Source organism: Xanthomonas sp. NCPPB 3200 (assembly GCF_056393585.1).
The window spans coordinates 3,614,219-4,075,591 of the sequence record NZ_CM150785.1; the positions used below are offsets into that span (position 1 = coordinate 3,614,219).

The 461,373-nt window shown below is 65.7% G+C and carries 348 protein-coding genes, 1 tRNA gene, 7 other RNA genes, 5 pseudogenes and 2 riboswitches (1 of these 363 running past the window's edge); of the genes and pseudogenes, 158 read left to right on the plus strand and 203 right to left on the minus strand.

What is annotated here, in order from left to right; genetic code table 11:
* The 4 genes from AC06DU_RS15640 to AC06DU_RS15655 form a co-directional block, all read right to left on the minus strand.
* On the minus strand, positions 1–27 hold the beginning of the coding sequence (locus AC06DU_RS15640) for a class I SAM-dependent methyltransferase (RefSeq protein WP_478202788.1). It extends 810 nt beyond the left edge of the window; only the first 27 of its 837 coding nucleotides appear in the window; it begins with the start codon at positions 25–27; its stop codon lies beyond the left edge, outside the window.
* Positions 17–1,867, minus strand: a complete 1,851-nt coding sequence (locus AC06DU_RS15645) for a hypothetical protein (RefSeq protein WP_478202789.1) — start codon at positions 1,865–1,867, stop codon at positions 17–19. Before AC06DU_RS15645 ends, AC06DU_RS15640 begins: the two co-directional genes overlap by 11 nt.
* An 18-nt stretch (positions 1,868–1,885) precedes the next feature.
* Positions 1,886–2,305 carry a pilin gene (locus AC06DU_RS15650; protein WP_478202790.1) on the minus strand — a complete coding sequence of 140 codons (420 nt, stop codon included), beginning with the start codon at positions 2,303–2,305 and terminating at the stop codon, positions 1,886–1,888.
* A 92-nt stretch (positions 2,306–2,397) separates the two neighbouring features.
* Entirely contained in the window at positions 2,398–2,790 is a 393-nt protein-coding gene (locus tag AC06DU_RS15655) for a pilin (protein WP_478202791.1), read from the minus strand.
* Between the two features lie 350 nt (positions 2,791–3,140).
* Here AC06DU_RS15655 and AC06DU_RS15660 point away from each other — a divergent pair, with 350 nt between their 5' ends.
* The 6 genes from AC06DU_RS15660 to AC06DU_RS15685 all read left to right on the plus strand — a co-directional run bounded on the left by AC06DU_RS15660 (position 3,141) and on the right by AC06DU_RS15685 (position 11,716).
* Positions 3,141–4,403 (plus strand): type II secretion system F family protein, encoded by a 1,263-nt coding sequence (locus AC06DU_RS15660; RefSeq protein WP_184354580.1) that lies wholly within the window; start codon positions 3,141–3,143, stop codon positions 4,401–4,403.
* A gap of 6 nt (positions 4,404–4,409) precedes the next feature.
* The gene (locus tag AC06DU_RS15665) at positions 4,410–5,273 is read left to right on the plus strand and encodes a prepilin peptidase (RefSeq protein WP_104559904.1); all 864 of its coding nucleotides are present in this window, start codon (positions 4,410–4,412) and stop codon (positions 5,271–5,273) included.
* 13 nt (positions 5,274–5,286) lie between these two features.
* Positions 5,287–5,919: a dephospho-CoA kinase gene (gene coaE / locus AC06DU_RS15670; protein WP_478202792.1), complete on the plus strand. Its 633-nt coding sequence runs from the start codon at positions 5,287–5,289 to the stop codon at positions 5,917–5,919.
* A 302-nt stretch (positions 5,920–6,221) separates the two neighbouring features.
* A complete protein-coding gene (locus tag AC06DU_RS15675) occupies positions 6,222–10,559 on the plus strand; it encodes an RHS repeat-associated core domain-containing protein (protein WP_478202793.1) in 4,338 nt (1,445 codons plus the stop codon).
* A gap of 10 nt (positions 10,560–10,569) precedes the next feature.
* On the plus strand, positions 10,570–10,878 hold the full coding sequence (locus AC06DU_RS15680) for a hypothetical protein (RefSeq protein WP_259162381.1): 309 nt from the start codon (positions 10,570–10,572) through the stop codon (positions 10,876–10,878).
* A 442-nt stretch (positions 10,879–11,320) separates the two neighbouring features.
* Positions 11,321–11,716: a SymE family type I addiction module toxin gene (locus AC06DU_RS15685; RefSeq protein WP_478202794.1), complete on the plus strand. Its 396-nt coding sequence runs from the start codon at positions 11,321–11,323 to the stop codon at positions 11,714–11,716.
* Positions 11,717–11,820: 104 nt separating this feature from the next.
* On the opposite strand, the gene AC06DU_RS15690 is transcribed toward AC06DU_RS15685, so the two are convergent.
* The 4 genes and pseudogenes from AC06DU_RS15690 to rimK all read right to left on the minus strand — a co-directional run bounded on the left by AC06DU_RS15690 (position 11,821) and on the right by rimK (position 15,397).
* A complete protein-coding gene (locus AC06DU_RS15690; RefSeq protein WP_166767258.1) occupies positions 11,821–13,155 on the minus strand; it encodes a sensor histidine kinase in 1,335 nt (444 codons plus the stop codon).
* Positions 13,148–13,825, minus strand: coding sequence for a response regulator transcription factor (locus tag AC06DU_RS15695; protein ID WP_006448355.1), 678 nt, complete (start codon positions 13,823–13,825; stop codon positions 13,148–13,150). The genes AC06DU_RS15690 and AC06DU_RS15695 overlap by 8 nt, the downstream gene beginning before the upstream one ends.
* Positions 13,826–13,852: 27 nt before the next feature.
* A pseudogene (locus AC06DU_RS15700) lies at positions 13,853–14,331 on the minus strand (hypothetical protein).
* A 190-nt stretch (positions 14,332–14,521) separates the two neighbouring features.
* Positions 14,522–15,397, minus strand: a complete 876-nt coding sequence (gene rimK / locus AC06DU_RS15705; RefSeq protein WP_016904091.1) for a 30S ribosomal protein S6--L-glutamate ligase — start codon at positions 15,395–15,397, stop codon at positions 14,522–14,524.
* Positions 15,398–15,914: 517 nt separating this feature from the next.
* Here rimK and glgX point away from each other — a divergent pair.
* Positions 15,915–18,047, plus strand: a complete 2,133-nt coding sequence (glgX, locus tag AC06DU_RS15710) for a glycogen debranching protein GlgX (protein ID WP_478202795.1) — start codon at positions 15,915–15,917, stop codon at positions 18,045–18,047.
* 226 nt (positions 18,048–18,273) lie between these two features.
* Complete coding sequence (locus AC06DU_RS15715) at positions 18,274–18,582, plus strand: hypothetical protein (RefSeq protein WP_184456705.1); 309 nt, start codon at positions 18,274–18,276, stop codon at positions 18,580–18,582.
* Between the two features lie 115 nt (positions 18,583–18,697).
* On the opposite strand, the gene AC06DU_RS15720 is transcribed toward AC06DU_RS15715, so the two are convergent.
* From AC06DU_RS15720 to AC06DU_RS15735, 4 genes are all read right to left on the minus strand, one after another.
* Positions 18,698–19,090, minus strand: coding sequence for an H-NS histone family protein (locus tag AC06DU_RS15720; RefSeq protein ID WP_023904915.1), 393 nt, complete (start codon positions 19,088–19,090; stop codon positions 18,698–18,700).
* Between the two features lie 88 nt (positions 19,091–19,178).
* Entirely contained in the window at positions 19,179–19,565 is a 387-nt protein-coding gene (locus tag AC06DU_RS15725; RefSeq protein WP_026064907.1) for a hypothetical protein, read from the minus strand.
* A gap of 409 nt (positions 19,566–19,974) precedes the next feature.
* Positions 19,975–20,048, minus strand: a tRNA-Gly gene (locus AC06DU_RS15730).
* A 104-nt stretch (positions 20,049–20,152) separates the two neighbouring features.
* Positions 20,153–21,937: an autotransporter outer membrane beta-barrel domain-containing protein gene (locus AC06DU_RS15735; RefSeq protein WP_102580655.1), complete on the minus strand. Its 1,785-nt coding sequence runs from the start codon at positions 21,935–21,937 to the stop codon at positions 20,153–20,155.
* A 190-nt stretch (positions 21,938–22,127) separates the two neighbouring features.
* On the opposite strand from AC06DU_RS15735, the gene thiS reads away from it, so the two are divergent.
* From thiS to AC06DU_RS15755, 4 genes are all read left to right on the plus strand, one after another.
* The gene (thiS, locus tag AC06DU_RS15740) at positions 22,128–22,328 is read left to right on the plus strand and encodes a sulfur carrier protein ThiS (protein ID WP_478202796.1); all 201 of its coding nucleotides are present in this window, start codon (positions 22,128–22,130) and stop codon (positions 22,326–22,328) included.
* Positions 22,329–22,377: 49 nt separating this feature from the next.
* Positions 22,378–23,172 (plus strand): thiazole synthase, encoded by a 795-nt coding sequence (locus AC06DU_RS15745; protein WP_104593854.1) that lies wholly within the window; start codon positions 22,378–22,380, stop codon positions 23,170–23,172.
* Between the two features lie 173 nt (positions 23,173–23,345).
* The gene (gene trmB, locus AC06DU_RS15750; protein ID WP_053045691.1) at positions 23,346–24,104 is read left to right on the plus strand and encodes a tRNA (guanosine(46)-N7)-methyltransferase TrmB; all 759 of its coding nucleotides are present in this window, start codon (positions 23,346–23,348) and stop codon (positions 24,102–24,104) included.
* A gap of 74 nt (positions 24,105–24,178) precedes the next feature.
* Positions 24,179–26,041 (plus strand): SLC13 family permease, encoded by a 1,863-nt coding sequence (locus AC06DU_RS15755; protein ID WP_024940321.1) that lies wholly within the window; start codon positions 24,179–24,181, stop codon positions 26,039–26,041.
* A 19-nt stretch (positions 26,042–26,060) separates the two neighbouring features.
* Here AC06DU_RS15755 and AC06DU_RS15760 read toward each other — a convergent pair whose 3' ends face one another.
* Positions 26,061–26,402: a Rieske (2Fe-2S) protein gene (locus AC06DU_RS15760; RefSeq protein ID WP_039512348.1), complete on the minus strand. Its 342-nt coding sequence runs from the start codon at positions 26,400–26,402 to the stop codon at positions 26,061–26,063.
* Between the two features lie 251 nt (positions 26,403–26,653).
* Here AC06DU_RS15760 and AC06DU_RS15765 point away from each other — a divergent pair, with 251 nt between their 5' ends.
* The 5 genes from AC06DU_RS15765 (at position 26,654) to AC06DU_RS15785 (ending at position 31,118) form a co-directional block, all read left to right on the plus strand.
* A complete protein-coding gene (locus AC06DU_RS15765) occupies positions 26,654–26,929 on the plus strand; it encodes a hypothetical protein (protein ID WP_053045694.1) in 276 nt (91 codons plus the stop codon).
* 216 nt (positions 26,930–27,145) lie between these two features.
* On the plus strand, positions 27,146–27,859 hold the full coding sequence (locus AC06DU_RS15770; protein WP_039525784.1) for a fumarylacetoacetate hydrolase family protein: 714 nt from the start codon (positions 27,146–27,148) through the stop codon (positions 27,857–27,859).
* 60 nt (positions 27,860–27,919) lie between these two features.
* Positions 27,920–28,351, plus strand: a complete 432-nt coding sequence (gene mscL / locus AC06DU_RS15775) for a large-conductance mechanosensitive channel protein MscL (protein WP_024940317.1) — start codon at positions 27,920–27,922, stop codon at positions 28,349–28,351.
* A 109-nt stretch (positions 28,352–28,460) separates the two neighbouring features.
* A complete protein-coding gene (locus AC06DU_RS15780) occupies positions 28,461–29,876 on the plus strand; it encodes a M28 family peptidase (protein ID WP_478202797.1) in 1,416 nt (471 codons plus the stop codon).
* 189 nt (positions 29,877–30,065) lie between these two features.
* The gene (locus AC06DU_RS15785) at positions 30,066–31,118 is read left to right on the plus strand and encodes a LacI family DNA-binding transcriptional regulator (RefSeq protein ID WP_024940315.1); all 1,053 of its coding nucleotides are present in this window, start codon (positions 30,066–30,068) and stop codon (positions 31,116–31,118) included.
* A gap of 237 nt (positions 31,119–31,355) precedes the next feature.
* On the opposite strand, the gene AC06DU_RS15790 is transcribed toward AC06DU_RS15785, so the two are convergent.
* Entirely contained in the window at positions 31,356–34,292 is a 2,937-nt protein-coding gene (locus tag AC06DU_RS15790; RefSeq protein ID WP_167709517.1) for a TonB-dependent receptor, read from the minus strand.
* Between the two features lie 140 nt (positions 34,293–34,432).
* Positions 34,433–37,903, minus strand: coding sequence for a glycosyl hydrolase 2 galactose-binding domain-containing protein (locus AC06DU_RS15795; RefSeq protein WP_478202798.1), 3,471 nt, complete (start codon positions 37,901–37,903; stop codon positions 34,433–34,435).
* A 219-nt stretch (positions 37,904–38,122) separates the two neighbouring features.
* Between AC06DU_RS15795 and AC06DU_RS15800 the strand changes: the two genes are divergently transcribed.
* Positions 38,123–40,087 (plus strand): glycoside hydrolase family 97 protein, encoded by a 1,965-nt coding sequence (locus AC06DU_RS15800; protein ID WP_478202799.1) that lies wholly within the window; start codon positions 38,123–38,125, stop codon positions 40,085–40,087.
* Positions 40,088–40,170: 83 nt separating this feature from the next.
* Here the strand turns inward: AC06DU_RS15800 and AC06DU_RS15805 are convergent, their stop codons facing one another.
* The 8 genes and pseudogenes from AC06DU_RS15805 to cysD all read right to left on the minus strand — a co-directional run bounded on the left by AC06DU_RS15805 (position 40,171) and on the right by cysD (position 53,491).
* Positions 40,171–41,685 (minus strand): carboxylesterase/lipase family protein, encoded by a 1,515-nt coding sequence (locus AC06DU_RS15805; protein WP_478202800.1) that lies wholly within the window; start codon positions 41,683–41,685, stop codon positions 40,171–40,173.
* Complete coding sequence (locus AC06DU_RS15810; protein WP_179465314.1) at positions 41,682–42,605, minus strand: TrmH family RNA methyltransferase; 924 nt, start codon at positions 42,603–42,605, stop codon at positions 41,682–41,684. The genes AC06DU_RS15805 and AC06DU_RS15810 overlap by 4 nt, the downstream gene beginning before the upstream one ends.
* Before the next feature lie 322 nt (positions 42,606–42,927).
* Positions 42,928–43,110 (minus strand): annotated as a pseudogene (locus AC06DU_RS15815) (hypothetical protein); the annotation flags it as partial.
* 65 nt (positions 43,111–43,175) lie between these two features.
* Positions 43,176–45,851 carry a M1 family metallopeptidase gene (locus AC06DU_RS15820; RefSeq protein ID WP_167709528.1) on the minus strand — a complete coding sequence of 892 codons (2,676 nt, stop codon included), beginning with the start codon at positions 45,849–45,851 and terminating at the stop codon, positions 43,176–43,178.
* 299 nt (positions 45,852–46,150) lie between these two features.
* Positions 46,151–49,276, minus strand: coding sequence for an efflux RND transporter permease subunit (locus AC06DU_RS15825; protein WP_024940307.1), 3,126 nt, complete (start codon positions 49,274–49,276; stop codon positions 46,151–46,153).
* Positions 49,273–50,346, minus strand: coding sequence for an efflux RND transporter periplasmic adaptor subunit (locus AC06DU_RS15830; RefSeq protein ID WP_046344036.1), 1,074 nt, complete (start codon positions 50,344–50,346; stop codon positions 49,273–49,275). The genes AC06DU_RS15825 and AC06DU_RS15830 overlap by 4 nt, the downstream gene beginning before the upstream one ends.
* A gap of 260 nt (positions 50,347–50,606) precedes the next feature.
* Positions 50,607–52,583, minus strand: coding sequence for a sulfate adenylyltransferase subunit CysN (gene cysN, locus AC06DU_RS15835; RefSeq protein ID WP_478202801.1), 1,977 nt, complete (start codon positions 52,581–52,583; stop codon positions 50,607–50,609).
* Positions 52,583–53,491, minus strand: coding sequence for a sulfate adenylyltransferase subunit CysD (gene cysD / locus AC06DU_RS15840; protein ID WP_024940718.1), 909 nt, complete (start codon positions 53,489–53,491; stop codon positions 52,583–52,585). The genes cysN and cysD overlap by 1 nt, the downstream gene beginning before the upstream one ends.
* Positions 53,492–53,670: 179 nt before the next feature.
* Between cysD and AC06DU_RS15845 the strand changes: the two genes are divergently transcribed.
* From AC06DU_RS15845 to AC06DU_RS15855, 3 genes are all read left to right on the plus strand, one after another.
* Positions 53,671–55,512 (plus strand): assimilatory sulfite reductase (NADPH) flavoprotein subunit, encoded by a 1,842-nt coding sequence (locus AC06DU_RS15845; protein WP_478202802.1) that lies wholly within the window; start codon positions 53,671–53,673, stop codon positions 55,510–55,512.
* 111 nt (positions 55,513–55,623) lie between these two features.
* Positions 55,624–57,330: an assimilatory sulfite reductase (NADPH) hemoprotein subunit gene (gene cysI / locus AC06DU_RS15850; protein ID WP_228912346.1), complete on the plus strand. Its 1,707-nt coding sequence runs from the start codon at positions 55,624–55,626 to the stop codon at positions 57,328–57,330.
* Positions 57,327–58,052 carry a phosphoadenylyl-sulfate reductase gene (locus tag AC06DU_RS15855; RefSeq protein WP_024940721.1) on the plus strand — a complete coding sequence of 242 codons (726 nt, stop codon included), beginning with the start codon at positions 57,327–57,329 and terminating at the stop codon, positions 58,050–58,052. Before cysI ends, AC06DU_RS15855 begins: the two co-directional genes overlap by 4 nt.
* Before the next feature lie 129 nt (positions 58,053–58,181).
* Here AC06DU_RS15855 and AC06DU_RS15860 read toward each other — a convergent pair whose 3' ends face one another.
* The 3 genes from AC06DU_RS15860 to AC06DU_RS15870 form a co-directional block, all read right to left on the minus strand.
* Positions 58,182–59,738, minus strand: coding sequence for a PepSY-associated TM helix domain-containing protein (locus AC06DU_RS15860; protein ID WP_478202803.1), 1,557 nt, complete (start codon positions 59,736–59,738; stop codon positions 58,182–58,184).
* The gene (locus AC06DU_RS15865) at positions 59,738–61,741 is read right to left on the minus strand and encodes a TonB-dependent receptor (protein WP_478204428.1); all 2,004 of its coding nucleotides are present in this window, start codon (positions 61,739–61,741) and stop codon (positions 59,738–59,740) included. Before AC06DU_RS15865 ends, AC06DU_RS15860 begins: the two co-directional genes overlap by 1 nt.
* A gap of 195 nt (positions 61,742–61,936) precedes the next feature.
* Positions 61,937–62,371 carry a DUF2946 family protein gene (locus AC06DU_RS15870; protein ID WP_478202804.1) on the minus strand — a complete coding sequence of 145 codons (435 nt, stop codon included), beginning with the start codon at positions 62,369–62,371 and terminating at the stop codon, positions 61,937–61,939.
* 303 nt (positions 62,372–62,674) lie between these two features.
* Here AC06DU_RS15870 and AC06DU_RS15875 point away from each other — a divergent pair, with 303 nt between their 5' ends.
* Complete coding sequence (locus AC06DU_RS15875) at positions 62,675–63,871, plus strand: GAF domain-containing sensor histidine kinase (protein WP_024938175.1); 1,197 nt, start codon at positions 62,675–62,677, stop codon at positions 63,869–63,871.
* Between the two features lie 535 nt (positions 63,872–64,406).
* Here the strand turns inward: AC06DU_RS15875 and AC06DU_RS15880 are convergent.
* Both AC06DU_RS15880 and AC06DU_RS15885 read right to left on the minus strand, forming a co-directional pair.
* Entirely contained in the window at positions 64,407–64,688 is a 282-nt protein-coding gene (locus tag AC06DU_RS15880) for a hypothetical protein (protein WP_104576725.1), read from the minus strand.
* Positions 64,689–64,966: 278 nt separating this feature from the next.
* Positions 64,967–65,950, minus strand: coding sequence for a LysR family transcriptional regulator (locus AC06DU_RS15885; RefSeq protein WP_478202805.1), 984 nt, complete (start codon positions 65,948–65,950; stop codon positions 64,967–64,969).
* A gap of 163 nt (positions 65,951–66,113) precedes the next feature.
* On the opposite strand from AC06DU_RS15885, the gene cobA reads away from it, so the two are divergent.
* The 4 genes from cobA (at position 66,114) to AC06DU_RS15905 (ending at position 69,779) form a co-directional block, all read left to right on the plus strand.
* Positions 66,114–67,319 (plus strand): uroporphyrinogen-III C-methyltransferase, encoded by a 1,206-nt coding sequence (gene cobA / locus AC06DU_RS15890; protein ID WP_478202806.1) that lies wholly within the window; start codon positions 66,114–66,116, stop codon positions 67,317–67,319.
* Between the two features lie 16 nt (positions 67,320–67,335).
* Positions 67,336–68,295 (plus strand): cysteine synthase A, encoded by a 960-nt coding sequence (gene cysK, locus AC06DU_RS15895; RefSeq protein ID WP_016902280.1) that lies wholly within the window; start codon positions 67,336–67,338, stop codon positions 68,293–68,295.
* 238 nt (positions 68,296–68,533) lie between these two features.
* Complete coding sequence (locus AC06DU_RS15900; protein WP_478202807.1) at positions 68,534–69,040, plus strand: methyltransferase family protein; 507 nt, start codon at positions 68,534–68,536, stop codon at positions 69,038–69,040.
* A 199-nt stretch (positions 69,041–69,239) separates the two neighbouring features.
* Positions 69,240–69,779, plus strand: a complete 540-nt coding sequence (locus AC06DU_RS15905) for an O-acetyl-ADP-ribose deacetylase (protein WP_024938170.1) — start codon at positions 69,240–69,242, stop codon at positions 69,777–69,779.
* Between the two features lie 162 nt (positions 69,780–69,941).
* Here AC06DU_RS15905 and AC06DU_RS15910 read toward each other — a convergent pair whose 3' ends face one another.
* The 7 genes from AC06DU_RS15910 to AC06DU_RS15940 all read right to left on the minus strand — a co-directional run bounded on the left by AC06DU_RS15910 (position 69,942) and on the right by AC06DU_RS15940 (position 79,934).
* Positions 69,942–70,946 (minus strand): class I fructose-bisphosphate aldolase, encoded by a 1,005-nt coding sequence (locus tag AC06DU_RS15910; RefSeq protein WP_016902277.1) that lies wholly within the window; start codon positions 70,944–70,946, stop codon positions 69,942–69,944.
* Between the two features lie 290 nt (positions 70,947–71,236).
* A complete protein-coding gene (pyk, locus tag AC06DU_RS15915; protein ID WP_024938169.1) occupies positions 71,237–72,703 on the minus strand; it encodes a pyruvate kinase in 1,467 nt (488 codons plus the stop codon).
* 342 nt (positions 72,704–73,045) lie between these two features.
* Positions 73,046–73,693, minus strand: coding sequence for an HAD family hydrolase (locus AC06DU_RS15920; RefSeq protein ID WP_478202808.1), 648 nt, complete (start codon positions 73,691–73,693; stop codon positions 73,046–73,048).
* Positions 73,690–74,865, minus strand: coding sequence for a phosphoglycerate kinase (locus tag AC06DU_RS15925; protein WP_047129224.1), 1,176 nt, complete (start codon positions 74,863–74,865; stop codon positions 73,690–73,692). The genes AC06DU_RS15920 and AC06DU_RS15925 overlap by 4 nt, the downstream gene beginning before the upstream one ends.
* A 323-nt stretch (positions 74,866–75,188) precedes the next feature.
* Complete coding sequence (locus AC06DU_RS15930; RefSeq protein ID WP_478202809.1) at positions 75,189–76,547, minus strand: DUF3999 domain-containing protein; 1,359 nt, start codon at positions 76,545–76,547, stop codon at positions 75,189–75,191.
* Positions 76,544–79,312 carry a DUF2339 domain-containing protein gene (locus tag AC06DU_RS15935; RefSeq protein ID WP_478204430.1) on the minus strand — a complete coding sequence of 923 codons (2,769 nt, stop codon included), beginning with the start codon at positions 79,310–79,312 and terminating at the stop codon, positions 76,544–76,546. Before AC06DU_RS15935 ends, AC06DU_RS15930 begins: the two co-directional genes overlap by 4 nt.
* A 193-nt stretch (positions 79,313–79,505) precedes the next feature.
* Complete coding sequence (locus AC06DU_RS15940; protein ID WP_046346046.1) at positions 79,506–79,934, minus strand: hypothetical protein; 429 nt, start codon at positions 79,932–79,934, stop codon at positions 79,506–79,508.
* A gap of 288 nt (positions 79,935–80,222) precedes the next feature.
* Between AC06DU_RS15940 and AC06DU_RS15945 the strand changes: the two genes are divergently transcribed.
* Positions 80,223–80,708, plus strand: coding sequence for a hypothetical protein (locus AC06DU_RS15945; protein ID WP_046344060.1), 486 nt, complete (start codon positions 80,223–80,225; stop codon positions 80,706–80,708).
* A gap of 106 nt (positions 80,709–80,814) precedes the next feature.
* On the plus strand, positions 80,815–81,213 hold the full coding sequence (locus tag AC06DU_RS15950; protein ID WP_046344062.1) for a hypothetical protein: 399 nt from the start codon (positions 80,815–80,817) through the stop codon (positions 81,211–81,213).
* A gap of 72 nt (positions 81,214–81,285) precedes the next feature.
* Here the strand turns inward: AC06DU_RS15950 and gap are convergent, their stop codons facing one another.
* Positions 81,286–82,287, minus strand: coding sequence for a type I glyceraldehyde-3-phosphate dehydrogenase (gene gap, locus AC06DU_RS15955; protein WP_478202810.1), 1,002 nt, complete (start codon positions 82,285–82,287; stop codon positions 81,286–81,288).
* A 502-nt stretch (positions 82,288–82,789) separates the two neighbouring features.
* Between gap and AC06DU_RS15960 the strand changes: the two genes are divergently transcribed.
* From AC06DU_RS15960 to AC06DU_RS16000, 9 genes are all read left to right on the plus strand, one after another.
* Positions 82,790–83,302 (plus strand): SgcJ/EcaC family oxidoreductase, encoded by a 513-nt coding sequence (locus AC06DU_RS15960; RefSeq protein ID WP_102251397.1) that lies wholly within the window; start codon positions 82,790–82,792, stop codon positions 83,300–83,302.
* 292 nt (positions 83,303–83,594) lie between these two features.
* A complete protein-coding gene (locus AC06DU_RS15965; RefSeq protein ID WP_478202811.1) occupies positions 83,595–84,218 on the plus strand; it encodes an OmpW/AlkL family protein in 624 nt (207 codons plus the stop codon).
* 119 nt (positions 84,219–84,337) lie between these two features.
* Positions 84,338–84,952 carry an OmpW/AlkL family protein gene (locus AC06DU_RS15970; RefSeq protein ID WP_024938162.1) on the plus strand — a complete coding sequence of 205 codons (615 nt, stop codon included), beginning with the start codon at positions 84,338–84,340 and terminating at the stop codon, positions 84,950–84,952.
* Positions 84,953–85,041: 89 nt separating this feature from the next.
* The gene (locus AC06DU_RS15975; protein WP_478202812.1) at positions 85,042–85,857 is read left to right on the plus strand and encodes a S1/P1 nuclease; all 816 of its coding nucleotides are present in this window, start codon (positions 85,042–85,044) and stop codon (positions 85,855–85,857) included.
* A gap of 13 nt (positions 85,858–85,870) precedes the next feature.
* Positions 85,871–86,695, plus strand: coding sequence for an MBL fold metallo-hydrolase (locus AC06DU_RS15980; protein ID WP_478202813.1), 825 nt, complete (start codon positions 85,871–85,873; stop codon positions 86,693–86,695).
* 75 nt (positions 86,696–86,770) lie between these two features.
* A complete protein-coding gene (gene modA / locus AC06DU_RS15985) occupies positions 86,771–87,547 on the plus strand; it encodes a molybdate ABC transporter substrate-binding protein (protein WP_478202814.1) in 777 nt (258 codons plus the stop codon).
* 15 nt (positions 87,548–87,562) lie between these two features.
* On the plus strand, positions 87,563–88,249 hold the full coding sequence (gene modB, locus AC06DU_RS15990; RefSeq protein WP_172454204.1) for a molybdate ABC transporter permease subunit: 687 nt from the start codon (positions 87,563–87,565) through the stop codon (positions 88,247–88,249).
* Complete coding sequence (gene modC, locus AC06DU_RS15995) at positions 88,249–88,863, plus strand: molybdenum ABC transporter ATP-binding protein (protein ID WP_016902262.1); 615 nt, start codon at positions 88,249–88,251, stop codon at positions 88,861–88,863. Before modB ends, modC begins: the two co-directional genes overlap by 1 nt.
* Positions 88,864–88,909: 46 nt before the next feature.
* Positions 88,910–89,467 carry a flavin reductase family protein gene (locus tag AC06DU_RS16000; protein ID WP_104608897.1) on the plus strand — a complete coding sequence of 186 codons (558 nt, stop codon included), beginning with the start codon at positions 88,910–88,912 and terminating at the stop codon, positions 89,465–89,467.
* An 18-nt stretch (positions 89,468–89,485) separates the two neighbouring features.
* Here AC06DU_RS16000 and AC06DU_RS16005 read toward each other — a convergent pair whose 3' ends face one another.
* From AC06DU_RS16005 to AC06DU_RS16020, 4 genes are all read right to left on the minus strand, one after another.
* Entirely contained in the window at positions 89,486–90,079 is a 594-nt protein-coding gene (locus AC06DU_RS16005) for a hypothetical protein (RefSeq protein WP_478202815.1), read from the minus strand.
* Positions 90,068–90,143, minus strand: a non-coding RNA gene (locus AC06DU_RS16010) — sX9 sRNA. The genes AC06DU_RS16005 and AC06DU_RS16010 overlap by 12 nt, the downstream gene beginning before the upstream one ends.
* Positions 90,144–90,213: 70 nt before the next feature.
* Positions 90,214–91,506: a TonB family protein gene (locus AC06DU_RS16015; protein ID WP_478202816.1), complete on the minus strand. Its 1,293-nt coding sequence runs from the start codon at positions 91,504–91,506 to the stop codon at positions 90,214–90,216.
* Positions 91,496–91,864 carry a BlaI/MecI/CopY family transcriptional regulator gene (locus AC06DU_RS16020; protein WP_434981785.1) on the minus strand — a complete coding sequence of 123 codons (369 nt, stop codon included), beginning with the start codon at positions 91,862–91,864 and terminating at the stop codon, positions 91,496–91,498. The genes AC06DU_RS16015 and AC06DU_RS16020 overlap by 11 nt, the downstream gene beginning before the upstream one ends.
* 152 nt (positions 91,865–92,016) lie before the next feature.
* On the opposite strand from AC06DU_RS16020, the gene AC06DU_RS16025 reads away from it, so the two are divergent.
* The 5 genes from AC06DU_RS16025 to AC06DU_RS16045 all read left to right on the plus strand — a co-directional run bounded on the left by AC06DU_RS16025 (position 92,017) and on the right by AC06DU_RS16045 (position 100,156).
* Positions 92,017–93,975 carry an acetyl-CoA hydrolase/transferase C-terminal domain-containing protein gene (locus tag AC06DU_RS16025; RefSeq protein ID WP_478202817.1) on the plus strand — a complete coding sequence of 653 codons (1,959 nt, stop codon included), beginning with the start codon at positions 92,017–92,019 and terminating at the stop codon, positions 93,973–93,975.
* Between the two features lie 131 nt (positions 93,976–94,106).
* Positions 94,107–95,291 carry a phosphatidylinositol-specific phospholipase C1-like protein gene (locus tag AC06DU_RS16030; protein ID WP_478202818.1) on the plus strand — a complete coding sequence of 395 codons (1,185 nt, stop codon included), beginning with the start codon at positions 94,107–94,109 and terminating at the stop codon, positions 95,289–95,291.
* Between the two features lie 129 nt (positions 95,292–95,420).
* Positions 95,421–98,135: a TonB-dependent receptor gene (locus tag AC06DU_RS16035; RefSeq protein ID WP_478202819.1), complete on the plus strand. Its 2,715-nt coding sequence runs from the start codon at positions 95,421–95,423 to the stop codon at positions 98,133–98,135.
* 363 nt (positions 98,136–98,498) lie between these two features.
* Entirely contained in the window at positions 98,499–99,428 is a 930-nt protein-coding gene (locus AC06DU_RS16040; protein ID WP_184609501.1) for a L,D-transpeptidase family protein, read from the plus strand.
* Positions 99,429–99,430: 2 nt separating this feature from the next.
* Positions 99,431–100,156: a M23 family metallopeptidase gene (locus tag AC06DU_RS16045; protein WP_478202820.1), complete on the plus strand. Its 726-nt coding sequence runs from the start codon at positions 99,431–99,433 to the stop codon at positions 100,154–100,156.
* A 55-nt stretch (positions 100,157–100,211) separates the two neighbouring features.
* On the opposite strand, the gene AC06DU_RS16050 is transcribed toward AC06DU_RS16045, so the two are convergent.
* Complete coding sequence (locus AC06DU_RS16050) at positions 100,212–100,973, minus strand: SDR family NAD(P)-dependent oxidoreductase (RefSeq protein ID WP_478202821.1); 762 nt, start codon at positions 100,971–100,973, stop codon at positions 100,212–100,214.
* A gap of 99 nt (positions 100,974–101,072) precedes the next feature.
* Here AC06DU_RS16050 and AC06DU_RS16055 point away from each other — a divergent pair, with 99 nt between their 5' ends.
* Positions 101,073–102,044: a LysR family transcriptional regulator gene (locus AC06DU_RS16055; RefSeq protein ID WP_478204431.1), complete on the plus strand. Its 972-nt coding sequence runs from the start codon at positions 101,073–101,075 to the stop codon at positions 102,042–102,044.
* A gap of 292 nt (positions 102,045–102,336) precedes the next feature.
* On the opposite strand, the gene fhuE is transcribed toward AC06DU_RS16055, so the two are convergent.
* Positions 102,337–104,523 carry a ferric-rhodotorulic acid/ferric-coprogen receptor FhuE gene (fhuE, locus tag AC06DU_RS16060; protein WP_478202822.1) on the minus strand — a complete coding sequence of 729 codons (2,187 nt, stop codon included), beginning with the start codon at positions 104,521–104,523 and terminating at the stop codon, positions 102,337–102,339.
* A 317-nt stretch (positions 104,524–104,840) separates the two neighbouring features.
* On the opposite strand from fhuE, the pseudogene AC06DU_RS16065 reads away from it, so the two are divergent.
* A pseudogene (locus AC06DU_RS16065) lies at positions 104,841–105,776 on the plus strand (alpha/beta fold hydrolase); the annotation flags it as partial.
* Positions 105,777–106,030: 254 nt separating this feature from the next.
* On the opposite strand, the gene tkt reads toward AC06DU_RS16065, so the two are convergent.
* The 13 genes from tkt to AC06DU_RS16130 form a co-directional block, all read right to left on the minus strand.
* Positions 106,031–108,031, minus strand: a complete 2,001-nt coding sequence (gene tkt / locus AC06DU_RS16070; RefSeq protein WP_478202823.1) for a transketolase — start codon at positions 108,029–108,031, stop codon at positions 106,031–106,033.
* A gap of 232 nt (positions 108,032–108,263) precedes the next feature.
* A complete protein-coding gene (locus AC06DU_RS16075) occupies positions 108,264–109,544 on the minus strand; it encodes a dicarboxylate/amino acid:cation symporter (protein WP_102253528.1) in 1,281 nt (426 codons plus the stop codon).
* A gap of 753 nt (positions 109,545–110,297) precedes the next feature.
* Positions 110,298–112,037, minus strand: coding sequence for a BatD family protein (locus tag AC06DU_RS16080; protein WP_478202824.1), 1,740 nt, complete (start codon positions 112,035–112,037; stop codon positions 110,298–110,300).
* Positions 112,034–113,884, minus strand: a complete 1,851-nt coding sequence (locus tag AC06DU_RS16085; RefSeq protein ID WP_478202825.1) for a VWA domain-containing protein — start codon at positions 113,882–113,884, stop codon at positions 112,034–112,036. Before AC06DU_RS16085 ends, AC06DU_RS16080 begins: the two co-directional genes overlap by 4 nt.
* A complete protein-coding gene (locus AC06DU_RS16090; RefSeq protein WP_478202826.1) occupies positions 113,881–114,888 on the minus strand; it encodes a vWA domain-containing protein in 1,008 nt (335 codons plus the stop codon). Before AC06DU_RS16090 ends, AC06DU_RS16085 begins: the two co-directional genes overlap by 4 nt.
* A complete protein-coding gene (locus AC06DU_RS16095) occupies positions 114,885–115,346 on the minus strand; it encodes a DUF4381 domain-containing protein (protein WP_478202827.1) in 462 nt (153 codons plus the stop codon). The genes AC06DU_RS16090 and AC06DU_RS16095 overlap by 4 nt, the downstream gene beginning before the upstream one ends.
* A gap of 2 nt (positions 115,347–115,348) precedes the next feature.
* Entirely contained in the window at positions 115,349–116,311 is a 963-nt protein-coding gene (locus AC06DU_RS16100) for a DUF58 domain-containing protein (RefSeq protein WP_478202828.1), read from the minus strand.
* Positions 116,312–116,333: 22 nt separating this feature from the next.
* Complete coding sequence (locus AC06DU_RS16105) at positions 116,334–117,353, minus strand: AAA family ATPase (RefSeq protein WP_065032777.1); 1,020 nt, start codon at positions 117,351–117,353, stop codon at positions 116,334–116,336.
* Between the two features lie 161 nt (positions 117,354–117,514).
* Complete coding sequence (locus AC06DU_RS16110) at positions 117,515–119,395, minus strand: type IV pilus secretin PilQ (RefSeq protein WP_478202829.1); 1,881 nt, start codon at positions 119,393–119,395, stop codon at positions 117,515–117,517.
* Between the two features lie 19 nt (positions 119,396–119,414).
* Complete coding sequence (locus tag AC06DU_RS16115) at positions 119,415–119,948, minus strand: pilus assembly protein PilP (RefSeq protein ID WP_024938133.1); 534 nt, start codon at positions 119,946–119,948, stop codon at positions 119,415–119,417.
* Entirely contained in the window at positions 119,945–120,610 is a 666-nt protein-coding gene (locus AC06DU_RS16120; RefSeq protein WP_024938132.1) for a type IV pilus inner membrane component PilO, read from the minus strand. Before AC06DU_RS16120 ends, AC06DU_RS16115 begins: the two co-directional genes overlap by 4 nt.
* Positions 120,607–121,383, minus strand: a complete 777-nt coding sequence (locus AC06DU_RS16125) for a PilN domain-containing protein (RefSeq protein ID WP_478202830.1) — start codon at positions 121,381–121,383, stop codon at positions 120,607–120,609. Before AC06DU_RS16125 ends, AC06DU_RS16120 begins: the two co-directional genes overlap by 4 nt.
* Positions 121,383–122,441 carry a pilus assembly protein PilM gene (locus AC06DU_RS16130; RefSeq protein WP_039423791.1) on the minus strand — a complete coding sequence of 353 codons (1,059 nt, stop codon included), beginning with the start codon at positions 122,439–122,441 and terminating at the stop codon, positions 121,383–121,385. Before AC06DU_RS16130 ends, AC06DU_RS16125 begins: the two co-directional genes overlap by 1 nt.
* A gap of 214 nt (positions 122,442–122,655) precedes the next feature.
* Here AC06DU_RS16130 and AC06DU_RS16135 point away from each other — a divergent pair, with 214 nt between their 5' ends.
* Positions 122,656–125,082, plus strand: coding sequence for a penicillin-binding protein 1A (locus AC06DU_RS16135; RefSeq protein ID WP_478202831.1), 2,427 nt, complete (start codon positions 122,656–122,658; stop codon positions 125,080–125,082).
* A gap of 236 nt (positions 125,083–125,318) precedes the next feature.
* On the plus strand, positions 125,319–125,969 hold the full coding sequence (locus tag AC06DU_RS16140; protein ID WP_039519223.1) for a hypothetical protein: 651 nt from the start codon (positions 125,319–125,321) through the stop codon (positions 125,967–125,969).
* A 102-nt stretch (positions 125,970–126,071) separates the two neighbouring features.
* On the opposite strand, the gene AC06DU_RS16145 is transcribed toward AC06DU_RS16140, so the two are convergent.
* The 11 genes from AC06DU_RS16145 to kdgD form a co-directional block, all read right to left on the minus strand.
* Positions 126,072–127,361 carry a citrate synthase gene (locus AC06DU_RS16145; RefSeq protein WP_024938127.1) on the minus strand — a complete coding sequence of 430 codons (1,290 nt, stop codon included), beginning with the start codon at positions 127,359–127,361 and terminating at the stop codon, positions 126,072–126,074.
* Positions 127,362–127,589: 228 nt separating this feature from the next.
* Positions 127,590–127,832, minus strand: a complete 243-nt coding sequence (locus tag AC06DU_RS16150; RefSeq protein ID WP_024938126.1) for a type B 50S ribosomal protein L31 — start codon at positions 127,830–127,832, stop codon at positions 127,590–127,592.
* Positions 127,833–127,903: 71 nt separating this feature from the next.
* Positions 127,904–128,842, minus strand: a complete 939-nt coding sequence (locus tag AC06DU_RS16155) for a nucleoside hydrolase (RefSeq protein WP_039519221.1) — start codon at positions 128,840–128,842, stop codon at positions 127,904–127,906.
* A 121-nt stretch (positions 128,843–128,963) separates the two neighbouring features.
* The gene (recG, locus tag AC06DU_RS16160; RefSeq protein ID WP_478202832.1) at positions 128,964–131,108 is read right to left on the minus strand and encodes an ATP-dependent DNA helicase RecG; all 2,145 of its coding nucleotides are present in this window, start codon (positions 131,106–131,108) and stop codon (positions 128,964–128,966) included.
* 29 nt (positions 131,109–131,137) lie between these two features.
* The gene (locus tag AC06DU_RS16165; RefSeq protein WP_024938123.1) at positions 131,138–131,518 is read right to left on the minus strand and encodes a RidA family protein; all 381 of its coding nucleotides are present in this window, start codon (positions 131,516–131,518) and stop codon (positions 131,138–131,140) included.
* A 616-nt stretch (positions 131,519–132,134) separates the two neighbouring features.
* Positions 132,135–133,676: a galactarate dehydratase gene (gene garD / locus AC06DU_RS16170; RefSeq protein ID WP_102251370.1), complete on the minus strand. Its 1,542-nt coding sequence runs from the start codon at positions 133,674–133,676 to the stop codon at positions 132,135–132,137.
* A gap of 35 nt (positions 133,677–133,711) precedes the next feature.
* Positions 133,712–134,983: an OprD family porin gene (locus tag AC06DU_RS16175; RefSeq protein WP_478202833.1), complete on the minus strand. Its 1,272-nt coding sequence runs from the start codon at positions 134,981–134,983 to the stop codon at positions 133,712–133,714.
* Between the two features lie 71 nt (positions 134,984–135,054).
* The gene (gene gudD, locus AC06DU_RS16180) at positions 135,055–136,410 is read right to left on the minus strand and encodes a glucarate dehydratase (RefSeq protein WP_478202834.1); all 1,356 of its coding nucleotides are present in this window, start codon (positions 136,408–136,410) and stop codon (positions 135,055–135,057) included.
* 19 nt (positions 136,411–136,429) lie between these two features.
* Positions 136,430–137,809, minus strand: a complete 1,380-nt coding sequence (locus AC06DU_RS16185) for an MFS transporter (RefSeq protein ID WP_046344127.1) — start codon at positions 137,807–137,809, stop codon at positions 136,430–136,432.
* A gap of 116 nt (positions 137,810–137,925) precedes the next feature.
* Positions 137,926–139,506, minus strand: coding sequence for an aldehyde dehydrogenase (NADP(+)) (locus AC06DU_RS16190; protein ID WP_478202835.1), 1,581 nt, complete (start codon positions 139,504–139,506; stop codon positions 137,926–137,928).
* The gene (gene kdgD, locus AC06DU_RS16195; RefSeq protein WP_184456624.1) at positions 139,506–140,423 is read right to left on the minus strand and encodes a 5-dehydro-4-deoxyglucarate dehydratase; all 918 of its coding nucleotides are present in this window, start codon (positions 140,421–140,423) and stop codon (positions 139,506–139,508) included. Before kdgD ends, AC06DU_RS16190 begins: the two co-directional genes overlap by 1 nt.
* 295 nt (positions 140,424–140,718) lie before the next feature.
* Between kdgD and AC06DU_RS16200 the strand changes: the two genes are divergently transcribed.
* Both AC06DU_RS16200 and AC06DU_RS16205 read left to right on the plus strand, forming a co-directional pair.
* Positions 140,719–141,588, plus strand: a complete 870-nt coding sequence (locus AC06DU_RS16200) for a LysR family transcriptional regulator (protein ID WP_478202836.1) — start codon at positions 140,719–140,721, stop codon at positions 141,586–141,588.
* A gap of 131 nt (positions 141,589–141,719) precedes the next feature.
* Positions 141,720–141,796: non-coding RNA, sX9 sRNA (locus AC06DU_RS16205), on the plus strand.
* Positions 141,797–141,800: 4 nt separating this feature from the next.
* Here AC06DU_RS16205 and AC06DU_RS16210 read toward each other — a convergent pair.
* The 4 genes from AC06DU_RS16210 to AC06DU_RS16225 all read right to left on the minus strand — a co-directional run bounded on the left by AC06DU_RS16210 (position 141,801) and on the right by AC06DU_RS16225 (position 146,111).
* Positions 141,801–143,972 (minus strand): RelA/SpoT family protein, encoded by a 2,172-nt coding sequence (locus AC06DU_RS16210; protein ID WP_024938122.1) that lies wholly within the window; start codon positions 143,970–143,972, stop codon positions 141,801–141,803.
* A 127-nt stretch (positions 143,973–144,099) separates the two neighbouring features.
* Complete coding sequence (gene rpoZ / locus AC06DU_RS16215) at positions 144,100–144,399, minus strand: DNA-directed RNA polymerase subunit omega (RefSeq protein WP_002812428.1); 300 nt, start codon at positions 144,397–144,399, stop codon at positions 144,100–144,102.
* 127 nt (positions 144,400–144,526) lie between these two features.
* Positions 144,527–145,138 (minus strand): guanylate kinase, encoded by a 612-nt coding sequence (gene gmk, locus AC06DU_RS16220; RefSeq protein ID WP_016903572.1) that lies wholly within the window; start codon positions 145,136–145,138, stop codon positions 144,527–144,529.
* Positions 145,139–145,250: 112 nt separating this feature from the next.
* Positions 145,251–146,111 carry a YicC/YloC family endoribonuclease gene (locus AC06DU_RS16225; protein WP_046344146.1) on the minus strand — a complete coding sequence of 287 codons (861 nt, stop codon included), beginning with the start codon at positions 146,109–146,111 and terminating at the stop codon, positions 145,251–145,253.
* A gap of 109 nt (positions 146,112–146,220) precedes the next feature.
* On the opposite strand from AC06DU_RS16225, the gene rph reads away from it, so the two are divergent.
* From rph to AC06DU_RS16265, 8 genes are all read left to right on the plus strand, one after another.
* Entirely contained in the window at positions 146,221–146,946 is a 726-nt protein-coding gene (gene rph / locus AC06DU_RS16230; RefSeq protein ID WP_039519212.1) for a ribonuclease PH, read from the plus strand.
* Positions 146,943–147,335, plus strand: a complete 393-nt coding sequence (locus tag AC06DU_RS16235; protein ID WP_104542292.1) for a VOC family protein — start codon at positions 146,943–146,945, stop codon at positions 147,333–147,335. The genes rph and AC06DU_RS16235 overlap by 4 nt, the downstream gene beginning before the upstream one ends.
* A complete protein-coding gene (gene rdgB / locus AC06DU_RS16240) occupies positions 147,332–147,931 on the plus strand; it encodes an RdgB/HAM1 family non-canonical purine NTP pyrophosphatase (protein ID WP_226427401.1) in 600 nt (199 codons plus the stop codon). Before AC06DU_RS16235 ends, rdgB begins: the two co-directional genes overlap by 4 nt.
* 16 nt (positions 147,932–147,947) lie before the next feature.
* Entirely contained in the window at positions 147,948–149,105 is a 1,158-nt protein-coding gene (gene hemW / locus AC06DU_RS16245) for a radical SAM family heme chaperone HemW (protein ID WP_046344150.1), read from the plus strand.
* Positions 149,106–149,327: 222 nt separating this feature from the next.
* Positions 149,328–151,754, plus strand: a complete 2,427-nt coding sequence (locus AC06DU_RS16250; RefSeq protein WP_478202837.1) for a DUF1631 domain-containing protein — start codon at positions 149,328–149,330, stop codon at positions 151,752–151,754.
* Positions 151,751–152,098: a PilZ domain-containing protein gene (locus AC06DU_RS16255; protein ID WP_024938115.1), complete on the plus strand. Its 348-nt coding sequence runs from the start codon at positions 151,751–151,753 to the stop codon at positions 152,096–152,098. Before AC06DU_RS16250 ends, AC06DU_RS16255 begins: the two co-directional genes overlap by 4 nt.
* Positions 152,099–152,163: 65 nt before the next feature.
* Positions 152,164–153,489, plus strand: coding sequence for a Xaa-Pro dipeptidase (gene pepQ / locus AC06DU_RS16260; protein ID WP_478202838.1), 1,326 nt, complete (start codon positions 152,164–152,166; stop codon positions 153,487–153,489).
* A gap of 28 nt (positions 153,490–153,517) precedes the next feature.
* Complete coding sequence (locus AC06DU_RS16265; RefSeq protein WP_024938113.1) at positions 153,518–153,916, plus strand: XVIPCD domain-containing protein; 399 nt, start codon at positions 153,518–153,520, stop codon at positions 153,914–153,916.
* A gap of 177 nt (positions 153,917–154,093) precedes the next feature.
* Here AC06DU_RS16265 and AC06DU_RS16270 read toward each other — a convergent pair whose 3' ends face one another.
* Both AC06DU_RS16270 and AC06DU_RS16275 read right to left on the minus strand, forming a co-directional pair.
* The gene (locus tag AC06DU_RS16270) at positions 154,094–155,434 is read right to left on the minus strand and encodes an aminopeptidase P N-terminal domain-containing protein (RefSeq protein ID WP_478202839.1); all 1,341 of its coding nucleotides are present in this window, start codon (positions 155,432–155,434) and stop codon (positions 154,094–154,096) included.
* Positions 155,435–155,447: 13 nt separating this feature from the next.
* Positions 155,448–155,990, minus strand: a complete 543-nt coding sequence (locus AC06DU_RS16275) for a YecA/YgfB family protein (protein ID WP_024938111.1) — start codon at positions 155,988–155,990, stop codon at positions 155,448–155,450.
* Between the two features lie 236 nt (positions 155,991–156,226).
* Between AC06DU_RS16275 and AC06DU_RS16280 the strand changes: the two genes are divergently transcribed.
* The 8 genes from AC06DU_RS16280 to AC06DU_RS16315 all read left to right on the plus strand — a co-directional run bounded on the left by AC06DU_RS16280 (position 156,227) and on the right by AC06DU_RS16315 (position 160,635).
* A complete protein-coding gene (locus tag AC06DU_RS16280) occupies positions 156,227–156,448 on the plus strand; it encodes a TIGR02449 family protein (protein WP_024938110.1) in 222 nt (73 codons plus the stop codon).
* Positions 156,445–156,744: a cell division protein ZapA gene (locus AC06DU_RS16285; protein ID WP_039512407.1), complete on the plus strand. Its 300-nt coding sequence runs from the start codon at positions 156,445–156,447 to the stop codon at positions 156,742–156,744. Before AC06DU_RS16280 ends, AC06DU_RS16285 begins: the two co-directional genes overlap by 4 nt.
* Before the next feature lie 96 nt (positions 156,745–156,840).
* A non-coding RNA gene (gene ssrS / locus AC06DU_RS16290) (6S RNA) lies at positions 156,841–157,025 on the plus strand.
* Between the two features lie 257 nt (positions 157,026–157,282).
* Positions 157,283–157,873: a 5-formyltetrahydrofolate cyclo-ligase gene (locus AC06DU_RS16295; protein ID WP_478202840.1), complete on the plus strand. Its 591-nt coding sequence runs from the start codon at positions 157,283–157,285 to the stop codon at positions 157,871–157,873.
* On the plus strand, positions 157,870–158,340 hold the full coding sequence (locus AC06DU_RS16300) for an EVE domain-containing protein (protein ID WP_478202841.1): 471 nt from the start codon (positions 157,870–157,872) through the stop codon (positions 158,338–158,340). Before AC06DU_RS16295 ends, AC06DU_RS16300 begins: the two co-directional genes overlap by 4 nt.
* Before the next feature lie 112 nt (positions 158,341–158,452).
* Entirely contained in the window at positions 158,453–159,100 is a 648-nt protein-coding gene (gene rpiA / locus AC06DU_RS16305) for a ribose-5-phosphate isomerase RpiA (protein WP_016903557.1), read from the plus strand.
* A gap of 163 nt (positions 159,101–159,263) precedes the next feature.
* A complete protein-coding gene (locus AC06DU_RS16310; protein ID WP_039512415.1) occupies positions 159,264–159,713 on the plus strand; it encodes a DUF192 domain-containing protein in 450 nt (149 codons plus the stop codon).
* A gap of 40 nt (positions 159,714–159,753) precedes the next feature.
* Entirely contained in the window at positions 159,754–160,635 is an 882-nt protein-coding gene (locus tag AC06DU_RS16315; protein ID WP_065032792.1) for a SirB1 family protein, read from the plus strand.
* 104 nt (positions 160,636–160,739) lie between these two features.
* On the opposite strand, the gene AC06DU_RS16320 is transcribed toward AC06DU_RS16315, so the two are convergent.
* Together AC06DU_RS16320 and AC06DU_RS16325 are read right to left on the minus strand one after the other, a co-directional pair.
* A non-coding RNA gene (locus tag AC06DU_RS16320) (sX9 sRNA) lies at positions 160,740–160,816 on the minus strand.
* 60 nt (positions 160,817–160,876) lie between these two features.
* Entirely contained in the window at positions 160,877–161,116 is a 240-nt protein-coding gene (locus AC06DU_RS16325; RefSeq protein WP_024938106.1) for a rubredoxin, read from the minus strand.
* Between the two features lie 23 nt (positions 161,117–161,139).
* Here AC06DU_RS16325 and thiE point away from each other — a divergent pair, with 23 nt between their 5' ends.
* Positions 161,140–161,763, plus strand: coding sequence for a thiamine phosphate synthase (gene thiE, locus AC06DU_RS16330; RefSeq protein WP_440585157.1), 624 nt, complete (start codon positions 161,140–161,142; stop codon positions 161,761–161,763).
* 688 nt (positions 161,764–162,451) lie between these two features.
* Here the strand turns inward: thiE and AC06DU_RS16335 are convergent.
* Entirely contained in the window at positions 162,452–165,628 is a 3,177-nt protein-coding gene (locus AC06DU_RS16335; protein ID WP_024938104.1) for a TonB-dependent receptor, read from the minus strand.
* 308 nt (positions 165,629–165,936) lie between these two features.
* On the opposite strand from AC06DU_RS16335, the gene hemL reads away from it, so the two are divergent.
* From hemL to AC06DU_RS16350, 3 genes are all read left to right on the plus strand, one after another.
* On the plus strand, positions 165,937–167,226 hold the full coding sequence (hemL, locus tag AC06DU_RS16340; RefSeq protein WP_024938103.1) for a glutamate-1-semialdehyde 2,1-aminomutase: 1,290 nt from the start codon (positions 165,937–165,939) through the stop codon (positions 167,224–167,226).
* A 488-nt stretch (positions 167,227–167,714) separates the two neighbouring features.
* The gene (locus AC06DU_RS16345) at positions 167,715–170,486 is read left to right on the plus strand and encodes a winged helix-turn-helix domain-containing protein (protein ID WP_478202842.1); all 2,772 of its coding nucleotides are present in this window, start codon (positions 167,715–167,717) and stop codon (positions 170,484–170,486) included.
* Between the two features lie 74 nt (positions 170,487–170,560).
* Positions 170,561–171,751, plus strand: coding sequence for an FAD-dependent monooxygenase (locus AC06DU_RS16350; RefSeq protein WP_478202843.1), 1,191 nt, complete (start codon positions 170,561–170,563; stop codon positions 171,749–171,751).
* A 224-nt stretch (positions 171,752–171,975) separates the two neighbouring features.
* On the opposite strand, the gene azu is transcribed toward AC06DU_RS16350, so the two are convergent.
* From azu to AC06DU_RS16380, 6 genes are all read right to left on the minus strand, one after another.
* Positions 171,976–172,425 carry an azurin gene (gene azu, locus AC06DU_RS16355; protein WP_016903022.1) on the minus strand — a complete coding sequence of 150 codons (450 nt, stop codon included), beginning with the start codon at positions 172,423–172,425 and terminating at the stop codon, positions 171,976–171,978.
* A 91-nt stretch (positions 172,426–172,516) separates the two neighbouring features.
* Positions 172,517–173,719, minus strand: a complete 1,203-nt coding sequence (locus AC06DU_RS16360) for a pyridoxal phosphate-dependent aminotransferase (protein ID WP_478202844.1) — start codon at positions 173,717–173,719, stop codon at positions 172,517–172,519.
* 30 nt (positions 173,720–173,749) lie between these two features.
* Positions 173,750–174,253, minus strand: a complete 504-nt coding sequence (locus tag AC06DU_RS16365) for a RidA family protein (RefSeq protein WP_039519172.1) — start codon at positions 174,251–174,253, stop codon at positions 173,750–173,752.
* Positions 174,254–174,284: 31 nt separating this feature from the next.
* The gene (locus AC06DU_RS16370; RefSeq protein WP_024938098.1) at positions 174,285–174,710 is read right to left on the minus strand and encodes a c-type cytochrome; all 426 of its coding nucleotides are present in this window, start codon (positions 174,708–174,710) and stop codon (positions 174,285–174,287) included.
* Positions 174,707–176,314, minus strand: coding sequence for a flavin monoamine oxidase family protein (locus tag AC06DU_RS16375; RefSeq protein WP_478202845.1), 1,608 nt, complete (start codon positions 176,312–176,314; stop codon positions 174,707–174,709). Before AC06DU_RS16375 ends, AC06DU_RS16370 begins: the two co-directional genes overlap by 4 nt.
* 87 nt (positions 176,315–176,401) lie before the next feature.
* Complete coding sequence (locus AC06DU_RS16380) at positions 176,402–178,684, minus strand: TonB-dependent receptor (protein WP_184379593.1); 2,283 nt, start codon at positions 178,682–178,684, stop codon at positions 176,402–176,404.
* 297 nt (positions 178,685–178,981) lie between these two features.
* Here AC06DU_RS16380 and AC06DU_RS16385 point away from each other — a divergent pair, with 297 nt between their 5' ends.
* Positions 178,982–179,599, plus strand: coding sequence for an HAD-IA family hydrolase (locus tag AC06DU_RS16385; RefSeq protein ID WP_166774163.1), 618 nt, complete (start codon positions 178,982–178,984; stop codon positions 179,597–179,599).
* A 204-nt stretch (positions 179,600–179,803) separates the two neighbouring features.
* On the opposite strand, the gene AC06DU_RS16390 is transcribed toward AC06DU_RS16385, so the two are convergent.
* Positions 179,804–181,030, minus strand: a complete 1,227-nt coding sequence (locus AC06DU_RS16390; protein ID WP_478202846.1) for an acetylornithine transaminase — start codon at positions 181,028–181,030, stop codon at positions 179,804–179,806.
* Positions 181,031–181,102: 72 nt separating this feature from the next.
* Between AC06DU_RS16390 and AC06DU_RS16395 the strand changes: the two genes are divergently transcribed.
* The gene (locus AC06DU_RS16395) at positions 181,103–181,975 is read left to right on the plus strand and encodes an ion transporter (RefSeq protein WP_024938093.1); all 873 of its coding nucleotides are present in this window, start codon (positions 181,103–181,105) and stop codon (positions 181,973–181,975) included.
* A gap of 538 nt (positions 181,976–182,513) precedes the next feature.
* On the opposite strand, the gene AC06DU_RS16400 is transcribed toward AC06DU_RS16395, so the two are convergent.
* The 4 genes from AC06DU_RS16400 to AC06DU_RS16415 form a co-directional block, all read right to left on the minus strand.
* Positions 182,514–183,455 (minus strand): YiiG family protein, encoded by a 942-nt coding sequence (locus AC06DU_RS16400; protein WP_164741613.1) that lies wholly within the window; start codon positions 183,453–183,455, stop codon positions 182,514–182,516.
* 107 nt (positions 183,456–183,562) lie between these two features.
* Entirely contained in the window at positions 183,563–184,537 is a 975-nt protein-coding gene (locus AC06DU_RS16405; RefSeq protein WP_478202847.1) for a YiiG family protein, read from the minus strand.
* A 218-nt stretch (positions 184,538–184,755) separates the two neighbouring features.
* Positions 184,756–185,571 (minus strand): SDR family oxidoreductase, encoded by an 816-nt coding sequence (locus AC06DU_RS16410; protein ID WP_478202848.1) that lies wholly within the window; start codon positions 185,569–185,571, stop codon positions 184,756–184,758.
* A gap of 128 nt (positions 185,572–185,699) precedes the next feature.
* A complete protein-coding gene (locus tag AC06DU_RS16415) occupies positions 185,700–186,359 on the minus strand; it encodes a serine/threonine-protein kinase (RefSeq protein ID WP_016903010.1) in 660 nt (219 codons plus the stop codon).
* Between the two features lie 158 nt (positions 186,360–186,517).
* Between AC06DU_RS16415 and AC06DU_RS16420 the strand changes: the two genes are divergently transcribed.
* A complete protein-coding gene (locus tag AC06DU_RS16420; protein ID WP_478202849.1) occupies positions 186,518–188,605 on the plus strand; it encodes a bifunctional DedA family/phosphatase PAP2 family protein in 2,088 nt (695 codons plus the stop codon).
* A gap of 397 nt (positions 188,606–189,002) precedes the next feature.
* On the opposite strand, the gene AC06DU_RS16425 is transcribed toward AC06DU_RS16420, so the two are convergent.
* From AC06DU_RS16425 to AC06DU_RS16440, 4 genes are all read right to left on the minus strand, one after another.
* The gene (locus AC06DU_RS16425) at positions 189,003–189,887 is read right to left on the minus strand and encodes a bestrophin family protein (RefSeq protein ID WP_024938088.1); all 885 of its coding nucleotides are present in this window, start codon (positions 189,885–189,887) and stop codon (positions 189,003–189,005) included.
* A 146-nt stretch (positions 189,888–190,033) separates the two neighbouring features.
* A complete protein-coding gene (locus AC06DU_RS16430) occupies positions 190,034–190,630 on the minus strand; it encodes an LON peptidase substrate-binding domain-containing protein (protein ID WP_024940084.1) in 597 nt (198 codons plus the stop codon).
* A complete protein-coding gene (mpl, locus tag AC06DU_RS16435) occupies positions 190,627–191,997 on the minus strand; it encodes a UDP-N-acetylmuramate:L-alanyl-gamma-D-glutamyl-meso-diaminopimelate ligase (protein WP_181097640.1) in 1,371 nt (456 codons plus the stop codon). Before mpl ends, AC06DU_RS16430 begins: the two co-directional genes overlap by 4 nt.
* 341 nt (positions 191,998–192,338) lie before the next feature.
* Positions 192,339–192,902, minus strand: a complete 564-nt coding sequence (locus AC06DU_RS16440; protein ID WP_024940086.1) for an adenylate kinase — start codon at positions 192,900–192,902, stop codon at positions 192,339–192,341.
* A gap of 157 nt (positions 192,903–193,059) precedes the next feature.
* On the opposite strand from AC06DU_RS16440, the gene AC06DU_RS16445 reads away from it, so the two are divergent.
* Entirely contained in the window at positions 193,060–194,316 is a 1,257-nt protein-coding gene (locus tag AC06DU_RS16445; protein WP_046344185.1) for a 6-phosphofructokinase, read from the plus strand.
* A gap of 264 nt (positions 194,317–194,580) precedes the next feature.
* On the opposite strand, the gene AC06DU_RS16450 is transcribed toward AC06DU_RS16445, so the two are convergent.
* Positions 194,581–195,105, minus strand: coding sequence for a hypothetical protein (locus AC06DU_RS16450; RefSeq protein WP_046344187.1), 525 nt, complete (start codon positions 195,103–195,105; stop codon positions 194,581–194,583).
* Positions 195,106–195,354: 249 nt separating this feature from the next.
* On the opposite strand from AC06DU_RS16450, the gene AC06DU_RS16455 reads away from it, so the two are divergent.
* Complete coding sequence (locus tag AC06DU_RS16455; RefSeq protein WP_478202850.1) at positions 195,355–197,382, plus strand: sodium-translocating pyrophosphatase; 2,028 nt, start codon at positions 195,355–195,357, stop codon at positions 197,380–197,382.
* 273 nt (positions 197,383–197,655) lie between these two features.
* Here AC06DU_RS16455 and AC06DU_RS16460 read toward each other — a convergent pair whose 3' ends face one another.
* Complete coding sequence (locus tag AC06DU_RS16460; protein WP_024940090.1) at positions 197,656–198,138, minus strand: hypothetical protein; 483 nt, start codon at positions 198,136–198,138, stop codon at positions 197,656–197,658.
* A 198-nt stretch (positions 198,139–198,336) separates the two neighbouring features.
* Here AC06DU_RS16460 and ppa point away from each other — a divergent pair, with 198 nt between their 5' ends.
* Positions 198,337–198,873: an inorganic diphosphatase gene (ppa, locus tag AC06DU_RS16465; protein WP_005990841.1), complete on the plus strand. Its 537-nt coding sequence runs from the start codon at positions 198,337–198,339 to the stop codon at positions 198,871–198,873.
* A 113-nt stretch (positions 198,874–198,986) separates the two neighbouring features.
* Complete coding sequence (locus tag AC06DU_RS16470) at positions 198,987–200,135, plus strand: HDOD domain-containing protein (RefSeq protein ID WP_024940091.1); 1,149 nt, start codon at positions 198,987–198,989, stop codon at positions 200,133–200,135.
* Between the two features lie 349 nt (positions 200,136–200,484).
* On the opposite strand, the gene AC06DU_RS16475 is transcribed toward AC06DU_RS16470, so the two are convergent.
* From AC06DU_RS16475 to thiC, 4 genes are all read right to left on the minus strand, one after another.
* Positions 200,485–203,457 (minus strand): TonB-dependent receptor plug domain-containing protein, encoded by a 2,973-nt coding sequence (locus tag AC06DU_RS16475; protein ID WP_478202851.1) that lies wholly within the window; start codon positions 203,455–203,457, stop codon positions 200,485–200,487.
* A gap of 48 nt (positions 203,458–203,505) precedes the next feature.
* Complete coding sequence (locus AC06DU_RS16480) at positions 203,506–204,399, minus strand: helix-turn-helix domain-containing protein (protein ID WP_024940093.1); 894 nt, start codon at positions 204,397–204,399, stop codon at positions 203,506–203,508.
* Positions 204,400–204,509: 110 nt separating this feature from the next.
* The gene (locus AC06DU_RS16485; protein WP_478204432.1) at positions 204,510–206,840 is read right to left on the minus strand and encodes a winged helix-turn-helix domain-containing protein; all 2,331 of its coding nucleotides are present in this window, start codon (positions 206,838–206,840) and stop codon (positions 204,510–204,512) included.
* A 424-nt stretch (positions 206,841–207,264) separates the two neighbouring features.
* Entirely contained in the window at positions 207,265–209,142 is a 1,878-nt protein-coding gene (gene thiC / locus AC06DU_RS16490) for a phosphomethylpyrimidine synthase ThiC (protein ID WP_065048222.1), read from the minus strand.
* A gap of 114 nt (positions 209,143–209,256) precedes the next feature.
* A riboswitch (TPP riboswitch) is annotated at positions 209,257–209,354 on the minus strand.
* A gap of 431 nt (positions 209,355–209,785) precedes the next feature.
* On the opposite strand from thiC, the gene AC06DU_RS16495 reads away from it, so the two are divergent.
* Positions 209,786–212,557 (plus strand): TonB-dependent receptor, encoded by a 2,772-nt coding sequence (locus AC06DU_RS16495; protein WP_478204433.1) that lies wholly within the window; start codon positions 209,786–209,788, stop codon positions 212,555–212,557.
* 261 nt (positions 212,558–212,818) lie between these two features.
* On the opposite strand, the gene AC06DU_RS16500 is transcribed toward AC06DU_RS16495, so the two are convergent.
* Together AC06DU_RS16500 and ggt are read right to left on the minus strand one after the other, a co-directional pair.
* Entirely contained in the window at positions 212,819–214,657 is a 1,839-nt protein-coding gene (locus AC06DU_RS16500; RefSeq protein WP_478202852.1) for a methyl-accepting chemotaxis protein, read from the minus strand.
* A gap of 79 nt (positions 214,658–214,736) precedes the next feature.
* The gene (gene ggt, locus AC06DU_RS16505) at positions 214,737–216,446 is read right to left on the minus strand and encodes a gamma-glutamyltransferase (RefSeq protein ID WP_024940099.1); all 1,710 of its coding nucleotides are present in this window, start codon (positions 216,444–216,446) and stop codon (positions 214,737–214,739) included.
* Positions 216,447–217,088: 642 nt separating this feature from the next.
* On the opposite strand from ggt, the gene ilvC reads away from it, so the two are divergent.
* The 5 genes from ilvC (at position 217,089) to AC06DU_RS16530 (ending at position 222,848) form a co-directional block, all read left to right on the plus strand.
* Positions 217,089–218,090 carry a ketol-acid reductoisomerase gene (gene ilvC, locus AC06DU_RS16510; protein WP_024940100.1) on the plus strand — a complete coding sequence of 334 codons (1,002 nt, stop codon included), beginning with the start codon at positions 217,089–217,091 and terminating at the stop codon, positions 218,088–218,090.
* A 42-nt stretch (positions 218,091–218,132) separates the two neighbouring features.
* The gene (gene ilvG, locus AC06DU_RS16515) at positions 218,133–219,854 is read left to right on the plus strand and encodes an acetolactate synthase 2 catalytic subunit (RefSeq protein WP_016902671.1); all 1,722 of its coding nucleotides are present in this window, start codon (positions 218,133–218,135) and stop codon (positions 219,852–219,854) included.
* Positions 219,838–220,095 (plus strand): ACT domain-containing protein, encoded by a 258-nt coding sequence (locus AC06DU_RS16520; protein ID WP_179465249.1) that lies wholly within the window; start codon positions 219,838–219,840, stop codon positions 220,093–220,095. Before ilvG ends, AC06DU_RS16520 begins: the two co-directional genes overlap by 17 nt.
* Before the next feature lie 123 nt (positions 220,096–220,218).
* Entirely contained in the window at positions 220,219–221,289 is a 1,071-nt protein-coding gene (locus AC06DU_RS16525; protein WP_024940103.1) for a threonine dehydratase, read from the plus strand.
* On the plus strand, positions 221,286–222,848 hold the full coding sequence (locus tag AC06DU_RS16530; protein WP_024940104.1) for a 2-isopropylmalate synthase: 1,563 nt from the start codon (positions 221,286–221,288) through the stop codon (positions 222,846–222,848). The genes AC06DU_RS16525 and AC06DU_RS16530 overlap by 4 nt, the downstream gene beginning before the upstream one ends.
* An 853-nt stretch (positions 222,849–223,701) precedes the next feature.
* On the opposite strand, the gene leuB is transcribed toward AC06DU_RS16530, so the two are convergent.
* From leuB to leuC, 4 genes are all read right to left on the minus strand, one after another.
* On the minus strand, positions 223,702–224,775 hold the full coding sequence (leuB, locus tag AC06DU_RS16535; protein ID WP_047127201.1) for a 3-isopropylmalate dehydrogenase: 1,074 nt from the start codon (positions 224,773–224,775) through the stop codon (positions 223,702–223,704).
* Between the two features lie 37 nt (positions 224,776–224,812).
* On the minus strand, positions 224,813–225,595 hold the full coding sequence (locus AC06DU_RS16540) for a class I SAM-dependent methyltransferase (RefSeq protein ID WP_478202853.1): 783 nt from the start codon (positions 225,593–225,595) through the stop codon (positions 224,813–224,815).
* Positions 225,592–226,239, minus strand: coding sequence for a 3-isopropylmalate dehydratase small subunit (gene leuD / locus AC06DU_RS16545; RefSeq protein ID WP_478202854.1), 648 nt, complete (start codon positions 226,237–226,239; stop codon positions 225,592–225,594). Before leuD ends, AC06DU_RS16540 begins: the two co-directional genes overlap by 4 nt.
* A 71-nt stretch (positions 226,240–226,310) precedes the next feature.
* Entirely contained in the window at positions 226,311–227,750 is a 1,440-nt protein-coding gene (leuC, locus tag AC06DU_RS16550) for a 3-isopropylmalate dehydratase large subunit (RefSeq protein WP_102251313.1), read from the minus strand.
* A gap of 120 nt (positions 227,751–227,870) precedes the next feature.
* On the opposite strand from leuC, the gene AC06DU_RS16555 reads away from it, so the two are divergent.
* Positions 227,871–228,755 (plus strand): LysR family transcriptional regulator, encoded by an 885-nt coding sequence (locus AC06DU_RS16555; RefSeq protein WP_478202855.1) that lies wholly within the window; start codon positions 227,871–227,873, stop codon positions 228,753–228,755.
* 36 nt (positions 228,756–228,791) lie between these two features.
* Here the strand turns inward: AC06DU_RS16555 and AC06DU_RS16560 are convergent, their stop codons facing one another.
* Positions 228,792–231,839: a diguanylate cyclase gene (locus AC06DU_RS16560; protein ID WP_478202856.1), complete on the minus strand. Its 3,048-nt coding sequence runs from the start codon at positions 231,837–231,839 to the stop codon at positions 228,792–228,794.
* Positions 231,840–232,071: 232 nt separating this feature from the next.
* On the opposite strand from AC06DU_RS16560, the gene AC06DU_RS16565 reads away from it, so the two are divergent.
* The 3 genes from AC06DU_RS16565 (at position 232,072) to AC06DU_RS16575 (ending at position 234,904) form a co-directional block, all read left to right on the plus strand.
* On the plus strand, positions 232,072–232,725 hold the full coding sequence (locus AC06DU_RS16565; RefSeq protein WP_478202857.1) for a TetR/AcrR family transcriptional regulator: 654 nt from the start codon (positions 232,072–232,074) through the stop codon (positions 232,723–232,725).
* Positions 232,726–232,853: 128 nt separating this feature from the next.
* Positions 232,854–233,510 (plus strand): protein-L-isoaspartate O-methyltransferase family protein, encoded by a 657-nt coding sequence (locus tag AC06DU_RS16570; protein ID WP_024938983.1) that lies wholly within the window; start codon positions 232,854–232,856, stop codon positions 233,508–233,510.
* A gap of 20 nt (positions 233,511–233,530) precedes the next feature.
* Positions 233,531–234,904 carry a TolC family outer membrane protein gene (locus tag AC06DU_RS16575; protein ID WP_053045773.1) on the plus strand — a complete coding sequence of 458 codons (1,374 nt, stop codon included), beginning with the start codon at positions 233,531–233,533 and terminating at the stop codon, positions 234,902–234,904.
* A gap of 576 nt (positions 234,905–235,480) precedes the next feature.
* Here the strand turns inward: AC06DU_RS16575 and waaA are convergent.
* On the minus strand, positions 235,481–236,797 hold the full coding sequence (gene waaA / locus AC06DU_RS16580) for a lipid IV(A) 3-deoxy-D-manno-octulosonic acid transferase (RefSeq protein WP_478202858.1): 1,317 nt from the start codon (positions 236,795–236,797) through the stop codon (positions 235,481–235,483).
* A 76-nt stretch (positions 236,798–236,873) separates the two neighbouring features.
* Between waaA and AC06DU_RS16585 the strand changes: the two genes are divergently transcribed.
* Positions 236,874–237,794 carry an LpxL/LpxP family Kdo(2)-lipid IV(A) lauroyl/palmitoleoyl acyltransferase gene (locus AC06DU_RS16585; RefSeq protein WP_024938980.1) on the plus strand — a complete coding sequence of 307 codons (921 nt, stop codon included), beginning with the start codon at positions 236,874–236,876 and terminating at the stop codon, positions 237,792–237,794.
* Positions 237,795–237,855: 61 nt separating this feature from the next.
* On the opposite strand, the gene AC06DU_RS16590 is transcribed toward AC06DU_RS16585, so the two are convergent.
* The 3 genes from AC06DU_RS16590 to AC06DU_RS16600 are packed head-to-tail and all read right to left on the minus strand — an operon-like array spanning position 237,856 to position 240,491.
* Entirely contained in the window at positions 237,856–239,190 is a 1,335-nt protein-coding gene (locus AC06DU_RS16590; protein ID WP_046344212.1) for an O-antigen ligase family protein, read from the minus strand.
* On the minus strand, positions 239,171–240,283 hold the full coding sequence (locus AC06DU_RS16595; RefSeq protein ID WP_478202859.1) for a glycosyltransferase: 1,113 nt from the start codon (positions 240,281–240,283) through the stop codon (positions 239,171–239,173). Before AC06DU_RS16595 ends, AC06DU_RS16590 begins: the two co-directional genes overlap by 20 nt.
* 10 nt (positions 240,284–240,293) lie before the next feature.
* Entirely contained in the window at positions 240,294–240,491 is a 198-nt protein-coding gene (locus tag AC06DU_RS16600; protein ID WP_016902555.1) for a zinc-finger domain-containing protein, read from the minus strand.
* Positions 240,492–240,807: 316 nt separating this feature from the next.
* Here AC06DU_RS16600 and AC06DU_RS16605 point away from each other — a divergent pair, with 316 nt between their 5' ends.
* Entirely contained in the window at positions 240,808–244,170 is a 3,363-nt protein-coding gene (locus AC06DU_RS16605) for a GH92 family glycosyl hydrolase (RefSeq protein ID WP_478202860.1), read from the plus strand.
* A 321-nt stretch (positions 244,171–244,491) separates the two neighbouring features.
* Here AC06DU_RS16605 and AC06DU_RS16610 read toward each other — a convergent pair whose 3' ends face one another.
* Complete coding sequence (locus tag AC06DU_RS16610) at positions 244,492–246,801, minus strand: NADP-dependent malic enzyme (RefSeq protein ID WP_478202861.1); 2,310 nt, start codon at positions 246,799–246,801, stop codon at positions 244,492–244,494.
* A gap of 198 nt (positions 246,802–246,999) precedes the next feature.
* Positions 247,000–248,373 carry a dicarboxylate/amino acid:cation symporter gene (locus AC06DU_RS16615; RefSeq protein ID WP_046344222.1) on the minus strand — a complete coding sequence of 458 codons (1,374 nt, stop codon included), beginning with the start codon at positions 248,371–248,373 and terminating at the stop codon, positions 247,000–247,002.
* Positions 248,374–248,660: 287 nt separating this feature from the next.
* Between AC06DU_RS16615 and AC06DU_RS16620 the strand changes: the two are divergent.
* The 4 genes and pseudogenes from AC06DU_RS16620 (at position 248,661) to AC06DU_RS16635 (ending at position 255,125) form a co-directional block, all read left to right on the plus strand.
* Positions 248,661–249,833: pseudogene (locus AC06DU_RS16620) on the plus strand (OprO/OprP family phosphate-selective porin).
* A 202-nt stretch (positions 249,834–250,035) separates the two neighbouring features.
* A complete protein-coding gene (locus AC06DU_RS16625) occupies positions 250,036–252,684 on the plus strand; it encodes a hybrid sensor histidine kinase/response regulator (RefSeq protein ID WP_154833381.1) in 2,649 nt (882 codons plus the stop codon).
* Positions 252,685–252,999: 315 nt separating this feature from the next.
* On the plus strand, positions 253,000–254,349 hold the full coding sequence (gene tcuC / locus AC06DU_RS16630; protein WP_478204435.1) for a tricarballylate/proton symporter TcuC: 1,350 nt from the start codon (positions 253,000–253,002) through the stop codon (positions 254,347–254,349).
* Positions 254,346–255,125 carry a substrate-binding domain-containing protein gene (locus AC06DU_RS16635; protein ID WP_166770320.1) on the plus strand — a complete coding sequence of 260 codons (780 nt, stop codon included), beginning with the start codon at positions 254,346–254,348 and terminating at the stop codon, positions 255,123–255,125. Before tcuC ends, AC06DU_RS16635 begins: the two co-directional genes overlap by 4 nt.
* Here the strand turns inward: AC06DU_RS16635 and AC06DU_RS16640 are convergent.
* Positions 255,117–256,019 carry a LysR family transcriptional regulator gene (locus AC06DU_RS16640; RefSeq protein WP_026064333.1) on the minus strand — a complete coding sequence of 301 codons (903 nt, stop codon included), beginning with the start codon at positions 256,017–256,019 and terminating at the stop codon, positions 255,117–255,119. The two genes, AC06DU_RS16635 and AC06DU_RS16640, sit on opposite strands and share 9 nt — an antisense overlap.
* Positions 256,020–256,384: 365 nt before the next feature.
* Between AC06DU_RS16640 and AC06DU_RS16645 the strand changes: the two genes are divergently transcribed.
* Together AC06DU_RS16645 and AC06DU_RS16650 are read left to right on the plus strand one after the other, a co-directional pair.
* On the plus strand, positions 256,385–258,505 hold the full coding sequence (locus AC06DU_RS16645) for a TonB-dependent receptor (RefSeq protein WP_478202862.1): 2,121 nt from the start codon (positions 256,385–256,387) through the stop codon (positions 258,503–258,505).
* A 589-nt stretch (positions 258,506–259,094) separates the two neighbouring features.
* Positions 259,095–260,165: an aldo/keto reductase gene (locus AC06DU_RS16650; protein WP_024938968.1), complete on the plus strand. Its 1,071-nt coding sequence runs from the start codon at positions 259,095–259,097 to the stop codon at positions 260,163–260,165.
* Between the two features lie 193 nt (positions 260,166–260,358).
* Here AC06DU_RS16650 and AC06DU_RS16655 read toward each other — a convergent pair whose 3' ends face one another.
* The 4 genes from AC06DU_RS16655 to AC06DU_RS16670 form a co-directional block, all read right to left on the minus strand.
* Complete coding sequence (locus AC06DU_RS16655; RefSeq protein WP_024938967.1) at positions 260,359–260,997, minus strand: response regulator; 639 nt, start codon at positions 260,995–260,997, stop codon at positions 260,359–260,361.
* A 192-nt stretch (positions 260,998–261,189) separates the two neighbouring features.
* The gene (locus AC06DU_RS16660) at positions 261,190–262,239 is read right to left on the minus strand and encodes an ABC transporter substrate-binding protein (protein ID WP_047124705.1); all 1,050 of its coding nucleotides are present in this window, start codon (positions 262,237–262,239) and stop codon (positions 261,190–261,192) included.
* On the minus strand, positions 262,239–263,624 hold the full coding sequence (locus tag AC06DU_RS16665) for a sensor histidine kinase (RefSeq protein ID WP_016904740.1): 1,386 nt from the start codon (positions 263,622–263,624) through the stop codon (positions 262,239–262,241). Before AC06DU_RS16665 ends, AC06DU_RS16660 begins: the two co-directional genes overlap by 1 nt.
* Positions 263,617–264,318, minus strand: coding sequence for a response regulator (locus AC06DU_RS16670; RefSeq protein ID WP_016904741.1), 702 nt, complete (start codon positions 264,316–264,318; stop codon positions 263,617–263,619). Before AC06DU_RS16670 ends, AC06DU_RS16665 begins: the two co-directional genes overlap by 8 nt.
* 240 nt (positions 264,319–264,558) lie before the next feature.
* Here AC06DU_RS16670 and AC06DU_RS16675 point away from each other — a divergent pair, with 240 nt between their 5' ends.
* The 4 genes from AC06DU_RS16675 to AC06DU_RS16690 all read left to right on the plus strand — a co-directional run bounded on the left by AC06DU_RS16675 (position 264,559) and on the right by AC06DU_RS16690 (position 269,547).
* Positions 264,559–265,752, plus strand: a complete 1,194-nt coding sequence (locus AC06DU_RS16675; protein WP_184611311.1) for an OprO/OprP family phosphate-selective porin — start codon at positions 264,559–264,561, stop codon at positions 265,750–265,752.
* 102 nt (positions 265,753–265,854) lie between these two features.
* A complete protein-coding gene (locus AC06DU_RS16680) occupies positions 265,855–267,183 on the plus strand; it encodes a CitMHS family transporter (protein ID WP_024938963.1) in 1,329 nt (442 codons plus the stop codon).
* Positions 267,184–267,352: 169 nt separating this feature from the next.
* Positions 267,353–268,093 carry an acetoacetyl-CoA reductase gene (phbB, locus tag AC06DU_RS16685; RefSeq protein ID WP_016904744.1) on the plus strand — a complete coding sequence of 247 codons (741 nt, stop codon included), beginning with the start codon at positions 267,353–267,355 and terminating at the stop codon, positions 268,091–268,093.
* Positions 268,094–268,515: 422 nt separating this feature from the next.
* Positions 268,516–269,547, plus strand: coding sequence for a LacI family DNA-binding transcriptional regulator (locus AC06DU_RS16690; RefSeq protein WP_024938961.1), 1,032 nt, complete (start codon positions 268,516–268,518; stop codon positions 269,545–269,547).
* A gap of 163 nt (positions 269,548–269,710) precedes the next feature.
* Here AC06DU_RS16690 and AC06DU_RS16695 read toward each other — a convergent pair whose 3' ends face one another.
* Complete coding sequence (locus tag AC06DU_RS16695; protein ID WP_039525534.1) at positions 269,711–271,030, minus strand: MFS transporter; 1,320 nt, start codon at positions 271,028–271,030, stop codon at positions 269,711–269,713.
* Between the two features lie 267 nt (positions 271,031–271,297).
* Between AC06DU_RS16695 and AC06DU_RS16700 the strand changes: the two genes are divergently transcribed.
* The 3 genes from AC06DU_RS16700 (at position 271,298) to AC06DU_RS16710 (ending at position 276,139) form a co-directional block, all read left to right on the plus strand.
* Positions 271,298–273,754, plus strand: coding sequence for a TonB-dependent siderophore receptor (locus AC06DU_RS16700; RefSeq protein WP_478202863.1), 2,457 nt, complete (start codon positions 271,298–271,300; stop codon positions 273,752–273,754).
* Positions 273,755–273,788: 34 nt separating this feature from the next.
* The gene (locus tag AC06DU_RS16705) at positions 273,789–275,708 is read left to right on the plus strand and encodes an alpha-amylase family protein (RefSeq protein ID WP_478202864.1); all 1,920 of its coding nucleotides are present in this window, start codon (positions 273,789–273,791) and stop codon (positions 275,706–275,708) included.
* 354 nt (positions 275,709–276,062) lie between these two features.
* Positions 276,063–276,139: non-coding RNA, sX9 sRNA (locus tag AC06DU_RS16710), on the plus strand.
* A 66-nt stretch (positions 276,140–276,205) separates the two neighbouring features.
* Here AC06DU_RS16710 and AC06DU_RS16715 read toward each other — a convergent pair.
* From AC06DU_RS16715 to rsgA, 3 genes are all read right to left on the minus strand, one after another.
* Positions 276,206–276,886 carry a type 1 glutamine amidotransferase domain-containing protein gene (locus AC06DU_RS16715; protein ID WP_478202865.1) on the minus strand — a complete coding sequence of 227 codons (681 nt, stop codon included), beginning with the start codon at positions 276,884–276,886 and terminating at the stop codon, positions 276,206–276,208.
* 237 nt (positions 276,887–277,123) lie between these two features.
* Positions 277,124–278,386, minus strand: a complete 1,263-nt coding sequence (locus AC06DU_RS16720; protein WP_478202866.1) for a flavohemoglobin expression-modulating QEGLA motif protein — start codon at positions 278,384–278,386, stop codon at positions 277,124–277,126.
* Entirely contained in the window at positions 278,386–279,477 is a 1,092-nt protein-coding gene (rsgA, locus tag AC06DU_RS16725; protein WP_024938955.1) for a ribosome small subunit-dependent GTPase A, read from the minus strand. The genes AC06DU_RS16720 and rsgA overlap by 1 nt, the downstream gene beginning before the upstream one ends.
* Positions 279,478–279,630: 153 nt before the next feature.
* Here rsgA and AC06DU_RS16730 point away from each other — a divergent pair, with 153 nt between their 5' ends.
* The 3 genes from AC06DU_RS16730 (at position 279,631) to AC06DU_RS16740 (ending at position 282,322) form a co-directional block, all read left to right on the plus strand.
* Positions 279,631–280,902, plus strand: a complete 1,272-nt coding sequence (locus tag AC06DU_RS16730; protein WP_024938954.1) for a pyridoxal phosphate-dependent aminotransferase — start codon at positions 279,631–279,633, stop codon at positions 280,900–280,902.
* On the plus strand, positions 280,902–281,579 hold the full coding sequence (locus AC06DU_RS16735; RefSeq protein WP_478202867.1) for an SGNH/GDSL hydrolase family protein: 678 nt from the start codon (positions 280,902–280,904) through the stop codon (positions 281,577–281,579). The genes AC06DU_RS16730 and AC06DU_RS16735 overlap by 1 nt, the downstream gene beginning before the upstream one ends.
* A 71-nt stretch (positions 281,580–281,650) precedes the next feature.
* Positions 281,651–282,322 carry a methyltransferase gene (locus tag AC06DU_RS16740; protein WP_179465792.1) on the plus strand — a complete coding sequence of 224 codons (672 nt, stop codon included), beginning with the start codon at positions 281,651–281,653 and terminating at the stop codon, positions 282,320–282,322.
* Between the two features lie 34 nt (positions 282,323–282,356).
* On the opposite strand, the gene AC06DU_RS16745 is transcribed toward AC06DU_RS16740, so the two are convergent.
* From AC06DU_RS16745 to AC06DU_RS16755, 3 genes are all read right to left on the minus strand, one after another.
* Positions 282,357–282,432, minus strand: a non-coding RNA gene (locus AC06DU_RS16745) — sX9 sRNA.
* 483 nt (positions 282,433–282,915) lie between these two features.
* Positions 282,916–285,105 (minus strand): TonB-dependent siderophore receptor, encoded by a 2,190-nt coding sequence (locus AC06DU_RS16750; RefSeq protein WP_478202868.1) that lies wholly within the window; start codon positions 285,103–285,105, stop codon positions 282,916–282,918.
* A gap of 289 nt (positions 285,106–285,394) precedes the next feature.
* Positions 285,395–286,186: a polysaccharide deacetylase family protein gene (locus AC06DU_RS16755; RefSeq protein ID WP_209271886.1), complete on the minus strand. Its 792-nt coding sequence runs from the start codon at positions 286,184–286,186 to the stop codon at positions 285,395–285,397.
* 45 nt (positions 286,187–286,231) lie between these two features.
* On the opposite strand from AC06DU_RS16755, the gene grxD reads away from it, so the two are divergent.
* Together grxD and AC06DU_RS16765 are read left to right on the plus strand one after the other, a co-directional pair.
* Entirely contained in the window at positions 286,232–287,158 is a 927-nt protein-coding gene (grxD, locus tag AC06DU_RS16760; protein WP_024938949.1) for a Grx4 family monothiol glutaredoxin, read from the plus strand.
* A gap of 166 nt (positions 287,159–287,324) precedes the next feature.
* Positions 287,325–288,194, plus strand: coding sequence for a hypothetical protein (locus tag AC06DU_RS16765; RefSeq protein ID WP_478204437.1), 870 nt, complete (start codon positions 287,325–287,327; stop codon positions 288,192–288,194).
* Positions 288,195–288,484: 290 nt separating this feature from the next.
* Here the strand turns inward: AC06DU_RS16765 and AC06DU_RS16770 are convergent, their stop codons facing one another.
* Positions 288,485–289,045, minus strand: a complete 561-nt coding sequence (locus AC06DU_RS16770; RefSeq protein WP_024938947.1) for a DUF924 family protein — start codon at positions 289,043–289,045, stop codon at positions 288,485–288,487.
* 140 nt (positions 289,046–289,185) lie between these two features.
* Between AC06DU_RS16770 and AC06DU_RS16775 the strand changes: the two genes are divergently transcribed.
* From AC06DU_RS16775 to AC06DU_RS16795, 5 genes are all read left to right on the plus strand, one after another.
* Entirely contained in the window at positions 289,186–290,586 is a 1,401-nt protein-coding gene (locus AC06DU_RS16775) for an amidohydrolase (RefSeq protein ID WP_024938946.1), read from the plus strand.
* The gene (locus tag AC06DU_RS16780; protein ID WP_104609451.1) at positions 290,583–291,863 is read left to right on the plus strand and encodes an amidohydrolase family protein; all 1,281 of its coding nucleotides are present in this window, start codon (positions 290,583–290,585) and stop codon (positions 291,861–291,863) included. Before AC06DU_RS16775 ends, AC06DU_RS16780 begins: the two co-directional genes overlap by 4 nt.
* A 37-nt stretch (positions 291,864–291,900) precedes the next feature.
* Complete coding sequence (locus AC06DU_RS16785) at positions 291,901–292,296, plus strand: ribosomal maturation YjgA family protein (RefSeq protein ID WP_478202869.1); 396 nt, start codon at positions 291,901–291,903, stop codon at positions 292,294–292,296.
* 157 nt (positions 292,297–292,453) lie between these two features.
* On the plus strand, positions 292,454–292,780 hold the full coding sequence (locus tag AC06DU_RS16790; RefSeq protein ID WP_024938943.1) for a membrane protein: 327 nt from the start codon (positions 292,454–292,456) through the stop codon (positions 292,778–292,780).
* Positions 292,781–293,025: 245 nt separating this feature from the next.
* Positions 293,026–294,627 carry a rhamnogalacturonan lyase B N-terminal domain-containing protein gene (locus tag AC06DU_RS16795; RefSeq protein ID WP_478202870.1) on the plus strand — a complete coding sequence of 534 codons (1,602 nt, stop codon included), beginning with the start codon at positions 293,026–293,028 and terminating at the stop codon, positions 294,625–294,627.
* A gap of 500 nt (positions 294,628–295,127) precedes the next feature.
* Here AC06DU_RS16795 and AC06DU_RS16800 read toward each other — a convergent pair whose 3' ends face one another.
* Complete coding sequence (locus AC06DU_RS16800) at positions 295,128–295,943, minus strand: GH12 family glycosyl hydrolase domain-containing protein (protein WP_046344285.1); 816 nt, start codon at positions 295,941–295,943, stop codon at positions 295,128–295,130.
* 476 nt (positions 295,944–296,419) lie between these two features.
* On the opposite strand from AC06DU_RS16800, the gene AC06DU_RS16805 reads away from it, so the two are divergent.
* Entirely contained in the window at positions 296,420–297,364 is a 945-nt protein-coding gene (locus tag AC06DU_RS16805; protein ID WP_478202871.1) for a DegV family protein, read from the plus strand.
* A 617-nt stretch (positions 297,365–297,981) separates the two neighbouring features.
* Here the strand turns inward: AC06DU_RS16805 and AC06DU_RS16810 are convergent.
* The 6 genes from AC06DU_RS16810 to AC06DU_RS16835 form a co-directional block, all read right to left on the minus strand.
* Entirely contained in the window at positions 297,982–299,562 is a 1,581-nt protein-coding gene (locus AC06DU_RS16810; protein ID WP_478202872.1) for a CocE/NonD family hydrolase, read from the minus strand.
* Positions 299,563–299,930: 368 nt separating this feature from the next.
* Positions 299,931–300,905 carry a thiamine-phosphate kinase gene (thiL, locus tag AC06DU_RS16815; RefSeq protein ID WP_054592513.1) on the minus strand — a complete coding sequence of 325 codons (975 nt, stop codon included), beginning with the start codon at positions 300,903–300,905 and terminating at the stop codon, positions 299,931–299,933.
* Between the two features lie 110 nt (positions 300,906–301,015).
* Positions 301,016–301,495, minus strand: a complete 480-nt coding sequence (nusB, locus tag AC06DU_RS16820) for a transcription antitermination factor NusB (RefSeq protein WP_016902286.1) — start codon at positions 301,493–301,495, stop codon at positions 301,016–301,018.
* Positions 301,492–301,956: a 6,7-dimethyl-8-ribityllumazine synthase gene (gene ribH, locus AC06DU_RS16825; RefSeq protein WP_005997267.1), complete on the minus strand. Its 465-nt coding sequence runs from the start codon at positions 301,954–301,956 to the stop codon at positions 301,492–301,494. The genes nusB and ribH overlap by 4 nt, the downstream gene beginning before the upstream one ends.
* Before the next feature lie 270 nt (positions 301,957–302,226).
* Positions 302,227–303,366: a 3,4-dihydroxy-2-butanone-4-phosphate synthase gene (gene ribB, locus AC06DU_RS16830; protein ID WP_478202873.1), complete on the minus strand. Its 1,140-nt coding sequence runs from the start codon at positions 303,364–303,366 to the stop codon at positions 302,227–302,229.
* Positions 303,363–303,965, minus strand: a complete 603-nt coding sequence (locus AC06DU_RS16835; protein ID WP_024940586.1) for a riboflavin synthase — start codon at positions 303,963–303,965, stop codon at positions 303,363–303,365. The genes ribB and AC06DU_RS16835 overlap by 4 nt, the downstream gene beginning before the upstream one ends.
* Before the next feature lie 162 nt (positions 303,966–304,127).
* A riboswitch (FMN riboswitch) is annotated at positions 304,128–304,306 on the minus strand.
* A gap of 219 nt (positions 304,307–304,525) precedes the next feature.
* Here AC06DU_RS16835 and AC06DU_RS16840 point away from each other — a divergent pair.
* On the plus strand, positions 304,526–305,149 hold the full coding sequence (locus tag AC06DU_RS16840) for an outer membrane beta-barrel protein (protein ID WP_184632535.1): 624 nt from the start codon (positions 304,526–304,528) through the stop codon (positions 305,147–305,149).
* A gap of 95 nt (positions 305,150–305,244) precedes the next feature.
* Here AC06DU_RS16840 and ribD read toward each other — a convergent pair whose 3' ends face one another.
* From ribD to AC06DU_RS16865, 5 genes are all read right to left on the minus strand, one after another.
* Complete coding sequence (ribD, locus tag AC06DU_RS16845) at positions 305,245–306,339, minus strand: bifunctional diaminohydroxyphosphoribosylaminopyrimidine deaminase/5-amino-6-(5-phosphoribosylamino)uracil reductase RibD (protein WP_184632536.1); 1,095 nt, start codon at positions 306,337–306,339, stop codon at positions 305,245–305,247.
* Entirely contained in the window at positions 306,336–306,821 is a 486-nt protein-coding gene (locus AC06DU_RS16850) for a GNAT family N-acetyltransferase (protein ID WP_184632537.1), read from the minus strand. The genes ribD and AC06DU_RS16850 overlap by 4 nt, the downstream gene beginning before the upstream one ends.
* Positions 306,818–307,342, minus strand: coding sequence for a transcriptional regulator NrdR (gene nrdR / locus AC06DU_RS16855; protein ID WP_006453216.1), 525 nt, complete (start codon positions 307,340–307,342; stop codon positions 306,818–306,820). The genes AC06DU_RS16850 and nrdR overlap by 4 nt, the downstream gene beginning before the upstream one ends.
* Before the next feature lie 101 nt (positions 307,343–307,443).
* A complete protein-coding gene (gene glyA, locus AC06DU_RS16860) occupies positions 307,444–308,697 on the minus strand; it encodes a serine hydroxymethyltransferase (protein ID WP_434981727.1) in 1,254 nt (417 codons plus the stop codon).
* A gap of 190 nt (positions 308,698–308,887) precedes the next feature.
* Positions 308,888–309,403 carry an RcnB family protein gene (locus AC06DU_RS16865; RefSeq protein WP_046344299.1) on the minus strand — a complete coding sequence of 172 codons (516 nt, stop codon included), beginning with the start codon at positions 309,401–309,403 and terminating at the stop codon, positions 308,888–308,890.
* A 226-nt stretch (positions 309,404–309,629) separates the two neighbouring features.
* Between AC06DU_RS16865 and ettA the strand changes: the two genes are divergently transcribed.
* Positions 309,630–311,291, plus strand: coding sequence for an energy-dependent translational throttle protein EttA (ettA, locus tag AC06DU_RS16870; protein ID WP_024940592.1), 1,662 nt, complete (start codon positions 309,630–309,632; stop codon positions 311,289–311,291).
* Positions 311,292–311,351: 60 nt separating this feature from the next.
* Here the strand turns inward: ettA and def are convergent, their stop codons facing one another.
* Together def and arsC are read right to left on the minus strand one after the other, a co-directional pair.
* Positions 311,352–311,867 (minus strand): peptide deformylase, encoded by a 516-nt coding sequence (gene def / locus AC06DU_RS16875; protein WP_166770284.1) that lies wholly within the window; start codon positions 311,865–311,867, stop codon positions 311,352–311,354.
* A gap of 175 nt (positions 311,868–312,042) precedes the next feature.
* Positions 312,043–312,464, minus strand: a pseudogene (gene arsC / locus AC06DU_RS16880) (arsenate reductase (glutaredoxin)).
* A gap of 663 nt (positions 312,465–313,127) precedes the next feature.
* Between arsC and AC06DU_RS16885 the strand changes: the two are divergent.
* Together AC06DU_RS16885 and AC06DU_RS16890 are read left to right on the plus strand one after the other, a co-directional pair.
* Complete coding sequence (locus AC06DU_RS16885; protein WP_024940595.1) at positions 313,128–313,541, plus strand: post-PEP-CTERM-1 domain-containing protein; 414 nt, start codon at positions 313,128–313,130, stop codon at positions 313,539–313,541.
* The gene (locus AC06DU_RS16890) at positions 313,534–315,192 is read left to right on the plus strand and encodes a PA domain-containing protein (RefSeq protein ID WP_104570669.1); all 1,659 of its coding nucleotides are present in this window, start codon (positions 313,534–313,536) and stop codon (positions 315,190–315,192) included. The genes AC06DU_RS16885 and AC06DU_RS16890 overlap by 8 nt, the downstream gene beginning before the upstream one ends.
* 236 nt (positions 315,193–315,428) lie before the next feature.
* Here the strand turns inward: AC06DU_RS16890 and AC06DU_RS16895 are convergent, their stop codons facing one another.
* The 12 genes from AC06DU_RS16895 to AC06DU_RS16950 form a co-directional block, all read right to left on the minus strand.
* Positions 315,429–319,964, minus strand: a complete 4,536-nt coding sequence (locus tag AC06DU_RS16895; RefSeq protein ID WP_478202874.1) for a cellulose biosynthesis protein BcsC — start codon at positions 319,962–319,964, stop codon at positions 315,429–315,431.
* A complete protein-coding gene (gene bcsZ, locus AC06DU_RS16900) occupies positions 319,946–321,127 on the minus strand; it encodes a cellulose synthase complex periplasmic endoglucanase BcsZ (protein WP_478202875.1) in 1,182 nt (393 codons plus the stop codon). The genes AC06DU_RS16895 and bcsZ overlap by 19 nt, the downstream gene beginning before the upstream one ends.
* The gene (bcsB, locus tag AC06DU_RS16905; RefSeq protein ID WP_478202876.1) at positions 321,124–323,439 is read right to left on the minus strand and encodes a cellulose biosynthesis cyclic di-GMP-binding regulatory protein BcsB; all 2,316 of its coding nucleotides are present in this window, start codon (positions 323,437–323,439) and stop codon (positions 321,124–321,126) included. Before bcsB ends, bcsZ begins: the two co-directional genes overlap by 4 nt.
* Positions 323,440–323,483: 44 nt before the next feature.
* Positions 323,484–325,628 carry a UDP-forming cellulose synthase catalytic subunit gene (bcsA, locus tag AC06DU_RS16910; RefSeq protein WP_434981720.1) on the minus strand — a complete coding sequence of 715 codons (2,145 nt, stop codon included), beginning with the start codon at positions 325,626–325,628 and terminating at the stop codon, positions 323,484–323,486.
* Positions 325,629–325,720: 92 nt separating this feature from the next.
* A complete protein-coding gene (locus AC06DU_RS16915; RefSeq protein ID WP_434981719.1) occupies positions 325,721–326,206 on the minus strand; it encodes a hypothetical protein in 486 nt (161 codons plus the stop codon).
* Between the two features lie 28 nt (positions 326,207–326,234).
* A complete protein-coding gene (bcsD, locus tag AC06DU_RS16920) occupies positions 326,235–326,690 on the minus strand; it encodes a cellulose biosynthesis protein BcsD (protein ID WP_065032844.1) in 456 nt (151 codons plus the stop codon).
* A 174-nt stretch (positions 326,691–326,864) separates the two neighbouring features.
* A complete protein-coding gene (pncB, locus tag AC06DU_RS16925) occupies positions 326,865–328,061 on the minus strand; it encodes a nicotinate phosphoribosyltransferase (RefSeq protein WP_104575359.1) in 1,197 nt (398 codons plus the stop codon).
* Between the two features lie 156 nt (positions 328,062–328,217).
* Positions 328,218–329,186: a glycoside hydrolase family 113 gene (locus AC06DU_RS16930; RefSeq protein ID WP_478202877.1), complete on the minus strand. Its 969-nt coding sequence runs from the start codon at positions 329,184–329,186 to the stop codon at positions 328,218–328,220.
* Entirely contained in the window at positions 329,168–330,451 is a 1,284-nt protein-coding gene (locus AC06DU_RS16935) for a hypothetical protein (RefSeq protein ID WP_478202878.1), read from the minus strand. Before AC06DU_RS16935 ends, AC06DU_RS16930 begins: the two co-directional genes overlap by 19 nt.
* A gap of 49 nt (positions 330,452–330,500) precedes the next feature.
* Positions 330,501–332,408, minus strand: a complete 1,908-nt coding sequence (locus tag AC06DU_RS16940) for a glycosyltransferase family 2 protein (protein WP_478202879.1) — start codon at positions 332,406–332,408, stop codon at positions 330,501–330,503.
* Between the two features lie 13 nt (positions 332,409–332,421).
* The gene (locus tag AC06DU_RS16945; protein ID WP_184458217.1) at positions 332,422–333,444 is read right to left on the minus strand and encodes a hypothetical protein; all 1,023 of its coding nucleotides are present in this window, start codon (positions 333,442–333,444) and stop codon (positions 332,422–332,424) included.
* 129 nt (positions 333,445–333,573) lie between these two features.
* The gene (locus AC06DU_RS16950) at positions 333,574–334,413 is read right to left on the minus strand and encodes a glycosyltransferase family 2 protein (RefSeq protein WP_478202880.1); all 840 of its coding nucleotides are present in this window, start codon (positions 334,411–334,413) and stop codon (positions 333,574–333,576) included.
* A gap of 356 nt (positions 334,414–334,769) precedes the next feature.
* Between AC06DU_RS16950 and AC06DU_RS16955 the strand changes: the two genes are divergently transcribed.
* From AC06DU_RS16955 to AC06DU_RS16970, 4 genes are all read left to right on the plus strand, one after another.
* Entirely contained in the window at positions 334,770–335,930 is a 1,161-nt protein-coding gene (locus tag AC06DU_RS16955; RefSeq protein ID WP_478202881.1) for a phosphotransferase enzyme family protein, read from the plus strand.
* A gap of 32 nt (positions 335,931–335,962) precedes the next feature.
* Complete coding sequence (locus AC06DU_RS16960; protein ID WP_478202882.1) at positions 335,963–338,128, plus strand: TonB-dependent receptor; 2,166 nt, start codon at positions 335,963–335,965, stop codon at positions 338,126–338,128.
* Positions 338,129–338,327: 199 nt separating this feature from the next.
* Positions 338,328–338,903 carry a nicotinamide riboside transporter PnuC gene (gene pnuC, locus AC06DU_RS16965; protein WP_016901891.1) on the plus strand — a complete coding sequence of 192 codons (576 nt, stop codon included), beginning with the start codon at positions 338,328–338,330 and terminating at the stop codon, positions 338,901–338,903.
* Between the two features lie 105 nt (positions 338,904–339,008).
* On the plus strand, positions 339,009–339,737 hold the full coding sequence (locus AC06DU_RS16970) for a UTRA domain-containing protein (RefSeq protein WP_478202883.1): 729 nt from the start codon (positions 339,009–339,011) through the stop codon (positions 339,735–339,737).
* A gap of 288 nt (positions 339,738–340,025) precedes the next feature.
* Here AC06DU_RS16970 and AC06DU_RS16975 read toward each other — a convergent pair whose 3' ends face one another.
* The 19 genes from AC06DU_RS16975 to xerD all read right to left on the minus strand — a co-directional run bounded on the left by AC06DU_RS16975 (position 340,026) and on the right by xerD (position 374,135).
* A complete protein-coding gene (locus AC06DU_RS16975; RefSeq protein WP_478202884.1) occupies positions 340,026–340,865 on the minus strand; it encodes a glycosyltransferase family 2 protein in 840 nt (279 codons plus the stop codon).
* Positions 340,862–343,186 (minus strand): type II secretion system secretin GspD, encoded by a 2,325-nt coding sequence (gene gspD, locus AC06DU_RS16980; protein WP_478202885.1) that lies wholly within the window; start codon positions 343,184–343,186, stop codon positions 340,862–340,864. Before gspD ends, AC06DU_RS16975 begins: the two co-directional genes overlap by 4 nt.
* A complete protein-coding gene (gene xpsN / locus AC06DU_RS16985; RefSeq protein ID WP_024939113.1) occupies positions 343,183–343,974 on the minus strand; it encodes a type II secretion system protein XpsN in 792 nt (263 codons plus the stop codon). The genes gspD and xpsN overlap by 4 nt, the downstream gene beginning before the upstream one ends.
* On the minus strand, positions 343,964–344,617 hold the full coding sequence (gspM, locus tag AC06DU_RS16990; protein WP_016901906.1) for a type II secretion system protein GspM: 654 nt from the start codon (positions 344,615–344,617) through the stop codon (positions 343,964–343,966). The genes xpsN and gspM overlap by 11 nt, the downstream gene beginning before the upstream one ends.
* Entirely contained in the window at positions 344,601–345,722 is a 1,122-nt protein-coding gene (locus AC06DU_RS16995) for a PilN domain-containing protein (protein ID WP_478202886.1), read from the minus strand. The genes gspM and AC06DU_RS16995 overlap by 17 nt, the downstream gene beginning before the upstream one ends.
* A complete protein-coding gene (locus AC06DU_RS17000; RefSeq protein WP_478202887.1) occupies positions 345,719–346,570 on the minus strand; it encodes a type II secretion system minor pseudopilin in 852 nt (283 codons plus the stop codon). Before AC06DU_RS17000 ends, AC06DU_RS16995 begins: the two co-directional genes overlap by 4 nt.
* Positions 346,567–347,202, minus strand: a complete 636-nt coding sequence (locus AC06DU_RS17005; RefSeq protein ID WP_102580542.1) for a type II secretion system protein J — start codon at positions 347,200–347,202, stop codon at positions 346,567–346,569. The genes AC06DU_RS17000 and AC06DU_RS17005 overlap by 4 nt, the downstream gene beginning before the upstream one ends.
* A complete protein-coding gene (xpsI, locus tag AC06DU_RS17010; RefSeq protein ID WP_029218999.1) occupies positions 347,199–347,615 on the minus strand; it encodes a type II secretion system protein XpsI in 417 nt (138 codons plus the stop codon). The genes AC06DU_RS17005 and xpsI overlap by 4 nt, the downstream gene beginning before the upstream one ends.
* The gene (gene xpsH / locus AC06DU_RS17015; protein ID WP_029218998.1) at positions 347,612–348,121 is read right to left on the minus strand and encodes a type II secretion system protein XpsH; all 510 of its coding nucleotides are present in this window, start codon (positions 348,119–348,121) and stop codon (positions 347,612–347,614) included. Before xpsH ends, xpsI begins: the two co-directional genes overlap by 4 nt.
* Positions 348,122–348,131: 10 nt before the next feature.
* Positions 348,132–348,563 (minus strand): type II secretion system major pseudopilin GspG, encoded by a 432-nt coding sequence (gene gspG / locus AC06DU_RS17020; RefSeq protein WP_024939118.1) that lies wholly within the window; start codon positions 348,561–348,563, stop codon positions 348,132–348,134.
* Positions 348,564–348,686: 123 nt separating this feature from the next.
* Positions 348,687–349,904: a type II secretion system protein XpsF gene (xpsF, locus tag AC06DU_RS17025; protein ID WP_047129329.1), complete on the minus strand. Its 1,218-nt coding sequence runs from the start codon at positions 349,902–349,904 to the stop codon at positions 348,687–348,689.
* Between the two features lie 169 nt (positions 349,905–350,073).
* Positions 350,074–351,801 carry a type II secretion system ATPase GspE gene (gene gspE, locus AC06DU_RS17030; protein ID WP_046344335.1) on the minus strand — a complete coding sequence of 576 codons (1,728 nt, stop codon included), beginning with the start codon at positions 351,799–351,801 and terminating at the stop codon, positions 350,074–350,076.
* A gap of 129 nt (positions 351,802–351,930) precedes the next feature.
* A complete protein-coding gene (locus AC06DU_RS17035; RefSeq protein WP_016901936.1) occupies positions 351,931–353,814 on the minus strand; it encodes a diffusible signal factor-reguated S8 family serine peptidase in 1,884 nt (627 codons plus the stop codon).
* A 221-nt stretch (positions 353,815–354,035) separates the two neighbouring features.
* Positions 354,036–360,563, minus strand: a complete 6,528-nt coding sequence (locus AC06DU_RS17040) for an ESPR-type extended signal peptide-containing protein (RefSeq protein WP_478202888.1) — start codon at positions 360,561–360,563, stop codon at positions 354,036–354,038.
* Between the two features lie 546 nt (positions 360,564–361,109).
* Positions 361,110–362,990, minus strand: coding sequence for a S8 family peptidase (locus tag AC06DU_RS17045; RefSeq protein WP_478202889.1), 1,881 nt, complete (start codon positions 362,988–362,990; stop codon positions 361,110–361,112).
* 83 nt (positions 362,991–363,073) lie between these two features.
* Positions 363,074–367,042, minus strand: coding sequence for a YadA-like family protein (locus AC06DU_RS17050; RefSeq protein WP_478202890.1), 3,969 nt, complete (start codon positions 367,040–367,042; stop codon positions 363,074–363,076).
* A gap of 746 nt (positions 367,043–367,788) precedes the next feature.
* On the minus strand, positions 367,789–371,835 hold the full coding sequence (gene purL / locus AC06DU_RS17055) for a phosphoribosylformylglycinamidine synthase (protein ID WP_478202891.1): 4,047 nt from the start codon (positions 371,833–371,835) through the stop codon (positions 367,789–367,791).
* Between the two features lie 389 nt (positions 371,836–372,224).
* Positions 372,225–373,028 carry a DsbC family protein gene (locus AC06DU_RS17060; RefSeq protein WP_016902881.1) on the minus strand — a complete coding sequence of 268 codons (804 nt, stop codon included), beginning with the start codon at positions 373,026–373,028 and terminating at the stop codon, positions 372,225–372,227.
* Positions 373,029–373,163: 135 nt separating this feature from the next.
* Positions 373,164–374,135 (minus strand): site-specific tyrosine recombinase XerD, encoded by a 972-nt coding sequence (gene xerD / locus AC06DU_RS17065; protein WP_478202892.1) that lies wholly within the window; start codon positions 374,133–374,135, stop codon positions 373,164–373,166.
* Between the two features lie 187 nt (positions 374,136–374,322).
* Between xerD and AC06DU_RS17070 the strand changes: the two genes are divergently transcribed.
* The gene (locus tag AC06DU_RS17070; RefSeq protein ID WP_104595074.1) at positions 374,323–374,784 is read left to right on the plus strand and encodes an RDD family protein; all 462 of its coding nucleotides are present in this window, start codon (positions 374,323–374,325) and stop codon (positions 374,782–374,784) included.
* Positions 374,785–374,914: 130 nt separating this feature from the next.
* Here AC06DU_RS17070 and AC06DU_RS17075 read toward each other — a convergent pair whose 3' ends face one another.
* The 3 genes from AC06DU_RS17075 to lptF are packed head-to-tail and all read right to left on the minus strand — an operon-like array spanning position 374,915 to position 377,405.
* Entirely contained in the window at positions 374,915–375,214 is a 300-nt protein-coding gene (locus AC06DU_RS17075) for a hypothetical protein (protein ID WP_054592485.1), read from the minus strand.
* A gap of 5 nt (positions 375,215–375,219) precedes the next feature.
* Positions 375,220–376,326 (minus strand): LPS export ABC transporter permease LptG, encoded by a 1,107-nt coding sequence (gene lptG / locus AC06DU_RS17080; RefSeq protein WP_104570688.1) that lies wholly within the window; start codon positions 376,324–376,326, stop codon positions 375,220–375,222.
* Entirely contained in the window at positions 376,323–377,405 is a 1,083-nt protein-coding gene (gene lptF / locus AC06DU_RS17085; protein WP_024939128.1) for an LPS export ABC transporter permease LptF, read from the minus strand. Before lptF ends, lptG begins: the two co-directional genes overlap by 4 nt.
* A 107-nt stretch (positions 377,406–377,512) precedes the next feature.
* Between lptF and AC06DU_RS17090 the strand changes: the two genes are divergently transcribed.
* The 3 genes from AC06DU_RS17090 to AC06DU_RS17100 all read left to right on the plus strand — a co-directional run bounded on the left by AC06DU_RS17090 (position 377,513) and on the right by AC06DU_RS17100 (position 382,477).
* Positions 377,513–378,994: a leucyl aminopeptidase gene (locus AC06DU_RS17090; RefSeq protein WP_065048770.1), complete on the plus strand. Its 1,482-nt coding sequence runs from the start codon at positions 377,513–377,515 to the stop codon at positions 378,992–378,994.
* Between the two features lie 114 nt (positions 378,995–379,108).
* A complete protein-coding gene (locus AC06DU_RS17095; protein ID WP_016902887.1) occupies positions 379,109–379,534 on the plus strand; it encodes a DNA polymerase III subunit chi in 426 nt (141 codons plus the stop codon).
* Between the two features lie 108 nt (positions 379,535–379,642).
* A complete protein-coding gene (locus AC06DU_RS17100; RefSeq protein ID WP_478202893.1) occupies positions 379,643–382,477 on the plus strand; it encodes a valine--tRNA ligase in 2,835 nt (944 codons plus the stop codon).
* An 88-nt stretch (positions 382,478–382,565) separates the two neighbouring features.
* On the opposite strand, the gene AC06DU_RS17105 is transcribed toward AC06DU_RS17100, so the two are convergent.
* The 4 genes from AC06DU_RS17105 to pssA all read right to left on the minus strand — a co-directional run bounded on the left by AC06DU_RS17105 (position 382,566) and on the right by pssA (position 386,219).
* Positions 382,566–383,699 carry a pectate lyase family protein gene (locus AC06DU_RS17105; protein WP_024939132.1) on the minus strand — a complete coding sequence of 378 codons (1,134 nt, stop codon included), beginning with the start codon at positions 383,697–383,699 and terminating at the stop codon, positions 382,566–382,568.
* A gap of 800 nt (positions 383,700–384,499) precedes the next feature.
* On the minus strand, positions 384,500–384,982 hold the full coding sequence (rimI, locus tag AC06DU_RS17110) for a ribosomal protein S18-alanine N-acetyltransferase (RefSeq protein WP_024939133.1): 483 nt from the start codon (positions 384,980–384,982) through the stop codon (positions 384,500–384,502).
* On the minus strand, positions 384,979–385,449 hold the full coding sequence (locus AC06DU_RS17115) for an alanine acetyltransferase (RefSeq protein WP_046344356.1): 471 nt from the start codon (positions 385,447–385,449) through the stop codon (positions 384,979–384,981). The genes rimI and AC06DU_RS17115 overlap by 4 nt, the downstream gene beginning before the upstream one ends.
* The gene (gene pssA, locus AC06DU_RS17120; RefSeq protein WP_016902892.1) at positions 385,446–386,219 is read right to left on the minus strand and encodes a CDP-diacylglycerol--serine O-phosphatidyltransferase; all 774 of its coding nucleotides are present in this window, start codon (positions 386,217–386,219) and stop codon (positions 385,446–385,448) included. The genes AC06DU_RS17115 and pssA overlap by 4 nt, the downstream gene beginning before the upstream one ends.
* Before the next feature lie 120 nt (positions 386,220–386,339).
* Here pssA and AC06DU_RS17125 point away from each other — a divergent pair, with 120 nt between their 5' ends.
* The 3 genes from AC06DU_RS17125 (at position 386,340) to AC06DU_RS17135 (ending at position 389,147) form a co-directional block, all read left to right on the plus strand.
* Positions 386,340–386,741 (plus strand): DUF4124 domain-containing protein, encoded by a 402-nt coding sequence (locus tag AC06DU_RS17125; RefSeq protein ID WP_104626241.1) that lies wholly within the window; start codon positions 386,340–386,342, stop codon positions 386,739–386,741.
* Positions 386,742–386,855: 114 nt separating this feature from the next.
* Positions 386,856–388,550, plus strand: coding sequence for a proline--tRNA ligase (locus tag AC06DU_RS17130; RefSeq protein ID WP_024939136.1), 1,695 nt, complete (start codon positions 386,856–386,858; stop codon positions 388,548–388,550).
* A gap of 144 nt (positions 388,551–388,694) precedes the next feature.
* A complete protein-coding gene (locus AC06DU_RS17135) occupies positions 388,695–389,147 on the plus strand; it encodes an H-NS histone family protein (protein WP_478202894.1) in 453 nt (150 codons plus the stop codon).
* Positions 389,148–389,206: 59 nt separating this feature from the next.
* Here AC06DU_RS17135 and AC06DU_RS17140 read toward each other — a convergent pair whose 3' ends face one another.
* Positions 389,207–390,466 carry a threonine/serine exporter family protein gene (locus tag AC06DU_RS17140; RefSeq protein WP_024938335.1) on the minus strand — a complete coding sequence of 420 codons (1,260 nt, stop codon included), beginning with the start codon at positions 390,464–390,466 and terminating at the stop codon, positions 389,207–389,209.
* A 49-nt stretch (positions 390,467–390,515) separates the two neighbouring features.
* Here AC06DU_RS17140 and AC06DU_RS17145 point away from each other — a divergent pair, with 49 nt between their 5' ends.
* From AC06DU_RS17145 to AC06DU_RS17160, 4 genes are all read left to right on the plus strand, one after another.
* Positions 390,516–391,745, plus strand: coding sequence for an MlaE family ABC transporter permease (locus AC06DU_RS17145; protein WP_372358572.1), 1,230 nt, complete (start codon positions 390,516–390,518; stop codon positions 391,743–391,745).
* 85 nt (positions 391,746–391,830) lie between these two features.
* The gene (locus AC06DU_RS17150) at positions 391,831–392,673 is read left to right on the plus strand and encodes an ABC transporter ATP-binding protein (protein ID WP_102255873.1); all 843 of its coding nucleotides are present in this window, start codon (positions 391,831–391,833) and stop codon (positions 392,671–392,673) included.
* Positions 392,674–392,675: 2 nt separating this feature from the next.
* Positions 392,676–393,602 carry an MlaD family protein gene (locus tag AC06DU_RS17155; RefSeq protein ID WP_011035876.1) on the plus strand — a complete coding sequence of 309 codons (927 nt, stop codon included), beginning with the start codon at positions 392,676–392,678 and terminating at the stop codon, positions 393,600–393,602.
* Entirely contained in the window at positions 393,599–394,243 is a 645-nt protein-coding gene (locus tag AC06DU_RS17160) for an ABC-type transport auxiliary lipoprotein family protein (RefSeq protein WP_054592898.1), read from the plus strand. Before AC06DU_RS17155 ends, AC06DU_RS17160 begins: the two co-directional genes overlap by 4 nt.
* Positions 394,244–394,710: 467 nt before the next feature.
* Here AC06DU_RS17160 and AC06DU_RS17165 read toward each other — a convergent pair whose 3' ends face one another.
* Positions 394,711–395,310: an alpha-ketoglutarate-dependent dioxygenase AlkB family protein gene (locus AC06DU_RS17165; RefSeq protein ID WP_024938339.1), complete on the minus strand. Its 600-nt coding sequence runs from the start codon at positions 395,308–395,310 to the stop codon at positions 394,711–394,713.
* 127 nt (positions 395,311–395,437) lie between these two features.
* Between AC06DU_RS17165 and AC06DU_RS17170 the strand changes: the two genes are divergently transcribed.
* Both AC06DU_RS17170 and AC06DU_RS17175 read left to right on the plus strand, forming a co-directional pair.
* Positions 395,438–397,087, plus strand: a complete 1,650-nt coding sequence (locus tag AC06DU_RS17170) for an electron transfer flavoprotein-ubiquinone oxidoreductase (RefSeq protein WP_478202895.1) — start codon at positions 395,438–395,440, stop codon at positions 397,085–397,087.
* A 10-nt stretch (positions 397,088–397,097) separates the two neighbouring features.
* A complete protein-coding gene (locus AC06DU_RS17175; RefSeq protein WP_478202896.1) occupies positions 397,098–399,164 on the plus strand; it encodes a glycoside hydrolase family 99-like domain-containing protein in 2,067 nt (688 codons plus the stop codon).
* A 1-nt stretch (position 399,165) separates the two neighbouring features.
* Here the strand turns inward: AC06DU_RS17175 and AC06DU_RS17180 are convergent, their stop codons facing one another.
* Complete coding sequence (locus AC06DU_RS17180; protein ID WP_478202897.1) at positions 399,166–399,804, minus strand: CoA transferase subunit B; 639 nt, start codon at positions 399,802–399,804, stop codon at positions 399,166–399,168.
* Positions 399,804–400,535 (minus strand): CoA transferase subunit A, encoded by a 732-nt coding sequence (locus AC06DU_RS17185; protein ID WP_065032865.1) that lies wholly within the window; start codon positions 400,533–400,535, stop codon positions 399,804–399,806. The genes AC06DU_RS17180 and AC06DU_RS17185 overlap by 1 nt, the downstream gene beginning before the upstream one ends.
* 134 nt (positions 400,536–400,669) lie before the next feature.
* Between AC06DU_RS17185 and AC06DU_RS17190 the strand changes: the two genes are divergently transcribed.
* Complete coding sequence (locus AC06DU_RS17190; protein WP_024938344.1) at positions 400,670–402,016, plus strand: phosphohexomutase domain-containing protein; 1,347 nt, start codon at positions 400,670–400,672, stop codon at positions 402,014–402,016.
* 49 nt (positions 402,017–402,065) lie between these two features.
* Positions 402,066–403,469: a mannose-1-phosphate guanylyltransferase/mannose-6-phosphate isomerase gene (locus AC06DU_RS17195; RefSeq protein ID WP_065032866.1), complete on the plus strand. Its 1,404-nt coding sequence runs from the start codon at positions 402,066–402,068 to the stop codon at positions 403,467–403,469.
* Positions 403,470–403,584: 115 nt separating this feature from the next.
* Here AC06DU_RS17195 and rfbD read toward each other — a convergent pair whose 3' ends face one another.
* The 4 genes from rfbD to rfbB form a co-directional block, all read right to left on the minus strand.
* Positions 403,585–404,493: a dTDP-4-dehydrorhamnose reductase gene (rfbD, locus tag AC06DU_RS17200; RefSeq protein WP_054592896.1), complete on the minus strand. Its 909-nt coding sequence runs from the start codon at positions 404,491–404,493 to the stop codon at positions 403,585–403,587.
* Positions 404,490–405,047: a dTDP-4-dehydrorhamnose 3,5-epimerase gene (gene rfbC / locus AC06DU_RS17205; protein WP_016903935.1), complete on the minus strand. Its 558-nt coding sequence runs from the start codon at positions 405,045–405,047 to the stop codon at positions 404,490–404,492. Before rfbC ends, rfbD begins: the two co-directional genes overlap by 4 nt.
* The gene (gene rfbA, locus AC06DU_RS17210; protein WP_047127293.1) at positions 405,044–405,931 is read right to left on the minus strand and encodes a glucose-1-phosphate thymidylyltransferase RfbA; all 888 of its coding nucleotides are present in this window, start codon (positions 405,929–405,931) and stop codon (positions 405,044–405,046) included. Before rfbA ends, rfbC begins: the two co-directional genes overlap by 4 nt.
* Positions 405,932–405,994: 63 nt before the next feature.
* A complete protein-coding gene (gene rfbB / locus AC06DU_RS17215; RefSeq protein ID WP_478202898.1) occupies positions 405,995–407,050 on the minus strand; it encodes a dTDP-glucose 4,6-dehydratase in 1,056 nt (351 codons plus the stop codon).
* Positions 407,051–407,276: 226 nt separating this feature from the next.
* Between rfbB and AC06DU_RS17220 the strand changes: the two genes are divergently transcribed.
* The 12 genes from AC06DU_RS17220 (at position 407,277) to AC06DU_RS17275 (ending at position 419,150) form a co-directional block, all read left to right on the plus strand.
* Positions 407,277–408,023, plus strand: coding sequence for an electron transfer flavoprotein subunit beta/FixA family protein (locus AC06DU_RS17220; protein WP_115511600.1), 747 nt, complete (start codon positions 407,277–407,279; stop codon positions 408,021–408,023).
* Positions 408,023–408,967, plus strand: a complete 945-nt coding sequence (locus tag AC06DU_RS17225) for an electron transfer flavoprotein subunit alpha/FixB family protein (protein WP_047127294.1) — start codon at positions 408,023–408,025, stop codon at positions 408,965–408,967. Before AC06DU_RS17220 ends, AC06DU_RS17225 begins: the two co-directional genes overlap by 1 nt.
* A gap of 15 nt (positions 408,968–408,982) precedes the next feature.
* A complete protein-coding gene (locus AC06DU_RS17230) occupies positions 408,983–409,966 on the plus strand; it encodes a lysylphosphatidylglycerol synthase transmembrane domain-containing protein (protein ID WP_478202899.1) in 984 nt (327 codons plus the stop codon).
* A 108-nt stretch (positions 409,967–410,074) separates the two neighbouring features.
* The gene (locus AC06DU_RS17235) at positions 410,075–411,463 is read left to right on the plus strand and encodes a UbiA family prenyltransferase (RefSeq protein ID WP_478204439.1); all 1,389 of its coding nucleotides are present in this window, start codon (positions 410,075–410,077) and stop codon (positions 411,461–411,463) included.
* On the plus strand, positions 411,463–412,764 hold the full coding sequence (locus AC06DU_RS17240; protein ID WP_478202900.1) for an FAD-binding oxidoreductase: 1,302 nt from the start codon (positions 411,463–411,465) through the stop codon (positions 412,762–412,764). Before AC06DU_RS17235 ends, AC06DU_RS17240 begins: the two co-directional genes overlap by 1 nt.
* A 2-nt stretch (positions 412,765–412,766) precedes the next feature.
* Positions 412,767–413,495 carry an SDR family oxidoreductase gene (locus AC06DU_RS17245; RefSeq protein ID WP_478202901.1) on the plus strand — a complete coding sequence of 243 codons (729 nt, stop codon included), beginning with the start codon at positions 412,767–412,769 and terminating at the stop codon, positions 413,493–413,495.
* 1 nt (position 413,496) lies between these two features.
* Complete coding sequence (locus AC06DU_RS17250; protein ID WP_478202902.1) at positions 413,497–414,441, plus strand: NAD-dependent epimerase/dehydratase family protein; 945 nt, start codon at positions 413,497–413,499, stop codon at positions 414,439–414,441.
* Between the two features lie 22 nt (positions 414,442–414,463).
* A complete protein-coding gene (locus AC06DU_RS17255; protein WP_478204441.1) occupies positions 414,464–415,771 on the plus strand; it encodes an NAD(P)/FAD-dependent oxidoreductase in 1,308 nt (435 codons plus the stop codon).
* A gap of 4 nt (positions 415,772–415,775) precedes the next feature.
* Positions 415,776–416,171 carry a GtrA family protein gene (locus tag AC06DU_RS17260; RefSeq protein ID WP_478202903.1) on the plus strand — a complete coding sequence of 132 codons (396 nt, stop codon included), beginning with the start codon at positions 415,776–415,778 and terminating at the stop codon, positions 416,169–416,171.
* 62 nt (positions 416,172–416,233) lie between these two features.
* The gene (locus AC06DU_RS17265) at positions 416,234–417,517 is read left to right on the plus strand and encodes a hypothetical protein (RefSeq protein ID WP_478202904.1); all 1,284 of its coding nucleotides are present in this window, start codon (positions 416,234–416,236) and stop codon (positions 417,515–417,517) included.
* Entirely contained in the window at positions 417,514–418,608 is a 1,095-nt protein-coding gene (locus tag AC06DU_RS17270) for an acyltransferase family protein (protein WP_478202905.1), read from the plus strand. The genes AC06DU_RS17265 and AC06DU_RS17270 overlap by 4 nt, the downstream gene beginning before the upstream one ends.
* 14 nt (positions 418,609–418,622) lie before the next feature.
* Positions 418,623–419,150, plus strand: coding sequence for a hypothetical protein (locus AC06DU_RS17275; protein WP_478202906.1), 528 nt, complete (start codon positions 418,623–418,625; stop codon positions 419,148–419,150).
* Positions 419,151–419,229: 79 nt separating this feature from the next.
* On the opposite strand, the gene AC06DU_RS17280 is transcribed toward AC06DU_RS17275, so the two are convergent.
* The 9 genes from AC06DU_RS17280 to AC06DU_RS17320 all read right to left on the minus strand — a co-directional run bounded on the left by AC06DU_RS17280 (position 419,230) and on the right by AC06DU_RS17320 (position 432,238).
* Positions 419,230–423,270 (minus strand): glycosyltransferase, encoded by a 4,041-nt coding sequence (locus tag AC06DU_RS17280; protein ID WP_478202907.1) that lies wholly within the window; start codon positions 423,268–423,270, stop codon positions 419,230–419,232.
* Between the two features lie 49 nt (positions 423,271–423,319).
* A complete protein-coding gene (locus tag AC06DU_RS17285) occupies positions 423,320–425,293 on the minus strand; it encodes a GT99 family glycosyltransferase N-terminal domain-containing protein (protein WP_478202908.1) in 1,974 nt (657 codons plus the stop codon).
* Positions 425,290–426,600, minus strand: a complete 1,311-nt coding sequence (locus tag AC06DU_RS17290; protein WP_478202909.1) for an ABC transporter ATP-binding protein — start codon at positions 426,598–426,600, stop codon at positions 425,290–425,292. Before AC06DU_RS17290 ends, AC06DU_RS17285 begins: the two co-directional genes overlap by 4 nt.
* A complete protein-coding gene (locus AC06DU_RS17295; protein ID WP_478202910.1) occupies positions 426,590–427,408 on the minus strand; it encodes an ABC transporter permease in 819 nt (272 codons plus the stop codon). The genes AC06DU_RS17290 and AC06DU_RS17295 overlap by 11 nt, the downstream gene beginning before the upstream one ends.
* Positions 427,409–427,469: 61 nt before the next feature.
* Positions 427,470–428,657 (minus strand): cystathionine gamma-synthase, encoded by a 1,188-nt coding sequence (locus tag AC06DU_RS17300; RefSeq protein WP_478202911.1) that lies wholly within the window; start codon positions 428,655–428,657, stop codon positions 427,470–427,472.
* 89 nt (positions 428,658–428,746) lie between these two features.
* Positions 428,747–430,117 (minus strand): pyridoxal-phosphate dependent enzyme, encoded by a 1,371-nt coding sequence (locus AC06DU_RS17305; protein ID WP_104608242.1) that lies wholly within the window; start codon positions 430,115–430,117, stop codon positions 428,747–428,749.
* A gap of 286 nt (positions 430,118–430,403) precedes the next feature.
* Positions 430,404–430,622 carry an HP1242/YdcH family protein gene (locus tag AC06DU_RS17310; protein WP_002814034.1) on the minus strand — a complete coding sequence of 73 codons (219 nt, stop codon included), beginning with the start codon at positions 430,620–430,622 and terminating at the stop codon, positions 430,404–430,406.
* A gap of 345 nt (positions 430,623–430,967) precedes the next feature.
* Positions 430,968–431,858, minus strand: coding sequence for a coiled-coil domain-containing protein (locus tag AC06DU_RS17315; protein WP_046344413.1), 891 nt, complete (start codon positions 431,856–431,858; stop codon positions 430,968–430,970).
* Positions 431,855–432,238: a DUF4398 domain-containing protein gene (locus AC06DU_RS17320; RefSeq protein WP_039525328.1), complete on the minus strand. Its 384-nt coding sequence runs from the start codon at positions 432,236–432,238 to the stop codon at positions 431,855–431,857. The genes AC06DU_RS17315 and AC06DU_RS17320 overlap by 4 nt, the downstream gene beginning before the upstream one ends.
* Before the next feature lie 98 nt (positions 432,239–432,336).
* Between AC06DU_RS17320 and AC06DU_RS17325 the strand changes: the two genes are divergently transcribed.
* The gene (locus AC06DU_RS17325; protein ID WP_016900968.1) at positions 432,337–433,470 is read left to right on the plus strand and encodes a PilT/PilU family type 4a pilus ATPase; all 1,134 of its coding nucleotides are present in this window, start codon (positions 432,337–432,339) and stop codon (positions 433,468–433,470) included.
* Positions 433,471–433,754: 284 nt separating this feature from the next.
* On the opposite strand, the gene maiA is transcribed toward AC06DU_RS17325, so the two are convergent.
* Together maiA and AC06DU_RS17335 are read right to left on the minus strand one after the other, a co-directional pair.
* Positions 433,755–434,420 carry a maleylacetoacetate isomerase gene (gene maiA, locus AC06DU_RS17330; RefSeq protein WP_054592353.1) on the minus strand — a complete coding sequence of 222 codons (666 nt, stop codon included), beginning with the start codon at positions 434,418–434,420 and terminating at the stop codon, positions 433,755–433,757.
* Positions 434,421–434,463: 43 nt separating this feature from the next.
* Positions 434,464–435,522: a fumarylacetoacetate hydrolase family protein gene (locus tag AC06DU_RS17335; protein WP_349778406.1), complete on the minus strand. Its 1,059-nt coding sequence runs from the start codon at positions 435,520–435,522 to the stop codon at positions 434,464–434,466.
* A 308-nt stretch (positions 435,523–435,830) separates the two neighbouring features.
* Between AC06DU_RS17335 and AC06DU_RS17340 the strand changes: the two genes are divergently transcribed.
* Entirely contained in the window at positions 435,831–437,219 is a 1,389-nt protein-coding gene (locus AC06DU_RS17340) for a DEAD/DEAH box helicase (RefSeq protein WP_039525325.1), read from the plus strand.
* 221 nt (positions 437,220–437,440) lie between these two features.
* Here AC06DU_RS17340 and AC06DU_RS17345 read toward each other — a convergent pair whose 3' ends face one another.
* Both AC06DU_RS17345 and AC06DU_RS17350 read right to left on the minus strand, forming a co-directional pair.
* Positions 437,441–439,738, minus strand: a complete 2,298-nt coding sequence (locus tag AC06DU_RS17345) for a transferrin receptor-like dimerization domain-containing protein (protein ID WP_478202912.1) — start codon at positions 439,736–439,738, stop codon at positions 437,441–437,443.
* 107 nt (positions 439,739–439,845) lie between these two features.
* The gene (locus AC06DU_RS17350) at positions 439,846–442,467 is read right to left on the minus strand and encodes a TonB-dependent receptor plug domain-containing protein (RefSeq protein ID WP_478202913.1); all 2,622 of its coding nucleotides are present in this window, start codon (positions 442,465–442,467) and stop codon (positions 439,846–439,848) included.
* 283 nt (positions 442,468–442,750) lie between these two features.
* On the opposite strand from AC06DU_RS17350, the gene queD reads away from it, so the two are divergent.
* Positions 442,751–443,104 carry a 6-carboxytetrahydropterin synthase QueD gene (queD, locus tag AC06DU_RS17355; protein WP_024938374.1) on the plus strand — a complete coding sequence of 118 codons (354 nt, stop codon included), beginning with the start codon at positions 442,751–442,753 and terminating at the stop codon, positions 443,102–443,104.
* 192 nt (positions 443,105–443,296) lie between these two features.
* Complete coding sequence (locus tag AC06DU_RS17360) at positions 443,297–443,659, plus strand: phasin family protein (protein WP_039518815.1); 363 nt, start codon at positions 443,297–443,299, stop codon at positions 443,657–443,659.
* Positions 443,660–443,922: 263 nt separating this feature from the next.
* Here AC06DU_RS17360 and bioD read toward each other — a convergent pair whose 3' ends face one another.
* Complete coding sequence (bioD, locus tag AC06DU_RS17365; RefSeq protein ID WP_039513024.1) at positions 443,923–444,597, minus strand: dethiobiotin synthase; 675 nt, start codon at positions 444,595–444,597, stop codon at positions 443,923–443,925.
* Between the two features lie 116 nt (positions 444,598–444,713).
* Between bioD and AC06DU_RS17370 the strand changes: the two genes are divergently transcribed.
* The gene (locus AC06DU_RS17370) at positions 444,714–445,196 is read left to right on the plus strand and encodes a GAF domain-containing protein (protein WP_104593589.1); all 483 of its coding nucleotides are present in this window, start codon (positions 444,714–444,716) and stop codon (positions 445,194–445,196) included.
* Positions 445,193–445,585, plus strand: coding sequence for a TfoX/Sxy family protein (locus AC06DU_RS17375; protein WP_102580578.1), 393 nt, complete (start codon positions 445,193–445,195; stop codon positions 445,583–445,585). The genes AC06DU_RS17370 and AC06DU_RS17375 overlap by 4 nt, the downstream gene beginning before the upstream one ends.
* A 107-nt stretch (positions 445,586–445,692) precedes the next feature.
* Here the strand turns inward: AC06DU_RS17375 and AC06DU_RS17380 are convergent, their stop codons facing one another.
* The 4 genes from AC06DU_RS17380 to dinB all read right to left on the minus strand — a co-directional run bounded on the left by AC06DU_RS17380 (position 445,693) and on the right by dinB (position 451,248).
* Positions 445,693–446,604 carry an alpha/beta hydrolase gene (locus AC06DU_RS17380; RefSeq protein WP_478204442.1) on the minus strand — a complete coding sequence of 304 codons (912 nt, stop codon included), beginning with the start codon at positions 446,602–446,604 and terminating at the stop codon, positions 445,693–445,695.
* 95 nt (positions 446,605–446,699) lie between these two features.
* Entirely contained in the window at positions 446,700–448,910 is a 2,211-nt protein-coding gene (locus tag AC06DU_RS17385) for a TonB-dependent siderophore receptor (RefSeq protein ID WP_478204444.1), read from the minus strand.
* 434 nt (positions 448,911–449,344) lie between these two features.
* Positions 449,345–449,995: a phosphoglycolate phosphatase gene (gene gph, locus AC06DU_RS17390; RefSeq protein WP_478202914.1), complete on the minus strand. Its 651-nt coding sequence runs from the start codon at positions 449,993–449,995 to the stop codon at positions 449,345–449,347.
* A gap of 173 nt (positions 449,996–450,168) precedes the next feature.
* Positions 450,169–451,248: a DNA polymerase IV gene (gene dinB / locus AC06DU_RS17395; RefSeq protein ID WP_104593593.1), complete on the minus strand. Its 1,080-nt coding sequence runs from the start codon at positions 451,246–451,248 to the stop codon at positions 450,169–450,171.
* Positions 451,249–451,589: 341 nt separating this feature from the next.
* Between dinB and fabA the strand changes: the two genes are divergently transcribed.
* Together fabA and fabB are read left to right on the plus strand one after the other, a co-directional pair.
* Entirely contained in the window at positions 451,590–452,105 is a 516-nt protein-coding gene (gene fabA, locus AC06DU_RS17400) for a 3-hydroxyacyl-[acyl-carrier-protein] dehydratase FabA (protein WP_039522501.1), read from the plus strand.
* A complete protein-coding gene (fabB, locus tag AC06DU_RS17405; protein ID WP_024938384.1) occupies positions 452,105–453,313 on the plus strand; it encodes a beta-ketoacyl-ACP synthase I in 1,209 nt (402 codons plus the stop codon). The genes fabA and fabB overlap by 1 nt, the downstream gene beginning before the upstream one ends.
* Positions 453,314–453,411: 98 nt before the next feature.
* Here fabB and AC06DU_RS17410 read toward each other — a convergent pair whose 3' ends face one another.
* Positions 453,412–455,436 carry a M3 family metallopeptidase gene (locus tag AC06DU_RS17410; protein ID WP_046344441.1) on the minus strand — a complete coding sequence of 675 codons (2,025 nt, stop codon included), beginning with the start codon at positions 455,434–455,436 and terminating at the stop codon, positions 453,412–453,414.
* A 98-nt stretch (positions 455,437–455,534) separates the two neighbouring features.
* Positions 455,535–456,638, minus strand: coding sequence for a PLP-dependent cysteine synthase family protein (locus AC06DU_RS17415; RefSeq protein ID WP_024938387.1), 1,104 nt, complete (start codon positions 456,636–456,638; stop codon positions 455,535–455,537).
* 133 nt (positions 456,639–456,771) lie between these two features.
* Here AC06DU_RS17415 and AC06DU_RS17420 point away from each other — a divergent pair, with 133 nt between their 5' ends.
* The 4 genes from AC06DU_RS17420 to gloA all read left to right on the plus strand — a co-directional run bounded on the left by AC06DU_RS17420 (position 456,772) and on the right by gloA (position 461,131).
* Positions 456,772–457,173 carry a CopL family metal-binding regulatory protein gene (locus tag AC06DU_RS17420; RefSeq protein ID WP_024938388.1) on the plus strand — a complete coding sequence of 134 codons (402 nt, stop codon included), beginning with the start codon at positions 456,772–456,774 and terminating at the stop codon, positions 457,171–457,173.
* Positions 457,174–457,255: 82 nt separating this feature from the next.
* A complete protein-coding gene (locus AC06DU_RS17425; RefSeq protein WP_478204445.1) occupies positions 457,256–459,091 on the plus strand; it encodes a copper resistance system multicopper oxidase in 1,836 nt (611 codons plus the stop codon).
* A gap of 233 nt (positions 459,092–459,324) precedes the next feature.
* Positions 459,325–460,389, plus strand: coding sequence for a copper resistance protein B (locus tag AC06DU_RS17430; protein ID WP_478202915.1), 1,065 nt, complete (start codon positions 459,325–459,327; stop codon positions 460,387–460,389).
* Positions 460,390–460,606: 217 nt separating this feature from the next.
* The gene (gene gloA / locus AC06DU_RS17435) at positions 460,607–461,131 is read left to right on the plus strand and encodes a lactoylglutathione lyase (protein ID WP_047124892.1); all 525 of its coding nucleotides are present in this window, start codon (positions 460,607–460,609) and stop codon (positions 461,129–461,131) included.
* A 131-nt stretch (positions 461,132–461,262) separates the two neighbouring features.
* Here gloA and AC06DU_RS17440 read toward each other — a convergent pair.
* A non-coding RNA gene (locus tag AC06DU_RS17440) (sX9 sRNA) lies at positions 461,263–461,339 on the minus strand.
* Between the last annotated feature and the right edge of the window lie 34 nt (positions 461,340–461,373).

The window sequence follows — 461,373 nt, forward strand, 5'->3', positions numbered from 1 at the left end:
GTCAACGCCTTTGGATTCATTTGACATTGCTATTCCCAACGACACAAGGCGCCAACAATTTCGCCTCTCCCAACCGGTCCTGCTCGACCAGAGATGAGATGAGCCGAGTTCCGTAACCTGGATCTTTTTTTATTTTTATCGCGTAACAATACTCTCTCGCAGAGACAGAATAATTGTGCAAAATTCTTCCTGCATAATCAGCATAGAGCAAATGCGCATCCAATAAACCAGGTTGGCGACGAGTATATAACTCACTTAGCCGAATAATCAACCTGTCGGAGACCTTGATTCCTTTCATCCTATCACTGATAAGTGAATAATAAGCGCTAAACTCTTGAGGCCCAAGTGGGCGGTTCTCAAATTTCTTAATTATGGATTGCGTCCAACGTTCGTCCGGTTGTTGGCCACCATTAATGGCGATAAGAATTAATGCCTGCTCGGGCAACGGAGAAGAGCGCGGAAGATCCATGGCACGCTTCAACTCGGCCATGGCGAAGTTATAGTTCGCAGAATCAACCAGCCCTCCGGACCTCTCCATATAGATACTTGCAAGCTCATATGAAGCTCTCGGAGATCTTTTATTATCTATCGCAGAGGTTGTTGCAAGTAGCACACGATCTCCCCACGTTGCACTACGGAGCAACGTGGTAAACATTAGTATTAATACGAAGCCAGTTACCAACGACCAAGCAAGTACTGACTGCTTTTTTCTTATAATTAACCGCACCAACGAGGCTGCAATTAAAACAGGACTTAGGACTGCAAGATAATTACGGTGTTCAAAAACAAGCTCAAGTGCCAACGGTGCACTTGTGATTGCATGCGAAGCGAAGAAGAAGCCTATGGCCAGGCTAACCAATGGACCACGAGCGCGCCAGTAAGCAGCTCCAATCAAAAGAGACCCAAGAGCCGCCCCCCCTGCAATCGTGGTAAGGGGATGAAGCAAACCGCGCGAAGGAGCAACGTCATCATGATAAAAGCTGAGGTTTTCGGGCGACGGCCAGACCATCCAGGTCATATATGTAGGAAGTACGCGAAACTGCGTCAGCACTCTCTCCATCATAGTGAAGTCACGCATATCGAATTGATAAGCGATCCGCGGAAGCAGTAGTCCAAAAAAAACCCCTCCCCCCGCAAGGAAAGCGGAGAGATATATAATCTGGAGCGGCAAGCTTCGGCCATCTTTCCCCTTGAAGCCAAAAAAAACTAGCTCCATGACCAAGGTATAAAGGGGTGCCTGAATAGCGTTTTCTTTTGAGAGAAGACCTAGTATCAGACTTGCTGAAGCCAGCACCATGAATTTTCCATAGTCCTGCCCCTGAATCCAACGCAGCCTGGACACAAAATAAAAATTTAGCGAAATCAGCAAAAAGAGGTTACCCAACAACTCCATTCGCTGAACTACATACAAGACGGCGGAGACTTGAAGGGGATGCAGACCCCATACCAGCGCGACAAGAACCGCAGCGACGGATTGGCCTCTTTCGGACTCCTCTGGCCACGCCAGACGAATAATGCTCCGCACCAGAATCCCTACGAGCATTATGTTCAATAAGTGGATTGTCAGATTTTCCAGCTTATAGCTGAACGCACTCATTCCGTGTAGCCAATAACCCACGGCAAAGCTCAGCGTAGCCACCGGGCGACCAATAGGTCCACCGTATGCGTGGGCGGCGGCCACCAATCCATCCCACGTGATTTGATCCAACTTTATGGCTGAATTCTCAACTACCGCCTGATAGTCGTCAAAGATAAACCCGCCGGTTAGCCCGGGAATGTAGAAACTACAAGCGATCAATGCCGCCAAGAAAAGTAGGGCGACAAATTTGGTATTTATTTTCATCTCAGCCCTAGCAAAGCTGCTCAAGCGATTAGCTTATTACGGTCATGACGCTAGGCAGCCTGCAGGTAAGTATCGTTGCCCGACAGTGCTCAAGCAAGACCAACTGCCCGCAGAATCTCTTTGCCAGCGAACTTCCTTGCCTTGAACTTCAGCCGTACCGTTCATCGAACACTTGATCGATCCTGCTGACGTCGCGGGTAGAAACGTGACGTCAACTGTTCTGCACCGCACTGTATTTCCCTGCAGACCGATCCCTTCTGCAGTGAATTCAGAGGCCGCCGCCTCTTTGGCGATCAAAAGCTCGTAGCTTGTCTTCCCGACGGAAATTTCACTAAGTGCCGAGGTGACTTGAGCGCGTGCGACGTACCCTTGATATATAGGCAAAGCTATTGCGGCCAGTATCCCGATAATTGCGATGACGACCATCAACTCTACCAGGGTAAAGCCTTTAGAATTTTTCATGATCGCCTCTCCCATGGCCCCGCCGGCTTACCCGCAATTCACAATTAAAAAAAGCCCCGATATACGGGGCTTTTTGTACAAACTCTTCTATATTAGGTGCAACCGGCCGGCTTGTACTTTGCGTCGACGCTAGAACTGCAAGCCCAGACACCTGTGCTAGAGGTACGCGTCAGGGTCACGTTCTTGGTAGCGACCTTTGCAGCATTTCCTTTGAGGGCGCAGACAATGGTGGTAGAGGTGACAGTAACGTTACACCGCGCGGTGGATGCGGCGAGACCGATCTGCGCAGCGGTGCTCATCGTGCTGCCTTCGTTGGTCTTGACTTCGAACTGCGTCTTGCCCGGAGTGATTTCTGCCAGACCAGCAGTGACCTGCGACTTTGCAACATAGTCTTGATACATCGGCAGCGCGATGGCGGCCAGGATAGCGATGATCGCGACCACGATCATCAGTTCGATCAGCGTAAAGCCTTGCTGCTTCTTCATAGGTATCCCCTAGAGTTGGTGAAAGTTGTCCGCCCGCGGGCCACTCCCTTGAGGCGCCGCGTGGCGGGTGCCACGTGCAGGAGATATCAAGCAAAATGCGTGCCAACGTCATGGCCTCGCTGCATTTCAACTCCTGAACATGGATGATGCCCTACTCCTCGCTGTGTAAACACACATCTTTCGCAGATTTGCGACAGAGTTACGGCAAAGCCTCCCCGGGTCAATAAGTGACGTAACAGGTCATCGACTCACCTTATCAACGAGTCAAGCGCCTCTGGAGATGCCAGAAGGTAGAGAACCCGTTACCATCGTTGTGTATTCGCCTGGGGATGGCGGATGGGGGATCAGAAATGTCGGCAGTCCGTAGCACCATCAAGAACAAACCGGCGGCTATCAACGCCGAGCAGCAGATGAGCCCGTTCGTCTGGGAGGGAACAGACAAGCGCGGCGTGAAGATGAAGGGCGAACAGGTCGCCCGCAATGCCAATATGTTGCGTGCGGAACTCCGCCGGCAGGGCATTACGCCCAACGTCGTTAAGGCAAAGCCCAAGCCCCTGTTCGGGGCGGCAGGTAAGAAGATCACGCCGAAGGAAATTGCGTTCTTCAGCCGTCAGATGGCCACCATGATGAAGTCGGGCGTCCCGATTGTCGGGTCGCTGGAGATCATCGGCAATGGTCACAAGAACCCCCGCATGAAGCAGATGGTTGGGCAGATCCGTACGGACATCGAAGGCGGATCTTCGCTACACGAGGCTGTGAGCAAACATCCGGTGCAGTTCGACGAGCTGTATCGAAACCTGATCAAGGCGGGCGAAGGCGCTGGTGTGCTGGAAACCGTCCTGGATACCATCGCGTCGTACAAAGAGAACCTGGAAGCCCTGAAGGGCAAGATCAAGAAGGCGCTGTTCTACCCCGCGATGGTCGTGGCAGTGGCGTTGTTAGTGAGCTCGATACTCTTGATCTGGGTCGTTCCGCAGTTCGAGGACGTGTTCAAGGGGTTTGGTGCGGAACTGCCGGCATTTACACAGTTGATCGTCAATGCGTCCCGATTCATGGTCTCGTATTGGTGGCTACTACTGCTGGTGATCGTCGGCTCGATCGTTGGCTTCATCTTTGCTTACAAGCGCTCGCTTGCGATGCAGCATGGAATGGATCGCTTGGTGCTCAAGGTGCCGATCATCGGCCAGATCATGCACAACAGCTCGATTGCGCGTTTTGCGCGTACCACCGCTGTGACCTTCAAGGCAGGCGTGCCGCTGGTCGAAGCACTGGGTATCGTCGCTGGCGCCACCGGCAACTCGGTGTACGAGAAAGCCGTATTGCGCATGCGCGAGGACGTGTCGGTGGGCTATCCGGTCAATGTGTCGATGAAACAGGTCAACCTGTTTCCGCATATGGTGATCCAGATGACGGCGATCGGCGAGGAGGCGGGCGCGTTGGACGCCATGCTGTTCAAAGTGGCCGAGTACTATGAGCAGGAAGTGAACAATGCGGTGGATGCATTAAGCAGCCTCATAGAACCCTTGATCATGGTGTTCATTGGTACAGTAGTCGGCGGCATGGTCATCGGCATGTACCTGCCCATCTTCAAGCTCGCTTCGGTGGTTGGATAAGACGTAATGGCATTTCTCGACCAGCATCCCGGTCTCGGCTTTCCCGCCGCGGCCGGACTGGGACTGCTGATCGGCAGCTTCCTGAACGTGGTGATCCTGCGCTTGCCCAAGCGCATGGAGTGGCAGTGGCGGCGCGACGCGCGCGAGATCCTGGAGCTACCGGACATCTATGAACCGCCGCCGCCGGGCATCGTGGTGGAGCCGTCGCACGACCCGGTCACCGGCGACAAGCTCAAGTGGTGGGAGAACATTCCGCTCGTCAGCTGGCTGATGCTGCGCGGCAAGTCGCGCTATAGCGGCAAGCCGATCTCCATCCAGTACCCATTAGTCGAGTTGCTGACCTCGATCCTGTGCGTGGCCAGCGTCTGGCGCTTCGGCTTCGGCTGGCAGGGTTTCGGCGCGATCGTATTGAGCTGCTTTCTGGTGGCGATGTCCGGCATCGACCTGCGACATAAGCTGCTGCCGGACCAGCTGACCTTGCCACTGATGTGGCTGGGCCTGGTCGGCTCGATGGACAACCTCTACATGCCGGCCAAGCCCGCCCTGCTGGGCGCGGCGGTCGGCTATGTCTCGCTGTGGACGGTGTGGTGGCTGTTCAAGCAGCTCACCGGCAAGGAAGGCATGGGCCACGGCGACTTCAAGCTGCTGGCCGCGCTCGGTGCCTGGTGCGGGCTGAAAGGCATTCTGCCGATCATCCTGATCTCCTCGCTGGTCGGCGCCATCCTCGGCTCGATCTGGCTGGTGGCCAAGGGCCGCGACCGCGCCACCCCGATCCCGTTCGGCCCCTACCTGGCCATCGCCGGCTGGGTGGTGTTCTTCTGGGGCAACGACCTGGTGGACGGCTACCTGCACTTCGCAGGCCTGCGTTGACCGGGGCACGGCGATGAGCGACTTCATCGTCGGCCTCACGGGTGGCATCGCCTCCGGCAAGAGCGCCCTCGCCGCCGAGTTCGAGAAGCTGGGTGTGCAGGTCATTGATGCCGATGTCGTTGCGCGGCAGGTTGTCGCGCCAGGCCCAATTCTCGATGCCATCGCCGAGCAATTCGGCCGTGAGATCCTGTTGCCGGATGGCACACTGGACCGCCAGGCGCTGCGCCAGATCGTCTTCGGCGATCCCACGCAACGGCGAACGCTCGAAGCGATCACCCATCCTGCAATTCGGGCCGAGCTGCAACGTGCGGCACTGGCCTCCGATAGCCTCTACGCCATCGTCGCGATCCCACTGCTCACCGAAGCCGGCGGGCGGGCGACGTATCCCTGGCTAGACCGCATCCTGGTTGTGGATGTATCGGTTGCGATGCAACATGACCGCTTGGTGCAACGCGACAGCATCAAGGCAGCCCTAGCCCATCAGATGATCACCGCACAGGCATCCCGCGAGCAGCGATTGGGCATTGCGGATGATGTCGTCAGAAATGACCGCAATCCGAAACGACTAAGAGAGAAGGCGCTCAAACTGCATATAGACTATCAGAAGCATGCACAAGCAAAGCAGCATACGACAAAAGCCTCCTAACTGTTATCAGCTGTTACATAGTTGAACGCTGCACATTTGCTAGAGGCTTTTGAACTCATTCCGGAAGTGGCGAGTTGCCTGCGCCTGCGTTATGAAAATGTCTAATCCGTACGACATGTAGTTAGGCCATGATCGGAAAAATAGGCCACGGAGCAGGAAATGTGCAGTTACATGGCAGACAGAACTGGAACGCGGCATGAAAAGAATTACCGGGACGGCGAAACCCTCAACAGTTGAAACAAGCCGATTGCCACCAAAAAATTTACCACCTCATAAATCTTAAAATATAGCAAGGATCTACCATGGCATGGATGCAGGAAAATTTTTGGACCCTCACTACCTTTAGGAAACTAAAAATTTCCTTATCACTTATCACCCTGGCGTTCTTATGCTCAAACTCAAAAGACGCCAACGCACAAGAATGGGCTTGCACAAATGAAATATGCGATAAAGCCACAGCATATGCAACCGCTGCCGACTGGGGAAGATATTATGTCAGGGAATGGAGCAGCTATGCGCCAGGAGCCTATTACATGCTCACTGACGGCTGCGATTTAAATTTCTGCATCGTCAACTCTTCTTTGAATTTAAGTGACAACATTACCCAAGCAACTCGCAACTTTGCTTATTACAAGTCAACGAACTGCGAGGGATTGGCATGCGAGGAAGCCTTAGACGCAGGAAAAAATAATAGTTGCGATAACCAATGCATTCTGACTGGCCCAACATTGACAGGCAATCCAATCCATGTCTTCACTGGCGCGAAAATACAGGCGGTAAAAGACTACGCCTCGACAACAGGTCACCTTGATTTTGCCAGATATTACACAAGCAGCGAATCTGCGTATAGCCCTGGAGGCGAACTAGGGCGACATTGGAGACATGGCTACCAAAGCAGACTGACTACCTATTGGCTTGACGGCCAAAAGGTGATCATACTAAGCCGACCATCAGGAAATCATTATCGCTTCAAAAAACCCGGCACTGAATGGATAACGGATGCCGATGTCCAGGATCGTCTGACTGCCACCTCTGAAAATGGAAAGACCGGCTGGCGCGTCAAGAATTCAAGAAATGAGCAAGAGTACTATGACAACTCTGGGATACTGATACGCATCGAGTATCCCGATGGAGATGTCGTCAGCCTGCATTATGACGGCAACTTGCAACTCGTCGAGGTTCGCGATCGTCAGGGCCGCGCATTGCTTTTTACTTACACTGGCAAGCTATTGAATGGCTTGAGCACTCCAGATGGTACCAAATTGCACTACACCTATGAAGGCACACGCCTCATCAAAACAGAGCACGCTAATGACTCTGCAGCCGCGGGCTCGCTCCAATACAAATATGAAAGTACCAGCGGTTCCGATCTGCTAACCGGCATCATTGACGAATCAGGCCAGCGCTATGCAAGCTGGTCTTATGACGCAAACGGCTTGGCCACTAGCAGTCGCCATGGAGGGGTTGATAGTGACATTGACAAGATCACGATATTGCGTGGCAAGGGACAAGCAAGCGTAACCAATGCATTGGGTCAGACTTCTCATTACGACTACGTTGTTAGCTTGGGTCGTGCCAAATTGAGCGCATCGGACACGAATTGCGACACTTGCCTAAGCGGCGCATATTTTTCTCGGGTCTACGACGCCAATGGCTATCCACAAAGCACCGTGGATTTCGCTGGAAACTCGACTTCAACGCAATATGATACACGCGGATTACTGGTTTCAAGAACAGATGCTAATAATCATGTGGGAAAGCGGACGTTCCAGACCGATTGGCATCCGGATTTCGCTGTCCCGCTGGAGCGCCGAGTTTACGACGCTGCGAACGCATTAGCTGAAAAGTCGAGATGGACTTATAACACTCGCGGCCAGGCGTTGACTGTGTCACAGGTCGACCCATCAACCGATACGGCACGAACTACCACCAATGCCTATTGCGAACAGGCCGATATCGATGCTGGCGCTTGCTCATTACTTGGCACCCGGATCTTTGTTGATGGCGCACGCAGCGACCTGTCCGACCTGCTGCGCTACACCTACTACGCGACCGACGATAGCGCCTGTACCGCAACATCAGCCACCTGCGCGCACCGCAAAGGCGACCTGCAGAAGACCACTAACGCCCTAGGCCAGACCACCGAATACCTCGCCTACGACGGCGCCGGCCGCTCGTTATCCATCAAGGACACCAACGGCATCGTCACCGACTACACCTATCACCCGCGCGGCTGGCTGACGGCCAGCAAGGAGCGCGGAAGCGATGCGTCCAGCGAGGCCGATGACCGCATCACCCGCATCGATTACTGGCCGACCGGCCTGGTCAAGCAGGTCATCCAGCCCGATGGCGCGTTCACCGTCTTTACCTACGATGCGGCGCATCGGCTGACCGATATCACCGATAACGCGGGCAACACCGTCCACTACACGCTGGACAACGCCGGCAATCGCGTCAAGGAAGACACCCAGGACGCGGCCGGTACGTTGAAGCGTACGCTCTCGCGCGTCTACAACCAGCTGGGGCAACTGAAGACGCAGGCCACCGCGGCCAGCGACCCCACCGACTTCGAGTACGACGCCAACGGCAACGCCACCAAGGTGACCGATGCATTGGCAACCGCGACGCAGAGCGAGTACGACCCGCTCAACCGCCTGTCGCGTACGCTGCAGGATGTGGCCGGCATCAAGGCCAACACCACCTTCGACTACGACGCGCTGGACAACCTCACCAAGGTCACCGACCCCAAGGGCCTGGATACCAAATACGAGTACAACGGCTTTGGCGATCTGGTGAAGCTCACCAGCCCGGACACCGGCGTCACCAGCTACACCTACGACAGCGCCGGCAACCGTGCCACCCAGACAGATGCGCGCGGCAACACCACCGGCTACGGCTACGACGCGCTCAATCGCCTGATCAAGGTCACCTACCCAACCACCAGCCTCAACGTGACGTACACCTACGACGTGACGCAGACAGTGTGTGCGAGCGGGGAGACCTTCTCCATCGGCCGCCTGACCAAGATGCAGGACGGCGGCGCCATCACCCAGTACTGCTACAACCGCTTCGGCGATCTGGTGCGCAAAGTGCAGACCAGCAACAGCAAGGCGTTGGTGCTGCGCTACGACTACACCGTCGGCGGCCAGTTGCGCCGCATGATCTATCCGGACGGGGCGGTGGTCGATTATGTGCGCAATTCGCAAGGCCAGACCACCGAGGTCGGCGTAACCCCGGCCGGCGGCAGCCGGCAAGTGCTGCTGGGCAATGCCAGCTACTACCCGTTCGGCCCAGCCGCTGGCTGGACCTACGGCAATGGCCGCACCCTCGCCCGCCAGTACGATCTGGACTACCGCCCGCAAGCGATCCAGGACACCCGCCCAGGCGGGCTGGAAGTCGGCTTCGGCTTCGACCCGGCCGGCAACCTCACCGCATTGACGCCCGCTGGCAATCCCACGCCGGAGATCGGCCTGGGCTACGACACCCTGGGCCGCCTGACCGGCCTCAAGGACGGCCGCACTGGCACCCTGATCGACGGCTATAGCTACGACGCCACCGGCAACCGCCTCAGCGCCAAGGTCGGCACGGCCACGCAGGCCTACACCTACCCCGCCGACAGCCATCGCCTCAGCGCGGTGGCCGGCGTGGCCCGCAGTTACGACGCCACCGGCAACACCACCGCCATTGGCGGCACCGCGCGCCAGTACACCTACGACACCACCGGCCGCATGACCCAGGCCCGCCGCGCCGGCGCAGTGACCATGAATTACCGCTACAACGGCCGTGGCGAGCAGGTGCGCCGCTTCCTCGGCACCACCAGTACCTACACGCTCTACGATGAAGCCGGCCACTGGCTGGGCGACTACGACAGCAACGGCGCGCCCAAACAGCAGGCAATCTGGCTGGACGACCTACCGGTCGGCCTGCTAGCCAATGCCAACACGCTGCACTACATCGAACCCGACCACCTGGGCAGCCCACGCGTGGTGATCGACCCCACCCGCGATGCGGCGGTGTGGACGTGGAGCTTGAAGGGCGAGGCCTTCGGCAACACCGCGCCGAATCAGGATCCTGATGGGGATGGTGCGGCGCTGGTGTTGGATATGCGTTTCCCGGGGCAGCGATATGATACGGCTAGCGGATTAAATCAGAACTACTTCAGAGATTATGAATCTTCTACTGGCCGCTATATCGAATCAGATCCTACTGGCCTTATTGGCGGCATTAGTACGTATTCCTATGTAAGCTCTGACCCCTACAATTTCGTCGACATATACGGACTTGAAATTGTTTTACCGTGGCTGGCACCCACCCTAGCAAGACCAGCGGTGCTACCACGCCCTATCGCTACGCCGCTCGATTCCGCAGCCCCAATTCCCTGGAGTGGACAAGAAGATCCGAATGGCGAGTATTGCCGAAGCCTTGCGAGGAAAATTGAGAATACTAGCCAAGAAATTTATGGAAAGAGGTACCCTGATCTACTTTCAAATCCCGCCGGCCTCCCCTGGCGGATCGGGCCCGGCGAAGCACTAAAAGACACGGTTAGGGGTCATGAAAAACTACTAAATAGAAGGCTTGGCGAACTTCGAAAGTTGGAAAATGAATATTCTCGCAAATGCCAAAGATGGGCATGCCTGTGATCAATAAAAAATGAAGAAAAATAGAAGTGAGGCTGCCCGAGCCATTGGAAAACTAATATCCTCCATTCAAAAAGAATGGGGGGATGAGCTCGGCTGCGGCAATGCCGAGATTACAGAGAATGTAATGGGAGCGGCACACAAACTCTTACAAGCAGAGACATCAGGCAAATTGCTTGAGGAGTTGGCACAATTGAACGTGCGTCAATATCTCGGGGATTTATGGGTTCAATCTCACCCTAGCGTCAAGCCGGCAATCACTGCAATAGAAAATGCCATAAATAAAATCAACTCGTCGCAGAACACCAGAGGTCAAGGTTAATTAGCGATTCTGACTAAAACATTCCTCGCGAAGAAACCGAATCACTCTTAATTCCGGAGTTACGCGTAAATTTCTAGCGATGGCACTCACACTACTGAAATCTTTATTCGGGGGCAGTTGACATCCCAATCAACCAGTAGCAACCTCTGCCTCAAGGAGCGTAGAAACTCCTCTCATAGCGGTACCCACCTCCGTCAAACTGGTGGGTTTTTTGTGCCTGTTCGCAGGCGCAAGCCGACGCGATGCCTGCGTCGGGAGGGCGGCTAATACAACACTCCTTCTGGAGGAATACGCCCGCCGGCTATGAGCGGTTTCTAACCTCCCGACATCCCGTCGCCGGCCGGCGACGGTGCCTATTTTTCGAAGGAGGCGTTGTCATGACAGATGCATCGATATTGGCTGGTGGGCGTCGTCGCTCGGTGGTGCTGGCGGAGGTGAGGCGATGAGCCGGGCGCAGTCTCCAACCGCCAAGCGGTCCAAATCAAATACCAAGCGCACCGCTTCCGCCAAGCGAGCAGCCACGCCGGTAAAGGACACGCAGCCCATGCGGCTGGTGCCGTCACCCACGTTCGATGTGGACAACCCCGACTTCGACCGCCGCCACAGGTCTCGCGTGGATGATCTGCCACCGCGGCCACCGCGCAAGGCACGCACGCCCACACGCTGCACGGTGGGCTATGCGTTCTACGATGCAGAACCGGGCCGGCCCCACAGCCAGCGCATTCCCAGCGTGCGCTTGCGCGGGCTGTGGCTGGAGCAGTTGGGGTTTGCGGTTGGGTGCAAGCTGCAGATCACGGCGCGTGCGGGCGAGTTGGTGGTGACGGTGGTGGAGCGCTGAGCTGGGTTTTGGGTGTGGTTGTTGTTTGGACGCGCTGCAATGGGGAGGACGATACGTGTAAAGCCCTCGCGCCCGGGTGCGCTCCTACGAAAGTGCGTGGTTGGTTAGCGATGGAAGGCTAGTGTTGCGATGACGCCGCGCTCCTGGCCTGGGCGCACGCTGACGCGCCAGCCGTAGAGGTCGCACAGCCGGCTGACGATCGACAGGCCGATGCCGCCGCCTTGCGAGTGGCCGGCGTGGGTGCCGCGGTAGCCGCGCTGGAACAGTTTGGCGGCGTCTTCCTCGCTCAGGCCGGGGCCGGAGTCGATCACTTCCACCGCATCGCCAAGCACGCGCACGCGTACCTGGCCATCCTGGGTGTACTTGACCGCATTGCCGATCAGGTTGCCTAGCGCCACCGACAAGGCAGATTCGGGCGCGTCGATGACCAAGTCGCGCTCGCCTTCCAGCAGCAGCTCCAGCTGCTTGCCGCCGAGTTGGGCGCGGTGCGCGTCGATCAGTTGCTCAGCCACCTTGGCGACGTTGCTGCTGCCCTGCCCGCGTTCGTTGCGCGAGAGCAGCAGCAGCGAGCCGATCAGGTCGCTGCACTGCAGTTCGGCGCGCTGGATGCGTTGCAGGCGTTGCAGCATCTTTTCGTCGAGGTTGGGCTTGGTGAGCAGCAGTTCGGTGGCGCCGCGGATCACCGCCAGCGGGGTGCGCAGTTCGTGGCTGACGTCGGCGTTGAATTCGCGATCGCGCTGCACCACTTCTGTGAGGCGGGCCGAGTAATCGTCCAGCGCTTCGGCCAGCTGGCCTACTTCATCGTCCGGGAAGTGCGCGGCCAGCGGCTTGGGCTCACTGGTGCCGCCGCGATAGGCGCGCAGGCGTGCGGCCAGGTCGGACACCGGGCGCATGACCTTGGATGCGGACCACCAGCCGATCAGCAGCGAGAAGCCGCTGAACACCAGCACCGAAAGCATCAAGGTGCGCTTGAGCTGGATCTCGCCCTTGATGGTCTGAGTCATGTCGTAGGCGAGGAAGAACCACTCGCTCGGCGTCTTGCGTACCGCCAGCTTGTACGAATACGCGTTGCCGTTTTCGTCCACGCCGGAGATGGTGTGGATGCCGTCCGGGAACTGATACCACTCCGGCTGTTCCAGCCGCAGCGCTTCGAACTTGTCGCTTTTGACCACCCGCCCACGCATCTGCTGCACCGGCAGGTCGGGGTTGCGCAGCGGGTCGGAATAGAAGCGCTGCGCAAAGGCGTCGATGTTGCGGTTCATCACGTCTTCCACCAACTGGTTTTCCACGCGCGAGCGCGCCCAGTTGGTGGCGAAGGCGAACAGCGTGGTCAGGCAGAAGCCCAACAGCACGAACGACAGAATGATGCGGCTGCGCAGGCGCCGCCGATAGCGGCCGCGCCTGCGGGCGGGCCGCGCGCCGTTATTGCTTTCAGGCATCGGGCGAGGCGATGCGGTAGCCGATGCCGTGACGGGTCTGGATCATCGGCACATCGAAAGGCTTGTCGACCACCGCACGCAGGCCGTGGATATGCACCCGCAGCGAGTCAGAATCCGGCAGTTCTTCGCCCCAGACGCGGGTTTCCAGCTCCTGACGGGTGACCACGGCCGGCGAGGCTTCCATCAGCGACTGCAGGATCTTCAACGCAGTGGGGTTGAGTTGCAGCAGCTTGCCGCGACGACGCACTTCCAGTGTGTCCAGGTTGTATTCCAGATCGCCGGTTTCCAACACGCGGGTGTGCACGCCCTTGCCACGACGCGACAACGCGTTGAGCCGCACTTCCACTTCCTGCAGTGCAAACGGCTTGATCAGGTAGTCGTCCGCGCCGGAGTCGAAACCGGCCAGCTTGTTGTCCAGCGAATCGCGTGCGGTGAGCATCAGCACCGGTGTCTGCTTGCGCGCTTCGTTGCGCAGCTTGCGACACACCTCGATGCCATCCATGCCGGGCAGGTTGAGGTCGAGCACGATGGCGTCGAACTCATGCACCACGGCCAAGTGCAGGCCGGTCACGCCGTCGGCGGCAAAGTCCACCGTGTGGCCGCGGTCTTCGAGATAGTCGCCCAGATTGGCGGCGATATCGCTGTTGTCTTCGATTACTAGAATTCGCACTGGAACCTCATTGGTTAAGCTGTTTTTTTAGCGCTGGCGCCGAGAAATTTCGTCTTGACTCACAGTCGTCTGACGGCGGCGCTCGGCGGCGGTCATACCCTGTCTGGTACTTATCTGCGAACCAGCTGCACGCGCGCGCCGGCAACTAGCCGACTATCTTCGCCTGCCTTGGTCAAAATCTGGGTGACGGGCTCCTGATCGTTATGCAACGCTGCGCGCTGGTCCGGCTGCAGCACGGTGACATCCGGCTGTGCCTCCAACGTGGCTTCGCTGCAATCAAGTGCTGCTGTCACCTTAGCGCGCTCACCCTGACTGATCTCGGAGTGCTTCGCGCCTTTGTGCATATCGCTCCACACCTGCTTTGCCGGTGGCTTGGACGGGGCGCCGACATCACCCGCCATTGCGCAGGCAGGGCTGATCAGGAAAACGCTCACGCTGAGCAGCATTGCGGTGCTGACTTGCCTTGCCATGCCGACGCCTCCTTGTGTGCCTGAGCGATTTAACATCAGCGAATGTAGACGCGAAGCCTGGGGGCAGCAAGCCGCCACATAAAAAGGCCCAAGTGCGACAACGCACTTGGGCCAAAAGTTCATCCCGATCACCGTCACTGCCGAGAGCGGAGCTACGGTCGGGTGAGGCTAGCGAGGAAAGGATTAGATTTTCGTTAATTTTCCGCTAACAAAGCTGTTGACCCGATCAGCGGATCGACTGCTCCAGGTGCTGGATGATCGCCGCCGCCACGTCCACCTCGCACACCCCTTCCACGCCCTCCAGTCCAGGGGTCGAATTGACCTCGAGCACCAATGGCCCGCGCCTGGAACGGATCAGGTCCACACCGGCCACGGCCAGGCCCAGCGCGCGCGCCGAGCGTACCGCGACCTCCTGCTCCTGCTCGGTGGCCTGGGCCACCGCAGCGCTGCCGCCCAGATGCAGGTTGGAACGGAAGTCGCCCTCGGCCGCCTGCCGGCGCATCGCGGCAACCACCCGGTCGCCGACCACGAAGCAGCGCAGGTCCGCGCCCTCGGCCTCGCCGATGAATTCCTGCACGATGAAGTTGGCATAGAGCCCGCGCAGCGCCTCGACTACGCCGCGCGAGGCGCTGGCTTTCTCGGTGAGGATCACCCCGGCGCCCTGCGCGCCCTCGTTCAACTTCACCACATGCGGCGGCGGGCCCAGCATCGACAGCAGATCCTGGGTGTCGTCCGGGTTGTCGCCGAACACGGTCACTGGCATGTCGATGCCTTGCGCGGCCAGCAACTGATGCGCGCGCAACTTGTCGCGCGAGCGCAGGATGGCGTCGGACGGGTTGGGCGTGTAGGTGCCCATGAATTCGAGCTGGCGCAACACGGCGGTGGCATAGCGCGTGACCGAGGCGCCGATGCGCGGAATCACCGCATCGAAGCCGGTGATCGGCTTGCCCTTGTAGTGCAGGCTGAAACCGTCGGCGGCGATGCGCATGTAGCAGCGCAGCGGGTCGAGGATGCGCACGGTATGACCACGCTTGCGCCCGGCCTCGATGAGCCGCCGGGTCGAATACAGCTTGCTGTTGCGGGAAAGAATGGCGATTTTCATCGCGGCAGGTGTACGGCGCGGCCTGGACATGGTCGGAGTCTGATGACGGAGTGACCCAAGTCCGTAGGTCTGCCGGCCGATTGCACGCGCGGGCAGCGTCCCTGCCCTGCACGTTGCGTTCGACGGGTGTGCGACGGCCCCGAGAATGGGAGGTGGAAGTGACGCAGCAAGGCAGCTGTAAGACTGCACGCGCGGCGTGGCTGCGACGGCCCGGATGCTAGCAGGGCGGCTGCGCAGCGCTCAAGCGCGCTGACGTACCTCGGCATAGGTGATCCACGACGCAGGGTTGCCCCGGCGACAGTCGCGCAGACAACGCAGCAGACATCCGCGACTCGACGTCTCAGCTCCATCCGCGTCAGCGCGCGCTTCCGTCACCTCGGGCGGAATGACCGGCCGCCGCGTGCCGCATCGACCGCCCTCACGCCGCCCCCCTGTCGTCGTGACGCAGTTTGCACAGCGCAACCCGCAATGCTTGAGTTCCCTCAATGCCGGCATGCCGGCGCACCCGAGACTCTCAATGCGACGTCCAGCAAGCGCGGCTTACGCCAACCCCTCCCGCATCCGTCAAGGACGCCCGTTTCCGCGCGGTGCCGTCTTCGATGGCCAGGGCACCAATTTTGCGTTGTTTTCCGCGCATGCCACGCGCGTGGAGCTGTGCCTGTTCGACGAACAGGGCACCGAAGTGCGGGTGGATCTTCCGGAATACACCAACGAGATCTGGCACGGCTACCTGCCCGACGTCAAACCCGGCCAGCGCTACGGTTACCGCGTGCATGGCCCGTATGAGCCCACCGAAGGCCACCGCTTCAACCACAACAAGCTGTTGATGGACCCATATGCACGCGAGATGGATGGCGACCTGATCTGGGCAGACGAACTGTACGGCTATACCGTGGGTCACCCGGATGGCGATCTGAGTTTCGACGAGCGCGACAGCGCACCGTTCATGCCCAAGTGTGTGGTGGTCGAAGACACCTACGACTGGGAAGACGATGCGCGCCTGCTCAAGCCGTGGAACGAGACGGTGATCTACGAAACCCATGTGCGTGGCTACACCATGCGCAACCCGCAGGTACCGGAGGCCGTACGCGGCACCTTCGCCGGCCTGGCGCAGCCGCAGGTGCTGCAATACATCAAGGACCTGGGCATCACCGCAGTGGAGCTGTTGCCGGTACATGCGTATCTGGACGACCAGCATCTGCTGGACAAGGACCTGCGCAATTACTGGGGCTACAACACCATTGGCTTCTTCGCGCTGAAGTCGCGCTACCTGTCCAGCGGACATCGCGATGAGTTCCGCGACATGGTCAAGGCCATGCACAAGCAGGGCCTGGAAGTGATCCTGGACGTGGTCTACAACCACACCGCCGAAGGCAGCGAGCTGGGCCCGACGCTGTCGTTCAAGGGCATCGACAACGCCAGCTATTACCGCCTTGCCGAAGACAAGCGTTACTACATCAACGATACCGGCACCGGCAATACGCTCAATCTGAGCAACTCGCGGGTGATCCAGTTCGTCAACGATTCGCTGCGCTATTGGGCCGGCGAGATGCATGTGGACGGCTTCCGCTTCGACCTGGCCACGATCCTGGGACGCGAGCCGAGTGGCTTCGACCAGCGTGGCGGTTTCCTGGATGCGTGCAACCAGGATCCGTTGCTGTCGGAGGTCAAGTTGATTGCCGAACCCTGGGACTGCGGCCCCGGCGGCTACCAGGTCGGTCACTTCCCGCCGGGCTGGTCGGAATGGAACGACAAGTTCCGCGACAACGCGCGCGAGTTCTGGAAGGGCGAGGATGGCAAGCTCGCCGAGTTCGCCACGCGCTTCACCGGTTCGGCCGATCTGTTCGATCGTCGCGGTCGCCGCCCGTGGGCGTCGGTCAACTTCATCACCGCGCACGATGGATTCACCCTGCGCGACCTGGTGAGCTACAACGAAAAGCACAACATCGCCAATGGCGAGGACAATCGCGACGGTTCGTCCAACGACGGTTCCTGCAACTATGGCGAGGAAGGTGATACCGACAACGCGGACGTGCTGCAGATCCGCGAGCGGCAGATGAAGAACCTGCTCGCCACGCTGCTGCTCTCGCAAGGGACGCCGATGATGCTTGCCGGTGACGAGCGTGCGCAGTCGCAGGGCGGCAACAACAACACCTATTGCCAGGACAACGAGATCATCTGGCTGGACTGGGAAAACGACCCGACCGATGGCCGCCTGACCGACTTCGTCAAGGCACTGACACAGTTGCGCAAGCGCTATCCGATCCTGTCGCGCGGCCGCTTCCTCAACGGCCAGTACAACGAGGAGGCAGGCCTGCGCGATCTCACCTGGCTCAATCCGGGTGGCACCGAAATGGACGACGCGCACTGGACCGATGCCGGCGCGCGCTCGGTGGGACTGCTGCTGGAAGGCAAGGCACAGACCTCCGGTGTCAAGGAGCTGGCCAACGACGCCACGTTGTTGATCGTCATCAATGCCTACCACGAAGGCGTGACCTTCACCCTGCCCTCGGCCGACGAACCGGTGCACTGGAAGCTGGCGCTCTCGACCGACGAAGCGCTGGAAGTGGACATGATGCCGGCCGGCGCCAGCGAATTCCTGGCCCCGCCGCGCAGCGTGTCGGTGTTTGAGTGCAAGAACGATCAGTAACACTGATGCGGTAACACGAACTCGCGGCCTGCCGGAAACCCGGTAGGCCGCGAGTTTTTTATTGCTTCGACATCGGCGACGGAGGCTACGGCTTTAACAGGATCTGCGCTATCGATTCATGGATGTCGATGCAGCAGTGCAACTCTGAAAGTGACAGCCAGACTCTGCGTCGAGCGCGGGGAAGCAGAATCGCTGCCGGCGCGCCGCAATCGCAGATAGAGCTGCAATGGCTTTGCTTGCCAAAGCGCTTGGAGCAGTGGCTTGGTCTCTAGTGACGCGCGTGGCGATGCGGCCTGGTGCAGTATTTATCGAGTTACCGCTCGCCTTTATCGATAGCCGATCAACCAACTTAAAAAAAACGAAACAGCCGCACCCGGCAATCACGCATTTCGAGTACATCTATCGAAAAACCCGCCGCTTATCGCGACGCACTGTGCTTAAACAATTACATCGCCACAGCAAGCTGGACGCGCAATTCGCTGGCTCCGGCCTAAAGCACGGCGACATCGGCAAGCATCACCACACCCAGACGTGATTGCACGATCCGGCAGCGTCTCGAATGCGGCAATGACGGCGATAACACCAAAGTGCACGACGGCCGTGGATCGCTAAGCGTTACGCGCCCTAGCCAGACCTTGAAGACGCAAAACTCAGCCCGGATATAGCGGAAATCGCTTGTCCGGATGATTGGCCTTCCATTCCTTGTAGGAGCTGGTGCCTTCCCAGGCCTTGAACGCACGCGGCGTGCGACCACGCCCGGACCAGGTCTCGCCGGAATGCGGAATCCAGTACTTGGCCACCACTTCGCCTGTGGACGACAACGGCCCCTTGGATTTGCCAGTCATTGCCAGCGAGGCAATCTGGGACTTCTGCTTGGCATTGAAGCGGCTGCCGAATTGGGTCAGCACCTCGACCACCTGGTCGAAGGCTTCCAGCGTCTGGGCATACTTCAGCTGGGCTTCTTCCTGCTCGAGCTTGCGCAGCTCTTCCAGCAATTGGGCTTTGGCGGCGGCAGAGGGTGAAGCGGGCGGAACCTGGCGCATTGGCAAAACTGAGGTTGGACGGGTCAGCGAGTATTGCCGCTGCGCCGGCTAGCGTAAAGCGGCAGGACGCGCCCGAGTCTGGCTGCGCTCAGCGATGGCGCAGCAAGGCATGCTCGCGGGCCATGGTCAGCACCGGCCCGATGCGCCCGGCCCGGATCAGCTCACCGCAGTGCTTGCCAACAAACTCGACCCTGGGCGCAGAAAACCACTGCACCACCCGATCCAGCTCGCCGGCGTTGATGGACCAGGCATGGCAGACCGCTTCGCCCAGCTCTTCCACCCCCACCAGCCCCAGCTCGCGAATCTGCTCGGAATCCAGCGCGAACATCTCCAGCACCTTGCCAGCATCGTCCGGCGTGCCGTAACCAAAACGCATCTGCTCGGCGCGGTGAGCAACCGAGGCTGCCCGCGCGGATTCGGCGCGGCGTATGCCCTTGAGAAGTGCGCCGATGAGTTGAGGATGCGTGGCGGTCATGGTGCTCGCTCGATGATGGCTGCCACTATGCCCATCGCCGCGAGCCCGCTCAATCAGGAGGTTCCTGACCATGGGCAAGGAAATAGCGAAGCGCGCAACTGGCGTTATTCGCCGCGGCGCGCTGCAATCAATGCCGGTCCAAACACTAAATGTTATGTCCGGCGGCACCGTCGCAATCGGTTGTAGCCGACGAAAACCCCCGATCCGCAGTTAAAAAGCCGACGGCTGAAAACCAATCGTTACCATCGACTGCGGAGGCTTGAGCTGCGCCCTGAAATTGCATGTCAGGGAGTAAGTGCAATCGCGCAGCGACCGGCCCAGAAGGTAAGCAATTCAGTTAGGACGGATCAGATATCGAGCAATCCGCGCTGGCCTAGTGGACAAGATCGTCAGAGGCCACTGCCGGACATGGAGCGGGCGATGGGAATCGAACCCACGTCAGTAGCTTGGGAAGCTACAGCTCTACCATTGAGCTACGCCCGCGCGGCGTTGCGAGAGTTTAGGCGGGTGCGGGGGCCGGGCGCAATGCGTAGATGTGACGAGGGCCGGTTGCCCGGCCCTCGTTTGCAACGCGTGTGGTGCTTGGATCAGAAGTTGCCGCTGAAATTCACGAACAGCGTCGCGTCGCGGGCGCTGCGCTGGGCGGTGGTGGTGCTCAGGCCGATGTTGCTCTGCAGGCCCCACAGGCCGGTGCGGGCGCCCAGCACGACGGTCGCATAGTTACGATCGAAGTTCTGGCCGGGGACGGTGTACATGCCCACGTCCGGCATCGACTGCAGCCAGGCGCTGGCTTCGGTGCCGTCCTTGAACTCGTGGTCGTAGGTCGCCTGCAGGTACGGCTTGACCATTGCACCGTCCAGGCGCACCTGGAAGCCGATGCGGCCGACCATCGAGTCGATGTCCTGATCGGCATAGCCCAGTGCGGTCGAGCTTTCGTTGCTCTCGGTGTAGCCGTCGAGCTTGAGCTTCTGCCAGGTCAGGCCGACCACCGGGCCGTACTTGACATTGCCTTCGCCCAGCGAATAGCCGGCGTTGACCGCGGCGGTGAGGTTGCTGCCATCCGGCGAGCCGCTGTGCACGCGGGTGGCCGGCCCCAGCTGCACTTCGCGGTCGACGTCGTAGCTCAGCCAGCTGTAGCTGACCTGCGCGTTGACCCAGACCGGGCCGGTGTACCAGCCGAAGAAGCCGCCCAGCGTGGTGTCGTCCTGCTTGAAGCTGCCGTTACGGTTGCCGAAGTCGGCGTCCATGCTGCCGAAGCCGGCAAAGCCGCCAAACACCAGGTCGCCCGCAGTCCAGTCCACACCGAACAGGCCGGCCGGGGCCATGCCGTCGTACAGATCGGCATGGTCGTAACGCTGCATGTCGCCACGCACGCTGCCCCACCAACGCAGGCCATCGGCATCCGGCTTGCCGTCCAGATGCCAGGCCACCTGGTCGGCGCGCGCGCGGCCGATCGCCTGCGCCGAATGCGTGAGCACCTGCTGCAGACGCGGGGCTTCCAGCAGCGAGATGGCGTACTCGCCCAGGATCTGGTGGGTGGCGGTGGTCGGGTGGATGCCATCGGCGAACACATAGGTGTTGGGCGCGTTGGCGGCGACCAGGCTGGTCGGGTTGCAGGCCGGCAGCGGCACGGCCGGGTTGCAGGCGGTGCTGGTGACGTTGCTGAAGCCGTAGGTGCCAGGATTGGCGACCACTTCCTGCAGGATGTGGAAGGTGTCGACCGGGATCACGCGCAGGCCGGCCGACCGCAGGCCATTGAACAATGCGGTGTTGTAGGCGGTTGCCGCAGCAGTGCCCTGCGCCATCGCGGCGGCACCGCCGGCACGGAAGCGCGGGGTGATGCCCACGTCCGGAATGGTCGGCACCATCACGTAGCGCGCGCCGGCGGCCTGCAAGGCGCCGACTGCACCGACCTGCGCGGTGACCGCGTTGCCGATGATGGCCTGCGCCTGGGCCGGCACGGCGGCAGCGGCGAGCAGATCGTTGGCGCCGCCCCATACGGTGTAGAGCGCATTCGGGTTGGCCTGGCCGCCGTTGGCGCTCAGGTAGGTGTTGATCTGGCTGGTCACCGAAGGCGCGGCACCGAGCACGCTGGTCGAACCGGCCTGGATGCGGGCGCCGCCGGCGGCGTAGTTGTCGCCGGTCTGGCCATTGCCGTTGGGCGCGGCATTGGTGCCGTAGTGGTCGGCGACGTACTCGGCCCAGACCCAGCCCGGGTTGGTGGTGAACTTGCCGGTGACGGCGCGCGAGGCGGCCGGCAGCAACGGGTTGTAGTAGCCGCTGTCGGTGAGGCTGTCACCGAAGAACACGGTCTGGTCGAACGCAGACGCGGCCATGGCCGGGGTGGCCGCAATGGCGATGGCCACGGCCATCAGGGAACGGATCGTGCGAAGGGTTGAAGCCATGGGAGTGCCTGCTCAAGGTAGTGTGGAACTGGACCGGACCTGCTGGCGTACGCCGGCGAATGGCACATGGTTTCACCCTCGCCGCCCGCGCTCACGCTGCATTGCCGCATAACGCAAAAACGCGCGCCCTGGCGGCACGCGATGCCACAATGATGACATGAACATTCAACTCAACGGCACCCCGCGCGACGTTCCCGACGATCTGCTGCTGGCCACCCTGCTGGAGCAGGAAGGTCTTGCACAACGGCGCGTGGCGGTGGAGATCAATGGCGAAATCGTGTCGCGCGGGCAGCATGCCACGCACCGGTTGCGTGCCGGCGATGTGGTGGAGATCGTGCACGCGCTGGGCGGCGGTTGATGCGGCACACAGGCCGGCGCAGCTGCGCGCGATCGGTGATAATTGCCCGATGACCAATACCGCCCCCTCTGATGCGCTGATCATCGCCGGCAAGCCGTACCGTTCGCGCCTGCTGACCGGCACCGGCAAGTTCAAGGACCTGGACGAGACCCGCCTGGCCACCGAAGCGGCCGCCGCGCAGATCGTCACCGTGGCGATCCGCCGGGTGAACATCGGCCAGGACCCCAACGCGCCCAGCCTGCTCGATGTGCTGCCGCCGGATCGCTACACGCTGCTGCCCAACACCGCCGGCTGCTACACCGCCGAAGACGCGGTGCGCACCTGCCGGCTGGCGCGCGAGCTGCTGGACGGCCACAACCTGACCAAGCTGGAAGTGCTCGGCGACGAGCGCACGCTGTATCCGGACGTGGTGCAGACGCTCAGGGCCGCCGAACAGCTGGTTGCCGATGGCTTCGACGTCATGGTCTATACCTCCGACGATCCGATCCTGGCCAAGCGCCTGGAAGAGATCGGCTGCGTGGCGGTGATGCCACTGGCCGCGCCGATCGGCTCCGGGCTGGGCATCCAGAACAAGTACAACCTGCTGGAAATCATCGAAAACGCCAAGGTGCCGATCATTGTCGATGCCGGCGTGGGCACGGCATCGGATGCGGCGATCGCGATGGAGCTGGGCTGCGACGGCGTGCTGATGAACACCGCCATCGCCGGTGCGCGCGATCCGATCCTGATGGCGAGCGCGATGCGCAAGGCGATCGAGGCCGGACGCGAAGCCTTCCTGGCCGGGCGGATTCCGCGCAAGCGGTATGCCTCGGCGTCGAGTCCGGTGGATGGCGTGATTGGATGAGTGGGTGGGCTGCGTTGACATTGCCGTCGATGCGCACCGCTCGGCCGTGTGACGTGCCGGATGTGGCCGTTGCTGGATCGCGCGTCGCTGCACGTGCTCCCTTACGCCGTACCCTCACCCCAACCCCTCTCCCCAAGGCAGAGGGGCTTTTGTTTTTTGATGTGACTTAACTCATGACTGATCCTTTCACCAGCGACGGCGCCAAGATGCCGCCCAAGCCCTTCACCATCGAAGAGGGCCGCCGGCAGGTGCGCAGCTTCGTGCTGCGCCAGGGCCGCTTCACCCCGGCGCAGCAGCGCGCGTTCGACGAGCTGTGGCCGCGCTTCGGCCTGGACTACAGCGGTGCGCCGCGCGATCTCGATGCGGCCTTCGGCCGTCCCGCACCCAAGGTGCTGGAAATCGGGTTTGGCAATGGCGCGGCATTGCGCTTTGCCGCGCAGCAGGACCCCAGCCGCGATTACATCGGCATCGAGGTGCATGCGCCCGGCGTCGGTCGCCTGCTCAATGCGCTGGACGAGGATGGCAGCACGCATGTGCGCCTGTATCACCACGACGCAGTGGAAGTGCTCGAACACGAGATCGCCGATGGCGCGCTTGACGAGGTGCGCATCTACTTCCCCGATCCGTGGCACAAGAAGCGCCACAACAAGCGCCGCCTGATCCAGCCGGCGTTCGCGCAGCTGGTGGTGCGCAAGCTGCGCGATGGCGGCCGCCTGCATGCGGCCACCGACTGGGCCGATTACGCCGAACAGATGTGGGACGTGCTCGACGCCACCCCGGGCCTGGTCAATCGCGCCGGCCCGCGCGGCCACGTCGAACGCCCCGCCTGGCGCCCGCAGACCCACTTCGAAACCCGCGGCCAGAAGCTCGGCCACGGCGTGTGGGATCTGGTTTATGACCGGGATTCGGGAGCGGGGATTGGGGATTCGTAACAGCGCTACCCCGCATACTCGACGCCGCAGTCGCCTGACCAATCCCCACTCCCGAATCCCGAATCCCTGCCCCGATGGACACCGCGCTGACACTGACCAACGATATGAAGCTCGTCCTCGGGCTGGTCGGTTTCACGATGGCGATGTTTTTGTTCGAGCGCATCCGCGCCGACGTGGTGGCCTTGATCGTGCTGGTGGTGCTGGGCGTCACCGGGCTGGTGGCGCCGGAAGAACTGTTCGGTGGTTTTTCCGGTAACGCGGTGATGAGCATCATCGCCACCACCATTCTTGGTGCGGGGCTGGAGCGCACCGGTGCGTTGAATCGGCTGGCGACCTGGTTGCTGCGGCGCTCGCACGGCAGCGAACAACGCCTCATGATGATGACGCTGGCCATCTCCGGCTTGAATTCGTCCTTCATGCAGAACCCGTCGGTGATGGCCTTGTACCTGCCGGTCGCCTCGCGGCTGGCCACGCGCACCGGGCTGACCCTGCAACGCATGCTGCTGCCGATCGCCGCAGCCATCGTGATGGGCGGCGCGCTGACCATGGTGGGCAATTCACCGCTGATCCTGCTCAACGATCTATTGGTCTCGGCCAACAACAACCTGCCCTCGGGCATGGCCAGCATCGAGCCGTTGACGATGTTCGCGCCGCTGCCGATCGGCGTGGCCTTGCTGATCGCCGCACTGCTGTACTTCCGCTTCTACGGCGACCGCAAGCTGATCGAAGAAGAACGCCTGATCAACGAAGGCGTCACGCCCTCGCGCACCGAAAGCTATTTCGCCAAGACCTACGGCATCGACGGCGACGTGTTCGAGCTCACCGTCAGCGCCGAAAGCCCGTTGGTCGGCATGACCCTGGGCGAGGCCGAAGCGCTGCACGACGCGCCGTTGCTGCTGGCCCTGAAGACCGGCAACGACACCCGTCTGGCGCCGCCGGCCGACATGCGCATCTGGGTCGGCAGCGTGCTCGGGGCGATGGGGCCGCGCCAGGAAGTGACCGACTTCGCGCAGAACCAGTTCCTGCGCATGTCCTCGCGCCTGCGCAACCTGGGCGACCTGTTCAACCCCAGCCTGGCCGGCATTTCCGAAGCATTGATTCCGCCCAACTCGCGGCTGATCGGCAAGACCGCCGCCGAGTTGCGCCTGCGCAAGCAGAGCGGCATCAGCCTGCTGGCGATCAACCGCGACAAGCAGGTGATCCGCGAGGACGTGCGCAACGTGCCGCTGCGTGGCGGCGACATGCTGGTGTTCCACAGCATCTGGCAGGACCTGGCGCAGGCGGCGGAAAGCCGCGATTTCGTGCCGGTGACCGACTTTCCCAAGGGCGAGCAGCGCCCGCACAAGTTCAAGATCGCCATGGCGATCTTCGCCTTCACCATCCTGATCGCGCTGACCTCGCGCTTGCCGGTGGCACTGACCTTGATGACCGGCGTGGCCTGCATGCTGGTCAGCGGCGTGCTGCGCATGGACGAGGCCTATGCCTCGATCAACTGGAAGACCATCTTCATGATGGCCGGCCTGATTCCACTCGGCTGGGCGATGGACAGCAGCGGCACTGCGGCCTGGGTGGCCGGCCACACCATCGACCGCCTGCCCGAAGGCATTCCGGTATGGGCGCTGGAAATCAGCCTGGCGCTGCTGACCACCGCGTTTTCGCTGGTGATCAGCCATGTCGGCGCCACCATCGTGATGGTGCCGATTGCGGTCAACCTGGCGCTGGCCGCCAACGGCAACCCCACCGCATTCGCGTTGATCGTGGCGCTGTCGGCGTCCAACAATCTGATGACGGCCTCCAACCCGGTGATCTCGATGGTGGCCGGCCCAGCCAACTATCAGCCGCGCGAGCTGTGGCGCGTGGGCGCACCGCTGTCGCTGATCTACATCGTGGTGATGGTGTCGATGATCAACCTGATGTTCTGGTGGGCAGCGCGCTGAGCCGCACCACTTTCAGCAGTCACCCAAGCACCACCTGCTCACCCTCGATGCGCACCGGCACCGCCAGCAGTGACTGACCGCGGCACGGGCCGCTGATGCATTCGCCGCCGGTGAGCTCGAACGCTGCGCCATGCGCTGCGCACACCAGATGGCCGTCCTTGGTCTTGAGGAACTGGCCCGGCGCCCAGTCCAGCCGGCGGCCGGCGTGCGGGCAGACGTTCAACCAGGCACGCACCTGGGCGCCGTCGCGATACAGCACCAGGGACTCCGGGCCGCCGTCCCAGACCGCTTCGACTTCCAGAAATCCGGCGTCGGGAATCTGCGCCAGTTCGACAAGCGTGGTGGACGATGACGAAGACATGCAGTCTGCTGTTCGAGAACGGACTGCGATTGTGGCATGCGCCTGCGGCGCTCCGACGCCACGCGGCGGGCTGCAATTCGCCGCTTGCCGGCCCGTATGGGCGGTGCTCCGGGCTGCCAGAGCGACAATCGCCCAGCACACCTGATGTGATGGATTTAACAAAACGAGCGAACGTTTAACGAAGTTTTCACTCAATGACATGAAACCGCAACGATACTGCCTGCCTGTTTCCTGCCCGGCAGCCCACCGCCATGCCTGCACGCATCTTCCAACTCGGCAACCTCCACCACCTGTTTGCCCCGCGCAAGCCGCGTCACCCGCTGGTGCGCGTGGCCGCCGGCCTGGCTGGTCTGGTCATCCTTGCGGTGCTGATCTTCTTCAGCGTGTTCGTGGGCGCGGCGATGATCCTGGGCGGCATTGCCTGGAAGCTGCTGAGCAAATCGAACCGTCGCACGCCGCAGCACACCCGCGTGGTCGAGGCCGAATACCGCGTGGTGCGCAAGCCTGCGCTGCCGTTGTCGCACTGAGGCGCCAGTCCACCGCCTCCGGCGCGGTGAACATCCAATCCCGAATCATTCGCGCAGGTATTGACCGGTCTGCGCGAGTTTGCGTGCGCCGATGCAAGCCGTGATTGCAGACCTGCCAGCCAGACGTTGCGCCACACTGCGCGCTGCAGCACGGCGGTTCCGTCATGCACAGGCAAACGGCTAGACTCACGTGCCCCGTTCCCCAAGGATGCGCGCATGACCCACGATGTGATTCCCGCCGCCGATGTTCCGCGCATTCCGGTGGTTGGTGGCGGCAACTTTCCGGTGCACCGCATCTACTGCGTCGGCCGCAACTTTGCCGATCACGCGCGCGAGATGGGCGCCACTGCGCCTGCCTCCAAGGCCGAGCGTGGCCAGCCGACCTTTTTCATGAAGCCTGCCGATGCGATCGTGGTCGGCCACGGCGACCACATTCCGTATCCGCCCGGCACCAAGGAACTGCACCACGAAGTGGAACTGGTGGTGGCACTGGGCAGCGATGCGCCGGCCGGCGAGTTGCCGGTGGAGCAGGCAGAGGCGCTGATCTACGGCTACGGCGTGGGCCTGGACCTGACCCGACGCGATCTGCAGGCAGCGGCCAAGGCCAAGGGCCTGCCGTGGGACATCGCCAAGGGCTTCGACCACTCCGCGCCGATCAGCGAGCTGGTGCATGCCGGCGAAGTGGGTGCGCTGGAGGCCTTGAACCTGTCGCTGGAGGTCAACGGCCAGGTGCGCCAGCAGTCGTTGCTGGATCAGATGATCTGGAACGTGCCGGAGATTTTGCATGAGCTCTCCAAACTCTATGCATTGCGCGCGGGCGACCTGATCTTCATGGGCACGCCGGCCGGTGTCGGCCCGCTGCTGCCCGGCGATCAGTTCAGTGCGCGCCTGGAAAACGTTGCCGAGCGCCACGGCATCATCGCGGGCTGACACGCGGCCCGCTACGATCACCCTGCGGCAGTTGGTCCGCGACCGCATCTGGAGTGCGCTATGGGAATGGTCAGCGAATTCAAGCAATTCGCGATGCGTGGCAATGTCATCGACCTGGCGGTCGGTGTCGTCATCGGTGCAGCGTTCGGCAAGATCGTCACTGCGCTGGTGGAAAAGATCATCATGCCGCCGATCGGCTGGGCCATCGGCAATGTGGATTTCTCGCGCCTGGCGTGGGTGCTCAAGCCAGCCGGCGTCGATGCCACCGGCAAGGAAATTCCGGCAGTGGCGATCGGCTACGGCGATTTCATCAACACCGTCGTGCAGTTCGTAATCATCGCTTTTGCGATCTTCATGGTGGTCAAGCTGATCAACCGCCTGACCCACCGCAAGCCGGATGCCCCCAAGGGCCCGAGCGAAGAAGTGCTGTTGCTGCGCGAGATCCGCGATTCGTTGAAGAACGACACACTGAAGACACCGGGCGTGCCGTAAGCGGACACATCCGCTGCGCAACTTCGCGCAGGAGGATGACCTTTCGCACGCAGACGGGGGACCTCGCGCTGATAAGCTCGGGGTCCCCTTGTCGTTGGAGCCGCCCTGCATGCGTCGCCTCGCTGTTGCCATCTCTGCCCTACTCGCCTGCACACCCGCGCTTGCCGCACAGACCACCATCGCCGATGGCGCGCTGCGCACCGCCGCGCAGCTGCGCGAGCAGGCCCTGGCCGACACCACCGGCTTTGCGGTGGTGGAATCGTTGACCACCGAAGTGGGCCCGCGCATTGCCGGTGGCGAGGCCGATCCGCGCGCGGTGGCCTGGGCCAAGGCCAAGTTCCAGTCGCTGGGCTTCGACAAGGTGTGGACCGAGCCGGTGAGCTTTCCCAAGTGGCAGCGGCGCAGCGAACAGGCGGCGGTGATCGGCGCGCATGCGCAGCCTTTGCACATCACTGCACTGGGAGGCAGCCCGGGCGGCACCGTCGAAGGCGAGGTGGTGCGCTTCGACAACCTGGCCGCACTGCAGGCCGCACCGGCCGGCTCGCTGGCCGGCAAGATCGCGTTCGTCGATTACCAGATGACCAAGGCGCGCGACGGCAAGGATTACGGCAACGGCGGCGCGGTGCGCAGCAAGGGCCCGTCGGAAGCGATCCGCAAGGGCGCGATCGGCTTCGTGATGCGCTCGGCCGGCACCGACTCGCACCGCGTGCCGCATACCGGCATCACCCGCTTCGATGAAGGCGTGACGCCGGTACCGGCAGCGGCGTTGTCGGTGCCCGATGCCAACCAGCTCGCGCGCCTGACCGCGCTGGGCAGCACGCGTGTGCGGCTGGCACTGGATTGCGGCTGGGACGGCACCGCGACCTCGTACAACGTGATCGGCGAAATCACCGGACGCAGCAAGCCGAAGGAAGTGGTGGTGATCGGCGGGCATCTGGATTCGTGGGATCTGGGCACCGGCGCGATCGACGATGGTGCCGGCGTGGCGATCACCATGGCCGCGGGCCACCTGATCGGCCAACTCAAGCAGGCGCCCAAGCGCAGCATCCGCGTGGTGGCCTTCGCCAACGAGGAGCAAGGCCTGTACGGCGGCAAGGCGTATGCGGCCGCGCACGGCAAGGATGCCAAGGACATGGCGCTGCATCAGATCGGCGCGGAGAGCGACTTCGGTGCCGGGCGCATCTATGCGTTCAACACCGGCTCGGCGGCACCGGACGCGTCGCGCGCAGCGACCAGACAGATTGCCGAGGTACTCGCGCCGTTGGGTATCGCGTATGAGCCGAGCAAGGGCGGCCCCGGCCCGGATGTCGGGCCGATTTCCGCCAAGGGTGGCGCCTGGGCATGGCTGGCGCAGGACGGCACCGACTACTTCGATCTGCACCACACCGCCGACGACACGCTGGACAAGATCGACCCCAAGGCGCTTGCGCAAAACGTCGCGGCCTACACGGTGTTTGCGTACCTGGCGGCCGAAGCCGATGGCGATTTCGGCAGCCGCGCAAAAAGCGTGCAGCCGAGCGAATAACTGCATTTGCAGACGTCGCTGGCACTCCTCGGTTGAGTGCGCGCGGCACAGGGCACGCGCACGCTGCGCGTGATCTGTGCCGATACCGACATCGCAGCGACGATTGCCAGCGGCCAGGCACGTCCTGGTCGCTGCAGGTCTCAAGCACGCCACCCGCCTTTCGCTTCCACTCCAGGACGAGCACACACAATGGCGGCCAAGCGCCAACGCAGTGCGAACAACGCGGCAACCCTGCTGGATGTCGCCAAGCACGCCGGGGTCTCGCCGATGACCGCTTCGCGCGTCATCAACCGCCACCCGCATGTCGGCGAGGAGATGCGCGTGCGTGTGGAAGCCTCGGTCCAGGCATTGGGGTATCGCCCCAACCTGGCCGGCCGTTCGTTGCGCACCAGCGGCCTGTTGCGCATCGGCGTGCTGTACAGCAATCCCAGCGCGGCCTACCTCAACCAATTCATGCTCGGCCTGCTCGAACAGAGCAGCCTCAATGGCAGCCAGGTGCTGGTGGAAAAATGCGGCGCCATCCGCAGCCAGCGTGCCGCCACCGAGCGCTTGCTGGCGGCCGGCGTGGACGGCGTGATCCTGCCGCCCCCGCTATGCGATTCGCGCCAGACCATCGCCGAACTCGATGCACGCGGCATCCCGGTCGTGGCGGTGGCGAGCGGCGCACCGATGGCGCAAATCAGCTCGGTGCGCATCGACGATTACCAGGCTGCGCGCGCCATCGTCGATCACCTGATCGAACTCGGCCATCGCCGCATCGCCTTGATCAAGGGCGACCCCAAGCACACGCCCAGTGCGTTACGTGCCAACGGCTATCTCGACAGCCTGCAGGCTGCCGGCCTGCCCGTAGCCGAAGAATTGATGGCAGACGGTCTGTTCACCTACCACTCCGGCCTGCTCGCCGCGCGCAGCCTGCTTGCGCAGGCGCAACCGCCCACCGCCCTGTTCTGCAGCAACGACGATATGGCGGCAGCCGCCGTTGCGGTCGCACACGGCCTGGGCCTGCGCGTGCCCGAAGATGTATCGGTCGCCGGTTTCGACGACACCCCGGTCGCCACCACCATCTGGCCCGAGCTCACCACCGTGCATCAACCGGTCACCGCGATGGGCCGCGCGGCGGTGTCGCTGCTGGCCGATGCGATCCGCCAGCGACGCAAGGGCGATCCCGCGCAGGGCGTGCATCAGGTGATGAAGTACACCGTGGTCAAGCGCGGCTCGACGGCCGGGCCACCGGTGCGGTAAGCGCCGCATCGATCGGCATCGGGTAACGCCTGCGGCATCACGCTCAAAAAAACGGCCACATCGCTTCCCGACGATGCGGCCGAATGGGAGGGTGCCTGACGTTGCCGTCAGGCGTACTGCAGCGCCGCACTCGGCGGCGACGGGAAGAAAGCGCAATGACCGCTTGGAGAGCGACAACAGCGAAACATGCGCGACCCAGCGCGGGGGTGCGCTGGGTCGCACAACGGTGCAGCCGGATCAGAAGCGCAGACGCAAGCCCGCGTAGTAACGACGCTCGAAGATGTTCTGGTCGTAGTAGTGGTTGGTCCACTGCGCGTAGCGACGCTCGCTTTCGCCGGTCAGATTGGTGGCCTGGGCGTACAGGGTCAGGTGATCGTTGACGTCGTAGCTGAAGGACGCATCGAGATAGCCCACGTCGTCGTTCCAGATCGCCAGCTCGTCGCCCCAGGCACCGCTGTTGACCTGACTGAAGCGCTTGCTGCGCCAGTTGTAGGCCACACGCGCCTGCAGCTTGTCCTTCTGGTACCACAGCACCGCGTTGGCCTGATGCTTGGAGTTGTCGCCGATCGGCAAGGTGTTGCCGTCGATATCGGTGTTGTCGGTGTCGGCATCGGAGAAGGTGTAGTTGATGTTGGTACCGAAGCCGCTCAACCAGCCGGGCAGGAAGTCGAAGGCCTGCTGATACCCCACTTCAAAGCCCTTGATCTTGCCGCCACCGCCATTGACGATGCGCTCCACCGGGCCACCCAGTCGCGCCACGCCATCGGCATCAGGCAACAGTTCGATATTGGTCACCGTGGTGGGGAACGACTTCACATCGATCAGGAACGCACCCACGCTGACCAACGATGCATCGGAGAAATACCATTCCCACGAGGCGTTGTAGTTGGTGGCGCGATACGGATCGAGATCCGGATTGCCGGAGCGGCCATTGAGGAACAGCACCGCATCCGAGGGCAACGCGGGGTTGCGCGGTGGCGTGCCGTTGACCGCATAGAAGCTCACCAGCCCGCGCCCGAGATCGGGCAGGTCCTGGCGCGCCACGGCCTTGTTGTAGGCAAAGCGCAGCTTCTGCGCGTCGGTGATGTCCAGCGACAGGTTGGCGGTGGGCAGCACGTCGGTGTACTGGCGGTTCAGGCGATTGGTACCGATCGCCGGGCTGACGCCGTTCCATTCGACATTGCCGATGAACACATTGCCGCTGCTCAGGTACTGGTCGATCGCCAGCTTGGTCTGCACGATGCGCGCGCCGACGTTGGCCGTCCACGGGACCGCGCTGCCGGTACCGCCTTCCAGATTGGCCAGAAAATACGCTGCGGTGCTCTTTTCGGTGACCTTGTAGGAGTCGGCGGCCTGCTGGTAGGCCACGTTGCCGGGGTACAGGCTGTTGAGATAGCCCACCGGGTCCTTCATGACCTGCGGGTTGATCGCCGGCAGGCCCTGGCTGCCCAGGCCGGTGACCTTGAGCGGATCGAAGTCGTTGAAATACGCCCAGTAACCGGGAATCGAATTGAACGGCAGCAGGCGCGCTTCGGACACGCCGCTGCAGGTGTCAACGATCAGCGGATCCTTGAAGTAATACAGCGAGCGGTTCGGGTCGGCGCAGCTGGTCGATACCGGCGACAGATAGCGATAGGTATCCAGCTTGACCTCGCGCTCGCCGTAGCGGATGCCGAACTGGAAGCCGCGCACCACGCCCTCGTCGAACTCGAAGGTGCCATCGGCGCGGAACGCGTCCATCGTCGCTTCGATCTTGTTGCCCTGCGCCCAGGTCGACATCAGCTGCCAGTTGTCCGGGTTGGACACGTCGGTGCCGAGGTTGACCGCCGGATAGGTGCCACGGAAATCCACCGAGGCATCCACTGTCGGCAAGCCGTTGGCGTTTGCCCACTGCGTGACGCCGCCGGCGCGCGTGATCTGGTCGCCACGCGTCACCACCGCATCGGCACGCGCTTCGTCGTAGGTGCGCTGTGCATCGCCATGCACCCAACGGAACGAGGCACGCAAAGGGCCACCATCATCGAAGCGCAGCTCCAGATTGGTGTTGAGCGCGTCCGAGTCGGCAACGCCGGCCATCGAGTGGGCCTGGAAGCGGTTGTAGCGGAACTGGCCGTATTCCAGCACGCCGTTGGAATCGACCACCGACCCGGGCTGCAACTGGTTGGTGGCCCAACCGGTGTGCAGCTGCGCGGCCACCGAGGTGTCCTGGTCTTCGAGTTTGGTGTAGGCCGCATCGGCCAACACCGTCCACGAATCGTTGATGTTGAACTGGAACGAGCCGTTGATGCCGGTGCGCTGGCGATCGGTGCTGCGGTTGTCCAGTTCGGTGGCGACCCAGTTGTAGAAGTAATCGCGCGGCAGATTGCTGGGGTTGGTGTTGCTGCCGATGCGCCCGTCGCCGTTGAAATCGAAGCCCACATTCTGCTCGGTGGATTTCTGCGCGCCATTGGAATACACGCTGGGATGCTTGTTCTCCAGCGTGGCGTCGGAGTACGACACGGCCAGCAACGCACCCCAGCGCTCGGTGCGGAAGCTGGCCAGGCCCGAGTACAGCTCGTTGAGTTCCTGCACGCGGTCGCCGTAGGAGCCTTCGGCCTGACCGCTGAAGGTCCAGCCTTCCGGCAGATCGAACGGGCGCCGCGTCTTCAGCGAGACGGTACCGCTGATGCCGCCATCCAGATCGGCGGCGGTCGGCGACTTGATCACGTCCACGCCACTGAACAGCGTCGGCGGGATATCGACGAAATCCGGCTGCGCGCGGCCGATGTTCGGCTGGCCGTATTGGTCGCCGCCACCGGCGCTCAGGTACAACTCGCCGTTCATGGTGGTCTGCACCTGCGGCATGCCGCGGATATTGAGCTGCGAGCCCTCGCCGGCCGAACGCCGGATCTGAACGCCGGGCACGCGTTGCAGCGAATCGGTGATGGTGACGTCGGGCAACTTGCCGATGTCTTCGGCAGAGATCGAGTCGATGATCTGCGCGGCGGTGCGCTTGTTCTCGATGGCCTCTGCCTGCGCGCCGCGCACGCCCTTGACCATGACCTTGTCCAGGTCGGTGACCCCGGCGGCGTTGCCGGCGTCCTGTGCGCCTGCGCTGCCGGCAAGCAGGGTGAGTGCAGCCGCGAGTGCGGCGGCCAGTGGGGTGTGGCGGGTGTTCGAATGCAGCTTGTTCATGGTCCCCTCCCAGGGATGACGACAATCCACGACCGTTTCGAATGGCATTGCAGCAACGGCAATGCGGTATTGGCTGACGCGCAATCGGCGTGTCAGTGCGAACGCCGTGCGGGGCACGGCGCGGCAACGCGCTGGCGCCGCTACGGAGGCCCGTTGGCAACGCCTGTTGATGGTTCGACATTCCAGCCGCGCACCTGCAGCGTGGCATTGCGCAAGCTCGCCGCGGACGGGCCGCGGATCTCGATCTCGCGCTGCTCGCCCGGCACCAGGCTGAGATAGTTGTCGCTGTAATACGCCGGCAGGATGCGCTGGCCTTGCGCATCCACCAGGGTCAGCTTGGTGTTGAGCGCAACCTGCTGCGAGGCATTGCGCACGCTGGCGCGCAGCACCGGTTCGGCGCCCTCCTGCAGCTGCGTGCTGAGCTGCACCGGCACTGCCGCCAGCGCATCCAGACCGCGCATGGCCGCCGCATCGCGCGCCACCCAGTAGAAATTGCGCGAACGCACGACCGCGTCGCGATCGAGCAATTGCAGCCGCACAAAGCCAAGGCCATTGGTATCCTTGAGCAACGGCGCCAGTTGCAGCACCGGTGCCGATACCGCAACCGCCGCGGCCTCCAGCGCTTGCTCGCGCTGCTGCAGCAACTTTCCGTCGGCGGCATAGACGTCTGCGCGCACGCGCAGGCCGCTCACCGGCTCGGCCGAATTGTTGACCACCACCACCTCGTGGCCGGGCAGGTTCATCTGCACATGCAGCATCTCTGCCGCATTGCGCACGCCGTAGTAGGCCGCGTGGGTGTCGTAGTCGTGGCTGTAGATCTGCCACATGTTGCTGGGCCAGGCCGGATGGCTCATCCATAGCAGCCGCCCGCTGTTCTTGCTCCACAGCTGCGCGTTGAAGCCTTCAAAGATGGCGCGATGCGTTTCGTAGTTGAGCAGCTGCGCCTTGCGTTCGAAGTCGGCCAGGCTGGTCGGCGCGCCGAGCTTGTCGGTCAGCGAGCGCATGAAACTGGCGGTGTCGCCGTTACCGGACTGGTGCCAGTCGTGATATGCCCAGGCATCGCCGATCGGCCACTGGTCCTGCACCGCAGGTACCGATGCCTGGAACGCCTCCAGGGTGGAGAACGAGGGCGTGCCCACCTCCACCGAAAAGCCCTGCGCCAGCTTGTTGAAGTACGCCAGCGGCTCGCGGTAGTTGTAAGGGCCGCTGCCCTGCAGATTGATCTCGTTGGAACTGCCGGTATACCAGCGCGTGCCATCGAGTTCGGCCACCAGCTGGTCCAGGCCTTCGTTGAGAATCGGCGCCGGCACGCCTTCGTTGCGTCCGAACCACAGCACGATGGAAGGATGATTGCGGAAGCGCTTGATCACCTCGGCGGCGTTGTCCAGGAACAGCGCTGCGTCGGCCGGCTCCATGTTGTAGTTCTGGGTGGACTGCCAGAAGTCGTTGAGCACCAGCATGCCGTATTCGTCGGCCAGCTCGAAGAAGCTGGCTTCGGTGTTCTGCCCCACCCAGTTGCGCACCACATTGAAATGCGCGTCGCGCTGCAGGCGGAAGTATGGCTCCAGCCGCTCGCGCGCGACCCGCTTGCGCCAGTCGTCCATGCCCCAGTTGCCGCCCTTGACCGCAATACGCACACCATTGATGCGCAGTGCCAGATGCGGGGCCAGGCTGCTGTCGTCGAGCTGCTGCACCGCCGGCGAGGACAAGGCGCCGGGATACAGGGATTGCGCATTGCCGCCGGGTACCGAACGGATCGCTGCATGCCGCACGTCGACGATGCGCTCGCCGCGTTGCCGGGCCTGATTGAGATCGACCAGGACGCGGCGCAGCGCGCCATCGTCGTCGAACAACGACAGTTCGTAAGTCACCTCACGAATACCGAAGCGCAGCTGCTGCGCGTCCGACGGCGTACCGGCCACTTCGACACTGGCCTGCAAGGTATACAGCGCCGGCTCGCCATAACCGTTTGGCCACCACAGACGCGGATTGGCGACGACCAACTGCGGCGTATCCGCTGCAGTGAGCTTGAGCGTGCTGCCACCGGCCGGCACCGTGACGTCGCGCTGGATGCGTACATCGCCGAAGGCCAACTGCAACGTGCCCTGCACTGCTGCGGCAGTGTCGTTGCGCAATGGCACGTTGATTTCGAGTTCCGCGCGGTGATGATCCGGTGCCAGCTTCGCGGTGATCACTTGCGTATCACCGAGCGCCACTGGACCGGTGGCATGCAGCTGCACGTCCTGCCACAGACCGGCATTGCGATCGCGCACCGCCGGAATCCAGTCCCAGCCTTCGCTGGCGATGAAGGTCGGCCCGTCCAACGCCTGCATGCCGCCATTTTCGCCGACACCGGCCGTCATCGACTGTTCGTGCGCGATGCCGGGATGTGGCGGCGGCGACACCCGTACCGCGACGACGTTCCTGCCCGGCTTGAGCTGCTTGCTGACATCGAAGCGACCGCGTGCGAATGCGCCGCGGGTGCGGCCGACCTGGGTGCCATTGACCCAGATCTCGCCGGCGTAGTTGATGCCGTTGAACAACAGCTCCAATCGCTTGCCTTGCAGTGCTGCAGGCAGATCGAAACTGCTGCGGTACCACCAGTCCTGCCGGCTCAGCGATTCGGGAATCGCCATGTTGTTGAGGCCGATATCCGGATCCGGATACACGCCACGATCGACCAGCGTGGTGAGTACCGTGCCCGGCACGGTCGCGGCGCGCCAGCGGGTCTTGCCGGCAGCGTAATCGCTACGCGACAGCGTCGCACCGCTGGCCTGACCGAGCTCTGGTGCCGCAGCGAGTTGCCATGCACCGAGCCGCCATGCGGCAGCATCCAGCGGCTGCAGCGCAGGCGCTTCCGACACCGGCCTGGCGACCGGCACCGGGAAGGGCGCGGCACTGCGCGGCAGGGTCGCCGCCGCTTGCGGTGCGAGTTGCCCTGCCATCTGCTTGACCTGCACGCGCCAGCCGGGCGATGCGTCTTCAAAGCGCTGCAGCGCAGGATCCGGCGCCTGTCCGGCAAGCCGTGCGATGGCTGCCGCATCCAGCGCACCGGACTGCGCGGTGAAGCCTGCAATCTCGCCGCCGAAGTGCTGCGTATACGCCGCCGGTTGCTGGCGCGGACCGAACACCAGCGTGGGCGCGACCGCAGTTTGCTGCACGTTGCCGCTGGCCACCTTGCGGCCATTGGCATACAGGCTCAGGCGCGTGCCCTGCGCAATTGCGGCAACCTGCGTCCAGACACCGGCGCGCAGCGGCTGCTTGCTGCGCAGCACATGCTCGGCACCTTGGGCGAAGCCCAGCAGGCCGTTGTCGATGACGAAGAAACGGCCAGCCGCCTGCGGATCACCGAGCCCGGCAATCAAGGCCGGGCCGGTGGTCCCGCTGGAGGGCCGCACCCAGGCGGACACGCTCCAATCCGCATCGGCGGCCAGCAGTGGTGTTCCGGCAGCGAGCTTCTTGCTCAGCCCGAGACCGCCCGCGAGCACGCGCACGTCGTAGGGACCGGGCGGATCGGCATCGGCGGGTGCAGCCTCCACTGCAGTCCAGGCGGTGCAAGCACACAACAACCACAGCGCTCCACGGCGGAACGCCTTGCGAACCATCAGCATTAGAGGCCTCTCCCAAGCTCTACTGCCAAGCAACGGTGCACACCACCTGGACGCAACCGCCAAGGCGACGCGTCGTCGCCTTGTCATTGCATCTGTCGTGATGCCGCCCGTGGCTGCCGCCCCTGTTTCAGCGGCCATGGTGCGAGGTAACGTTACCCCAGGTGGATATCGACGACAACCGTTCTGCGTTAGGGTTGGCGCTCCCAGGAGGAGGGACCCATGCGAAACCTGATCCAGTCCGCATTACCGGCGGCGTGCGCGCTGCTGTGTTCGATCGCGTTGCCTGCAGCTGCGCAGCGTTTGCAGGTGCAGTCACCCGACGCACGTACGCAGGTGGAATTCTCGTTGCGCGCGGGCGGCGTGCCGAGCTATCGCGTGCTGTATCGCAACAAAGTCGTGCTCGACGACGCTCCGCTCGGACTGGATCTGGGCCGCGCCGACACGCTCGGCAAGGCGATGACGTTGCAGGGCAGCACCACCGAAACGCATGACAGCCGCTTCGCCCTGGCCGTGGGCAAGACGCGTCAGGCACGCGATCACTATCGTCAATTGCGCGTGCAGTTGTCGGACCCCAAACAGCGACGCCTGACGGTGGAATTGCGCGCCTACGACGACGGTGTTGCGCTGCGTTATGTGCTGCCCGACGCCGGTGAGGTGCGGATTCGCAATGAGCTCACCGGCTTTGCATTCCCCAGCGACTACGCATGCTGGAGCTTGAACCTCGGCCGCTTCGGCACCAGCCACGAGGGCGAATACGATGCGATCGCCGCATCCAGGCTGCGCCCGCACAATCTGCTCGAGTTGCCGCTGGTGTGCCAGACCGATGCAGGCGGCACCACGCTGGCAATTGCCGAGGCGAACCTGCGCGATTACGCCGGCCTGTATCTCAGCGGCCGCGAGGATGGCAGCCTGGGCGTGTCGGCGAAATTATCGCCACGCCTGGACGACCCCACGCTGGCCGTCAGCTTTGATGCCAAGGGCCGCGATTTCGCCACGCCGTGGCGGGTGATCATGCTGGGCGACAGCCCGGCCAGCCTGATTGAATCCAATCTGATTTCCGCACTCAACCCACCGCCGGCCTTCGATGCGAGCTGGGTGCGCGCGGGCAAATCGGCATGGGATTGGTGGTCCGGCTCACTGGCCAGCGGCGTGGCACAGCCGGGCATGAATACCGCCACGATTCAGCGCTATATCGATCACGCGCAGCAATTGAAACTGCAATACATGCTGATCGACGATGGCTGGTATTTCGGCAGCACCGGCGATGGCCAGTACAACGTCGATGCCGATATCCGCCGGCCGGTGGAGCAGCTCGACCTGCCGGGACTGGTGGCCTACGCACGGCAGCGCGATGTCGGGCTGTGGCTATGGGCGCATTGGCGCGCGCTGGATGCGCACATGGACGAAGCACTCGCCTGGTATCAGCAACTCGGCATCAAGGGCATCAAGGTCGACTTCATGGACCGCGACGACCAGCAGATGGTGGATTTCTACCACCGCCTGCTAGCCAAGGCCGCCGAGCACAAACTGCTGGTGGATCTACATGGCGCCTATCACCCGACCGGCCTGACCCGCACCTATCCCAACTACCTCACGCAGGAAGGCGTGCTCGGCGCCGAGTACAACAAGTGGACCACGCGCATCACCGCCACCCACAATCTCACGCTGCCGTTTACGCGCATGTTGCTCGGGCCGATGGATTACACACCGGGTGGCTTCCGCAATGTGCGCCCGGCCGAGTTCAAGATGCAGCACATCGCACCTCAGGTGATGACCACGCGTGCGCAGCAACTGGCGATGTATGTGGTCTACGAAAGCCCGTTCGCGGTGGTCGCCGACAGCCCGGAACAATACGAAAACGTGCCGGCAGCGCAGTTCCTGCGCGATGTGCCGGCGAGCTGGGATGAGACACGCGCACTCGATGGCGCGATCGGCGAGCACATCGCACTGGCGCGGCGTAGCGGCAAGGACTGGTACGTGGGCGCGATGACCAACGAGCAGGCACGCACGCTGACCTTGCCGCTGGCATTCCTGGGCAAGGGCAGCTGGACCGCCACCATCTACGCCGACGGCGCGGCCCCGACGGAGGTGCGTATCGATACGCGCAAACTCACCTCCAACGACAGCCTGCAGCTGCCATTGGCTGCAAACGGCGGCGCCGCCGTGCGACTGCAAAAAAAATAAGCTCGGCGGACAGGCTGCGTCCGCTGAGTTGAGCCAAGTCGAGTTGAGTCAAGCGCGCGTACCGTGGCGGTACGCGCGATCGATTACGGCAGGTCCACGCCTGCGCACACCGCCGGGCGTGCATCCTTGAGCGGGCGCACGCCACTGGCGTCGAACTGCAATGCCGCATGCTTGGGCGCAAATGCCGGCCAGGCCGGCAAGCCCTTGATGTTGGGATTGCCACGCTGCACGAACGTGGCCCAATAGCGCTGCAGACTCACCGGCGGCTGGCCGATCGGCAGACCCTTGAACAGGAACGGCAGCTCGGCGCTATGCGTGACCCGCCCGCCCGGTGCGGCGGTATCGAACACGTAATGCCACACCGGCACGCCGAGCGCGGCCTGATGCTGGGCCACGGTCACTGCCGGGCAACGGAAGGTCAGATCGGTGGACAGCTGCATCGCTGCGTCGCCCTGCCGTGCGGCACGCTGCGCCGCATGCGTGCGTTGCGCCTGCAGCACGGCATCGGCCTGCGCCGGATAGTCGCGACGCAGCCGCGCCTGTGCACCCTGTTTGCCGCCGTATTCCAGCTCCTGCACCACATAGCCGATCAACAGCGGCACCTTGGCCTGTGCACCGTCGGCCAGCAACGCGGCCGGCGCACGCGGCAGCACGCGCCCATCAACGACCGCCTGCAGCCAGATGTAGCCATCGTCATCCAGTGCCGGCACGTCGACACCCTGCCCGGCCTTGATCAGCTGCTCCACCGGCAGCGCGCGCAACTGCGCCAGACGCGTGGCGGGGTCATCGATACCTGCACGCTTGGCGATCTCCACGCCCAGCGCGCGATTGTCTTCCAGCGAACGCGCCGGCAATCCGAACCCGGCGGTGCCGCTTTGCTCGATCGCCGCTGAAAACAGACCACGTGCCAACGGGCTGAGCATCAGCAAGCCCACATCCTGGCCACCGGCCGACTGCCCGGCGATGGTGACCCGCGCAGGGTCGCCACCGAACTGCGCGATGTTGTCGCGCACCCATTGCAGCGCGGCGATCTGGTCGAGCAAGGCGTAGTTGCCGGCGGCTTGATGGTCGCCATCGCGCAGTTCCGGCAGCGACAGGAAGCCGAGCGCACCGAGCCGGTACTGCAGCGTCACCACCAGCATGTCCTGTGCGACCAGGTTGGTCGGCAGATGACCATCGGCGCCGCCGGCCACATTGGCGCCGCCGTGGATCCAGACGAACACCGGCAGCGGCTTGGCCGGCTGCAGCGTTGGCGTCTGCACTTCCACGTAGAGGCAATCTTCCGTACCGCGGCTGGCCATGGTGTTGTTCCAGCCCAGCGCCGGTTGCACGCACGGGGTGGCGGCCTGGGTCGCATCGCGCACGTCCGACCACGCAGCGGCCGGTTGCGGCGGCTGCCAGCGCAGCGCGCCCAGCGGCGGCGCGGCAAACGGAATCGCGCGGAACACCGCACTGCCGTCGTCCTGCCACTGCCCACGCACCAGGCCGTGATCGGTGCGCACCTGTGGCGGTGCGGCAGGCGTGGATGCCGCTGCGGCATGCGCGCTGACGCTCAGCGCACAAGCGGCGGCAAGCAGACCGGCACACAGGCGCATCACGACTCTCCACCCAACGCACGGGCACGCCAGGCGGCCTGGAACACGGCGGTGGCCGATGCCACGTTGAGGCTTTCGACCTTGCCGCTGCCGCGGATCGACAACTGCAGGTCGCAATCGCGCGCGAACTGGCGGTCCATGCCCTCGCTCTCCGCGCCCATCACATACACCAGCCGTTGCGGCAGCGCGGCGGCGAACACGTCCTGGCCGCCCTCCACCAGCGTGGCCGCCACTGCGAAACCGGCCTGACGCAGCTGCGCCATCGCCGTTGCGGTGTCGGGCAGTTGCACCAGCGGCACCGCTTCGGCGCCACCTTCGGCCACGCGCGCGGCTGCGCCGGACAGACCCAGCGTGGAGCCGGCAGGCAGCAGCAGGCCGGCCACCCCGAAGTGCGCGGACGAGCGCAAAATCGCGCCGAAGTTGTGCGGATTGCCCACGCCATCCAGCCACAGCGCCAGCACCGGCCCCTGCGGCAACGCAGCCAGCCAGTCCTGCAACGGCTGCGGGGCGACGCGCAGCACATCGGCCACCACGCCCTCGTGGTGGGTGCTGGCGGCGAGCTTGCTGAGATCGGCTTCCTCGACCACGCGGTAGCCGATGCGCTGGGCCACGCACCAGGCCAGCAAGGCCTTGAACTGCGGAATGCGCGCCTCGCTTAGATACAGCTTGCGCACCGCCTCCGGGCGCGCCTTGAACACGGCCTGCACTGCGTTGATGCCGTACAGCCGCAGTTCGCGCGCATTGCCGCCGGACGACGAAGCCGCGGACTGCGCAGCAGCGGGCGTGTACGCCGTTGGCGCCTGTCGTGCTGGCGGGCGCGCTGCCGGTGTACGCGGCGCGGCGCGGCCCCAGGGATTGTGCGAGGCGCCGGAGCTGCCGCCATCGCGCGGCGGTCGTCCGCCCCGTCCATCATGCTGTGTCATCGTCGTATCCAGGGTTCGTGTTGCTTGCCGGCGCTGCGGGGATCGTGTCTCCCCTTTTGCCACCAGCGTTGCTCGTCATCCTGCAGGCCGGCGCAGCCGGCGGTGCAGACGCATTGGCGACGATGGTAAGCCACTGGCGCAATGAGCCGTATACGAGGTAGCCGACGCGCGGCCTTCGAGGCCCTGCAGCCCGGGTGAGTCGGGTTGACGTTGATGCGATGCAGGACACGCGGATCGGTGCCGATGCCGGTGTTGGATCTGCGCCAACCTGCCGCGTGCAGATGCGCCTGGCCCACGCATTCACCAGCGCGCATGGCCGGGATCAGTCCAGATCGTCCGGCACCCCCACCCGCGCGAGCACGCGCAAATCGTGCAGCCCATCCGGCCGCATGATCGCGCCGCGGCTGCAGCCTTCTTCGACGACGCCGTTGCGCAGCAGCACCCTGGCCGATGCCGGATGGTCCCGCCGCGCCCGACTGGCGGCACATGCAGTTGCCTGTAGCCGTTCCTGATGCGATGTGCGCGGTATCGCCACTGCCGATACCGCGCACCCGGGCCGCAGGCCGCGGCTCAGCGCTTGGTGGTTTGCGCTTGCTTGAGCGCGGCGCACAGGCGGATGGTCTCGCCGGTCTGCGCCATACCGCGGTCGGCGCCGCTGAGCGTGGCCAGGCGCGGCTTGAAGAACGCATCCAGGCGGTCGGCTTCTTCCACGCTGCAACCGCCGGACGCACCCAGCGCCGGCAATCCGCCGCCGTCGAACGAACCACTGCGCTGCACGATACGGTCGAAGTTGGCGGTGAACCACGGCCACATCGACGCATGCGAGGCCTCGTAACCGTGACCGCGCATCAGCAGGCTCTTCATCTCGCCCACCTTGATCGCATCGGTCAGCGCGAAATCACGCACCTGCTTGAGCAGCGCCGGGTCCTGCAGCGTGCCCAGGGCGGCGATCATGGCGTTGCGCTGCGCCGGGTCGGCATGCGTGCGCAATGCATCGATCAGGCTCTGCACTGCCGGTGCGCCGCGCTCCTGCGCGGTCACTGCCAGTGCGGTGCCGAGCAGATCCGGATTGGCTTTGGAGAAGTCCAGCGCGCCGTTGCCGCCGGCCAGGACCGCATCGCCCTGCGCCAGCAGTGCCTTGCGCACCTCCGCGTTCTGCAGGCGCAGCGCGAACAGCCCGGCCAGCGCCGAGCGCAGGCTGGTGTCGTCGATCGACTCGCCGCTACGCCGCGTGTAACCCAGCTGACGCAGACGCGGCAGATACGCCTGTTCGGCCGCCTTGCGCAGTACGTCGCGCTGGGCCTGGCTGGTGGCCTGGTAGCGCCAGATCCACACGAAGCGGTTCAGCAGCGCGGTGGACACATCGGCCGATTCGGACGGCGCCAACTGCTTGAGCGCTGCCAGCACGGCGTCGCCGTCGGTATCGCCGTGGCGGTAGGCCGCATCGATCGCATCGGCATAGGCCAGCTGTTCGTTGTCGTCGAGTTGGCCGACCTGCTTGCCCAGTTCAGCCAGCTGCTTCTTGGGCAGGCTGAAACGGTAGTAGCCGGCGCCACGCGCGTTCGGGAACACCCAGGTGTTCTTGCCGGCACCGTCCAGCACGATGCTACCGCTGCCGTCTGCCAGCATCTGGCAGGCGGTGCCGACCTGGTTCTTGCCCTTGCCGTACTTGACGCACACCGGCACGCCCCATTGCTGCGCGGTGGAGCCGGTGGAACCCAGCGGCAGATAGCGTTGCTGCTGCAGCTTGACCACGGTCTTGCCGCCTTCGCGGGCGAGCTGGGTCTGCAGATACGGCACGCCCGGCTGATTGAGGAAGCTGCGGAAGGCGGCCTTGAACTCCTCGCCCTTGCCGGCGGCATCGGCGATCGCATCGACCAGATCGTCGGCGGTGGCGCTGCCGAACTTGTGCTTGGCGATGTAGGCGCGCATGCCCTGGCGGAACACGTCTTCGCCGACGAAAGCCTCGAACATCGCCAGCACCGCCGCACCCTTCTGGTAGGTGATGCCGTCGAAGGCGGTCTCGATATCGCCGTTGCCGGTGATCGGCTGGCGGATCTTGCGCGCGCTGACCAGGCTGTCGTTGTCCATCGCGTACTGCGCGCCGCCGATGCGGTCCAGATTGGCGCGGTATTCCGGGTGCAGCTGCATGGTGATCTTCTGCTGCATCCAGGTGGCGAACGCCTCGTTCAACCACAGGTCGTCCCACCATTCCATGGTGACGGCGTCGCCGGTCCACTGGTGGGCCAGCTCATGCGCATTGGTGTTGAAGGAGCGCTGCACGTTCTCGGCCGGCGAGTCCTTGTCCAGCAACAGCAGCCAGTCGCGGAAGGTGACGAACCCGGGGTTTTCCATCGCACCGGCGCTGAAGTCCGGCGCGGCGACCAGATCGAGCTTGTCGAACGGATAGCCGAAGGCGTAATAGTCCTCCAGCGCGGCAATGATCGCCGGGGTCTGGTCCAGCGCCGGAGTGATACGCGGGCCCTGGCCCTTGGCGGCGATGCCGCGCAGCGGGGTCGGGTTGGGGCGCTGCGGGGTGGCCGGCATGGCCGGTACGTCCACCACATCCCAGGGGCCGGCGGCGTAGGCGACCAGATAGGTCGGCAGCGGCACGGTCGGAGCGAAGGTCACCGTCTTCCAGCCCTTGCCGGCCGGCTTGCTCGAGGTGGCGATGGTGTTGGCCAGCGCCTGGTCGTCGGTGGGCACGGTCAGGCTGAGGTCGAACGGAGTCTTGAATGCGGGTTCGTCGAAACCGGGGAACGCGTAGCGTGCGCTGATCGGCTCCATCTGCGTCATCGCATAGGCCTGGCCCTGGTACTTCACCTGATACAGGCCCTGCAGCTGCTGATTGAGCGGCGCGCTGTAGACGATGTCCACGGTGAGCGTCTGCGGCTGCAGCGTGCGGCCGAAATCCAGGCGCACCACACCGGCCTGCGCATCGGCTTGCACATAGCGTGCGGTCAGTGCCTTGCCCTTGACCGGCTTGACCGTGACCTTGCTGACCTTCAGCTCCTTGCCGTGCAGCCAGAGGTGATCGGAGGGCTGCTTGAGCTGCACGCGGATGCTGGTGCGGCCGCTGAACTCGCTCTGGTCCGGATCGATCTTGAACGACAGGCTGTAGCGCTCGGGCACTGCCCAGGTCGGCAGGCGGCCATTGGGCACCGGCTCGCCGGAGGACTGCGCCAGCGCGGTGCCACAGCACAGCGCAAGGAGAGAGGGAGCAAGCAGGCAGGCAAGACGACGCATTGGCGATTCCGGTCAGGGCAACTGCGGGAGTCGACCACAGCCGGGCATGACTGTCATGTGACCTTAGTCATTGCACGACCGATGCGGTGAGCGCGCCGCCCGCAAAGGCAACCTGCCGCGCTGCGGCGTCGCATCGATCGCGCTGGCCTGGCGCTGCCGCGCTCGATGGACACAGCCTGCGCCCCGATGTTTGGGTTTTGTTTGCGATGCAGTCAAATGCAAACGCAGCGATCGACGCCGATGCAGCAGCATCCTCGCGTCGTCGACCACCGGCAGCAGCGCACCGCTGCCGGTATCACTCAGGCATGACCGCCTACCGACGGCGTCTGCGCCTCCAGGGTTTCCAGCTCGCGTGCCACCGCTTCGGGCGACTTGGTGAATGGCGCAATCAGGCTGTAGAACGCAGGCACCACGTACAGCGACAGCAAGGTGGACAGCGACACGCCGAAGATCACCACCACGCCGATCGTGGCGCGGCTGGCCGAGCCGGGCCCGCCGGCCACCACCAGCGGAATCGCGCCGACCACGGTGGCGATCGAGGTCATCAGGATCGGACGCAGGCGCACCGATGCCGATTCCACGATCGCCTCATGCACGCTGCGGCCTTCGTCGCGCAACTGATTGGCGAACTCCACGATCAGGATGCCGTTCTTGGCCGCCAGCCCCACCAGCATCACGATGCCGATCTGACTGAACAGGTTGAGCGTGCCGCCGGTGACCCACAACCCGACCAGCGCGCCCAGCACCGCCAACGGCACCGTGAGCATGATCACCAGCGGATGGGCGAAGCTTTCGAACTGCGCGGCCAGCACCAGATACACCACCAGCAAGGCCATGCCGAAGGTCAGCAGCACCGCACTGCCGGACTGCTGGTATTCGCGCGATTCGCCCTTCCAGTCCACCTGCGCATACTCGGGCAATTCCTCGCGCGCGGTCTGCTGCGCCCAGGCGATCGCCTCGCCGAGCGGGTAGCCCGGCGCCAGGCCGGCACTGATGGTGATCGCACGCAGGCGGTTGAAGCGATTCAGGGTGCCGGCTTCGGCCACTTCGCTGAGCGTGACCAGGTTGGACAGCGGAATCAGCTCGCCACGTGTGGAACGCACGCGGATGGCGGTGAGGTCTTCCGGCGCCATGCGGCCTTCGCGGCCGGCCTGCAGCATCACGTCGTATTCCTCGCCGTTGTCCACGAACGTGGTCACGCGGCGCGAGCCCATCATCGCCTCCAGCGCGCCACCGATCGCGGTGACCGGCACGCCCAGATCGGCCGCACGCAGGCGGTCGATGTTGACGCGCATCTGCGGGCGGGTTTCCTTGTAGTCCGAGTCCGGGCCGACCAGGCCGGGATTGGCTTCCATGCGCTGCAGGATGCGATCGCGCCACTGCGCGATCTCCGCATAATCCGGCCCGCCCAGCACCAGCTGGAACGGCTGGCCGCGGCTGCGCACCAGGCCGCCGCTCACCTGCGTGCGTGCGCGCACGCCGCTGAGCACGTTGAGCTTCTGCTGCAGTTCGTCGGCCACTTCGGTGGTCGGGCGCGTGCGTTTTTCCCAGTCCTGCAGGAACACGCTGACCCGGCCGGTGTGCATTTCCTCGCTGCTGCCGAAGCCGCCGGGCACGCGCGGGTTTGCCCGCACGATGGGCTTGTCCGGGCCCACGTAAGGGCCAAGGATCGCCTCGACCTGATGCATCTGCCCCACGGTGTAATCGAAGCCGGCGCCTTCGGGCCCGTCGATCATGATCTGGAAATTGCCGCGGTCTTCGGCCGGCGCCAGCTCGGAGGGAATCCGCCCCATCAACCACGCGCTGGCACCCAGTGCCAACAGCATCAGCAGCGCAAAGATCCAGGTGCGATGCACATGCCGCTCCAGCGAGCGCCCGTACGCCCCGGACACTGCCTGCATGCGGCCATCGAACCAGCGATGGAAGCGATTGGGCCTGGCCTGCCCGTGCGAGCGCAACAGCTTGGACGACATCATCGGCGTCAGCGTCAGCGCCACGAAGGCCGAGATCGCCACTGCCGCGGCCAACGCCACCGCCAGCTCGCGGAACAGGCGCCCGGTATTGCCTTCCAGAAAGCCCACCGGCAGGAACACCGCCACCAGCACCGCGGTGGTGGCGATCACCGCGAAGGCGACCTGGCCGGTACCGCGCTTGGCCGCCACCAGTGGCGGCTCGCCCAGGTCGATGCGGCGCTGGATGTTCTCCACCACCACGATGGCGTCATCCACCACCAGGCCGATACACAGCACCAGCGCGAGCAAGGTCAGCAGGTTGATCGAAAAATCGAACGCGTACAGCGCGATGAATGCGGCGATCAGACACACCGGCACCGTCACCGCAGGAATCAGCGCCGCGCGTGCGCTGCCCAGAAACACCCAGATCACCACCAGCACCAGCACCACCGCTTCGATCAGCGTGTGATACACGCGCTCCACCGCCGCATCGATGAAGGTGGTGGTGTCGAAGGCAACGAAGATGTTGGTGCCCTGCGGCAGCGATTTCTGCACTTCCTCGGCCTGCGCGCGCGCCTCGCGTGCAACATCCAATGCGTTGGCGGTGGAGTTGCGCACGATGCCCAGGCCCACATTGGGCACGCCGTTGCTCTGGAAGTAGGCGCGGCGCTCGGCCGAGGTCAGCTCGACCCTGGCCACGTCGCCCAGGCGCACCACATAGCCGCCCTCGCCCTTGCTGAGCGGCAGCTTGGCAAAATCCTCGGGCTTGAGATAACTGCGCTCCACGCGCAAGGTGAAATCGCGCTGCGCCGATTCGATGCTGCCGGCCGGCAGCTCCACGTTCTCGTTCTGCAGCGCCGCTTCCACATCGGCCACGGTCAGTTCGCGCGCGGCCAGTTGATCGCGGTCCAGCCAGATCCGCATCGCATAGCGCTGGCGCCCGCCGATACGCACCTGCGCCACGCCGTCCAGGCTGGAGAAGCGGTCCACCACATAGCGCTCGGCGTAGTCGGACAGCTGCAGCGTGTCCATCGTGCTGGAGCTCATGTTGAGCCACAGGATGGGGTCGGCGTCGGCCTCGACCTTGGAAATCTCCGGTGGGCGCGCCTGGTCGGGCATGCGGTCGGAGACGCGGCTGACCGCATCGCGCACGTCGTTGGCGGCGGCTTCCACATCGCGCGACTGCACGAATTCGATACTGATATCGGAAGAGCCGTTGCGGCTGCGCGCCTCGATGGTCTCGATGCCTTCGATGCCGGCCAGCGCGTCTTCCAGCACCTGGGTGATGCGGCTTTCCACCACCGCCGCCGAGGCGCCGGTGTATTCCACGTCCACCGACACGATTGGCGGGTCGATTGCCGGCAACTCGCGCAAGGTCAGCCGGGTAAACGACATCACCCCCAGCACGATCAGCAGCAGGCTCATCACCACCGCCATCACCGGGCGGGTAATGGACAGGTCGGAGAGTTTCATCGTGCTGCCTGCGGGCGCGCCGCTGCAGATGCAGGCGCGGCCTGATCGACCACCTTCAGGCCCGGACGCAACTTGCCGGTGCCGTCGACCACGATGCGCTCACCGGCCTTGACCCCGTCGAGAATTTCCACCTTGCCGTCGCGGCGCTCGCCCAGGCGCACGTCGGCGCGCTCCACGCTGCTGTCGGGCTTGACCCGGAACACGTAGGACTCGCGCCCCACCTGCACCACCGCAATCTCCGGGATCACCACCGCCTGCCGCGCCGGCTGGAACAGGCGCACATCCAGCAACATGCCCGGGCGCAGCCGGCGGTCGCCGTTGGGGAAGTCCGCCCGCACCGTCACCGAGCGGGTGGTCTCGTCGATACGCGAATCGATCGCCGCGACCACGCCTTCGAACTGCTCCCCCGGATACGCCGCCGCGGTGCCATTGACGGTATTGCCGAGCTGCACCAGGCCGAACTGCGACTCCGGCACCTGGAAGTCCACGTACATGCGCGCCACATCGTCCAGCGTGGCGATCACCGTGCTGGAGGTGATCAACGAGCCCGGGCTGATCTGGCGGATGCCGAGCACACCGGAGAACGGCGCGCGCACCTCGCGGTCGGTGATCTCCGCGCGCATCTGCTGCACGCGCGCCTGCGCCGCATCGCGCAGCGCGCGTTGGGTATCGACAGTGGATTTGGCCACCAGTTGCTGGCCAACCAGACTCAACTGGCGCCGGTACAGCTGATCGGTTTCCTCGAAGGTGGCCTGCGCGGCCGTCAGTGCCGCCTGCTGCGAATTGCCGCGCAGCCGCAGCAGCAGCTGCCCGGCCTTGACCTCGTCGCCGCTGTCGAAATTGACCTGCTCCACCACATCGCTCACCGCCGCGGTCAGCGCCACCGATTCGCGCGCACGCACGGTGGCGATCGACTGCACGGTCGAGTTCCAGGGCTGGGTGGTCACCGCCTGCACAGAGACCGGGATGGGTTTGGCGGCGGCCGGCGCGGCGGCCTCACGGCTACAACCGGCCAGCGCGACGGCCAACAAGAGCGCTGCGCCGAAACGCGCGCTGGGTCGAACAAGCATCAGAACATCCTGGCGGGGTACTTCGAAAGTTTAACGACCTAGCCGCCATGGAGTTGACAGAAAGGGCGTGCTTTGCACCATGACCAAAGACCCTTGCTGTCGTCGGCGCGATGCGCTGGCCAGCGCAGCCACCGACATGGCGGCGTGGCTGCCGGACGGACGCGGCCACCGCTCGGCCGCTGCATGTACGCATTCATGCATGACGGCTTCGCATTGCCCACACCCACCTGACGCCTGCCGCTATGTCCTGTCAGCCCCGCTCAGCGTTCCAGCCCGAGAAACTCGAGCACATGACGCGCCAGCGCCTCTACGTTCTCACCATCGGCGTGAAGATGGACCTCCGGCGCCGCCGGCGCCTCGTAGGGCGAATCGATGCCGGTGAAATTGGGAATCTGCCCGGCCCGCGCCTTGCGGTACAGCCCCTTCACATCGCGCGCCTCGGCGACCGCCAGCGGCACGTCCACGAACACCTCGACGAACTCCCCGGCATCGAAGCGCTCGCGCGCCAGTTGCCGCTCGGCGCGGAACGGCGAGATGAAGCTCACCAGCACGATCAGGCCGGCATCGGCCATCAGCCGCGCTACCTCGGCCACGCGGCGAATGTTCTCCACGCGGTCTTCGTCGGTGAAGCCCAGGTCGCGGTTGAGCCCGTGGCGCACGTTGTCGCCGTCCAGGATGAAGGTGTGATAGCCCAGCGCATGCAGGCGCTTGTCGACCAGGTTGGCGACCGTGGATTTGCCCGCGCCCGACAGGCCGGTGAACCACAGCACGCGCGGGGTCTGGCCCTTGATACGCGCGCGCGCGGCGCGATCCACGTCCAGATGCTGCCAGTGCACGTTGCCGGCACGACGTAGCGCGAACTCCAGCGTGCCGGCGGCCACGGTGGCATTGCTCTGCCGGTCGATCAGGATGAAACCGCCCAGCACGCGGTTGCGCGCGTACGGCGAGAACGCGATCGGCTCGTCCAGCGCCAGATTGCAGTAGCCCACCTCATTGAGCTCCAGCCGCTTGGCGGCTAACCGCTCCTGCGTGTTCACATCGACCTTGTGCTTGATCTCGCTGATGCTCGCGGTAACCGTGCGCGTGCCGATCTTCAGCCAGTACGGGCGCCCCGGCAGCAAGGCCGCATCGTCCATCCACAGCAGATGCGCGGCGAACTGGTCGGCCACTTCCGGCGGGTCGTCGACGGCGGCAATGATGTCGCCGCGGCTGATATCGATCTCCTCGCGCAAGGTCAGCGTGACCGCCTGGCCGGCGCGTGCGCTGTCCACCTCGCCATTGGCATCCAGCACAGATGCCACCTGCGTGCGGCGCCCGGACGGCACCACCACCACGGCATCGCCCACCCGCACCTGCCCGGCCGCGATGGTGCCGGCGTAGCCACGGAAGTGCTGATGGGGGCGATTGACCCACTGCACCGGCAAGCGGAAGCCGCTGCCGGCTTCCGGCGTCTCCACGTGCACGGTGTCGAGATGCTGCAGCAGATGCGGGCCGCGGTACCACGGCATCCGCGCCGATGGGCTGGACAGATTTTCGCCAGCCAGTGCCGACAGCGGAATGCACTGCACATCGGCGATGCCCAACTGCGCGGCCAGCGCGCGGTAGCCCTCGACGATATCGGCGAAGACCTGCGCGTCGTAGTCCACCAGGTCCATCTTGTTGACCGCCAGCACCACATGTCCGATGCCCAGCAACGATACGATGTAACTGTGCCGGCGCGTCTGCGCCAGCAAGCCCTTGCGCGCGTCCACCAGCACCACCGCGACATCGGCAGTGGAGGCGCCGGTGGCCATGTTGCGCGTGTACTGCTCATGCCCGGGGCAGTCGGCGACGATGAACTTGCGCTGGTCGGTATCGAAATAGCGGTACGCCACATCGATGGTGATGCCCTGCTCGCGTTCGGCGGCCAGCCCGTCCATCAACAATGCATAGTCGATGCCCTCGCCCTGCGTGCCATGCCGCCGGCTATCGCTCTCCAGTGCGGCAAGCTGATCGTCGAACAGGCGCTTGCTGTCGTACAGCAGGCGCCCGATCAAGGTGCTCTTGCCATCGTCCACACTGCCGCAGGTGATGAAGCGCAGCAGCGGCTTGGCTTCGTGTTGATGCAGGTAGGCGCTGATCGCGCCGGGAATCGGGAATCGGGAATCGGGAATGGCAAAAGCGGCATCCTCGAACGATTCAGACGCAGCGAACTGCTGTTCCGATTCTCCATTCCCGATTCCCGATTCCCTGCCCATCAAAAATACCCCTCAAGCTTCTTCTGCTCCATCGACGCGCCTGGCGCATGATCGATCATGCGGCCCTGGCGTTCGGAGCTGGTGCTGACCAGCATTTCGGCGATCACCGCTTCCAGCGTGTCTGCAGTCGATTCGATCGCACCGGTGAGCGGATAGCAGCCCAGCGTGCGGAAGCGCACCGAGCGCAGTTGCGGCGTCTCGCCGTCGTGCAATGGCAGGCGGTGGTCGTCGACCATGATCCAGGCGCCGTCGCGCTCCACCACCGGGCGCGGCGCGGCGAAATAAAGCGGCACCACCGGTATCCGTTCGCGGTAGATGTACAGCCAGATATCCAGCTCGGTCCAGTTGGACAGCGGAAACACGCGCACGCTTTCGCCGGGTTTGGTGCGCGCGTTGTACAGATTCCACAATTCCGGGCGCTGGTTCTTGGGGTCCCAGCGATGGCGCGCGTTGCGGAACGAGAACACGCGCTCCTTGGCACGCGATTTCTCCTCGTCGCGGCGCGCCCCGCCGATCGCCGCGTCGAAGCCGCCCTGCTCCAGCGCCTGCTTCAGGCCCTGAGTCTTCATGATGTCGGTATGCACCGCCGCGCCGTGGCTGATCGGGCCGACGTCCTGGGCGATGCCGTCGGGGTTGATGTGCACGCGCAGGTCCACGCCGGTCTCGGCCGCCCGGCGGTCGCGGAAGGCGATCATCTCGCCGAACTTCCAGCGCGTGTCCACATGCAGCAGCGGGATCGGTGGCGGCGACGGCGCGAACGCCTTGAGCAGCAGATGCAGCAGCACCGAGCTGTCCTTGCCCACCGAATACAGCATCACCGGGGCCCGGAACTCGGCGGCGACCTCGCGCAGGATGTGGATGCTTTCGGCCTCGAGCCGATCCAGGTGTGACAGGGGCAGCAGAGTCATCAGGGTGTCGTGGGCGTCGGCGGGCAGACCAGCCGATGGTAGGGCAAGGCGCCGCAGTGTGTGGCGCGGGCCGCCCACACCCAAATAAGCGGCCGGCATAACGCGATAACGGCTCATCCTTTCTGGCCGCGGCAACGCTTCCCTAACATCACTGGTCTCATCAACCGCCCTGGATCCGAATGACCGCCGCCAGTTCCGCGCTACCGCCCAGCCCCTTGCCCGACGAGCGCAAGGCGCTGCTGGAACGGTTGGTCGACGGCCTGGATGCCGCATCGCTGTGGTGGCTGTCCGGCTACACCGCCGGGCTGGCACAAGGCCAGCCGCCGCGCGCGCTGGCGGTGTTGCCGGGCGGCCAGCCGCACGCGCCGGCACAGGAGCGCCTGACCGTGCTGTACGGCAGCCAGACCGGCAATGCACGCCGGGAGGCCGAGCAGCTGGCAGCCGAGGCCGAGGCCGCCGGCCTGAGCGTGCGTCTGCTGCGTGCCGATCAGTACCCCACCCGCGAACTGGCCAGCGAGCGGTTGCTTTACGTGGTCATCAGCACCCAGGGCGAAGGCGACCCGCCGGACGACGCGATCGGGCTGGTGGAATTCCTGGCCAGCCGCCGCGCGCCCAAGCTGCCCGAGCTCAAGTACGCGGTGCTCGGCCTGGGCGATTCCAGTTACGCCGATTTCTGCGGCATCGCACGCCGCATCGACGACCGCCTGGCCGAGCTTGGCGGTAGCCGCGTGCAGCCGCGCGGCGAAGCCGATCTGGATATCGACAGTGTCGCTGCGCCCTGGCGCACGCAGGCGCTCAAGCATGCACGCGAGCAGCTCAGGAGCGGCCCGCCATCGGCCACCATCACGCCGTTGCGCAGCAGTGCAGCCGCACCGGTGTGGTCGCATCAGCAGCCCTTCCCTGCGGAATTGCTGGCCAATCAGATCGTCAGCGGGCGCGACTTCAAGGGCCCGCAGTTCCGCGTCTACGCACTGCCGAGCAAGCGCGTGCGCCATCTGGAATTTTCGCTGGAAGGTAGCGGGCTGAGCTACGAGCCCGGCGACGCGCTAGGCATCCGCCATCGCAATCCGCCGGCGCTGGTGGATGCGGTGCTGGAGACGCTGCGTCTGGATGGTCATGCCGCGGTCACCGTCGGCGAAGAGACTCTGGCCCTGCACGAGTGGCTGGCCACCCGGCGCGAACTGACCAAGCTGTCGCGGCCGCTGCTGGCCGCCCATGCCGAGCGTGCGCGCGCCGACGAGCTGCAAGCGCTGCTCGCCCCGACCCAGACCGCCGGCCTGGCGTCTTTGCTTGCCGATCACCAGTTGATCGACGTGCTGCGACGCTGGCCGGCGGATTGGGACCATGCCGGCCTGCTGGCCGCGCTGCGTCCGCTCACCCCGCGCCTGTACTCGATCGCCTCCAGCCGCAAGCGCGTGGGCGAAGAAGTGCACCTGGTGGTGGACGAACTCACCTACCAGGCGCACGGGCATGCGCACCTGGGCTCGGCCAGCGGCTTTCTGGCCGCATTGCGCGAAGGCGATACCGCACCGGTCTACATCGAGCCGAATGCGCGCTTCCGGCTGCCGGCCGATACCGATCGCGACATCCTGATGATCGGCCCGGGCACCGGCGTGGCGCCGTTCCGCGGCTTCGTACAGGAGCGCGCCGAAACCGGCGCCAAGGGCCGCAACTGGCTGTTCTTCGGTGCCCAACATTTCAATACCGATTTCCTGTATCAGGCCGAATGGCAACAGGCCTTGCAGCGCGGCGAACTGCACGCACTGGAAGTCGCGTTCTCGCGCGACCAGGCCGAAAAGATCTACGTGCAGCACCGCCTGCGCGCACGCGGCGCCGAGGTCTACGCCTGGCTGCAGGGCGGTGCGCATCTGTACGTGTGCGGTGCCATCGGCATGGGCAAGGACGTGCACGCCGCCCTGCTCGACATCGTCGCCACCCACGGCGCCGTGGATGCAGAAGCCGCCGCGGCGTATCTCACCCAGCTGCAGGTGGAGGGGCGGTATGCGCGTGATGTCTATTAGTGCTGGGAATCGGGATTGGGGAATCGGGAATCGGAACAGCCCGCAACTGACCTTTCCTGGCAGACCAAGCCGCTTTTTTCGATTCCCCATTCCCGACTCCCGAATCCCGTCATGAGCCACTCCGTCGAAGACATCAAATCCGAAAGTCGCCGTCTGCGCGGGTCGCTGGAACAGAGCCTGGCCGATGCGGTGACCGGTGCGTTGCGTGAGGACGATCAGACCCTGATCAAGTACCACGGCAGCTACCAGCAGGACGATCGCGATATCCGCGATGAGCGGCGTCGTCAGAAGCTCGAACCGGCGTACCAGTTCATGATCCGCACCCGTACGCCGGGCGGGGTGATCTCGCCCACGCAGTGGTTGGCGCTGGATGGCATCGCCACGCGGTACGCCAATCATTCGCTGCGCATCACCACGCGCCAGGCGTTCCAGTTCCACGGCGTGATCAAGCGCGAACTCAAGGCGACCATGCAGGCGATCAATGCCACCTTGATCGATACGCTGGCCGCCTGTGGCGATGTCAATCGCAATGTGCAGGTCGCCGCCAATCCGCTGCTGTCGCAGGCGCATGCCACGTTGTATGCCGATGCCGCGCGGGTGTCCGAGCATCTGTTGCCCAACACCCGTGCGTATTACGAGATCTGGCTGGACGAAGAGCGCGTGTCAGGCTCCGGCAACGAAGAAGAGCCGATCTACGGCGACCGTTATCTGCCGCGCAAGTTCAAGATCGGTTTCGCCGCGCCGCCGCTCAACGATGTGGACGTGTTCGCCAACGATCTAGGCTTCATCGCGATCCTGCACGACGGCGAGTTGCTGGGCTATAACGTCAGCATCGGCGGCGGCATGGGCGCCAGCCATGGCGATGCGGAAACCTGGCCACGGGTGGCCAATGTCGTCGGGTTCGTCACCCGCGATCAGTTGCTGGAGGTGGCCACCGCCGTGGTCACCACCCAGCGCGACTTCGGCAACCGTGCGGTGCGCAAGCGCGCGCGCTTCAAGTACACCATCGACGATCACGGCCTGGACACCATCGTGGCCGAGATCGAACGTCGTGCCGGCTTTGCGTTGCAACCCGCCAGGCAGTTCGCGTTCGAGCACAACGGCGATCGCTACGGCTGGGTCGAGGGCGACGATGGTCTGTCGCATCTGACCCTGGCCCTGCCTGCCGGGCGCATTGCCGATACCGACACCGCTGCGCATCTAAGCGGCCTGCGCGCGATTGCGCAATTGAACGTCGGCCAGTTCCGCATGACACCCAACCAGAACCTGGTCATCGCCGGCGTGCTGGCCAGCGAGCGCGCGCGCGTCGATGCCCTGGTCGCGCAGTACGGCCTGGATGCCGGCAATCGCGCGCCCACCGCGCTGGCACGCGGCGCAATGGCCTGCGTGTCGCTGCCGACCTGCGGGCTGGCGATGGCCGAGGCCGAACGCTACCTGCCCGACTTCAGCGCGGCCCTGCAGCCGGTGCTGGAGCAACACGGGCTGGCCGACACCCCGATCGTGCTGCGCCTGTCCGGCTGCCCGAATGGCTGCTCGCGCCCGTATCTGGCCGAGATCGCGCTGGTCGGCAAGGCGCCCGGCCGCTACAACCTGATGCTGGGCGGCGACCGCCGCGGCCAGCGCCTGAACACGCTGTACCGCGAAAACATCACCGAAGCGGACATTCTCGCCGCACTGGAACCGTTGCTGGCGCGCTATGCGGCCGAACGCGATCAGGCCGGCGACGAAGGCTTCGGCGATTTCCTGCATCGCAGCGGCCTGATCGCGCTGCCGCCCTACCCCACACACCGTCACCTCGACCTGGAATTGCTCGCATGACCGCGCTGCCCGCTGCATCGATCACTGCGTCCGCGCTGGACGACCTGGACGCGCTCAACGCGCAGCTGGAAGGCCTGCGCGCCGACGAGCGCGTGGCCTGGGCACTGCAACACGGCCCGCAGGAGGCGGCACTGTCGTCCAGCTTCGGCGCGCAGTCGGCGGTCACGCTGCATCTGCTCACCCAGCAGCGCCCGGACATTCCGGTGATCCTGATCGATACCGGTTACCTGTTCCCGGAAACCTACCGGTTTGCCGACGCGCTGGCCGACCGGCTCAAGCTCAACCTCAAGGTCTACCGCCCGCTGGTCAGCCGTGCCTGGATGGAAGCGCGCCACGGCCGCCTGTGGGAACAGGGCATGGTCGGCATCGACCAGTACAACAACCTGCGCAAGGTCGAGCCGATGCGCCGCGCATTGGACGAGCTCAACGTGGGCACCTGGTTCACCGGCCTGCGCCGCAGCCAGTCCGGCGGCCGCGCACAGACGCCGATCGTGCAGAAGCGCGGCGAACGCTACAAGGTCAGCCCGATCGCCGACTGGACCGACCGCGACGTGTGGCAATACCTGCAGGCGCACGACCTGCCGTATCACCCGCTATGGGAACAAGGCTACGTGTCCATCGGCGACTTCCACACCACACGCCGCTGGGAACCGGGCATGCGCGAGGAGGACACGCGCTTCTTCGGGTTGAAGCGGGAATGCGGCATCCACGAGGACATCTGAGCGCGGCACAGCGCGCGCTCGTTACGAAGCTTGCCTGCACCACTACGCGTCGAGTTTGCCGGTGGGCACACCGCCAAGCGCATCCCTGACTCGGCGCGTCCGCAGCGCATTGAGGTGACGCGCACGTACTCATGCCGCGGCAACACGTGCCTGATTGCGCTGCATCCAGTAGCGATCGAACAGCCACATCAGCAATAACGACACCCCGACCAGCGGGAAGATCAGCCCGCAGATCACCAGCAGCGCCAGCAGACCGCGCAGCGTGCGCGGATCGGCCGGCAACGGCGGCACGCCCAGGCCGCCGACCGGGCGACGTTTCCACCACATCACCGCCGCGCTCACGCACAGCAGAACGATCGCCGCGCAGGCCAGCAACAGGATCACCTGATTGGCAGTGCCGTATTGCTGGCCCAGATGCACATTGATGCCCCACTCCAGCGCGCGCCCCACTGGCCCGTAATCGCGATAGCGCATGTCCAGCAGCACCGCGCCGCTGTACTGATCCAGATGGATCACGCGCTGGCGCTGCAGGTCGGCCGGATAGACCGAGGCGGTATATACCCCGGTGGCGCCACGCGGTGGCGAGACGCTGTAGCCCGGCATGATGCCGAGCGCATCGAACCGCGCCATCGCCGCATCCAGCCCGATTGCGCCGTGACCGGGCGCAGCGACGTTGCCGGTGCCGCCGTGTGCGGCATGTTCCGACTGCACCGCATGTTCTGACCGGCTTGGCTGTTCCGCGTGTTCCGCGTGTTCCGCGTGTTCCGAATGTTCCGAATGTTCCGCACCCGACAGCGTCACACCCACCCGCCCGTCATGCAGACCCTCATCCCCCCCCGCGGCTCCACGCCCAGGCACCGCTGACTCCGGCACACGCGCCTGCCGCAACGACCACGCCGGATCGGTCGTCTCGGACAAACGCTGTTGCGACATCGGCTGCTGCACCCGCACACCGGCCGGATATCCGAAGTCCTGCCCATTGACCCAGCGATTGACCTGCGCGCCCCACAGCCACGACCACGGCATCCCGGTCAGCGCCAGGAACAGCAACACTGCACCGACGCCGGCACCGGTGACCGCATGCAGATCGCGCCAGAACAGCCGCTGCCGCGGCGTGCCGCGCACGCTGACCACCCCGCCGCGGCGCCCGCGCGGCCACCACAGATACACACCGGTCAGCACCAGCACGATCGCCCAGCCCGCCGCCATTTCGATCAGGCCGCGCGCAAACGGCCCGATCAACTCGAGACTGTGCAGCCTGCGAATCGTCCAGGCCAGGGTGCCGTGCTCGGGCAGCGCGCCGAGCACGCGTGCGCGATACGGGTCGACATACACCACCTGCCGCGCACCGTGCGTGTCGATCAGCCCGATCTCGGCACTGGCATCGGCACGTGTGGGCGTGGTGTAACGAAACAAGCTGCCGCCATACCTGCGCTGCGCCGCATCGACCAGGCGTTGCGCAGACACCCGCAGCTCGCCCACCGGCACCACCTTCAAGCCATGGTGCACGCTGCGGTCGATCGCCTCCTGGTACAGGAACGCCGCACCGGTCAGCGCCAGCCAGACGATGAAGGGCAGCACCAGCAACCCGGCATAGAAGTGCCAACGCCACACCGCGCGATAAAAGCGCCAGCGGCCATTCCGGCGCGGATCGGTGACGCGGCCATCGCCCATGATTGCGCCCATCAGAAGCTCCAGTCCCAGGACAGCGACAACGCACGTCCATCGCCCGGCGAATAACCGGAACTACCGGTGTCGTACCACGCATACACGTACGCGCGATCGGTGACATTGCGCAGCTGCAGGCTGAGCGCATTGCGTGCATCCAGGTTCCAGCGCGCGCCCAGATTGAGCAGGGCGTAGCCACCGGTGCGCCCCAGCGTATTGCTGCGCTCCAGATGATAATCGCCTTGCGCATTGCCCCAGGCGCTCAGCTGCACCGCCGCGGTGAGCTGCCATTCCAGCCCGGCGGTAGCCAGCCAGTGCGGCACGTTTTCGATCTCCTTGCCGCGCGTGGCCGGCGCACTCGGGTCCGGCGTGGCGATGCTGGCCTTCTGCCGCGAGTACGACATCCAGGCCCGCCAGTGCTCGGCCGGCTGCAGGTTCAGTTGCGCATCCCAGCCGCGCCGCAGCGTGCGCCCGACATTGGCTACATCGCCGACACCGGCCACGCCATTGACGCCCAGGATGGTGGCGACTTCGCCGGAAGCGCGTTGCTCCCAATACGCCAGGCGGCCGTCCATCAGCGCCGATGGCGCGAACTTGAAACCGGCCTCCCAGCCGTCATTGATCGACGGGCCGAGATTTGCCGGCTGGCGCCGATACGCGCCATCGCCGCTGCCGATCTGGAAGCTGCGCCCCCAGTTCGCGTACACGCTGCTTTGCCCGGCCAGCCGGTAGCTGGCACTGAACTTGGGCTGCTTGATGGTGCCGTAGTCGTACGTCGGTGCGTAAATGCCGGCACGCACATCGTGCAGCTGCCCATCGACACGGTCGATGCGATAGCCCGGCACCAGCTGCAGCCGCTCGACCGGAGTCAGCACCGCCTGTACGTAGGCCCCGCGCGTGCGCAGGTCGTAATCCCAATCGCGCAATTGCGAGCCGCGCACCCGTGCCACGGTGCGGTAGCGCTGCGACTGGTTGTCCTGCCACTGCGCATCCACACCGGCTTCCAGATTGGCCGCCAGCGCGCCCCAATCCGGCTGCCAGTTGCCGCGCAACAGCAGGCCGCGATGGGTCTCGTCGGTATCGCGTTCCTGCTGCAGTCCGGCTGCGGAAAAGCGCACCCAGCGCCGATTGCGGTAATCGTTCTGGTAGGCCTTGGCGCTCCACTGCGCAGCGGCGCCCAGCGTGCCGTCCGCGTGCAACGCGGTCTGCCGCAGCTGGCGTTCGCTGCGATCGTCCTGCGCATACGCCGGCGAACTGCGTGGCGCCGCGCGTGCGCTGGCCGCATCCAGATAACCGGCTTCCAGCGCGTGATTGTCGTAGTAACGCGTGGTGAGCCCGGCACGGAAGCCGCCATTGGGGTCGGTATAGAACCACTTGCCGGCCACGCTGCGTTTGCGCGCGTCGGCGTGTTCGCGATAACCATCGGAATCGCGCCAGGCCAGCACATAGTTCTGGCTCCATGCGCCATGTTCGAAGCCCTTGCCCAACTGCACCTCGCGCGCACCGAAACTGCCAGCCGTCACGCTCAGGCGGCCATCGTTGCCGCCGGTACGGGTCAGCACATCCACGCTGCCGGCGATCGCATGCAGACCATAGCGTGCATCGTTGGTGCCGCGCACGATCTCGATCGCGCTGATGTCCTGCGCAAACACCGCATCCAGATATGGCATGCCGCCGGCATTGTCGTTGCTGGGGATGCCGTCGATCAGCAGCTTCACTGCGTTGATGCGCCCCTCGCCATTGAAACCACGGAACGAGAACCGCCCCGCATCGGTGCCCATGCGGAACTGGGTGACCTGCACGCCCGGCGCACGCATCAACAGCTCCCAGCTGTAGTCCACGTGCTGATCGTGCAGCAGCTCGCCACCGATCACATCCACCGAACTCAGCACACGTGCCGTGCTCGGGCTGCGCTGGGTCTGCGCGCTCACCTGCACCTTGCCCAGTGTCAATGCCGCATCCTGCGCCTGCACAGTGCAGGCAGGCCCCCACACCAGCGCCAACGATGGCGCGTACCACAGCGTTTTCAATAATCGCAACCGCATGACCAACCCTTCGCCGTGCCGGCACGGCAACACCGCCGTGCGCCGCGGCAACACAGCGGGCACAGGCATCACGTCAGGAGAGCGGGTCGTCCATGCAACTGCGTGCGGGCGCGCCGGAAAATCGGGCACGCAATCGCTACATCGCAACGGACGCCCGCGATGGGGCCAGACTCACGCGTGTAGCGGCGGCCCACGTGCCCCGAGTGCGGCCCAGCGCACCGTCGATGTTGCGCGCGCCTGCCTGTGCACCGGCGCCGGCGCCGGCCGCGCTTGCAGCAGGCACAGCACCAGCAACGCCAGCCACGGCAGCAGGCGCGCGGCCAGCACGCAGTAATCGCAGGCTTCACCATGCGCGCCTGCGTGTTCGCCGGTGTGCGGCTTGGCGGGCGATGCAGCGGCGTCGTGATGGTGCGCGGCCGTCTGCGCCGGCACGGCCTGATGGTCCGCACGCAGCGAACCGCCCGTGTCCAGCACCGGCCCGCTCATGCACATCGGCTCGGGCGACTGCGCCTGGCTCCAACGGCTGACCAGCGGCGCCACCAGCATCAGCAGCACCGCCAGACAGGCAAGCAGATGCAGGCAAGGGTGGCGGCGGAGCGAAGGCATTGCGCGAGTGTAAGCCGCCGCATGCCGCAGGGGCGATGGTGGCGGCCGGTGCGCGACCGCATGTCGCACCTGTCAGCAGCGGTCGACCCGCCGGACAGAATGCCCAGTGACGCGCGTTCTGGTCGGGCGACATCTGCCGGCCTCATCGCGAAAATCGCCGACGCACAGGTACAACCCTGAAGGGTCGATGCACGGCCGTTGTCGAGGTCGGTAGTCACAGTTCCAGCAGTGGACGTGACAGCGCGCACATGGCAGGCCCTGGCATGCCCTATGCTTATACGTCACCCATCCATCTGCGCGCGCATGAGCACCGTCCTGTCCGACCCAGCGGCCGAGCCCCTTCCCTGCGCTGCCAAGCCGCCGAGCGAGGCATTGCGCCTTCAGGCGCTGCGCAGTTACGGCATCCTCGACACGCCGCGCGAGGCCGCCTTCGAAGACATCACCAGGCTGGCCTCGATCATCTGCCAGACGCCGATCGCGCTGATCAGCCTGGTGGATGCCGAGCGGCAGTGGTTCAAGAGCGAACGCGGCATGGGCGAGCGCGAGACGCCGCTATTCAAGTCGATGTGCGCGCATGCGCTGCTCGACAGCGACGTGCTGGTGGTGCCGGACACCCGCGAGGATGTGCGCTTCGCGCGCAATCCGTTGGTGACCGGCGAGGCGCCGTTGCATTTCTATGCCGGTGCCGTGCTCAAGACCAGCGAAGGTCTGCCGCTGGGCACGGTTTGCGTGCTCGACCGCCAGCCGCGCCAGCTCAGTGCCGAACAGGTCGATGCGCTGCGCGCACTCGCACGCCAGACCATGGCACAGCTGGAACTGCGCCGCGCGCTGCAGGTGGCCGAAGAATCCGACCGCTACCGCAGTCGCCTGATGGCCATCGCCGGGCACGACCTGAAGACCCCGCTGCGCACCGCCGCCTACGCCATCGACAAGATGCGCCGGCATGCCAATGTCGATTCGGTGCCGACCCTGGTCACCGCGCGCGATGCGATCAATCTGGTGGCGCGCAACCTCGACGAGCTGGCCACCCTGGCGGCCGCCAGCGAGACCGCCACGCCGGATCTGCAGCCGCTGGCGCTGGAAGATGTGCTGCATTCGGTGCTGGGTGTGTGGCGGCAACCGGCGATCGACAAGTGCCTGGCCTTGCGCCACGTGCCCACCTCCCTACGCGTGCGCAGCCATCCCACGCTGCTGACCACCTTGCTCGGCAATCTGATCGGCAACGCGGTCAAGTACACCGAACGCGGACGCGTGCTGGTCGGCGTCCGGCGTCGTCCCGGCCATGCGGTGGTGGAAATCATCGACAGCGGCATCGGCCTGAACCTGGACCACCCCGAACAGGTGTTCCAGGCCTTCCGCCAGGCCGACCCGCGCAGCGACGGGCTGGGCATCGGCCTGTGGATCGTGCACCGCACCGCCGAGACCCTGGGCTGCGAAGTGGATGTGCGCCCACGCCCGGGCGGCGGCACCTGCTTTTCGGTACGCATCCCGCTGGCCTGACCACCGCTCGGTAGCGCCGGGCCAGACCGAGTCAGCGCAGCAGGTGGGCGCTGCTTGCCGGCATTGCGTGGACCGGCAACGCCATGCAGCCGATGCCACGCAAAAAAAAGGCGGACCCGGGCTCCCGACCCGGATCCGCCGCCAAGCACGCCAGGTCTCTCCCCAGGGACCCGGGTGCGCCAGTCGCTCCATTGCACAGCCTCGCGCAACGGTGGTGCGACAGCGCCAGCAACCGCTTGACGACACCGACAGACAAACCAGCGATGCGATGTGCCGCATCGCCGGTCCTGCGCCGTCCACCCCTAGACGTCCGAGAGTGTCGCGTGATGGTTGCTATAAGGATTTACGACAGCGCAGGGCGCAACTTGATGCGACCAGACCACCCCGCCGCCACGGCCCTGACAGCTGTAGGGAGAATCACCGACAGCGCGCATTTTGGCGAGCGCGCACCGCTTCTCAAGTGATTGATAGAAGAAAGGTTTTCAAGAAAGCGGACGCTGCAGCGCAGCATCCCGATGTGCGTTCGCAGGCTGTCTCAGAGCCCGGAATCGTCCGCATCCTGGCGCGCGAACCAGTCCGCCGAATGCACCTCTTCCGCCGCAACCTCCAGCAGCTGGCGCAGCACCGCCAGCGGAATCTGCACCTGGGTGCCATCGGCCTGCAGTTCCACCCACAGCGACTCGTCCCGGGAATCGGCCAGCACCGTCAGTACCGCATGCTCGCGGCCCTCGACGCGTGCCGACAGCTGCAAGGCCATGCCGCCGTCCTGGTCGGGCGACCACAGCCGGCTGAGGGGCGGACGCAGTGGCTCGGTCATCGGTGGCAGTGCCTCACAGTGGCGAACAGGGACCGCGCGCGCAGCCAAGCGGAATCGGTACGCCGGCGCGCAGGTCGCAGTGTACGGACAGTCGTCATCGATTCCGCACACTGACCGCCAGCATGACGCAGCTGCACAGTTGCTACGTGGACGTACTTGCGGCGTGTCCCATGCCGGTACGCGTGCAGGCGCCCCTCAGTGACCGAAGCATTCCCCCGGACACAGCAGACGTCGTGAGCAAGCGTGCTCGAGGCGCGCTGCAATCTTCGGCAGGCAGCTCAGCTGGTAATGGTCTGGGTCAGCGATTCCCAGGTCGGCGGCAGCGGCCAGGCCGGGGCCTGGTTGCCGTCAAGCACGCGGCGCAGGTCGCGCTTGTCGATCTGCGGTGCCAGCACGTGCACCAGATCCAGGGCGTAGTCACGCAACACGCGGTCGCGCGGCAGCACCGCCCAGGCGATGCACTCGGCGATCGGCGCCGGTGCCGGCCAGGCGCGCAGGTCCTCGTCGCTGGCGCTGACCGCCATCTCCGCCACCAGCCCGACGCCCAGCCCGGCACGCACGTAGGTCTTGATCAGGTCTGCGTCCAGCGCGGTCAGCGCGATGCTGGGCTCCAGCCCGACCTGGGCGAACGCGCGCTGCAGCGACGAGCCCGGCCGCGTGGAGGATTCGTAGCTGATCAACGGGTGCTGCGACAACGCCTGCATGCCCGGCGCGGTGCGTGCCTGATCCAGCGCATGGCCGCGCGGCACGATCACCAGCCGCCGCCAGCGATACAGCGGCACCGCGATGCCGGCGCTCGGTTCGCCGCCGGCGGTGCTGACCACTGCGATATCCGCATCGCCCTGGCTGAGCAGATCCAATGCCGCACTCTCGGCGGCCTGCTGCAGGTGCACGCTGACCTGCGGATAGGCGTGCTTGATCTGCGCCACCGCCGGCGGCAGCACGAAGCGCGCCTGGGTGTGGGTGGTGGTCAGGGTCAGCTGGCCCTGGCTCTCGCGGCGCTGGTTGGCCGCGTAGGTGCGGATGTTGTTGGCTTCCGACAGCACCGAGCGCGCGCGCTCGATCACTTCCACGCCGGCCGGCGTCACCGCATCCAGGCTGCGCCCCTTGCGCACGAACAGCAGAAAGCCCAGTTCGTCCTCCAGCTGCTTGAGCTGCTTGGACAGACCGGGCTGGGTCGCATGCACACGCGCGGCGGCGAGCGTGATGTTGAGCTCGGCATCGGCGATGGCGACCAGATAGCGAAGTTGGGTCAGCGTCATGGGCTTATATCCAAAAAAGCGCGAGGCGCCACGAAGGACTCGACTGTAGAGGAGTTCTGCGGGCCAGCTTATAACCGAACGCTATTTTCAGGGTGTATGAAGTCATTTCCGACCGCTATATGCCGGCGTTACGGTCTGGCCCTCCCCTCTCGATGCGCTGGCCGTGCCCTCTGTGTTCCCGCTTCTTGCCGACCTGCGTGGCCGTGCCGTCCTGGTGATCGGCGGCGGCGCCGAGGCCGAGCACGCCACCGCCGCGCTGCTGCAGGCCGGCGCCGTCCCCTTGGTCGGCGCGCCGGAATTGAGCCCGCAACTGCGCGACTGGGCGCAGGCCGGGCGGCTGCGTTGGCTGGTGGGACGGTTCGAGCCGGCATGGCTGGAGCTGCCCGACCAACCGGTCTGGCTCACCATCGCCGCCAGCACCGCGCCGGACCTCAACGATGCCTTGCGTACTGCGGCCAGCGCACGCCGCCTGCTTACCCACGACGCCACGCCCGCCGCGTCGGCAGCGCCGCCCGCACGGCCCCCGATGCCGCGCACCGCGGTCGGCCGGCTCTCCCCCGGCAGCGTGACCCTGGTCGGTGCCGGCCCCGGCGACCCCGGCCTGCTCACCCGGCATGCCTTGCGCGCGCTACGGCAGGCCGATGTGCTGCTCTACGATCGCCTGGTCAGCCCGCAGATCCTGCAACTGGCCCGACGCGACGCGCTGCGCGTGGAAGTCGGCAAGGCCGCCCAGGGCCACAGCACGCGCCAGGAGCAGATCCACGTACTGATGCGCGAGCACGCGCGCGCCGGGCGCCGCGTGGTGCGGCTCAAGGGCGGCGACCCGTTCGTGTTCGGCCGCGGCGGCGAAGAGCTGGAATTCCTGCGCGACCACGGCATCGGCTTCCAGGTCATTCCCGGCATCACCGCCGCGATCGCCTGCGCCGCCTATGCCGGCATTCCGCTCACCCACCGCGACCATGCGCAATCGCTGCGGTTGATCACCGCGCACTGCAAGGATTCGCTGGACACGCTGGACTGGCAGGCGCTTGGCCAGGAACGCCAGACCCTGGCGTTCTACATGGGCGTGGCCGGCCTGGACGGCATCCAGCAACGCCTGCTGCAGGCCGGCCGCGCACCCACCACCCCGTTCGCGCTGGTGGAAAACGGCTCGCGCCCGCAGCAACGCGTGATCACCGGCACCCTCGCCAGCCTGGCTGCCACCGCGCAGCAGCACGCCGTGCGCGCCCCGGCGTTGCTGATCCTGGGCGAGGTCGCCGGGCTGGCCGCCAGCCTGCACTGGTTCGGCGCAGCGCCACTGACCGCGCAGCCGCCCCCGCACTCACCCATCGCAACGCCCGACGCGCCCACACTCGCCCACGCAGCCTGATTCCGACGGAGACCCCATGGCCCTGTACGACAACATCCTCGACACCATCGGCCGTACCCCGGTGGTCAAACTCAACCGGCTCGCGCCCGAGCACGTGACCCTGTACGTCAAGGTCGAGTCGTTCAATCCGGGCGGCTCGGTCAAGGACCGCCTGGCGCTGGCGATCATCCTCGATGCCGAACAGCGCGGCCTGCTCAAGCCCGGCGACACCATTGTCGAAGCCACCTCCGGCAATACCGGCGTGGCGCTGGCGATGGTGGCCGCCGCGCGCGGCTACAAGTTCGTCGCCACCATGGTGGAAACCTTCTCGATCGAGCGCCGCAAGCTGATGCGCGCCTATGGCGCCAAGGTGATCCTGACCCCGGCGGCCGAGCGCGGCAGCGGCATGGTGCGCAAGGCCAGGGAGCTGGCCGAGCAGCATGGCTGGTTCCTGGCCAGCCAGTTCGCCAACCCGGCCAATCCGGCCTACCACCGCAACACCACCGCGGCCGAAATCCTGCGCGACTTCGCCGGCCACCGGCTGGACCATTTCGTCACCGGCTGGGGCACCGGCGGCACGCTCACCGGCGTGGGCGAAGTGCTGCGCGTGGCCCGCCCGGAAGTGCGCATCACCGCCACCGAACCGGCCGGCGCTGCGCTATTGCAGGGCCAGGACTGGAAGCCGCACAAGATCCAGGGCTGGACCCCGGACTTCGTGCCGGAGGTGCTCAACCGCGAGGTCGCCCACGAAGTGCTCAGCGTGGAAGACACCGACGCGATCAGCGTGGCGCGCCGCCTGGCCGCCGAAGAAGGCATCTTCACCGGCATCTCCGGCGGTGCCACCGTCGCCACCGCCCTGCGCGTGGCCGAAAGCGCGGTGCCCGGTGCGGTCGTGCTGGCGATGCTGCCGGATACCGGCGAGCGCTATTTCTCCACGCCGCTGTTTGCCGACATCAACGAAGGCTCCGACGACGACTGGCTGGCCGGTCTGCCCTGACCGATCACAGTGTTGGTTTGCACGCACAGGCCGCGCCCACAGCGCGGCCTGTGCGTTTGTGGTCGTCCAGTCATTGCGCAGCTGCCCGGTGTGCTGCCGCGTGCCGGCGCGCACATGCCAACGTCGCGGCACTACGCCTGCGTGGATCTTCGTTCGCGTGCGGCGGACTCCGGCGTGCGCATACTCCCCTCCGCGTCAAGGAAACGTTAGGATGGCGGCCGACACAGGGAGAACCGTCGTGAGCAACCGGCCGTATGGATACAGCGACACCCGCGTGCGGCGGGCGCCATGGCTGGTCAAGATCACCTCGCCTGCGCACTTCGCGCTTGCCCTGGGCGTGGGCGCCTGGCTGCAGAGCGCACTGCAGCTGCCATTGCCTGCACCAACGCCACTGGCCTGGATCGAGCTGGCCGGCGGTGTGATCGCCTGTCTGGGGCTGGCGCTGGCGGTGAGCTGCTTCATCCTGTTCGCGCGCCGGCGCACCACCATCATGCCCAGCGGCCATCCCTCACGGCTGGTGCTCGATGGCCCGTATCGCTTCACCCGCAACCCGATGTACCTGGCGCTGGTGCTCAGCTATGTGGGCCTGTGCCTGCAGCTAGGCCTGCTGTGGGCGGTCGCCTTGCTGCCGCTGCCCTGGCTGGCCCTGCAGCGGTATGTGATTCCGTTCGAAGAGGCGCGTCTGCGCAACGAATTCGGCCGCCAATACAGCGCCTATTGCGCACGCGTGCGGCGCTGGCTGTAAGTCGCCAATCGTGGCGACATCGCTGCTCGGCGATTGAGCGGATTGATCGCAGCTTGCGGGTTCGCATACTTCCCGCCGCACGACCGCCACAGCCGTTCCCGGCAATCGCAGCAGATGAGATGAATGGGCGCTAGCGTGCCTGTTCCGCAACGCGCGCCCCATCACGCGTTCCTCATGCAAATCCCATAATTATCTCGCCATGAAGATCGAAGTCTGGCAAGGCGACATCACCGAACTCGACGTTGACGTCATCGTCAACGCCGCCAACGAATCACTGCTGGGCGGTGGCGGCGTGGATGGCGCCATCCACCGCGCTGCCGGCCCGCGCCTGCTGCAGGCCTGCGAGGCATTGCCGCAGGTGCGTCCAGGCGTGCGTTGCCCCACCGGCGAAATCCGCATCACCGACGGGTTCGATCTCAAGGCGCGGCACGTGTTTCATACCGTCGGCCCGGTGTGGCGCGACGGCAAGCACAACGAGCCGGAGCAACTGGCCAACTGCTACTGGCAGTCGTTGAAGCTGGCCGAGCAGATGATGCTGCATTCGATCGCATTCCCGGCCATCAGCTGCGGCATCTATGGCTATCCGCTGTACCAGGCCGCGCGCATCGCCGTGACCGAAACGCGCGACTGGCAGCGCTCGCATAAAGTGCCCAAGCACATCGTGCTGGTGGCCTACAACGAGGCCACGTTCAAGGCCTACCAGCAGGCGCTGGCTGCGCAGGAAACCGCTGCCGCCTGACGCCTGTGCAAGGCAGAGGTTGGAGATGACGAGCGCCGCAAGGCGCTCGTTGCGTTTAGAAAGTCGTGCGGGCGCGTGGCAACCCACACAAACAAAAACGCCGGCATCGCTGCCGGCGTTTTCGCTAGGTGTGCTCCGGCCATGAAGCGGCCGGCATGCCGATCAACCCTTCCACTTGCCCAGCGCGGCCAGGCCGTTTTCCTTGGCACGCTCATAGATGACCTGCTGCGCCTTGGCGAAGTTGCCGGTCATGTCCTTGGCCCACAGCTTCAGTGCGGCCTGCTGCATTGCGCGGCCGTACGAGAAGCTCAGCGGCCACGGCAGGTTGCCGAGCTGGTGCATTTCGTTGAGGTGCGCGGTGGACTGCTCGTCGGTCTGGCCGCCGGACAGGAACACGATGCCCGGCAGGATCGCCGGCACGGTCGACTTCAGGCACATCACGGTGGACTCGGCCACTTCCTCGACGCTGGCCTGCTCTTCGCAGCCCTTGCCGGAGATGACCATCGAGGCCTTCAGGATGGTGCCTTCGAGCACGACATTCTGCTCATACAGTGCGCCGAACAGCGAACGCAGCGTGGCTTCGGTGACCTCGTAGCAGGTCTCGATGTCGTGGTTGCCGTCCATGATCACTTCCGGCTCGACCATCGGCACCAGGCCCTGCTCCTGGCACAGCGCGGCATAACGCGCCAGCGCATGCGAGTTGGCCTCGATGCAGGTGCCGGACGGGATGTCCTCGCCGATGTTGATGACCGCACGCCACTTGGCGAAGCGTGCGCCCAGCGTGTAGTACTCCTCCAGACGCGCGCGCAGCCCATCCAGGCCTTCGGTGACCAGCTCGCCCGGCATGCCGGCCAGCGGCTGCGCACCCTTGTCGACCTTGATGCCCGGGATGATGCCGTGGGCGGTCATGTACTCGGCGAACGGCACGCCGTCCTTGGTCTTCTGACGGATGGTCTCGTCGAACAGGATCGCGCCGGAGATGTAGTCGCTCAGCTTGGGCGTGGTCAGCAGCAGTTCGCGGTAGGCGCGACGGTTTTCTTCGATGTTCTCGATGCCGACGCTGGCAAAACGCTTGGCGATCGTGCTGGTCGATTCGTCGATGGCGATGATGCCCTTGCCCGGGGCGACCATGGCCTGGGCGGTTTCGGCAAGCTGTTCGATGCTCATGTAGTTCCTGTGGCAGCTGCGGGGGAGAACGAAAGTATAGCGACGAAAGTTGCAGACATTCCTTCACGGAATGCCTGCAACCGATTACACGTGTCCGGCATGGCGGATGTGTGGCGCGGCTCGCAGCGTGATGCGCGTTGCGGGCTGCGCGCTCCGCGGGCGCACTCGCACCGCAGACCCTGTCCCGCACAGCACAACGGCGACCCGCAGGCCGCCGCTGTGTCTGTACGCAACGATGTGGATGCAGCGCGTGTGTCGACCGACGACGCACGCGCTGCGCAGGGCGTGCGTTACAGCTCGCCCAGACCGCTGGCGCGGCCGTCTTCGCCCACTTCCAGCAGACGCAGCGTGTTGGTGGCGCCGTGGGTTTCCATATGCTCGCCGCTGGTGAACACCACGCGGTCGCCGGGCCCCATGCGCTCGTTCTCCACCAGCAGGCGGATTGCCGCACGTGCGGCCTCGCGCGGGGTCAGGCCGCGGCTGTCGAAGCTGATCGGGAACACGCCACGCATCATCGCCATGTGGCGGCGCGCGCCATCGTGGCGGGTGAAGGCGTAGATCGGCATGTTGGAACGGAAGCGCGACAGGTACCGCGGCGTGCCGCCGGACTCGGTCAACGCGACCACGCCGGCCAGACCGATGTGCTCGGACAGGAACATGGTCGCCATCGCGATCGCCTGGTCGGCGCGCTGCAGATTGCGTTGCGCCGCTTCGAAGTCGGTGTCGAACTCGAACTGACGCTCGGCGCCCAGACAGATGCGCGCCATCGCTTCCACCGCACGCACCGGATAGGCGCCGGCTGCGGTCTCGGCCGAGAGCATCACCGCGTCAGTACCGTCGATGACCGCATTGGCCACGTCCAGCACTTCGGCGCGGGTCGGGATCGGGCTTTCCACCATCGACTGCAGCATCTGCGTGGCGGTGATCACCACTTTGTTCTGCGCCAGCGACTCGCGGATGATCTTCTTCTGCAGGCCCGGCAATTCGGCATCGCCGATTTCCACGCCCAGATCGCCACGCGCCACCATCACCACGTCGGAGGCTTCGACGATCTCGACCAGGTTCTCGATCGCTTCGGTGCGCTCGATCTTGGACACCAGCGCGGCATCGCAGCCGTGCTGACGGGCAATGCGGCGCGCGTCATTCATGTCTTCGGCGTTGCGGCAGAACGACACCGCGATGAAGTCCACGCCGATCTTGGCGACGATGCCGATCAGCTCCTTGTCGCGCTCGGTCAGCGCACCCAGCGACAGGCCGCCGCCCTGCTTGTTCAGGCCCTTGCGATCGGACAGCACGCCGTCGTTGAGCACGGTGGTGACGATGCGCTGCCCCTGCACTTCGGCCACCTGCAGCTGCACCAGGCCATCGTCCAGCAGCAGCACGTCGCCGGCGGCCACGTCCTGCGGCAGGCCGAGGTAGCTGACGCCGACCTGGTGCTGGTCGCCCGCGGGCGCATTGGGGTCGGCCACCAGGTCGAAACGCTCGCCGGTGGTCAGCTTGACCTTGCCTTCGGCAAAGCGTTCGACGCGGATCTTCGGGCCCGGCAGGTCGGCCAGGATGCCGACTTCGGCACCGACGCGCACGGCCGCCGCGCGCACTTCGGCCGCGCGCTTGGCCTGGCCGGACGGGTCGCCATGGCTGAAGTTGAGGCGCACCACGTTGACGCCCGCCTTGAACAAGGCTTCCAGCACACCGGGCGGATCCGTCGCCGGTCCGAGCGTGGCGAGGATCTTGGTGCGGCGTTGACGTTCTTTCATGATGGCCTCCCTGTAAAAGCCGCGAAACTTAACACACGCGTCACCTACCGAGGATGGCATTGCGGCATAGCCACCCTCCTATTCCGGCATGTCCTAAAGACAGTGCGGGACAGTACGTACGCTTTCCGCAGCGCGCTGACGCACCGCGGGATGTTGCTGTGGGCTGCCACCCTAACGCGGCAGCGGTGAAGGTCTACGGGTTGCAGCAGCGGTCAGATGACGGCGATCGGTCGTCGCAGCGCGGATGCTGCAAGACCCTCGCCGCATCCGCGTGCCGCTACCCAACGACGAGCGCCGGCTGCGCTCGCCTGGCGATGCGCGCAGCTGCTCTGTTTGTCACTCCTACGACTGGATCAAGGCGCGCAATTCGGCAGGCGTGTGCGCGATCGCACCGGCACCGGCGGCACGCAGCTCGGCTTCGTCGCCGAAGCCCCACAGCACGCCGATGCTGTGGATGCCGTGGTGGTTGGCGCCATCGATGTCCATCCGACGGTCGCCGATCATCACGCAACCGGTCTTGGCGATGTCCAGCCGCCGCAGCGCTTCGGCGATCAGGTCCGGCTTGAAGCGGCGTTCGCCGTCTTCGCTGGCCCCGATCACGTTCTCGAAGCAGGCCCCGAACGGCAGATGCTCGACGATGCGACGCGCGTAACGCTCGTTCTTGGAGGTCACCACCGCCAGGCGATGGCCGGCGCGGTGCAGGTCGACGACGACCTCACCGATACCGTCGAACACGCTCAGTTCGGTCCAGCCGACCGCGTCGTAACGCCCGCGATACCCCGCCAGTGCGCGCTGCACCAGCTCCGGATCGTCGGGAAAGCAGTCGGTGAAGCTGTCGCGCAGCGGCGGGCCGATCCACGCGCGCAGGGTCTGCGGCGACGGACGCGGCTGGCCCACCGCGTCGAAGGCGTGCACGATGCTGGCGACGATGCCCGGCTCCGAATCGACCAGGGTGCCGTCCAGATCGAAGAACAGCGTGGCTGCACTCACTTGCCGCGTGCCTCGAGCGCCGCCACCGCCGGCAAGGTCTTGCCTTCCAGGAATTCCAGGAAGGCGCCGCCGCCGGTGGAGATGTAGGTGACGTCCTTGGCGATGTCGTACTTGTCCACGGCCGCCAGGGTGTCGCCGCCACCGGCGATCGAGAACGCCTTGGAGCTGGCGATCGCACGCGCCAGCGTCTCGGTGCCGTGACTGAAGGGCTCGAACTCGAATACGCCGACCGGCCCATTCCATACCACGGTGCCGGCGCTGGCGATCAGCTCGGCGTAGCGCGCGGCGGTCTGGGGGCCAATGTCCAGGATCAGGTCGTCGGCCTCCACGGCGTCGAGCGCCTTCACCGTCGCTTCGGCATCGGGCAGGAACTGCTTGGCAACGACCACATCGGTGGGCAACGGAATCTCCGCACCGCGCAGCTTCGCATCGGCGACGATCTGGTTGGCGGTGGGAATCAGATCCGGCTCGCTCAGCGACTTGCCGACGCCATGCCCGGCTGCGGCGATGAAGGTGTTGGCGATGCCGCCGCCGACGATCAGTTGGTCCACCTTGTTGACCAGGTTGGACAGCAGCTCCAGCTTGGTGGACACCTTGCTGCCGGCCACGATCGCCAGCAGCGGCTTGGCGGGGTTGTCCAGCGCCTTGGCCAGCGCATCGAGTTCGGCCATCAACAGCGGGCCACCGGCAGCCACCGGCGCAAAGCGAATCACCCCATGCGTGGAGGCCTGCGCGCGATGCGCGGTGCCGAAGGCGTCCATGACGAACACATCGCACAACGCCGCGTACTTGCGTGCCAGCGTCTCGTCGTCCTTGCCCTCGCCGACATTCATGCGGCAGTTCTCCAGCAACACCACCTGGCCCGGCGCGACGTCCACGCCGTCGACCCAGTCGCGCACCAGCGGCACGTCCACGCCCAGCAGCGCAGTCAGGCGCGCGGCCACCGGCGCCAGCGAATCTTCTTCGGTCCAGCTGCCTTCCTTGGGCCGGCCCAGGTGCGAGGTGACCATCACCGCAGCGCCTTTTTCCAGCGCCAGCTTGATGGTGGGCACCGAGGCGGTGATGCGCTGCTCGGAAGTGATCTGGCCGTTGTCGATCGGCACGTTGAGATCCTGGCGGATCAGCACGCGCTTGCCGGAGAGATCGAGGTCGGTCATGCGGACGATGGACATGGGGTCAGCTCGCTAGGTCTGGGGATTGGGGAATCGGGAATCGGGATTGGGGAATCGAAAAAGCAGCCGGTAGACGTGGCGCCGATGCCTGGGCGCTGCGCGGATGGATGGCTTGGGGCAGCCGTTGCACGCTGGCGTTGCGCCCGCGTGCAGGTCGCGGAGATTGCAGCCTGCCTGCCGTGCATGTCGCTGCCCATACGGCTGGCGATGCGGGGGATGCTCGGTCGAAGACGACGGGCAATGCGGCTGCCTTGGCGACGGGGGATGCCCATTGTCGGACCTTCGCGCCGCAGCGGCAAACCGCGGTGCGACGCGTGTGGCCGTCAGGGGCTGCGATCGGTCGCCGAGCCGCGTAGCAGGCTCACCGCGAAACCACCGACCAGCAAGGCGCCGCCGACCAGCAGCGCCCATAGCAACCAGCGCTTCCAGTCGCGCGGTGTGGCGGCCGGCTGCAGCGCGGCATCGCCGGCCAGCGGCTGTGCCTGCGCGGCGACGTTGGCCTGCGCCGGTTGCCATTGCGCTCCGCGTTCGCGGCGCAGTGCCTGCAACATCGAGGCCAGCGGCGCATCGCCACGTTGCTGCCGCGCGCTGCCGGCGACCACCGCATACGGCGGCTGGCCCTGGGCGAGGAACATCATCCGCTCCGGCTGGTAGCCCACGCGCAGCGTCGGCAGCGCGGTGCTGCGTCCTTGTGCGGCGAGCAATCGCCACTGACGGTCGCGCACAGGCGCTGACAGCTGTTGCGGTGGCGACGCGGCGGCGGTGCCAGTACCCAGGCGATACGCCAACCACGGCCCGGCACGTTGCAGCCATGGCGCGTCATCGGCATCGCGGCTTGCCACGGTCCATTCGACCGCCTCGGCCTGACCGCCGCTGACATCGACCTGGGTGATCGGAAAGCGCCCAGGCAGGGCATACACCACTGCCTTGTCCTGCGCGGTGCCCGGCAATTCCAGCCACTGCGATTGCGGCGGCGTCGAGACGCCGTCCAGTTCCGCATCGACCACGCGCAAGGCCGGCAACTCGCCGGACACCGGCACGATGCGCAGATAGCGCGCGCCCGCGTCCAACGCGATGCGGCGCTGCTGCAGACGCTGCGCCTGGTTGTCCAGCGCCATCACGGTGGCATCTGCAGCGAGCAGGTGCCAGTCGCGCAGGTCGTCGCTGCCTTCCACACGCAGCCGGGCCTGCACCGGCGTGTTGCCGTCCCAGTCCAGCCACAGCGCGCGCGGACGATCGCGCAACGCGCTGGCATCGATCAGCCAGCTGCCACCGCCGCCTGCAACGGCAGCGGTGCCGGTGGCGAAACGGCCTTCCAGCCGACGCACCGCGCCACTGGCATCGCGTTCGGCGATCAGTTGCAGATCGCCGTTGGCAGGCGCCGCACCAGCCGGCAGCGCGAACAAGGGCAGGCGTTGCCGACGCGGCGCGGCAGCCGGCGCGGCATCCACCGGCAAGAGCGCGGCCGGCATCTCCTCGCCACGCGCATCGATCACGGTGACATCGCGCAGCCCCGGGTCATGGGCGCTGCGATAGATCGCCGCATTCAAACGCAGCTGATACATGCCGGCGTCCGCGCCGCTTACCTGCAGCGGCCACTGTTGACGATAGTCCTGGCGCACATCGGCTGCCTGCGCCAGCAGCGGCACCAACAGCAGCCATCCCCATTGCCTCGATTTCATGCCTGATCCTTGTCCACGCCATCGTCTCCGCCAGCCTGCTCTTCGGCCACCGGCTGGCGCGGCGGCGCCGGTGCCAGATAGCCCACCACGGTGCACAACAGGCCATAGGCCATGAACGAGCCGATGCCGAGCAGATTGCCCAGATGCTGGCGGTCGACCAGCACCAGCTTGGCCAGCACCAGGCCCATCAACAGCGCACCACCCAGCCACAGTCCACGCTGACCGCGCCGCGAGCCGATCACCCAGCCCAGCACGCCCAGCACGCTCCACACGATGGTCAGGCTGGTCTGCGACAGGGTCGCGCCGATCAACCCCGCATCCCACGCCACGCCACCCCAGTGATGCACGCTGTGCAAGGTGCTGCCGGTGATCAAGGCCCAGCCCGACACGCCCAGCGCAGTCACCCGCCACCGTTGCACGGCCAACGACGCCTGCGCAGACCAGGCCCAACGCGCCAGCAAGGCCAGCGCCGCCAGTTGCGCCAGCTCGGCCGGATTGAGCACGGGCAGCCATGGCAATGGCGCCGCGCTCACCGGGTCCAGCAGCACGATCAACCAACCGATGCCCAGCACCGCGAACACACAGCCCAGCAAGGCATTGCGTGCCCGATCGAAACCGGCACCCTGCGGCCACGCCAGCCATGGCCAGCGCAACAGCCCCACTGCCGCCACGATCAGCCAGGGCGCGGCCAGCAAGGCGCAACGCCAGCCATTTGCCAGCACGAACGTATCGGCCAGCCAGGACACGCCCAACGACACCACCAGCGGCCACAGCAGCCACCAGATGAACTGTGCGGCCACCGCGCCGGCGCCGTGCTGCCTGCGCAGGCACCACAGCGCGCGCGTGCCGGCCACGGCGAACGCCAGCCAGGCCAGCGCCCCCCAATGTGCGAACGGTTGCGTATGCGCATGGCTCTGCCACAGCGCCAACGGCGCGGCCAGCGCCAGCCCGAACATCGCCGTCCACACCAGCGCCGTTGCCGGGCGACGCCGATGCACCTCGGCTGCCAGCCACACGCTGAGTGCGACAAAGCCCAGCAGCAGATCCGGCTCGCTGCGCAGATCGCCGGCAAAGCGCAAGATCTCGTGCACACCGCACAGCGCCCACCAGCCCAGCCCCCACAGATACGCCACCAGCGCGCGGCGCGGCTGCCCTGCATCGCGCAGGAACCAGGCACTGGCCCAGCCGGCCAGTGCAAGCAGCAAGCTACTCATGCAGGTGGCGTTGGCAACGGCCACCGTGTCGTGGCGCCATGCGTCCACACCGAAGGCGACCCCGACCGCCGCCAGCAACTGCAACGCCACCCCGCTGAACTGCGGGATGCGACGCTGCTGCCGCAGTCCCAGCCACAACAAGCCCACACCTTCGAGCGCGAAGACGCTGGCAGTGGCACGCGCCGACAAGGCGAGCGGCACCGCCAGGGTCGCAAAACCGACCGCCAGCATCGCGTGCGCCTGGCCCAGCAGCCGCGTGGAGGCACGCCGCAGCAACCAGCTGGCCAGGCCGACGTACAGCGCAGCCACCGCCAGCGCACACAGCGCCAACGGCAGGCGCTCGCCATCCAGCAGGCGCGCCTGCAATGCGAAGGCCACCAGCGGGGTGCCGAACAACAGGCTGCCGTCGATGAGCTTGCCCGCGCTGCCATCGCCACGCCGCGCGTGCAGTACCGGAATCGCCACATACATGGCGAAGAACAACAGCAGGAACGGCTCGGTCGTGGCGAATTTCGCCGGGGCGTATTGCAGCGCACCCCACAGCGTGCCGATGCCGAAGGTGAAGGCGAATCCGAGCAGGTTCAGCACCCGCCACGGACGCGTCCAGGCGATCGCCACGATGCCGGCGTTGAGCACCGCGTAGTACGAAAACAACGCGACATGATTGCCGCTGCCGGTGGACAGCCAGATCGGCGCGAGAAAGCCGGCCAGCACGCCCAGTACGGCCAGCGTGCGCGAATCCTGCACCACCGCCAGCACGCACATGCCGGCAATCAGCACCACGCTGATGCCCATCGCAAGACCCGCGCCGAGCAGCCCGTACAGCTTGAACGCGGCGAATACCGTCAGCAGCAAGCCGCCGATGGCGCCGCCCTGCAACGCCAACGCAAAGCCCGGCCGCTGCAGCCGTTGCTTCCAGCCGAAGACCAGACCGACGAGCGCCAGCACGCTGATACCTGCCAGCCGCAGCTCGATCGGCATGCGCATCCAGCCCTGGTCGCTGGCGTACTTCAACAGCGACGCCACACCGGCCAGCAACACCAGCATGCCGACCTTGACCGGCACATTGCCCTCGGTGAACCAGCGCTTCGCTGCGCTGGCCACGCGCGCCAGCGGGCCCGGCCCGGAGGGCACGTGCGCTGGCTGCTCAGACTCGGCAGGCGCAGCGATCAGGGGCGGCGCTTGCACTGCGCTGCGCGCCGCCGACGATGCGGGAGCTTCTGCCGGCAATGCTGGCGGCACTGGCAGTGGTGCGACCGGCGACTGCGTCGGCGCGGCTTGCAGATCTGCTGCCCAAGGCAGTTCAGGCTCGCCAGACGCAGGCATGCCGACGTCGGATGCCGCTTGCAGCTCCCACGCGCCGGCAGGCGATGGCGATGGCGCTGACCTGTGCACCGCCGCCGCGTCCGCACCTGCTGCGCCGCTGGCCTGCCATTGCGCAAGCCGCTGTTCCAGCGCATCCACGCGCCGCCGCAGCCCGGCGATCCACACCAGGGCGATCACCAGCCCTACCGGCACCGCAAGCAGCAACAGCACCACCGTCACAATCATCGTTTCCAACGCACAACCCCTGAGTCGGCATCCGGCCGAATGCGCGAACCATACAGGCTCAGGCCGCGTCTGGGCAGCCAATCACTGGCTGAAGCGCAACGACGCGATGCCGTCGGCGCCACCTAGCCACACTGGCTACAGGAACGGACATGCACTCCAAAAAAAACGCCCGGAAGAACCGGGCGTCTGACACTTATTCGCGGTAGCCGCTGTCGTTCTTGTTATGGATGATCCAGATCAGGTTGCCACCGGTGTCCATCGACTTGCCAGCGAACACCAGGCGCCCCTGGCCCTTGTAGGCCATCTCGTAACGGTAACGGTCGCCGCCGAAGAAGAACGGGATAAACGCCTTGCCAGTCACGTAGGAGCCCTGATCATTCGGCTGACCAATCAGGTCGGTGACCTGCTTCATCGGCATACCGATCTTCAGCTGGGTGAACTTGCTGTCAGGCGCCGGCTTGCCGGTGATCTCACCTTCGTAATCGTTGATGCCCTTGACCGTTTCGCCATAGCCCGCCTCGACATCGGCCGACTTGATCACCTCGCCATCGGCATTCATCCAGGCCGGCGTACCGGTCTGCTTCTTTGCCATTGCCTGCGGCGCCAGCCCTGCCAGCACCATCGTCAGCACCATGGTTCCCATCCACATACGATTGATCTGCACGTTGTCTCTCCTTGAATTCATTGGGTGCCCCTGTACGTCCTCTGTGGTCCCAGCGCAGGAACAATCACTGGCCAGTAGGTTATTAGCGCACGCGCCCGGGTCGATGTCCACGCTGCGCCGTCTTGCAGATCCAGTAATTCGCTACTTGCCGAGCTTTACCTCTAGTGCTACAAACGCGCCAGCGCACGGGTGAGCACCCGATTCGCAAGGACCAACGGCATCACTGCCCTGCACGGACGTATCACAATGCACACCCTCTTCCGCTCTTACTCACTCTCCGCACTTTGCGCACTCGTCCTGCTGACGACCGCACCGCAGGCCTCTGCCGACATATTCGGCACCGCTGAAGATGTCGCCCGAAGCTGGATTGGCCACGACGCCAGCGAACTGATGATGCAATGGCCGGTAGGGAAAGGGCTCTATACGTCCGAAAACACCGAGACGCAGGAGACTGCCTACACTTACAACTTCGGCATAGAGGCGCACTACCGCACCAATTACTGGACCACGCAGGGAGGGATTATCGGCACGGTCGGCGGAGGCAATGGCGTGGCCGCCACCCCGATTTTTCAGGAAAACCAGCATAGCGAGGAAGTCTTCGTTCCCGCCGAACATCATTGCGAAATCACCTTCGTCGCCGATTCGGACGGCATCATCACCCGATACGATTTCGCTGGCAGCAAGTGCAACGACCATGTGCGTAGCTGGGGGCGCCCAAAACAAAAGAAGTAGCGCCATCCCTGATCGACATCAATCTATCAAACAAGGAACGCTCCGAATGAAACCACGGAATTGGATTAGTCGTACTGCATGGCTGGCGCTCGCACTGGCGCATTTCATGCTTGCTGTACCTGTCATGGCCGAATCGGCAAGGCACGGGACCATTGCAGCGATGGAACCCATCGAGAACAAAGGCGAAAACGTTCCAGAACGTACCAAGCGCCTGAAGAATGCAGCCTCGAACTTCGGCGGCATGGCGGGCAGCTTTCTCGGCCTGAAATCCAACAGTCCACTTGGTGCGGAGGCTGGAGCGGCGGCAGGCACTTATGCCGGCAAGCAGGTTGGCGACAAAGTTGTCAGCAATGGTGCAGCCTCGCACTACATGTTGAAGATCCGTTTCGACAACAAGTCGCAGGTAATCGTGACAAAGCCGAGTGCCGAAGTTTCCGGCTTGGCAGTTGGTAGCCGAGTCGCCGTCACAGGCAAGGGCGAAGACATGCGCATCACTGCAGAATGAGTGTTTACTAAGGATCAGGACTTCAAATAAAAAAGCGCCATAAGGCGCTTTTTTATTCAATGAAAGCAGCGCTTACTTCGCGACAACCCGCACCATTTCCAGGCACTTGTTGGAATAGCCCCACTCGTTGTCGTACCAGGACACCAGCTTGACGAAGGTGGAGTCCAGCGCGATGCCGGCGTCGGCGTCGAACACCGAGGTGCAGGTTTCGCCGCGGAAGTCGGTGGCCACGACCTTGTCTTCGGTGTAACCCAGCACGCCCTTCAAGGCGCCTTCGCTCTGCGCCTTCACTTCGGCGCAGATCTCGGCGTAGGTGGCCGGCTTTTCAAGTTCGACGGTGAGGTCGACCACCGACACGTCCGAGGTCGGCACGCGGAAGCTCATGCCGGTCAGCTTCTTGTTGAGCTCGGGGATCACCACGCCCACGGCCTTGGCGGCACCGGTGGAGGACGGGATGATGTTCTCCAGGATGCCGCGTCCACCGCGCCAATCCTTGTTCGACGGGCCGTCCACGGTCTTCTGTGTCGCCGTGGCCGCGTGCACGGTGGTCATCAGGCCGCGCTTGATGACCCACTTGTCGTTGATCACCTTGGCCAACGGCGCCAGGCAGTTGGTGGTGCACGAGGCGTTGGAGACGATCGCTTCACCCTTGTAGGTGTTGTCGTTGACGCCGAACACGAACATCGGCGTGTCGTCCTTGGACGGTGCCGACAGGATCACCTTCTTGGCGCCCGCGTCGAGATGCTTCTGCGCGGTTTCCTTGGTCAGGAACAGGCCGGTGGACTCGATCACCACGTCGGCGCCGACTGCATCCCACTTGAGGTTGGCCGGGTCGCGTTCCTGGGTCAGGCGGATCTTGTTGCCGTTGACGATCAGCGTGTTGCCGTCGACCGACACATCGGCCTTGAAGCGGCCATGCACCGAGTCGTACTGCAGCATGTAGGCGAGGTAATCGGGCTCGAGCAGGTCATTGATGGCCACGATCTCGATGTCATTGGCGAAGTTCTGCACCGCAGAGCGCAGCACGTTGCGGCCGATGCGACCGAATCCGTTGATGCCAACCTTGATTGCCATGTTCACTAGCTCCTGCGGCCGCGATGGCGCGGCGGATGGAAAGGGACCGCCATTCTAGCAGCGTCGCACTCGTGCAGCCGTGCTGCGGCCAGCGCTGCAGCATGTGGCGCTAGGACGTTGTGCCTTGGTGCATGCGTGGTGGGGATTGGGGAATCGGGAATCGGGAATCGGGAATCGGGAATCGGGAATCGGAAGGTGGGCACGCTGTGTGGGTACCGTCAATTGACACGGTAATGAGCTCGGCGATGCCGGCGCGATCTGTATGGGCTGACGCCTGCCTGACTCGAGGGCCCGCGACGATCTTAGGAGCGGCACGGACGCGGCAATCGAAACCACGCTTTATTTTTCGATATATCCAATCTAATTCAATCACTTACTTTTGACGTCGATACGCTGAAAGGCGTATCGAGGCATATGCCGAACAGCGGAATTTCGGCGCTCCGTGGATTTCGATACTGGCCCTGCCTGCTGAGGCACCCATCCATCACAACGGAGATTCCCCATGCGTCGCACCCTTCTCTCTCTGGTTCTGGCCCTGGCCGCCACCCCGGCGCTGGCTGGCGGCGTGATGCACTACACCGACAAGGCCGCGCTGCCCGCCGATGGTGAAGCGCGCGAAGTCGCTGCGCTGTTCGACACCTGGAACGCGGCGCTGGCCACCGGCAACCCGCACAAGGTGGCCGACCTGTACGCGCCGGACGGCGTGTTGCTGCCGACCGTCTCCAACGAAGTGCGCGCCTCGCGTGCGCAGATCGAAAAGTACTTCGAGATGTTCCTGACCAAGAAGCCGCAGGGCGTCGTCAACTACCGCACCGTGCGCGTGCTCGATGACGACAGTGCAGTGGATGCCGGCGTCTATACCTTCACGCTGACCGACAAGGACGGCAAGAAGAGCAAGGTGCAGGCGCGCTACACCTTCGTGTATGAAAAGCGCGACGACAAGTGGCTGATCATCAACCACCACAGCTCGGCGATGCCGGAAGTGGATGCGCCCACGCTCGCCAAGGTCAAGTAAGTGCGCCAGCGCTGCAGCCACCGTCTCGCTGCCTGCTCCACCGCGCACCCAGACGGCGGCGCTCCTCCCCGCCGCCGCCTGCGCCAGGCACGTCGCGTTGCAGACCGGACGCGATGCGCCGGCGAGATCACCGGCATGGCGCAGATCGCTGCTGCTGCTGCCGCTGCCGGTGCCTGCTCGTATCTGCGCATGACCCACAGCGTCCCTGCGCGGATGGATTGATCAGGATCAAGGCATCCAGCGGGCAAACCATCAAGACTTCTCCCATCCCCTGCACACAACGAGAGTTTCCATGCGCATGCGCTCTACCCTTCTGCTCGCCGGCCTGGCCGCCGGCTTCGCCAGCGTCCCCGCACTGGCTCAATCCAAAGGCGACTGGACCGTTGCCGTCGGTGCCCACCAGGTCGCTCCCAAGTCCGATAACGGCCGCCTGGTCGGCGGCACGCTCGAGGCGGACGTCGGCAAGGACATCAAGCCGACCTTCACCGCCGAATACTTCATCGCCGACAACCTGGGCATCGAAGTACTGGCTGCGCTGCCGTTCGAGCACGACATCGCGCTCCGTGGCCTGGGGCGTGTCGGCAGCACCAAGCATCTGCCGCCGGTGATCTCGCTGCAGTACCACTTCAACAGCCAGGGCAGGCTCTCGCCGTTCGTTGGCGCGGGCATCAACTACACCCGTTTCTTCAGCACCGACACGCGCGGCGCGCTGGCCGGCAGCGAGCTGGATCTAGACGATTCCTGGGGCCTGGCACTGCACGCGGGCGTGGACTACAAGCTCAGCGACCGCGGCGCGCTGCGGGTAAACCTGCGCTGGATCGACATCGACACCGAAGCGCGCCTCGACGGCAACCGCATCGGCACGGTCAACATCGACCCGCTGGTCTACGGCGTGGCCTACGTGCACCGCTTCTGAGCCCGGCAGCGTGCGCGATGCATCTCTGGCACACTTGGCATCCAGGGACGTGAATCCACCGCCGGAGTTGCGGACAGGTTGGTCACGTCGACCGCCTGTCCGACCTATCCGGGGATTCCATGAGCATGCTGATCCGTACCGCCCTCGCCATCGCACTGGCCGCCTCGGCCGCACCCGCCCTTGCACAATCGGCCGGCCACTGGACCACGGGCTACGGCGCCGGCTATGTCTCGCCCAAGTCCGACAGCGGCAGCTTCGGTGGCACGCGTGCCGAGATCAAGGGCGCACCGGCGCTGTCGTTCACCTACGAATACTTCCTGCGCAACAACCTCGGCATCGAGGTGCATGCCGCGGTGTCGGGCAAGCACGATCTGGAGCTCGAGGGTGTCGGCAAGGTGGGCAGCTACTGGTCGGTGCCGCCGAGCGTGCTGTTGCAGTACCACATCAATGGCTACGGCACGGTGTCGCCGTTCGTGGGTGTCGGCATCAACTACACCACGTTTGTCGGTGAAGACGTCGATGACGCCTTCGGCAATGGCGACCTGAGCTTCGATGACTCGGTGGGCGCCACCGCGCATGTCGGTGTGGACTTCATCTTCAACGATCGCAGCGGCCTGCGGGTGGATGCGCGCTGGACGAATTCGCGCAGCAACGTCGACTTCAATGGCAGCCGGCTGGGCAAGGCGCGGATCGATCCGCTGACCTATGGCGTGTCGTACCTGGTGTACTTCTGAGCATGCCGCAGACGCCACGCTGAGCCGTGGCTGTGCTTCGCCCGGGGACGGCCATCAAACCGTCCCGGACCGATGCGTACAATTGCCGGATGAAGACCTTCTCTCCTCGCATCCTCCTTCTTGCCGCAACCGTGGTCGCGGCCCTCCAGCCCATCAGCGCCTTCGCCTGGGGGCCGCAAGGCCACCGCCTGGTGGCGCGCATTGCCGAGACCGAACTGAGCCCGCAGGCGCAAGCGCAGGTGGCGCAATTGCTCAAGGGCGAAACCAACCCGACATTGGCCGGTGTCGCCAGCTGGGCTGACGAGCTGCGCGAGCACGACCGGGAGCTGGGCAAGCGCTCCGGGCCCTGGCATTACGTCAATCTTGGCGAGCACGACTGCACGTACGCGCCGCCGCGCGACTGCCCAGACGGCAATTGCGTGATCGCCGCGCTCGACCGGCAGACCGCGCTGCTTGCCGACCGCAGCCAGCCGCTGGACGTGCGCCGGCAGGCCCTGAAGTTCGTGGTGCATTTTGTCGGCGACATCCATCAGCCGATGCATGCCGGCTACGCGCACGACAAGGGCGGCAATGAATTCCAGCTGCAGGTCGCCGGCAAGGGCAGCAACCTGCATGCGCTGTGGGACAGCGGCATGCTCAACGACCGCCATCTCGATGACGATGCGTATCTGCAACGCCTGCTGGCGTTGCCGGCGACCGCTGCGACATCGCCGGTGCTGCCACCGCCGGCTGCGGCGTGGGCGCAGGCCTCCTGCAAGATCGCGGTCACGCCCGGCGTCTATCCGAGCAAGCACGTGTTGCCGGACGACTACATCGCGACCTATCGTCCGCTTGCCGAGACCCAATTGCGCGAGGCCGGCGACCGACTGGCCGCCGTGCTCAATGCGGCGCTGGCCGCGCCCTGAGATGGAGACGCCGATGCAGCCCGAGGTGCTTGCGTTCTTTCACGCCGACAGCAACACCTTCACCTATGTGGTCGCCGACGCGGCGACCGGGGCGGCAGCGGTGATCGATCCGGCGCTGGACTATGCGGCCGACACCGGCAAGGTCGGCACGCGCGCCGCGCAAGCCATCGTCGATGCCGTCGCCCACCACGGCTGGCAGGTGCAGTGGTTGCTGGAAACCCATGCGCATGCCGATCACCTGTCTGCCGCGCAGTGGCTGAAGCAGCACTGGCCACAGGCACGCATCGGCATCGGTGACGGTATCCGCGATGTGCAGCAGACGCTTGCGCCACGTTGTGCGTTACCGGACGACTTCCGTGCCGATGGCTCGCAGTTCGATCACCTGTTCGCCGATGACGAGCGCTTCGAGCTTGGCACGCTGCAGGTACGTGTCATCGCGGTGCCCGGGCATACCAGCGACAGCATCGCGTACCTGATCGGCGATGCGCTGTTCCCCGGCGATTCGTTGTTCATGCCGGACGCCGGCACCGCGCGCTGCGATTTCCCCGGCGGCGATGCACGGCAGCTGTTCGCCTCGATCCAGCGCATGTACGCGCTGCCGGCGGACACGCGCGTGTTCGTCTGTCATGACTACGGCCCGGGCGGCCGTGAGGTGGCGTACCAGACCAGCATCGGCGAGCAGCGGCGCAGCAATATCCACGTGCGCGACGGCGTGGAGATCGAGGCATTCGTGGCGCAGCGCCAGGCCCGCGATGCCACGCTGCCCGAGCCCAGGCTGATCCGGCCGGCATTGCAGACCAATCTGCAGGCCGGCCGCTGCGACGGCGTACCTGGCTGACGCACCAGTGTCGCCACCACGCGACGCATGACGCGCAGCCGCTATGATCGCTGCCTGACCTTGCTGGAGCTTCCCATGCGCACGATCGGTTTTTGGCAGCGCGCGTTCTGCGTGCTGATGCTTGCCCTGCCCGTCCTGGCCACTGCGCAGAGCGCGCCGGTGACGGTGTTTGCTGCAGCAAGCCTGAAGGAATCCATGGACGAGGCCGCGGCCGCTTACGAAAAGGCGACCGGCACGCCGGTGCGCGTTTCCTACGCCGCCAGCTCTGCACTGGCGCGCCAGATCGAGCAAGGCGCACCGGCGGACGTGTTCTTTTCGGCCGACCTGGAATGGATGGACTATCTGCAGCAACGCGGCCTGGTCGTGCCGGCGCAGCGTCACAACCTGCTCGGCAATACCCTGGTGTTGATCGCCCCGGCCACCAGCAAGCTGCGCGTGGATCCGCGCCAGCCCGGCGCGATTGCCAAGGCGCTCGGTGACAACGGTCGGTTGGCGGTTGGCCAGACCAACAGCGTGCCGGCCGGCAAGTATGCCGCCGCAGCGCTGCGCAAACTCGGTCAGTGGGATGGAGTAAGCAATCGCCTGGCCGAGTCGGAAAGCGTGCGCGCCGCATTGATGCTGGTCTCGCGCGGCGAAGCGCCGCTGGGCATCGTGTACGGCTCGGATGCGCGCGCCGAACCCAAGGTCCGCGTGGTTGCGACCTTCCCTGCCGATAGCCACGACGCCATCGTGTATCCGGTGGCTGCGTTGAAGAACAGCGGCAATGCCGGCACGGCCGCGTTCGTGCAATGGCTGGGCAGCAAGCCGGCCAGGGCGATCTTCGTTCGCCATGGTTTTTCGTTGCAGGATTGAGGCGCGCCGTTGTCGATGTTCACCCCGCAGGAGCTGACCGCGATCGGCCTGAGTCTCAAGGTCGCCATCGTTGCGGCCATCGCCAGCCTGCCGCCGGGCATCGCCTGCGGCTGGCTGCTGGCGCGGCGGCGCTTTCCGGGCAAGGCGCTGCTGGACGCCCTGCTGCATCTGCCGCTGGTGATGCCGCCAGTGGTGACCGGTTATGCGCTGCTGGTGGTGCTGGGCACGCAGGGGCCGGTCGGCAGCTGGTTGCTGGAACATCTCGGTATCCAGTTCGCGTTCCGCTGGACCGGCGCGGCGCTGGCATGCGCGGTGATGGGATTTCCGCTGATGGTGCGCGCGATCCGCCTGTCCATCGAAGCGACCGACCGCCGCCTGGAAGCAGCCGCCGCCACGCTCGGTGCGGGCCCGTGGCGGGTGTTCTTCAGCATTACCTTGCCGCTGGCCTGGCCGGGCCTGGTCGCCGGCATGGTGCTGGCATTCGCCAAGGCCTTGGGCGAATTCGGCGCGACCATCACCTTCGTGTCCAATATTCCTGGCGAAACCCAGACCTTGTCGTCGGCCATCTACGGGCTGATGCAGGTGCCGGGCATGGAATCGGGCGTGTGGCGGCTGGCCGGCGTTGCGTTGGCGATCTCGCTGGCGGCGCTGCTGCTGTCCGAGTGGCTGGTGCGCAGGCCGCATCCGCGCGAGGACGGCTGATGCTCGATATCGACCTGCAGCTGCAGCGCGGCAACTTCCAGCGGCATCTCCACATCCAGGACCAGGCGCGGGTGGTGGCCCTGGTCGGCCCTTCCGGTGCGGGCAAGACCACGGTGCTCAATGCCATCGCCGGGCTGGTGCAGCCGCAGGCCGGGCATATCCGCATCGACGGGCGCTGCCTGTACGACGCCCGGCAAGGCATCAACCTGCCCACGCACAAGCGCAGGATCGGCTACGTGTTCCAGGATGCGCGGCTGTTTCCGCATCTGGATGTGCGCCGCAATCTGCGTTACGGCCGGCATGCGCGTGGCACGGCGCCATTCGGTTTCGACGACGTGGTGGCGCTGTTGGGGATTGGGCCGTTGCTGCAACGCCGGCCGCGCAATCTGTCCGGAGGCGAAGCGCAGCGCGTGGCGATCGGCCGCGCCTTGTTGTCGCAACCGGCGATCCTGTTGTTCGACGAACCCTTGTCGGCACTGGATCAGGCGCGCCGCGAAGAACTGATTCCCTACCTGCAACGCGTGCGCGACGAGATCCGCCTGCCGATGCTGTATGTCAGCCACAATCCCGACGAGGTGCAGCGCATCGCCGATAGCGTGCATGTGCTGGAATGAGCGCATCGGCACCGGTGATCACCGCATTCAACCAGCTGGTGTGTCCATGAAACAGTATCGAAAACATGCATTCCCGGTGGAGCAGGCGCGCCGCTTCCTGGAACCGGGGCCGGTGGTGCTGGTGAGCTCGGCCCACAAGGGCCAGCGCGACATCATGACCATGGGCTGGCATATGGTGCTGGAGTTTTCGCCCTCGCTGATCGCGTGCTGCATCGCCCCCGGTAACCACAGTTTCGAACTGGTCCGGCGCAGCAGGCAATGCGTGATCAACCTGCCGACAGCCGAGCTGCTCGACACCGTGATCGGCATCGGCAACAGCAGCGGTGCACAGATCGACAAGTTCGACCACTTCGGGCTGACCGCCGTGCCCGGCCAACGGGTCGCAGCGCCGGCCATCGCCGAGTGCTACGCCAGTTTCGAATGCCGCCTGCACGACGGCCGGCAGATCAATCGCCACGCGCTCTTTGTCTGGGAAGTGGTGAACGCGCAAGTGGCTAAGCGGCCCGCGCTCCCGAGGACGGTGCACTACCGCGGCGATGGCCGCTTCATGCTGTCCGGCGACGAAGTCTCGCGGCGGCACCTGTTCGCACCCGACATGCTCTGATCGCAGCGATGCGCGCGCTCAACGCGCCACCTTGCCGGTACGCACGCTGACCTTGCCCTGCCGCACTTCGAAGGTGAACGCGAACGACAGCGTCACCGGTACCGGCTGCTGGCTGATGGCGCCGCTGCAATCGTCCAGCGCGACCGGCTGCGCCACACCTGCGGCAAATGTGCACAGCGCGGCCGGAACGAACTGCCATTGCTGCACCGTGGTTCGCACCGACTGCACCAGATCGGCATTGTCCGGCAGCAGACCGGCCGCACATTCGTCGCGATCGGACATGGGGTCGACGCGCTGTACCGCGCCGTCGGCGGTCAGGATCACATGCGCGCACACGGTGGTCGGCGGCAAGCTCTGCCGCGGCGAATCGGCCGGCAGCACCGGCGCATCGCTGCGCAGCGCGCGCGGCATGCGAAAGCGCTGTGCTGGCGCCAACGTGTAAGACTGGATGGAGCCGCCACCATTGCCACCCGGTTGCGCGCTCAGCATGCGCTGGTCCACCGAATCTTCGCGCTGGCTGCGCTGCTGTTCCTGCACCCCTTGCGTTGCACATGCGCCAAGCGACAGCGCCAGGATTGCGGCGCAGGTCGGCGCAAGGACGGCCGACAACACGTGGCGAGCAGTTGTCGGGTGGGCGTGGCCAGCGCGCAGGAACCGGCGTGTACGAGCGGCACATGCCAATCCCTGGCACCGGGCGCGCTCGCCTGGCAGTTGTGCAGTCGTTTTGCTGGTTGCCCTGGATTGCATCACGGCCTCTCCCGCCTTGCGCAGCCCGCTGAAGCACAACCGGCAAGGCGGTTGGACGCTGGCGCCTCCGAGCGCGCGGCGGCGGCATCGGTAGACGTTTGCTCCGGCCCATCCAGTTCGAACTTCACCGGCACGCGCACCGTGGAAGCAATCGGCTTGCCATGTGCATAAACAGGTTTCAGCCGCCACTGGCGCGCTGCCTCCAGCACCGCTTGATCGAACACGCCGGCCGGCCTGCTCTGCACAATGTCGATGTGCTGCGGCCTGCCCGCAGAGTCGATGTCGATCTGCAGTTCGACAAAGCCCTCGATACCGCCGTCAAACGCGGCTGCCGGATATCTCGGTGGCTGCATCGTGGCGAAATCCACCGCGTTGCCGGCCGCCAGCGCCGGTTGTGCCGCTAACGCAATGTGTGCCGGCTGCAGCGCCCAGGCGGCGGTACTGATCGTCGCCGCCAGCAGCAGGACCATCGCCACGCGCCAGCGCGCACGCCCGGCAGCGATGGGGGAACCGCGCAGCGCCGCGATCCGTTGCGTCAACGGATGCGATGCGGCCCAATGACAGGCGAGCGGCGTAAAGTCGCCTCCAAACTGAGTCTTGAGCATGGCGGCGGCGTAACTGCGCCGCTTGCCCGGATGTTGCGCCAGCACGGCCGCATCGCAGGCCAGTTCCTGATCCAGCCGGAACGCACGCCAGCCCAGATGCATCAGCGGGTTGAACCAGCCGATGCAGAGCATCAGCGCCGCCAGCAGATTGGCATGCAGGTCGCCGCGGCGCAGATGCATGCGCTCATGCGCCAGGATCAGGGCGCGCTCATCGGCGTTGTAGCGCTCACTGAAATCCGCCGGCAGCACGATGCGCGGACGCCAGAGTCCCAACGATGCAGGAAGACCAGCATCGCGCACGGCCGACCAGAGCCGGTCGTCGAGCCGGTGCAACGGCCCCAGGCTGCGCATGAAACGCCGTTGCCGCGTCCACAATCCGATCGCCATCACCACCGCGCCGCCCAGCCACGCTGCTGCCAGCCATGTTGCCCACGCACGACCTTCGCCATTCACGCTGGAGAGCGCCGGCATGGCGGTCAGCGCCGGAAATCCTGGCACCGCGATGCCGAGAGACGGGCCGGGCAACAAGGCCGCCACCAGCGCCAGCGGGACGCAGGACCAGATCGCATACGCCGCGCCTGCACCCGACCGCTTGCGCAGCGGGCGACGCAGGAGCAGGCAGACCAGCAGCGCAGCGGTGGTGTACAGCGTTGCGCGCGACAACAGGACCCAGGCCTCAGGGTTCATCGTCCAGCTCCTTGAGCAGTTGTTTCAGTTCCGCGATATCGGATGCGCTGAGTTTTCCGCGCTCGCTGAAATGCGCCACCAGTGGCGCCACCCGTCCGCCGAACAGGCGCTGCAGCAATCCCTCGCTCTGTTGCTGCACCCACTGCTCGCGCGCCAGCACCGGCGAATAGAGATAGCGTCGCCCTTGCTTCTCGGCACGGATGGCGCCCTTGCCAAGCAGGCGGTTGAGTAAGGTCTTGACGGTGGGCTCGGCCCAGTCGCTGCGGCCTACCAGCGCGGCGACCACCTCGTCGGCGCTGCGTGGCGCCGCATCCCAGAGCACCTGCATCACCACCGCTTCGGCGTCACTGATCGACATGCGATTACATCCGTAATTTTTATCGATTACACATGTAAAACTTGCGCCTGTCAAGCGCGTTTTCGATTGCCTTGCGGGAAATGCATGCGCCGACCAGGCCTTGTCGGCGATCCAGATACCTGCCCCGCCATCGCCTCGGCTACCCTGCACCGATGACTGAATACCTCACCGACCTGCCCGGCGCGGTTGCGCACATCCTGCAACGCCTCGATGGCCCGCTGCGCGTCGGCGCGCCGTTGGGCATCGGCAAGCCGCACCGGTTGTTGAACGCGTTGTATGCGCAGCTCAAGCACACGCCGACCCGGCCACTGGCGCTGTACACGGCGCTGTCGCTCAATCCGCCCAGGCCCGGCGCGGGACTGGAGGCACGCTTTGCGGCGCCGTTCATCGCGCGCCATTTTGGCGAGGATTTCCCGCGTCTTGCCTATGTCGATGACATGCTGCGCGATGCGCTGCCGGCGCATGTGCAGGTGGAAGAGTTCTACATGCAGTCCGGCGGGCTGCTGCACTCCACCCAGGCGCAGGCCGACTATACGAGCCTCAACTACACCCACGCTGCTGCGGCGGTGGCGCAGCGCGCGCCGAACCTGATCGTGCAGAAGGTGGCGCGCGAACCGGGCGGCACGCGGCTGTCGTTGTCGTGCAACAACGACATCACCCAGGACACGCTGGATGCGGTGCAGGCGCTCGGCCTGCCGCGCCCCATGCTGGTGGCCGAAGTGGACACGCAACTGCCGTGGATCGGCGGAACCGCGGCAGTGGAGGAAGCGTTCTTCGATCTGGTGATCGACCTGCCCGGTCCGTCGCCGCGCCTGTTCGGGTTGCCCAGGCAGCCGGTAACCAGCGTCGACTACGCCATCGGTCTGTATGCCAGCGCGCTGGTCCGCGATGGCGGCACCTTGCAGATCGGCATCGGCACCCTGGCCGATGCGCTGAGCCATGCGCTGGTACTGCGACATACCGACAACGCCACCTATCGGCGCGTGCTGCAGGCGCTGGACCCGCAACTGGAACAGCATCCTGCGGTGCGCGCCAGCGGTGGCCTGGCGCCGTTCGAGATCGGCCTGTACGGCTGCAGCGAAATGCTCAACGAAGGGTTCAAGCAGTTGGTGGACAGCGGCGTGATCCGCCGCAAGGTGCACGACGATCTGGCGCTGATGCAGCGCATCGCCGACGGCAGCGCCGATGCGGCCGATCACGCGCGCCTGGCCCGCGAAGGCGAGTTTCTGCATGGGGCGTTCTATCTCGGCTCGCCGGATTTCTACCAGTGGCTACGCGAGCTGGATGCGGACACGCGCGATGCCATCGGCATGCGTCGCATCAGCGAGATCAACCAGCTGTATGGCGGCAACGAAGCGCTGGAGCGGCTGCAACGCCGCGATGCGCGCTTCTTCAACTCCTGCATGATGGCCACCGCGCTCGGCGCGGCGGTGTCCGACGGGCTGGAAGATGGCCGTGTGGTTTCCGGCGTGGGCGGCCAGTACAACTTCGTGGCGATGGCGCATGCCTTGCCGCAGGCGCGCAGCGCGTTGATGCTGCGGGCCACGCGCGATGCCGGTGCACACGCAGCGAGCAATGTGCGCTGGAACTACGGGCACACCACCATTCCGCGCCATCTGCGCGATCTGTACATCACCGAGTACGGCATCGCCGACCTGCGCTACCAAACCGATCAGGATTGCGTGCTGGCGATGGCCGGCATCTGCGATGCACGCTTCCAGGACGCGTTGCTGGCAACCGCCAAGGCATCGCGCAAGCTACGTGGCGACCCTGCACTGCCTGCGCGTGCGCAACGCAACACGCCGCAGGCACTGGAACAGGCGCTGGCGCCGTTCCGCAGCAATGGCAGCCTGCCCGACTACCCGCTCGGCAGCGACTTCACCGAGGTCGAACAACACCTGCTGCGCGCCCTGAGCTGGCTCAAACGCACCACCGCCGGCAATAGCGCAAAGCTGATGACCGTCTGGCGGGCACTGCTGTCACGCAAGGGCGACGATGCATACGAAGCCGCCGGTCTGCAACGGATGGCACTGGATGCGCCACGCAGCATCGGCGAACGCGTGCAGGCGCGGCTACTGGCGTATGCCTTGCGGAAGACCGGAGTGCACTGACGCGCCCGTGTCGCGAAAAGCGATGCCATGGCGCGTTTTTCGCATTGTGACGCACGACGGCAATACGGCGGAAAGCCTTGCGTCAAATTTGGCCGGGATGATGGCGACCACCTTCTTTCCGGCCTGGCTGCATGCGCTGCTTATTCGTTGTTTCGGCTGTGAATCCAGGCGATGACCGCACAGCGAAGCCATCACGCGCAAGGCGAAGCAACACACGTAGCGCTGCATTCCTTGGCCTGCTGATGCTGGCCGGCGTGACCGCGCATGCCGCGCATGCCGCGCCTCGCCTCACCGATCTGCAATACATCGGCAGCCACAACAGCTACCACGCCGGCTTCGCCCCCAGCGAAGCGACGCTGCTGCAACGACTAAGTCCGGAGCTGTTCGCGGCACTGGATTACCGCCATCCGCCGCTGAGGCAACAACTGGATGATGGCGTCAGACAACTCGAACTGGATGTCTTCGCCGACGCCAACGGTGGTCGCTACGCACACCCGGCCAGCGTCGCGCAGATCGCCAAGGCCGGCTTGCCGCCCGCACCGCCCAGCGCACCGGCCGGAGTGATGGACAGACCCGGCTTCAAGGTCATGCACGTGCAGGACGTGGACCAGCGCAGCACCTGCCAGCCCTTGATCGCGTGCCTGCAGGAAGTGCGTGCGTGGTCGAAGCAGCACCCCGGACATGTGCCGATCTTTATCCTGCTGGAAACCAAGCAGGCGCCGGTGCAACTGGCGTTTCCGACCGTGCAGCCGGAGCCGTTCGATCCGGCGGCGATGGATGCATTGGATGCCGAACTGCGCTCGGTGTTTCGACCCGGCGAGTATCTCAGCCCCGATCAGGTCCGTGGCAACGCAGCCACGCTCAACGCCGCAGTGCTTGCGCATGGCTGGCCGTCGTTGAGCGAGGCACGCGGCAAGGTGGTGTTCCTGCTCGACCAACGCACGGCCGGTGCCAGCTACCTGCGCGGGCATCCGTCGCTGCGCGGACGCGTGTGCTTCACCAATGCCGTGCCTGGCCAAGACGATGCCGCGTTCACCGAACTCAACGATGGCCCCGCCGAGACGATCACCCAATTGGTGAAAGCCGGCTACCTGGTGCGCACGCGTACCGACGCCGACCTGAAAGAAGCACTGCAACACGACACCACCCGCCGCGACCGCATGCTGGCCAGCGGCGCGCAGTTGCTCAGCACCGACTTCCCCGCACATGAGCCGGCCGGCAACGGTTACGTGGTGCGCTTCGAAGGCGATGCGGTCGCACGCTGCAATCCGCAGCTGGCGCAGGCGCACTGCAAGGGCGTCGACCTCAGGCACTGAGTCGGGGTCACTGCCGTCGTCGCAATCTCCGCACCACACACAGACCTGTCGCAACGGAAGGCGTCGGCGATGCACACCCGCACCCGCAGTAAGGGGCACTCCATCTTCTCCAACCACGCGAGCCATTGCATGCAGTCCCCACGCACCACCCATCGCCTGACCTGCGCCATCGCGCTGGCACTGTCCGCGCCGGCGTTTGCCGAGACGCCGGAGCTCGGCACCACCACGCTGGATTCGGTCAACGTGCAGGCCAAGCACGCCGCCGCGCCGGGATCGCTCAACGAACAGCGCCTGTCCAGCAGCGTCAACAGCGTGATGAGCAAGCAGCAGATCGATGCGATCCCCTCCGGCGGCATCGCCGATGTCGTGTCGCACATGCCGGGCCTGTCCGCATACAGCGACATGCATCTGGGCCAGGCCACCACCGGCGAAAACGCCTACGTCAGCATTCGCGGCATGGACGCCAGCTACAACGCCTACACGCTCAACGGCTTCGGCATGCCGGAAACCGATTCGTCGACGCGCGCCATCTCGTTGAACATGCTGGCGCCGTTCGGCATCCAGTCGGTGCAGGTGTCCAAATCCCCAACGCCCGACATGCCCGGCGATGCGATCGGCGGCGCGATCGACATGCGCACGCCCAATGCCTTCGACTTTGAGCAGGATGTCTACGCCAAGAGCACCGCGCAGGGCCAGTTCAATGCGCTGGCCTCGAAGCTGGGCGGCAAGGACAGCGGCGGCACCTTCCAGCAGGAGCTGGCCTGGAAGTTTGGCGATGGCCATGCCTTCGGCCTCTACGCATCGGCGTATTACGGCAGGAACAACAACATGGCGCAGGCGCCGGCGCCCAACAGCAAATACGTGCCGGCCGATCCCGCCCTCGCCACTGCAACCGACCTGCGCGATGTCGGGCCGTTGATCAGCACCCGCTACAAGTACAGCCTCTACACCAGCCAGATCGAACGCTACGGCGGCAATCTCTCGCTGGATTGGCAAGGCGACAACAGCGCGCTGTACGCGCGTGCGATCTACGGCAGCTACGGCGTCACCGGGCAGCAGGACCAGTCCAGCGCGCGCCTGGAAACCTATCGCAACCAGCCCACCGCCGTGCGTGGCGGCTATTTCAACACGCACGATATCGACGAGAAACTGGCGACGCTGCAGCTGGGAGGCCAGACCACGCTGGGCCGCTTGCGCTTCGACTACGGCAGCTCGGTCGGTCGCGGCACCCGCAGCCGCCCGGACTACGTATCGGCAAGCCTGTATGGCTTTACGCCCGGCAGCTTCGCCTTCGACCTCAGCAACCCCCGCTATCCCAGCATCGCGCCAAGCACGCCTGCCTTGCAGGACTTTTTCTACAACCTGGATTCGTCGTTGCTGTGGAAGGTGCAGGGGCACGACGCCGGCAGTCACGACAACCGCATCAATGCGCACACCGATATCACCTACCAGGTCGATGGCGATGTGTTGGACAGCGTCAAGCTCGGCCTGTCTGCCGACCACTCCGACCGCGGCGCCTACGATCACCCGTTCTTCCACAAGGACGGCAACTTCGTCACCAACGGGCCGTATTTTGGCGGACCCAATTACGCCTTCCCCACCGCAGGCGGGCCGCCACTGAGCGCGATCCCGGGCCGCGTCACCTATCACGCCTTCGACGGCCGCTACGCCGGCCCGTTCAAGCTGCTGGACCGCAACTGGATGCTTGCGCAGGCGCTGCCCTACAAGTACGTCAACGATCCCAACGGCGCAGGCGTCTATACCGCCAACGACTACAACGCCAACACCACCTCCAGCACCGAGGCGATCTATTCCGGTTATGCAATGGCCGCGCTGCATGTCGGCTCGGTGAGCGTGCTGCCCGGCGTGCGCTACGAGTTGACACGCTATGCGGCCGAATCCTGGCAATCCAGCGGCGATGGCAGCACCGGCAGCTTCGTCGGCACCGGCAGCACCTATGGGCAAGTGCTGCCGGGCATCAGCATCAACTATCGGCCGGATGATCTCACCGTGTATCGGGCTTCGTTGCGGCGCAGTTTCAGCCGCCCGGCGTTCGGCCTGATTTCCGGCGAGACGGTGTACACCATCGACGATACCCAGAAGCTGGTCGGCATCTCCAGGCCCAATCCCGATCTGCAGCCGAGCAAGGCCGACAACGCCGATCTCTCCGCCGAGTTCTACGATCACAGCGGCGGCGTGCTCAGCGCATCGACCTATTACAAGCGCATCACCGGCTTCATCTATACCTCGCAATCGGCAACCAGCAACGACAACACCCTGGGCGGGCTGGTACCGACCGGCACCACCTTCGAAAACGGCGTGCCGGTGACCATGCCGCAGAACGGCGGCACCGCCAAGCTCTATGGACTGGAGCTGGCAGCGAGCAAGCGCCTGCAGGAGTTGCCGGGCCTGTGGAGCAACGTCGGCGTCACCGCCAACCTCACCCTGCAGCACAGCGAAGCAGACAGCAGACGCAGCGACCAACCGGAAAAGACCTGGCTGCCACGCGCACCCGAGCGTATCTACAACCTGGATCTGTTCTACGACGATACGCACCTGCGCGCCGACCTGAGCTACAACTACACGGGCCTGCAATTGCTGGGGCTGACCAGCGACCGGCTCAACTATTATTTGCAACCGGTCAAATCACTGGACTTCACTGCGACCTATCATCTGCCGCACCACGTCGATGTCGGTGTGTCGGCCAAGAACCTGCTCAATGCCGCCACGTTCTACGAAACCCAGGGCAAGTCCAGGCGCTACATGGCCTACGACCCTGGCGCCGACGGCGCCTATGTACAGACCGGACGGGTATACATGCTGACCTTGGGCTACACCTACTGACGGCAGACCTGCAGACAGCTGCGGCGCGATGTCTGCAGCTGCAGGGACCGGGTCTGCACCAATCCGTATCGATCGCCTGACTGACATGCAGGCGATCGATTGCGGCGTGTTGCATCATTCTCTCTGCCGCTCGGGTAGAAGCGGCAGGCAGCGGCATCTATGGCAGCTGTGCGGAGGCGAGATGGCAGGTATCCACTCCTGACCCGCATCGCGACTGCGTCCCCAGTCAGTCCCGGTGCAGCCATTTCACGCAGACCACGCAGGCGGCTCGGGCAAGGTGCGCGCATGCCTCTTCCGGACCTGCTCATGCCACCACGCATCTACGCTCGCGCCTGCTTGCTCGCCCTTGCTCTGGGCACCTCCCTGTCCGCACTGGCGCAAGCGCCGCAGCCTGCCGCAGCACCTGCGCCGGCACCTGCAGCAACGCCCGCTGCGACCGTCGTGCCGACCGGCCCGCGTTCGGATCTACATGCGCAGGTGCTGCTGGATCGTGCGCATTTCTCGCCGGGCCAGATCGACGGCGAGCGTGGTTCCAACCAGAAGCGTGCGGTGTCGGGGTTTCAGGCAGCGCACCAGATCAAGGTCACCGGTGAGCTGGATGACGCCACCTGGCAGGCCTTGCAGGCCGACACCACGCCGGCGCTGGTGCAGTACACGCTCACCGATGCCGATGTGGCCGGGCCGTTCCAGCCGATCCCGAAAGGGCCGGCCGAACAGGCCAAGCTGACGTCGCTGGGCTACACCTCGGTGGACGAGGCGCTGGGCGAGCGTTTCCATGCCGCTCCGGAACTGCTGCGCCAGCTCAACCCCGGCGTGGATTTGAACAAGGCCGGTGGCGTGATCCAGGTGCCCAACATCGACGGTGTCCCGCCATTGGCCAAGCCGGCCAAGCTGGTGGTCGACAAGTCCGAGTCGACGCTGCGCCTGTTCGATGCCGACGGCAAGGTGTATGCGCAGTTCCCGGTGTCCTCCGGCAGCAAGCACGACCCGCTGCCGATCGGCCGCTGGAAGGTGTTGGGCGTGGCGCGCGACCCGGTGTTCAAGTACAACCCCAAGCTGTTCTGGGACGCGAAGAAGGGTGATCAGAAGGCCACCCTGCCCTCCGGCCCGAACAATCCGGTCGGACGCGTGTGGATCGATCTGTCCAAGCCGCATTACGGCCTGCACGGCACGCCGGAACCCGGCCATGTCGGCAAGACCGAATCGCATGGCTGCGTGCGCCTGACCAACTGGGACGTGGTCAATCTGGCCAGCGTGGTTGGCCCGTCCATGCCGGTGGTGATGCAGGAGTAAGCATGAAACTGCTGATGATGCTGGTGGTCGGTGTCTTGCTCGGTGCAGCCGGCTATTGGTGGCTGGAACGCGAGGCGCCACAGGCGGCGCTGGCACCGGCGTCCGCAGCTGCACCCGCGGTGACAGCGCGGTCTGATGCGGCAGAGGCGGCAATGGCAGCGCCTTCTGCCGCTCCAGCGGTTGCCGATCCAGCCGTTGCCGCATCGTCGCCATCCACCGAGATGCCCGCCGCAAACACGCCAGCCGCGCCTGCGTCTGCAGCCTCCCCTGAGGCTTCGAGTTCAGGCAGCGGCCTGCTGATTCCGGTGCAAGGCATCGGCAGCGGCCAGCTGCAGGACACCTTTACCGACGCACGCAGCGAAGGCCGCGTGCACGATGCCATCGACATTCTTGCGCCGACCGGCACACCGGTCATTGCAGTTGCAGACGGCACGGTCGAGAAACTGTTCAACAGCGAGCGCGGTGGCCTGACCGTGTACCAGTTCGATCCGAACGGCACGTACTGCTACTACTACGCACACTTGGAACGGTATGCAGATGGCCTGGCAGAAAAGCAGGCAATCAAGCGCGGCCAGGTCATCGGCTACGTCGGCAGTACCGGCAATGCCGATCCTGCCGCACCGCATCTGCACTTCGAGATCCACCGCCTGGGGCCGGAAAAACAATGGTGGAAGGGAGAGGTCTTGAATCCCTACCCCGTATTGCATGGCGACCAGACCCTGCAGTGATGCACCAGGCGGTAATGCAGACACATGCCTGCACGTGATGCGCAGGCCTGTGCATTCAGATCAACATGCCGCCCGATACCTCGATGCGTTGCGCGTTGATCCACCCGGTTCCCGGCGCGAGTAATGCAGCGACCACCGGCCCGATATCGTCCGGTAGCCCTGGGCGTCCCAGCGCCGTGACCGACGACACCATCGCATTGACCTGTGCGTTATCGCGCACGCTGCCGCCGTTGAAGTCTGTCTCGATCGCACCCGGCGCCAGCGTATTGGCACGAATGCCACGCGCGCCCAGTTCCTTGGCCAGATAGCGAGTGAATACCTCCACCCCGCCTTTCATCATCGCGTAAGCCGAGGCACCGGGCAGTGCGAAACGTGCCAGGCCGCTGGACACATTGAGGATGCGTCCACCGTCGGCGATCAGCGGCAATAACGCCTGGGTCAGGAAATACGGCCCTTTGAGATGGACGTTGACCAGGGCGTCGAACTGCGCCGGCGTGGTGTCGGCGATGGCCGCGTGCAGCCCGGTACCCGCATTGTTGACCAGCGCATCGAACTGCGTGCGATCCCAACCGGCCAGCACCTGCTTCAACTGCTCAGCGAATGCCGCGAACGACTCCGCGTCGGCAACATCCAGCGGCAGTGCGTGCGCGCGGCGGCCAAGCGTGTGGATTTCGGCGACCACCGCAGCGGCCTCATCTGCCTGGCTGCGATACGTCAGCACGATATCGCTGCCGTCCGCAGCGAGCGCAAGCGCGGCATTGCGGCCCAGGCCGCGGCTGCCGCCGGTGATCAGGGTGATCGGTGAGGTGGTCGACATGGATGGACTCCGGTACGTGTTGGGAAGCGATTGGGGGCGATCACAGAGTTGGTCGGTGACCGCTGGCGGGGGTGACATTGCCTGGCCGTGCCAAGACTATTGCGCTTGCCGCGCCACATAAATCGGTCCAACCTGATTGCACCGTTCAAGAACGTCGACCAATCGATGGATACCCTGGAGTCGCTACGCGCCTTCCTGCGCGTCGCCGAGCTCGGCAGTTTCACCCGCGCCGCCGAAACGCTGGGCCTGCCCAAAGCCAGCGTCTCCACCGCCGTGCAGCGGCTCGAAGCCTCGCTTGGGACGCAGCTTTTGCATCGCACGACGCGCCGCGTGCAACTCACCGGCGACGGCACCGCGTTCTACCAGCGCAGCCGCGATCTGCTCGACGACATGGACGAATTGCAGAGCATGTTTCAGCGCGAGCGCAGCCAGCTGCGCGGGCGCCTGCGGGTGGACATGTCCTCCGGCATCGCGCGCAATTTCGTGATTCCCGCGCTGCCCAAGTTCCTGGCGCAGCACCCGCAGCTGGAGGTGGAAATCAGCGGCACCGACCGCCGCGTCGATGTGGTGCGCGAAGGCTTCGATTGCGTGTTGCGCGTGGGCACGCTCGAAGACACCAATCTGGTCGCACGACCGCTCGGCGTGTTTCGCATCATCAACTGCGCCAGTGCCGACTACCTCGCACGACGGGGCATGCCGCAGCGCCTGGACGATCTGGCTCACCACGATCTGGTGCATTACGTGCCGACGCTGGGCCAGCGATCGTCCGGCTTCGAGTACCGCGATGGACCGGCCTACCAGCTACTGCCGATGCGCGGCCCGGTGACGGTCAACAACGGCGATGCCTATCTCGCCGCGGCATTGGCGGGCCTGGGCATCATCCAGGCGCCGGCCAGCCCGTTGCGCCCGCACCTGGACAGCGGCGCCTTGATCGAGCTGCTGGCCGCCATCGCGCCGGAACCGATGCCGGTCACCTTGCTCTACGCGCAGCGTCGCCATCTGCCGCAACGCGTAGGTGCGTTCATGGACTGGGTTACGGAGGTGATGGCACCGTATCTGGAACCGCTGTAGCCCCGGGCCACCGTCGATGCGATTGCCGGCACGTCTTCGCGTGCGCGTGTGCGCAGGCAGGAAGTGTTTCTGTAGCGCGCCGACATTGGCGGGAGGCATCACTTGCTTGCGCGCCACTTCGATACCACCGAAGCAAACCGATATCAGCATGCAGCGCAGGCAGTGCAGCATGCGCCGCAGATCCACGATCACTCCGCTGACGCCAGACACAAAAACAGGCACCTTCTGCAAGGTGCCTGCATCGTTGCAACACCAGGCCAGGCGCTGACATCGCGCCCGGCCCGGTCTGCGATCAGAACGTGTAGTTGAAGGTCAGCATGCCGTTGCGCGAGGCGCCCCATGCGCCATAGCCACCGTTGAACTGCGTGTAGTAGCGCTTGTCGAGCAGGTTGTCGACATTGAGCTGCACCGAGAACTGCGGCGACAACCGGTAGCGCGCAAACGCGCTGACCAGTGCGTAAGCACCCTGCTGAAATGCGCCGTAGACCGGGTCCACATAGTACGAGCGGTTCTGCCAGTTGACGCCACCACCCACGGTCAGATCGCTCCACGCACCTTGCGGGGTGTAGCTGTTGAACAGCTTGAGGGTGGTGCGCGGCAGATGCGTATTGATCGAGGTGCCGCCGTCATCGCGGGCGGTGTAGTGCGAGGCGCCGAAGGTGGTGTTCCAGCTCTCGGTCACCCGCCCGGACACCTCGAAATCGAAGCCTTCGCTGACCACGCCGTTGGCGGCTTCATACGCCGACTCGCTGCTTCCGGGGACGAAGCCGCCGGTGGCCACGCCCAGGTTGTCCTGCTCGATGCGGAACACCGCAAGCGAGGCGTTGAGCCTGTCGTCGAACCACGCTGCCTTGACGCCGGCTTCGTAGCCCTTGCCGGTCAACGGATCCAAGTAGCCGCCATTGGCATCGCGCAGGGTCTGCGGGTTGAAGATTTCGGTGTAGCTGACGTACGTCGACCACACGTCGTTGATGTCGTAGACCAGACCGGCGTACGGGGTGACTTCGGTCTGGCTGTCGGAGAACGGCGCCAGTCCCTGCGTGGCATCGAAGTTGCCGCCATCGATCTGCCAGTCGGTGTAGCGCGCACCCACCAGCAACTTCAGCGAATCCGCCAGCGAGAAGCGTGCAGCCACGTAGGCTGCCTTCTGCTTGATGGTGCCGGTGCTCTGCACCGTGCGCGGGCTCCAGTTGGGTTCCGGATAGGCACCTGTCCAGCCGAGGTAGCTGTCCAGCGGCGCCGGGAAATCGAAGGTGCCGTTATTGACGTACTCGCGGCGGTTGTAGCTGGCGCCGGCAACCAGCTGATGCTCGCGACCGAACATCTGGAACGGGCCTTCCGCATAGACGTCGGCACCATCGGCCTTGCGCTCAGTCAGGTAGTTGCCCGAATACGGCACCACGCCGCCACCGGTGGCACGGTCGAACCCGAAGATCGTATAGAACGGATAGAACAGGTGATTGGCCGCTTCGGTCTTCTCGTGGCTCAGATTGGCCTTGAGGGTCCAACCGTTGTCGAAGCTCTGCTGCAGGCTGGCAAAGGTGCGCTGCAGACGCGTGTCCCAGAACGTCCAGTCGGCCGCCGGGTTGAACGAACGATCATAGTTGGTGCGGGTGCCATCGCTGTAGAACAGCGGGAAGCCGCCCCAGGTGACATCGTTCGATTCCTTCTTCTGGTACTCGTAACCCACGCTCAGCAAGGTGCTGTCGGTGAGGTCGGCATCGATGATCGCCGAGCCGATCTTCTTGCGCAGGCCGTAGCGGTCCATGTCCGACTCGCCGTCCTGGTACACGCCGATCACGCGCGCGCGCACGGTGCCTTCGGGGCTGAGCGGCACAGTGACATCGGCCACGCTGCGGGTCTTGTTGAAATCGCCGCCACCCACCGACACGGTGCCGGTGAAGTCGCGGCTGAGCGCATGCTTGCGCACCAGGTTGATCGAGGCCGACGGGTTGCCCGAGCCGGTCAGCAGGCCGGTGGCGCCACGCACCACTTCGACGCGGTCGTACAGCGCCACGTCCAGCGCCGAATCGCCGTAGCTCCAGGCCTGCTCCATGTAGGCCGGGATGCCGTCGAACTGGTAGTTGTCGATGTAGAAGCCACGTGCATAGAACTCCAGCCGCTCGCTGTCGCTCTGCGCCACCGAGATGCCGGTGACGTTGTTGAGCACGTCGGTGATGCTCTGCAGGTTCTGGTCGTCCATGCGGTCGCGGGTGATCACGGTGACCGACTGCGGGATCTCCCGAAGCGACAGGTCCATGCGCGTGCCGGCGGTGGTCTTCTCCACCGTATAGCCCTTGGCCTGCTCGCCCTGCACGATGAGCCGGTCCAGGGTGGTGACCTCTGCATCGCCGGCGGCAGGCGTCTCGGCCAATGCCTGGCCGGCGGCCATCGCGCACAGCGCGGCGAACAGCGCGCGCGGAAGGACATGGCGACGCGCGCCCGCGGAAGCAAGACGCAATTCGGTACTACGGATCATCGGGAACTCCAACGCAGACGGATCAGACCACGCGCTGCGAAGACGCCGCGCCGGCAACAAGGGGAGGAAACGGTGTGTGCCTTACCAACGGCAGCGCGCCATTTTAATGGGAATGATTCACATTTTAAATAGCCGGATTGACATATTTTTAGCATTTACTTGACACAAGCGAGCGCTACCTGGACAGGAGACGCACTACGCAACTCGCGGTCTGACCTCAGCCATTGCAGCCGAACTCGCATGGACGCGACACTCGGAACGGGAGCTACTGAACAGTTGGCTGACGTAACGACGGAACGCACTACAATGGGGATCACATGAAGAAATGCTGGATAGCTATCGCTCTGCTGCTGTTGTGCACGCCGGCAGTGAGCGCTGCTGCAGGGCCAGATAAAACGTCGCTGAACGAGGCTTGCCGCGTACCCGGCAACGCCGTGCACGAGGCAGGTCTTGTGCAGATCGGAGGCATCCAGCAATGGGTCACGATCGAAGGTCAGGACTGCCGCAATCCGGTGGTGCTGATCGTCCATGGCGGGCCGGGCAACCCCAACACGCCGTTCGCGCATCGCCTGTTCGGCAGCTGGACGCGCGACTTCACCATCGTGCAGTGGGATCAGCGCGGCTCCGGCAAGACCTACGCGGCAAGCAAACCTGCCGACGGCGAGACGCTGACCATGCAGCGGCTGACCCAGGACGGTAGCGCGGTTGCGCGCTATGCCATGCAACGGCTGGGGAAACCCAAGCTCATCCTGATGGGCGGATCGTGGGGCTCGGCACTGTCGGTCACTATCGCCAAGGCAAATCCCAGTCTGTTCCATGCGTATGTCGGTACAGCGCAACTGGTCAATTACCAGGACGATATGGCGGCCAGTTACGCCAAGACGCTGAGCCTGGCCCGCGCAGCCAGCGATGCGGATGCGATCGGCAAGCTGGATACGATCGGCCCGCCGCCATGGACCAACCCGCGCAACTTCGGAGTCCTGAGGCGCCTGACACGCAAGTACGAAGCCTTGAGCACCGACCCGGCACCGGAAGACTGGTTCACCTTCGCAGCGGAGTACGACACGCCCGACTACCGTGCAGCCTATGAGGCCGGAGAAGACTATTCCTTCCTGCAGTTCGTCGGGCTGGCAGGCGACGGCATGGGCCCGCAGATCGACCTGCGCAAACTCGGGCCGCAGTTCGCCATGCCGGTCTATCTGATTCAGGGCGAACAGGATCTGGTCACGCCGGCGCAGATCAGCAAAGCCTATTTCGATGGACTTTCTGCACCGAACAAGGAATTCCTGCTGCTGCCACGCACCGGGCACGACCCCAACCCGCCGATGATGGACGCACAGCTGAAAGTGCTGACCAGGATCCGCGCATCGGCGCTGGCCAACGACGCGCACTGAAACACGCAACGCGCTCGTTGAATGATGAAGTACCGCACATCGCGCATTGATCACGAGATCCAATAAAAAAGCCGGCTTTCGCCGGCTTTTTCTTTCAGGCATCACGCAAGGCGTTACAGCGCCTTGGCTGCCGCGACCACATGCTCGGCGGTGATCTTGAAGTACGCGTACAACTGATCGGCCGGTGCCGAGGCGCCGAAGGTGTCGATACCGACCACATCGCCATCCAGGCCCACGTACTTGCGCCAGAAGCCGGTTACGCCCGCTTCCACCGCCACGCGCTTGCGCACCGCGTTCGGCAGCACCGATTCGCGATAGGCCGCATCCTGCCGATCGAACACGTCGGTGGACGGCATCGACACCACGCGCGTCTTCAGCCCGGCCGCGTCCAGGGTCTGCTTGGCTTCCACCGCCAGACCGACTTCCGAACCGGTGGCGATCAGGATCACGTCGGGCGTGCCGCCCTCGGCATCGGCCAGCACATAACCGCCGTGCTCGATCAGCTTGAGCTGCGCGTCACTGCGCGGCTGGTGCTGCAGGTTCTGGCGACTGAACACCAGGCAGCTCGGGCCGTCCTTGCGGGTGATGGCGGCCTTCCAGCTCACCGCCGACTCCACCGCATCGCCCGGGCGCCACACATCGTTGTTGGGGATGTAGCGCAGCGAGGCCAAGTGTTCCACCGGCTGATGGGTCGGGCCGTCCTCGCCCAGGCCGATCGAGTCGTGCGTGTACACGTGGATGGCATGGGCCGGATTCAACGCGCTCATGCGCACGCCGTTGCGCGCGTAATCGCTGAACACCAGGAAGGTGGCGTCGAACGGAATGAAGCCGCCATGCAGCGCCAGGCCGTTGGCGATGGCAGTCATGCCGAACTCGCGCACGCCGTAATAGACGTAGTTGGCATCCGGATCATCGGTGGCCACCGACTTGCTGGCCTTCCACAAAGTCAGGTTGGAATGCGCCAGATCGGCCGAACCGCCGATCAGTTCCGGCAACAACGGCGCGAACGCTTCGATCGCCAGCTGCGAGGCCTTGCGCGAGGCGATGGTCTGGCCGTCCTGCTGCGCCTTGGCGATGTAGGCATCGGCCTGGGCGATGAAGTCGGCCGGCAGCTCGCCGTGCGAGCGGCGGGTCAGCTCGGCAGCTTCGGCCGCGTACTGCTTGCCGTACTTGTCGAACAGCTGCTCCCACTCGGCCTGACGCAGGGTACCGGTGCCACCTGCGCGCCAGCCGGCGTAGATCTCTTCGGGAATTTCGAAGGGGCCGTACGGCCACTCCAGCGCCTTGCGGGCACCCTCGAGTTCTTCCTTGCCCAGCGGTGCGCCGTGCGAGGATTCCTTGCCGGCCTTGCTCGGTGCGCCGAAGCCGATCTTGGTGCGGCAGCAGATCAGCGTGGGCTTGTCGGTGTTCTCCAGCGCGGTCTCGATGGCGGCCTTGATCTTCTCCGCGTCATGTCCGTCCACATCGCGGATCACATGCCAGCCATAGGCCTCAAAGCGCTCCGGGGTGTTGTCGCTGAACCAGCCGGCGGTGTTGCCGTCGATGGAAATCTGGTTGTTGTCCCAGAACGCGACCAGCTTGCCCAGGCCCCAGGTGCCGGCCAGCGAGGCGGCTTCATGGGAAATGCCTTCCATCATGCAGCCATCGCCCATGAACACCCAGGTACGGTGATCGACGATTTCCAGCTCCGGGCGGTTGTAGCGCTGCGCCAGCAACTTCTCGGCCAGCGCGAACCCGACCGCATTGGCAAAACCCTGCCCGAGCGGGCCGGTGGTGGTCTCCACGCCGGGGGTTTCGCTGCGCTCGGGGTGACCGGCGGTCTTGCTATGCAGCTGACGGAACTGCTTGAGCTGCTCGATCGGCAGGTCGTAGCCGGACAGGTGCAGCAGCGCGTACTGCAGCATCGAGCCGTGGCCGTTGGACAGCACGAAACGGTCGCGGTTGAACCACTGCGGGTTGTTGGGGTTGTGCCGGAAATAATCGTTCCACAGCACTTCGGCGATATCGGCCATGCCCATCGGCATGCCGGGATGGCCGGATTTGGCGGCTTCGACCGCATCGGCGGCGAGAAAACGGATGGCGTTGGCCAGCTGGCGGCGGGTGGGCTGGGTCATGGGCGTCTATGGAAGCGGAGGGGAACACCGCTGGAAGCGGAGACACTTATTCTCCCACAGAGCGCGTTAGGGGGCTGGGATTGGGGAATCGGGAATCGGGTGCAGTGCTGCAGGTTGGTCGCTGACGCCGCTCTTACCAAAGCTACCGCTGCGGTGCAGCAGGACCTCACATCACCCGTACCGATCGCTACAGCCCGCTCTTCCCCATTCCCCATTCCCGATTCCCGACTCCCTATTCCTCGCCCTTGGCAACCAAGGTCGTCAGCGCCAGATCGCCGGTCACATTCAGCGCCGTCCGGCACATATCCAGGAAATGATTGACGCCCAGGATCATGCCAATGCCGACCGGGTTGACCCCGACCATCGCGCAGATCAGCGCCACCACCGGCAGCGAGCCGGACGGCACGCCGGCGGTGCCGATGCCACCCAGGATGCAGACCAGCATCACCATGAACTGCTGGCCGATGCTCAGGTCCACGTTGAAGAACTGCGCCAGGAAGATCACCGTCACCCCTTCGAACAAGGCGGTGCCGTTCTGGTTGGCGGTGGCGCCCACGGTCAGCACGAAACGCGACACCCGCGGCGGCAGGCCCATCTCGTCGGCCACACGCAGGGCGGTCGGCAGGGTCGCGTTACTGGAGGCGGTGGAGAACGCCATCATCGTGGCCTCCTGGGTCTGCCTGAAGAAGCCGATCGGCGAGCGCCCGGCGAACTTCACTGCCAGCCCGTAACTGACCACCATGTGCAGGCCCAGCGCCAGCACCACCACGCCCACGTAAGCGCCCAGACGGATCAGCAGATCAAAGCCGAACAGCGCGGCCAGATTGAACATGAAACAGGCCACCGCATACGGCGCCAGGCGGATCACCAAGCCGATCAGGGTCATCGAGATTTCGAAGATGCCCTCGATGCCGCGCTTGAGCGTGGCCACCTTTTCGTCGGCGGTCAGCACCATGCCCACGCCGAACATCACCGCAAAGAACATCAGCGACAGGATCGCGCCGTTGCTGGACGCTGCCGCGATGACGTTGCTGGGCACGATCGACAACAGCATGTCCATGCCCTGCGGCTGGGTGCCGGAGCTGGAGATGATCTCGCGGGTACGCTCGGCGTTCTGCTGGATCAACTGGTTGGCCAGCTGCGGGTCCACGCCGGCACCAGGCTTGAGCACATTCACCAGCACCAGCCCCAGCAACACCGCCACGCCGGACAGCACGACGGTGTAGCCCAGGGTGCGCCAGCCCACACGCCCGAGCGCACGGATGTCACCCATTTCGGAAATGCCCATCACCAATGCCGAGAACAGCAGCGGCACGATCAGCATGAAGATCAGATTGAGGAAGATCTGCGAGAACGGCGTGGTGACGTATTTGGTGACCACGCGCACCCAGTCGGCATCGCTGCCAGCCAGGTAGTAGACGGCCAGACCCAGCAGCAGACCGACGGCGAAGCCAATGCCCATCTTCCAATGCAGGGGCAGGCCCGGGCGGCGTGCGGCGGGGGATGCAGTCATCTGGTCGGGCCTTGATCTGGACACAAGCCCCGGAGCTTAACAAACGCCATCGACGCGGCCACCTACCCAGCCTGTCGCCGTGCGCCTGCCCGAGGGTAGGTGCACCTCCACGTCAGCCGATACGGGCGCTGGAGCGTTCAACACAGCTGGCGCGCTCATTGTGGGGCGGGCACAGCCGATATTTGGAACTGCCTGTACCGAGGCGCGATGCCCAAACGCCTTTGGGACGCCGTGGAATCCGGCCATGAGCTCTTGCTTGCAACCATGCACACCGACCATCCCGACGGGTCCTTGCCCGCTCACCGTCGCGGGACCTTACGCGGCATGGATGCCGCGTAAGAGCCTACACGGACGTACTTGCGGCGTGTCCCGCGAGGGTGGGCGGGCAAGGGCCTTGCAGCGAAGTCGCAGATCCGTCGCTCTGCCACTGATCTCTCCACACTATCCAAGCGCATCATGCTCTGCTTGCAACCAACCGCACCGACCATCCCGACGGGTCCTTGCCCGCTCACCGTCGCGGGACCTTACGCGGCATGGATGCCGCGTAAGAGCCTACAAGGACGTACTTGCGGCGTGTCCCGCGAGGGTGGGCGGGCAAGGGTCCTGCAGCGAAGTCACAGACCCAACGCCTCGCTTCAGGCTGCACAGGTGAAGAAGTCAGAATGCAACCGGAATCAACACGTCAACGCGAGGCGCGGCATGCTGTTCATGCAGGACCTACCCCTGTCCCCGCTGCCGATGCAGCGAAACCGATCAAGGCGCCGGCGGATACAGCGGCGCCAAGACCTCCGGCTCCGCAGCCGTGGCATGCCGCCAACGCGGGCCCTTGGCAAAGGCCTCGCGCAATGCCGAACGTGCACTGGTCACGTCGCCATCGCCGCCCCAGCGGGCGCGCTGCATCTGCGCCACCGCCGCCTGCTGCGCCGGGTCGCTCAACGCTGCCAGCACGCTGTCGATATCGATAACGCCGGCCATGCCGCACAGCACCGCGGCCACGTCGTCCATGCCGCCGGTATCGAGCGCGCGTCGCAGCTCGGCCACACCGTGCGTCACACGCCGGCCGGGCGCAGCTGCATCGCTGGCATTGATCACCGGCGCGCCGTGCGAACCGCCGCGACGCCGTAACAAGGCCCACACCAGGGTGGCAATCCACAGCAGCGCAAAGCCGATCGCCGCAGCGATCCAGCCCCAAGGCCGTTGCGTGGCCGCAGCCTGCTGCAGACTCAGCGTGCCAGCCGCAGCGGTTGGCGCAGCGTTATCCGGTGATGGATTGGCTGCAGGCGTTGGCGCTGGCGCGGGCGCCGCAAACGCGCCGCTGCCTGCCGCCACGTCCAGTGTGAGGTCCGGCAACGCCGCGGTCTTGGCTGCCGCCGCACCCACATCCCACCACGCCACCTGCAAGCCGGGCACCACCAGCGGGCCGGCGCGGTTGGGCACGATCGAATAGCGGCGGGTCAGCCGCAGCTGCGGCGAGCCATCCACGAAGCGTTCTTCGTATTGCGGCGGCTCGGCGAATACCTGCGCATCGGGCACGCTCGGGGTCGGCAGTTCCGGGAACTGCGCCTGGGTGGCGCCGCGTGCGCTGGCCTCCACCACGAGCTGTGCCGCTTCACCGGCGGTGGCGCGCTGCGGCGTGGTCGTATACCGCAACTGCAGGCTGCGCAGCGGCAACCACGGCTGCGGCGCGTTGGCCGGTTGTGCGCGTACCTGCAGCGGGATGCTGGCGCTGCGTGCGCTCAGCTCGCCGTTGCCACGACCGAAATAGTCGTCGAAGAAGCCGCCGACCGAGCGACCATTGAAACGCGCCGACGGCAACACCAGGCGGCCGCTGCGCTCGGGCACCAGCAGATAGCGCCGCTCGACCACGTTGTATTGGCGGTTATTGAGTACCTTGACCGAACTGACGTCGTCGCCGATGCGCTGCAGCGATGCACCATCGGGCGCTTCCAGGTCCAGCTCGCCGGACGCCAGCTGCGTGGCGAAATACAGCCGCACCACCACGCCCACACTTTGCTGCACATAGGGCTGCGGATCGTCCACCTGCGTCTGGACGAAGGCATCCTCGTTGCCTTGCGCCGCCGCTGCTGCGCCGGACGCGCTGCTGCCGGCATCGCTTGCCGACGCGCCCACCTGCAGCCGCAACGGTTCGGTGCGCTCGTTACCCACGCGGATCGCCGGCACGATCAGCTCGCCGCTCTTGCGCGGCGTCAGCACCACACCGAACAGCGCGCGCACCGTCACCGACCCATTGGTCACCTGCATCTGCTGGTTGGCGCTCTTGGCCCCCAGCGCGAAGTCGTTGCGCAACGGCGTGTAATCCGGATCGACACCGCGTTGATCGGTTTCGATATTCAACATCACCACGTCGCCGGCATTGGCACTGTCGCGGTCCAGCCACGCGCGCGTGACGGCACCCACCGGTGCACAGGTGAGCAGCATCGCGCTGGTCAACATGCCGATCGCCGCGCGGCGCAAATGGTGTGTGCCGATCATCGTCCGTCCCGTTGCCTGCGTTCGTGTTCCAGCCTGAATTTGGTGCGCAGCAGACTGCCCGGATCATCCGGCACCCGCCGCAACCAGGCATCCACTGCCTGGCGTTGCTCGCGTTGCTCCGGCGTTTCGTTCGCCGTTGCCGCAGCGGCCTGCTTGCCGTTTGCATCGGCGCTCTTGTCGCCAGCCTGCGCCATCGCCTGCTGCATCTTTTGCCGCTGCGCGGCATCGGCCTGCTGCTGCGCCTTGGCGTCGGCCGATTGCGGCGCTGCGTCCTGCTTGCTCTGCTCGCCCTGGCGGTCTTTGGACTGCTGGTCCTGCGAGGCTGCGTCCTGCGGCGTCTGTGCAGACGGCTGATCCTTGCCGTCCTGTTTGCCTTGTCCGTCCTGGCCTGGTCCGTCCTGGCCGGGCTTTGGATCGTTCTGCTTGTTCTGTCCGGACTGATTCTGGCCGGAGCCGTTCTGACCGGATTGTTTCTGGTCGTCGGACTGGCCCTGGCCGTCCTTGCCCTTGCCGTCTTTGTTGTTCTGCTGCTGACGCTTACGCGCCGCCTCCACCGCCGCACGATTGGCGATGGCGTCGGGCTGATCCGGATGTTGCTTGAGTGCCCGGTCGTAAGCGGCAATCGCTTGGTCGTACTGGCCCTGCCTGGCCAGCGCATTGCCGAGGTTGTACAAACCCTCATCGGTGGGCACATTTTCGAAGGCTTTTTGTGCCGCGGCGAAATCGCCCTTGCGATACGCCTGCACGCCGGCATCCAGGCGTTGCTGCTGCACCTGATCGGCGCGTTGCCACAAGGTGCCGTCGGCAGCATGCGCGGGTTGAGCCAGCGGCAACACGCACACCAATGCAAGTACCGCCACAACCGCACGCCGCCGGAACGCCAGCAGTGCCAACAGCATCACCGGCAGCAGCAGCCAGTACCCCTCATCCAGCCAGGTCTTGCCGCCGGTGGACTCGGCAGTTTCATCGGCCAGCGGCTGCTGCGTCGGGTCGAGCACGCCCAGCGCACGCAGGTCCGCATCGTCGGCGGTGATGCGCGCATAGCGACCACCGCCCTGCCCGGCAAGATCGCGCAGGCTGCCTTCATCCAGTTTTGTCTGCGCAATCTCACCGGTCGTGGTGCGATAGGCCGCGCCGCGCGTGCTCCCCACGCCGAGCGCGGACACGCTGAATCCACGCGAGCGCGCCAACCGTGCAGAACTCCCGGCCGCACGATCGGCGCTGTCACTGACCAGCAGGATGTCGCCCTGCTTGAAACCCGACTGCAGCAGCAACTGCGTGGCCGCGTCGATCGCCGCATCGGCGCGCTTGCCGTCCACCGGCATCACCGATGGCGACAGCGCATCCAGGAACAACGCCACATTGGCGGTGTCTTCGGTCAATGGCGCAACGGTGAAACTCTCGCCCGCATAGACCAGCAATGCGACTTCGCCACCGGCACGCTTGCGCAACAACGTGGCCAACTTGGCCCGCGCCTGCAGCAGACGCGATGGCGGCAGGTCGTTGGCGGTGATGCTGGAAGACAGATCCAGCGCCACCACCAGCGGCATGCTGGAGTGATACACCGGCCGCTCGTTCTGCCGCCAGCTCGGCCCGGTCATCGCCAGCACCGCCAGCGCATAGGTCAGCGCAGCCAGCACGAATCCCAGCCATCCCCGCCGACTGCCGGACACCAGCAGGGTCGGCAACAGATGTGCATCCACGCTTTGCCGCCACACGTCCGCATCGCGTCGACGCAACTGCCACAACACTGCCGCCGGCACGATCGCCAGCAGCGCCCACAGCAGATCCGGGCGCAGCAGATGCAGCGACTGCAGCCAGCCTGCCAGTTCGGTCAGCGCGTTCATCGCCATCTCCGCGGCAACAGATAGGCCAGCAGCGCAATCACGATGGCGGCACCCAACGGCCAGTAATAGAGTTCCACGCGCGGCTGCACCGAAGGGCCGAGCGCCTTGACCGGCTCCAGCCGATCCAGTTCGGCATAGATGCCGGCCAGTTCTTCGGTATCGCGGGCACGGAAAAAGCGCCCACCGGTTTGCGCGGCGATCTTGCGCAAGCCGTCTTCGTCGATATCGTCGTTGCCCGTGGCCGGAATCGGCACGCCGAACAACGAATAGCCGCCGTTACCGCCGAAGGCGATCGTATGCACGCGCACGCCTTCGGCCTTGGCGAGCTCTGCGGCCTTGAGCGGATTGAGCACACCGGCGGTGTTGACGCCGTCGGTGAGCAACACCACCACGCGCTGGCCCTGCTTCTGCTCGCGCAGCCGTTTGACCGACAACGCGATCGCATCGCCGATCGCCGTCTCGCGCCCGGCCAGTCCCACCACGCTGTCGGCTAGTTGGTCGCGCACGGAGGTCAGGTCGGCGGTCAACGGCGTCAACGCGTAGGCGCGCTGACCGAACACCAGCAAGCCGACCCGATCGCCGTCGCGACGATCCAGAAAGTCCGACAACACCGCCTTGGCGGCGGTCAGGCGATCCACCACATTGCCGCCGAGCACCATGTCCGGCTCGCTCATGCTGCCGGACAGATCCACCGCCAGCATCATCTGCCGCGCCTCGCGCGGCGGCTGGATCACATCGCCCAATTGCTGCGGGCGCGCGAGCGCCGCGCACAGGAAAAACCAGCCCAACCAGGCAAGCCAGCGCGGTACCCGCAGTGCCGGTGTACTGTTTGCCTGCGCAACCGCATGCAGTTGATCGGCGTAAGGCACGCGCAGCGCCGCCGTATCGGCGCGGCGCTGCGGCCAGAACCACATCAGCAACGGCAGCGGCATCAACCACCATGCCCACGGCCATGCGCAGTGCGCCAGCGCATCCTGCCATTGCGACCACTGCAGCCAGTTCATCGCCGGCCTCGCATCAGACACAGAAAACGCTGCCGCGCCAGCGCCTGCACCGCATCCAGATCGGTCACCGCCGGCGCACGTTGAAAGCCGCCGTCCAGCAGCGCGCGCCCCGGTCCCTGCGAAAAGGCCTGCGTCTTGCTCTTGCGCCCGTCCAGAAACTGCAGCCATGCCTCGCCCTGCAGCCGGTCGGCCTGCGCATCGACGCTGCGCGCTGCGCGTCGCAGCAACACCGACAACGCGGCCAGGCGCTGTGCGGGGGTCGTTGCGCGCTGCAGCTCGGCATCGAAGGCCGCCAGCCAGCGCCGCTGCTGCTGACTACGGCGACGCCACCACCACCATGCGCTGCCAAGTACGACGACCACTGCGGCGATCACCAGCCACCAGCCCGGTGCCAGCGGCCACCATGGCGGCGACGGCGGCAGATGGACATCGCGTAGCGGCAGCGATTGCGGCGACATCGTCATCGACTCCGCACGGCGGCACTGCCGCCCAACCAGGCATCGCTGGCATCGTCGGTGGACAGGCGATGCAAGCGCACACCGCGTGCCTGCAGCACCGCGGTCAATTGTTCCAGCGGCGCCACGAATTCGGACTGCCAACGCGCACGTCCGGCCTGCGTGGACAGATCGATCGCGATGCGCTCGCCGCGCACATCGAAGCTGAGTGCGCGGGCCGGTGGCGCCAGCTCCAGCGGGTCGACCAGCACGATCACCACCACCTCGTGATGCAAGGCCAGGCCCGACCAGCGCGTGGCAGAAATCCTGCTGGCGCTGCGCGCATCGGCCAGCACGGTCAGCCGCGCACCCGGGCGCAGCAGCCGCGCGGCATGGTCCAGTGCCACCTCCAGGCCCGCATCGCCGGACGGCGGCTGGGTGTACCAGCGCGCCAATGCGTCCAGCACCGGCAACACGCCGCGTTGACCCGAGCGCGGTGCAATCGGCGCTTCGCTGACAGTGCCACGCAGCGCGGCGATCCGGTCGCCCTGCCGCTGCGCCAGCCACGCCGCGACGGCGCCGGCACGGGCGGCCTGCACCGATTTGTAGCGCACCCGCGTGCCGAAGAAGAGCGCTGGCGAGGTATCGGCCACAATCAGGCTCAAGCGTTCGCGCTCGGCCTGGAACAATTTGGTGTGCGCGCGCCCGGTACGCGCGGTGACGCGCCAGTCGATATGCCGCGCATCGTCGCCGGCCACGTACTCGCGCGACTCGGCGTATTCCATCCCGCGCCCACGCGTTGCCGCCGGTACCGGCCCGGCCAGCCCATGGCGGCCACGCCCTGGCTGCCCGCGATGGGTCGTGATGCCACGCAGTGCGATCAACTCCGTCAGCGTCGGCCGCAGTCCATCGCCGGCGATCGACGCCAGAGCGGTGACAGGGGAAGAAGACGGCATCGAAGACATCGGATTCTGGTCAGAGGACGGCATACCTCGGCGACACGCTACCCGATCAGGGCAGCGGAATCTTTTCCAGCAAGGCGGCGACCAGGCGCTCGCCATCCCAGCCTTCGGCAGTGGCTTCGTAGCTGGGCAGCACGCGATGACGCAGCACGTCCGGCGCAATTGCGCGGATATCGTCCGGGGTCACGTAGTCGCGCCCGGCCAGCCATGCACGGGCACGTGCGCAGCGCTCCAGCGCGATCGACCCACGCGGGCTCGCGCCCCAGGCAATCCGCCGCGCCAGTGCCGGGTCATAGCGCTGCGCATCGCGCGATGCGAGCACGATCTCGATCAGGTAGCGCTCCAGCTGCGGCGCCAGATGCACGTCCAACACCACCCGACGCGCGGCAAAGACATCTTCCAGCGGGATCTTGTCGGGTACCGTCTCGTGCTTTTCCAGGGTGTCGCGCGCGGCCTCACGTGCCAGACGCAGGATCTCCGCCTCGGCATCGGCCTGTGGATAGCCGATACGCACGTGCATCAGGAAGCGATCCAGCTGCGCCTCGGGCAACGGGAACGTGCCTTCCTGCTCGATCGGGTTCTGCGTGGCCATCACCAGGAACAGCTGCGGCAGCGCATAGGTATGCCGCCCGACGGTGACCTGACGCTCGCCCATCGCCTCCAGCAGTGCCGACTGCACCTTGGCCGGCGCGCGATTGATCTCGTCGGCCAGCAGGATCGGATGGAAGATCGGCCCGGGCATGAACTCGAACCGGCTGTCCTGCGGCCGCCAGATCTCGGTACCGGTCAGATCGGAGGGCAGCAAGTCGGGGGTGAACTGCACCCGCGCGAAATCCGCCTCCAGCCGCGAGGCCAGCGCGCGGATCGCGGTGGTCTTGGCCAGCCCGGGCGCGCCCTCGACCAGCAGATGCCCGTCGGCCAGCAGGGCGATCAGCAACCGTTCGACCAGCGCGGACTGGCCCACGATGCGCTGCGCCAGCGACTCGCGCAGCAGGGTGAATTGACGATGCAACCGGTCCTGGGCGGGCGCGGCAGCGGCTTCTGGGGGCAACAGCGGCGGTGCGTTCATAGGACCAGTGTGACCGATTCGAGCGCAATTGGTTCACTCGACGGCTCTGGAACATTCAGTCAGTGACAGAATCCACGTCTGCCTTCGCCGCGACAAAGAAAAGCCAGGCACATCTAGGACGTGCCTGGCTTCTTGGTACGCAACCTTAGTTGCGCAATGGATCAGCGCACCGCTGACGCAACCCGCAACACCTTCGGGGTGATAAAGATTAACAATTCTGCCTTGCTCTTATTACGACCACGACTTTTGAAGAGGTTACCAAGAAAAGGCACATCGCCAAGGAATGGCACCTTATTGACGCTGGAACGGTCGGTAAACTCGTACACACCACCGATCACAACAGTCTGGCCGTCATCCACCAATACAGCGGTGTTGATCTCTCGACGATTGATCGACGGAACGGTACCGTAGTTGGGCAATTCGATGAGCTGATCGACTTCGTCTTTCTTCACGTTCATGTTGAGAAAGACGCGATTGTCGTTGGTAATGGTGGGCGTTACCTTCAATTCCAGCAACACTTCCTTGAATTGGACGTTCGGCGTTGCCGCCTGACCTGCAGTGCCGCCGGTGATCGTCACATAACCAATTTCGCGGCCCTGCTTGATGACACCTTCGCGTTGGTTTGAAGTAACGATTCGAGGATTGGAAATTACTTCGCCGCGTCCTTCTTGCTGCAAAGCAGACAATTCGAGATCCAAGTTGAAGTTTGAGCCCAATAGCGTGTAGGCAAGACTTGGAGCAGTTGCTCCGCTTGTGAAAGCGCCAGTCGGCAGATTCACATTGAGCCCTCTCCCAGCAGCAACACCCCCACCCGTTGCACTACTGCCGATAGTTGCAACATTGTCACCATAAGTATGAGTGCCACCAAGTCCGAACTTTGCGCCCAGATCACGCGCAAACGTATCCGTGGCGATGACGATACGCCCCTCGATCAGCACCTGATCCACCGGCCGATCGATATGCGAAATCAGCTCGCGCATCTGCGCGACCTTCTTCGGAATATCGCTGATCATCAGGGTGTTGGTGCGCTCGTCGGCAACCAGGCGACCGCGAGGCGACAAAAATCCATTGTCCTGCTGCCCTGCGCCGCCTTGTCCACCTTGACCACCACTACCGCCACCAATCCCCTTGGCCTCCGTCAGCGCTTTGAAGATCACAGCTGCGTTGTGGTAATTGATCTGCACGTAATCGGTGATCAGATCCTCGCGGTTTTCGATCGCGATGCGGGCGTCTTCCTTGTCCTGCTCGAACTTGGCCAGCTCCGGCTGCGGGGCGACCCACACCACGCCGCCGTCGCGGCGCTTGTCCAGCCCCTTGGCGCGCAGCACGATGTCCAGCGCCTGGTCCCACGGCACGTTCATCAGGCGCAGCGTGACATTGCCCTGCACGGTATCGGAGGCGACGATATTGAGGTTGGATTCCTCGGCGATCAGCTGCAGCACGGTGCGTACCGGCACGTCCTGAAAGTTGAACGTCACCGGGCGGCCGCTGTAACCGCGCGCAGCGATCTGCGCGGCGGCCTGGGTGACGGCTGCGGCGCTGACGCCACCGACAGCGGGCTGGCCCTTGCGCGGAGTGATTTCGACCACGTATTCGTTGCCGGTCTGGTAGGCCAGCGAATCGAACGCGCCCTTGGTCGACAGCACCAGCTGCGACCCCGAGCCGGATGGCTTGACCTCGACGCGCTGCACCGGCGTTGCAAAGTCGGTGACGTTGAGCGGGCGCTGCAGTTCGGCGGGCAGGCGTGCGTTGCTGATGTCGACCAGCACGTTGTCGCCCTGCGTGCGCAGATCGGGGCTGGCGCCCTGGCCGTCGAACTGCAGGATCAGACGGCCAGCGCCATCCTCACCACGTTTGAAATCGATCTTGGACACCGCCAGGCTCGCCGGAGCGGTCTTGGCCGGGTCCTGCACAGGCTGCTTCAGTGCCGCCGCCGAGAACGCGCTACCGCTCGCCAGCGCCAGCGCGAACCCCATCGCGCAGGCCTGGAATACCGCGTGGCGTCGAACCGGACGCAGCCGCCGGGCATTGGAAAACGTCATCGTGCTATCCCCTATCACTTTATTGATCATCCAATGCGAGCGCGGCCGGCCGTTCAAGCCATCCGCCCGCACCGTCCGGCACAAGTTCAATCAGCTCGATGCGGTCTTCGTAGACCCCGGTGACCCGGCCATCGCTCTGTCCCAGATACACGCCCGGCCGCACCCGGTAGGTCACCTTGTCGGGTGCCATGACCAGCGCAACCAGGCCCGAGCCACCGCCAATGGTCCCCACCATGTCGAGGGCGTCGAGCGGATAGGCTTCCAGCGGCTCCTTGCGCCGGTTCGGATCCGGACGCGTTCCGTTGCCGCCTTCGGCGCTGACCCAGGCATCGCTGAACGGGTCGCGCATCGACTGCGCCGCATATTCGAACGTCTCGAACTGCTGCATCACCGGCAATGGCTCCAACGGCGGCGCCGGCCGTGCGCGCACTTCGGCGACCCAGGCTTCCAGGTTCGGCGCATCGCCCGGTGTGCTGGTCACACCGCGCGTACACGCCGGCAATACAGCAATTAGCGCCACGCAGGACAGGATCTTGAGCAGTTTCATGGTCATTGGCCGCCCTTCTTCGCAGCGTCGGCCGCGGCCTTCTCCTGCTCTGCCATTTCCTCATCGTCAAGATAACGATAGGTCTTGACCGTGCCGGACAGTTCCAGCGCCCCGCGCGGGGTGATGCCGGCCTTGGGGTCCCTCGGCTTGAGGTTGATGTCGTGCATGGTCAGGATCACCACGCGCGGCAACGACGCCACACCGCTGACGAAGGCACCGAACTGGTGATAACTGCCCACCATGCGCAAGGCGATCGGCTTTTCGGCGTAGAACTCCTTCGGCGATTCCGGGCCCGGCTGGAACAACTCGTTGGACAGGCCGCTGGACAGCGCGGTCTGCGAGATGTCGATGATCAGATCCGGCATTTCGGTCTTGCTGGGCAGCTGCCGCAGCATCTGCTGCAGCACCTGTTCCATCTGCGCGAGCTGCTGCTTGAGCGGCTCCAGATTCACCGCACGACCCTGCTGGGTCTCGAACTCGGTGCGCAGCTGCGTTTCTGTGCCTTCCAGGCCTTCGAGTTCATCGCGCTTGCCGCTGATCAACAGGAACCAGGCCAGCACCATGATGAACAGGCCGACCACCACGCAGAACACGATGCGTGCCTGCTGCGGCCAGCCGCCGATGTTGTTGAAATCCAAATCGCTGAGCTTGAATGCTTTCTTACTCATGACGCCGCCCCCTCCTGCGGCCGATTGGCGGACGCCGACGCTGGCTGCACGGGTGCAGGAGCAGCGGCCGGCGACGTGGCAGGCGCAGGTGCTGCAGGTGCCGCCGCTGGCGCGCCCGCAGGGGCCGCCGTACCGGCTGGCGTTGCACCCGGCGCTTGCGCATCGACCGGTGCGGTGCCGTTCTTGTCGGCCTCGTTCGGATTGGCCAGCTTGACCTTGAGCGTGAACACGTACGGCAGCGTCTTGGTGTCCATCGACGGTCCCGCGGGCTGCCCAGCCTTGTCCTGGCTCTTGGCCTCGATGATCGACAGGTCCGGATTGGTCATCCAGCCCGAGCCTTCCAGGTTGCGCATATAGGTACTGACGCGCGCGTTGGACTGCGAACGCCCTTCCAGGGTCAGGATGTCGCCGTCCTGCTTGATGTTGGTCAAGGCCACGCCATCGGGGATGGTGCGCACCAGCGAATCGAACAGATGCACCATCTGCGAGCGATTGGCCTGCAGTTCCTCGATCACCTTCTTGCGCGCGAGCAGGCGGTCCTTCTTCTTGTCGAGCTCCTTGATCTCTTCGTTCTGCGCCTTGACCTTGTCGATCTCGGCGGTCAGGAACGCATTGCGCTCGGTCTGGCCGCTGATCTGCGCGTCGTAGTAGAACCAGATCAGGACCGACAACAGCACGCCGCCCAACGCGGCGAAGCCCAGCATCGAATAGAACTCACGCTCGCGCGCCTTCCGGCGCTCGGCGCGCCAGGGCAAAAGATTGATTCTTGCCATCAGTCAAAGCTCCTCAGGGCCAGGCCGGTGGCGATCATCAATGCAGGTGCATCCAGCGCCAGCGCATGCGCCTGGACCTTCGGGCCCAGCGTCATCTGCGCGAGCGGGTTGGCGACCACGGTGGTCACGCCGAGCTGCTCTTCCACCATTTCCGGCAGGCGCGACAGCGCAGCGCAGCCGCCGGCCAGCACGATGCAGTCGACGCGATTGAATTCGCTGCCCGCGTAGAAGAACTGCAGCAAGCGGCTGATCTGCTGCACCGTCGCCTCCTTGAACGGCTCCAGCACTTCGACCTCGTAGCTTTCCGGCAAGCCGCCCTGACGCTTGGCCAGGCCGGCCTCCTCGTAAGTCAACCCGTAACGGCGCATCACCTCGTCGGTGAGCTGCTTGCCGCCGAAGACCTGCTCGCGGCTATACAGGCTGCGACCGGAGCGCAGCACGCTCAGCGTGGTCATGGTCGCGCCGATGTCCACCAGCGCAACCACCGCATCGGCGGCCACCGGCAACTCGCTGGCGACCAGGGCGAAGGCGTTCTCGACCGCGAAGGCCTCCACGTCCATGACCTTGGCGGTCAGGCCACCGAGTTCCAGCGCGGACTGGCGCAGTTCCACATTCTCAGAGCGCGAGGCCGCCAGCAGCACCTGGACCATGTCCGGGCTGTTGGGCATCGGGCCGAGCACCTCGAAGTCGAGATTGACTTCCTCGATCGGGTACGGAATGTAGTTGGTGGCTTCCAGTTCGACCTGGGCTTCCAGATCGCTGTCGTCCAGATCGGCCGGCATCGGAATCAGCTTGGTGATCACCGCCGACCCGGCCACCGCGGCTGCGGCGTTCTTGGCCTTGCTGCCGGAACGGTTGATGGCGCGACGAATCGCTTCGCCGACCGCCTCGACCTCGACGATGTTCTTTTCCACGACCGCATTCGGCGGCAACGGTTCCACCGCGTAATGCTCCACGCGGAAACGGTTCCCGCTGCGCGACAGCTGCAAGAGCTTGACCGCAGTGGAACTGATATCGACACCAATCAGTGGCGATTGACTCTTGGGTAGAAGCCCCACGGAAACTCCCCTGCCGATGGGCACTTGGACGCTTGTCTGCGCCCTCGTATTAATAATTAAATTTTAACAGGTGACAAGCCCTTCACGCGCATGGCAATGGCCCCGCGACGTGACCCCAGTGCTGTTTCCTGCGATCCCCAGAGTTCGGCCCCAGCCAAACCCGGCGTCATCTATACTCTGTGACCAAGAAATCTGCAATCGGAATCTCTCTTACATGCCCCGTATTCGCCGTTGGCTGGGCTGGATCCTGGCCGCGTTCGTGGTGCTCGCCCTGCTTGGCGCTATTGCTGCCGGCGGCCTGTATTACGCCATTTCCTCCAAGTTGCCGGACGTGCAGTCGCTCAAGCAGGTCGAGCTGCAGGAGCCGATGTACGTCTATTCCAGCGACGCCCGCCTGATGGCCGTCTATGGCGAGACCCGGCGCTACCCCATCCAGATGAAGGACGTGCCGCTGCGCCTGAAGCAGGCCTTCCTGGCGACGGAGGATGCGCGTTTCTACGAGCATGGCGGCGTGGACTACAAGGGCATCGCCCGCGCGGTGTGGCTGCTGGCCAGCACCGATGCCAAGCGCGTGCCGGGTGGTTCGACCATCACCCAGCAGGTGGCACGGCAGTTCTTCCTCAGTTCCGAATACAGCTACACCCGCAAGCTCGCCGAGATCCTGCTGGCGCGCAAGATCGAGAGTGAGCTGAGCAAGGACGAGATCTTCGAGCTGTATCTCAACAAGAGCTTCTTCGGCAATCGCGCCTACGGCGTGGGTGCTGCGGCCGAGTATTACTACGGCAAGAAGATGAGCGAGTTGAGCCTGGACGAGATGGCCTCGCTGGCCGGCATCCCCAAGTTCCCGTCCAGCGGCAACCCGATCAGCAATCCGGAACGCGCGCAGGAGCGCCGCGATTACTACGTGCTGCAACGCATGGCCGACCTGGGCTTTGTCAGCCAGGCCGAAGCCGACGCCGCCAAGGCGGTGCCGATGCACGCCAAGCCGCACGAGCCGCCGGTCGAGGTCTACGCCCCGTACGTGGCCGAGCTGGTGCGCCAGGAAATGATCGCCAAGTACGGCGGCGATGTGCTCAACAAGGGTTACCACGTCACCACCACCATCGATGCCACGCTGCAGACCGGCGCCGATGCGGCGGTTGCCGAAGGTCTGCGCCTGTACGACCACCGGCATGGCTGGCATGGGGTGGAGCAGCATTTCGATGTCGCCGCCGATGCGGATGCCGCGGCACTGGCCAAGCACCTGTCCGGCGTGTTCACCCAGGGCGGCCTGCGCGCGGTGATCGTGGCACGCACCAATGCCGACGGCGGCGTGACCGTCGTGCAGAGCGACAAGACCGAGCTGACCCTGCCGGCCAGCGCCAGTCGCTGGACCAACAAGACGCCGGCCAAGCTGCTGACGCGCGGCGACCTGACCCGCATCCGCGCCGGCGAGAAGGACGGCGAGTGGATCATCGACCAGTTGCCGCGCGGCCAGGCCGCGCTGGTGTCGCTGGATGCCAATAGCGGCGCGCTGCGCGCGCTGGTTGGCGGTTTCAGCTTCGCCGGCAACAAGTTCAACCGCGCCACCCAGGCACGCCGCCAGCCGGGCTCCAGCTTCAAGCCGTTCGTGTATGCGGCCGCGTTCGAGAAAGGCTTCAACCCGGCCTCGATCGTGCTCGATGCGCCGGTGGTGTTCCGCGACCGCCGCGGCAAGACCTGGTCGCCGCAGAACGACGGCGGCGGCTTCCGCGGCCCGATGCGCTTGCGCGAGGCGCTGGTGCAATCGCGCAACCTGGTGTCGGTCCGCTTGCTGGACGCGATCAGCGTCGATTTTGCGCGCAAGTACATCAGCCAGTTCGGCTTCCAGGAAGCCGAGCTGCCGCCCAACCTGTCGATGTCGCTGGGCACGGCCTCACTGACGCCGTTGTCGGTTGCGCGTGGCTATGCGGTGTTCGCCAATGGCGGCTCGCGGGTGGAGACCTGGATCGTGGACGAGGTCAAGGACCGCGACGGCAATGTGGTCTTCAAGGAAGTGCCGGCGGTGGCTTGCCGTACCTGCGCCTTGCAGGGCGGCAATGTCGCGCCGGTGAGCCAGGTGGTGGACGGCTTCAACTTCGGCGCCCCCGCGCTGCCCAAGTCGATCGAACCGACCCCGGCGACCCCGGCCACGCCGGCGGAGACCGCCCCGGCAGCCACTGCCGAAACCAAGATCGCGCCGCGCGCCATCGACGAGCGTACCGCCTACCAGTTGGTCTCGATGATGCGCGACGTGGTCCAGCGCGGCACCGGCACCGCGGCCAAGGTGCTGGGGCGCGAGGACGTCGGCGGCAAGACCGGCTCGACCAACGATCACCGCGACGCCTGGTTCTCCGGCTTCGGCGGCCCCTACGCCACCACGGTGTGGGTGGGTCGCGACGACTTCCGTTCGCTCGGCTATCGCGAGTACGGCGGCAAGGCGGCACTGCCGATCTGGATCGACTACATGCGCGTGGCGCTGAAGGACAAGCCGATCGCCGCCAACGATCCGCCCGACGGCATGACCCAGGCCACCATCAATGGGGCGGTGGAATGGGTGAAGAACGAGGACCTGGATCGCCTGCAGGACTACGACTACGGCCTGCAGGAACAGCAGGACGAGAAGGCCTTCGATATCTTTTGAGGGCCGGGATTCGGGATTCGGGATTCGGGATTCGGGATTGGGGATTGGGGAATCGGAACGGCTTCGTCCGCCCGATTCCCCGATCGGGTTCGTGGCATCGACTGTTTCCGGTTGCAGCAGAAGGGGCCGGGCAATCGCCATTGCGTGATTGCCCTTGCAGGGAGACACCGGGGCATTCGCCACCTCTTCATGCCGCTGTTGTAGAGTCGAACCAGGTTCATTAGGGGAGCCCGGTCATGCATCACGCGCGCGAACACGCCGATACGCGAACCCGAGAACGTCGCCATCGCCTGGCGCACGAAGCGGCCCGGCTGATGGCCGAGGGTGGCATCCGTGATTTTCATCAGGCCAAGCTCAAGGCGGCCAGCCGGCTAGGCATCCACGACGACGCATCGCTGCCGCGCAACCGCGAGATCGAAGATGCGTTGCGCGAGCACCAGCGCCTGTTCGCCGGGCCTGCGCACGGGCTGCGGCTGCGCCAACGTCGTGAAGCCGCATTGCGCGCGCTGGAGTTTCTTAGCCCGTTCCAGCCGCGCCTGGCCGGCCCGGTGCTCGATGGCACGGCCGACGCCAATGCGCCGGTGCAGCTGCAGTTGCACAGCGACGACGCCGACGCCGTGCAGCGCTTTCTGGAAGAACACCGTATTCCGGCCGAATCGCGTACGCGCCGGCTGCGCCTGGACCGCGAGCGCACAGCCGAGTTTCCGGTGTGGCTGTTCAGTGCCGAGGAACTGAGCTTCGACCTGACCGTGCTGCCGTACGATGCCTTGCGCCAGGCACCGCTGTCGCAGCTGGACGAAAAACCGATGCAGCGCGCCTCGGCCGCCCAGTTGCGTCAGTTGTTGGCAGAAGAGGATGGTGGCCACGCCCTGCCGCGCACGCGCTGAGCGCAGCCCGCCATGACGCGTGACCACTCACCACAACGCCAACCCGCAAAAGCAAACGCCCCGCAATGCGGGGCGTTCGTTCAAGCAGACAACCGCAGGTGCTTAGCGCTGGCCGGCGTCGGTGTAGTCACGCTTGTCGTAGCCGGTGTAGATCTGGCGCGGACGGCCGATCTTCATTTCCGGGTCGACCTGCTGCTCCAGCCAATGCGACACCCAGCCGGCGGTGCGTGCGATGGCAAACATCACGGTGAACATTTCCACCGGGATGTTCAGTGCCTTGTAGATCAGGCCCGAGTAGAAGTCGACGTTAGGGTACAGCTTGCGCTGCACGAAGTAGTCGTCCTTCAGCGCGGCTTCTTCCAGCTTCAGCGCCACTTCCAGCAGCGGATCGTTGACGCCCAGTTCGCCCAGCACCTTGTGGGTCATCTCGCGGATGATCTTGGCACGCGGGTCGAAGTTCTTGTAGACGCGGTGACCGAAGCCCATCAGGCGGAACGAGGAGTTCTTGTCCTTGGCCTTGGCCACGGCGGACTCGACGTTGTCGGCGGTGCCGATCTCTTCCAGCATCTTCAGCACGGCTTCGTTGGCGCCACCGTGTGCCGGGCCCCACAGCGCGGTGATGCCCGCTGCGACCGAGGCATACGGGTTGGCACCGGTCGAACCGACCAGACGCACGGTCGAGGTCGAGGCGTTCTGCTCGTGATCGGCATGCAGGATGAACAGCAGATCCAGCGCCTTGGCCACCACCGGATTGATCTCCAGCGGCTCGCTCGGCACTTCGAACATCATGTGCAGGAAGCGGTCGACGTAGTTGAGGTTGTTGCGCGGGTAGCGGATCGGCCAGCCGATCGAATAGCGGTACGCGGCAGCAGCCAGGGTCGGCACCTTGGCGATCAGACGGATGGCGGCCTGGCGGCGCTGCTCCGGATCGTTGAGGTCCAGGGTGTCGTGGTAGAACGCCGACAGCGAGGCGACCGAACCGGCCAGCATGGCCATCGGGTGAGCGTCATGCCGGAAGCCACCGAGGAAGTTCTTCAGCGACTCGTGCATCATCGTGTGATGCGTGACTTCGTGGTCGAACTTCTTGAATTCGTCCGCGGTCGGCAGCTCGCCGTTCATCAGCAGGTACGAGACTTCGAGGAAGCTGGACTTCTCGGCCAACTGTTCGATCGGGTAGCCGCGATACAGCAACACGCCGTTGTCGCCATCGATGTAGGTGATGGCCGACTTGCAGCTGGCGGTGGCGGTAAAGCCCGAGTCGTAGGTGAACAGACCGGTTTCTTTGGTCAGCTTTGAAATATCGACGCAATCATTGCCAAGCGTGGGCTTGAGAACCGGCAGAACGACCGACTTGTCGCCGGCGTTGAGCGTGACCTGATCAAGATCGGACACTGTGTACGCTCCTTCAGTGGAAGGCGCCTGTCACCAAATGGGCAGGCACGTGATGGAAGTCCAGGGCATCGCCCCGGATCACGTCATTATCGCACAGCAACATTTTGGCCGTCGCTTGGACAGAAGTCGTAGACGCCCCGTCGACGGCGTGAAAACGAAGTTGCCGCCGCCCAAAAAACAACGGCCGCGCAATGCGCGGCCGCTGCCGGTACAGCCCGTCCTGCAAGCTCAGCGCGCGTAGCGCTTCTGGAACTTGTCGATCCGGCCGCCGGTGTCGATCACCTTGTGCTTGCCGGTATAGAACGGGTGCGAGGCCGAGGAGATATCCACCTTGATCAGCGGATATTCCTGGCCGTCTTCCCACTTCACGGTCTCTTTCGAGCTCATGGTGGAACGGGTCAGAATCTTGAAATCGGACGTCACGTCGTGGAAGACGACGTCGTTGTAGCTGGGATGAACGTTATCTTTCATGGACTTGGCGCCGGGCTGCCTGGATAAGCCGGGCATTATAGCGGCCTCCAGACGCCCGGCGCAAGATCGCCTTAACCCGCCGCCAGCGCCGCGGCGACCAGGCCGAAGAATTGCGGGCGATCGTAGTCCAGCAGCAGGTTGGCGTTGTCGGGGTTGCCATCCCGGCGCTCCCAGTCCACCAGGGTCATGCCGCGGGTGTGGGTACCGGTCAGCTCGATATGCACCGGCCGCTGCTCCAGCCGCTGCGCGCCCTCCGGATGCAGCGCGAACGCCATCGCCAGCGCGTCGGCGGCGTACCAGTGCTCGCCACGGCTGTCTTCGGACCACAGCCGGGTCTTGCGCGAAATCTCTTCGTAGAACCGTGCCTGCGCGGAGTCTGCCGCCAGCCATTGCTCGACATCGCGATGCAGCAGCCCGTGCGCGATGGTGGCTTCCCAGTCGGCCACGTCGAACTGCGGAAAACCGCGGAATACGATATGTGCCGCTTCCGGGTCGAAGCCGATATTGAATTCGGCCGCGGCGGTGATGTTGCCGTGCCCGGTCAGCGCCCCGCCCATTACCACCAGCCGCGCCACGCGCTGCGGCAGGGTCGGATCCAGCGTCAGGGCCAGGGCCAGATTGGTCAGCGGGCCGAGCGCGACCAGCAGCAGCTCGCCGGCGTATTCGTGTGACAGGCGCAGGATGGCCAGCGCGGCGTGCTCGGTCTCGGCAGTGCGCTTGGCCGGCGCCAGGCCGACATCGCCGAAGCCGTCGATGCCATGCACATGCGCCGCGTCCACCGAGGGATGCAGCAGCGGCTGCGGGCAGCCCGCATAGACCGGCACATCGTCGCGCCCGGCAATCTCGCAGACCTTCAAGGCGTTGCGCACGGTGTGCTCCAGGCCCACATTGCCGGCGGCGATGGTCAGCCCAACGACGTCATGCCGGGTGTCGTTGAAGGCCATCAGCAAGGCCAGCGCGTCGTCCACGCCCGGGTCGGTGTCGATCAGCAGCGGTATCTTTTTGGTCATGGGATCGGAGATTGGTCATTCGGGATTCGTTGCCGCATCTTCGCAAGGATCGGCCGGTCACGCGAACCTACAGGCCGCAGCAGCCAGCTCTGACCAATCCCCAATCCCCAATCCCCGCCACTCAAGCCGCGGCATAACGCACCGCGCTGCCGATCCAGCGCGCGACCACGCGGTCGGCAATGTCCGGCGCTTCGGCCAGCAGCCGTTCGGCGAGCACCTGCACGCGCGGCAGCAGCCCGGCATCGCGGGTGAGATCAGCGATGCGGAAACTGGCCAGACCGGTCTGCCGCGTGCCCAGCAATTCGCCGGGGCCACGCAGCTCCAGATCCTTTTCCGCGATCACGAAGCCGTCGTTGGTCTGGCGCATGGTTTCCAGGCGTTGTCGCGCCATCATCGACAACGGCGCCTGATACAGCAGCACGCAGCTGGACGCGGCCGCGCCGCGGCCGACCCGGCCGCGCAACTGATGCAACTGCGCCAGACCCAGGCGCTCGGCATTCTCGATGATCATCAGCGAGGCATTGGGCACGTCCACGCCGACCTCGATCACCGTGGTGGCGACCAGCAGATCGGTAAGGCCCTGCTTGAAATCCAGCATCGCCTTCTGTTTTTCGGCCGCTTTCATGCGCCCGTGCACCAGCGCCACGCGCACGCCGGGCAATTGCGCGGACAGCGCTTCGAAGGTGGCCTCCGCCGCCTGGGCCTCGATCCTCGGCGGGCCACTGGGCGCGCCCTTGCCGGGCTCCTCGCTTTCTTCGATCAAGGTGCAGACCCAGTACGCCTGGCGCCCTTCGGCGCAGGCGGCGCGGATGCGCTCGACCAGGTCCGGCCGACGCTCGGCACTGAGCACGATGGTCTGCACCGGCGTGCGCCCGGGCGGCAGTTCGTCGATGGCCGAGACATCCAGATCCGCATAGGTGGACATCGCCAGGGTGCGCGGGATCGGCGTGGCGGTCATCACCAACTGATGCGGCACGCTGCCGGCGGCCGCACCCTTGTCGCGCAAGGCCAGGCGCTGATGCACGCCGAAACGGTGCTGCTCGTCGATGATGGCCAGTGCCAGGTCGTGGAAGACCACCGCGTCCTGCATCAGGGCGTGGGTGCCGACCACCACCTGCGCCTGGCCGGAGGCCACCTCGGCCATTGCCGCGGCGCGTGCCTTGCCGGTGACCTTGCCGGCCAACCAGACGATGCGCACGCCCAGCGGTTCCAACCAGCCACGTAGATTGGTCAGGTGCTGCTCGGCCAGCAGCTCGGTCGGCGCAGCCAGTGCGACCTGCTTGCCCTGCTCCACCGCCAGCATCGCCGCCAATGCGGCGACCACGGTCTTGCCGCTGCCGACATCGCCCTGCACCAACCGCAGCATCGGCGACGGTTTTGCCAGGTCGCGGGCAATCTGGGCGAACACGCGCTGCTGCGCACCGGTAAGCTGGAATGGCAATGCCGCACGCAGCTGCTGCACCAGGGTGCCGTTGCCAGGCAGCAGCGGTGCGCGGAAGCGCTGCAGGGCGATACGCTGGCGACGCAGGCTGAGCTGATGCGCCAGCAATTCTTCGATCGCCAAACGCTGCTGGGCCGGATGCCCGCCTGCGAGCAGTTGCTGCGGGTCGGTGTTCACCGGCGGGCGATGCATGGTCAGCAGCGCGCTGCGCAGCGAGGGCAGTTGTTCGTCCTGCAGCCAGTGCGGCGGCAGCAGTTCCAGCGCGGCCTCGGCCGGCAAGCGCTCCAGCGCCTGGCCGATGAGTTTGCGCAACGTGGCCGGGCCCACGCCTTCCAGCACCGGATAGACCGGATCCAGGCTGTCGCCCAGCCCGGCATCCTCGCCCGGTGCCAGCACGCGGTAACTGGGGTGCACGATTTCCCAGCCGTTCTGTCCCGGCTTGGGCGTGCCGAACACCCGCAGTCGCGTGCCCGGTGCGAACTGCGCGACCTGCGCCGCGCGGAAATGGAAGAAGCGCAGCACCACGCTGCCGTGCGACTCGTCCGAGACCGCCACCCGCAACACCGGCCGGTAACGGAAGCCGCGCTCCACCGCATCCACACGCCCTTCGATCTGCGCCGGCACGCCGCTCTGCAACTGCGCGATCGTGGTCAGCCGGGTGCGGTCTTCGTAGCGCAACGGCAGATGCAGCCACAGATCCTGCAGCGTCGAGATGCCGCGCGCAGCGAACTTCTCGGCCACCTTGGGGCCGACGCCGGGCAGGCTGGCAAGCGAGGCCTGGCCTGCGACGGCCAGGCGCGGGGTGACGGTCGCTGCGCGCGGCACGGCAGGGCGCTCGAGTCAGACGAGCTGGATCAGTCGAGCACCATCACCGCGTCGACCTCGAAGCCGGCACCCTTGGGCAGGCCGGAGACCTCGATGGTCGAACGCGCCGGGAACGGCGCCTGGAAATACTCCTGCATCACTGCGTTGACGGCGGCGAACTGGCCGAGATCGGTGAGGTACAGGCCCAGCCGCACGATCTTGTCGAGCGAGCCACCGGCGGCTTCGGCCACCGCCTTGAGGTTGTCGAACGCGCGGCGTGCCTGCACGCCGACATCGCCCGGCACGATCTCGCCGGTGGCCGGATCCAGCGGGATCTGCCCGGAGAAATACACCGTGTTGCCGGCACGCACGGCCTGCGAATACGGGCCAATGGCGGCAGGTGCCTGGTCGGTATGAATGATCTGGGACATGGCGACTCCATCAACACTGAAAACGAACGCGCATTGTATCGGCGCCTGCCATTGACGGGCGAATGGGGCGTGGGCGGTGACGGCGCGCAGGCGTTGGGCGCCGGCGTAGCGGCGTGTTGCCCGGTGGGCTGGGCATCTTGCAATGGGTTGGTGTCTGCCCGCGCGCGCGCGATGGCGTGGTGAGGCTGTGCGCGTGCGCCGCTGGAGGCCGCGCGACGGAGCACGGGGCTGCGCACGTCCCCTCATCCGCCCCGACGGAGCACCTTCTTCCGAAGGGAGAAGGGAACGGCGCGCCCCTCTTTTGCTGGACGCTAGCCCCTCTTCCGCTGGAAACGCTGGCCACTGTCCTGCGAAAGAGGGCTTGGGTGAAGGCCCGGGCGAAGCCACGCCAAATGCGTTGCACTGTGGTGCGGCAGCGCTGCGGCGCGCGATGCTCCTGGGGTGCGACCTGTGCCGCGGGGTCGTCACGACGCACGGGGGCGGTCACGACACCGAGAGACGTGCAGCGCCGCATCATTGCTACCGACTCGGGAACATCGCCTCCTGCGCGGCGGCGCAACAGTCGGCCTGAGCGCTGCGCCACCTAGCGGCCCGCCACTGCGGAAAACCGGCAGGGCTAGGTGATCGGCGCCGGATTGAACAAGGCCAGATCGTTGTGCAGGCGGTGTTGCTCGGTCCAGGTGCGCTGGCCGCTGGCCACGTCCAGATAGCGCCGGAACAACTCCCAGCCCAATTGCTCCAGCGTCTTGGCGCCGGTCGCCACGCCGCCGGCATCGATGTCCATCAGGTCGGACCAGCGCTGCGCCAATTCGCTGCGGGTAGCCACCTTGATCACCGGCACCATGCCCAGGCCGTAGGGCGTTCCGCGCCCGGTGGTGAATACGTGCAGGTTCATGCCCGCCGCAACCTGCAAGGTGCCGCAGACAAAATCGCTGGCCGGGGTGGCGCAATACTGCAGCCCGCGCCCCTTGACCCGCTCGCCGGGCGGCACCACGCCGTTGATCGCCGAGGAGCCGGACTTGGCGATCGAGCCCATCGCCTTCTCCACGATGTTGGCCAGCCCGCCCTTCTTGTTACCCGGGGTGGTGTTGGCGCTGCGGTCGGCCTGGCCGCGCGCCAGGTAGGCGTCGTACCAGGCCATTTCGCGTACCAGCGCCGTGGCGACATCGGCATTGGCCGCGCGCGGCACCAGCAGATGGATGCCATCGCGCACTTCGGTGTTTTCCGAAAACATCACCGTGGCACCGGCGCGTACCAGCAGGTCCGCCGCCACGCCCAGGCCCGGGTTGGCGGTCACGCCGGAAAACGCATCGCTGCCGCCGCATTGCATGCCTACCACCAGTTCGCTGGCCGGCACGGTTTCGCGCCGACGCAGGTCCAGATGGCGCAGGCGTTCTTCGGCCATGGCCATGATCGAACCGACCATGTCGGCAAAGCCCAGGCTGGCTTCCTGCAGACGGTAGACGCCGCTGTCGTCGGCGCTGGCATCGTCCGGCAGCAGGCGCTCGGGCGCGAGTTTCTCGCAGCCCAGGCCCACGATCAGCGCCTGCCCGCCGAAGTTGGGGCTGCGCGCGATATTGCGCAGCGTGCGGATGGGGATGATGGCCTCCGGCGCGGTGATTGCCACGCCGCAACCATAGACGTGATTGATCGCCACCACATCGTCGACATTGGGATACTTGGGCAGCAGCTCGGTGCGGATGCGCTCCACCGCGTGGCCGAGCACGCCCACCACGCACTGCACGCTGGTCATGATGCCCAGAATGTTGCGCGTGCCGACACTGCCATCCCGGTTGCGATACCCCTGGAAGGTGTAGCCATCCAAGGGCGCGGGTGCGGGTGCCGGCTGCAGCGACAGATCCAGCGCGGCCAGATCGGGCGCTTCGGGCATCGCCAGCAATTGCTCGCTCACCCAGGCCCCGCGTGCAATGTCGGCATTGGCGGTGCCGATCACCGCGCCCAGGCGGATCACCGGCGCGCCGGCGGCCAGGTCGCGTAGCGCCATCTTGTGCCCCTGCGGAATGTGTTCGACGGCGGTGAGCCCATCCGGAAAGGTGGCGCCGGCCGGTGCGCCGTCATCGTTGACGACGATGGCGACGTTGTCGCGCGCGTGGGCGCGGATGCTAAGCCAACGGGTGGGTTGCTGGGTTGCGGACATCGTGGGGCTACCTTGCAGGCGTGGGGTGGAGTGCATTACCGGTCGGGGCTGTCGAACTGACGGCGGTACTGCAGGATCAAGCGGTTTTCATCGACATTGCGCTGGTAATTGGAGCGGAAGGTGCCGTTGAACCAGATGACGCTCAAGTGCTTGAAGCGCTCGCTCTGGAATTGATAGGTGGTCAAGACATCGCGGGCCCACTCGCGGCCTTGGCCGGCATAGGTGGCCGGCTGCGCATGGTCGCCATTGATGTAGCGCGCCATGACGCTGAGACCGGGGATGCCGATGCTCTTGCCATCGATGCTGTAACGCAGCTGCCAGCTGCGCTCGCCGCGTTCGAGAAAGTCGTTGATGAAGGTCCAGTTGAAGACATTGCCGTCGGTGCCGCCCGGCCAGGGCATGGCGCTGGGGCCGGACAGGCGTTGATAGCCGGCGCCGAATTCGTGCCCGCCCGTGCGCCAGGACAGCATGCTGCTGAACATGCGGTTGTCGATCGGCCCGGCACGCGACTGGCCGATGTCATCGGTACGGAAATACCGCAGATCCACACGCAGCTGGTCCTTGCCGAAGGTGTGCGTCTGGATCAGGTTATAGAGCTGCTGCCGATAGATGTCTTCCATCACCGCGCCCTGATAGCGCAGTTGCGTGCCGGGCACGACGCTGTAGGTTGCCGAGAGCAGATTCAACGCATCCGAATCCGGCGTGCCCAGAAAACGGCGATTCTTGTTGGTCAAGGTGATGGGAACGCGCGAATCGCCATCGCGATACCAGGCGCTGGTGAAGCGCGCGAGCAGCAGATCGAGCTTTGGCACGTCCTTGGATTCCAGCGTCACGCCCTGGAATGTTTCCGGCATGATGCGGGTGATGCTGGCGCGCACCAGCGGCTCGTTGGGAATGAAGCTGCCCCACTTCACTTCGGTTTGCGAGGCGCGCAGCTTGAGCGTGGGTGCCACCCGCAGCAGCGCATGTTGCGCAGTACCGTCGTCGTTGCTGGGCAGCAGGCCGGTGCCGCCTTCGGCGCGCACGCCATCGAGCTTGAAATCGCCGATACCCAGCAGATCCAGGCCCGCGCCGACCGGCCCGCGGGTATAGCCGCTACGGGCATCGACCACAAACCCCTGCGCCCACTCGGCACGCTTGCCCTGCCCTTCGCCGCTGCGGAAATCGCGGTTGTAATAGAAGTTGAGTGCGGTGACTTCGGCCGTTGCGCCATTCCAGAACCCCTCATCGGGGTGTTGCGCACGCGCACGCCCGGCCGCGCCGACCGCCAGCAGCGCTGCGCCGCTGATCGCCATCATGCTTTTCATTACTCGGTTCTCCACCTGCGGTGAACTGGCGGCCGTGCTGCCGGCGCTCCGGCGGCAGGCATCGGGGCGCTTCAGCGCACCAGGCAGGGCCGCTTGTTGTCGAAGGTCCAATTGGGGATCAGCGCCTGCATGGCGGCGGCATCGTCGCGCGCGCCCAGGCTCAGGCTTTGATAGGTGCGATGCGCGGCCTCCAGCGCGTCCATGTCCAGCTCCACACCCAGGCCCGGCTTTGCCGGCACCTGGATCTGGCCGCCGACGATCTGCAATGGGTCGTGGGTCAGGCGTTGGCCGTCCTGCCAGATCCAGTGCGTATCGATCGCGGTCACCCGCCCAGGCGCCGCGGCTGCGACATGGGTGAACATCGCCAGCGAAATATCGAAATGGTTGTTGGAATGCGAGCCCCAGGTCAGGCCCCAGTCGCGGCACAGTTGCGCCACTCGTACCGAGCCCTGCAACGTCCAGAAATGCGGGTCGGCCAGCGGGATATCCACCGACTGCAACTGGATGGCGTGGCCCATCTGCCGCCAGTCGGTGGCGATCATGTTGGTGGCGGTCGGCAAGCCGGTGGCGCGACGGAATTCGGCCATGATCTCGCGCCCGGAATACCCATCCTGCGCACCGCACGGATCTTCGGCGTAGGCCATCACGCCGTGCATGCCGCGGCACAGGGCGATGGCCTGATCCAGCGACCACGCGCCATTGGGGTCGAGGGTGATGCGCGCCTGCGGAAACCGCGCGTGCAACGCGACAATGGCGTCGATTTCGTCTTCGCCGCGCAGCACGCCGCCCTTGAGCTTGAAATCGCGGAAGCCGTATTTCACGTAGGCCGCTTCGGCCAGGCGCACCACCGATGCCGGCGTCAAGGCCTCCTGGTCCCGCACAGCCTCCCAGTCATCGCGGGCACCGCTGCCGTCGCGATAGTCGAACGCAGTCTTCCGCCGGTCGCCGATGAAAAACAGATAGCCCAGCACATCCACGGCGCTGCGTTGCTGGCCTTCACCGAGCAAGGCAGCGACAGGCTGGTCGAGGAATTGCCCGAGCAGATCCAGCAACGCCGACTCGATGGCCGTCACCGCATGGATGGTGATACGCAGATCGAAGGTCTGCAGGCCACGGCCGGCGCTGTCGCGGTCGGCAAAGGCGGTGCGCACCTGATTGAGGATGCGCTGATACTCGGCGATGGAGCGGTCGCGAATGAGCGGCGCTGCTTCCTGCAGCAAGCCGGCGATGGCCGCGCCGCCAGGCACTTCGCCCACGCCGGTGCGTCCGGACGAATCGCGCAGCACCAGCACATTGCGGGTGAAGTACGGCGCGTGTGCGCCACTGAGGTTGAGCAGCATGCTGTCCTGCCCGGCGACGGGCACCACGCGGATGTCGGTGATGCGCGGCGTGGCGCCGATGCTTGCAGGTGCGGTGTGGATAGTCATCGAAAGTCTCCCAGGACGGTCACAGCGTTGCGGGCACGGGCATGGACGGGCCGCCGGGCGGCGCCTTGAGTTCCACGCGCTTGATTTCGCCCACCACCACCAGATAGGACACCACCGCCAGCAAGGCATTGAGCCCGACGAAGACCAGCGCCCACTCGAAGGTGCCGGTGGTGGAGACGATGTAGCCGATGACGATCGGCGTGGTGATGCCGGCGATATTGCCGAAGGTATTGAACAGGCCACCGGACAGGCCGGCGATTTCCTTGGGCGAGGTGTCGGCCACCACCGCCCAGCCGAGCGCGCCGATGCCCTTGCCGAAGAAGGCCAGCGCCATCAGCCCGACCACCATCCATTCGGCCTGCACATAGTTGCAGCCGATCATCGTCACCGACATCAACATGCCGACAACGATCGGCGTCTTGCGCGCGACGGTGAGCGAGTAGCCCCGCCGCACCATGCGGTCGGACACATAGCCACCCAGCACGCCACCGATGAAACCGCACACCGCCGGCAACGAGGCCACAAATCCGGCTTCCAGGATCGACATGCCGCGCTCCTTGACCAGATACACCGGAAACCAGGTCAGGAAGAAATACGTCAGCGTGGTGATGCAGTACTGGCCGATGTACACGCCCAGCAACATGCGGTTGCACAACAACTGCTTGGCGTAATGCCATTGCGTGCCCTTGGGCTGGCGGCCGGGCTTGTTGCCCTGCTCCATGTCCACCAGCGCGCCGTTGCGCTGGATGTAGTCCAGTTCCTGCGCGCTCAGGCGCGGATGTTCGCGCGGGGCATAGATGGTCTTGCGCCACACCAGCGCCAGCAACACGCCAGCCGCGCCCATCACCAGAAATACATGCTCCCAGCCCCAGGCGTGCACTAGCCAGCCCATCAACGGCGCGAACGCCACCGTGGCGAAGTACTGCGCTGAATTGAAGATCGACGCAGCCAGACCGCGCTCTGCAGTGGGAAACCAGGCCGCCACGATGCGGCTATTGCCCGGGAACGACGGCGCTTCGGCGATGCCGACCAGAAAGCGCAGCACGAACAGCGTGGTGACCGCCCAGGTCACCGGCACCCAGTCGATAAAGCCCTGCAAGGCAGTGAACAGCGACCAGATCAGCAGCGACAGGCCGTACACGCGCCGCGAGCCAAAGCGATCGAGCAACCAGCCGCCGGGAATCTGCCCGGCCACATATGCCCAACCGAACGCAGAAAAAATGAAGCCCATCTGCAGCGCGTCGATGCCCAGCGCATCCTGGACCGCGGAACCGGCGATGGACAAGGTGGCGCGATCGGCATAGTTGATCGTGGTGACCACGAACAGCATCAGCAAGATCAGGTAGCGCCTGCGCGGAACCGTCGTTGAACCGACCGTTTTTGAATCGATAGCCATCATCGTTCCTCACCTATGACGATGGAAGCGCACTGCGCTTCGGTACTCCACGTTGCGCCTGCAGATGGCGTACCGGACCCTCCTCCGGCACGCCTCAGGCATCGTTGCTACGGCAGCCGTCAGTCGTGTCCCAGCGCGCCATCGACGCGTCGCCATAGCCCGAGCGGGTTGTGGTGCGCGACGGCGGCAGGCAACAGCGCCGCCGGCAGATCCTGGTAGCAGACCGGGCGCAGGAAGCGATCGATCGCCAGCGTGCCGACCGAGGTGCTGCGGCTGTCGGAGGTGGCCGGGAACGGGCCGCCGTGCACCATCGCGTGGCAGACCTCCACACCGGTGGGCCAGTCGTTGACCAGGATGCGCCCGGCCTTGCGCTCCAGCACCGGCAGCAATGCGCCGGCCAGTTCGGTATCGCCCACCTCCATGTGCAAGGTGGCGGTGAGCTGGCCTTCCAGGTGCTCGCTCAGCGCACGCAGCTGTTCGATGTCCCTGCAACGCACCAGCAACGACGAGGCGCCGAAGACTTCGGCCTGCAGCGCTTCATCGGCCAGGAAAGCATCGGCGTGGGTGCCGAACAACGCCGCCGGACAGCGCCCGGCGTCCGCCGCAGCGCCGCGTGCCAGCGTGCTGACCTGCGGGTGCGCGGCCAGACGCTGCACGCCTTGCGCGTAGGCCTGGCCAATGCCTGCGGTGAGCATCGCTGCCGGCGACACGGCCTGCAGCGTTTGCGTTGCGGATGCGACAAATGCATCCAGCGCCGGCGAATCGATCGCCAGCAGCAAGCCGGGATTGGTGCAGAACTGCCCGCTGCCCAGGGTCAGCGAGCCGACGAACGCTTTGCCCAGATCCGATGCGCGCGCCTGCAGCGCCTGCGGCAACAGATACACCGGATTGATCGCGCTCATCTCCGCATACACCGGAATCGGCTCGCGGCGTGCGGCGGCAATCTTGACCAGCGCCATGCCGCCGGCCCGCGAGCCGGTGAAACCCACCGCCTTGATGCGCGCGTCGGCGACCAGTCGTGCACCGATCTCGATGCCGGCGTCGAACAGCAGTGAGAACACGCCCTCGGGCAGGCCGCATTGCGCCACCGCCGCCTGGATCGCACGGCCCACCAATTCCGAAGTCCCCGGATGCGCGCTGTGCGCCTTGACCACCACCGGGCAGCCGGCCGCCAGTGCCGAGGCGGTATCGCCACCGGCCACCGAGAATGCCAGCGGGAAATTACTGGCACCGAACACCGCCACCGGCCCCAGCGCGATATGCCGCTGCCGCAGATCCGCACGCGGCAATGGCGTGCGTTGCGGCATCGCCGGGTCGATCCGCGCCTGCAGCCAGCTTCCTTCGCGCACCACGTTGGCGAACAGGCGCAGCTGCCCCACCGTGCGCCCCCGCTCGCCTTCCAGGCGTGGGCGCGGCAGGCCGCTTTCGTGCATGGCGCGTTCGATCAGGGCATCGCCCAATGCCAGGATCTGCTCGGCGATGGTTTCCAGGAAGACTGCGCGCGCGTCCAGCGTCGTTTCGCGATAACGATCGAACGCCGCCCGCGCCAACGCACAGGCCTGTTCCAGATCCTGTGCGCTCACCGAGCCGAATGCCGGCTGCAATGCCGCACCGCTGGCCGCATCCAGCGCATGAAATTCCTCCCCTGCGCCGCGCACGTCGCGCTGCCCGATCAGCGATTGGCCCGTGATGCTGTGCATCAGCGGCGTCCTCCAATCAGTTGCTTGAGCTGGGCGAATTCGTCCTCGTCGAGGTCGGCCAGCGGCGTGCGGACCGGACCGGCCGGGCGGCCGACCGCGCGCATGCCGGCCTTGACGATCGACACCGCATAACCGGCGCGGCGATTGCGCAGCACGGTGTACGGCAACACGAAGTCATTGAGCTCGCGGTAGATGGTGACGTGGTCGCGCGCACGCACCGCTGCATAAAACGCCAGCGCCCACTCGGGCAGGAAATTGAAGATGGCCGACGAATACGTGGTCACGCCCATTTCCAGATACGGCAGCGCGAAGGTTTCGGCGGTGGGCAGTCCGCCCACGTAGAGCAATCGGTCGCCAAGGCGGGCGTAGATGCGGGTCATGCGATCCACATCGCCGATGCCGTCCTTGTAGCCCACCAGGTTGGGGCAACGCTCGGCCACCCGCGCCAGCGTCACGTCGTCGAGCTTGGCGTTGGCGCGGCCGTAGACGATCACGCCCAGCCTGGTCGCCTTGCAGACGCGCTCGACATGGTCGGCCACGCCATCGGCATCGCACTCGGTGAGGTACGGCGGAAACAGCAGGATGCCGTCGGCAGCATTGCGCTCGGCAGCCTGCGCCATCTCCATGGCGATCGCGGTGCCGTAACCGGCCGGTGCGATGACCGGCATGCGGCCGGCGGTCTGGGTCACCGCTGCTCGCACGGCGCGATTCACTTCATCCAGCGTCAGCGAAAACAGCTCGCCGGTGCCGCCGGCGGCAAACAGCCCGGCGGCCGGGTGCGAGGACAGCCAGTCCAGATTGCTGCGGTAGGCGGGTTCGTCAAAGGCCAGGTCGGCGTCGAAATGGGTCACCGGAAACGACAACAGCCCGGCGCCAAGCGCTTGGGCCATTTCGGAAGGGGTGTATCTGCTGCTCATCGGACAAACGCTCCTGGGCGGGGGATGCGGTTGATCCTAGAAACGCAGATCGTTGCCGGTCCAAACCAAAGGACGTATTGTTTGATACACAAGTTGAATCAATCGCGTCATCGATCGATGTAGTGCGCCGTAAATGGCTGCTTTGCAACGCTTTTTCGACAGTGCGTAATTATGACCGGCTGCGCCCGCCAACCTAGTCGCTGGCGCGGCAGCGCCTATTCATCGGCGCTGGCGGCGGAGGGATGTTGCGGGTGCAGCATCAATTCACCTGTTTTGCCATGCGAGGCCCGTCCCCATGTTCGATCTGCAGCAACTGCGTTGCTTTGTCGCCGTCGCCGACGAACTGCACTTCCGTCGCGCGGCCGAGCGCCTGAACATGACCCAGCCGCCGCTCAGCCGGCAGATTCAGTTGCTGGAGCACAGCGTCGGCACCGCGCTGCTAGAGCGCAACAGCCGGCATGTGCGGCTGACCCAGGCCGGGCGCAGCCTGCTTGCCGAAGCGCGCGCGATCCTGCGCATGGCCGAAAACGCCGGCCTGCGCGCGCGCCGGATCGGCACCGGCGATGCCGGTAACGTGTCGGTGGGTTTCACCGCAGGTGCCAGTTACCGCTTCCTGCCCGAGGCCATCGCGCGGTGGCGCAGGCAAGCGCCGGATGTGGATCTGCAACTCAAGGAGATGGTCAGCCTGGCGCAACTGGACGCACTGGATGCAGGCCGGCTGGATATCGGCCTGTTGCGCCCGCCGATCCAACGCCAGGGCCTGCACAGCCGCTGCGTGGCACGCGAACCGCTGATCGCCGCGCTGCCGGAGGACTCGCCGCTGGCGCACCGCGACAGCCTGCGTCTGCAGGATTTCCACGGCCAGCCGCTGGTCAATTACGCACCGGACGAGGCGCGTTATTTCTACGATCTGCTGGCGCAATTGTTCGGTGCGCCCGGCATCGCGCCGCGCTCGGTGCAATACGTCAGCCAGATTCATTCGGTGCTGGCGCTGGTACGCGGCGGCATGGGCATGGCGCTGGTGCCCGAAGGCGCCAGCGGCCTGCGTTACGCCGGCATCGTGTACCTGCCGCTGCGCGAGGAAACCCCTGCCACGCCGGTGGAGCTGCACCTGGTGTGGAAACAGGATAACGACAACCCTGCGCTGGGTCGTTTGATCGCCTGAGCCGGGCAAGGCGCGTGCGCTGTCACAGACGCACGGCAGCGCAGCCACTGTCCAACGCGGGGACCGGATTCGAAGCAACTGGCAACACGACTGCGCACCGCCGGGCGGGTGCGGCCGGTGCCCGGCGCGGCATGGACCACGCGTACACGCCGGCTTTGAGCGCGACGCCGACAGCCACCTGACGACTGCTCGCCACGGTTTGCTCGCCGCTTCTACTGCCGCCCCACGCTCTGCACCACATGCAGGCGCCGCAGCCGGCGCATCACTTCGGCCAGATGGCGTCGGTCGCGGACCTGGATGTTGAAGCGCAGCACCGCGGCGTTGAAATCGCGGTCCAGGTAATCCACGCGCTCGATGTTGGACTGGCTCTGCGCAATCGCCGCAGCCAGCTGGGCCAGCACGCCGGTGCGGTTTTCCACCTCGACGATCAAGGCGGTGTCGTAATCGCCACTGACGCTGGAATCCCAGTCGATCGGCACCCAGCGTTCGGGCGATTTGCGCAGCTCGGCCAGGTTGGGGCAGTCCAGACGGTGCACCACGATGCCCTTGCCGGCGGTGTGGTAACCCATGATTTCGTCGCCGGGAATCGGCTGGCAACAGTTGGCGAAGCTGATCACGCCGCGCTCGCTGCCGTCGATCAGGATCTTTTCGTGCGAATGCTTGGAGTGGCCGCCACCGCGCAATTCGGCGTAGGCCATCAGCGCCTGCGCGGCCTGGGTCGGCATCCAGTTGCCCAGCGCCACATCGGCCAGCAAGGCTTCCAGGCGTGGATAGCGGTGCTCGGTGAGGAAGGCGTCCAGGCGGCCCTTGGGCAGCCGCTCCAGCGAGCTGTCCATCGCTTCCAGCGCGCGATCGAGCATGCGGTGGCCGAGCTGCACGGCGTCTTCGTGTTCGAGCTGCTTGAGCTGGTGGCGGATCGCGGTACGCGCCTTGCTGCTGACCACGAACTCCAGCCACTGCGGCTTGGGCGTGGCCGAGCGCGCGGTGATGATTTCCACCGCCTGCCCGCTGACCAGCTTGGTGCGTAGCGGCACCAGCTTCTTGTCCACCCGCGAGGCGACTGCGCGGTTGCCCACGTCGGTGTGCACCGCATAGGCGAAATCCAGCGCGGTGGAGTTGCGCGGCAGCGCCAGGATCTTGCCCTTGGGCGTGAACAGATAGACCTCGTCCGGGAACAGGTCGACCTTGACGTTGTCCAGGAACTCCAGCGACGAGCCCGCCGCGCGCTGCGAATCGATCAGCTCCACGATCCAGTCGTGCGCGCGGCTCTGCGCGCTATTGGGCGAGGCCGAGCCGACCTTGTAGGTCCAGTGCGCGGCCACCCCGCGTTCGGCGATCAGGTCCATCTCCTCGGTGCGGATCTGCACTTCGATCGGCGAGCCATACGGGCCGAACAACACGGTGTGCAGCGACTGATAGCCGTTGGCCTTGGGGATGGCGATGAAATCGCGGAAGCGCCCGTCCAGCGGCTTGAAGGTGGCATGCACCGCGCCCAGCGCGTGATAGCAATCGGCCACCGAACGCACCACCAGGCGGAAGCCGAACACATCCATCACCTGGTCGAAGGACTTGTTCTCTTCGTGCATCTTGGAATAGATGCTCCAGGGCGTCTTGATGCGGCTGACCAGGCGGTGCTCCAGCCCTTCCTTGGCCAGCCGCTGCGACAGCTGCACTTCCACCTGCGCCATCGATTCGCGCCGCACCACCGGCTGGCTGCGGATATGTTTTTCGATGATGGCGTGACGCCACGGATACAGTGCGCGGAAGCCCAGGTTCTGCAGCTCGGACTTGATCAGACTCATGCCCAGGCGCTGGGCGATCGGCGCGTAGATTTCCAGCGTTTCGCGCGCGATGCGGCTGCGCGCCTCGCTGCTCTGCGCGCCCAGCGTGCGCATGTTGTGCAGGCGGTCGGCCAGCTTGATCATGATCACGCGCAGGTCGCGCGACATCGCCAGCAGCATCTTGCGGAAGCTCTCCGCCGCCGCTTCCTGGCGGTCACGGAACTTGAGCTTGTCCAGCTTGGTGACGCCATCGACCAGCTCGGCCACCGCTTCGCCGAATTCCGACGCCAGCTCTTCGCGGGTCAGCGGGGTGTCTTCGATGGTGTCGTGCAGGATCGCGGCGATCAGCGATTCCATGTCCAGGCCGAGCTCGGCGAGTACGCCGGCCACCGCGACCGGATGGGTGATGTACGGCTCGCCCGACTTGCGGGTCTGGCCGGCATGCGCGCTGGCACCCACTTCCCAGGCACGGCGCAGGATCGGCAGCTGCTCCTTGGGAAGGTAGCTGGCTGCGCGTTCGAAGTGCAGGACGTAGTCGGGGATGGCCTGGTCGGAAGACGGAGACGTCACGACGGTCGCCTGGGCAGTGGGGCCTGGGTTCATGCCGGAAGACTATGCCAGCAGCGCAGTCACGGCAAACGTTTGCACACCGCGGGCGACAACGCGGGCCTGAAACGAAAACAGCCCGCGCGTGGCGGGCTGTTCAGATCGATCGCAGCGATGCGAACAATCAATCGTCGTTCTTGGACATGTCTTCGTCGGCAACGACTTCGGCAGCGGCCCATTCCAGCGCCTCGCGTTCAGCACGCTCGCGCTCGGCCTTCTCGACTTCGTCGATCAGCGCGTTGTCGATCCGGCGTGCGGCGATCTCGCGCAGTGCCATCACGGTGGGCTTGTCGCTGGCGTCGGCATTTTCGATCAACGGCTGCACGCCGTTGGCGAGCTGACGGGCGCGCTTGGACGCCATCATGACCAGCTCGAAACGGTTGTTCACGACTTCCAGGCAATCTTCTACGGTAATGCGGGCCATGCGGGCTCCCGGCGACCAGCAACGGCCGCGCATCGAATGAGGGAAAGGGGGCGGAGTGTACGCCCGGGCCGCCGTCACGGCAACCTGGGCCTATTCAGTTTCCTTTGGAATCAGGGATTTGAGCCGCTCAGTCCAGCAAGGCCCGGATCAACGCCGCATGCCGCTGCTGTTGCGCCTGCCGGCGCAGCCGGCTGGCGGTGAAGATCGCGCACATCTCCGAGACTGCGGTGTCGAAGGTCTCGTTGATGATGACGTAGTCGAACTCCTCAAAATGCAGCATCTCTTCGCGGGCAGCGGCCAGGCGTTGCGCCATCACGTCCTCGCTGTCCTGGCCGCGCTTGCGCATGCGCTCGTCCAGCGCCTGGCGCGACGGCGGCAGGATGAACACGCTGACCGCGTCGGGCACCTTCTGCCGCACCTGGCGCGCGCCCTGCCAGTCGATCTCCAGCAGCACGTCGTGACCGGCGGCCAGCTGCGGCTCCACCGACTGCCGCGCGGTGCCCTTCCAGTCGCCATGCACCAGCGCGTATTCGAAGAAGTCGCCGGCTTCGATCATGCCCTGGAACTCGTCGGCGGAGACGAAATGGTAGTGCTCGGCATGCCGTTCGCCCGGCCGCGGCGCGCGCGAGGTGAATGAGATCGACAAGGCGATCTTGGGATCACGCGCCAGGGTGGCGTTGACGATGCTGCTCTTGCCGGCGCCGGAAGGGGCCGCAACGATATAGAGGGTGCCGCGCATTTTAGGGAATAGAGAGTCGGGAATGGGGAATGGGGCACCGCGCCAAGCAAGCAGGCCAAGGGTGAATCGTACCTGCTTTGACGATTCCCCATTCCCGATTGCCTATTCCCGGCTACTCGATGTTCTGCACCTGCTCGCGGATCTGGTCGATCAGCACCTTCAGATCCACCGCAGCGTTGGAGGTGCGGCTGTCCACCGACTTGGAGCCGAGCGTATTGGCTTCGCGGTTGAATTCCTGCAGCAGGAAGTCCAGGCGGCGGCCGACCGGCTCGCGCTGCCTGAGCACGCGGCGGATCTCGGCGATGTGGCTGGACAGGCGGTCGAGCTCTTCGTCCACGTCCAGCTTCTGCAGCCACAGCACCAGTTCCTGCTCGGCGCGACCGGGATCGACCGGATGCGGCAGATCGGCCAGCCGGGCGGCCAGCTTGGCACGCTGCCCTTCGCGGATGACGGGAATCAGCGTACGCACCTCGGCGGCGATACGTTCGATCGCATCGACCCGCTCGCTGATCGCATCGGCCAGCTTGGCGCCTTCGCGCTCGCGCGCGGCGACGAAACTGTCCACCACCTCATCCAGCAATGCCAGGGCCTGCGCCTGCAATGCCGGTGCGTCCACGTCCTGCACCTGCAGCACGCCGGGCAGCTGCAGCAGATCGGTGAAGCCGACCTGCAGCTTGGGGAACATGCCGTCAAGGCGCGTGGCCAGTGCGCCCAGTTCCTGCAGCAGCGATTCGTTCACGGCCAGGGTCTGCGCGTTGTCCGGCGCGCGCAGGCGCAGCGCCAGATCCAGCTTGCCGCGGCTGTTTTTCGCCGCCACGCGCTCGCGCAGCAGCGGCTCCAGCGCACGCAGTTCTTCGGGCAGGCGCACGCCCACTTCCAGAAACCGATGGTTGACCGAGCGCAGCTCGCAACCGAGCGTGCCCCAGGGCGTGATGCGTTCGCCACCAGCAAACGCGGTCATGCTTCGAATCATCGTCAGTCCCGTGCCTTCAAAGCGCGAATGGTACCCTAGCGGCCCGCGCTGGCTGACCGCCCCGCCACGCGCCGACCCAGACCCACCTCCCGACTTCCGGACTCATCGCATGACCTTTTCCCGTCCCAGCGGCCGCACGGCCGACCAGCTGCGCCCGGTGCGCATCGAACGCGCCTTCACCCGTCACGCCGAAGGCTCGGTGCTGGTCAGCTTCGGCGACACCCGCGTGCTGTGCACCGCCAGCGTGGAAAACCGCGTCCCCGGATTCCTGCGCGGCAAGGGCGAAGGCTGGGTGACCGCCGAATACGGCATGCTGCCGCGCTCGACCCACACCCGTTCCGATCGCGAGGCCGCACGTGGCAAGCAGGGCGGACGCACGCTGGAAATCCAGCGCCTGATCGGCCGCGCACTGCGCGCCTGCGTGGATCGCAATGCCCTGGGCGAGCGCACCATCACCCTGGACTGCGACGTGCTGCAGGCCGATGGCGGCACCCGCACCGCCGCAATCACCGGCGCCTACGTGGCGCTGGCCGATGCGGTGAACCTGCTGCTCAAGCGCGGCGACATCAAGAAGCACCCGCTGATCGGCGCCGTGGCCGCAGTGTCGGTGGGCATCTATCGCGGCGAGCCGGTGCTGGATCTGGACTACCCCGAAGACAGCGACTGCGACACCGACATGAATGTGGTGATGAATGACGGCGGCGGCTTCATCGAGCTGCAGGGCACCGCCGAAGGCCACGCCTTCCGCCGCGACGAACTCAACGCACTGCTCGCACTCGCCGAACGAGGCATGAGCGAACTGTTCGCCCTGCAACGCGCTGCACTGGCCGGATGAGCCGGCGCATCGCCCTGACCACCCTGCTGGTCGCCGACTACGACGCGGCGATCGCCTGGTACACCGGTGCGCTGGGCTTCCAGGTGCTGGAGGATCGCGCACTTGGCGACGGCAAGCGTTGGGTGGTGATCGGCCCGGGCAGCGCGCGGGACGCCGGCTTGCTGCTCGCGCAGCCGGCCGACGCCGCCCAGCGCGCGCGCATCGGCGACCAGACCGGGGGGCGGGTGGATCATTTTCTCTACACCGACGACTTCTGGCGCGACCATGCGGCGATGCAGGCGTTCGGGGTGGAATTCCTGGAAACCCCGCGCGAGGAACCGTACGGCACGGTCGTGGTGTTCCGCGATCTGTACGGCACCAAGTGGGACCTGCTGGAGCCCAAGCAATGAAACAACTGGTCCTGGCCAGCGGCAACGCCGGCAAGCTGGAAGAACTGCGCGCGATGCTCGTCGACCTGCCGCTGCGCATCGTGGCGCAAGGCGAGCTCGGCGTGGACGATGTGCCGGAAACCGGCCTGACCTTCGTCGAGAACGCCTTGATCAAGGCACGCCATGCCAGCGCGGTCACCGGCCTGCCGGCACTGGCCGACGACTCCGGCCTGATCGTCGATGCGCTCGGCGGCGCACCCGGCCTGTACAGCGCCCGCTATGCCGGCAGCCCGACCGATGCGCAGGCCAACAACGCCAAGCTGCTCGACGCCATGCGCGCCGTGCCGGCCGAGCGCCGCAGCGCGCGGTTTTACGCGGTGATCGTGCTGCTGCGTCACCCGGAAGATCCGCAACCGCTGATCGCCGAAGGCAGCTGGGAAGGGGTGATCACCACCGAACCACGCGGCACGGGCGGCTTCGGCTACAACCCGGTGTTCCTGGATCCGGTGCATGGCCTGACCGCTGCGGAGATGGATACCGCGCTGAAGAACCGGCTGAGTCACCGTGCGGTGGCGCTGGCCACGCTGCAGCACAAGCTGCACGCCCTGTCGCTGTGAACCATGGCCTGACGCAGTGCCCGACCTGATTCCACCGCCGCTGTCGCTTTACGTGCACCTGCCCTGGTGCGTGCGCAAATGCCCGTACTGCGATTTCAACTCGCATGCGGCCAAGGGCGTGCTGCCGTTCGAGGACTACGTGGATGCGTTGATCCGCGACCTGGATGCGGACCTGCCGCTGGTGTGGGGGCGCGTGGTGCATTCGGTGTTCTTCGGCGGCGGCACGCCGAGCCTGTTCCCGCCCGAAGCCATCGACAGATTCCTGCAAGCCGCCGCCGCGCGGCTGCGCTTTGCACCGAATCTGGAGATCACCCTGGAAACCAATCCAGGCACCGCCGAGCATGGCCGCTTCGACGGCTATCGCGCCGCCGGCGTGAACCGGCTGAGCTTCGGTGTGCAGACCTTCGACGATGTAGCACTGCAGCGGCTGGGTCGCATCCACGACAGTGCCGAGGCCGAGCGTGCGATCAAGCTGGCGCAGGATGCCGGCTACGACAATTTCAATATCGACCTGATGTACGCGCTGCCCGAGCAGACCCTGGCACAGGCCGAGCGCGATCTCGAACGCGCCTTCGCGCTGCAGCCCACCCACATGTCGCATTACCAGCTCACGCTGGAGCCGAACACGGTGTTCTTCGCGCGGCCGCCCAAGGGCATTCCCGACGACGATGCGGCCTGGGACATGCAGGAGCATTGCCAGCGCCTGCTGGCCGAGGCCGGCTACGCGCAGTACGAAGTGAGCGCCTACGCCAGGCCCGGGCGGCAATGCGCGCACAATCTCAATTACTGGCGCTTCGGCGATTACCTGGGCATCGGCGCCGGGGCGCACGGCAAGATCAGTTCCGGCGCCGAACAGCATGTGCTGCGACGCTGGAAGCACAAGCATCCGCAGAGTTACCTGGCCAGCGCCGGCAGCGCGGCGTCGATCGGCGGCGACGAGATCGTGCCGCGTGAGCGGCTGCCTTTCGAATACATGCTCAACCTGCTGCGCCTGCACGAGGGCTTCTCCCTGCGCGACTTCGAAGTCTCCACCGGCCTGGACGCCTCGGTCATCGAGTTGCCTGTGGCGCGCGCAATTGCGCAAGGCTGGATGACCGCGCAGGACGGACGCGTGGTGCCGACCGAGCTGGGCCGCCGCTTCACCAATGACGTGGTCGAGCTGTTTCTGGGCTGATCGCGGCGATCACGGCGCGGCACAGCAGCCAGCACGCCGCGCCATGATCGATAGCGCACACGACAGCATTGGCGCGCGGATCCAGCGAGCCGCGCCACGCGCGCCGTCCGCGTCCGGGTGGCGACCGGATCTGGCCAGGCACGTCTTGCGCCCGGGCGGTCGCTGCCCGGCGGAAAAACATGCTACATAGCTCACGCCTCGCACCGAGCCCGCCTCCCCCGGATGTCCACTCCCGCTTCCTCCCTGCAGCACACGCTCAGCGGCCCGATCGCCGATGCACCGGTTTCCGCGCGCGGGCGGCGCCTGCTCGCCGCGCTGCACGCGCATTGCGTGCAGGCGCTCAGCGGGCCGCTGCGGCTGACCATCGTCGAGCTGGAACGCGAGCTGCTGCATCAGGCCGAGCATGCCCGCAACAGCCAGATCCAGGCCGAAACCTATGCGCAGACACGTGACCTGCGCGACCACATCGATCGGTTTCCGCAGGCGTTCCTGCAGCAGCTGGCGCAGGACCTGGCCACGCTGCGCGATCGCCCGTCGCTGATGCCAGCAGCCGATGCCGCAGCGCATCCGCAGATGCTCACCCTGGTGGAGGACACCGATATCGATCGCGATATCGTGCTCAGCGAGATTGCGCGCCGCGAAACCTCCCGCCGCGCCGATGCGCTGCAATTGCTGGCGCAGCGGGTGGCGGTGATCGGCGCGGTGGCCGAGTTCGAACTGGAAGCAGTGCCGCTGGGCCCGTACGCCTTGTGCCGCGTGCTGCGCCAGTGCGGCGAAACGCTGGGACTGAGCCTGGATGGGCAGCTGACGCTCTACCGCGTGTTCGAGCGTCAGGTCATCGAGCGTTTGAACGATCTGTACGAGCGCGCCAACGGCACGCTCGCGCAGGAAGGCATCCTGCCGGGGCTGATCTATCACCCGTACCTGGTCAAGCCCACCCAGGTGCAGACGCGGCGCGCACCGCCAGCAGCAGCCACCGCACCGAAGGATGCTGCGGCCGCCAGCACGCGCGCGCTGCCGCCGCGCAACGGGCGGCCTGCAACTGGCTGGAGCGGTCAATCGGCACCGACACCGTGGCAGAGCGCCCTGCTGGATCCGCCCGCCATGCCGATGACACTGGCAGCGGCGACCGACGGTGAGCAGGCAGCACCTGCCCTGAGCGATGCAGTGCAGGCGCTCGGCGGCCTGATGTCGTCGGCGCGCCGGTCGCAGGCGGCGGGCAACGTAGGCGCAGCGGCGAATCAAAGCTCTGCAGATCACGGCGCAGCACCTGCAAGCAGCGCCCAGGCAACGCTCGAAAAAGCATCTCCCCGGCTCGCCGCCTCGGCCGTGCCCAAGGCCGCCGTCAGCGACGCACTGGCCAGCCTGCAGGGCACGCTGGCGGCACAGGCAGCGGCAGCGGCGCAGCCGACCGGCATCGATGCGGTGCAGCGCCAGCTGCTGGCGTTGCTGCGGGCGCAACACGGCCCCGACGCCGCGCTGTCGCCGCAGGACACCGACACCTTCGATCTGCTCGGCCTGCTCTACGCGCAGATGCAACGCGAAGTGCGCGAGCAGACCCCGGCGCAGGCCCTGCTCGCCAAGTTGCAGGTGCCGGTGGTGCGCGCGGCCTTGGCCGATACGCATTTCTTCGTGCGCGACCAGCACCCGGTGCGCGAATTGCTCAACACCGTGGCCGAGTCCGGCGCGGTCTGGCTGGGCGACGACGATGTCGACCCGCAGTTGCTGCACAAGCTGGGCAGCGCGGTGGACCGGATCGTCAACGACTACCAGGGCGACGAGGCCGTGTTCGCCGCGGCCAACGCCGATATCCAGGCGCATCTGCGCGCCTTGGCGCGCAAGGCCGACCTCGCCGAGCGCCGCCATGTGGATGCGGCGCGCGGCAAGGAGCGGCTGGAGTCGGCCAAGCAGCAGGCCGAGGCGCGCATCGAGCAGCTGTGCGAGCAGAGCGTCCCGCCGCGCTTCGTGCAGGCGCTGCTGCGTCAGGCATGGTCGGACGTGCTGACGCTGACGCTGCTGCGCCAGGGCGAGCAATCGCCCGAATGGGACGAGCGCCAGGCACTGACCGCGCGCATCGCCGAAGTCACCTGCCGCAGCAAGGGGCAACCTGCCGACATCGCGCTCGGCAGCGAGATCGAAACCGCGCTGCTGCAGGTCGGCTATCACCACGATGAAGCGGCGGCGATTGCGCGGCGCCTGTCCACGCCCGGCGGCGAGGACGAGACGACCTCGCGCACCGAGCTCGCCACCAGGCTCAAGGCGCGCACGCGGCTGGGCGACCAGGGCGACAGCACACCGCGCAAGGACATCGCCGGCCCGCGTTCGCCGGCCGAAGAGGCCTGCTACACGCAGCTGCGCAGCCTGCCGTTCGGCAGCTGGTTCGAGTTCGTGATCAACCAGCAGGGCGACCTACGTCGGCAACGGCTGTCCTGGTACAGCCCGATGACCGGCAACGCGCTGTTCGTCAATCAACGTGGGCAAAAGGTCGCCGAGCACTCGCTGGATGGCCTGTCGCGGCTGATGGCCGGTGGCCAGGCACGCCTGCTGGTCGAAGAGAAATCGCGCCTGATCGACCGCGCCTGGCATGCCACCGTGCGCACGCTGCGCAGCCTGGCCGGTCAGGCGCCCATTGCAGAGGTCAACCCATGATCCAGGACACCCGCCGCGCACCGCGCCGCCAGCCGTCCGACCTGATACCGGTGACCGACATGCTCAGCGAGGCGCAGATTGGCCGGGTCGGCAATGTCTCGGAAACCGGCATGCTGCTGCTGGCCTCGGTTCCGCTGCACGACGACGCCCTGTATCAATTGCGCTTCAGCCTGCCCGAGCGCATCGGCCGTGCCACCGAGATCGATGTCGGTGTGCATCTGTTGTGGACCGAAGCCGCGCACGCACCCGGACAGGCCTGGGCCGGCTTCCGCTTCCTGACCATGTCCGAGCCGCATCGCCAACGCCTGCGCGCCTGGATCGCCGAAGAACACATGCTGGGCTGAAGGACAGCATCACCACGATTACGGCAAAATCGCGACCTGTCTTTGCATCGCCGATCGAGCCCCGCATGCCCCAGCCGTCCTTGAGCCACCTGTATTCCGACCACCTGCGCACGCTGACCGCGCGCGCCGACGAGGCGCTGCAGCGCGGCGGCTTCGACCACCTGGTGGTGCCCAGCGGCAGCCTGCATTACCAGGTGTTCGACGACCGCGACTATCCCTACGCGGTCAATCCGCAGTTCAAGGCCTGGGTGCCGCTGACGCGGGTGCCCAACAGCTGGCTGGTCTACACCCCGGGCAAGCGCCCAATGCTGATCTTCTGCCAGCCGTTGGACTATTGGCATGTGGTGCCCGAGGCGCCCAGCGGCTGGTGGGTGGAGCACTGCGACATCCACATCATCCGCACCCCGGACCAGGCCCTGGCGCTGCTGCCCAGGCAGATCGACCGTTGCGCCATCCTGGGCGAGGCGCAGAGCGCGCTCGGTGCGTATGTGCCCAACAATCCGCAGCCGGTGCTCGATTATCTGGACTACCAGCGCGCGTTCAAGACGCCGTACGAACTGGCCTTGCTGCGCATCGCCCAGCAGCTGGCAGTGCGCGGCCATCGCGCCGCCGAAGCGGCCTTCCGCGCCGGCCAGAGCGAGTTCGGCATCCATATGGCCTACTGCGCCGCCGTCGGTCAGGACGCCAACGAACTGCCCTACGGCAACATCATCGCGCTCAACGAGCACGGCGCGGTGCTGCACTACACCGAACTCGGCCAGCAGCCGCCGCAGCCGCTGCGCAGCTTCCTGATCGATGCCGGTGCTTCGGCCTACGGCTACGCCAGCGACATCACCCGCACCTACGCCGCCGACCCCGGCAGCGAATTCCAGGCCCTGATCGATGCGGTGGATGCCGCACAGATCCGCATGGGCCAGAGCGTGCGCAGCGGCGTGGATTACAAGCAGTTGCACGTGGATGCGCATCTGGCCCTGATGGGCATCCTCAAGGACTTCAGCATCCTCACCGTGTCGCCGGAAGCCGCGCTCGCCACCGGCGTCAGCGCTGCATTCTTCCCGCACGGGCTTGGCCATCTGATCGGCCTGCAGGTGCACGACGTGGCAGGCTTTGCGGCCAGCGACCGCGGCGGCCGCATCGAGCGCCCCGCCGGCCACCCGTATCTGCGGCTGACCCGCGTGCTGGAAGCGGGCATGGTGGTCACCATCGAACCGGGCGTGTACTTCATCGACATGCTGCTGGACGAAGTGAAGAAGAACGGCCACGCCGCCAGCGTCGACTGGGCGCGCGTTGCGCAGTTCAAACCCTACGGCGGCATCCGTATCGAAGACGAGGTGGTGTGCACCGATGGCGCGCCCGAAAACCTGACCCGCCCGGTGTTTGCCGCCCCTTGAATCCTTCCGCACCGCACGGAGCATTGCCATGAACGATCCACGCCAGTCCTCGCACCCCGACCATCCGATGTATCAACAGATCCAGCGCGGCGTGCATGCAATCGATGCGGCACATGGACGCACACCCGACCAGACCAGCGACCGGCTCAGCGCCGCCCTGTTGCCGCTGGCCAAGGAAGGCGGCCTGTCGCGCGTGGATCATGTGCTGATGAGCGAGGCCAACAATCGCGGTGTACACGGTGGCGAAAACGTGTTCGTGGTGCAGGGCGACCCGGCCAACCCGGCGCATCTGCGCGCGCACATGAAGACCGAACAGGCATTGAGCACGCCGGAAGCGCAATCGTTCGCACGCGCGCAGCAACTGGCGACGCCAGGCGAACAGGTCCAGCAGCCCGAACGCACCCAGACACCCCAGCTGGGCCAGTAGAACGGCCCGCAGCACAGCGGCCGGGCGCCTCATGCCTGCAAGGCGCCCGGCGCGGCCCGAGCGCCGCCGTCCTCAGCCGGATACGCCGCGCAATCTCAACCAAGCCGGTACTGCGCGTGTGGCTCGCAAGGCAATGCACCGATTCAGGTCACGGCGGCTCATGGCGGCATGACCGCGCTATGCGCGCAACGCGTCGCGGTCCGCCATCTCCGCTTCGATCTCGTCGGCGCTGCGCGCCAGCGCATCGGTCAGCACCCGATGGCCGTCGGCGGTGATCAGCACATTGTCTTCGGTGCGGATGCCGATGCCGCGCCATCTGGCCTCCACCGTGGTGTCGTCGGCGGAGATGTAGAGCCCCGGCTCGATGGTGAACACCATGCCGGGCTCGAGCAGACGCGAGTCGCCAGCCAACCGGTAGTCGCCCACATCGTGCACATCCAGCCCCAGCCAGTGGCCGGTCTTGTGCCGATAGAAGCGCTTGTAATGGCCGTCGGCGATATTGCGCTCCAGCTTGCCCTTGAGCAGGCCCAACTGCAGCAGTCCTTCGGTCAGGGTCTGCACCGCGGCCAGATGGCCGGCTTCGTAGGGCACGCCGGGGCGCGCCTGCGCCAGTGCGGCAGCCTGCGCAGCGCCGACCAGATCGTGCAGCGCACGCTGCGCCGGGGTGAAACGGCCGTTGACCGGAAAGGTGCGGGTGATATCGGCCGCGTAGCCGCGGTACTCGGCGCCGGCATCGATCAGCACCAGTTCGCCATCGCGGCTGCGCGCATTGTTGGCGCGGTAGTGCAGCACGCAGGCATTGCTGCCGGTGCCGACGATGCTGCCGTACGCCGGCCACGCATCGGCGGCGCGGAACGCACACTCCACCTCGGCCTGCAGTTCGTACTCGTGCACACCCGGCCGCGCCAGCCGCATGGCGGCGCGATGCGCGCGCACGCTGATGTCGGCGGCGTGCTGCATCAAGGCGATTTCGTCGCGCGACTTGAACAGCCGCTGCTCGTGCAGCAGATGCCCGAGCTCGAGGAATTCGTGCGGCGGCTGCGCGCCGTGGCGCACCTGCTCGCGCACGCGCTTGAGCCAGCCGATCAGCTTGAGGTCGAAGTCGACATCGCGCCCGAAGTGGTAATAGACGCGGCTGCGCCCTTCCAGCAGGCCCGGCAGGATCTCGTCGACGTCGTCGATGGGGTACGCATCGTCCATGCCGTAGCGCTCCACCGCGCCGTCCTGGCCCTCGCGCGGGCCATCCCAGGCCTCACGCTCGGCATCGCGCTCGCGGCAGAACAGGATCGCCTCGCCATGCTTGCGGCCCGGCACCAGCACCAGCACCGCTTCCGGCTCCGGGAAGCCGCTCAGATACCAGAAATCCGAATCCTGCCGATACGGGTAGTGGGTGTCGTGGCTGCGCACCCGCTCGGGCGCGGCCGGCAGGATCAGGATGGCCTGATCGCCGGCCATCTGCATCAGCTGCTTGCGCCGACGCGCGTACTCGGCCGCGCCGATCCCGGTGAGTTTTTTCATGGCGGTCGTGCGGTCAGTTCAGACGTTGGCGGAAGCGCGGCCCCATCACGCAGTCGCCATGCAGCAACAGCACCGCCACGCGCACGAACTCCTCGATCTCCGCCAGGGCGGTGTCGTCTTCGTCGGCCGCATCGAAATCGTCGCTGGACGCCTGCGCCAGCCGCGCCAGGTCCTGCAGCGCCTCTTCGCCCTCTTCGGTCAGTGCCGGGCGCTGCTGCGCCGCCAGGCCGAAGCCACCCAGAAAGGCACGACACCAGTCGAACAAGGCATCGGTACGCGCCGCCAGCGGTGCGCCGTCATCGATCAGCAGCAGTTCGAAGGCGAAATCGCGGTCTTCCAGCTGCGCCACCGTGGCCTGCCGCATCTGGTCCAGCGCCCCGCCCTGCCTGGGTGCCACCTGCGCGGTGTCGGCCAGGATGCGCGCCAGCCAGTCGCCGCTGTCGGCACCGCCGCCGGAGAGCCACCCGCACAGCCCGCCATGCAACTCCGCTGCGGAGGAAGCCAACTCCAGCTGGCGACTTTCGTTTTGCACAGCGGTTACATCGGGCAGATCCATCGGGTCATCCAGGCTGGGAACAGAAGGTGCCGGCGCATGGGCCAGCGATTTGACTTCCCAGTGTATCAAGGCACCCCGCGTCGGCCGCCAGCGGCGCGTTCCCTACGGGGTCCACGCGCGTGGCGCCGGCCGCGCCGGGCGCGGTGCAAGCCCTTGTCGGGATTGGCCTGACGGCGGGTAAGCGGGCTGCGATCGGGCGCTTGACCGCCGCGCGCACGCGCCCCTATCGTGAGCGTATGGACAACGCCGCTGCCCTCGCCCAGATCCGCGCACTTGCCGCCCGTGTGGAGGCCTTGGTCGAGCGCAGCCAGCGGTTGACCGACGAAAACCGCAGCCTGCGTCACCAGCAGGAGCAGTTGATCGGCGAGCGAGCGCAATTGCTGACCAAAAACGAACAGGCGCGCTCGCGCGTGGAAGCGATGATCGTGCGCTTGAAATCCCTGGAGCAGCACACGTGAGCAACAACGAGCCGGTCAGCGTGCGTATTCTGGATCGTGAATACACCGTTGGCGTCACCGCCGAGGAACGCGAGAGCCTCACCGCTGCGGCGCGCCTGCTGGATCTGCGCATGCGCGAGATTCGCGGCAGCAATCGCATGGCAGCGGTGGACCGCGTTGCGGTGCTGGCCGCACTCAATCTGGCGCACGAATTGCAGCAGCTGCGCGATCAGCAAGCGCTGTACGACCGTGAATTGGCCAATACGCTGGACAGCTTGAATCGCCGCCTGGACAGCGTGTCCGACACACCGCGTTGAGGTGCAGTTCGCACTGTCGTCGCAAATATGAACTTTCAATTGCGCCGGCCGACGAATGGGCTAGCCATCGCGCAGCAGAGGTCTATACTTCACCTGCGTTCTCTGCTGTAAACGACAGCGTGCAAAACATTCGCCTTGTCCCTTAATTACGACCACGGGGGCGCGACGAAGCCGGGAGTGCAAGTCCGCCTTGTAGCGGGAAGCCCGATGGCCTCACAACGTCCCCACTTGAACCCCGGGTTCAAGGTCGTTTCGCCCGCATCGTTCACGGCGGAGAATGCAAATCTGAAACGGCGCCTTCGGGCGCCGTTTCTTTTTGCGTGTCTGAAACGCGCGGCACGCGCAGTTCGGCTGCGCCGCTGTTGTAATGACTACGCCAAGACATGCGTGCGTGCGCCGCAACGTTGCCAGTGCTGCACGCACGCGCTCAGCGACAGGCGAGAGACTTGCGGGCACCGGCGATCGGTGGGACACGCGCAGCTAGTCAGGCGCGTCCACGCCATCGACAATATCCCTCCGCCTATCGCTGCGAGACGCCATGACCGACGACCGAGACGCCTTGCGCCAGCAGTTGCGCGCGCTGCGCCGCAGCCTGCCCGCAGCGCAGCGCCTGGCAGCCGCCGATGCGCTGGCCGAGCGCCTGCTGGCGCTGCCGTTCGCGCCGCAGACCGGCGCGGTGGCCGGGTACTGGGCGATGGATGGTGAAATCGCGCTGCATCGCTGGCAACTGAGCCTGCCGGCCGGCGTGCGCTATTGCCTGCCGGTGCTGGACGGGCGCGTCCTGCGCTTTGCGCCGTGGCGGCCGGGCCAGGGGCTGGTCAGCAACCGCTACGGCATCCCCGAGCCGGACGTGGCACGCGCCGAGCTGCTTGCACCCGAGGAGATGGCGCTGGTGGTGACGCCGTTGACCGGCTTCGACGCGCAGTGCCGGCGGCTGGGCATGGGAGGCGGCTGGTATGATCGCAGCTTCGCGTTCCGGCATCGCCAGACGCCGCCGCCCTGGCTGGTCGGCGTCGGCTTCGCCGCGCAGCAGCTGCCCTCCCTGCCCATCGAATCCTGGGACGTGGCGGTGGATGCGATCTGCACCGAACACGCCACCTTCCTGAAAGACGACGCCGTTTCCGAATGACTGCCCGCAAGCGCTACTGGTTGATGAAGTCCGAGCCGGACACGTTTTCCATCGATGATCTGGAACGCGTCGGCACCGAACCGTGGAACGGCGTGCGCAACTACCAGGCACGCAACTTCATGCGCGACGGCATGCATGTCGGCGATGGGGTGTTGTTCTACCACTCCAACTGCAAGGTGCCGGGCATTGTCGGCATCGCCAAGGTCGCCAGCGCCGCATATCCGGACGACACCCAGTTCGATCCCAAATCCGACTACCACGACCCCAAGGCCACCCGCGAAAATCCGCGCTGGATGCTGGTGGACGTGGCCTTCGAGCGCAAGCTCACGCGCACGATCGCACTGGACGAAATCAAGCAGCAGGCCGACGCACTGGGCGAAGGCTTCCCGCTGATCGCCCGCGGCAACCGCCTGTCGATCCTGCCGGTGACCGCCGCGCAGTGGAAATTGTTGCTGGCGATGGAGTAGCCGGGAGTAGAGATTCGGGATTTGCGATTTGCAAATCCCGCTCAGCCCAGCCGCTCTTGCGATTCCCCAATCCCGATTCCCCAATCCCGATTCCCCAATCCCGAGCCCCCAAATGTCCGAAGCAAAACGCCTGGCCGCCGAAAAAGCGATCGATTACGTGGAAGACGGCATGATCGTCGGGGTCGGTACCGGTTCGACGGTGGCCTACTTCATCGATGCCTTGGGCCGCATCAGCCACCGCATCAAGGGGGCGGTGTCCAGCTCCGAGCAGAGCAGCGCGCAGCTCAGGCGCCATGGCATCGAGGTGCTGGATCTCAACCACACCGGCAATCTGTCGCTGTACGTGGATGGTGCCGACGAGTGCGACCCGAACCGTTGCCTGATCAAGGGCGGCGGCGCAGCGTTGACGCGCGAGAAGATCATTGCCGAAGCCAGCGAGCGCTTCATCTGCATCGTCGACCCGAGCAAGCAGGTGCCGGTGCTGGGCAAGTTCCCGCTGCCGGTGGAAGTGATTCCGATGGCGCGCAGCCTGGTGGCCCGCCAGATCCTGGCGCTCACCGGTGGTCAGCCGGTATGGCGCGATGGCGTGGTCACCGACAACGGCAACGTGGTGCTGGACGTGCACAACCTGCAGATCACCGACCCGGTGGCGCTGGAGCGCAGCCTGAACCAGATTCCTGGCGTGGTCTGCGTGGGCCTGTTCGCGCGTCGCCCGGCCGATGTGGTGATCGTCGGTGGCGAGCCGCCGCGGGTGATCTGAGCGATCGCGTGCAAGCACGCGCATACGCAGTTGCGGCCCGCGTTGCGAAGCGACAGCGGGTCGGACTCCTGTCACCTGCGATGACGGTACGACGCACCACAGCGGCTTGACGCACGCGGCCGCTTGGCAGATGGTGCGGCATCCCCGCCCACTGGTATGCCGCATGCGCCGTCTTTGCCTCCTCGCCCTTGCGTTGTTGATCCTGCTCAGCGGCTGCGCCAGCAGCGGCGGCAGCTGGGTGGAACTGGCCGGCACGCGCTACCAGGTGGAGCTGGCGCAGAACGATGCCGACCGCGCCAAAGGCCTGATGTTTCGCGATGCCATGGCCGACGATCACGGCATGCTGTTCGTCCACGACCGCCAGGAACCGCTGGCGTACTGGATGAAGAACACCAAGATCGCGCTGGATATCCTGTATTTCGACAATGAGCGCCGGCTGGTGTCGCAGCAGCGCGACGTGCCGCCGTGTTCGGCCGGCGATGCCTGCCCGCCCTACCCCAGCAAGCGCCCGGCGCGTTACGTGCTGGAACTCAATGCCGGCCAGGCCGCCAGGCTCAACCTGCAGGACGGCGCCAGCCTGACCCTGAGCCCGGATATCCCAAAGCTCAAGTGAATCTCATGCGACAGGCCCTTCCTGTCAGGAAGTACCGGACTTGAACCACGCGCCGCTTGCCGACACTCTTGGCAACATGGTCGACATGCTCCCACTTCCCCATTGGACTGCGCTCGCCAGCCTGGACGACGACGCAGTGCCGTTGATGTCCACCGCGCTGCTGATCGCGCGCGACGAGTATCCGCAGCTGGACGCCGAGCTGTACGACACGCTGGTGCAAAGCCACGTCGAGCACCTGCGCCGCGAGGTGGAGGCGATCGACCTGTGGCCGCTGAAGATGGCCGCGGTCAATCGCTACCTGTTCGACGAGCTGGGCTATTCGGGCAATCACGACGAGTACTACGACCCGCGCAACAGCTACCTCAACCAGGTCTTCGAACGCCGCCTGGGCAACCCGATCTCGCTGGCGATGGTGCAGATCGAAGTCGCGCGCCGGCTGGGCATTCCGCTGGCGGGCGTGTCGTTTCCCGGGCATTTCCTGGTGCGTTTGCCGGTGGACGACGGCGTGCTGGTCATGGATCCGTTCAACGGCGGCCGCCCGCTGGGCGTGGACGAGCTGCGCGAGCGCGCGCGTCCGCACCTGGGTGGCGAGATCCCCGACGACCGCGCCCTGGCGCAGATCCTCGACCCCGCACCGCATCGCGCGATCCTGATCCGCATCCTGCGCAATCTGCACGGCGTCTACGCCGATGCCGAGCACTGGGACCGCGCCGCGCGCAGTGCCGACCGCATCCTGAAGCTGGTGCCGGACCAGCCCGAGGCGTTACGCGATCGCGGCATGGCCTATCTGCACCTGGGCCACCGCAACGGCGCACGCCACGATCTGTCGCGTTATCTGCAGCTCAATCCCAGTGCGCAGGACGCGGCCAATCTGCACGAACATCTGGTCGAACTGAACAGTCAGCGCGCGCGCGCGCACTGAAAACACAGCCTGCAAGGCCCTCGCCAGCACCATGCGAACCTGTGCCGGCGATGTTGTGGCGCGAAAAACGCAGCGATCCAGCTGCGCCGCCAAGGCACTAGAGCGGCGAATAAAACGTAGCGAGCGGTCGTCAGGTGGGTGCGGACGGCGCGCTCAGAGCCGGAGTGTACGAGTGGTACATGCCGATCCCGCGCACCGCAGCGCCCGCCTGACGGCGGCGCAGTAGTTTTGTTAGCCGCTCTCAGTCGATCTCGACCATCTCGAAGTCGTCCTTGGTCACGCCGCAATCCGGGCAGGTCCAGGTGTCGGGAACGTCTTGCCAGGCGGTGCCCGGGGCGATGCCTTCTTCGGGGATGCCGTCGGCCTCGTGGTAGAGAAACCCGCAGACGACGCACATCCAGGTGCGGTAGGTGGTCGTGGATGTCTCGCTCATCGGATAATCGCGGTCACGCAACGGTGGGGCTGCATTGTCCCATCCCACCCACCGCTTCCGGAAGCGCTGCCATGCCCGACCTGCACAATGCCCGCGGCGTCTACCTCATCACGCCCGACGAACCCGACACCGCGCGCCTGATCGCGCGCACCTTGCCGCTGCTGCCCGCTGTCACCTGGCTGCAGTACCGCAACAAGCAGGCCACTGCGGCGCTGCGCCTGGAACAGGCCAGCGCGCTGCGCGAGGCGTGCGCTGCGCACGATGTGCCGTTGATCATCAACGACGATGCGCAGCTGGCACGACAGGTGGGCGCGCAGGGCGTGCACCTGGGCGAAGACGATGGCGAGGCGGCAGCCGCACGTGCGCTGTTGGGCGAACAGGCCATCATCGGGGTGTCGTGCTACGACGAGATTGCGCGCGCGCGCGCAGCGGTCGCGGCCGGCGCCAGCTACGTTGCCTTCGGCGCGTTCTTCCCGACCACCACCAAGGTGACCACACGTCGCGCCACGCCGGCGTTGCTGCAGCAAGCCGCAGCGCTGGGAGTGCCGCGCGTGGCGATCGGTGGCATCGCGGCTGCGCAGGTGCCCGGCTTGGTGGCTGCAGGTGCCGAGTTGATTGCAGTGGTCAGCGGCGTGTACGCCGCGCCGGACCCGCTCGCGGCAGTGCAGGCATATCGGGCCGGGTTTGCACGCTAGCGTGGCTGACAGACGACAGACATCACCCGCGACACGCGCAAGCGAAGACACAAGAGACCGAGACTAGAGTCGAAGCGTCGTTTATTGGATGCAATCAAAAGCTCGGTGGGTCGAGGGCGCGGTGCCCTCACCGCTCGCGGAACACGCCGTGAATCCGTCCATGGAGGCTGCTTGGCGGCATCCATGCCGCCAAGGGTCCCGCAATCGGCAAGGACACCGCACCAGGAAATTTGCCGGCTGTTTTCTTGAGAGCTTGTTGCGCGGCTTACGGTGGCAGGTGAGGCGCTTGCAGGTCGCGTGTTGAAAGCTTGTCCACTGCTCGGCTTGCGATAGGGAGGTGGCGGGAAGCTGGTTGACGCATAGTGATTCGACCAGCGCACGCCATGCCCTGCTTGCAACCACGCACACCGACCATCTCGACTGGTCCTTGCCCGCTCACCGTCGCGGGACCTTACGCGGCATGGATGCCGCGTAAGAGCCTACAGGGACGTACTTGCGGCGTGTCCTGCGGTGGTGGGCGGGCAAGGGGCCCGCAGCCAAACTGCAGATCAACCGCTCTACGACTGATCTATGCGCGCGACCAATCCTCCATCAGCGCATACGAATGGCGACGTGACGTACAGACAACAAGGCAGCGACGCGTGCCATCACGCGTCGCTGCCGGGACCGACCTTATCGCCTGGCGCGGTTAGAAGTCGTAGCTCAATGTCACCCGGCCCGAGCGCGGTGCCTGGTAGGCCACCACCTGATCCCAGAGCGGATTGGTGGTGTTGTCGGGCAGCTGCGAGAACGGGTAGATGTTGGTTGCGGTCTGCTCGTTGGTGATGTTGAACACGTCAAAGCGCAGTGCCAGCTTGCCGGCGGCAAATGCCGGCTTGTAGGTCACGCCCATGTCGAGCTGCGCGATCCAGCCCAGCCGCCCCTGCGAGCCGGGAGGCGACGCCACGCCGGTGCCGGTCTCCGGGTTGTAGCAGTAGTGGTAAGGGCCGCCGGTGATCGCGCTGCCACCGTAGCCGGCCGGGTCGGTGCCGGTGTAGTTGTCGCCGTAGTAGTTGCCCAGGCAATTGTGCGGCGCGCCCGAGATCAGGCTGAAGTTGGCCGACGCACCCCATTGCGGAGTGAACTGGTAGAAACCGAACAGCTTGAGCTGATGACGGTGATCGTTGGATTGATCGCCGTTGAAGTGCTCCATCAGCGCCGCGTGGTCCCAGCTCTGCGTGGTGGAAACCGAGGCCTGGCCCTGGTAGCTGCCCAAAGCGCCGCCGGTGCGCCACAGGTCAGAACGCACCTGACCTTCGGTGGTGCCGTAGCTATGCGACCAGACGTAGTTGACCTTGGCGTACCACTTGCCGTCGAACGGGCGCTCCAGATTGAATTCGACCGCCGAGTAATTGCGCTTGAACTTCGGGAAACCGGCCGCCTCGCGGCTCACCGACACTTCGTGGAACTGGCCATCGGTGCCGATCACGCCCCAGGTGTTGGTCTGGCCCGGATTGATCAGCGATGCACCGGCAACCTGCGAGAAGTCGATGGTGACACCCTGGGCGGCCGCAGCGGCAATCAACGCCGTATTGGAAACGTCGTAGTTCTGATCGTCGATCCCCGCATTGAGGCGGCGATGCGTGCCGCGCACGCCCAGCACCCAGCCGGTGTCCAGCTGCTTGGTGAAACCGAGGATGACCTCGTCCTGGTTCTCGCCTTCGATGTCCTTGACCACCGCGGTGCGCACGTCGGCGATGCGTCCGAAACGCGAGTTGGCCGACACCGCCGACCCCAGCTGCTGTGCCAGGATCGGCGTGCCATCGGCGTTGATGCCGCTGTAGGTGAAGTAGGTATCGGTGGTGGTGGCCGGGGTGAACAGGCTCACTGCCGACAACGGCAGGCCGAGGTAATAACGGCCCACGTTGCCGAACACCTTCAGGCTGGAATCGCCGTTGACGTCCCAGCTGAAACCCAGCCGCGGCGCCCAGGCATTATCCACTTCGATGTAGGGGTCGCCGAACGGGGTGTAGTTGGTGAACTCGTCCTTGCGCAGGCCGATGCTCAGCAGCAGGTTGTCGGTGACCTGCCATTTGTCTTCGATGTAGTAGGCGCGTTGCTTGGCCTCGTAGGAATACAGGCTGGTGTTGATGTTGCGCACCACGTAATAACCGCTGGACCCGTTGACCGGATCGACCAGGCCCGGGCTCGGTGCGCCGATGCCGCCGGCTTCGTTGGCCGACTGGCTGACCAGCCCGCCCGTCCGCAGGCCATTGGGATCGTTGGTCTGGCCATAGGTCCACGCAAAGCCCGGGCCGGACAGCACCGAGCCCACATCGATACCCTCGGACTTCTGGTTATCGATACCGAAGTTGAGCGTGTGGTGGCCGATGCGCCATTCCAGATTCAGGCGTTGATTGTCTTTCTTGTATTCGCGATCCGGTGAACTGACCGAGGTGACCAGCTGATTGCCGATGCGCGGTGTGCCGCCGGTGTAGGCCGGATTCTGCAGCGCGGCACTGTTGATGACCGGCCCGCCGGCCGCGTTGTAGTTGAAGGGCGTCAGCTCATCGGGCGTTTTCATCTTGCCGTACAGCGCGGTCACGGTGAGGTTGTCGCTGAGGTAGCCGGTGTACTTGCCGGTGAACAGGGTCGGGCCGGTCTTCCAGGTGGACTCGTCGGTGAAATAGCTGCCACGCTGGCGATTGACGTAGTCGTAGCGGTAGATCGACCCATTGGTCTCTGCCTCGTCGCTGGCGCCGGTCACCTCGATCAGGTGATTGTCGGTGATGTTCCAGTCCACCTTGGCGTACCAGCGCTTCTGCTTGTAGTCGTAATCGGTGAGACCGCCGGTGCGGCCGTTGTCGGTGTCGCGATTGGTGCCGACGCGTACGCCGTCCGAATCCACCTGTTCGGCAGCCAGGAAGAAGAACAGCTTGTCCTGGATGATCGGCCCGCCGACATAGGCGCTGTAGGTGGTCTGGTTGGCTTCGGCCTCGCTCGCCGGCTGATACAGGCCATTGGCCGAGCGCGCGTAGCGGTAGGCGGCGTTGTTGATCGTGCTGCCCTGGCTGTCCGGGCGCCAGTAGATGTCGCGCTGGTTGGCCTTGAGACCGTTCGGCTCCCAGATCACCGCCGCGCCAAACTTCCACTCGTTGGTGCCACGCTTGCCGATCTGGTTGATCACGCCGCCATTGGCGCGGCCGTACTGCGCGCCGTAGCCGCCGGTGAAGATTTCCTGCTGGTCGATGGCACCGTACGGCAGGGTCAGGCCGCCCAGGTTGTTGCTGATGGTGGTGGTGTTGAAGCCGTTGAGGTAATAGGCGTTTTCGCTGGCGGCCGAGCCGCCGAAGCTGGGCAGCGAGCCGCCGAGCGGGCCATTGTCGAAACCGCCGCTGTTGACCACCACGCCCGGTGCGAGCAGCGCGATTGCCTCGGCGGTGCGGCCCAGCGGCAGTTGCTGCAACTGCTCGGCAGTGACCACGGTGCGAGTGTCCACGCTGCTGACGTCGATGGTGGTCAGGCCTGCGGCGGTGACGGTCACGCTGTCCAGGGTCTGCATGCCGCTGCCCGACGCGGCAGCGAACGAGACGTCGGTGTTGGCGCCGACGGTGATCGCGACGTTCTCGCGCGTCTCCACCACCGCGCCGTCGCGCTTGACGGTGACCTTGTAGGTGCCCAGCGGCAGGTTGCCGGCGGTGTAACGGCCGCGCGCATCCACCGGCACTTCGCGGCTGAACCCGCTGTTGTTTTCCACCAGCACGCTGGTGCCGCTGCTCTGCCCCACGCTGCCGACGATGCTGCCGCTGGTGGACTGCGCGTGGACGCTCCCCATGGCCACGACCAGCGCCAACGCCAAGGCACGCTTCTGGATACTACGGTTCATGCTGTCTCCCCCAAGTCTGGAACTGTCGGCAACGCGACAAAAATGAACGGCGCCAATGGCTACCGGAATCACACTCTCTGAACATCCGCCGCAGGAGGCCAATGACCGCAGGTCATCTGCTCATGCCAAACCGTCGATACCGTCCCGTTCGATCATAGGCAGCCGGGTTGCCCTACCCGCCCGCTCCGACGGGTAGGCAGGCACCTGGTGGGTAGGCGGACAGGGGCCGCAAGCCTGACAATGGCGAATGCGCTGCCCGCAGTCGGGCTGCGCCGCCCCCACTCGGTACCACTCAAGGATCTGCGCGCATGAACCACACCCGCTCCCACGCCCTGTTCGCCCAGGCGCAGACGCTGCTGCCCGGCGGCGTCAACTCACCGGTGCGTGCATTCAAGTCGGTCGGCGGCGAGCCGTTCTTCGTGGCGCGCGCCGATGGCCCGTATCTGTATGACGTGGACGACAACCGCTACATCGACTACGTGGGCTCGTGGGGGCCGATGATTGCCGGCCACAATCACCCGGCAGTACGCGAAGCGGTGGAGCGCGCGATCCGCGACGGCCTGTCATTCGGTGCGCCGTGTGCGGCCGAAGTCACCATGGCCGAGACGATCCACCGGCTGGTGCCGTCCTGCGAGATGGTGCGCATGGTCAATTCCGGCACCGAAGCCACGCTGTCGGCGGTGCGCCTGGCGCGCGGCGCCACCGGGCGCAACCGCATCGTCAAGTTCGAAGGCTGCTATCACGGCCATGGCGACTCGTTCCTGGTCAAGGCCGGCAGCGGCATGCTGACCCTGGGCGTGCCGACCTCGCCGGGCGTGCCGTCCGGCCTCAGCGAGCTGACCGCCACACTCAGCTTCAACGACTTCGAAGGCGCCACCGCCCTGTTCGACGAGATCGGCGCCGACGTGGCGGCAGTGATCATCGAACCGGTGGTCGGCAACGCCAACTGCATTCCGCCGCAGGCCGGCTACCTGCAGCATCTGCGCACGCTGTGCACCCGGCATGGCGCACTGCTGATCTTCGACGAGGTGATGACCGGTTTCCGCGTCGCGCTCGGTGGCGCGCAGGCGCATTACGGGGTCACCCCGGACCTGAGCACCTTCGGCAAGATCATCGGCGGCGGCATGCCGGTGGGTGCGTACGGCGGCCGGCGCGACTTGATGGAGCAGATTGCCCCAGCCGGCCCGATCTACCAGGCCGGCACCTTGTCGGGTAACCCGGTGGCGATGGCGGCGGGCCTGGCGATGCTGGAGCTGGTGCAGGAGCCGGGCTTCCACGCCCGCCTGAGCGAGGCCACCAGCGTATTGTGCGAAGGACTGGAAGATGCCGCGCGCGCGGCCGGCATTGCCGTCACCACCAATCAGGTCGGAGGCATGTTCGGATTGTTCTTCACCGACGAGATCGTGGAGAGCTACGCGCAGGCCACTGCCTGCGACATCACCACCTTCAACCGTTTCTTCCACGCGATGCTGCAGCGGGGCGTGTATCTGGCGCCGTCGGCCTACGAGGCCGGCTTCATGTCCAGCGCGCACGACGCGGCAGTGATCGAGGCCACGCTGGCCGCCGCGCGCGAGGCGTTTGCGGAAGTGGCGCACTGAGGCGTCTTCGGACGTCGTCTTGTCTGCGAGCTGGCACGGACACGCTGACCTTGTGTGGCGTTGAAAGCCAGGCGTGATCGCGTGCCTCGCGATGCTCACCGATGGCGCTGGCCGCAAGGCTCGCGCCATCGGCGATGCCTGATGTGTATCTCGACACCGCGCCGACGCTGAACAGGCGCGGCGCCGGCGTCGTGTCCGGGCCCATGGCGTCCGGATGGACTCGGCTGTTGCCTGGCGCTTGCACGCACCCTGCGCCATCGCTTGCGCCATTCAGGCGGCGGCGCAACGACAAGCTTTGCTTTTGTCTTGTGGCTGTCATACCTTTCTGAAAGGTGTCCACGGATGGGCATGGGTGGGGACCCTCGAAGCAGCCGATATGACGTTGTCGCCGGTCACGGTGACGCCATCTGCATCGCCGCTGTTTCATCACGATCTGCAGCGTGTCGAGCCGGCGCGCTGCCGACGCTTGCCAGGGCCGCCCTCGCCTCATGCTCAAGCCTGTTGCGTTGCTCACACCGCGCCCCTCACCGTCGCGCGATTCCGCCCTTCCCGATTGGCTGCTTGCCAGCAAGCTGGAGCCGCCGCTGCCGCGTACCGGTGCGGTGGTGCGCGGTGCCTTGCTGGCGGCGCTGGATCAGGCCCAGGCCCGGCCACTCACCCTGCTGCTGGCACCGCCCGGGTTCGGCAAGACCACGCTGCTGGCGCAGTGGCATGCGCAGCTGCGCGCACGCGAGCACGCTGCCGTGGCCTGGCTGTCGCTGGACGAAGAGGACGCCGATGCCGCGCGCTTCCTTGGCCATCTGGCGTTGGCGATCCAGCACGCAGGTGCCGATCCGGCGCTGTGCGCCGCAGTGCTGCACAACCGCGACCAGGATCCGCGCGAGGCGGTGACGGTGCTGATCCGCGCGCTGCGCACGGCGCCACGGCGCATCAGCGTGATTCTCGACGATTACGACCGGCTAGGCAGCGGCATCGTCGACGAGCTGGTGCTGCGCCTGGTCGAACACGGCGGCGGACGCCTGCACCTGCTGCTGGCCACCCGGCGCGTGCCGGCACTGCCGCTGGCGCGGCTGGACCTGCAGGCGCAGCTCAGCCGTCTCGGCAGTGCGCAACTGGCGCTGGATGAACACGAGGCGCAGGCACTGCTGGGGCCCCAGGTCCCGGCGCCGGTGGTGGACGAATTGCTGCGCTACACCGAAGGCTGGCCGGTGGCGCTGCATCTGGCGCGCCTGTGGCTGGAGGGCGGCGCGCAGCGTCAACAGGAGGTGGCCGCGCGTTTCTCCGGCCGCAGTGCAAAGATTGCCGCGTACCTGGCCGAACAGGTGGTCAACGATCTGGATGCCGATACGCGCGACCTGCTGTTGCGAACCAGTCCATTGGAGCGCGTCAACGCAGCGCTGGCCGATGCGGTGCGCCAGCGCGACGACAGCGGCCGGCTGCTGGCGCGGCTGGAACATTTCCACGGCCTGCTGGTGCCCATGGATGGCGAGCGCGAATGGTTCCGCTATCACCCCTTGTTTGCCGACTTCCTGCAGCAACTGCTCGACCGCGAACATCCCGGCCAGGCCACGCACCTGCATCAACGGGCCGCACGCTGGTTTGGCGAGCATCAGCATCTGGCCGAAGCGGTGCGGCACGCATCGCGTGCCGAGTGTGGCGACCTGGCCGCCAGCTACATCACGCGCGCCGGCACCTGGCAACTGGTGCTGACCCACGGCACGCACGAGGTGCGCGCACTGCTCCGGCATTTCGAACACCGCACCATCCGCGACACCCCGGCGCTGAATCTCACCCAGGCGCATCTGCACGCAAGGCTCGGCGAGTTCAGCCATGCGCGCCTGCTGCTGGAACGCTTCCGCGACTTTCCAGCGGCGCTGCGTGAGCCCTTGCAGCGCGACTACACGGTGGTGGTGGCGCTGTTGCGCGATCGCCTCGACGAGATCTGCGGCAATCCACATGGCCTGACCCAGATCGCCGCGCAGGCATCAGCGCTGGACGAGGACGATCATCTGGGCCGCGGCATGCTGCTGTGCATCTGCGCCACCACCGCCATTGCGCAGGGCGCCTTTGCATTGGCCGAACGCTACGCCCTGAACGCACGCGACGCGATGCAGCGCGGCGGCAGCGAACCGGGCGCAAGCCAGGCGTTGCTGGCATTGGGCCAGAGCTTTTTCTACCGCGGGCAACTCGGCGACGCCGAAGCCTGTTACCGGCAGGCCCTGAACTGGTGCGCGCGCACCCCGCAACTGGATCGCGTGCTGGAGGCCGCCGGCCAGTGCCTGCTCGCGCAACTGCATTACGAACGCGGCCACCACGACGATGCGGCCGACCTGCTGCATCCGGCGCTGGAACTGCTGGAACAGCACGACGGCGGCATGGACGTGCTGGCTTCCGCCTACGACACCGCGCTGGGACTGGAGCGTGTGCGCGACCACAGCGGGCGCAGTGCATTGGCGCTGCTCGAACACGTCGAACAGATCGCACACGGGCGCAAGCTGACACGCCTGTCCGAGCTGGCGGCAGCATGGCGCTTGATGCTGTTGCTGGAACATCCGGGCAATGCCGCCATCGATGTGGTGATCGCCCGTACCGGCGGCGAATCCGGCCTGGCGCATACGCTGCGCTCGCCCCACCGCTGGCGCGATCGTGCGGCGATGGGCTTTGCGCTGGCACGCTGGCACCGGCTGGCCGGACGCAGCAGTGCCGCGCTGACCATCCTTGGCCAGATCGAACAGGCCTGCCTGGCCAACGACAACCTGTGCCACCTCGCGCGCACCCGCGCACGCATCGCCCTGGTGCTGCAGCAACGTGGCGAACTGGCCGCGGCGCTGCCGCATCTGTACAGCGCGCTCGATCATGTGGCGCTGACGCAGAGCTGGCAGGCGATCGTCGAACTCGGACTGCCGGCCAAGGCAATGCTGCGCTCGCTGCGTCAACACGACCCGCAGACCGTCGGCGGCACCACCCGCGCACTCACCATCCAGGCCCTGCTCGAGCGCCTCAGCGGCGACGAGGACCCGGCCGGCGACATCTTCAGCGAGCGCGAGCTGGAAGTGCTCGCGCAGCTGGCACGTGGGTATTCCAACAAGCAGATCGCACGCTGTCTGCACCTGTCGGAAAACACGGTCAAGTTCCACTTGAAGAACCTCTATCGCAAGCTCGATGCACGCAGCCGCGAAAGCGCGTTGGCGCAGGCCTTGCAACGCGGGTTGTTGCGCGCAGCGGCCCCGCCCGGCAGTGCGGAGACGTCGCCAGGCTGACCGCCAGCGCCGGCACTGGCTTCCGTCGATAAAAATACATCATGTATGATGTATTTTTATCGGGAGCTCACAGCATGGCTGCTCGTATCCTTGTCACTGGCGCCAGCGTTGCCGGCACCACCACGGCCTGGTGGCTTGCCAGGTATGGCCGCGATGTTGAAGTCGTGGAGCGCGCGCCGGCGTTCCGCGACGGCGGACAGAACGTGGACGTGCGCGGCACCGCGCGAGACGTGCTGCGCCGGATGGGCCTGGAGGCGTTGCTGCTCGAACGCAGCACCCGGGAGCGCGGCACCGATTGGGTCACCGAAGACAATCACGTGGTCGGCCGCTTCGAAGCGGCGCACTCCGACACCGACGGCGGCCCGACCGCGGAGATGGAAATCCGCCGCGGCGATATCGCCCGGATCATCTACGAGGCCGCAGCGGGGCAAGGAGTGCGCTTCCGCTTCGGTGACAGCATCGAACACATTGAGCAGCACGACGGCGGCGTCCAGGTCACCTTTGCCGGCGGCCATCAGGAAACCTATGCACTTGTAGTGATCGCCGAGGGCGTCGGCTCGCACACCAGGGAGCTGGTTTTCCCTGCAGAGAATCGGCCGCGCTGGATGGACCTGACGATTGCCTACTTCAGCATTCCGCAGATCGCCAGTGACGGTGCCTATGCGCGGCAATACAACACGCTAGGTGGTCGGGGAGCGGTGGTGAAACCTGCACGCGACGGCAAGTTGGGAGTCTATCTTGGCATCCAGAAGCGACCCGGTCACGAGAACAGCTGGAGCGTGGCGCAACAGCGCGCCTTCATTCGTGCGCAGTTCTCTGCGCTGGGCTGGGAGTTTCCACGCATCCTGGATGCGATGACGGACGTCGACGACTTCTACTTCGATGTGCTGCGCCAGGTACACATGGACCGCTGGTCCAACGGTCGGGTGGTCCTGACCGGCGATGCGGCATGGTGCCCGACCGCACTGTCCGGCATCGGCACCACGCTTGCGATCGTGGGTGCCTACGTCCTTGCCGGGGAGCTTGCCAGGTCGGACACGCCGGCAACCGCCTTCGCTCATTACGAACGCATCATGCGTCCCTTCGTCAAACAGGGGCAGAACATTCCCAAGCTGGTCCCGCGCCTGCTGTGGCCGCATACCCGCTTCGGCCTGGCAGTGCTGCGCAACGCCATCCGCCTGGCCAGCCGGCCCGCACTCAGGTCGTTCATCAACAACCATTTTGCACGGGACGCCAATGCCATCGCCTTGCCAAGCTACGAGTAGATCAACCGATTGACCGGGAAAGCCCGTTAAAAACGCAGACTACATCGCGTTCGGCGAAAGACGCTGATGCGCCAACGCCGAAACCAGAAGCAGCGTCCACGACGCTGGTTGGCGCCGCCGCCCACTCCGGTCGCGATCGCCCTGGAGCACGCGACGCAACCGCGTGCCAGCTCCCTCACACTTCACTCCTGCCGCGGCCACGCACACCTGCGGCACGTGACAGCTCAACCGAAACTCAGCGTGCCCTTCATCATCGCCCAGTGGCCGGGGAACGAGCAGAAGAAGGTGTAATCGCCGCCCTTGCTCAACTTGCTGGTGGGAAAGCTCACCGTGGTGCTGTCGCCGCCGCCGATCACCTTGGTGTGCGCGATCACGCGCGCGTCGGCCTTGGGCAGATAGCTGTCGGCAATGGTGGAGCGTATGCCGGCATTGGCCACTGCCTGGAAGTCGGCGGACTTGGTCAGCACCCAGTTGTGCCCCATCACCGTGGCGGCCATCTTGCCGGAGTGCTTGAGCGTGAGGTCCACCTGCGTGCAGTCGGGCGCCAGCTTGATCGCGCTCTGGTCGAACTTCATCTGATCGTTGCCGGTGATGGTGACGGCGCAGGTACGCGCCCATGCCGAAGGCGCCAGCAGCACCAGACCAAGCACGGCAAATGTCGAAAACACTTTCAAGGGAACACTCCTGCGTTAAGGGATGCGCGACGCCCAGCGCGCCTGGCCACACCAGCGCGTTGGCATGCGCCGGTGGTGCCAGAGTAACGCCTCATGCGTAACGGAAAAAAGCATCCATCGGATCATGTACAGCGGCCGTAGCGTCCGGCAGCGGCAACGGGCCGCGCTTGCCGGCGATCACCTGCACGAAGGCCTGCTTGAAGCGTGCCATCTCCGCGTCGGTGCCGACGGTGATGCGCGACCAAGTCGGCCATACCGGCCAGCTGCGTCCGATGAACACGCCATGGGTGGCCATGTCGTCCTTGAAGCCGGCGGCCGGGCGCTTCACATCGACCATGAAGCAGTTGCTCTCCGAGGCGGTGCAGGCGTAGCCCTGCCTGGCGAGAAACTCCATCACGTCCTTGCGTGTGGCCGCGGTACGTGCGCGCCGCTGCGGCACCAGTGCGGGATCGCGCAGGCTGGCCAGGCCTGCGGCGGCGGCGGTCACCGGCAGGCTGTTGACGCTGTAGAACATCAGCTTGGCCAGCAGGTCCGGGCGCGCGGCCGCATAGCCGAGGCGAATGCCGGCCATGCCGTAGAGCTTGGAGAAGGTACGCAACACCACCACGTCCTCGCCCGCAGCGACCATGTCGACCACGCTGCTGGTGCTCTGCGCAAAGTGGATATAGGCCTCGTCCACCACCAGCACGCTGCCCTTGGGCTTGTGCGCCAATGCGTAGTCCAGATCCTTGCGTGCGGTGACCGAGCCGGTGGGATTGTTGGGATTGCAGATGTAGATCACGCCAGGGCTGGCGTCGGCGGCGCACATCGCCTGCACATCGTGCGAGAAGTCCTTGCGCAACGGCACCTTGATCAGGTTTGCGCCATTGCGGGTGGCGGCGCGCCAGCCGGATTCGTAGGTGGGGTCGGCGGTGACCAGCGCGGCGCTGGGCGAGGTGAACGCCAGCATCGTGTAGTCCAGCGGCTCGGTGGAGCCGGCGTAGGCCATCAGGTGATCGACCGGCAGGTTGAGCTCGGCGGCCAGGGTATCCATCAGTTCCCTCTGCACATCGCGCAAGTAGCGTCCGCCTTGCGGTGCGATCTGTGCAATGGCCTTGACCGCGGCCGCCGATGGGCCATCGGGAAATTCGTTGGAACCGATCATCACCGGCGACAGCGCGCTGGCCGGTGTCGGCGCGACGGCGGCGGAACGTTCGGCGGCGCTGGCCAGTAGCGGCAGCGCACTCGCACCGGCAGCGCCGGCAAACAGCGCGGAATCGCGCAGAAACATGCGGCGCGAAAGAGCAGTTTTCATGACAACCTCCAGCAGGACGGCACGACGGTTTCAGGGACGAACGGCGACCACTTCGATTTCCACCCGATACAGCGGATTGCCGAGCGCGGCGATCTGGAAGGCCGAGCGTGCCGGCAGGTTGGGCTGCTCCTTGGTGCCGAAGAACTGGCGGTAGCCCTCCATGAACCCGTTGAAATCCATCTTGCCGCCCATGGCCGGATCGCCGACCAGAAACACCTGCATCTTCACCACATCGCCCATCCCCAGGCCGAGCGCTGCGAGTTGCTGCTTGATCTGGTTCAACACGCTCACCGTCTGCGCCTTGGTGTCGCCATAGGCGGCAGCCGAATCCTTGGGCGCACTGGCATCCACCACCGCCGGCACCTTGCCGCTGACATAGACAGTGGCCTTGCCGGCAGGAATTTCCACGGCGGCAGCGATGGGGAAATCGCTGTTGGGAATCTTGTGGCGGATCACCTCGGCGGCGTGCGCAGCGGTGAGACCCGCAGACCACAACAGGGCGGCAGTGAGGACGGCTGTCACTGGACGGGACATGGCAACTCCTTGCATGAGAGAGAAGGGGGAATCAGTGGCGCAACGATTTGACGTCGTCGACGGTGACGCGCTCGGCGTAATCGTTGCCGAAGTGCGTGCGCACATAACTTGCCACTTCGGCCACCTGGCGGTCGTTGAGCATCTCGCCGAAGCCCGGCATGCCGGCGTGGCCGTCGAGCACCATCATGGTGACGTAGGGTCCGGCGGCCAGCTTGGGATTGCCGGCAAGCGCCGGGTATTCGCCGGCACCTTGCGCGCCGCGCCCGGCCGGCATGTGGCAGCCCTGGCAGATCGCCTGGTAGACATCCTGGCCGGATGCCTTGGCAAAGCCCTGCTGCGGGAACAGCTGGGTGGCATCGGAACTCTGCGCCTGCGCATCGTATACGCCCGGCGGCACCAGCAAGGCAGCCATCGCAACGACGAAGCTGGCCGCAGCCAATCGTGGTAACAGACTCATGCGCGACCTCCTCCGGCCAGCACTTTGCGATGCAGACGGCCGACGACATCGTGCGCGGACAAGATCGCGCCCTCCTGCCAGGCCGGAATATAGGAGACGTGTTCACCGGCCAGCGCCAGGCGCCCGTCGATCTGGCACAGCGGCGTGTAGTGCTCGGCACGCGCCTGCTCGCTCCACATGCCGAAACAGCCATGCGTGAACGGCACGCGGTGCCAACCGACCGAAATGCCGTTCTCGAACTCGCGTGGATACTGCGGATGCAGCTGCGTGCCGTATTCGACCGCCTTGCGCACGCGCTGCTCCGGGGGCATCGAGGTGAACTGGTAGGCGTCCAGTCCCCACACGTAGGCACCGAGCAGCACGCCCTTGCCGGGGCTGTGATAGTTGGTGCTGGGATAGCTGATCAAGGTGATCGGCAAATCGGTATAGCTGATGCCGCCGTAGATGGCCTCGTCCTCTTCCCAGAAGCGGCGCTTGAACTGCAGGCCCACCTTCACCGATGCCGCGTACGGCACCTGGCCGATCGCGGTGGTCATCGCGTCGCCGGCGGTGACCGGAATCCGACTGAGCACCGACAGCGGAATCGTGCAGATGCACCAATCGGCGCTGGCGATGCGTTCTTCGCCGCCGTGCGCGGCATCCTGCCAGGACACACGCACGCCGTTGCCGTCTTGATCGATGCTGGTGACCTTGGCGTTGTAGGTGATCGCATCGCCAAGCTGCTTCGCGAACGCCTTGCCGATCTGGTCCATGCCGCCCACCGGCTGGAACATGGTGGTCTGCATTTCGTAGTTGTTGCCGGCCGCCAACGTGGTCCACAGACGCGAGCGCAACACGTCCTGCACGCTGAAGGGATCGGAGAACTCCGGCTTGCCCGACAGGCCGCCGCCGGGATACCGCGCAAAGCCGCGCCGCTCGCTGCTGTCCTTGCCTTTGACGTAGCCGAACTTGTGGTCGAGCGCGCCCCAGGTGCGCAAGGACTCCAACAGCACCTCCTGGTCTTCACGGCTCACGCTCTGGTCCAGCGCCTGCTGCTGCGTGCACTTGGCCAGCAGCTCGGACACGTGGCCCTTGTAATCGGCATCGATGGCGCGGAAGCGCTGCGGTTTGCCGCCAAAGCCTTGCTGGCTGTGCAACAGCGCGTTGTAGTTGACCTGGTTGAATGCCTCCAGGGCCACACCGAATTGCTTGCAGTAACTCAGCACCGCCTTGTGGTGATGCGGAATGCGCCACGGCCCCGGATTGAGGTACAGCCCGTCGTCGAACTGGCAATGCTGGGTCGCCCCGCCGAGTTCGGTGTAACGGTCGCCGCCGCGCAGCGTCCAGTTACGCCCACCAGGGCGGTCGTTGTATTCCAGCACCTGCACGCGGTACCCCGCCTTGCGCAGTTCGAAGGCCGCAGCCATGCCGGCCAGCCCCGCCCCCAGAATCAGCACCGAGGTGCCTTTCGGGTCGCCGTCCAGTTGCAGCGACCCTTTGAAATTTGATTCGGCGGCCATGCCCAGGCTGCTCATCGCCTGGTACATCATCGCGCCGCCAGCGGTCATGCCGATGCGCGCCAGCAGTTGCCGCCGCGTCATCGCCCCAGAATGATTGCCTTGCATCAACGCGTAGTCCTTGCATGTCATGGAGCGAGTGCGACTGACACCACCGATGACGCGGCCGGCAACGCAGCCGGCCGCGTCACCGCCTCAGAACTTGTAGGACAGACTGGCGAACAGCTGGCGCGGTGCGATCAACTGGTACGAGCCGGAACTTTCGTTCGGGAACACCGCACCGATCGCATCGTCCTTGTCGAACAGGTTGTAGACCGACAACTGCAGCCGCCCACCGGCCAGGAACCCGGCATCCTCGCCCTGGTAGCCGACGCTGCCGTTGACGATGAAGGTGGCATCCACCTGGTCGGTATTGAGCGTGTCGCCGTAGCGCTTGCCGGTGTATTTGGTGTCGAGGTTGGCGAAGAAATGTTCGCCTTCCCAACCGCCGTTGAGGCTGAACATCACCTTGGGCGAGTCCGGCACTTCGTTGCCTTCCACCTGCACCAGGTTGCCGCTGACCGGGCCGAAATAGTTGTCCTGGAACTCGGATTTGTTCCAGGTCAGCGACGCTCCCAGCCGCCAGCCCGGTGCCGGTTTCCACATGCCGGACACTTCCGCACCGTAGGTCTGCACGTCGCCGACGTTGGCGTAGATCGTGGGTGCGACCACCAATGGGTCCGGGTCGGTCAGCGCGATGATGCGGTTCTCGTAATCGATCTTGTAGGCAGCGACGTAGCCGCTCCACTGGCTGGATTCGGCGCGGATGCCGATATCGATATTGGTCGATTCCTCCGGTGCGATATCCGGATTGAATGCGCCCGAGGTCAACGCCAGCCGCGGCGCCGAGCTGAAGTTCTCCGCGTAGTTGGCGAATACCTGCACGCCGTCGGCGAGCTGGAAGCTGGCGCCGACCTGCGGCTGGAACCAGTCGCTGTTCTTGATGGTGACATCGCGGCGCACACCGACATTGAAGTCATCGAGATTGGCGATGCCGTTGTAGTCACGTTTGACATCCAGTCCCTTGGCACCGAACTCCATGGTGAGCCGGTCATCGAGCAGGCGCAGCGTGTCCTTGATGTAGAGCTGCTTCACCTCGGTGGAGAAGTGGTTGTCGTAGTAGATGACGATCGGCAGCGAGCCCTTGAGCAGTGCGCCGGTGGCCGGGTCCAGGTTGTACAGCGGGCGCACCTGGTCGAAGTCGTAGTTCTCGTACCACGCACCGACTTCGAGCTTGTTGTGCTCGGTCTCCCACGACACCGCGGTGGTCACGCCGTAGCGATCGCCGCCCATGATTTCCTCGCGCCGCGTCATCGCACCGACGCGGGTGACGTTGCCGTTGGCATCGACGATCTGCGGGTCGTTGATGGCGATGTCGGTGCGCCCTGGCGTACCGGCGATGGCATCGTTGTACAGGCCAGTGGCCGTGCTCGGCGGCGTGCCGCCGACGCCGTAACCATGCTTGTTCTCGTAGTAGCCGGTGAAGGTGAAACCGATCGCATCATTGAACAGGAAATCGCCGTGCAGGCTGAGCAGCGAGTCGCGGCGGCCGTTCTGCCATTCGCTGTAATGCTCGGCATCCACTTCCGGATTGCCGGTGATGCGCTCATGCAGATCCCACGCGACCGAGCCGTCGGAGTTGTACGACTGCACGTCGTAGTCCTTGCGGTTGTTGTAGATCCAGCCCAGGGTCAGGTGGCCCACGTCCCAGGCCTGGCGGATCTTGGCTTCGAAGTGATCGCTCTTCTGCGTGGCCGGTTCCATGTCCCACACCCCGCCCTGCGTGCGCGAGGCAGACAGATAGGCGCTGGGGCCGCCTTCCCACCAGTCCGGCGTATCCAGCCGCACGAAGCTGCGTACCAGATCGTCCGAGCCGATGGTCTGGGTGAGATTGCCGCTCCAGCTGTCGCCGCCCTTTGGGGGCAGGCTGGTGTAGCGGATCGCACCGCCGAGTGCGTGGTACGACGGCTGGGTGACATCGCCGGAGCCGGCTGACACGGTGACGTCGAGCAGGTTCTCGCTGGACACGTAGCGGGTGATCGGGCCGCCTTCGCGGGTGTCGAAGGTTTCGATCGGGATGCCGTCCAGGGTCACGCCGATCTGGTTGGCGGAAAAGCCGCGGATGGTCATCGAGTCGCCGAACTCGTACAGCCCGAATGGATCGGTGGTCTGCACATTCACGCCGGGCAGGCTCGCCAGCAACTGCTGCGGTGCCACGCCGGGCACCTGGGCCTGGATCTCGGCAACGGAGATGGAAGCCGTGGTGCGCGTGGAGCCGGTACCGACCACGCTGACCGCGTCCAGCGTGCGCGCTTCCTGTGCCAGGACGGGCAGGCTGTGTGCACCAGCCAGCACCAAGGTCATCGAAGCCAGCGTGCGACCACGCGTGGCAGTGGTGAGAATGGCGGCGACCGACGCCGCCAGTTGATCGGTGTTCAAGCGCTTGCGCATGCAATCGACCCCCTGGATGGTGTGACGTGCTGAGTGACCGGGCCCGCTCCCCAAGACCGGCTGACACCGCGGATGCGGCATGCATCGACCATACCCAGCACAGTTCCACCGCAAGCGCCGCGCGGAGGGTAGGGGCGGCGCGGGTGGGTAGGTTGCTGCCGAATTCAACGATCTGAATGGGTACCATCCCTACCCACCTGCGTGGATCCGGACATACCAGGTCTTGCACGCTTGCCATCCCGTGGTGAATCGACAACGCTGCCCCGCCACATTCCGAGTGCACCCATGCCGCCTGCAGCACCGTCCCTGTTACTGCTCGATTTCGACGGCGTGCTGGCCAGCTACTCGCGGCCGCGCCGTGTGGCGGCGCTTGCCAATGCGGCGGCGCGCACGCCGCAACATGTGCAAAAGGTGTTGTTCGAGCAGGGCCTGGAGCGCGCCTACGACGCCGGGGTGATCGACACGCCGGCCTATCTGGCCCAGCTCAGCGACGGCCTTGGCTGCGCGATCGATCGCGCCACCTGGATCGCCGCACGCGTGGCGGCATGCCGCGCCGACCCGGCAGTGCTGACGCAGGTGCTGGCGGTGGCGGCAACCACCGCGGTGGCGGTGCTCACCAACAACGGGCCATTGATGGCGGAAGCGATTGAGCGGATCGTGCCGCCGCTGTTTCCGCTATTGCAGGGCCGCGTGCTGTGCAGCGGCGCGCTTGGCGGCCGCAAGCCCGATGTGCAGGTGTATCAGCGCGCGCTTGCACAACTGGATGCTAGTGCTGCGCGCACGTTGTTTGTCGACGATCTATTCGTCAACGTCCGCGGCGCGCGTGCCGCCGGCCTGCATGCGGACACGGTGCGCGATGCGCGGGCGTTGCGGCGGGTCTTGAAACGGTATGGGCTGGGGTGAAGAGCCGGGATTGGGGATTGGGGATTGGGGAATCGGGAATCGGGAATCGTTGAGCATCGCGAAACACTGATCACCCTCAAGGGTGACGCAAGACGCTGATCGCAGCGTTGAACGCGTCGAAGAAACGCAACGACCCGCGCCGCTTACCCCACCGCGCTTACCGGCGCGGCACCCGCCACGACGGCGCAGACGCGCAGGACTCCATCACTTCTGCGCCACGTACTCGGCAATGGCCAGGTGCAGGCGTTCCAACCCATCGGCCAGCTCGGCATCGGTCAGATTCAGTGCCGGCACGAAGCGCAACACATCCGGCCCGGCCTGCAGCAACAGCAGGCCATGCTTGGCGGCAAAATCCAGGATCGCACCGGCCTGCCCGGCATGCGCCGGCGCCAGCACCGCGCCCAGCATCAGGCCACGCCCGCGGATCTGTGCGAACAGGCCGAACTCGGTGTTGAGCGCCTCCAGGCGGGCGCGCAGCGCCGCCGACTGACGTTCTACGTTCTCGGCGATCTGCGGCGAGGCCAGCTTGCGCAGCGCCACGCGCGCCACTGCCGCGGCCAGCGGGTTGCCGCCGAAGGTGGTGCCGTGCGCGCCGAACTGCATGGTTTCGGCCACCTTGGGGCCGGCCAGCATCGCGCCGATCGGGAAGCCGCCACCCAACGCCTTGGCCAGCGTCACGATGTCCGGCGTCACCTGCTCCTGCCAATGCGCGAACAGCGTGCCGGTCCGGCCCATGCCGCACTGGATCTCGTCCAGCACCAGCAGCGCATCGTGCTGGTCGCACAGCGCACGCACGCGGCTCAGGAAGCCCGGCGCGGCCGGCATCACCCCGCCCTCGCCCTGGATCGGCTCGACCATCACCGCGGCCACATCGCCCGCGGCCATGGCCGCTTCCAGCGCGGCGACATCGTTGAAGTCCACATAGCGAAACCCGCCGGGCAGCGGCTCGTAGCCTTCCTGATACTTGGGCTGCGCGGTCGCAGTGACCGCCGCCAGGGTGCGCCCATGGAAGCTGCCGCGGAAGGTCACGATCACGCGCTTGTCGGCCGGGCGGCCCTCACTGCTGGCCCACTTGCGCACCAGTTTGATCGCCGCTTCGTTGGCCTCGGTACCCGAATTGCACAGGAACACCTTGTGCGCGAAGCGCGAGGCGGTGACCAGCTCTTCGGCCAGCTTCAGCGGCGGCGCACTGAAGAACACATTGCTGGTGTGCCACAGCTTGCCGGCCTGCTCGGTCAGCGCGGCCATCAGGTCCGGATCGTTGTGGCCCAGCCCGCTGACCGCAATACCGGCGGACAGATCCACATACGCGCGGCCCTGGTCGTCCCACACGCGACTGCCCTGGCCACGCTCCAGCACCACCTGGCGCGGGCGATACACCGGCAGGTAGTAATGCGCGAGGGACAGGGGCGAATCGGCAGCGGTGCTCATGATGGTGGGTCACAGAAGCGGAGGGAGAACGCGCATTCTCGCGCATTCGCCGGCCTGCGGCACAATGCGCGGATGCGCCCCTTCTCCGATCCCCAGCTCACTCCCGCCACCGACCACGGCTGGCGCCGGCAATGGTTCGACATCATCTACCGGCACGACACCCGCCCATCGCGCAATTTCGACCTGATGCTGGTGGTGGCGATCCTCACCAGCGTGGTGGTGATCATGATCGACAGCGTGCCGCGCATCCATTCGCATTCGGCGCACTGGCTGGTGCCGCTGGAATGGGCGTTCACGGTCCTGTTCACCGTCGAATACGCGTTACGCCTGGCGGTGGTGCGGCGCCCGCTGCATTACGCATTGAGCGTGTGGGGCGTGATCGATCTGCTCTCGATCCTGCCCAGCTATCTGTCGTTCTTCGTGCCCGGTGCGCAGACGCTGCTGGTGGTGCGTGTGCTGCGCATCCTGCGCCTGTTCCGCATCCTCAAGCTCACCCGCTACATCGAAGAAAGCGGGCAACTGGTGGACGCGCTGTGGCGCAGCCGGCGCAAGGTGCTGGTGTTCCTGTTCAGCGTGCTCACCATCACCGTGATCGCCGGCGCCACCATGTATGTGATCGAAGGACCGCAACACGGGTTCACCAGCATCCCGACCAGCATGTACTGGGCCATCGTGACCATGGCCACCGTGGGGTTTGGCGACCTGGTGCCGCAGACCACGCTGGGCCGCTTCATCACCTCGGCGCTGATCCTGATCGGCTACAGCATCATCGCCGTCCCCACCGGCATCTACACTGCCGAACTGGCCAGCACGCTGCGCGAAGGTGGCCACACCGGCAAGCGCGATGCGCGCAATTGTCCACGTTGCGGACTGGAAGGCCACGCGCCCGACGCACGCTATTGCCGCCAGTGTGCCGAGCCGCTGCCGGAGATCTCCAACGGCTGACGCGGTGCTGCCGACGCGACGCAACGCCTGCGCCCGCCGAGAAGCGGAGGCAGCCGGCTTTGCGGTTCCCATCGGCATGCAACAAGGCTGACATGTGCGGTGGTCTTATCGATTTTGGAACCCTTGGCGGCAAGGATGCCGCTACGGAGCCTGCTGGCACGGATTCACGGCATGTCCCGCAAGCGGTGGAGGCATCACGCCGTCGACTCGCCGAACTTTTGATCTCAGCAGCTGATCGCGCCTAAACACGGTCACGCTTCCAGGTCTCGACTTCTTTATGTGGTGTGTTTCGATGGACCTGGATAGTGCTGATGGATCATTCGTAGAACGAATGATCTGTTGCTTGGCTGCGGGGCCCTTGCCCGCCCACCATCGCAGGACACGCCGCAAGTACGTCCTTGTAGGCTCTTACGCGGCATCCATGCCGCGTAAGGTCCCGCGACGATGGGCGGGCAAGGACCTGTCGAGATAATCGGTGTGCACGGTAAAAGCAGTGCGCGATCCGCTTACACAACGCGACAGGAATGCCCGCACAGCATCAATGCGACATGCGGTTGCTCATGTCGATCAGATCGTTGTAGCTGGCGAGCACGGCCTGGCGGGTGCCGCCCGGCGGCATCGAACCGCTTTCCAGCAGCATCTGCTCGCTCTTGTTCAATGGTGTCTTGGTGCGGATACGTTCGACCAGTCGTCCCGACTCGCGCGCCAGCTTGTCGGCTGAGCGTTCCATGTGGCCCCACATCGCATCGCCCTGGCCGACCTTGGCTTTCTGCGCCTCTTCCAGAATGCCTTGATAACGCGCGAGCTGGGACTGCGCTGCGGCAAGATCCGGCGTGTCGCTGTCGAGCACCTGCACCAGTTGCTTGCCTTCGCCGATGATCTTCAGGTGATACCAGGAGGCGCTGCGACCTTCTTCCTTTTCGATCGCATCGATCTGCGCCTGGCGACGCATGTCTTCGTTACGTTCGAGTGCGGCATTCATGGCTTCGCCGGCTTCGAAGAAGGCCTGATAGGCCTGCATCAACGGCGCGTGCAGCGCCTTCATGCCCTTGCCGTCGTCGCGCAGATAATCCTCGCGGTCGTAGTAGCGTACCGCTTCGCCGATACGCTCGTTGAGCGTGGTGAAACGTTCCTGATAGGTCTTGGCCACCGGATCGAGCTCGGGGTTGGCGGGTGTTTGCGCCAAGGCCGCAGTCATCGGCGCGCCACATTCGTCCACGTGATGCGACAGCACCGTGCCCGGTGCATGGATGCCGCTTTCCTTGCCGGTCGGGCCAGCCTCGGGGTCCTGCATCCACTCGATGTATTGCTGATAGCTCTCGTGGATCGGCTGCTCAACGCCATTGAAGCACGTGATGTAGGCATTGATCTTGTCGGCGCCTTCCACTGCGGCGGCAGGTGCATCTTTCTGGCAGCCGGCAAGCAGCGCGGCGAAAGCCATCGCCGCGGTGAGCGGCGCATAACGAAGTCGAAGGGTCATCTTGGGTTCCAGTGATGGGTTGAACGAGGTGGCTGCCGCAGCATGCGGCCGAATGACATCTGGCGCGGCGCACCCTCGGCACGCGCGCGGCGGGTGCAGCGCGGCAATTACTGACGATTGCTTTCGAACACCAGCGCGTTGTACGTGTTGAGCAACTTGCGTGGCGAACCCTCCGGCGCCAGCGAGGGGTTGTCCAGCCAGCCCTGTTCCATCTTGCTATAGGGCGTTCGTTCGACCACGCGTTTCACCCGCGCCTTGGCTTGTCTGCGGAAGGTTTCCGCAGCGGTCTCGAAGCTGTTCCAGTCCAGCCTGCCCGGCTCCTGATCGGCCACCTTGGCATGCGCCTCGTCGGAGAGACGGTTGAAGCCGTCCAGCAGCGTACTGACCCGTGGCACGTCGAACTGCTCCTGTTCCAGCGCATCGGCGATCTCCTTGGCGTCGAGCATCATCGCCAGCCGGTAGTATTCGCGCGTGCGGCCCTCGCCCTGCTCCAGCATCTTGAGTTTTTCGCGTTGCGCCGCGTCGTTTTGCGTGTCCAGTTCGGCGCTGAAGGCGGTACTGGCATCGGCATAGGTGGCCAGCACCTTCATCAGCTCCGGGTGCAGCTGCTTGCCCTTGGCGAACTGGTCGTCTTCGTAGTCCTGACGCGTGTAGTAGTCGGCTACCGCGTGACTGATCGGCTGCAGCGCCTTCAATGCCGCGCGGTAGTCGCGCGCCGCCTTATCCAATGCAGGCAGCGACGGGTTCGCCGCAGCGGCCACGCTGACCGGCGCATCGCACTGCTTCATGTCGTAGGCGTCGATATCGTACGGACCGGTCATGCCGGATTCGCGACCGGTCGGGCCGGCGAATGGGTCCTGCATCCAGCCGGTATATTGCCTGGCGCCGGCGTGCACCTTCGCATCGATGCGGTTGAAGCAGTCGATGTAGGCGCTGAGCTTTGCGGTCACGCCCTGCAGGGAGTCCGGCTGTTTTTCACTCGTCTTGGCGTCGGTTGCAGGCGACGGCGACTTGCCGCCGCAAGCGGCCACCAGGACGGACACGGACGCCGCCAAAACGACTACACGGAACATCGAAGACACGCGCTGTACATCCTTGTTGGAAACGGTTTCAGCCGCGCACGATAGCAAACACGACTGTGAACTCCCTGTGCTCACGCCCGGGCGCCGACGGCCTGGCTTGCACGCGGGGGCGCGGCCACTGGTCCGCCGCATCGTTTTTTTCGAATCGCGCTGGCCGCATGCGCCGCTGACGGCGCACCCGTATCAGACCGGCTGCGCGCGCGTGCCGTTGGCCGCGCTCAGTCGAGAAACAGGTCCGGCAACAACGCGCGCGACGGGTCGACCGCGTAGCCGCTCAGGTCGGTGACGCCGGCCTCGGCCAGCACCTGGTCGTCGATCAGGAACTGGCCATGAAATCCGGCCGCCTCGCGCGTCAGCACCGCATGTGCCGCGTCGGCCATGATCTCCGGCCGTCGACACGCGGCTGCGTCCACGCCATCGATCATGTTGATCGCATCGGTGGCGATCACCGTGCGCGGCCATAGCGCATTGATCGCCACGCCTTGCGGGCCGAACTCGGCTGCCAGCCCCAGCGTCACCAGGCTCATGCCCATCTTGGCCAGCGTGTAGCCGGTATGCGCGCCCCACCACTCCGGGTTCAAGGACGGTGGCGGCGCCAGCGTGAGGATATGCGGATTGGGCGCCTGCAACAGATGCGGCAGGCACGCCTGCGCGCACAGAAAACTGCCGCGCGCGTTGACCTGCTGCATCAGGTCGAAGCGCTTCATCGGCGTCTCCAGCGCACCACGCAACCAGATCGCACTGGCGTTGTTGACCAGGATATCGATGCCGCCAAACGCATCGACCGTGGCGGCCACCGCGGCACGCACCTGCGCTTCGTCGCGGATATCGCACTTGAGCGCCAGCGCCTGCCCACCGGCCGCAGTCACCGCCGCGGCCGCGCTGTGGATGGTGCCGGGCAACTTGGGATTGGCCACCGCCGATTTGGCCGCGATCGCCACATTGGCCCCATCCCGCGCCGCCCGCAACGCAATCGCCAGGCCGATCCCGCGCGAGGCACCGGTGATGAAGAGGGTTTTGCCGTTTAGGGTCATGGGATTGGGGAATCGAGAATGGAGAATCGCAAAAGCTTAGTCCCTTGAACGTTCAGCAGCCGACGAACGATCAGCTGCCGCGATGTGCTCTACCAATTCCCTACTTCCGATTCCCGATTCCCCGCCCCTCAGGGCCTCGGCCCCCGCCCCTCGTTGTCTTCCCAATGCAGCACGCGGCGGGTCACGAAGCGGTAGACCGGCTTGCCGGTGGCGAACCACAGCTTGCGGACCCAGGAGGTGCGCTTGAGCACGCGGCGTTCCACCGGGGTGATCGCGGCCGGGCAGTACATGCGCTTGTGCTTGAGCAGGTGCCGCAGGTCTTCGCGTGCAAGCAGACGCATCCAGGGCGCGCGCGGATTGCCGCGTACCGCCAGCTGGAAATCGATCACCGCCGGGCTGCCGTCGTCCTGCACCAGCCAGTTGGCTTCCTTGGCCAGATCGTTGTGCGCCACCCCGCGGCGGTGCAACTGCTGCAACAACCTGCGCGCACGGCGGAAGTAGGCCAGATCGCCGCGCGGCGGGCGCTGGTACATTGCATCGCCGGCCAGATAGCTGCGGTCCAGATGGCGTCCGTCCCAGTGCAACAGACGCGGTGTCCGCGCCAGGCCATCGAGCTGACGCAGGGCCAGGGCTTCGCGCCGCGCCAGCCACCAGGCCACGCCGCGCAGCAGCCACGGCGCCGCGCTCAGGTCGCGCCGCACGAACAGGCGATCGGCGTCGCGGATCAGCAGGATGCGCCCGAAGGTATCGGACTTCAGCGGCAGGTTGCCGGCGGGTTCGTCACTCATCCCCCATTGTAGGCGGGGCGCCTGCATCGCCACAGCGCGCGTTGCCTGCGGTCAAGCTCGCGTGCGCTCTGATCCGCCCGCAACCCGAGGTGAAGCGGACCGGGCGATGTGACGAGGGCGCAAGTCACCTCATCGCCATGCCCACCTATAATCGCGGGATGAATTCATGGATCGACGCCACGCTGGAGTGGATCGGACACCACCCCACCCTGGCTGGCGTGGTGATCTTTGCCATCGCATTTTCCGATGCGGTGATCGTGCTTGGCGCCATCGTGCCGGCGCTGCCGTTGCTGTTCGCCATCGGTGTGCTGATCGGGCTGGGTCAGATCAACGGGCCGTATGCGGTGGCCTGTGCCACCCTGGGCGCCTTCATCGGCGATGCGCTCAGTTTCTGGGTCGGCCATCGTTGGGGCCACCAGTTGCACACCTACTGGCCGTTTCGCCGCTACCCGCAACTGCTGGAGCGCGGCGAGCTGCTGTTCCGGCGCAATGCCTTCAAGAGCATCCTGATCGCGCGTTACGTGGGCGCGGTGCGGCCGTTCGTGCCGGCCATCGCCGGCATGTCGCACATGCCGTTCAAGCGCTATCTGATCGCCAGCGGCCTGGCCTGCATCTCGTGGGCGCTGCTGTTCCTGGTGCCCGGCTGGGTGCTGGGCACTGCCTACGACGCGGTGGCTGCAGTCGCCGGCCGCCTGTTCGTGGTGGTCGCCTTGCTGGCCGCAGTGATCGGCCTGGCCTGGGCGATGGTGCTGTACTCGTACCGCTGGTCGGCCGGCCACCTGGACGCCTTGCTGGCGCGCCTGCTGGAGTGGTCGCATCGGCATCCGGTGCTGGGCAACTGGTCGGTGAGCGTGTTCGACCCGCGCCGTCGCGAGTCGGTACCGCTGGCGATGATGGCGTTGATGCTGTTGCTGCTGGGCTGGGGCTGGTTCGTGTTGCTGATGGTGGTGCTGGCGCACGGTGAGCCGCTGCGCGTGGACCTGGCCGTGCACGATCTGATGCTGGCGCTGCGCAACCCGCTGGCCGACTACCCGATGGTGGCGCTGGCCTCGCTGGGCGACTGGCAAGTGCTGCTGCCGGCGATCGCGGCGGCAATGGGCTATCTGGCCTGGCGGCGCCGCTGGATGGCGGTGGCGCACTGGGTGATCGCGCTGGCCTTCGGCCTGGCGTTGACACAACTGCTGGGCGCCACCGTGCAGGTGGTGCGCCCGCCGGCGGCCAGCAGCGGTTTCGGGTTTCCGTCGGTGGCGGTCACCATGGCCACGATCGGCTTTGGCTTCTTCGCGCTGCTGATCGCGCGCGAGCTGCCGGGCCGGCGCCGGGTATGGCCGTACCTGGTCAGTGGCGCGATCGTGTCGCTGATCGGTTTCGCCCGCCTGTATCTGGGCGCGCACTGGCTCAGCGACGTGGTCGGCGGCATGCTGTTCGGCATCTTCTGGCTGCTGGTGCTGGGCATCGCCTATCGCCGTCGTGCCACCCGTGCGTTCTGGGTCAAGCCGGTCTCGTGGATCTTCTACGGCGTGTTCCTGACCTGCGCGATCGTGTTCGCACCGCGCAACCTGGGTACCAAACTGGCCAGGTTCGAACCGCCGCCACCGTTGCTGATGGAGTTGCCCGCCAGCGACTGGTGGGATGGCCAGTGGCGCCTGCTGCCGGCACGCCGAAACGAATTCGACGACGACCAGCGCTGGCCGCTGGACGTGCAACTGGCCGGCCCGCTGGCACCGCTGCAGCGCCAGCTGGAAGCACGCGGGTGGCGCATGCAGCCACAAGCCGGCTGGGAGCAGGCGCTGCATCTGCTGGATGTCGGCGGCCGCCCGGACGAGGTGCCGATCCTGCCGGCCACGCTGGACACGCAGGTCGAAGCGCTGCTGATGGTGCGTCACGCCGCGCCCGGCCATGTGCATGTGTTGCGCCTGTGGCCGGCGGCCGCACGCCTGCAGCCCGGCGCGCAACCCTTGTGGGTGGGCAGCACGCAGACGCTGCGCTACAGCCGCCACTTCAGCCTGATCGGCCTGTGGTATCCGCTGCGTGGGGTCGACCCGGCGCTAAGCGCATTACGTGAAGCACTCGGCCCATTGCCGCATCGCGTTGAACAGCGTCGGCGCTCGCAGGTCCCAGTGATATTGATCGACAGCACGTCGACAAATGCGCTGCAGCGAGAGGACAAAGACAGCGCTGCACCACAAACGGAAAACACCGCGTCCAATCAGGCTGCATCGGATCCGTCACGACAGCGTCCTTGATCAATCTGGCAGCAGCGGTCGGCGAACGCGCACTTCTGTAGACAGGAGCCGCCAGGAGAACTTCTTGAACGCTGTACCGATGGCGGCAACGCGCTCGCGTCGCGTGGATGCGGCCGAATGTTCAGCTCAACAGCCTGGTTGGTCGAGTGCGCGTTGCCTCACCGCTCGCGGGACCTTACGCGGCATGGATGCCGCGTCCGCGCAAGAACTTACATGGACGGACTCGCAGCGTGTCCCGTGACGGTACGCGGGCAAGGCCCCCTGCAGCCAGTCTGCAGATCAGCCGCCCTACAACCGACGCATCCGCAGCATTCGATCAGCTCTCGAGCTGACCGAGAGCCTGCGCCTCAACGCCGTTTGGATACGCACAAACCGCATTGATGCAGGCGCGATGCACTCACCACAGCACGCCATCTACCGGCTGCATCGGCTCGGGCGCCTGTTCGCCGATGGCCTGCAGCGCGTCGATTTCCACCGTCCGGCACATGCTGTCCAGCGGCAGGTCGTGGATGGCATTGGCGAACGGGTCGACCAGTTCGTCGCCGATCTTGAGTACTGCCAGGAACATCAGACCTGCCACCGTCGACCCCACCGGCGTCGCATATTGCAGCGTCTCCACCAGGCCGATCGGCAGCAGCACGCAGAACAGCCGCGTGAACAGGTTCGGGTAGAAGCGGTATTGGTACGGCAACGGCGTATTCTTCAGCCGTTCCATGCCGCCCTGCGCGTTGGCGATATCCACCAGGATGCGCTCGACACTGGCTTGTTGAATGCTGTCGATCCAGCCATCGCGACGCGCCTGCTCGACGCTGCGCCCGGTGGTGTCGAGCAGGCCATTGGCGACATTGGTGCGCGTGATCACCGCGGCCACTTCGTCGGCATGCAGACGCGGCTCCAGTGCCATCGCCACCGGCAGCCGCCGCAGTTGGCAGCGCAACGCATTGACGTAGGCGATCTGGCGCAGCGCGATGGTGCGGCCCAGTGCTGCCGCTTCCGGCGCGGACAGGATGCTGACGCTCAGGCGGACCAGATTGCGCGATGCATTGATCATCTGGCCCCACAGCACACGCCCTTCCCACCAGCGTTGATAGGTCGAGTTGGCGCGAAAGCCCAGGAACAACGCCAGCGCCGAACCGAAGATGGTCAACGGCAATGCGGGCGCGCGGAACGGCAGCACGTAGTAGATGATCGTGATCAACACGTCCCACACGAACAATACCGCCAGGGTCCGCCAGACCTGACTGAACACATCCGCCACACGCGGTTTGACATCGATGATCAAGGCACACTCCGTGGATCGAAAACGGGTGACACCCATGCGCGCATCCACTGCATGGATGCCATCGTGAGCGCACTCAAGCGTGGCGAGTGTGCCGTTGCAAGGGTGCAAGCGCGGTGACGGGTTACCCGCGCGCTTGGTTCACCGCGTCACGGCATCCAGGCCAGCAACTGGTCCAGGCGCCGATGCGGATCGTCCAGCTGCAACAGCGACAGACGCTGCTGCTCGGTCAGCGGCAGCAGTTCGGCCAGGCGCCAGCCGACCCATGCCGCCTGGTCCAGCAGTTCCGGCCCGGCAGAGGCGAATTGGCCGCCGACCTGTTCGAGCATGCGCTCGAGCACGGTCGCCAGCAGGCCATGCTCGGGCCGCAGTTCGTCATCGCTGTCGGGCTCGCACCAACTCACCTCGCCAACCACCAACCCGTTGTCGCGGATGCGCGAACGCTGCACACGGAAGCGACGCGTGCCACGCAGGCGCAGCACCAACACGCCGTCGGCACCGACATCGAAATCCTCGATACGCACTTCGGTACCGAACGCAGCCGGTGTTGCCGGAACGCCGACTTCGCTGCCATCCAGGATCAGGCACACACCGAAGCTGCTGCCGGCGCGGCCGCTCTCGCGCACCAGGTCCAGATAGCGGCGCTCGAACACGCGCAAACCCATTGCCGCACCCGGCAACAGCACGTTGTGCAGCGGAAACAGCGGCAAGGCGCTGGTGTCGGCGGTGGTCGTGAGGCCGGTCATGAGGACAATTGCGCCAGGAAGCGACGCGGCGCGCCATCGAAACCGCCATTGGACATGAACACCACATGGTCGCCCGGCTGCGCGATCGCGCCCAGTGTCTGCAGCAACGCCTCCACGTCATGCGCCACGTGCGCGTCACCGCGCACCTGCGCGATGATCGGTGCGGCGTCCCAGGCCAGTTCGGGGCGATGCAGAAACACCACCGCATCGGCATCGCGCAACGACGGCGCCAATGCCTGCGCATGTGCGCCCAGCCGCATCGAATTGCTGCGCGGCTCCATTGCCACCAGCACGCGCGCCGCGCCGACCTTCGCACGCAGGCCTTGCAAGGTCGTCGCAATCGCGGTGGGGTGATGGGCGAAGTCGTCGTATACGGTGATCTCGCGTGCCTGCCCCAACCGCTCCAAGCGCCGTTTGACACTTTGAAAGCGCGCCAGCGCCGGCATCACCGTTGCCGGATCCACGCCTACCGCATGCACGGCGGCCAGTGCCGCCAATCCATTGAGCACGTTATGCCGCCCGACCAGCGGCCACTGCACCTGGCCGATCTCCACCCCACGCTGCAGCACCGCGAACGCACTGCCGTCGGCGGCGATCAAGCGTGCGCTCCACTCGAGAGAGGCATCGAAACCGAAGCGCTCCACCGGGGTCCAGCAGCCCATCGCCAGCACCTCGGCCAGGCGCGCATCCTCGCCGTTGACGATCAGCCGCCCGCGCGCCGGCACCGTGCGTACCAGATGATGGAACTGGCGCTGGATCGCGGCCACGTCCGGAAAGATGTCGGCGTGGTCGTACTCGAGGTTGTTGAGGATAGCCACCAGCGGCCGGTAATGCACGAACTTGCTGCGCTTGTCGAAGAACGCGGTGTCGTATTCGTCGGCTTCCACCACGAATTCGCGTCCCTGGCCCAGCCGCGCCGAGACCCCGAAGTCTTCGGCCACACCACCGATCAGAAAGCCCGGCGCGCGCCCGGCAGCTTCCAGCAGATAGCTCAGGATGGTGGTGGTGGTGGTCTTGCCGTGGGTGCCGGCGACGGCCAGGGTGTCGCGGCCCGGCAACACCTGCTCGGCCAGCCATTGCGCACCGGAGCTGTAGCGACGGCCGGCATCGAGCACTGCTTCGACCGCCGGGTTGCCGCGCGACAGGGCATTGCCGATGACGACGTCGCTGGCATCGGCCGAAATATTGGACGGCGCGTAGCCTTGTGCCAGCGCGATGCCGAGGGTTTCCAACTGGGTGGACATCGGCGGATAGATGGCCTGGTCGCTGCCCTCTACCTGCCAGCCCAGCTCGCGCGCAAGGGCGGCGACACCGCCCATGAAGGTCCCGGCGATGCCGAGGATGTGGAGTTTGGTCATGGGGCGCATTGTCGCCGATCGCCGGAGTTGCCGGCCATTCCGCCTCGCTGCCGAGCGCAGTGTCAGGAAAGACCTACCGTACTGTCGGGAATTTCCCGATATGCGAACTGCGTCACATCCATCACTATACTGAACGCCAGTCGCAGCACCCCTTTGGTCCTACTCCCCAAGAGGCCGAATCCCCAGGGAGCTCATGCTGTGGAGCTCTGAGCAAGCTCATTGCTGGCGTTATTCTGCCCCGGGCGTCTTGTACGTCCGGGGTTTTTCTTTTGCGCAATCAATGCGTTACGCAAGCCGCGACGGATCCAGCGCGGCGGATGGACCGGGCGCACTGCCCGGCCCGAACCGTCTCAGCGACCGAGCGCGGTGCCGATACGTTCCAGCACTTCATCCAGCGAGCCCACGCCGTCAACGCGTGCCAGCTTACCGCGCTGTTCGTAGAAACCGATCACCGGTGCCGTGGAGTCGGTATAGACCTGCAGGCGCTTGCGCACCGACTCGGGATTGTCGTCCTCGCGGCCCTCGGCCTTGGCGCGGCCGGCGATGCGCTCGACCAGCAATTCGCTGGCCACATCCAGCTGCACCACCGCATCCAGCGGCTGACCGATCTTGCCGAGCAGGTCGTCCAGCGCATTGGCCTGCGCCACGTTGCGCGGATAGCCGTCAAGGATGAAACCCTTGGCGACATCGGCCTGACCGAGCCGCGCCTCCAGCATGCCGAGCAGGATCTCGTCGGAGACCAGATCACCGCGTGCCATCACTTCCTTGGCCTTCAGGCCCAGCGGCGAGCCGGCGGCCACTTCGGCGCGCAGCAGATCGCCGGTGGAAATATGCGGGATCTCAAACTTGTCTTTGAGACGTGTCGCCTGGGTGCCCTTGCCCGAACCGGGCGGTCCCAACAGAACCAATCGCATCAGTGGACTCCACTTTCGAATAAAAACGCGTTGCGGTTGGCGGCGTTAGACTCAGGTCTTCGCCAGCGCTGACCGTATGGTCGTGCAGCTTACCGCATCCGGGGAATGTCCCGGCACTGTCCCCTGCGCCATGTCCCATCGAGGAGCCCGCCCCCCTATGTCTACTGGCAACTTGCTGTATGCCCAATCCGGCGGCGTCACTGCCGTCATCAACGCCACCGCCGCCGGCGTGATCACCGAGGCGCGCGCTCGCAAGATCAAGGTGCTGGCCGCACGCAACGGCATCCTGGGCGCATTGCGCGAGGAGCTAATCGACACGTCAAAGGAGTCCGCCGCCACGATCGCCGCACTGGCGCAGACCCCGGGTGGCGCGTTTGGCTCGTGCCGCTACAAGCTCAAATCGCTGGAAGAAGACAGCGCCAAGTACGAGCGCCTGCTCGATGTGCTGCGTGCGCATGACGTGCGCTGGTTCCTCTACAACGGCGGCAACGACTCGGCCGATACCGCCTGGAAGGTCTCGCAGCTGGCCAAGGCCTATGGCTACCCGCTGCACTGCATCGGCGTGCCCAAGACCATCGACAACGATCTGGCGGTGACCGATACCTGCCCCGGCTTCGGCTCGGCGGCCAAATACACCGCGGTGTCGGTGCGGGAGGCGGCACTGGATGTCGCCGCCATGGCCGACACCTCGACCAAGGTCTTCATCTACGAGGCGATGGGACGCCACGCCGGCTGGTTGGCCGCTGCCGCAGGCCTGGCCGGCCAGGGCCCGGACGACGCACCGCAGATCATCCTGCTGCCCGAGCGGGCCTACGACCAGGCCGCGTTTCTGGCCAAGGTCAAGCAGGTGGTGGAAAAGGTCGGTTGGTGTGTGGTGGTCGCAAGCGAAGGCATCCAGGACGCGCACGGCAGCTTCGTCGCCGACGCAGGCGGCGCGGCCGATTCGTTCGGCCATGCGCAACTGGGCGGCGTGGCTTCGTTCCTGGCCGCGCAGGTCAAGCAGGAACTCGGCTACAAGGTGCACTGGACCCTGCCCGATTACCTGCAGCGTTCCGCACGCCATCTGGCCTCCAAGACCGACTGGGAGCAGGCACAGGCCGTCGGCAAGGCCGCGGTGCAATACGCGCTCAAGGGCATGAACGCGGTGATCCCGGTGATCGAACGCGTCAGCGACGCACCGTATCGCTGGAAGATCGTGCCGGCCCCGCTGCACAAGGTGGCCAACCACGAAAAGAAGATGCCGCCCAGCTTCCTGCGCAAGGACGGCTTCGGCATCACCGAACGCGCCCGCCGCTACTTCGCCCCGTTGATCAAGGGCGAAGCGCCGCTGGCCTACGGCAGCGATGGATTGCCGAAATATGTGACGTTGAAGAATGTGGCGGTGGCGAAAAAACTGCCGACGTGGGCGGGATGAACGTCGGCGTGGGCGATCGGAAAGGGGTAATGGACACTGCACGCCCATACACCTGCTCGCACATCTGCCTCATTGCTCATGCAGCGCAACAAGGGATGCGGGACATCGATACAGCGCTTACCTTCATCGTCCAGGTTTTTTGCGGCACTGATTGACGGATGCGCCGCTGCGACGGTACATCACGGTCTTGCGAAGCGTCATACAAACAACCCCGGCCTGGCCGGGGTTTGTCGTTGAATAGAGTGACTGAAGCGGACGCCTGAGTTACTGACAGGCCTTGCCTTCCACCGTCATCTGCGCAGCAAACATCGGCACCTGCGGAATCTTTCCGGCGGCAGCCTGTTGCTTTGCATCTTCCAGATAGATGCGCGACTGGCCTTGGCCATCGAGCTGCGGCTTGGCATCCACCGGCTTGCGCCAGATGCGCACTACCGCCTGCTGCGCGGGGCAGGCTGCGCTGGGGACGCGGATCACGTCGTTGTAGATCCAGCCCGATGCGACGCTGGGCGTGGCCTTGGCGAAATCCACGAAGCGGGCGCGTGGCTGGCAGGTGGGACTGCTGCGCACCACCGACAAGGTATACGGCTGCGCAGCATTGCCGGTGAATACGCCTTCCAGGCGCGCACAGGCTTCTGGAATCTGGCGCAGGGTGTGCACGGCACCGACCGCTTGCGCGGTGCCGGCCGGGCGCTGTTTCAGCTCCGGCGTCGGGTCGGCAGCGAGCGCATGGGCGCTGAGCAGCACTGCAGCGATGGTCACGGCATATGTTGACGCGGCATGGTTGGACATCGTCACTCCTGGATCGGCTCGATCACGTTGGCCGCAGGCTGTCATGCCGCGACTGAACGACGCGCCAAAGCCGCAGTGGTGGCAGCGGCGCAGGCCGCGGCGCATACTCGCCCGCAATCCGGCCACCCGAACATCGCGACGCGCATTGCGGCCTCCATGGCCGTCGAGTCCGTATTCGCCACCCCACTCGCTGCGTGCATCGCCCTTGGTTCGTCCCGACCGGACGACATCCATTCTCTGGGAGGGGTCATGCTGGAACACTACGGGTTACCACTTGCGCTGGGATGTGCGGTCCTGGCAATCGTCTATGGCGGTGTATCGGCACGCTGGGTGATCGCGCAGCCGAGCGGCAACGCACGCATGCGGGAGATCGCCGCCGCGATCCAGGAAGGTGCACGCGCGTATCTCAACCGGCAATACCTCACCATTTCGATTGCCGGCGGCGTGCTGTTCGTCCTGGTCGGGCTGTTTCTGAGTTGGTACACCGCCATCGGGTTTGCGATCGGTGCGGTGCTATCCGGGTTGGCCGGCTATATCGGCATGAACGTGTCGGTACGCGCCAACGTGCGCACGGCCGAGGCCGCACGCCATGGCATCGGCCGTGCGATGGATGTGGCGTTCCGTGGTGGCGCCATCACCGGCATGCTGGTGGTGGGGCTGGGATTGCTCGGGGTGGCAGGCTATTACGCGGTGCTGCAAGCGATGGGACTGCCGCTGGAGCGCAACCTGCATGCGCTGGTAGGGCTGGCATTCGGCTCGTCGCTGATTTCGATCTTCGCGCGCCTGGGTGGCGGCATTTTCACCAAGGGTGCGGATGTGGGCGCAGACCTGGTCGGCAAGGTGGAAGCGGGCATCCCCGAGGACGACCCGCGCAACCCGGCGGTGATCGCCGACAACGTGGGCGACAATGTTGGCGACTGCGCCGGCATGGCGGCGGATCTGTTCGAAACCTATGCGGTCACCGTGATCGCCACGATGCTGCTCGGCAGCCTGACGCTGAGTGAAACCGGTCCGCACGCGGTGCTGTACCCGCTGGTGCTGGGCGGCGTCTCCATCATCGCGTCGATCGTGGGCGCCTCGTTCGTCAAGGTCAAAGCGGGCGGTTCGATCATGGGCGCGCTCTACAAAGGCGTGGTCGTTTCCGGCGTCTTGGCCGCACTCGCCTACTGGCCGATCACCCAGTCGCTGATGCGCGACAACACGCATGGCGCCACGGCCTTGTACGCCTGCGCATTGATCGGCCTGGTGCTTACCGGCCTGATCGTCTGGATCACCGAGTACTACACCGGCACCCAGTACAAGCCGGTGCAGCACGTGGCCGCCGCAAGCACCACCGGCCACGGCACCAACATCATTGCCGGCCTGGGCGTCTCGATGAAATCCACCGCGCTGCCGGTCATCGCGGTGTGCGCGGCAATCTGGGGCGCGTTTCATTTTGGCGGTTTGTACGGCATTGCAACCGCAGCGACGGCAATGCTGTCGATGGCCGGCATGATCGTGGCGCTGGATGCGTACGGGCCCATCACCGACAACGCCGGCGGCATCGCCGAGATGGCCGAGCTGCCGCCGGAGGTGCGCAACATCACCGACCCACTGGATGCGGTGGGCAACACCACCAAGGCGGTCACCAAGGGCTATGCGATCGGCTCGGCCGCACTGGCCGCGCTGGTGCTGTTTGCCGACTACACGCACAACCTGCAGGCGGCCAATCCTGGCGAGGTCTTCGCCTTCGACCTGTCCGACCACAGCGTGATCATCGGCTTGTTGATCGGCGGCTTGATCCCGTATCTGTTCGGCGCGATGGCGATGGAAGCGGTGGGGCGCGCGGCAGGCGCCGTGGTCGAAGAAGTGCGTCGCCAGTTCCGCGAGATTCCCGGGATCATGGCCGGCACCGCCAAGCCCCAATACGACCGCGCAGTCGACATGCTGACCCGCTCGGCGATCCGCGAAATGATCCTGCCTTCGCTGCTGCCGGTGGTGGTGCCGGTGGTGGTCGGGCTGCTGCTCGGCCCGCGTGCCCTGGGCGGCCTGTTGATCGGCACGATCGTGACCGGCCTGTTCGTGGCGATTTCGATGACAACCGGCGGCGGGGCCTGGGACAACGCCAAGAAGTACATCGAAGACGGCCATTTCGGCGGCAAGGGCAGCGAGGCGCACAAGGCCGCCATCACCGGTGACACGGTAGGCGACCCGTACAAGGACACCGCCGGACCGGCGATCAATCCGCTGATCAAGATCATCAACATCGTGGCCCTGCTGCTGGTGCCGCTGCTTTGAGACCGACCTTTCGCAAGCCACAGGTCGATCGAAGCTGATGGAAGCCGGCCCCGGAACGTGCCGACTCACGTTCCGGGGCCCAGGCGCCGTACCCCGGGGCTGTGCGCCGGTGTGCGCCGCGTGCCGGCCTGCTACTGACACGCAACAGGCCTGCGGTAATGATCCCGCGTGCCGCATCGGCTCGCACGTGCCGACGCCGGGCAGGTCCGGCGCCCGCATGCAATCGCTGCACCGGGCAACACACCGCGCCACGGCTTGCGGTGCAAGCGTTCCTCAGAGGCAACCGATCAAGCCGTCATAGATCGGTGGCGCCCCACCGGGCAGTGGCTCGAACAGCGGATTGTTCACCGCCAGGGTGCGGTACATCTCGTCCAGACGCGTCCCTGCCTTCAGCGGCGCCGTGCAGCGCCAGACCCGACTGTCCGAGCGCAGGTACCCGCTGCCGGGGTCGACGCTGACCTCGCTGGCCCCGAAGGTCCAGATGCAGCTGCGCACCACGCCGCTGACCCGGTGCACCGAGCAACGCAAGCGCAGCGGCTGGTAGTCGCTGAACTCGCCGCCGCAAAAGGTGTCGCCGCAGATGTTGTCGAAATCCTGCTCCAGCCGCTGCTCCAGATCGACAAAGGCCTCCCAGCCTTCGCCATTGGCGGGCCAGTCCACCGCATCGACGAAGGTCGGCGCCGGCGTCGCCGCAGAGGCGAGCTGGCAGGCACCGGAGAGCAGCAGCACAACGAGCAAACGCACAGGCTTGAACATGGCAGTTCCCGAGCAGTGGATGAGTCTGCAGCGTGCGCCGCGCCGCGGGCCGCGACGATCGGGGAGCTTCCCGGGATGAATGCGGGCTATGCCGCACACGGCGGTCAGAACATTGCCCATTCAGTGTCGCTGCACCGCAACAGCCGAACGCGTAGAATCGCGCTCCACACACTAGATGACGCCTCGGGAGTTACGCGCATGGGTCTTGAACTGGTCACCTCCGGCAAGAATCTGCCGGAAGAAATCAACGTCGTCATCGAAATTCCGAAGGATTCGGAGCCGGTCAAGTACGAGGTGGACAAGGCCAGTGGCGCGATTTTCGTCGACCGCATCCTATCCACCCCGATGCGTTACCCCTGCAATTACGGCTATGTGCCCAACACCCTGTGCGGCGACGGCGACCCGGCCGACGTGCTGGTGGTGCTGCCGCTGCCGCTGGTGCCTGGCTCGGTGGTGCGTTGCCGTCCGGTGGGCGTATTGCGCATGAGCGATGAGGCCGGCAGCGACGAAAAGATCCTGGCAGTGCCGATCGAGAAGATCTTCTCCGGCTACGCGCATATCGAGGACATCAACCAGGTGTCCAGCCACTGGATGGAGCGCATCGGCCATTTCTTCGAGCATTACAAGGACTTGGAGAAGGGCAAGTGGGTCAAGCTGGATGGCTGGGGCGGCGCGGCCGAGGCCAAGCGCATCCTGGTGGAGTCGGTGGAACGCTATAATTCCGACGCACCCTGATCCAACGACCGTGACGCAGCCCCGCAACCGCGGGGCGATCGGGATCACGCTTCCGGCGTGATCCCGGTGACCGCCGGCGGCAGATTGGGTACATTGCCGACAGCGTTTGGCCGGTGTCTGTCACCGGTGACTCTTGGGGAAGTGTCTTGCGTATTCTGTTTGTTGGGGACGAAGCCAGTCTTCCGTCCGAATTGAGCGACTATGTCGCCGATCTGGGTGATCAGTGGCAGGTGCAGCAGGTGGCCGACGGCAATTCGGCGATCGAGGCGGCCGCGTTATCGCCGTTCGACGCGGTCATCGTCGCCCCCGTCCTGCCCGATCTCACGTCCGCCACGTTGCTGGGGCAGATCCGTACGCTGCGCCCGGACACCATCCGCATCGCCCTGATCGATGCCCAGGATGGTCAGCGCACCCCGCCGGCTCGCATCATTGGCGTGGCGCACCGCTTCCTGCCGGTGCCGCTGGCCCCGGAAGTCCTGCTCGAAGCCATCACCAGCCTGGAAGAACTGCGCGATCTGCTCGGCAATCCGCGCTTGCGCGCCGCCATCGGCCGGATCGAAAAACTGCCGTCGCCGCCGCATCTGTATCTGAGCCTGATGCATGCACTGGAAGAAGACGATGGCGCCGACGCGGCCGATATCGCCAAGCTGATCGCCGGCGATCCGGCGATTGCCGCCAAGGTGCTGCAGCTGTGCAATTCCGCATTCTTCTCCGGCGGCCGCAGCATCACCGATCTGCGCACGGCAGTGACCCGCCTGGGCGTGGCCACGCTGCGCGACCTGGTCCTGGCCAGCGAAGTGTTCTCGGTGCAGACGCTGACCCCGGCCGAGCGCAATGCGATGCAGCGCCGCGCCCTGCTCTCCTCGCGACTGGCCGCCAAGGTGTTGCCGCCGACCAGCGCAGAACTGGGCTCCACCGCCGCGCTGCTGGCCGATATCGGCTTGTTGCTGCCCGGCGTGCGCGACGAGCGCGAGCCGCCGCTGGAAGGCGGCGACGACCGCCTGGGCCATACCGAAGCCGGTGCTTACCTGCTCGGCCTGTGGGGCCTGCCGATGCCGATCATCGAAGCGGTGGCCTTCCATCGCCACCCGCAGCGCTCCAGCCTGCGCAGTTTCTGGGTGACCGGCGCGGTGCATGTGGCGACCGCATTGGCCAGCGGCGAAACCGTGGACGAAGAGTACCTGTCCAAGGTCGGCGTGCTCGCCCGCCTGCCAACCTGGCGCGAACAGGCCGATACCTTGCTGGGGCTTGCCGAGGCCTGAGAGCGGCACCAGATCGATGTAACAGAAATGGCGCGACTTGATCGCGCCTTTTTCTTTGGCTGCTTGCAAATACGCGAATGCAGACAGGGCGCGATGCAACTTGTCTGCGCACGCATCACTGCGCTCGTGATTTATACAGATATCGCGACATGGCTCGTGCGGTGACGTGCAACGAACGATCGAGCGCGCCTGTCATCCCAGCAAGGCGCAACACATGGTCAGGCAAGCAAAAACACAACGCAACTGGCAGCGATGACGTTTGTCAGACCTTGTCTGCCTTACTCAAGATCCGGAAACAAAAAAACGGGCCTTTCGGCCCGTTTTTTCAATCTTTACACCACTTCAATGATCAGAAGCGCTGGTTGTACTGCACGAACAGGAAGCGGTCGTAGTCGAGCATCGGATCGATCGCAGCGGTGCTGCTGTTGGTGATCGAGTAGGTGATCGGCGGCTGCTTGTTCCAGATGTTGCGGGCACCAACGGTTACGCTGCCATCCCACGGAGCCTGCCAGGTAACAGAGACGTCCTGGTAGGAGATCGAGCCCTTTTTGTTGGAGCCGTTACCGCCGCCCCAGCCCGGGTTCGGCGTCTGGTAGTTCGGGTTGTTGCACTCGATGCCTGCAGCTGCATCCCAGCAGTAATCACGGAAACCGCCGTAGTAGCGCAGGTTCCAGTTGGCCGACAGCGAACCCAGCGACCAGTCCAGACCCAAGGTGGCACGCACGCGCGGGTAGTTCCAGTAGCCGGCAGCGTTTGCCCACTCGGCACCAGCTTCTGCCTGCGACTTGTAGGTCGCCAGATAGTTGGTGTCCAGGTTGACAGCGAACTTGCCGTACGCGGTTTCCGGCATGCGATAACGCACGCCGAAGTTGTAGCCTTCGGTTTCCAGACGACCCAGGTTGACGTTGCCGCGGCTCAGCGTGGTGACCTGACCGGTGACCGCATCGCGACCGTAGTCGGCACAGTAGCTGGCCAGGCTGTTGAGGTAGCAGTTGTTCAACACATCATTGGCCGTCAGCGACGTAATGATGTTGGAGATCGAAATGCGGTACCAATCCAGCGAGAAGTCCAGACCCTGCACCCAATGCGGGCTGTACACCATGCCCACGGTCCGGGTGATGCTGTATTCCGGCTCCAGCTCTGCATTACCCACGCCCGAATTGAACGGAGCGTTGCCCTGCACGTCGCGACGCGTCACCGGGTTGCCCGCGGTATCGGTCTGACGGAAACCCGCCGGCAGGCCTTCGCCTGCGCAACGCGCTGCAACGCCTGCGTTGCTCAGCGAGCCGAAGGTCGCATCGCAAGGATCAGTGAAGGTATCGAACGTCTGCGAACCGCCACCGAAGGTGTCGGACAGCGTCGGCGCACGGAAACCGGTGCCGTAGGTACCACGCACCAGCAGGTCGTCGATCGGCTTCCAGGTGAAGCTGAACTTGCTGTTGGTGGTGTCGCCGAAGCGGCTGTAGTTGCTGTAACGCGCAGCCACGTCGAACGACAGTTCCTTGGCACCCGGCAGATCCTTCAGCACCGGGATCAGCAGCTCCAGGTAGGCTTCGTTGGTCTGGTAGCGACCTTCGGTTGCCTGTGCGGCCAGATCGGTGGTGTAACCGGCGCTGGACAGCTGATCCGGATAGTCGTAACCGCTGATTTCGCGGTGTTCGACGCCTGCGGCGAAGCCCAGCTCACCGGCTGGCAGATCGAACAGGCCACCGGTGACGTTGGCGGTCCACTGCTTGCTCAGGCTCTGCTGCGTGGACTGGCCCAGTGCATTGATGTACTGCAGCGCATCCGCTGTGGAGGCCGACGGACCACCCAGGATGTTGAACGGGGTGCACTGGCCCAGCGCGTTGCTGGTGCCCAGCGGCAGCGGGCTGGCAGCGGTACCGCACTGCACCTGGCCCTGGGCGTTGAGGAACGACGGACCCAGCGCCTTCTGCAACGCCAACAGGTTGATGTTGCCGCGCGAAACCTGCGTCACATCGTACTTGTTGTAGTTGAAGCCCACGTCCCAGTTCCAGCCATGGCTGCCGACGTCGAACACGCCTTCCAGCGCCGCATCGAAGTGGGTGGACTTGACATTGCTTTCAGTGGTGCGCGGCAACTCGACGGTGCGGCGGAACCAGCTATTGATGTCCTGGCCCATCGGGTTGTAATAGCTGCTGCCACTGATCGCCACCGGGAACTGCGGCTGCGAAGAGGCCTGCAGCGGATAACCGGCAATCTGGCGGTTGGAGGTACGCTCGGAGTACATCGCCGTCGACTTGAAGGTGATGCTGTCGGTGATGTTGTAGCTACCACTCGTAAAGACCGACTTATTCTTGCTGGACTGCTGCAACATCATCTGGTCGACGGAGTTGTAGTAGTCGTCCACGCCCGCTCCAACGTGATAGTTGGAGAGGTTGCGCGAATCGGCACCAACGCCCTTGCCGTCGAAGGAGCCAGTGTGATTGAGCACCCACTGATTCGGTGTCCACGTACCTTCGCCAGCACCGACAACGTTGCCCCTCGCATCGAGGTAATCGCCCGCGCCAGGCGTTCCCACCGCACGCGGATCGTTGAAACGACCCCAGGGGCCGGTCGCGCTCAGGCTGTCTTCGATATGGTTAGGGCCGGCCGAGTAACGGGTCAGTGCACGGTCCTTGGCCCACACCGGATCTTCGCTGGTGTAGTTGACACCGAACACCAGCGAGGAGCGATCGGTGGTGGTGCCGGCGGTGAAGGAGTACTGCTCCTTGGAACCGTCGCCACGGCCGTTCTGGCCGAAGTAAGCGGAGGCTTCTGCGCCGTCGTAGTTCTGGCGCAGGATGATGTTGACCACGCCGGCCACGGCGTCAGAGCCGTAAATTGCCGAGGCGCCGTCCTTGAGGACTTCGATGCGCTCGATCAGCGAGCTTGGGATGGTGGACATGTCGCTCAGGCCCGACAGGCTGCTGGTCCAACGCTTGCCGTTCACCAACACCAGGGTACGGTTCTCGCCCAGGTTGTAGAGGTTGACGTACTGGCCGCCCTGCTCCGGATCCGAGGTCAGCACGGCAGCCTTGCTGTAGGTCTGCGTACCGGCAATCGACAGGTTCTGGAGGATGTCGCCAACGCTCACAAGGCCGGACTTCTGGATGTCCTGCTGGGTAACGGTGAACACCGGCTGTGCGGTTTCGACGTCGACCGAGCGGATGCGCGAGCCGGTAATTTCGATGCGGTCCAGCGTCGTGGTCGACGGGGCGGCGGACTGCTCTTGTGCATTGGCGGCAAATGCCGGCGTCAACGCGATCGCAATACCGGCGGGCAACAGGCCCAGCCGCACTGCGGAGGTGCGAAGGTTCATCAATCTCTCCAGGGTTCGTTAGTGGCGCGTTAAGCGCCCCTGTGCAAATTACGATTGCGTGAACATCGTCGCTTTGCGCGTCACGTTCCGTGGCTTTGCCGAATCTGGCGGATTTGTCGTTTGGTCGCGGTAATGCGATGCGGAGACACCGAAACGCGCACGAAATGCACGCGCAAAGCTGCAGCAATTGTCGAACCCGCTTGCGGCCGCAACCTCACCGATCATCATCGAGGTATCGCGCAGCAGATCGGAGGCGCGCTCCAGGCGCAGGCGCGCCGACAGGGCCTGCGGGCTTTCCTCGTACAGGCTCTGGAACGTCTTGGACACATACCAGCTGGAGAAGTTGGTCAGCTGCGCCAGCTCGGCGATGCGCACCACGCGGTCGCTGTTGCCTTCCAGATACAGCCGCGCGCGTTGCATGCGACCGAAGACCTGACGGCGACGGCTGCGCGAACGCCCAGGGCAGCGCTGCTCCTGCGCGATGAAGTCGCGCTGCATCGCAGCCAGATGCAGCAACAACGGGCGTGCCGATGCACCGCCGCTCTGCGCAGCCGCGTTACGCCACAGACGCAATGCAATGCGCAGATCGCCACGCGACAGCTGGCTGCGTCCCGGATACAACGTGGCGTCGGTCAACTCGGCCAGCGACTGCAGACTGTCGCCATCGAGGCTGACGCCGACACAGAGCGCGCTGCGGTCGGCCTGTACGGTGGGATGCGATTCCTTGTCGAAGGCGATCCAGTCGCCGGCGCGCAGACGGAAGCGCCCTTCCTTGGACTCCACCCAGGCGCGGCCGCGCAACTGCACCCACAGCGTGAACGTGGCCGCGGCGGTCCGGATGCTGCCCAGGCGGGAGACCGCCAGACAGGTCGTCGACGTCGGCTCGCTGGCACCGTCCAAGGAAAGTGCGAGCCCGCGATCTGCGGTGATGACCTGTTGCATGGTGGCAGCCCCCTGTACAAAAGAGGGCGTAGTGTTTTGCCGAATCTGGCGTCAGTCAGGAAGTTCCGACGAAGGTCTGCCGAAATTGCCACGAAGTCTTTCCGAAAAACTTACGAAGCGATTTTCCTCAACACGATCAACAGGTTGGATATCACACCCAACGGCGTGGCCAGGCGCTCCGGCAACGCCATGAAGGCAATCGAGCTGCCGTCTTCTTCTGCCAATGCCACATACAACGCGCCGCTGCGCTGATCCACGCTGAAACCATTGATGGTGGTGTACTTGGCCGCATCCATGCAGCGCCCGACACCGCCGCGCAGGTCGCTGTCATAGGTGGCACAGGCGTCGGTGGACGACAGGTAATGCAATTGCCCGCGCGCGCCGGGAGCCCAGCTGCGATAGCGCCAGCGCGATGGCTGCTGCGGATCGACCGGTCGCAAGGTGTCGGCGGCCAGCGACGGGGCGACCTGCCATAGCCCGCCGCCGGTCAGACGCGTCAGCAATACCTGGCCGCTGGCGCGGTCCAGCCGCAGCTGCGAGACGTCCTGCAGCGACGCCAGCGCGCGCCATGGAGCACTGCGTCTGTCGTAGAGCGTGGCAAAGGTGCGCCCGTCATCGGCGGCAGCCACCACCAACAACTGATCGGGGTCGGGAACATGGATCGCCTGCAACGGTCGCGGCTGCGGCACCGGGAGCCGCAGCGCCTTGCCGGTACTCGGGGTCACTTCGAACAGTGCCGCATGCCCGTGCGCATCGCTGCCGCTGACCAGCACGCGTTGCGAGTCGGCCGACCAGTCGGCGGCCTGGCGCGCATCCGGCCGCAGGCCTTCGATCAGGCGCACCGAGCCGGGCTTGCCGACATCGCCCCACCACAGGCCGTACGCACCGGAGCGATTGGAGGCAAAGATTAACTGGCGCCCGTCCGGCGCAATCATCGGCTGATCGTCGCGCCCGCTAGAAGGAAACAGCCGGCGGCGAATGTAGCCGCCATTCATGGGGTCGTGAATGACCTGATAGACGCCAAATTGCGGTTTGCGCTGCACGAAGACCAGATGACCATGCGCCACATCCGGTGCCTGCGCATCGTCCACACCGAGGTCATGCAGGCTGCGGTCGACCAGATCGAGCCGGTAGAGCCGCGCTTCGCTGTCCACACGACGCCCGAAGATCAGCCCGCTGCCATCGGGCAACCAGCTCCAGCCACGAATATCGGCGTTGTCGTGGGTCAGCCGCTCGGCGGTTCCGCCGCTTGCCGGAATGCGCCACAGATCGCCAAGCTGCGGATTGCGCAGAAACACGATCCAGTGCCCGTCGGGCGAATAGCGCGGCGTGTAGTCGAAGTCGCTCGACTGCGCGCTGTAGCGCAGCGGCTGCCATTGGCCGGTTTCCAGATCCAGCCGCCGCATGCGCGGCGACCCGTGCGTGCCGGTCATGCTGCCGAACAGCAGGGCACGGCCGTCCGGCGACCAACTGAAACTCAGCATGTCCGCGCCATCGCAGCGCGCCACCTCGCGTGCGGCAGCCGGGCCGTTGGCAGCAGCAATCATGATGCGGCAGCTGCCATCGGGCGCCTGCCGCGAGAAGGCGATCTCGCGCCCATCCGGTGACCAGGCCGGCAGCCGATCGGAAATACCGGCCGCCGGCGTGTCCAGCACGCGCGGGTAGGCGTTGTTGGTGGTCTTGACCAGGATCGAGGTGCCTGCGCGATCGCTGGTCAGCGAGGCATAGGCCACCATCGCCCCGTCCGGCGACAGGCTGGGCATGAGATCGAATCCGCCGCCCGCAGTGATGATCTGGTACGGGCGCTTGGGGCTGCCGAGCACTGCCGAGGCCGCTGCCGCGTCGCGATCCGGCGCGCGCATCCACAGCGTCCGCGCCGCCAGTCCCAGCACCACCAATAAGGCCACGCTGGCCACTGCCAAGGCCATCCATCGGCGCTGCCGCACTGCAGCCGACGCAGGCGGAACCGATGCTGGAGGCTGCCGGGTGACCGGGCTGCGCTCCACTGCAGCAGTCGCGGTGCCGGCGGTGCGGTTGCGCTCGCCGGGCTCCTTGTCCGATGCAGTCACCGCCGTCGCGGGCGCGGCAACATCGACCGGACCGTCCGACGGCTGCTCCCACGCAACCGGGGCCAGCAGCCGATAGCCGGTCTTGGCGATGGTCTCGATATGCTCGAAGCGCTGGCTGCCGTTGCTGGCCAATGCCTTGCGCAGTTGCGTGACCGCCTGGGTCACCACGTCGTTGGTCGGCAAGGTGTCGGGCCAGACCTCGGCCAGCAGTTGCTCGCGCGTCACCACCTGGCCCGGCTGCCGCGCCAGCGTCAGCAATACCGCCAGGGATTTCGGCGCCAGACGCGCGGCGCGCTTGGCGCCGGGCGCATGCACCTCGCGCGAGGCGACGTCGACCACGCATTGGCCGACACATAACCGGCCCGATGGCAAGGCATTAGCGGGAGGAACACTCATCGGCAAGAAACACGCATCGGCATGCAAGGACTACAAAGAACGCAACACGCACTTCGCGCGAAACGCCAAATTCAGCAAAGGACCACGACCAACTGTGTCATGCATCCATTTGGTGCAAATTTTACTCTATGCCTCGTTGCTTCCCTACGACAGGTGGCGACGTCAGGCTCTCTCTCTCTCGCCGACGAATTCAAATAATTACGATGTCCCCTTCGCGCCTCTGGCGCGATTTTTTTATCTGCGATTCATGAAAATGCCGCGAAATGCTTGCGGGCTGTAACCGCTTGCAACGCAGTCACCGCGCGGCACTTGCGTACCGCGCTGCGATCTGACTAAGCCGAAGCTGAATTTTTCCTAAGCAGCCAGTCGGTCTGCTGCAACGTGACGATGCTGCCGCATGTCACGTGGCGCGATACACCTGCGCGCCTTGCGCCAGAAACTGCGCCGACTTCTCTTCCATTCCCGCCGACAAGGCATGCGCCTCTCCCATACCGTGCTCGGCCGCGTAATCGCGCACGTCCTGGGTGATCTTCATCGAGCAAAAATGCGGCCCGCACATCGAGCAGAAGTGCGCCAGCTTGTGCGCCTCCTTGGGCAGGGTTTCGTCGTGAAACTCCCTGGCCTTTTCCGGATCCAGCCCGAGATGGAACTGGTCGTCCCACCGGAATTCGAAACGCGCCTTGCTCAAGGCGTTGTCACGCACCTGCGCACCGGGATGCCCCTTGGCCAGATCCGCAGCATGTGCGGCGATCTTGTAGGCCATGATGCCGTCGCGTACGTCCTGCCGGTTGGGCAGGCCCAGATGTTCCTTGGGCGTGACATAGCAAAGCATCGCAGTACCGAACCAGCCGATCATCGCCGCACCGATGGCGCTGGTGATGTGGTCGTAGCCGGGCGCGATATCGGTGGTCAGCGGCCCCAGGGTATAGAACGGCGCCTCGCCGCATTCGCGCAGCTGCTTGTCCATGTTTTCCTTGATCAGCTGCATCGGCACGTGCCCCGGACCTTCGATCATGGTCTGCACATCGTGCTTCCAGGCGATCCTGGTCAACTCGCCCAGCGTTTCCAGCTCTCCGAACTGGGCTGCATCGTTGGCATCGGCAATGCAGCCCGGGCGCAGGCCATCGCCCAGCGAAAACGCCACGTCATAGGCTTTCATAATCTGGCAGATGTCTTCGAAGTGCGTGTAGAGGAAGTTTTCCTTGTGATGGGCCAGGCACCACTTGGCCAGGATCGAGCCGCCGCGCGAGACGATGCCGGTCACCCGCTTTGCCGTCAGCGGCACATAGCGCAGCAGCACGCCGGCGTGGATGGTGAAGTAATCCACGCCCTGCTCGGCCTGCTCGATCAAGGTGTCGCGAAAGATCTCCCAGGTAAGCTCTTCCGCACGCCCGTCGACCTTTTCCAGCGCCTGATAGATCGGCACCGTGCCGATCGGCACCGGCGAATTGCGGATGATCCATTCGCGCGTTTCGTGGATGTGCTTGCCGGTGGACAGGTCCATCACCGTGTCGCCGCCCCAGCGGATCGACCACACCAGCTTTTCGACCTCTTCCGCAATGCCGGACGACACCGCACTGTTGCCGATGTTGGCGTTGATCTTGGTCAGGAAATTGCGACCGATGATCATCGGCTCGCTTTCCGGGTGATTGATGTTGTTGGGCAGGATCGCGCGGCCGCGTGCGATTTCGTCACGCACGAATTCCGGTGTGATGCGTTGCTGGATCGCGGCACCGAAGGCTTCGCCCGGATGCTGCTTGCGCAGCATCGCGTCGGCCACCGCTTCTAGGCGCTGGTTTTCGCGGATCGCCACGAACTCCATTTCCGGGGTGATGATGCCGCGCCGCGCGTAATGCATCTGGGTGACATTGGCACCCTCGCGCGCCACGCGTGGCAGGCGCCGCGCAGGAAAGCGCACCGCATCCAGGCGCGCATCGTGCTCGCGGCCGCGGCCGAAGCTGGAACTCAGGCCATCCAGTGCCACGGTATCGCCACGCTCGGCGATCCAGCGCGCGCGCAGCGGCGCCAGACCGGCGGCAAGATCGATCGCGGCATGCGGGTCGGTATACGGCCCGGAGGTGTCGTAGACGCTGAGCGGCGCATTGTCCTCGCCACCGAACAGGGTCGGTGTGCGGGTCAATGCAATCTCGCGCATCGGCACCTGCAGGTCGGCGCGCGAACCCTGCACGAAGATCTTGCGGGAGCCTGGAATCGGCTGGGTCACAGCCTCGGACAGCGACTGGGCTTGTTGCTGCAAAACGGTCGGCGCGGCATTCATGGCGTTCGTCCTGTGTACTGGAAGACCAGCACCCACGGCGCTGGCCCTGCGAAGGATTCGCAGGCGGACGAAGCGGCGGCGCTCAATGGCGATGCGCCCGTAAAGGCACGGACCATCGCATCTAACGAAGCTTCCCTACGCCGGTATCAACCGGATCAGGTTCGAAGGGACTATCTCAACCGCAGCGCACTGCGGTACCCCCACTTCGGCGGCGATTAAACCACATCGCACCCTGCGCGGCTGAAAAAATATCGCGGGGCGTCGGCAACGTGCCCGCACCGAGTGCGCCAGCGACGCATGCCGTTCTGGGCAGCGAACGCTGCCCACCTGGCAGAGCGTGCAGCAGTAGCCTCGCCTTCCACAGCGACATATGTCTCCGCCTGCCACCGCAGGTCGGCGGTGCACATGCACGGCCTCGCCACGGCATTGCATGCCGCACCCGCGCACTGTGCGCGGCGCAGCGCGACAAGGCGCCGATTGGCGAAAAATGGTGGCGACACGCGCTCGTTAAATTCCCGCTAAGCCTGCGTGCCGTGCCGATGAAGACGTACATGCGCAGGTGCCATCCAACGGGGATCGCGCTGTCGTTCCTCCTCTACCGGGAATCGCCGTAAACATGACTATGTCCACGCTCCACCCGACCCTGCGTCAGGGCTCGCTCGCGATCGCCATCGGCCTGTGCATCACCACCAGTGCCGTTGCCCAGGAACAGACCGACAAGAGTCCGACCAATCTGGACAAGATCGAAGTCACCGGCTCGCGCATCCGCTCTGTCGATGTGGAAAATTCGCAACCGGTGCTGGTGCTCACGCGCCAGGACATCGAAAAGCAGGGCCTGACCTCGGTGGCCGACGTGCTCAAGCGCATCCCCTCCAATGGCGCAACGATGAACTCCACCGTCAACAACGGCGGCGACGGCTCGGCCACCGTGAGCCTGCGCAACCTGGGTGCCTCGCGCACCTTGGTCCTGGTCAACGGACGGCGCTGGGTGTCGGGCCTGTCCGGCTCGGTGGATCTCAACACCATCCCGTCGGCCATCGTGGAGCGGGTGGAAGTACTCAAGGACGGCGCCTCGTCGATCTATGGCTCCGATGCCATCGCCGGTGTGGTCAACATCATCACCCGCAGCGATTTCGATGGTGCCGAAGTCAATGCCTACGTCGGCCAGTACGGCCAGGGCGACGGTCAGCGCACTTCGTTCGATGCCACCGTGGGCGCCACCAGCGAGCGTGGCAATCTGGTGATCGGGCTGTCCAGCGTCAAGGAAGATGCGGTGATGGCAGGCGACCGCGAGATATCGGCCGAGCCGGTGTATGGCGCAGGGTCGTCGGCCTACAGCAGCTACTCGGCAAGTGGCCGTCTGCGGGCAGGTGGCAACAGCGGTGCCTGGACCGTGTTGCCCGGCAGCGCAACCGCCAGCGGCGACAGCAATTATCCGCGCTACGGTCTGGACCAGTACACCGCCTTCAATACCTCCGACTACGGCTACAACTACGCCAAGGACAATTACCTGGTCACGCCGCAGAAGCGTGATGCCTTGTACGTGCAGGGCAACTACGCACTTACCGATAACGTGCGCTTCAAGTTCGATGGACTCTACAACCGCCGCCAATCGTCACAGCAGCTGGCCGGCTTTCCGCTGGCCTCGGTCAACACCGGCATCCTGATGAGCGGCGACAGCTACTACAACCCGTACAACAGCGCCTACGGCGGCGACGGACGCGATGTGGGCTGGTCGCATCGGTTGACCGAATTCGCGCGCACCTACCAGCAGGACGTCAAGACCTCGCACGTGTATACCGGGCTGGAAGGCGACTTCCAGTTTGCGGACAGGCAGTTCAGTTGGGATGTGGGCTTTGCGCACAATCAGACCGACCAGACCGAAACCCAGTACGGCGACGTCAACCTGCTCAATCTGGGCAACGCGCTCGGCGCATCCGCCATCGTCAATGGCACCCTGTCGTGCCTGGACAGCGGCGGCGCAGTCATTGCCGGCTGCGTGCCATTCAACCCACTGTCGCCGGCCGGTGGCGTGACTCAGGAGATGCTGGACTACATCCTGTTCACCGCGCACAACACCTATCAGTACAAGAACAGCAGTTTCACCGCCAACCTCACCGGCGATCTGTTCGAGCTTCCTGCCGGCTGGATGAGCTTTGCCGCCGGCGTCGAGCATCGCGAGGAAAGCGGCTTCTCCTCGCCGGATGCGTTGATTTCGGCCGGTTACACCTCGGGCAATTCGTTTACGCCCACCTCCGGCTCGTACACGCTCAACGACTACTACACCGAAGTGGCGATTCCGCTGCTGAAGGATGTGGCCGGTGCGCAATTGCTGGAATTGAGCGCAGCCGTGCGTTACTCGGACTACAACACCTTCGGCAGCACCACCAACAGCAAATTTGGTTTCAAGTGGAAGCCGGTCGCCGACCTGTTGATCCGTGGCAACTACGCTACCGGCTTCCGCGCGCCATCGATCGAAAACCTGTACCTGGGCGCATCGGACAGCTTCGATACCTATTCCGATCCCTGCTCGACCAACAGCACCTCCTACACCGGCGCGATTGCCGCCGCGTGCGCGGCCGGCGGCGTACCGGCCAATTACGTGGCCGAGTACAACAGCGCCAGCGGCAACTCCGGCCAGACCATCTATCCGTTCACCTACACCAGCAACGCCAACCTGCAGCCGGAAAAGTCCAAGAACGCCACGCTCGGTTTCGTCTACAGCCCCGCCTCGGTGCAAGGCCTGGATGTGTCGCTGGACTGGTGGAAGATCAGGATCACCGACGCCATCACCGAATTCAGCGCCAACCAGATCCTGTCGCAGTGTTATCAGTTCAATGTCTCGGCGTTCTGCGACCTGGTCACCCGCGATGCCACCGGCGCCATCACCGGCCTGGTGATCCAGCCGGTGAACGTCGGCGAGCAACGCATGCAGGGCTACGATTTCACCGCGCGCTACAAGCTGCCGCAGACCGCGATCGGCCAGTTCATGCTGACGCTGGATTCGACCTACGTGGCCGTCAACGAGCAGAAGCAGGACGACAATGCGGCCTGGGAAAGCTACAACGGCATCTACCACACCGATAACCCGAACTGGCGCACGCGCGGCACGCTCACCCTGGACTGGAGCTACGGCAACCTGGCCGCCAACTGGGCCGTGCGGTACTACTCGGGCATGAAGGACTACGACTCGGAGCTGGACGACACCGGCAACTATCGCCACGTCGCGGCGACTGCGTTCAACGACATGCAGGTGTCTTACCAGCTGCCGTGGAATGCAACCGTGCGCGTGGGTTTGAACAACGTCTTCGACCGCGACCCGCCGGTGGCGCTCAGCGCTTCTGCCAATTCGTTCGATTCGGCCTATGCCATCCCGGGACGCTACAGCTACCTGCAGTACACCCAGCGCTTCTGATCGCGCGCCCTTGGGCCGCCGGGCCCGCTGGCTGGATACGCCGGTTGTCACAACGGCCTCCCTCGGGAGGTCGTTGTGCATGTGCCAGGGCTGACACGCAGGCGGCCGCTTGGCACGCAGCACGCCAGCGGCGCCATGCAGGGACATTTCCACGGCACATCCCCCCGCTAGCCTGCAGTCACTACAACAAGAAACCCGCTCTCTCTCCCTGCCGCCGATCTTCGGCGGCTTTTTTTTTTAACGTGCACGCATGCGGTCGCGTCATTCCAGCGTATAGCCCACCCGCAAACCACCCCAGTGCTTGCGGCCCACAAAGATCGGGGCCGACAGGTCGAACATGATCTGGCCGGTGTCGCGGCGGTAGACCTGCAGGCGATACGGGTCGGTGTGCGCGCCCACGCTGCGGCCGACGCGGTCGGTGAACTTGCGCTTGGTGCGGTTGCCGACCAGATCGCGCTTGGGATCGCCGGTCAGCGGCTGGGTGAAGCGCAGATTATGCGTGGGCACATAGCCGTCGGGATTGGCGCAGATGGCGAACACGATCCACGGATGCGCATCCAGCAGCGGCTCCTGCAAGGCCGGTAATACCTCGTCGCAAAGCGCATCGAAGTCGGTAGTGAACTTGGCCGGCTCCACGCCGGCAATCGGCGTGTAGGTGCGGGCGAACAGCGCCGCTTCGTCGATCTGGCCGCGTGCGATGGCCTGCGCCAGGGCAGTGCCGATACGAGCGGCGGTCGCCACGGTGAGTTCCTTGACGCGCGCGTGCCGGGGCACTGTCAGCGGGTCGGCCGGCAGACGGAACAGGCCCACGCAATCGCGCAGCGTTTCGGTACCGCGCTCCAGCGCCTCGCTGCGTTCGGCCACGTGCGCGGCATGCTGCAGGTTGCTGCGACCCAGCGCCACCACGCCATCGACGGCACGTTCGATGCCGCGAATCTCACCGTCCTGCGCCTGGATCCGCCCGGCCACGGTGGTCATCGCGCTGCTGGCCTGGCCGAGCACGCGGGTGATGCCGTCGAGTACCGCTTCGGTGCCGCGCGCGGAGGCCGCACCCTCGCCCACCGCGGCGCTGGTTTCGGCCAGGATCGCGCGCACGTCGCGCGCTGCCGCTGCCGCCCGTTCGGCCAGGCGGCGGATCTCGGTGGCGACCACCGCGAACCCGCGCCCCGCATCGCCGGCATGCGCGGCTTCGATGCCGGCGTTGATCGACAGGATATTGGTCTGGAACGCCACCGAGTCGATGACTTCGATGACCTCGCCGGCACGCGCGGCGCGACGTTCCACTTCGTGCATGGCCTGGCCCAGCGCATGTGCGGCGGCGACGCCCTGACGTGCGCTGTCGTCGGCACTGGCAGCCAGCGCAATCACCTGCGCCAGATCGGCGTTGACGTCCTGCAGGCTCGAAGAGAGCCGCTGCACCGCCGTGCGGGCGCCATCCAGTGCATCGGCCTGCGCCTGCGACTGACGCACCATGCCGTCGTTTTCGGCCACCAGCGGCGGCACTTCGGCGGCGATCTGCACCGACAACGCCACGGCCTGGCGGATCGCTTCGGCCAGATTGCCGAAGCCGGCCTGCAGCCGGCGCCCCATGTCGGTCTCCGCCAGACCGGGCGGCAGCAGCAGTTCCAGCTCGCAACCAGCCAACGCGTTGGCGGTGCGCTCCAGCACGGTGCGGTCTTCGTGTTCGGCCTGCAGGCGCGCCACCAGCGGCTGCAGCAGCGGCGAGATCGGCACCGGCCGGCTGTCTTCGGCCAGACGGGTGGCTTCGCGCAGCAGGATCGCGGTTTCCACATGCGGCAACGACAGCATCCAGCCACCGTGCTCGCGGTCGCGCACATAGCGCACGCGCCGGGCCGGGTCGTCGCCCGGGGCCGCCCAGACGCCGTCTTCGCCGACTAGATCGGCTTCGCTCAATCCCCACAACACCGACGCCGGCGCGCCCTGCAGCTCGCCGGCGGTCTTGCCCAGGACGTCCAGGCCTGCGCGGTTGCAGGCCACCACGCAGGCCTCGGCCGATAGCCGCAACAGCGCGACCGGTGCATCGGGGAGCAGCGCCGCATACGTTTGCGACGGCGGATCGGGCTGTTGCATCGAGCTCATGGGCTTTCCTAATCCATCACCATCATTAGCGGCGCACTGCGGTTGCAATTGAGCGGCGCCACGCACCGCAAGCGCCCGCTCAGTAGCCGGCGGCCTGCCCGTCCTTGCGGCTTTCCGAAGCGCCGTAATACACCCCGCTGGCCGGGTCGCGCGCGATCGCCTGGTACCCGCCATACGGGCCATCGGCAAAGATCACCCGGTGGCCTTTGCGCATCAGCGCGCGAATGGTGTCATAGGAGAAGCCGGTTTCCAGGTTGACCTCGCCGCCGTCGCTCATCGCGGTGGCCTGGCCGGTCGGCTCGGTGGAGCCTTCATGCTGGATGCGCGGCGCGTCACCGGCCTCCTGCAGATTCATATGGAAGTCCACCAGGTTCATCACGATCTGCACGTGCCCCTGCGGCTGCATCGCCCCGCCCATCACCCCAAAGCTCAGCCACGGCTTGCCGTCCTTGGTGACGAAGGCGGGAATGATGGTCTGGAACGGCCGCTTGCCCGGCGCATAGCCATTGGGGTGATCCTTTTTCAGCACGAACATCTCGCCGCGGTCCTGCAGGATGAAGCCCAGCCCGGGCGGGGCCATGCCGCTGCCCATGCCGCGGTAATTGGACTGGATCAGCGACACCATCATGCCGTCGGCATCGGCCACGGTCATGTAGATGGTGTCGCCTTCTTCCAGCTGCTTGGGCGTGCCCGGCTGCACTTCCTTGAGCGCCTTGTCCATGGAGATCAGCGCGCGACGCTGCGCGGCGTAGTTCTTGGAAATCAGCCTGGCCAGCGGCGCCGGCTGGAAGGCCGGGTCGGCATAGAAGCGCGCGCGGTCGGCGAAGGCCAGCTTCTTGGCTTCGGTGAACAGGTGCACATGCTCGGCCGAGCCATACGGGATCTTGGAGAAATCGTAGCCTTCCAGGATATTGAGCATCTGCAGCGCGGCGATGCCCTGGCTGTTGGGCGGCAACTCCCAGACGTCATAGCCACGGTAGTTGGTGGACACCGGCTCCACCCACTCGCCGGTGTGGCTGGCCAGATCCTCGTAACTCAGGTAGCCGCCATTGGCCTTGAAATAGGCGCCGATGGTGCGGGCGATGTCGCCCTTGTAGAACGCATCGCGGCCACCGTCGGCGATCTGCTGCAAGGTGTTGGCCAGGTTCGGGTTCTTCCACAGCTCGCCCTTGCGCGGAGCATGGCCGTCGATGGTGAACTGCTCCTTGAAGCCGGGGTACTGGGATAGCCGCGGCACCGAGCGGTCCCAGTAATAGGCGATGGTCTCGGCCACCGGATGGCCCTCGCGGGCATAGCGGATCGCCGGGGCCAGGTTCTGCGCCATCGGCTTGCGCCCAAAGCGCTCGTGCAGCGCGAACCAGCCATCCACCGCGCCCGGCACCGAGACCGGCAACGGGCCGGTCGGCGGTATGTCCTTCAGCCCACGGCGCTGGAACTCGGCCAGGGTCAGCGATTTGGGCGAGCGGCCCGAACCGTTGTAGCCGTAGAGCTTGCTGGTCTTGGGGTCCCAGACGATGGCGAACAGATCCCCGCCGACGCCGTTGCCGGTGGGCTCCATCAGGCCCAGCGCGGCGTTGGCGGCAATCGCCGCATCCACTGCCGAGCCGCCGTCCTTCATCACATCCAGCGCGATCTGGGTGGCCAGCGGCTGCGAGGTCGCCGCCATCGCGTGCGGGGCGATGACTTCCGAGCGGGTGGCGAACGGCTGCCCGGTGATCCGGTCGGCAGCAGTGAGGGGCGGCGCGAGCAGCGCCAGGGCAGACATCAACAACACAGGTACGCGACGCATGACAGAAGATCCCCGGACACCACAGGTAAGTGGCCAACCATACCAGCGGGTCGGGCCGCCTCGCTCGGCAAGCGCTGCCTGTCAGCACAAATACCGCGCATTTAGTGACTCGCATCGCCCGTCACCACCCTGCAACGATGCGGTTTCAACAGCAACCATGCTGCTGCCACGCGGTTTCGCGCGGCACAGCGCCGATCGATGCGGCCGTTTCATGCGCAAGGGTTGACACCCCACCTGCAGCGATGGTTATCTCAGCCACATGTCGCACCGCCACACCACCTCGAACGCCCCAGTGTCCGCGCCCATCGGCGCGTCGGCAGCGTCGCTTCTCGTGCTCGTACTTATTACCTCGCCAACCGGTGCGGGACGGGACTTCGTGTAGGCAACAGACACACAAGGCTTCGATCAGACCCCGCACCGGCAACGGCGCGGGGTTTCGCGTTTCAGGGACCACCAAAAGTTTCGAATGACATGAACGACATCACCGACATCGCCACCAGCTGCCCTACCCGCGCCGACCACTGCGCTGGTGCAGTGCCTGCATGGCTGGTGCCGTCGTCCATCCCCGTTTTGCTCGGCCGGCCAGCCCCTGACGCTGCCGGCTGATCCTTTTCCCACTGCCAACCCCGCAAGGACTACTCCATGAGCAACGACACCCAACCGAAAATCGCGATCATCGGCTACGGCAGCCAGGGCCGCGCGCATGCGCTGAACCTGCGCGATTCCGGCTTCGACGTCACCGTCGGCCTGCGTGCCGGTGGCCCGACCGAATCCAAGGCTCAGGCCGACGGCTTCACCGTGGTGGCGCCGGCCGAGGCGGTCAAGAGTGCCGACCTGGTCGCGATCCTGACCCCGGACATGGTGCAGAAGAAGCTCTACGAAGAGGTCATCGCCCCGAACATGAAGCAAGGCGCCTGCCTGCTGTTTGCGCATGGCCTGAACGTGCATTTCGACATGATCACCCCGCGCGCCGATCTGGACGTGGTGCTGGTCGCGCCGAAGGGTCCGGGCGCGCTGGTGCGTCGCGAATATGAGATCGGCCGCGGCGTGCCGTGCATCTATGCGGTCTACCAGGACACCAGCGGCAAGGCCGAGCAGTTCGCGCTGACCTATGCCGGCGGCCTGGGCGGGGCGCGCGCCAACATCATCAAGACCACTTTCAAAGAAGAGACCGAAACCGATCTGTTCGGCGAGCAGGCCGTGCTGTGCGGCGGCGCCTCGTCGCTGGTGCAGGCCGGGTTCGAAGTGCTGGTGGAAGCCGGCTACCAGCCGGAGATCGCGTACTACGAAGTGCTGCACGAACTGAAGTTGATCGTGGACCTGTTTTACGAAGGCGGCATCACCCGCATGCTGGAATTCGTGTCCGAAACCGCGCAATACGGCGATTATGTCAGCGGCCCGCGCGTGATCGACGCCAGCACCAAGGCGCGCATGAAGGACGTGCTGACCGATATCCAGAACGGCACCTTCACCAAGAACTGGGTGGCCGAATACGAAGCCGGCCTGCCGAACTACACCAAGTTCAAGCAGGCCGATCTGGAGCACCCGATCGAGGAAGTGGGCAAGAAGCTGCGCGCCAAGATGGTGTGGCTCAACGGTCAGCAGCAGGCCGCCGCCGCACCTGCGAATCAACAAGCGGCGTAATGCCGCCGCACCCCCACCGCTAACACCGAAGGTCCGCAACGCATGAACACCTCCGCACACAGCACGCCCCGCAACGGCGCGCGCTGGCTGACGCAGGCCCTGGAAGCCGAAGGCGTGGAAACGCTGTTCGGTTATCCGGGCGGCACCATCATGCCGTTCTACGACGCCCTGGTGGATTCCAGGCTCAAGCACATCCTGGTCCGTCACGAACAGGGCGCCGCCCTCGCCGCCAATGGCTACGCCCGTGCCAGCGGCCGGGTCGGCGTGTGCGTGGCCACTTCCGGCCCGGGCGCGTCCAATCTGGTCACCGGTATCGCCGATGCGATGCTCGATTCGGTCCCGATGGTGTGCCTGACCGGGCAGGTCGCCACGCCCCTGCTGGGCACCGATGCGTTCCAGGAACTGGACGTGTTCGGCATGACCATGCCGATCGTCAAGCACAGCTTTCTGGTGCGGCGTGTGGAGGATCTTCCGGAGATGGTGCGTGAAGCGTTCCGCATCGCACGCGAGGGACGTCCCGGGCCGGTGCTGATCGACCTGCCCAAGGACGTGCAGATCGCCGATGCCTCGCATCTGCCCGATCATGTGCCGGCGGCAGTGTTGCCGCCTCCGGCCCCGGAAGATGCGAAATTGGCCGAAGCGCTGGCGGCCATCGCCAGCGCCGAACGCCCGGTGGTGTACGGCGGTGGCGGCATCGCCCTGGCCGGTGCGGTGGAGGCGTTTCGGCGCTTTGTCGAAGCCACCGGCATTCCCACCGCGCTGACCTTGCGCGGCCTGGGCGCGCTGCCGCATGCGCATCCGGATTATCTGGGCATGCTGGGCATGCACGGCACCCGCGCGGCCAATATGGCGATCCAGGAATGCGATCTGTTGGTGGTGGTCGGCGCACGCTTCGACGACCGTGCCACCGGCAAGTTGAGCGAGTTCGCACCATTCGCGCGCGTCATCCATCTGGATGCCGATGCGTATGAAATCTCCAAGCTGCGTACGGCCGACATCGCCGTGCCCGGCGATGTGGCGGTCAGCCTGAAAGCACTGAGCGCGGCACGTGGCAATTGCCAGGCATGGCGTACGCGCTGCTTTGCCAACCGCGAAAAATTCGGCGCGCGTTACGACGCGCCCGGCACCGATATCTACGCGCCGGCGCTGCTCAAGCGCCTGAGCGAAGTGGCCCCGGCCGACACCATCATCGCGTGCGACGTGGGCCAGCATCAGATGTGGGTGGCCCAGCATTGCCGCTTCAACGATCCGCGCAATCACCTCACCAGCGGCGCGCTCGGCACGATGGGCTTCGGCCTGCCGGCGGCGATGGGCGCGCAGTTCGCCTGCCCCGACCGCACCGTGGTGCTGGTCTCCGGTGACGGAAGTTTCATGATGAACGTGCAGGAGCTGGTGACGATCGCGCGCTGCAAGCTGCCGGTCAAAATCGTGTTGCTGGACAACAGCTCGCTGGGCATGGTGCGGCAGTGGCAGGAACTGTTCTTTGCCGAGCGTTACAGCGAAATCGATCTGTCCGACAACCCGGACTTTGCCGCCCTGGCGCAGGTCTTCGGCATCCCGGCCAAGCGCATCATCGCGCGCGGCGATGTCGATGCCGCGCTGGCCGAACTGCTGGCGCAACCCGGCCCCGGCCTGCTGCATGTGGCCATCGACGCGCGTGCCAACGTATGGCCGCTGGTGCCGCCCAACAACGCCAACAGCACCATGCTGGACAGCAACCCCGCACACGCGGCCAAGGAGACATCGCATGCGTTACCGGCTTGACCTGGTGCTGAAGCCGGCCGAAGGCGCATTGGTGCGCGTGCTCGGCATGACCGAGCGACGCGGCTTCCGCCCCTGCGCCATCCAGGGCGCCAGCGCCCCGGACGATGCCGGCCGCTGGCATCTGCAACTGGACGTGGACAGCGCCCGCCCGCCGGAGACGCTGCGCCTGCAGTTGGAGAAGGTGTACGACTGCGAGTCGGTGACGATCACCGCGCTGGACTCGGTCGAGGTCGCGGCGTGAACGCCCGGACCTCGCGCGAGCATGAAACCGCTGTCCGGAGGTGTCTTCTCCCGGATCGGCCGTGCGCGTGCCGCAATGCCTGATTCCGGCCGCCCCTCCCCGCAGGAGCCAGACGTAGGCGACGTGGCGGTCAGCGTGGCCGACGTCCTGGCCGCGCAGGCCCGTCTGCGCAAGTATCTGTCGCCCACGCCGCTGCATTACGCCGAGCGCTTCGGTGTGTGGTTGAAGCTGGAAAATCTGCAGCGCACCGGCTCGTACAAGGTGCGCGGTGCATTGAACGCCTTGCTGGCGGGGCTGGAACGCGGCGACGAGCGCCCGGTGATCTGCGCCTCGGCCGGCAATCATGCGCAAGGTGTGGCGTGGTCGGCGTACCGGCTGGGCGTGCAGGCCATCACGGTAATGCCCTACGGCGCGCCGCAGACCAAGATTGCCGGCGTCGCGCACTGGGGCGCCACCGTCCGCCAGCATGGCAACAGCTACGACGAGGCGTTTGCGTTCGCGCGCGAGCTGGCCGACCAGAACGGCTACCGTTTTCTGTCCGCCTTCGACGACCCGGATGTGATCGCAGGGCAAGGCACGGTTGGCATCGAGCTGGCCGCGCATGCGCCGGACGTGGTGATCGTGCCGATCGGCGGCGGCGGGCTGGCCTCCGGGGTGGCGCTGGCGCTGAAATCGCAAGGCGTGCGCATCGTCGGCGCGCAGGTGGAAGGTGTGGATTCGATGGCGCGCGCCGTACGTGGCGATCTGCGTGAAATCGCTCCCGTCCCCACCCTGGCCGACGGCGTGAAGGTCAAGATTCCCGGCTTTCTGACCCGCCGCCTGTGCGCGAGCCTGCTCGACGATGTGGTGATCGTGCGCGAGGCCGAATTACGCGAAACGCTGGTGCGCCTGGCCCTGGAAGAACACGTCATCGCCGAGGGCGCTGGCGCGCTGGCCTTGGCCGCCGGTCGCCGCGTTTCAGGGAAACGCAAGTGTGCGGTGGTCTCTGGCGGTAATATCGACGCAACTGTTCTGGCCACACTCTTGTCCGAGGTGCGGCCGCGGCCGCCACGCAAGCCACGTCGTCGCAATACCGAGCGACTTCGCAACGAACGCAGCGCCAAGTCACTTCCCGAAACACCCGTTCTTTCCCGCCCATCCGCAGTCGCTCCAACGCCTGTCACCGCCATCGCCGTAGAGGAGTCTTCCTGGTGAACACGACCGTATCCAACCAGACCCCGCGTATCCGAATTTTCGACACCACCCTGCGCGACGGCGAGCAATCCCCCGGCTGCAGCATGACGCCCCAGCAAAAGCTGGTGATGGCGCGCGCGCTGGACGAACTCGGCGTGGACATCATCGAAACCGGTTTCCCGGCCAGTTCGCATTCGGACCGCGAGGCCGTCGCGATGATCGGCCGCGAGCTGCGTCGCCCCACGCTGGCGGTGCTGTCGCGCTGCCTGCAGGCCGACATCGAAACCTCCGCGCGTGCGCTGGAGGCGGCCGCCAATCCGCGCCTGCATGTCTTCCTGTCCACCAGCCCGCTGCACCGCGAGCACAAGCTGCGCATGAGCCGCGAGCAGGTGCTGGAGTCGGTGCACAAGCATGTGACGCTGGCGCGCGGCTATATCGACGACATCGAGTTCTCCGCCGAAGACGCCACCCGCACCGAAGAGGATTTCCTGGCCGAGGTGGCGCGCGTGGCGATCGCCGCCGGTGCCACCACGATCAATCTGCCGGACACGGTAGGCTTTACCACGCCGGAAGAAATCCGCGGCATGTTCTCGCGCCTGATCGCCAGCGTGGAAGGTGCCGACACCGTGATCTTCAGCGCGCACTGCCACAACGATCTGGGCCTGGCAGTGGCCAACTCGCTGGCGGCGATCGAAGGCGGCGCACGGCAGGTCGAGTGCACCATCAACGGTATCGGCGAGCGCGCAGGCAACTGCGCGCTGGAAGAAATCACCATGGCATTGAAGGTGCGCGGTGCGTTCTACAACATCGATACCGACATCAACACCCCACGCATCGTCTCCACCTCGCAGTTGCTGCAGCGCCTGGTCGGCATGCCAGTGCAGCGCAACAAGGCAGTGGTCGGCGGCAATGCGTTCGCGCACGAGTCGGGCATCCACCAGCACGGCATGCTGCGCCATCGCGGCACCTACGAAATCATGCGTCCGGAGGACGTGGGCTGGGAGTCCTCGCAGATGGTGCTGGGCCGCCACAGCGGCCGCGCGGCGGTGGAACAGCGCCTGCGTGCCCTGGGGTACCTGCTGGAGGAAGAAGAGGTCAAGCTGGTCTTCGAGCAGTTCAAGGCATTGTGCGAAAAGCAGCGCGTGGTCACCGACGCGGACCTGCAGGCCTTGATGCAGGACGCCACTGTGCAGGAAGGCTATCGCCTGGCGTCGATGACCATCAGCGATGTCGGCAGCCGCGCCAATGCGCTGGTGGAGCTGTCCGATCCGGAAGGCAATCGCGTGGCCGAAACCGCGCAGGGCAATGGTCCGGTGGATGCGCTCTTCGGCGCACTGGCCTCGGCCACCGGTGTGAAGCTGGAGCTGGACAGCTACCAAGTGCATAGCGTGGGCATCGGCGCAGATGCGCGCGGCGAAGCCAGCCTGAGCGTGCGCCACGATGGCGTGGAATACGAAGGCACCGGCACCAGCAAGGACATCATCGAAGCCAGCGCCCTAGCGTGGCTGGATGTAGCCAACCGCCTGCTGCGTCAGCGCGAGCGCGGCGTGGTCGCCGGCAAGACGGCTGCGGTGGCGTAACACCGCTCATTCGCTGGACGATGCAAACCTGACGGCCGGCAGCGTGATCTGCTGGCCGTTCTGGTGTTTGGTGTTCCAACTTTCTTGCAAGGCCGTCGATTTGCTGCGGGCGCCTGTGCGCCTACCGTCACTGGATACGGCGCCGCGCCACCGATCTTGGGGGGCGGCATCTGCGGGTTCTGTACGAATGCATCGGGTTGCTGCAGGCGCTTGCACGCGCACCGACACAGAACAGCCTCGCGCACGAGGTCTGCCGACTTTGCGCGAATGCTTCGGTTTGCTGCGGGCGCTTGCACGCGTACCGGTGTGGGACACGCCGCAAGTACGTCCATGTAGGCTCTGGCGCGGCATCCATGCCGCTCAAGGTCCCACGCCGGCACCCGCGCAAGCATCACCAATTGCTATCGGGTGCGGAAGAAATGCAGAGGGCATGCTGGGCATGCAGGTCGTTCGGAGCGTCCATCCTGGCGACGTGAGCAGATAGATGGCTTGCTGATTACATCGGCCAGGAAGTCCGCAGGCATCAACACGTGCTTGACGCATTGCTTGCCGATCAGCAGTAGCAATCTTGGGAGCGTGGTGTCGCGTCCGGGGGCGGGACCGTGTGGCGGCCTGGATGCCGCCACCGAGCCTCCAGGGACGGATTCACAGCGTGTCCCGACACCGGATGCGGCGCCGCGCCGCCGACCGACCTGCATGCCGACCAGTCCTGCGCACACCATCCGCAGGTTCATGCAGATGCTTCGGTTGAATGATGTGGTCACGGATGAGGCAGCCGCCAAACGAAAGTGGCTATCGTCAGAAGAACGATAGCCACCAGTACAGCCACGACACCTCGGGGAAGCGGGCGCTGTTACAGCGCGGCCACCACTGCATCACCCATTGCCACCGTGCCAACCTTGGTCGTGCCTTCCGACCAGATGTCGGCGGTGCGCAGGCCCTGGTCGAGCACCTTGCCGACCGCCTGCTCGATTGCATCTGCTGCAGCAGATTGCGCAAACGTATAGCGCAACATCATTGCCACCGACAGGATGGTGGCCAGCGGATTGGCGATGCCCTTGCCTGCGATGTCCGGCGCCGAGCCATGACACGGCTCGTACATGCCCTTGCTGTTGGCATCCAGCGAGGCCGAGGGCAGCATGCCGATCGAGCCGGTGAGCATCGACGCCTGGTCGGACAGGATGTCGCCGAACATGTTGTCGGTCACGATCACGTCGAACTGCTTGGGCGCACGCACCAACTGCATCGCCGCATTGTCCACGTACATGTGCGACAGCGCGATGTCTGGATAGTCCTTGGCCACTTCTTCGACGACGGCACGCCACAGCTGGCTCGATGCCAACACATTGGCCTTGTCCACCGAACACAGCTTCTTGCCGCGCAAACGTGCCATCTCGAAACCGGCCTTGGCGATGCGGCGGATCTCGCTTTCGCTGTATGGCAGCGTGTCGTAGGCCTGACGCTCGCCGTTTTCCAGCGTGCGCGTGCCCCGCGGCTGACCGAAATAAATACCGCCGGTGAGCTCGCGCAGGATCAGCAGATCCAGCCCGGATACCACCTCCGGCTTGAGCGTGGAGGCCTCCGCCAGCTGCGGATACAGCAGTGCCGGACGCAGATTGGCGAACAACCCAAGCTGCGAGCGGATCTTGAGTAGGCCCCGCTCCGGGCGCAACGATGGGTCGATGGTGTCCCATTGCGGCCCACCGACGGCGCCCAGCAGCACTGCGTCGGCGGCGCGTGCGCGCTCCAGCGTTTCGTCGGCCAGCGGGCTGCCGTACTTGTCGTAGGCCGCGCCGCCCAGTTCGTCGTACACCAGGCTGAAACCCAAACCATGTTGCGCATCGATGCGCGTCAGCACCTTGACCGCTTCGGCCATGATCTCCGGGCCAATGCCGTCGCCAGGAAGAATCAGAATCTGCTTGCTCATGCAATCCTCATAGGTTGGCGCCGTAGCGCCCTGAAAATCAACGTGCCGCCCATACCACCAGCACATCCGTGCTGAAGGAACCATCGGCCGCAATCTGAAAGTATTCGCGCACTTCGTCTACCGCCGCGCCCTGCAATGCGCGAATGGCCGCGCGCAGCACTTCGGGCGTGCGCATGCGGTCTACCCAGCTCAGATAGTCCAGCTGCAGCCGTTGGCAATGATGCCGCTGCACCTGCAAGCCGGCATCGCCCAGCGTCTGCAACCACTGCGCAACACTGTAGTCACGCACATGGCTGGTATCGCGCAGCAACTCGATCGCCTGCAGATGCGTATCCAGCAGCGGCAGGCCAGGCGCCACCACATCAACAAAGGCCGCAATTCCGCCTGGACGCAGCACGCGCCGCACTTCGCGCAGTGCCTGTCCCAGGTCGCTCCAATGGTGCGCCGAGTAGCGGCTGACCACTGCATCGATGCTGCCGGTCTCGAACGGCAGGCGCTCGGCGGCACCTTGCACCGTGCGCACTTGGGTCAGCCCACGCTCTGCGGCAGTGGCCGCCACGACCTCGAGCATGTCGGCAGATAGATCGTAGGCCACCACCTCGGCCATCAGCGGCGCCAGCTGGAAACTCACATGCCCGGCACCGCAGCCCAGGTCGAGCGATCGCCCGTTGCAATGACCCTGCAGACCTGCGCGGAGCTCGGCGAACTCGGCGCCTTGCGTATGCACGTCGCTGTGCAGATAAGCCTGCGCCTGCGGCCCGAACTGCGCAGCGACATGCTCGCTCAGCGCACCGGCGTCAGCGGTGGCAACCGCGCTCACTGCAGCGCGCCGAACAGCCACGGTTGACGCGCGCGATGGCCTTGCTCGAAGCGACCGATCGCATCGGCGTCCTGCAGGGTCAGGCCGATGTCGTCCAGGCCGTTGAGCAGGCAGTGCTTGCGGAATGCATCGATGTCGAAGCCGTATTCCACGCCATCGGGGCGGCGCACGCGCTGTGCGGCCAGATCCACAGTGAGTTGATAGCCCTCGGTGGCCAGGCACTGCTCGAACAAGGCGTCCACTTCCGCTTCGGCCAGCACGATCGGCAGCAGGCCGTTCTTGAAGCTGTTGTTGAAGAAGATGTCGGCAAAGCTGGGCGCGACCACGGTGCGGAAGCCGTATTCGTCCAGCGCCCACGGCGCGTGCTCGCGCGAGGAACCGCAGCCGAAGTTCTCGCGTGCCAGCAACACGCTGGCGCCCTGATAGCGCGGGAAATTGAGCACGAACTCCGGATTGATCGGGCGCTGGCTGTTGTCGCGACCGGGCTCGCCGATGTCCAGATAGCGCCACTCGTCGAACAGGTTCGGCCCGAAACCGGTGCGCTTGATCGACTTGAGGAATTGCTTGGGAATGATCTGATCGGTATCGACATTGGCGCGATCCAGCGGCGCCACCAGTCCGGTGTGTTGGGTGAAAGGGGTCATTGGGATGCCGGGAATGGGGAGTGGAGAATGGGGAATTGGCAGAGCGGAGACGGGACGGACGTTGCGATTCTCTATTCCCGATTCTCGATTCCCTGCAACGCACGCACATCAACAAAATGCCCGCTGACCGCCGCCGCTGCGGCCATTGCCGGGCTGACCAGATGGGTGCGGCCGCCGGCGCCCTGGCGGCCTTCGAAATTGCGGTTGGAGGTGGAGGCGCAGTGTTCGCCGCTGCCCAGCTTGTCCGGGTTCATCGCCAGACACATCGAGCAACCCGGCTCGCGCCATTCGAAGCCGGCGTCCAGAAACACCTTGTCCAGGCCTTCGGCCTCGGCCTGCGCTTTGACCAGACCCGAGCCCGGCACTACCAGCGCCTGCTTGATGGTGGAGGCGACCTTGCGGCCCTTCGCAACCGCAGCGGCCGCACGCAGGTCTTCGATGCGCGAGTTGGTGCACGAGCCGATGAACACGCGGTCCAGGCGGATCTCGGTGATCGGCTGGTTTGCGCGCAAGCCCATGTACTTCAGCGCGCGCTCGATCGAATCGCGCCGGGTCGGATCCTGTTCGGTTGCCGGGTCGGGCACCTGCTGATCCACCGCCAGCACCATTTCCGGCGAGGTGCCCCAGCTGACCTGCGGCTTGATGTCTTCGGCGCGCAGTTCCACCACCGTGTCGAAGTGCGCGTCGGCATCGGAGACCAGCGTGCGCCACAGCGCGACCGCCGCCTCCCAGTCGGCGCCCTTGGGCGCGAATGGGCGACCTTGCACGTAGGCAATGGTCTTTTCGTCCACCGCCACCATGCCCACGCGCGCACCGGCTTCGATGGACATGTTGCAGATGGTCATGCGGCCTTCCATCGACAGCGCGCGGATCGCGCTGCCGGCAAATTCCAGTGCATGGCCGTTGCCGCCGGCGGTGCCGATCCTGCCGATCACCGCCAGCACGATGTCCTTGGCGGTCACGCCGAACGGCAGCGTGCCTTCCACGCGCACCTGCATGTTCTTCATCTTCTTGGCGATCAGGCATTGCGTGGCCAGCACATGCTCGACCTCGGAGGTGCCGATGCCGTGCGCCAGCGCGCCGAACGCGCCATGGGTGGAGGTGTGCGAATCGCCGCAGACCACGGTCATGCCCGGCAGGGTGGCGCCCTGCTCGGGGCCGACCACATGCACGATGCCCTGGCGCGCATCGTTCATCTTGAACTCGAGGATGCCGAAGTCGTCGCAGTTCTCGTCCAGCGTCTGCACCTGCAGCCGCGAGACTTCGTCGGAGATCGACTCCAGCCCGCCCTGGCGCTCGGCACGCGTGGTCGGCACGTTGTGGTCGGGCGTGGCGATGTTGGCGTCGATGCGCCACGGCTTGCGCCCGGCCAGGCGCAGGCCTTCGAACGCCTGCGGCGAGGTCACTTCATGCAGGATGTGGCGGTCGATGTAGATCAGCGACGAACCATCGTCGCGGCGCGTGACCTCGTGCAGGTCCCACAGCTTGTCGTACAGCGTCTTGGCAGTCATTGCGGCGATCCGGTTGGCGGATGGTGGGAGCACCCACCTGGCTGCGTTCGATGCTAGGAGCTTGCCTTGGATAACGCAAATTCATATTGTTTATTCAACAAATGAAATTTGGGAATGGCAATGGACCTGGCAAGCCTCAGCGCCTTCGTGGCGATCGCCGAAAGCGGCAGCTTTTCGGCAGCCGGCGAGGCCTTGCATCTCACCCAGCCGGCGGTGAGCAAGCGGATCGCCTTGCTGGAAGCGCAACTGTCGGCGCGACTGTTCGACCGCCTTGGTCGCCAGGTGGTGCTGACCGAGGCCGGCCAGGCCCTGCTGCCACGTGCGCAACGCATCCTGGCCGAGCTGCAGGACACCCGCCGCGTGCTGGAGCATCTTGGCGCGGCGGTCGGCGGGCGCCTGAGCCTGGCCACCAGCCATCATGTCGGCCTGCACCGCCTGCCCGCCCTGCTGCGCGGCTTCGCTGCGCAACATCCGCAGGCCGCGCTGGACATCCAGTTTCTGGATTCGGAACTGGCCTATGCCGCGGTGCTGCGCGGCGAGGTGGAGCTGGCGGTCACCACGCTGGCACCCGATACGCGTGCGCCGCTGCGCGCGCAACCGATCTGGCATGACCGCCTGCAGTTCGTGGTGGCGCCGGATCACCCGCTGGCCGCATTGCGCGCGGTGTCGCTGGAAGATGTGGTGGCGCATTCGGCGGTGCTGCCGGACCCGGGCACGTTCACCCATCGCATTGTCGCCGGTCTGTTCGCCGAGCGCGCCCTGGTGCCGAGCCTGCGCATGACCACCAATTATCTGGAGACGATCAAGATGCTGGTGTCGGTGGGCCTTGCGTGGAGCGTGTTGCCGGAGCGCATGATCGATCATCAGATCGTGGCGCTGCCGCTGCCCGACGTGGCGCTGTCGCGCGAGCTGGGCTGCGTGACCCATGGCGGGCGCACCCTGTCGCGTGCCGCGCAGGCATTTGTCGCGTTGCTGCATGCGCAGGCGGACCAGTTTCAGACGTGAGCGCGGCAGCTCCACGCTGCCGGCAACACAGCAGCCTTATTGATCCACCAACCGATCGCGCCCCAGCCGCTTGGCGTGGTACAGACGGCGGTCTGCCAGCGCCAGCAATTCGCGCCGGCTCGGTGCCTCATCGCTCATCGCCATGCCCATGCTTGCGGTGCAGCGCACCGTCGTGCCCTGCGTCTGGACAGCGATCGCGGCGAGCCGCTGGCGCATGCGTTCGAACAAGGCGCGCGCCTGTGCCGCGTCCACACCCACTGCCGCGAGCAGAAACTCTTCGCCACCGTGGCGCGCGGCAAAGCACTGTGCCCGATCCTGTTCACTGAGTGCTTCGCCGATCGCGGACAGCACCGCATCGCCGACCTCGTGGCCGTATTCGTCGTTGATGTGCTTGAAGTGGTCGATATCCATCAGCACCAACGCCAACGGGGCGCCACCGGCGTGCGCATCGTCGAACCATTGCTGCAGGACCCGCTCGGCCTCGCGGCGATTCGGCAAGGCAGTCAGCACGTCATGGCTGGCGCGGTATTCGAGCTGGCGCATCAGGGCTTCGCGCTCCTGGCTGGCCTGCTGCAGCGCGAGGTTCTTGTCACTCAGCTCGCGTGTGCGTGCGTCGATCACCGTATTGAGCTGGCGCTGCCGGCGGCGATAAGTGGCGGTACGCCACAGATAAAACCCGTAGATCAGGCTGCCCAGCCCGAGGATGCCCAGGGCGATCACTTCGCCACGACGCCACCACGGCGGCGCCAGCGCGATCACCAGGCTGGATTCGCCCAACAGCGCGGTCTGTCGCCAGTCCACCGGCAGCGACATCGCCTGGACACGGAAGCGGAAGCGCCCCGGCGGCAGATTGGTGTAGACCGCCTCGCTGGTGCTGTCGGCGTCCACCCAGTCCGGGTCGAAGCCATCCAGCCGGTAGCGGTAGCGCACCTTGTCCGGGCCACGGAAATTCAACCCGGCATAGCCGATGGCGATGCGCCGGGTCTCCGCACCGAAGCGATGCAGGCCAGTGAGCGGCTGCACCATGCCGTCGACCAGCAGGCGCTCGAACACGATCGGCACGCGATGGCCTTGCAAGGTGCCCACGCGCGCCGGATCGATCACGCCCAGGCCCGCAGCGGTGGGGAACAGCAGCTGCCCGGACTGCGTCATCCAGCCGGCCGGCGCGCTGCTGCCGTTGCCCTGATTGCCGGGCATGCCGTCGCTGCGATCCACCACCTCCACGCTCAACTGCTCGCGCGTCCCGGCATCGAGCTGGTCGAAGTCGCTGCGCGCGATGCGGAACACGCCATGGTTGCTCGACAACCAGAAATAACCGCGGCCGTCATCGATCACCCGGAACACCTTGTCGCGCGGCAGCCCGACCCGGTGGTCGTAGACGCGAAAGGTCTCACCACTCAGGCGCAGCAGGCCACGATCGCTGGCGATCCACAGGTCGCCCTTGGCATCGCGCAGGAAGTCGAAGGCGTTCTGCCCGGGAAAATCCTGCTCGCCCAGCCATGCGCGCGTGCTGCCGTTTGCCGACAGCGCGGTCATGCCGCGATCGGTGCCGATCCACACGGTGCCCAGCGTGTCGCGATACAGCACCTGCACCGAGCCATCGGGTACGCCGTCGGCGGCGGTGTAGCGGCGTGCCTTGCCATCGCGCCAGCGCACCAGCCCGGCCGTGGTGCCGATCCATAGCGTCTGGCCATCCGGCAACACCGCGCGCACCGACAGCGACGGCAGGCCGTCGGCCGCACCGATGCGCGCCAGCACGCGACCTTGCGCATCCAGCCGCACCACACCCTGGCTGTAGGTGCCGGCCCAGACGCCGCCATCGCCGGCGTCGGCCAGGGACAGCACCGACTGCTCCAGCACGCGTCCGCCCTGGTTCGGCACCACCGACACGCGGCTGATCTGACGATTGCGCCAGCGGTCCAGGCCCACCGCGCTGCCCACCCACACGGTGCCGTCGCCGGTCTGCAACACCGTGCGCACATAGTCCGAGGCCAGCCCGTCCTCGTGGGTGATGCCGTGCGCGGCGCCCTCGGCAATGCGGAACAGGCCGTGCGTGCTGCCGACCCAGATCAGGCCCTCGGCGTCTTCCAGCAGCGCCGGGCTGGCCACTCCTGAAATGGCGATCTGTTCGTCGGGCGCATTCGCGCCGCTGTGGACCACCAGCGTGCCCGAGGGCAGGCTCATCCACAGATGTCCGCGCCGGTCCAGCAGCAATGCATCCACGCGCTGGCCCTGGCGGAACCGCTGCAGGCCGCCGCCGCGGCTCCACCACCACACGCCGTCGTCGCCTGCAACGAGCAGGCCGCCCTGACGATCGCCGGCCAGCCGCCGCACCGGTGCGGCACGCATCCCATGTGCCTCGCCCCAGGCCTCGGCTGCGCTGCCGTCGCGGGGCAGACGATAGAGCCCGACTTCGGTACCCACCCATAAATCGCCACTGCCCTCGGCCGCCAGCGCGGTGATGCGCGCGCGCGGCAGGCCGGCCTGGCGACCGACGTCCACCACCCGCCCATCCGGCTCGATGCGGTACAGCGTCTGCGGCGTGCCGACCCACAGCGCGCCGTCGGCGCGTCGCAGCAGTGCACTGACCGCCAGGTGCCGCGCCGAAGCGTCGCCCAGTTGCTGCCAGTGGCCGTCCTGGTAGTGATAGACGCCATCGAACGCGGTGCCGAACAACATCCCGCCGGTGCTGTCGCGTATCACCACGAACACGCCCCCCAGCTCGACGCCCGGTGTGTTCTGGCGGTCATACACGGTGAAGTCGCGGCCGTTGAAGCGCGCCACGCCTTCCCAGGTGCCCAGCCAGATCAGGCCATCGGCGCCCTGCGCCACCGCATGCACCAGATTGTGCGGCAGGCCGTCGTCCATGCTCCAGCGCGTGACGGTGTGATACGCGGTATGGGTCGGCGGCTGGGCGCCGGCCGGCCACACGCCGAGCAGGATGCAGGCCAGCAACGCCCATCGCCACAGCAGCCCGGTCCGCCGCACGCATGTGCTGCGGACGCAGCCTGTATGCGCATGCGCCCCGACCCTGTCCACGCTCTCCCATCCCCTCGTCGTGCCGGCAAAAGAGGCTGCCGACATGCGCCGACAGACCGTTAGTCAATCTATCACCGGGGGTTTTTCGGCGCCCTAGGTGGATTCCCCACAAGGATGGGACGCACCATGACACCGGGAGGCATTCAGTTGAAACAATTATTGGCCATCACCAAGCGGGGGCGCAGCTAACGCGGTGGCGCGATCTTTCCTGAGTGCTTCAAGGCGCAGCGCGGGCGGCGAGTATAAATATAGAACCCGATGGTCTAGTATTGGCAGCATGTCCAGCTCGCCCCCCCTCAAGTCCAAGGCCAAGAGCAACGGCCCTGGACGGCCCAAGGATCTTGGGAAACGCGCCGCCATCCTGGGCGCTGCCCGCACCATGTTCATGGAGCAGGGGTATGCCGGTGTCAGCATGGATGGCATCGCCGCGCAGGCGGGCGTGTCCAAGCTCACCGTCTACAGTCATTTTGGCGACAAGGAGAGCCTGTTTTCCGAGGCGATCCGTGCGCAATGCCAGCACATGATGCCGGACGACCTGTTCGACCACGCCCCCGAGGGCGCGCTGCGCGATCAGCTGATCGAAATCGCCGATGCCTTCTTCGCCATGGTCAGCACCGACTCGGCCATCGCCACCCACCGCATGATGATGGCGCCGGGTACCGGCGATGTGCATGTGCGCGAGATGTTCTGGAACGCCGGCCCCAAGCGAACCCAGCAGGCGCTGGCCGACTTCCTGTTTGCGCGCGTGGCCGATGGCCAGCTGAAGATCGACGACGTGGCGCGTGCGGCCTCGCAGTTCTTCTGCCTGCTCAAGGGCGAGCTGTATGCGCTGATGATGTGCGGCCTGCATGGCCAGCCCACCCGCGCGCAGGTGGACGAGCACCTGCAGGCCAGCGTGGATTTCTTCCTGAGGGCGTATGCGCCGCGCTGACCGCCCCCGGCCTTTGGTGGCGATGACTTCCGGCACTGCGCCGTTTGGCGGCGCGCAGCGATGCTAGATGCGCCAGTTGCCCCGTGCACCGGTAAAATGCCTGCCCCACCGCGTTGGATAACCGCACCATGACGATCGATTTCTCCCAGGCCCGCGAAAAGATGGTCGAACAGCAGATCCGGCCGTGGGACGTTCTGGACCTGCGCGTGCTCGAGGTGCTGGCGCGCCTGCCGCGCGAAGCCTTCGTGCCCGAGGCCTATAAGACCCTGGCCTATGTCGATGTGGAAATCCCGTTGTCGGCCGGCCACAAAATGATGAAGCCGGTAGTGGAAGGCCGCATGTTGCAGGCGCTGGATCTGCAGCCGGGCGAAGACGTGCTGGAAATCGGCACCGGCAGCGGGTTTTCCACTGCCTGCCTGGCCGCGCTGGCCCGCGAAGTGCTGAGCCTGGAGATCGACCCGGCACTGGCCGCCGCTGCACGCGCCAATCTGGATAGCAGCGGCCTGGGCAGCAACGTGCGGATCGAGACCGCCGACGTGTTCGGCTGGCAGAGCGAGCGTCGCTTCGATGCCATCTGTGTGACCGGCGCGGTCGAGTCGCTGCCGACGCAGTGGCTGCAGTGGCTGCGCCCGAACGGCCGGCTGTTCGTGGTGCGCGGTCACGATCCAGTGATGGAAGCGGTCCTGGTCCGTGGCGACGTCAACGCGCCGCGCATCGAATCGTTGTTCGAAACCGACCTCGCCTATCTCCAGGGCGCCGCACCGACGCCCCGATTCCAATTCTGATTCCCAAGGAAGCTTCCCCGATGATCCGCCGATCCCTCGTCCTGGCGCTGGCCGCCGCCCTGTCTCCGATGGCTGCGAACGCCACCGATCTGCTGCAGGTCTACGAAATGGCCCGCAACGGCGATCCGCAGCTGGCAGTGGCCGAGTCTACTCGCCTGGTCAATCGGGAAGGTCAGGTGCAGGCGCGTGCGGCGTTGTTGCCGCAGCTCAACGGTGCTTACGACTACAGTAAATCCCATCGCGAAATCGAAGGCCAAGATGGCCGCATCACCACCTCGTCGCGCTCCAGCCAAATCCAAGGCTCTCAGACGATCTTCAATTGGGCGCAGTTCTCCAACCTGCGCGCGCAGCGTGAAGTTGCAAGGGCAGCCGACTTCACACTGGCATCTGCCAATAACGACCTGATCACCCGCACCTCGGCGGCGTATTTCCAGGTCCTGGTGGGCATCGAGTCGCTGGCGGCTGCAGAGACCAACGAAGCCGCAGCCAAGAAGCAGTTCGATTACGCCGACAAACGCCTGGAAGTGGGCCTGGCCCCGATCACCGACGTGCATGAAGCGCGCGCTCAGTACGATCAGGCGCGTGCAGATACGATCAACGCCCGCAACACGCTGAAGGACTATTACCAGGCACTCACCGAGTTGACCGGCCAGCCGGTAGTTGGTCTACGTGCACTGCCAGAAGAATTTCGCCCCGAGGTGCCTGCCGCTTACAGTGACGTCGACAAGTTGGTAGCGACCGCCATCGCAGACAACCCGGCGTTGAAGGCGCAGCAATTGCAGGTGAGCGCGGCCGAGGCCAGCATCACCGCGGCACGTGCCGGCCATTTGCCCACAGTCAATCTGACCGGCAGCGTGGGACGCAGCAACAGCTGGGGCACAGGGGCTGCGGAAAGCGGTGTGTTTACGACCCAAGGCCGCGACATCGATACCGACTCGATCGGCATAAGCGTGTCAATTCCGATCTTTGCCGGCGGCGCAACGCAGTCCGCAGTACGTCAAGCACTCTCGCAGCGCGATATCCAGCAGGACACCTACGAGCAGCAGAAGCGCGCGCTGGATCGCAACACGCGCAATGCCTACCAGACCGTGGTCGCCGGCATCAGCGAAGTGGAAGCACGCCGCCTGGCCGTGGTCTCGGCACAGGCCGCATACGACGCTTCGCAGGTGGGCCTGGAAGTCGGCACGCGCACCGTGCTGGACGTGGTGCAGAACCAGCGCACCTTGTTCCAGGCGCAGTTGAACTATGCGCAGTCGCGCTACAACTTCCTGCAGAACCGTCTGCTGCTGGGCCAGGCGATCGGCAAGCTCGACATCACCGACCTGCAGGACGTGAACCGCCTGCTGTCGCAGGATGCCGAGTCCAAGCTGCAGGGCAGTGGCTCGCTGCAGTAATGCGGGCGGATGGGTAACTAAAAAGGCGGGCGCAGGCCCGCCTTTTTTATGTCCGATGCACACGCGTACCTGGCTGCGTGCGATCCCTGCGATGACTGCGGCATTAGCCGCTGATCTGCGACTTGGCTGCAGGGCCCTTGCCCGCCCACCATCGCGGGACACGCCGCAAGTAGGTCCCAGTAAGCTCTTACGCGGCCTCCATGCCGCGTCAGGTCCCGCGACGGTGAACGGGCAAGGACCAGTCGAGATGGTCGGCGTGCAGGTTTGCAAGCAATTTCGACAAAGCAACCGGCGAACTCTCTGCTGCGGTGTCCTCGCCGGTTGCGGGACCGTGTGGCGGCAGGGATGCCGCCACCGAGCCTCCACGGACCGATTCACGGCGTGTCCCGCGAGCGGCGAGGACACCGCACGCTCGACCAATGCGGCTTGAGACTCTCCAGATGACGCCCAAAGCGGCTGATCACACGACTGCGCGATCGCCACGCCCTGTTGGCACTCCAAGGCCTTTGGATGACACGCATTAGCGTGACTGCGGCAGGATCACTGCAACGCGGCAGTGCAGGCGCAGTGACATCCTCAGGACGCCGCGCCCTCGCTCACCACCGGTGGCAGGTCCGGCGCGATCTGCACCAGCGTCCGCGCCACCGCACCCTTGCCATTGGCGACCAAGGCCAGCCCCGCCGCGGCCATCGCCTCGCGTTGGGCTGGGTCGCCGAGCAGGCGCGCAAGATCGTGGTAGACGCAGTCGGCATCGTCGCAGATGGCCACCGCATCGGCCTCGCGCATGCGCCGCGAAATCTCCGAGAAATTGTGCAGATGCGGGCCGGTGACTGCCGGCGTGCCGACTGCTGCGGGTTCGAGCAGATTGTGCCCGCCGATCGGTTGCAGGCTGCCGCCGACGAAGGCGACCTGCGCGCAGGCGTAGAAGCTCATCAGCTCGCCCAGGGTATCGATGACAAACACCTTGTCGCGCGCCTGCGGCCATTGCTGGCTCTTGCGTGTAGACACGGCCCAGCCACGCTCGCGCGCCACGGCCTCGACCTTGGGAAAGCGCTCCGGGTGGCGCGGCGCCCATAACATCAGCAAGTCAGGAAACTGCAGCAGCAGGCGCGCATGGATGTCGGCCACGGCCACTTCCTCGCCTTCGTGCGTGCTGGCGGCAATCCACACCGGCCGCGTTGCCGGCACCTGCGTATGGAACTGCGCGACCAGCGCCTGCAACTGCGCAGGTGCGGCGATATCGAATTTCAGATTGCCCAGTGCGATTACCTGGTCGGGCCGCGCACCCAGCGTGATGAAGCGTTCGGCATCGTCGTGCGACTGCGCCGCCACGCAGGTGACGCTGCGCAGCGCGCGGCTGATCAACGGCGCCAGCAGGCGATAGCCACGCAGCGAGCGTGCCGACAGCCGCGCATTGAGGATGTACACCGGAATTTGGCGATCGCGGCAGCCGAACAACATGTTCGGCCACAGCTCGGTTTCCAGGATCAACGCCAGGCGCGGGCGGAAATGCTCCAGGAACCGGCCGACGCTGCCGGGTACGTCATAGGGCAGATACACGTGGTCCACCGCATCGCCCCAGACCGCGCGCACGCGCTCGGAGCCGGTGGGGGTGATGGTGGTGATGACCCAGCGGATATCCGGACGCTGCGCGCGCAAGGCGTTGACCAGCGGCGCGGCGGCATTGACCTCGCCCACCGACACCGCATGCACCCATACGCGCGGCCGACCGCAGGCATGCGTGTAGGAGGCATAGCGCTCGTTCCAGCGGTTGAAGTATTCGCGCACGCGAAAACCGCGCCACACCAGGTGGTACACCGTCACCGGCAGCAACAGGTACAACAGCGCCGAGTACAGTCCGCGCAACAGCCATTCGATCGGGTCTTTCCGCATCGCTGCAGGATACGGGAGCGTTGCGGCGTGCGCATGTGCACGCTGCCGCGCGCGCGTGATCCCTTAGAATTGACGCATGTCCGAACCCGCCAACGTCGCTGTCCGCCCTTCCCTGCGCAACCCCAGGCACTGGCCGATGTATCTGGCCCTTGCCGTCATGGTGATCGCCGGGCGCCTGCCGTGGACACTGCAGCGCGCGCTCGGCCGTGGCGTGGGCTGGATCGCGATGCGCCTGGCCGGCACGCGCCGGCGCGCTGCCGAGGTCAACCTCGCGCTGTGTTTTCCCGAACAGGACGATGCCTGGCGGGCGCGGCTGTTGCGCGACAGTTTCGATGCGCTGGGCGTGGGCCTGTTCGAATTCGCGCGTGCCTGGTGGGGCAGCATCGATGCCATCCGTCCGGGCGTGCAGGTCGAAGGGCTGGAACATCTGCAGCGTCTGCAGGAACAAAAGCGCGGCGTGTTGCTGGTGTCCGGCCACTTCATGACGCTGGAGATGTGCGGGCGGCTGCTATGCGATTACGTGCCGCTGGCCGGCATGTACCGCAGGCATCGCAACCCGGTGTTCGAGTGGGCGGTCAAGCGCGGGCGGCTGCGCTATGCCACGCACATGTTCGCCAACGAGGATCTGCGCGCCACCATCAAGCACCTCAAGCGCGGCGGTTTCCTGTGGTACGCGCCCGATCAGGACATGCGCGGCAAGGACACCGTGTTCGTGCCGTTCTTCGGGCATCCGGCCTCCACCATCACCGCCACCCACCAGTTGGCGCGGCTGACCGGCTGCGCGGTGGTGCCGTACTTCCATCGGCGCGAAGGTGGCCGCTACATCCTCAAGATCGCACCGCCGCTGGCAGACATCCCCTCCGACGATGTGATCGCCGATACCGCGCAGGTCAATGCGGCGATCGAGGACATGGTGCGCGAGGCGCCGGACCAGTACCTGTGGATCCATCGGCGCTTCAAGCGCCAGCCGGGCGGGCGCAGCGAATTCTATCGCTGATGTCGGCGGGTCTCACGCCTGCGCTGCGTGCAGCCGCAGCAGCGCACGGATGTGCGGCGAGTCAGCGCGGCAGGGGCTGATCTGCGTCGTCGTTGAGCAAGGCACCGGCATACAGGCCGGCCAGCATCAGGCTCAGCCCGCCCCAGAAGCTGGAATAGAACGCCAGATGCGTATTGAGCGGGAACACGGTTGCCACCAGCGCGATCATTGCCGGGCGTGCCTGCGCGCGCGCGGCCAGGCTGGAATAGCGCCACGCACGCCAGGCCTGGGCCGCACCGGCCAGCCACAGCAGCAAACCGATCACCCCGGTTTCGGCCAGGATTTCCAGCACGATCTGGTGCGCATGGAAGGCCGGCCCGTCGCCCCATGCCGGCGCCTGCGCGGGGGCCGGATTGCAGGCCGGATAAGCCTGCCGAAATCCGCGTGCGCCCACGCCATTGAGCGGGTGCGCGCGGATCATGCACAGCGCCGCGCCCCAGATCTGCGCACGCCCGGACAGGGCCTGGTCGACGCCCTGCTCGCCATCGCTGAAGGCCAGGGCGGTGCGCTGGATGCGCTCGCGCGCCTGCGGCGCCACCGCCACCACGCCGGCCGCCAGCAGCGCGCCGATCAGCGCCACTCCCAGCAGGCGACGGCCACCCAGCAACTGCCAGCCGGACAGCAGCACGATCACGCCGTAGGTGATCCACGACGCCCGCGAACCGGCCAGCACCAACACCACCCCGACCGCCGCCGCAGCGCCTGCCCAGGCCCAGGCATGGCGCCGGCCCAGCGCCAGCAACAGGAAGGGCGACAGGCTGGCCAGGGTCTGGCCGAACTTGAGGTTGCACGGCCCCAGCACGCCGCTGAGGCGGTCGACCAGGGCCAGCTCCTGCGGCGTGCACAGGCCATGCCCGCTGATCAGCTGCTTGATCTGATCCAGGCCGAAGAACAACGGGCTGTTGCCGAACGCGGCCTGCAGCAGCGCATCCAGCGTCCACACCGCGCCGATCACTGCCAGGCCGGTGAAGGTACGCCGACGCCGCTGCGCATTGGCCACCGCGATCGCGCACAACCACATGAAAGGCAGATAGCGCAGATCGGTGGCCGACTTGCGCAGCGCGCGGCCCACGTCCACCGCATCGAACGCCGACAGCATCTGCGGCAACCAGTACGCGAAGAACAACACACTGGTCAGCGCCCAGGCCGCACCGCTGAGCAGCCGGGTGCCGCCGCGGAAGCGCGCATGCAGCAGGCGATACGCCGCAAACAGCGCGCCCAGCGACAACACCGTCTCGGCCAGCCCGGGCGTGGGCCACAGGGCCACGAACAGGATCACCCACAGCGGCGCCCAGCGACCGGCATCGGGCGTCAGCACGGACGCGGGAGGGATGGCCTCAGCGGCGGAGTTCGTCATAGACCTTCAGGGTGGCCGCTTGCATGGCCTGCAACGTGTAGGGAAGCACGGCGGGCGCTGTCGGCGCCTGCTGCAGCAAATGAAGCGCCTGGGTGCGCAAGGCAGCGGCATCGAAGGCCGGCACCGCGCCGCCGGGTTGCAACTCGGCCAGCAGCTCGCCGACGCCGCCATGCGCCCACCCCAGCACCGGCCGGCCCACCGACAAGGCCTCCACCACGGTGCGGCCGAAGGCCTCGGGTTTGCGCGACAGCTGCAGCACCAGATCGCTGGCGGCGTAGGCCTCGGCGATGCGTGCGGTGGGTTCGGTGAAGGCGACCGCCTCAGCCACGCCCAGCCCGGTGGCCTCGGCTTCCAGCTCGTGCAGATAGGTTTCGCGGCCCGGCTCGCGCGCGCCCGGCAGCCACAACCAGGCCGGCACGCCGGCAGCGCGCACGTCGGCGAGCAGTTGCAGACCGTCGGTGTGCCCCTTCAGACGGGTGCCGCGCCCGGGCAGCAGCAGCAGGGGCGCATCGGCCGGCAGGCCGGGCAGCATGCTCTGTGCCCAGGCGCGCGCGCGGCGATCCGGATGCGGGCGACGCGGAAACTGCGCGATATCGACACCGCGCGGTATCGTGCGCAAGCGCGCGCTGTCGGTCTGCGGATAGTGCGTGCAGACGTACTCGCGCACCGTCTGCGACACGCAGATCACCCGCTCGCCGTAGGTCATCACCGCGCTGTAGCGGCTGGGCGAGTTGAGCCCGTGCACGGTGGTGACAAAGCGCGGCCGCGTGGCCTGCGGCATGCCGCGCAACGCGTACCAGCCCAGCCAGGCCGGCAGGCGCGAACGCGCATGCACGATGTCGGCGCCCAGTTCGGCGAACAGCCGGCGCAGGCCGACCACATGGCGCAAGGTCAGCAGCGACTTGCGCCCGATGTCCAGGGTGAGATGTTCGCCACCGGCCTCCAGCAGCGGCTGGACCAGGCGACCGCCGGCCGACACCACCACCGCGCGGTGGCCGGCGCGCACCAGCGCAGCAGCGATTTCCAGGGTGGAGCGCTCGACGCCGCCGGACTGCAGCGCCGGCAGCAGTTGCACCACGGTCAGGCGGTGCATCCGGCCAGGATCAGTCGGCGAGCACGAACAGCGCGCCGCAGTACGGGCACTTGGCTTCGCAGTTGGGCTCGTCTTCGATCGGCAGGTATACGCGCGGATGCGAGTTCCACAACGCCATCTGCGGTGTCGGGCAGCTCAGCGGCAGATCGCTGCGATGCACGGTGTAGCGCGATTCGGCATTGGCGGGCGCGGTGGCGGTCTGGCTCATGGCGGCACGATCGTAGAGGCAAAGGCAGAGCGCGGATTCTAGCAGCCTACGTGGTGATCGGCCCATTGAGCGGGTGACGCCGGTTCGGGTGGCGATGGTCTCGGCGCCAGCGCGGGCGCCGGCAACCTCGAGAGATGCTAAAGATCCAGCAGCGCCTGGCCCCCTACAGGCACGGCAGCGCCACCCCACCCGGACATCGCGCTTATCATCGCCTGACCATGGCGCACCGCCCCGTGCCTGCGCCCCGTGTCCGGATCGCCCGCAGCACTCGGCCGGACCTACCCTGCGGCATCGCACCCTAAGGAGACATCGCCACGTGACCTCGTCTGTTGTGCTGTTGCACCCGCGTGAGCTGTGGCTCCGGCTGGTTGTCGCCCTGGGCTGCGCTGCGCCGCTGTCGGTGAGCGCGGCGATTGAGTTTTCGAGTTCGTTCGAGCCCGGGCAGCCGTTGCCGGTGAGCGCAGCGGCAGGCGATGTGCAGATTGCCATCGGTACCGGCCCGGCCGCGCCATATGCGGCCAAGCCCAACGCCGGCTACAGCGGTGCGCATGCATTGCGGTATCAAGGTCATGCTGCAGGTGGGCGGCGCACCCTGTTTACCGCCGATGTCCCGATCGGTGCCGATACGACGCTGTCGTGGCTGGTATTGCCGGAGAGTGTGGGCGGCGAGCATGTGGCATCGACCTATGTGTCCCTGGATCTGCTGCTGGACGACGGCACGCGCGTGTCTGCCAGCGCTGCGCGGGATCAGCATGGCGTCGCGCTAGCTGCGCAGGCGCAAGGCGAGTCGAAGACGCTGTATCCGCAGCAATGGGCGCGCAAGGCGGTGCGGCTGGGCGACGTGCCCGGCCTGCGTGGCCGCCGTGTGCGTGCGATCGAGCTGGACGTTGCGCCGCCCGCAGGCGCGACCAGTGCCGGTTGGATCGACGATATCGCGCTTGCCGAGGTGCCGCTGACGCCGGCAACGCGTCCGTCGGATTGGGTGCTGACCACGCGCGGCACGCAATCCAATGGCACGTTCTCGCGCGGCAATAATTTCCCTGCAACGGCCGTGCCGCATGGCTTCAACTTCTGGACGCCGGTGACCGATGCGGGCACGCTGACCTGGTTGTATCGCTGGAACGAACACAACGATGCGGACAATCGCCCGCGCCTGCAGGCGTTGTCGCTCAGCCATCAGCCCAGCCCGTGGATGGGCGACCGCCAGACCTTTCAGGTGATGCCGTCGTTGGCCGCCGGCGTGCCGCCAGCCGATCGCAAACAGCGTGCACTGGCGTTTTCGCACGCCAATGAAACTGCGCGCCCCTATCGCTACGCGCTGCAGTTGGACAACGGGATCCAGGCCGAGATCGCACCGGCCGACCATGCCGCGCTGTTCCGCTTTCGCTTCCCGGCACAGGGCGATGCCAATCTGGTGTTCGACAATGTGGACGCGCGCGGCGCGCTGCGCCTGGATGCGGCAACACAGACGCTCTCCGGCTACACCGATGTGCGTAGCGGGCTATCGACCGGGGCCACGCGCATGTATGTCCATGCCAGCTTCGACACGCCGTGGAAAGCCAGCGGCCTGAGCGATACCGGCCGGCCCACCGGCTGGATCAAGTTCGATGCCGGCAGCACCCGGCAGGTGCAGATGCGCATTGCCACCTCGCTGATCTCACTGGATCAGGCCAGGCACAACCTGGCCCTGGAAATCGCGCCGCAGGCGACATTCGAGCAGGTTGCCGCGCGTGCGCAGGACGCCTGGGATGCGTTGCTGGGACGCCTGGAGGTGCCCGATGCCACCGCCGACCAGAAGACCACGCTGTACTCCAACCTGTACCGCCTGCACCTGTATCCCAACTCCGGCCACGAGAACGTCGGCAGCGCCAGCGCACCGGACTGGCGTTACGCCAGCCAGAGCAGCTGGTCGGACGACAACATCGATGGCAGCGCGGTGCGCAGCTTTGCGCCGATCCGCGATGGCCGGGTCTATGTCAACAACGGCTTGTGGGACACCTTTCGCACCGCGTGGCCGGCGTACGCCTTGTTCGCGCCCGACGATGCCGGTGCGCTGGTGCAAGGCTTTCTGGAGCAGTCGCGCGCGGGCGGCTGGGTGGCGCGCTGGTCGTCGCCCGGCTATGCCGATCTGATGGTCGGCACCAGTTCCGACGTGGCCTTTGCCGATGCCTGGCTCAAGGGCGTGCAGGGCTTCGATCCGCTCGAGGCGTATGTTGCCGCACGCAAGAACGCCACCGTGGTGGCGCCCGACAGGCATGTCGGCCGCAAGGGCATGGCGCGTTCGACCTTTCGCGGTTATGCCGATACCGACACCCACGAAGGCATGTCGTGGTCGATGGAAGGCGCACTCAACGACTTCGGTATCGCCAACATGGCCGATGCGCTGGCCACACAGGCGAAAACAGCCACGGCGCGCGAGCGTTACGCGACCGAGGCTTTGTATTTCCGTCACCGCGCGGCAGGCTATTCGGCACTGTTCGATCCGGCGATCGGGTTCTTCCAGGGCCGCACCCCGGACGGCACCTGGCGCGTGGACGCGGCACGGTACGATCCGCGCGTCTGGGGCCACGATTACACCGAATCCAGCGGCTGGACGTTTGCGTTCACCGCACCGCACGATGGGCAAGGCCTGGCCGCGTTGTATGGAGGACGCGCCGGTCTGGCAGCGAAACTGGATACGTTCTTCGCCACCCCCGAGACCGCCGAGGCCAGGTTCGCCGGCTCTTACGGCTCCACCATTCACGAAATGACCGAAGCGCGCGACGTGCGCATGGGCATGTACGCGCACAGCAACCAGACCGCGCACCATATCCCGTGGATGTACCTATACGCCGGGCAGCCGTGGAAGACGCAACGCCTGACCCGCGAGATCCTGGCGCGCCTGTACCTGGGCAGCGAGATCGGCCAGGGCTACCCCGGCGATGAGGACAATGGCGAAATGTCGGCGTGGTATCTGTTCGCAGCGATGGGCTTGTATCCGTTGCGCATGGGTACGCCGGACTATGTGATCGGCTCGCCGCTGTTCACGCACGCCAGCCTGCGTTTGCCGAACGGCGGGACGCTGACGGTCAATGCGCTGCAGAATTCGCCGCAAAACGTGTACGTGCAATCGCTCAAGGTCAACGGCAAGCCCTGGCGCAAGACCTGGTTGCCGCATGCAGACATCGCCAAGGGTGCGACGCTGGACTTCGTCATGGGGCCGACGCCCTCGCGCTGGGGCACCGGGCCGGACGATGCGCCGCCATCGCTGACGCCTGCGGGTGAACGTCCTGCCCCCTTGCGCGATGTGCTCGGAGACACGGCGCGCATCACCCTGGCCGATGGTGGCGATGTCCCGGCACTGCATGACGACGATGCCGGGACGGTCGCTGCAGTTGCATCGGCATCGGCACTGACGTTCAGCGGCATGGCGCGCGGCACGCCGACGCTCTACACGCTGACCAGCGGCAACGCAGCGATTGCGGCAAGCGGATGGACGCTGGAAGCGCGGACGGCCGATGGTGCGTGGAAGGTGGTCGATCAGCGCCGCGAGGAAACGTTTGACTGGCCATTGCAGACGCGGCCGTTTCGCATTGCCTCCCCGGGTGCGTATGCCGAGTATCGGCTGCGATTCAGCGCACCTGCGAAACTGCAGCTGGCGGAGATCGAGTTGTTAGGGGTGGAGCCTGCGGCGCGTTGAGGCGCAGGTCTCGCATCGCTGATCGCGCTGCTTTCTGCAGGCAGGCGACTGCAGGATGCAGGCACCCGCTCACGCGATCGACGGAATTGCACGGGGGCTGCCGGAGCGGGGTTTTACTGCAAGGTCAGCAGCGCTGGTAACCGTCCCCTCACCCCACCCCCCGCTCCGCGCGCCGGCCCGCGCTTGCGGCGCGGGCGCTTCAAGGCACGCGTGCCAGTGGCGCGCAAGCAGCGCCTTGTCGCCCCGATGGGAGAGGGGCGTTGGCGCGGCACGTGGGGTGCCGCTAGCGATCGGTCTTTGATGTTTTCCCGGTGGGGGATCTCAATCGCTATTTTTTTCGCTGGCGGTCTTCTCGGCATCGCGCTGCCGGCGGATCTGCGCATCCACCGCCGCGATCGCGGTCATGTTCATCACCCGGCGCGAGGTGGCGCTGGTGGTGAGGATGTGCACCGGCTTGGAGATGCCCATCAGGATCGGGCCGATCGCCACGCCGTCGGTGAACACGCGTACCAGGTTGTAGGCGATGTTGGCCGCTTCCAGGTTCGGCAGCACGAACAGGTTGGCCCGGCCCTTGAGCGTGCTGTTGGGCATGATCTGCTTGCGCAGCGCCTCGTCCCAGGCGGTGTCGCCCTGCATTTCGCCGTCGATGTTGAGCTCGGGCTTGCGCTTGAGCAGGGCTTCGCGCACCTGGCGCATCTTCAGCGCATCGCGCGAGTCGTGGCTACCGAAGTTGGAGTGCGACAGCAGCGCGATATTGGGCTCGATGCCGAACAGCTTCAGGCGGTACGCGGCCTGCAGCGTGGCTTCGACCACCTGCTCCACGGTCGGGTCTTCCTGCACGTGCGTGTCCAGGAAGAAGAACACGCCCAGCTGGTTGATCACGCCGGTCATCGCCGAGGTGGAGCTGACCCGCGGCTCCAGCGGAATCACGCTGCGTGCGTAGCCCAGCTTCTTGTGGAAGCGGCCGACCACGCCGGACAGCATCGCATCGGCTTCGCCACGCGCCACCATCACCGCGGCGATCAGGGTCGGACGCGAGCGCATCAGTTCCTTGGCGGCGGTGACGGTCACGCCGCGACGCTCGGTGAGCGCGTGGTAGTACTGCCAGTATTCGTTGAAGCGGGGGTCGTCGAGGATGTTGGTGATCTCGAAATCCACTCCGGCGGTCAGGCGCAGGCCCATGCGCTCGATGCGCGCCTCGATGACGTCCGGGCGGCCGATCAGGATCGGGAACGCCAGGCCTTCGTCGACCACGTTCTGCACCGCGCGCAGCACCACTTCCTCTTCGCCCTCGGCATACACCACGCGCTGCTTGTCGGCGCGCGCGCGGTCGTAGACCGGCTTCATCATCAGACTGGTGCGGTAGACGAACTGGCCGAGCTTGTCGCGATAGGCCTCCATGTCGGTGATCGGGCGCGTGGCCACACCCGAATCCATCGCCGCCTGCGCAACGGCAGACGACAGCTCCACCAGCAGGCGCGGGTCCAGCGGACGCGGAATCAGGTATTCCGGGCCGAAACTCGGGGTCTCGCCGCCATAGGCCGCGCCCAGGTCGGAGGCCTCGCGCCGCGCCATCGCCGCAATCGCCTTGACGCAGGCGATCTTCATTTCCTCGTTGATGCCGGTGGCGCCCACGTCCAGCGCGCCGCGGAACAGATACGGGAAGCACAGCACGTTGTTGATCTGGTTCGGGTAGTCCGAACGGCCGGTGCCGATGATGCAGTCCGGACGCACCGCCTTGGCCGCTTCCGGGGTGATTTCCGGGTTGGGATTGGCCAGCGCGAAGATCACCGGCTGGCGCGCCATGCTGGCGACCATCTCCGGCTTGAGGATGCCGGCCGCCGACAGGCCCAGGAAGATGTCCGCGCCCTCGACGATCTCGGCCAGGGTGCGCTTGTCGGTGTCGCGCGCGTAGCGCTGCTTGTCCGGGTCCAGGTCGGTGCGGCCGATGTGGATCACACCGTCGCGGTCCAGCGCCAGGATGTTCTCCGGCTTCAGGCCCAGCGAGACCAGCATATTGACGCAGGAGATGCCGGCCGCGCCCATGCCGGTGGTGGCCAGCTTGACCTCTTCGATCTTCTTGCCGGTGACCACCAGCGCGTTGAGCACGGCGGCGCCGACGATGATCGCGGTGCCATGCTGGTCGTCATGGAACACCGGGATGTTCATGCGCTCGCGCAGCTTGCGCTCGACGATGAAGCACTCAGGTGCCTTGATGTCTTCCAGATTGATGCCGCCGAAGGTCGGCTCCAGGCTGGCGATGATGTCGACCAGCTTGTCCGGGTCGTTCTCGTTGATCTCGATGTCGAACACATCGATGCCGGCGAACTTCTGGAACAGCACGCCCTTGCCTTCCATCACCGGCTTGGAGGCCAGCGGGCCGATATTGCCCAGGCCCAGCACCGCGGTGCCGTTGGTGATCACCGCCACCAGATTGCCGCGTGCAGTGAGCTCGCTGGCCTGGGTGGGTTCCTCGACGATCGCCTCGCAGGCGAAGGCCACGCCCGGCGAGTACGCCAGCGACAGATCGCGCTGGGTCAGCATCGGCTTGGTCGCGGTGACCTTGATCTTGCCGGCCGGCTGCTGGCGGTGGTAGTCGAGGGCGGCCTGTTTGAAGTCGTCGTTGGACATCGGCTGTGTGGGTCTCGAAGGCGCAGGAGGGCTGAATTCTACCCTCCTGCCTGAACAAGGGCCTGTCGCGCAGCTGTCGGCGCGGCAGGGAGATCGCATGCTGCGGCGCGTCGTGCGCCGCGGCCGGGCTCGCGGTCAACGCAGAACGGCCCTGCATCCCGCCGGCATGGCCGACGGAATACAGGGCCGTAGGAAACATCAGCGCAGGCTGGCCGGCGCGGTGCCCGGCTGTCCGACCGGCGCCTGCAGCGGTGGCTCACCGCCGTCCAGCGCCAGCTTCAGCTGGTCGCGGTCCAGCGCATTTTCCCAACGCGACACCACCACGGTGGCCACTGCGTTGCCGATGAAGTTGGTCAGCGAGCGGCACTCGCTCATGAAGCGATCCACGCCCAGGATCAGCGCCATGCCGGCCACCGGCACTTCCGGCACCACGGCCAACGTGGCGGCCAGGGTAATGAAGCCGGCACCGGTGACGCCAGCGGCGCCCTTGGAGCTGAGCATCGCCACCGCCAGCAACGCAATCTGGTGACCCAAGGTGAGCTCGGTGTTGGTGGCCTGGGCGATGAACAACGCCGCCAGGGTCATGTAGATGTTGGTGCCGTCCAGATTGAACGAGTAGCCGGTCGGTACCACCAGGCCCACCACCGACTTCTCGCAGCCGGCCTTTTCCATCTTCTCCATCAGCGAGGGCAACGCCGACTCCGACGAAGAGGTGCCCAGCACCAGCAACAGTTCGGCCTTGAGGTAACGGATCAGCTTGAGCACCGAAAAGCCGCACAGGCGACAGACCAGGCCCAGGATCACCAGCACGAACAACAACGAGGTCAGGTAAAACGACCCCACCAGCCAGGCGAGGTTGACCAGCGATTCCACGCCGTACTTGCCGATGGTGAAGGCGATCGCGCCGAACGCACCGAGTGGCGCGGCGCGCATCAGGATATGCACCAGCTTGAACACCGGGGCGATCAGCGCTTCCAGGAAGTGCAGAACCGGCTTGCCGCGCTCGCCCACCAGGGCCAGCGAGACACCGAACAGCACCGCCACAAACAGCACCTGCAGGATGTTGGGCCCGGTCAGCTTTCCGTTGACCACCTGGTCGCCAGTGAAGGCGCCGATCAACGAGTTGGGAATGATGTCCATCAGGAAGCCGACCAGGGTCAGGTCGTGCGACTTCTCGACGTAGCTCTTGACTGCGCTCTGGTCCAGATCGGCCGGATTGATGTTCATGCCGGCGCCGGGCTGCACCACGTGCGCCACGATCAGGCCCACCACCAGTGCCAGCGTGGAGAAGAACAGGAAGTAGGCCATTGCCTTGCCGAACACCCGGCCCACCGTCTTGAGGTGGGTCATGCCGGCGATGCCGGTGACGATGGTCAGGAAGATCACCGGGGCGATGATCATCTTCACCAGCTTGATGAAGGCATCGCCCAGCGGCTTCAGGCTTTCGGCGAAGGCCGGCTCGAAGTGGCCCAGCAGGGCACCCAGGACGATCGCCACCACCACCTGGAAATACAGCTGACGGTAAAACGGGACGGGCGCCGGCAAGGGGCCGGCAGGCTTGCTGATGTGCATGACGCCACTCCGAGGGAACATAGAGGGTGCCTGAGCAGGTACCCGGTGCGGGCATTCTGGCCGTACGTCACAGCCCGAGCCGATAGCCCATTGGTACTACGCACTGTCCCCGGGCTGAACGTCGCCTTACACTTCAGCCGCGCCACCACCGGCCGTTAATTCCGTTTAACGCAGACACCGATTCCTGTGTTGTTGGCCGTCCGGAACCTGCGCGCTTGCTGAAGCTGTTCAGTGCGACCGCCATGGCAGGACGCCCGGCCCCTTCTCCTTGCCGAAGACCACACCCTATGCGCCTCAATCCGCTCGTTCTCGCGTTGGCCATCGCCGCCGCGCCCGCTGCCGCCAATGCGGCCACCTCGCTGGAAAACTGGCCCACCAAATACACCTTCGGGGATGGCACCGAGCTCGGCCTGACCGGCAACTATGCCTACGACGACAACAATTTCTCCGGCGACGACCGCCTGGAAGACCGCACCGACTTCCGCCGCAAGGAATTCGGCGCCACCCTCAAGAAGAAGGGCGTCTACGACGCCATGGTGTATTTCGACTTCGAGTCCAAGCTGTGGCTGGACGTGTTCTTCCGCGTCGAGACCAAGGCGCTGTTCGGTCAGGACTACGGTCGCGTGCGGATGGGCTACATGAAAGTGCCGGTGGGTCTGGAAGCGGTGCAGAGCTCGCGTGCTGGCAGCTTCATGGAACTGGGCCTGCCGATCCAGGCGGTGTTCCAGGGCCGTCGTACCGGCGTGGAATGGACGCTGGAGCGCCAGCAGTACCTGCTGCAGGCCGGCGCCTACGGCGGCAAGGACCTGCAGGGCGACAACCCGGGCACCACCCAGGCCGTGCATGCCGCCTGGACCCCGTTCAAGGCCGAAGGCAACGTGCTGCACCTGGGCCTGGCCGGTTCGGTGGAAAACCCGCGCGGCTTCAGCGACGGCCGCGGCGTGTCGTTCAGCCCGCGCGTGCGCCTGCGTGCCCGCCCGGAAGCCGGCCTGACCGACGTGCGCCTGATCGACACCGGCACCATTCTCGATGTGGACCACGTGATCCGCGCCGGTGTGGAAGCGGTGTGGATCCACGGCCCGTTCTCGCTGCAGAGCGAAGCGCTGCGCGCCGAGGTGGCGCGTAACGACAACCTGCCGCATTACATCGCGCAGGGCCAATACCTCTATGGCACCTGGACGCTGACCGGCGAGTCGCGCAGCTATGCCGGCGGCGTACCGGGCAACATCAAGCCGGCGCACGACTACGGCGCGGTCGAGCTGACCGCCCGCTACAGCCGCCTGGATCTGGAAGACAACCGCGTCAGCGGCGGCCGCCAGCACGACACCACCATCGGCGCCAACTGATACCTCACCAGCCACTTCAAGATGCAGGCCAACTACAGCTGGGTGGATGCCACGCGCAACGGCGTGCATGAGACCCCGCATGTGATGGAGCTGCGCGCGCAGGTGCAGTTCTAGCCTTATCGCGCAACGCTGACGCGGGCCTGGTCGGCCGCGGCTTGGCTTCGGTTGACCGCTTCAACGCAGTAACCTGGCTATTTAAGCCAGCATGCAAGCCCCTGCGGCCGCTTCCTTCCGGGGATGCGGCCGCAGTTGTTTTTGGGGGCGCCGTGGCCGCGATGGCTGCACGATGCATCGGCGCACCGCCATACTTGTCGGCATGTACGCCTCGCAACGCCGCCGTCTGCTGCTCACCCTGACCATCGTGTTGGGCGGCGTGCTGGTGGCCATGCTGGCGGCCGGGCATTTTGTCGAACAGAACGCCCTGCACGAGGAAAGCGCCACCGTGCGGCGCCAGCTGCGCCTGTACGCGCAGGCCCTGCAGCAACGCATCGATCGCTATCGCACGCTGCCGCAGATCCTGGCGCTGGACCCGGAACTGCGCGCGGCCGTTTCCGGCCCGTTGTCGCCCGCGCAGGTGGAGCGGCTCAATCGCAAACTGGAGCGCGCCAACAACGTCACCCAATCCTCCACGCTGACGCTCATCAACCGCGACGGCATTGCGCTGGCTGCCAGCAACTGGCGCGCAGCGCGCAGCAACGTGGGCGTGGACTACGCCTTCCGCCCGTATTACCAGCAGGCATTGGCCAACGGCAGCGGCAGTTTCTACGGCATCGGCATGACCACCAGCGAACCGGGCTACTTCTTGTCGCAGGCCATCGTCGATGCCGGCGGCCAGGTGCAGGGCGTGGTGGTGATCAAGATCGCGCTGGCCGCGCTGGAACGCGAATGGCTGCAAACCCCGGACATCGTGCTGGCCTCCGACGCGCATGCGGTGGTGTTCCTGGCCAGCCGCCCGCAGTGGCGCTACCGCATGCTGGCCCCGCTGAGCCTGCGCGACCGCAGCGAATTGCGCAGCACCCGCCAGTACGCCGACCAGGGCTTGCTGCCGCTGCGGCGCCGGCTGATCGAGCAGACCGGCAACGGTGGCGTGCTGGCCGAGGTCAGCGACCCACCGCTCGCCGGCCCGGTGCTGTGGCAGACCCTGGAGGTGCCCGAAAGCGGCTGGCGCCTGCATCTGCTGCACGACACCCGCGCCAGCGCAGCGGCCGGCCGCGCCGCGGCGATTGCCGCGGCCGGTGCGTGGTTGGCACTGGCCTTGCTGTGGTTGTTCGTGCAGCAGCGGCGGCGCCTGTCCGCGTTGCGTCAGCGCAGCCGGCACGAGCTGGAAACGCTGCTGCAACAACATGCCGAAGAACTGCGTACCGCGCAGGATGGCGTGGTCACCGCCGCGCAACAGGCCAACGCCGGTCTGAGCCGCAGCCTGGAACACCTGCCGCAGGGCGTGGTGGTGATCGACGAGGCGCTCAATCTGGTGGCGTGGAATTCGCGCTATGTGGAGCTGTTCCGCTTCCCGCCCGAACTGCTGAAGATCGGCCGGCCGATCGAAGACCTGTTCCGCTTCAACGCACGCCGCGGCCTACTCGGACCGGGGCCGATCGAAGCGGCGATCGAACGCCGCCTCAATCATCTGCGCAGCGGCAAACCGCATATGCGCGAGAGCGAAAAGGAAGACGGCACCGTGCTGGAAATCCGCGGCAATCCGCTGCCCGATGGCGGATTCGTCACCAGCTATGCCGACATCACCAGTTACAAGAACGCCGCGCGCGAGCTGCGCTCGCTGGCCGATGCACTGGAACACCGCGTGGCCGAACGGACCCGCGACCTGGCCGCAGCCAAGCGCGAGGCCGAGAGCGCCAATCGCTACAAGACCCGCTTTGTCGCCTCGGCCGTGCACGACCTGCTGCAACCGCTCAACGCCGCGCGCATGTTCGTCTCGGTCCTGCGCGGACAGGTGGGCGAGCCCGGCAGCGCGCGCGTGGTCGACAACATCGAAGGCGCGCTCGCCGCGCAGGACGCCATCCTCAACAGCCTGCTGGATATCTCGCGGCTGGAGGCCGGCAGCCTGAAGACCCAGGTGCGCGATTTCGCCATCGCCCCGCTGCTGGAAACGCTGGCACGCGAGTTCGGCATCCTGGCCGAAGACCGCGGCCTGGTGCTGGACTGGGTGCCCACGTCCGCGGTGGTGTTGAGCGATGAAAACCTGCTGCGGCGCATCCTGCAGAACTTCCTGTCCAACGCCATCCGCTACACCCCGCGCGGGCGGGTGCTGATCGGTTGCCGTCGTCGCGGCGGCTGGCTGCGCATCGAGGTGCACGACCAGGGGCCCGGCATTCCCGAAGCCTTGCAGGAAGAGATCTTCGAAGAATTCCGGCGCCTGGACGACGGCGTGGCCAACGATCGTGGCGCCGGCCTGGGCCTGGCCATCGTCGAGCGCATCGGCCGGCTGCTCGGCCACCGCATCGGCCTGCGCTCCACGCTGGGCAGCGGCAGCGTGTTTTCGGTGACCGTGCCGCTGGGCGAACGCGCGGCCATCGTCAGGCAATTGCCGCCGCCAACCACCACCACCGCAGAAAACGCCAACGACCCGATCCTGCACGGCTGCCGCGTGTGGTGCGTGGACGACGACCCGCGCGTGTGCGAGGCCAGCCGTGCCCTGCTGGAACGCTGGGAATGCCGCGTGGACTTTGCCGGCGGACCCGACGAGGCATTGGCCGCCGCCAGCCCCGACGAGGTGCCGGAGCTGTTGTTGCTGGATGTGCGCATGGGCGAGCACTACGGCCCCATGCTGCTGCCGCAGTTGGTGCAACGCTGGCAACGCGAACCGCGCGTGATCCTGGTCACCGCCGAACCCGACCCGGCGCTGCGCGAACACGCGCTCGACCTGGGCTGGGGATTCCTGACCAAGCCGGTGCGCCCGCCCGCGCTGCGCGCACTGGTCACCCAGATGTTGTTGCGGCGCGGATAGGTTGCCCGGCTGCCGGCACGGCATGCGGCCTAGCAGTTGATGCAGAGCGGTAGTACGCGCACTACTCAGGACCGATCTGCGCATCGGCAGCTCGAGACAGCGTTCGTTTCTACGCCCTGGATCGATAAACGCCCACGCCTCGCGGACGCCCTGCATGCACCTGCTGCGTGCCACGTTCGTCGCATCGCCACCAGGTCGAGTCGAGCATTGCTCCGGGGCGGGTTGATGTTCAACGCGCATCAGTCGATGAGAAAGCAGCAATTATCAATGCCGGCCCGCTCCACCAGAATCGATCGCCTCACCTATCAGACGCACGTGCATACCTATCGTGGAGGGCGATCTATGCAGACTTCGAACCTTGAGGCAACGCGGCAGTCGAAACTGGGGATGGTGCTGAGGGTGACCTCGGGCAACTTCCTCGAGCAGTTCGACTTCTTCCTGTTTGGTTTCTACGCAACCCAGATCGCCGCGGTGTTCTTCCCGGCGAGCAACGAATTCGCCTCGCTGATGATGACCTTCGCAGTGTTTGGCGCAGGCTTTCTGATGCGCCCGCTGGGCGCGGTGATCCTGGGCGCCTACATCGACGATGTCGGGCGTCGCCAGGGCTTGATCGTCACCCTGGCGATCATGGCCAGCGGCACGGTGCTGATCGTGCTGGTGCCGGGCTATGCCAGCATCGGTTTGTGGGCACCGGCACTGGTGCTGCTCGGACGGCTGCTGCAGGGCTTCTCGGCGGGTGCCGAAATGGGCGGTGTGTCGGTGTATCTGGCCGAGATGGCCACGCCGGGGCGGCGCGGCTTCTATGCCAGTTGGCAATCGGCCAGCCAGCAGGTGGCCATCGTCGCTGCGGCCGCCATCGGCTATGCGCTCAACCAGCTGATGCCGCCGCAGGATCTGGCGCAGTGGGGCTGGCGGATTCCCTTCGCCATCGGTTGCGTCATCATCCCCTTCATCTTTTTGCTGCGGCGGCGCCTGGAAGAGACTGCGGAGTTCGCGCAGCGCACCCAGCGGGTGACGATGAAGCAGGTGATGCGCGGGCTGGCGAACAATGCCGGCACCGTGATTGCCGGCGGCTTGATGGTGGCACTGACGACGACCGCGTTCTATCTGATCACCGTGTACGCACCGACCTTCGGCAAGAGCGTGCTCAAGCTCAGCACCGGCGACGCCTTGATCGTGACGCTGCTGGTGGGCATCTCCAACTTCCTGTGGCTGCCGATCGGCGGCGCGCTCAGCGACCGCTTCGGCCGTAAGCCGCTGCTGGTGACCATGGCGGTGGTGTACGCACTGAGCGCCTATCCGGTGCTCGCGTTCCTTGCATCCGCACCGAGCTTTGCGCACATGTTGCAGGCGCTGCTGTGGCTGTCCTTCCTCTACGGCATCTACAACGGCGCCATGATTCCCGCGCTCACCGAACTGATGCCGGCGCATGTGCGGGTGGCGGGCTTCTCGCTCGCCTACAGCCTGGCCACGGCAGTCTTTGGCGGGTTCACGCCGGTGATGTCGACCTGGCTGATCCATGTCAGCGGCGACAAGGCGGCCCCTGGGTACTGGTTGGTGTTCGCCTCGGTGTGCGCGCTGTTGGCGACGCTGTTCCTGTATCGCCGGCATGGCAACGCAGCAGCAGCGACCGGCCTCGATACGGCTGCGGGAGCGGCGAAATGATGCGGGCTCTCTGGAAAAAATTGCTCGCTGCGGTTGTCACCACGGCCCTGCTGTCGCCGGCCGCCGCCGCGCAGGATCTGACCGTGATGACCTCCGGCGGTTTCACCGCCGCCTTCGAACGTCTGGCGCCGCAGTACAGCAGGCAGACCAGGGTGAAGGTTGCGACACTGCATGGCCCTTCGATGGGGCAGACGCCGCAAGCCATTCCCAACCGGCTTGCGCGTGGCGAGCATGCCGATGTGGTGATCATGGTGGGCAGCGCGCTGCAGAAACTGATCGATGCGGGACTGGTGGATCCGGCATCGCGGGTGGAGCTGGCCGATTCCCGGATCGGCATGGTGGTGCGCAGTGGCGCACCCAAGCCGCAGATCGATACCGTCGAGCAGTTCAAACACGCGCTGCTGCAGGCCGATTCCGTTGCCTATTCCGACAGCGCCAGTGGCGTCTACATCGAGACCACGCTGTTCAAGCAGCTGCAGATCCAGGGCCCGATGATGGCCAAGAGCCGCAAGATCGAACGCATCCCGGTGGGCTCGGTGGTGGCCGACGGCAGTTATCAGTTGGGCTTTCAGCAGGTGGCCGAACTGCTCCCGGTGGCAGGCGTGGATGTTGTCGGCAAGATCCCCGAGCAGTTGCAGTCGATCACGCGCTATGCGGCGGGTGTGCCGGTCAGCGCGGATCATCCCGCAGCGGCCAGGCGCCTGCTTGCCTACCTGCAGTCGGGTGACGCGCAGGCGGTTGCGCGCGCGACCGGCCTGGATCCGGTCTCACCGTGAGCGCGCGGGCATCCGTCGCACCAGTTCCGCCAGTTCGAGCGCGGTCGGTGTCAGCGTCCGCCCACGGCGTTTGAGGATCCCCACGTTGCGCAGCACCTCCGGTTCGACCAGCGGTACCGCCGCCAGCACCGGATGCGGGCCGGAGGGCATGGCGATCGAAGGAACGGCGGCAATGCCGACGCCGGCCTCCACCAAGCCCAGCAAAGTAGTGACGTGGCGGGTTTCGCAGATGCTCGGCTGCTCCGGCGTGAATGCAGACAGCGCCCGGTCCAGCACTAGCCGGTTGCCCGAGGTCTTGTCGAGCGTGATGTAGTCATGGCCATAGGCTTCCTGCCAGCTGACCTGCTCGCGCCCGGACAGGGGATGGTCCCGGCGGCAGGCAATCACATAGCGCTCCTGCAGCAACGGCTCGAACTCGACCTCCGGTGCCAGGTTGCCGCTGAAGCTGACGCCGAAATCCGCCTCGCCGGAGGCCACTGCCGCACTGACGTGACTGGCGCTGCCATCGAACAGCCTGATGCGGATCTTCGGAAACAGCTGATGCAGCCCGTGAATCGCCTGGGGCATGAAGTAGTACGCCGCAGACGGCACGCACGCCACGGTCACCGTACCCATCCGGCTGGATCCGGCGTCGCCGATGCTCATCAGCGCCATGTCCAGGTCGTCGAGCATGCGCTCGACCTGCGGCATGAACGCCTGCCCGACCGTGGTGAGCGCGACCTTGCGCGTGGTGCGCTCGAATAGTTTGACGTTCAACGCCGACTCGAGCTTGTCGATCCGGCGGCTGAGCGCCGGCTGGGTGATGCGGATGCGTTCGGCAGCGCGGCGGAAGCTGCCGTTTTCGGCAACGGCACGGAATGCCTGTAGATCGTTGAGGTCGAATTTGATGGTCACGATGCCGCGGCTGCGATGTTCGATGGCGGTCGCCATAGCATAGACAGTTGCCTGCTGCGCTGCGTGCGCAGACGCGTGCAGATGCGGCGCGCGCGGCTTGCAACATTCGTGCAGGCGGTCATCGCCGCAGGAATGCACAGGCCTGTTTCCGACGCAGGTGATACCTGCACGCGCGGCGCATGGCTCGGGCATCGCCGCGATGCTGCCAACGCGCGCATTCGCAGCGCACGACGCTGCGGCATGCCCAGCGTGGCGGCGCTCGCGCCTGCTAGAATAGCGATAATGATTCCCATTTAATCTTCACCTTTCGCGTTGCCGTGCAGGTGCTGTTCCTGTGCCGGCCGCGCCTTGGAGTTCCTTGCCCGATGAAATCTCCCGTCTCCGGATCGGCCGGCATGCCGTTCGTTGCCACCCTCTGCCTGCTCGCCTCTGCCACCGCGTCCGCGCAATCGGACGTCACCGACACGCTGGACACCGTGGTGGTTGCCGCCTCGCGCTCCAACATGACCGTGACCGAATCGCCGCAGACGGTGTTGATCATCGACAAGGCGCAGATCCAGCAGCAGCTGACAATCTCCAGCAACTCCTCCGACGTGCTCGCCAACCTGATTCCCTCGTACACGCCCAGCCGCGGCAAGATGAATGGCAGCGGCGAAACCCTGCGCGGGCGCACGCCGCTGATCCTGATCGACGGCGTGCCGCAGTCCAATCCGATCCGCCCCACCGGGCGCGAAGCGCACACCATCGACTATGCGATGGTCGAGCGCATCGAAGTCATCCAGGGCGCCAACGCCATCAACGGCCTGGGCGCCACCGGCGGCACCATCAACATCATCACCCGGCGCCCGCAGGACGGCTCGTTGAACCAGCACATCGATGTGCAGGCCACCGCACCTACTTCCGAAGCGCGTGCGGAAACCAGCAGCGTCGAGACCCGCTACCGCGTGGACGGCCGCTCGGACAGGCTGGATTACCTGTTCTCGGCCAGCTACAGCGACCAGGGCCTGTATGTGGATGGACAAGGCCGGCCGATCGGCGCCGACAACACCCAGGGCGACCTGATGACGTCCAAGAGCTACGACGTGCTGGCCAAGCTCGGCTACGCGCTCACCGACACCCAGCGCCTGAGCGTCAGCGTCAACCGCTACCGCATCAAGAACGACAACGACTACATCGGCGTCGCCGGCAACCGCGCGCAAGGCCTGCCCACCAGCTCGGTGCGCGGCACCCCGCAGGGCACCGCGCCCTGGAACGATGTGCTGACCTCCAGCCTGTCGTACACCCATGACGATCTGGCCGGCATGCAGCTGAGCGCGATGGTGTTCAACCAGGAATTCGAAGGGCTGTTCGGTGCCGACAACTCGTCCACGTTTCAGGACCCGCGCATCGCCCCGGTCGGCACCTTGTACGACCAATCGCGTTCGGTCGCCTCCAAGTGGGGCAGCAAGATCAGCCTGACCAGGGACGACCTGCTCGACAGCCGGCTCAAGCTCACCGGCGGCGTCGACCTGCTGGCCGACACCGGCAAGCAGGATCTATACGGCACCGGGCGGACTTATGTGCCCGAGTCGGACTACCGCAATCTATCGCTGTTCGTGCAGGGCGAATACAAGCTGCTGCCCACGCTGACCCTGCACGCCGGCGTGCGCCGCGAAGAAGCCGAGTTGCAGATCGACAGCTACCAGACGCTGTGGCGCTACAACCGTGTTGCTGTCGAAGGCGGAACGCTCGACTTCAACCAGACCCTCTACAACACCGGCCTGGTCTATACGCCGCTCGAGGGTGTGAGCTTTTTCACCAGCTATTCCGAGGGCTTCGGCATGCCGGACGTGGGCCGCGTGCTGCGCGCGATCAACACGCCGGGCACGCGCGTGGCCAGCCTGAGCACGCTGGAGCCGATCCTGACCAAGAGCGTGGAAGCGGGCACCCGCCTCACGCGCGGCGCCTTCGACGCAGACCTGAGCTACTTCCAGTCCAACTCGGACCTGGGCACGCGCGTGGTGCCGATCAACGGCGCCTTCATGATGAGCCGCGAAAAGACCCGCGTGCAGGGCGTGGACGCCAGCCTGGGCTATCGCCTGGATGCGGCACATCGCCTGCGCCTGTCCTACGCCTACACCCGTGGCCGCTACGACAGCGATAACGATGGGCAGCTGGACGCACGCCTGGATGGGCTCAACGTGGCGCCCAACCGGGTGATCGCCTCGTGGTCGGCGCAGTGGACGCCGAAGTTCTCCTCGTTCGTGCAGGCCCAGCATGCCTTCAGCCAATCCTTCGACGAGGCCGACAAGCGCTTCAGCGGCTACACGCTGGTGGATGCGACCTTCAACTACGCGTTGCCGCGTGGCGCAGTGCGCATGGGTGTGTCCAACCTGTTCGACAAGCAGTACATCACCTACTACTCGCAATCGGCCCTGGTCGAACCGCTGCGCTACTTCGCCGGGCGCGGCCGCACCATCACGCTAGGCTATTCGCTGGATTTCTGATGGCGTAGCCTGATTGTCAGCAGTGCGCGCGATACGCCTGCGCACGCGTGCTGCTGCGCATGGGTGCCGATTCGTTGCGTCGTTTTGATGCAGTCAACAGCCTGGGCGGTCGAAGGCGCGGTGCTCTCGCCGCCCGCGGGACACGCCGTGAATCCGTCCGTGGAGGCTCGGTGGCGGCATCCATGCTGCCACACGGTCCCGCAAGCGGCAAGGACACCGCACAAACAGTTTGCTGGCTGTTTTATTGAAAGCCATGCGCACCAATCAACTCGACTGGTCCTTGCCGGCCCCACCGTCGCGGGACCTTACGCGGCATGGATGCCGCGTAAGAGCCTACACGGACGTACTTGCGGCGTGTCCCGCGATGGTGGGCGGGCAAGGGCCCTGCAACGAAGTCGCAGACATCAGCGTCTTGGTCGCTCAATCGCCTCCCAGTAGCGCGCATTCCTGCGTGACGATGCCGAGGTGACGATCCGGACGATCCGGACGATCGGGCAAGAATGCCGGATCACCAGGCTCACGCCGACCCGGCGGCCCGCGGCACAGTGCATCGCAACACGCACAACGCCACTACCGGGAGACACACCGCATGAGTCAGACACTGTCGCTGGACCACTATCGCCTGCTCGGCCGCTCCGGACTGCGCGTCTCGCCACTGTCGCTGGGCACCATGACCTTCGGCGAAGACTGGGGCTGGGGCGCGGACGCGGACGAAGCCAGGCGCATCTTCGATGCGTATGCCGACCGCGGCGGCAATTTCATCGACACCGCGGTCAACTACACCAACGGCGGCTCCGAGCGCATCCTCGGCGCGCTGCTCAAGCACCGCCGCGAGCGCTTCGTGCTGGCCACCAAGTTCACCATGGCGCGCGATCCGGACAACATCAACGCCGGCGGCAATCATCGCCTCAACCTGATCCGCTCGGTCGAGACCAGCCTGCGCCAGCTCGACACCGACCGCATCGACCTGCTGTACCTGCACGCCTGGGATTTCACCACCTCGCCGGAGGAAGTGATGCGCGGGCTGGAGCATCTGGTGCAATCGGGCAAGGTGCTCTACCTCGGCATCTGCAACACCCCGGCCTGGCGGGTGGCGCAGTTGCAGACATTGGCCGACCTGCGTGGCTGGTCGCCGCTGGTGGCGCTGCAGATCGAATACAGCCTGGTCGAGCGCAGCGTCGAACACGAGTTGCTGCCGATGGCACGCGAGCTGGGCCTGGGCGTGTTGCCATGGTCGCCGCTGGGCGGTGGCATCCTGACCGGCAAGTACAGCCGCGCCGATCTCTCCGACGACAACGCAGCCGAGGTCTCGACCAGCCGCAAGGGCGTGATCGCCTCGACCGGGCATCTCAATGCACGCTCGCTGGAGATCGCCGATGCGGTCGGTGCGGTCGCCGAGGAATTGGGTGCCTCGCGCTCGCAGGTGGCACTGGCCTGGACCTTGCGCAATCCGGCCGTGGTCTCGCCGGTGATGGGCGCGCGCACGCTGCAGCAGGCCGAGGACAACTTCGGTGCGCTGGAAATCGTCTTGAGCGATGAACATCTGGCTCGGCTGGATCGGATCAGCGCGCTGGCGCCGATCTTCCCGGAACGCTTTATCGGCCGGCCGATGGCGCAGCAACTCATCTACGGCACCTACAAGGTGCAGTTACGCAGTTGATGGATACATCGCAGACGGACGATCCGTCGGCAGCGATGCACTGCCTCACGTGCAATGATTTTTCATCGACAACGGCACGACCGATCAATCCGTCACGTCATCGCGCGTTTGCATCGCCGTTCTACACGACGCTGCGTCCCAGCACGTCATCGTCATCGCAAAACACGATGCAGCACACAATCACCAGGAGCGATCAGCCCTCGCCTTCCGGCTCCAGCGCCTTGACCAGCACTGCCGCCTGCGTGCGGCTGTAGCAGTCCAGTTTCTTCAGGATGGCGGTGACGTGCACCTTGACGGTGTTCTCGGCCAGCCCGAGTTCGTGCGCGATCTGCTTGTTGAGCAGGCCATCGGCCAGGCTCAGCAGCACGCGGAACTGTTGCGGGGTGAGCTGGGCGAGCTTGGAGGCCAGTTGCGCGTCGGCCTCCGAGCGCTCGGCGGTCATCGGCGGAAACCAGGTGCCGCCCTCCAGCACGCTGGCCACCGCAGTGCCGATCGATTCGGCCGGGGTGGATTTGGGAATGAAGCCGGCCGCGCCGAACTGCTGTGCGCGCCGGATCACGCGTGGGTGATCGTTGGAAGAGATCACCACCACCGGGATGTCCGGATGCTCGCCACGCACGTGCAGCAGCGCCGAGAAGCCGCGTGCGCCCGGCATCGCCAGGTCCAGCAGCACCAGCTCGGCCTGGGGGTGCGAGCGCAGCATCGCGCTCAGCGTGGCGGCGCTGGAGGCCTCCACCACATCGGCCTGCGGCAGGGTCTGCTGCAGCACGTGGATCACGGCGGCACGGAACAACGGGTGGTCGTCGGCGACGAGGATGGTGAGATCGGCCATGCGCCAAGTCTGGCACATGGCTGTGTCGGTTTCCCGCGTCCGGGCATCCATCCCCGCCTCGCTACGCGGGCATCCGGCCTGCCGGGCAGCCAGCATGGGCGTGGAAATCGCCGCCTCCATGCCCTGCACGCCAAGGCCGGCAGTGCACATCGCACCGGCATGCGGCCGTTCGCGCAGCTCGTCAGCGCTTGCCTAGCGCGGCGGCTGCGTGCTGGCCCGCCAGGCATCCAGGAACTGCCGGCGTTTGAGCTTGTCCAGATACACCAGCAGGCCGGGGCCGAGCGGGATCGGCCGGAACGGCGGCTGCGCCGGGCCGCCACGGCCGCCGGCGGCCGGCAGGATCGGCATCAGCCGCGCCTCGCGCGAGAGCACCTGCTGGCCGCGTGGCGAGAGCAGGTAATCCAGGAACCTGCGCGCCTCCGGCGCATGCGGTGCTGTCCTGGGGATCACCGCAGTGCGCAAGGCTACCAGCGTGTAGTCCTGCGGCTGCACGATGCCCAGCGGCGCGCCGGCGTCGATGCGCGTCTGCGCATAGGAGCCGAGCACGTTGTAGGCCAGCAGCAGCTCGCCACGGCTGACGCGGTCGAGCAAGGTGCCGGTGCGCTCTTCCAGCCTGACCTGGTTGGCCCCCAACGCGGCCAGCAATGCGCCGGCAATGCTGCCGACCTGCCCGTCCTGGGTGGCGAACAGATAGCCCACGCCGCTGCGCTCGACATCGTAGGTGCCAACCCGGCCGCGTAGCGGCGCGTCGGGCGCGCGCAGCAAGGCCAGCAGCTGCCGGCGCGTGCGCGGCACCCGCGCGGCGGCCAGCTTGCGCGTGTTGTAGACGATCGCCACCGGCTCGTAGCTGATGCCGAACACTTCGTGCCGCCACTGCGCCCAGGCCGGCAGCGCTTCGGTCTGCGCGGAGCGATGCGCGAGCGCGTGGCCGTCGTTCACCAGCTTGGTCTGCAGGTCCATGCTGGCGCTGATCAGCATGTCGGCGGCAGCCGTGGCCTTGCCTGGATGCAGATAGCGCTCGTAGATGTCCCAGGCGATCACGTCCTCGTAGATCACCTCGGTGCCCGGATGCAGGCGCTGGTAGTCCTGGATGACCGCACCAAACACTTCCAGATCGGTGGAGCCTTGCACGCGTAATTGCGCCTGTTTCGGGCCATGCGCGGGAAACACCCGCACATCGCCGGGCGCGGCACGCGCAACAACCGGTGCCAGCAAGACCACCATCAGCAACAGCACGCGCATCACCGCGTTCCTCCAGGAAAATGCAACGAGGCGATCAGCCCACCGCCGACGCGGTTGCTCAGATCGATGCGCCCGCCGTGCGCTTCGACCACGCGCTTGACGATGGCCAGCCCCAGCCCCGCGCCGCCGGCCGGTGCATCCGGCCCGCGGACGAAACGCTCGAACACGCGCTCGGCCTCGGCGGCGGGAATGCCGGGGCCGTGATCGGCGATGGTCAGCACGTGATGGCTGCCGTCGCTGGTGAGCGCCACCTGCAACGGCGCCCCGGCACCGTATTTGCAGGCGTTGTCGATCAGGTTCTTCAGCGCCTCGCGCAGCAGCAATGCATCGCCGCGCAGCAGTGCCGGTTGCGGGTCGATCGCCAGGTGCACGCGCGGTGCGCCGTCGCTGCGCGGCAAGGCCTCGTGCAAGGCCTGGTGCAGCACCTCGGCCAGGTCCACGGTGGCAAAGCGCTGCAGGTTGGCGCGGTGGATCACGCTGGCGTCGCTGAGCAATTGATTGAGCAGCCGGCTCATATGGCTGGCATTGCGCTCGATCGCCACCAGGCTGCGTTGCATCTCGCGCGGGTCGTCGTCGTCCATCGCCAGCTGCGCCTGCGCGCGCAAGGCGGCCAGCGGCGTGCGCATCTGGTGCGCGGCTTCGGCCATGAAGGCGCGCAGGGTTTCGTTGCTGGACGACAGCCGCGCCATGAAGCGGTTGAGCGCGGTCACCATCAACTGCATTTCCTGCGGCGCCGGCACGCTGAGCGGTTTCAGGTCGGAGGGCTCGCGCCGCGACAGGTCGCGCTCGATACGCTGCAACGGGCGCAGGGCGCGATACACGCCCAGCCACACCAGGCCCAGGGCGAGCAGCGACAGCACGCCGATCGCCACCAGCGCGTTGAGCACCACATCGCGTGCCACCGCATCGCGGGCGCGCCGGGTCTGACCGACCTGCACGCGCACCTCGCCCTGCCCGGAGGCCGATGCCACCCGATGCATCACCACCGCAAAGCGCACCGGCTCGCCGCTGTAGACGGCATCGAACAGCACCGGGCGCTCGTCGCCGGGCGCACGCGCCGGCAACGGCAAGCTCTCTTCGCCGGTGATGGTGCGGCCTTGCGCATCGAACACGCGGTAGAACACGCGGTCTTCCGGTGCCATGCCGAGCAGGTCCAGCGAGGCATACGGCAGGTCCACCTGCCAGTCGCCGCCGACCAGCGCCACGCTGTCGACGATGGACAGGGCCGAGGACACCAGCAGGTGGTCGTAGGAGCGGTTGGCGGCCCGCTCGCCGTAGTCGCGTGCAGCAAAGAACAGCACCACCGCGCCGAGCACCGACAGGCTGCCCAGATACAGCAGCAAGGTGCGCCGGATCGACGGTGCCACCATGCGCGGCTCAGCCATCGACGCCCGGCTCCACCGGCGCATGCGGATCGGCTTCTTCGAGCTTGTAGCCGGCGCCGCGCACGGTGACGATGCGCAACGGCGCGCCCGCCAGCTTGCGACGCAGGCGGCCGACATACAGCTCAATCGCATTCGGCCCGGCATCGTCGTCGAAACCGAACAAGCCGTTGCCGATCTCGTCCTTGCCCACCACATGGCCCAGGCGCCCGATCAGGATCTCGAACAGGCGGTATTCGCGATTGGGCAACTCGATCGGCACCCCGTCCAGCACCAGCGTGTGCGCGGCGTTGTCGAACACGAACCCGCCGATCTGCACCACCTCGCTGGCCTGCCCGCGGTTGCGCCGCAGCAGCACCCGGCAACGCGCCTCGAACTCGCGGAAATCGAACGGCTTGCCCAGGTAGTCGTCGGCCCCGACATCCAGTGCCTGCACGCGGTCTTCGATGCCATCGCGCGCGGTCAGCATCAGCACCGGCGTGGTATCGCCACGCTCGCGCATCCCGGCCAGCACGCGCAGTCCATCCAGCTTGGGCAGGCCGATATCCAGCACCACCAGATCGAAGCTCTGATAGCGCAGCACACTCGCCGCCGCCAGGCCATCGGACTGCCAATCCACCGCATGCCCGCTACGGCGCATGCGCCGCACGATGGCATCGGCGAGGTCGGCGTTGTCTTCGACTAGCAGCAGGCGCATGGGCGGGGAATCGAGAATGGGGAATCGGGAATCGGAACAGCGGTTGGCCGCGGCCGGAAGGTAACAGCCCTCGCGGACAAAAGCTCTTAACGCTCTTGCGATTCCCCATTCCCCATTCCCGATTCCCCCGCCCTGACAGGTCCATGACAGCTTCACCGGACTAGGCTGCTGCCAACGCGCCGCAGCGTGCTTGTGCGGTGCATCGCTGAACGTGATTCACACATGTACCTGGGAGGGTCTGTGAGCAACGACACCTTGCGTCTGCGCGTCTTCACCACCTGCGCCGCGCTGTGCCTGGCACCGGCCGCGCATGCGGCCGACGGCGACGGCCCGGTCACCGCCGAGGTGGGTGGGCGCGTGCACTGGGACTTCACCGTGTTCGACAACGACGAACGCGGCACGCCCGAGCGCAACGACACCCAGTTCCGCCGCGTGTGGCTGGATGTGGCCGGCAAGTTCTACGGTTTCACCTACAAGGCCGAGGCGGAATTTGCCGGCCTGCAATACGAGTCCGGCAGCCGCGGCATCCTGGCGCGCGATGTGTATGTCGCCAAGAAGTTTTCCGCCGGTACGCTGACCGTGGGCCAGTTCAAGCAGTATTTCTCGCTGGACGATCGCACCGGCTCCAACTACGGCCCGTTCCTGGAACGCGGCTATGCCTCCACCACGCTGGCGCCGATCTATCGCAAGGCGATCTCCTGGCAGGCCAATCGCCCCGATGCGACCTGGTCCACCGCGGCCTACAGCCTGGAAAGCATCGACAATTCCTCGACCAAGGGCGGCGCGCTCGGCACGCGGCTGACCTTCGCACCGGAGATGGGCGAGGCACGGCTGCGCCACCTGGGCGTGTCGCTGGCGCACGAGCGCTATTCGCATCCGGGCAGCGGCGGCGCGGCGTCCCTGCTGATCCGGCCACGTCCGGAAAACGATCTGGCCAACAACAGCCGCATCACCCTGGCGCGCTTTGCCGATGGCCGCGATACCGATTTCGACAAATGGTCGCTGGAATACGCCGAAGTGCTGGGCCCTTGGTCGTGGCAGAGCGAATTCAGCGGCGGCCTGCTCGACGACGGTTCGCAGCATGCCAAGGTATTGGCCAGCTACGGCCTGGTCAGCTGGTTCGTCACCGGCGAGTCGCGCGGCTACGACCGCAAGACCGGGCGTTTCAGCCGGATCAAGACGCCCAATCGCCCCTCCGGCGCGTTCGAGCTGGCCTTGCGCTACGACTACATGCGCGGCGATCAGCATCTGGACGGCCAACCCGATTTCATCAACGCCAGCACGCAGTCGTGGACGCTGGGCGGCAACTGGTATTTCAAGCCGAACCTGCGCGTGATGCTCAATGTGATCGACAGCCGCAACCGCGACCGCATGGCCGATGCGGTGGTCGATCACACGCTGGCGGTGACCGGCCGCTTCCAGTACGACTTCTGACCGTTTGCCTGGTCTTCGCATGATGCGTTACCGCTGCTGCAATGCACCCGCCGCCGCGCGCTCCACTCTCCCCCTGCTGTACGCCTCAAAGGATTTGCCCGCATGCTGACCGCGCTCGGTTTCGGAATGGTGATCACCTTCATGTACCTGATCATGAGCAAGCGGCTGTCGCCGCTGGTGGCTCTGATCACGGTGCCGATCGTGTTCGCGCTGCTGGGCGGCTTCGGCACCGGCATCAACGAGATGATGCTCGACGGCATCAAGAAGATCGCGCCCACCGGCGTGATGCTGATGTTCGCCATCCTCTACTTCGGCGTGATGATCGATGCCGGCCTGTTCGATCCGCTGGTCGGCCGCATCCTGCGCCTGGTCAAGGGCGATCCGCTGAAGATCGTCATGGGCACGGCGATCCTGGCAATGTTGATCTCGCTCGACGGCGATGGCTCCACCACCTACATGATCACCGTGTCGGCGATGCTGCCGCTGTACCAGCGCCTGGGCATGAACGCGCTCAACCTCACCTGCGTGACCATCCTGGCCAGCGGCGTGATGAACCTGACCCCGTGGGGCGGCCCCACCGCGCGTGCCGCCACCGCCCTGCATGTGGATCCGGCCGATGTATTCGTGCCGCTGGTGCCGGCGATGGCGATGGCAATCGCCGGCATCCTCACGCTGGCCTGGTTTCTGGGCATGCGCGAACGGCGCCGCCTGGGCGTGGTGCGCCTGCCGGCCGACGGCAACTGGCTGGACACCAGCATCCCCGAAGAAAGCGATGCACTGCCGCGCGTGGAAGACACCGAGGACATGAAGCGGCCCAAGCTGCTGTGGGTGAACCTGCTCCTGACCCTGGCGCTGATGGCCGCGCTGGTGGTCGGCGTGCTGCCGATGCCGGTGCTGTTCATGATCGGCTTTGCGCTGGCACTGATGATCAACTACCCCAACCTGGCCGAGCAGCGCCGCCGCCTGGTCAATCACGCCGGTAACGTGCTGTCGGTGGTGTCGCTGATCTTCGCCGCCGGCATCTTCACCGGCATCCTGTCCAACACCGGCATGGTCGAAGCGATGTCGCGCAGCTTCCTGGCAGTGATCCCGGACAGCTGGGGCCCGTATCTGGCGGTGATCACCGCGATCGTCAGCATGCCGTTTACGTTCTTCATGTCCAACGACGCGTTCTACTTCGGCGTGCTGCCGATCCTGTCCGAAGCCGCCGGCCACTACGGCATCACCCCGGTGGAAATGGCGCGCGCCTCGCTGGCCGGGCAACCGGTGCATCTGCTCAGCCCGCTGGTGCCATCGACCTATCTGCTGGTCGGCCTGGCCAAGGTCGACTTCGCCGACCATCAACGCTTCACGCTGAAGTGGGCGGTGCTGATCTCCCTGTTGATGTTGGCGGGCGGGTTGTTGTTTGGCCTGTTTCCGTTGGCGCGCTAGCCGCGCGCCGGGAATGGGGAATCGGGAGTGGGGAATCGTAAGGGCGGCGCTGTGCTGTCATGTCGATTCCTGAGTTCCACATGGCGAACAGAAGCCGCAAAAGCGGCTCCTGCTCTACCGATTCCCCACTCCCGATTCCCCATTCCCAAACTCCGAAGGAGTTCAAGCAATGACACTTCGCATCGCATACGTCACCAGTGGCATGGGCAGTGTGGGTACCGCGATCTGCCAGAAGCTGGCGCGCAGCGGGCACACCGTGGTCGCCGGCTGCGGACCCAATTCGCCGCGCAAGACCTCCTGGCTGCGCGAACAGCGCGAGCAGGGCTTCGAGTTCGTCGCCTCCGAAGGCAATGCCGCCGATTGGGATTCCACCGTGGCCGCGTTCGCCAAGGTCAAGGCCGAGGTCGGCGAGATCGATGTGCTGGTCAACAACGCCGGTGGTAGCCGCGACACCCTGTTCCGGCAGATGAGCCGCGACGACTGGAACGTGGTAATCGCCAGCAACCTGCATTCCCTGTTCAACATCACCAAGCAGGTGGTCGACGGCATGACCGCGCGCGGTTGGGGACGCATCGTCAACATCGGCTCGGTCAGTGCGCACAAGGGCCAGATCGGGCAGATCAATTTCGCTACCGCCAAGGCGGCGATGCATGGCTTCAGCCGCGCCCTGGCGCAGGAAGTGGCCTCGCGCGGGGTCACCGTCAACACCATCTCGCCGGGCTATATCGCCAGCGCCTCGATCAGCAGTTTCCCACCCGACGTGCTCGACCGCCTGGCTACCTCGGTGCCGATCCGCCGGCTCGGCAAACCGGCCGAAGTCGCCGGGCTGTGCGCCTGGCTCGCCTCCGATGAGGCCGCCTACGTGACCGGCGCCGACTATGCGGTCAACGGTGGTCTGTACATGGGTTGACAGCCGCTGACAGCAGGTGGCACGCGGGCGTCATATCGGTGCCGCCGGCATGCCGGTGTCTTACTGCGCAAACGATACATGCCGGCTCCGAACACCGAGCGCGCCAGCATGTCGCTGAGCGCGGTCCTGGGTAGTCGCGGTGAAGCTTCACTGCTCTGATGCCTCACTGCTCTAATGCTTGACTGCTCTGAAGTTTCACTGCTCTCAAGCCTCACTGCTCTCAAGCTTTACTGCTCTGAAGCCTCACCGCTCCAAAGCCACGCGCTAGTCGTGGCCGCTGTCATGCACGCCACGCGCGCCTGCCGCTTGCATGCAGGTGCGTGATTGCGTTTGACCGGCGCGCACAAGCGGCCGCCACTGCGTCGATCAACCCGCCTCCAGCGCGAACTGATTACACTCGGGTTTTTCCGCACTGCGCTGACATGGCCAAACCTTCAGAACGCGCCACGCCGGGTGCCCGCCCGCAGATGGCCGACATCGCCCGCATGGCAGGCGTGTCCGAATCCACCGTGTCGCGTGCCCTGGCCGGCAGCCCGGTGGTGGCCGAGCGGACGCGTGCGTACATCAAGCAGATTGCCGCCGATGCCGGCTACCAGGTGGATCCGATTGCGCGCAGCCTGCGCGCCAAACGCTCCAACACGGTGAGCGTGGCAGTGCCGATGATGCATGCGCTGGACCAGCCGCTGTCGGACCCCTTCATGATGACGATGCTGGCGCTGCTGGCCGAGGAACTGACCGGGCGCGGCTACAGCATGCTGCTGTCCAAGCTCGACCGGCATCAGGACGGATGGGTGGAACAACTCGCACGCGGCAGCCGCTCCGATGGCGTGATCGTGCTGGGGCAAAGTTCCGAACATGCCGCGCTGGACGAAGCCGCGCGCGATGGCCTGCCGATGGCGGTCTGGGGCAGCCGCATCGACGGGCAGTCGTACATCAGCGTGGGCAGCGACAATTTCCAGGGCGGCGCGCTGGCCACCGAACATCTGATTGCCAGCGGCCGTCGCCGCATCGCCTTTCTCGGCGACGACCAGTTACCCGAGGTTGCACCGCGCTTTGCCGGCTATCGCCATGCGCTGCAGCGGCACGGGCTGGAGTTCGATACGCGCCTGCATGCGCGCAGCCACTTCCTCAGCGAAGACGCCTACCGCCTCACCCGCGCGATGCTCAAGAAGACCGATCCGCCGGACGGGCTGTTCGCCGCCTCCGATGTGATTGCGGTCGGTGCGATCCGCGCCCTGGTCGAAGCCGGGCATCGCGTGCCACAGGACATCTCGCTGGTGGGCTTCGACGATATTCCGCTGGCCGCCTACAGCCAACCGCCGTTGACCACGGTGCGGCAGGACCTGGGCCTGGCCGCGCGCCTGCTGGTGGACCGGCTGCTGGCGTTGATCGGCGGCGAAGCGGTGGAGTCGGTGGAAATGCCGGTGAAGTTGGTGGTGCGTGAGTCGGCGTGAGGCCGGGATTGGGGAATCGGGATTGGGGAATCGGGATTGGGGAATCGGGAATCGTAAGAGCGGGCGTGCTGGTGCGCGGTGCATAGCATAGCTACGCGTTGCTGCCCGCGTGATCGCGGTCGGTTGCTTCAGTACGCAGCGACACAGGCGTAACGCGTCGCGGCTACACCACTGCTGCCTTGGGCTTGCGGACGCGTACGCATAGCATCGCCACAGCGGCGGCCAGCATCAGTGCGCCGGCCAGGCGGATCACGTTGCGCGGGTCGCCGTGCAACAGCCACTCGTAGTACAGCGGCAAGGTGACGATCTGGATCAGCATGGGCAGCACGATGAACAGGTTGAACAGGCCCATGTACACACCGGTGCGCTCGGGCGGAATGCTGTCGGCCAGCATCAGGTACGGGTTGCCCATCATGCTGGCCCAGGCGAGCCCGATGCCGATCATCGGCAGCAGCATCAGCCAGCGGTCCTGGATGCCCGGCAACACCCACATGCCCACGCCGGCCGCGACCAGGCAGGCTGCATGCGTGTACTTGGGGCCGATGCGGCGCACCACCGGCACCATCGCAAACGCGGCCAGAAACGCGACAAAATTGTAGAACCCGCCGATCTGCCCATTGACCAGGCCGGCCTGGCGGAAGCCATGCGAATCGGCTTCGGTGGTGCCGAACAAGCTGGTCGATAGCGACAGCACGATGTACTGCCAGTAGCAGAAGATCGCGTACCACTGGAACAGCATCACCGGCGCGAGCTGGCGCATGGTCGGCGGCATCGCGCGCAGGGCGCCGTAGATTTCGCGCACTGTGGCGCCCAGGCCGGCACCGGTCTGGCGCATCCGCGCGATCTCTGCCGGCGCAAGCACCGGCTCGCGCACGCTGCGCGCGGTGAGCAGGATCGAGGCCGCGGAAAACCCCGCACCGATCACGAAGGCGGCGATGGTGACATAGGGAATGTGGTGCGCATTGGCGGCGTCCTGGTTCATGCCCATCCACACCAGCAACGGCGGGGTGAGATAGGCCAGCGTCTGCGCAAGCCCGGTGAACGCGCTTTGGGTGAGATAACCCAGCGGCCGCTGCGGTGGCGCCAGCACATCGCTGACCAGCGCACGGTATGGCTCCATCGCCACGTTGTTGGCCGCATCCAGGATCCACAGCAGGCACACCGCCATCCACAGCGCAGTGCTGAACGGCATCGCCAGCAGGCACAGGCTGCACACCAGCGCGCCCAGCACCATGTACGGCATGCGCCGACCCCAGCGGGTCACCGAGCGGTCGCTCCACGCGCCGACGAACGGCTGCAGTACCAGCCCGGTGATCGGCCCGGCCAGCCACAGGTACGGCAGGCTCGCGTGATCGGCGCCCAGATAGTTGTAGATCGGGCTCATGTTGCTCTGCTGCAGGCCGAAGCTGTATTGCACGCCGAAGAAGCCGGCGTTGAGCGCCAGGATGCGCGCGAAGGAGAACGGAGTGGCGGTCGACGACATGCAGAACCCTGGGCATCGGTGCGGCTCCCAGTGGCCGCAGCGCACTGTACCCTGCCGTCTTTGCAATCGATTGTAACGCTGCGTCGCAACACGTTTCCGCTTGTCGAAACATGAGCGAGCGAGCCGAGAAATGATGCTGCAGCGCAAGATTGCAATCGATTGTATTGGGGCGTATTACTGCGCTCGCACTGCAGGCCACACGGCCACTCCCTGGGAGGGGACGATGCAGGCGTCGGCACACCACCATCCGTGAGAGAGAGAACCGCGATGTCCACCTTGCACACCCTGCGCCTGCATGCCCTGGCCTGCGCGGTCGTCTCCTGCCTGTGCGCGCCTGCCGCGCTGGCGCAGGACGCGACCACGGCCGCACCCGTCACCCCGCCGGCCGCCGACAGCGCCGCGGTCAATCTGGATTCGGTGTTCGTCACCGGCACCTCCACCGCCACCACCAAGCTGAAGTCCAGCGTGTCGGTCAGCACCGTGGGCGCCGAGGCGATCGAACAATCGGCGCCGCGCAGCACCGCCGAGATCTTCCGCAACATCCCCGGCATCCGCTCCGAATCCAGCGGTGGCGAAGGCAACGCCAACATCGCCGTGCGCGGCCTGCCGGTCGCCTCCGGCGGCGCCAAGTTCCTGCAGCTGCAGGAGGACGGCCTGCCGGTGATGGAATTCGGCGATATCGCCTTCGGCAACTCGGACATCTTCCTGCGCTCGGATTTCACCCTGGACCGCATCGAAGCCATCCGCGGCGGCTCGGCATCGACGTTCACCAGCAACGCGCCCGGCGGCATCATCAACTTCATCAGCAAGACCGGCGACACCGCAGGCGGCAGCGTCGGCGTGAGCCGCGGCCTGGATTACGACAACACCCGCGTGGACTTCGACTACGGCGCGCCGTTCGCGGAAAACTGGCAGTTCAACATCGGCGGCTTCTTCCGCCAGGGCGATGGCGTGCGCGATGCCGGTTACACCACCGACAAGGGCGGCCAGCTCAAGGCCAACCTGACCCGGCTGTTCGAGAACGGCTACGTGCGTGTCTACGGCAAATACCTCAACGATCGCGCCGCCGGTTATCTGCCGGTGCCGACCTCCGTGCGTGGCCGCGACGGCTCTCCGGACCTGGGCGGCTTTGCCGGCTTCGATCCGGGCAACGACACCTTGTACAGCCGCAATTTCCGTACCGATGTCGGCCTGGACGGCAACAACCAGCCGCGCCGCACCGACCTGGGCGACGGCATGCACCCGATCTCGCGCACCATCGGCGCCGAGGCCTGGTTCGACCTGGGCAGCGGCTGGAACCTGAGCGAGAAGTTCCGCATCGCCGACAACAGCGGCCGCTTCGTCAGCCCGTTCCCGGCCGAGGTCACCGATGCCGCCACGCTGGCCGCGTCCATCGGCGGCGCCGGCGCGCAACTGGTGCAGGCCAGCGGCCCGGACGCCGGCCAGGCCTACACCGGCAACGCGATCCGCACGCATCTGTTCAACGTGGCGATCAACGACCTGGGCAACGTCACCAACGACCTCAGCGTCTCGCGCGAGTTCGGCGGCGACGGCCGCACGCTCAACCTGCGCATGGGCTATTACAGCTCGCGCCAGACCATCGACATGGACTGGACCTGGAACTCCTACGTGCAGAGCCTGGGCCGCGATTCGCGCCTGCTCAACGTGGTCGATGCCGGCGGCGTGTCGCGCTCGCAAAATGGCTTGTATGCGTACGGCACCCCGTTCTGGGGCGATTGCTGCATCACCCGCAGCTACGACGTGCGCTACGACGTCAACGCGCCGTACGTCGCACTGACCTTCGACAGCGGCAAGTTCAGCATCGACGGCAGCCTGCGTTACGACATGGGCGATGCACGCGGCAGCTATGCCGGCACCGCGATCGCGCAGAACCTGGACGTCAACGGCGATGGCGTGATCCAGCCGGTGGAACAGCGCGTGGCCACGGTCGATACCGCCAACGCACGGCCGGTGGATTACGACTGGAACTACCTGTCGTATTCGCTGGGCAGCAACTACCTGATCAACGATGACCTGGGCGCGTTCGCGCGCATCAGCCGCGGCGCACGCGCCAATGCCGACCGCCTGCTGTTCGGCGTGGTCCGCGACGACGGCTCGGTCTCCTCCGATGAAGGCGTCAACGTGGTCCGCCAGGCCGAAGCCGGCCTGAAGTGGCGCCGCGACGGCCTGAGCCTGTTCGCCACCGCGTTCTCGGCGCGCACCGAGGAACAGAACTTCGAAGTCACCAGCCAGCGTTTCTTCAACCGCAGCTACGAGGCGCACGGCGTGGAGCTGGAAGCCAGCTATCGCTACGAAGGCTTCACCGTCAACGGCGGCCTGACCTGGACCGACGCGGAGATTTCCAAGGACCAGATCACCCCGGAAAACACCGGCAATGTGCCGCGTCGCCAGGCCGATGTGGTGTGGCAGTTGACGCCCAGCTATCGCGGCGACGGCTACCAGTTCGGCATCAACCTGATCGGCACCACCGATGCCTACACCCAGGACTCCAACCAGTTGAAGATGCCGGGCTATACGCAGGTGAACCTGTTCGGCGACTACCGCGTGACCGACGCACTCACCGTCGCACTCAACGTCAACAACCTGTTCAACACCTTCGGCCTGACCGAGGCCGAGGAAGCCAGCATCCCGGCCAACGGCATCATCCGCGCGCGCTCGATTGCCGGCCGCACCACCAGCATCAGCCTGCGTTACGACTTCTAAGGACCCCTCGCCGGGTTCGTCCCGGCGCTTGCCAATGAGCGCCTCCCCCACCGATTTCACTGCATTGCGCGCGGCCTTTGCCGCGCCCCTGGATGCGCAGCGTGCGAGCGCGCTGTTGCCGCGCTTCAACCGGCATGCGTCGCGCCTGCTCGACGCGCTACAAGCGCTGTATGGGCAACGCCCGGACTATGCGTCGTGGCTGACGCAGTGGTTGAGCGCGCTTGGCAGTAGCGCGCAACAGCGGCCACAGCCACTGCAACAGCTCGACACAACGCGTCAGCCCGGCTGGTTCGGCGAGCAGCACATGCTGGGCTACAGCGCCTACGTGGACCGCTTCGCCGGCACGCTGCAAGGCGTGGCCGAACGCGTGCCGTATTTGCAGGAACTGGGTGTGCGCTATCTGCACCTGCTGCCGTTCCTGCGTGCACGCGCCGGCGATAACGATGGTGGCTTTGCGGTCAGCGATTATGGCCAGGTGGAGCCAAGCCTGGGCAGCAACGACGATCTCGTCGCGCTGACCACACGCCTGCGCGAGGCCGGCATCAGCCTGTGCGCGGATTTCGTGCTCAACCATACCGCCGACGATCACGCCTGGGCGCAGGCGGCGCGGGCCGGCGATGCGCGCTACCTCGATTACTACCATCACTTCGCCGATCGCACGCAGCCCGACCAGTACGAAGCCACGCTGGGACAGGTCTTCCCGCACACCGCACCCGGCAATTTCACCTGGGTGGATGCCACCGGCCAGTGGATGTGGACCACCTTCTATCCCTATCAGTGGGATCTGAACTGGAGCAACCCGGCGGTGTTCGGCGAGATGGCGCTGGCGATGCTGCAGCTGGCCAATCTGGGTGTGGAAGCCTTCCGTCTGGATTCCACCGCGTATCTGTGGAAGCGCACCGGCACCGACTGCATGAATCAACCCGAGGCGCATACCTTGCTGGTGGCGCTGCGCGCGGTCACCGACATCGTTGCGCCGTCGGTGGTGATGAAGGCCGAAGCCATCGTGCCGATGACGCAACTGCCGCCCTACTTCGGCAGCGGTACGGACCAGGGCCACGAATGCCACCTGGCCTATCACAGCACGCTGATGGCGGCCGGCTGGTCGGCGCTGGCGCTGCAACGCGGCGACATCCTGCACAACGTCATCGCGCATAGCCCGCCCTTGCCGGCCAACTGCGCGTGGCTGAGCTATGTGCGCTGCCACGACGATATCGGCTGGAACGTGCTGCAACACGAAGCCGCCGGCAACGCCGCGCAGCCGCCATTCGCACTGCGCGATGTCGCGCGCTTCTATGCCAACGAGGTGCCGGGCAGCTACGCGCGTGGCGAGAGCTTCCAGAGCAGTGGCGACGGCGTGCACGGCACCAATGGCATGGCCGCGGCACTGGCCGGGATCCAGGCCGCACAGGCATCGGGCGATACGGCGGCGTTGCGCATGGCGGTGGATCGGCTGGTGTTGCTCTATGCCATCGCGCTGGCGATGCCGGGTGTGCCGTTGATCTACATGGGCGACGAACTCGCCCTGCCCAACGACGGCAGCTACCGCAACGATCCGCAGCGTCGGCACGAAGGTCGCTGGTTGCATCGCCCGGCGATGGATTGGCAGCTTGCAGCACAGCGCGAAGATGCAGCCAGCCTGAGCGGCACTGTGTATCGCCGGCTACGTGGATTGATCCGGCAACGTGCCGCGCTGCCCGCACTAGCTGCCGATCAGGCGCTGGGCAGCGTTGCGCTGGGCGATGCGCGCCTGTTTGCATTGACGCGCGGCGATCGCTTCCTGGCCGTGCACAACTTCGGCGTACAACCGCTGACTGTGGCGCTTGCCGCGTTCGGAGATGGCCGATGGAAGGTGGTGGCGGATGGCGGCGAGACGGCTACTGAGTCGCTGGGCGATGACATGCGACTGGTGCTGCCGGCGTATGCAGTGCGTTGGCTGGAGCGTATTGCTTGAACGCGATTGTGCAGGTGTGTCGCGCGCCTGCAGGGCGGACCATCTGCCGCTTGAACGGACGATCTGTGGCTTGAACGGACGATCTGTGGCTTGGCAGCCGGGCCCTTGCCCGCCCACCATCGCAGGACACGCCGCAAGTACGTCCTTGTAGGCTCTTACGCGGCATCCATGCCGCGTAAGGTCCCGCGACGGTGGGCGGACAAGGACCAGTCAGCATGGCCGGTTCGTTTGGTTGCGAGCACCGGATTGCTTCCGGTTGTTGGACGATGCGGCGCTTTTAAAGCACACGACGAAGGACGCTAAAAAGCTACTGCACTTACCGTCAGACAGGTGCGGCTGCCGCTCGGCACCGGTATGCACCACGCGTACACTCCGGTGCCTCCGCGACGTCCGTACATCACCTGACGACTACTCGCTCCGTTTTGTTGGCCGCTCTGAATCAAACCCGCGATGTCTTCCGTTGGCCGTCCAGGCATCACCACACGACAACCGCAGAATCAGCGCTTCGACAACTCAAGCAACGCCTCGGCAGCCCTCTCCGACGAAGCCGGGTTTTGGCCGGTGACCAGCAAGCCATCGGTGACCACATGCACGCCCCAATCGGCGCCCTTCTCGTAGCGGCCACCAAGTTCGGTCAGCACGTCTTCGACCAGGAACGGCACGATCTTGGTCAGGCCCACGCCCTCTTCTTCGCTATTGGTGAAGCCGGTGACGCGGCGGCCGTTGACCAACGGCTTGCCATCGCTGCCCTTGACCCGGCGCAGCGCGCCCGGTGCGTGGCACACCAGGCCGTGCGGCTTGTTGGCCGCGGCGAATGCCTCGATCAGCGCAATCGAATCCGCGTCTTCGGCCAGATCCCACAACGGGCCATGGCCACCCGGGTAGAACACCGCATCGAAGTCATCGGCCTTGACGTCCGCCAGGCGCTGCGTGCTGGCCAATGCCTGCTGTGCGGCGGGGTCCTGCTTGAAGCGCTTGGTGGCCTCGGTCTGTGCATCGGGCTCGTCGCTCTTGGGGTCCAGCGGCGGCTGGCCACCCTTGGGCGAAACCAGGGTGATGTCTGCGCCGGCGTCCTTGAACACGTAATACGGCGCGGCAAATTCCTCCAGCCAGAAGCCGGTCTTCTTGCCGGTATCGCCGAGTTGGTCGTGGGAAGTGAGCACCATCAGGATTTTCATCGTATCGCCTCGTGTCATGGCCCATCTCGGGCAAGGCGAACAGTGTCCGGTGCAGTCCGTTGCAGCATCGTGTAGAACGCGTCGGCACGATGCTTACGGTTCAGCGCCTTTCACCTTTAACAATGCAATGCCAGGCATGCGTCACGTACTGCGCCTTGTCACCCGACTCGCGCCCGCGGCAGCTTCGCCGCGCCACCGCGCTGACGCGACAACTGCGCGCAAGTTGCTCGGCAAGCGTCAGACGTTCATCGCCGGTGGCTGCAGCTGATCCATGCGGATGCGATTGGCGAACAACGAAAACGCCAGCATGCCGGCCAGGCCGCTGACCCGACTCACCCACGGCGGCAACCAGCGCGGGGCGACCAGCACGCCGCTGTCGAACAAGGGCGCAAAGCGCGCCACGTCGCCCAGGGCCATCTTGCCGGCGAACAGGTAACGGCACAGCTGCAGCTGATCGCGCTGCAGCGCATGCCGGAAGAACGTATGCACCGCCACCAGCCCGCGCAGGTACACCGTGTCCTTGGTGAAGGCACCGCCGCCGGAGGTCGGCACGCCGCGGAATACGCGCTGCGCCGATGAAAAGCTTTCCGCCGCGCTCTGCCCTCCTGCGGTGAAATAGCGGAACACCTCGATGAAGTCCGCACCCGAGCGCGCCATCGCGATCGCCTCGATGCGCAGGCTGATGCGCTTCATGCGTTCGATATCGATGCTGCCGGTGATCTGCTCGGCAAAGGTCGCCAGGCCTTCCTGGGTCGCGGTGGTCCGCGGCGAGGAAATGCCCAGGCTGGGCAGATGCACCTGCGCGCGCCCGTTGAGTGCGGTTAGCGAATGCACCAGCGCCTCGTGATGGAACAGCTGCGCACGATCGTAATCGCTGAAGGTGGCGCCGCTGCGCAGGCGGATGCGATGCGCGCCGGCCGCCGCCTTGGCCAGCAGATCCGGATCCAGCGTAACGGTGATGACGCGCCCTTCGAAGAAGGCGTCCAGATCGTTCTGCAGCTGCATGCGCAGGGCGGTTGCCGACACCGGCACCTGTTCTTCCGGCGCCAGCAGTTCGCGGTCCAGCTCCTGCGCGATCTGGATGAAGTGCCGCGCTGCCTCGCGCGTGCTCGGGCCGTTGCCCGGCATCGGGTCGTCGGGCACGCCGAACAGCTGCGCCGAGTAATCGCTGACTGCGGGAGTGCCCAGCGATTCCAGCAGGCCGGCGGCCAGGCCCCAGCTATGCGTCGAGTCGATCAGGTAGGCGCCCAGCGGGTGATGCGGATCGGCCTGCTTGGCAATAGCCGCCAACTCGCGCCGGGTATCGCCGAAATCCAGTCGCGGATACTCCACCTGCGGCAGCTCCGGCTGCCCACGCGTCACGCTCTGCAGGAACGGCTCCTGCAGCGAGCGCGGCCAGCTGGCCAGCGCGAGCAGGCGCACGCCGCGCACGGCCTTGACCAGGCGCGCATCCAGCGCCGCATGATGGACGATGTCCGGCGGCCCCTTGCGCAACGGCATCAGCGGCGTCCGTTGCGATCGACGCTGGCAGGCCGCCGGCCCGATCCCTTGCCCCGGTTGTTCTGCGCCAGGCGTGTGGCGAGCTTTTCGGCCGCTGCGGCCACTTCCACGCGCAGCTTCATGTAATTGGCCACCCGCTCCGGATCCAGCGTATCGGCCTCGATCGCCGCACGCACCGCACAACCGGGCTCGGCGATATGCGCGCAATCGTTGAAGCGGCACTGCGCCGCCAACGCCTCCACATCGGAGAAGCCGCCCTCGGCCAGATCCTCTTCGCCGGTGGGCTTGAGCTCGCGCATGCCGGGCGTATCGATCAGGCAGGCACCGGACGGCAATGGAATCAAGGCGCGATGGGTGGTGGTATGCCGGCCGCGCGAATCGTTCTCGCGCACCGCATTGGTCTTCATCTTCTGCGACCCGAGCAGGGTATTGGTCAGCGTCGACTTGCCCGCACCCGACGAGCCCACCAGCACTGCGGTACGGCCATCGCCCAGCCACGGCCGCAGCGCCGCCACGCTGTCCGGATCCTTGGCGTTGACCGCGCGCAACGGGATGTTCTGCGCTTCCAGTTCCTCCAGCACCGCCAATGCGTCCTCCGCGTATTCGGTCTGGTCGGCCTTGGTCAGCACCACCACCGGCTCGGCACCGCCGCCGCCGACCAGCAGCAGGTAGCGTTCGATGCGGCGCGGATTGAAGTCCGCATCCAGCCCGCACACGATGAATACCGTATCGATGTTGGCCGCGATTACCTGCTGGTGGTAATGCTCGCCGGCCGCACCGCGCTTGATCGAGGTGCGCCGCGGCAGCAAGGCCACGATGCGCTTGCCCTCCATCAGCACCCAATCGCCCACCGACGCCCGCTCATGGCTGGGAAACCGCGGCCGCTGCCACTCCGGCAGCGACTCGGCCTTGAGACCGGCCTCCGGCGTATCGGCCACCACGTAGCCGGTGCGGTGCTGCTCCACCACCCGCGCCGGCAACGCCTGCGGATGCGCGGCAAAGAGCGCCTGCCAGGCCGGATCCTCGGCAGGGCCAGGCCAGGGCCAGCCAATGGACTGGAGAGTGGGGTAGTCGGGGGACACAATGCTCATGGGGCGATTCTAGCTGGCTGGCCGCAGCGGCTTGTGCAATCGGGCCTTGCGCCCGGGCTGAAGCGCCCCTTGACATCGTTGCCGATGCAAGCATGTCCGCCTGTCATATTTCCGCTACCATGCCAAGCCTCACGCCTACAACCGGCCCGTCGCATGTCCACTGCCCCGCAAAAGCCGCTCGCCATCCGCGAGCGTCTGTCCGAAGTCCGCTACGAAATCCGGGGCGAGCTGGCGCGACGAGCGCGGGAGCTGGAGGCGCAGGGCCGCAAGCTGATCAAGCTCAATATCGGTAATCCGGGCGCGTTCGGGTTCCGTGCGCCGGAGCATCTGCAGCGCGCCATCGCCGACGACATGGGCCGCACCGATCCGTACACCCATCAGCAAGGCCTGCCGGAAGCGCGCGAGGCGATCGCCACCGCGTATGCGCGGCGCCAACACCCGGATGCGCATCCGGACCGCATCTTCGTCGGCAACGGCGTCAGCGAGCTGATCGACCTGTCGCTGCGTGCGCTGCTCAATCCCGGTGACGAAGTGCTGGTGCCCTCGCCCGACTATCCGCTGTGGTCGGCCGCCACCATCCTCAACGATGGCCGGCCGGTGTATTACCGCTGCGCCCCGGAAAACGGCTTCCAGCCGGACCCGGTGGAAATCGAGACGCTGGTGTCCTCGCGTACCCGCGCCATCGTGCTGATCAATCCGAACAACCCTAGCGGTGCCAGTTATTCGCGCGAACTGCTAGAGCGCATCGTGGCTATCGCCAGCAAGCACAACCTGCTGCTGATGGTCGATGAAATCTACGACCAGGTGCTCTACGACGACGCCGCCTTCGTGCCGGTGGCGCCGCTGGCCGGTGCGCATCCGTGCATCACCTTCGGCGGCCTGAGCAAGGTGCACCGCGCCTGCGGCTGGCGTGTGGGCTGGGCGCTACTGTCGGGCGAGCAGTCGCGCATCAACGACCTGCGCAATGCGATGGACCTGCTCGGCGCCTTGCGCCTGTGCGCCAACGTGCCGGGCCAGTACGCCATCGACGCGGCAGTCAACGGGCCGGACACCATCTCGGCGCTGTGCGCGCCGGGCGGCCGTCTGTACGAAACCCGCCGTGCGGTGATCGAGGCCTGCGCGGCCAGCGAGCACTTGTCGCTGGTGGCGCCGGCCGGTGCGCTGTATGCGTTCCCGGCGGTGGTCGGCCCGGCCGCGCGCAACTTCGACGACCATGAATTCGCGCTCGACCTGATGAACGAGGAAGGCGTGCTGGTGGTGCCGGGTTCCAGCTTCAACGTGCCCTACCGCCACCACTTCCGCGTGACCCTGATGCCGGAAGCGCCGGTGATGCGCGATGTCTTCGCACGCATCGACCGTGCGCTGGCACGCCGCGCCGAGGCGGTCACCAAGGTCGTGCCGCTCAAGTCGCGCAGCGTGGCCTGATGGCGGCGGCCGGCATGCCGCTGCGCTATCTGGCGCTCGGCGATTCCTACACCATCGGTGAAGGCGTTGCCCCCGAGCAGCGCTGGCCGGTGCAACTGGTCGACGGTTTGCGTGCCTACGGCTGGAACGTGGCGCCGCCGCAGATCATCGCCACCACCGGCTGGACCACCGACGAGCTGCAGGCCGGTCTCGATGCCGCTGCGCCGCAGGGGCCTTTCGAGCTGGTGAGCCTGCTGATCGGCGTCAACAATCAATACCGCGGACGCTCGCTGGACGAATACCGCAGCCAGTTCGATGCGTTGTTGCAGCGTGCGATCGGGTTCGCCGGCGGCCTTGCGGCACGCGTGTTCGTGCTGTCGATTCCCGATTGGGGGCTGACTCCGTTTGCGCATGCGCAGGGCGGCGATGCGCCACTGATCGGCGCACAGATCGATGCCTTCAACAGCGTAGCCGCCGAACGCTGCGCCGCGCGCTCGGTGCGCTTTGTCGACATCACCGCCACAAGCCGCGATGGCGGCGACGCTGCCGACATGCTGGTCGACGATGGCCTGCATCCCTCCGGCGCCATGTATGCGCGCTGGACCGCACTGGCACTGCCAGCGGCGCGCGATGCGATAGCGGCTGCCAACGCGATCGGGATGGACCACGCCACGCGTGGGCAGCCCCGATCGCCTTAGCAGGCCCAAGCTAGCCGCGCACCAAGCCTCATTGCCAAGGAACGACATTGCACAGCACCGCCACCCAACCCATGAGCCGCGCGCAGGCGCTGGCGATCGCGCGCGCGTTTTTGCCGCCGCATCCGCTGGGCAATCGCTACGATTATTACTACACCCAGGCCAAGCTGCGCACCGACCCGCTGTATCCGGGCGTGCTGGCCGAGTTGCGCAGCACCACCGCGCCCGTGCTGGATCTGGGCTGCGGGCTGGGCCTGCTCGCGCACGCATTGCGTGCCGATGGCCAGGCATTGGCGTATCACGGGGTGGATGTGGACGCGTCCAAGATCCGCCGCGCGCAGCACATCGCGCAGCGCTCGGCATTGGGCAATACGCAGTTCGCCGTGGTCGATCTGAGCGTGGCCTGGCCGCAACACCGCGGCAGCGTGACCATTCTGGACGTGCTGCAGTATCTGCAGGCCGACATGCAGACCAGCCTGCTGCGCAGCGTGGCGCAGATGCTCACGCCGGGCGCGAAACTGGTGATCCGCAGCGCACTGGGCGATGCCAGCAGCCGTGGCCGCACCAGCCGCGTGACAGATGTGCTGGCGCATCTGAGCGGCTGGATGCAGCGCATGCCGCGCAGCTATCCCACCCGCGACAGCCTGCAGGCGCAGCTGGATGCTGCCGGTCTGCGTGCGACGTTTGCGCCGTTGTATGGCAACACGCCGTTCAACAACTGGTTGATCGTGGCCGAGCCGCGCTGAGGCAGTGCACAACGTGCCTGGCTCGCTTTAGAACGGCTGACAAGACGTAACGCGCGGTCGCCGGACGGATGTGGACGGCACGCAGAAACCCGGGTGTACGCGTCGCAAATGCCGCATCGGGCACCGGCCGCGCAGTCGTTTTGACGGCCGCTGTTGACGTCATGCGGATGATCGCGGGCCACGATGTTCAAGGGCGGTGCCCCACGCCCCAGAGAGTCCGCTGGTTGCCTTGTTGAAAGCCATGCACACCGACCATCTCGACGGGTCCTTGCCCGCCCACCCTCGCGGGACCTTACGCGGCCTGGATGCCGCGTAAGTGCCTACAGGGACGTACTTGCGGCGTGTCCCGCGACGGTGGGCGGGCAGGGCCCTGCAGCGAAGTCGCAGAGCAGCGGCTCTACAACTGACCCCTCCGCGCTGACCAATCACTTCGGACAACCAAGTGATCGAGTCGCCGCGCCGTTTGGATGCAGGCAAAGGCCTGGTTTGCCGAGTGCGCGGCACCCTCGCCGCTAGCGGGACACGCCGTGAATCCGTGCGTGGAGGCTCAGTGGCGGCATCCTTGCCGCCAAAGCCTGCCGTCTTGAGCAAGCTCAGAACTTCCAGGACAGCGTCAGCTCCACATCGCGCGGGTCGCCGTAGATCAACTGGCTCTGGTACACGATGTTGGCGTAGTACTTGCGGTCGAACAGGTTGCGCACGTTGAGCTGCGCCGACCATGCCTGGTTGATGTCGTAGCGTGCCATCGCGTTGGCCAACACCACGCTGCCCTGGGTCAGCCGCTGCGTGCTGCCCTGTGGCCCGGACATCAATTCGTGGATGGCCGACTGCCAGCTCAGGCCACCGCCCACGCGCCATGGCCCGGTCTGCCAACTGGTGAACAGGGTGGCTTCGCGACGCGGGCTGGTCGGATTGACGTCGACACCGCTGGCATCGTTGGCATCGAACTGGGCAAAGCCGAACGCGATCCGCCACTGCTCGGAGAGCTGCCCGTCGAGCTGGAATTCCACCCCTTGGCTGACCGTGCCCTTCGCCGCCAGGAAAGCCTGATTGGTGGTGCCGGGCACGAATTGTCCGGGGTCGTTGACCGCCAGGTTGTCCTGCTCGATACGGAACAACGCCAGCGCCGCGTTGAGCTGGCCACCGAGGTATTCGCCCTTGGCGCCGACCTCGTAGCTGTTGCCTTCCAGCGGGGCGAGATAGCGCCCGCTGCGGTCGCGATTGTTCTGCGGCTTGAAGATGCCGGTGTAGCTGGCGTAGAGCGAATGGTGGTCGTCCACGTCCAGGATCAGGCCGGCGTACGGCGTGGTGCGACCGCGACGCTCGTAGGTATTGGCCGGCACCAGTTGATCGGTGTTCTTCCAGTCGGTGACGCGTGCGCCGACGATGGCCGTGAGCGCGTCGGTCAGGCTGAAACGGCCGGCGGCATAGGCGGCCACCTGGCGCACGTCGCGTTCTTCGCCCTTCACCAGCGGCGTCCATTGCGGCTGCGCCATGCTGCCGGTCCAGGCGTAGACACTTTCGGCCGTCAGCACCTGCGGCGGCTGCGGCCCGTTGGACCAGCTGCGCACGTTGCGGTTCATCCAGGTGGCACCGGCGACCAGTTCGTGGTTGCGGCCCCACCAGGTCAGCGGCACGCTGAGGTAGGCATCCAGGCTGTTTTGCGCCGTGAGTGCGGGATAGCGCCCGCCAAAAGTGTTGGCAAGGCCCAGGCCGGTCTGGCGGTCCGGGTAATCGAAGTAGCCGAACAGCACCGACTTCCAATCGGCTTCGAACCGCTGATGCGAATATTCCACGTGCAGCTGCGCACCGTTGTCGAAGCGATGGGTCAGGCCGGCAAACGCATTGGTGGTATCGGCCACACCGCGCGCCCAGCGCGGCGTGAACGAATCCGAGCGTGCAAAATCGGTGCGGCTGCCGTCGCTGAAGTACGCCGGCACCCCGCCCCAGGTGGTGCCGCGGCCATCGTTGCGCTGCTTGTTGATGCCGATGTAGCCGCGGGTGGCATCGCTGAAATCCGCATCGACGATGCCGTAGAACAGCGACGATTGCTTGCTGTAGTAATCGCGGAACGACTGCTTGTCCTCGTCGCTGGCAACCACCCGCCCACGCACGTTGCCGGCGGCGTTCAACGGCGATTGCAGGTCGACGGTGCCGCGATAGCGGTCCCAACGGCCTGCCGACAGATCGACCCGACCGGTGAACACATCGCTGTCGGCATGCTTGCGCACCAGGTCGATCGACGCGGCCGGGCTGCCCGCGCCGGTGGTCAGGCCGTTGGCGCCGCGGATGATTTCCACCCGGTCGTAGATCGCCATGTTCTGCTGCACATCGCCGGTGTACTCGGTGGGAATGCCGTCGATGCGGTAATAGTCCACTTCGAAGCCGCGCGCATTGATGTAGGTGCGCTCGGTGTCCCAGGTCGGCGAGTTGAAGCCGGCCACGGTGTCGGTGACGTCCTGCAGCGATTGCAGGTTGCGGTCGACGATCTGCTGGCGTGTCACCACCACCACCGACTGCGGCGTCTCGCGCAGTGACAGCTCCAGCTTGGTCGAACTGCGCGCCACATCGGCGGTGTAGGAGTCGCGGCCTTCGGTCGCGGCCCCGCGGTGTGCCTCGATCTGCAGGCGGTCCAGATCGACCGGGTCGCGCGTGCTCGATTGCGCCGCAGCCGCCAATGGCCATGCGCAAGCCAGCGCCAGCAGGGAGTACGCCAGCGGGAGCTGCGGCGAACGGAGATCCGCACGCGCAAGCACGCGCGCAGGGACGATGCGATGGGACATGGGGTCAGCCTCAAGAGCGAGTATGGCCGTCGATGACGGCTATTGAGGCTGGCGTCGGCAGCGCCATCGGAAGGCGCGCACCGTTTGCTGGCTGGGGGCGCATGTTCGATCCGCGTTAAATCGCTGTCAATACATGCGCGGGTCGACGCCGGAACTCAGGAGCGCCAGCTCCAGGCAATCCGGCGAACAAAAAAGACGCGTCGCACCAGAGCGTTCCCGACGACAGGGGCGATGGATCCGGCAACGCACGCTCCGCTTCCACGCCATCGGCCACGCCGTGCGCAGGACCTCAGAGCGGACGCCGCCCGGCCAGGCCGCGCGCGTGCATCGCGTCAAGCACGCCGCGCAGGATGGTGAGGTTGTGGCCGTGTGCGGCGCCTTCGTGCAGCAGCACGATGGCGCCGGGGCGCAGGTCGCGCACGATGCGGGCCACGGTGGCCTGCGGCTCGCAACGCACCCCGTCGAAACCGCGCGCGCTCCAGGCCACGCGGGTCAGCCCGTGCGCACGCAGCGGCGAGGCGACGAAGGGATTGGTCATGCCCACCACCGAGCGGTACAGCCGCGGCGCCTGCCCGGTGATGGTGGCCAGCACGCGCTGTGCCTGGCCGATTTCCTGCGCCATGCGGTGCGGGCCCAGCGCCCAGAACCAGGCCTGCGGATGGGTATGGCTGTGATTGCCGATGCCATGCCCGCGGCGCACCATCTCGCGCACCAGTTCAGGCCGTTGCTCGGCGCGCGCGCCGACCACGAAGAACGTGGCCTTGGCATCGAAGGCGTCCAGCAGGTCCAGCATCGCCGGGGTGTCGTCGGAGGGGCCGTCGTCGATGGTCAGCCATACCTGCGGCGCGCGGCCCGGCAGGCGCGCCAGCACCGGCGCGTACAGGCGCGCGCGCGGCAGGAACACCGGCACCACGAACAAGGCGTGCGACACCAGCAACGCCGGCACGCCCCAGGCCCAGCCCAGATGCCACCACAGCAGCGCCACCGCCGCCTGCGACAGGGCCAGCAGGCCCACCCAGCGGTACGGGTGCGAGGGGATGCGATACAGCGTTTGAAGCGTGGTCATGCCGCATGATGCCATGCGGCGTAGAATGACCGGACTCCACGATCTGACCGAAGTGCTGCCATGTCCCTCGATCCCGCCCTGCGTTCCCGCATCGATACGCTGCTGCAATCCAGCCGCGTGGTGCTCTTCATGAAAGGCCAGCCCGGCATGCCGCAGTGCGGTTTTTCGGCCAAGGCGGTCGGCGTGCTGGACGGTCTGGGCATCGACTATGCCCACGTCAACGTGCTGGCCGACCAGGAGATCCGCGAAGGCATCAAGGCCTACGGCGACTGGCCGACCATTCCGCAGCTGTATGTGGACGGCGAGCTGATCGGCGGCAGCGACATCATCCTGCAGATGGCCGATAGCGGCGAGTTGAGCAGCATGCTGGGCCTGCAGGCGCCAGACCGGACTCCGCCCAAGATCACCATCACCCCGGCCGCGGTCGAGATGCTCAAGGGCGCGCTGGCCGATGCGCCGGATGCCTCGCTGACGCTGGCCATCGATGCCAACTTCCAGCCGAACTTCCAGCTGGCGCCGACCAACCCGAACGCCATCGCGGCCGAATCCAACGGCCTGCGCGTGCAGTTCGATCTGGCCAGCGCTCGCCGCGCCGACGGCATCACCATCGACTGGGTGGACGACATCCGCGGCCGTGGTCTGGCCATCGACAACCCCAATGCGCCCAAGCCGGTGCAGGAGCTGTCGGTGCGCGATGCCGACGACCGCATCAAGGCCGGTACGCTGACCCTGGTGGACGTGCGCCCGGCCGACGAGCGTGCCCTGGCCAGCGTTGCCGCGCCGTTCCGCACGCTGGACGCGCACGAGCGCGCCGCCATCGAGCAGTTGCCCAAGGACACCCCGCTGGCGTTCCTGTGCCACCGCGGCGGGCGCAGCCTGCAGGCGGCCGAGCACTTCCGCGGCCTGGGCTTCAGCAATGTCTACAACGTCACCGGCGGCATCGACGCCTGGTCGGACGAGGTGGACAACGGCGTGGCCAAGTACTGAGCAAGCCAGACGGCACAGCCGGTGGCGGTGAATCCGCATCCGGCGATGGCCCGCCGCAACCGCCGGCCAGGTTTTGAGCCGCGTTTGCTACAGTGCACACCCCGAACGGGCGCTCCACCGAGCGTCCGTTTTTTCATGGATCGATATGCACAAGGACGTCGCTGCAATGCACACCCGCCTGCTCTCTCTCGCACTGGCCGCGCTGTTGCCGCTGGCCGCACGGGCCGCCGAACCCGCACGCGCGGTCGTGCTGGTACAGACCTACGACAGCCAGCCGGGCGAAGACCCGCTGGAATACATTCCGGTGTGGCTGGGCAGCGGCGTTGCGAAGGAGTCCAGCATGCCCAGGTCGCTGCTGAGCCAGCCGCTGCAGGTCTTCAATGCGGGCGTGTCCAGCGGCACCGTGCGGCTTGCGTCGCTGAGCGTCGACGACAACAGCATGTGCGGCGGCACGGCAAGACTGCGCTTGAAGGGCACCAGCACGCTGTCCAATTCGCCGCTGTTATCGACGGTGGATCTCAATCCCGGCAAGCGCTTTGCCAGCCGTAACGCCACCGCTGCCGAACAGGCCGAGCTGTTGCGCCAGGCCGTTGCGACCGCGCAGCTGCGCAGCGGCGTCAAGCCGGCGGCGCTGGCCCAGGCGTTGACGGCATTCCCTGCCGATCGTGCGCAGGATCTGGCAACGCTGCAGATTTTCACCGACACGCAGCAGCCGCAGCGACGCGTAGCCGTGCTGACCTCCCATCACCCGACCAGGACCGGCAACCCGGACAACCCGACCGGTGTCCTGGCCGTGCTTGCGATCTTCGAGCATGATGGCAGCAGTTGGCAGTTCCGCAAGGGCAGCGCGGCCAGTGGCTGCGACGATTGCGAAGACCTGCCACTGCGTACGCACCTGCTGCAGTTCGGCGATATCGACGGCAACGGCACGCTCGACTTCGTGCTGTCGGAAAGCGGCTACGAGAGTTACGGCTTCTACCTGCTGCTCGGCGAAGGCACGCACTGGCGTTCGGAAGCCTTGATGGGCGGCTGTTGAGCGATTGCCGCGCGATGGCCGATGCCCGCAGCGGTATCGGCGTCACGTTGCGGCACGCACCGGATCCGGAAGAGCGCAACTCGCCGCCGCGCAAGTCATTCGCATCGCCGTTGCGAGGCTATTGGTGTGATTGCACCGCCGCACGATGTCGATCAACGCGCGACATGATGCGCGTGTGCGCCATCAACCGATCGCGTCGATCGCCCACTCGCTGCGCGTGGCCATACGCAATGTGCAGCGCGGAAAAGCCACAGCGGCGTGCAACCGCGGCAGGCCAATCGTCGCCTCCCTCAGCCGGCAAATCCGCCGTCATCGAGAAACTGCTGCTCTTCGGCGGTGGTCTCGCGCCCCAGTACCGCATTGCGATGCGGGAAGCGTCCGAAGCGCTGGATGATCTGCTGATGCTCCACGGCCCAGCGCGTGGTTTCTGCATCGTCCAGCGCGGTGATCAGCTGCACCGAGCGCGCCTGCTCCTGCAGATCTTCGGCATGCTCGAACGGCAGATAGAAAAACAGCCGCAACTGCGCGGACACCTGTTGATCGAAGCCGCTGGCGATTGCCTGCCTGGCGCAGGACAGCGCCAAGCCATCGGTGGCGTAGGCATGCGCGCTGCCGCGGAACGCGTTGCGCGGAAACTGGTCGAGCAGGATCAGCAAGGCCAGCGCATCTTCGGCACGTTCCATCCAGTGCGCGTACTCGCCACGCGCCGCTGCAAAATGCTGCTCGCTAAAATGCTGGCGGAAGTTGGCATCAAACGCATCGTTGTGCGTGAACCAGCGGGCCGAGCCGGCCAGTTCCCAGAAAGCCAGTACCACATCGGCCTGTTTGTTGCGCTCTGACTTGACGATCATCGACGTATTCCCTGACGAATACGGCATAGCATGCACTGGCGCATGTGATGAGCCCGCCGCCGCCGACGGTGCAGCACTTGGCAAGCACGCCGCCGGCCGCTAGGTTTGCGGCTGACGTTTTCGTTGCACCGGGGAAATCCATGCGTTCCATCCTGTTCGCCGCGCTCGGCGCGGCCGTGCTGTGCGGTCCTGTGTCTGCGGCATCGCGTTTCGTGCAAGACCCCTATCCCAGCACCTACCGTGCGCTCGCGTCCGCTCCGGTGTTGATCCAGCACGCCACCGTGCTCACCGGCACCGGCCAGCGGCTGGACGACGCCGACGTGCTGCTGCGCGACGGCAAGGTGGCCGCGGTCGGGCGCGGGCTGGAGGCGCCGGCCGATGTGCGCCGCATCGACGGCACCGGCAAGTGGGTAACCCCCGGCATCATCGACGTGCACTCGCATCTGGGCGTGTATCCCAGCCCCGGCGTCAGCGCGCACAGCGATGGCAACGAGATGACCGCCCCGGTGACGCCGAACGTGTGGGCCGAGCATTCGATCTGGCCGCAGGATCCTGGCTTCGGCACCGCCCTGGCCGGCGGCGTCACTTCGCTGCAGGTACTGCCTGGCTCGGCCAATCTGATCGGCGGGCGCGGCGTCACCCTCAAGAATGTCGCCTCCACCACCTACCAGGGCATGAAGTTTCCCGGCGCCCCCTGGGGCCTGAAGATGGCCTGCGGCGAGAACCCCAAGCGCGTGTACGGCCAGAAGGGTGGCCCCGGCACGCGCATGGGCAACGTGGCCGGCTACCGTGCCGCCTTCATCGACGCGGCCGAGTACCTGCAGAAGAATGCACCGAAGAAAAAGACTGCGAAAAAGCGCCATTGGTGGAGCCGCGGCGGCGACAACGACAGCAGCGGCGATGCCGGCGGCAAGCGCGATCTCAAGCTCGACACGCTGGCCGGCGCGATCAACGGCGACATCCGCGTGCATATCCATTGCTACCGCGCCGACGAGATGGCGACCATGCTCGATCTGTCCAAGGAGTTCGGCTTCCACATCGCCGCCTTCCATCACGGCGTGGAGGCCTACAAGCTGGCCGACCGGCTGGCGCAGGAGAACGTCTGCGGTGCGCTGTGGGCCGACTGGTGGGGCTTCAAGATGGAAGCCTTCGATGGCATCCAGGAAAACATCGCGCTGGTCGACAGACCGGCCAACAGCTGCGCCATCGTGCATTCGGATTCGGAAGAAGGCATCCAGCGCCTGAATCAGGAAGCGGCCAAGGTGCTCGCCAACGCGCGCCGCAGCGGGATGGAGATTCCGCCCGAGCGTGCGATCCGCTGGCTCACCAGCAATGCCGCCAAGGCGCTCGGCATCGAGCAGCAGACCGGCGCACTGGAGCCGGGCAAGATGGGCGATATGGTGGTGTGGAACGGCAATCCCTTCAGCTCCTACGCGCTGGCCGAACAGGTCTATATCGACGGCGCGCAGGTCTACGACCGCCACGATCGCCGCCTGCAGCCGGTGTCGGACTTCATGCTCGGCCAGGAGGTGGCGCGATGAGCCGCACAACTGGAATGCGCCCGCGCCTGCGCGCGATCTCCGCGGTGGTCCTGGCAGTGCTTGCATTGCCCGCATTCGGCCAGCAGGTGCTGATCCGTGGCGCAACCGTGCATACCGCCACCGCACAAGGCACGCTGCGCAATACCGATGTGCTGGTGCAGGGCGGCGTGATCCGCGCGATCGGCAGCAACCTGGCCGTGCCGGCCGATGGCCGCGTGGTCGAGGCCAGGGGCCGCCCGCTGACGCCGGCCCTGTTCGGCGGCATCACCGAGATCGGCATCGAAGAAGTCTCCGGCGAAGACAGCACCGTGGACAGCGGCGTCAAGCTCAGCGACCAGCCGATGCGTCCGGAATTCGACGTCACCCTGGCCTACAACCCCGATTCGGTGCTGGTGCCGGTGGCGCGCGTGGAAGGCATCGGCTTCACCGCGCTGGGCGCGACCACCAGCGGTGCCTTCATCGCCGGGCAAGGCGGCGTGGTGCGGCTGGACGGCAGCCCGGACCCGCTCGGCCCGCATGCCTTGTTCATCCGCATCGGTGCGGCGGCGTCCGATCTCACCGGCAGCTCGCGCGCCGCGCAATGGATGCTGCTCGACCAACTGGTGGCCGAAGCGCGCGGACGCGTGCCGGCCGACTCGCCGCATGCGCTGCTGACCCCGGTCGGCCGCAGCGTGCTGGCCAGGTACCTGGCCGGGCAAGGACGCATCGTGGTGCAGGTGGAGCGTGCCGCAGACATCCGCCAGTTGCTGCGTTGGGCGCAGCGCGAAAAGGTGCGCATCGCCATTGCCGGCGGCGCCGAGGCCTGGAAGCTCGCGCCGCAACTGGCGCAGGCCGGGGTTCCGGTGCTGGTGGATGCGCTGGCGGACCTGCCGTCCACCTTCGACCAGATCGGTGCCACGCTGGAAAACGCCGCACGTCTGCGCGCGGCCGGCGTGGAGGTCAGCTTTGCCCAGAGCGGCGATGCCTCGCACAACGCGCGCAAACAGCGCCAGCTGGCCGGCAATGCGGTGGCCAACGGCTTGCCGTGGGAAGCGGGCCTGGCCGGCCTGACCCGGGTGCCGGCGGAGATCTTCGGCGTGGCCGATCGCATCGGCAGCATTGCGGTCGGCAAGCAGGCCGACCTGGTGCTGTGGGAAGGCGACCCGCTGGATGTCGCCCACTACGCCGAGCAGGTGTGGCTGGGCGGTCGCGACATGCCGATGCGCTCACGCCAGACCGAGCTGCGCGAGCGTTACATGCAACCGGCCGGCGCGTTGCCGCGGGCCTATCTGAAATGATCGGGAGCGGCGTGCGCATGGGAGCGCGGTGACCCGCATGGCGTTGGGCGTGCGCTGCACCTATCTGTTGATCGCATTCGCCGTGTTTGTCATCGAAGTGGCGATCGGCGCTGGCAGACTTGGCGGGCCGTGGGTGCGCGGCAGCCTGGGCGATGTGCTGGCGGTGATCCTGGTGTATTGCGGGTTGCGCGGTGTGCTTGCGCTGCCGCCACGCTGGGCGTGCGTGCTGGCGGTGGCGATCGGGTACCTGATCGAAGGGCTGCAGGCGCTGCATCTGGCCGACCGGCTCGGGCTGCGCCCGGGCAGCGCGGCCTACATCGCGCTCGGCAATACCGCCACCGTGCACGATCTGCTGATGTATCTGGTCGGCGGCGGGGTGGCGTACATCGGCGATATGGCATCGTGCCGCGTCGCCGCGTCTTCCCAGCGATAAACAACTGCATTGATACACTCCCTCGGGCCTACCGCATGTTCTGCGTCTCCTCATCGACACTGATCGACAGCGTTGGCATCCCGTCCCGGCAACGGCAGCAACGGCGTGCCTGCGCCGCCGCTGCGTCGCAGTGACCTCGCTGTTCCAGGGAGGCGGCTTGCGCTCGATCGATCGCGTCGTATTGCGCCAGGCGCCGGCCAATCTGCTCCGCGGGCTGGAAGCGGTCGGCGGGCGGCTGATCCTGACCGCCGATGCGCTGCACTTCCAGCCGCATCCCTACAACATACAGACCCGGTCGTTGACCGTGCACCTGAGCCAGATCGCAGCAATGCAGCCACGCTGGACGCGCCTGTTCGGGCTGCTGCCGGTGGCGCCGACATCGCTGGCGGTGCAGTTGCACGACGGCGGCGAGCACCGTTTCGTGATCGGCAAACGCGAACAGTGGATGGCTGCCATCGCCTCGGCGCGCGACGCCCTGGGCTGACGCTACCCCCGACAAGTGCATTGCGATGCGCCAGGTCGCAATGCACGACTGGCGCATCGCAACGCCCTGGCGTCGTCCCACCTGCCTGCGCATCGCAGAGGGAGCGTGAACTGCGCTGCGTTTCAGCACTGCATCTTGGACGCGGTGCACGCTCTGCAGGTCCGGCCATCGCCGTCGTTGTCCAGCCCGCCTAGCATCGCGCGTCGGCACCATAGCGACGCCTCTACTTCGGCATGGAGATCGATATGCCCCGCACCATCCTGCGCATCCTGGCCTGCGCATTGTTCCTGTACGGCGGCGTCAGCGCGCCGGCCATCGCCGCATTTGGCGTCACCCGCAGCGGCGACCGTGTCGTTGTCGATACCGGCGCCGAGCTGGTGTTTGCGGTCAACACCGGCAACGGCGACATCGTCTCGCTGCGTTATCGCGACAACGCGCTGCAGACCACCGAGTCGAAGGGCTCGCAGATCGCCTCGGGCCTGGGCAGCGCCAGTGTGGAGTCACGCGTGGTGGGCGCCACGATCGTGGTTTCGGCCAAGGCCGGCGACCTGATCCAGTACTACATCGCACGCAAGGGCCGCAACGCGATTTACATGGCCACCTATGCACCGACGTTGCTGCCGATCGGCGAGCTGCGCTTTGTCACCCGCTTGAACGTTGCCAAGCTGCCCAATGCGCAGCAGGAGCCGGACTCCAATGTCGGCAGCCCGGTGGAAGGCGAGGACGTGTTCCTGCTGCCGGACGGACGCACCAGTTCCAAGTTCTATTCGGCGCGCCGCATGATGGACGACCAGATGCACGGCGTCAGCGGTTCGGGCGTGGCGGTGTTCATGCTGATGGGTAACCGCGAGCGCAGTTCCGGCGGGCCGTTCTTCAAGGACATCGCCACCCAGAAAACCCGCGTGACCCATGAGCTCTACAACTACATGTATTCCGATCACACCCAGACCGAGGCATTCCGCGGTGGCCTGCATGGGGTGTACGGGCTGCTGTTCACCGATGGCGGGACGCCCTCCAGCGCACAACTGGACACCGCCTTCGTCGATGCAACGCTGGGGTTGACCGGTTATCTCGCCAGTGACGGGCGCGGCGCGCTGAGCGGCCGGGTGAGCGGCGTGCTGTCCGGCCAGCCTGCCGTGATCGGCCTGCGCAACGACCACGCCGAGTACTGGGCCACCGCCAACGGCAGCGGCGATTGCCACATTGCCGGCGTGCGCCCGGGACGCTACCGCATGACGCTCTATCAGAACGAACTGGAAGTCGCGCAACGCGACGTGGAGATCCATGCCAACGCGACCACGCAAGCGGCACTGCAAGCGGTTGTGCTGCCGGGGACCATCAAATGGCAGATCGGCACGGCCGATGGCACGCCGGCCGGTTTCCGCCACGCGGATCTGCTGCCACGCGCGCATCCATCCGACAAGCGCATGCGCTGGACCCCGGTGACCTACACGGTTGGATCGAGCAGTGCGGGCAGCTTTCCGGCAGTGCAATGGCGCGGCATCAACACCCCGACCCGTATCGACTTCACCCTGGGCTCGAGTGAAGTGCGTGGCTATCGCCTGCGCATCTTCGTGCCGCTGACGCAGGTCGGCGCGCGCCCGCAGATCAGCGTCAATGCGCGCTGGAATGGCCCGGTGCCGGCCGCACCCACGCAACCCAAGACACGCGGCATCACCCGCGGCACATGGCGCGGCAACAACACGTTGTATGAGGTGGACATCCCGGCATCTGCGCTGCAATCGGGCAACAACCGGATCGAGATCGGCATTGCCTCGGGATCGGCGGACAATGGCTTTCTCAGCCCGGCCGTGGTGTTCGACAGTATCCAGCTGGTGGCGCTGTAAGCAATCCGCCGATCCAGCGAGCGGTGGTCGGACAAGCAAGAGCTGCACGTAACAACGCCTCGCACCCATTGCAGAGACCGTGGCACTGCCCGCATTCGCCTGACACGTGTGCAAAGCTGGCGGTGGCAGCGCCAGCCACACCGATATGGCAATCACCGCGCGCAACTGCGTGCGGTGATTGCGGCGGTGCATGAGATTCCGGAAGCGGCAGGCCCTCACACTGCGCGGTCGATGCACGTCGCCATGTATATGACCTGCGCGCTGACTCGGCCTGCCCGACTGCCGTCAGTCGATCTGCTGCGCGAGCCGTCGGCAGCTAGGACGCGAGGCATGCAATGCGTGCGTCGCGCACATGCCACCTCGTTGGCTCTCGAGCGGCCTGCAATCGTCGACGATTGTCAGGCCAGCGCCGCAGGTGCGATCACCGGCGTGCGGTGTGCTGCACGCCGGTCTTTACGCTAATGACGCACCCTCGGCCATGTCGCCGATGGGCATCGTGCTTACTGCGCATCCAGCGTCGCGCTCACCTTGGCCCAGCCATTGCCGCGCACCACTTCGAAACCAGCTTCGGCTGCATGCAGGTACATGCTGTTGTTGTAGCGCCCATCCTTGGACCGGTTGGTCTGCAGCCAGTTGAGGAAGGGCTTGGCGTCCACGTTGAGGCTGCCGCTGGTCTTGAGCGTGGCCTGCCCGGCGGTGCCGGTCGGGATGAAGGTGTAGACGTAATAGCCGGCGCCGGAGTTGAAGCCCTCCCACAGGTCGAAGGTACGCCCGCCCGCAGTGATCACCTTGCTGGCAGTCAGTGTGCCGATCGGCCAGGAGTTGTGGTCGCCCCAGATCATCACTTCCAGCTGCGGGTTGCCCTTGGCGGTATCCCAGCGGAAGAAGATGTCGTAGGCAAAGTCGCCTGCGAGATTGGTCCCGCCAGCGCTGTAGGTGAACTTGAGCGGGATCTTGCTCAGCGAGGAAATCTGCCGCGGAAACAGCGTGTCGCTGGTCGGGTTCCAGTCGTAATGCCAGCCGCGCACGATCGCCGGATAGCCATAGAGATTGTAGTCGGCGAAGTTGAAGGTGACGGTCAGCTCGGGCGTGCTGCCGGTGCCGAACGTGCCCTGGATGATGTTGTTGGGATCGTTGAAATTATTGACCCACGCATAGTGGTTACCAAAGATCTTGTAGGGACCGGCCAGCGCCGCCGGCGTCAGCGCGACCAGACCCACGGCCAGTGCAGCCTTCCACCAGCGCGATGCGCGCCGCCGTGTAGTCGGCGCCTGTGCGCCGGTCTGAGTAAGGGTGCTGGATTGGCTGTTTTGCATGTTGACTCTCTCCGAGTAAGTTCAGCGCGGCGATGCCGGTGCGGCAGCGTCGAGAGCCGCTTTGCAGCGGTCGCGTCGGACCCTAGCAGCGGCGTTGTGACGGGAGCTATAGCAATTGCAGCAGGCCTCGCTCGCCATCTGCGATAGCGGGCGCCACCTTGCAGCCGAAGCGTGCGCCGATCCTCAGTTCGCAACGTAAATCGCAGTGCGACAGGATGTACCGGTCATCTGCATGACGGCGCGGTGCGCGCCAATGCTGCGGAGCCACATCGGGGCGATCTGCGTTTTGACAGCGCCTGCAACTGCTTGCGGCGGTCCATTCGCCTCCGTCGAGCTTGCCTGATGACCGCGCGCCAGGCTCCCGTCCGCGGCTTGCGCGCTTCGGCACCCGGCCTTCGACCGCGGCCCTACTCGCCTCCGCTGTTTTGCGATAGCGTTCGCAGTTACAGATAACGCAACAGCCGGAGGGGGCGACGATGCGCATCGGAATCGTGGTGGACAGTGCCTGCGATTTGCCGCAGGACTTCATTCAACAAAACAACGTCATCGTATTGCCGATCAGCGTACGTATCGGCGAAGCGGTATTGGCCGATCACCGCGACGAGGAAGCGACGCTGAGCTTTCTGCAGGCACATGTGGCCGAGCGTGGGCACGAAGCGGAAACTACGCCGTTTTCGGTCAACCAGATTCGCGACCTGTTCCTGCAACGGCTGGTCATCGACTACGACCACGTGTTCTGCCTGACCATCTCCAAGCTGCGCAGCCAGATCTTCGATAACGCGATGCAGGCCAGCTTCGCGATCCTCAACGATTACAAGCCGATCCGGCAGGCCGCCGGCCACACCTCGCCGTTCGCGCTGCGCGTGATCGATACGCTCAACCTGTTTGCCGGCCAGGGCATCACCGCAGTGGAAGCAGTACGCCTGCGCGCGCAGGGTCAGGGCGTGGCGGCAATCCGCAGCCGGCTCGAACAGCTGGCCGAACACACCTACGGCTACATGATTCCACGCGATCTCTATTACCTGCGTGCGCGTGCACGCACCAAGGGCGATCGCAGCGTGGGCCTGATCGGCGCCGCGCTAGGCAGCGCGCTGGACATCAAGCCGGTGCTGCGCGCCTACCGCGGCGTCACCGAACCGGTGGCCAAGTTGAAAGGCTTCGAGCCGTCGGCCGAAAAGCTGTTCGGCTTCACCGTGCGCAAGATCCGCGAGGGCTTGATGACACCGACCGTCTGCGTGGGCTACGGCGGCGAACTGGCCGGGCTGCACGCCCTGCCCGGCTACGCCGCCCTGCAAAGCGCCTGTCAGACCCACGACGTGGAATTGTTCGAAAGCGTGATGAGCCTGACCGGCATGGTCAACGTCGGCAAGGGCGCACTGGCCGTGGCATTTGCAGCCGAACCGCATACCTTTTCGGCCTGAAAACAAGGCCGGCGCGCGGCGCCCTCGCCGGCTTCAGGACACGCCGATCTACCGCTGACCTATCCGCGCACCCCGGATATCCAAAGACAACCACGTATACCGACCATCTCGACATGTCATGCCCTGCTTGCCCGTGCACACCGACCCTCTTGACTGGTCCTTGCCCGCCCACCGTCGCGGGACCTTACGCGGCATGGATGCCGCGTAAGAGCCTACACGGACGTACTTGCGGCGTGTCCCGCGAGGGTGGGCGGGCAAGGGCCCTACCGCCAGGCCGCAGAGCAACCGCTCTACAACTGATCTATCCGTACTGTTCGAACTCTCGAAACACAAACGCCTAACCCAATCGCGACTTAGAACGTTGGCATTGTCCGGACGCGATCAGACGCTTAATTCAAAACTCGATGAGTCGAGCGCGCAGTACCCTCATCACTTGCGGGACACGCCGTGAATCCATCCCTGGAAGCTCCGTGGCGGCATCCATGCCGCCAAGGGTCCCGCAAGCGGCGAGGACACCGCTCTGAGAGTTAATCGATACTTTCCAAAGCTTGCGCGTTGCTCGGCTTGCATTGAACGATGACCAGACGCGGCGCCATCCGAGTAAGCCCAGCGCAGCGTTACCGCAGCGGCACGTTCAATACCGATGGCGTTGCCGCCGGCGAGGTAAACGTCACCGTGCCGCCGCCATCGCTGGCATCGGTGTAGCGCACGTCCTGCGTGTCGATCACCAGCACCAGGCGCTGCCCTGCCGGAATCTCCGCAGCAGCCGCTTGCAGTGGCCAATCCAGCGTCACTGCGCGGCCTGGCGTGACCCCGCGTAGCGAGTACGGCGCATGCGTGATCAGTTGCGCCACGCCTAGCGCGTCCATGCGATACAGATACGCGAACAGGCTCACTTTCGATTGGCTGGGTACCACGGTCACGCGCAGCGATGGACTGCCGGCCAGCCGCCGTAGCGTGTTCGATGGCGCACCCACCCACACTGCCGCGCCGATGCGATTGACCAACGGAATCGAGGTGGTGACCGGCACACCGATGCCTTGCAACAGGCCACTGACCAGGACCACGCCCGAGTCGGCCAACGTCGGCACATCGGTGGCGATGCGCGATTGCCAGCCGCTGGCGGTGCCGCCGATCAAACCGCCGGTGGGGCTGAGCAATCCGGACGGTGCGGATAGCCCCAGGCGCGTGTTGCCCTGTTGCACCGACGCCCAGTCCGCGTACTCCAGCCATTGCCCCGCGCGCGGCGACAACCGCACCGGCGCTTCGCTGTCCACGCCGTTACGCAGCTGCTTGAGATGACGATCGAACCAGCGCGTGGTCGCCATGTAGACCTCGTTGGGCAGGCCGAGCGCGCCCGGCAGCTCTGCGGTGGCATGATCGCCCTGGCTGAGCAGCAACTGCTTGGGCCCGCGCAACTGATTGAAGAATGCGATGGTCTGGTTCGGCGGAAACAGGCCGTCGTTGAAGGCATTGCCCAGCAGCACCGCCGTGCCACGCGCATTGAGCGCGGCCACATCGCTTGCCGGGCTGCGCGACGCGGCCTGCGGCAGGAAGCCCTGCACGGCGCCGTCGTAATCGCCAACGGCAACCCGTGTGCTGATCTGCGCCAGATCCGGGCCGGGACGTCCGGTCAACGCGCCGGCACCGACCAATAGCCCAACGCCTTGCTGGCTGACGGTGCGGTTGGAATACAGCGACGCTTCCAGGTCCGCCCAGCCGCTGAGCGCAGCCACGGCCTTGATGCGCGGATCGCGCTCGGCCGCCAGCAGGCTGATGCCCGCGCCATACGAGATGCCCGACGCACCGATCGCATTCGCATTGGCCGGCGTATGCGCCAGCGCCCAGTCGATCACCGCGCTGACGTCTTCCACGGTGTCGGCGCCGGCGATATCGATCTGCCCGGCCGAATCCCAGAACCCGCGCGAGGTGTAGCTGACGACCACGTAGCCATCGCTGGCCAGCTGGGTCGCGCGACCGAGGTACTCCAGATTCGGCAGCGACCAACTGGCCGGCATCACGATCAGCGGAAACGGCCCGCTGCCCTGCCCTTGCGGCACCAAGACCAGTGCGCCCATCGGCGCGCCGTCCCAGCCGGGAATCCGTTCGTAGGTCTTGCTGAAAGCGCCCGCCACCGCCGACGCCGATGCCACCAGCAACGCCAATGCGGCGATGCCTCCGATCCAACGCTTGTTCATGCGGATCTCTCCCACGCAAGGCCGGGCCGGGATGGCCCAGCGGCAACTGCCATGCATCCGTGGTTCAGGGGGAGAACGTCGCGAACGTACCAGACGGTACGGTATGGCTCAAGGGCTGGGATTCGGGATTCGGGATTCGGGATTCGGGATTCGGGATTCGGGATTCGGGATTCGGGATTCGGGATTCGGGATTCGGGATTCGGGATTCGGGAGGCGGGAGGCGGGAGGCGGGAGGCGGGTGCGTAGGCGCCGCAATGGCTGGCACGTGCTGAAGTGCAAGCCGGCGGACGCCATCGCATGGCCGCTCCCGACCCGCAGACGTTGGCTGCAATGCAGCACGCCCGCGCCACGCCTCCCGCGCTCTCAGCTCAGCCCACGAAGTGCTGATACCCGCGCTGCGGCGGCTGCCACGGGTTGCCGTCGGCGTCGTGGACCACCACGCCCGGCGTGGCGACGATCTGGCCGATGCGCGTCACCGCGACTCCGGCGAAGTCCATCGCCTGCACCACCGCGTCGCGGTGTTGCACGGCGGCGGTGAAGCACAGCTCGTAGTCGTCGCCGCCGCCGAGTTGCCAACCGATGCATTGCAGCGCACTGATCCCGGTACTGCGCGGCATCGCCGGCAGTGCCGCCAGCGCCAGCTGCGCGCCCACACCGCTGCGTTCGCACAGATGGCCCAGATCGGCGAGCAAGCCGTCGGAGATGTCCACACAGGCATGCGCAAGCCCACGCAAGCGCAGCCCGGCCTGCACGCGCGGCTGCGGGCGCAGCAGCCGGCCGCGCCACAGTTCGTGCAACGGATCAGCCGCCGCGCAGGTCACGTCCAGCTGGCCGGCCTGCCACAGCGACAAGGCCGCCGCCGCCTCGCCCGGCGCGCCGGTGACCCAGACGTCGTCGCCCACACGCGCGCCATCGCGACGCAGCGCCGCGCCCGGCGGCAGGCTGCCGATCGCGGTCACCGCACACGCCAACGGCCCGCGCGTGGTGTCGCCACCGACCAGCGCAATGTCATGCGCATCGGCCAGTGCAAAGAATCCATCGGCGAATGCGTCGACCCAGGCAGCATCGTCGTGCGGCAACGACAGCGACAGGGTGCACCAGCGCGGCTGCGCGCCCATCGCGGCCAGGTCGGACAGATTGACCGCCAGCGTCTTCCAGCCCAGATCCTCGGCACGCGTCTCGTGCGGAAAATGCACGCCCGCATTGAGCGTATCGGCGGTGATCGCCAGCTGCTCGCCCGGCGGCGGCTGCAGCAATGCCGCATCGTCGCCAATCCCCAACGGCACATCCGCACGCGCCGCAATGCGCGCGCGCAAGCGGGCAATTAGATCGAATTCGGGCATGTGGGCGGGAATCGGGAGAAGGGAATCGTGAATCGCAAAAGCGCGTCAGGAGATATCGGAGATGGTGCTCTTACGATTCCCCATTCCCGACTCTCCATTCCCGCGGCGCCTCAGGCGCCGCTGGCGCCCGACTCCACCTTGCGCCACTCCACCGAGGCGCGATCCAGCACGCCGTTGACGTAGGTGTGGCCGTGCTCGGAGCCGAAGCGCTTGGCGGTTTCGATCGCTTCGTTGATCACCACGCGGTACGGCACGTCCTGGCGATACAGCAGCTCGTAGGCAGCCAGGCGCAGCACTGCGCGCTCGATCGCGTCGACTTCTTCCACGCCGCGATCCAGATACGGGGTCAGCGCGGTGTCCAGCTCGGCGCGGTTGCTCAGCACGCCTTCGACCAGGTTTTCGAAATAGGCCAGGTCGGCCACTTCGTGCGCCTGCTCATGCGCAAACTGCGAGATCACCTGCTTGGCGAACCCGCCGGAAATCTGCCAGGCATACACCGCCTGCAAGGCACGCCGACGCGCGCGCGAACGCAGCACCGGGTCGATGCCGTCGCGACGGACGTGGCGGGCGTGTCCACCGGACTTGCTCATGGCAACAACTCCATCAAATTGACCAGTTCCAATGCCGCAAGCGCGCATTCTTCGCCCTTGTTGCCATGGCTGCCACCGGCACGCGCCTCGGCATCTTCCACGCGCTCGACCGCCAGCACGCCGTTGAGCACCGGCACGCCGGTCTGCAACTGCACGCTCATCAGGCCTTCGGCGCACAGGTCGGCGACGTGTTCGTAGTGGCGGGTGTCGCCGCGGATCACGCAGCCCAGGGCGATGATCGCCGCATGCTGTCCGGATTGCCCCAGGCGGTTGGCGGCGATCGGGATTTCCCAGGCGCCCGGCACGCGGATCACGTCGATGGCGTCCTCGCCGATGCCGTTGCCGGCCAGGCTCTGACGCGCACCGGTGACCAGCGCGTCGGTGATGCGGGCATTCCAGCGGCTGGCGATGATCGCAAAGCGCGCGGTGGTGGGGCGGAGATCGCCTTCGTAGTGGGTCATGCGGGTCGGCAACTCGAGGGGGCGGCAAGTTTAACAGCTGCCGGGGCCTGGCCCGGCCGGTACGTGCCGGCCGGGGTGCCGAAGCAGCCCCGGCCATGTCGCCAGGAAACGATTCGAGAGCGCGCAGCACGGGCTGGTGCGGCGGCAGCTGGCAGCTCGCAGCGGGCATGGTCGATACGCAGGAACCGCAGGAACCGCTCGACCAGCGCGATTCCTGCTGCGCCTCCGGCAACCATCGGACAGCGCCGGCCCCAGGCCGCCCGCGCTACGTCAGGGCAGCGCGGCCGCCGGCACCGAGCGCGCACCTTCGCCCGCGTGGCATTCCAGGTACTCCACCACCTCCAGGCCGAACCCGGCCAGGCCCACCTGACGCCGCGGCGTGCCCAGCACGCGCAACTTGCCCAGGCCCAGTTCGGCCAGGATCTGCGCCCCGGCCCCGTTGCGCCGCCACTGGCTGACGTCCTTGGCGTTGGTGGCCGCTTCCGGTTGCTGGCGCAACCGCGCCAGCAAGGATTCGGTGTCGCGCGGTGCCGACAGCACCACCATCACGCCCTGCCCTTCGGCGGCGATCGCACGCAAGGCATCGGTGGCGGCCACGCCAAAGTCGTCGCGCTGCCAGTGCAGCAGATCGGCCAGCGGGTTCTCCACCTGCACACGCACCAGCGTCGGCGTGGCCGGATCGGCAGTGCCGCGCACCAGCGCAAAGTGCAGGTCGTGGGCGATGCGGTCGCGGTAGGTCACCAGCGTGAACGGGCCGAACTCGGTGCTGATCTCGCGCTCGTCCACGCGCTCGACGGTGTGCTCGTTGGCCAGGCGGTAGGCGATCAGATCGGCGATCGAGCCCATCTTCAGCCCGTGCTCGCGCGCGAACACTTCCAGCTGCGGGCGGCGCGCCATGCTGCCGTCCGGGTTGAGCACTTCCACCAGCACGCCGGCCGGTTCCAGCCCGGCCAACATCGGCAGGTCGCTGGCCGCTTCGGTATGGCCGGCGCGGGTCAGCACGCCGCCGGGCTGGGAGATCAGCGGGAAGATATGCCCCGGCTGGCTCAGATCCTGCGGCTTGGCATCCGGCCGCACCGCGGTGCGCACGGTGTGTGCGCGGTCGTAGGCGGAGATGCCGGTGGTCACGCCTTCGGCCGCCTCGATGCTGACGGTGAAGTTGGTCTGGAACTGCGCGGTGTTGTTGCGCACCATCGGCGCCAGGCCGAGCTGCGCGCAGCGCTCGCGGGTCAGCGACAGACACACCAGCCCGCGCGCGTGGGTCACCATGAAATTGATGTCCGACGGCTTGACCAGCTCGGCCGCCATGATCAGATCGCCTTCGTTCTCGCGGTCCTCGTCATCGACGATCACCACCATGCGGCCGGCACGCAGTTCCTCGATCAATTCCGGAACGGGTGCGAAATTCATGCCGCACCCCGCGTGCCCAGCAGGCGTTCGACATAGCGCGCCACCAGGTCGATCTCCAGATTCACCGCCGCGCCAACCGCGGTCTGCGCAAACGCGGTGTTCGCCACCGTGTGCGGAATCAACGCGACCTCGAAGCCGTCCGCGTCCACTTCATTGACGGTGAGGCTGACCCCGTCCACGCAGATCGAGCCCTTCTTGGCGACATAGCGCAACACCGCCGGCGGGGCGGCAAACCGCCAACGTTGCGCCCGTGCATCGCCGTGCACCGACTGCACCTGGCCCAGGCCGTCGACATGCCCGCTGACCAGATGCCCGCCGAGGCGGTCGGTCGGGCGCATCGCACGCTCCAGATTGAGCAACGCACCTTCCGGCAAGGCGCCCAACGTGGTCAGCGACAGGGTTTCGGTGGAGGCATCGGCCTGGAAGCTGCCCGCGTCGAAGGCGATCACGGTCAGGCACACGCCGTTGACGGCAATGCTCTCGCCGAGCTGCACCGCCTCGAACGGCAGGTTGCCGGTGGCGAAGGTGAAACGCACATCGCCGCCCTGCGGCTGGCGCGCCGCCAGATGGCCGACGCCTTCGATGATTCCGGTAAACATCAGCGCCCCCCCGTCGTTGATGACGACAGTGCGGACGGAGTGCGGTGAAAGATCGCGACGCAGCGCGACGGGTGACGCATGGACATAGTCGTTTCTCGCAGGAGTTGAGCGAAAAACGCCACAAGGCAAACAGGCGCGCGCACAGCCGCAAGGCTGCGCGTTGGCCGTCTTCTTTCATCCGGACTATACCGTCGGCCCCGGCATCGCACCGGATCTGCTGACCTTGCGCAGCAGGGGTTTCGCGTGGATCCGCTCAACCCTGAAGTGCAAGCGCTCGCGGGCTCGCATGCTTGCGCATGCCTACCGCCGGTGGGGAATCGCACCCCGCCCTGAAGACGTTCGTGAGTACCGGCGAACCGGTGCGCAAAGTCTAACAGGGCACATCGGCGCGATGGCTGAGCGTGGGCCAAGGCTGGCAGGACACTGCGTCATGTGGGGAAATCCCCCATAGCCAGGATTGTGAAGGATCTGTTAATTTACGCGCCGCGACGGGAGACGTCGCTTTTTTCCCTCCCGCAACGGGACGGAGACACGGACATCAATTCGGAGAGAGACATCCAATGCGTAACACCCTGATTCTGGCTGCCCTGCTGGCCGCCGCACCGTTTGCCGCGTCGGCCGAAGGCCTGAGCTATTCCTACGTCGAAGGCGGCTGGAACCGGACCGAGATCGGTGTAGACGGCGACGCCGACGATCTCGACGGTGGCTACCTACGAGGCTCCTGGCAGATTGCCGAGCCGGTGTACGTCTTTGCTGGCTACCAGCGCGCGACCGAGAATTACAGCCCGTTTCCTGGTATCACTGCAGACATCACTGTGCAGCAGGCACACGTTGGTATCGGTTATCGCCAGGAAATGACCGAGCGTGTGGAGTTCACCGCCGACGTCGCTGCCCTCCGCAACAAAGGCGAAGTCGAATCGCGCGTCAACGGCCGCAGACTGGGTAGCGCATCGGATTCGACCAACCTGGGCTTCGCCAACCTGGGCCTGCGCGGCAAGCCCTCGCCGCGGACCGAAGCCTGGATCAAGGCCGGCTATATCGACGGTAGCGACGTGGACGAAGGCGAGTTCGTCGGCACCCTGGGTGGTCAGGTCAACTTCACCCGCACCTGGGGCCTGGTCGCCGAAGCGCAGTTCGTCGACAACGCCAACCAGTACAAGGTCGGCGTGCGCGCGAGCTTCTGATCGACGCGACTCAGATACACCAAGGCCCCGCATGCGGGGCCTTTTTCATGCGCGCAACAGCACAGCTGCGCTGCATCGCGCGCGCCATGCAGCGCTCACCCGGCAACAACCGGCGCATAGCGCAGACGCAGATCCTGACCGAGCTGGCGCACATCCAGCAGCTGCAACGCAGCGCGCTGCGCCATCGTCTCGATGCCCAGCCCGGCCAGCAGCGGCCTGGCGGTATCGCCCAGCAGTACCGGCGCCATGTAGACCAGCAGTTCGTCGACCAGGCCGGCCTGCAGCAGCGCACCACCCAGCGTTGCGCCGGCTTCCACATGCACCTCGTTGATGCCGCGCTCGCCAAGCAGTGCCACCACCGCCGCCAGATCGAAGCGGCCGGCTTGCAACGGCATCGCAAGGAACTGCGCATCGTCCAGCGACGGCGCGGCGACATCCTCGCCATGCAGATACAGCGTGGGCGCATCGCCCTGACGCAGGTTCCTGCACGCCAACGTCCGTAGCCCAGCATCGAGCACCACGCGCAGCGGCGGCACGACCGGCGTGTCATCGCCCAGCCGCACCGTCATGGAGGGGTCGTCGGCCAGCACCGTGCCCGCACCAGTGAGGATCGCGCCCGCACGCGCGCGCCAGCGCTGCACGTCTGCGCGCGCGTCACTTCCGGTGATCCACTTGGATTCACCGCTGGCCAGCGCCGTACGCCCATCCAGGCTGGCGCCGAGCTTGACCCGCAACCACGGCCGCCCACGCTCCACCCGCGACAGAAACCCACGATTCAGCGCTCGCGCCTGTGCCTGCAGGACGCCGCTCAGCACCTCGATCCCGGCCTCGCGCAGCAATGCAAACCCGCCGCCGTTGACCTGCGGAAACGGGTCGGCCATCGCCGCAACCACACGCGCAACGCCGGCATTGATCAAGGCCAGCGCACAGGGCGGCGTGCGTCCGTAATGCGCACACGGCTCCAGCGTGACATAGGCGGTGGCGCCACGCGCCAGCGCGCCGGCCGCGCGCAGTGCGAACACTTCCGCATGCGGGCCGCCGGCACGTTGATGAAAGCCCTCGCCCACGCATACGCCATCGCGCACGATCACGCAGCCAACCATCGGATTGGGGCGCGTGGTGTAGGCGCCACGCTCGGCCAGGCGCAATGCCTGCGCCATCCAGCGATGGTCGTCGGCCGTTGCGCTCATTGCGTTGCCGCTTGCGGTTCGATACACATCACCACGATCTGCATCGGCCCCAGCAGTAATTCTGCATGCGTCTGCCAGCCCAGCCGCTGATAAAACGGCACCAGCACTGGTTGGCAATACAGGTACAACGCCGGCACGCCCATGCGCGCGGCGGCCTGCACGCAGTGCGTCACCAGCGCCTCGCCGATGCCCTGCCCGCGCGCCTGCGGCTGCACGTACAGCGACGCCAGCCATGGCGACCATTGCCGAATGCGCGAATCGTCGTTTTCCAGCAGGCTGACCGACCCGAGCCACTGCGCCTGATCGAGCGCCACCCACGTGGTCGGGATCACCCCGTCGCGCGTGTGGCTACGCAACTCGCTCAAGGCCTGATCGAAATTCCAGTCCGGCAACAGACTGCCGAAGGCCTGCAGATGCGCCTGCGCGATGGCGGGCAGCAGCTGCGGCGTGTCGGACACGCACGCGATGCGCATCGCGCTCACCGCTTGCCGGGCTTGCCGGCGCGCTCCAGGGCCGCTTCCAGCAACGGCAACTGCTCGATGCCGACCGGGAGCTCGCGCTCGAGCTTTTCGATTTCCTCGCGGAAATCGGCCACGTCCTGAAAGCTGCGGTACACCGAGGCGAAGCGCACATAGCCCACATGATCCAGCTTGCGCAGCTCGACCATGACGTATTCGCCCACGCGCAGCGAGCCCACCTCGCGCTCGCCGGACATGCGCAACTGATGCACCACCGCGCGCACCGCCGCTTCAATCTGTTCTTCGGACACCGGGCGCTTTTGCAGCGCGCGGTCAAAACTGGTGCGCAGCTTGCGCGCATCGAACGCCTCGCGCCCGCCATCGCTCTTGACCACGGTCGGCAGCTTGAGCTCGATCGTCTCCAGGGTGCTGAAACGCTCGCCACACGCCTCGCACTCGCGACGCCGACGAATCGTCGTCCCGTCTTCGGACACCCGCGAATCGATCACGCGGGTGTCGTTGTGCTGGCAGAAGGGGCAGTGCATCAGGCGTCCGGGAATAGGGAGAGGGGAATGGGGAATCGGAACAGCACGGCTATCGCAGCGTTGCTTTTACCATTCTCGTCTCCCTATTCCCCATTCCCGTATCAGCCATACACCGGATACTTCTTGCACTGCGCGGTCACCGCGTCGCGGACCTTTGCCAGCACCGCTTCGTCGCTGGGGGCGTCGAGCACATCGGCGATCCAGTTGGCCAGGTCGATGCTGTCCTGCTCCAGGTAACCGCGGGTGGTGATTGCCGGGGTGCCCAGGCGCAGGCCGGAGGTGACGAACGGCGAGCGCGGGTCGTTGGGCACCGAGTTCTTGTTGACGGTGATGTGCGCCTTGCCGAGCGCGGCCTCTGCGTCCTTGCCGGAGACGTCGCGGCCGATCATGTCCACCAGCATCAGGTGATTTTCGGTGCCGCCGGACACGATCTTGTAGCCGCGCGCGATCAGCGTGTTGGCCATCGCCTGCGCGTTCTTGACCACCTGCTGCTGGTAGGTCTTGAATTCCGGCTCCAGCGCCTCCTTGAACGCCACCGCCTTGGCCGCGATCACGTGCATCAGCGGGCCGCCCTGGATGCCGGGGAACACGATCGACTGCAGCTTCTTCTGCAGCTCTTCGCTCGCGCCCTTGGCCACGATGATGCCGCCGCGCGGGCCGCGCAGGGTCTTGTGCGTGGTCGAGGTGACCACGTGCGCATGCTCCAGCGGGCTCGGATACACGCCTGCGGCGACCAGGCCGGCCACATGCGCCATGTCCACGAACAGATACGCACCGACGCTGTCGGCGATGGCGCGGAAACGCGCCCAGTCGATCTTCTGCGAATACGCCGAGAACCCGGCCACGACCATCTTCGGCTTGTGCTCGGTGGCCAGTCGCTGGACTTCGTCATAGTCGATCAGGCCCTGCTCGTTGACGCCGTACTGCACGGCGTTGAACAGCTTGCCGGAGACGTTGACCTTGGCGCCGTGGGTGAGGTGGCCGCCATGGGTCAGGCTCATGCCCAGGATGGTGTCGCCGGGCTGCAGCAGCGCCAGATACACCGCCTGGTTGGCCTGCGAGCCGCTATGCGGCTGCACGTTCGCATAATCGGCGCCGAACACCTGCTTGATGCGCTCGATCGCCAGCTGCTCGGCAATGTCGACGAACTCGCAACCACCGTAGTAGCGCTTGCCCGGGTAGCCTTCGGCGTACTTGTTGGTCAGCTGGCTGCCCTGAGCCTCCATCACCAGCGGGCTGCAGTAGTTTTCGCTGGCGATCAGCTCGACGTGATCCTCCTGGCGGCCGGCTTCAGCAGCGATGGCATGGGCCAGTTCGGGGTCGTAGGTTTCCAGTCGGACGTCGCGCGAGAACATGCAGAGCTCCGGGGCAGCTATTGCCAGTAGGGGCGCAGATTGTAAGCCCCCGCATGGACAGGTGACCAATTGAGACGCTGGCGAGGCCAGGCGCGCCATGGCAGGTTCCGCCCTGAACGACAAAGGCGCACCGGAGTGCGCCTTTGCGGGTTCCCTGCCTACCCAGGCCTGACCCGGACGGTAGACAGGCTTAGTTGTTGAGCACCAGGTCGGCGATCACCCCGGTGGCGATGGCCACCAGCAGCAGATTGCCGGTGTTGTCGCGCTGCCAACGGTAGCCATACGGCGGGCGGCGCAGGTTGTAGCGGTCGTAGTCGTTGATCACGTAGACCGGGCCGTGGTAACGCTGACCGCGGGCCCAGTACGGGCGCGGCGGCGGGCCGGCGCGGTAGTAGCTGGGGCGATCGTAGACATAGACCCGGTTGCGGTCGTAGCGACGGTCCTGATAACGGGCATCGCGATACCCCTCGCGGTAGCCGTTGCTGTAGTAACGGCGGTCATCGCGGCGGTCGGCCCGGCGCTCGTCATGCCAGTCGCGGCGGTCGTTGCGCCAATTGCCACGGTGATCGCGGTCGTGGCGATCGTCGCGATCATGACCACGACGGTCGTGGCCGCGGCCCCAGTCGTCGGCAAACGCTGCCGGGGCCACGGAGCCCAGCGCCAGGATGGAGGAAAGCACAACAGTCACGATGCGTTTGCGGTTCATGGGATTGCTCCTGTCTGCGATGTCGCAATTTCATTAAGGCGCTGGCCGCCTTAACGCATTCTTGCTGGAATCGATTACGAAAACGCCCATTCAGGTGGAAGGTAAGCTGCCGTTTAGCTGCCGACGCGCCGCCGCGAGCCAGGCCGGTTGCCCGTATAATCGGCGCAATCCCTTTTCCGCTGCCTCCGGCCCCGGCCGGTGGGCTGCCTGCGTCCACGGAGCACCCATGTCGCAATACATCTACACCATGAACCGCGTCAGCAAGGTGGTCCCGCCCAAGCGGCAGATCATCAAGGACATCTCGCTGAGCTTTTTCCCGGGCGCCAAGATCGGCCTGCTGGGCCTGAACGGCGCCGGCAAGTCCACGGTGCTGAAGATCATGGCCGGCGTGGATACCGATTTCGAGGGCGAAGCCCGTCCCCAGGCCGGCATCAAGGTCGGCTACCTGGCGCAGGAACCGCAGCTCAACCCCGAGCACACCGTGCGCGAAGCGGTCGAGGAAGGCGTGGGCGACGTGCTGCAGGCCCAGGCCGCGCTGGATGCGGTGTACCTGGCCTATGCCGAGGAAGGCGCCGATTTCGACGCCCTGGCCAAGGAACAGGAACGCCTGGAAGCGATCCTGGCCGCCGGCGATGCGCACACCCTGGAAAACCAGCTGGACGTGGCCGCCGATGCGCTGCGCCTGCCGCCGTGGGACGCGGTGGTCGGCAAGCTGTCCGGTGGCGAAAAGCGCCGCGTGGCGTTGTGCCGGCTGCTGCTGCAGAAGCCGGACATGCTGCTGCTCGACGAACCGACCAACCACCTGGACGCCGAATCGGTGGAATGGCTGGAGCAGTTCCTGGCGCGCTACACCGGCACCGTGGTGGCGGTGACGCATGATCGCTACTTCCTCGACAACGCCGCCGAGTGGATCCTGGAACTGGACCGCGGCCGCGGCATTCCGTGGAAGGGCAACTACACCGACTGGCTGACCCAGAAGGACGAGCGCCTCAAGCAGGAAGACAACCAGGAAAAGTCGCGCCAGAAGGCGATCCAGAAGGAACTGGAATGGTCGCGCCAGAACGCCAAGGGCGGCCGCACCAAGGGCAAGGCGCGTCTGGCCCGCCTGGAAGAACTGCAGTCGGTGGACTACCAGAAGCGCAACGAGACCAACGAGATCTTCATCCCGCCGGGCGAGCGCCTGGGCAATGCGGTGATGGAGTTCAAGAACGTCTCCAAGAAGTTCGGCGACCGCCTGCTGATCGACAATCTGTCGATGATCGTGCCGCCCGGCGCCATCGTCGGCATCATCGGCCCCAACGGTGCCGGTAAGTCGACCCTGTTCAAGATGATCACCGGCGCGGAGAAGCCCGATTCCGGCGAGATCGTGGTCGGCCCGACCGTGCAGCTGTCCTACGTGGACCAGAGCCGCGACAAGCTGGAAGGCAACCACAACGTGTTCCAGGAGATTGCCGGCGGCCTGGACATCCTCAACATCAACGGCGTGGAGATCCAGTCGCGCGCCTACATCGGCCGCTTCAACTTCAAGGGCCAGGACCAGCAGAAGATGGTCGGCTCGCTGTCCGGTGGTGAGCGCGGTCGTCTGCACATGGCCAAGACCCTGCTGCAGGGCGGCAACGTGCTGCTGCTCGACGAACCGTCCAACGACCTGGACATCGAGACCCTGCGCGCGCTGGAAGATGCGTTGCTGGAGTTCCCGGGCAACACCTTCGTGATCTCGCATGACCGCTGGTTCCTGGACCGCATCGCCACGCACATCCTGGCGTTCGAAGGCGACTCGCACGTGGAGTTCTTCCAGGGCAACTACCGCGAGTACGAAGAAGACAAGCGCCGCCGCATGGGCGATGACGCAGGTCCCAAGCGTCTGCGCTTCAAGGCGCTCAAGTAAGCACGACAAGGGCGCCGCAAGGCGCCCTTGTTACATGCGGGTGCAGCTGCGACCGATGGCCTACAGGTCGTAGGACAGCACGTCTTCGAAGCCGAAGGTGGCGAAGTTCTCGATCCGCGAGGGATACAGGCGGCCGACCAGATGGTCGTACTCGTGCTGCACCACGCGTGCGTGGAAGCCTTCGGCCTCGCGCTCGATCGGGCTGCCATCCGGCGCAAAGCCGCGGTAGCGAATGTGGCGATAGCGCGGGATAACAGCGCGCAGGCCGGGAATCGACAGACACCCTTCCCAGCCGTTTTCCATCTCCTCCGACAGCGGTTCGATCTGCGCATTCGCCAACGCGGTGCGCGGCACCGCCGGTGCATCGGGATAGCGTTCGCTGGCTTCGAAGCCGAACACCATCAGCTGCAGGTCCACCGCGATCTGCGGTGCGGCCAGGCCGACGCCACGCGCATCGTCCATGGTCTCGAACATGTCGGCCACCAGCGCGCGCAGCTCGGCACTGCCCAGGTTGGTCACTGGCGGCGCCAGGCGCAGCAGGCGCTTGTCGCCCATGCGGATAATCTCGCGAATCATCTGACTGCTCCCGGGAAACGTTGCGGCGATTCTAAGACCTGTGCGGTAGGTGGGGGTGAGGTTGGGGAATTAGTAATTGGTCGCTGGGGGCGTCAGCGGCGCTGCTTGGCGTTTCGCATCTGAGCTGAGGTGCCTGCGCTTGATGTGGAGCGACTGCGTTTCGGGTATCTGTCTATCAGCCCGTTACGCGTTGCCCGGCATCGTCCAGCACGCGTTCGCCGTCTTCCTTGACGAAGCCGCTCGTCGCGTGCGGCAGCAGGTCGAGCACGCGTTCGGAGGGGTGGCACAAGCGCGTCCCCAATGCGGTTTGCACGAAGGGGCGGTTGATCAGGATCGGATGCGTGAGCATTGCGCTCAGCAACGCTGCGTCGTCCAGCGCGGGATCGTTGAGTCCCAGTTCCAGATACGGGGTGCCTTTCTGACGCATGGCCGCGCGAACCGGGATGCCGGCGGCGGCGATCAGGGACTGCAGTGTTTCGCGGGTGGGCGGGTGCTGCAGGTCATCGACGATCTGCGGTTCGATGCCGGTATGACGGATCAGGCGAGCGTATTGCGGGAAGTCCCGCAATTGGGGTTGTGATAGATGACGGCGTGCATGGGAACCTGGTGCGCGGAGTCACCAAGACTGTAACGCGCTGCGGTCGAATGGCGCGCGGCGTGCAGAGCCAGCGCAGCGTACACGCAGCCCGCGCCGATGCCGATGCCGATGCCGATGAGCATTAACGCACGGGTTGCGCGCGTTGCTGCGGCCGCGCTACTTGCGCAGGCCGGGCCACTGGCCGCGGTGGAATAAAAGCCCCTCTCCCCCCGGGAGAGGGGTTGGGGTGAGGGTACGGGGCGAAGCTCAGGTGCACTCGAACCCTGCTCTCAACCTACAGCAGGCTTCGCCCGTATCCTCATCCGCCCCTTCGGGGCACCTTCTCTCGGGGGGAGAAGGGAATAAGTCGTCCAGATCTTGGCTGCCATGAATTGTCCGTCGAGACCATGGGCCGGAGAGGCTTCCGGCCCGGGTGGTTCGTGTCAAAAATCTGGCCGATCTGGGGCCAGCTGCCGCTGCAATCCCCGGAAATTTCCCCAACGCAACTGCCGCGATGACCGTTTCAGGCTCTCGCTTCGCATTCATCGGCCAATATGTCAAAAGATTGACACACATCACGGATTCATGATTCAGTCATGAACAGACTGAAACGGAAGGATTCCCCCGATGCCGGTGTCTGCACGGCGTCCCTTTTCCCTGTTGGACTCAAGGAAACCCCAACGATGATGAGCTTTCGTAAGCCCGGATGGATGCTGTCCGGCGTGTTGTGTGTCGTCTGCCTGCCGGCCCTGGCCGTGGCGCAAGAGGCTGCAACCAGCAGTTCCAAGGTGGGTATCGATCCCGTCACCGGCAAGCTGCGCCCGCTGACCGACGCCGAGAGCGCGGCGCTGGATCAGCAGGCCGCGTCGGCTGCCCGCAGCAGCGCTGCCCGCACTGCGGTTCCGCAGACCGAATCGGCCGCACGCGCGACCGAGCGACGCCTGCCCAACGGCACCGTGGCGCGCAAGTTGCCGGCCACGCAGATGAGCTCGCTGATGGCGACCCGTCAGGCCGATGGCCGCATCGTCATCGAGCACAGCGAAGACGCCGACACCCAACCCGCCCACGCCGAGCACGGAGCGCTGCCGCATGAATAAGCCCTTGTTGCTGTTGTCCCTGGCCGTGGCTGCGGCCATCGCGCCGCTGCATGCAAGCGCCGCCAACGTCACGCTGATCAATGGCGATGCCGGCACCAGCGTCGGCTTGAACGACCCCACCAGCGCAGCGCCCTTGGGCGGCAATCCGGGGCGCTCGGTAGGCGAGCAGCGTCGCATCGCCTACCAGTACGCGATGGACCTGTGGGGCGCGGTGCTGCAGAGCAACGTCGAGATCAAGGTGTATGCCTCGTTCGCGCGGCTGACCTGTACCGCCACCGGCGGCACGCTGGGCCAGGCCGGCCCGAACTGGATCGTCAACGACTTCCCCGGTTCCAAGCCCAATACGCTGTATCCATCCGCGCTGGGCGACGCGATCGCCGGGCAGGATCTGGTCCCCGATCCCAGCGATCCGGCCGACGTGTTCTCGCAATTCAACGGGGATCTGGGCAAGCCCGACTGCCTGGCCGGCTCGGGCTGGTACCTGGGCCTGGACGGCAAGACGCCCGAAGGCCAGATCAACTTCCTCAACGTGGTGATGCACGAGATCGGCCACGGCCTGGGTGCGGCGGGCTTCCTCAACAAGACCACCGGCGTGCTCGGCTCGGGCAGCGGCCTGACCGACGTCTACACCGCGCAGGCCTTCGACAACGTGCAGAACAAGCGCTTCGACGATCCGGCCATGACCAACGCGCTGCGTGCCGAAGCGATGCGCACGCCGGGGCGTACGGTGTGGGCCGGCACGCGTGTCAACCGCGAGGCGGCGCTGATCCTGGATCCGCGCACCCTGTTGCAGGTGAGCGCACCGGCCAGCGCGGCGGGCAAGTTCGAGGTGGGTTTTGCCAGCTTCGGGCCGCTGGCCACGGCGGCCAATTTCCCGGCCCGCGCAGTGGTGACGGTCAATGACGGAGTGACCGCGGCATCGGCCAGCGATGGTTGCGAAACGCCGTTCGTCAATGCGGCCGAGGTGGCCGGCAAGGTGGCGCTGATCGACCGCGGCACCTGCGCGTTCGCGATCAAGGTCAAGAACGCACAGCTCAACGGTGCGGTGGGCGTGATCGTGGCCAATAACGCGGCCGGCGTGCAGACGATGGGCAATGCCGCCCCGCCGATCACCGACATCACCATCCCGGCGATCATGGTCTCGCAGACCGATGGCGCGCGGCTGAAGGGCAGCGCCGGAGTGGTGGCGGCGTTGTACGAAGACCCCGAGCTGTTGCAGGGCACCGATACCGCGGGCCGCACGCGGCTGTACTCGCCCAGCGTGGTGGCCGGCGGGTCGACGTTCTCGCACTTCGATACCGACCTGCAGCCGAACGCGTTGATGGAACCGTTCGATACGCCGGAAGTGCAGGCGCATCTGAACATCGACCTGACCCCGGCGCTGTTTGCCGATATCGGCTGGACGCTCAATCGCGGGCTGGCCAAGCTGGGCAACTGCAATACGCTGGTGCCGACGCTGGAGACCGGCGGGCTGATTCCCGGCGCCAACATCTCGGCCGAAAACAGCCTGTGCAAGTCGCAGAATGCCGGTAACCGTCTGGGGTACCTGACCTGCATGGACGAGCACGCACGCGAGTTGCAGAACCAGGGTGCGATCAGCCGCATTCAACAGGCAGCGGTGTTTGTCTGTGCCACCAAGGTGCGCCCGTAACAACAGGCGCAGCCTGCGTTAATCGATGCAATGCGAACGGCGCCGGGAGGCGCCGTTCGTTTATCCGTGCTCACACTGTTCGCGCTGCGCCACACGCGGCGATGCCCATGCCCCACCGAGGGCGCGCGCGCGTCAGCATGCGAGTACAGCGCGCAGCAAAAGCCGGCCAGAGACACCCACCACAGCGCAGACCAACCGCCACGGCCCGATGGCCGCGCGGTCGGTCTGCCTTGTCCTCAACGATCGGCAGCGTATGGCGAGGTCAGCACCTGCGGCGCACGACCCAGTGCCGCACCCAGGCGATCCATCACGAACCGCAGATAGAGATTGCTGCTGAACTGGTTGTAGTCGCGCGCATTGTTGAAGGTCATGCGCCCGCCCAGGAACAGCTGCGGCGCCACCTGCCATTCGGCCGCGCCACTGAGGTTGTAGGACACGCCGGTGCGGCTTTCGCCCGCATACACCGGGTCGGTGTAGCGGTTGACCAGCCCGAGCAAGGCCGCCAGCGAGGCGGCATCGTAGGCCGCCTGCTGCAGGGTGGGATCGGTCGGAAAATACGGCGAGGCGTCGGTGCTGAAGTGCTGTACGCCGATGCTGGCATCGACCTTCCAGTTGACCGTTTGACCGGCGCTGCGGCCGCTCCAGTGCACCGGGAAACCCAGGTCCACATACTCCTGCGGGCTGAAGTAACCGCCGTGCCCATAGGTGAAGCCGCTGAGGTTCTTGTCGTACTGCATGGCGGTGAGATTGACGCCGGCCGTGAGCGACTGGTGCTGGGTCTCCAGTGCGTGCACGTAAAAGCCAAGATCGACCTGGCGCTGGTCGTTGTCGGCGACGTTGTTGCCGAGCAAACGGTGCGCGGCAAGATTGGCATAACCGCCAAGCAGCCCATTGTCGGCAGTGGCCGACAACGACACGCCATTGCTGGTCACCCCGCCCCATTCGCGGCCGCTGCGTGCATCCTGCGCGCCGGCGAACGACAGCACGCTGTCGGTGACCGCGCGCCGCGAGGCTTCGGCCGACCAGCTCACCGCATCGCCAAGCTCGCCACGATAGCCGACGCCGCCGATGAGGTTCTGCTCCTGGAAGCCGATCGGGGTGCTGCCGATGTCGGCACTGAACCCGCCATTGCGATAGCGCACACCGACGCCCACCCCGGTGTCGTCCTGGCTGAGCCGGCGCGCGCCGTTGCCGGTGGCGGCCATGGTGTTGAGCGTGGCCGCCAGCCCGGCCGGGGTCTGTTGTGCGGCGGCGGTACTGCCGGCCAGCGCGCGCAACGCGGCCGCATCGCCGGCAGCCAGCTGTTCGCTGAGCGCGGCGTTGCCGAGGATGTCGCGCGCCAGTTGGGCGATCGGCGTGTTGGAGGCGTTGATGCCGAGCAGGTAGGCCGGCAACGGTTCGTTGGCCAGCGCCGCCACGGCGGCGGCATTGCTGTTGTTGTTCTCGACCAGCAGGTCGTTGAACAGGCCGGTGTTCAAGGCGTAGCGACGCAGGCGTTCACGCGTGGCGGCGGTGTCGCCTTCGGTGGCGAGCAACTGGTACATCGACGAGCTGACCAGCGTATCGATCGGGCCGCGATCGGCCGCCAGCGCATCGTTGATGGCGGTCTGCGGGCCACTGCCGAAGCGGCTGGCGGTGACGTAATCGGTGGTCAGCGTGCCGGCATCGACGATGGTCGGGGTCAGGGTGACGCCGAGCTTGCCGTCGCCGACCGCGAACTCGGCCTGGACCGGCATTTCGATATCGTCCAGGCGGCCCAGACCGTCTTCGCCATCGCGCGAGCGGTACAACGCGCCGCCGGCGAGGTTGTCGCTGTTTTCCGACTGCACCGCACGCAGTTCGTCGAGCACGCCGTTGCCGCTGCCGAGCGGCGGCAACGCCTGTGCGGCGGGCTTGGTCAGACGTGGACCGGCGTCCGCGGCGATCGGCGCGACCGCGCGCGCGGCAAGCAGCCCGTCGCCGCGCGACGAACCGCGCATGCGGCCGCTGGAGACCGGCAGCATGGCGGGCGCAGCGCCGGCGCTGACCGGCGGCGGCAACGTATCGCCACCGTTGTCGGCAGACGCACCAATCGGTGCGGCAATGGCGAACCGTGCAGAGCCCGGCGACGCTGCCACCGGTGCAACTGCCACGTCGCCATAGGCGCTACCCGCATCCATGCGCTCGGACAACACCGCCGGCGAGCGCGGCATGCCGCCGGTCATGCCGGAAAACGGATTGAGCGGGCGGCTGGAGGACGCGACCGCGGACGGACCACGCGCGGACGGCAGGCCATTGTCCAGTTGCCCGGCCTGACGCTGCTGGGCAGCCAGCGAGGCGCGGAAATACTGCTCGGCCTTGCGGTTCTTGCCGGCGCTGCGATACACGCGGCCGGCCGCGGCCAGCACCTCCGGCGACTCCGGTGCCTGCGCCAGCGCGCGTTGCAGGTAATGCTCGGCATTGCGCAGGTCCGACTGCGCGGCCGCGCTGTTGGCGGCGGCAGTGAGCGTGTCCAGGTCGTCGGGATGACGCTGCAGGATCTGCTGGTAGATCGCCAGCGCCTGACGCTGGTCGCCGGAGGCGGCATACAGGCGTGCGAGCGCGGCCTGCGCATCGCGGCTGTCCGGTTGCTGGGCCAGGATCGGCGACAGCGCGTCGTAGGCGCCTTCCAGATTGCCGAGTTCGCGCAGCGCATCCACCTGGCGCAGCGTGTAGGCGCTGCGCAGGCGTTGATAACGACGCAGCTGTTCCGGGGTCAGGGTGGTGGCCTGCAACTGGCGCAGCACCGCCGACAGTTCGGCGTCCTGGTGCGCGCGCAGCAGCACGCCGGCATATTGCAGGCGATCTTCGCTGCGCACCGTGGCGCCGGTGACCAGGCGCTGGGCCAGGGTCAGCGCGCGCGGGGCGTTGCCGGCATCGGCATGCGCGCCGGCCAGTGCGGCCAGCAACTGCGGGTCGTCGAGCTGATTGCCCAGCGCGGTTTCGGTGCGCGCCAGCAACTGCTGCGCGTCGCCCGGCCGGCCCTGCTCCACCAGCAACCGTGCCTGACGCGCCTGCAGTTCGATCCAGGCGGTGGTGCGCAGCTGGGCCATTTCCGGCGTGCGCGAGGCGACCGGAATGCGCTCCAGGCTGTCGTAGGCGCCCTGCCAGTCGCCGCTTTCCTGCGCCAGCAAGGCGTTGGCCTGCAGCGCTTCGGGTTGGTCGCCATGCACGGCGAGCAGGCCATCCATCACGCTGCGGGCCTGGTCGGGGCGGCCGGCCTGTTGGTACAGGCGGGCCAGATCCAGACGGATCCAGGCATCGCCCGGGCGCTCGACCATCGCCGCTTCCAGCTCGGTCTGCGCGCTGACCGCATCGCCGGCTTCCAGCGCCTGGCGGGCGCGCGCGCGCTGCACGTTGGAACGCAGCAAAGCCTGCCCACCGGCTTTGGCACGTTCTGCGGCAGGCAGGCGATTGAACACGTCGCTGGCTTCCTGCATGCGGCCCTGGCGGCTGTACAAACCGACCAGGCCCTGCAGCGCGCCGGCATTGTCGGCATCGTGCGACAGCGCCTTGCGGTAGCTGGCCTCGGCGGCGGCCGGGTCGCCGGCGGCCTGCAGGCCGCCCAGCGCCACCTGCGCGGCCGGCTCGTTGGGCAGCAGCTGCACCGCCTGCTCCACCAGCTGGCGCGCCTGGGCCAGATCGCCACGTGTGCGTGCGGCCTCGGCCTGCTGCAGCTGCAGCCAGTAGCGCGCGCTATCCAGCGCACCTTTCCATTTGCCGTTATTCGCCGCGGCCGGGCGCAGCAGCTCCTGCGCTTCGGCAAAGCGCTGCTGACGCAGGCGCACCGAGCCCAGGCCGCCGAGCGCTTCCGGATCACGCGCACGTGCGCGCAACACCTGCGTGAAGCGTTGTTCGGCAGCGCCCAGATTGTTGGCGCCCAGCGCACGGAAGCCTTCGCCCAGCAGCACGCCATTGGGGTCGGCCGGCGCGGCGGCGGCGGCGCTGCGTTGTTCGCGCAGCTGGCCGAGTTTGGCGGTGACTTCCGCATCGGCCGGGATACCGGCCAGGAATGCCTGGTACAGCGGCGCATCGGCCATGCCGGCGTTGAGCCACAGCAGCGCCTGGCGCCAGCTGGTGCGCGCCGGCCCGCCGACATCGGCGCGTTGCGCCAGCGTGCGCAGTTGCGCGATGCCGTCGCGGCGGGTGGGTTCGCGGTAACTCAGCACCTGCGCCAGCGCCAGCTGCACGGACGGGTTGCCCGGTTCGCTGGATTGCAGGCGTTGCAGGCCATCGCGCGCACGCTCCCAGCCGGTGGGAGTACCGGCCAGCGACTGGTAGTACTCCAGCGCCAACGCCGGCGGCGGCGGCTTGCCGGCGAACAGCGCTTCGTAATTGCGCGCGGCTTCCACATAGCGCCCGGCCGCGGCGGCGCGGCGTGCGTTGCGCAGGTTCGGATCTTCGCCGGCAGCGCTGCTGCCACGGGCGCCGATCGCCACGCGCAGGCGCTGTGCCTGCGGCGATTGCGGGTGTGCGGCATCGAGTTGCTGCAGGCGCTTGCGTGCTTCGGATTGACGGCCCTGCGCCAGATCGATCTGCGCCAGGCCGAGCAAGGCGTCGGGCTGATCCGGATCGACGCCGAGCAGCTTGCGCCAGGTGTCGGCGGCCAGATCGTCGCGGCCCTGGTCGTGCCAGTAATTGCCCTGCCCGACCAGTTGCTGGGTGGCGCTGGTCTGCGCCTGCACCGGCGAGGCGAGCAGGCACAGGTCGATCATGCCGACGAGGTACAGCGGGGTCAGTTTTTTGCGGAGCATGCAGGCGTTCTCCAGGCGGGCAGCAGGCGCCCGTCTGCGGCAAAGCGGTAGCGGTTCTCAAGCCAGCCCTGTCCGAACAGGGCCAGCGTGCGTTCGAAGTACGGCAGCGCAGCGGCTGCCGCTTGTGCGGCGGCGGGAATGCGCTGCGCCTGCGCCTTGAGCAGCGCGGGCTGATCCATCGCACTCAGGTAGGGCAGCAGCGCGGCAGAAAACCCGACCGGCAATGCGCCGCTGCCCACGCCGCGCGCGGTGTCGATCTTTTCCGCAAACGGGGTCTGTGCGGCGAGCAGGTCGGCCGGGCCGGACAGGTCGCGCAGCAAGCCGCTGCGCAGCGGCTCGCCGGCATCGAGCATGCCGGCCCACAGATACACGCGGATCGCGTCATAGCTGCCGACGTTGCCGCGCTTCGGATCGGGACTGAAGCGCTCGCCATCCCACACCGTCCAGTCCGGCGCAAAACCCACCGGCGCGCTCTCGCGCAACACGCGCGCGGCATTGCTGGCGATCGCCGCCCACGGCCCCTTGGGGTCGGCGTTGGCGCAGCGCCGCAGCACCTGGATCGGCAGGTAGCTGGGATTGAGCGTCCAGCGCTGCTTCTCGGCAAAGCCGGTGCGGCCGGGCAGCAACATCGCGCCCAGGCCCGGCAGCGTGGCCACCTCCTGTTGACGCATCAGTTGCAGGATCTGCTGGCCGGCCTTGACGTACCCGGGCCGGCTCCACAGCCGGCCGGCTTCCAGCAGCGCGTAGGCAATCCACAGCTCGCCATCGCTGGCGGTATTGGCATCGAGCACGCGCCAGCTGCCGCTGCCATCGCGCCCCCACAACCACGCCGGCAGATTCAGATCCGGGCGGCCGCCGCACAGATTGTGGCGGGTCCAACCCAGCACCTTCTCGAACAGCACCTGGTCGTTGTTGACCAGGGCGAAGAACAGCGCGTACGACTGACCTTCGGAGGTCGAGCGCTGGTCCGGATTGAGGAAATCCACCACCCGCCCGTCGGGCTGGATGTGCTTGTCGACGAAGGCATTCCACAGCGGCCACGGCCCGCATTGGCTGGCCGCCGCCGCTGCGCGCGTGGGCAGCAGCGCGGCCAGGCCGGCCAGCGCACCGGCGCGCAGCAGGCTGCGGCGTGTCATCGCTGCGGCGCTGTCGTGCGCGCTCATGCGCTGCCGCCGTCGGCGAGCCGCTCGGCGGCATGCCGGCGCAGCAGCACGCGCGCGGCCAGCGCCAGCAACAGCGCCAGCAGCACCACGGTCAACGCCAGCCACACCGGGTGGTGCGAGAAGTACCAGCGCAACCAGGTCGGGAGCGGCAGATGGCCGACGTAGTAGGTCTGGTTGCCGACCAGGCTGATGACCTTTTTCTGCTGCAGCAACACCACGCTGCCCTGGAAGTCCTTGAGCAGGGTCGGGTCGAACCAGGCATCGAACAGCCGGCTCATGTTGGCCGGGTCTTCGCTCTGGAACGCGACCACGCTGCGGCCGGACTTCAACGGCGATTCGAAGCCCATCAACAGCACGTCGTCCGGCTGCGGTTGCAGGGCGATTTCCGCGGTGGTCGGCAGGTCGGTGCGGCGCGCGTCGAAGGACAGGAAGCCCGGCAGCTTTTCCAGCACCCAATCGGTCAGCGCAAAGCGGGTCGCCTGCCCGTCCTGGCCCACCGGCAGCTGTGCGCGCCACTGCTTGAACAATGGCTGCGACTGCACGCTGCCGAGCAACAACAGGTCGCGGTCGGCATGCTGCTGCACCGCGCCGGCACCGATGATCTGCGCATGCAGCGCCGGATACCCGGTAGAGGCGCCGAAGCGTCCGAGCAGGGTCAGCACATTGCCCAGGTCCTGGTCGCCCGGATTGTCCGGCAGCACGATGGTGGATTCGGACAGATCAGCCAGGCGCGTGAACGGGTAACCGGCATTGGCGAACGCGGCCAGGTTCGGCATCGCCATGTAGTGGTGGAAGCCGCTCAGGTCGATGCTGGAATCGGCATCGATGGCGCCGGACACATCCGGGAAGGTGTTCTTGCACTGCTCGCCCTGCGGGCGATCGAAAAAGAAGTGGAAGCGCAACTGGCTGTTGGCCGAGAACGCACCCACCGGCAATGTCAGATCCTGATGCACCGGCATGCTGCCGCGTGCACCCAGGCTGTTCCACCAGCGCCTCGGGGTGGACTCGGCGAACGGGCGACCGGTCAGCGGCAGCGTGGTCACGAACGACTCGTTGATGCTGACGTTGAGCGCAGACTTGTTATCCACGTCCGGCACCGTGTAGCGGTATTTCAGCGCGACCGGAATGCCGTCGCGCTCCCACACGAACAGGTCCGGCGGCAACTGCAGGCCGATCCGGATCAGGTCCGGATGATAGCCGCTGACATTGAGCTGGCCGGGCTGGGTCACCAGATCGCCGAAGCGCACCGGATGCTCGCTGGACACCCACTTGGGCGCGTCGTACGGCCGACGCGGCGCCGGCGCGCTGACCTCGCCGATGCGGGCGACCGCCCCGGTCAACGGCGCGCGCAAGGCCAGCGCGGTGGCCGCGCGTTGCAGGTCTTCGCTGTTGCGGCCGAGCACCAGCAGCAGCTTGCCGTTGGGATCGGTCGGGTTGACCACCACTGCCACGGTCGGGCCACGGATATCGGCCACGCCACTGTCGGCGGTGGCGAACTGCTCCGGCAGCGTGCTGGGCGTGGCGAACACCACTGCGTTGCCGGTGGCCGGCAGCGCTTCGGTCGAGGCCGGGAACACCGCGCCGCGGTAGCCGGCCAGGGTGCCGAACCACGAGGCCACCACGCCGGCCGCCTGCAGCGTGGCGTTGTCCGGGCGCTGCGGAAAGTAGAACGGCAATTCCAGCCGGCGCGTGTCGCGCACATCGAAGAACGGCACCGGCAACAACGCCAGGTTATTGGCCAGCGCCAGCGGCGTGGTGGTCAGCGACAGGCTGGTGGCCGCGTCCACATTCGCCCACAGGCTGCTGTGGTCGGGGTCTTCGCACTCGCGCGTGTAATGGCCGATCAACTGCAGGTTGAGCTGGTTGTAATCGGTGACCAGGCGCGGGTCGATCGGCAGATCGGCCGAGAGCAGCTTGCCGGCATTGGCCTTGTCGGCGGGCAAGGTGCCCACGGTGACGCCATTGATGGTGACCTTCAGATGCGACAGGTCCGGCAATAGCGCGGGCGAATAGCTGTATTTGAGGTTGAGCGTGGCGGCGGTGACGATCTCGTCGCTGCGCACGCTGAAGGGCACGCCGGCACTGCCCTGCACGCCGCGCAGGGTGATCTCGTAGTCGATGCCGAGCTCGCGCAGGCTGGAGGTGCGGGTGCTGCCGGCCGGCATCGGTGCCGGTGCGGGCGGCGCGCTCGCGGCGGTGCCGCCCTGCCCGGTCGGCATGGTCGTCGCCGTTGCCGGTACGGCCTGCTGCGCCTGCGCCAGGCCGGTCAGCAGGGTGAGCACACAGGTCAACACGGCCGGGGACATTCGCATCAATGGCTTCTTGGCAGGGAAAAGGAAAACGGCAGGCGTCACGCTCACGACTCCAGATCCAGCGCGCGCGCCGGGCGGAAGCCCTGACGCGCACTGAGTGCGATATGTCCGCCCAGGCGTCCGAAGCCGCGCGCGCTGGCGGCCAGCACCTGGCCCAGCGAGCGCCAGAACGCATCGCGGTCGTGCTGGCCCCATTGCGACAGCCAGATGTCGGCGCGCGCAAAGGTCGAGGCCACCAGCCAACGCTCCTGTTCCATCGACATCGCGGTGAACTGCACGCTGACCTGGCCGTCGCGGTCCTGCCGCACCACCGCCGGCAAGGTCTGCTCCACGCCGCGGTGACTCAGGCCGATTTGCACCGGCAACCCCGGCTCGATCGGCTGCGGCTGGGCGAGCCTGATCGCCATGCCGCCGGTGGAAAAATTCAATGAGCGACTGGGCAGCACGCTGCCATCGGGCAGATACAGATTGACCGGGACATCCAGCGGCACGCGATGGGCGCTACGCACCTGGCGGGTTTCGCTGGCCGTGGCGATAGTGGCGCCCAGCAGCACCATGTTGTAGAGCGTCCAGGCCAGGTTGAACCAGATCGTCTGCTGCTCGCCGCTGCCGCCGACATAGATCAGGCGCAGCACGCCGGCAGCCACACCGGCCAGGTTGAGCAACAGCAGGAACAGGTATGGCTTGGCGATTTGCGCATCGAAATAACTGCGCGCCACCAGCCCGCCCTTGGGCGTGACATTGAACTTGCCCAGCTTGGGGTTGAGCAGCGCGACCAGGGTGGGACGGAAGATGTACCAGGCCAGCGTGGTCTCGTAGACCTCGTTCCACAGCAGATGGCGGAAGCGGCTCTGCACCCGCAGGTTGGTCAGATTGGCCTGCAGGATGTGCGGCAACGCATAGGCCAGGATCATCAACGCCGAGGCCTGGATCACGTGCGCGCCGAAGAACAGATAGGCCAGCGGCGCAGTGAGGTAGATGATGCGCGGCAAGCCGTAGAAGAAGTGCAGCATCGCATTGAGGTAGCACAGCCGCTGCGAGAACCTGAGCCCGCGCCCCAGCAGTGGATTGTCGATGCGCGCGATCTGCGCCATGCCGCGCGCCCAGCGGATGCGTTGTGCCACATGGCCGGACAGGCTTTCGGTGGCCAGGCCTGCAGCCTGCGGCACCGCCAGATAGGCGGTGCGATAACCGCGACGCTGCAATTTGAGCGCGGTGTGGGCGTCCTCGGTGACGGTTTCCACCGCCACCCCGCCGACCTCTTCCAGCGCGCTGCGCTTGATCACCGCGCAGGAGCCGCAGAAGAAGGTCGCATTCCACTGGTCGTTGCCATCCTGCAGCAGGCCGTAAAACAGCTCGCCTTCGTTGGGCACCTTGCCATGCGTGCCCAGGTTGCGTTCGAACGGGTCGGGCGAGAAGAAATAGTGCGGCATCTGCACCAGGGCCAGCCTGGTGTCGCGCAGGAACCAGCCCATCGCCACCTGCAGGAAACTGCGGGTGGGAATGTGGTCGCAATCGAAGATCGCCACGTACTCGCCGCTGCACTTCTTCAGCGCGGCATTGATGTTGCCCGCCTTGGCGTGCGCGTTGTTGGTGCGGGTGACGTAGTTGATGCCGACCTCGGCACAGAAGTCGCGGAACGCGTCGCGGCGGCCGTCATCGAGCAGATGGATGGTGATCTTGCCGGCCGGCCAATCGATCACGCTGGCCGCCAGCACGGTGGTGCGCACCACCGACAACGGCTCGTTGTAGGTGGGAATGAACACGTCCACGCTCGGCCACAGGGCCTGGTCGGCCGGCAACGGCACCGGCTTGCGATCGAGCGGCCACAACACCTGGAAATAGCCCAGCACCAGGATCACGAACGCATACAGCTCCGCGCCCAGCAGGCCCAGACCCAGGATGAAATCCACCGCGCTGCCTACGCCCATGGTCTGGGTCGTGCGCCACCAGATGTAGCGGCATGACACCGCCAGCGACATGCCCATCATCGTCAGGATCACCACCCGCCCGCCGCGCTTGCGCACCGCCAGCGCAACGGCGAACAGCACCCCGGAAAACACCAGTTGCTGGGTGACATCCATCGGCACGGCGACCACGAACACCAGCAGCAAGCCGCCCAGCAACCATAGCGCCCAGGTCGCCAGCATGGGCAGCGGTGATCCGGAACGGCGGCTGGCAGCAGTCATCAGATAATCCTTCAAGTGTGGCGGCGTGCGGCAAAACGAGGCGAAACGGGCGAGCGCAGCGGCGCTTGCCGAAGGTCACGCGGTGGTGCTGATCAACGCGAGCGCAGTCGCTGCAGCGGGCTTTGCGTCGCGCTGGGCGCATCGGCCTGCAACAGCCGCTGGAACAAGCGCTCCAGCGGCGTCTGCGCCTGGCGCTCGCCCGGCTGCGCTGCAGGCGCTGCAGGCTCGTCGAGTTGACGCAATTTGCGCAGCGGCGCGAGCGCATCGAGCGGCGAGCCTGCCGTCTCTTCGGCAGGCACGGACCGGTGCGCCGCCGGCACTGCCTGCATGGCGATCGAAACGCTCGGCGCCGATGCGGCAGGCGCCAGCAGCGGCGCTGGCGTCTGCACGGTGTCCGCCGCAGCGGGGGCCTGTTCGACCGCTGCCGGGACCGGCGTTTGCGTCACTTCCGGCCTGCGCGACGGCAGCTGGGTGTGGGCGAAATCCTGATAGCCCGCGCTCGCCGGCGTCCCCAACCGCGCGAACAGGCCGGACACATCGTCATGCCCGGAGGTTGCCTTGTTGTTCTTCGGTGCCATCACACTCCCCTCGCCCGACTTCAGCCGTTCATGCCGTCCGCAGCAACACGAAATTGCGCAGATCGACGCTGTCGCCTGGCGCGGTCTGCACCGCCAGGCCTGCCAGCATCCCCAGTTGCTGGAACCACCCTTCGTACACGCCCTGCAGGAACCCATCGCTCCATGCCGTGCCATCCAGCGCTGTACTCAATGGCGCACCGGCGTGCTGGATCCGTACGTGGTCGGCGTGGTCGTGCATCGCGCACTGGCCCCAATCACAGCGCTCCCACACGGCGTTGGCGGCCTGCTGCATCTCGTCCAGGGTCGTGCAGTGCGCCAGCCGGTGCTCGCGCGCGAAGCGCCGGCCGATGCGCGCCATCAACGGGGCCAGATCGTCCTCGGGCAACTCGGCGCCGAACTCGGCGGCCATCGCACGCACAAAGCCCAGCCATTGCCGGGAGCAGCTGCGCGCTCGGTACAGCGACAATGGGTCGGGTGCAGTCATTCGGGCATCGCGTGGGGAGGAGGCCGTCCGTCAACGTCGCGTGCATCAAACGTGAAGTACGCGTGATGCCAATGTTAACGAACCCATGCGGACAATTGAGCGCTGCATCGCATTTTTTTGGCCATTCCCTGACAGGGCCGCCAAATCCCGGCACAAGCTGCCGCTACACGTCAGTCACTGCCGCGCGTGGTCACCTGATTCCGGCATCGGCGGCAGGCCGAATACATCGCGCAGATAGCGCAGATAACCGGCGTCCTCGCACATGCTCTTGCCCGGCGAGTCGCTGAGCTTTGCCACCGGCTGCCCATTGCAGCGGACCATCTTGATCACGATCTGCAGCGGCGTCGGCCCCAGGTCGTTGGTGAGGCTGGTGCCGACCCCGAACGCCAGCCGGCAACGCGTATGGAAGTGCGCGTACAGCCGCATCACCTTGTCGATATTGAGGCCATCGCTGAACACCAGCACCTTGGTGGCGGGGTCGATGCGGTGTGCCTGCAGGTGGGCGATGACGCGCTCGCCCCATTCGAACGGGTCGCCCGAATCGTGCCGCATGCCGTCGAACAGCTTGCAGAAGTACAGATCGAAGTCGCGCAGGAACGCATCCAGCCCCACCACATCGGACAGGGCGATGCCCAGATCGCCGCGGTACTCGCGCGCCCACGATTCCAGCGCCGCCACCTGCGAGTCGCGCAACCGCGGCCCCAGTGCCTGGAACGCCTGCAGGTACTCGTGCGCCATCGTGCCCAGCGGGGTCAGGCCGTAATGCTTGGCGAAATACACATTGCTGGTGCCGACGAACTGCTCGCCCAGGCCATCGCGCAGCAACGGCAGCAACTCGCCGTGCCAGTGCCGCGAATAGCGCCGCCGGGTGCCGTAATCGGCGATCTTGCAGCCGGCCGGCATGCTGCGCAGGCTGCTCACCTTCTCGCGCAGGCGGCGACGGCCTTCTTCGTAATCCGGCTCGGAGGTGTTGCGGAACCACACCTCGTTGATGATCGCGAGCAACGGCACTTCGAACAGGATGGTGTGCAGCCACGGCCCGCGGATGGTCAGCTCGATCTCGCCCGGATGGGTGGTCGATGCCGACAGCTGCAGATACTTGCGGTCCAGATGGAACAGCGCCAGGAAGTCGGCAAAATCCGGCTTGATGAAGCGCAGGCCACGCAGATAGGCCACCTCGTCTTCGCGCAGCCGCAGCCGGCACAGCGCATCGATCTCACGCGAGATCTCGTCGATGAACTGGGCCAGATCCACGCCGGGCGTGCGGCACTTGAAGCGGTAGTCGACCTGCGCGGCCGGATGCTGATGCAGCACCGCCTGCATCATGGTGAATTTATACAGGTCGGTGTCGAGCAGCGAATGGATGATCATGCTGACGGATTATGCCCGCAGCGGCGATCGCGCTGCGTGCAAGCCGCCGATGCGTCCGGGAGGCGATGCGCTGCGTGGCGGCAGTGCGCTTCGCCCCGGCAAGTCACCTCGGCAATTGCGCCTGGCGTTCTCTTGGAGAGTGCCAGGCGCCATCGCTCAGCGCGCCAGCACCTGCTGCGCCGGTTTGCCCTGCACGGTGAAGTCGCTGTCGCCCGGGCCGCCGGCCTTGGGGTCGGTATACCAGCACCACAGCGCGATACCTTCCACGCCGTGCGCCTGCAGCACCTTGCGCCACTGCTGCAACACCTGCAGCTGCAGGCGGGTGTCCACTGCAGCGGCGCGTTGCTCCGGGCTCTCCCAGGGCGCGGCCAGGCTGCCGCGTGCAGAACGCAGCCCCAACTCCGCCACCCACACCGGCTTGCCCACGCGCTGGCCCAGTTGCTGCAGGCGCTGCGCGGCGGCATCCATCTCGGCCGTGCGCGTGCCGGCCGCTTCGGACAGACGCGGATACAGGCTGGTGCCCACCGCATCGAACAAGGACCAGTAACGGAAGCTTTCGGCGTGCTCCATGCCGTCGGCCACATACAGCAGCTTGCCGTGGTAGACCTTGCGCACTTCCGCCACCAGACCGGGCCACTGCGGCGCGTCCTGCAGCTTGCGCAGTTCGGTGCCGATCACCAGCGCTTCCGCATGCTCGTCTTCGGCCAGCTTGGCCAATGGCAGCAACGCGTTCTGATACGCGGCAAACCAGGCTGCCTGGTCGGTGGGCGCGGTGTCGCCGGCCCAATGCCCGGGAATCCACACATGCACCTTGAGCGTGGCCTGCAGGCCGGCGTGGTGGCTCTGCCGCAACGCCGCGCGCATGGCCTCCACGCTGCTGTCGCTGCCCAGCACCGGGTCGTTCGCCTGCGGGTTGGCTTGCCACACAAACGCAACCAGCAAGGCCTTGCTGGCGCCGGTCTTGGCCAGCGCATCCAGCGACTGTCCCGCCGCCTCGCTCTCCCACGGCGCATTGGCCGAGACCTTGACGTTGGCGCCCATCCACGTCGATGCATCGGCGTTGCAGCCATTGACCAGCATGCACGCCCCGACCAGAAACGCGGTACTCAGAACGCGTTTGAACATGCGGCGGATGCCTTGGTGGTGGACGCGGTCGTGGTGTGCGCGCAGTCCATTGCACCGATGACCGCAGTGTTCTTGTCCGGCTGCACGATTGCAGCAGTGGTGGGCGCGCTGACGCCGGACGCGGGCTGCGTGGGCGCGGCCACGTCCGCGGCAGTCGCCACGGTGGGCTGCGCCTGCACGGCATCCGCTGCCGGCGTCGCCGCGCCGGTCGGCAACGACACCGGCGCGCTCACGACCACCGCCTCGCCCTGCAGCAAGGACTGCGCATCGGCAGGCGCCGCACGCATCCAGCTGCCCCAGCCCTGCGGCTGTACCCAGGCCGCACCGATCAGGCCCAGCAACAGCAGGCCGGCGGCCTGACTGCGCTGATCGGCATGCAGCGCGCGCAGCAGCAACGCTGCCGGCACCCACAGCAGCAGCAAGGCGTCGAACCCGGCCCAGCCGAAGGCGAATGACAGTGCCGCCGCACAGATCACGGTGCCGGCACTGGCCAGCACGCCGCGCGTGAGCGCACTGCTGCGGCTACGGGCCAGCAACGCCAGCACCGGGAAGCAGACCACCGCTGCCACGCCCCAGCGCACGGCCGGCGACCAGCCTTGCGCATGCTGGGCCAGCGGCAACGGCAGCGGATGCGCGCCCTGCCCGATGCTGGACAGCGTCGGCCACGGTGCGTTGAACACGGTCAGATTGACGTAGGCCCACATGCCGACCAGAAACGCGAACGGCAGGTAGCACACCAGGTAGAACGAACCCGGCGCCTTGCGCAGCATCTGCGGCGGCATCACCAGCAGCAGCCACGGTGCCACCATCGTCGACAGCGCCAGTGTCTGCAGATCCAGGCACAGCAGGATGCACAACCAGCCGGCGATGCGCAGATAGGTGAAGGCCTCTACCGGCGTCTGCAGGCGGCGCAAGGTGCGGCACAAGCCGTAGAACGCCAGCAGACCCACCGCCTGGCTTCCGCCTGCGGCGATCGGCAGCAGGAACAGCGGATTGCAGCCCACCAGCACGGTCAAACCACTGGCCCAGCCGCGCCCGAACACGCCGGCCAGATCGCGCCACAGCAGCGACAGGAACAACGCGTTGGCGGCAACCGCCAGGAACGGCCAGACCTGGAACGGCAGGTTCCAGCTGTCCAGCCCCAGATTGATCGCCCACGACAACAGACCGGTTGCCGGCAAGCCGGCTGCTGGTGCGATTGCCGGTGTGGCGGAGCCGACCGACTGCAGCAGCAGCGGCTGGCTCAGCAGCGACAGGGCCACCACGGCAACCAGAAACGCCGGCAGCCCGCTGTGACGGCGCGGGACCGCCGACTCACTCTTCGAGTGCGGCGCGGCGCTCGTTTTCCGAATGCTTGCTGATGCCATGAGTGGTCTTCTCCCAATAGAACGGATTGTGGATCAGCTGCCAGAGCCCCTTGTACGCGGCGATCGACTGCAACGCCCAGTAAAAGGGCACGGTCAACGCGTAGGGCGCCAGCTTGAAGTAGTCGCGTTTGAACGCAGCCACCAGCGTGATGTAGATGAAGAACGCATTGGCCAACAGCAGATTGACCAACGACACGGTCGCCAGCCACGGCGGGAAGAAGCGCTCGAACGCGGTTGTCCCGGTGACTGCCCAGACCACATACAGCGCCCACAGCACCGGCACGCCCAACGCGGTGAAGAAGCCGCCGCCAATGAAGAACTGGAAACCCCAGAAGCCCTTGAACCCGGTGCTGCGATACAGGTGCACCGGGTCGCGCATGTGCACCAGCCAGGTCTGCATGTAGCCCTTGAGCCAGCGCGAGCGCTGCCGAATCCAGTTGGGAATGCTGACGTTGGCTTCTTCGAACGTGGTGGAGTTGACCACGTTGACGCGGTAGCCGTTCTGGATCAGCCGCACGCCCAGGTCGGCGTCTTCGGTGACGTTGTACGGGTCCCAGGCGCGCACCTGGCGCAACACATCCAGACGGAAGTGGTTGGAGGTACCGCCCAACGGAATCGGGATGCGCAGGTATTCCAGCGCCGGCAGGTAGAAGTCGAACCAGAGCGTGTACTCCAGCGTGAACATCCGCGTCAGCCAGTTCTCGTCGGCGTTGTAGTAGTTCAGCCGCGCCTGGATGCACGCCACATCCTTGTCGGCCTTGCGGAACGCGGCCACCACGCGCTTGAGCTGATCCGGCTCGGGCTTGTCTTCGGCGTCGTAGATGGTGAGCAGCTCGCCGCGCGCAAAATGCAGCGCGTAGTTGCAGGCCTTGGGCTTGGTCTTGGGCTGCGACGGCGGCACCCGGATGATTTCGAAGAACGCCTCCAGGCCGAGTTTCTTGGCGGCCTCGATGGTGTCGAAATCGTCCGCCTCCAGCACCAGCTTCACGTCGAGCTTGCTGATCGGGTAATCCAGCTTGCGCAGCGCGTTGGCCAGGATCGGCAGGACTTCCGGCTCCTTGTACATCGGCACCAGCACGGTATAGACCGGCAGGTCGTCGTCGCGCAGCGCGGCCACTTCGTCCTCGGTGACCTTGATGTCGATGCGGTGGCGCGAGCCGAACCACACCAGCAACAGCTTCAGTCCGAAGGTCGCCAGAAAGCCCAGCGCCACCAGCACGTTGACGGTGATCAGGGCCGGCACCGGGAACAGCACCATCGCGATCACCATCACTGCGGCGATCGCCCACAGCGTGAACTTCTGTCCGCGCGTCACCACCTGGCGCGCCGAGTACGTCGGCGCATGCGATGCGAGCAGGTTGAGCGCGTTGTCGGTGAGCTGCTCGTCGGCATAGCGCTGCAGGCTCCAGATGATGTCGAACTTGGCGGTGCCGACAAAACGCACGTCCTCGCCGTAGTGCGCGCGCGCCCAGGCAAACACTGCCGGGTCGGGATCGGCCACGGCCAGCACCAGCACACCGTCTTCGCGACGCCACGGCAGCAGCAGGCGCTGCGCGTAACTTTCCAGATCGCCCGGGGTGAGCAGTTCCGGATCCGGCGGCTGCTGCACCAGATCGATGAACTCGAGGCCGAAGTGCGCGGCAACGATGGCGTAGAACCGCTGCGCCGGCACGCCGCGCTGGGCCAGGATCACATCGCCCAGGCGCGAGTTCCAGCGTTGCTGCAACGCCAGCGCCGAGCGCAGCTGTTCGTCGGTGATGACGCCTGCCGTGACCAGCGCGCGACCCAACAGACCGCGTTCGCGGCCGATGTCCGGTGCTCGTCCCAGCGCGTCCATTTCGCAGGTGACCGTCATTGTCGTGGCGTCCTTAGAACCGCCACCAGGCGGCCACGAAAGGCCCACCTGCGGCGCCGGTGTTGCGGCCCATCACTGGCTGCTGATATCCCACCTGCCACTGGCTGCCGCCCGGCGCTGTGTACAGCGTGGACAGCTGCAGCTTGGTGAGGTCGTAGTTGGTGCCGGTGGCGACGAAGCCGGAATCGCCAGGTGTCGAGCCAACGACAAACGCGTCGTTACGCCCGTTACCCAGGCCCTGGATCACGTTGACTTCGCCAAGCAGCAACCAGCTCGGGGTCAGACTCAGGCCGGTGGACGCGTCCACCCGCACTTCGTCGGAAGCGGCACTGCCGCGCAGGCGCACCGCGCCACCCAGATCGACGTAGCCGTTGCGCCCGCCCAGCGTGTAACCACGGCCGCGGCTGTAACGCAGCTCCAGACCGTAGTCGCCAAGGCCGAGCGCGGGGTCGCGCCCAGGATTGTTCGGGTGATAGGTCTTGCTACGGCCATAGGCCGGGATGCTGACCAGGGCCTGCACCGAGCTACGCCAGACATCGTCGGCCGCACCTGGCAGTGCGTAGCGCAGGCCGATCTCCTGATCGGCAAAGCCGGTGGTGCTGCGGCGTGCCCGTCCGGGCGCACCGTTCACCGGTTCGTCGTTGTTGAAACCGACTTCGGTGAAATAGAAATTGCCGATAAAGCTCAGCTTGTCGCTCAGGCCATGCTCGACGTAGACATTGAGCTGGTCCTGGCGGCTACGTCCGTTGTTGCCGAAATCGCCACGGTGGTGGGCATCGTCGAACCAGCCGGTGCCATCGCTATGCAGCGCCTTGACGATCACCAGGGTGTCGCCCTGCGGCTGGGTCCAGGCGCCTGCCACGGCCGTGTCCGGCAAGGCCGCCATCAGGCAGCTCAGCGCAAGCGCCGACAGCGCAGCTACCGGCGCGCGGCGCGCGATGGAATCAAGAGAAGAGGGCGAGACAACCGGACTGGACTGCAGCGCGGCGGCGCACGGCTGACGTCCCCGCAATTGCGGGTCGTTCTGTAAAGACATTGCACGATTCCTGATGGGGGACCCGGAAGGGACAGGAAGCTAGTGATTGATCACACTTCGAGGCGAAACGTATCACACATAAGTCCCGCCACCCATCACTGATTTATCACAAATTTAACGCGAGCGAACTCATCTCTTTCGCAACAATTTCGGTACCTGGGCGACGGCATGGGTCCAGATCGCCAGCCATACGCCCAGCCGGGTGAGCAGCCCCCGATGACCCGCCTCGAACTTGCGGAAATAGCGCCACAGGCCGCGGTGTTTGTGCCACTCGACAAAGAACGGCCGCGCACGACTGGACACGCCGCGCACGTGCACGACCCGTAGATCGTTGGCCACCGCCACCAGCGCGCCGGCCTGACGCGCACGCCGGCACAGGTCCAGGTCTTCGGCGTGCAGACGGTAGGCGCCGTCCCAGCCGTCCAGCCGGTCGAACAGGCTGCGTTGCATCAGCATCAAGGCACCGGAAATGGCGTCCACCACCTGCAGGGGCGCAGCGGGATCGGCCGGCACCGCCAGCTGGGCGGCAGCGCGCGGTGCGCGCAGCATGGCGGCAAAATCCGGATCGCGACGGCGCACTGCGGCATCCGGCTGCCCGTCCTCGTCCACCTGCTCCACGCCCAACAGCACCGCCGCATGGCCGGCCGCGCGTGCGCACAGCTGCGCCAAGGTGTCGCGCTCGACCATCAGGTCCGGGTTGATGAACACCAGCCAGGGCGCCTGCGAGTCGCGCGCGCCCTGGTTGCAGGCGCTCGCAAAACCCGGGTTGTCCAGATTGGCGATGAAGTGCAGCCGCGCATCGGCCAAGGCATGCCGCTGCACGACCTCCAGGGTGTCGTCGCTGGAGGCGTTGTCGACCACCCGGATCTCGCTGATGCCCTCGGCCGCGCGCAGCCGCGACAGGCACGCATCGATGGTGCTGCTGCTCTGATAGGTGACGACGACGGCGGCAATCTGGACGGGAGTCATCCGGCCATTATCCGGTGCCGGGGCGGCGCAACGCCATCGTGCGTCTGCCAGCGCCGACATGGCGGCTGGCAGCAGCAACAGGCATACTGCGCGCCCGGAACCGCCCAGCGGTTTTGCGCAGGCGCCGCCCACGGCGCGCCCCACATTTTTTAGTGTCGAGATGACGGCCAGCGACCTTTCGGTGTTGCGCTGCCTTTTCATTCCCTGCAGCGCAACCGCCTGATGGCGGGCGCGCCGCAACGACGGCCTGGCAGCGCCGTCCGTGTTGTCGCCGGCGCGCGCGCCGGGTCCGCCGCTTCGGCACCGATCGACTGGTCTATACCACTGACCCGCACCGCATTGCCGGAGCCGGGCGCATGAGCACCTCGCATCAGGTGCATGGCATGAGCCTGGAGCTGGCGCTACCGGACTGGCCGGTGTTGACCGCCGACGAAATCCGTCGCGTGCTGCAGCACTTTTCCGTTCCTGTCGGTAGCGAACTGATTCGCTGGCATAGCGCCCGCCCGTTTTCCGCCGCCGCCTGCGTGGACACCGCCAGCGGCACGCTCATCGTCAAGCGACATCACCGCAGCGTGCGCAATGTCGCCGCGTTGCGCGAAGAGCACGTCTTCATGGCGCATCTGCGCTGGGCCGGCGCAGCGGTGGTCGAGGTGCTGCACGATGCCGTGGGCCGCACCGCCCTGGCCGATGCGGACTGGGTCTACGAAGTGCAGCGCGCAGGGCTCGGCCAGGACCTGTATCGGGATGCCTTGTCGTGGACGCCCTTTACCAGCGTCCCGCACGCGGCGGCAGCAGGTGCCGCGCTGGCACGCCTGCATCTGGCAGCACAGGGATTCGATGCGCCGCCACGCCGCAGCAGCGTACTGGTGGCCAACCTGGCCCTGTTCGCGCAGGTCGACCCGCTCCGGGCGGTGGAACAGGCCCTGCTGTCGCGCCCCGGCCTGGCCGCCGATTTTCAGGACCGGCCCTGGCGCCGCGACCTGACCGACCACCTGCTGCCCTGGCACGCCCGGGCCTGGTCGGTGCTGTCGGCGCCTGGCGCGCTGCCGCCGCTGTGGACGCATGGCGACTGGCATGCCTCCAACCTGCTGTGGCGCACACACGACGATGGCGACGTCGAGGTCAGCGCGGTGTTCGACTTCGGCCTGTGCGACCGCAGTTTTGCAATGTTCGACCTGGCCACGGCGATCGAACGCAATCTGATCCCATGGTTGAACCTGGATGCGGGGCAGCGCGCGCAGCCGCAGTTGGAGCAGCTCGACGCCTTGCTGGACGGTTACGCCCGGCACTGCGCACTGGGCGCCGCGCAGCTGCGGCAGCTGGCCGCCTTGCTGCCGATCGTGCATGCCGACTTCGCCCTGAGCGAGATCGAATACTTCGCCGGCATCACCCGCTCGGCCGACAACGCCGACATCGCCTATCACCGTTACCTGCTCGGCCATGCGGACTGGTTTGCCAGCGCCGATGGCCAGCGTCTGCTCGATCACCTGGACGCGCGCGCGCGCCGGGTGCCATGAGCTTTTTTCCTCTTCCTTTTCGAGCCCTGCGCATGCACCTGCCCGCCCCTCTTCACCACCGCCGCCCGCTCGCGCTTGCACTTGCGCTGTGCATCGCCACGCCTGCCCTTGCGCAGCAACAACCCGGTGCCGAGGCGGTCGAGCTGGATGCGGTCAACGTGCGTGGCGAACGCGCCGACGCCAGCACGGCCTTGACCGGCTTCGGTGCCACGCGGCTGCTGGATGCGCCGGCCTCGATCGCGGTGATCGATCGCCAGCAATTGCTCGACCGTCAGGCACGCGTGCTCAGCGAGGTATTGCGCGCCGATGCCTCCGCCGGCGACGCCTACGCCCCGATCGGCTACTACGAGAATTTCGTCGTGCGTGGCTATTCGCTCAACGCCGCCAACAGTTACCGCATCAACGGCCTGAGCGCGGTGGGCGAGCAATCCATTGCACTGGAAAACAAGCAGCAGGTGCAGATCCTCAAGGGCCTGGCCGGGCTGCAATCGGGTGTCAACGAACCGGCCGGACTGATCGACTACCGCACCAAGCGGCCCGAGCACGTGCGCAGCGTGACCCTGGGCACCGACGAGCAGGGTTCACGCTATGTGGCCGCCGACCTGGGCGACTGGTTCGGCGCCGAGCGCAGCCTGGGCCTGCGCGTCAATGCCGCGCGCGAAGACATCAACAGCTATGTCGACCACGCCGACGGTTATCGCAATTTCCTGTCGCTGGCCGGCGACTGGAAGATCAGCCCGCAATCGCTGCTGCAGCTGGATGTGGAGTATCAGCATCGGCAGCAACGCTCGGTGCCCGGCTATCAATTGCTCGGTGGCACGCAGGTACCGCGCGACATCGATGTGTATCGCCTGCTCGGCTACCAGCCGTGGTCGCGGCCGGTGGAGATGGATTCGCTCAATGCGCAGCTGCGCTACGCCTACCAGTTCAACGACAACTGGCGCGCCACTGCTGAAGCATCACGCAGCCGCTCGGTGATCAACGATTTCTCCGCGTTCGCCTGGGGCTGTTATGGCGCGGCCAGTTGCGCCGACAGCGTCACCCCGAATTTCTTCGGCGCGCAAGGCGAGTACGACGTCTACGACTATCGCAGCCCCGACGACACCCGCGTGCACGATCAACTGCGCGCCACGCTCGAAGGCCGTGTGCTCACCGGCGCGCTGGATCACCGCCTGAGCATCGGCGGCGACTGGCTACGCCGCACCATCGATCGCTTCGGTTCGGTCAACGAATTCGTCGGCAGCGGCAGCATCGACCGCGACCCGGAGGTGTTTGCACAGACCGACGTCGCGCTGGACCCGAAGCAACGCCGCCTGGACAGCCGTCAACGTGCGTTGGTATTGGCCGACCGGATCGGTCTTGGGTCGCAATGGGAGCTGTCGCTGGGCGCGCGCTATGTGCGCCTGGACGAGCGCAGCTTCGACCGCGATGGCGTGCTGGAGCGACGCACGCGCAAGGACACGCTGCTGCCGCAGGCCGCGCTGCTGTTCAAACCGCAGCAGCAGGTATCGCTGTACGCCAGCTACGCCAAGAGCCTGGCCGCCGGCGGCACCGCCCCGTGGTTTGCCGACAACGCCGATGAGATCCTGCCGCCGACCAATGCGTACCAGCTGGAGACCGGCGCAAAATTCGAGCTCGACGGCCTGCGCCTGGGCGCGGCGCTGTTCGACATCCGCCAGGCCTACCAGTTCACCCAGCCGCAGGCCGATGGTGGCCTGCGCTATGTGCAACAGGGCCGCCTGCACAACCGTGGCCTGGAGTTGTCGGCCGATGGCGCGGCCACCGCGCAGCTGCGCATATTCGCCAGCGCTGCCGCCATCCGCGCCCGTGCCGAAGACACCGACATTGCCGAGTACGAAGGCCACCAGGCCATCAACGTGCCCAAGCTGCGCGCCAGCCTGCAGGCCGATTACAGCGTGCCCGGCATCGATGGTCTGGCGCTGCTGGCAGGCGTGCAATACAGCGGGCGCAAGTTCGCCGACCGGCTCGGCAACGCCAGCGTGCCGGCCTACACCGTGGCCAACCTGGGCGCGCGTTACGCCACCGCGCTGGGCGGGCTGGCCACCACCTGGCGCTTGAACGTGGACAACGTGTTCGACAAGCGCTACTGGCGCGATAGCGGCGAATACCAGGGCGATGCCTATCTGTTCCCGGGCGCGCCGCGCACGGCGCGTCTGACCGTGCAGCTGGACTTCTAAACGCAGCCGATGCGGCCATGCGATCCGCTGACGTGTGAGCTGCACGGGTTACGCGACAGCGGTGCTGCGCGGGCCGCGTGCGCTGCCGGTATCGGCTGCAGGCGGTGAACGCGCTCGGCCTGCCTGCACGATCGCGTTGAACTGTTCTGCGTCCCTGCCCTCGATCCCTCTTCCATCAGACATCCTCCCCAGCCCTTCCATGTCCTTGCTCGAATCTGCCGCCGTCGTGATCAACCTGCTCGGTGTCTGGCTGACCGCGCGGCGTATTCGCTGGTGCTGGCCGGTCGGCATCGTGGCGGTGGCGCTGTATGCCTGGCTGTTCTATCAGTGGAAGCTGTACTCGGACATGCTGCTGCAAGGCGTCTACGTGCTGACCCAGCTGTACGGCTGGTGGCAGTGGCAGCGCGGGATGGCCGCACAGACACGCATTCGTCCGTTGCCGATGCCGCAGGCGGAGCTGTGGATCTCGCTGTGCATCGGTGCCGTGTTCGCCGCCGCGCTCGGTGCCTACATGCATCACCGCACCGATGCCGCACTGCCGTGGCTGGACGCGGCGCTGGCCAGCTTCAGCCTGGTCGCCAGCGTCTGGGCCGCACGCAAGCGCATCGCCAACTGGATACTGTGGGTCGTGCTCGATTGCATCTACGTGGGCGTGTTCGTCAGCAAGGGGCTGTATCCCACCGCACTGCTGTATGCAGGCTTCGTGCTGCTGGCGCTGTATGGATGGCGCAGCTGGAAAACCCAACAGCAGCAGAACCTGGCAGGCCTTGCCTGAGCCACCTGCAGTTTGCGGGCGCGTTCTTCTTTACCATCGCTGCATGCACCTCTCTTATCCGCCTGCCTTGCACATGCGCCGCAGCCTTCATCGGCAGGTCGCCGCATGAGCGCGTCGCGCCAACACGCCATCACCGAAATCGTCTCCGCGCAGATCGCCGCCGGCGAATGGGGCCCGGATCAGCGCCTGCCGGTAGAGCGCGAGCTTGCCGAACGCTTCGGCTGCACCCGCATCACCTTGCGTGAGGCCTTGCAGCAACTGGAAGCGCAGGGCCGCATCTACCGCGAGAACCGGCGCGGCTGGTTCGTCAGCGCACCGCGTGTGCGCTACGACCCCACCAGCATCGCCGGCTTCATGCAGTACGTGGCGGCGCAAGGGCGCAAACCGCGCACCGAGCTATTGAGTGCCACCCGACAGGCAGCGGGGCCTGCCTACGCGGCCGCGCTACGGCTGGAGACGCCGTACGAAGAAGTCTTCGTGCTGCAACGCCGGCGCTGGATCGACCGCCGCGCGGTGCTGCTGGAAACCAACGTGGTGCTGGCCGCCTGGGCGCCGGGCCTGATGGAACACGACCTGGCCGGCTCGCTGTCGAGCGTGTTCAACCAGAAACTTGGGCTATTCCTGAGCCGCGCGCAATTGTCGATGCATCCGGCCGGGCTGGACGCCACGCAAGCCCTGTTGCTGCAGTCCACCACCGGCACACCGTGCTTCCGGCTGCAGCGGATCAGCTTCGCCGAAGACGGCCGCGCGGTGGAACTGGATATCGAATCCTGGCGCCACGATGCGCTGGATGTGGTGGTACGCACCGAGGCACCGATGCGGTCGGCGCTTTAGCGCCGGGATTCGGGATTCGGGATTCGGGAATCGGGAATCGGGAATCGATGGTGAGCATCACGCGCTGCTTTCTTCGTTGCATCTGTAGTGCATCGTTGCGATGCTCTCTGCGGTTGACCACATGTCGCAGAACCGACTGAGGTGGCTATGGGTACATGCTCAAAAAGATGATGCAGGCCGCAGCATCTGTGCCCACCTAGCAAGTGCGTGGTTGTTCGTGTCAGTCGCTCTTGGTCATTCCATCGCCGCTCCCGCCCAATGCAGCGGGCAGGCTCGGCCGCGCTATCACTACGCGTCGAACAGCGTGCGCTGCGGGTCAGGCGGCGGCAGATCGGCGAGCAACTGCGCGAGTTGATCGCGCTGCGCACGCAGCGGGTCGTGCATCAGGAAGTTGGCCAGGCGTGCGTGCCAGGCCGGCCAGCGTGTGGCCAGTGCATCCATGTCGCCATCGGCAGGGCGGCCTTCGTGCGGCGAGGCGACGAAGGCGGTGTCGCACAGCACGTTGCGCCATCCCAGGCCAGCCATGCGCAGGCTCAGGTCCACCAGTGCCGCATACCAGGAACCATAGCTGCTGGCGTCCAGGCCGCCGGCCTTGCGCCGCGCGCTGCCACGTAGCAGCACCGCGTGGCCGATTGCCGACGGCAGTTCCGGATGCAGTGGCGGCATCGCCGCACACGCCGCGGCAAGCCGCTCCGGCGCGGCAGGCATCGGATTGAGTTCGCCCAGGCGTGGCCAGCTGCAGGCTTCGCCCACATTGCTCCACGGGGTGGCGGTGGCAATCGACGCATCGCGCGCAAAGCAGGCGTCGAGCTGATTCAACCACCCCGGCAGCGGGCAGGCATCCACACCCAGCACCACCACATCGGCATCGCCGCAGCCGCTGAGCATTTCGTCCAGATGCGCCACCTCGCCAAGCATGCGCTGACGACGGGTGTGATGGGCCTGCAGCCGCGTGCGCGCCAACCAGTGCGCGATCACCGCGCGGCCGCGCGGGCCGGCCTGCGCATCGTCGGCCAGCCACACCCGCGTGCCGGCGGGCGTGGCGGCATCCAGCGCGCCCAGGCAGGCATCCAGGGCCTCGTCGTCGGTGCCGACCGGCACCAGCACGACGGGCAGTGCCGCACTCATTGCGGTTTCTGGCTGGGTTTCAGCGGCTCCATGGCCTTGAACTTCTGACCGTATTCGTCGGTGAGATTGCGCGCTTCCTGGGGGTTGCGCACGATCGATGGAGTGATCAGCACGATGACTTCGCGGCGACGAGAATCTTTGGTCTTTGTCCCGAACAGAGCGCCGACCACCGGCAATTTACTCAGGAATGGCACACCGTCGCTACCGTCAGTTGTGCTGTCGTCGATCAAGCCCGCCAACATGATGGTGTCACCACTCTGCACGGCTGCTTCTGTCTTGACGCGACGCGTGTTGATATCGACATTGCAGGCAGCCGCATTGACTGTTGCTGTCGCAGAAAGACAAGCAGCAGGGCGATTCTCTGGACTACTGACCTCCTGCACGATATCTAGAAATACCATGCCGTCTTTCGTGACACGTGGCCGTACTTTCAGGATCACACCGGTGTCGATGTATTGCACCGAAGAGAAGCTGCTGTCGCTACCAAGCCCGGTATTGATGGACGTCGAATTGATGGCAATACGCGAACCGACATTGAGCGTCGCTTCGGCATTGTTGCGCACAAACACAGAAGGCGTCTGCAGCAGGCGAACGTTAGTTACTTGATCGAGCGCAGTGATAATCGCAGCAGCGTTTTTCCCTAGAAAACTCCAAGCAACCCCTCCACTGCCGACTTTCCCGGCGATGTCACCCCAGATGTTACGTCCCGCTGCATTTGCAAGACCAGCTCCCAGACCGATGCCCGTTCCATTGGTCAGACCGCCATCGGTCGCGGTTGCCGGTGCATTTACTGCATTTTCAAAATACCAGTTAACGCCGTAACTCAGCGCACCGGTCAAATTCACCTCGGCCACCTGCGCCTCGATATGCACCTGCATCGGCATCACATCGAGCTTTTCGATGACGTCGCGGATCGAATTCCACGACTGCGGGGTGGCGCGCACCAGCAAGGTATTGGTTTCGGCCACCGCCGACACGCCGACCTTGTCGCCTTCCACTTCCAGCGTCACCGCGCCATTGCCGTTGCTGCGCGGCGACAGCTGCAGGCTGCCGTTGCCCAGTCCACCGCTGCTGCTTCCACTGCCGCTGCTGCCGCCGAAGCTGCTGCCAGAGGAGCTGCCATCGCTGCTTTCGCCGATGCTGCCGCCGGTGGTGCCCGAGCTGCCGCCCATGCTGCTGTCGCGGTTACCCAGGGCGCCGCCGAGCACGCTGGTTTCCGAGCCCGGGGCCAGCGAGGCGTTGGAGTCGCTGTTGTTGCCGCGCCCACCGAACACTTCCGACAGGCGGTCGGCCAGGTCCTTGGCCTTGATGTACTTCAATTCGTACGAAAACAGCCGCACGCCGCCGCCGGCACTATCGATGCGGTCCAGCCACTGCTGGATCTGGTCCAGGTAGCGCGGCTGCGGGGTGATCACCAGCACCGCGTTGGCGTTTTCCAGCGGCATGAAACGGAACATGCCGGCGCTCGGTGTCTTGCTCTGTTCGCCGAATACCTTTTCCAGATCGGCCGAGACCTTTTCGGCCTTGCCGGACTGGATCGGGAACACACCCACCGACATGCCCGACAGCCAGTCCACGTCGAAGATCTGCACGGTGCGCAGGTAGTTTTCCAGCTCGGCGCGGGTGCCCCCCAGGGTGATCACGTTGCGCGAGGGATCGGTGCCGACGATGGCGTTCGGGCGCGCATAGGGCTCGAGCACCTTCTTCATTTCGCTGGCGGAGATGAACTTCAACGGCACCACGCGCACTTCGAAACCGCGCGCGGCAGACGGCGATGCGGTGCTGGGCGCGACGGTGCCGGCCAGCGCCTGGTCGGCCGGCACGATGTTGTAGCGGCCGCCGCTGAACACCATGCGCGCGTTGTTCCAGCCCAGCACCATTTCCAGCAGGTTCAAGGCCTGCGCCGGCGAGACCGGATTGGGCGTGGCCAGGGTCACGGTGCCCTGCACGCCGGGGGCGATGACGTAGTTCTGCCCGAGCATGTCGCCCAGGATCGCCTTGACCACCGCCTGCACCGACTCGCCTTCGAAGTTGAAGGTGGCGCTGCCGCTGCTGGCCATGCCCAGCGTCGGTGCCGGCGCGCTCGCCGCGCTCTGGTTGATCATGGTGCCGCTGCCACGCCGGATCACCGGGGTGGGCTTGGCGCTGGCATTGCCCTCGGCGCGTTGCTCGGCACCGGTCTGGGTGGCGCCGGCGGCGCCGACTTGCGGGTCCAGGCGCGCGTCGCGGCGCACGTCCGGCGGCGGAGTGGTGGCGCAACCGGCCAGCAGGCCGATCAGCAGGGACACGGGAAACAGGCGCTGCGTCATGCGTTCACTCATTGGGTCTGACCGGGGGTAGAGCCGCTCTGGCGCTGCTGTTGCAGCTGGCGGCGTCGGGCTTCGATACGTTCGCGGATGGCGCGCATCTGATCATCGGAGGGGCGTGGGGCTTCCTGGGCGCCATCGCTGCGCTGCGGCGGCACCGTCGGCGGTGTCTGCCCACCGGGCTGCTGTGGCGGCGTGGCGGGCTGGGTCTGCGGCGGCTGCGTCGGTGCGACCGCGGCGGCATCGGGCGACGGTAATGGCGGGACGGCGCCGGCAGCGCCACGCGCGCCCGCATTGGCGGTGGGCGGTTGCCCGCCCAGGCCGTTGAACACGTGCAGCTCCAGTGTCTGGGTGCCGCCGGGGCCTTCGATGGTTGCGCTGCGCGGCTGCAGGGCGAGCAGGCGCCAGCCCTTGACCGCTTCGCCGCCCAGCTGCACCCGCACCGAATCCTGTGGATCCAGCGTCAGCGTGGCCATCTTGAAGTTGTCCGTCAGCAGCACGCCGGTCAGGCGCACCGTCGAGGCGGCACTGCTGCCGTCGTTGCCGGACAGGAAGAACGGATGCGGCAGGCGGTCTTCGGCGAAGGCCGGATGCGCGGCGATCTCCGAATACTTTTCGAACGCGCCCAGCCGTTCCGGTGCTGGGGCCGGCAGGGTGGGCAGGCGCTGCACCAGCGCCGGGTCGTCCGGCAGCAGCTCCACGCGCTTGCCCAGCCCGGCCACGGCCAGCACGCACACCAGCAGCGCCCAGCCGACCACGGTGGCCAGCAGCCAGGTGCGCAGGCCGATCATGTCAAGGCGCATTGCTGGCCTCCGCGGCGTCGGGGGCGGCGGGCGCGGCGTCGGTGTTCAACGGCGCGGCGCTGGCGCCGGGGCGCAGGTAGCCGGCCAGTTCGAAGGCGATGTCCAGACCGTTGCCGCTTTCGTTGGGCGAGAGTTGGTAGCGCTGCGCCATCACGTTGAGGTTGTCCACGAACAGGCGCGGGGTGCCGTTTTCCAGGCTGTACAGCACCGAGGCCAGCTCCGGGGTGCCGCAGCGCAGGCGTACCTGCACCGCGACGCGGGTGAAGCGGTCCTTGCTTTCCGGCTGCAGCGGCGAGCGGTTGCTGATCGCGCAGCTGCGGTTGCCGGGGCTGGCTTCCACCACGGCGCGTTCCAGCCGCTGCACCAGGCCGGCCGATGCCAGTTCGGCCGAGGTTTCCGGCAGGAAGCCCGGGCGGCTTTCCAGGGTCTGGCGCGCCTGGCGTAGCCGTTTGCTGACTTCCGGCGCCTGCTGCAGTTGCACGCGCACGCGCAGCTCGCGCTCGCGCAGCGCTTGCAGGTCGTCCTGCACCGCGATCATCGGCTGGGTGAACCAGGGGTGCACCAGCACCAGATAGGCCACGCCGATCACCAGCAACAGCAGGCCCAAAGCGATCCAGCGATCGCGCTTAACGCTGCGTGGCATCGGCCGCCTCCTTGGCATCGGGGCCGGCCAGTTCGGCGGTGATGGTGAAGCGGTCGACGTTGCGACCGGCATCGCTCTGCAGCACGCCGGTCAGCGAGGGCGTGCGCCACAGCGGCGAGCCTTCCAGGCGCCGCACCAGCGAGGAGGCCTCGTTGCTCAAGCCGATCAACTGCAGTTGTCCACCTTCGACCGAAAATTTCTCCAGGTAGGTGCCGCCCGGCAGACGCCGGCTCAGCTCGTCCCAGATTTCCACCGAGGTGGGGCGGGTAGCACGTTGCTGCTGAAAGAAGTTGGCCCCTTCGACCAGATCCAGCAATTGCTGGCGTTCGGCGGCGACCTGGCGCGCACGTGCGGCGTTGGCCTGCACCTTGGCACGCAAGTCGTCGGCGGCCTGGCGGCGGTTGTCCAGCAGCAGCCAGCCGGCCACGGCCAGCAGCACCAGTGCGGCGGCGGCCAGCAACAGATTCCAGCGCTGCATCGGGTCGCTGCGCCGCAGCCGCCGCGCCGGCGGCAGCAGGTTCACGCCCAGCGGCAGGCCCTGCGCATTGGCGACATCGATGCCGGACAAGGCGCTGGCCCATGCGTCGGGCACGCCGTCCGGGCCATCGATCAGGCGCCGCGGCACCACCACCAGTTCGGCATCGAGCTGGCCGTCTTCGCGCACGTCCAGCACGCGCGCATCGAAGTACACCTGGTCGGCAGTGAACGGGGTTTGCCGATCGATCTCGAAGCGCGCCACATCCTGCAGGCGCGCCGCTGCCGCAGCAGGCAGGCGCAACGGACGACGCAAGGCATGCGCGGCCGGCAGCAGCCAATGCCGCGGCAGGCCTTCCAGCGCGGTCGGCAGCAAGGCATGGACTTCCTGCGGCTGCACAGGCCACGGCAGGCTGGCGATGGTCTCGCTGCTGTGATCGCGCTGACGCAGCAACTGCAACGCCTGCCCATCGGGCTGCAACAACAGCCGCGACGGCGACAGGCCCAACTGCCATTGCCAGCGCTGCGGCAGCCAGGCCAGCAGCGATCGTTGCCACCAACGCCAGAAGCCTCCGGCTCCCGGCATGGCGCGTACGCCGATACGACCCAAGGTGTCCCGCCATGCGGTCATTGCACTGCTGCTCCCTCTTCCCAACGCAACACGGTATATGCCGACCCAGGTAATGCGGACGCACTGGTGGAGACCACCGCCCGCAACACAGCCTCGCGTCCCTGACTCAGTCGCGCCCGGCTCTCGATACTATAAGTGTCCGACCCACCGACCGTCGCCTCGCTGCCCGGCAAACCCGGCGGCGCGTCACGCTGGGCCAGCAGTTGCCGCGCATCCAGGCCCATCGCGGTCAGCACCGGGGCCGGCGCAAAGCGCGCTTCGGGGCGCGAGCGTCCGCTGTACAGGGTGAGGTTGGGCAACAGCTTGCGATACAGCTCGCCATCCATTCCCAGCACCAGGCGCAACTCGCCCAGCGTTTCGAACGGGCCATCCTTTGCGCCGTACGGCAATCCTGCATCGGCATAATCGCGATCTTCCGCGCCGCCGCCGGGCTGGCTCAGCGAATCGCCATCGCGCCAGTCGACGATCGCACCGGCAATGCGCGTATCGCGGCCCTGTTCGCCACCGACCGCGCGTACCAGGCCGGCCAGCAGCGCGGGCTCGGCCATGTTCAAGTCCACCTTGCCGCTTTCGTCGGTAATGCGGATCTCCACCGTGGCATCGTCCATCTGCCAACGATAGCGCCGGCCGTCTGCGAGCCAGCGTGCCTGGGTGTCGGTGCTTTGCAGGCGGGACAGTGCGTATTCCAGCCCGGAGCGCGCGTATTCCTGCGCCTGCGCGCCATTGCGCAGCATGCTGCCCTGCAGCGCTTCCATCCGCGCGGTCAGTGCGAATGCACCGATCATCGCGGTGAGCAGCGCAATCAGCCACAACACCAACACCAGCGCGGCACCGCGCATTGCGCTCATTGCCCCGCTCCCGGGTTGCTGGATTGCGGCAAGGCCACCACCAGCGGCGGCCAGGCGGCACCGCCGCTACGGATCTCGATGCGCACCAGCAACGGCAGACGGTCGTGCCATTCCCACTGCGGCAACCATGCGCTCAGGCGGCCGCTCTGCGGATCCATGCCGCGATACCGAAAGCTCACCTGCTGCACGTCTTCGGCGAGTGTTTCCGGCGGCAGCGTGGTGCCCTCTTCGATCGACTTGCCCGATTGCAGCATGGTCAACGCGATCCGCAGCGTGCGCTGTTCGCCATCGCCGGCCACCGACAGATCGTGCAGGTACGGCCCGCCGCGGCCCAGGTAATCCGGCACATCGGCGGCAAAACGCATGCGCTGCGGCTCGCCGATGAACAGCATCGGCTGCTGACTCTGCGGGTCGATGCCCATTGCGATCGGCAGTGCCGCCGCCAGCCGCCGGCGCAGGAATTCTTCCACCGCACGCACGCGTTCGCTGCGCTGGGCGATCGCCTCGCCGCGCTGGCTGACCGCGCTGGCCGAGCGCAAGGTGGCAAACGCCAATGCCAGCCCGCCGACCAGCAACATGGTCGCCAGCAATACTTCGATCAAGGTGAAGCCGGCACTGCGCGAGCGACTCATGGCGCGCTGCCCGGCTGCGCCGCAGCCACCAGCCGCAAGGTGCGCCACTGCAGGACCTGGTTGGGCTGCTCGCCCCAGCGCACCACCAGGGTCAGCTGCAGCAGCGTGTGCGCGCCGGGGGAGACCGGCGCCTGCGGATTGCGTCGCGGCTCGTCGTACGGACGCACATCCATCGACCAGCGGAAATGCCCGTCTTCGAAGGTGCCTTGCTGCTGCTCGGGCACCAGCGGTTTGTCCATGCCCTGCGCCGCCAGCAACGATTGCGCATGCAGGGTGGCGCGCGTGCTCTCGTCGGCCGCACGCACCTGACGCGCGGCACCGGACAGCGATCCCAGCAACAGGCTCAACGCCAGCGCCAGCAACGCAAAGGCGACGATCACCTCGATCAGCGTGTAACCGCGCTGGCGCTTCATGGCGCAGGCGTCCGCAACTGCCCGGAACGCACTTCGCCGGTGATCCAGCCCACGTCCACGCGCCAGGTCGCATCCTTGACGTGCAGATCGATGCGCCCGCCGGTGGAGGCGCCATCGGGGAAGAACTGGATGGCGCCCTGATCCTGCCGCGACTGCACCTGCCGCGCGCCGGTGAAGCGTACCTCTAGCGACGACGGCAGATCGCCGTGGTGGCCGCCGGGGGCTTCCCAGCGGCGCTGCTGCGGATCGATCAGAAACCGCTGCGGCGTGCCGGTGGCAATCGCCTGGGTGCGCGTATAGCGCAGCTGCGAGGCGATCGCCTTGCCGGCGGTGCGCAGGCGCATGCCGTCGATTCCGCCGTTGAGCGCGGCGGCGGCCAATACGCCGGCCATCGCGATCAGGGCGATGACCAGCAACATCTCCAGCAACGAACTGCCACGCGTGCGGGGACGACCAGGGCCGACCACTCCATGCGGATGACGCAACGGCTGACACGCAACGCGCATGGCGAACGGCTTATTGGTACTTGATGTCCGCGTCGTAACTGCTGCCACCGGGGCGGCCGTCCTTGCCCAGGCTGATCAGATCGAACGGCTGACCATCGCCGGGCGCGCGGTATTCGATGGTGTGGCCCCACGGGTCGTTGAGTTCGGCCGGCTTGGCGTACGGGCCCAGCCAGCCGCTGCTGCCGCCGGGCTGGGTCACCAGGTCATCGAGCTTGCTCGGCAACTTGCCGGTGTCGAGCTGGAAATTCTCGATCTTGCCGGCCAGGGTCTGGATCTGCGACTTGGCCAGGTTGGCCTTGCCGCGATCTGCACCACCGAGCACACGGCTACCGACCAGGGTCAGCACCGCGCCGATCAGGACGATGACGATGATGATTTCCAGCAGGCTCATGCCGGCCTGGCCTGCACGCGACGGACTACGGGTGATGGAGCGCTTGATCATGAACGATTTCCTTGCACGTCGATGAAAGATGCTGCCGCCAGAAGATGACACGGCGGGCATTGCAATGGTTCCCGCATGGGTGTCGCGCGGTCACCGGAAAGTTGTTGTGAATCCGCCGCCACGTTATCCGATGGCATTGGTCAGGTCATACAGCGGCACCAGCACCGAAATGATGACAAGCCCCACTACCGAGGCCAGCACCAGCGTGATCAACGGCACCAGCGCGGCCAGCGCGCGGTCGATGGCTTGCGCGGTTTCCAGCTCGAAGGTGTCGGCGGTCTTGAGCAGCATCGTGTCCAGGGCGCCCGATTCTTCGCCGACCTGGATCATCTGCAGGGCCAGCCGCGGGAAGCGCTTGCCGCGTGCCAGCGACATCGCCAGGCCATGGCCGTTCTTGACGTCGTCGGCTGCGGCGTCGACATCTTCGACCAGCGCCAGATTGGACATCACATTGCGCGCAATGCCGATCGCCGCCAGCAGCGGCACGCCGTTGCGCAGCAAGGTGCCCAGCGTGCGCGTCAGCCGTGCGGTTTCCAGGCGCGCGATCAGGCTGCCGACCACTTTCTGCCGCAGCAACCACTCGTCCAGCGCGGCACGGAACGCGGCATTGCGGCGCTTGCGATCCAGCCACAGCCCGAGCACGCCCGGCACCACGATCAACACCACCCACCAGTCGCGCACCAGCAGGCCCACGCTCAACACCGCCTGGGTGAACCACGGCAAGGCCACGTCCAGGCTTTCGTACATCTGCGCGAACTGCGGCACCACATAGCCAAGCAGGAACAGCAGCGCGCAGCCGACCACCGCTAGCAGGATCGCCGGATAGATCAACGCGTTGATCACCTTGCCGCGCAACGCACGGCTGCGCTCCAGGTAATCGGCCAGGCGCTGCAGCGTGTCCTGCATGCTGCCGCCGGCTTCGCCCGCACGCACCATGTTGATGTAGAGCTTGGAAAACAGCCCGTGCTGGCGTTCCAGTGCCGAGGACAGCGGCGCGCCGCCACGCACGGTGTCGCGTACATCGCCGATCACGCGCCGGCTTTTGTCGTCTTCGGGCAGATCCATCAGGATCGACAAGGCGCGATCCAGCGGCTGACCGGCACCGATCAGCGTGGACAACTGCTGGGTGAACTGCACCAGCGCGGCGTTGTCGAACGGCTTCTTGCGCAACAGCATGCGCAGCGACGGCGAGTCGTTTTCGCCGGTGGCCAGGCGCGTTTCCACCGGCAGGTGGCCCTGCTCCTGCAGGCGCAGCGCAACGTCTGCGTCGCTGGCCGCTTCCATCTGGCCATCGAGCATTTCTCCATGGGCGTCGAGCGCTTTGTAGCGGTACAGGGGCATCAGGCTGGACGGCTGGGAGTGGGGAATCGGGATTCGGGAACCGGGAAATGCAGGAGCCTGCGCTGCGTTGGCGCCACCGCGCGCGCGCGTGCGCGACGCGTTGCCGGGACCTTGCCCTGCTTATCTTCCGATCCTGAGCATCCGATGCTCGTTGTGGCTCCGTTGACTCTCACGCATCCTCCGTCACGCGCAGCACTTCTTCGATGGTGGTCTCGCCGCGCAAGGCCTTGGACAGGCCGTCCTCGTACATGGTGCGCATGCCGGCGTTGCGGGCCAGTTGTTCGATCTCGCCCATGCCGGCGCGGCGCATCACCGCGCGCCGCAGTTCGTCGTTCATCACCAGGAATTCGACGATGGTGGTGCGGCCCAGGTAACCGGTCGGCGCGGCAGCCGAGGCACGCGGACGATACAGGTAGATCTCGCCGTCAGGTTGCAGCCGGCGCAGATTGAAGCGTTCGATTTCTTCCGGCGATGCCAGATAACGCTCGGCGTTGGCCAGGTCGAGTTTGCGCACCAGGCGCTGCGCCAGGATGCCGTTGATGGTGGAGGTGAGCAGATAGTCTTCCACGCCCATGTCGAGCAGACGGGTGATGCCGCCGGCCGCGTTGTTGGTGTGCAGCGTGGACAGCACCAGATGGCCGGTGAGCGCGGACTGGATCGCGATGCGCGCGGTTTCCAGATCGCGCATTTCGCCGATCATGATGATGTCCGGATCCTGACGCACGATGCTGCGCAGCGCGTTGGCAAAATCCAGCCCGATCTGCGGTTTGGCCTGGATCTGGTTGATGCCTTCGATCTGGTATTCCACCGGGTCCTCGACGGTGATGATCTTCACGTCCGAGGTGTTGAGCTGGCTCAACGCGGTGTACAGCGTGGTGGTCTTGCCCGAACCGGTCGGGCCGGTCACCAGCATGATGCCGTGCGGTTGCTCCAGCACCTTGCGGAACTGCGGCAGAAACTCTTCGGTGAAGCCGAGCTTGTAGAAGTCGAATACCACCGTTTCGCGATCGAGCAGGCGCATCACCACGCTCTCGCCGTGCGCGGTGGGTACGGTGCTGACACGCAGATCCAGCTCCTTGCCCTGCACGCGCAACATGATGCGGCCGTCCTGCGGCAGCCGGCGTTCGGCGATGTTGAGCTTGGCCATGATCTTGATGCGGCTGATCACCGCAGCGGTGAGCTTGGCCGGCGGGCTTTCGCCTTCCACCAGCACACCGTCCACGCGGTAACGCACCTTGAGCCGGCTCTCGAACGGTTCGATATGGATGTCCGATGCGCGCAGCTCCACCGCGTGCTGGATCACCAGATTCACCAGCCGGATCACCGGCGCTTCGGACGCCAGGTCGCGCAGCGCTTCGATATCGTCGCTGCTGTTGGCATCGCCATCGGCGGTTTCCACGATGGTGCCCATCGCGCTGCGGCCCTGGCCGTACCAGCGTTCGATCAGGTCATCGATTTCCGAGCGCAGGCCGACCTGCAGCAACAACGGGCAACCGGTCGCAAGCCGCACCGCGTCGATCGCGTAATCGTCGTAGGGATCGGCGATCCACAACTCCAGCCGGCCATCGCGTTCGCCGACCGGGCATAGATGAAATTGTTTGAGGAAGCGCAGCGACAGCCCCTGCACTTCCGGCAGCATTTCCGGTGGGGTATCGCCGAGCTGGCGTGCATCCACCAGCGGCAGACCCAGCACATCGGCGCAGGTCTCCGCATGATCGCGTTCGGACACCAGGCCCAGACGGCCCAGCAAGGCCAGCAGGCCCATACCGGATTCGGTCTGCAACTGGCGCGCGCGCAGCAGATCGGTGTCTTTCAGACGACGGCGTTCAAGCAGCGCTTCGACGATGCGTGTCTCCGCACTGCGATGCTCAATTGGATCGACGGCAACCGCGTTCACACTCGTCTCCACTGGTCCGGCGCCGACTGTAGCAGTTTGCCGCGACGATCAACCGTACGCATCTGAATCGCCCTGAAAAACGATGCCCCCGGTGATTGGCCGGGGGCATCGGTCACACTATGAGACGGCTTACTGTCGTGCGACGAGCGTCAGCTTCGCGTAGTCGGCAGCGCCCACCAACTTGATGTAGTAGGTGCCGGCCTTGGGGGCAGTGAAACGCACGGTTTCGCTGTTGCCCGGGCGGGTCGACTTGGCGTCGTAACTGGTGGCGCTAGGCTCGGCTTCATGGCTGACGTATACCGACACATCGCCGGTGCCGCCATAGGTCATGAAGCTGAGCACGGCACCGGCCTTGGCTTCGAAGCTGTACAGCGTGGAACTGGCGTAAGCACCGCTCAGGCCGGTCAACGGGGCCTTGTTGGTCAGGGCGATGGCGGTCGGCGCGCAGCTCTCGGTGGCCGGATCGCAGGGCTCCACCAGCACCGCTTCCAATGCGGCCTTGGCATCGACGATGCCGCTGCCGATCGGGGTGCTGGCCGGCGGGGTCACCGGGAAGCGACGGCTGGTCTGCTTGAGCAGGGCTTCCACCGCGGCCGGGGTCAGCGGGCCATCGCCCAGACCGATCGCCGCGCTCTGCACCAGGGCGACGACACCGGCCACGTGCGGCGATGCCATCGAGGTGCCACCCAAGCCCATATAGGTATAGGTTCCCGAGGTCGGCGTGGTCGCACCGGTGTAGCCGGCCTGCCAGATGTAACCGCCCGGATTGCCGTCCACGCTGCCACCGCCGCCCGGGCCGGACAGGTCGACCTTGCTGCCGTAGTTGGAGTAGTAGGTGATGCCGCCGGTGATGCGTGTGGCACCCACGGTGATGGTGTTGTTGCAGCTGGCCGGCGAATGGTTGGCCGCATCTTCGCCGCTGTTGCCGGCCGCTACCACCACGGTGGTGCCGCGCGCGACCGCGCCGTTGATCGCCAGCTGGGTGGCCGAATCGCAGGGCTCGCCGCCGCCCAGGCTCATGTTGATCACCTCGGCCGGGTTGGTGTTGGCCGGCACGCCAGCGACCGTGCCGCCGGACGCCCAGACGATCGCATCGGCGATGTCGGAGGTGTAGCCGCCGCAACGGCCGAGCACGCGCACCGGCAGGATGGTCGCCTTCGGCGCCACGCCAGCCATGCCCACACCGTTATTGGTCGCCTCGGCCACGGTGCCCGAGACGTGGGTGCCGTGCCAGGAGCTCTCCTGTGCCACCGAGCCGTCATAGCAGACGTTGTCGGCCTCTTCCCAGTCGCCGTAATCCAGCGCGCCCGGCACGCGGGCATCGGTGGGACGACGCGAGACTTCGGCATCGGTGATGAAGTCGTAACCCTGCAGCAGGTTGCCGGCAAAGTCGGGATGGCCCGGCAGGATGCCGGTATCCAGCACTGCCACCACCACGCCCGCGCCCTGCGACAGATCCCAAGCGGCCGGCGCATTGATGCCGCCGTTGGGGTTGCTCAGATGCCACTGGTACTGCGCGTACAGCGGGTCATTGGGGACCAGTTGCGGGGTCACGTCAGTGGCGGCGACGCTCTTCTTGATGTCGACCGGGCGCAGCATGCGATCGATCTGCACGTCGGCCACGGACGGGTCGTTCTTGAGCTCGACCACCACCTTGTCCACCTGGGCGGTGGTCAGCGTGCTGGACAGCTTGATCAGGTCCGAGCCGATGCCGAGCTTGCGCACATACGTCGCCTTGGCGGCGGCTGCGCTGCTGCGTGCGCCGGTGCTCGCACCGACACGGCCGACCGCGGCCTGCACCGCGCTCAGCTTGCTGGCGCGATCGGTCGCCGCAGCAGTGTTGTCCTTGTAGCGCACGATCAGGCGGCTACTGAACGCAGCGCCGGCCGATGCTGCCTGGGTCGGTTCCTTGACCAGCAGTTTCGGGGCAGCAGCGAGCGTGCCCGATGCACCGAGTGCCATCATCAGGATGGCGCCGGTCAGCGGGGAGAGACGGAAATTCTTGTCGATCACGGTGAAGTCCTCTTCGTGTTTTTCGTCGATCAGCTGGGAGCGGCTTCCGAACTGCGGCGCAACTGCGGTGCAGTGCGCTGCGTTCGATCAGCCACTCCTGGTAAGGCCATCACTCCATCGAATCCGTTGGCCGGCCCAGCCACGGTCCTTGCCCGCCCCCTCAGGCCTTGCTCTGGCGCGGCGGCGCACATCGGCGCCGCCGCGTGTCATGCAGCAGCGCGTTACCAGCCGAAGCCGGCACCCACACCGATCGAACTGTCGTCACCGCTGAGTGCGCCGCCCACCGTCAGGGTGGCGCGCGGGCTGATCGCACGCTGATAGCCCACCGACAACGCCGATTCGCCGTTCTGGAAACCGACGCCGGCACCGACGCGGTTCTGCGTGGCGATGCCACCGACGCTGGCGGCCATGTTCAACATCGCCGAGCTCATCGCGCCCTGACGATCCAGGCGGCGGTTCTGCCTGCGCAGACGGTCTTCGATGTCACCCTGATAGGTCTCGAAGCTGTCGGCCATCGCGTTGTAGCGGCTGTCGGTATAGCTGTTGGCCGCGGCAACGCCGTTGTCCAGCTGCCCCTTGTTGACCGCATCGGTGGCTCGCGTGCCGGCGGCCACATTGGCCACCTGACGCTCACCGCCGACGCTGCCCACCGACACCGTGTTGGCACGATCGGCAACCGACCCTTGCCCCAGCGCGACCGCACCTTGCGCACTGGCACGTGCACCCTGGCCGATCGCCGTGCCGGAGGCCGCACTGACCTGCGCGCCTTCGCCCATCGCCACCGCATTGGTCGCCACCGCAGCAATCTGCGTATTGGCGCCGACCGCGGTGCTGCCATCGGCATTGACGCGTGCGTTGCTGCCGATCGCGGTGTCGTTGGGGCCATGCGCATATGCGCTGCCGCCGATCGCCGTGCCGGTCACGTGGTTGGCCACTGCGGCCGTGCCAACGGCGGTGGATGTTACAGCCGGGGTGATGCTGCCGACCACTGCGGCGGTCGGCGTGCCCTGCACGCCTGCGCCGGTATCGGCAACGGCATTGCTCGATGCGCTCACTGCGCTCGCAGCCACTGCAGGCACCCCTGCAGTGCGCAGCGACAGCGTGCGTGCCGCGGTGCTGGCCGTTGCGGTACCACCGCGTGCATCCAGCTCGGTGACCTTGCTGTCCAACGCGGTCAATGCTGCACCGACGTTGTTGTAGCTGGCACCCTGGATCACGTAGGTCGGCGCGACGAACACGCCCTGCGCACCGATCGCCGCGCCACCGCCGAGGAAGCTGGCGGCGTTGCTGAGCGACTGGAACAGCTGGCCGCCGTTGATCGCATCGGTACTGGCACCGGCAATCGCACCGTTGCCGACATTGACGATGCGGCGCGTGGCCGGGCCGCCGCGGCCATCGCCGCTACCGACCGAGACCACGTTGGCGTCGTAGGTACGCGAGCCCGAGCCCAACGCCACCGAGTCGGCACCGCTGGCACCGGCATTGGCACCCAGCGCCACCGCATTGGCACCGCTCTGGCGCACGAAGGAGTTGTAGCCCAACGCCACACCGTTTTCGCCGATGGAATTGGTCTGCCGGCCCATCGCGGTGCTGTTCACGCCGCTGGCGCTGCTGTCCACACCCATGGCGCTGGCGCCGGTGGCCGAGGCGCGGCTGCCGGAGGCGATCGCCACGCTGCGTGCGCCGCTGGCGGTTGCGCCGGCGCCCGCCGCAGTGGCGCGATCACCGGTTGCGCTGGCCACCCCTTCACCGGTGGTTTGCACCATGCCGGTGGTGGTCTGCACATCGGCCGCCAGGGCATCCAGCTGGCCCTTGTTGACCGCATCGGTCGCCGCCTGGCCGTCGCTGACATTGACGATGCGACGCGTGGCCGGACCGCCGCGGCCATTGCCGCTGCCGATCGACACCGTGTCGGCTTCGTAGGTGCGCGAGCCCGAACCCAGCGCCACCGAATCGGCACCGGTCGCACCGGCGTTGGCACCGAGGGCCACACCATTGACCGCGCTCTGGCGCACGAACGAGTTGTAGCCCACCGACACCGCGTTCTCGCCGATCGCATTGACCTGACGACCGACACCGGTGCTGTTGATGCCGGTTGCCGATGCATCCACACCGACCACGCTGGCGCCGACCGCATCGGCGCGGCTGTTGCCACCCAGGGCCAGCGTATTGTCGGCAAGGGCCGCCGCGCTCTGACCGAGCGCGGTGGCATTGACGCCGTCGGCATACGAATTCCAGCCGATCGCGGTGGTGTAGTCGGCCGTGGCCCACGCACCCGCACCGAATGCAGCAGCGCCGGTGCCGGAAGCACGCGCCGGGATGAAGCCGAAGAACGTGCTGCCGCCGACGGCCACGCTTTCTTCGCCGGTGGCTTCGCTGAATTCACCCACGGCCACTGCACTAGCGCCGGAGGCCAGTGCGGCGGCACCCACGGCGGTGCTGTAGTCGCTGGACGCCACCGCACCATAGCCCAGCGCCGACGACAGCCTGCCGCTGGATTCGCTGTAGCCACCGAAGGCGGCGCTGCCGACATTGGAGGCAGTGCTGCGGAAACCGGCCGCGGTGGCCTGGTTGTCCGATGCCACCGCTTCGCTGCCGAGCGCGGTCGCATAGGTCGAAATCGCCTGCGCGCCGGCACCGTTTGCGCTGGCGCCGACATCGCTGGCCAGGGCATTGCTGCCGACGGCGCTGCTGTTTTCGCCGGTGGCCTGGGCGTTGTTGCCCACCGCCGCTGCGCCGGTTCCGCTGGCCAGCGCACTCACGCCAACCGCCGTTGCGTTATCGACCACCGCCTGCGCACCGGCACCCAACGCCGTGGCGCCGGTACCGGTGGCATTGGCGCCCTCGCCTGCGGCCAGGGCGTTGTCGCCCTCGACGTAGGCGCCGGCATCGCTGTCATCGCTGCCGCTGGCCTGGAAGTACTTGCTGGTGGATTGCGCGGTTTCGGCAACGGCGTTGAGCTGATCCAGATTCACCGCGTCGGTGCCCTGCGTACCGGCGGCCACGTTGGTGATCTGACGCTCGTTGCCGGCGCTGCCCACCGAGACCGCAAAGTCGCGATCGGCCACCGAATCGGCGCCCAGCGCCACGCTGCCTTCGCCGGTGGATTCGGCAAAATTGCCGAGCGCGGTGCTGTTGAGGCCCGGTGCCCATGCCGCGCCGCCGAGCGCGGTGGAGAAGTCGCCGGAGGCTTCGGTCGGCAACAGGCCGAGCAGGGCGCCACCGACCGACACGCTGTTGTAGCCGCTGGCCACGCTGCCCTGGCCGGCCGCAACGCTGTAGTCGCCGGTTGCGGTGGCATCGCCACCCACGGCCACGGTATTGGAGCCGCTGGCGGTGCTGAAATTGCCCAGCGCGGTGCTGTTGAAACCGGTCGCACTGGAATAGCCGCCCAAGGCGGTGGAGTAGTTGGAGGTGGCCTCGGCACCGAAGCCGAACGCCGCCGCGCTGGTGCCATCGGCCACGCTTTCTGCGCCGACCGCAGTGGCCGACTCGCCACTGGCGCTGGCGAAATAGCCCACCGCGGTGGTTTCGCTGCCATCGGCCACGCTCAGCGTGCCGGCAGCCAGGGAACCATCGCCATACGCACCTGCCGCTGCACCCAGCGCGGTACTCTGCGCGCCGGCGGCTTCGCTCTCGCCACCCACAGCCACCGCGTAATCGCCGCTGGCCTGACTGAAGGCGCCGTTGGCAATGCTGCCGTAGCCACTGGCAGCGGCGTTGTAACCGGCTGCATTGGCGTACTGCGCGGTGGCGCTGGCACCGCTGCCGATGGCGACGGCGCCGATCGCAGTGGCCTGGCTGCTGGAGCCGAACGCGCTGCTGTAATCGCCGTCCGCAGTGGCGTTGGAGCCGGCTGCAGTGGCGTCCTCGCCCTGCGCATCGGCCGTGCCGGTGCCGGTGCCGGCAAACAGACGCGCAGTGGTTTCGGCGGTTTCGCCGACTGCGTTGAGCTGATCCAGGTTCACCGCATCGGTGCCCTCGGTACCGGCGGCGACATTGGTGATCTGGCGCTCGCCACCGGCGCTGCCGACCGCCACCGTATTGTCGCGATCGGCAACCGCGCCGGCGCCCAGCGCAACACTGTTGTCGGCGTAGGCCACGCTGTCGGTACCCAGTGCCGTGCTGCCCTGGCCCCACGCCACGCTGGCCACACCCACCGCAGTGGATGCAGCACCGTTGGCAAGGCTTTCATAACCGAGTGCGGTCGCGCCGCGCCCGCTGGCGATACTGCTGGCACCCAGCGCCGTGCTGTTATCGGCGAGCGCCGACGCATCGGAACCTGCCGCAACGCTGTCGGCGCCTTCGGCAATTGCGGTGCCGTCACCGGTGGCGACGAACGTGCGCGCGGTGTTGGCGGCGCCATCGGATACTGCCGTGAGCTGATCCAGATTGACCGCATCGGTGCCTTCGGTACCGGCAGCGACATTGGTGATCTGACGCTCGCCGCCAACCGTGCCCACCGACACCGTGCTGGCGCGATCGGCCACTGCGCCGACGCCGAGCGCAACGCTGTTGTCGACCGCAATCCGTGCGCCGTCGCCGATCGCAATGCTGTCTGCGCCTTCGACGACTGCCTCGGTGCCCAGCGCAATGCTGCGATCGCCATACCCGACTGACTGCGAACCGATGGCGATTGCACGCCCACCGCCGGCATAGGCGTTGTCGCCGATGGCGACCGAAACGCTGCCACTGGCGGCCGAGGTGATGCCCACCGCGACGCTGCCCGCACCGTAGGCGGTGCTTTCCGCACCCACTGCGGTGCTGGTATCGCCCCAGGCCACGCTGGCAAAGCCGAGCGCGGTGGATTCGAGGCCGTTGGCGATGCTTTCGAAACCGATCGCAGTACCGCCACGACCATTGGCCACGCTGGTGCCGCCGACTGCAGTGCCATAGAAGCCCGATGCCGTGCTGTCGGCACCCACGGCGGTGGCATAGCGGTCGCTGGCGATACTGTTGAAGCCGAGCGCGGTGGCATTGTTGACATTGGCCACCGCACCACTGCCGACCGCAGTGGTGTTGACCGCTGACGCCAGGCTGCTCGAACCCAGCGCAGTGCTGTAATCCTCGTAAGCCGATGCATTGGAACCGGCCGCAATGCTGTCCACGCCTTCGGCAATCGCGGTGCCATCGCCGGTGGCCACGAACGTGCGCGCGGTGGTGGCGGCGACGTCGGACACGGCGGTGAGCTGATCGAGATTGACCGCATCGCTGCCTTCGGTACCGGCGGCGACGTTGGTGATCTGACGCTCGTCGCCAGCCGCACCCACCGACACGGTGTTGGCGCGCGTGGCCACCGAATTGGCGCCCAAGGCCACCGAGTTGGCGCCGCGTGCGGTGCTGTAGTAACCCAGCGCGGTGCTCAGCTCGCCGCTGGCCCAGGATTCCGGGCCGACTGCCGTGGCACCTTCGCCAGGTGCATAGGCGAAGTAACCCACCGCGGTGGCTTCGGTGCCGGAGGCTTCGCTGAGCGTGCCCACTGCCGTGGTGTAGCTGCCCGATGCGATCGCACCGGCGCCGAGCGCGGTGGAGGCTTCGCCGCTGGCCTGGGTCTGTACGAAGAAACCCAGACCCGGGATGTAATCGACCGGACCACCGACAGCGGTGCTGCTGGTGCCGCTGGCGCTGGTCTGCGTGCCCACGGCGGTGGCGTAATCGCCTGCCGCATTGGCCACCGCACCGAACGCGGAAGACTGCGTCCCGGCCGCATACGCACCGACGCCGAACGACGAGGCGGCGAAGCCATCGGCATTGGCGCTGGCGCCGACTGCGGTTCCGCCGACGCCAGCACTGGTGGCGCCGGTGGTGACCGGCACGCCGCCGTTGGTGACCAACGGCTCGCCGTCTTCGTCCACGGCAGCGCCGCCCACGGCCACGCTGCCAGGGCCGTTGGCCTGCGCGTTATGGCCGAATGCCGCGCTGTTCTGCCCGGATGCGAGCGCATTGGCGCCGACCGCAGTGGCATTGTCGGCCACCGCATTGGCACCGGTTCCCAGCGCAGTGGTCGCCGTGCCTACCGCATTGGCCGCATCGCCGGCAGCCAGCGCGCTATCGCCTTCGACATAGGCGCCGACGCTGTCTTCGCCCGGGGTCGCCTTGAAGAACGTGGCCGTGTCTTCGGCCACGTCGGCCACGTCGCGCAACTGCGCCACGTTGACCGCATCGGTGGCGTTGACGCCGGCGCCGACATTGGTGATGCGGCGCGTGGCCGGGCCGCCGCGCCCATTGCCGCTGCCGACCGACACCACATCGTCTTCGTGGGTGCGCGAGCCTGCGCCCAGCGCCACCGAGTTGGCACCGGTCACGCCGGCGTTTGCACCCAGCGCGACGCCGTTTTCGCCGCTCTGGCGTACGAAGCTGTTGTAGCCGATGGCCACCGCGTTCTCGCCGATCGCATTGGTCTGGCGGCCGATCGCGCTGCTGTTGACGCCGCTGGCGCTGCTGTCGGCACCGCTGGCGAGCGCACCGGTCGCGCTGGCGCGGCTGCCGGCGCCGACGGCGGTGGCATTGGCGGCAGGTGCCGACGCGCCGCGGCCGATCTCGACCGATTGCGCCATTGCAGAAAGGGGGAGTGCGATGCCGGCGCTACCCAGCGCCAGGGCGATCGCGGCAACCAGGCAACGGCTCTGGCGGCGGTCGATGAATGCGGCGGTGCTCACTGCGCCCGGGCTGTCGCCGCTGGCCAATTCCGATGCCACGGCCCACACGCCTAACGATTTGTTCCAGACCTTGCGATAAATCCGATTCATCGACGCACTGCTCCTGAATGTTGGGACTGGTTTTTTGACGAACACCCACCATCGCGAGGCGTTCCAGCCGCTGCGGTTCCCCGTGGTGATTGGCGCCATGGGCCAAATGGCGGTGCGCGGGAAGCTGCACCCTGGGTAGTCAAAAAGTGAACGCTACCCAACCATAGAACTGAGCGAAGTGTTAACAGCGGTCAAATCAGGCGTCAAGTTTTTGACAGAAAGCGAAGCTGAGCGTGCGTTTCATCACACTTCTGCTTGCTTTTATTCGTTTTTTGATAATTCTTTGGAAAACAGCGATCTAGGTCATGTCTTGAGAGACATTTCCAAGCTGAATGCGCATGTCCGCAGCAGACAAAAAAGCCCGCTGGCAGGACGCCAGCAGGCTTGGTTGCGCAAAACCGCGCGCCGAACAGGTCAGGAATCGGACCAGCGCTCCCCGCGCCGACCACTCAGCCCATCATGGTGCAGGACGAGAGCGGTTTTGCCCGTACCGTTGCGTCAGGAAACCGACGTCAGTGCCCCCCCCTCGCGCCGCCATGTGTCGGATCACTGACGCGCCAACAGGCTCACTCCATCGAAGCCGCTGCCGTCGAGCCGGATGAAATAGGTCCCGGCACGCGGTGCGGTGAAGCGCACCGTCTGGCTGGTTCCGCTGCGGCTGGACATGCCGTCGTTGTCGGTCGCGCTCGGCGCGCGGCCCAAGGCGACATACAGCGCCGCCTGCCCGCTGCCGCCGAAGCTGATGAAGCTCAGCACCGCACCCGCGTTCGCCTCGAAGGCGAATACACCGGCATCGCCGGCCACATTGGACAAGCCGCGCTCGGGCACGCTGTTGCGCAGCGTCTGGGCATCCAGCTGGCAGCCCAGATCGCCGCTGTCGCAGCGACGCAGTGCACGATCGATCGCCGCGCCGGCATCCACGATGCCGGTGCCGGCCGGCGTGCTCAACGGCAACTGCACCGGAAACGCGCGTGCACTGCGCTTGAGCAGGCGTTCCAGCGCCGCAGGTGTCAGCGGCGGCCTGCCATCGGCGATCAGCGCGCTCTGCACCAGTGCGGCAGTCCCCGCCACGTGCGGGGAGGCCATCGAGGTTCCGGCAAAGCCGGGCCCGATGTAGTCGAATTGGCCGGACGTGGGCGTGGTCTTGCCGGTGTAGCCGGTCTGCCAGATCCAGCTGCCGATCGGGCCGTCGTACAAGGTGTCGGTTGCCAGATCGCGTGCGCCACCACCGGGTGCGGCCAGATCGATCAAGCTGCCGAAATTGCTGTAGTACGCCAGGCCGCCGGTCAGGCGGGTGGCCGCCACCGACACCACATTGGCGCAGTTGGCCGGCACCGCACTGGACACATCCGAGCCATCGTTGCCGGCCGCTACCACCACGGTGGTACCACGCGACACCGCACCGTCGATCGCCGCCTGCGTGACCGAATCGCAGGGGCCAAAGCCGCCCAGGCTCATGTTGATGATTTCCGCCGGGTCGCGATTGTCCGGCACGCCCTCCACATGCCCGCCGGACGCCCACACGATGGCATCGCTGATATCCGAGAACGAACCGCCGCAGTGACCGAGCACGCGGACCGGCAGCACCTTGGCCTTGTAGGCCACACCGGCACCGCCAATGCCGTTGCCGGTGGTCTCGGCGATCGTGCCGGCCACGTGGGTGCCATGCCAGGAGCTGTCATGCGCCGCGGAAAAAATGCCGCACTCGCCGTCTTCGGCTTCCCAGTCGCCGCGGTCCAGCGCACCCGCCACGCGCGCATCGGTCGGACGTCGCGACCGGCCGGCATCGGTGATGAAGTCGTAGCCCTGCAGCAGATTGCCGGCCAGATCCGGGTGCGCCGGCAGGATGCCGGTGTCGATCACCGCCACCACCACGCCCTCGCCCTGCGCGGTCTTCCACGCCGCCGGCGCATCGATGCCGCCGACCGGATCGGTGAGATGCCATTGATTGCTCGCCAGCAGTGGATCGTTGGGCAAGCTGCCGCCGCTGCTCTGCAACGGATAGGCGCGTGCATCGATCTGTGCATGTTCCACCGCCGGATCAGCTTGCAGCTCGCGCACCAGGCGGTCGGCGTCGCTGCGACTGAGTTGCGAGGGCAACCGGATCAACTCTCCGCCCACCGCCAGGGTGCGCACATGCGTCGGCGCCGCCTGCGCGCCGCTGCGGGCGGCCGGTGCCAGGCGCACTGCCGCGCGTGATGCCGCTGCAATGATGGTGGCGGTGGACGCGGCGCCGACGTTGCGCGCGCTCACTGTGCCGCTGCGATAGGTGACGATGATGGCGTCGACCGGTGCATCGCGCATGGCCTGCACTTGTTGCGCGCTGCGCATGCCGTCTGGTGTGGCCGCGCTGGCGAGGCCGCCGGCGAGTGACAGCACGGCGCTGCAGGCAATGGCGAGGGTTCGGGAACGATGGGTCTGAATCACGCTGACGTCCTCTTCAAGATGAAATGCAAATGAGTGAGCACGCAGCCGCCGCAAGCGCAGCCGCTGCGATGGCAAGACCTGCGCTACCAGCCGAAGCCGGCACCCAGGCCGATCGACCGGTCGTCACCACTGAGTGCGCCGCCCACCGTCAAGGTGGCGCGCGGGCTGATCGCACGCTGATAGCCCACCGACAACGCCGACTCGCCGTTCTGGAAACCGACACCGGCACCGACGCGGTTCTGCGTGGCGATACCACCGACGCTGGCAGCCATGTTCAACATCGCCGAGCTCATCGCGCCCTGACGATCCAGGCGACGGTTCTGCCGACGCAGACGGTCTTCGATATCGCCCTGATAAGTCTCGAAGCTGTCGGCCATCGCGTTGTAGCGGCTGTCGGTATAGCTGTTGGCCGCGGCAACGCCGTTGTCCAGCTGGCCCTTGTTGACCGCATCGGTGGCACGCGTGCCAGCGGCCACATTGGCCACCTGACGCTCGCCGCCGACGCTGCCCACCGACACCGTGTTGGCACGATCGGCAACCGCCCCCTGACCCAGCGCGACCGCACCCTGCGCACTGGCACGCGCGCCCTGTCCGATCGCCGTGCCGGAGGCCGCACTGACCTGCGTGCCTTCGCCCATCGCCACCGCATTGGTCGCCACCGCGGCAATCTGCGTGTTGGCGCCGACCGCGGTGCTGCCATCGGCATTGACGCGCGCATTGCTGCCGATTGCGGTGTCGTTGGGGCCATGCGCATACGCGCTGCCGCCGATCGCCGTGCCGGTCACGTGGTTGGCCACTGCGGCCGTGCCAACGGCAGTGGACGTTGCAGCTGGAGTGATGCTGCCGACCGTTGCTGCGGTGGGCGTGCCTTGGAGCGCGTTGCTTGCAGCAAGCCCGCTCGCCGTTGCGGTGACGGAGGACACCGCGCTGTCGGCCACGCCGTCAATGGCCAGCGATGTCGACTGCAGGCCATCGGCTGTCGCATCCGGGGTAGTGGCGACAATCGAGGCGTCCGCAGCCGGGGCTGGCGCCGTTGCCGCACGCGCTGCAGCCGAACGCGCCGCAGCGCCAGGCGTCGCGGTACCACCACGCGCATCCAGCTCGCTGACCTTGCTGTCCAGCGCAGTCAGCGCCTCGCCCACATTGCGGTAACTGCTGCCCTGGATTACGTAGGTCGGCGCGACGAACACGCCCTGCGCACCGATCGCCGCACCACCGCCGAGGAAGCTGGCGGCATTACTCAACGACTGGAACAGCTGGCCGCCGTTGATCGCATCGGTACTGCCACCGGCAATCGCACCGTTGCCGACATTGACGATGCGGCGCGTGGCCGGGCCGCCGCGGCCATTGCCGTTGCCCACCGACACCACGTTGGCCTCGTAGCTGCGCGAACCTGCGCCCAGCGCCACCGAATCGGCACCGCTGGCACCGGCATTGGCACCGAGTGCGACGGCATCACGACCACCCTGGCGGGTAAACGCGTTGTAGCCCACTGCCAGACTGTTGTTGCCCAACGCATTTGATTGCACGCCCAATGCCACCGCCGCGCTGCCCGTTTCGCCGACGAACACACCCACGTTGGCATTGCGCCCGATCGCGATCGCATCGGGCGCATCCGCCTTGGCGTTGGTTCCCAGCGCGATATTGTCGCCATAGAGGATCGACGTATTGGCGCCGCTCCCGATCGCGATGCTCCTGCTGGAGGTGGCACGCGCGTCATAGCCGATGCCGATGCCCTCCGCGCCCTCGGCCGATGCCAATGCCCCCAGCGACACCGTGCGCGGAGCGAACGAAGCCGCGCTATGGCCGATCGCCACCGCGTCGGTATTGTTGTCGTTGGAGAACACGTTGGCGTTGTAGCCAAGCGCAACGGCGTAATCGCCGTCGCTGCGCGCACCTGCGCCGATGGCAACGCCACCGACCCGGAACGCACCCGCCGGCCTGAGCGTGGAGCTGATCAGCGACATGCCGCCGAGCGTCACGCTGCGCTCGCCGGCGGCAACCGCCAGACTGCCCACGGCAACACTGCTCTCGCCAAGACTGGAGGCATTGAAGCCCACCGCCGTGGTCATGCTCGCGTCGGCCCGCGCACCAAAACCGAAGGCCGACGCCGCCGTACTGCGCGCGGTCGAGAACGCGCCCACCGCGGTGGCGACATCATCCTGCGCACGTGCGCTGAATCCCGCCGCCATCGATTGCTCACCACTGGCCGCTGCCCCCGTGCCGACCGCGGTGGCGAAGCTGCGCGTGGCAATCGCCCCGCTGCCCAGCGCCGCTGCACCGCGCGCCTGGGCCAGGGTGGCCTGTTCCTGCGCGCCGACGATGGAACCCACCGCATCGAACACCGGCACGGACGCGACGCCACCCACTGCAACGGCCGAGGCATCGGCCGCGCTGGCGTTGCGGCCGACGGCCACGGCATCGCGCCCGAGTGCCAGACTGCCCGAGCCCAGCGCGTTGGCACCATCGCCGATCGCGTTGCTGGCGCTCCCCAGCGCCAGCGCGTTGAGTCCGTCGACATGGGCGGCGGCTTCGTCCGTATCGGTCTTGCCAATCGCCAGCGTGCTGTCGAGACGGTCGGCTACCGCACGCACGCTGTCGAGCTGGGCGACATTGACCGCATCATTTGCCTCGGTGCCTGCCGCCACGCTGGTGATCTGCCGCGTCAGCCCCGCCTGCACATCGCCAACCGATACTGTATTGCTGCGGTTCGCGTAGGAATGCGCGCCCAGTGCGACGGCGCTGGAGGCAGAGCGGTTCCAGGCATCGTCGACAAAATCGCCCACACGCGCGCCATAGCCGATCGCCACCGCGTCGATGCCATTGGTTTCGGAATCTGCACCGATCGCGGTGTTGTTGCCGTTGAACCACGAGGTGCCGGCACGTGCGCCCAACGCGATGCTGTTTTCAGTGTAGGCGGTGCTGTCGTGACCGATCGAGATACCACCATCGCCCATCGCCAAGGCGAAACCACCCAGCGACACCGTGCGTGGCGCGAACGAACCGGCGCTGTGGCCGATCGCCACTGCATCGGTATTGCCTGGCGCATTGGGAAAGATGTTGGAATCGTAGCCAATGGCAATCGCATAATCGGACTGGCTCTGCGCACCTGCGCCGAGCGCGATGCCGCCTGTTCCGGTGGCGGCGGTGATCGATCCGAAGTTGCTGATGCCACCGACCACCACGCTCTGCACGCCACTGGCCAATGCGGTATCGCCTACCGCGATACTGCTGCTGCCTTGGCTGCGCGCCCGGTAACCGAAGGCCGTGGACGTGTCTCCACTGGCACGCGAACTGTAGCCGCCGGCGGTGGAGAGAAAACCGCTTGCCGTGGATAACCCGCCGATCGCGGTGGCGCCGTCGTTGAAGGTCTGTGCGCGATAACCCAGCGCCGCGCTCTGCACGCCAGTGGCGCTGGCGCCGCTGCCAACGGCGCTGGAAAACGGATCCCCAGCCACTGCACCACCGCCGACGGCAGTGGCCCCCACACCGGACGCCTGCGTGGCCTGTTCGCGCTGCCCGATGACAAATCCGGATGCGTCGTAGTCGTAGACCGTTGCCACGCTGCCGACGGCGGTTGCCGATTCCCCTGCGGCCGACACGTTGTGTCCGATCGCGGTGGCGTCGCGCTCCAAGGCCAGGCTTCCGCCGCCGAACGCGCTGGTTCCATCGCCCAGCGCATTACTCGCATTGCCCAGTGCCAGCGCATCCTGCCCATCCGCAAACGCCGGTGCATCGGCATCGGCCGCAGGCGTTGCCGCTGCTTGCGCGCGCGCTGTTGCAGGCGCGGCGCTGTCGCTTGTCGCCGCATCGGTGTCGCAACGCCGTTGGCCTTGGACGACCGTGCAATGTGCAAGCGTGTCGGCTTGCGTGGTCGTGGCCTGGGCAACTCCAGCCATGCCGGCAAGCGCCAGCAGCATTGCCGCCGCCAGCCTGCCGCGCGCATGCCCCGCAGATCGATATAGCGCTTGATTTCCCGCATCGCGGGCAAGCCTCACCGTTCGGCGATGAGCACGCTGCTCACCACCGGCATCCAATTGAATTCGCTTCATTACCGACTGACTCCCCATTGGTCTGGCATGTAAAAACCGACCACCGTGCGATTGCATCGCACGGTCCCCCTGAGGTTTATCGAAAACGCACTCGTCCTGCTTCTGCAGCGGCAACTACCCGCGCAAAAGCATCCACGATCAATCCATAAAGTGCTGCAGAAACGCCATGAATCGAAGATTCATAACGTGGTCTGAATCTATTGAAAAACCAAAAGTTCAATTGAGATTGACGTCACACAAGCAGCATCACCAGATACTTCGACTAAATACCTAGTAGTTTTTATAGTTACTTAAAGTAAACCATGTTTCGACCTTCACTAAATGCAGTTCATCGCAACAGCGCCAATGCGACCGCAGGCGTTCGCCCCCACCAGCAACGCATGCAACGTGATGGCGACAAGCCTTGTGCTGGCCGCAAGCCAGGCTGGAAAGCCGCGTTTTTCTCGAGTGTCCTGCCGCTGCGCGCGCTGCGTGCAAGGACGTGGCTGCCATTGGCAGCTGTTGCAGGCGAGCCCGGCTCCTTGGGAGCCTGCAGTCGACCCAAACGCGGCCATGCATTTTCTTGCTCATAAAGCACCACGCATCGCCACGCCGCTCGCGGCAACGGTCGAAGGGCTCGATACCACCCCACGCAGTCGCGTAGCTCCGACACCGGAAACGACAACGGCCGTGTGCATCGCTGCACACGGCCGTCCAATGACACGGTTGGTACGGCGCTTCAGCTCACGCCACACACCTCCGCACCGTCAACCGCACCAGACCCGCGCGTTGCGGAACATGCGCAGCCACGGCGAGTCCTCGCCCCAGTCGGCCGGGTACCAGCTCAGGTTTGCCGTGCGTGGGGTGCGCTCCGGATGCGGCATCAGGATGGTGGCGCGGCCGTCGCTGCTGGTCAGCCCGGTGATGCCGTCCGGCGAGCCGTTCGGATTGAGCGGGTACTGCGATGCCACCGCGCCATCGCCATCGATGAAGCGCAGGGCCACACGGGCAGCCGCCTGATCCACCACGGTGTCGAACTCGGCGCGGCCTTCGCCATGCGCCACCGCCACCGGGATCCGCGAGCCGGCCATGCCGCGCAGGAAGATCGACGGCGACTCCACCACCTCCAGCAAGGCGGTGCGCGCTTCGAACTGCTCGCTGCGATTGCGCAAAAAGCGCGGCCAGTGCTCGGCACCGGGAATGATGTCCTTGAGCTGGCTGAGCATCTGGCAGCCGTTGCACACGCCCAACGCGAAGGTATCGCTGCGCGCAAAGAACGCGGCGAACGCATCGCGCAAGGCCGAGCGCTCCAGGATCGAGGTGGCCCAGCCACGGCCGGCACCCAGCACGTCGCCGTAGCTGAAGCCGCCGCAGGCGGCAAACCCGGAGAACTGCGCCAGATCCACGCGGCCTTCGATCAGGTCGCTCATGTGCACGTCGAACGCGCGGAAACCGGCGCGTTCGAAGTTGTAGGCCATCTCGATCTGCCCGTTGACGCCCTGCTCGCGCAGGATCGCCACCTTGGGCCGCGCACCGGTCGCCACGAACGGCGCGGCCACGTCTTCGGACGGGTCGAACACCAGCTTCGGACGCAATCCCGGCGCCTGGAAGTCGCGTGCCTGCGCGCGCTCCTCGTCGGCGGTTTCCGGGTTGTCGCGCAATTTCTGCATGGCGTGCGTCACCGACCACCAGGCGTCGAACAAGGCTTCCCAACGCCACTCGGCCAGCACCCGGCCCTGCCCGCTCACGCGGATGCGTGGCGCGCCGGTGGGGCGTGCGATGCGCTGCGCGCACTCGGTCAGCGCATGCCGCTCGACCAGATCGGCGAACGCGGCGCGGTCCTCGCTGGCGATCTGCACCACCGCACCCAGTTCTTCGTTGAACAGGCTGCGGAACGCATCGTCGCCCCAGGCATCGAGGGTGATGTCCAGGCCCTGCCGCGAGGCGAACGCCATCTCGCACAGCGCCGCAAACGCACCGCCATCGCTGCGGTCGTGGTACGCCAGCAACAGGCCGCTCTCGCGCGCCGCGCGGATCAGTTCAAAGAAGCTGCGCAGCCGCTGCGCATCGTCCAGATCCGGCACCTCGCCGCCGAACGCCGGCAATGCCGCAGCGTCGGCATACACCTGCGCCAGCACCGAACCGCCCAGGCGCTGCTTGCCGCCGCCCAACCCGATCAACCACAGCTCGCTCTCTTCGTCGCTGCGCAACAACGGCGTCAACTGCGTGCGCACATCGCCGACCGGCGCGAATGCACTGATGATCAGCGAGACCGGTGAAACGCTCTTGTGCGTTTCACCGGGAATGGGGAATGGGGAATGGGGAATGGTGGAAGCGGAGGGCTGCGGCGTTTCGCCATTCCCGATTCCCGATTCTCCATTCCCGACAACCCACTGCGCCTGCATCGACAGCGAGTCCTTGCCCACCGGCACGCTCAGTTCGAGTGCCGGGCACAGCTCCATGCCGATCGCGCGCACCGCGTCGTACAGCAGCGCGTCTTCGCCGGCGTGACCGGCGGCGGCCATCCAGTTGGCCGACAGCTTGATGCTGTCCAGCGTCTGCACCGGCGCGGCGCACAGGTTGGTGATCGCCTCGCCCACCGCCATGCGCGCCGACGCGGCGGCGTTCAACAACGCCAGCGGGGTGCGCTCGCCGATCGACATCGCCTCGCCGGCGAAGGTGTCGAAGCCGGCCAGGGTGATCGCGCAATCGGCCAGCGGCAGCTGCCACGGCCCGATCATCTGCTCGCGCGCGGTCAGGCCGCCCACGCTGCGGTCGCCGATGGTCACCAGAAAGCTCTTGGACGCCACCGTGGGATGCGCCAGCACGCGCAGGCCTGCCTGCTGCAGGTCCAGCGCGGCGGTCTGCAGCACCGGCCACTGCGGCGCCGGCGGATGCACCGCATCGCGATGCATCTTCGGTGCCTTGCCGAAGAGCACGTCCATCGGCAGGTCGATCGGGAGCGGGGAATCGGGAGTGGGGAATGGGGAATGGTGAGAAGCGACATCGGCAGCCGGCAGCGTGCTGTTGCCATTCCCGATTCCCGAATCCCGATTCCCGGCGTCGAGGACGCCATAGCCAACCACCAGCCGCTCCTCGGCCGTGGCCACGCCGACGGCGGCAAACGGGCAGCGTTCGCGCGCGCAGATGGCGGCGAATTCGTCCAGGCGTGCCTGCGGTACGCCCAGCACGTAGCGCTCCTGCGATTCGTTGCACCACAGTTCCAGCGGCGACAGTGAGGGGTCGTCGGTGAGCACGCGGCCCAGGTCGATGATGCCGCCCACGCCGGAGTCGTGCAGCAACTCGGGGATGGCGTTGGACAGGCCGCCCGCGCCCACATCGTGGAACCAGCGGATCGGGTTGTCGCTGCCCAGCGCCACGCAGCGGTCGATGACCTCCTGGCAGCGGCGCTCCATCTCCGGGTTTTCGCGCTGCACGCTGGCGAAATCCAGCGCCTCGGCACTGTCGCCGGCCGCCACCGAGCTGGCCGCACCGCCGCCCAGGCCGATCAGCATCGCCGGGCCGCCCAGCACGATCACCGCATCGCCGGGCTGCAGGCGCAGCTTCTCGACCTGATTGCGATCGATCGCGCCCAGGCCGCCGGCCAGCATGATCGGCTTGTCGTAGGCGCGGGTCAGGCCCTCACCTTCGGCAAGCTCGAAACTGCGGAAATAGCCGAGCAGGTTCGGCCGACCGAATTCGTTGTTGAACGCGGCGCCGCCGAGCGGGCCGTCGAGCATGATGTCCAGCGCCGGAGCCATGCGCGGGTTCAGCGCGCGCGGCGCCTCCCACGGCTGTGGCAGGGTCGGGATGCGCAGGTGCGACACCGTGAACCCGGTCAGCCCGGCCTTGGGCTTGCCGCCGCGGCCGGTGGCGCCTTCGTCGCGGATCTCGCCACCGGCACCGGTGGCGGCGCCGGGAAACGGCGCGATCGCGGTCGGGTGGTTATGCGTTTCGACCTTGATCGCAAACGCCGACGGCAGCACTGCCTCGGCGCGGTACTCGCCGCTGGCCGGATCCGGGCGATAGCGCGCGGCCGGCACACCTTCCACCACCGCCGCGTTGTCGCTGTAGGCCGACAAAGTGTGCTGTGGGGTCTGCTGGTGGGTGTGCTTGATCATGCGGAACAGCGAGCGTTCCTGCGGCTTGCCGTCGATGGTCCAGCTGGCATTGAAGATCTTGTGCCGGCAGTGCTCGGAATTGGCCTGGGCGAACATCATCAGCTCGACATCGGCCGGGTCGCGGCCCAGCTCGGCGAAGCGTTCGCGCAGGTAGTCGATCTCATCCTGCGCCAGCGCCAGACCGAGGTCGCGGTTGGCCTGTTCCAGCGCCGCCAGCGGCACGCGCTGCAACTGTCCGCGATCGGGCACGTTGAACAGCGCCTCGGCGGCCGCGGCCGAGCCGAGCAGCGACTGCGTCATCGGGTCGTGCAGCAGCTTGGCCACGGCGGCCTGCATCGCTTCGTCGGCCGGCCAGCCTGCCAGATCGATGCGGGTACCGCGCTCCACGCGCTGGATCGGCTGCCCGGCCCCGCGCACCAGTTCGGTGGCCTTGCTCGACCACGGCGACAAGGTGCCCAGACGCGGCACCACATAGCGCGAGGAAGCATCCTCGGCCCGCGGCGCGGGGGCGGCTTCGGCCTGCAGGATCCGCTGCAAGGTGGCCTGGTCGGGCGCTTGCCCGGCCTCGGCGCGGATGAAGTACACGTGCCAGGCGCCGGTGATGCGCAGCGCGGGAACGAGGGTTTGCAGGCGGGTTTCGAGCCGAGCGCGGCGGAACGGCGAAAGGGCGGAAGCGCCCTCGAGGACCATCATGTCCGGGGAACCGTGTCAGAAACGGGGCTGCAGATTGTAACGGAGCTGATGCGTCGGCGCCGGACCCGGCGTGGGTGGGCCGCCGATCCATGCAGTGATCATTCGCACAGCCCGGGCCGGATTAGGCGCATTCCGGCCGATGCGGCAACGGCGAAGGCGGATGGCGATGCCGTCAGGGATTGTCGCGCCCACCTGCCTTGGGGCCGGTCTCAGCGCGGTGGCAACGTCCGCAGCGCTAGCCACCACCGGTCCACCGCCGCTCTCACCGCATCAACCGTGTGCCAGCCCGCCCCTAAAACGCAGGAGGCCGGAATGCATGCATTCCGGCCTCCTGATCGATCACACCGACCGCCACAGCGGCCAGCATCCTGGCGTCGCTGCCGGATACCTCAGCGGCTGCCGCCGGCAGTGCTGACCGCGCGCTTTTCCAGCGCCTCACGCAACTGCGCCGGCGGCAGGTAGCCACCGAGCTGGGTGCCGTCCGGCGCAAAGATCGCCGGGGTGCCGTTGACGCCCAGACGCTGGCCCAGCGTGTATTCCATCGACACCGGGTTCTTGCAGTCTTTGGCATTTACCGGCTGCCCGGATTTGGCCGCAGTCAGTGCCTGCTTGCGGTCGGCGGCGCACCACACCGCGATCATTTCCTTATGGTCCTGGCTACCCAGGCCCATGCGCGGAAACGCCAGATATTCCACCGCGATCCCCTGCTTGTTGAGCTCGCCGATCTCGCTGTGCAGCTTGCGGCAGTAGCCGCATTCCACGTCGGTGAACACCGTCACGGTGTACTTGGGGTTTGCCGGCGCGAACACGATGCGGTCGGCCTTGGGCACGGTCTCCAGCTGCTTGCGGCGGTAGGCCAGCAGACCCGGGCTGGCAGCAAACTGCTTGTTCTGGATGTCGAACGGCTGCGCCTGGATCAGGTAACGGCCGTCGTCGCTGACGTACAGCACCTGCCCGCCGACCACCACTTCGCGGAAACCGGGAAACGGCGCGGCGCCGATGTAGTCCGGCTTGAAATCCGGATCCAGCGCCTTGAGCGCGACGCTCACACGCTGGTCCACATTGCCCGCAGCGGCGGGAGCAGCGGCGGCAGCTGGCTTGGCGCCGGCATTGCTTGCCGCAGGCTGCGAGGATTGCGCGCAGGCGGTAAGGCTGATTGCGCCCAGCAGCGCGGCGATGGCAAGACGATACATTCACGCATCCAGTGGAATGGGGTGCCTGGATTCTCGCACAGCGCAGATGAAGCCAGGCAGCGAGCTGGACGCTTTGTTTGCCGGCCGAGCCGTTGAATGGGCCACGGCGGGCCGCCGCGGCGCCTGCAGCCGCAGTCAGCCGCGCGGATGATGGGCGGCGTGCAGCTTCTGCAGGTGCTGACGGGCCACCAACGTATAGATCTGCGTGGTGGACAGCGAGCTGTGACCGAGCAGCATCTGCAGCGCGCGCAGGTCCGCACCGTGGTTGAGCAGATGGGTGGCAAAGCTGTGCCGCAGCCCGTGCGGGCTGACCGTGGCGGGGTCGATCCCGGCCACCGCCGCATAGCGTTTGACGAGCGCCCAGAACTGCTGGCGGCTGGGCGGCTGCCGCGCTGCATCGATGAACAACGGCACCTGCCCGTCCACTGCCGCCACCGCCTTGTGGCTGGCCAGCAGCGGGCGCGCCTGGCTCAGATACCGCTCCAGCCAGTGCTGGGATTCCTCGCCCAGCGGGACCAGCCGCTCCTTGCTGCCCTTGCCGGTGACCCGCAGCACGCCCTGGCGCAGGTTGACCCCCACCGCCGGCAGGTTGACCAGTTCGCTGACGCGCAGGCCGGCCGCATACATCAGCTCGAGCATTGCGCGGTCGCGCAGGCCCAGCGGCGTGTCGATCTCGGGCGCGGCCAACAGCGCCTCGATCTGCGTTTCGGTCAGCGCCTTGGGCAAGCTACGGGGCAACTTTGGTGGGTCGATCAGCGCCGTCGGGTCGTCGCTGCGTACCCCATCGCGCAGGCACAGCGCGTAGAACGCCCGCAGCGTCGACAATAGCCGCGCTGTGCTGCGTGGGGAGTAATTGGCCTGAGAGCGCCAGCGCAGATAGTCGAACAACGCCGCCCGATCGACACCCAGCAGGCCGCCGCCAGCACCGTCGCGCCAGCGCGCCATCCCTTCCAGGTCGCGCCGGTAACTGTCCAGGGTCTGCCGTGCCACGCCCTGCTCGGCCCATAACCGGTCCAGGAAGCGTTCGATGGCGGCGGCATCGGCGGCCTGCACCGGTGGCAGGTGTTGCGCCAGTTGGCGACGTTCGGCGGGACTGCTGGCTGACATCGCAACAGCATAGAGCGTGACATGCGATTTGCGGCGCGCCGTGTTGACCAGGCGCGAGATTGGCGGTGCGGCTTGCCTCGACGCCCCCCCCACCACATCGCTCCTGCCTCGACGCACAGGCCCGGCCCGGCGCGGGATTGCCGCAGCGCGACGTTGCCCGATCTCCTGCGCCGGCTATGCTCGCGGCATGACCTCGCCCCCTTCACCGCGCAGCGCGCGCCCGCCCGCCCTGGTGGTCTGGCGCCTGCTGGCCCTGTGCTACGACGCCTGGCCGGTCCTGGCGCTATGGATGCTGATCTCCGCCGCGTTCACGCTGGGCTTCACGCTTGCCGGGCACCCGGCCCGCGAAAACATTGCCCCCTTCAGCGGCTGGCAATGGCTGCTATGGCTGTGCTGCTGGATCGCCGCCGGGGTGTACGCCACCGTCAGCTGGCGACGGGGTGGCCAGACCCTGGGCATGCGCCCATGGCGGCTGTCGCTGGTCGGGCCGCAAGCCTCCTGGCGCGCGCTCTGGATCCGCTATGCCGTCGGCACGCTGTCGCTGGCCCTGGCTGGCGCAGGATTCTGGTGGGCCTGGCTGGACCGCGACCGCCTGGCCTGGCACGACCGCGCCAGTGGTACCCGGCTGCAGCGCACGCCCAAGCGCTGAAACGACCAGACCGGCCTCTTGCCGATCTCGACGGCAGGCGACAACGGAGTGCGGCCGTCATGCGAAGCACCCACCAGGCAACTGCTCGCGTGCAGGCAGTTAAATGCGGCGAACCGAGACGGGTGTGGACTCAATGCCCGCGTGCCGAGGGGCGCTCAATCAGCCACTGCACGGCATAGCCAAACAGATACAGCGCCACCAGAAATGGCGGAACCAACAGCAGATAGCTGTGCACCCAGGGCATATCGGTCAACCAGGCGTCAGCACCCATGGCATCAAGCACAGTCAGCTGTGGTGTCAGCGGCAACTGCAGCAATACAAAATGGCCCTTGGGGTCGCCACCAGCGTCGCTGGCCGCCCACACGCATAGAGCAGTTCCAGCGACGTATAGCAGACAGAGCACGGTTCCGAACACGCTGAACCGACGCATCGGCGTCAGCTACTGCGCCGTCGGAACAGCCATGCCGACACGCCCAGCATCACCATCGGCGGCAGCGCGTAGGCGATGCGGTAATCCAGCTTGAGTGCGCCGGCCATGCGGCCGAAGAACAGCTGCAGCAGCCAGAACCCCAGCGCGAACAGGATGCCCAGGAACAGCCGCTTGCCCAGGCCGCCGCTACGCAGCGAACCGAACGAGAACGGAATTGCCGCCAGGCACAGCGCCAGGACGTTGAGTGGATAGAACCAGCGGCTCCAGTACTGGTCTTCGTAGTCGCGCGCGTCCAGGCCGTTGCGGCGGCGATACTCGATGCTCTGTTCCAGATCGCGCGCGGACAGGTTGCGCGGCTTGGCCAGCCCGGCCGCCAGCGCCGCCGGGCTGAGCTGGGATTGCCACGGCAGCTCGGGGAAGGTTTCGCGCTGCACCGAGCGCTCCTGGAAGGTGTCGCGGCGCACCTGGCGCAGCGTCCAGGTTCCATTGCGGTTCTCGGCCAGTGCCGCATAGGTCAGCTGCTGCATGCGGCCGCTGGCATCGAGGTGGTACAGCCGCACATCGTGCAGGTCCAGCGCGGTGCCGCCGCCGTCGAGCAACTTTTCTTCGCCGCTGAGCGCGTTGAGGAAGGTATCGCCCTCACGCGCCCACAGGCCGGAATAGCGCGAGCCGGCCATGTTGCTGTTGTAGCGGGCGCTGGTCTTGAGGGTATCGGCCTGGTTCTGTGCCCACGGCCCCACCGTCTCGCCACTGATCACCATGGTGGCGGTCAGCAGCGCCATGGCCGCCACCACCGAGGCCGACATGCGCTTGCGCGACACGCCTAGCGCGCGCAGCGCGGTGAGCTCGGACGTTGCCGCCAGCTGGCCCAGGCCCATCAAGGCGCCGATCACCGCCGCGGTGGGAAACAAGGTGTAGGCCCGGCGCGGCACGGTATAGGCCACATAGGCCACCGCATGGCCAAAGCTGTAACTGCCCTGGCCGATGTTCTTGGCCTCACTGGCGAAGGCGTTGACCAGGTCCAGGCCCAGCAGCACCGCCCATGTCAGCAGCACGGTGAACAACACCGCGCGCCCGATGTACCAGTCATGCACCCGCGGCATCAGCCTCATGCGCGCACCCTCGGCCGACGCACGCGGCCATCGCGCGCATACGCCCAGATCGCCACCGCCAGCAGCGGCAGGGTCAGCCACCACAGACCGAGCGCGGCCGGCGTCTTGCCATTGGCGATCCACTGGGTGCCGACGATCATCAGATTGGTGCCCACCATGTAAGCCAGGAAGGCCAGCATGATCCGGCCATACCGCTGCTGCCGCGGCGCGCTGCGCGACAGCGGCAGGGTCAGCAGCGCGAAGGCCAGCGCCAGCAGCGGCGGCGCCAGGCGCTCATGCAGCTGCGCGCGCGCGGCCGGGCGCTGGTCCGACAGCAACTGCGTGGTCCACATCACTTCCGGGTCGTTGGCATCGTGCACCTGGGTCCGGTCGGGCAAGGCCACATCGTTGCTGGCGAACTTCATCAGGCGGTAGTCCAGGGTATTGCCGGCGGCCGGGCCTTCGATGCGGTAGCCGTCCTCCAGGCGCAGATAACGGTCGGCCTTGCCTTCGAAGAACATCGCGCCGCGGTCGGCGGTGACCACATCGATGCGGTCGTCCTTCTGGCGCTGCATGAAGACCTTGCCCAGGCCCTTGCCGTCGGCCGAGATCGTGGTCAGGTACACCACCCCGCCACCGGACAGCGGGGTGAACTTGCCCGACTCCAGGCCGGCCATCACGATGCTGCGGTTGGCGTCTTCCAGCATGGTCTCGGCGGTGCGGCTGGCCCAGGGGCCCAGCCACAGCGAGCACAGCCCGATCACCACCACCACCGGCACCACCAGCATCAGCATCGGCCGCAACATGCGCCGCGGGCCCACACCGATGGCGGTGATGACGGCCATTTCTGAATCGCGGTACAGCCGCGCCAGTGCCAATAAGAGCCCCAGCATCAGCGCCAGCGGCAGGATGATCGGCAGATACGCAACGAATTGCAGGCCCACCTGAGACAGCAGCAAGCGAGCAGGGATGCGGCCATCGGCGATATTGCCGAGGATATCCACCAGCACACCGCCGACGCTGACGACCAGCAGCACGATCAAGGTGGCCAGGAAGCTCTGGGTGAAATCGCTAAGCAGGTATCGATCGAGCTTCGGCATGGGGTGGGCTTGTTTTAAACTCTCGGATTCGTTCGCGGCGGCGCCAGCCTAGTCAGGTTGGCGTAAACAGCCCGCGATTGTACGGATTTGCCTACGGAATCTGATCAATGGCCCTGCAATTCACCCTGAACCAAGACGCGCCGGCAAGCGCCGCCGTCGACTGCATCGTGGTTGGCGTGTTCGCCGACAAGACCCTGTCGCCCGCCGCCCAGGCACTCGATAGCGCCAGCCAGGGCCGTCTGACGGCCCTGGTGGCACGTGGCGATGTGGCTGCCAAGACCGGCAGCACCAGCCTGCTGCACGACCTGCCCGGCGTCGCCGCCCCGCGCGTGCTGGTGGTCGGCCTGGGCGAGGCCGGCAAGTTCGGCGTGGCGCCGTACCTCAAGGCGATCGGCGACGCGACCCGCGCGCTGAAGACCGGCCCGGTCGGCACCGCCCTGCTCACCCTGACCGAATTGCCGGTCAAGGCGCGCGACAGCGCCTGGAACATCCGCCAGGCCATCATCGTCAGCGACCACGCCGCTTACCGTTACACCGCCACGCTGGGCAAGAAGAAGGTCGACGAGACCGGCCTGACCACGCTGGCGATCGCCGGCGACGACGCCCGCGCACTGGCCGTGGGCGTGGCCACCGCCGAGGGCGTGGAGTTCGCCCGCGAGCTGGGCAACCTGCCGCCGAACTACTGCACCCCGGCCTATCTGGCCGAGACCGCCGCGGCGTTCGCCGGCAAGTTCCCCGGCGCCGAGGCCGAGATCCTGGACGAGACGCAGATGGAGTCGCTCGGCATGGGCTCGCTGCTGTCTGTGGCGCGTGGCTCGGCCAACCGCCCGCGACTGATCGTGCTGAAGTGGAACGGCGGCGGCGACGCGCGTCCGTACGTGCTGGTCGGCAAGGGCATCACCTTCGACACCGGCGGCGTCAACCTCAAGACGCAGGGCGGCATCGAGGAAATGAAGTACGACATGTGCGGCGGCGCCAACGTCATCGGCACCTTCGTGGCCACCGTCAAGGCCGAGCTGCCGATCAACCTGGTGGTGGTGGTGCCGGCGGTGGAGAACGCCATCGACGGCAATGCCTACCGCCCCTCCGACGTGATCACCAGCATGTCCGGCAAGACCATCGAGGTCGGCAACACCGACGCCGAAGGCCGCCTGATCCTGTGCGATGCGCTGACCTACGCCGAGCGCTTCAACCCCGAAGCATTGGTGGACGTGGCCACGCTGACCGGCGCCTGCATGGTAGCGCTGGGCCACCAGACTGCCGGCCTGATGAGCAAGCACGACGACCTGGCCAACGAACTGCTGGCCGCCGGCGAGCACGTGTTCGACCGCGCCTGGCGCCTGCCGTTGTGGGACGAGTACCAGGGCCTGCTGGATTCCACCTTCGCCGACGTCTACAACATCGGCGGCCGCTGGGGCGGCGCGATCACCGCCGGCTGCTTCCTGTCGCGCTTCACCGAGAACCAGCGCTGGGCGCATCTGGACATCGCCGGCGTCGCCAGCGACGAAGGCAAGCGCGGCATGGCAACCGGCCGCCCGGTGGGGCTGCTGACCCAGTGGTTGCTTGATCGCGCCGAAGGTGGGAATTGAAAATCGGGAATAGGGAATCGTGAAAGCCCTTTCCTTTCAGGCACCGCCGCGACCTTCGAGGTCGCGGCGGTGCCGTGACCATTCCCAATTCTCCTCTCCCGATTCCCTGCCCTGATGCCCCGTGCCGATTTCTACCTGATCGCCAAACCGCGCTTCCTCAACGAACCGCTGCGGCTGGTCTGCGAGCTGGCGCGCAAGGCCAACGACGCCAACCTGTCCACGCTGATCCTGGCGCGCGACGCCGCGCAGGCCGAGGCACTGGACGACCTGCTGTGGGCATTCGACGACGAGGCCTACATCCCGCACCAGATTGCCGGCACCGACGAGGAAGACGAACTGGCGCCGGTGCTGATCGCCGCGCCGGAGTTCGATGCCCCCTCGCGCCCGCTGGTGATCAACCTGCGCGACGACCCCTACCTGGGCGCCTGCGACCGCGTACTGGAAGTCGTCCCGGCCGACCCCGCCGCCCGCGAACCGCTGCGCGAGCGCTGGAAGCAGTACAAGGCCCTGGGCCTGGAACTGACCAAATACGACATGTGAATCGGGAATGGGGAATCGAGAATTGAACGTCGACTGCCCCGTAGACCTTCACTTTTCAACACACCTGCTTTCCCCATTCCCTATTCTCGACTCTCCATTCCCCGCCTTATGACCACCCTCGCCTCCAGCTACGAACCCTCTTCCTTCGAATCGCGCCTGTACGCGCAGTGGGAGGCGGCCGGTTATTTCGTGCCGTCCGGCAAGGGTGAGCCGTATACCGTGCTGCTGCCGCCGCCGAATGTGACCGGGACGCTGCACATGGGCCATGCGTTCCAGCAGACACTGATGGACGCGTTGGTGCGTTATCACCGCATGCGCGGCTTCGATACGCTGTGGCAGGTGGGCACCGACCACGCCGGCATCGCCACCGAGATGGTGGTGTCGCGCAACCTGGCCCTGGAAGGCAACGGCGAAACACGCGACTCGCTGGGGCGCGAGGGCTTCATCGCCAAGGTGTGGGAATGGAAGGCCGAGTCCGGCGACACCATCGAGCGCCAGATGCGACGGCTGGGCACCTCCAGCGACTGGTCGCGCAGCACCTTCACCATGGACCCGCAGCCGTCGGCCGCGGTCAACGAAGCCTTCGTGCGCTGGTACGAGCAGGGCCTGATCTATCGCGGCCAGCGCCTGGTCAACTGGGACCCGGTGCTGAAGACCGCGATCTCCGACCTGGAAGTGGAAAACGTCGAAGAAGACGGCTTCCTGTGGTCGATCCGCTACTCGCTGGCCGACGGCGTGACCTACGAGCACGTCGAACACGATACCGACGGCGTCGAGACGCTGCGCGAAACCCGCGATTACCTGGTGGTCGCCACCACGCGCCCGGAAACAATGCTGGGCGACACCGCAGTGATGGTGCATCCGGAAGATCCGCGCTACGCCACGCTGCACAGCGCCCGCATCGTGCTGCCGCTGACCGGCCGGCAGGTGCCAGTGATCACCGACGATTATGTCGACCGCGCCTTCGGCACCGGCGTGGTCAAGGTCACGCCTGCGCATGACTTCAACGATTACCAGGTGGGCGTGCGACATGACCTGCCGCTGATCAATCTGTTCACCGTCACCGCCACCATCAACGAGAATGCGCCGGAGCGTTATCGCGGCCTGGATCGTTATGACGCACGCAAGCTGGTGCTGTCGGAACTGGAAGACCTGGGCGTATTGGTCGAAACCAAGCCACACAAGCTGCAGGTGCCGCGCGGCGATCGCACCGGCCAGGTGATCGAGCCCTATCTGACCGACCAGTGGTTCGTGAAGATGGACGCGCTGGCCAGGCGCGGCCTGGAGCTGGTCGAAAGCGGCCAGGTCAAATTCGTGCCGCCGAACTGGATCAACACCTATCGCCACTGGATGGAGAACATCCAGGACTGGTGCATCAGCCGTCAGCTGTGGTGGGGCCATCGCATCCCGGCGTGGTTCGACGAGGCAGGCAAGTGCTACGTCGGCCACGACGAAGCCGAGGTGCGCGCGAAACACGGCCTGGGTGCCGACGTCGCGCTGCACCAGGACAGTGACGTGCTGGAAACCTGGTTCTCCTCGCAACTGTGGCCGTTCTCCACGCTGGGCTGGCCGGATGCGAACGCGATGGCCGAGCGCGGCTTCGAGCGCTACCTGCCGTCGTCGGTGCTGGTCACCGGTTTCGACATCATCTTCTTCTGGGTGGCGCGCATGATCATGGCCACCGACAGCTTCACCGGCCAGGTGCCGTTCCGCGATGTCTACATCACCGGCCTGATCCGCGATGCGCAGGGCCAGAAGATGTCCAAGTCCAAGGGCAACGTGCTCGATCCGCTGGACATCATCGACGGCATCAGCATCGAAGACCTGGTGGCCAAGCGCACCAACGGGCTGATGCAGCCGCGCATGGCCGAGAAGATCGAAAAGGCCACGCGCAAGGAATTCCCGGACGGCATCATCGCCCACGGTGCAGACGCGCTGCGCTTCACCATCGCCGCACTCGCCACGCACGGCCGCGACATCAAGTTCGATCTCGGCCGCGCCGAAGGCTACAAGAATTTCTGCAACAAGCTGTGGAATGCCACGCGCTTTGTGTTGATGAATACCGAGGGCGCGCGCTTTGCCGGCGTGCCGCAGCCGCGCACCGAAGCCGAGCAATGGATTCTGGCGCGCCTGGACAAGGTCACTGCCGAAACCCACGCGCACTACGCCAACTACCGCTTCGATCTGCTCGCGCAATCGCTGTACGAGTTCGCCTGGAATGCGTTCTGCGACTGGTTCGTCGAACTGGCCAAGCCCGCGCTCAACGGCCAGGACAGCGAAGCTGCCGCCAGCACGCGGCACACCCTGCTCTACGTACTCGAAGCGTTATTGCGCCTGCTGCACCCGCTTACCCCATTCGTCACCGAAGAACTGTGGCAGCAGGTCGCACCGCGCCTGGGCATCACCGCCGCCACGATCTCGTTGCAGGCATTTCCGCAGGCAGGCGATATCGATACCGCCAGCTACGCCGGTGCAGAGGCCGATGTCGAATGGCTGAAGTCGATGGTGTCGGCCCTGCGCCGTGTGCGCAGCGAGTTGAACGTACCGCCGTCCAAGCAGGTACGCCTGCTGCTGCAGGCCGGCACTGCCGACGATCGCACCCGTATTGGCCGCTTTGCCTCGCAGCTGTCGTTCCTGCTCAAGCTCGAAGCGATCGACTGGCTGGAGGCCGGCCAGGACACCCCGCCGTCGGCCACGGCCATTGTCGGTGAGCTGACCCTGCTGGTGCCGTTGGAAGGCCTGGTCGACATGGATGCCGAACGCACGCGCCTGGACAAGGAAATCAAGCGCGTGGAAGCCGAGATCGGCAAGTGCAATGGCAAGCTGGGCAACGCCACCTTCGTGCAGAACGCACCGGCCGTGGTGGTCGAACAGGAGCGTGCGCGCCTGAACGACTGGACCACGCAGCTGACCGGCCTGCGCGAGCAACGCGCCAAGATCTAACGCCGCCAAAACGCACAACGCCCGCAGTGTTGCGGGCGTTGCGGGAACAGATGCAACGCTGCATGCGTTGCATGTGGCAGACGCCGCCTTACAGTTTGCCTGCGCCGGCTTTTGCCTTGACGTCCGCAGCGACCTTGTCGGCCGACAGCAGGCTATAGGTGTACGGCGGGGTCCAACCGATGTTGCTATTCCACGAGCAGGTCAGTGCCTTGCCGTTGAGCAGCGAGCCCTGGTCGCGGTACACGCTGCCGCCGTAATCGGCCGCAATCTTGTCGCAGCTGCTCACCCCACTGATGTCGAACACGTTGCGCTCGGAGAAGATCTTGGACTCCTTGCCCACGCCGTGCGCGTGCGAGAACGGGTAGACCTTATTGCTGGTGCTGCCGACGTGGTAGTTGTTGTACAGGTGCACCTGGCCGAAGCGCACCCGCGGCGCGCGTGCGGAAATGTTCTCGAACAAGGTGTTGTGGATGGTCACCTTGAGCTTGCCGCTGTCGGTGCTGGAGGCGCTGTCGCTGGAGCCGATCAGGTCGTTCTTCTCGTGCGACTTGAACGCCGAGTAGGAAATGGTGACGAAGTTGGCGCCCTTCTTGACGTCCATCGCACCGTCGTGATGCTGCTTGGGGCGTCCGTTGGCGGTGCCGTTCTGATCGTCGGTACGGCGACCGTCTGTGAAGGTGACATGGTCCACCCACACATTGGTCGCACCCTCGACCGTGAGGCCGTCGTACTCGGAATTCCAGTTGCCGGCACTGCCGTCATCCGGGTCCCAGACCGGCTCCGGATCCCATGGATTTTCGATGGTGATGTTGCGGATGATGACGTCGTTGGCCTTGACGTAGAAATAGCCTTCGCGAATTTCCGCGTTGCTGGTGATGCCGATCAGCGTGGTCTTGGTCGGGATGTCCAGCCGCGCGCGGCTCTTCATATCCGAGGTCGTGGTGTACGGTTTGCCCTCACTGACATCGATGATGCCGCTGATCTTGATGATGCGCCCGTTGCTGCCCACGCTGGCTTTCAGCGCGCTCTTCAGCTCGGCGGCAGTCTTGACCGTGTAGATGTTGGCAGCGGCCGCCTTGGAGCCGCCCTTGGTTCCCCCGTTCTGGGTTGCCCAACCAGTGGTTGCAACTTCCAGTGCAGGATCGGCGCAGGCAACGCCAACGACCAGCAACGACCCGACAAACAGCGACGCGGCGGCCGCCGTTGAAAATTTCGGCTTCATCTTGATGTCTCCCTCGAATGGGTTCGATGCGCCGCGCGGCGGCACACCCCTCGTCTAGCAGGCGCGGAACATACTTTTCATCTCTGTAATGTTCAGTTCCGCGACGCCGATACTAGGAGCATCGCAATGGCTTGTATCTAGCCGATGCATCGATGTGCACGCGCAGTCACGCAAACGGTTGCGGGACACGCAAGAGAAGACAAAACGCTGTAATCAAGACACGTGGAGACAATCGCGAGGACACTGCAGTGCAGCATGATCTGCAGCGCAGTACAGACGGGCGCGGGTCCAGCACGGTGTGCCACCACGCTCACAGACCTGCATGTTTTTTTGACGCGCACAGCGGCCGCAATGCGCTCTAGCGCCTTCTAGCGGCATCTCGCATGCGAGGACGCAACTGGTCACGTCACCGAAAAGAGAAAATACAAGATGGCGAAAGAATCACCATGATGTGTGCGAGCACGTCATGCCAGATGGCGGCGCGCGAGCAGCCGACGCACGCGGTGCGTCAGGAACGATGTGCGCCTTGCTGCGATCGATTGCAGTGACGCGCAAGGGCGTTGCTCACGGCATCGGCGATTGCCTGTTTACCCGATCGTCTGCTGTAACGACGAAGCCGCAGCTGCCGTGAGACAGCGCAGTACCGGCGCAATTTTTCGCCCGCGACGCAAGCGCCGGGCGGAATATCTGCGGGTCGTCAGGCCCCTGACCAAGGCAAACGCGCGGCGCCTGTCAGGTGAGTGGCTGACAGTGCCAGCCGGACGTGCCCGAACGCTCCCATCAGCAACCGCCGATACCGCTCAGGAAAACCCCTCGAAGGACAACTCGATCGCCATCACCAACGCATCTTCGCGGCCGGTGTTGGAGGGGTAGTAGCGTGGGCGCCGCCCGATTTCATTGAAGCCTTCGGAGTGATACAGCGCAATCGCCGACGGGTTGGACGGGCGCACTTCCAGAAACGCCCGCCGCGCGCCGCGATCGCAGGCGCCCTTGATCAGCGCGCGCAACAGCACCCGGCCATGCCCCTGGGATTGCGCCTCCGGTGCGATGCAGACATTGAGCACGTGCGCTTCGTCGGCGGCGATGCTGATCACCCCGTAGCCAATGACCTGCCCGCCCTGCTCCATCACCCAGCCCGGATAGCCGGCCTGCAGGCAGTCGCGAAAGATGCTGCGCGTCCACGGAAACGGATAGGCGCGGTGTTCGATCTCCATCACCACATCCAGATCGCTCTCGCGCATGGCGCGTAGCGAGGTGGGCAGCGGCACGTTCAAGGCGCTCATGCCGGATCCCGACGCCGCCGCAGCGCACGCAGTTGCGGCCACAGCGCGCGCTTGGCCGCCGGGTTGCCGCGCAACTCGGCCAGCGGCCAGGATGCCATCAAGGCCTGGGTATTCGGATCGCCTGGATTGCAGCCGGAGGCGCGCAGCAATGCCATCTGCAGGCGATCGGGCATGCCGACCCGGCTGCGCCGCTGCGGCGCTGCCGATGGCGCAGTCGTGACCGCAGACGGCGCGTCGGCCGGCGCAGCGGGTGCGCTGCGCCGGACCACAGGCGGTGCCGCGGGTGGCGGCATCGATGGCGCGCGCTCCACGCGTGACGGTGCAGCCGCCGCCGGCGCATGCTCGCTCGTCTCGTCAGGTGCCGCCGCGTCCACGGCGTCGCGGTCCAGATACACGGTGTGCCCCAACGCCTGCAGATACGACACCTGCAGATCGGACCACATCGGCTCGGAGGCCAATTGACTCATGGCAACTCGGGCGTGCGCCGCCAGCGCCGCCACAGCCACATCACCGGGCCGGACAGCGCATACAGCACGCCGATCACCAGCAGCGAACGGGCCAGATCGATCACCAGCAACGCGATCACCACCGTGGCGATCGCCAGCGCCAGGAACGGCACACGGTCGGCGCGCGGACCACGCGCGCCGCCCTTGAAACTCCAGAACCGGATCCGGCTGACCATCAGCAAGGCCGCCACCACGGTGACCGCCAGCGCCAGGTAACGCAGCTGCTCGCCGTCGAAGCCCAGGCTATCGTCGGCAAAGGCCCAGACGAAGGACATCATCAGGCCGGCGGCCGCCGGGCTGGCCAGGCCGATGAACCAGCGCTTGTCGACCACGCCGACCTGCGTGTTGAAGCGCGCCAGCCGCAGCGCCGCGCAGGCCGCATACAGAAAGGCGGCCGACCAGCCGACCCGACCCATCACGTTGCTGTCGTACTTCAATGCCGACAGCGACCAGTGGTACATCACCAACGCCGGGGCCATGCCGAAGCTGACCAGGTCGGCCAGCGAGTCGTACTGCACGCCGAATTCGCTGCTGGTATTGGTCAGGCGCGCGACCCGGCCGTCCAGCCCGTCCATCACCGCGGCCACGAACACCGCCATGGCGGCCTGGACGAATTGCCCATTGGCGGCGGCGATGATGGCGTAGAAACCGGAAAACAGCCCGGCGGTGGTGAACAGGTTCGGCAGCAGGTAAATCGTGCGCGAGCGCGGGGGCGGTCTCATCTCATCCATCCGGCAAGTGTAGGGCCTGAGGTCCGTCCGGCGGTAGCGCGCCTGTGCGCCTGCAGCGTCACTTGCCAGCGCGGGCCGCGGATGCTGCAATCGCCGCGGGAATCATCCAGGGGAAGCCACATGCACCTGTCGTCCGGGCTTTGCGCCCTGCTGATGCTGGCCAGCGCCGCCGCCGGCGCGACCGATCTGTATAAATGGAAGGACGCCAGGGGCGTCACCCACTACACCGAAACCCCGCCACCGGCCGGCCAGCGCTACGAAGCGCGCCGGATCGATGCGCGCAGCGGCACCGCCGCCATCGCCGCGCCGGAAACCACCACGCCCGAATCGGCCGACTGCCTGACCGCGCGCCGCAACCTGGAACTGCTCAGCGGCAAGGGCGAGGTCACCATGGGCGCCGGCGCCGACGGCAAGCCCGGCACCCCGCTGGACCCGGACGCGCGCGCGGCGCAGCGCAATCTCGCCGAGGCGGCCGCCAAGGCCTATTGCAAGCCGGCAGCGAGCGGCAATCCGGCCACCTGAGCCGGCCCGGGACCGGCCACATACCGGTCCCGGCATCCGGCCGATCGGCCGGTGCCCCTGACCGGCAGGGCGCGAGACTGGCAAACTATGGGCTTTCCGCCCAAGCGAAGCCCGATGCGTCTTTCCCAGTTCCACCTGCACACCACCAAGGAAACCCCGGCCGACGCCGAGCTGGTCAGCCACCGTCTGATGCTGCGCGCGGGCATGATCCGCAAGCTGGCCTCCGGGCTGTACACCTGGTCGCCACTGGGTCTGCGCGTGCTGCGCAAGGTCGAGGCCATCGTGCGCGAGGAAATGAACCGCGCCGGGGCGGTGGAAGTGCTGTTCCCCACCATCCAGCCGCGCGAGCTGTGGGACGCCACCGGCCGTTGGGAGAAGTTCGGCGGGCAGTTGCTCAAGATCAAGGATCGCAAGGAGCAGGAGTTCTGCTACAGCCCGACCGCCGAAGAGGCCGCGGCCGAATTCGCGCGCCAGGAGATCAACAGCTACAAGCAGCTGCCGCTGAACTTCTACCAGATCCAGACCAAGTTCCGCGATGAGATCCGCCCGCGCTTCGGGGTGATGCGCGCGCGCGAATTCCTGATGAAGGATGCCTATTCCTTCCATCTCACCGATGCCGACATGGCGCGCGAATACGACAACATGCGCGCGGCCTATACCCGCATCTTCACCCGGTTGGGGCTGGAATTCCGCGCCGTGCAGGCCGACTCCGGCGCCATCGGCGGCGACGCCTCGCAGGAATTCCACGTCATCGCCGCCTCCGGCGAGGACTCGCTGGCGTTCTCCACCGGCTCCGATTACGCCGCCAACGTGGAAACCGCCAGCGCCGCCCTGCCCGCCCCGCGCGCTGCGGCTGGCGAGGCAATGCGCCAGGTCGCAACGCCCACCCAGAAGACCTGCGAAGACGTCGCCCAGTTGCTGGGCATCGCGCTGCAGCGCACGGTCAAGTCGGTGGCGGTGATGACCGAAGCCGGCTTCGTGCTGGTGCTGGTGCGCGGCGATCATGCCGTCAACGAGATCAAGCTTGGCAAGGTCGCCGGCCTGGCTGGTTACCGCCTGGCCAACGAAACCGAAATCCGCGACCACCTCGGCTGCGAGCCGGGCTTTCTGGGTCCGGTCAATACCGCCCGCCCGGTGCGCGTGGTGGCAGATCGCGATGTCGCGGCGCTGGCCGATTTCGTGGTCGGCGCCAATGTGCCCGGCGCGCACCTGGTGGGCGTCAACTGGGGCCGCGATCTGCCGGAACCGGAAACCGTTGCCGATGTGCGCAACGTCATCGACGGCGAACGCGCGGCCGACGGCGGCGAGCTGCGGCTGGCCCGCGGCATCGAGGTGGGGCATGTGTTCCAGCTCGGCAGCCAGTATGCGCAGGCATTGCAGGCCACCGTGATCGACGAGAACGGCAAGCCCGCAGTGATGAAGATGGGCTGCTACGGCATCGGCATATCGCGCATCGTGGCTGCGGCGATCGAGCAGAATCACGACGATGCCGGCATCGTCTGGCCCGCGCCGATGGCACCGTGGCAGGTGGTGGTCTGCATCATCAACCCCAAGCAGGATGCGCAGGTGGTTGCCGCCGCTCAGGCATTGCTGGACGAATTACTTGCCGCAGGCATTGAAGCGGCGCTGGACGATCGCGGCCTGCGCCCGGGTGCGATGTTTGCCGATATGGAACTACTGGGCATTCCGCATCGGGTGGTGGTCTCCGAACGCGGATTGGCCGCCGGTACCTTTGAATATCGTGCCCGTACTGCGGAAGCAGCAGAAAACCTGGATAAGGCCGGATTATTCTCCCGCCTGGGTCGTTGATCAAATCACCCGAAACTACTTCGATTAGATGAACACAATGCGCCGGAGTATTTCGGCGCATTTGTCACCCGGGTTTTCTGACATTATGATGGCCAGCGCTGCCACGGACCGGCATTCTTTTCTCTCTCATCTTCCGGAGTAGTGATGTCGATCGATCTTAGCGGCCTGTCGGCCAAGCAATTGGGTGCCCTGATCAAAAACGCGAAAAAGCAGCAGACCGTGGTTGCCAAGCGCGCCCCGATTGCCAAGGTCCGCACGCAGCTGACCCGCGCGGCAAAAGCCCAGGGTTATTCCATCGAAGAATTGTTTGGCGCCAGCGCCGGTGCGGGCCGTTCGGCTGCCGCTGCCAAGCCGGGTCCGCGCGCCGGCCGCAAGCTGGGCAAGGTTGCGCCGAAATATCGCAACCCCGCCAATCCCCAGGAAGCCTGGACCGGCCGCGGCAAGCAGCCGCGCTGGCTGGCCGAACTGACCGCCGCCGGCAAGAAGGTCGAAGACTTTCTGATCAGCAAGGTCAGCGCCAAGAAGACCCCGGCCAAGAAGACCGCGCCGCGCAAAGCCGCCACCAAGCGCGCGACCAAGAAGCCCAAGGCGGCTTGATTGTTACCAATAAAAAACGCCGGCACTGCCGGCGTTTTTTATTGCGCGTTTTCTGCCGGTCATAAATTCTTGCGGGCCGGAATCAACAGATTGCCGAACAGCAATCCGGCCATCAAGGCCATCACGATATTGGTCACCGCCAATAGCGCGGCCTGCCCCACACTGACATCCTGTTGCTGTATCAGGGTCAGAAAGCCGCGCAGGCTGACACTGCCCGGAACCAGCATGATGATGCCGGGCAAACGGATCAATGCCCCGGGTTTTTGTATCACCCGCCCGAACAGATTACCGGCGGCGGTCAATGCCATGGCCGATGCAAAGACACCGGCCGGACCGCCCCAGGCGTGCCCGGCATAACGCGCGATGACATACCCGGACATGGCCGCCGCCATGATCCATAAATAATCGCGTCGATTGGCCTTGAACAACACCGCAAACGCATAAGCGGCCACCAGCAGCGAGGCCCATTCCACCCAGCCGGCCTGCGGGCGCAATGCGGCCACCTGCGGGTGCAGGCCGAGCACCTGGGTCAGCGTCACCGCGATCACTGCACCGACGGTGAGCTTGAGCACCGTGGTCACCGCACCGGCCAGCCGCGCCGTGCCCGAGACCCAGTGCTGGCTGGCCAGTTCGTTGAAGGCATTGGTCAACGACATGCCGGGCAGCAGCACCACCAGCGAGGCGATGATCACCGTGTTGAGGTTCAGTGGCCCGACCAGCGACGCCACCACTGCGGCCACCACCCCGGCCAGCAGGCCGGCCAGCGCCTCGCCGGCTTCCTTGGTCGCCGGCCGCCTGTCGGTGTATTGGGTCAGCAGGCCGATCGACATGCCGATCGCGCCGGCGGTGGCGATGTCCAGCCAGGGCAGTTTCCACAGCCCTGCCACGCCGGCGGCGGCCAGCCCGAATGCCAGCACCTGCATGGTCTTGCCGCGCCGATCGACCTCGCGGTCCAGCCGCCGCAGCGCGGTGTGGCCCTGCGCGATGCTCATGCGCCCGTTGGCCACGCCGTCGGCCACGTAATCGGCCACGCTGAGCTTGTAAAGGTCGTTCTCGCCCGGGGCCAGCCGGATCACCCGGGTGATGTCGCTGGAGCCGATGGCCTTGGTCGGGTCGCTGAAGCTCAAAATGATCCCGGTGGGATTGGACCAGGGCTCGCAGTCCAGGCCCAGCTTGTGCGACAGCCCGACCACGGCGGCCTCCAGACGCTGCGCCGTGGTGCCGTAGGAATGCAGGCGTCCGGCGATTTCCGAAACAAAGGCGACGCGCTGGGCATAGGTGGCGCTGGCGGACGGTTGGACGACGGTGGCAGCGGACATGCGTGGCGGGTCGGATCGGAGAAACGCCGTCTGGCGAGACCGTCAGTGTATGCCGCAGCGCACCTGGCCGGCGCGCCGATTGTCTGTGCCGGGACCGCAGCGGCGAAGCGTCCCCATCATTCGCTCACGCCGGGCGCGGTATGCTGGCGCCACGGACAGGCCACCCATGATCAAAGCGCAACCTCCACGCATCGAACAAGACTCGCAGGATCACGCACAGGTCCGCCTTGCTGGCAGTTGGGTCCTGGCGACCGCGTTGCCCCAGGCCGAGCTGCTGCAGGCCGTGCCCGAAGGGATCCGGCGCATCGACGCGCGCGGCATCGGGCAACTGGACTCGGCCGGGGTGCTGCAGCTGCTGCGCTTCGCCAGCCGCATGGGCCTGAAGGAAGACGCGATCGACTTCCGCGATGAGCACCAGGCGCTGGTGTGCACCATCGAGGAACTCAACGACGAACGCCCCAAGCCCAAACGCGACTACGGCTTCGTCGCCGCGCTGGACCGTCTGGGCCGCACCACCCACGGCGTCGGCCAGGGCATTCTGGAGCTGAATAGCTTTCTCGGCGAGAACCTGGTCAAGATCGCGCGGCTGATCCACGAGCCGCGGCGCTTCCGCCTGACCTCCACCGTGCACCACATGGAGCAGGTCGGCCTGGATGCGGTGCCGCTGGTGGTGCTGCTGTCGTATCTGGTCGGCGCGGTGATCGCATTCCTGGGCTCGACCATCCTGCGCGACTTCGGCGCGGAGATTTACGTGGTGGAGCTGGTGTCGATCGCCTTCCTGCGCGAATTCGCGGTGCTGCTGACCGCCATCGTGCTGGCCGGGCGCACCGCCAGCGCGTTTACCGCGCAGATCGGTGCGATGAAATCGCGCGAGGAAGTGGACGCGATCCGCACCCTGGGCCTGGACCCGATCGACCTGCTGGTGATCCCGCGCCTGCTCGCGCTGATCTTCACCCTGCCGCTGCTGACCTTCATCGCGATGATCGCCGGCCTGGCCGGTGGCGTCACCGTGGGCGCATTCGATCTGGATATCCCGCCGCAGATGTACCTGGCGCGCATGCACGACACCATCCAGCTGCGGCATTTCCTGGTCGGCCTATCCAAGGCGCCGCTGTTTGCGCTGGTGATCGGCCTGATCGGCTGCCTGGAAGGCCTGAAGGTCAGCGGCACCGCGCAGTCGGTTGGCGAACGCACCACCTCCTCGGTGGTGCAGACGATTTCCTTGGTCATCATCCTCGACGCGGTCGCCGCGCTGTGGTTCATGAAGATGGGGTGGTGATGAGGCTGGGATTCGACATTCGGGATTCGGAATTCGTGCAAGGCAGGAGCGCAGCTGGCGCCCTGACACTCGGGAGAACTGTGCTGTGACCAATCCCGAATCCCAAATCCCCAATCTCGGCACAGAGACCGACGCCGACGACGACCAGCTGGCGATTTCGGTGCGCGGGCTGACCAATCGCTTCGGCAGCCAGGTCGTGCATGAGGACCTGGACTTGGACGTACGTCGCGGCGAGATCCTGGGCGTGGTCGGCGGCTCGGGCACCGGCAAGTCGGTGCTGATGCGCAGCATCCTGGGCCTGCGCGAGCCCGACGCCGGCAGCATCCAGGTGTTGGGTGCGGACGCACGCTCGGGCCGTTTCGCCGACCGCCAGCACATCACCCGCAATACCGGGGTGCTGTTTCAGGACGGCGCGCTGTTCTCGTCGATGACCGTCGGCGAAAACGTGCAGGTCCCGCTGAAGGAACATCACGGCGAGTTTCCCGAGCGCTGGTATTTCGAGCTGGCGCTGCTGAAGATCAAGCTGGCCGGCCTGCCGGCCGATGCGCTGGACAAGCTGCCCTCGCAATTGTCCGGCGGCATGCGCAAGCGCGCCGGCCTGGCGCGGGCGCTGGCGCTGGATCCGCCGCTGCTGTTTCTGGACGAGCCCACCGCCGGGCTGGACCCGATCGGCGCGGCCGCCTTCGACCGGTTGATCCGCACCCTGCAACAGGCGCTGGGCCTGACCGTGTTCCTGATCACGCATGACCTGGATACGCTGTACGCCATCTGCGACCGCATCGCGGTGCTGGCCGATCGCAAGGTGATCGCCAACGCGCCGCTGGCCGAAGTCGAGCAGATCGACCACCCCTGGATCCAGGAATATTTCCACGGTCCGCGCGCCCGCGCCGCGCGCGCGGCCAAGACCGACTCCACCGAGACCGCCTGAGCATGGAAACCAAAGCCAATTACGTCCTGATCGGCGCCTTCACCATCGTGGCGGGCCTGGCCCTGCTGCTGTTCGGGCTATGGGCTGCGAAATACTCCTCCGACCGTACCTGGCAGCAATACCGGGTGGTGTTCCGCGAGGCGGTGACCGGCCTGTCGGTCGGCAGCCCGGTGCAATACAACGGCATCGCGGTCGGCTCGATCACCGAGCTGACGCTGGCGCCGAACGACCCGCGCCAGGTGGTCGCGCACGTGCGGGTGAACTCCACCACGCCGATCAAGAGCGATACCCGCGCCAAGCTGGCCATCACCAGCCTGACCGGCCCGTCGATCATCCAGCTCTCCGGCGGCACGCCCGAGGCACCGTCGCTGACCACCATCGACAAGAGCGATGCGCCGATCATCCAGACCACGCCGTCGGCATTGCAGAACATCACCGACACCGCCAACCGCATCGTCGAGCGCATGGACCAGATGCTCTCGGACAAGAACGTGGCCAGCATCACCGCCACCTTGCAGAATCTGGAAAAGATCAGTGGTGGCATCGCCGACCGCGACGAAGGCATGCAGGCGCTGATCGTCAGCGCGCGCGATGCCGCACGCAATCTGGACACCACCCTGACCACCACCAATGGCACCATCAAGCGGCTGGACCAGAATCTGGTGCAGCAGCTGCCGGGCATCCTGGAAAAGCTCGACGCTACCCTGGTCAAGCTGGATTCGGCAGCCGGCAACGCCGACAACATCCTTGGCGAGAACCGCGCGGCCATCAATAGTTTTGCCAACGACGGACTGGGCCAGCTCGGGCCCACGCTGACCGAATTGCGCGGCCTGATCCGCGACCTGCGCCGGGTCAGCGACAAACTGGACAACAACCCTGCGCGCTACCTGCTCGGCCGCGACGCACCCAAGGAGTTCGAACCGAAATGACTGCCATGCGCCTGTTGCGTCCCATGTTGTGCGTCTCGTTGCTGGCGCTGGGCGGCTGCTCGGTGTTGACCGGCGGCGATAAGAAGCCGGCCACCATCTACGCACCTAACGTGCGGATTGCGCCGAACCCGTCCTGGCCGCAGGTGAGCTGGCAGCTGTCGGTGTCCAAGCCCAGCGCCGCGCGGGTGATCGACAGCCCGCGCATCAACGTGCGCCCGACCCCGGGCGAGTTGCAGGTCTATCACGGCGCAGGCTGGGCGCAGCCGGCCACCGATATGCTGGAAGACAGCGTGGTCCGCGCGTTCGAGGACTCCGGCAAGATCGCCGCCGTCGCCCGTATCGGCACCGGCATCCGCTCCGACTACAAACTGGCGATCGACCTGCGCCGCTTCGAGTCCGATTACGCCGGCCAGTCGCTGCCCTCGGCCACCATCGAACTCAATGCCAAACTGCTGCACGCTGCCGATCAGCGCGTAGTGGCCTCGCGCACCTTCCTGGTCGCACGCCCGTCCAGCGGCACCGACACGGCTGCCGTGGCAGCGGCATTCGAACAGGCGATGACGCAGGTCACCACCGAACTGGTCGGCTGGACCTTGGTCACCGGCCAGCAGGACAGCCAGAGCCTGCCGCGTCCGCTGTAAGCGCAGGCGACAGATCTTAGAGCGGTTAACAAAGCACTTCACGCCGGTCTACCGCGGGGCGGCTGATCTGCGGCCTGGCTGCAGGGCCCTTGCCCGCCCACCATCGCGGGACACGCCGCAAGTACGTCCATGTAGGCTCTTCTGCGGCATCCATGCCGCAGAAGGTCCCGCGACGGTGGGCGGGCAAGGACCAGTCGAGATGATCGGTGTGCATGGCTTTCAACAAAGCAGCCAACAAACTGTCTGGTGCGGTGTCCTCACCGATTGCGGGACCGTGTGGCGGCATGGATGCCGCCACCGAGCCCCCAGGGACGGGTTCACAGCGTGTCCCGCGAGCGGTGAGGGCACCGCGCCCTCGACCCACTCAGCGTTTGACTCGCACTGCTGACTACATCCCCCCAGATGTGGACAACAAAACCACTGCACTCACTGCCAGTCAAGCGCTCGCTACGCTTCGTTAGCCGCTCTTATGGCGGGGACACGCGCGGCGCAATCTGGCGAAAGGTCAGATTGATGCGCTCGCCGATGGGCTTTGTGGTGCGCGGCAATGCATGCTTGTAGTGGCGCTGGGTCTCGCCTGCCATCAGCAGCAGATCGCCGTGCCCCAATTCCAGCGTCTGCTTCAACGCAGCATCGTCGCGATGCTTGAATGCAAAGCGCCGCGTCGCGCCCAGGCTTACCGAGGCGATTAACGGTCGCGCCCCCAACTCCGGCTCGTCGTCGCTATGCCAGCCCATCGCATCGTTGCCGCTGCGGTAACGGTTGGCCAGCACGCTGTTGAACGGCGCCCCGGTCTCGGCCAGCAGGCGCGTGCGTAGAGGCTGCAATACCTCCAGCCACGGCTGCGGCGCGAACTGCGTGCCCGAGTAGCGATAGCTGGCGTCCGCATCGCCCATCCAGCTGCTCAGACGCGGCGAATCCACCGTCCGCCCGAACATGCGGATGCGATGCACCTCCCACTGCACCTGCGTCAGCAGCGCCTGCAGCAGCGCATCGGCCTGCGCGCGCGGCAACCAGCCGCGACACCAGGCGATCTCCGCTTGCGGCAATGCCACCCGAATCTTCATGCATCAAACGCTAGCACGCGCCCACTGAGTGGAGGCTGCGCGGCGCGGATGAATCGATCCGATTTGCCGCCGTCACATCGAATCCCGGAAAATGCGCGGCAGCCATCGAGCCAACGGGAGCGGAGCAATGTCGGAAGCAGGAGTCGGCGCAAATGCGCCAGAGACGGTCGAGCGCGACGTGATGGAGTACGACGTCGTCACCGTCGGCGCCGGTCCGGCCGGGCTGGCCTTTGCGATCCGGCTCAAGCAGCTCGATCCGGCCATCAGCGTCTGCGTGATCGAAAAATCCAGCACCATCGGTGCGCATATCCTGTCCGGCGCGGTGATCGAGCCGGGCCCGCTGGATGCCTTGCTGCCGGGCTGGCGCGACAACCCGCCGCCGATCTGCGTGGCTGCCACCGACGACGAATTCTGGTTTCTCGGCAAGGACAGCGCGCGCAAGTTCCCGGTGGTGCCGCCAGGCATGCGCAACCACGGCAATTTCATCGTCAGCCTGGGCGCAATGTGCGCCTGGCTGGCGCCGCAGGCCGAAGCGCTGGGTGTGGAGATCTACCCCGGCTTTGCCGCCGCCGAAACCCTGCACGACGACAACGGCCAGGTCATCGGCGTGCGTATCGGCGACATGGGCGTGGCCAAGGACGGTTCGCACAAGCCCGGTTACACCGCCGGCATCGATATCCGTGCCAAGGTCACCGTGCTGGCCGAAGGCGCGCGCGGGCATCTGACCAAGCGCCTGCTCAAACGCTTCGACCTCACCGCCGATGCCGACCCGCAGGGCTATTCGATCGGCATCAAGGAGCTGTGGCAGGTACCGGAGGGGCGCGTCAGTCCCGGCAAGATCGTGCACACGCTAGGCTGGCCGGCCGACAACCGCACCTACGGCGGCAGCTTCCTGTATCACCTGGACAACAACCAGATCGCGCTCGGTTACGTGAGCGGGCTGGACTACAGCGACCCGAAGTACCAGCCGTGGGAAGCTTTCCAGCAATGGAAGAACCACGCGCTGATCAAGCCATTGCTGGAAGGCGGCAGCATCCTCTCGGCCGGCGCGCGCGCCATCGTCACCGGCGGCTGGCAATCGCTGCCGAAGGTGGAAATGCCCGGTGCCCTGCTGATCGGCGACACCGCCGGCCTGCTCAACGTGCCCAAGATCAAGGGCACCCATCAGGCGATTCGCAGCGGCATGCTGGCCGCCGAACATCTGGTGCAATCGCGGCTGGCGCCGCAAGGCTTCGACGCGAAACTGCGCGCGTCCGATGCGATGGCCGAGTTGAAGCAGGTGCGCAACATCAAGCCCGGTTTCAAGAAGGGCCTGTGGTTCGGCCTGCTCAATGCCGCCTGGGAAACCGCGCTCAAGGGCGCCTCGCCATGGACGCTGAAGAACAAACCCGACTGGTCGGCATTGCACAAGATCGGCGACTACGAGCAACCCAACCGCGACTACGGCACGCGCGAGCTCGCCCCGCGCGACCGCCTGCAGGCGGTCTACTTCGCCGCCACCGAGCACGACGAAGACCAGCCCGTGCATCTGAAGGTGCTGGACACCGACGTCTGCGCCACCCGCTGCGTGCAGGAGTACGACAACCCCTGCACCCGCTTCTGCCCGGCCAACGTCTACGAAATGATCGCAGACACCGGCAGCCCCTCCGGCAAGCGCCTGCAGATCAACGCCGCCAACTGCGTGCACTGCAAGACCTGCGACATCAAGGACCCGTACGAGATCATCACCTGGGTCACCCCGGAGGGTGGTTCGGGCCCGAACTACCAGAATCTGTGAGTCATCTCGTATGAGCCAGTTTTTTCTTAAACGCCTCCGCACAATCGGCTACTACATGCTGCGTGCTGGCTTTCGTGCAATCCCAATCTCCAATGGATTGCGTGACCTCTGGAGGAACTGGTTTCTTGACAGATACACCAGTTGGGTGCCTGCGCCTCAAAAGGGTCAAGCCGTAGAGGTAAACACCATGGCCCTACGTTTGCGACATCGAAGCGATGAAGCAGCGATTGGTCACACCCCCTATCGGCACGATGTTCTGCCATCGCCGATGCCAGCGACGTTGATCGCGTTCTATCTACCACAATTTCATCCAATTCCGGAAAACGATGCGTGGTGGGGCAAAGGTTTTACCGAATGGCGAAATGTCAGTCGCGCCCTCCCACAATTCTATGGCCACATGCAACCACGGATTCCTGCAGATCTCGGGTTCTACAATCTTCGAGACCAGAACGTTATGCGCCAGCAGGCCGAACTCGCATCAGAGTACGGGATCGGCGCCTTTTGTTTTTACTTTTATTGGTTCGCAGGGAGGACGTTACTTGAGGAACCCGTACGCAACTGGCGCGATGACGCGAGCATTCGTTTGCCCTATTGTCTTTGCTGGGCCAACGAGAGTTGGGCCCGTCGTTGGGATGGGCGCAACGCTGATATCTTAATCGAACAGCAACATAGTCTTGACGACGATCTTGCGTTCATCTCCCACGTCAGCACCTACCTCCGAGACCCTCGATACTTGCGTGTGGATGGGAAGCCGCTGCTCCTCGTCTATCGCCCTAACCTGATGCCCGACCCTGGCGCAACGGCGTTGCGGTGGCGCGAGTGGTGCATGGCTCACGGCATCGGCGAAATCCACCTCGCGTATGTTCAAGGGTTCGAGCGTCCAGATCCTCGTGATATCTACTTCGATGCGGCAGTGGAATTCCCCCCAAACATGAGTTCCCCGCCTTCGTTATCTAAGGCGCAGCTGCTGATAAATCCTGATTTTTCAGGGGAAGTATTGGACTGGCGTTCCCTCGCTGCCGAAGTGGCTGCTAGGCCACTACAGAACAACACACTTTATCCAGGGGTGAATCCTGGCTGGGATAATGAACCGCGTCGCCCTGGGAACGGCCGCATCTATCACCACGCTTCGCCGCGCGGCTACCAAGCATGGCTATCCCAAACAATTCACGGCCGGCTCGCAGCCGCTCCAGCTAGTAGGAAGTTGGTCTTCATCAACGCTTGGAACGAATGGGCCGAAGGTGCTGTGTTAGAGCCAGACGCCTGCCTTGGTTACGCATGGTTGGAAGCGACCCGTCGAGCGTTGCGACCGCGTCGCATGTGCAACATACGGCCTTATGTGATCATCCATGCTTGGTACGTTGATGTTCTAGAAGAAATTTTGCTACAACTACGCGAAGCGGTTTTCGATCATCACCTTATTATCACGACAACGGAGAACAATCTTCCTGCAGTCAATCGCATCCTCAAACTTCAGGGAATGGAGGCGGAGGTGGTAGCGCATGAAAATCATGGCCGAGATATCCTGCCGTTTTTGAAGATTGCAGACCGGCTTATCGATGAGGGCGTATCGGTGGTGCTAAAGTTACACACGAAGCGCTCCACCCATCGCCGAGATGGTGATCAATGGCGACGAGACATGGTTAGCAGCCTGCTCGCCCGCGAACGTGTCAAGAGTATTATCGATGCATTTGATCAGCAGCCTAATTTAGGACTAGTCGCACCCGAAGGTCATATCCAGCCGCTGAGCTTCTATTGGGGAGCAAATGAGAATGCAGTGCGGTCACTAGCTACCCGCATAGGGATAGCTCAGCCAGACATCGGCACTGCGACCTTTGCATGCGGAAGTATGTTCTGGCTGCGTCTAAAAGCAATCCAGCCTATTTTGGATAGTCACCTGCGACCGAGTGAGTTTGAAAAAGAAGCAGGCCAGGTAGACGGAACAATGGCGCATGCAATCGAACGTTTATTAAGCCTCTCTACAATTGACAGTGGCTATACCTTGGCCAGTGCCGCTGCTATCGTGGGAGCCAAGGAACAGGCTCCAGCTCCGTACAAGTACGCGCACAAAAGCTAGTTCAAGTCTCTGCCGTCAAAAACGGGACTACGGTCTTTGCCCGCACCTCTTTCTCGCTCACCCCTTCCGCCGCCTCCACCAGCACCAACCCGCGATCGGTAACGTCGAACACGGCCAGGTCGGTGATGATGCGATCGACCACGCCGACGCCGGTCAATGGCAGGTCGCATTCGCGTAGGATCTTGTGGCTGCCGTCCTTGGCGACGTGTTCCATCAGCACGACAACGCGCTTGACGCCGGCCACCAGGTCCATCGCGCCGCCCATGCCCTTGACCATCTTGCCGGGCACCATCCAGTTGGCCAGGTCGCCGCGCTCGGTCACCTGCATCGCACCGAGAATCGCCAGATCGATGTGCCCGCCGCGGATCATCGCAAACGAGTCGTGGCTACCGAAATAACTGGCGCCGGCACGCGCGGTCACTGTCTGCTTGCCGGCGTTGATCAGGTCCGCATCCACCTCGTCCTCGCTGGGAAACGGACCGATGCCGAGCAGGCCGTTCTCCGATTGCAGCCACACGTCCACGCCATCGGGAATGTGGTTGGCCACCAGCGTCGGCAGACCGATACCCAGGTTGACGTAGGCGCCATCGGTCAATTCACGCGCCGCACGTGCGGCCATCTGGTCTCTGGTCCAGGCCATCAGTGCTGTCCTTCGCGCACGGTGCGCTGTTCGATGCGTTTTTCCGGGGTGGCGTTGAGCACCAGCCGGTCGACATAGATGCCGGGCAGATGCACCTGGTCCGGATCGATCGCACCCACCTCCACGATCTCCTCGACCTCGGCGACGCAGACGCGACCGGCCATGGCGCAGGCCGGGTTGAAGTTGCGCGCGGTCTTGCGGAACACCAGATTGCCGGCCGTATCCGCACGCCAGGCCTTGACCAGCGCGACGTCGGCCTGCAGCGCGGTTTCCATCACGTACTGCTTGCCGTCGAATTGCCGGGTTTCCTTGCCCTGGGCGACGATGGTGCCGTAGCCGGTTGCGGTATAGAACGCGGGAATCCCCGCACCGCCCGCGCGCAGGCGTTCGGCCAGCGTGCCTTGCGGGTTGAACTCCAGCTCCAGTTCGCCGGCCAGGTACTGCCGCTCGAATTCCTTGTTCTCGCCCACGTAGGACGAAATCATCTTGCGGATCTGCCGGGTGGCCAATAATTGACCCAGCCCGAATCCATCGACGCCTGCGTTGTTGGAGATCACGGTCAATCCGCCGACCCCGCTCGCGCGCACTGCCGCGATCAGCGCTTCCGGGATTCCACACAGCCCAAAGCCGCCGACCGCCAGGGTCTGGCCATCGGCCAGCACCCCATCCAGCGCCGCCCCGGCATCGGCATAGCGTTTGCCGCTTGCCGCACCACGTCCACCATTGCTCATCACCGCCCTCGCCTCGCTGATGTGAAGCGGCCATTCTAGCCGCTGACTGTTCCCTGTCCCCGATCGCAATTCCGCCACACCCAAGACACGGCACAGCCGCTAAACTCGGAATTCCCCCATCCCAGGAATTGCCCATGACGCTACCCGCCTTCAAGGCCTACGACATCCGCGGCCGCGTGCCGGATGAACTCAACGAGGACTTGGCGCGCCGCATCGGCGTGGCATTGGCGGCGCAGCTGGAGCAAGGGCCCGTGGTCCTGGGCCACGACGTGCGCCTGGCCAGCCCTGGCCTGCAGGAGGCGCTCTCGGCCGGCCTGCGCGCCAGCGGCCGCGAAGTGATCGACATTGGCCTGTGCGGCACCGAGGAGGTCTATTTCCAGACCGATTACCTCAAGGCGGCCGGCGGCGTGATGGTTACCGCCAGCCATAACCCGATGGACTACAACGGCATGAAGCTGGTCCGCGAGCAGGCGCGACCGATTAGCTCCGACACCGGCCTGTTCGCGATCCGCGACACCGTCGCTGCCGATACCGCCGCACCCGGCGAGCCAACCGCAAGCGAGCAGAGCCGTACCGACAAGACCGCCTACCTGGAGCATCTGCTCAGCTACGTGGACCGCAGCACGCTCAAGCCGCTCAAGCTGGTGGTCAACGCCGGCAACGGTGGCGCCGGCCTGATCGTCGACCTGCTTGCACCGCAGCTGCCGTTCGAGTTCATCCGCGTCTTCCACGAACCCGATGGCAACTTTCCCAACGGCATCCCCAACCCGCTGCTGCCGGAGAACCGCGACGCCACCGCCAGGGCGGTCAAGGAACACGGCGCCGACTTCGGTATCGCCTGGGACGGCGACTTCGATCGCTGCTTCTTCTTCGACCACACCGGCCGCTTCATCGAAGGCTATTACCTGGTCGGCCTGCTGGCCCAGGCGATCCTGGCCAAGCAGCCGGGTGGCAAGGTCGTGCACGACCCGCGCCTGACCTGGAACACCGTCGAGATGGTCGAGGACGCCGGCGGCATCCCGGTGCTGTGCAAGAGCGGCCATGCCTTCATCAAGGAAAAGATGCGCAGCGAAAACGCAGTGTATGGCGGCGAGATGAGCGCGCACCACTATTTCCGCGAGTTCGCCTATGCCGACTCCGGCATGATCCCGTGGTTGTTGATCGCCGAGCTGGTGTCGCAGTCGGGTCGTTCGCTGGCGGATCTGGTCGAGGCGCGCATGCAGAAATTCCCCTGCAGCGGCGAGATCAACTTCAAGGTGGACGATGCCAAGGCAGCGGTTGCCCGCGTGATGGATCACTACGGCGATCAGTCGCCGGAACTGGACTACACCGATGGCATCAGTGCCGACTTCGGCCAATGGCGTTTCAACCTGCGCAGCTCCAACACCGAGCCGCTGCTGCGTCTGAACGTGGAAACGCGCGGCGACGCCGCCCTGCTGGAAACGCGCACACAGGAAATTTCCAACCTGCTGCGCGGCTGATTCACTCCCTCTCCCACCTTATAGACGCACTTTGGAGTTTCCCCCGCCCATGAGCGACGTCCTACCTATCATCCTATCCGGCGGTTCCGGCACGCGCCTGTGGCCGTTGTCGCGCGAATCGTATCCCAAGCAGTTCCTGCCGCTGGTCGGCGAGCACAGCATGCTGCAGGCCACCTGGCTGCGTTCCGCCCCGGTGGCGGCGCATGCCCCCATTGTGGTGGCCAACGAAGAACACCGCTTCATGGCCGCCGAGCAGTTGCAACAGTTGGGCGTGAAGCCGTCGGCCATCCTGCTCGAGCCCAAGGGCCGCAATACCGCACCGGCCATCGCCGTTGCTGCACTGGAAGCGACTCGCGACGGTAGCGATCCGCTGCTGCTGGTGCTGCCGTCCGATCACGTCATTCAGGATGAGGCGGCATTCCAGGCCGCGGTCACCTTGGCGGCGACTGCGGCCGAACAAGGCAAGCTGGTCACCTTCGGCATCAAGCCCACCGCGCCCGAAACCGGCTACGGCTATATCAAGGCAAGCGCGGGTACCGGCGTCAGCGCGGTCGAACGCTTCGTCGAAAAGCCCGACCTGGCCACCGCGCAAGGCTATCTGGCCAGCGGCGAGTATTACTGGAACAGCGGCATGTTCCTGTTCCGTGCCTCGCGCTATCTGGAAGAACTGCGCAAGTTCCAGCCCGCCATCGCCGATGCGTGCCAGAAGGCGTGGGAAGGGGGCAAGCGTGACGCCGACTTCACCCGCCTGGACAAGGATGCGTTCGCCTCCAGCCCGTCGGATTCGATCGACTATGCGGTGATGGAAAAGACCGCCGATGCAGTGGTGGTGCCGCTGGATGCCGGCTGGAACGATGTCGGTTCGTGGTCGTCGCTGCTGGACGTCTCCAAGCAGGACGCCCAGGGCAACGCCCACTACGGCGATGTCATCCAGCTGGACTGCAAGAACACCTATGCGTACGGCTCGCGCCTGATCGCCATGGTCGGCCTGGAAGACGTCGTCGTCGTCGAGACGCCGGACGCCGTGCTGGTCGGTCATCGCGATCGCATCCAGGAGGTCAAGGATGTGGTCGGCCAGATCAAGACGGCTGGCCGCTCAGAGGCCACCTGGCATCGCAAGGTCTATCGCCCGTGGGGCGCCTACGATTCGATCGACATGGGCCAGCGCCACCAGGTCAAGCGCATCACCGTCAAACCCGGTGCGGTGCTGAGCCTGCAGATGCACCACCATCGCGCCGAACACTGGATCGTGGTCAGCGGAACCGCCGAAGTCACCCGTGGCGACGAGGTGCTGCTGCTGACCGAAAACCAGAGTACCTACATCCCACTGGGCGTGACCCATCGCCTGCGCAATCCGGGCAAGTTGCCATTGGAGCTGATCGAAGTGCAGTCCGGCAGCTACCTGGGCGAAGACGACATCGTGCGTTTCGAAGACACCTACGGGCGCGCCTGATCGGTCGCTTGCAGGACTTTGCAACACATACGCAAACAGCCGGGGATTCCCGGCTGTTTGTTTTTGCGGCCTGCATGGATCGGCGGAACTATCGCCACCGCCCGGAGTCGCCGATTTACTGTCTGGCAGCGGCGATTTCGGCAATCACGCGCTGCAGGCCGAGCTGCCAGTCCGGCAACACGATGTCGAAATCGCGCTGCAGTTTGTCGATCGACAGCCGCGAGTACGCCGGCCGCGTTGCGGGCGTCGGATAGTCGGCGGTCGTGATCGGCACCACGCGCGGTGCGCGCGACAACAGGCCTGCGCTGACAGCTTGCTGGAAGATCGCCTCGGCAAAGCCATGCCAGCTGGTCTGCCCTGCCGCCGTGAGGTGCCAGGTACCCGACGTGTCGGGTGTGCGTTGGCGCAGCAACTGCGCAGTGACATCGGCAATCAGGGCGGCCGGTGTCGGTGTTCCGACCTGATCGGCCACCACCCGCAGCTCATCGCGCTCGGCACCGACACGCAACATGGTGCGCAGGAAATTCGCGCCGTGCGAGGCATACACCCATGCCGTGCGCAGGATCAGATGCTGCGCACCCGAAGCACGGATGGCCTCCTCGCCAGCAAGCTTGGTCTCGCCATACACACCCAGCGGCGAGGTGTGCGCATCCTCCGGATACGGCGCGGTGCCCTGACCGTCGAAGACGTAGTCGGTCGAGTAATGCACCAGCGGTACGTCGTTGGATGCACACCATGCGGCGATGACGCCGGGCGAGGTCGCATTGGCGCGCAATGCGCCGTCGCGGTCCTGCTCGGCGCGATCCACTGCGGTATAGGCGGCGGCATTGACGACGCGGCTCGGGCCGATCCGGTCCAGCAAGGACGTCAGCGTCTGCGGTGCGTCGAAGTCCGCCACCTCGCAGGCACTGCCATCAGGCAACTGCCCGCTGCGCGTGGTGGCCTGTACTGCACCATCGGCTGCCAGTGCGCGCAGCAGCTCGGTGCCGACCTGCCCGTTCGCTCCAAAGACCAATGTGGTCACGGGGTAAACACCGGCAAACGATCGACCGCCACGTCACCCAGGAACGGCGCATCGGCATCCTTGGCAGACAGCAACGGATCGCTGATCGGCCAATCGATCCCGATCGCAGCGTCGTCCCAGCGCACGCCGGCATCGGCTTCCTTGACATAGACGTCGGTGCACAGGTAACTGAACACTGCACGTTCGGACAACACTGCAAAGCCGTGCGCGAAGCCTTCCGGAATCCAGAACTGCTTCTTGTTCTCCGCGCTCAGCACCACCGCCGCCCATTGACCGAAGTTGGGCGAGCCGTGACGCACATCAACGGCGACGTCATAGACCTCGCCCTCCAGCACGCTGACCAACTTGCCCTGCGGACGCGGCCATTGGTAGTGCAGACCACGCAGCACGCCCTTGGCGGAGGTGGACACGTTGCTCTGCACGAATTGCGTCGGCAAGCCGTGCTGACCAAAGCGTTCGGCATTCCATGTTTCGAAGAAATAGCCGCGCGCATCGCCGAACACTGCCGGCTCGATGACGACGCAACCAGGTAGACGCGTTTCGATCACTTTCAAGGCACTACTCCTCGTACGGCCAATTCGTGCAGATACCTGCCATAGTCATTCTTCAACAACGGCGCCGCCAGGCGCTCCAGCTGCTCCGCATTGATCCAGCCCTGACCAAACGCGATTTCTTCCGGGCAGCACACCTGCAGGCCCTGACGCATCTGGATGGTCTCGATGAAGTTGGCCGCTTCGTGCAATGACTGATGCGTGCCGGTATCCAGCCATGCATACCCACGCCCCAGCGGCTCCAGGTGCAGGTCGCCGGCATCGAGATAGCAGCGATTGAGATCGGTGATTTCCAGCTCGCCGCGCGGCGAGGGCTTCAATGCAGCCGCGTAGTCGCTGGCCTTGCCGTCATAGAAATACAAGCCGGTGACCGCGTAGTTGGAACGGGGCTTTTCCGGCTTTTCGGCAATGTCGATGACCTTGCCTTGCTGATCGAATTCGGCAACGCCATAGCGCTCCGGGTCGTTGACCCAGTAACCGAAGACGGTTGCACCCTGCTCACGCGCATCGGCGCGGCGCAAGGTATCGGTCAGACCATGCCCATGGAAGATATTGTCGCCCAACACCAGGCAACTCGGTTTGCCGTCGACGAACTCGCGACCGATCAGATAGGCCTGCGCCAGACCATCGGGGCTGGGCTGCACGGCATACTGGATATTGACGCCCCACTGGGAACCATCGCCCAGCAGCGACTGGAACAGCGCCTGCTCGTGCGGCGTGTTGATGATCAGGATGTCGCGGATACCCGCGAGCATCAGCACGCTCAGCGGGTAGTAGATCATCGGCTTGTCGTACACCGGCAGCAGCTGCTTGCTGACGCCTTTGGTGATCGGGTACAGGCGCGTGCCGGAGCCACCGGCCAGAATGATGCCTTTACGTTGTGTCATCAGGGATGTCCTGTTGGAGGCCCGCACACGCATACATGCGCGGGCTCTTGCTAAGGGCTCGCGTTAGGCCGCGGCGCCGATCCGTTCCAGCCGATAGCTGCCATCCAGCACGCCCTGCACCCAGGTCTGGTTGGTCAGGTACCACTCCACCGTCTGCGCGATGCCTTGCTCGAAGGTATAGGCCGGCTCCCAGCCCAGATCATTCTTCAACTTGGAGGCATCGATCGCGTAGCGACGGTCGTGTCCGGGGCGGTCGGTGACATGGGTGATCTGGCTCGCGCGCGGTTTGCCGTCCTCACGCGGGCGGTGCTGATCCAGCAGCGCGCAGATCGCCTGCACGACCTCAATGTTCTGCCGCTCGGAGTTGCCGCCCACGTTGTAGGTCTCACCGACCTGGCCCTTGGCCAGCACGGTGCGGATCGCCTCGCAGTGGTCGCTGACGAACAGCCAGTCGCGTACCTGCTTGCCATCGCCGTACACCGGCAACGGCTCGCCGGCCAGCGCCTTGGCGATCACCAGCGGAATGAGCTTTTCCGGGAAATGGTATGGGCCGTAGTTGTTCGAGCAGTTGGTGGTCAGTACCGGCAGCCCGTAGGTGTGGTGGAACGCGCGCACCAGGTGATCCGAGGCGGCCTTGGACGCCGAGTACGGAGAATTGGGCGCATACGGCGTGGTCTCGGTGAACTTGCCGGTCTCGCCCAGCGTGCCATAGACCTCGTCGGTGGACACATGCAGGAACCGGAAGGCCTCGCGACGCGCATCCGGCAGCGCTTTCCAGTAGTCGCGCACGGCCTCGAGCAAGGCCAGGGTACCGACGACGTTGGTCTGGACGAACGCGCCGGGGCCTTCGATCGAGCGATCCACATGGCTTTCGGCAGCGAAGTTCAGCACTGCGTCCGGCTGATGTTCCTGTAGCAGACGGGTCACGAGTGCGCCGTCGCCGATGTCGCCCTTGACGAAGACATGGCCGGCATTGCCTTCCAGCGACGCCAGCGTGTTCAGGTTCCCCGCATAGGTGAGCGCATCGAGATTGATCACGCGGATCCCGCGTGCGACTGCTTCAAGAACAAAGTTTCCGCCGATAAAGCCGGCACCGCCGGTTACTAGCCAAGTCGCCACTATCTACCCCTCCTGGTCGCGCGCGCTGCGCTGCGTTTCAAACGACATAGGATATACGGTCCTAAGCAGATCCAGCTCGAGCGCATTAGGCAAACATGCCTCAATTGCCGCGCCGCAGCATCCATACGCCATCGCATGGTGCATGCCGCCCGGTTAGAATGGCCCCACTCCCGAGCCTGCCGCCGCGGCCGGGCCTTCCCGCAACAGCTGAAGGATCTCGTACACGATGAAAATCCTCGTCGCCTACAAGCGCGTGGTGGACTACAACGTCCGCATTCAGGTCAAGCCCGATGGTTCCGGTGTGGTCACCGACGGCGTCAAGCTCTCGCCCAACCCGTTCGACGAAATCGCCCTGGAAGAGGCGTTGCGCCTGCGCGACGCCGGCATCGCCACCGAGGTGGTGGTCGCCACCCTGGCCCCGGCCGATGCGGCCGCGCACCTGCGCAACGGGCTTGCGATGGGCGCCAACCGCGCCATCCACGTGGTCACCGACGCGGCAATCCAGCCGTTGACCGCCGCGCGCACCCTGCTCAAGCTGGTCGAGAAGGAACAGCCGGACCTGGTCATCCTGGGCAAGCAGGCGATCGACGACGACGCCAACCAGACCGGCCAGATGCTGGCCACCTTGTGGGGTCGCCCGCAGGCGACCTTCGCCGGCAAGCTGGTGGTCGCCGATGGCAAGGCCACGGTGACCCGCGAAGTCGATGCCGGCCTGGAGACGCTGGAAGTGGACCTGCCGGCGGTGGTGACTACCGATCTGCGCTTGAACGAGCCGCGCTTCATCAAGTTGCCGGACATCATGAAAGCCAAGAGCAAGCCGCTGGAAACGCTGGCCTTTGTTGATCTCGGCGTCGATGCGCACGACAGCCTGGCCACTACCCACTACGCGCCGCCGTCCAAGCGCAGCCGCGGCGTGATGGTCAAGGACGCCGCCGAGCTGGTGGCCGCACTCAAGCAGAAGGGGTTGCTGTAATGGCCAAGGTTCTCATCGTTGCCGAACATCTCAACGGCCAGCTCAACGCGGCCACCGCCAAGACCCTCAGCGCCGCGCTGGCGGTGTCGGCCGAGTCCATCGACATCGTCGTGCTGGCGGCCGATCCGGCCGCGGTTGCGACCCAGGCTGCGCAGCTGGCGGGTGTTGCTCGCGTACTGACGGTGGCAAACGCCGCCAACGAACATGCCATTGCGCAGGTGCTGGGGCCACAGATCGCCCAGCTCGCCGGCCAGGGCTACACCCACGTGTTCGGCCCCTCGACCACGTTCGGCAAGGACCTGATGCCGGTGGTTGCCGCGTTGCTGGGTGTCAACCAGGTCTCCGACCTGATGGCGGTCGAAGATGCCTACACCTTCAAGCGCCCGATCTACGCCGGCAACGCGATCATCACGGTGAAAGCGCCGGCCGACCAGGTCGTGGTCGCCACCGTGCGCAGCGCCTCCTGGCCGGAAGCGGCAGCCGGCGGCAGTGCAGCAATCGAGTCCATCGCTGTGGATGCAGTGCTGCCGACCCATACCCGGTTCGTTGGCCTGGCCGCAGGCAGCTCCGATCGCCCGGACCTGCAGAGCGCCAAGCGCGTGGTCTCCGGCGGCCGCGGCGTCGGTTCGGCCGAGAACTTCCAGCACATCTACAGCCTGGCCGACAAACTCGGCGCCGCCGTGGGCGCCTCGCGCGCCGCCGTGGACGCCGGCTACGTACCGAACGAGCTGCAGGTCGGCCAGACGGGCAAGATCATCGCGCCCGAGCTGTACGTGGCCATCGGCATCAGCGGGGCGATCCAGCATCTGACCGGCATCAAGGACGCCGGCACGATCGTGGCGATCAACAAGGACCCGGAGTCGCCAATCTTCGAGATTGCCGACATCGGGTTGGTGGGGGATTTGTTCACCCTGCTGCCGGAGCTGGAGGCTGCGCTGGGCTGAGGCCCTTCTGCTGCAATGGATTCACCTTTGCCTCCCAGCATCGACGGTGCCGCAAGATTGCGGCACCGTCTGGATTATCTGGCCGCCTTCGTGTTGCTGCTGTGCGCGGGGTACGTCGCCGTATTGGTCTGGGTGGACCACGGGAACGGGACGTTTTCGCGGCTGAGCGAGGTCTGGCAGTTGATGTCGCTCGCAATCGTGCCCGTCTCCATCACGTACCTGTTCCGATACTGGCGGTGGCACTGGCTCCTACGCCGCAAGGGGCATCACGTACCGGTGTTACCCGGCCTGGCTGGCTATCTGGCGGGCTTTGCCCTGACCGCAACGCCCGGCAAGGCCGGCGAACTGATGCGGATTCGCTATTTTGCGCGCATGGGCATCCCGGCCGAGCGCACGCTGGGCGTCTTCGTCTTCGAGCGCGCGTCCGATCTGCTGGTCATCCTGTCCTTGTCGCTGCTGGCTGCGTCGGTGTTCCCGACCCTGGGCGCCCTGGTGGCCGTAGTGCTGGGATTTGTCTGTGTGCTGTTCGGCGCGGCGGCGTGGCCTGCGCTATTGAATAGTCTGGCACGTGTGACCGAGCGCCTTCCCGGCCGCTGGCTGCGCCGCCTGGCACGCTTCTGCCTTGCGGCAGCGTTGGAGCTGCGTAGCTGCCTGGATCTGCGCGCGTTCGGGCAAAGCATGCTTGCCGGATGCCTCGCCTGGGGACTGACATCGGCTGTCTTCGTGAGCCTGTGCGTTGGCATGGGCTTGCAGCTGGACCCCATGGTCGCGCTCGGTATTTATCCACTCGCGATGCTGATAGGCGCGCTGTCGTTCGTCCCCGGTGGCGTCGGCACCACCGAACTGGCCATCGTGTTGATGCTCAATCGGCTCGGGATCTCTACCCCGGAGGCGATTGCGGTCGCCGTCGCGGCGCGCCTGGTCACGCTCTGGTACGCCATTGTCGTCGGAACACTGGCTATGCTGGCTGCGGAATCATCGCATTACAAGAAAGCTTAAGGTGATCTACTAGGTATAATCGCGGCCCCGCAATGGATCGCTAGGCAGTCGATGTCCGCCCCTACCAGCAGCTCCACCCGTCCGGTTGTTTCGGGACGCGCCCTTTGCGTGGATCTGGATGGCACGCTTTTGAATTCCGACATCCTCTACGAGTCGGTGCTGGCTCTGCTGGCGCGAAATCCGCTGTACCGGTTCTTGCTGCCGCTGTGGCTGTTGCGCGGCAAGGCTGCGCTAAAGCGAGAACTTGCCTCCCGCGTCGTCCTGCCTGCGGAGACCCTGCCCTACAACCACCAGGTGCTGGAGCTGCTACGCACCACGACACAACGTCCGCGCGTGCTGTGCACGGCGTCCGACGCGCTCCTGGTGAAGCCTATTGCAGACCATCTGGGCCTGTTCGAGGAGGTGATCGCCAGTGATGGCAAACGCAATCTGTCTGGTCGCAACAAGGCAGATGTGCTAGTCGACGCGTTTGGTCAGGGCAACTTCGACTACGCAGGCAACGGCAGCGTGGATTTGCATGTGTGGGAAAAGGCCGGTGGCGCCTGGGTGGTCAACAATGGCGCTGCACTCGCCAAGGCTGCTGCGCAGCGGACGACCGTGCATGCGCATTGGCCTGCCCCGCCACGTGCCCGTGCATGGCTGAAGGCATTGCGCCTGCATCAGTGGCTGAAGAATCTGCTGGTGTTCGTTCCCCTCCTGACCGCGCACCGCTTCCTGGATCTGGAATCGGTGGTCCAATCCACGATTGCGCTGGTGGCGTTCGGGCTATGCGCCTCCGGCGTCTATGTGCTCAACGATCTGCTGGACCTGACGCCTGATCGCCAGCACCCGCGCAAGCGCAAGCGCCCGTTCGCGGCAGGTCGGCTTCCTCTTTTGCAGGGCCTGCTGGTCGCGCCTGCGCTGACCGTCGCCGGCCTTCTGCTGTCGCTGGCATGCAGCATCGAATTCACCCTAGTATTGCTTGCCTACTACATCATGACATTGGCGTATTCGCTGCGCTTGAAACGCATCGTGATGATCGACGTTGTGCTGCTCGCAGCCCTCTACACCGTACGCATCATCGGCGGCGCCGTGGCGATCGGCGTCGAACTGTCGTTCTGGCTGTTGGCGTTTTCGATGTTCATGTTCCTGTCGCTGGCCCTGCTCAAGCGCTATACCGAACTGCATGCCATGTTGAGCAGCGGCAAAACCAGGGCCAGTGGTCGTGCCTATTCGGTGGAGGATCTCTCGCTGCTGCAATCCATGGGCGCGGCGGCTGGCTACATCGCGGTGATGGTGATGGCGCTGTACATCAACAGCCCCGAGAGTGTGGAGCTGTACCGCAATCCTAAGCTGCTCTGGCTGGTGTGTCCGGTGCTGCTGTACTGGGTGAGCCGGGTCTGGATCATCGCCCATCGCGGAGAGATGCATGATGACCCGATCGTATTCGCTGCCACCGATCGCGTGAGCCAGATCGTTGTGGTGCTGTGCGGGTTGTTCGCCCTGAGCGCCATCTGATGGCGGCGGGGCAGTCCTGGGGGCGCTATCCCAGAGCACACCAGACGCTGCTACCGATCCATGATCGCGCGGCACGTCTGCCGGCATTCGATGGCTTTGCCCTGCCTCGTGGTAATGGACGCAGTTATGGCGACAGCTGCCTGAATCCGGATGGTGCACTGCTGTGCGCACGCGGGCTTGATCGATTCATCGACTTTGATCCAGGCAATGGCGTCCTGCGCTGTGAGGCGGGAGTCACCCTTGCCGAAATCATCGAGCTGGCGTTGCCGCAAGGCTGGTTCCTGCCAGTGACACCCGGCACTCGCTACGTCACCGTCGCCGGCGCGATCGCCAACGACGTGCATGGCAAGAACCACCATCGCACCGGCAATTTTGGCCACCATGTGCGTGCATTCGAGCTGCTGCGCAGCGACGGCGAGCGGCGGCTGTGCACCCCGGATGACGCCGATCTCTGGTTTGCGGCCACAGTGGGAGGGCTCGGCCTGACCGGCCTGATCACCTGGGCCGAAATTCAGCTACGCCGTGTCGGCAGTCCCACGCTGGAAGCAGAAAACATCCGCTTTGGCTCGCTCGACGAATTTTTCGCCTTATCGGCCGCATCTGCCGACAGCCACGAGTACAGCGTGGCCTGGATCGATTGCCTGGCAAGCGGCAAGGCACGCGGACGCGGGCACTTCACCCGCGCCGATCACTGCACCGGGCTCGCCCAGGAGCGACCGAAATCGCCAGGCGCAGGCTTGTCCATGCCGGTCACGCCACCGATTTCGTTGGTAAACAAGTTGTCCCTGCGGCCTTTCAATGCGCTTTACTACTGGCGCCAGCCGGCATCGCACAAACGCTTCGTCAGCCACCTGTTGCCGTTCTTTTACCCGCTGGACGGTATCCGCGACTGGAACCGTATGTACGGCCCATCCGGTTTTCTGCAGTATCAATGTGTATTGCCGCCTGCAACCGCACGTGACGGGGTCGACGCGCTGCTTGCCGAGATCGCGCGCAGCGGCAGCGGCTCGTTCCTGGCAGTGCTGAAAGAATTCGGCAACACACCTTCCATCGGCATGCTGTCTTTCCCGAGGCCCGGGACGACATTGGCATTGGACTTTCCCAATACCGGTCCTGACGTACTCCGCCTGCTTGAGCGACTGGACCGCATCGTCGACGAGGCAGGCGGCGCTCTGTACCCTGCCAAGGATGCACGTATGGCTGCACAGTCGTTTCAGCGCGCCTATGGCTGCTGGCGCGAGTTCGGCAGCTATCTCGACCCACGTTTTTCTTCCGGCTTCTGGCGCCGGGTCACGGAGTAGACATGCAACGCGTCCTCATCATCGGTGCCACCTCGGCCATCGCCGAAGCAACCGCCCGACGCTACGCCGCACGCGGGGCGGCCATCCATCTGCTCGGCCGACAGGCAACGCGCCTTGAGACGATCGCAGCGGACCTGACCACACGCGGTGGCAGGAGCAGCATCGGCATCCTCGACGTCAACGACAGCGCACGTCATGGCGAAATATTGGACGCTGCCTGGGCGGCGCTTGGTGGCGTTGATGTTGTGCTGATCGCACATGGCACGCTGCCGGACCAGGCTGCGTGTGACGCATCGGTCGAACTGTCGCTTCGTGAGTTCGCAACCAACGGCACTTCCACCATTGCCCTGTGCGCGGCGATTGTTCCGCGACTGACGTCGGGCGCCACGCTTGCAGTCATTTCTTCGGTGGCGGGAGACCGCGGCCGAGCCAGCAACTACCTCTACGGCAGCGCCAAGGCGGCTGTGACTGCATACCTGAGCGGTCTGGGCCAGCGCCTGCGCCCGGAAGGAATCAACGTGCTCACGATCAAGCCGGGCTTCGTCGACACACCCATGACCGCGGCCTTCAAAAAGAGCGCGCTGTGGGCAAAGCCGGACCAGATCGCCAAGGGAATTATGGGTGCAGTGGACAAGCGTCGCGCTGTGGCCTATCTGCCAGCATTTTGGTGGGCCATCATGCTGGTGATCAAAAACATACCCGAATTCGTTTTCCGCAGGATCAAGCTCTGACATGACCGACAAACACGCCAAGATCGTCATCACCGGTGCCGCAGGGCTGGTCGGCCAAAATCTGATCGTCGAGCTCGAACAACAGGGCTACACCCAACTGGTGGCAATCGACAAGCATGCGCACAACCTGCAGATACTGCGCGAGTTACATCCTGCCGTGCGCGTCGTGCATGCGGACCTGGCCGAACCGGGCGAATGGGCCCGCGAGTTCGAAGGTGCGGCCTGCGTTGCCCAATTGCATGCACAGATCACCGGCAAGACCACCGAGCTTTTCACCCGCAACAACCTGGTTGCCACCTCGCACGTACTTGACGCCTGCAAAGCGGCCGAAGTGCCTTTTGTAGTGCATATCAGTTCGTCGGTGGTGAATTCGGTCGCTGTGGATGATTACACCAACACCAAGCGCTCCCAGGAACAGATGGTGGTGAGCAGCGGCTTGCGTCACTGCGTGCTGCGGCCAACGCTGATGTTTGGCTGGTTCGATCCAAAGCATCTAGGCTGGCTGTCGCGCTTCATGGCCAAGACGCCCGTCTTTCCGATCCCGGGTGATGGCAAGTTCATGCGTCAACCGCTATACGAACGCGACTTCTGCCGTTGCATTGCCAAATGCATCGAGCGCGAACCCGACGGCGAGGTCTACGACATCGTTGGTGATACCCGAGTCGATTATGTCGACATCATCAAGACCATCAAGCGGGTCAAACGCCTGCATACGCTGATCGTGCATGTTCCTATCGGTTTCTTTGCCTTCCTGCTGCGCGTGTATTCGCTCTTTAGCAAGAAACCCCCATTCACGGCCGACCAGCTCAAGGCGCTCAGCGCCGGCGATGACTTCCAAGGCGTCAATACTGAGAAAGTCTTCGGCGTGCGCCAGACGCCATTCGAAGATGCGATCCGCGAAAGTTATACCGACCCGCGCTATAGCCACATCGTACTTAAGCGCTGAACTGTCACCAAGAGATAAAAACATGAGCTCATTCGCGATCGTCGGCAGCGGCCCCATGGGCTTAATGGCTGCCATGGAACTACTGAAGAAAGGTCATCAGGTCGATGTATACGAACGCGATGACCGGATCGGTGGCATGTCCGCCGATTTTGATTTCGACGGCCTGCGCATCGAGCGCTATTACCACTTCATCTGCAAGACTGATTTCCCGCTGTTCAAGCTGCTCGAGGACCTAAAGCTGTCCGACCGCCTGCATTGGACCGACACCAAGATGGGGTACTACTACCAGGGCAAGCTGCACAAATGGGGAACGCCGTTCGCCCTGCTCGGTTTCCCGCATCTGGGACTAGTCGACAAGATCCGCTACGCGCTGCATGTCATGCACACCAAGGGTATCAGCGACTGGACCGCGCTGGATAAGGAGAACGCACGCGACTGGATTACCCGCTGGATCGGCCCCAAAGCCTACAAGGTGATGTGGGAGAAGGCGTTCGCGCTGAAGTTCTTCGAGTACCAGAACGATCTGTCCGCCTCGTGGATCGGCACCCGAATCAAGCGCGTGGCGTTGTCGCGGCGTAATCTTCTCAACGAAAGCATGGGCTATCTGGAAGGTGGCTCGGCCGTTCTGCTGGAACGCATGGCGGCAGAAGTTGCACGCCTGGGCGGTCGCATCCTGCTGTCGCAACCGATCGAGGAGGTCGCCTCGGCCGAAGGCCAGGTCACCGGCATCCGCACCCGCGACGGTCACCATCCCTACGACGGCGTCGTGTCGACCGCACCGCTCCAGTACGTGCCCGGCATGGTGCCCGGCCTGCCCAAGACGTTTGCCGACCAGGTCGGCGCGATCGAGAATATTCCGGTCGCCTGCGTGATCCTGAAGCTATCCAGGCCGGTCAGCGAAAACTTCTGGATGAACATCAGCGACGACCGGATCGCCATCCCCGGCCTGATCGAGTACAGCAACCTCAACCCCGGCAACGGCCCCGGCGAGCACATCGTGTATGCGCCCTACTACATGCCCAAGACCCACCCGAAGTGGCAGTGGAGCAATCAGCAGTTGATCGACGAGGTCATCAGCTACCTGCCGATGATCAACCCGGACTTCAAGCCGGAGTGGATCCGCGCCACCCATTGCCACCGTTACGAGTACGCGCAGACCATCTGCCCACCAGGCTTCCAGGACATGCTGCCGCCGATGAAGACGCCGCTGTGTGGATTCTTCATGGCAGACACCGCCTACTATTATCCGGAAGACCGATCGATCAACGAGAGCATTGACGTGGGCGCAGAGCTGGCCGCTGTCGCGGTGTCATACACATCGCGAGCCTGAGGATATGTTGAGCCGACAGTTCACGATGTTCCTTCTGGTCGGCGGTCTGGCCGCCGCCGTCAACTTTGGATCGAGAATCGCAATAGACGCAGTGCTCGACTACGTCCCTTCGATCATCGTCGCGTATTGCCTGGGCATGGTGACCGCGTTCGTGCTCAACCGCGCAATCGTGTTCAAGTCCGCCAACAATGCCCTCCACCACCAGGCCGCATGGTTCGTTGCAATCAACCTGCTGGCGGTACTCCAGACGATACTGGTCAGCCTGGCACTGGCGCGCTGGCTACTGCCCGGCATGGGACTCGAACAACATGCAGAGACCATTGCACATGCGGTGGGCGTCGCCGTGCCTGTGGTTACCAGCTACTTCGGGCATAAGTATCTTTCGTTCTCGACCCGATAGCCTGCTTGCCGCCTCCATTCCATCCGCCAGTCGTCGAATACAGAACTACGGAAAGTCCAACAATGAGCACCCAATCCGCCACGGCAGCGAACAAGAGCAGTTGGATCACAAAAGACAGAGTCGCGTTCTTCCTAGTCATCCTGGCCGCAATGGCATACAAGGGCAATGATGCGCTAAGCAACCCTCAGTTCTGGGCGGAGGACGCCACTGTCTTCTTCAAAGAACAGTTCGGCACGTCTCTGCCTCAGCTTTTCACTCCGTACGCGGGGTATCTACACTTTGTGCCGCGGCTAGTTGCATGGATTGCGTCATGGCTTCCCGCCGCGAAAGCACCGCTGATCTACAACGCGTCTGCAATTCTTTTGACGACCGCGGCCATCGTTGTAACTTGCAGGCGCATGAAGTCACATGTGCCCATGTGGATCGTAGCGCTGTCATTTCTGGCGGTTCCCACCAGTGGCGAGATCCTGGGCACCATCACTAACGCCCAGTGGTTTCTTCAGTTTGCCATGGCAGCTCTTTGCCTCACCCCGATGCAGGTCGCGCGCGGCTGGATGATCTGGATGCGCCCGCTGGCGGTCTTCGCCATGGCGCTTACCGGTCCTTTCTCCATCGTTCTGGCGTTGATCATTGCAGGCATGCTGACCATGGCCTACCTGTCGCGACGGTTCGAGCTGGACCCGTTCAATGGAGCCATGCGTGAGTTTGGCGCAACGCGCGATTGGGCGGCCTGGGCAGCAACGTGCACCGGTGCCATCGTTCAGGCTGCCGTCGTCATCACACACCCTCCGGTCAAGGGGGAAAGTCAAAAGGATCTGTTGTCGCTGCTCAAGATCACGTTCGGCGATCTGGTCCCCATTCATGCCTTCGGCAGCTCCTTCTTAACTGCGACCGCATGGTTGCTCTTGTTCGCTATGATCATCGGGACGTTAATTTTCTCGAAGCGAATCGAAGGACGCTCTCGCCTGATTGTGCTCGGCTTCGTCGCCTTCGCAGCGGCAGAAACATTCGCGCCTGTGCGGCTGAAGGAAGTCGCTCCCCTTTACCATTTTCTGCTAGCTGACCGCTATTTCTATCTAATCAAGGTTGTGTTGTGGTGGGGGGTATGGCTATCGATGACAGGTGACAGCCGTCGGAGTCAATGGAATGCCACTGTCGCCACAACGGCCCTGCTCTGCCTGGTGGCTGTAACTAACCAGCAGTACCTACGTCGCCCCACGTTTGTCGAGTTCAATTGGCAGAGCCACGCAAAGCAGTTGGAAACACCTGGTTCGTACACGGTTCCGCTCAATCCCCAGGGTTGGGGAGTGATCATCGATTCGAAACCCTCTGAGAGCAGCAAATGAGCTCAAGCGCACGCACCAACAACTTTGATGCCCTTAGGCTTCTCGGCGCGCTGCTGGTTGCGTTGGGTCATTCAATGGACATCGTCCTAGCGTATGACGGGCTCGGCAGGGCTACCAACAATCAGAGCTTCGGCGGACTCGGGCTAAACATCTTCTGCACCATCAGTGGGTTTCTCATTGCAAAGAGCAGATTCAGGAACGACGCATTGCCATTTTTCGAGGCCCGCGCCCTACGCATCTTCCCGGCCCTCTGTGTGGCGTTGCCGTTGCTCGCGTTTGGACTCGGGCCAATGTTTACTTCGCTCCCGCTGCGCGAATACCTCACCCATCCAGGCACCTGGTCGTTCCTCGCAACGGCCGCTGTGTTCCCTCTGAATCCGAGTCTGCCTGGCACATTCGGTGGCGCACCACTAGTAGGTCAGCTGTACTCTCTGACCGCGGAACTCGGCTTCTACATTCTGGTTGGGCTATTCGGGGGCTGGCGCCATTTCCACAAACTGGTCGCGATCCTGTTCGTCGCCGTAGTCGCTATCTTTGTAAGAAATGACTATGGCTCGCTCCCGTTCTCGCACCTTTTCATTATTTCAGTGGACGACCTTGTCACCTTTTTCTTTCCCATGCGCCTGGGGCTCACCTGTGTCTACTATCTGCTGGCAGGGTGCCTACTGGCCATTGCCTCTCCGTCACCAGAGAAACTGAAGAAGCTCGGTTGGATACTGTTCCCCATCTGGCTGCTCGCGCTCACTGGCAATGACAGGCGGGTCTATGACATGGTCGAGTTCGCCACGCTTCCGGTTGTAATTCTCGCGGTAGGCATGGCATCGCGTTTCACGCTGCGGATCCCGGACTGGTTTGGCGACATCTCGTACGGAATGTATATCTACCACTTTGCCATCGCCCTCGCGCTGGTTCAGATCATGCCCTCGTCGCTGTCGGGCTGGGCTAGGATCGCGCTGGCACTAGCAGTTTCCATTATCGCAGGCTGGCTTTCGTTCAGGCTTGTGGAGAAGCGCGCCCTCTCCCTGAAGTCCCGGTCCCGTACCGTTTCTCCCGAGGCGTCCGTGTCCGAACGCGCCGCCCATCAACCTTAGTAGGAGATTCTCCATTGATTTCTTCAAAGCAACGATATCTGGCACTTGCCCTGGCCCTGAGCTCGGTGGTTACTAGCTGTAAAGTAGAGAATCGCGGCGGCGGCACGGAGGCCCGGACGCCGGCGAGTACCAATAACCCGGCAGTAAAGCTGGATGCGGGCCTGAAAGCTACCAATCACGATGCGCTCCAGTGCCACCTTGATCTTGCATCAGGCCTGCCGGTTTCGGGCACCGTAGTGGTTAGCCGCGGTCAGGGCGCCTCCTTCGAAGGGTGGGCGTTCGAGACAGGCCAAGGGGTGCTACCAGAGAGTCTGTTGGTGTTCCAAGGCACTGCTGGGTCGTATTACGCCAAGGTGAAAGGCGGTGCCGAGCGACCGGACGTGGCAAATTCGTTTGGTCCAGAGCTGGGTAAGGCAGGCTTCACCACTGTCGTGGACATCTCCAACGTCGCTGCAGGCGAGTACGTGCTGTGGCTTGCCACAGGCATGAAAGCGTCAGACAAGGCCTGCAACCTCAAGGCAACTGTAAAGATCGAGGAATGACTCAGCGTTGCATGAGCACTGCCGATAATACAAGACAAAGGAGCCGGCGACAGCCGGCTCTTTTTTGTTGCGCTGCGAATTAGACCTTTCCGGATTCATGGGCATCTACTGCCCGGCGCATCGATGCGAAGCGATCAGCAACAGCCCTGTCGAAATCGCCACAGAAATCGATGGTTCTTGCGGCAATTGCTACTTGATAGCACAGATCCCGGTTAGAAACCAGGCGGTCAAGGACCTCGAACCAGTCACTGGGCTGTTCGGCAACCAGCATGCCGTTCACCCCATGGGTGACGGTAGAACGGTAAGGCTCAAGATCCGACACCACAGGCGCCAGGCCCAGGGCTGCATAATCGAGCACCTTGATCTCGCTCTTGCTTCTATTGAATCGAGTATCGCGAAGCGGCGAAATGCCGATGTCGAACGGCGTAATTGAGCCGATCCAGGACGCGAACGCCGGATACGAGCCACCCACAGAGGGGGGGACGGCCAGGACCGAATACCACTCCTGAGTTGCTGGCCCCTCCTTAACCCCGATCAGAGAGATATCCACACTGCTGCCGTGCTTGTTTTTGAGCTCCTTCAGACCGTCCAAAATCATCACAAGGTCGTCGTTGTGCGTCATGGTTCCCATGTAGAGGACACGGACCGGATCGGACAGGCCTAACGTCGGAGGTCGCTGCAGGGCAGGTTTCCAAACAGCGGGATCCAGCGCATTGCGGTGAACCTCCACATTGGATGCGCCCGCAGCTTGGAGCTCACCGCACAGTGTCGGCGTGGATGCCCAGATGACAGCCGCGTTTGCGCTAAAGTGATGCACCACGGCCAAAAGCGGTTGATATCTGCCATTCTCCGCGCGCGGATCCAAAGCAGCCAGGTTGTCGTCTAGATCGTAAATCAGCGGAATTCTGTGCGCGGCAGCGTACGCGGAAAGCGCTTCCGCTTCAGCCAATGTGGTGACGGCGGTACGGTGAGTCACAATGATGTCGGCTCGATAGCGGACCACATCCTTCGCCCGGACATAACGAACCCATGCCTGCCCTTGCGCCTGCATCGCGTCGAAGAACGCCATCAGACGAATATGGGCACACGGACTTGGTATGTCATGCGCGATCTCCATCACCACCACAATGCGCAACCGATCGCCGTGTGACAGCGACACCGGCGGGTGCTGCATGGCTTCCTGTGAATAGCCCGCGTCAGGCCCAGACACCGGGACCGACGCCGCCCGTTCAGAGAGAAGCATCTCGGTGTAGACGTTCTCACCGAAAACTTCGCGTAGCGCCAAAAGCCTCTTCACAAGCGAGTCAGGCGCGGTATCAGCAGGCATCAAGAAGGACCAGGGGCGTCCGCTCACACGCTCGGAGAACGCGCCAATGTCCGGCACAATAACAGGCAGTCCTGCCTCGAGACCGGCACTCAGCGTATAGCTGTATGTCTCTGGCCAACGTGATGCGAAAAGCAATACATCAGGCTTCTCGTTTTCCAGAATGGAGGTGAGCTCATTCTCAAGGTACCGCCCAGTCGTTCGGATCGCCGCCACGGTCGAGGGCGGAAGCTCTCCCTGCGGGTCACCGATGACGATGAACTCGATGGGCAGGTTCCGCTCCAGGGCGGTAATCGCCGCATCGATCACCAATTCACGCCCCTTGTGCTGGGCAAGTACGCCGATGACGCCGACCCGGAGCACATCCTGCGCGCCTAGTAAGCGCTGCAGGCGTGCGTGACGCCACTTCAACGGCGTATCTTCATGGTGAACGACCGTCACATTTGCATCCGGTGCGTAGCCCTTGATGCGTTCGGCCACGTCGATGCTGGGCGCGATGACGCGGCGCGCATCGCGAAGTACCCATTCGTAACGAAGCCGCCATGAGCGGATGTCGCCTACGCCGCGCTTGTCGTTACGCAGAATGCATGCATTGCATCCGGACGAATCGGGCTCTCCGCAGTATGAGACACCGTCGCTGGAAAGGTTGATCTGGGGGCAGACCGTAAAGTAGTCATGGACGGTGAAGTCAAATGGGACATCCAGCGCACCCAGTGCCTGCTCGACTTCTGGTCCGTAGCCGTAAAGGTGATGCACGTGCACGGCCGTTACGGGGAACACGGCGAGCAGCGCAGCCAGTTCGTCGCCGTTCGAGAACGCAAAATCGACCGTGATGTCGCTGTAGTCGTCCCACGCCTGCAGTGCGATCCCCGACGAAGACAAAATCGCCGAAGGCCGCATAGTCAAAATCTTGTAGTCCTTCGCATAGCGCTTGGTCAGTTCCTGCACGTGCCGTTCGGTGCCGCCGCCGAGCCCATGGCTCACCAGCAGCATCACCTTCGCCCTTTGCACCTTCCAGAGCTTTGCGGTTACGGCAAGACGATAGACACGACCCGGATCTTCTGCGACGTGACTCGCAACCTCGAGATTGTAGCGGGGGTGCTTGCGCAGCAACGCCGTGGCGCCAGCTTGCTTGGCGGCGGTTGCGCCGGCAGCAAAGCTCACCTCGCCAGCGTGAAACACAAACGTATCCATAGCTAGGATGTTCTTCCAGCCATTTTCCGTGGCGCGCATGCAGAGGTCGTTTTCTTCTCCGTAGCCCTTGCCGAACGCGTCCTCATCGAGGAGTCCGATCTCATCGAGACATGCTCGTTTGATCAGCATGCAGTAGCCGACGCCGGTCGGGATGGAGACACTGCGCCCGCGATTCGCGTCGGCACAGACCTTATCCATTTCCTCCACGGAGACGCCAGCCGGCAGCTTCCGCCGCCCGGAAAACTCCGGGTAGCTACAGATGGTCGCATTGTTGGACAACGGGGTGACCGTCGCGACACGCGGATCCAGATCGGCATGCGCGACGATCCGATCGAGCCAGTCGTTGGCCACCTCTGTATCGCTGTTGAGCAGCAACACGTCATTCTCGAGACCGAGTGACATGCCCCGATTGGTAGTCCCCACAAAACCCAGGTTAACCTCATTCTTGAGCAGCAGGAACCCAAACCTGGCCGCAGCCTGCTCAAGATAAACATGCATCTCAGGATCTGGAGAACAGTCATTGATGACGACCAGCCGGGCCGGAGTGCTGTTGCTTGCGCTTGCAGCAACGTAACTCTCGATGCAACGCGATGTTTCTTCGATGCCAAGGTAAACTGGGACGATAACGTCGACCATCCGACGCGACACATCAACCGCGCAAGCGGACTTGGGCGACGGCGCGACATCATCAACGGTCATCAGTCGCAGAGGCAGCGCGCGGCTCTCGGCACGACCAATGCGCAGGTAATGCAGCAACGGGTCTATGCCCGCCGAAGCAACATCGGGGTGGTCAGCCAGATAACGCCGGGTGTCGAACGCTGGGCCGGGCTGACGCCCTTCGAGGTAGCCGCCGAACGCATAGTGCTCCAGGGGATTTTTCTTGGCACGCGCCACATCCTGGTATTTGGACAGGTACCACGCACTATTGAAGAACTGGTTTGGGTCGCGTCCTTCATAGGCGCCCGATGCCATGTAGTGAACCAGAGGATTGAGCCCTGCCAGGGCTACGTCCTGATAGTTGGAGATGTACCACTGCGTCGAGAACAAGGGATGCGGGTCACGCAACTCACGCGCGCCGTGGGCCAGAAAGTGGGCAAGGGCATTCATCCCTGCCTCGGCAACGTCCGGATACGCGCTCAGATAGAACGCTGTGTCGAACAGCGGGACCGGCCGGCGTCCTTCAGACGCACCGTAATAGACATAGTGTGCAAGCGGGTTGATATGCAGCCGCGCGACGTCGGAGCTGCTGCGCGCATACCACTCAGGATCGAACAGCGGATTCGGCCAGAATCCCTTGTCGGCTCCTTCTTTCATGAAGTGCGCTAGGTAGTCGGTCACGCCGGCCAGATGGTTCGCATAACGCTCTGCGTACCAGTCATCATGGAACAGGCCGCTCGCGCGTACGCCTTCGTGCTCAGTCCTTGGGCTGCGCATCAACCCCATGACGAGATGGAACGTGCACTTGGCGCGCCACGCCAAATGACGCGAGCCAAAGTAGATCTTTCGCAACAGAGGCACACTAGCCGCGTGACGTCGGACAACCGGCATCGTGCGCCACAAATACTTCTGCCCGCCTCGCTTCACTTCCTTGATCAACCGCATTTAAAAATCCCCTGGATGCAGCTTCTATCACCACTTCTGAAGTGGCCCTTCACTTGCCCGCCCCCTTGATCTTCGACCAGAGCGTGGGGCGGTTGCGCAGGAAGTCGACGAGCGACGATACATCGCGCCCGATCATTCCAACCGACTGATTTTCTTCCCCAAGCTTGTCAGATATTGAGGACATTGCGTCTAGCAGTTGCTCCATCAGCTGGAGCTGCATGGAGCTGCTCTTGTTGACATTGTCCAGCACATTCATCGCTTCACGAAGACGTTCGGATGTGTCGCCCGACTCCACGCGAGCAAGGCGCTCGCCCTGGCGCAACGCCTCCAACAGCGTTTCAAACTGGGAACTGTGGTGGATGAAGCACAGTTCGACGACCGCGGCACCCTCGCCCACAGCATGGTTTGATGCCCAGAGGTCACCCACGGACAGCTCAAAGAAGGGGTTCCCGCTAGCTGAAAGCAGCTTGACCTTGTCGCCTGCGTCCATCCTGATACCGTCAAACGCGACCAGCCGATTGGACAGATCGAACAGAGGGAACAGTGCGGCGTCGTCTACGGACTTCTGCCAGCCCCAGCGCATCTCCGCGAGCTCGTACGTTCCTTCATCCGAACCTGGGTCGAACCGCACGAATGCCGGCTTCAGCCCCATAGGCAATGTGAAACGTATGCATTGCGAAAAGCCGTTGGCCCTGACGGCCACCTCGCCTCGCGAAAATCGTTCCTCGTAGTGACCATCAGCGTCGCGGTAGTAGAGCTTCAGACACGCCTGTTTGTCCTGCAGGCCATCGATCATGGGCTCCACCGCCGCCCCATCAATGTTCTGCGACATGGCGCGGAGAATGCCTGTGGACGACGCAGGCGAGTCATCCTGAAGTGACAGCTCCGCTGCCGTGCTGACCCCATAGCCCTCTAAATGCCGCGCAACGATTTGCGATTCTGCAGGCTTTCCCAGCCGGAACCGGATGTAGCTGGACGAGAACATCAGATCAAACGGGACGAGATAAGCAAACAGATAGAAGGAAAGCTTGCGCACTCTCTGGATGGGATCACTTTCCTCGGCAATGTAGCGATAGGAGGCATCTCCAAACACATCGACAGGTACGTCAAAGAGAATGGCCTCGAGCCCGACGCTGGAATTGACGCTCAACACTTTCCGGCATTCCCCGAAAAATGCCACCACCGAAGGCGATAGGTCGCGCGCTGCTTTGCCTGGCTTGAGATCAAAACGGCTGCCAGGGTGGGCCCTGATCAACAGCCGGTCCTCGCGATCTTCCATTAGGGCACGAGTGATGAGTCCAATGTTATCGTATCCGTTGTTGAAGCTGAGCAGATTGGAGTCATCCTCCACCTGCAGGACGACGCCAAGCATATGGCCCTTCGGAACGCGTTCAAGCTGCTGCAATGCAAACCCGCGGCGCAGGTCGTCGATGGTTGCGGCAATCTCAGGGAAGTCGTCAGCCTTTGCGTTTCTGGCTTCAGCTTCGGTGTTTCCGTTGACGCCGCTGAAATCCAGGTAACCGGTAGAGCGGTATTGCGGGTTCCGGAGCGGACCGACCTCCATGTAGATAACCGGGATTCCATACTCTGCCGCGACCGCCGCTAGTGAAGGGCAATTGCTCCAGGTCGTGATCGCCTCGATATCTGATGGAAGCGACGCGAGGCTTCCGCGTAGCTGCTGCATCAGCTCTGGAATTTCCTCGCTCAGGTACGCTCTGAAGAACTCAAGCGGATTGCCACCGTAGCGCGGGAGCAGCTGCTGCATCAGTCCGCTGTCCATCAGCGCAAAGTGGTGGCGGGCAAGTACTTCTGCACTCGGCGCGGCGTAGCCCAGTGCGGCGGCACGAGCCGGATCAAGCTCGGCTCGCCCGTCCAAGGCCGGGCTGCCGGGGGCAGCGAGGTAATCTGCGGACAGCATGAAGCAGATAGGTTCTTCGATGCTTGCCAGAAACTTGTAGAACACCCAGAGATAAGGGGCAGGCTCGCCGCGGAACGCGTATGGAGAAAGGAAGACAGCGATCATTGTGCCTCTCCGGTGACTTTGATCGGTGCGAACACGACGCCCACCTGCTCCCGAGCGGACCAGAATTTGATGCTCTGCATTGGCCGGCGCTGATCAAGTTCCTCGCGCGTACCGCTGGCGATACAAGCCAGACCGCAGTGCACCAGATAATCGCCAGCACTGATGGGAAGCTTCACCGTGTACTCGATCCGCTGGCGCCCCGGCTCTAGGGAAATGGGGTGATCTGCACGAATGTTGTTATCGCCCCACACGTCCCCACCCTGGGTACGCGTGATCGACACGCCAAGAGCAACGTCACTAATAGTGTCTGAGGAGGCAAGGGTGAACCTGAAGATGACTTCCTCGCCCGAACGAATGACCGGCGCCTCATCGAACGTTGCCCCGTCGGACCGCACGATCTCCAGAGATTCGATTATCGCCCGCGCCGAACCGAAGCGCTTCTCCGAGACATGCTCATTGACGCTGGAGCGCTGGATCTCAGTCAGATCCCTCAGCGTCAAGGCATCGCCGACTACAAAGTTCATGACCCGCTTGCTTTCCCGGGCCGCGATCATCCCCTTCTCGTACGTCAACACTGCCGCAAGTACATCACGCGTATCGGTCTGGATCTTCCCGCCGTCCATCACGATACAACGATCCGCGTATTCAAGGATGCTCCCGGTGGAATGGGTGACCATCAGAATGGTCACGCCCTTCCTGCGCAGTTCCTCCATTCGCTTGTAGCACTTGTACTGAAAGCCAATGTCGCCCACGGACAGCGCCTCATCGACGATGAGGATCTCCGGGTCCACGCATGCCTGCACGGCAAAGGCCAAGCGGACGTACATGCCGCTTGAGTAGGTCTTGATGGGTTGGTCGATGAACTGACCGATGCCGGCGAATTCCTCGATTTCCGGAAATCGTCGCAGCATTTCGGCCCGGGACAACCCCAACAGTTCGCCATTGAGGAAGACGTTTTCCCGCCCGGTGAATTCCGGATTGAACCCGGCACCCAGCTCCAGTAAGGCCGCCACCCTGCCATTGACGACGACATTGCCGTGGGTAGCCGCCAGGGTGCCACAGATGATCTGCAGCAGGGTAGACTTGCCCGCGCCATTACGTCCGATGATGCCTACGGTCTCGCCGCGGTTGAGGATAAAGCTCACGCCCTCAAGTGCACGAAACTCCCTGAAGTAGCGACGCGGCTGCATGCCGACTGAGCGCTGCAGGCGAGGCAGGATGAATTGCTTCAGCCTGTCCCGGGGAGTCTCGTAGATCGAGAAAGACTTGCTCAGGTTGTTGACCGAGATCGCGACTTCAGAGGACATCGGCGTAACCCTCCCTGGTCTTCTGGAACCATGCAAATCCCACCCATGCGACCAGGATACTGCCCGCCAGACGAAGCAGGTAGCCGCCCCATTCCGGCATGGAACTCTGGATCAGCACCGCCCGGACATCTTCAATGACCGACGTCATAGGATTCCATTGCATGACGTGCTGATATTCCATGGGAAGTGCAGAGACCGGATAGAAGATCGGCGACAGGAACATTAGTGCCGTCGTGAGCAACATGACCACCTGGGTAACGTCGCGCAGATAGACGCCAAGCGAAGCGAGCAGCCAGCTGAGCCCCATCAACAAGAACAGCATGGGCAGCAGAACAATCGGGAACAGCCACGCTGTGGCGGCGGGCACGCCGAAGAACACGCAGTAGAAGATCATCCACACCAGAAAACTCACTGCACCATGGAACAGCGCGCTGCCCAGGGAAACGACCGGCAGAATCTCCAGCGGGAACACCACCTTCTTCACGTAGTTGACGTTCATGAGGATGAGACTGGGCGATCTGTTTAAGCATTCGGAGAACACGTTGAACACCATCAATCCCGAGAACAGGACCATCGCGAATTCAATCTTGCTGCCTGATCCACCCGCCCAGCGCGCCTTGAACACCACGCTGAAAACAAGCGTGTAGATAAGCAGCATGAGCAGTGGATTGAAGAACGACCACAGGATGCCGAACATCGACCCGCGATAACGGCCAAGTACTTCACGTTTTATCAACGACCATGTCAGATGACGGTTCCCGGCAATCGCCGAGAACATCGCAAATGGTGATGTACGAAACTTCTGCATTTAATCGATCTTTCTGCTTTGGAGTATCACGCATACGAATAAAAGAGCTTGGACGACGGCATTACTGACGCAGCGCCTCTTCCAAATCCCCCCGCAAATCCCCCAAATCCTCAACCCCCACGCTCAGCCGCACCAGCGCATCGCTGATGCCAAGCTGGTCGCGGCGGGCCACCGGGATGGAGGCATGCGTCATGACGGCGGGATGGTTGACCAGGCTTTCGACGCCGCCGAGCGATTCGGCCAGGGTGAACAGTTCGGTCTTCTCGCAAAAACGTTTGGCCGCCTCGAAGCCGCCCTTGAGCACGATCGAGACGATGCCGCCGAAGCCGGACATCTGGCGCTGGGCCAGTGCGTGCTGCGGGTGCGAGGCCAGGCCGGGGTAGATCACCTTTTCGATCGCGGGGTGGGTTTCCAGCCATTGCGCCAGCGCCAGCGCGTTCTCGCAATGCGCGCGCATGCGCAGCGGCAGGGTCTTGAGGCCGCGCAAGGCGAGGAAGCTGTCGAAGGGCCCCTGCACGCCGCCGATGGAGTTCTGCAGGAAGGCCAGTTGCTCGGCCAGTTCGGCGTTGTCGCCGACCACCGCGATGCCGCCGACCATGTCCGAGTGGCCGTTGAGGTACTTGGTGGCCGAGTGCACCACGATGTCGGCGCCCAGGCCGAGCGGGCGTTGCAGCATCGGCGAGGCGAAGGTGTTGTCGACCACGATCAGCAGGCCATGCTTGCGCGCGATCGCAGCGATGGCGGCGATATCGACCAGCTTGAGCATCGGGTTGGTCGGGGTTTCGATCCACACCATCTTGGTGTCGGGACGGATCGCGGCTTCGAAGGCGGCCGCATCGGTCAGGTCGACGAAGCTGAAATCCAGGCCGGCGGTGCGGCGACGCACCCGCTCGAACAGGCGGAAGGTGCCGCCATACAGGTCGTCCATCGCCACCACGTGGCTGCCGGCGTCCAGCAACTCCATCACCGTGGAGGTGGCGGCCATGCCGGAGGCGAACGCGAACGCACGCGTGCCGCCTTCCAGCGACGCGACGCAGCGCTCATAGGCAAAGCGCGTGGGGTTGTGGGTACGCGAATACTCGAAGCCCTGATGCTCGCCCGGGCTGGACTGCGCATAGGTGGACGTCGCGTAGATCGGCGGCATCACCGCCCCGGTGCTGGGGTCCGGCGACTGCCCTCCATGGATCGCCAGCGTGGCGAGCGAGAGTTCGCGCTCGCCATCGTGGCTGGGTGTGGTGCGATTGGACATGGAGGTTCCCGGAAAAAGTGGCGGATTGTAGCAAGCAGGTCTGAATGGCCGGTGCCGCGCGTCCCATCCGGGCGCGCGGCCAGCTGCGATCACTGCACGCGGCGGCGCAGGTAGTTGAGCAGGTCGATGCGGGTGATCAGGCCCAGGAACTGGTTGCCGTCCATGACGATGGCGACCTGGCCGCGGTCGAACACCGGCAGCAGCGCCTCGATCGGCGAGGCGACATCTAGGCGATCGAGCTTGCTGACCATGGCAGTGGAGATCGGGTCGCGGAAGCGTGCCTCGTCGCCGTACACATGCAGCAGCACGTCGCTCTCGTCGACGATGCCGACCAGCTCGCCGTCATCGATGACCGGCAGCTGCGAGACGTCGTACAGCTTCATGCGCTGGTAGGCGGTGGTCAGCAGGTCCTTCGGCCCGACCACTACGGTGTCGCGCTTGTTGTACGGGCGCAGGATCAGGTCGCGCAGGTCGCCGTGCTGCGGGCGTTCCAGGAAGCCGTTGTCCAGCATCCAGTAGTCGTTGTACATCTTGGACAGGTACTTGTTGCCGGTATCGCAGACGAATACCAGCACGCGCTTGGGCGTGGTCTGCTCACGGCAATACTTCAGCGCGGCGGCCAGCAGGGTGCCGGTGGACGAGCCGCCGAGGATGCCCTCCTTGGCCAGCAGCTCGCGCGCGGTGTGAAAGCTTTCCGCGTCGCTGATCGAATAGGCCTTCTTGACCCGCGAAAAATCGGAAATGTCCGGCAGGAAGTCCTCGCCGATGCCTTCGACCAGCCAGCTGCCGGACTTCTCGCTGACCGTGCCCTCTTCGATGTACTGGGTCAGGATCGAGCCGACCGGGTCGGCCAGCACCAGCTCGGTGTGCGGCGAGGCGGTGGCGAAGGCGCGCGACAGGCCGGTCATGGTACCGGAGCTGCCGCAGCCGAACACGATCGCATCCAGATCGTTGTCCATCTGCGCCAGGATCTCCGGGCCGGTGCCGAATTCGTGCGCGGCCGGGTTGTCCGGGTTGCCGAACTGGTTGATGAAGTAGGCGCCCGGGGTCTCGGTGGCGATCTTGGCGGCCAGGTCCTGGTAGTACTCCGGGTGGCCCTTGGCCACGTCCGAACGGGTCAGCACCACCTGGGCGCCCATGGCCTTGAGGTTGAAGATCTTCTCGCGGCTCATCTTGTCCGGCACCACCAGGATCAACCGGTAGCCCTTCTGCTGGGCGACCAGTGCCAGACCCAGGCCGGTGTTGCCGGCGGTGCCTTCGACAAGGGTCGCGCCCGGGGTGAGGTCGCCACGCTGTTCGGCCGCCTCGATCATCGACAGGCCGATGCGGTCCTTGATCGATCCGCCGGGGTTGGCCGCCTCCAGCTTGAGGAACAGCTCGCAGACGCCGGTGTCCAGGTGCTGTGCCTTGACGATCGGCGTGTTGCCGATCAGTTCGAGTACGGAGGAATGGATCGCCATCGGAATATCGTCACTGCGTCGCGCGGGGCTTGGCCGCCCATTATCCGACGAACGGCTGGGGAATGCTCATTCAGACTGGAACCGATCGCGCTGGCCAATGAACGGGCGGGCTCAGCCAGCGCTGCGCCACTACCACCGGCATGAGTGCGCGGCCGCCAGGCGGGCATCGCGCCCTGCCGCCAGGCGCGTGACACGGGTTGCGCAAATAAAGACGCGGACGGTGGCAAGCCGACGAGGAGGCCGCCACCGCCCGCGGCGGTGAACTTGTTCTAGCGGTGGGGAAGGATCAGTGGGTGAGCTGGTCGTACATCCGGGTGAGCTTTTCTTTCGCCTGCAACTTCTCGCGCTTCATCTGGCCCAAGGTCACGTCGTCGATGGGGAGTACCCCGAGTTCGGCATCCATGCATTTCTTGTTCAAGAGCTTGTGGCGTTGGTACAGCTGCTTGAACTCGGGATCGGACTTGACCAATGCGTCGATTTCGGTCTGCGGTTGCCCTTCGAACATGGCGTTACCTCCTTCACTTGAAACACTTAAAACAAGAACGCCCCGGCCGCGGGCGGCACGGGGCGCTGCTTGGGGATGGAAGACTCGCGGATCACAATGGCAAGCGCACTGGCGGAACCAAAAAGCTGTCCACCGAATTGCGTTGATGCGTGCCCTTGCGTCACTGGCCCGGCCCTCCGTACTTCCAGGCAGCGGAGTGCTGCCCGGGAGTACGACCCTACGCCGGTCGCGGAGGGGGTTCAAGGCCAGAACGGCTGCTTTTGCCGTTCCCTGCCTCAATCAGTGACCGCGGTTCAACCGGGCGTCATGCCCGGGTTAAAAGACCTTAACTTCCAACCACTTGCATTAGGGCGCGACAACCACCTCGGCAGCGCGCGTCTTGCTGGCGGCGGCCTTGGTGCCATTGACCTGCAGCCGTGCGCTGGCGACACCGGCGGCCACCAAGGCGTCGCGTAACGCTTCGGCCCGCTTCTTGGCGGTGGCCGCATCGCTGTCGTAGCCGACGATGCTGACCCGGCCTTTCTTGCCGATGTTCAGATACTCGGCCAGTGCCTTGGCCTGCCCCGCGGCATCGCCGGACAGCGCGGCCTTGCCACCGAAGGCGCCACTGCCCAGCGAAAACACTTCGCCGCGGCTGTCGAACTTGGCGGACGGCAACTTGGCCCCGGCCACCAGTTCGGCTTCTTCATGCGCCAGTTGCACCGCTTTCTGCTGGGCCGCATTGAGCTTGGCGGTCTGCTTGCCGGCCACGCTGGTCAGCGCCAGCTCGGCGTCCTGGCGGGCCAGGGTTTCCTGTTCGGCCGCCTGCCGCATGCGCTCGGCCTCTTCGGCCTGGATCTGCGCCTGCACGCGCAGACGCTCGGCTTCCTGGCGCGCGCGCGAGGCGTCGCGGCGGCTGGCTTCGATCAGCAGGTCGTTGCGGGTGCCTTCCAGCCGATCCAGCTCGCGCCGCGCCAGTGCGGTGCGGGCGGTGAGTTCGGCGATTTCGACCCGGCGGTCGGCCAGGAACACCAGCTCGTCGCGGTCGCGCCGCTTGGCCTCGGCCAGCGCCGCCACGCTCTGCTGCGCCTGCAGCCGCTCGAAGCGGGCCAGTTCATTGGTCTGCGGGTCGTTCTGCAGCGCGGCCAGGCGCCGGTTGAGCGCGTCGGCCTGCGGGTCGTCCTTGGCCGCCATTGCCAGCGACGGCAGGGTGCCCAGGCTCAGTACACCCAGATAGAGAAGCGGACGCAGTTTCATCGGCCGGCCTCCCCGGTGTTGAGGCTGTTCTGCAGTTGCGCCACTTCCTTGCGCCGCTGTTCCAGCTGGGCGGTGACCACCGCCTCTTCGCTGCGCGCCTTGGCCAGATCGGCGTCGGCTGCTGCGCGCAAGGCGATCTGTGGCACCTGCTTGCGCTGGCGCTTGTCCAGTTGAGCCTGCTGGGCCTGCATCAGTTCCTGGCGGGCCAGATTGACCAGATCGGGTGCGTACTGGTCGGCATCGGCCTGGGTGGCGCGTTGCACCGCCTGTTCGGCGGCGGTGAGCTCCGGTGCCACCTGGGCGGCAGCCGGAGAGGAAAGAACCATGAAACAGGCGATGCCATACAGGGATCGCCGCAAGTATGCGAAGCTAGCCGTCATTAGGGGAGCCGTAGCGAGAAGTCTCGAGCACGGCCATTGTCGGAAGCCTGCGGCGGACTTGCAACGAGACGCTGCCGTTTGTTGGGGAACCATTGCGCATGGATATCGGCTACTTCCTGAAGCTGATGACCGAAAAGAATGCCTCGGACATGTTCTTGACCACCGGCGCACCGGTGTACATCAAGATCGAAGGCAAGCTCTACCCGCTCGGCAATACGGGGTTGCCGCCGGGAATGGTCAAGAAAATCGCTTATTCATTGATGGACGAAGGCCAGGTACCGCAGTTCGAGCGCGAGCTGGAGCTCAACATGGCCATTGCCCTGTCCGACGCCGGGCGCTTCCGCGTGAACGTGTTCAAGCAGCGCGGCGAGGTGGGCATGGTGATCCGCGCCATCCGCAGCCGGATCCCCAGCATCGAAGAGCTCAACCTGCCGCAGGTGCTCAAGGACGTCATCATGACCCCGCGCGGGCTGGTGCTGGTGGTCGGCTCGACCGGCTCGGGCAAGTCGACCTCGCTGGCCTCGATGATCGACCACCGCAACAGCACCACCACCGGGCACATCCTCACCATCGAGGACCCGATCGAATATCTGCACAAGCACAAGATGTCGATCGTGAACCAGCGCGAGGTGGGCCTGGACACGCACGCCTTCCAGAGCGCGCTGAAGAACGCGATGCGCGAGGCGCCGGACGTGATCCTGATCGGCGAGATCCTGGATGCCGAGACGATGGAGGCGGCGATCGCCTTCGCCGAGACCGGCCACCTGTGCCTGGCGACGCTGCACTCCAACAATGCCGACCAGACCATCGAGCGCATCCTCAATTTCTTCCCCGAGAGCGCGCACAAGAACGTGCTGATGAACCTGGCACTGAACCTGCGCGCCGTGGTGTCGCTGCGCCTGGTCAAGGGCGTGGACGGACGCCGCCGGCCGGCGACCGAAGTGCTGCTCAACACGCCGATGATCCGCGACCTGCTGCGCCGTGGCCAGGTGCACGAGGTCAAGCAGGCGATGGAGGAATCGCTGGAAGAAGGCATGCAGACCTTCGACCAATGCCTGTTCCGCATGGTCAAATCCGGCGAAATCGAACAGGAGGAAGCGCTGCGCGCGGCCGACTCGCGCGATGGCCTGGCGCTGAAGTTCCGCCTGTCCGAGGGCGGTTCCGGCGAGCACGACCCGTACGCGGATTACGAAACGGCAGCAGCGCCGAAGATCAGCCACGGCTTTATCTGATCATCGGCAGGCGCGCGGTGTTGCCGCGCACCTGCCCGGCGCGGCGGATTGCGCAGGGCCGTTGCCAGCGTACGAGCGGTGCGCACGGTTGGGACAGCGCAGCGGCTAGCTCCGATCAACCCATGAGTGCCGCCGAGCGCGGCCGATGCTCAGCGCACGGAGACGGCACGCCCGCCTGCGTGCCGCCCAGCCAGCCGACAACCGCTCGCTACCGGCACCTGCCCTGCCAGGGCTGCGAGTTCGACGCGGATGTGCCCCCGCACCAGGCAAAGGCCTGCCGCCGCTCAGGCCGGCACCGCGTCGACCTGCATTTCCGGCCGCGCCGCCGCGAATGCCGGCAATGCCAGGCAGGCCTGTTCGATACGTTGCAGGATCGGATACGCCACCAGATCGACGTCGAAACGGCGCGCGTTGTAGAGCTGCGGGATCAACACGCAATCGGCCAGGCCCGGCGTGTCGCCGTGGCAGAACGTGCCGGTATGCGGATCACCGGCCAACTGCGCTTCCATCGCCGCAAAACCGCGCTGCATCCAGTGCCGCGTCCATTGCTGGCGCTGCGCAGCATCCAGCTGCCATTCGCGCTCGAAAAACTGGGTGACGCGCAGGTTGTTGAGCGGATGCACGTCGCAGGCGATTACCTGCGCCAGGGCGCGCACGCGGGCGCGCGCGGCCGGCGCTGCGGGCAGCAGCCGCGCGCTGTCCGGGAACGCCTCTTCCAGATACTCCAGGATCGCCAGCGACTGCGGAATCACCACCGCGCCGTGCCGTAACGTGGGCACCAGTTCCTGCGGGTTGAGCTGCGCGTAGGCGGGTGCATGCTGCTCGCCGCCGTCGCGCACCAGATGCACCGGATGCGCGAGGTAGGCCAACGCCTTCAGGTGCAGGCCAATGCGCACGCGATACGCGGCGCTGGAGCGCCAGTACGAGAACAATTCCAGTGGCGCGCTCATGCCCGGCCTCGCATGCAGTGTTGTGCAGACGCCCTTGCCGATGTCATGGCAGCGGCTGACGTTCGACCCGCTGTTCGATCGCACCGAAGATGCTGGCGCCATCGGCAGCGAACATCTCGATCCGCACCACGTCGCCGAAGGACAGGAACGGAGTGCTCGGGGTGCCGTCGCGCAGGGTTTCCACCACGCGCTGCTCGGCAAAGCACGAGGCGCCCAGCGTGGTGTCCTGGTTGGCGATGGTGCCGGAGCCGACGATGGTGCCGGCCGAGAGCGGCCGCGTCCTGGCCGCGTGGGCGATCAGCTGGGCGAAGTCGAACTGCATGTCGTTGCCGGCTTCCGGCGCGCCGAACCAGGCGCCATTGACATGGGTGACCAGCGGCAGATGCACCTTGTTGTCGCGCCATGCCTCGTCCAGTTCATCCACGGTGACGAACACCGGCGACAGCGCCGAGCGCGGTTTGGATTGCACGAAGCCGAAGCCCTTGGCGAGCTCGGCCGGGATCAGGTTGCGCAGCGACACGTCGTTGACCAGGCCGACCAGCTGGATATGCGCGGCGGCCTGCTCGGGCGAGGCGCCCATCGGCACATCGTCGGTGATCACCACCAGCTCGGCTTCCAGATCGATGCCGTGGTCTTCGCTGATCACCTTGATCGCGTCGCGCGGGCCGTAGAACCCGGCGCTGGTGGCCTGGTACATCAGCGGGTCGGTGTAGAAGCTTTCCGGCACCTCGGCGTTGCGCGCACGGCGCACGCGCTCCACGTGCGGCAGGTAGGCGCTGCCGTCGACGAACTCGTAGGCGCGCGGCAACGGTGCGGCCAGGGCCTGCAGATCCAGATCGAACACGCCATCGGCGCTGCCCTCGTTGAGCGAGGCCGACAAGGCATTCAGGCGCGGCGCGACATTGCTCCAGTCTTCCAGCGCGCGCTGCAGCGTGGGCGCGATGCCGGTGGCGCGGACCGCGGTGCGCAGGTCGCGCGCGACCACGATCAGGCAGCCATCGCGGCCGCCCTCCTTCAGGGAACCTAGCTTCATGACCGTCCTGTGCTGTGGCTGATCGGTCGATTGTACGGCCTGTTGCAACAGTGGTTGCAACTGAAACAACTGACTCGTAGCCCAACCGATGAACTCGCCTTTTGTGCAGCGCGCCAAACGCGCGTACACTGGCGCGGTCTGCATGCGGCCGTCCGTTTCCCTTAGGGACAGCCGGCGAGGCCAGGATCGATCGATCCGCTCGCCCGCCCCACCCGACGCCTTTCGTGGTGCCGACAAACCCATCGCGTCTTGATTGGGTTGTTCCACCATCTCGCAGCGCGGTTCACGGGAACGCTCCGAGCCTCACTTTTTTGCATCTGCAATGCGTTTGCGCTCCGGGCATGGCCTGGCGGCGACGCTTTACTTGGAGCTTCCTGATGTCTTTTGAATCCCTGGGCCTGGCGCCCTTCCTGCTGCGCGCGTTGGCCGAGCAGGGCTACGAAACCCCCACTGCGATCCAGCAGCAGGCCATCCCGCTGGTGTTGGCAGGGCATGACCTGCTGGCCGGCGCACAGACCGGTACCGGCAAGACCGCCGCGTTCGGCCTGCCGTTGCTGCAGCACCTGGGCACCTCGCCGCAGCCGGTCAACGGCCCGCGCAAGCCGCGCGCGCTGATCCTGACCCCCACCCGCGAGCTGGCCACCCAGGTGCACGACAGCCTGCGCGGTTACAGCAAGTACCTGCGCATCCCGAGCGCGGTGATCTACGGCGGCGTGGGCATGGGCAACCAGCTCGATACCCTGCGTCGCGGCGTGGACCTGCTGATCGCCTGCCCGGGCCGGCTGATCGACCATATCGAGCGCCGCAGCGTGGATCTGTCCGGCATCGAAGTGCTGATCCTGGACGAAGCCGATCGCATGCTCGACATGGGCTTCCTGCCGTCGATCAAGCGCATCCTGACCAAGCTGCCGCGCCAGGACCGTCAGACCCTGCTGTTCTCGGCGACGTTCGAAGAGAACATCAAGCAGCTGGCGCTGGAGTTCATGCGCAACCCGATGCAGATCCAGGTCACCCCGAGCAACACCGTGGCCGAGAGCATCACCCACCGCGTGCACCCGGTCGATGGCGCGCGCAAGCGCGACCTGCTGCTGCACCTGCTGGCGCAGGACAGCCGCGAGCAGACCCTGGTGTTCGCCCGCACCAAGCACGGCAGCGACAAGCTGGCGCTGTTCCTGGAAAAGTCCGGCATCAAGACCGCGGCGATCCATGGCAACAAGAGCCAGGGCCAGCGCATGCGCGCGCTGAGCGACTTCAAGGCCGGCCGCGTGACCGTGCTGGTGGCCACCGATATCGCCGCGCGCGGCATCGACATCGACCAGTTGCCCAAGGTCATCAACTACGACCTGCCGATGGTGGCCGAGGATTACGTGCACCGCATCGGCCGCACCGGCCGTAACGGTTCCACCGGCGAGGCGATCTCGCTGGTGGCGCAGGACGAAGCCAAGCTGCTGCGCCAGATCGTGCGCATGCTGGGCCGCGACGTGGAAATCCGCGACGTACCGGGTTACGAGCCGCAGACCCCGATCCGTTGGGGCAATAGCGCGCCGGGCCGTGCCGAGCAGCCGGGCGGCGATCGCGCCCCGCGCAAGAGCCACGCCCGTCGTCCGCATGGCGATGCACCGCGTCAGGCGCATGCGCATGCCGGCCCGAAGAAGCCGGGCGGCCAGCGCAGCAGCGGTCCGCGTCAGGCCGGTGTTGCCGCCGGTGCCGGTGCAGGCCGTCGCGATGGTGGCCGTGGCGGTCAGCGTCCGGGCGGCTCGCGCTGACGCCTGCGCGCTGGTTTTGGCCGGCGCCGCGGCTTGAAGTGAATTGAAAAAGCCGCCCTTCGGGGCGGCTTTTTTGTGGGCGCAGTTCAGGCGATACGCGTGATGCAGCGCGAAGGAGATGGCGCCCGAGCCTCGTGCGTGCCATCCCAAGAGGCCGCAGTTATACAGCGATCCCTAGGAATGACGGGTGGCTGCGCAAGCAACCACCGTTCGTCGCTCGCCTAGCCTTCGATCAACGCGGTATTGCGATCGATCGCCTCGCGATACCGATCCAGCACCGCGGCGGTCTGCACGATGTAGGCGCTCAGATCCTCCCAGCGCCGGTCTTCCAGCGCTTCGCGGATGCCGGGCAAGGTCTTGACCTCGTATCCGGTGGCCAGGCCGGGCGCGTAGATCAGGTTCCGGTACCACGGCCGCCCCGGCAGACCGCCTTCGGCCAGCAGGGTCTGGTCGATGCGCTGCAGCGAGGCATTGAGCGTGCCGCGCACACGTGCATCCAACCCGCCGCCGCGCGATGCCAGTGCATCGTCATAGCGTCTGGCACTGGTTTGTAGGCGGGTAATGGCCTGATCCAGTGCGGCAAAGTCGATCTGCGGCGCCGCGGCTTTCGGCTCGGGGGCGCGTTGCGGCCGGTTCGGGTTATCGATGGCGGCATAGGCACCGGCCTGCAACAACGCGGCCTGGGTGCGGGCGGCAGTGCGGTCGCTGTCGGCCTGCTGCTTGAGCTCCTGCGCGTAGCCGGCCACCGCGTCGGCGAAGTCGCCGAAGCGTTGCGGCAACACCGGCGCGTTGGCGACGCGCAGCACCGTGCGGCCGACCGTCTGCGACAACAGCGGCAGATAGCTGAAATCCGGGTCGATATAGCGCGCGAAATAATCGTAGGAGTCGTACAGCGAGTGATAGACACCGCTGCCGCCGCCCTGCCCGCCATAGCCCAGATCCAGCGTGGTCAGCCCCAGATGCTGCAGGAACGGGCTGTAGTCGCTGCCCGAGCCCAGCGCCTTCAGCGGCACGTCGCCGCCGGCCGCGAGCTGCTTGGCGATGTCTTTTTGCGCCGGCTTGGCGGTGGGGGCCAGCGCGTCGATGCGGGCACGGGCGCGTTGCCGTTCGAGCACGCTCACGCCGCTGTCGGGGTCGCGCAGATCCGCCGCCACGCCGTTGACCAGGCGTTGCAGCGCATGGCTGCCGCCGGCATTGAGAAAGCCGCGCCCGTTGCCGTCGGTGTTGACGTACAGCACCGCCTTGCGGCGCAGTTCGTCGGCGTGCTGTTCGGCCCATTCGGTGGAGCCGAGCAGGCCGGCCTCCTCGCCGTCCCAACTGGCGTAGACGAGCGTGCGCTTGGGGCGCTGCCCCTGCCTGGCCAGCTCGCCGATCGCCTTGGCTTCGGCCAGCAAGGCGGTGGTACCCGAGAGCGGATCGGCCGCACCGAACACCCAGCCGTCGCGGTGATTGCCGCGCACCACCCACTGGTCCGGATACTCGCTGCCACGCAGGGTGGCGATGACGTTGTAGATGGTCTTGCTGCCCCACTCCGCATCCACCTTGAGATGCACGCGCGCGGTGTCGTCGCCGCCGATGCGGTAGGTGATCGGCAGCGCGCCGCGCCAGTCCTCCGGTGCCACCGGCCCGCCCAACGCGGCCAGCAAGGGCTGCGCGTCGCCCCAACTGATCGGCAGGGTCGGGATCTTCAACACGCTGCCGGCCTGGTCGATCTTCAGGCGTTTGGCGCCCTTGCTGGCGCCGACGCCCGGGGTCAGCGGATCGCCGGGATAGATCGCGAAATTGGCAACCGAGCCGCGTTGCACGCTCCATTGATTGCGCGCCGGGCCATCCGGATACGCCCGATCCTGAAAATAACCGTCGTCGCGCGGATCGGAATAGATGATCGCGCCGATCGCGCCATGCTCCTGCGCCAGCCGCGGCTTGAGTCCGCGCCAACCCTTGCCGTAGCGGGCGATGACGATCTTGCCGCGCACATCCACGCCATTGCGCGCCAGCGCTTCGTAGTCTTCGGCGATGCCGTAATTGACGTAGACCAGATCGCCGGTGACATCGCCGTTGCCGCCGTAGATCACATACGGCGGCAGCACGTTCTCGGTCTGGGTGGAGGTGCTGTCGCCCGGCAGCGGCGGCTCCTTCAGACGCGCGACATACGGCTTGGGGCCGAGCAATTCCAGCTGCGAGCTCCTGGGCGAGGGCCACAGCACCTCGAAGGTTTCGATGCGCGCATCCCACCCGTAGCCGCGCAGGCGGTTTTGCAGATCGCGGGCGTTCTCCAGGTTGTGCGGCGCGCCAACGTGATTGGGCGCCGACGACCATTGCTTCAACCAGCCGCGATAATCGGCGTCCTTCAGGCCGCTATCGAAACGCGCTTCCAGCGCGCGCTGCGCCTGTGCGGCAGCGGCGTCGTAACCCGGCAGCGCGACGGGTTGGGCCGCAGGTTGGGCCGCAGGTTGGGCGGCGAGGCAAGGTGCGACAAAGGCCAGGGCGAGCAGCCAGGCATGCGGCGAAGACGTCATCGGAGTTCCTTGAGAGTGTCCGGGGGCGAACGGCGATTGGGTTGAGACAGCACGCTGGAGCACGCACGCACCATCGCACGGGCGTGCATGGGCCGTGCGTATTCCGATCAGAATCGGTAGTCCAGGCCAACGGTGAAGTAACGCCCGCGCAGGTCGTACTGGGTGAAGTCGTAAGGCGCACGAATGCCCGGGAACGAGGCGTCGACCGGCGGCTGCTTGTCGGCCAGGTTCTCGATCTTGGCGTACAGGGTCAGCTTGTCGATGCCGGTGTAACCCAGATACAGGTCGAACTGGTTGTAGTCGCCCACGCGCGACTGCACGGCACTGGCCGCCGCGCTGGCCTTCTGGTCGTAGCCGCCGGTGTAGTACCAGGTCAGTGCGGCGCTGACGGTGCCCAGGTTCCAGTCCAGCGTGGTGGTGGCCTTGTTGCGTGGCAGCGACGGGCCGAGATTGCTGCCGGCGTAATCCTGCAACGGACCACCGACCACGGTGGGGCGGCGGTAATCTCGCACATGGGTGTAGGCGGTATTGAGCCCGAAGTTGCCGGCCGCCTCGGTACGCCAGCGCTGGCGTAGTTCGACATCGATCCCCGAGGTCGTCAGCTCGCTGAGGTTCTGGTAGCGGTTGTACACCGCCACCAGCGTGCCGCGCTCGTTGCGGATCACGTCGGCCGGGTCGTTATTCTGCACGATGGTGGCGTTGTTGCCGGTGCCGACCAGATTCTCCAGTTCGATCTTGTACCAGTCCACGCTCAGGCTGGTGTCGGCCCACGGCGACAGCACCACGCCCAGGTTGTAGCTGCGCGTGCGCTCGGGTTCGAGCGCGGTGTTGCCGACGGTGAAGAAGGTCGGGTTCTGGCGCGAGCCCGGCACGTCCGGATCGAACGGGTCGACCACCGAGCCGTAAGAGATGTTGGTGCTGGCCGCATTCTCCGACAACGACGGTGCGCGAAAGCCGCGCGAGGCGGCCGCGCGCACCAGCACGGCGTCCAGCGGCTGCCAGCGCAGGCTGGCCTTGGGCGAAAACGCCTCGCCGAAATCGCTGTAGTGATCGCCGCGCCCGGCCAGTTGCAGTTCCAGCGATCGCAGCAGCGGCAGGTTGACCTCGGCATACAGCGCCGACACCCTCCGCTCGCCATCCACCGCGGCAATCGCGGGGCGGATCTGCAGGCCCTGGTCGATCTGCCAGGGATTGCGCGAGACCAGTTCCTCCTGCCGCCACTCGGCACCGGCGGCGAACCCGACGCTGCCGGCCGGCAGTTCGAACAGGTTGCCGGACACCTTGGCATCGACGCCGCGCAGCGTCGATTGCGCCGGGCGCAGCGTGCTGAGGTTGATGCCGTCGATCACCGACTGCGGCGTGGCGGACGGGTCGAGCAGGTTGTAGCTGCCGTCGGCCAGCGCCTGCGCCAGCGTGAAGCGGTTGGCGAAGCCACCGGACACGGTTTCGTGCTCGGTACTGCGCGCGGTGAATGCAGCCGCCTCCCAATCCCAGCGTTCGGTCTTGCCGCGCACACCACCGAGAAAGCGGTAGGACTGCGAGCGATTGGTTTTGACCGTCTGGCCCAGGTCGAAGAAGGTGTATTCGATCGGCACCGCGGTGCCGTACGGGTTGTACGGGCTGGAGGCCGGCAACAGGTTGGACACCGGCTCGGCCAGCCCGCTGCTGGCGTTCAAGGCGAAGCGGCCGCCTTCCAGGGTGAAATACGGGCTGGAGCCGAAGATCGACACGCCCTTGACCTCGCTGTAGAGCGCCTCGCCGAACGCCTCGACGCTGTCGCTGAGCCGGAAGGTGGCATTGGTGTAGGCCTGATAGCGCTTGGTCGAGGGAATCAGCGTGGTGAACGGGGCCTGGTTGAAGCCGCAGGTGTCGCCGGCCAGGCCGTCGATCGGCGCGCTGGCGGTGAGTACGGTGCCGCTGGGGCAGTTGCCTTGTGCGTCCAGCATCGGCACCGAGCGGCCGCCGACCAGGTAGCGCGCGCCCTTGGCCGACCAGCCGTTCCAGCGCCCGCCAGGCAGGTCGGTGTAGATGCCCGAGCGGGTCAGCGCGCGCTGATCCTGATCCAGCCGGTCGCGGTTGTAGGCGTCGAAACTGAAAAGGATGTTGTAGCCGTCGCGGTCCAGGTCGCCGATGCCGCCGATGAACTTGGCGCGCTGGGTATCCATGCCGCCCTGATCGGAGGTGCCGCCGCTCAGACCCAGCTCGGCGCCCTGGAAATCCTGCCGGGTGATGATGTTGACCACGCCGGCCACCGCGTCGGAGCCGTACACGGCAGAGGCGCCATCCTTGAGCACTTCGATGCGCTCCACTGCCACAAGCGGCAATGCGTTGAGGTTGACGAAGGTGTCGCCCAGGCCATTGGCGGGAAAGCCGTAGTTGGCCAGGCGGCGTCCGTTGAGCAGCACCAGGGTGTTCTTCTGCGACAGCCCGCGCAGGCCGATGCCCGCCGAGCCGGACGCCCAGCCGTTGTTGGTGGTTTCGTTGGTGGCGTTGCCGGTGTTGGCCGAGATCGAGCGCAGCGCGTCGGCCACGGTGACCTTGCCGGACTGTTCCAGCTGCTGGCGGTCGATCACCTGCACCGGGTTCGGGCCTTCGCTGTCGGTGCGCTTGATATTGGAGCCGGTGACGCTGACGGTGGCCAGGGTCTTGCCCGTGTCGGGTGTCGCGTCGTCGGCATGGGCAAGGGGAATCAGCGCCGACAGAACGGCAGCAGACAGCAGATAAGGCATCGGGCGCTTCACGCACGGCATCCATGAATGGGGGTTTTGCAGTGGGCCATGCGCAATCGATTAACAAAAATTACAGATCTGCATAGAGATATGACGCGCGGTGACACACGCCGCTGGCCGGACGCAGTAAGACGCGCGTCGGACTTTGTGCGGCCGACCGGGCGCGGCGCTCCGGCGCAACGCGACCAACCCCGTGTTGCGGGTGCCACGCCAGGGCGCAGAGACGCTGTGTCGCCGTGATCGGGTCAGCCGGGCAGGCACCGGCGCACTTACAATGGCGCGCATGGATATCTTCAAAGTCTTTACGCTCGAAGCCGCGCACCGGCTTCCCAATGTGCCGCCCGGCCACAAGTGCGCCCGCCTGCACGGGCATTCGTTCCGGGTCGAGCTGCATGTCAGCGGCGAACCCGGCGCCGAGACCGGCTGGATCATGGATTTCGGCGACATCAAGGCCGCCTTCCAGCCGATCTACGACCGCCTGGACCACCACTATCTCAATGACATCGAGGGGCTGGAAAACCCGACCAGCGAGCGGCTGGCGATCTGGATCTGGGACCAGCTCAAGCCGGCGCTGCCGCAGCTGAGCGAGATCGTGGTGCATGAAACCTGCACCTCCGGCTGCCGCTATCGCGGCTGATCGCGCAGCGCAGTCGTGTGACGCAAGGCCGCCTCCAGGGCGGCCTTGTCGTTTCTACGGCACGGGTAATGAATTGATTTAAAAAGGCTTTTGAGACGATTTCGGAAATTTTCAGCAAACGTGTTGCATCGCAGCAATATCCGCGTATGCTGCAACGCAACAACGGTCACAGCCTTCCCCGAGGGGTTCGCAATGTCGGCGCAGTTCGAAAACGGCTTCAACAGCTTTGCTTCTGCAGCGGCACGCGCCAACCAGTTGGCGATGGAACACGCGGAAAACGCGTTTGGCCTGCAGCTGAAGACGCTCGAACGCAACGTCAGTGCGACCACCAGCTTCTTCGGTGAGTTTGCCCAGGCCCGCGACCTTGGCGCCTACCAGACGCTCTGGCCGAAGGGGCTGCAACTGGCCCGCGACAACCTGGAACGGCTGGCCTCGGTGAATCAGGAAGTGGTCGGACTGGGATTGAAGGCATCCGATGCGCTCGGCCAACTGGCCAAGCAGCAGTTCGAGGCCAACAGCGAGCAGGCCGCCAAAGGCAAGACCCGGCGCACGTAAGCGCCGACAAAAAATTCAGCGTCTTTGCATGGGTCCCTCCCCCCATGCAATCCGGCCCGACAGATCCCTCCCTCTGTCGGGCTTTTTTATTGTCTGCGCATTGCGCGTGCTACCAATTTGACCAGGTGGTATCGCGGCGCGGCACGGCGCAGGGTGCACTGGAAACGCCGGGACGCAGGGCGAGCGCCCGGCAGCGCGCAAGGCTGGGATGGCATCTGGCGATCCGCGTCGCAGTGACGCGGCCGCCAGACCGCCAACATCACTCACACCGGCATGTGCAGCCCCAGCGACTGCGCCGCGGCATCGGCGCCCGGCCGCCAGCCGATCCGGCCCCAGCACGGCATCGCCAGGCGCTGGCGCAGCATGCCGATGTTCTCCTCGATGCGCTCCATCTGCGGGTCGACCTCGTTGGCGATCCAGCCGATGCAGTCCAGCCCGTCGGCAGCGATCGCCGCAGCGCTCAGGCGCGCGTGATTGATGCAGCCCAGCCGGATGCCGACCACCAGCACCACGGGCAGCTTGAGCGCACGCACCAGATCGGCCTGGTCCAGATCGGCGCTCAATGGCGCAGCCCAGCCGCCGACACCTTCCACCACCACCACCTCGGCCTGCGCGCGCAATTGCGCGAAGGCCTGGGCGATCGGCTCCAGCGACAGGGTCACGCCGACATCGGCGGCGGCCAGTTCCGGCGCCAGCGGTGCCGGCAAGGCATAGGGATTGAGGGTGGCGTAATCGGGTTGCGGGGCGCTGGCGGCCTGCAGCGCCAGCGCGTCCTCGTTGCGCCAGCCCTGCGGCGTGTGCTCGCAACCGCTGGCCACCGGCTTCATGCCGACCGCCGTGTGGCCCTGCCTGCGCAGTGCGTGCAGCAGCGCGGTGCTGGCCATGGTCTTGCCGATGCCGGTGTCGGTGCCGGTGACATACAACGCCGGAAGCTGCATGCGTGTGCTCCTGCGGCCGCGCCGCGGTTGCCGTGGGGCGCGCAGCATAGCGTGCGGATCCGAACGCGCGGCTGAGTCGCAATGCCGCTGCGGATGGCCGCTGCTAAACTTCGGCCATGTTCGCAACCTCTTCGCTGACCGGCAGCAAGCCGGAACAATACGCCCAGCTCACCGCCCAGGCCCAGGCCCTGGTGCATGGCGAGCCGGACCGGATCGCCAATGCCGCCAACCTGGCCGCGCTGATCTTCAATGCGTTGCCGTCGCTCAACTGGGCCGGCTTCTATTTCTACGACGGCCGCGAGCTGGTGGTGGGGCCGTTCCAGGGCTTGCCGGCCTGCGTGCGCATTCCGCTGGACAAGGGCGTGTGCGGCGCGGCTGCCAGCACCCGGCAGAGTCAGCGCATTGCCGACGTGGATGCCTTCCCCGGGCACATCGCCTGCGATTCGGCCTCGCGCTCGGAGCTGGTGATTCCGCTGGTCAGGGGCGATGCGCTGATCGGCGTGCTGGATCTGGACAGCCCGGAGCTGGATCGCTTCGACGCCGACGATCAGCGCGGCCTGGAAGCCATTGCCCAGATCTTTGTCGGCGCGCTGACGTGACCACCGAACGGCTGCGCAACATCGGCCCGAAAAGTGCGGCGTGGCTGCGCCAGGTCGGCCTGCGCACGCAGCAGGATCTGCAGGCGGTGGGCGCGGTGGGCGCATTCGTCAAAGTGCGCCGCGCCGGCTTCAAGCCCAGCCTCAACCTGCTGTATTCGCTGGAAGGCGCGTTGACCGACTGCCATTGGCAGGACGTGCCGGAAGCGCGCCGGCACGCCTTGCTGGCCGAATACGAGGCAGCCAGTGCGCTGTTGCCGGTGCGCGGCCGCGCGGTCGGTGGGCCGGTGGAAACCGTGCACTACGCACGCGCCGACAACGACGATACGCACGGCGAGATGGGCCAAGCGGACGACGACACTGCGGACCTGAGCGAAACGCGCGACGATTGAGTGCCTGCGCCGAGGTGTCACCGCTGCATGCGTGCGGCATCAACACTGCGATCCGCAGCAGCGTGCTTGTCGAGCGGGTTCTCCTCGAGCGCCTGCTTGATGGGACGTCATCGACGCGTCGCTGCATCCCGCAACGTTGGCGCAAGCGATGCGCCCAACGTCTGGCCATGGCTGAGGCCTGGCAGCGGTTGATAGTCGGCGGTGAGGCCGGGTAACAACGACAGCAGCACGACGAGGCGTCGGGCGGCCTGTGGATCCGCGCGCGGCCGCCCCGGGCGATCCGGTTTTGCCTTGTTCGCTGGTGGTGCGCCCTCGCCTGCCATCAGCGTCAGCCGACGCCTGGATGGCTGCGTGCCCGCCGAACCCTCCCGTGCATGGTCGACCACACGCTGCGCCTGCTGGACAATAAATCCATCGCCCCACCACAGCGACGGGTCGACCGCGACGTAGTGCTGGAACAGCTGCGGCTGCGTCAGCAACACCTGCAGCACGAACAATCCGCCATACGAATGGCCCCACAGCGTCTGCCGCTGACGGTCCACCGCCACGCGCGCTTCCACCTGCGGGCGGATGGCTGTTGCGATCAGCTGCGCGAACGCCGCCGCACCGCCGGTTCTGCGCTGCGGATCGAGTGGATCGGTTTCCACCCGCCCGTCGCTATAGCGCGCAGGCGTGTAGTCCAGGCTGCGCCCCACCGCATCGATGCGCAATGCGCTGTCGTCGGCGATGAACACCAGCACCGGCGCATCGCCGTGGGTGGTCAGGCTGTCGAGCAGGCGCTCATCCAGCTCCATCAGCGCGGCATTGCCATCCAGCAGATACACCACCGGATGTCCCGCAGCCGGCGGCGCAGCTTTGGGGGTGGCGATGCGCACACGGTAATGGCGCTGGCCATCGGCCGAATCCAGGCGCAACGCGCTGAACACATACGAGGCACTGGGACGATCGGCGACGGTGCTGCCGATCGTGCGGCTCAGGTCCGGCTGTGCGAACGCCGGCACAGCGCCGGCGATCCACATCAGCGCAGCGGCACACGCAAGCCGCCAACGATGCTGTCGGGTCATTGCACTCTCCTGTTGCGGCGCGCACGTTCGCGCGCGGCGCCGCATCGCTGTCAGAAACCGAAACTCAGGCTCGCCCAAAACGCGCGACCGGGTTCGTTGTAGGTGGCTGCACCCGCCGCGCCGCCGGTATTGTTGGTGCCTTCGCGGAACAGACGGGTGTCGAACAGATTGTCCACACCGACGCCCACGCTGACCTTGCGGGTGATCCGGTAACGCGCACTGACGCCCCACAGGTCATAGGGGTCGCGCGTGTCGGGGGCGATGGCGCCGCCGCTGGTGCTCGATTGCGTGGCCGACTCCTGCTTGCCGTAGAAGGTCCCGGTGAGCAGCAGCGACAAGGCCTGGGTCGGCTGCCAATCCAGCGTGGTGTTGACGGTGTATTCCGGGATCACCGACAGCGGTTGATCGGTCGCGGTGTTCTTGTTCTCGATCATGTAGGTGACATTGGTGTTCCACTTCAGCTCGCGGCCCTGCTCGCCCAGCAGCGGCAACGTGAGATTGCCTTCCACACCCTGCACGATCGCTTCCGATGCGTTGGTCCACTGGAACACCTGCCCGCGCCGGTCGGCGGTGATACCGACCGGCGTCATGCCGGCGACGATCTTGTTGTCGTAGGCGTTATGGAAGTACGTCAGCGAGGCGTGGTGACCGGTTTGCGGTGCCCACTCGATGCCGATCTCCTTGTTGATGCTGGTCTCCGGATCGAGGTTGTCGTTGCCCTGGATATAGCAGCCCGAACCAAGATTGGGGAACAGCACCGGGCAGCCATTGCCGCGTGTGTAATACAGATAATTGGCGTTGGACTGGTACAGGTTGGGCGCCTTGAAGGCGCGCGCGATGCCGCCCTTGAGCAACCAGTCGTCGCTGAGTTTGTACTGCACGTTGAGGCTGGGGCTGAGGTTGTTGCCAAACTGGCTGTGGTGATCCAGCCGCACACCGGGCGTCAGCGTCAGCCGCTCGCTGGCGTAGATGTTGTCTTCCAGATACACCGCGCTGAGCGTGGCCTCGCTGCGTGGGCTGCGCGTGCCGTTGGCAAGACCGGGAAAGCCGCCGCCGGCGCTCACCGTCTGCGACATCGAATACGCATCGCTGAGGCGACTCTGGCGGCGCTCGAAACCCAGCGTCAGTACCTGCTCGGCCCAGGCCTGCAGCGGCATGTTGAACTCGCCGTCAATGTTGAGATTGTCGAGCGTGGCGGTGGAATTGAGCAGGCTGGCGGCAATGGAGCCTTCGGGGCCGCCGGCCAGGCCTTCGTTGAGGCGGGTATTGTCGGTGCCTTCATAGGCGGCGGTGAGGCGCGAGGTACCGAGCGCCCAGGTGCCGCGATGGGTCAGCGAGGCGGTGCGGCGGATCATGGTGTTGGTTTCGCTGCCGAACAGTGCGCCCAGATCGGCACCAGCCAGGCCATCGGCGCTGACCGCACGATCACCGGCGTACAGATTGCCCTGGCGGCTGAAGCCGGCATCGAGTTCGATCACCTGGCCTTCCATCGGATCCCAGCGCAGCAGGCCGTTGATGTCCTTGTTGCGCACGCCCTCGCGCCCGGCCGGCGGCACCGCGGCGGCACTGCTGGCAAAGCGGCGATTGAGCTCCAGCGAATCCGGATCGGTCTTGTTGAGGTTTCCATACAGGCGGAACGAGAACGTGTCGCTCAGCGGCCCGCTGAGCTGGAAGCCGGCACGCTGGCCACCGCCTTCGGCACTGTGCTGCGGCACCAGGCCGAACACCGTCATCGAGCCGGTCAGATCGCCGGTGGGCTTCTTGGTGATGATGTTGACCACACCGCCGGAGGCACCGGATCCGTAACGTGCCGCGGCCGGGCCGCGCAGCACTTCGATACGCTCCACCGCTTCGGCCGGCACCCAGTTGGTGTCGCCGCGCGTATTGCGCTCGCCGCTGCGGCCCATGCGCACCGCATCGCGCGATCCCACCGGCTTGCCGTCGACCAGGATCAGCGTGTTTTCCGGGCCCATGCCGCGCAGATCGATCTGGCGGTTGTTGCCGTACTGGCCGGAGGCGCTGTTGCCGATGAGGTTGACGCCCGGCATGGTGCGCAGCAACTGCGACAGATCGTTGACCGGTGGGCGCCGTTCGATGTCCTCGGCGGTGATCACCGATGACCCCAAGGCCTGGCGTGCGATCTGCGCGGCGGTGACGTGCACGGTGTCCAGCGACTGCGGCTCGGCTGCAACCTCTTCGGCGGATGCGCTGCAGATGCAGCAACCGAGAGCAATGGCCAGCACCAGCTGACGGTGGGACAACACGGGACGACGTGCAGGCGCAGACATCCATGACCGGCGTGATGCGGACATTCTCAAACCTCTCGACAGGAGATGGACCTCTGGCGACGGCTTGAGGTGACACGATGGGGGTGATGCATGCAGCGCCGCGCACGACGTGCATGCGCGGCGCTGACGCAGTCAAACTTGTCCGCGCATTCTACACAGATGCGATTCATTCTCAAATCGGAACGCTGCGCTTTCATGGCCGCACGCAGGCATTGCCGCTTCCGGCAGCGCAGACGTCACCAATGACGCACACGGGTGGGGAACTGTACGCATTAGCTGGCCGACGATGCGGCCAGCGTGCGAAAGGCCTTCATTCAAGGCGACAAATGCCGCCAGCCGATGGTGGTATTGGTTGCTTCACCGCCGTGCGGACGATGCCTGCACCCGCGCTGGCAACACTGCGCGTCTTACTTCAGCGCCAGCAATTGCCGCATGTCATCGATGATGGCCACGGCACCGGCGCTCTGCACATCGAAGCCGCGCAGATAGCCGTAACGCACCATCGCCAGCGGCGTTGCCGCGGCGTTTGCAGCCGCCGCGTCGGTGGCCGAATCGCCGACCATCAGGCATTGCTGCGGTGTGCGCCCGAACTGTTTGGCCAGGTGCAGCAGCGGCGCTGCATCGGGTTTGCGCTGCGGCAGCGAATCGCCACCGAGCACGCTGCTGAAATGCGCAGCGATGCCCAGGTGCTCGAGCAGCGGCGCGATGAAGCGCGCTGGCTTGTTGGTGCACAGCGCCAGCGTGGCGCCGGCCTCGCGCAGGCCGGCCAATGCCTCGGCAACACCGGGATACAGCTGCGGGTTGTGCAGCAGGCTGGCCTGGTAGTGGCGCATCATCAGCGGCATCTCGGTATCCGCATCGTGGGTGCCGCCGGCTTCGCGCAAGGCGGTGGCGAGCAGCACCTGCACGCCTTCGCCGATCCAGCTGCGGATCGTCGCCTCGCTGAACTGCTGCAGCCCGAGTTCCTGCAAGGTGGCATTGAGCGCTTCGGCGATATTGGGTGCGCTGTCCACCAGCGTGCCATCCAGGTCGAAGATCACCAGCGGATACGGAAACATGCGCACAGTCTCGTTGGGGGAGCGGCCTGCAGTGTACGAGCTGCGGGATTCAGGGCGCGTCACCGTGGCGCGATGCGAACGGCCGATGCCAGCGTCGATGCCTGCGTGGCTGCAGTCATCGCTGCATGCACCACACGCCGCGGCCGCGGTGCAGCAGCCATGCCGCCACGCACTCAGTGCGCCGGCGGCATGTCGCCGAACAACTCGCCCTGCACCGCGCCCTCTTCCGCGTCGCTGAAACCGCTCAATCCCACCCCGACCAGGCGATAGCGCGTGTCGTCGGGCAACTCCACGCGCCGGGTCAGCGCCAGCGCGATCTCCGCCAATGCCTCCAGCGAAGCCGGTGGCTGATCTGGCGTGTACGAGCGGGTCAGGATGCGGAAGTTGGAGGTCTTCAACTTGAGGACCACGGTGCGCCCGATGCGCTCGGTGCGGCGCGTGGCCAGCCAGGTCTTTTCGGCCAGGCGCAGGATGTGCGGATCCAGTGCCTCCAGCGCGATGTCCTCGCTGAAGGTATCTTCCGAGGACACCGACTGCACCTCCTGATCCGGCTCGACCGGGCGCTCGTCGATGCCGCGTGCGCGGCGGTACAGGCTCTGCCCGAAGCTGCCGAAATGCGCTTGCAGCTCTTCCAGGGGACGCAGCCGCAGATCGCTGACGGTGACGATCCCCAACGCCGCCAACTTGCCATCCATCACCTTGCCCACGCCGGGAATGCGGTTGACCGGCAGCGGCAGCAGGAACGCATCGACACGACTGGGCGCGATGACGAACTGCCCGTCGGGCTTGCGCCAATCCGAGGCGATCTTGGCCAGGAACTTGTTCGGTGCGATGCCGGCCGATGCGGTGAGCTGGGTTTCCTCGCGGATCTGGCTGCGGATCAGTTGCGCGATTTCGGTGGCCAGCTGCATGCCGGTCTTGGCTTGCGTGACATCCAGATAGGCCTCGTCCAGGGACAGCGGCTCGACCAGATCGGTGTGGCGATGGAAGATCTCGCGCACCTGCCGCGACACCGCCTTGTAGCGCGCAAAATCCGGCGGCACGAATACCGCATCCGGACACAGGCGCTCGGCACGCAGCGCGGGCATGGCCGAACGGATGCCATAGGTGCGCGCTTCGTACGAGGCCGCGCACACCACCGAGCGCGCACCGCGCCAGGCCACCACCACCGGCTTGCCGCGCAGCGATGGATCGTCACGTTGCTCCACGGACGCGTAGAACGCATCCATGTCCACGTGCACGATCTTGCGCATCAAGCTGGCATCTCTCCGAAAACGTCGGGCCATGATAAATCAGCCGCGTCTCACGTCTTGCGCCGCGCCATCGCGCAAGCCCGGGCGCGAACGGACGCGAGCGCTGGCGGGACGCTCTGCTGCGTCTGTCCGGGCGCCGATCCACGCCGAACAGGCATGCCTGACCGCGTTCCGCTGAATGCCGTGATCCGCGTTGGACCCTGTCTGCCACACATGCTTGCCGCACTGCGCAACCGGCTGAAAACAGCACGCATGCGTACGGATAAAACGTTTGATTGAACCGCGCGCCCTCATGCACCCTTGCCGGCCTCGCCTTTCGCTTCTTGCAGGAAACGTTCGTCATGACTCGTCAAAGTGCGTACTCGCGCGACCAATTGCTGGCCAGCGCGCGCGGGGAATTGTTCGGACCCGACAGTGCCCGCCTGCCCAACGACCCGATGCTGATGTTCGACCGCATCACCGAGATCAACGACAGCGGCGGCGCGCATGGCAAGGGCCTGATCCGCGCAGAACTCGACGTGCGCCCGGACCTGTGGTTCTTCGGCTGCCACTTCATCGACGACCCGGTGATGCCCGGCTGCCTGGGCCTGGACGCGATGTGGCAGCTGACCGGCTTCTTCCTCACCTGGATCGGCGCAGCAGGCCGCGGCCGCGCGCTGGGCTGCGGCGAGGTCAAGTTCACCGGCCAGGTGTTGCCGAGCGCGAAATTGGTCAGTTACGAAATCGATATCAGCCGCGTGATCAACCGCAAGCTGGTGATGGCCCAGTCCGATGCACGCATGCTGGTGGACGGGCGCGAAATCTACACGGCCAACGATCTGCGCGTGGGCATGTTCACTTCAACGGAGAATTTCTGATGCGTCGCGTCGTCGTCACCGGAATGGGCATCACTTCCTGCCTGGGCAATGATCTGGACACCGTCTCCAGCGCCTTGCGCGAGAGCCGCTCGGGCATCACCGCATTGCCCGATCATGCCGACGCCGGCCTGCGCAGCCAGGTCGGCGGTGCGGTGGCGCTGGATCTGGACAGCCTGATCGACCGCAAGCTCAAACGCTTCATGGGCGATGCCTCGGCCTACGCCTACCTGGCGATGCGCGATGCGATCGCCGATGCCGGACTGGATGCCGAGCAGGTCAGCGACCTGCGCACCGGCCTGATTGCCGGCTCCGGTGGCGGGTCCAGCCAGTGGCAGGTGGAAACCGCCGATCTGCTGCGCAACCGTGGCGTGCGCAAGGTCGGCCCGTACATGGTGCCGCGCACGATGTGTTCGTCGGTCTCCGCTTCGTTGGCAACCGCGTTCAAGATCCGTGGCCTGAGCTATTCGCTGTCGGCCGCGTGTGCGACCTCGGCGCATTGCATCGGCGCGGCCGCGGACCTGATCCGGCACGGCGCGCAGGATGTGATGTTCGCCGGCGGCGGCGAAGAACTGCACTGGACCATGAGCGTGATGTTCGATGCGATGGGCGCGCTGTCCACCGGCTTCAACGATCGCCCCGCCGTGGCATCGCGGCCCTACGATGCGCAGCGCGACGGCTTTGTCATCGGCAGCGGCGGCGGCATGCTGGTGCTGGAAGACTATGATCACGCCATCGCGCGTGGCGCACGCATCCATGCCGAACTGCTCGGCTATGGCGTGACCTCCGATGGCGCCGACATGGTGGCGCCCAGCGGCGAAGGTGCGGTGCGCTGCATGCACATGGCCATGCAGGGCCTGACGCAGCCGATCGACTACCTCAACACGCACGGCACCTCCACGCCGCTGGGCGATGTGACCGAGCTGGGCGCGGTGCGCGAGGTGTTCGGCGACAACGTCCCGCCGCTGTCCTCGACCAAGGCGTTGTCCGGCCATTCCTTGGGCGCGGCCAGCGTGCACGAGGCGATCTACAGCCTGCTGATGCTGCGCGACGGCTTCATGGCCGGCTCGGCGCATATCGACGAACTCGACCCGCGCGCCGAAGGCTTCCCGATCCTGCGACAGACCCAGGACGCCACGTTGAACACGGTGATGTCCAACAGCTTCGGCTTCGGCGGCACCAACGCAGCGCTGGTATTCGGCCGGGTGTGAGGGCGCGGCGCCGGGCGCCGCGCGGAGTTGGGAGTTGGGGATCGGTGTGCGGAGAGATCGCTCTTGCCACTCCCCAATCCCGATTCCCCACTCCCGGTTCAGCCGGCCATGCCGTTGTGCCGCAACAGCGCATCGATGCTCGGCGCACGCCCACGGAAGGCGCGGAAGTTGTCGGCCGCGCTGCGGCTGCCGCCACGCGACAGCACTTCATGGCGGAAGCGCGCGCCGGTGTCGGCCACCTGCTCAGGCGCTTCTTCGAAGGCAGCGTAGGCATCGGCGCTGAGCACTTCGGCCCACTTGTAGCTGTAGTAACCGGCTGCATAACCGCCGGCGAAGATGTGGCTGAACTGGTGCGGGAAGCGATTCCATGCCGGCGGGCGGTTGACCGCCACCTCGTCGCGCACCCGTTCGATCAGCTGCAGCACGTTGTCCTGGGTCGGGTCGAAGCTGCTGTGCAGCTGCATGTCGAACAACGCAAATTCCAGCTGACGCACGGTGAACATGCCGCTCTGGAAATTGCGTGCGGCCAGTAACCGGTCGAACAGGTTGCGCGGCAGCGGCTCGCCGGTCTGCACGTGCGCGGTCATCGCCTGCACGCGCTCCCATTCCCAGCAGAAGTTCTCCATGAACTGGCTCGGCAATTCCACCGCGTCCCATTCCACGCCGTTGATGCCGGCCACGCCCAACTCGCCGATGCGCGTCAGCAACTGATGCAGGCCGTGGCCCATTTCATGGAAGAGCGTGGTGACTTCGCCATGCCGGAACGTGGCCGGCGTATCGCCACTGCCACGGCCGAAGTTGCACACCAGATACACCAGCGGCGTCTGCACGCCGTTGGCGGTGTCGCGGCGGTTGCGGCAATCGTCCATCCACGCGCCGCCACGCTTGCCTTCGCGCGCGTACAGGTCCAGATAGAACTGGCCGACCAGCTCGCCCTGCGCATCTTCCAGACGATAGAAGCGCACATCCGCATGCCAGACCGGCGCGCGGTCGGGCTTGACGGTCAGGCCATACAGGCTGTGGATCACATCGAACAGACCGGCCAGCACCTTGGGCTCGGTGAAGTACTGCTTCACCTCCTGCTCGGAGAAGCTATAGCGCGCCTGCTTGAGTTTTTCGGAGGCATAGGCCAGATCCCAGGCCTGCAGTTCGTCCAGGCCAAGTTCGTCGCGGGCGAAGGCTTCGAGCTCGGCACGGTCGCGTTGCGCATACGGCTTTGCGCGCACTGCCAGATCGCGCAGGAAGCCCATCACTTCATCCGGGCTTTGCGCCATCTTGGTGGCGACCGAATACTCCGCGTAACTGGCAAAGCCGAGCAGCTGCGCCAGTTCGGCGCGCAAGGCCAGGATACGATCGATATTGGCGCTGTTGTCCAGCGCGGCATCGCCGAACTCGGAGGCGCGCTCGGCGTTGGCGCGATACAGCCGCGCGCGCAGCTCACGATTGTCCGCATCGGTCTGCACCGGCAGATAGCACGGCATCTGCAAGGTCAGCTTCCAGCCCGGCACGCCGTCCTTTTCCGCGGCCGCGCGTGCAGCGGCGACCACCTCGGCCGGCAAACCAGACAGCTCGGTTGCGTCCTCGCTCACGTACGACCATGCATCGGTGGCATCGAGCACGTTCTGCGAAAACTTGGCGGCCAGTGCGGACAGTTCTTCCTGGACCTGCGCAAACCGCGCCTTGGACGCGTCATCCAGCTCGGCACCGCCGAGGCGGAAATCGCGCAGCGCGTTTTCCAGCACCTTGCGCCGCGCGGCGTCGTAATGCGCCGCTTCCGGCGCTTCGGCCAGCGCCTTGTACTGCGCATACAGCGCCAGGTTCTGCGCCAGCGCACTGCCGAAGCGGCTGAGCTTGGGCAGATTGCTGTTGTAGGCCTCGCGCAGTTCCGGCGTATTGACCACCGCCTGCAGATGGCCGACCTGGCCCCAGGCACGCCACAGCCGCTCGGTGGCATCGTCCAGCGGCACCACGAAGCTGTCCCAGCTGACCGGGCTGACCTGCTCGGCCGCTTTCACCGCGGCCTCGGCCTCGGCCAGCAGTTGATCGATTGCCGGGCCCACGTGTTCGGGGCGGATCGCATCGAAGGACGGCAGTCCGGACAGATCGAGCAGCGGGTTGGTCATGGGGCGCTCCGGCGGTGGACTGGATCAGGAATCAGGGCGAGGGGTGGCAGACGCTGCCAGAGGCAGCGGTTTTGCCAGCAGCTGATCGGATATGGCGGTCATTCCAGCGCCGCACAAGGCAGCGCAGGCAAGTCGCCGCCGTTGACGGCGATGGCAATGGCCGCATCGCTGTCGGTGACGTCGATGTCGCGCGCCACGTACCAGGCCGGGTCGTAATAGCTGTGCGCATAGCGCTCGCCGGCATCGCACAGGATGGTGACGATGGAGCCGCTGCGGCCGGCCTGGCGCATGCGCTGGGCAGCCTGCAGCACGCCGACGAAGTTGGTGCCGGTGGAGCCGCCGACGCGGCGACCGAGCGTGGCGCTGACATGGCGCATGGCGGCCAGGCTCAGGGCGTCGGGCACCTTGATCATAACGTCCACGCAGCTGGCGATGAAGCTGGACTCCACCCGCGGGCGGCCGATGCCTTCGATGCGCGAGCCGCCGGTGATGGCCAGCTCCTTGGGGCACTGCCCGTCCACCGCGCGGCAATAGCCGTCGAAGAACACCGACACTTCCGGGTCGGCGCAGAGGATGCGGGTGGCGTGGCGCCGGTAGCGCACATAGCGGCCGAGCGTGGCACTGGTGCCGCCGGTGCCGGGGCTGCAGACGATCCAGTCGGGAATCGGATGCGGCTCCTCGGCCAACTGCTTGAAGATCGATTCGGCGATGTTGTTGTTGGCGCGCCAGTCGGTGGCGCGCTCGGCGTAGGTGAACTGGTCCATGAAATGACCGCCGGTCTCGCGCGCGAGCTGGTGCGAGGCACTGTCCAGATCGCAGGCACGCTCGACCAGATGGCAGCGGCCGCCCTGGAATTGAATCGCGGCGATCTTTTCCGGCGAGGTCGAAGCCGGCATCACCGCGATGAAGGGCACCCCCAGCAGCCGCGCGAAATAGGCCTCGGAGATGGCGGTCGAGCCACTGGAGGCCTCGATCACCGGCCGCCCGGCCCGCAGCCAGCCGTTGGTCAGCGCGTACAGGAACAGCGAGCGCGCCAGCCGGTGCTTGAGGCTGCCGGTCGGGTGGCTGGACTCGTCCTTGAAATACAGGTCGATGCCCGGAAAACCCGGCAGGTCCATCGGAATCAGATGGGTGTCGGCCGAACGGTTGAAATCGGCCTCGATCTTCTGGATGGCGGCGGCCACCCACTGGCGCTGCGACATGGCAGGACTGTGCGGCGAAGGAAGCGTCAATTCTACCGCTGCCGGGCGCGCGGCCACGGCCGGCGGGTCATCGGGCGGACAGCTGGGAGCCGGTGCTATGCTCGTCGCACCCGACTGCCCGCCCTGACTGCCCGTGCTGCGTTGCCTGCTCCGCCTGCTGCTGTGCCTGTGCCTGGTTGCCAATACGGCCACCGGCGCGTGGGCGTCGGTGGGCATGGCGCTGCCGGGGATGGCGTCGGCCGGGGCGGTTGCGACCGCGTCGATGGCGCACGCGTCGATGCCGGCCGCGATGCCCTGCCATGCCGACATGCCGCCGCCCGCTGCGGCGCATCCCCCCGATAAAACCCGGCACGCGCACGCAACCGACTGCTGCAAGCTGGGCAGCTGCGACTGCCTGCAGCACTGCAGCCTCGCCTTGCTGACCCTGCCTGCGGTACCCGCCGGCCTGCCTGGCCGCGCCACCCTGCCTGCCACCCTGGCCGAAGGGCGCGGCAGTCCAGTGCCCGAGCAACCGGTTCGACCTCCCATCGCCTGAGCGCTGACGGCCTTGGCCGTCATCGGGCCCGCGCGCTTGCTGCGCGGGGTTTCTAAGCGATGCGATGCGTCCTCCTTCATCGGTGGGCCGCAGCGGAGATGTCATGTCTTTCGATCCCAATTGTTTCGATCCACCCTCCAACGGCGGCCTGAGCCGGCGCCGCTTCGTTCAGGGCATGGCCCTGGGCGGTGTTGCCGCCACCACCGGCCTGTGGCGCAGCGATGCGCGTGCGTCCAACCCGGTAAGCACGCCGGTCCTGCGCGGCAGCAGCCAGACGCTGCAGATCGGCCGCATGCCGGTCAACCTCACCGGGCGCCGCCGCCCCGCCATCACCGTCAACCAGAGCCTGCCGGCCCCCACGCTGCGCTGGCGCGAAGGCGACACGGTCAGCGTGCGCGTGCGCAACGCGCTGGCCGACCAACCCACCTCGGTGCACTGGCACGGCCTGTTGCTGCCGGCCAACATGGACGGCGTGCCGGGGATGAGTTTCGACGGCATCGCGCCGGGCCAGGAGTACCACTACCGCTTCGCGCTGCGCCAGTCCGGCACCTACTGGTATCACAGCCATTCGATGTTTCAGGAACAGGCCGGCCTGTACGGCGCGATCGTCATCGATCCGCTGACACCGCCGCCGTATCGGCACGATCGCGAGCATGTGGTGCTGCTCTCGGACTGGACCGACCTGGACCCGGCCGCGCTGTTCCGGCGGCTCAAGCAGATGCCCAGCCACGACAATTACGCGCAGCGCACGGTGGGCGATTTTCTGCGCGATGCGCGCGACGACGGCCTGCGCGCAACGCTGGCCGACCGCGGCATGTGGGGGCGCATGCGCATGACCCCGACCGACCTGTCCGACGTCAACGCCAACACCTACACCTACCTGCTCAACGGCGTCGCTCCGGCCGGCAACTGGACCGGCCTGTTCAGGTCAGGCGAAAAGGTACTGCTGCGTTTCATCAACGGCTCGTCGATGACCTACTTCGACATCCGCATCCCCGGCCTGCGCATGACCGTGGTGGCCGCCGACGGCCAGTACGTGCATCCGGTCAGCGTGGACGAGCTGCGCATTGCGGCGGCCGAGACTTTCGACGTGCTTGTCGAGCCCATCGGCCAGGACGCATTCACGCTGTTTGCGCAGGACATGGGCCGCACCGGATTCGCCTGCGGCACGCTGGCGGTGCGGCATGGGCTGCAGGCACCGATTCCCGCGCTGGACCCACGCGCGATCCTCACCATGCAGGACATGGGGCACGGCGATGGCATGGCGCATGCAAGTCACGCCATGCACGGCGCCGACACGCCGCACAGCGACCCGCATGCGGCACACGCGATGGCCATGCCGATGCCAGCCGCACAGATGCACGGGCATGCAAGCGGCGATGCGCAGCGCAAGACACCGCACCACCCTGCCAGCGAAGACGGCAACCCGCTGATCGACATGCGCAGCAATGCCACTTCACCGCGCCTGGACGATCCCGGGGTTGGCCTGCGCGACAACGGCCGCCGGGTGCTGCGCTACGCCGACCTGCACAGCCTGTTCGAGGATCCGGATGGACGCGAGCCCGGGCGCGAGATCGAACTGCATCTGACCGGGCATATGGAAAAATTTGCCTGGTCGTTCGACGGCATCGCCTTCGCCTCGGCAGAGCCCTTGCGACTGCAGTACGGCGAGCGGCTGCGCATCGTGCTGGTCAACGACACCATGATGCAGCACCCCATCCATCTGCACGGCATGTGGAGCGATCTGGAAGACGCCGATGGCAATTTCCAGGTGCGCAAGCACACCATCGACATGCCGCCCGGCACACGCCGCAGCTATCGCGTCCGCGCCGATGCATTGGGCCGCTGGGCCTACCATTGCCATCTGCTGTACCACATGGAAGCGGGCATGATGCGCGAAGTGCGGGTGGAGGCATGAGTACGCTACGGACGCAATACAGGACGCTGCTCGCACTGCTGCTGAGCGCATCGGCCACTGCACAGGAGCATCAGCATGCGGCGATGGAGTCATCCGCGCATGCCGACGGCGCACATGCAATGCAGATAGCCGACCAGGCAACGGCGGCCCAGCCGCAGACATCCATCGCAACGGAGGCATCGCCGCCATCCGTGCAGCAGAGCGCAGAGGCGATGCAAATGGAGCATGCGCAGATGCAGCACGCGCAGCACTCCAGCACTGCATCGGCAAACGCTGCTGACAGCACGCCTGCGCAACGCCTGGTACAGGCCGACGTTTCGGCAGCGCCGACATCGATGCACCACGCAGGCATGCAGCACGCCGATGTCCAGCACGCCGCACACCAGACCTCTGCAAATCCACAACTGGACCACACCCGGCAATCACAGGCAGACAGCGACCACGATGCAATGGATCATGCATCGATGGATCATGCGTCGATGCAGCACGGGCAACAGCATGGGGCGATGGATCACTCCGACATGGAGCACGCGCCGCATGCCGAAGCGGTGACGCAAACGCCGGCATCGCCCGGCACCGGCGCACTGCCACGTACGCCGATCCCCGAGCCCACTGCCGAGGAGATCGCGGCGGCATTCGCCCCCTTGCAGCACCATGCGATGCACGCGCCAGGCACCAATCACTACGTGTTGCTGGATCGACTGGAAGCCTTCGACACCACGCGCGGCAGTGGCCAGGACTGGGAAGCGCGCGCCTGGATCGGCGGCGATATCGACCGGCTCTGGTTGCGCAGCGAAGGCGAGCGGCAGGACGAGCGCACGCAGGCCGCATCGGTGGAGGCATTCTATGGCCACGCCATCTCGCCGTGGTGGGACCTGCTGGTCGGCGCACGTCAGGACATCGGAGCGGGTGAGCATCGCCGTTGGGCCGCCTTCGGCGTGCAGGGCCTGGCGCCCTACAAATTCGAGACCGAAGCCACGCTCTATGTCGGCAGCGGCAGCCGTGCCGCGCTGCGACTGGAGGGCGAATACGAGGTGCTGCTCACCAACCGGCTGATCCTGCAGCCGCGCGTGGAAGCCGATATCGCCCTCACCGACGATGACCGGCGCGGCGTTGGCAGCGGGCTGGAGCAGGTCGAGGTGGGCCTGCGGCTGCGCTACGAAATCACCCGCCGCTTCGCGCCCTATATCGGCTGGGTGCACAGCCGCAGTTTCGGCGACACCGCCCGCCGCGCCGTGATCGACGATGAGCCTGCACGCGACAGCCGGTTTGTTGCCGGCCTGCGCATCTGGTTCTGAAGACAACCGCTGTGCGCATGGGCCTGACCGTTCGGACTCGGTGCAGGCCCATGCCACGGCCTTGAACAAGACAGGTCGCGCTGTCGCGCACGATCGACCACAGAGCGACGCCAGACCGCCGACGCACACGGTGCAGACATGCCAACAACCATTGCCCCGCTAACATCCACCTCCAGTGCAGCCTGACCTGCCCCCGCATTCCATCGAGGAGACCGCAATGCCTTTGACCGACCTGCAACACGTCCCCGGCGCCAGCGCCGCACCTGCCGACACTGCCGGTTTCGTGTTCAACCACACCATGCTGCGCGTCAAGGATGCGCAGCGTTCGCTGGATTTCTACACGCGCGTGCTGGGCTTCCGCTTGCTGGACGCACGTGATTTTCCGGATGCGCAGTTCAGCCTGTACTTCCTGGCCCTGCTGCCCGACGACACCGCCATCCCCGACGACGATGCCGCGCGTCGGCTGTGGATGGCCGGCATCCCCGGCGTGCTCGAACTCACCCACAACCACGGCACCGAAACCCAGGACGGCCCGGTCTACCACGACGGCAACAGCGAGCCGCGCGGCTTCGGCCACATCTGCATCTCGGTGCCCGACATCCACGCCGCCTGCGCACGTTTCGACAGCCTCAACGTGCCGTACCAGAAACGCCTGGAAGACGGCCGCATGAAGCACCTGGCCTTCATCAAGGACCCGGACGGCTACTGGGTGGAGATCATTTCCAATACGCCGCTGGCGTAACCCATAACAAAATGCCCGGGGTTACCGGGCATTCTTGTTTCAGGCACATGCGCTGTCGGTACTTCGCTTTCGAGCAGGGTATGTCGGCAGATAACGCCCACAAAGCTGGATGCGCGCAGCGCACTTCCAGCGGCTAACGCAACCTAGCGTGCGGTCATCAGGTGAGTGCGGACGGCGCGCTCAGAACCGGAACGTACGAGTGGCACATGCCGATTCCGAGCACCGGCCGCGCCCGCCTGACG

Coding starts and splice junctions, on each gene's coding strand:
- AC06DU_RS17320 (WP_039525328.1), bottom strand. CDS start 432,238: ATGACGGCTAGCTTCGCATACTTGCGGCGATCCCTGTATGGCATCGCC.
- AC06DU_RS15755 (WP_024940321.1), top strand. CDS start 24,179: ATGGACACCGCGCTGACACTGACCAACGATATGAAGCTCGTCCTCGGG.
- AC06DU_RS17130 (WP_024939136.1), top strand. CDS start 386,856: ATGCGTCTTTCCCAGTTCCACCTGCACACCACCAAGGAAACCCCGGCC.
- ribH (WP_005997267.1), bottom strand. CDS start 301,956: ATGACCCACTACGAAGGCGATCTCCGCCCCACCACCGCGCGCTTTGCG.
- AC06DU_RS16890 (WP_104570669.1), top strand. CDS start 313,534: ATGAATAAGCCCTTGTTGCTGTTGTCCCTGGCCGTGGCTGCGGCCATC.
- AC06DU_RS16665 (WP_016904740.1), bottom strand. CDS start 263,624: ATGGCTGAGCCGCGCATGGTGGCACCGTCGATCCGGCGCACCTTGCTG.
- AC06DU_RS15720 (WP_023904915.1), bottom strand. CDS start 19,090: ATGCGCCAGGTTCCGCCCGCTTCACCCTCTGCCGCCGCCAAAGCCCAA.
- modB (WP_172454204.1), top strand. CDS start 87,563: ATGTTCACCCCGCAGGAGCTGACCGCGATCGGCCTGAGTCTCAAGGTC.
- trmB (WP_053045691.1), top strand. CDS start 23,346: ATGACTGATCCTTTCACCAGCGACGGCGCCAAGATGCCGCCCAAGCCC.
- AC06DU_RS16250 (WP_478202837.1), top strand. CDS start 149,328: ATGTCCACTCCCGCTTCCTCCCTGCAGCACACGCTCAGCGGCCCGATC.
- fhuE (WP_478202822.1), bottom strand. CDS start 104,523: ATGATCCGTAGTACCGAATTGCGTCTTGCTTCCGCGGGCGCGCGTCGC.
- AC06DU_RS16420 (WP_478202849.1), top strand. CDS start 186,518: ATGAATTCATGGATCGACGCCACGCTGGAGTGGATCGGACACCACCCC.
- AC06DU_RS16680 (WP_024938963.1), top strand. CDS start 265,855: ATGCTGACCGCGCTCGGTTTCGGAATGGTGATCACCTTCATGTACCTG.
- ettA (WP_024940592.1), top strand. CDS start 309,630: ATGTCGCAATACATCTACACCATGAACCGCGTCAGCAAGGTGGTCCCG.
- pyk (WP_024938169.1), bottom strand. CDS start 72,703: ATGAAAGAACGTCAACGCCGCACCAAGATCCTCGCCACGCTCGGACCG.
- fabA (WP_039522501.1), top strand. CDS start 451,590: ATGACTCGTCAAAGTGCGTACTCGCGCGACCAATTGCTGGCCAGCGCG.
- AC06DU_RS15765 (WP_053045694.1), top strand. CDS start 26,654: ATGCCTGCACGCATCTTCCAACTCGGCAACCTCCACCACCTGTTTGCC.
- thiS (WP_478202796.1), top strand. CDS start 22,128: ATGAACATTCAACTCAACGGCACCCCGCGCGACGTTCCCGACGATCTG.
- gmk (WP_016903572.1), bottom strand. CDS start 145,138: ATGCGCGGCACCCTCTATATCGTTGCGGCCCCTTCCGGCGCCGGCAAG.
- phbB (WP_016904744.1), top strand. CDS start 267,353: ATGACACTTCGCATCGCATACGTCACCAGTGGCATGGGCAGTGTGGGT.
- thiC (WP_065048222.1), bottom strand. CDS start 209,142: ATGAATGCCGCGCCGACCGTTTTGCAGCAACAAGCCCAGTCGCTGTCC.
- mpl (WP_181097640.1), bottom strand. CDS start 191,997: ATGCGCCCCATGACCAAACTCCACATCCTCGGCATCGCCGGGACCTTC.
- AC06DU_RS17370 (WP_104593589.1), top strand. CDS start 444,714: ATGTTCGCAACCTCTTCGCTGACCGGCAGCAAGCCGGAACAATACGCC.
- AC06DU_RS16635 (WP_166770320.1), top strand. CDS start 254,346: ATGATGCGGGCTCTCTGGAAAAAATTGCTCGCTGCGGTTGTCACCACG.
- AC06DU_RS16440 (WP_024940086.1), bottom strand. CDS start 192,902: ATGCGATTGGTTCTGTTGGGACCGCCCGGTTCGGGCAAGGGCACCCAG.
- kdgD (WP_184456624.1), bottom strand. CDS start 140,423: ATGAGCAGCAGATACACCCCTTCCGAAATGGCCCAAGCGCTTGGCGCC.
- AC06DU_RS16615 (WP_046344222.1), bottom strand. CDS start 248,373: ATGCACATCAGCAAGCCTGCCGGCCCCTTGCCGGCGCCCGTCCCGTTT.
- AC06DU_RS16030 (WP_478202818.1), top strand. CDS start 94,107: ATGCGCTGCTTATTCGTTGTTTCGGCTGTGAATCCAGGCGATGACCGC.
- AC06DU_RS16335 (WP_024938104.1), bottom strand. CDS start 165,628: ATGAACCGTAGTATCCAGAAGCGTGCCTTGGCGTTGGCGCTGGTCGTG.
- AC06DU_RS16265 (WP_024938113.1), top strand. CDS start 153,518: ATGAACGATCCACGCCAGTCCTCGCACCCCGACCATCCGATGTATCAA.
- AC06DU_RS17040 (WP_478202888.1), bottom strand. CDS start 360,563: ATGAATCGGATTTATCGCAAGGTCTGGAACAAATCGTTAGGCGTGTGG.
- modA (WP_478202814.1), top strand. CDS start 86,771: ATGCGCACGATCGGTTTTTGGCAGCGCGCGTTCTGCGTGCTGATGCTT.
- AC06DU_RS16565 (WP_478202857.1), top strand. CDS start 232,072: ATGTCCAGCTCGCCCCCCCTCAAGTCCAAGGCCAAGAGCAACGGCCCT.
- rimK (WP_016904091.1), bottom strand. CDS start 15,397: ATGAAAATCGCCATTCTTTCCCGCAACAGCAAGCTGTATTCGACCCGG.
- AC06DU_RS15665 (WP_104559904.1), top strand. CDS start 4,410: ATGGCATTTCTCGACCAGCATCCCGGTCTCGGCTTTCCCGCCGCGGCC.
- leuB (WP_047127201.1), bottom strand. CDS start 224,775: ATGAGCAAGCAGATTCTGATTCTTCCTGGCGACGGCATTGGCCCGGAG.
- lptG (WP_104570688.1), bottom strand. CDS start 376,326: ATGAGGCTGATGCCGCGGGTGCATGACTGGTACATCGGGCGCGCGGTG.
- AC06DU_RS15830 (WP_046344036.1), bottom strand. CDS start 50,346: ATGCTTGTTCGACCCAGCGCGCGTTTCGGCGCAGCGCTCTTGTTGGCC.
- AC06DU_RS16460 (WP_024940090.1), bottom strand. CDS start 198,138: ATGTTCAAGCCTGTGCGTTTGCTCGTTGTGCTGCTGCTCTCCGGTGCC.
- AC06DU_RS16375 (WP_478202845.1), bottom strand. CDS start 176,314: ATGCAAGGCAATCATTCTGGGGCGATGACGCGGCGGCAACTGCTGGCG.
- AC06DU_RS17305 (WP_104608242.1), bottom strand. CDS start 430,117: ATGGCGATCCATTCCTCCGTACTCGAACTGATCGGCAACACGCCGATC.
- AC06DU_RS17280 (WP_478202907.1), bottom strand. CDS start 423,270: ATGCGGTTGATCAAGGAAGTGAAGCGAGGCGGGCAGAAGTATTTGTGG.
- AC06DU_RS16700 (WP_478202863.1), top strand. CDS start 271,298: ATGTCCACCTTGCACACCCTGCGCCTGCATGCCCTGGCCTGCGCGGTC.
- AC06DU_RS17415 (WP_024938387.1), bottom strand. CDS start 456,638: ATGTCGCAGCGCCAGTGGGTGGCCGCCGCCATCCAGAAGATCGAGGCC.
- AC06DU_RS16100 (WP_478202828.1), bottom strand. CDS start 116,311: ATGCCGTCCTCTGACCAGAATCCGATGTCTTCGATGCCGTCTTCTTCC.
- AC06DU_RS16930 (WP_478202877.1), bottom strand. CDS start 329,186: ATGTTCAAACGCGTTCTGAGTACCGCGTTTCTGGTCGGGGCGTGCATG.
- modC (WP_016902262.1), top strand. CDS start 88,249: ATGCTCGATATCGACCTGCAGCTGCAGCGCGGCAACTTCCAGCGGCAT.
- AC06DU_RS15800 (WP_478202799.1), top strand. CDS start 38,123: ATGCGAAACCTGATCCAGTCCGCATTACCGGCGGCGTGCGCGCTGCTG.
- AC06DU_RS16780 (WP_104609451.1), top strand. CDS start 290,583: ATGAGCCGCACAACTGGAATGCGCCCGCGCCTGCGCGCGATCTCCGCG.
- AC06DU_RS15745 (WP_104593854.1), top strand. CDS start 22,378: ATGACCAATACCGCCCCCTCTGATGCGCTGATCATCGCCGGCAAGCCG.
- AC06DU_RS16915 (WP_434981719.1), bottom strand. CDS start 326,206: ATGGCACCGAAGAACAACAAGGCAACCTCCGGGCATGACGATGTGTCC.
- glgX (WP_478202795.1), top strand. CDS start 15,915: ATGCGACGTCCAGCAAGCGCGGCTTACGCCAACCCCTCCCGCATCCGT.
- AC06DU_RS16800 (WP_046344285.1), bottom strand. CDS start 295,943: ATGCAAAACAGCCAATCCAGCACCCTTACTCAGACCGGCGCACAGGCG.
- AC06DU_RS17090 (WP_065048770.1), top strand. CDS start 377,513: ATGGCCCTGCAATTCACCCTGAACCAAGACGCGCCGGCAAGCGCCGCC.
- xpsN (WP_024939113.1), bottom strand. CDS start 343,974: ATGCGCCTTGACATGATCGGCCTGCGCACCTGGCTGCTGGCCACCGTG.
- AC06DU_RS17125 (WP_104626241.1), top strand. CDS start 386,340: ATGCACCTGTCGTCCGGGCTTTGCGCCCTGCTGATGCTGGCCAGCGCC.
- AC06DU_RS17220 (WP_115511600.1), top strand. CDS start 407,277: ATGAAAATCCTCGTCGCCTACAAGCGCGTGGTGGACTACAACGTCCGC.
- AC06DU_RS16295 (WP_478202840.1), top strand. CDS start 157,283: ATGACCGACGACCGAGACGCCTTGCGCCAGCAGTTGCGCGCGCTGCGC.
- bcsA (WP_434981720.1), bottom strand. CDS start 325,628: ATGACTGCTGCCAGCCGCCGTTCCGGATCACCGCTGCCCATGCTGGCG.
- ilvC (WP_024940100.1), top strand. CDS start 217,089: ATGAGCAACGACACCCAACCGAAAATCGCGATCATCGGCTACGGCAGC.
- AC06DU_RS16705 (WP_478202864.1), top strand. CDS start 273,789: ATGAGCGCCTCCCCCACCGATTTCACTGCATTGCGCGCGGCCTTTGCC.
- AC06DU_RS16025 (WP_478202817.1), top strand. CDS start 92,017: ATGACTGAATACCTCACCGACCTGCCCGGCGCGGTTGCGCACATCCTG.
- AC06DU_RS17155 (WP_011035876.1), top strand. CDS start 392,676: ATGGAAACCAAAGCCAATTACGTCCTGATCGGCGCCTTCACCATCGTG.
- hemL (WP_024938103.1), top strand. CDS start 165,937: ATGAACCACACCCGCTCCCACGCCCTGTTCGCCCAGGCGCAGACGCTG.
- AC06DU_RS17350 (WP_478202913.1), bottom strand. CDS start 442,467: ATGCCTTATCTGCTGTCTGCTGCCGTTCTGTCGGCGCTGATTCCCCTT.
- leuD (WP_478202854.1), bottom strand. CDS start 226,239: ATGACCCCTTTCACCCAACACACCGGACTGGTGGCGCCGCTGGATCGC.
- ribB (WP_478202873.1), bottom strand. CDS start 303,366: ATGAATTTCGCACCCGTTCCGGAATTGATCGAGGAACTGCGTGCCGGC.
- AC06DU_RS16480 (WP_024940093.1), bottom strand. CDS start 204,399: ATGCAACAGGTCATCACCGCAGATCGCGGGCTCGCACTTTCCTTGGAC.
- AC06DU_RS16560 (WP_478202856.1), bottom strand. CDS start 231,839: ATGTCGGCAGCCTCTTTTGCCGGCACGACGAGGGGATGGGAGAGCGTG.
- AC06DU_RS16385 (WP_166774163.1), top strand. CDS start 178,982: ATGCCGCCTGCAGCACCGTCCCTGTTACTGCTCGATTTCGACGGCGTG.
- AC06DU_RS17000 (WP_478202887.1), bottom strand. CDS start 346,570: ATGAGCGCAATGCGCGGTGCCGCGCTGGTGTTGGTGTTGTGGCTGATT.
- AC06DU_RS15810 (WP_179465314.1), bottom strand. CDS start 42,605: ATGACACAGCATGATGGACGGGGCGGACGACCGCCGCGCGATGGCGGC.
- AC06DU_RS16045 (WP_478202820.1), top strand. CDS start 99,431: ATGAAACTGCTGATGATGCTGGTGGTCGGTGTCTTGCTCGGTGCAGCC.
- AC06DU_RS16085 (WP_478202825.1), bottom strand. CDS start 113,884: ATGAACGCGCTGACCGAACTGGCAGGCTGGCTGCAGTCGCTGCATCTG.
- AC06DU_RS16610 (WP_478202861.1), bottom strand. CDS start 246,801: ATGTCCAACGACGACTTCAAACAGGCCGCCCTCGACTACCACCGCCAG.
- AC06DU_RS16310 (WP_039512415.1), top strand. CDS start 159,264: ATGCGCCGTCTTTGCCTCCTCGCCCTTGCGTTGTTGATCCTGCTCAGC.
- AC06DU_RS17340 (WP_039525325.1), top strand. CDS start 435,831: ATGTCTTTTGAATCCCTGGGCCTGGCGCCCTTCCTGCTGCGCGCGTTG.
- gspG (WP_024939118.1), bottom strand. CDS start 348,563: ATGATCAAGCGCTCCATCACCCGTAGTCCGTCGCGTGCAGGCCAGGCC.
- AC06DU_RS15760 (WP_039512348.1), bottom strand. CDS start 26,402: ATGTCTTCGTCATCGTCCACCACGCTTGTCGAACTGGCGCAGATTCCC.
- AC06DU_RS16370 (WP_024938098.1), bottom strand. CDS start 174,710: ATGAGTCTGTTACCACGATTGGCTGCGGCCAGCTTCGTCGTTGCGATG.
- AC06DU_RS17245 (WP_478202901.1), top strand. CDS start 412,767: ATGCAACGCGTCCTCATCATCGGTGCCACCTCGGCCATCGCCGAAGCA.
- AC06DU_RS15660 (WP_184354580.1), top strand. CDS start 3,141: ATGTCGGCAGTCCGTAGCACCATCAAGAACAAACCGGCGGCTATCAAC.
- AC06DU_RS16940 (WP_478202879.1), bottom strand. CDS start 332,408: ATGACGGTCACCTGCGAAATGGACGCGCTGGGACGAGCACCGGACATC.
- AC06DU_RS16015 (WP_478202816.1), bottom strand. CDS start 91,506: ATGAACCCTGAGGCCTGGGTCCTGTTGTCGCGCGCAACGCTGTACACC.
- rimI (WP_024939133.1), bottom strand. CDS start 384,982: ATGAGCGCCTTGAACGTGCCGCTGCCCACCTCGCTACGCGCCATGCGC.
- maiA (WP_054592353.1), bottom strand. CDS start 434,420: ATGAGCGCGCCACTGGAATTGTTCTCGTACTGGCGCTCCAGCGCCGCG.
- AC06DU_RS16475 (WP_478202851.1), bottom strand. CDS start 203,457: ATGAACCTTCGCACCTCCGCAGTGCGGCTGGGCCTGTTGCCCGCCGGT.
- AC06DU_RS17360 (WP_039518815.1), top strand. CDS start 443,297: ATGTCGGCGCAGTTCGAAAACGGCTTCAACAGCTTTGCTTCTGCAGCG.
- AC06DU_RS15975 (WP_478202812.1), top strand. CDS start 85,042: ATGAAGACCTTCTCTCCTCGCATCCTCCTTCTTGCCGCAACCGTGGTC.
- AC06DU_RS16255 (WP_024938115.1), top strand. CDS start 151,751: ATGATCCAGGACACCCGCCGCGCACCGCGCCGCCAGCCGTCCGACCTG.
- AC06DU_RS16345 (WP_478202842.1), top strand. CDS start 167,715: ATGCTCAAGCCTGTTGCGTTGCTCACACCGCGCCCCTCACCGTCGCGC.
- AC06DU_RS15785 (WP_024940315.1), top strand. CDS start 30,066: ATGGCGGCCAAGCGCCAACGCAGTGCGAACAACGCGGCAACCCTGCTG.
- AC06DU_RS16210 (WP_024938122.1), bottom strand. CDS start 143,972: ATGAACCCAGGCCCCACTGCCCAGGCGACCGTCGTGACGTCTCCGTCT.
- AC06DU_RS15650 (WP_478202790.1), bottom strand. CDS start 2,305: ATGAAAAATTCTAAAGGCTTTACCCTGGTAGAGTTGATGGTCGTCATC.
- cysI (WP_228912346.1), top strand. CDS start 55,624: ATGAGCCACTCCGTCGAAGACATCAAATCCGAAAGTCGCCGTCTGCGC.
- AC06DU_RS15855 (WP_024940721.1), top strand. CDS start 57,327: ATGACCGCGCTGCCCGCTGCATCGATCACTGCGTCCGCGCTGGACGAC.
- AC06DU_RS15680 (WP_259162381.1), top strand. CDS start 10,570: ATGAAGAAAAATAGAAGTGAGGCTGCCCGAGCCATTGGAAAACTAATA.
- AC06DU_RS17190 (WP_024938344.1), top strand. CDS start 400,670: ATGACGCTACCCGCCTTCAAGGCCTACGACATCCGCGGCCGCGTGCCG.
- AC06DU_RS16095 (WP_478202827.1), bottom strand. CDS start 115,346: ATGTCGCCGCAATCGCTGCCGCTACGCGATGTCCATCTGCCGCCGTCG.
- AC06DU_RS15780 (WP_478202797.1), top strand. CDS start 28,461: ATGCGTCGCCTCGCTGTTGCCATCTCTGCCCTACTCGCCTGCACACCC.
- AC06DU_RS16670 (WP_016904741.1), bottom strand. CDS start 264,318: ATGCGCCTGCTGCTAGTCGAAGACAACGCCGACCTCGCCGATGCCATC.
- AC06DU_RS17295 (WP_478202910.1), bottom strand. CDS start 427,408: ATGCAGAAGTTTCGTACATCACCATTTGCGATGTTCTCGGCGATTGCC.
- AC06DU_RS15685 (WP_478202794.1), top strand. CDS start 11,321: ATGAGCCGGGCGCAGTCTCCAACCGCCAAGCGGTCCAAATCAAATACC.
- AC06DU_RS16775 (WP_024938946.1), top strand. CDS start 289,186: ATGCGTTCCATCCTGTTCGCCGCGCTCGGCGCGGCCGTGCTGTGCGGT.
- AC06DU_RS17095 (WP_016902887.1), top strand. CDS start 379,109: ATGCCCCGTGCCGATTTCTACCTGATCGCCAAACCGCGCTTCCTCAAC.
- AC06DU_RS15905 (WP_024938170.1), top strand. CDS start 69,240: ATGAAGATCGAAGTCTGGCAAGGCGACATCACCGAACTCGACGTTGAC.
- AC06DU_RS17170 (WP_478202895.1), top strand. CDS start 395,438: ATGTCGGAAGCAGGAGTCGGCGCAAATGCGCCAGAGACGGTCGAGCGC.
- AC06DU_RS16300 (WP_478202841.1), top strand. CDS start 157,870: ATGACTGCCCGCAAGCGCTACTGGTTGATGAAGTCCGAGCCGGACACG.
- ggt (WP_024940099.1), bottom strand. CDS start 216,446: ATGCGTCGCGTACCTGTGTTGTTGATGTCTGCCCTGGCGCTGCTCGCG.
- AC06DU_RS15960 (WP_102251397.1), top strand. CDS start 82,790: ATGCGTCGCACCCTTCTCTCTCTGGTTCTGGCCCTGGCCGCCACCCCG.
- AC06DU_RS16175 (WP_478202833.1), bottom strand. CDS start 134,983: ATGAAAAGCATGATGGCGATCAGCGGCGCAGCGCTGCTGGCGGTCGGC.
- def (WP_166770284.1), bottom strand. CDS start 311,867: ATGATTCGCGAGATTATCCGCATGGGCGACAAGCGCCTGCTGCGCCTG.
- AC06DU_RS17145 (WP_372358572.1), top strand. CDS start 390,516: ATGCCGCAGCGCACCTGGCCGGCGCGCCGATTGTCTGTGCCGGGACCG.
- cysD (WP_024940718.1), bottom strand. CDS start 53,491: ATGACTCTGCTGCCCCTGTCACACCTGGATCGGCTCGAGGCCGAAAGC.
- AC06DU_RS16410 (WP_478202848.1), bottom strand. CDS start 185,571: ATGACCCTAAACGGCAAAACCCTCTTCATCACCGGTGCCTCGCGCGGG.
- AC06DU_RS16840 (WP_184632535.1), top strand. CDS start 304,526: ATGCGTAACACCCTGATTCTGGCTGCCCTGCTGGCCGCCGCACCGTTT.
- AC06DU_RS16190 (WP_478202835.1), bottom strand. CDS start 139,506: ATGCACAGCATCACGGGCCAATCGCTGATCGGGCAGCGCGACGTGCGC.
- AC06DU_RS17290 (WP_478202909.1), bottom strand. CDS start 426,600: ATGTCCTCTGAAGTCGCGATCTCGGTCAACAACCTGAGCAAGTCTTTC.
- AC06DU_RS17260 (WP_478202903.1), top strand. CDS start 415,776: ATGTTGAGCCGACAGTTCACGATGTTCCTTCTGGTCGGCGGTCTGGCC.
- thiE (WP_440585157.1), top strand. CDS start 161,140: ATGCCCGACCTGCACAATGCCCGCGGCGTCTACCTCATCACGCCCGAC.
- purL (WP_478202891.1), bottom strand. CDS start 371,835: ATGATGGTCCTCGAGGGCGCTTCCGCCCTTTCGCCGTTCCGCCGCGCT.
- AC06DU_RS16035 (WP_478202819.1), top strand. CDS start 95,421: ATGCAGTCCCCACGCACCACCCATCGCCTGACCTGCGCCATCGCGCTG.
- AC06DU_RS16270 (WP_478202839.1), bottom strand. CDS start 155,434: ATGAAAAAACTCACCGGGATCGGCGCGGCCGAGTACGCGCGTCGGCGC.
- AC06DU_RS17115 (WP_046344356.1), bottom strand. CDS start 385,449: ATGAGTCAATTGGCCTCCGAGCCGATGTGGTCCGATCTGCAGGTGTCG.
- AC06DU_RS16970 (WP_478202883.1), top strand. CDS start 339,009: ATGAGCGCGTCGCGCCAACACGCCATCACCGAAATCGTCTCCGCGCAG.
- AC06DU_RS17250 (WP_478202902.1), top strand. CDS start 413,497: ATGACCGACAAACACGCCAAGATCGTCATCACCGGTGCCGCAGGGCTG.
- pnuC (WP_016901891.1), top strand. CDS start 338,328: ATGTCCTTGCTCGAATCTGCCGCCGTCGTGATCAACCTGCTCGGTGTC.
- AC06DU_RS16795 (WP_478202870.1), top strand. CDS start 293,026: ATGCCCCGCACCATCCTGCGCATCCTGGCCTGCGCATTGTTCCTGTAC.
- AC06DU_RS17430 (WP_478202915.1), top strand. CDS start 459,325: ATGCAGCACGCGCAGCACTCCAGCACTGCATCGGCAAACGCTGCTGAC.
- pncB (WP_104575359.1), bottom strand. CDS start 328,061: ATGATCATCCATTCGCTGCTCGACACCGACCTGTATAAATTCACCATG.
- AC06DU_RS16755 (WP_209271886.1), bottom strand. CDS start 286,186: ATGGCATCATGCGGCATGACCACGCTTCAAACGCTGTATCGCATCCCC.
- AC06DU_RS16765 (WP_478204437.1), top strand. CDS start 287,325: ATGCACACCCGCCTGCTCTCTCTCGCACTGGCCGCGCTGTTGCCGCTG.
- AC06DU_RS16395 (WP_024938093.1), top strand. CDS start 181,103: ATGCGCCCCTTCTCCGATCCCCAGCTCACTCCCGCCACCGACCACGGC.
- coaE (WP_478202792.1), top strand. CDS start 5,287: ATGAGCGACTTCATCGTCGGCCTCACGGGTGGCATCGCCTCCGGCAAG.
- AC06DU_RS16135 (WP_478202831.1), top strand. CDS start 122,656: ATGCCCCGTATTCGCCGTTGGCTGGGCTGGATCCTGGCCGCGTTCGTG.
- xpsI (WP_029218999.1), bottom strand. CDS start 347,615: ATGAAGCGCCAGCGCGGTTACACGCTGATCGAGGTGATCGTCGCCTTT.
- glyA (WP_434981727.1), bottom strand. CDS start 308,697: ATGTTCTCGCGCGACGTCCGACTGGAAACCTACGACCCCGAACTGGCC.
- leuC (WP_102251313.1), bottom strand. CDS start 227,750: ATGACTGCCAAGACGCTGTACGACAAGCTGTGGGACCTGCACGAGGTC.
- AC06DU_RS15820 (WP_167709528.1), bottom strand. CDS start 45,851: ATGCGTCGTCTTGCCTGCCTGCTTGCTCCCTCTCTCCTTGCGCTGTGC.
- bioD (WP_039513024.1), bottom strand. CDS start 444,597: ATGCAGCTTCCGGCGTTGTATGTCACCGGCACCGACACCGGCATCGGC.
- AC06DU_RS16235 (WP_104542292.1), top strand. CDS start 146,943: ATGAGCCGGCGCATCGCCCTGACCACCCTGCTGGTCGCCGACTACGAC.
- AC06DU_RS16750 (WP_478202868.1), bottom strand. CDS start 285,105: ATGTCCCATCGCATCGTCCCTGCGCGCGTGCTTGCGCGTGCGGATCTC.
- AC06DU_RS16785 (WP_478202869.1), top strand. CDS start 291,901: ATGGCGTTGGGCGTGCGCTGCACCTATCTGTTGATCGCATTCGCCGTG.
- AC06DU_RS16555 (WP_478202855.1), top strand. CDS start 227,871: ATGGACCTGGCAAGCCTCAGCGCCTTCGTGGCGATCGCCGAAAGCGGC.
- gap (WP_478202810.1), bottom strand. CDS start 82,287: ATGGCAATCAAGGTTGGCATCAACGGATTCGGTCGCATCGGCCGCAAC.
- AC06DU_RS17135 (WP_478202894.1), top strand. CDS start 388,695: ATGTCGATCGATCTTAGCGGCCTGTCGGCCAAGCAATTGGGTGCCCTG.
- cysN (WP_478202801.1), bottom strand. CDS start 52,583: ATGGGCAGGGAATCGGGAATCGGGAATGGAGAATCGGAACAGCAGTTC.
- AC06DU_RS16125 (WP_478202830.1), bottom strand. CDS start 121,383: ATGGCAAGAATCAATCTTTTGCCCTGGCGCGCCGAGCGCCGGAAGGCG.
- AC06DU_RS16945 (WP_184458217.1), bottom strand. CDS start 333,444: ATGTCTTTACAGAACGACCCGCAATTGCGGGGACGTCAGCCGTGCGCC.
- AC06DU_RS16155 (WP_039519221.1), bottom strand. CDS start 128,842: ATGACCAAAAAGATACCGCTGCTGATCGACACCGACCCGGGCGTGGAC.
- gph (WP_478202914.1), bottom strand. CDS start 449,995: ATGTTTCCGTATCCGCTGGTGATCTTCGACCTGGATGGCACGCTGGTG.
- AC06DU_RS16655 (WP_024938967.1), bottom strand. CDS start 260,997: ATGGCCGATCTCACCATCCTCGTCGCCGACGACCACCCGTTGTTCCGT.
- AC06DU_RS16445 (WP_046344185.1), top strand. CDS start 193,060: ATGTCTACTGGCAACTTGCTGTATGCCCAATCCGGCGGCGTCACTGCC.
- AC06DU_RS16595 (WP_478202859.1), bottom strand. CDS start 240,283: ATGCACCGCCTGACCGTGGTGCAACTGCTGCCGGCGCTGCAGTCCGGC.
- AC06DU_RS16150 (WP_024938126.1), bottom strand. CDS start 127,832: ATGAAAGATAACGTTCATCCCAGCTACAACGACGTCGTCTTCCACGAC.
- AC06DU_RS15690 (WP_166767258.1), bottom strand. CDS start 13,155: ATGCCTGAAAGCAATAACGGCGCGCGGCCCGCCCGCAGGCGCGGCCGC.
- AC06DU_RS17285 (WP_478202908.1), bottom strand. CDS start 425,293: ATGATCGCTGTCTTCCTTTCTCCATACGCGTTCCGCGGCGAGCCTGCC.
- AC06DU_RS17270 (WP_478202905.1), top strand. CDS start 417,514: ATGAGCTCAAGCGCACGCACCAACAACTTTGATGCCCTTAGGCTTCTC.
- grxD (WP_024938949.1), top strand. CDS start 286,232: ATGTCCCTCGATCCCGCCCTGCGTTCCCGCATCGATACGCTGCTGCAA.
- AC06DU_RS16075 (WP_102253528.1), bottom strand. CDS start 109,544: ATGACTGCATCCCCCGCCGCACGCCGCCCGGGCCTGCCCCTGCATTGG.
- mscL (WP_024940317.1), top strand. CDS start 27,920: ATGGGAATGGTCAGCGAATTCAAGCAATTCGCGATGCGTGGCAATGTC.
- waaA (WP_478202858.1), bottom strand. CDS start 236,797: ATGCGGAAAGACCCGATCGAATGGCTGTTGCGCGGACTGTACTCGGCG.
- bcsD (WP_065032844.1), bottom strand. CDS start 326,690: ATGACTGCACCCGACCCATTGTCGCTGTACCGAGCGCGCAGCTGCTCC.
- AC06DU_RS16995 (WP_478202886.1), bottom strand. CDS start 345,722: ATGACCGCATGGCGGGACACCTTGGGTCGTATCGGCGTACGCGCCATG.
- AC06DU_RS16415 (WP_016903010.1), bottom strand. CDS start 186,359: ATGAGTGACGAACCCGCCGGCAACCTGCCGCTGAAGTCCGATACCTTC.
- AC06DU_RS15945 (WP_046344060.1), top strand. CDS start 80,223: ATGCACACCCTCTTCCGCTCTTACTCACTCTCCGCACTTTGCGCACTC.
- lptF (WP_024939128.1), bottom strand. CDS start 377,405: ATGCCGAAGCTCGATCGATACCTGCTTAGCGATTTCACCCAGAGCTTC.
- AC06DU_RS17315 (WP_046344413.1), bottom strand. CDS start 431,858: ATGAAACTGCGTCCGCTTCTCTATCTGGGTGTACTGAGCCTGGGCACC.
- AC06DU_RS15885 (WP_478202805.1), bottom strand. CDS start 65,950: ATGACGCTGACCCAACTTCGCTATCTGGTCGCCATCGCCGATGCCGAG.
- AC06DU_RS16280 (WP_024938110.1), top strand. CDS start 156,227: ATGGACAACGCCGCTGCCCTCGCCCAGATCCGCGCACTTGCCGCCCGT.
- rpiA (WP_016903557.1), top strand. CDS start 158,453: ATGTCCGAAGCAAAACGCCTGGCCGCCGAAAAAGCGATCGATTACGTG.
- AC06DU_RS15875 (WP_024938175.1), top strand. CDS start 62,675: ATGAGCACCGTCCTGTCCGACCCAGCGGCCGAGCCCCTTCCCTGCGCT.
- AC06DU_RS17195 (WP_065032866.1), top strand. CDS start 402,066: ATGAGCGACGTCCTACCTATCATCCTATCCGGCGGTTCCGGCACGCGC.
- AC06DU_RS17160 (WP_054592898.1), top strand. CDS start 393,599: ATGACTGCCATGCGCCTGTTGCGTCCCATGTTGTGCGTCTCGTTGCTG.
- AC06DU_RS16695 (WP_039525534.1), bottom strand. CDS start 271,030: ATGTCGTCGACCGCCACTCCGTTCTCCTTCGCGCGCATCCTGGCGCTC.
- AC06DU_RS16360 (WP_478202844.1), bottom strand. CDS start 173,719: ATGAAAACTGCTCTTTCGCGCCGCATGTTTCTGCGCGATTCCGCGCTG.
- AC06DU_RS16600 (WP_016902555.1), bottom strand. CDS start 240,491: ATGAGCCAGACCGCCACCGCGCCCGCCAATGCCGAATCGCGCTACACC.
- rpoZ (WP_002812428.1), bottom strand. CDS start 144,399: ATGGCCCGCATTACCGTAGAAGATTGCCTGGAAGTCGTGAACAACCGT.
- AC06DU_RS17075 (WP_054592485.1), bottom strand. CDS start 375,214: ATGCGTCGGTTCAGCGTGTTCGGAACCGTGCTCTGTCTGCTATACGTC.
- AC06DU_RS16500 (WP_478202852.1), bottom strand. CDS start 214,657: ATGAGCTCGATGCAACAGCCCGATCCGCCGTCGCAAACGTATGCGGCG.
- gloA (WP_047124892.1), top strand. CDS start 460,607: ATGCCTTTGACCGACCTGCAACACGTCCCCGGCGCCAGCGCCGCACCT.
- AC06DU_RS16805 (WP_478202871.1), top strand. CDS start 296,420: ATGCGCATCGGAATCGTGGTGGACAGTGCCTGCGATTTGCCGCAGGAC.
- AC06DU_RS17410 (WP_046344441.1), bottom strand. CDS start 455,436: ATGACCAACCCGCTGCTCGATCTGTCCGGACTGCCGTCCTTCGATGCG.
- AC06DU_RS16455 (WP_478202850.1), top strand. CDS start 195,355: ATGCTGGAACACTACGGGTTACCACTTGCGCTGGGATGTGCGGTCCTG.
- AC06DU_RS16350 (WP_478202843.1), top strand. CDS start 170,561: ATGGCTGCTCGTATCCTTGTCACTGGCGCCAGCGTTGCCGGCACCACC.
- AC06DU_RS16650 (WP_024938968.1), top strand. CDS start 259,095: ATGAGTCAGACACTGTCGCTGGACCACTATCGCCTGCTCGGCCGCTCC.
- AC06DU_RS15655 (WP_478202791.1), bottom strand. CDS start 2,790: ATGAAGAAGCAGCAAGGCTTTACGCTGATCGAACTGATGATCGTGGTC.
- AC06DU_RS16200 (WP_478202836.1), top strand. CDS start 140,719: ATGTTCGATCTGCAGCAACTGCGTTGCTTTGTCGCCGTCGCCGACGAA.
- AC06DU_RS16120 (WP_024938132.1), bottom strand. CDS start 120,610: ATGAGTAAGAAAGCATTCAAGCTCAGCGATTTGGATTTCAACAACATC.
- AC06DU_RS16895 (WP_478202874.1), bottom strand. CDS start 319,964: ATGCTCCGCAAAAAACTGACCCCGCTGTACCTCGTCGGCATGATCGAC.
- pssA (WP_016902892.1), bottom strand. CDS start 386,219: ATGGATGAGATGAGACCGCCCCCGCGCTCGCGCACGATTTACCTGCTG.
- AC06DU_RS16865 (WP_046344299.1), bottom strand. CDS start 309,403: ATGAACCGCAAACGCATCGTGACTGTTGTGCTTTCCTCCATCCTGGCG.
- AC06DU_RS15965 (WP_478202811.1), top strand. CDS start 83,595: ATGCGCATGCGCTCTACCCTTCTGCTCGCCGGCCTGGCCGCCGGCTTC.
- AC06DU_RS16140 (WP_039519223.1), top strand. CDS start 125,319: ATGCATCACGCGCGCGAACACGCCGATACGCGAACCCGAGAACGTCGC.
- cysK (WP_016902280.1), top strand. CDS start 67,336: ATGGCCCTGTACGACAACATCCTCGACACCATCGGCCGTACCCCGGTG.
- pepQ (WP_478202838.1), top strand. CDS start 152,164: ATGCCCCAGCCGTCCTTGAGCCACCTGTATTCCGACCACCTGCGCACG.
- gspM (WP_016901906.1), bottom strand. CDS start 344,617: ATGCCACGCAGCGTTAAGCGCGATCGCTGGATCGCTTTGGGCCTGCTG.
- AC06DU_RS15980 (WP_478202813.1), top strand. CDS start 85,871: ATGCAGCCCGAGGTGCTTGCGTTCTTTCACGCCGACAGCAACACCTTC.
- AC06DU_RS16165 (WP_024938123.1), bottom strand. CDS start 131,518: ATGTCCCAGATCATTCATACCGACCAGGCACCTGCCGCCATTGGCCCG.
- AC06DU_RS17060 (WP_016902881.1), bottom strand. CDS start 373,028: ATGTATCGTCTTGCCATCGCCGCGCTGCTGGGCGCAATCAGCCTTACC.
- AC06DU_RS16625 (WP_154833381.1), top strand. CDS start 250,036: ATGTACGCCTCGCAACGCCGCCGTCTGCTGCTCACCCTGACCATCGTG.
- AC06DU_RS16810 (WP_478202872.1), bottom strand. CDS start 299,562: ATGAACAAGCGTTGGATCGGAGGCATCGCCGCATTGGCGTTGCTGGTG.
- AC06DU_RS17070 (WP_104595074.1), top strand. CDS start 374,323: ATGACCTCGCCCCCTTCACCGCGCAGCGCGCGCCCGCCCGCCCTGGTG.
- AC06DU_RS15930 (WP_478202809.1), bottom strand. CDS start 76,547: ATGAAATCGAGGCAATGGGGATGGCTGCTGTTGGTGCCGCTGCTGGCG.
- AC06DU_RS17240 (WP_478202900.1), top strand. CDS start 411,463: ATGGCGGCGGGGCAGTCCTGGGGGCGCTATCCCAGAGCACACCAGACG.
- AC06DU_RS17140 (WP_024938335.1), bottom strand. CDS start 390,466: ATGTCCGCTGCCACCGTCGTCCAACCGTCCGCCAGCGCCACCTATGCC.
- AC06DU_RS16430 (WP_024940084.1), bottom strand. CDS start 190,630: ATGACCGGCCTCACGACCACCGCCGACACCAGCGCCTTGCCGCTGTTT.
- AC06DU_RS16960 (WP_478202882.1), top strand. CDS start 335,963: ATGCACCTGCCCGCCCCTCTTCACCACCGCCGCCCGCTCGCGCTTGCA.
- nrdR (WP_006453216.1), bottom strand. CDS start 307,342: ATGCACTGCCCCTTCTGCCAGCACAACGACACCCGCGTGATCGATTCG.
- gudD (WP_478202834.1), bottom strand. CDS start 136,410: ATGACTATCCACACCGCACCTGCAAGCATCGGCGCCACGCCGCGCATC.
- AC06DU_RS17255 (WP_478204441.1), top strand. CDS start 414,464: ATGAGCTCATTCGCGATCGTCGGCAGCGGCCCCATGGGCTTAATGGCT.
- AC06DU_RS16730 (WP_024938954.1), top strand. CDS start 279,631: ATGTCCACTGCCCCGCAAAAGCCGCTCGCCATCCGCGAGCGTCTGTCC.
- AC06DU_RS16050 (WP_478202821.1), bottom strand. CDS start 100,973: ATGTCGACCACCTCACCGATCACCCTGATCACCGGCGGCAGCCGCGGC.
- dinB (WP_104593593.1), bottom strand. CDS start 451,248: ATGCGCAAGATCGTGCACGTGGACATGGATGCGTTCTACGCGTCCGTG.
- xpsF (WP_047129329.1), bottom strand. CDS start 349,904: ATGCCCCTGTACCGCTACAAAGCGCTCGACGCCCATGGAGAAATGCTC.
- AC06DU_RS17185 (WP_065032865.1), bottom strand. CDS start 400,535: ATGAGCAATGGTGGACGTGGTGCGGCAAGCGGCAAACGCTATGCCGAT.
- AC06DU_RS16520 (WP_179465249.1), top strand. CDS start 219,838: ATGCGTTACCGGCTTGACCTGGTGCTGAAGCCGGCCGAAGGCGCATTG.
- AC06DU_RS16975 (WP_478202884.1), bottom strand. CDS start 340,865: ATGAGTGCGGCACTGCCCGTCGTGCTGGTGCCGGTCGGCACCGACGAC.
- AC06DU_RS16115 (WP_024938133.1), bottom strand. CDS start 119,948: ATGACCATGAAACTGCTCAAGATCCTGTCCTGCGTGGCGCTAATTGCT.
- AC06DU_RS16105 (WP_065032777.1), bottom strand. CDS start 117,353: ATGAACGCACCGCCGCTGTTGCCCCCAGAAGCCGCTGCCGCGCCCGCC.
- AC06DU_RS15735 (WP_102580655.1), bottom strand. CDS start 21,937: ATGGCCGTGGCCATCGCCATTGCGGCCACCCCGGCCATGGCCGCGTCT.
- AC06DU_RS17310 (WP_002814034.1), bottom strand. CDS start 430,622: ATGTTCGAAGGGCAACCGCAGACCGAAATCGACGCATTGGTCAAGTCC.
- AC06DU_RS15870 (WP_478202804.1), bottom strand. CDS start 62,371: ATGCCTTCGCTCCGCCGCCACCCTTGCCTGCATCTGCTTGCCTGTCTG.
- AC06DU_RS16575 (WP_053045773.1), top strand. CDS start 233,531: ATGATCCGCCGATCCCTCGTCCTGGCGCTGGCCGCCGCCCTGTCTCCG.
- AC06DU_RS15795 (WP_478202798.1), bottom strand. CDS start 37,903: ATGCTGATGGTTCGCAAGGCGTTCCGCCGTGGAGCGCTGTGGTTGTTG.
- rfbA (WP_047127293.1), bottom strand. CDS start 405,931: ATGACACAACGTAAAGGCATCATTCTGGCCGGTGGCTCCGGCACGCGC.
- AC06DU_RS16185 (WP_046344127.1), bottom strand. CDS start 137,809: ATGATGGCTATCGATTCAAAAACGGTCGGTTCAACGACGGTTCCGCGC.
- xerD (WP_478202892.1), bottom strand. CDS start 374,135: ATGTCAGCCAGCAGTCCCGCCGAACGTCGCCAACTGGCGCAACACCTG.
- AC06DU_RS16955 (WP_478202881.1), top strand. CDS start 334,770: ATGAGCACCTCGCATCAGGTGCATGGCATGAGCCTGGAGCTGGCGCTA.
- AC06DU_RS17230 (WP_478202899.1), top strand. CDS start 408,983: ATGGATTCACCTTTGCCTCCCAGCATCGACGGTGCCGCAAGATTGCGG.
- AC06DU_RS16090 (WP_478202826.1), bottom strand. CDS start 114,888: ATGAACTGGCTGCAGTGGTCGCAATGGCAGGATGCGCTGGCGCACTGC.
- AC06DU_RS15925 (WP_047129224.1), bottom strand. CDS start 74,865: ATGTCCATCGTCCGCATGACCGACCTCGATCTCTCCGGCAAGCGCGTG.
- AC06DU_RS16000 (WP_104608897.1), top strand. CDS start 88,910: ATGAAACAGTATCGAAAACATGCATTCCCGGTGGAGCAGGCGCGCCGC.
- AC06DU_RS16720 (WP_478202866.1), bottom strand. CDS start 278,386: ATGCCGTTGCGCAAGGGGCCGCCGGACATCGTCCATCATGCGGCGCTG.
- nusB (WP_016902286.1), bottom strand. CDS start 301,495: ATGAGCAAGTCCGGTGGACACGCCCGCCACGTCCGTCGCGACGGCATC.
- AC06DU_RS16645 (WP_478202862.1), top strand. CDS start 256,385: ATGAAATCTCCCGTCTCCGGATCGGCCGGCATGCCGTTCGTTGCCACC.
- AC06DU_RS15940 (WP_046346046.1), bottom strand. CDS start 79,934: ATGGTGCTGGCAGGGCTGGCGCCGCAGGCAATGGCAAAGAAGCAGACC.
- AC06DU_RS16365 (WP_039519172.1), bottom strand. CDS start 174,253: ATGTCCCGTCCAGTGACAGCCGTCCTCACTGCCGCCCTGTTGTGGTCT.
- AC06DU_RS17100 (WP_478202893.1), top strand. CDS start 379,643: ATGACCACCCTCGCCTCCAGCTACGAACCCTCTTCCTTCGAATCGCGC.
- AC06DU_RS16570 (WP_024938983.1), top strand. CDS start 232,854: ATGACGATCGATTTCTCCCAGGCCCGCGAAAAGATGGTCGAACAGCAG.
- AC06DU_RS16110 (WP_478202829.1), bottom strand. CDS start 119,395: ATGACGTTTTCCAATGCCCGGCGGCTGCGTCCGGTTCGACGCCACGCG.
- AC06DU_RS16080 (WP_478202824.1), bottom strand. CDS start 112,037: ATGATCGGCACACACCATTTGCGCCGCGCGGCGATCGGCATGTTGACC.
- AC06DU_RS16770 (WP_024938947.1), bottom strand. CDS start 289,045: ATGATCGTCAAGTCAGAGCGCAACAAACAGGCCGATGTGGTACTGGCT.
- ppa (WP_005990841.1), top strand. CDS start 198,337: ATGGGTCTTGAACTGGTCACCTCCGGCAAGAATCTGCCGGAAGAAATC.
- ribD (WP_184632536.1), bottom strand. CDS start 306,339: ATGAGCGCAACGGCCGACGACCATCGCTGGATGGCGCAGGCATTGCGC.
- AC06DU_RS17345 (WP_478202912.1), bottom strand. CDS start 439,738: ATGACGTCTTCGCCGCATGCCTGGCTGCTCGCCCTGGCCTTTGTCGCA.
- AC06DU_RS16225 (WP_046344146.1), bottom strand. CDS start 146,111: ATGATTCGAAGCATGACCGCGTTTGCTGGTGGCGAACGCATCACGCCC.
- fabB (WP_024938384.1), top strand. CDS start 452,105: ATGCGTCGCGTCGTCGTCACCGGAATGGGCATCACTTCCTGCCTGGGC.
- AC06DU_RS17180 (WP_478202897.1), bottom strand. CDS start 399,804: ATGGCCTGGACCAGAGACCAGATGGCCGCACGTGCGGCGCGTGAATTG.
- AC06DU_RS16400 (WP_164741613.1), bottom strand. CDS start 183,455: ATGACCCTTCGACTTCGTTATGCGCCGCTCACCGCGGCGATGGCTTTC.
- AC06DU_RS17265 (WP_478202904.1), top strand. CDS start 416,234: ATGAGCACCCAATCCGCCACGGCAGCGAACAAGAGCAGTTGGATCACA.
- bcsZ (WP_478202875.1), bottom strand. CDS start 321,127: ATGAGCGCGCACGACAGCGCCGCAGCGATGACACGCCGCAGCCTGCTG.
- AC06DU_RS15770 (WP_039525784.1), top strand. CDS start 27,146: ATGACCCACGATGTGATTCCCGCCGCCGATGTTCCGCGCATTCCGGTG.
- queD (WP_024938374.1), top strand. CDS start 442,751: ATGGATATCTTCAAAGTCTTTACGCTCGAAGCCGCGCACCGGCTTCCC.
- AC06DU_RS16660 (WP_047124705.1), bottom strand. CDS start 262,239: ATGCGCGTGCTGTTGCTGATGGTGGTCTTGCTGGCACCGGTTGTTGCG.
- garD (WP_102251370.1), bottom strand. CDS start 133,676: ATGTCCGCAACCCAGCAACCCACCCGTTGGCTTAGCATCCGCGCCCAC.
- AC06DU_RS17380 (WP_478204442.1), bottom strand. CDS start 446,604: ATGTGGATCGCCGGCGCTGTGCCGGCGTTCGCACAGCCGGACCTGAGC.
- AC06DU_RS15970 (WP_024938162.1), top strand. CDS start 84,338: ATGAGCATGCTGATCCGTACCGCCCTCGCCATCGCACTGGCCGCCTCG.
- AC06DU_RS16740 (WP_179465792.1), top strand. CDS start 281,651: ATGAGCCGCGCGCAGGCGCTGGCGATCGCGCGCGCGTTTTTGCCGCCG.
- AC06DU_RS16715 (WP_478202865.1), bottom strand. CDS start 276,886: ATGAAAATCCTGATGGTGCTCACTTCCCACGACCAACTCGGCGATACC.
- rsgA (WP_024938955.1), bottom strand. CDS start 279,477: ATGAGCATTGTGTCCCCCGACTACCCCACTCTCCAGTCCATTGGCTGG.
- AC06DU_RS15860 (WP_478202803.1), bottom strand. CDS start 59,738: ATGGGCGCAATCATGGGCGATGGCCGCGTCACCGATCCGCGCCGGAAT.
- AC06DU_RS16950 (WP_478202880.1), bottom strand. CDS start 334,413: ATGACTCCCGTCCAGATTGCCGCCGTCGTCGTCACCTATCAGAGCAGC.
- AC06DU_RS16590 (WP_046344212.1), bottom strand. CDS start 239,190: ATGACGAACTCCGCCGCTGAGGCCATCCCTCCCGCGTCCGTGCTGACG.
- AC06DU_RS16690 (WP_024938961.1), top strand. CDS start 268,516: ATGGCCAAACCTTCAGAACGCGCCACGCCGGGTGCCCGCCCGCAGATG.
- AC06DU_RS15950 (WP_046344062.1), top strand. CDS start 80,815: ATGCTTGCTGTACCTGTCATGGCCGAATCGGCAAGGCACGGGACCATT.
- thiL (WP_054592513.1), bottom strand. CDS start 300,905: ATGCCCGAATTCGATCTAATTGCCCGCTTGCGCGCGCGCATTGCGGCG.
- AC06DU_RS15880 (WP_104576725.1), bottom strand. CDS start 64,688: ATGACCGAGCCACTGCGTCCGCCCCTCAGCCGGCTGTGGTCGCCCGAC.
- AC06DU_RS15675 (WP_478202793.1), top strand. CDS start 6,222: ATGGCATGGATGCAGGAAAATTTTTGGACCCTCACTACCTTTAGGAAA.
- xpsH (WP_029218998.1), bottom strand. CDS start 348,121: ATGCGCGTTGCGTGTCAGCCGTTGCGTCATCCGCATGGAGTGGTCGGC.
- AC06DU_RS17005 (WP_102580542.1), bottom strand. CDS start 347,202: ATGAGTCGCTCGCGCAGTGCCGGCTTCACCTTGATCGAAGTATTGCTG.
- AC06DU_RS15715 (WP_184456705.1), top strand. CDS start 18,274: ATGGCTTTGCTTGCCAAAGCGCTTGGAGCAGTGGCTTGGTCTCTAGTG.
- bcsB (WP_478202876.1), bottom strand. CDS start 323,439: ATGCGAATGTCCCCGGCCGTGTTGACCTGTGTGCTCACCCTGCTGACC.
- AC06DU_RS15790 (WP_167709517.1), bottom strand. CDS start 34,292: ATGAACAAGCTGCATTCGAACACCCGCCACACCCCACTGGCCGCCGCA.
- AC06DU_RS16585 (WP_024938980.1), top strand. CDS start 236,874: ATGTCCGAACCCGCCAACGTCGCTGTCCGCCCTTCCCTGCGCAACCCC.
- gspD (WP_478202885.1), bottom strand. CDS start 343,186: ATGAGTGAACGCATGACGCAGCGCCTGTTTCCCGTGTCCCTGCTGATC.
- AC06DU_RS17325 (WP_016900968.1), top strand. CDS start 432,337: ATGGATATCGGCTACTTCCTGAAGCTGATGACCGAAAAGAATGCCTCG.
- AC06DU_RS16450 (WP_046344187.1), bottom strand. CDS start 195,105: ATGTCCAACCATGCCGCGTCAACATATGCCGTGACCATCGCTGCAGTG.
- ilvG (WP_016902671.1), top strand. CDS start 218,133: ATGAACACCTCCGCACACAGCACGCCCCGCAACGGCGCGCGCTGGCTG.
- AC06DU_RS15725 (WP_026064907.1), bottom strand. CDS start 19,565: ATGACCGCCACGCATCCTCAACTCATCGGCGCACTTCTCAAGGGCATA.
- AC06DU_RS16390 (WP_478202846.1), bottom strand. CDS start 181,030: ATGAGCACCGCTGCCGATTCGCCCCTGTCCCTCGCGCATTACTACCTG.
- AC06DU_RS17175 (WP_478202896.1), top strand. CDS start 397,098: ATGAGCCAGTTTTTTCTTAAACGCCTCCGCACAATCGGCTACTACATG.
- AC06DU_RS16885 (WP_024940595.1), top strand. CDS start 313,128: ATGATGAGCTTTCGTAAGCCCGGATGGATGCTGTCCGGCGTGTTGTGT.
- AC06DU_RS16835 (WP_024940586.1), bottom strand. CDS start 303,965: ATGTTTACCGGAATCATCGAAGGCGTCGGCCATCTGGCGGCGCGCCAG.
- tkt (WP_478202823.1), bottom strand. CDS start 108,031: ATGACCCAGCCCACCCGCCGCCAGCTGGCCAACGCCATCCGTTTTCTC.
- AC06DU_RS16735 (WP_478202867.1), top strand. CDS start 280,902: ATGGCGGCGGCCGGCATGCCGCTGCGCTATCTGGCGCTCGGCGATTCC.
- rph (WP_039519212.1), top strand. CDS start 146,221: ATGACCTTTTCCCGTCCCAGCGGCCGCACGGCCGACCAGCTGCGCCCG.
- AC06DU_RS16020 (WP_434981785.1), bottom strand. CDS start 91,864: ATGTCGATCAGTGACGCCGAAGCGGTGGTGATGCAGGTGCTCTGGGAT.
- AC06DU_RS17165 (WP_024938339.1), bottom strand. CDS start 395,310: ATGAAGATTCGGGTGGCATTGCCGCAAGCGGAGATCGCCTGGTGTCGC.
- AC06DU_RS17050 (WP_478202890.1), bottom strand. CDS start 367,042: ATGAAGCGAATTCAATTGGATGCCGGTGGTGAGCAGCGTGCTCATCGC.
- AC06DU_RS15845 (WP_478202802.1), top strand. CDS start 53,671: ATGACCGCCGCCAGTTCCGCGCTACCGCCCAGCCCCTTGCCCGACGAG.
- AC06DU_RS16275 (WP_024938111.1), bottom strand. CDS start 155,990: ATGGATCTGCCCGATGTAACCGCTGTGCAAAACGAAAGTCGCCAGCTG.
- AC06DU_RS17105 (WP_024939132.1), bottom strand. CDS start 383,699: ATGAAGCCGAAATTTTCAACGGCGGCCGCCGCGTCGCTGTTTGTCGGG.
- AC06DU_RS17300 (WP_478202911.1), bottom strand. CDS start 428,657: ATGTCCAATCGCACCACACCCAGCCACGATGGCGAGCGCGAACTCTCG.
- AC06DU_RS15825 (WP_024940307.1), bottom strand. CDS start 49,276: ATGAAACTCTCCGACCTGTCCATTACCCGCCCGGTGATGGCGGTGGTG.
- rdgB (WP_226427401.1), top strand. CDS start 147,332: ATGAAACAACTGGTCCTGGCCAGCGGCAACGCCGGCAAGCTGGAAGAA.
- AC06DU_RS17225 (WP_047127294.1), top strand. CDS start 408,023: ATGGCCAAGGTTCTCATCGTTGCCGAACATCTCAACGGCCAGCTCAAC.
- AC06DU_RS15910 (WP_016902277.1), bottom strand. CDS start 70,946: ATGAGCATCGAACAGCTTGCCGAAACCGCCCAGGCCATGGTCGCCCCG.
- AC06DU_RS15935 (WP_478204430.1), bottom strand. CDS start 79,312: ATGATTGTGACGGTGGTGCTGTTGCTGCTTGCGGTGCCGGTAGGGCTG.